The organism is Marinobacter daepoensis DSM 16072, assembly GCF_000421165.1.
Lineage (GTDB): Bacteria > Pseudomonadota > Gammaproteobacteria > Pseudomonadales > Oleiphilaceae > Marinobacter > Marinobacter daepoensis.
On record NZ_ATWI01000008.1, the window covers coordinates 170,330 to 623,023 of the forward strand.

Annotated in this window: 432 protein-coding genes and 1 pseudogene (1 of these 433 running past the window's edge); 244 read left to right on the top strand and 189 right to left on the bottom strand. The window is 57.2% G+C overall.

Features of this window, described 5'->3' with window-relative positions; all coding sequences use genetic code 11:
- On the bottom strand, positions 1-1,112 hold the 5' portion of the coding sequence (locus tag K325_RS0101310; protein WP_051146520.1) for an MFS transporter. 241 nt of this gene lie to the left of the window's left edge; only the first 1,112 of its 1,353 coding nucleotides appear in the window; its start codon is at positions 1,110-1,112; its stop codon lies beyond the left edge, outside the window.
- A 272-nt stretch (positions 1,113-1,384) separates the two neighbouring features.
- On the opposite strand from K325_RS0101310, the gene K325_RS0101315 reads away from it, so the two are divergent.
- Both K325_RS0101315 and K325_RS0101320 read left to right on the top strand, forming a co-directional pair.
- Positions 1,385-1,846, top strand: coding sequence for a universal stress protein (locus K325_RS0101315; RefSeq protein ID WP_029652444.1), 462 nt, complete (start codon positions 1,385-1,387; stop codon positions 1,844-1,846).
- A 36-nt stretch (positions 1,847-1,882) separates the two neighbouring features.
- A complete protein-coding gene (locus tag K325_RS0101320) occupies positions 1,883-3,388 on the top strand; it encodes an MFS transporter (RefSeq protein ID WP_029652445.1) in 1,506 nt (501 codons plus the stop codon).
- Positions 3,389-3,532: 144 nt separating this feature from the next.
- Here the strand turns inward: K325_RS0101320 and K325_RS0101325 are convergent, their stop codons facing one another.
- The 3 genes from K325_RS0101325 to trhA form a co-directional block, all read right to left on the bottom strand.
- Positions 3,533-5,125, bottom strand: coding sequence for an MFS transporter (locus K325_RS0101325; protein ID WP_029652446.1), 1,593 nt, complete (start codon positions 5,123-5,125; stop codon positions 3,533-3,535).
- Between the two features lie 256 nt (positions 5,126-5,381).
- Positions 5,382-6,533 (bottom strand): NnrS family protein, encoded by a 1,152-nt coding sequence (locus K325_RS0101335; RefSeq protein WP_051146521.1) that lies wholly within the window; start codon positions 6,531-6,533, stop codon positions 5,382-5,384.
- A 142-nt stretch (positions 6,534-6,675) separates the two neighbouring features.
- Positions 6,676-7,335 (bottom strand): PAQR family membrane homeostasis protein TrhA, encoded by a 660-nt coding sequence (gene trhA, locus K325_RS0101340; protein ID WP_029652448.1) that lies wholly within the window; start codon positions 7,333-7,335, stop codon positions 6,676-6,678.
- Positions 7,336-7,542: 207 nt separating this feature from the next.
- On the opposite strand from trhA, the gene wrbA reads away from it, so the two are divergent.
- On the top strand, positions 7,543-8,142 hold the full coding sequence (wrbA, locus tag K325_RS0101345; RefSeq protein ID WP_029652449.1) for an NAD(P)H:quinone oxidoreductase: 600 nt from the start codon (positions 7,543-7,545) through the stop codon (positions 8,140-8,142).
- A 54-nt stretch (positions 8,143-8,196) separates the two neighbouring features.
- Here wrbA and K325_RS0101350 read toward each other — a convergent pair whose 3' ends face one another.
- The 9 genes from K325_RS0101350 to K325_RS0101390 all read right to left on the bottom strand — a co-directional run bounded on the left by K325_RS0101350 (position 8,197) and on the right by K325_RS0101390 (position 16,502).
- Positions 8,197-8,910 carry a Crp/Fnr family transcriptional regulator gene (locus K325_RS0101350; RefSeq protein WP_029652450.1) on the bottom strand — a complete coding sequence of 238 codons (714 nt, stop codon included), beginning with the start codon at positions 8,908-8,910 and terminating at the stop codon, positions 8,197-8,199.
- Positions 8,911-9,012: 102 nt separating this feature from the next.
- On the bottom strand, positions 9,013-10,488 hold the full coding sequence (locus K325_RS0101355) for a cytochrome D1 domain-containing protein (protein WP_029652451.1): 1,476 nt from the start codon (positions 10,486-10,488) through the stop codon (positions 9,013-9,015).
- A 78-nt stretch (positions 10,489-10,566) separates the two neighbouring features.
- Entirely contained in the window at positions 10,567-11,427 is an 861-nt protein-coding gene (gene cobA, locus K325_RS0101360; protein ID WP_029652452.1) for a uroporphyrinogen-III C-methyltransferase, read from the bottom strand.
- Between the two features lie 11 nt (positions 11,428-11,438).
- Complete coding sequence (gene nirJ, locus K325_RS0101365) at positions 11,439-12,638, bottom strand: heme d1 biosynthesis radical SAM protein NirJ (protein WP_029652453.1); 1,200 nt, start codon at positions 12,636-12,638, stop codon at positions 11,439-11,441.
- A gap of 133 nt (positions 12,639-12,771) precedes the next feature.
- Positions 12,772-13,290, bottom strand: a complete 519-nt coding sequence (gene ahbB / locus K325_RS0101370; protein ID WP_029652454.1) for a siroheme decarboxylase subunit beta — start codon at positions 13,288-13,290, stop codon at positions 12,772-12,774.
- On the bottom strand, positions 13,265-13,765 hold the full coding sequence (locus K325_RS0101375; RefSeq protein ID WP_051146522.1) for an Lrp/AsnC family transcriptional regulator: 501 nt from the start codon (positions 13,763-13,765) through the stop codon (positions 13,265-13,267). The genes ahbB (K325_RS0101370) and K325_RS0101375 overlap by 26 nt, the downstream gene beginning before the upstream one ends.
- Positions 13,749-14,285 carry a siroheme decarboxylase subunit beta gene (gene ahbB, locus K325_RS0101380; protein WP_084694140.1) on the bottom strand — a complete coding sequence of 179 codons (537 nt, stop codon included), beginning with the start codon at positions 14,283-14,285 and terminating at the stop codon, positions 13,749-13,751. The genes K325_RS0101375 and ahbB (K325_RS0101380) overlap by 17 nt, the downstream gene beginning before the upstream one ends.
- Positions 14,282-14,746 carry an AsnC family transcriptional regulator gene (locus K325_RS0101385; RefSeq protein WP_029652457.1) on the bottom strand — a complete coding sequence of 155 codons (465 nt, stop codon included), beginning with the start codon at positions 14,744-14,746 and terminating at the stop codon, positions 14,282-14,284. Before K325_RS0101385 ends, ahbB (K325_RS0101380) begins: the two co-directional genes overlap by 4 nt.
- A 31-nt stretch (positions 14,747-14,777) precedes the next feature.
- Positions 14,778-16,502 (bottom strand): nitrite reductase, encoded by a 1,725-nt coding sequence (locus K325_RS0101390; RefSeq protein WP_084694141.1) that lies wholly within the window; start codon positions 16,500-16,502, stop codon positions 14,778-14,780.
- A 222-nt stretch (positions 16,503-16,724) separates the two neighbouring features.
- On the opposite strand from K325_RS0101390, the gene K325_RS0101395 reads away from it, so the two are divergent.
- From K325_RS0101395 to K325_RS0101415, 5 genes are read left to right on the top strand one after another with little or no spacing between them, the layout of a single operon-like run.
- Complete coding sequence (locus tag K325_RS0101395; protein ID WP_036192825.1) at positions 16,725-17,081, top strand: c-type cytochrome; 357 nt, start codon at positions 16,725-16,727, stop codon at positions 17,079-17,081.
- A gap of 25 nt (positions 17,082-17,106) precedes the next feature.
- The gene (locus K325_RS0101400; protein ID WP_029652460.1) at positions 17,107-18,309 is read left to right on the top strand and encodes a cytochrome D1 domain-containing protein; all 1,203 of its coding nucleotides are present in this window, start codon (positions 17,107-17,109) and stop codon (positions 18,307-18,309) included.
- 1 nt (position 18,310) lies between these two features.
- The gene (locus K325_RS0101405) at positions 18,311-19,042 is read left to right on the top strand and encodes a PhnD/SsuA/transferrin family substrate-binding protein (RefSeq protein WP_156836552.1); all 732 of its coding nucleotides are present in this window, start codon (positions 18,311-18,313) and stop codon (positions 19,040-19,042) included.
- Between the two features lie 13 nt (positions 19,043-19,055).
- Positions 19,056-19,838 (top strand): CbbQ/NirQ/NorQ/GpvN family protein, encoded by a 783-nt coding sequence (locus tag K325_RS0101410; protein ID WP_029652462.1) that lies wholly within the window; start codon positions 19,056-19,058, stop codon positions 19,836-19,838.
- 13 nt (positions 19,839-19,851) lie between these two features.
- Positions 19,852-20,184, top strand: a complete 333-nt coding sequence (locus K325_RS0101415) for a hypothetical protein (RefSeq protein ID WP_228128364.1) — start codon at positions 19,852-19,854, stop codon at positions 20,182-20,184.
- 59 nt (positions 20,185-20,243) lie between these two features.
- Here K325_RS0101415 and K325_RS0101420 read toward each other — a convergent pair whose 3' ends face one another.
- From K325_RS0101420 to K325_RS0101445, 6 genes are all read right to left on the bottom strand, one after another.
- Entirely contained in the window at positions 20,244-20,486 is a 243-nt protein-coding gene (locus K325_RS0101420) for a cytochrome C oxidase subunit IV family protein (RefSeq protein WP_029652464.1), read from the bottom strand.
- A 12-nt stretch (positions 20,487-20,498) separates the two neighbouring features.
- Positions 20,499-21,074, bottom strand: coding sequence for a cytochrome c oxidase subunit 3 (locus K325_RS0101425; protein ID WP_029652465.1), 576 nt, complete (start codon positions 21,072-21,074; stop codon positions 20,499-20,501).
- An 11-nt stretch (positions 21,075-21,085) separates the two neighbouring features.
- Positions 21,086-22,909, bottom strand: a complete 1,824-nt coding sequence (locus tag K325_RS0101430) for a nitric oxide reductase activation protein NorD (protein WP_029652466.1) — start codon at positions 22,907-22,909, stop codon at positions 21,086-21,088.
- 14 nt (positions 22,910-22,923) lie between these two features.
- Positions 22,924-23,874, bottom strand: coding sequence for a 4Fe-4S binding protein (locus K325_RS0101435; protein ID WP_029652467.1), 951 nt, complete (start codon positions 23,872-23,874; stop codon positions 22,924-22,926).
- A 61-nt stretch (positions 23,875-23,935) separates the two neighbouring features.
- Positions 23,936-25,351, bottom strand: coding sequence for a cbb3-type cytochrome c oxidase subunit I (locus tag K325_RS0101440; RefSeq protein WP_029652468.1), 1,416 nt, complete (start codon positions 25,349-25,351; stop codon positions 23,936-23,938).
- Between the two features lie 10 nt (positions 25,352-25,361).
- Positions 25,362-25,811: a c-type cytochrome gene (locus K325_RS0101445; protein ID WP_029652469.1), complete on the bottom strand. Its 450-nt coding sequence runs from the start codon at positions 25,809-25,811 to the stop codon at positions 25,362-25,364.
- Positions 25,812-25,998: 187 nt separating this feature from the next.
- On the opposite strand from K325_RS0101445, the gene K325_RS0101450 reads away from it, so the two are divergent.
- Complete coding sequence (locus tag K325_RS0101450; protein WP_029652470.1) at positions 25,999-26,922, top strand: AEC family transporter; 924 nt, start codon at positions 25,999-26,001, stop codon at positions 26,920-26,922.
- Positions 26,923-26,928: 6 nt separating this feature from the next.
- Here K325_RS0101450 and K325_RS0101455 read toward each other — a convergent pair whose 3' ends face one another.
- Both K325_RS0101455 and cadR read right to left on the bottom strand, forming a co-directional pair.
- Entirely contained in the window at positions 26,929-27,570 is a 642-nt protein-coding gene (locus K325_RS0101455) for a cation diffusion facilitator family transporter (RefSeq protein ID WP_029652471.1), read from the bottom strand.
- A 68-nt stretch (positions 27,571-27,638) separates the two neighbouring features.
- The gene (gene cadR, locus K325_RS0101460) at positions 27,639-28,100 is read right to left on the bottom strand and encodes a Cd(II)/Pb(II)-responsive transcriptional regulator (RefSeq protein WP_029652472.1); all 462 of its coding nucleotides are present in this window, start codon (positions 28,098-28,100) and stop codon (positions 27,639-27,641) included.
- A 105-nt stretch (positions 28,101-28,205) separates the two neighbouring features.
- On the opposite strand from cadR, the gene K325_RS0101465 reads away from it, so the two are divergent.
- From K325_RS0101465 to K325_RS0101520, 12 genes are all read left to right on the top strand, one after another.
- Positions 28,206-29,825 carry a BCCT family transporter gene (locus K325_RS0101465; RefSeq protein WP_036192828.1) on the top strand — a complete coding sequence of 540 codons (1,620 nt, stop codon included), beginning with the start codon at positions 28,206-28,208 and terminating at the stop codon, positions 29,823-29,825.
- Entirely contained in the window at positions 29,797-30,249 is a 453-nt protein-coding gene (locus K325_RS0101470) for a universal stress protein (RefSeq protein WP_029652474.1), read from the top strand. The genes K325_RS0101465 and K325_RS0101470 overlap by 29 nt, the downstream gene beginning before the upstream one ends.
- A 26-nt stretch (positions 30,250-30,275) precedes the next feature.
- Positions 30,276-30,788 (top strand): Na+/H+ antiporter subunit E, encoded by a 513-nt coding sequence (locus K325_RS17955; protein ID WP_051146523.1) that lies wholly within the window; start codon positions 30,276-30,278, stop codon positions 30,786-30,788.
- Entirely contained in the window at positions 30,785-31,087 is a 303-nt protein-coding gene (locus tag K325_RS0101480; RefSeq protein WP_029652477.1) for an MrpF/PhaF family protein, read from the top strand. The genes K325_RS17955 and K325_RS0101480 overlap by 4 nt, the downstream gene beginning before the upstream one ends.
- The gene (locus K325_RS0101485; protein ID WP_036192829.1) at positions 31,080-31,403 is read left to right on the top strand and encodes a cation:proton antiporter; all 324 of its coding nucleotides are present in this window, start codon (positions 31,080-31,082) and stop codon (positions 31,401-31,403) included. The genes K325_RS0101480 and K325_RS0101485 overlap by 8 nt, the downstream gene beginning before the upstream one ends.
- Positions 31,396-31,674, top strand: coding sequence for a Na(+)/H(+) antiporter subunit B (locus K325_RS0101490; RefSeq protein ID WP_029652479.1), 279 nt, complete (start codon positions 31,396-31,398; stop codon positions 31,672-31,674). The genes K325_RS0101485 and K325_RS0101490 overlap by 8 nt, the downstream gene beginning before the upstream one ends.
- A complete protein-coding gene (locus K325_RS0101495) occupies positions 31,674-32,372 on the top strand; it encodes an MnhB domain-containing protein (RefSeq protein ID WP_051146524.1) in 699 nt (232 codons plus the stop codon). The genes K325_RS0101490 and K325_RS0101495 overlap by 1 nt, the downstream gene beginning before the upstream one ends.
- Positions 32,369-32,686, top strand: a complete 318-nt coding sequence (locus K325_RS0101500; protein WP_029652481.1) for an NADH-quinone oxidoreductase subunit K — start codon at positions 32,369-32,371, stop codon at positions 32,684-32,686. Before K325_RS0101495 ends, K325_RS0101500 begins: the two co-directional genes overlap by 4 nt.
- Positions 32,683-34,146, top strand: a complete 1,464-nt coding sequence (locus K325_RS0101505; RefSeq protein ID WP_211218125.1) for a complex I subunit 5 family protein — start codon at positions 32,683-32,685, stop codon at positions 34,144-34,146. The genes K325_RS0101500 and K325_RS0101505 overlap by 4 nt, the downstream gene beginning before the upstream one ends.
- A gap of 1 nt (position 34,147) precedes the next feature.
- Positions 34,148-35,644, top strand: a complete 1,497-nt coding sequence (locus K325_RS0101510) for a complex I subunit 5 family protein (protein ID WP_029652483.1) — start codon at positions 34,148-34,150, stop codon at positions 35,642-35,644.
- Entirely contained in the window at positions 35,641-37,119 is a 1,479-nt protein-coding gene (locus tag K325_RS0101515) for a complex I subunit 5 family protein (protein ID WP_051146525.1), read from the top strand. Before K325_RS0101510 ends, K325_RS0101515 begins: the two co-directional genes overlap by 4 nt.
- Positions 37,120-37,206: 87 nt before the next feature.
- Complete coding sequence (locus K325_RS0101520; protein ID WP_029652485.1) at positions 37,207-38,895, top strand: HAD family hydrolase; 1,689 nt, start codon at positions 37,207-37,209, stop codon at positions 38,893-38,895.
- Here the strand turns inward: K325_RS0101520 and K325_RS0101525 are convergent.
- Positions 38,892-40,142 (bottom strand): transporter substrate-binding domain-containing protein, encoded by a 1,251-nt coding sequence (locus K325_RS0101525; RefSeq protein WP_029652486.1) that lies wholly within the window; start codon positions 40,140-40,142, stop codon positions 38,892-38,894. The genes K325_RS0101520 and K325_RS0101525 overlap by 4 nt on opposite strands.
- A 93-nt stretch (positions 40,143-40,235) precedes the next feature.
- Complete coding sequence (locus K325_RS0101530; protein ID WP_029652487.1) at positions 40,236-41,768, bottom strand: cryptochrome/photolyase family protein; 1,533 nt, start codon at positions 41,766-41,768, stop codon at positions 40,236-40,238.
- Positions 41,769-41,946: 178 nt separating this feature from the next.
- Here K325_RS0101530 and hemN point away from each other — a divergent pair, with 178 nt between their 5' ends.
- The 3 genes from hemN to K325_RS18715 all read left to right on the top strand — a co-directional run bounded on the left by hemN (position 41,947) and on the right by K325_RS18715 (position 45,640).
- Positions 41,947-43,356, top strand: a complete 1,410-nt coding sequence (hemN, locus tag K325_RS0101535; RefSeq protein ID WP_029652488.1) for an oxygen-independent coproporphyrinogen III oxidase — start codon at positions 41,947-41,949, stop codon at positions 43,354-43,356.
- A gap of 476 nt (positions 43,357-43,832) precedes the next feature.
- On the top strand, positions 43,833-45,509 hold the full coding sequence (locus K325_RS0101540; RefSeq protein ID WP_051146527.1) for a sodium:solute symporter family protein: 1,677 nt from the start codon (positions 43,833-43,835) through the stop codon (positions 45,507-45,509).
- Positions 45,506-45,640 carry a putative transporter small subunit gene (locus K325_RS18715; RefSeq protein WP_211218126.1) on the top strand — a complete coding sequence of 45 codons (135 nt, stop codon included), beginning with the start codon at positions 45,506-45,508 and terminating at the stop codon, positions 45,638-45,640. The genes K325_RS0101540 and K325_RS18715 overlap by 4 nt, the downstream gene beginning before the upstream one ends.
- A gap of 48 nt (positions 45,641-45,688) precedes the next feature.
- Here the strand turns inward: K325_RS18715 and K325_RS0101550 are convergent, their stop codons facing one another.
- Positions 45,689-47,710 carry a methyl-accepting chemotaxis protein gene (locus K325_RS0101550; RefSeq protein ID WP_029652490.1) on the bottom strand — a complete coding sequence of 674 codons (2,022 nt, stop codon included), beginning with the start codon at positions 47,708-47,710 and terminating at the stop codon, positions 45,689-45,691.
- Between the two features lie 283 nt (positions 47,711-47,993).
- On the opposite strand from K325_RS0101550, the gene ubiU reads away from it, so the two are divergent.
- The 4 genes from ubiU (at position 47,994) to K325_RS0101570 (ending at position 52,505) form a co-directional block, all read left to right on the top strand.
- Entirely contained in the window at positions 47,994-48,989 is a 996-nt protein-coding gene (gene ubiU / locus K325_RS0101555) for a ubiquinone anaerobic biosynthesis protein UbiU (RefSeq protein WP_029652491.1), read from the top strand.
- Between the two features lie 13 nt (positions 48,990-49,002).
- Positions 49,003-49,896 (top strand): U32 family peptidase, encoded by an 894-nt coding sequence (locus tag K325_RS0101560; protein ID WP_029652492.1) that lies wholly within the window; start codon positions 49,003-49,005, stop codon positions 49,894-49,896.
- Between the two features lie 143 nt (positions 49,897-50,039).
- Complete coding sequence (locus K325_RS0101565; RefSeq protein ID WP_029652493.1) at positions 50,040-51,371, top strand: ferredoxin reductase family protein; 1,332 nt, start codon at positions 50,040-50,042, stop codon at positions 51,369-51,371.
- A gap of 120 nt (positions 51,372-51,491) precedes the next feature.
- The gene (locus tag K325_RS0101570) at positions 51,492-52,505 is read left to right on the top strand and encodes a YeiH family protein (RefSeq protein ID WP_029652494.1); all 1,014 of its coding nucleotides are present in this window, start codon (positions 51,492-51,494) and stop codon (positions 52,503-52,505) included.
- 30 nt (positions 52,506-52,535) lie between these two features.
- On the opposite strand, the gene K325_RS0101575 is transcribed toward K325_RS0101570, so the two are convergent.
- Positions 52,536-52,982 (bottom strand): hypothetical protein, encoded by a 447-nt coding sequence (locus K325_RS0101575; RefSeq protein ID WP_029652495.1) that lies wholly within the window; start codon positions 52,980-52,982, stop codon positions 52,536-52,538.
- 237 nt (positions 52,983-53,219) lie between these two features.
- Here K325_RS0101575 and K325_RS0101580 point away from each other — a divergent pair, with 237 nt between their 5' ends.
- Positions 53,220-53,522 carry a hypothetical protein gene (locus K325_RS0101580; protein WP_156836553.1) on the top strand — a complete coding sequence of 101 codons (303 nt, stop codon included), beginning with the start codon at positions 53,220-53,222 and terminating at the stop codon, positions 53,520-53,522.
- 106 nt (positions 53,523-53,628) lie between these two features.
- Here the strand turns inward: K325_RS0101580 and ubiT are convergent, their stop codons facing one another.
- The 3 genes from ubiT to K325_RS0101595 form a co-directional block, all read right to left on the bottom strand.
- A complete protein-coding gene (gene ubiT, locus K325_RS0101585) occupies positions 53,629-54,120 on the bottom strand; it encodes a ubiquinone anaerobic biosynthesis accessory factor UbiT (RefSeq protein WP_228128365.1) in 492 nt (163 codons plus the stop codon).
- Between the two features lie 69 nt (positions 54,121-54,189).
- Positions 54,190-54,849: a two-component system response regulator NarL gene (gene narL, locus K325_RS0101590; RefSeq protein WP_029652498.1), complete on the bottom strand. Its 660-nt coding sequence runs from the start codon at positions 54,847-54,849 to the stop codon at positions 54,190-54,192.
- Between the two features lie 28 nt (positions 54,850-54,877).
- Entirely contained in the window at positions 54,878-56,737 is a 1,860-nt protein-coding gene (locus K325_RS0101595; RefSeq protein WP_029652499.1) for a histidine kinase, read from the bottom strand.
- 187 nt (positions 56,738-56,924) lie between these two features.
- Here K325_RS0101595 and K325_RS0101600 point away from each other — a divergent pair, with 187 nt between their 5' ends.
- From K325_RS0101600 to narI, 5 genes are all read left to right on the top strand, one after another.
- Complete coding sequence (locus tag K325_RS0101600) at positions 56,925-58,184, top strand: MFS transporter (RefSeq protein ID WP_029652500.1); 1,260 nt, start codon at positions 56,925-56,927, stop codon at positions 58,182-58,184.
- Between the two features lie 129 nt (positions 58,185-58,313).
- Positions 58,314-62,057, top strand: coding sequence for a nitrate reductase subunit alpha (locus K325_RS0101605; RefSeq protein ID WP_029652501.1), 3,744 nt, complete (start codon positions 58,314-58,316; stop codon positions 62,055-62,057).
- On the top strand, positions 62,054-63,631 hold the full coding sequence (narH, locus tag K325_RS0101610; protein WP_029652502.1) for a nitrate reductase subunit beta: 1,578 nt from the start codon (positions 62,054-62,056) through the stop codon (positions 63,629-63,631). The genes K325_RS0101605 and narH overlap by 4 nt, the downstream gene beginning before the upstream one ends.
- 10 nt (positions 63,632-63,641) lie before the next feature.
- Positions 63,642-64,382, top strand: a complete 741-nt coding sequence (gene narJ, locus K325_RS0101615; RefSeq protein ID WP_029652503.1) for a nitrate reductase molybdenum cofactor assembly chaperone — start codon at positions 63,642-63,644, stop codon at positions 64,380-64,382.
- A gap of 19 nt (positions 64,383-64,401) precedes the next feature.
- Positions 64,402-65,079: a respiratory nitrate reductase subunit gamma gene (gene narI / locus K325_RS0101620; RefSeq protein ID WP_029652504.1), complete on the top strand. Its 678-nt coding sequence runs from the start codon at positions 64,402-64,404 to the stop codon at positions 65,077-65,079.
- A gap of 18 nt (positions 65,080-65,097) precedes the next feature.
- On the opposite strand, the gene K325_RS0101625 is transcribed toward narI, so the two are convergent.
- Entirely contained in the window at positions 65,098-66,447 is a 1,350-nt protein-coding gene (locus tag K325_RS0101625; protein ID WP_029652505.1) for a hypothetical protein, read from the bottom strand.
- 16 nt (positions 66,448-66,463) lie between these two features.
- Entirely contained in the window at positions 66,464-67,390 is a 927-nt protein-coding gene (locus K325_RS0101630) for a LysR family transcriptional regulator (protein WP_029652506.1), read from the bottom strand.
- Between the two features lie 110 nt (positions 67,391-67,500).
- On the opposite strand from K325_RS0101630, the gene metE reads away from it, so the two are divergent.
- The 10 genes from metE to K325_RS0101680 all read left to right on the top strand — a co-directional run bounded on the left by metE (position 67,501) and on the right by K325_RS0101680 (position 80,060).
- The gene (metE, locus tag K325_RS0101635; protein ID WP_029652507.1) at positions 67,501-69,780 is read left to right on the top strand and encodes a 5-methyltetrahydropteroyltriglutamate--homocysteine S-methyltransferase; all 2,280 of its coding nucleotides are present in this window, start codon (positions 67,501-67,503) and stop codon (positions 69,778-69,780) included.
- A 164-nt stretch (positions 69,781-69,944) separates the two neighbouring features.
- Positions 69,945-70,751 (top strand): peptidylprolyl isomerase, encoded by an 807-nt coding sequence (locus K325_RS0101640; RefSeq protein ID WP_029652508.1) that lies wholly within the window; start codon positions 69,945-69,947, stop codon positions 70,749-70,751.
- Positions 70,752-70,909: 158 nt separating this feature from the next.
- On the top strand, positions 70,910-71,659 hold the full coding sequence (locus tag K325_RS0101645; protein ID WP_029652509.1) for a Crp/Fnr family transcriptional regulator: 750 nt from the start codon (positions 70,910-70,912) through the stop codon (positions 71,657-71,659).
- A 54-nt stretch (positions 71,660-71,713) separates the two neighbouring features.
- Complete coding sequence (locus K325_RS0101650; RefSeq protein ID WP_029652510.1) at positions 71,714-72,115, top strand: hypothetical protein; 402 nt, start codon at positions 71,714-71,716, stop codon at positions 72,113-72,115.
- Between the two features lie 134 nt (positions 72,116-72,249).
- Positions 72,250-74,364 carry a transcriptional regulator NosR gene (gene nosR, locus K325_RS0101655; RefSeq protein ID WP_420835443.1) on the top strand — a complete coding sequence of 705 codons (2,115 nt, stop codon included), beginning with the start codon at positions 72,250-72,252 and terminating at the stop codon, positions 74,362-74,364.
- A gap of 82 nt (positions 74,365-74,446) precedes the next feature.
- Positions 74,447-76,342: a TAT-dependent nitrous-oxide reductase gene (nosZ, locus tag K325_RS0101660; protein ID WP_029652512.1), complete on the top strand. Its 1,896-nt coding sequence runs from the start codon at positions 74,447-74,449 to the stop codon at positions 76,340-76,342.
- 71 nt (positions 76,343-76,413) lie between these two features.
- Positions 76,414-77,682, top strand: coding sequence for a nitrous oxide reductase family maturation protein NosD (locus tag K325_RS0101665; protein WP_036192844.1), 1,269 nt, complete (start codon positions 76,414-76,416; stop codon positions 77,680-77,682).
- Positions 77,679-78,611 (top strand): ABC transporter ATP-binding protein, encoded by a 933-nt coding sequence (locus tag K325_RS0101670; RefSeq protein WP_029652514.1) that lies wholly within the window; start codon positions 77,679-77,681, stop codon positions 78,609-78,611. The genes K325_RS0101665 and K325_RS0101670 overlap by 4 nt, the downstream gene beginning before the upstream one ends.
- Positions 78,608-79,438, top strand: a complete 831-nt coding sequence (locus K325_RS0101675; protein ID WP_029652515.1) for an ABC transporter permease — start codon at positions 78,608-78,610, stop codon at positions 79,436-79,438. Before K325_RS0101670 ends, K325_RS0101675 begins: the two co-directional genes overlap by 4 nt.
- A 22-nt stretch (positions 79,439-79,460) precedes the next feature.
- Positions 79,461-80,060 (top strand): nitrous oxide reductase accessory protein NosL, encoded by a 600-nt coding sequence (locus K325_RS0101680; protein WP_029652517.1) that lies wholly within the window; start codon positions 79,461-79,463, stop codon positions 80,058-80,060.
- Between the two features lie 54 nt (positions 80,061-80,114).
- Here K325_RS0101680 and moaA read toward each other — a convergent pair whose 3' ends face one another.
- On the bottom strand, positions 80,115-81,107 hold the full coding sequence (gene moaA / locus K325_RS0101685; RefSeq protein WP_029652518.1) for a GTP 3',8-cyclase MoaA: 993 nt from the start codon (positions 81,105-81,107) through the stop codon (positions 80,115-80,117).
- 167 nt (positions 81,108-81,274) lie between these two features.
- Here moaA and K325_RS0101690 point away from each other — a divergent pair, with 167 nt between their 5' ends.
- The 3 genes from K325_RS0101690 to K325_RS0101700 are packed head-to-tail and all read left to right on the top strand — an operon-like array spanning position 81,275 to position 82,425.
- Positions 81,275-81,547, top strand: coding sequence for a hypothetical protein (locus K325_RS0101690; protein ID WP_228128366.1), 273 nt, complete (start codon positions 81,275-81,277; stop codon positions 81,545-81,547).
- A gap of 47 nt (positions 81,548-81,594) precedes the next feature.
- Positions 81,595-81,963 carry a YbaN family protein gene (locus tag K325_RS0101695; protein ID WP_029652520.1) on the top strand — a complete coding sequence of 123 codons (369 nt, stop codon included), beginning with the start codon at positions 81,595-81,597 and terminating at the stop codon, positions 81,961-81,963.
- Between the two features lie 24 nt (positions 81,964-81,987).
- A complete protein-coding gene (locus K325_RS0101700; RefSeq protein ID WP_029652521.1) occupies positions 81,988-82,425 on the top strand; it encodes an RrF2 family transcriptional regulator in 438 nt (145 codons plus the stop codon).
- On the opposite strand, the gene K325_RS0101705 is transcribed toward K325_RS0101700, so the two are convergent.
- Together K325_RS0101705 and K325_RS0101710 are read right to left on the bottom strand one after the other, a co-directional pair.
- Positions 82,413-83,507: a fatty acid desaturase family protein gene (locus tag K325_RS0101705; RefSeq protein WP_029652522.1), complete on the bottom strand. Its 1,095-nt coding sequence runs from the start codon at positions 83,505-83,507 to the stop codon at positions 82,413-82,415. The two genes, K325_RS0101700 and K325_RS0101705, sit on opposite strands and share 13 nt — an antisense overlap.
- Positions 83,508-83,553: 46 nt before the next feature.
- The gene (locus tag K325_RS0101710; protein ID WP_029652523.1) at positions 83,554-84,660 is read right to left on the bottom strand and encodes a ferredoxin reductase; all 1,107 of its coding nucleotides are present in this window, start codon (positions 84,658-84,660) and stop codon (positions 83,554-83,556) included.
- Between the two features lie 195 nt (positions 84,661-84,855).
- On the opposite strand from K325_RS0101710, the gene K325_RS0101715 reads away from it, so the two are divergent.
- A complete protein-coding gene (locus tag K325_RS0101715; protein ID WP_029652524.1) occupies positions 84,856-85,479 on the top strand; it encodes a TetR family transcriptional regulator in 624 nt (207 codons plus the stop codon).
- A 12-nt stretch (positions 85,480-85,491) separates the two neighbouring features.
- Here K325_RS0101715 and K325_RS0101720 read toward each other — a convergent pair whose 3' ends face one another.
- Positions 85,492-86,922, bottom strand: a complete 1,431-nt coding sequence (locus K325_RS0101720) for a WS/DGAT/MGAT family O-acyltransferase (protein WP_029652525.1) — start codon at positions 86,920-86,922, stop codon at positions 85,492-85,494.
- Positions 86,923-87,136: 214 nt separating this feature from the next.
- Here K325_RS0101720 and K325_RS0101725 point away from each other — a divergent pair, with 214 nt between their 5' ends.
- The 4 genes from K325_RS0101725 (at position 87,137) to K325_RS0101740 (ending at position 90,624) form a co-directional block, all read left to right on the top strand.
- Entirely contained in the window at positions 87,137-88,024 is an 888-nt protein-coding gene (locus K325_RS0101725) for a bile acid:sodium symporter family protein (protein ID WP_029652526.1), read from the top strand.
- 15 nt (positions 88,025-88,039) lie between these two features.
- Positions 88,040-88,420 (top strand): CidA/LrgA family protein, encoded by a 381-nt coding sequence (locus K325_RS0101730; protein WP_029652527.1) that lies wholly within the window; start codon positions 88,040-88,042, stop codon positions 88,418-88,420.
- Positions 88,413-89,150, top strand: coding sequence for an LrgB family protein (locus K325_RS0101735; RefSeq protein ID WP_029652528.1), 738 nt, complete (start codon positions 88,413-88,415; stop codon positions 89,148-89,150). Before K325_RS0101730 ends, K325_RS0101735 begins: the two co-directional genes overlap by 8 nt.
- Before the next feature lie 115 nt (positions 89,151-89,265).
- Entirely contained in the window at positions 89,266-90,624 is a 1,359-nt protein-coding gene (locus K325_RS0101740; RefSeq protein ID WP_029652529.1) for a TrpB-like pyridoxal phosphate-dependent enzyme, read from the top strand.
- 54 nt (positions 90,625-90,678) lie between these two features.
- Here the strand turns inward: K325_RS0101740 and K325_RS0101745 are convergent, their stop codons facing one another.
- Positions 90,679-91,143, bottom strand: coding sequence for a hypothetical protein (locus K325_RS0101745; RefSeq protein ID WP_029652530.1), 465 nt, complete (start codon positions 91,141-91,143; stop codon positions 90,679-90,681).
- Positions 91,144-91,357: 214 nt separating this feature from the next.
- Here K325_RS0101745 and K325_RS0101750 point away from each other — a divergent pair, with 214 nt between their 5' ends.
- Genes K325_RS0101750 through K325_RS0101760 form a run of 3 tightly spaced genes read left to right on the top strand, consistent with a single transcriptional unit; the run spans position 91,358 to position 93,677 of the window.
- The gene (locus tag K325_RS0101750) at positions 91,358-91,675 is read left to right on the top strand and encodes a PepSY domain-containing protein (protein ID WP_228128367.1); all 318 of its coding nucleotides are present in this window, start codon (positions 91,358-91,360) and stop codon (positions 91,673-91,675) included.
- Complete coding sequence (locus K325_RS0101755; RefSeq protein ID WP_029652532.1) at positions 91,675-92,346, top strand: response regulator; 672 nt, start codon at positions 91,675-91,677, stop codon at positions 92,344-92,346. The genes K325_RS0101750 and K325_RS0101755 overlap by 1 nt, the downstream gene beginning before the upstream one ends.
- Positions 92,346-93,677, top strand: coding sequence for a sensor histidine kinase (locus K325_RS0101760; RefSeq protein WP_029652533.1), 1,332 nt, complete (start codon positions 92,346-92,348; stop codon positions 93,675-93,677). The genes K325_RS0101755 and K325_RS0101760 overlap by 1 nt, the downstream gene beginning before the upstream one ends.
- Here K325_RS0101760 and K325_RS0101765 read toward each other — a convergent pair.
- From K325_RS0101765 to tmpT, 4 genes are all read right to left on the bottom strand, one after another.
- Positions 93,674-95,236 (bottom strand): SpoVR family protein, encoded by a 1,563-nt coding sequence (locus tag K325_RS0101765; protein WP_029652534.1) that lies wholly within the window; start codon positions 95,234-95,236, stop codon positions 93,674-93,676. The genes K325_RS0101760 and K325_RS0101765 overlap by 4 nt on opposite strands.
- Positions 95,233-96,528 carry a YeaH/YhbH family protein gene (locus tag K325_RS0101770; protein WP_029652535.1) on the bottom strand — a complete coding sequence of 432 codons (1,296 nt, stop codon included), beginning with the start codon at positions 96,526-96,528 and terminating at the stop codon, positions 95,233-95,235. Before K325_RS0101770 ends, K325_RS0101765 begins: the two co-directional genes overlap by 4 nt.
- 20 nt (positions 96,529-96,548) lie before the next feature.
- On the bottom strand, positions 96,549-98,471 hold the full coding sequence (locus K325_RS0101775) for a PrkA family serine protein kinase (protein WP_029652536.1): 1,923 nt from the start codon (positions 98,469-98,471) through the stop codon (positions 96,549-96,551).
- A gap of 256 nt (positions 98,472-98,727) precedes the next feature.
- Entirely contained in the window at positions 98,728-99,387 is a 660-nt protein-coding gene (gene tmpT, locus K325_RS0101780; RefSeq protein ID WP_029652537.1) for a thiopurine S-methyltransferase, read from the bottom strand.
- A gap of 74 nt (positions 99,388-99,461) precedes the next feature.
- On the opposite strand from tmpT, the gene K325_RS0101785 reads away from it, so the two are divergent.
- The gene (locus K325_RS0101785) at positions 99,462-100,412 is read left to right on the top strand and encodes a D-2-hydroxyacid dehydrogenase (protein WP_036192849.1); all 951 of its coding nucleotides are present in this window, start codon (positions 99,462-99,464) and stop codon (positions 100,410-100,412) included.
- A gap of 67 nt (positions 100,413-100,479) precedes the next feature.
- On the top strand, positions 100,480-101,835 hold the full coding sequence (locus K325_RS0101790; RefSeq protein WP_029652539.1) for a YihY/virulence factor BrkB family protein: 1,356 nt from the start codon (positions 100,480-100,482) through the stop codon (positions 101,833-101,835).
- Here the strand turns inward: K325_RS0101790 and K325_RS0101795 are convergent.
- The 4 genes from K325_RS0101795 to K325_RS0101810 form a co-directional block, all read right to left on the bottom strand.
- Positions 101,818-102,867: an HDOD domain-containing protein gene (locus K325_RS0101795; protein WP_029652540.1), complete on the bottom strand. Its 1,050-nt coding sequence runs from the start codon at positions 102,865-102,867 to the stop codon at positions 101,818-101,820. The genes K325_RS0101790 and K325_RS0101795 overlap by 18 nt on opposite strands.
- 85 nt (positions 102,868-102,952) lie before the next feature.
- Positions 102,953-104,182 carry a hypothetical protein gene (locus K325_RS0101800; protein ID WP_029652541.1) on the bottom strand — a complete coding sequence of 410 codons (1,230 nt, stop codon included), beginning with the start codon at positions 104,180-104,182 and terminating at the stop codon, positions 102,953-102,955.
- A 277-nt stretch (positions 104,183-104,459) separates the two neighbouring features.
- Positions 104,460-105,194, bottom strand: coding sequence for a 16S rRNA (uracil(1498)-N(3))-methyltransferase (locus K325_RS0101805; RefSeq protein ID WP_029652542.1), 735 nt, complete (start codon positions 105,192-105,194; stop codon positions 104,460-104,462).
- 10 nt (positions 105,195-105,204) lie between these two features.
- Complete coding sequence (locus tag K325_RS0101810) at positions 105,205-106,554, bottom strand: adenosylmethionine--8-amino-7-oxononanoate transaminase (RefSeq protein WP_029652543.1); 1,350 nt, start codon at positions 106,552-106,554, stop codon at positions 105,205-105,207.
- Between the two features lie 197 nt (positions 106,555-106,751).
- On the opposite strand from K325_RS0101810, the gene K325_RS0101815 reads away from it, so the two are divergent.
- Positions 106,752-107,240 (top strand): DUF2505 domain-containing protein, encoded by a 489-nt coding sequence (locus tag K325_RS0101815; RefSeq protein WP_029652544.1) that lies wholly within the window; start codon positions 106,752-106,754, stop codon positions 107,238-107,240.
- 9 nt (positions 107,241-107,249) lie between these two features.
- Here the strand turns inward: K325_RS0101815 and K325_RS0101820 are convergent, their stop codons facing one another.
- The 7 genes from K325_RS0101820 to K325_RS0101850 form a co-directional block, all read right to left on the bottom strand.
- The gene (locus tag K325_RS0101820) at positions 107,250-107,996 is read right to left on the bottom strand and encodes an amino acid ABC transporter ATP-binding protein (protein WP_029652545.1); all 747 of its coding nucleotides are present in this window, start codon (positions 107,994-107,996) and stop codon (positions 107,250-107,252) included.
- A 13-nt stretch (positions 107,997-108,009) separates the two neighbouring features.
- On the bottom strand, positions 108,010-108,681 hold the full coding sequence (locus tag K325_RS0101825) for an amino acid ABC transporter permease (protein ID WP_029652546.1): 672 nt from the start codon (positions 108,679-108,681) through the stop codon (positions 108,010-108,012).
- Between the two features lie 71 nt (positions 108,682-108,752).
- Entirely contained in the window at positions 108,753-109,511 is a 759-nt protein-coding gene (locus K325_RS0101830; protein ID WP_029652547.1) for a transporter substrate-binding domain-containing protein, read from the bottom strand.
- A 203-nt stretch (positions 109,512-109,714) separates the two neighbouring features.
- Positions 109,715-110,584 carry a methylenetetrahydrofolate reductase [NAD(P)H] gene (gene metF, locus K325_RS18520; protein ID WP_029652548.1) on the bottom strand — a complete coding sequence of 290 codons (870 nt, stop codon included), beginning with the start codon at positions 110,582-110,584 and terminating at the stop codon, positions 109,715-109,717.
- A gap of 12 nt (positions 110,585-110,596) precedes the next feature.
- Positions 110,597-111,970: an adenosylhomocysteinase gene (gene ahcY, locus K325_RS18525; RefSeq protein WP_029652549.1), complete on the bottom strand. Its 1,374-nt coding sequence runs from the start codon at positions 111,968-111,970 to the stop codon at positions 110,597-110,599.
- Between the two features lie 123 nt (positions 111,971-112,093).
- Positions 112,094-113,284, bottom strand: a complete 1,191-nt coding sequence (gene metK / locus K325_RS0101845) for a methionine adenosyltransferase (RefSeq protein ID WP_029652550.1) — start codon at positions 113,282-113,284, stop codon at positions 112,094-112,096.
- A gap of 145 nt (positions 113,285-113,429) precedes the next feature.
- Positions 113,430-114,431 (bottom strand): metalloregulator ArsR/SmtB family transcription factor, encoded by a 1,002-nt coding sequence (locus K325_RS0101850; protein ID WP_029652551.1) that lies wholly within the window; start codon positions 114,429-114,431, stop codon positions 113,430-113,432.
- A gap of 236 nt (positions 114,432-114,667) precedes the next feature.
- Between K325_RS0101850 and tkt the strand changes: the two genes are divergently transcribed.
- The 4 genes from tkt to fba all read left to right on the top strand — a co-directional run bounded on the left by tkt (position 114,668) and on the right by fba (position 120,219).
- A complete protein-coding gene (gene tkt / locus K325_RS0101855; protein ID WP_029652552.1) occupies positions 114,668-116,668 on the top strand; it encodes a transketolase in 2,001 nt (666 codons plus the stop codon).
- Positions 116,668-117,696, top strand: a complete 1,029-nt coding sequence (locus tag K325_RS0101860; protein WP_029652553.1) for a type I glyceraldehyde-3-phosphate dehydrogenase — start codon at positions 116,668-116,670, stop codon at positions 117,694-117,696. Before tkt ends, K325_RS0101860 begins: the two co-directional genes overlap by 1 nt.
- Before the next feature lie 53 nt (positions 117,697-117,749).
- Entirely contained in the window at positions 117,750-118,910 is a 1,161-nt protein-coding gene (locus K325_RS0101865; RefSeq protein WP_029652554.1) for a phosphoglycerate kinase, read from the top strand.
- A gap of 244 nt (positions 118,911-119,154) precedes the next feature.
- Positions 119,155-120,219 (top strand): class II fructose-bisphosphate aldolase, encoded by a 1,065-nt coding sequence (gene fba, locus K325_RS0101870; RefSeq protein ID WP_029652555.1) that lies wholly within the window; start codon positions 119,155-119,157, stop codon positions 120,217-120,219.
- A gap of 42 nt (positions 120,220-120,261) precedes the next feature.
- Here the strand turns inward: fba and K325_RS0101875 are convergent, their stop codons facing one another.
- From K325_RS0101875 to K325_RS0101890, 4 genes are read right to left on the bottom strand one after another with little or no spacing between them, the layout of a single operon-like run.
- Positions 120,262-120,861 carry a DUF2894 domain-containing protein gene (locus K325_RS0101875; protein WP_029652556.1) on the bottom strand — a complete coding sequence of 200 codons (600 nt, stop codon included), beginning with the start codon at positions 120,859-120,861 and terminating at the stop codon, positions 120,262-120,264.
- Positions 120,858-121,499, bottom strand: a complete 642-nt coding sequence (locus K325_RS0101880; RefSeq protein ID WP_029652557.1) for an OmpA family protein — start codon at positions 121,497-121,499, stop codon at positions 120,858-120,860. The genes K325_RS0101875 and K325_RS0101880 overlap by 4 nt, the downstream gene beginning before the upstream one ends.
- The gene (locus tag K325_RS0101885; protein ID WP_029652558.1) at positions 121,499-123,571 is read right to left on the bottom strand and encodes a DUF802 domain-containing protein; all 2,073 of its coding nucleotides are present in this window, start codon (positions 123,569-123,571) and stop codon (positions 121,499-121,501) included. The genes K325_RS0101880 and K325_RS0101885 overlap by 1 nt, the downstream gene beginning before the upstream one ends.
- A complete protein-coding gene (locus tag K325_RS0101890; RefSeq protein ID WP_029652559.1) occupies positions 123,568-124,236 on the bottom strand; it encodes a DUF3348 family protein in 669 nt (222 codons plus the stop codon). Before K325_RS0101890 ends, K325_RS0101885 begins: the two co-directional genes overlap by 4 nt.
- Before the next feature lie 225 nt (positions 124,237-124,461).
- Between K325_RS0101890 and K325_RS0101895 the strand changes: the two genes are divergently transcribed.
- Positions 124,462-129,678, top strand: coding sequence for a DUF4011 domain-containing protein (locus K325_RS0101895; protein ID WP_036192855.1), 5,217 nt, complete (start codon positions 124,462-124,464; stop codon positions 129,676-129,678).
- Positions 129,679-129,682: 4 nt separating this feature from the next.
- Here K325_RS0101895 and K325_RS0101900 read toward each other — a convergent pair whose 3' ends face one another.
- The 3 genes from K325_RS0101900 to K325_RS0101910 form a co-directional block, all read right to left on the bottom strand.
- The gene (locus K325_RS0101900) at positions 129,683-130,891 is read right to left on the bottom strand and encodes an MFS transporter (protein ID WP_029652561.1); all 1,209 of its coding nucleotides are present in this window, start codon (positions 130,889-130,891) and stop codon (positions 129,683-129,685) included.
- Positions 130,892-130,978: 87 nt separating this feature from the next.
- A complete protein-coding gene (locus tag K325_RS0101905; RefSeq protein ID WP_029652562.1) occupies positions 130,979-131,995 on the bottom strand; it encodes a hypothetical protein in 1,017 nt (338 codons plus the stop codon).
- A 93-nt stretch (positions 131,996-132,088) separates the two neighbouring features.
- Positions 132,089-132,862 (bottom strand): SGNH/GDSL hydrolase family protein, encoded by a 774-nt coding sequence (locus K325_RS0101910; RefSeq protein ID WP_029652563.1) that lies wholly within the window; start codon positions 132,860-132,862, stop codon positions 132,089-132,091.
- Positions 132,863-133,116: 254 nt separating this feature from the next.
- Here K325_RS0101910 and K325_RS0101915 point away from each other — a divergent pair, with 254 nt between their 5' ends.
- The 7 genes from K325_RS0101915 to K325_RS0101945 all read left to right on the top strand — a co-directional run bounded on the left by K325_RS0101915 (position 133,117) and on the right by K325_RS0101945 (position 139,508).
- On the top strand, positions 133,117-134,073 hold the full coding sequence (locus K325_RS0101915) for a DnaJ C-terminal domain-containing protein (RefSeq protein ID WP_029652564.1): 957 nt from the start codon (positions 133,117-133,119) through the stop codon (positions 134,071-134,073).
- Between the two features lie 9 nt (positions 134,074-134,082).
- Positions 134,083-134,427 carry a chaperone modulator CbpM gene (locus K325_RS0101920; protein WP_029652565.1) on the top strand — a complete coding sequence of 115 codons (345 nt, stop codon included), beginning with the start codon at positions 134,083-134,085 and terminating at the stop codon, positions 134,425-134,427.
- Between the two features lie 174 nt (positions 134,428-134,601).
- Positions 134,602-136,032: a DUF5666 domain-containing protein gene (locus K325_RS0101925; protein ID WP_029652566.1), complete on the top strand. Its 1,431-nt coding sequence runs from the start codon at positions 134,602-134,604 to the stop codon at positions 136,030-136,032.
- 81 nt (positions 136,033-136,113) lie between these two features.
- Positions 136,114-136,965 (top strand): DUF6502 family protein, encoded by an 852-nt coding sequence (locus K325_RS0101930; RefSeq protein ID WP_029652567.1) that lies wholly within the window; start codon positions 136,114-136,116, stop codon positions 136,963-136,965.
- Positions 136,966-137,024: 59 nt separating this feature from the next.
- Entirely contained in the window at positions 137,025-137,360 is a 336-nt protein-coding gene (locus tag K325_RS0101935) for a DUF6502 family protein (protein WP_228128368.1), read from the top strand.
- 39 nt (positions 137,361-137,399) lie between these two features.
- Entirely contained in the window at positions 137,400-138,905 is a 1,506-nt protein-coding gene (locus K325_RS0101940) for a DUF5666 domain-containing protein (protein WP_051146529.1), read from the top strand.
- Positions 138,906-138,908: 3 nt separating this feature from the next.
- Positions 138,909-139,508 carry an acyl carrier protein phosphodiesterase gene (locus K325_RS0101945; RefSeq protein WP_029652570.1) on the top strand — a complete coding sequence of 200 codons (600 nt, stop codon included), beginning with the start codon at positions 138,909-138,911 and terminating at the stop codon, positions 139,506-139,508.
- Here the strand turns inward: K325_RS0101945 and K325_RS0101950 are convergent.
- Positions 139,494-140,456, bottom strand: a complete 963-nt coding sequence (locus K325_RS0101950; RefSeq protein WP_029652571.1) for an NAD(P)H-dependent flavin oxidoreductase — start codon at positions 140,454-140,456, stop codon at positions 139,494-139,496. The two genes, K325_RS0101945 and K325_RS0101950, sit on opposite strands and share 15 nt — an antisense overlap.
- A gap of 114 nt (positions 140,457-140,570) precedes the next feature.
- On the opposite strand from K325_RS0101950, the gene K325_RS0101955 reads away from it, so the two are divergent.
- The 3 genes from K325_RS0101955 (at position 140,571) to K325_RS0101970 (ending at position 143,256) form a co-directional block, all read left to right on the top strand.
- Entirely contained in the window at positions 140,571-141,302 is a 732-nt protein-coding gene (locus tag K325_RS0101955) for a DsbA family protein (protein ID WP_029652572.1), read from the top strand.
- A 176-nt stretch (positions 141,303-141,478) separates the two neighbouring features.
- Positions 141,479-142,498, top strand: a complete 1,020-nt coding sequence (gene trhO, locus K325_RS0101965; protein WP_029652573.1) for an oxygen-dependent tRNA uridine(34) hydroxylase TrhO — start codon at positions 141,479-141,481, stop codon at positions 142,496-142,498.
- Between the two features lie 26 nt (positions 142,499-142,524).
- On the top strand, positions 142,525-143,256 hold the full coding sequence (locus K325_RS0101970) for a DUF481 domain-containing protein (protein ID WP_029652574.1): 732 nt from the start codon (positions 142,525-142,527) through the stop codon (positions 143,254-143,256).
- 60 nt (positions 143,257-143,316) lie between these two features.
- Here K325_RS0101970 and K325_RS0101975 read toward each other — a convergent pair whose 3' ends face one another.
- From K325_RS0101975 to K325_RS0101995, 5 genes are all read right to left on the bottom strand, one after another.
- Entirely contained in the window at positions 143,317-144,264 is a 948-nt protein-coding gene (locus tag K325_RS0101975) for a YbgA family protein (RefSeq protein ID WP_029652575.1), read from the bottom strand.
- Between the two features lie 77 nt (positions 144,265-144,341).
- Positions 144,342-146,573 (bottom strand): glycosyltransferase, encoded by a 2,232-nt coding sequence (locus K325_RS0101980; RefSeq protein ID WP_029652576.1) that lies wholly within the window; start codon positions 146,571-146,573, stop codon positions 144,342-144,344.
- On the bottom strand, positions 146,570-147,628 hold the full coding sequence (locus K325_RS0101985) for a lysylphosphatidylglycerol synthase transmembrane domain-containing protein (protein ID WP_029652577.1): 1,059 nt from the start codon (positions 147,626-147,628) through the stop codon (positions 146,570-146,572). Before K325_RS0101985 ends, K325_RS0101980 begins: the two co-directional genes overlap by 4 nt.
- A gap of 54 nt (positions 147,629-147,682) precedes the next feature.
- On the bottom strand, positions 147,683-148,699 hold the full coding sequence (locus tag K325_RS0101990) for a DUF6160 family protein (protein ID WP_029652578.1): 1,017 nt from the start codon (positions 148,697-148,699) through the stop codon (positions 147,683-147,685).
- A 185-nt stretch (positions 148,700-148,884) separates the two neighbouring features.
- Positions 148,885-149,541: a GntR family transcriptional regulator gene (locus K325_RS0101995; RefSeq protein ID WP_029652579.1), complete on the bottom strand. Its 657-nt coding sequence runs from the start codon at positions 149,539-149,541 to the stop codon at positions 148,885-148,887.
- 155 nt (positions 149,542-149,696) lie between these two features.
- On the opposite strand from K325_RS0101995, the gene gloA reads away from it, so the two are divergent.
- A complete protein-coding gene (gene gloA, locus K325_RS0102000) occupies positions 149,697-150,245 on the top strand; it encodes a lactoylglutathione lyase (protein WP_029652580.1) in 549 nt (182 codons plus the stop codon).
- A gap of 19 nt (positions 150,246-150,264) precedes the next feature.
- Here gloA and K325_RS0102005 read toward each other — a convergent pair whose 3' ends face one another.
- Positions 150,265-151,209: a DMT family transporter gene (locus K325_RS0102005; RefSeq protein WP_029652581.1), complete on the bottom strand. Its 945-nt coding sequence runs from the start codon at positions 151,207-151,209 to the stop codon at positions 150,265-150,267.
- A gap of 103 nt (positions 151,210-151,312) precedes the next feature.
- Positions 151,313-151,588, bottom strand: a complete 276-nt coding sequence (locus K325_RS0102010) for a ComEA family DNA-binding protein (protein ID WP_029652582.1) — start codon at positions 151,586-151,588, stop codon at positions 151,313-151,315.
- 638 nt (positions 151,589-152,226) lie between these two features.
- Between K325_RS0102010 and urtA the strand changes: the two genes are divergently transcribed.
- The 18 genes from urtA to K325_RS0102105 all read left to right on the top strand — a co-directional run bounded on the left by urtA (position 152,227) and on the right by K325_RS0102105 (position 169,402).
- Entirely contained in the window at positions 152,227-153,540 is a 1,314-nt protein-coding gene (gene urtA / locus K325_RS0102020; RefSeq protein WP_029652583.1) for an urea ABC transporter substrate-binding protein, read from the top strand.
- A gap of 78 nt (positions 153,541-153,618) precedes the next feature.
- Positions 153,619-155,223 carry an urea ABC transporter permease subunit UrtB gene (gene urtB, locus K325_RS0102025; RefSeq protein ID WP_029652584.1) on the top strand — a complete coding sequence of 535 codons (1,605 nt, stop codon included), beginning with the start codon at positions 153,619-153,621 and terminating at the stop codon, positions 155,221-155,223.
- 3 nt (positions 155,224-155,226) lie between these two features.
- Positions 155,227-156,360, top strand: a complete 1,134-nt coding sequence (gene urtC, locus K325_RS0102030; RefSeq protein WP_029652585.1) for an urea ABC transporter permease subunit UrtC — start codon at positions 155,227-155,229, stop codon at positions 156,358-156,360.
- Positions 156,357-157,181, top strand: a complete 825-nt coding sequence (gene urtD, locus K325_RS0102035) for an urea ABC transporter ATP-binding protein UrtD (RefSeq protein ID WP_029652586.1) — start codon at positions 156,357-156,359, stop codon at positions 157,179-157,181. Before urtC ends, urtD begins: the two co-directional genes overlap by 4 nt.
- Positions 157,181-157,879 carry an urea ABC transporter ATP-binding subunit UrtE gene (gene urtE / locus K325_RS0102040; RefSeq protein ID WP_011786439.1) on the top strand — a complete coding sequence of 233 codons (699 nt, stop codon included), beginning with the start codon at positions 157,181-157,183 and terminating at the stop codon, positions 157,877-157,879. The genes urtD and urtE overlap by 1 nt, the downstream gene beginning before the upstream one ends.
- Positions 157,876-158,772 (top strand): urease accessory protein UreD, encoded by an 897-nt coding sequence (locus K325_RS0102045; protein WP_029652588.1) that lies wholly within the window; start codon positions 157,876-157,878, stop codon positions 158,770-158,772. Before urtE ends, K325_RS0102045 begins: the two co-directional genes overlap by 4 nt.
- 25 nt (positions 158,773-158,797) lie before the next feature.
- Positions 158,798-159,100 carry an urease subunit gamma gene (ureA, locus tag K325_RS0102050; RefSeq protein WP_022992779.1) on the top strand — a complete coding sequence of 101 codons (303 nt, stop codon included), beginning with the start codon at positions 158,798-158,800 and terminating at the stop codon, positions 159,098-159,100.
- Between the two features lie 10 nt (positions 159,101-159,110).
- On the top strand, positions 159,111-159,428 hold the full coding sequence (locus tag K325_RS0102055) for an urease subunit beta (RefSeq protein ID WP_029652591.1): 318 nt from the start codon (positions 159,111-159,113) through the stop codon (positions 159,426-159,428).
- Positions 159,429-159,576: 148 nt separating this feature from the next.
- Positions 159,577-161,280, top strand: coding sequence for an urease subunit alpha (gene ureC / locus K325_RS0102060; RefSeq protein ID WP_029652592.1), 1,704 nt, complete (start codon positions 159,577-159,579; stop codon positions 161,278-161,280).
- A gap of 62 nt (positions 161,281-161,342) precedes the next feature.
- Complete coding sequence (ureE, locus tag K325_RS0102065) at positions 161,343-161,888, top strand: urease accessory protein UreE (RefSeq protein WP_029652593.1); 546 nt, start codon at positions 161,343-161,345, stop codon at positions 161,886-161,888.
- Complete coding sequence (locus tag K325_RS0102070) at positions 161,860-162,588, top strand: urease accessory protein UreF (protein WP_036192868.1); 729 nt, start codon at positions 161,860-161,862, stop codon at positions 162,586-162,588. Before ureE ends, K325_RS0102070 begins: the two co-directional genes overlap by 29 nt.
- A 25-nt stretch (positions 162,589-162,613) precedes the next feature.
- The gene (ureG, locus tag K325_RS0102075; protein WP_011786432.1) at positions 162,614-163,252 is read left to right on the top strand and encodes an urease accessory protein UreG; all 639 of its coding nucleotides are present in this window, start codon (positions 162,614-162,616) and stop codon (positions 163,250-163,252) included.
- 43 nt (positions 163,253-163,295) lie between these two features.
- Complete coding sequence (locus K325_RS0102080; protein WP_029652595.1) at positions 163,296-163,871, top strand: HupE/UreJ family protein; 576 nt, start codon at positions 163,296-163,298, stop codon at positions 163,869-163,871.
- Between the two features lie 161 nt (positions 163,872-164,032).
- Entirely contained in the window at positions 164,033-164,830 is a 798-nt protein-coding gene (locus K325_RS0102085) for a nuclease-related domain-containing protein (protein ID WP_029652596.1), read from the top strand.
- Positions 164,831-165,044: 214 nt separating this feature from the next.
- Positions 165,045-166,982 carry an ATP-binding protein gene (locus tag K325_RS0102090; protein WP_051146530.1) on the top strand — a complete coding sequence of 646 codons (1,938 nt, stop codon included), beginning with the start codon at positions 165,045-165,047 and terminating at the stop codon, positions 166,980-166,982.
- A gap of 105 nt (positions 166,983-167,087) precedes the next feature.
- Positions 167,088-167,840, top strand: a complete 753-nt coding sequence (locus tag K325_RS0102095) for an HNH endonuclease (RefSeq protein WP_029652598.1) — start codon at positions 167,088-167,090, stop codon at positions 167,838-167,840.
- 78 nt (positions 167,841-167,918) lie between these two features.
- Positions 167,919-168,578, top strand: a complete 660-nt coding sequence (locus K325_RS0102100; RefSeq protein WP_029652599.1) for a hypothetical protein — start codon at positions 167,919-167,921, stop codon at positions 168,576-168,578.
- A gap of 368 nt (positions 168,579-168,946) precedes the next feature.
- Positions 168,947-169,402, top strand: a complete 456-nt coding sequence (locus tag K325_RS0102105) for a metallophosphoesterase family protein (RefSeq protein WP_029652600.1) — start codon at positions 168,947-168,949, stop codon at positions 169,400-169,402.
- 66 nt (positions 169,403-169,468) lie between these two features.
- Here K325_RS0102105 and K325_RS18175 read toward each other — a convergent pair whose 3' ends face one another.
- On the bottom strand, positions 169,469-169,804 hold the full coding sequence (locus K325_RS18175) for a type II toxin-antitoxin system RelE/ParE family toxin (RefSeq protein WP_051146531.1): 336 nt from the start codon (positions 169,802-169,804) through the stop codon (positions 169,469-169,471).
- A gap of 5 nt (positions 169,805-169,809) precedes the next feature.
- Positions 169,810-170,097: a type II toxin-antitoxin system ParD family antitoxin gene (locus K325_RS0102115; protein WP_029652602.1), complete on the bottom strand. Its 288-nt coding sequence runs from the start codon at positions 170,095-170,097 to the stop codon at positions 169,810-169,812.
- Positions 170,098-170,292: 195 nt separating this feature from the next.
- Between K325_RS0102115 and K325_RS0102120 the strand changes: the two genes are divergently transcribed.
- The 4 genes from K325_RS0102120 to rho all read left to right on the top strand — a co-directional run bounded on the left by K325_RS0102120 (position 170,293) and on the right by rho (position 173,357).
- Positions 170,293-170,898 carry a hypothetical protein gene (locus K325_RS0102120; protein WP_084694170.1) on the top strand — a complete coding sequence of 202 codons (606 nt, stop codon included), beginning with the start codon at positions 170,293-170,295 and terminating at the stop codon, positions 170,896-170,898.
- A gap of 220 nt (positions 170,899-171,118) precedes the next feature.
- A complete protein-coding gene (locus tag K325_RS0102125; protein ID WP_228128369.1) occupies positions 171,119-171,574 on the top strand; it encodes a thiol-disulfide oxidoreductase DCC family protein in 456 nt (151 codons plus the stop codon).
- A 48-nt stretch (positions 171,575-171,622) separates the two neighbouring features.
- Positions 171,623-172,117, top strand: a complete 495-nt coding sequence (locus K325_RS0102130; protein WP_029652605.1) for a gamma-glutamylcyclotransferase — start codon at positions 171,623-171,625, stop codon at positions 172,115-172,117.
- A gap of 52 nt (positions 172,118-172,169) precedes the next feature.
- On the top strand, positions 172,170-173,357 hold the full coding sequence (gene rho / locus K325_RS0102135; protein ID WP_228128371.1) for a transcription termination factor Rho: 1,188 nt from the start codon (positions 172,170-172,172) through the stop codon (positions 173,355-173,357).
- A gap of 169 nt (positions 173,358-173,526) precedes the next feature.
- Here the strand turns inward: rho and K325_RS18655 are convergent, their stop codons facing one another.
- Complete coding sequence (locus K325_RS18655) at positions 173,527-173,694, bottom strand: hypothetical protein (RefSeq protein WP_169441743.1); 168 nt, start codon at positions 173,692-173,694, stop codon at positions 173,527-173,529.
- Positions 173,695-174,017: 323 nt separating this feature from the next.
- Between K325_RS18655 and K325_RS0102145 the strand changes: the two genes are divergently transcribed.
- Positions 174,018-174,659, top strand: coding sequence for a DUF1294 domain-containing protein (locus K325_RS0102145; RefSeq protein ID WP_029652607.1), 642 nt, complete (start codon positions 174,018-174,020; stop codon positions 174,657-174,659).
- 123 nt (positions 174,660-174,782) lie between these two features.
- On the opposite strand, the gene K325_RS0102150 is transcribed toward K325_RS0102145, so the two are convergent.
- Positions 174,783-175,127 (bottom strand): DUF2956 family protein, encoded by a 345-nt coding sequence (locus K325_RS0102150; protein WP_029652608.1) that lies wholly within the window; start codon positions 175,125-175,127, stop codon positions 174,783-174,785.
- Positions 175,128-175,265: 138 nt separating this feature from the next.
- Between K325_RS0102150 and K325_RS18895 the strand changes: the two genes are divergently transcribed.
- The 3 genes from K325_RS18895 to dgt all read left to right on the top strand — a co-directional run bounded on the left by K325_RS18895 (position 175,266) and on the right by dgt (position 177,275).
- On the top strand, positions 175,266-175,406 hold the full coding sequence (locus tag K325_RS18895; RefSeq protein ID WP_420835444.1) for a hypothetical protein: 141 nt from the start codon (positions 175,266-175,268) through the stop codon (positions 175,404-175,406).
- Positions 175,403-175,588 carry a hypothetical protein gene (locus tag K325_RS0102160; RefSeq protein WP_051146535.1) on the top strand — a complete coding sequence of 62 codons (186 nt, stop codon included), beginning with the start codon at positions 175,403-175,405 and terminating at the stop codon, positions 175,586-175,588. Before K325_RS18895 ends, K325_RS0102160 begins: the two co-directional genes overlap by 4 nt.
- A 163-nt stretch (positions 175,589-175,751) precedes the next feature.
- Positions 175,752-177,275, top strand: a complete 1,524-nt coding sequence (dgt, locus tag K325_RS0102165) for a dGTPase (protein ID WP_029652610.1) — start codon at positions 175,752-175,754, stop codon at positions 177,273-177,275.
- Positions 177,276-177,317: 42 nt separating this feature from the next.
- Here the strand turns inward: dgt and K325_RS18855 are convergent, their stop codons facing one another.
- From K325_RS18855 to K325_RS0102180, 3 genes are all read right to left on the bottom strand, one after another.
- On the bottom strand, positions 177,318-177,452 hold the full coding sequence (locus K325_RS18855) for a hypothetical protein (protein WP_265596835.1): 135 nt from the start codon (positions 177,450-177,452) through the stop codon (positions 177,318-177,320).
- A gap of 215 nt (positions 177,453-177,667) precedes the next feature.
- Positions 177,668-178,708: a M14 family metallopeptidase gene (locus K325_RS0102175; protein ID WP_228128372.1), complete on the bottom strand. Its 1,041-nt coding sequence runs from the start codon at positions 178,706-178,708 to the stop codon at positions 177,668-177,670.
- Complete coding sequence (locus tag K325_RS0102180; RefSeq protein WP_029652612.1) at positions 178,705-180,189, bottom strand: glutamate-cysteine ligase family protein; 1,485 nt, start codon at positions 180,187-180,189, stop codon at positions 178,705-178,707. Before K325_RS0102180 ends, K325_RS0102175 begins: the two co-directional genes overlap by 4 nt.
- 147 nt (positions 180,190-180,336) lie before the next feature.
- Between K325_RS0102180 and trxC the strand changes: the two genes are divergently transcribed.
- The 4 genes from trxC (at position 180,337) to K325_RS0102205 (ending at position 183,917) form a co-directional block, all read left to right on the top strand.
- Complete coding sequence (trxC, locus tag K325_RS0102185) at positions 180,337-180,777, top strand: thioredoxin TrxC (RefSeq protein WP_029652613.1); 441 nt, start codon at positions 180,337-180,339, stop codon at positions 180,775-180,777.
- Between the two features lie 386 nt (positions 180,778-181,163).
- Entirely contained in the window at positions 181,164-181,445 is a 282-nt protein-coding gene (locus K325_RS0102190; protein ID WP_029652614.1) for a hypothetical protein, read from the top strand.
- 668 nt (positions 181,446-182,113) lie between these two features.
- Positions 182,114-182,440, top strand: a complete 327-nt coding sequence (locus K325_RS0102200) for a glycine zipper domain-containing protein (protein ID WP_029652615.1) — start codon at positions 182,114-182,116, stop codon at positions 182,438-182,440.
- A 244-nt stretch (positions 182,441-182,684) separates the two neighbouring features.
- Complete coding sequence (locus tag K325_RS0102205) at positions 182,685-183,917, top strand: dicarboxylate/amino acid:cation symporter (protein ID WP_029652616.1); 1,233 nt, start codon at positions 182,685-182,687, stop codon at positions 183,915-183,917.
- Between the two features lie 38 nt (positions 183,918-183,955).
- Here K325_RS0102205 and K325_RS0102210 read toward each other — a convergent pair whose 3' ends face one another.
- The 3 genes from K325_RS0102210 to K325_RS0102215 form a co-directional block, all read right to left on the bottom strand.
- Positions 183,956-184,390 carry a DUF3010 family protein gene (locus K325_RS0102210; RefSeq protein WP_029652617.1) on the bottom strand — a complete coding sequence of 145 codons (435 nt, stop codon included), beginning with the start codon at positions 184,388-184,390 and terminating at the stop codon, positions 183,956-183,958.
- A gap of 29 nt (positions 184,391-184,419) precedes the next feature.
- Positions 184,420-184,494, bottom strand: coding sequence for an SEC-C metal-binding domain-containing protein (locus K325_RS18900; RefSeq protein ID WP_222464197.1), 75 nt, complete (start codon positions 184,492-184,494; stop codon positions 184,420-184,422).
- Between the two features lie 129 nt (positions 184,495-184,623).
- On the bottom strand, positions 184,624-184,950 hold the full coding sequence (locus tag K325_RS0102215; protein ID WP_029652618.1) for a hypothetical protein: 327 nt from the start codon (positions 184,948-184,950) through the stop codon (positions 184,624-184,626).
- A 302-nt stretch (positions 184,951-185,252) separates the two neighbouring features.
- Between K325_RS0102215 and K325_RS0102220 the strand changes: the two genes are divergently transcribed.
- Complete coding sequence (locus K325_RS0102220) at positions 185,253-185,819, top strand: DJ-1/PfpI family protein (protein WP_029652619.1); 567 nt, start codon at positions 185,253-185,255, stop codon at positions 185,817-185,819.
- Between the two features lie 53 nt (positions 185,820-185,872).
- On the top strand, positions 185,873-186,253 hold the full coding sequence (locus tag K325_RS0102225; protein ID WP_029652620.1) for a ribbon-helix-helix domain-containing protein: 381 nt from the start codon (positions 185,873-185,875) through the stop codon (positions 186,251-186,253).
- Positions 186,254-186,263: 10 nt separating this feature from the next.
- On the opposite strand, the gene K325_RS0102230 is transcribed toward K325_RS0102225, so the two are convergent.
- Positions 186,264-186,866: a DUF938 domain-containing protein gene (locus K325_RS0102230; RefSeq protein WP_029652621.1), complete on the bottom strand. Its 603-nt coding sequence runs from the start codon at positions 186,864-186,866 to the stop codon at positions 186,264-186,266.
- A gap of 101 nt (positions 186,867-186,967) precedes the next feature.
- Between K325_RS0102230 and K325_RS0102235 the strand changes: the two genes are divergently transcribed.
- Positions 186,968-187,450, top strand: coding sequence for an FKBP-type peptidyl-prolyl cis-trans isomerase (locus tag K325_RS0102235; protein WP_029652622.1), 483 nt, complete (start codon positions 186,968-186,970; stop codon positions 187,448-187,450).
- A gap of 77 nt (positions 187,451-187,527) precedes the next feature.
- Here K325_RS0102235 and K325_RS0102240 read toward each other — a convergent pair whose 3' ends face one another.
- Positions 187,528-187,806 carry a YebG family protein gene (locus K325_RS0102240; protein WP_029652623.1) on the bottom strand — a complete coding sequence of 93 codons (279 nt, stop codon included), beginning with the start codon at positions 187,804-187,806 and terminating at the stop codon, positions 187,528-187,530.
- Positions 187,807-187,992: 186 nt separating this feature from the next.
- Here K325_RS0102240 and K325_RS0102245 point away from each other — a divergent pair, with 186 nt between their 5' ends.
- Positions 187,993-188,745 (top strand): GntR family transcriptional regulator, encoded by a 753-nt coding sequence (locus K325_RS0102245; RefSeq protein ID WP_029652624.1) that lies wholly within the window; start codon positions 187,993-187,995, stop codon positions 188,743-188,745.
- 65 nt (positions 188,746-188,810) lie between these two features.
- Here K325_RS0102245 and K325_RS0102250 read toward each other — a convergent pair whose 3' ends face one another.
- The gene (locus tag K325_RS0102250; protein WP_036192873.1) at positions 188,811-190,181 is read right to left on the bottom strand and encodes an NCS1 family transporter; all 1,371 of its coding nucleotides are present in this window, start codon (positions 190,179-190,181) and stop codon (positions 188,811-188,813) included.
- Between the two features lie 121 nt (positions 190,182-190,302).
- Entirely contained in the window at positions 190,303-191,052 is a 750-nt protein-coding gene (locus K325_RS0102255; protein ID WP_029652626.1) for an aspartate/glutamate racemase family protein, read from the bottom strand.
- Between the two features lie 286 nt (positions 191,053-191,338).
- Here K325_RS0102255 and puuE point away from each other — a divergent pair, with 286 nt between their 5' ends.
- From puuE to K325_RS0102270, 3 genes are read left to right on the top strand one after another with little or no spacing between them, the layout of a single operon-like run.
- On the top strand, positions 191,339-192,271 hold the full coding sequence (puuE, locus tag K325_RS0102260) for an allantoinase PuuE (RefSeq protein ID WP_228128388.1): 933 nt from the start codon (positions 191,339-191,341) through the stop codon (positions 192,269-192,271).
- Entirely contained in the window at positions 192,271-193,119 is an 849-nt protein-coding gene (locus K325_RS0102265; RefSeq protein ID WP_029652628.1) for a bifunctional allantoicase/(S)-ureidoglycine aminohydrolase, read from the top strand. Before puuE ends, K325_RS0102265 begins: the two co-directional genes overlap by 1 nt.
- Positions 193,120-193,140: 21 nt before the next feature.
- Positions 193,141-193,632 carry an ureidoglycolate lyase gene (locus K325_RS0102270; protein ID WP_029652629.1) on the top strand — a complete coding sequence of 164 codons (492 nt, stop codon included), beginning with the start codon at positions 193,141-193,143 and terminating at the stop codon, positions 193,630-193,632.
- Here the strand turns inward: K325_RS0102270 and K325_RS18905 are convergent.
- Positions 193,619-193,873 (bottom strand): annotated as a pseudogene (locus K325_RS18905) (helix-turn-helix transcriptional regulator); the annotation flags it as partial. The gene K325_RS0102270 and the pseudogene K325_RS18905 overlap by 14 nt on opposite strands.
- Positions 193,874-194,174: 301 nt before the next feature.
- Here K325_RS18905 and radD point away from each other — a divergent pair.
- The 10 genes from radD to K325_RS0102325 all read left to right on the top strand — a co-directional run bounded on the left by radD (position 194,175) and on the right by K325_RS0102325 (position 205,065).
- Complete coding sequence (radD, locus tag K325_RS0102280) at positions 194,175-195,938, top strand: DNA repair helicase RadD (RefSeq protein WP_029652631.1); 1,764 nt, start codon at positions 194,175-194,177, stop codon at positions 195,936-195,938.
- Positions 195,939-195,977: 39 nt separating this feature from the next.
- Positions 195,978-196,397 (top strand): hypothetical protein, encoded by a 420-nt coding sequence (locus tag K325_RS0102285; protein WP_029652632.1) that lies wholly within the window; start codon positions 195,978-195,980, stop codon positions 196,395-196,397.
- 133 nt (positions 196,398-196,530) lie between these two features.
- Positions 196,531-196,956, top strand: coding sequence for a GFA family protein (locus K325_RS0102290; RefSeq protein WP_029652633.1), 426 nt, complete (start codon positions 196,531-196,533; stop codon positions 196,954-196,956).
- Positions 196,957-197,118: 162 nt separating this feature from the next.
- Positions 197,119-198,027 (top strand): methylated-DNA--[protein]-cysteine S-methyltransferase, encoded by a 909-nt coding sequence (locus K325_RS0102295; protein ID WP_029652634.1) that lies wholly within the window; start codon positions 197,119-197,121, stop codon positions 198,025-198,027.
- Positions 198,028-198,102: 75 nt separating this feature from the next.
- Entirely contained in the window at positions 198,103-199,146 is a 1,044-nt protein-coding gene (locus K325_RS0102300) for a helix-turn-helix domain-containing protein (protein ID WP_029652635.1), read from the top strand.
- Positions 199,147-199,286: 140 nt separating this feature from the next.
- Complete coding sequence (locus K325_RS0102305) at positions 199,287-200,237, top strand: hypothetical protein (protein ID WP_029652636.1); 951 nt, start codon at positions 199,287-199,289, stop codon at positions 200,235-200,237.
- Positions 200,238-200,269: 32 nt separating this feature from the next.
- On the top strand, positions 200,270-201,355 hold the full coding sequence (locus K325_RS0102310; protein ID WP_029652637.1) for a hypothetical protein: 1,086 nt from the start codon (positions 200,270-200,272) through the stop codon (positions 201,353-201,355).
- Between the two features lie 16 nt (positions 201,356-201,371).
- Complete coding sequence (locus K325_RS0102315) at positions 201,372-201,854, top strand: hypothetical protein (RefSeq protein WP_029652638.1); 483 nt, start codon at positions 201,372-201,374, stop codon at positions 201,852-201,854.
- 236 nt (positions 201,855-202,090) lie between these two features.
- Entirely contained in the window at positions 202,091-203,692 is a 1,602-nt protein-coding gene (locus K325_RS0102320) for a parallel beta-helix domain-containing protein (protein ID WP_029652639.1), read from the top strand.
- A gap of 92 nt (positions 203,693-203,784) precedes the next feature.
- Positions 203,785-205,065, top strand: coding sequence for an SO2930 family diheme c-type cytochrome (locus tag K325_RS0102325; RefSeq protein ID WP_029652640.1), 1,281 nt, complete (start codon positions 203,785-203,787; stop codon positions 205,063-205,065).
- A 21-nt stretch (positions 205,066-205,086) separates the two neighbouring features.
- Here K325_RS0102325 and K325_RS0102330 read toward each other — a convergent pair whose 3' ends face one another.
- From K325_RS0102330 to K325_RS18540, 3 genes are all read right to left on the bottom strand, one after another.
- Positions 205,087-205,995, bottom strand: coding sequence for a bestrophin family protein (locus K325_RS0102330; RefSeq protein WP_029652641.1), 909 nt, complete (start codon positions 205,993-205,995; stop codon positions 205,087-205,089).
- Between the two features lie 71 nt (positions 205,996-206,066).
- Positions 206,067-206,597, bottom strand: a complete 531-nt coding sequence (locus K325_RS18185) for a hypothetical protein (protein WP_029652642.1) — start codon at positions 206,595-206,597, stop codon at positions 206,067-206,069.
- A gap of 242 nt (positions 206,598-206,839) precedes the next feature.
- Positions 206,840-207,046: a hypothetical protein gene (locus K325_RS18540; RefSeq protein ID WP_051146536.1), complete on the bottom strand. Its 207-nt coding sequence runs from the start codon at positions 207,044-207,046 to the stop codon at positions 206,840-206,842.
- A gap of 15 nt (positions 207,047-207,061) precedes the next feature.
- Here K325_RS18540 and K325_RS0102340 point away from each other — a divergent pair, with 15 nt between their 5' ends.
- Entirely contained in the window at positions 207,062-208,069 is a 1,008-nt protein-coding gene (locus tag K325_RS0102340; RefSeq protein ID WP_156836555.1) for a helix-turn-helix transcriptional regulator, read from the top strand.
- A gap of 41 nt (positions 208,070-208,110) precedes the next feature.
- Here K325_RS0102340 and K325_RS0102345 read toward each other — a convergent pair whose 3' ends face one another.
- Entirely contained in the window at positions 208,111-209,796 is a 1,686-nt protein-coding gene (locus K325_RS0102345; protein WP_051146538.1) for a hypothetical protein, read from the bottom strand.
- Positions 209,797-209,966: 170 nt separating this feature from the next.
- Here K325_RS0102345 and K325_RS0102350 point away from each other — a divergent pair, with 170 nt between their 5' ends.
- A complete protein-coding gene (locus K325_RS0102350) occupies positions 209,967-210,296 on the top strand; it encodes a thioredoxin family protein (RefSeq protein ID WP_029652645.1) in 330 nt (109 codons plus the stop codon).
- A gap of 28 nt (positions 210,297-210,324) precedes the next feature.
- Here the strand turns inward: K325_RS0102350 and K325_RS0102355 are convergent, their stop codons facing one another.
- Entirely contained in the window at positions 210,325-210,819 is a 495-nt protein-coding gene (locus K325_RS0102355; RefSeq protein ID WP_029652646.1) for a DUF2780 domain-containing protein, read from the bottom strand.
- Positions 210,820-210,933: 114 nt separating this feature from the next.
- Positions 210,934-211,482, bottom strand: coding sequence for a TetR/AcrR family transcriptional regulator (locus tag K325_RS17965; protein WP_036192876.1), 549 nt, complete (start codon positions 211,480-211,482; stop codon positions 210,934-210,936).
- A gap of 131 nt (positions 211,483-211,613) precedes the next feature.
- Here K325_RS17965 and K325_RS0102365 point away from each other — a divergent pair, with 131 nt between their 5' ends.
- Together K325_RS0102365 and K325_RS18660 are read left to right on the top strand one after the other, a co-directional pair.
- Positions 211,614-212,156 carry a carboxymuconolactone decarboxylase family protein gene (locus K325_RS0102365; RefSeq protein ID WP_029652648.1) on the top strand — a complete coding sequence of 181 codons (543 nt, stop codon included), beginning with the start codon at positions 211,614-211,616 and terminating at the stop codon, positions 212,154-212,156.
- Positions 212,157-212,356: 200 nt separating this feature from the next.
- Positions 212,357-212,518 (top strand): hypothetical protein, encoded by a 162-nt coding sequence (locus K325_RS18660; protein ID WP_169441749.1) that lies wholly within the window; start codon positions 212,357-212,359, stop codon positions 212,516-212,518.
- A gap of 99 nt (positions 212,519-212,617) precedes the next feature.
- On the opposite strand, the gene K325_RS0102375 is transcribed toward K325_RS18660, so the two are convergent.
- On the bottom strand, positions 212,618-212,824 hold the full coding sequence (locus K325_RS0102375; RefSeq protein ID WP_029652649.1) for a cold-shock protein: 207 nt from the start codon (positions 212,822-212,824) through the stop codon (positions 212,618-212,620).
- Positions 212,825-213,137: 313 nt separating this feature from the next.
- Here K325_RS0102375 and K325_RS0102380 point away from each other — a divergent pair, with 313 nt between their 5' ends.
- The 3 genes from K325_RS0102380 to K325_RS0102390 are packed head-to-tail and all read left to right on the top strand — an operon-like array spanning position 213,138 to position 214,888.
- Positions 213,138-213,872, top strand: coding sequence for a ZIP family metal transporter (locus K325_RS0102380; RefSeq protein ID WP_051146567.1), 735 nt, complete (start codon positions 213,138-213,140; stop codon positions 213,870-213,872).
- A gap of 12 nt (positions 213,873-213,884) precedes the next feature.
- On the top strand, positions 213,885-214,451 hold the full coding sequence (locus K325_RS0102385) for a hypothetical protein (protein ID WP_029652651.1): 567 nt from the start codon (positions 213,885-213,887) through the stop codon (positions 214,449-214,451).
- A 50-nt stretch (positions 214,452-214,501) separates the two neighbouring features.
- Positions 214,502-214,888 carry a DUF2750 domain-containing protein gene (locus tag K325_RS0102390; RefSeq protein WP_029652652.1) on the top strand — a complete coding sequence of 129 codons (387 nt, stop codon included), beginning with the start codon at positions 214,502-214,504 and terminating at the stop codon, positions 214,886-214,888.
- Between the two features lie 12 nt (positions 214,889-214,900).
- On the opposite strand, the gene K325_RS0102395 is transcribed toward K325_RS0102390, so the two are convergent.
- Positions 214,901-216,082, bottom strand: coding sequence for an AAA family ATPase (locus K325_RS0102395; RefSeq protein ID WP_029652653.1), 1,182 nt, complete (start codon positions 216,080-216,082; stop codon positions 214,901-214,903).
- Positions 216,083-216,371: 289 nt separating this feature from the next.
- On the opposite strand from K325_RS0102395, the gene K325_RS0102400 reads away from it, so the two are divergent.
- The 7 genes from K325_RS0102400 (at position 216,372) to mtgA (ending at position 225,267) form a co-directional block, all read left to right on the top strand.
- On the top strand, positions 216,372-217,688 hold the full coding sequence (locus K325_RS0102400; protein WP_029652654.1) for a methyl-accepting chemotaxis protein: 1,317 nt from the start codon (positions 216,372-216,374) through the stop codon (positions 217,686-217,688).
- A gap of 156 nt (positions 217,689-217,844) precedes the next feature.
- Entirely contained in the window at positions 217,845-220,244 is a 2,400-nt protein-coding gene (locus tag K325_RS0102405; RefSeq protein ID WP_051146539.1) for a glycerophosphodiester phosphodiesterase family protein, read from the top strand.
- Positions 220,245-220,401: 157 nt separating this feature from the next.
- Positions 220,402-222,261 (top strand): M48 family metallopeptidase, encoded by a 1,860-nt coding sequence (locus K325_RS0102410; RefSeq protein WP_029652656.1) that lies wholly within the window; start codon positions 220,402-220,404, stop codon positions 222,259-222,261.
- A 142-nt stretch (positions 222,262-222,403) separates the two neighbouring features.
- The gene (locus K325_RS0102415; RefSeq protein WP_029652657.1) at positions 222,404-222,727 is read left to right on the top strand and encodes an ElaB/YgaM/YqjD family protein; all 324 of its coding nucleotides are present in this window, start codon (positions 222,404-222,406) and stop codon (positions 222,725-222,727) included.
- A gap of 2 nt (positions 222,728-222,729) precedes the next feature.
- A complete protein-coding gene (locus K325_RS0102420; protein ID WP_228128373.1) occupies positions 222,730-223,218 on the top strand; it encodes a hypothetical protein in 489 nt (162 codons plus the stop codon).
- A 35-nt stretch (positions 223,219-223,253) separates the two neighbouring features.
- Positions 223,254-224,558 (top strand): MFS transporter, encoded by a 1,305-nt coding sequence (locus tag K325_RS0102425; RefSeq protein ID WP_029652659.1) that lies wholly within the window; start codon positions 223,254-223,256, stop codon positions 224,556-224,558.
- Positions 224,536-225,267 (top strand): monofunctional biosynthetic peptidoglycan transglycosylase, encoded by a 732-nt coding sequence (gene mtgA / locus K325_RS0102430; RefSeq protein ID WP_029652660.1) that lies wholly within the window; start codon positions 224,536-224,538, stop codon positions 225,265-225,267. Before K325_RS0102425 ends, mtgA begins: the two co-directional genes overlap by 23 nt.
- 79 nt (positions 225,268-225,346) lie before the next feature.
- On the opposite strand, the gene K325_RS0102435 is transcribed toward mtgA, so the two are convergent.
- Positions 225,347-226,192: a DUF72 domain-containing protein gene (locus K325_RS0102435; RefSeq protein ID WP_029652661.1), complete on the bottom strand. Its 846-nt coding sequence runs from the start codon at positions 226,190-226,192 to the stop codon at positions 225,347-225,349.
- Between the two features lie 184 nt (positions 226,193-226,376).
- Here K325_RS0102435 and K325_RS0102440 point away from each other — a divergent pair, with 184 nt between their 5' ends.
- Together K325_RS0102440 and K325_RS0102445 are read left to right on the top strand one after the other, a co-directional pair.
- Positions 226,377-227,270 carry a DUF2189 domain-containing protein gene (locus tag K325_RS0102440; protein WP_051146568.1) on the top strand — a complete coding sequence of 298 codons (894 nt, stop codon included), beginning with the start codon at positions 226,377-226,379 and terminating at the stop codon, positions 227,268-227,270.
- A gap of 725 nt (positions 227,271-227,995) precedes the next feature.
- On the top strand, positions 227,996-229,552 hold the full coding sequence (locus K325_RS0102445) for a BCCT family transporter (RefSeq protein ID WP_029652663.1): 1,557 nt from the start codon (positions 227,996-227,998) through the stop codon (positions 229,550-229,552).
- On the opposite strand, the gene arfB is transcribed toward K325_RS0102445, so the two are convergent.
- Positions 229,549-229,962, bottom strand: coding sequence for an alternative ribosome rescue aminoacyl-tRNA hydrolase ArfB (gene arfB / locus K325_RS0102450; RefSeq protein ID WP_029652664.1), 414 nt, complete (start codon positions 229,960-229,962; stop codon positions 229,549-229,551). The genes K325_RS0102445 and arfB overlap by 4 nt on opposite strands.
- A 181-nt stretch (positions 229,963-230,143) precedes the next feature.
- Between arfB and K325_RS0102455 the strand changes: the two genes are divergently transcribed.
- Positions 230,144-231,001: a hypothetical protein gene (locus K325_RS0102455; protein ID WP_228128374.1), complete on the top strand. Its 858-nt coding sequence runs from the start codon at positions 230,144-230,146 to the stop codon at positions 230,999-231,001.
- A 113-nt stretch (positions 231,002-231,114) separates the two neighbouring features.
- Here K325_RS0102455 and K325_RS0102460 read toward each other — a convergent pair whose 3' ends face one another.
- Positions 231,115-231,858, bottom strand: a complete 744-nt coding sequence (locus K325_RS0102460) for a substrate-binding periplasmic protein (protein ID WP_029652666.1) — start codon at positions 231,856-231,858, stop codon at positions 231,115-231,117.
- Positions 231,859-232,068: 210 nt separating this feature from the next.
- Between K325_RS0102460 and K325_RS0102465 the strand changes: the two genes are divergently transcribed.
- Both K325_RS0102465 and K325_RS0102470 read left to right on the top strand, forming a co-directional pair.
- Entirely contained in the window at positions 232,069-234,660 is a 2,592-nt protein-coding gene (locus K325_RS0102465; protein ID WP_036192882.1) for a DUF2339 domain-containing protein, read from the top strand.
- 87 nt (positions 234,661-234,747) lie between these two features.
- Positions 234,748-235,446 carry a crotonase/enoyl-CoA hydratase family protein gene (locus K325_RS0102470; RefSeq protein WP_029652668.1) on the top strand — a complete coding sequence of 233 codons (699 nt, stop codon included), beginning with the start codon at positions 234,748-234,750 and terminating at the stop codon, positions 235,444-235,446.
- A 39-nt stretch (positions 235,447-235,485) separates the two neighbouring features.
- On the opposite strand, the gene K325_RS0102475 is transcribed toward K325_RS0102470, so the two are convergent.
- Together K325_RS0102475 and K325_RS0102480 are read right to left on the bottom strand one after the other, a co-directional pair.
- Positions 235,486-237,351 (bottom strand): metallophosphoesterase family protein, encoded by a 1,866-nt coding sequence (locus tag K325_RS0102475; protein ID WP_029652669.1) that lies wholly within the window; start codon positions 237,349-237,351, stop codon positions 235,486-235,488.
- A gap of 50 nt (positions 237,352-237,401) precedes the next feature.
- Positions 237,402-239,624: a LemA family protein gene (locus K325_RS0102480; protein ID WP_029652670.1), complete on the bottom strand. Its 2,223-nt coding sequence runs from the start codon at positions 239,622-239,624 to the stop codon at positions 237,402-237,404.
- A gap of 172 nt (positions 239,625-239,796) precedes the next feature.
- Between K325_RS0102480 and K325_RS0102485 the strand changes: the two genes are divergently transcribed.
- Both K325_RS0102485 and efpL read left to right on the top strand, forming a co-directional pair.
- Positions 239,797-240,294, top strand: coding sequence for an acyl-CoA thioesterase (locus K325_RS0102485; RefSeq protein ID WP_029652671.1), 498 nt, complete (start codon positions 239,797-239,799; stop codon positions 240,292-240,294).
- A gap of 96 nt (positions 240,295-240,390) precedes the next feature.
- Entirely contained in the window at positions 240,391-240,957 is a 567-nt protein-coding gene (efpL, locus tag K325_RS0102490) for an elongation factor P-like protein EfpL (protein WP_029652672.1), read from the top strand.
- Positions 240,958-240,972: 15 nt separating this feature from the next.
- Here efpL and K325_RS0102495 read toward each other — a convergent pair whose 3' ends face one another.
- From K325_RS0102495 to K325_RS0102510, 4 genes are all read right to left on the bottom strand, one after another.
- Positions 240,973-241,668, bottom strand: coding sequence for a pseudouridine synthase (locus K325_RS0102495; RefSeq protein WP_029652673.1), 696 nt, complete (start codon positions 241,666-241,668; stop codon positions 240,973-240,975).
- A 73-nt stretch (positions 241,669-241,741) separates the two neighbouring features.
- A complete protein-coding gene (locus K325_RS0102500; protein ID WP_029652674.1) occupies positions 241,742-243,655 on the bottom strand; it encodes a hypothetical protein in 1,914 nt (637 codons plus the stop codon).
- A 129-nt stretch (positions 243,656-243,784) separates the two neighbouring features.
- Positions 243,785-244,564, bottom strand: coding sequence for a spermidine synthase (locus K325_RS0102505; RefSeq protein WP_029652675.1), 780 nt, complete (start codon positions 244,562-244,564; stop codon positions 243,785-243,787).
- Positions 244,564-245,277, bottom strand: coding sequence for a lytic transglycosylase domain-containing protein (locus K325_RS0102510; protein ID WP_029652676.1), 714 nt, complete (start codon positions 245,275-245,277; stop codon positions 244,564-244,566). Before K325_RS0102510 ends, K325_RS0102505 begins: the two co-directional genes overlap by 1 nt.
- 193 nt (positions 245,278-245,470) lie before the next feature.
- Here K325_RS0102510 and K325_RS0102515 point away from each other — a divergent pair, with 193 nt between their 5' ends.
- Together K325_RS0102515 and K325_RS0102520 are read left to right on the top strand one after the other, a co-directional pair.
- On the top strand, positions 245,471-245,710 hold the full coding sequence (locus K325_RS0102515) for a TIGR02647 family protein (protein ID WP_029652677.1): 240 nt from the start codon (positions 245,471-245,473) through the stop codon (positions 245,708-245,710).
- Positions 245,711-245,802: 92 nt separating this feature from the next.
- Positions 245,803-246,699: a DMT family transporter gene (locus K325_RS0102520; protein WP_029652678.1), complete on the top strand. Its 897-nt coding sequence runs from the start codon at positions 245,803-245,805 to the stop codon at positions 246,697-246,699.
- Here the strand turns inward: K325_RS0102520 and K325_RS18350 are convergent, their stop codons facing one another.
- The 3 genes from K325_RS18350 to K325_RS0102535 all read right to left on the bottom strand — a co-directional run bounded on the left by K325_RS18350 (position 246,700) and on the right by K325_RS0102535 (position 248,247).
- Positions 246,700-246,876 carry a DUF1328 domain-containing protein gene (locus tag K325_RS18350; RefSeq protein ID WP_029652679.1) on the bottom strand — a complete coding sequence of 59 codons (177 nt, stop codon included), beginning with the start codon at positions 246,874-246,876 and terminating at the stop codon, positions 246,700-246,702. It lies immediately after the preceding gene.
- Between the two features lie 127 nt (positions 246,877-247,003).
- A complete protein-coding gene (locus tag K325_RS0102530; RefSeq protein ID WP_029652680.1) occupies positions 247,004-247,459 on the bottom strand; it encodes a hypothetical protein in 456 nt (151 codons plus the stop codon).
- 122 nt (positions 247,460-247,581) lie between these two features.
- Entirely contained in the window at positions 247,582-248,247 is a 666-nt protein-coding gene (locus K325_RS0102535) for an AbiTii domain-containing protein (RefSeq protein WP_029652681.1), read from the bottom strand.
- A gap of 190 nt (positions 248,248-248,437) precedes the next feature.
- On the opposite strand from K325_RS0102535, the gene K325_RS0102540 reads away from it, so the two are divergent.
- Positions 248,438-249,097 (top strand): protein-L-isoaspartate(D-aspartate) O-methyltransferase, encoded by a 660-nt coding sequence (locus tag K325_RS0102540; RefSeq protein ID WP_029652682.1) that lies wholly within the window; start codon positions 248,438-248,440, stop codon positions 249,095-249,097.
- Positions 249,098-249,113: 16 nt separating this feature from the next.
- On the opposite strand, the gene K325_RS0102545 is transcribed toward K325_RS0102540, so the two are convergent.
- Together K325_RS0102545 and K325_RS0102550 are read right to left on the bottom strand one after the other, a co-directional pair.
- Positions 249,114-249,917: a DUF1338 domain-containing protein gene (locus K325_RS0102545; RefSeq protein WP_029652683.1), complete on the bottom strand. Its 804-nt coding sequence runs from the start codon at positions 249,915-249,917 to the stop codon at positions 249,114-249,116.
- Positions 249,907-251,007: an arginine N-succinyltransferase gene (locus tag K325_RS0102550; RefSeq protein ID WP_029652684.1), complete on the bottom strand. Its 1,101-nt coding sequence runs from the start codon at positions 251,005-251,007 to the stop codon at positions 249,907-249,909. The genes K325_RS0102545 and K325_RS0102550 overlap by 11 nt, the downstream gene beginning before the upstream one ends.
- A 115-nt stretch (positions 251,008-251,122) precedes the next feature.
- Here K325_RS0102550 and K325_RS0102555 point away from each other — a divergent pair, with 115 nt between their 5' ends.
- Together K325_RS0102555 and K325_RS0102560 are read left to right on the top strand one after the other, a co-directional pair.
- Positions 251,123-251,551, top strand: a complete 429-nt coding sequence (locus K325_RS0102555) for an Lrp/AsnC family transcriptional regulator (RefSeq protein ID WP_029652685.1) — start codon at positions 251,123-251,125, stop codon at positions 251,549-251,551.
- Between the two features lie 346 nt (positions 251,552-251,897).
- Entirely contained in the window at positions 251,898-253,580 is a 1,683-nt protein-coding gene (locus tag K325_RS0102560; protein WP_029652686.1) for an AMP-binding protein, read from the top strand.
- An 89-nt stretch (positions 253,581-253,669) separates the two neighbouring features.
- Here the strand turns inward: K325_RS0102560 and K325_RS0102565 are convergent, their stop codons facing one another.
- Entirely contained in the window at positions 253,670-253,864 is a 195-nt protein-coding gene (locus tag K325_RS0102565) for a hypothetical protein (RefSeq protein WP_029652687.1), read from the bottom strand.
- 127 nt (positions 253,865-253,991) lie between these two features.
- Here K325_RS0102565 and K325_RS0102570 point away from each other — a divergent pair, with 127 nt between their 5' ends.
- Entirely contained in the window at positions 253,992-254,891 is a 900-nt protein-coding gene (locus tag K325_RS0102570) for a LysR family transcriptional regulator (protein ID WP_029652688.1), read from the top strand.
- A gap of 1 nt (position 254,892) precedes the next feature.
- Here the strand turns inward: K325_RS0102570 and K325_RS0102575 are convergent, their stop codons facing one another.
- A complete protein-coding gene (locus K325_RS0102575; protein ID WP_476738560.1) occupies positions 254,893-255,621 on the bottom strand; it encodes a transglycosylase SLT domain-containing protein in 729 nt (242 codons plus the stop codon).
- A 90-nt stretch (positions 255,622-255,711) separates the two neighbouring features.
- Between K325_RS0102575 and K325_RS0102580 the strand changes: the two genes are divergently transcribed.
- Complete coding sequence (locus K325_RS0102580; RefSeq protein WP_029652690.1) at positions 255,712-256,542, top strand: DUF2059 domain-containing protein; 831 nt, start codon at positions 255,712-255,714, stop codon at positions 256,540-256,542.
- Positions 256,543-256,610: 68 nt separating this feature from the next.
- Here K325_RS0102580 and K325_RS0102585 read toward each other — a convergent pair whose 3' ends face one another.
- The gene (locus K325_RS0102585) at positions 256,611-256,889 is read right to left on the bottom strand and encodes a peptidylprolyl isomerase (RefSeq protein WP_029652691.1); all 279 of its coding nucleotides are present in this window, start codon (positions 256,887-256,889) and stop codon (positions 256,611-256,613) included.
- 182 nt (positions 256,890-257,071) lie between these two features.
- Between K325_RS0102585 and K325_RS0102590 the strand changes: the two genes are divergently transcribed.
- From K325_RS0102590 to K325_RS0102600, 3 genes are read left to right on the top strand one after another with little or no spacing between them, the layout of a single operon-like run.
- Positions 257,072-258,658 (top strand): ABC-F family ATPase, encoded by a 1,587-nt coding sequence (locus K325_RS0102590; protein ID WP_029652692.1) that lies wholly within the window; start codon positions 257,072-257,074, stop codon positions 258,656-258,658.
- Between the two features lie 52 nt (positions 258,659-258,710).
- Positions 258,711-259,268 carry a DUF1415 domain-containing protein gene (locus K325_RS0102595; protein WP_029652693.1) on the top strand — a complete coding sequence of 186 codons (558 nt, stop codon included), beginning with the start codon at positions 258,711-258,713 and terminating at the stop codon, positions 259,266-259,268.
- Positions 259,269-259,311: 43 nt separating this feature from the next.
- A complete protein-coding gene (locus K325_RS0102600; RefSeq protein WP_029652694.1) occupies positions 259,312-260,094 on the top strand; it encodes a sulfite exporter TauE/SafE family protein in 783 nt (260 codons plus the stop codon).
- Between the two features lie 33 nt (positions 260,095-260,127).
- Here the strand turns inward: K325_RS0102600 and K325_RS0102605 are convergent, their stop codons facing one another.
- On the bottom strand, positions 260,128-261,540 hold the full coding sequence (locus tag K325_RS0102605; protein WP_029652695.1) for a sodium-dependent transporter: 1,413 nt from the start codon (positions 261,538-261,540) through the stop codon (positions 260,128-260,130).
- Between the two features lie 92 nt (positions 261,541-261,632).
- On the bottom strand, positions 261,633-262,730 hold the full coding sequence (locus K325_RS0102610) for a Leu/Phe/Val dehydrogenase (RefSeq protein ID WP_029652696.1): 1,098 nt from the start codon (positions 262,728-262,730) through the stop codon (positions 261,633-261,635).
- Between the two features lie 292 nt (positions 262,731-263,022).
- Between K325_RS0102610 and K325_RS0102615 the strand changes: the two genes are divergently transcribed.
- Together K325_RS0102615 and K325_RS0102620 are read left to right on the top strand one after the other, a co-directional pair.
- On the top strand, positions 263,023-263,769 hold the full coding sequence (locus K325_RS0102615) for an AzlC family ABC transporter permease (protein WP_029652697.1): 747 nt from the start codon (positions 263,023-263,025) through the stop codon (positions 263,767-263,769).
- Positions 263,759-264,070: an AzlD family protein gene (locus K325_RS0102620; RefSeq protein ID WP_029652698.1), complete on the top strand. Its 312-nt coding sequence runs from the start codon at positions 263,759-263,761 to the stop codon at positions 264,068-264,070. Before K325_RS0102615 ends, K325_RS0102620 begins: the two co-directional genes overlap by 11 nt.
- 27 nt (positions 264,071-264,097) lie before the next feature.
- Here the strand turns inward: K325_RS0102620 and K325_RS0102625 are convergent, their stop codons facing one another.
- From K325_RS0102625 to K325_RS0102635, 3 genes are read right to left on the bottom strand one after another with little or no spacing between them, the layout of a single operon-like run.
- Entirely contained in the window at positions 264,098-264,760 is a 663-nt protein-coding gene (locus K325_RS0102625; RefSeq protein WP_029652699.1) for a hypothetical protein, read from the bottom strand.
- A 46-nt stretch (positions 264,761-264,806) separates the two neighbouring features.
- Positions 264,807-265,973: a GNAT family N-acetyltransferase gene (locus tag K325_RS0102630; protein ID WP_029652700.1), complete on the bottom strand. Its 1,167-nt coding sequence runs from the start codon at positions 265,971-265,973 to the stop codon at positions 264,807-264,809.
- Positions 265,974-266,032: 59 nt separating this feature from the next.
- Complete coding sequence (locus K325_RS0102635) at positions 266,033-266,392, bottom strand: hypothetical protein (RefSeq protein WP_029652701.1); 360 nt, start codon at positions 266,390-266,392, stop codon at positions 266,033-266,035.
- Positions 266,393-266,558: 166 nt separating this feature from the next.
- Here K325_RS0102635 and K325_RS0102640 point away from each other — a divergent pair, with 166 nt between their 5' ends.
- Complete coding sequence (locus tag K325_RS0102640; RefSeq protein WP_029652702.1) at positions 266,559-267,248, top strand: response regulator transcription factor; 690 nt, start codon at positions 266,559-266,561, stop codon at positions 267,246-267,248.
- Complete coding sequence (locus K325_RS0102645; protein WP_029652703.1) at positions 267,245-268,564, top strand: sensor histidine kinase; 1,320 nt, start codon at positions 267,245-267,247, stop codon at positions 268,562-268,564. Before K325_RS0102640 ends, K325_RS0102645 begins: the two co-directional genes overlap by 4 nt.
- Here K325_RS0102645 and K325_RS0102650 read toward each other — a convergent pair.
- Complete coding sequence (locus K325_RS0102650; RefSeq protein WP_084694147.1) at positions 268,541-268,747, bottom strand: hypothetical protein; 207 nt, start codon at positions 268,745-268,747, stop codon at positions 268,541-268,543. The two genes, K325_RS0102645 and K325_RS0102650, sit on opposite strands and share 24 nt — an antisense overlap.
- A gap of 10 nt (positions 268,748-268,757) precedes the next feature.
- Between K325_RS0102650 and K325_RS0102655 the strand changes: the two genes are divergently transcribed.
- The 4 genes from K325_RS0102655 to K325_RS0102670 all read left to right on the top strand — a co-directional run bounded on the left by K325_RS0102655 (position 268,758) and on the right by K325_RS0102670 (position 271,643).
- Positions 268,758-269,363 (top strand): YigZ family protein, encoded by a 606-nt coding sequence (locus K325_RS0102655; protein WP_029652705.1) that lies wholly within the window; start codon positions 268,758-268,760, stop codon positions 269,361-269,363.
- Positions 269,364-269,434: 71 nt separating this feature from the next.
- A complete protein-coding gene (locus tag K325_RS0102660; protein WP_029652706.1) occupies positions 269,435-269,962 on the top strand; it encodes a DUF4136 domain-containing protein in 528 nt (175 codons plus the stop codon).
- A 20-nt stretch (positions 269,963-269,982) separates the two neighbouring features.
- On the top strand, positions 269,983-270,342 hold the full coding sequence (locus tag K325_RS0102665; protein WP_036192887.1) for a translation initiation factor Sui1: 360 nt from the start codon (positions 269,983-269,985) through the stop codon (positions 270,340-270,342).
- A gap of 47 nt (positions 270,343-270,389) precedes the next feature.
- Entirely contained in the window at positions 270,390-271,643 is a 1,254-nt protein-coding gene (locus K325_RS0102670) for a D-amino acid dehydrogenase (RefSeq protein ID WP_029652708.1), read from the top strand.
- 71 nt (positions 271,644-271,714) lie between these two features.
- On the opposite strand, the gene K325_RS0102675 is transcribed toward K325_RS0102670, so the two are convergent.
- The 10 genes from K325_RS0102675 to K325_RS18910 form a co-directional block, all read right to left on the bottom strand.
- Positions 271,715-273,361, bottom strand: coding sequence for a fatty acid--CoA ligase (locus K325_RS0102675; protein ID WP_029652709.1), 1,647 nt, complete (start codon positions 273,359-273,361; stop codon positions 271,715-271,717).
- A 65-nt stretch (positions 273,362-273,426) separates the two neighbouring features.
- On the bottom strand, positions 273,427-273,708 hold the full coding sequence (ppnP, locus tag K325_RS0102680) for a pyrimidine/purine nucleoside phosphorylase (RefSeq protein ID WP_029652710.1): 282 nt from the start codon (positions 273,706-273,708) through the stop codon (positions 273,427-273,429).
- A gap of 70 nt (positions 273,709-273,778) precedes the next feature.
- Entirely contained in the window at positions 273,779-274,111 is a 333-nt protein-coding gene (locus K325_RS0102685) for a Na+/H+ antiporter subunit G (protein ID WP_029652711.1), read from the bottom strand.
- A 15-nt stretch (positions 274,112-274,126) separates the two neighbouring features.
- The gene (locus K325_RS0102690) at positions 274,127-274,396 is read right to left on the bottom strand and encodes a K+/H+ antiporter subunit F (protein ID WP_029652712.1); all 270 of its coding nucleotides are present in this window, start codon (positions 274,394-274,396) and stop codon (positions 274,127-274,129) included.
- Positions 274,393-274,881, bottom strand: coding sequence for a Na+/H+ antiporter subunit E (locus tag K325_RS0102695; RefSeq protein WP_029652714.1), 489 nt, complete (start codon positions 274,879-274,881; stop codon positions 274,393-274,395). The genes K325_RS0102690 and K325_RS0102695 overlap by 4 nt, the downstream gene beginning before the upstream one ends.
- Positions 274,881-276,398: a monovalent cation/H+ antiporter subunit D gene (locus tag K325_RS0102700; protein WP_029652715.1), complete on the bottom strand. Its 1,518-nt coding sequence runs from the start codon at positions 276,396-276,398 to the stop codon at positions 274,881-274,883. The genes K325_RS0102695 and K325_RS0102700 overlap by 1 nt, the downstream gene beginning before the upstream one ends.
- On the bottom strand, positions 276,395-276,763 hold the full coding sequence (locus tag K325_RS0102705) for a Na+/H+ antiporter subunit C (RefSeq protein ID WP_029652716.1): 369 nt from the start codon (positions 276,761-276,763) through the stop codon (positions 276,395-276,397). The genes K325_RS0102700 and K325_RS0102705 overlap by 4 nt, the downstream gene beginning before the upstream one ends.
- Complete coding sequence (locus K325_RS0102710) at positions 276,763-279,564, bottom strand: monovalent cation/H+ antiporter subunit A (RefSeq protein WP_029652717.1); 2,802 nt, start codon at positions 279,562-279,564, stop codon at positions 276,763-276,765. Before K325_RS0102710 ends, K325_RS0102705 begins: the two co-directional genes overlap by 1 nt.
- A 364-nt stretch (positions 279,565-279,928) precedes the next feature.
- A complete protein-coding gene (locus tag K325_RS18665; RefSeq protein ID WP_169441752.1) occupies positions 279,929-280,093 on the bottom strand; it encodes a hypothetical protein in 165 nt (54 codons plus the stop codon).
- A 139-nt stretch (positions 280,094-280,232) separates the two neighbouring features.
- On the bottom strand, positions 280,233-280,466 hold the full coding sequence (locus K325_RS18910) for a helix-turn-helix domain-containing protein (protein ID WP_420835441.1): 234 nt from the start codon (positions 280,464-280,466) through the stop codon (positions 280,233-280,235).
- On the opposite strand from K325_RS18910, the gene K325_RS0102720 reads away from it, so the two are divergent.
- From K325_RS0102720 to K325_RS18775, 3 genes are all read left to right on the top strand, one after another.
- Positions 280,450-282,252, top strand: coding sequence for an acyl-CoA dehydrogenase (locus K325_RS0102720; protein WP_029652718.1), 1,803 nt, complete (start codon positions 280,450-280,452; stop codon positions 282,250-282,252). The two genes, K325_RS18910 and K325_RS0102720, sit on opposite strands and share 17 nt — an antisense overlap.
- On the top strand, positions 282,252-282,389 hold the full coding sequence (locus tag K325_RS18770) for a hypothetical protein (RefSeq protein ID WP_228128375.1): 138 nt from the start codon (positions 282,252-282,254) through the stop codon (positions 282,387-282,389). Before K325_RS0102720 ends, K325_RS18770 begins: the two co-directional genes overlap by 1 nt.
- A gap of 112 nt (positions 282,390-282,501) precedes the next feature.
- On the top strand, positions 282,502-282,708 hold the full coding sequence (locus K325_RS18775; RefSeq protein WP_228128376.1) for a Clp protease/crotonase-like domain-containing protein: 207 nt from the start codon (positions 282,502-282,504) through the stop codon (positions 282,706-282,708).
- A 58-nt stretch (positions 282,709-282,766) separates the two neighbouring features.
- Here the strand turns inward: K325_RS18775 and K325_RS0102730 are convergent, their stop codons facing one another.
- Complete coding sequence (locus K325_RS0102730; protein ID WP_029652719.1) at positions 282,767-284,014, bottom strand: alkane 1-monooxygenase; 1,248 nt, start codon at positions 284,012-284,014, stop codon at positions 282,767-282,769.
- Positions 284,015-284,197: 183 nt separating this feature from the next.
- Between K325_RS0102730 and K325_RS0102735 the strand changes: the two genes are divergently transcribed.
- The 5 genes from K325_RS0102735 to K325_RS0102755 all read left to right on the top strand — a co-directional run bounded on the left by K325_RS0102735 (position 284,198) and on the right by K325_RS0102755 (position 289,358).
- The gene (locus tag K325_RS0102735) at positions 284,198-284,449 is read left to right on the top strand and encodes a hypothetical protein (RefSeq protein ID WP_029652720.1); all 252 of its coding nucleotides are present in this window, start codon (positions 284,198-284,200) and stop codon (positions 284,447-284,449) included.
- Positions 284,450-284,528: 79 nt separating this feature from the next.
- Positions 284,529-284,843: a hypothetical protein gene (locus K325_RS0102740; protein WP_029652721.1), complete on the top strand. Its 315-nt coding sequence runs from the start codon at positions 284,529-284,531 to the stop codon at positions 284,841-284,843.
- A 172-nt stretch (positions 284,844-285,015) separates the two neighbouring features.
- The gene (locus tag K325_RS0102745; protein ID WP_029652722.1) at positions 285,016-287,052 is read left to right on the top strand and encodes a PhoX family protein; all 2,037 of its coding nucleotides are present in this window, start codon (positions 285,016-285,018) and stop codon (positions 287,050-287,052) included.
- Positions 287,053-287,286: 234 nt separating this feature from the next.
- Entirely contained in the window at positions 287,287-288,930 is a 1,644-nt protein-coding gene (locus K325_RS0102750; protein ID WP_029652723.1) for a methyl-accepting chemotaxis protein, read from the top strand.
- 59 nt (positions 288,931-288,989) lie between these two features.
- Positions 288,990-289,358, top strand: a complete 369-nt coding sequence (locus K325_RS0102755; protein WP_029652724.1) for a DUF4870 family protein — start codon at positions 288,990-288,992, stop codon at positions 289,356-289,358.
- 12 nt (positions 289,359-289,370) lie between these two features.
- On the opposite strand, the gene K325_RS0102760 is transcribed toward K325_RS0102755, so the two are convergent.
- From K325_RS0102760 to K325_RS0102780, 5 genes are all read right to left on the bottom strand, one after another.
- On the bottom strand, positions 289,371-290,684 hold the full coding sequence (locus K325_RS0102760; protein WP_029652725.1) for an MFS transporter: 1,314 nt from the start codon (positions 290,682-290,684) through the stop codon (positions 289,371-289,373).
- Between the two features lie 65 nt (positions 290,685-290,749).
- Entirely contained in the window at positions 290,750-291,844 is a 1,095-nt protein-coding gene (locus K325_RS0102765; RefSeq protein ID WP_029652726.1) for a DUF1513 domain-containing protein, read from the bottom strand.
- Between the two features lie 12 nt (positions 291,845-291,856).
- Positions 291,857-292,891, bottom strand: a complete 1,035-nt coding sequence (locus K325_RS0102770) for an imelysin family protein (RefSeq protein ID WP_029652727.1) — start codon at positions 292,889-292,891, stop codon at positions 291,857-291,859.
- 9 nt (positions 292,892-292,900) lie between these two features.
- Positions 292,901-294,310: a di-heme oxidoreductase family protein gene (locus K325_RS0102775; RefSeq protein WP_029652728.1), complete on the bottom strand. Its 1,410-nt coding sequence runs from the start codon at positions 294,308-294,310 to the stop codon at positions 292,901-292,903.
- A gap of 137 nt (positions 294,311-294,447) precedes the next feature.
- Complete coding sequence (locus K325_RS0102780; RefSeq protein WP_029652729.1) at positions 294,448-295,743, bottom strand: imelysin family protein; 1,296 nt, start codon at positions 295,741-295,743, stop codon at positions 294,448-294,450.
- 307 nt (positions 295,744-296,050) lie between these two features.
- On the opposite strand from K325_RS0102780, the gene K325_RS0102790 reads away from it, so the two are divergent.
- The 8 genes from K325_RS0102790 to K325_RS0102825 all read left to right on the top strand — a co-directional run bounded on the left by K325_RS0102790 (position 296,051) and on the right by K325_RS0102825 (position 310,305).
- Positions 296,051-299,200, top strand: coding sequence for a carboxypeptidase-like regulatory domain-containing protein (locus K325_RS0102790; RefSeq protein WP_156836556.1), 3,150 nt, complete (start codon positions 296,051-296,053; stop codon positions 299,198-299,200).
- Between the two features lie 19 nt (positions 299,201-299,219).
- The gene (locus tag K325_RS0102795) at positions 299,220-300,368 is read left to right on the top strand and encodes a cytochrome-c peroxidase (RefSeq protein WP_169441754.1); all 1,149 of its coding nucleotides are present in this window, start codon (positions 299,220-299,222) and stop codon (positions 300,366-300,368) included.
- Between the two features lie 158 nt (positions 300,369-300,526).
- Complete coding sequence (locus K325_RS0102800) at positions 300,527-303,658, top strand: hypothetical protein (RefSeq protein WP_029652732.1); 3,132 nt, start codon at positions 300,527-300,529, stop codon at positions 303,656-303,658.
- The gene (locus K325_RS0102805) at positions 303,658-304,794 is read left to right on the top strand and encodes a cytochrome-c peroxidase (RefSeq protein ID WP_029652733.1); all 1,137 of its coding nucleotides are present in this window, start codon (positions 303,658-303,660) and stop codon (positions 304,792-304,794) included. The genes K325_RS0102800 and K325_RS0102805 overlap by 1 nt, the downstream gene beginning before the upstream one ends.
- A 38-nt stretch (positions 304,795-304,832) precedes the next feature.
- The gene (locus K325_RS0102810) at positions 304,833-307,364 is read left to right on the top strand and encodes a TonB-dependent receptor (protein WP_029652734.1); all 2,532 of its coding nucleotides are present in this window, start codon (positions 304,833-304,835) and stop codon (positions 307,362-307,364) included.
- 60 nt (positions 307,365-307,424) lie between these two features.
- A complete protein-coding gene (locus tag K325_RS0102815) occupies positions 307,425-308,267 on the top strand; it encodes a 23S rRNA (adenine(2030)-N(6))-methyltransferase RlmJ (RefSeq protein ID WP_029652736.1) in 843 nt (280 codons plus the stop codon).
- Between the two features lie 15 nt (positions 308,268-308,282).
- Positions 308,283-309,494, top strand: coding sequence for a MarR family transcriptional regulator (locus K325_RS0102820; protein WP_029652737.1), 1,212 nt, complete (start codon positions 308,283-308,285; stop codon positions 309,492-309,494).
- A gap of 10 nt (positions 309,495-309,504) precedes the next feature.
- Complete coding sequence (locus K325_RS0102825) at positions 309,505-310,305, top strand: mechanosensitive ion channel family protein (protein ID WP_029652738.1); 801 nt, start codon at positions 309,505-309,507, stop codon at positions 310,303-310,305.
- A gap of 88 nt (positions 310,306-310,393) precedes the next feature.
- Here the strand turns inward: K325_RS0102825 and K325_RS0102830 are convergent, their stop codons facing one another.
- Positions 310,394-310,783 (bottom strand): DUF4168 domain-containing protein, encoded by a 390-nt coding sequence (locus K325_RS0102830; protein ID WP_029652739.1) that lies wholly within the window; start codon positions 310,781-310,783, stop codon positions 310,394-310,396.
- Positions 310,784-311,004: 221 nt separating this feature from the next.
- On the opposite strand from K325_RS0102830, the gene K325_RS0102835 reads away from it, so the two are divergent.
- The 4 genes from K325_RS0102835 to K325_RS0102850 are packed head-to-tail and all read left to right on the top strand — an operon-like array spanning position 311,005 to position 315,028.
- Positions 311,005-312,477 (top strand): ATP-binding protein, encoded by a 1,473-nt coding sequence (locus K325_RS0102835; protein ID WP_029652740.1) that lies wholly within the window; start codon positions 311,005-311,007, stop codon positions 312,475-312,477.
- Entirely contained in the window at positions 312,474-313,859 is a 1,386-nt protein-coding gene (locus tag K325_RS0102840) for a sigma-54-dependent transcriptional regulator (protein WP_029652741.1), read from the top strand. Before K325_RS0102835 ends, K325_RS0102840 begins: the two co-directional genes overlap by 4 nt.
- Complete coding sequence (locus tag K325_RS0102845; protein WP_029652742.1) at positions 313,852-314,757, top strand: DMT family transporter; 906 nt, start codon at positions 313,852-313,854, stop codon at positions 314,755-314,757. The genes K325_RS0102840 and K325_RS0102845 overlap by 8 nt, the downstream gene beginning before the upstream one ends.
- Positions 314,750-315,028 (top strand): GIY-YIG nuclease family protein, encoded by a 279-nt coding sequence (locus tag K325_RS0102850; protein WP_029652743.1) that lies wholly within the window; start codon positions 314,750-314,752, stop codon positions 315,026-315,028. The genes K325_RS0102845 and K325_RS0102850 overlap by 8 nt, the downstream gene beginning before the upstream one ends.
- Here K325_RS0102850 and K325_RS0102855 read toward each other — a convergent pair.
- Positions 315,006-315,899, bottom strand: a complete 894-nt coding sequence (locus K325_RS0102855) for an alpha/beta hydrolase (RefSeq protein ID WP_029652744.1) — start codon at positions 315,897-315,899, stop codon at positions 315,006-315,008. The two genes, K325_RS0102850 and K325_RS0102855, sit on opposite strands and share 23 nt — an antisense overlap.
- Positions 315,900-315,969: 70 nt before the next feature.
- Between K325_RS0102855 and K325_RS0102860 the strand changes: the two genes are divergently transcribed.
- Together K325_RS0102860 and K325_RS0102865 are read left to right on the top strand one after the other, a co-directional pair.
- Positions 315,970-316,959, top strand: a complete 990-nt coding sequence (locus K325_RS0102860; protein ID WP_029652745.1) for an alpha/beta hydrolase — start codon at positions 315,970-315,972, stop codon at positions 316,957-316,959.
- A 62-nt stretch (positions 316,960-317,021) separates the two neighbouring features.
- The gene (locus K325_RS0102865; RefSeq protein ID WP_029652746.1) at positions 317,022-317,678 is read left to right on the top strand and encodes a YiaD family glycine zipper/OmpA-like lipoprotein; all 657 of its coding nucleotides are present in this window, start codon (positions 317,022-317,024) and stop codon (positions 317,676-317,678) included.
- Positions 317,679-317,811: 133 nt separating this feature from the next.
- On the opposite strand, the gene serA is transcribed toward K325_RS0102865, so the two are convergent.
- On the bottom strand, positions 317,812-319,041 hold the full coding sequence (serA, locus tag K325_RS0102870; RefSeq protein ID WP_029652747.1) for a phosphoglycerate dehydrogenase: 1,230 nt from the start codon (positions 319,039-319,041) through the stop codon (positions 317,812-317,814).
- Positions 319,042-319,230: 189 nt separating this feature from the next.
- Here serA and K325_RS0102875 point away from each other — a divergent pair, with 189 nt between their 5' ends.
- Complete coding sequence (locus K325_RS0102875) at positions 319,231-320,634, top strand: FAD-binding oxidoreductase (RefSeq protein ID WP_029652748.1); 1,404 nt, start codon at positions 319,231-319,233, stop codon at positions 320,632-320,634.
- Positions 320,634-321,311 carry an SIR2 family NAD-dependent protein deacylase gene (locus K325_RS0102880; RefSeq protein WP_029652749.1) on the top strand — a complete coding sequence of 226 codons (678 nt, stop codon included), beginning with the start codon at positions 320,634-320,636 and terminating at the stop codon, positions 321,309-321,311. Before K325_RS0102875 ends, K325_RS0102880 begins: the two co-directional genes overlap by 1 nt.
- 39 nt (positions 321,312-321,350) lie before the next feature.
- On the opposite strand, the gene K325_RS0102885 is transcribed toward K325_RS0102880, so the two are convergent.
- The 4 genes from K325_RS0102885 to K325_RS0102900 form a co-directional block, all read right to left on the bottom strand.
- Positions 321,351-322,655: an ABC1 kinase family protein gene (locus K325_RS0102885; RefSeq protein ID WP_029652750.1), complete on the bottom strand. Its 1,305-nt coding sequence runs from the start codon at positions 322,653-322,655 to the stop codon at positions 321,351-321,353.
- A gap of 61 nt (positions 322,656-322,716) precedes the next feature.
- Positions 322,717-323,379, bottom strand: a complete 663-nt coding sequence (locus K325_RS0102890; protein ID WP_029652751.1) for a fumarylacetoacetate hydrolase family protein — start codon at positions 323,377-323,379, stop codon at positions 322,717-322,719.
- Between the two features lie 14 nt (positions 323,380-323,393).
- Positions 323,394-323,936 (bottom strand): adenine phosphoribosyltransferase, encoded by a 543-nt coding sequence (locus K325_RS0102895; RefSeq protein WP_029652752.1) that lies wholly within the window; start codon positions 323,934-323,936, stop codon positions 323,394-323,396.
- 22 nt (positions 323,937-323,958) lie between these two features.
- Entirely contained in the window at positions 323,959-325,257 is a 1,299-nt protein-coding gene (locus K325_RS0102900; RefSeq protein WP_029652753.1) for an NCS2 family permease, read from the bottom strand.
- A gap of 393 nt (positions 325,258-325,650) precedes the next feature.
- On the opposite strand from K325_RS0102900, the gene K325_RS0102910 reads away from it, so the two are divergent.
- Positions 325,651-326,631, top strand: a complete 981-nt coding sequence (locus K325_RS0102910; RefSeq protein ID WP_029652754.1) for an NADPH:quinone oxidoreductase family protein — start codon at positions 325,651-325,653, stop codon at positions 326,629-326,631.
- Between the two features lie 32 nt (positions 326,632-326,663).
- Here K325_RS0102910 and K325_RS0102915 read toward each other — a convergent pair whose 3' ends face one another.
- The 8 genes from K325_RS0102915 to K325_RS0102950 all read right to left on the bottom strand — a co-directional run bounded on the left by K325_RS0102915 (position 326,664) and on the right by K325_RS0102950 (position 338,021).
- Positions 326,664-328,493, bottom strand: coding sequence for a long-chain-acyl-CoA synthetase (locus tag K325_RS0102915; protein ID WP_029652755.1), 1,830 nt, complete (start codon positions 328,491-328,493; stop codon positions 326,664-326,666).
- A gap of 69 nt (positions 328,494-328,562) precedes the next feature.
- A complete protein-coding gene (locus tag K325_RS0102920) occupies positions 328,563-329,390 on the bottom strand; it encodes an SDR family oxidoreductase (RefSeq protein WP_029652756.1) in 828 nt (275 codons plus the stop codon).
- A complete protein-coding gene (locus K325_RS0102925) occupies positions 329,387-331,345 on the bottom strand; it encodes an acetyl/propionyl/methylcrotonyl-CoA carboxylase subunit alpha (protein WP_029652757.1) in 1,959 nt (652 codons plus the stop codon). Before K325_RS0102925 ends, K325_RS0102920 begins: the two co-directional genes overlap by 4 nt.
- A 228-nt stretch (positions 331,346-331,573) precedes the next feature.
- The gene (locus K325_RS0102930) at positions 331,574-332,392 is read right to left on the bottom strand and encodes an enoyl-CoA hydratase/isomerase family protein (RefSeq protein WP_029652758.1); all 819 of its coding nucleotides are present in this window, start codon (positions 332,390-332,392) and stop codon (positions 331,574-331,576) included.
- Between the two features lie 75 nt (positions 332,393-332,467).
- Positions 332,468-333,628 (bottom strand): acyl-CoA dehydrogenase family protein, encoded by a 1,161-nt coding sequence (locus tag K325_RS0102935; RefSeq protein ID WP_029652759.1) that lies wholly within the window; start codon positions 333,626-333,628, stop codon positions 332,468-332,470.
- Between the two features lie 18 nt (positions 333,629-333,646).
- Positions 333,647-335,263, bottom strand: coding sequence for an acyl-CoA carboxylase subunit beta (locus K325_RS0102940; protein ID WP_029652760.1), 1,617 nt, complete (start codon positions 335,261-335,263; stop codon positions 333,647-333,649).
- A gap of 9 nt (positions 335,264-335,272) precedes the next feature.
- The gene (locus K325_RS0102945) at positions 335,273-336,139 is read right to left on the bottom strand and encodes an SDR family oxidoreductase (RefSeq protein ID WP_029652762.1); all 867 of its coding nucleotides are present in this window, start codon (positions 336,137-336,139) and stop codon (positions 335,273-335,275) included.
- Positions 336,140-336,224: 85 nt separating this feature from the next.
- A complete protein-coding gene (locus K325_RS0102950) occupies positions 336,225-338,021 on the bottom strand; it encodes an acyclic terpene utilization AtuA family protein (RefSeq protein ID WP_029652763.1) in 1,797 nt (598 codons plus the stop codon).
- Positions 338,022-338,153: 132 nt separating this feature from the next.
- Here K325_RS0102950 and K325_RS0102955 point away from each other — a divergent pair, with 132 nt between their 5' ends.
- The 8 genes from K325_RS0102955 (at position 338,154) to K325_RS0102990 (ending at position 350,340) form a co-directional block, all read left to right on the top strand.
- A complete protein-coding gene (locus tag K325_RS0102955; protein ID WP_029652764.1) occupies positions 338,154-338,777 on the top strand; it encodes a TetR/AcrR family transcriptional regulator in 624 nt (207 codons plus the stop codon).
- 288 nt (positions 338,778-339,065) lie between these two features.
- Entirely contained in the window at positions 339,066-340,127 is a 1,062-nt protein-coding gene (locus K325_RS0102960; RefSeq protein WP_029652765.1) for a hypothetical protein, read from the top strand.
- 60 nt (positions 340,128-340,187) lie between these two features.
- Positions 340,188-341,198: a putative solute-binding protein gene (locus tag K325_RS0102965; protein WP_029652766.1), complete on the top strand. Its 1,011-nt coding sequence runs from the start codon at positions 340,188-340,190 to the stop codon at positions 341,196-341,198.
- Positions 341,199-341,213: 15 nt separating this feature from the next.
- Complete coding sequence (locus K325_RS0102970) at positions 341,214-343,265, top strand: TRAP transporter large permease subunit (RefSeq protein WP_029652767.1); 2,052 nt, start codon at positions 341,214-341,216, stop codon at positions 343,263-343,265.
- Positions 343,266-343,420: 155 nt separating this feature from the next.
- Entirely contained in the window at positions 343,421-345,994 is a 2,574-nt protein-coding gene (locus K325_RS0102975; RefSeq protein ID WP_029652768.1) for a S8 family peptidase, read from the top strand.
- Positions 345,991-346,488: a protease complex subunit PrcB family protein gene (locus K325_RS0102980; RefSeq protein WP_029652769.1), complete on the top strand. Its 498-nt coding sequence runs from the start codon at positions 345,991-345,993 to the stop codon at positions 346,486-346,488. Before K325_RS0102975 ends, K325_RS0102980 begins: the two co-directional genes overlap by 4 nt.
- A gap of 94 nt (positions 346,489-346,582) precedes the next feature.
- Positions 346,583-348,478 (top strand): DNA topoisomerase IV subunit B, encoded by a 1,896-nt coding sequence (gene parE, locus K325_RS0102985; protein WP_029652770.1) that lies wholly within the window; start codon positions 346,583-346,585, stop codon positions 348,476-348,478.
- 95 nt (positions 348,479-348,573) lie between these two features.
- Complete coding sequence (locus K325_RS0102990) at positions 348,574-350,340, top strand: SLC13 family permease (protein WP_029652771.1); 1,767 nt, start codon at positions 348,574-348,576, stop codon at positions 350,338-350,340.
- Here the strand turns inward: K325_RS0102990 and K325_RS0102995 are convergent.
- Positions 350,328-351,641, bottom strand: coding sequence for an EAL domain-containing protein (locus K325_RS0102995; protein ID WP_228128377.1), 1,314 nt, complete (start codon positions 351,639-351,641; stop codon positions 350,328-350,330). The two genes, K325_RS0102990 and K325_RS0102995, sit on opposite strands and share 13 nt — an antisense overlap.
- 549 nt (positions 351,642-352,190) lie before the next feature.
- Between K325_RS0102995 and K325_RS0103000 the strand changes: the two genes are divergently transcribed.
- Both K325_RS0103000 and K325_RS0103005 read left to right on the top strand, forming a co-directional pair.
- Complete coding sequence (locus K325_RS0103000; protein ID WP_029652773.1) at positions 352,191-352,739, top strand: cytochrome b; 549 nt, start codon at positions 352,191-352,193, stop codon at positions 352,737-352,739.
- A 48-nt stretch (positions 352,740-352,787) separates the two neighbouring features.
- Positions 352,788-353,369 carry a YceI family protein gene (locus K325_RS0103005; RefSeq protein ID WP_029652774.1) on the top strand — a complete coding sequence of 194 codons (582 nt, stop codon included), beginning with the start codon at positions 352,788-352,790 and terminating at the stop codon, positions 353,367-353,369.
- An 86-nt stretch (positions 353,370-353,455) separates the two neighbouring features.
- On the opposite strand, the gene K325_RS0103010 is transcribed toward K325_RS0103005, so the two are convergent.
- On the bottom strand, positions 353,456-353,719 hold the full coding sequence (locus K325_RS0103010) for a hypothetical protein (RefSeq protein ID WP_029652775.1): 264 nt from the start codon (positions 353,717-353,719) through the stop codon (positions 353,456-353,458).
- Between the two features lie 173 nt (positions 353,720-353,892).
- On the opposite strand from K325_RS0103010, the gene parC reads away from it, so the two are divergent.
- Together parC and serB are read left to right on the top strand one after the other, a co-directional pair.
- Positions 353,893-356,199 carry a DNA topoisomerase IV subunit A gene (gene parC / locus K325_RS0103015; RefSeq protein ID WP_029652776.1) on the top strand — a complete coding sequence of 769 codons (2,307 nt, stop codon included), beginning with the start codon at positions 353,893-353,895 and terminating at the stop codon, positions 356,197-356,199.
- Positions 356,174-357,424: a phosphoserine phosphatase SerB gene (gene serB, locus K325_RS0103020; RefSeq protein WP_211218127.1), complete on the top strand. Its 1,251-nt coding sequence runs from the start codon at positions 356,174-356,176 to the stop codon at positions 357,422-357,424. The genes parC and serB overlap by 26 nt, the downstream gene beginning before the upstream one ends.
- Positions 357,425-357,475: 51 nt before the next feature.
- Here the strand turns inward: serB and K325_RS0103025 are convergent, their stop codons facing one another.
- The 3 genes from K325_RS0103025 to epmB all read right to left on the bottom strand — a co-directional run bounded on the left by K325_RS0103025 (position 357,476) and on the right by epmB (position 362,717).
- Positions 357,476-359,560: an EAL domain-containing response regulator gene (locus tag K325_RS0103025; protein WP_029652778.1), complete on the bottom strand. Its 2,085-nt coding sequence runs from the start codon at positions 359,558-359,560 to the stop codon at positions 357,476-357,478.
- 101 nt (positions 359,561-359,661) lie between these two features.
- The gene (locus K325_RS0103030; protein WP_029652779.1) at positions 359,662-361,473 is read right to left on the bottom strand and encodes a hypothetical protein; all 1,812 of its coding nucleotides are present in this window, start codon (positions 361,471-361,473) and stop codon (positions 359,662-359,664) included.
- Positions 361,474-361,649: 176 nt separating this feature from the next.
- Positions 361,650-362,717, bottom strand: a complete 1,068-nt coding sequence (epmB, locus tag K325_RS0103035) for an EF-P beta-lysylation protein EpmB (protein ID WP_029652780.1) — start codon at positions 362,715-362,717, stop codon at positions 361,650-361,652.
- Positions 362,718-362,762: 45 nt separating this feature from the next.
- Here epmB and efp point away from each other — a divergent pair, with 45 nt between their 5' ends.
- Both efp and epmA read left to right on the top strand, forming a co-directional pair.
- Positions 362,763-363,338, top strand: a complete 576-nt coding sequence (gene efp, locus K325_RS0103040) for an elongation factor P (protein ID WP_029652781.1) — start codon at positions 362,763-362,765, stop codon at positions 363,336-363,338.
- 9 nt (positions 363,339-363,347) lie between these two features.
- A complete protein-coding gene (gene epmA / locus K325_RS0103045) occupies positions 363,348-364,316 on the top strand; it encodes an EF-P lysine aminoacylase EpmA (RefSeq protein ID WP_029652782.1) in 969 nt (322 codons plus the stop codon).
- Between the two features lie 14 nt (positions 364,317-364,330).
- Here epmA and asd read toward each other — a convergent pair whose 3' ends face one another.
- Positions 364,331-365,191, bottom strand: a complete 861-nt coding sequence (gene asd / locus K325_RS0103050) for an archaetidylserine decarboxylase (protein WP_029652783.1) — start codon at positions 365,189-365,191, stop codon at positions 364,331-364,333.
- 194 nt (positions 365,192-365,385) lie between these two features.
- Between asd and motA the strand changes: the two genes are divergently transcribed.
- Together motA and motB are read left to right on the top strand one after the other, a co-directional pair.
- Positions 365,386-366,237: a flagellar motor stator protein MotA gene (gene motA, locus K325_RS0103055; protein WP_029652784.1), complete on the top strand. Its 852-nt coding sequence runs from the start codon at positions 365,386-365,388 to the stop codon at positions 366,235-366,237.
- Between the two features lie 31 nt (positions 366,238-366,268).
- Complete coding sequence (gene motB / locus K325_RS0103060; RefSeq protein WP_029652785.1) at positions 366,269-367,228, top strand: flagellar motor protein MotB; 960 nt, start codon at positions 366,269-366,271, stop codon at positions 367,226-367,228.
- Positions 367,229-367,236: 8 nt separating this feature from the next.
- On the opposite strand, the gene rsgA is transcribed toward motB, so the two are convergent.
- Positions 367,237-368,292, bottom strand: coding sequence for a small ribosomal subunit biogenesis GTPase RsgA (rsgA, locus tag K325_RS0103065; protein ID WP_029652786.1), 1,056 nt, complete (start codon positions 368,290-368,292; stop codon positions 367,237-367,239).
- Between the two features lie 133 nt (positions 368,293-368,425).
- On the opposite strand from rsgA, the gene orn reads away from it, so the two are divergent.
- Positions 368,426-368,968, top strand: coding sequence for an oligoribonuclease (gene orn, locus K325_RS0103070; protein ID WP_029652787.1), 543 nt, complete (start codon positions 368,426-368,428; stop codon positions 368,966-368,968).
- Here orn and queG read toward each other — a convergent pair.
- On the bottom strand, positions 368,965-370,071 hold the full coding sequence (gene queG / locus K325_RS0103075) for a tRNA epoxyqueuosine(34) reductase QueG (protein WP_029652788.1): 1,107 nt from the start codon (positions 370,069-370,071) through the stop codon (positions 368,965-368,967). The two genes, orn and queG, sit on opposite strands and share 4 nt — an antisense overlap.
- Positions 370,072-370,208: 137 nt before the next feature.
- Between queG and K325_RS0103080 the strand changes: the two genes are divergently transcribed.
- The 11 genes from K325_RS0103080 to K325_RS0103135 all read left to right on the top strand — a co-directional run bounded on the left by K325_RS0103080 (position 370,209) and on the right by K325_RS0103135 (position 383,114).
- Positions 370,209-371,771, top strand: a complete 1,563-nt coding sequence (locus tag K325_RS0103080; protein ID WP_029652789.1) for a bifunctional ADP-dependent NAD(P)H-hydrate dehydratase/NAD(P)H-hydrate epimerase — start codon at positions 370,209-370,211, stop codon at positions 371,769-371,771.
- On the top strand, positions 371,768-372,265 hold the full coding sequence (gene tsaE / locus K325_RS0103085) for a tRNA (adenosine(37)-N6)-threonylcarbamoyltransferase complex ATPase subunit type 1 TsaE (RefSeq protein WP_029652790.1): 498 nt from the start codon (positions 371,768-371,770) through the stop codon (positions 372,263-372,265). The genes K325_RS0103080 and tsaE overlap by 4 nt, the downstream gene beginning before the upstream one ends.
- On the top strand, positions 372,262-373,593 hold the full coding sequence (locus K325_RS0103090) for an N-acetylmuramoyl-L-alanine amidase (RefSeq protein WP_029652791.1): 1,332 nt from the start codon (positions 372,262-372,264) through the stop codon (positions 373,591-373,593). Before tsaE ends, K325_RS0103090 begins: the two co-directional genes overlap by 4 nt.
- Before the next feature lie 21 nt (positions 373,594-373,614).
- On the top strand, positions 373,615-375,492 hold the full coding sequence (gene mutL / locus K325_RS0103095; RefSeq protein WP_029652792.1) for a DNA mismatch repair endonuclease MutL: 1,878 nt from the start codon (positions 373,615-373,617) through the stop codon (positions 375,490-375,492).
- Between the two features lie 57 nt (positions 375,493-375,549).
- Entirely contained in the window at positions 375,550-376,539 is a 990-nt protein-coding gene (gene miaA, locus K325_RS0103100; protein WP_084694148.1) for a tRNA (adenosine(37)-N6)-dimethylallyltransferase MiaA, read from the top strand.
- A gap of 37 nt (positions 376,540-376,576) precedes the next feature.
- Positions 376,577-376,828 carry an RNA chaperone Hfq gene (gene hfq / locus K325_RS0103105; RefSeq protein WP_011786214.1) on the top strand — a complete coding sequence of 84 codons (252 nt, stop codon included), beginning with the start codon at positions 376,577-376,579 and terminating at the stop codon, positions 376,826-376,828.
- Positions 376,829-376,921: 93 nt separating this feature from the next.
- Positions 376,922-378,229 carry a ribosome rescue GTPase HflX gene (gene hflX, locus K325_RS0103110; protein WP_029652794.1) on the top strand — a complete coding sequence of 436 codons (1,308 nt, stop codon included), beginning with the start codon at positions 376,922-376,924 and terminating at the stop codon, positions 378,227-378,229.
- A 78-nt stretch (positions 378,230-378,307) separates the two neighbouring features.
- The gene (hflK, locus tag K325_RS0103115; protein WP_029652795.1) at positions 378,308-379,492 is read left to right on the top strand and encodes an FtsH protease activity modulator HflK; all 1,185 of its coding nucleotides are present in this window, start codon (positions 378,308-378,310) and stop codon (positions 379,490-379,492) included.
- A gap of 3 nt (positions 379,493-379,495) precedes the next feature.
- On the top strand, positions 379,496-380,371 hold the full coding sequence (gene hflC, locus K325_RS0103120; protein WP_029652796.1) for a protease modulator HflC: 876 nt from the start codon (positions 379,496-379,498) through the stop codon (positions 380,369-380,371).
- A 191-nt stretch (positions 380,372-380,562) separates the two neighbouring features.
- The gene (locus K325_RS0103130) at positions 380,563-381,744 is read left to right on the top strand and encodes an ATP phosphoribosyltransferase regulatory subunit (protein ID WP_029652798.1); all 1,182 of its coding nucleotides are present in this window, start codon (positions 380,563-380,565) and stop codon (positions 381,742-381,744) included.
- A gap of 74 nt (positions 381,745-381,818) precedes the next feature.
- Entirely contained in the window at positions 381,819-383,114 is a 1,296-nt protein-coding gene (locus K325_RS0103135) for an adenylosuccinate synthase (RefSeq protein WP_029652799.1), read from the top strand.
- A gap of 79 nt (positions 383,115-383,193) precedes the next feature.
- On the opposite strand, the gene cmoB is transcribed toward K325_RS0103135, so the two are convergent.
- Genes cmoB through K325_RS0103160 form a run of 5 tightly spaced genes read right to left on the bottom strand, consistent with a single transcriptional unit; the run spans position 383,194 to position 386,808 of the window.
- A complete protein-coding gene (cmoB, locus tag K325_RS0103140; RefSeq protein ID WP_029652800.1) occupies positions 383,194-384,186 on the bottom strand; it encodes a tRNA 5-methoxyuridine(34)/uridine 5-oxyacetic acid(34) synthase CmoB in 993 nt (330 codons plus the stop codon).
- 25 nt (positions 384,187-384,211) lie between these two features.
- Positions 384,212-384,964, bottom strand: a complete 753-nt coding sequence (cmoA, locus tag K325_RS0103145) for a carboxy-S-adenosyl-L-methionine synthase CmoA (protein WP_029652801.1) — start codon at positions 384,962-384,964, stop codon at positions 384,212-384,214.
- Positions 384,957-385,337, bottom strand: coding sequence for a PA3694 family proteiin (locus tag K325_RS0103150; RefSeq protein WP_029652802.1), 381 nt, complete (start codon positions 385,335-385,337; stop codon positions 384,957-384,959). The genes cmoA and K325_RS0103150 overlap by 8 nt, the downstream gene beginning before the upstream one ends.
- Positions 385,338-385,357: 20 nt before the next feature.
- Positions 385,358-386,380 (bottom strand): serine/threonine protein kinase, encoded by a 1,023-nt coding sequence (locus K325_RS0103155; protein ID WP_051146543.1) that lies wholly within the window; start codon positions 386,378-386,380, stop codon positions 385,358-385,360.
- 5 nt (positions 386,381-386,385) lie between these two features.
- Positions 386,386-386,808 carry a hypothetical protein gene (locus tag K325_RS0103160; protein WP_029652804.1) on the bottom strand — a complete coding sequence of 141 codons (423 nt, stop codon included), beginning with the start codon at positions 386,806-386,808 and terminating at the stop codon, positions 386,386-386,388.
- Positions 386,809-386,931: 123 nt separating this feature from the next.
- On the opposite strand from K325_RS0103160, the gene K325_RS0103165 reads away from it, so the two are divergent.
- Complete coding sequence (locus K325_RS0103165) at positions 386,932-388,038, top strand: NAD(P)/FAD-dependent oxidoreductase (protein ID WP_029652805.1); 1,107 nt, start codon at positions 386,932-386,934, stop codon at positions 388,036-388,038.
- Here K325_RS0103165 and K325_RS0103170 read toward each other — a convergent pair whose 3' ends face one another.
- Positions 388,039-388,656, bottom strand: a complete 618-nt coding sequence (locus tag K325_RS0103170) for a ComF family protein (protein WP_228128378.1) — start codon at positions 388,654-388,656, stop codon at positions 388,039-388,041.
- A 165-nt stretch (positions 388,657-388,821) separates the two neighbouring features.
- On the opposite strand from K325_RS0103170, the gene bioB reads away from it, so the two are divergent.
- The 8 genes from bioB to K325_RS0103210 all read left to right on the top strand — a co-directional run bounded on the left by bioB (position 388,822) and on the right by K325_RS0103210 (position 397,636).
- On the top strand, positions 388,822-389,880 hold the full coding sequence (gene bioB, locus K325_RS0103175) for a biotin synthase BioB (RefSeq protein ID WP_029652807.1): 1,059 nt from the start codon (positions 388,822-388,824) through the stop codon (positions 389,878-389,880).
- Positions 389,881-389,886: 6 nt separating this feature from the next.
- Positions 389,887-391,071: an 8-amino-7-oxononanoate synthase gene (bioF, locus tag K325_RS0103180; protein WP_029652808.1), complete on the top strand. Its 1,185-nt coding sequence runs from the start codon at positions 389,887-389,889 to the stop codon at positions 391,069-391,071.
- A complete protein-coding gene (bioC, locus tag K325_RS0103185) occupies positions 391,068-391,910 on the top strand; it encodes a malonyl-ACP O-methyltransferase BioC (protein WP_029652809.1) in 843 nt (280 codons plus the stop codon). The genes bioF and bioC overlap by 4 nt, the downstream gene beginning before the upstream one ends.
- Before the next feature lie 41 nt (positions 391,911-391,951).
- Positions 391,952-392,656: a dethiobiotin synthase gene (gene bioD / locus K325_RS0103190; protein WP_029652810.1), complete on the top strand. Its 705-nt coding sequence runs from the start codon at positions 391,952-391,954 to the stop codon at positions 392,654-392,656.
- Between the two features lie 51 nt (positions 392,657-392,707).
- Complete coding sequence (locus K325_RS0103195; RefSeq protein ID WP_029652811.1) at positions 392,708-392,953, top strand: flagellar basal body rod C-terminal domain-containing protein; 246 nt, start codon at positions 392,708-392,710, stop codon at positions 392,951-392,953.
- Between the two features lie 10 nt (positions 392,954-392,963).
- Positions 392,964-393,578: a putative metalloprotease CJM1_0395 family protein gene (locus K325_RS0103200; RefSeq protein WP_029652812.1), complete on the top strand. Its 615-nt coding sequence runs from the start codon at positions 392,964-392,966 to the stop codon at positions 393,576-393,578.
- A gap of 245 nt (positions 393,579-393,823) precedes the next feature.
- On the top strand, positions 393,824-395,623 hold the full coding sequence (locus K325_RS0103205; RefSeq protein ID WP_029652813.1) for an acyl-CoA dehydrogenase C-terminal domain-containing protein: 1,800 nt from the start codon (positions 393,824-393,826) through the stop codon (positions 395,621-395,623).
- A gap of 222 nt (positions 395,624-395,845) precedes the next feature.
- Complete coding sequence (locus tag K325_RS0103210; protein WP_029652814.1) at positions 395,846-397,636, top strand: acyl-CoA dehydrogenase C-terminal domain-containing protein; 1,791 nt, start codon at positions 395,846-395,848, stop codon at positions 397,634-397,636.
- Positions 397,637-397,730: 94 nt separating this feature from the next.
- Here K325_RS0103210 and K325_RS0103215 read toward each other — a convergent pair whose 3' ends face one another.
- The 5 genes from K325_RS0103215 to leuS form a co-directional block, all read right to left on the bottom strand.
- Positions 397,731-398,366, bottom strand: coding sequence for an endonuclease (locus K325_RS0103215; protein ID WP_029652815.1), 636 nt, complete (start codon positions 398,364-398,366; stop codon positions 397,731-397,733).
- Positions 398,367-398,555: 189 nt separating this feature from the next.
- The gene (locus K325_RS0103220) at positions 398,556-398,819 is read right to left on the bottom strand and encodes a hypothetical protein (RefSeq protein ID WP_029652816.1); all 264 of its coding nucleotides are present in this window, start codon (positions 398,817-398,819) and stop codon (positions 398,556-398,558) included.
- A 103-nt stretch (positions 398,820-398,922) separates the two neighbouring features.
- Positions 398,923-399,936, bottom strand: a complete 1,014-nt coding sequence (gene holA, locus K325_RS0103225) for a DNA polymerase III subunit delta (protein ID WP_029652817.1) — start codon at positions 399,934-399,936, stop codon at positions 398,923-398,925.
- On the bottom strand, positions 399,933-400,499 hold the full coding sequence (locus K325_RS0103230; protein ID WP_029652818.1) for an LPS-assembly lipoprotein LptE: 567 nt from the start codon (positions 400,497-400,499) through the stop codon (positions 399,933-399,935). The genes holA and K325_RS0103230 overlap by 4 nt, the downstream gene beginning before the upstream one ends.
- A gap of 1 nt (position 400,500) precedes the next feature.
- Complete coding sequence (gene leuS, locus K325_RS0103235) at positions 400,501-403,086, bottom strand: leucine--tRNA ligase (protein WP_029652819.1); 2,586 nt, start codon at positions 403,084-403,086, stop codon at positions 400,501-400,503.
- Between the two features lie 209 nt (positions 403,087-403,295).
- Here leuS and K325_RS0103240 point away from each other — a divergent pair, with 209 nt between their 5' ends.
- On the top strand, positions 403,296-403,844 hold the full coding sequence (locus tag K325_RS0103240) for a zinc ribbon-containing protein (RefSeq protein WP_029652820.1): 549 nt from the start codon (positions 403,296-403,298) through the stop codon (positions 403,842-403,844).
- A 14-nt stretch (positions 403,845-403,858) separates the two neighbouring features.
- Here the strand turns inward: K325_RS0103240 and lnt are convergent, their stop codons facing one another.
- The 5 genes from lnt to miaB form a co-directional block, all read right to left on the bottom strand.
- Positions 403,859-405,403, bottom strand: coding sequence for an apolipoprotein N-acyltransferase (lnt, locus tag K325_RS0103245; protein WP_029652821.1), 1,545 nt, complete (start codon positions 405,401-405,403; stop codon positions 403,859-403,861).
- Positions 405,393-406,238, bottom strand: a complete 846-nt coding sequence (locus K325_RS0103250; RefSeq protein WP_029652822.1) for an HlyC/CorC family transporter — start codon at positions 406,236-406,238, stop codon at positions 405,393-405,395. Before K325_RS0103250 ends, lnt begins: the two co-directional genes overlap by 11 nt.
- Complete coding sequence (gene ybeY, locus K325_RS0103255) at positions 406,235-406,708, bottom strand: rRNA maturation RNase YbeY (protein WP_029652823.1); 474 nt, start codon at positions 406,706-406,708, stop codon at positions 406,235-406,237. The genes K325_RS0103250 and ybeY overlap by 4 nt, the downstream gene beginning before the upstream one ends.
- Positions 406,705-407,691 carry a PhoH family protein gene (locus tag K325_RS0103260; protein WP_029652824.1) on the bottom strand — a complete coding sequence of 329 codons (987 nt, stop codon included), beginning with the start codon at positions 407,689-407,691 and terminating at the stop codon, positions 406,705-406,707. Before K325_RS0103260 ends, ybeY begins: the two co-directional genes overlap by 4 nt.
- Positions 407,692-407,804: 113 nt before the next feature.
- Complete coding sequence (gene miaB, locus K325_RS0103265) at positions 407,805-409,151, bottom strand: tRNA (N6-isopentenyl adenosine(37)-C2)-methylthiotransferase MiaB (RefSeq protein ID WP_029652825.1); 1,347 nt, start codon at positions 409,149-409,151, stop codon at positions 407,805-407,807.
- A gap of 339 nt (positions 409,152-409,490) precedes the next feature.
- On the opposite strand from miaB, the gene trmH reads away from it, so the two are divergent.
- A complete protein-coding gene (gene trmH, locus K325_RS0103270) occupies positions 409,491-410,225 on the top strand; it encodes a tRNA (guanosine(18)-2'-O)-methyltransferase TrmH (RefSeq protein ID WP_029652826.1) in 735 nt (244 codons plus the stop codon).
- Between the two features lie 9 nt (positions 410,226-410,234).
- Here the strand turns inward: trmH and K325_RS0103275 are convergent, their stop codons facing one another.
- The 4 genes from K325_RS0103275 to K325_RS0103290 form a co-directional block, all read right to left on the bottom strand.
- Entirely contained in the window at positions 410,235-411,251 is a 1,017-nt protein-coding gene (locus tag K325_RS0103275) for a nucleoid-associated protein (protein WP_029652827.1), read from the bottom strand.
- A gap of 124 nt (positions 411,252-411,375) precedes the next feature.
- Positions 411,376-413,034, bottom strand: a complete 1,659-nt coding sequence (gene cysN / locus K325_RS0103280; RefSeq protein WP_029652828.1) for a sulfate adenylyltransferase subunit CysN — start codon at positions 413,032-413,034, stop codon at positions 411,376-411,378.
- A gap of 1 nt (position 413,035) precedes the next feature.
- Positions 413,036-413,950 carry a sulfate adenylyltransferase subunit CysD gene (gene cysD / locus K325_RS0103285; protein ID WP_338047434.1) on the bottom strand — a complete coding sequence of 305 codons (915 nt, stop codon included), beginning with the start codon at positions 413,948-413,950 and terminating at the stop codon, positions 413,036-413,038.
- Between the two features lie 170 nt (positions 413,951-414,120).
- On the bottom strand, positions 414,121-414,543 hold the full coding sequence (locus K325_RS0103290) for a PilZ domain-containing protein (RefSeq protein ID WP_029652830.1): 423 nt from the start codon (positions 414,541-414,543) through the stop codon (positions 414,121-414,123).
- A 308-nt stretch (positions 414,544-414,851) separates the two neighbouring features.
- Between K325_RS0103290 and rimO the strand changes: the two genes are divergently transcribed.
- Entirely contained in the window at positions 414,852-416,195 is a 1,344-nt protein-coding gene (gene rimO, locus K325_RS0103295; protein WP_029652831.1) for a 30S ribosomal protein S12 methylthiotransferase RimO, read from the top strand.
- 64 nt (positions 416,196-416,259) lie between these two features.
- On the opposite strand, the gene K325_RS0103300 is transcribed toward rimO, so the two are convergent.
- Genes K325_RS0103300 through K325_RS0103310 form a run of 3 tightly spaced genes read right to left on the bottom strand, consistent with a single transcriptional unit; the run spans position 416,260 to position 420,186 of the window.
- Positions 416,260-416,925: a carbonic anhydrase gene (locus tag K325_RS0103300; RefSeq protein WP_029652832.1), complete on the bottom strand. Its 666-nt coding sequence runs from the start codon at positions 416,923-416,925 to the stop codon at positions 416,260-416,262.
- 18 nt (positions 416,926-416,943) lie between these two features.
- The gene (gene oadA / locus K325_RS0103305; protein WP_029652833.1) at positions 416,944-418,752 is read right to left on the bottom strand and encodes a sodium-extruding oxaloacetate decarboxylase subunit alpha; all 1,809 of its coding nucleotides are present in this window, start codon (positions 418,750-418,752) and stop codon (positions 416,944-416,946) included.
- Between the two features lie 18 nt (positions 418,753-418,770).
- Positions 418,771-420,186, bottom strand: coding sequence for an acetyl-CoA carboxylase biotin carboxylase subunit (locus tag K325_RS0103310; RefSeq protein WP_029652834.1), 1,416 nt, complete (start codon positions 420,184-420,186; stop codon positions 418,771-418,773).
- Between the two features lie 132 nt (positions 420,187-420,318).
- On the opposite strand from K325_RS0103310, the gene K325_RS0103315 reads away from it, so the two are divergent.
- On the top strand, positions 420,319-421,266 hold the full coding sequence (locus K325_RS0103315; RefSeq protein WP_029652835.1) for a LysR family transcriptional regulator: 948 nt from the start codon (positions 420,319-420,321) through the stop codon (positions 421,264-421,266).
- A gap of 301 nt (positions 421,267-421,567) precedes the next feature.
- On the opposite strand, the gene gatB is transcribed toward K325_RS0103315, so the two are convergent.
- From gatB to gatC, 3 genes are read right to left on the bottom strand one after another with little or no spacing between them, the layout of a single operon-like run.
- The gene (gatB, locus tag K325_RS0103325) at positions 421,568-423,019 is read right to left on the bottom strand and encodes an Asp-tRNA(Asn)/Glu-tRNA(Gln) amidotransferase subunit GatB (protein WP_029652836.1); all 1,452 of its coding nucleotides are present in this window, start codon (positions 423,017-423,019) and stop codon (positions 421,568-421,570) included.
- Between the two features lie 22 nt (positions 423,020-423,041).
- A complete protein-coding gene (gene gatA / locus K325_RS0103330; protein WP_029652837.1) occupies positions 423,042-424,499 on the bottom strand; it encodes an Asp-tRNA(Asn)/Glu-tRNA(Gln) amidotransferase subunit GatA in 1,458 nt (485 codons plus the stop codon).
- 33 nt (positions 424,500-424,532) lie between these two features.
- Positions 424,533-424,820 (bottom strand): Asp-tRNA(Asn)/Glu-tRNA(Gln) amidotransferase subunit GatC, encoded by a 288-nt coding sequence (gene gatC / locus K325_RS0103335; RefSeq protein ID WP_029652838.1) that lies wholly within the window; start codon positions 424,818-424,820, stop codon positions 424,533-424,535.
- Between the two features lie 393 nt (positions 424,821-425,213).
- On the opposite strand from gatC, the gene K325_RS0103340 reads away from it, so the two are divergent.
- Genes K325_RS0103340 through K325_RS0103370 form a run of 7 tightly spaced genes read left to right on the top strand, consistent with a single transcriptional unit; the run spans position 425,214 to position 434,306 of the window.
- Complete coding sequence (locus K325_RS0103340; RefSeq protein ID WP_029652839.1) at positions 425,214-426,257, top strand: rod shape-determining protein; 1,044 nt, start codon at positions 425,214-425,216, stop codon at positions 426,255-426,257.
- Between the two features lie 29 nt (positions 426,258-426,286).
- A complete protein-coding gene (gene mreC / locus K325_RS0103345; RefSeq protein ID WP_084694150.1) occupies positions 426,287-427,153 on the top strand; it encodes a rod shape-determining protein MreC in 867 nt (288 codons plus the stop codon).
- On the top strand, positions 427,153-427,629 hold the full coding sequence (gene mreD / locus K325_RS0103350) for a rod shape-determining protein MreD (RefSeq protein WP_029652841.1): 477 nt from the start codon (positions 427,153-427,155) through the stop codon (positions 427,627-427,629). The genes mreC and mreD overlap by 1 nt, the downstream gene beginning before the upstream one ends.
- Positions 427,630-427,633: 4 nt before the next feature.
- Positions 427,634-428,236 carry a Maf family protein gene (locus K325_RS0103355; protein ID WP_029652842.1) on the top strand — a complete coding sequence of 201 codons (603 nt, stop codon included), beginning with the start codon at positions 427,634-427,636 and terminating at the stop codon, positions 428,234-428,236.
- A complete protein-coding gene (rng, locus tag K325_RS0103360; protein ID WP_029652843.1) occupies positions 428,233-429,714 on the top strand; it encodes a ribonuclease G in 1,482 nt (493 codons plus the stop codon). The genes K325_RS0103355 and rng overlap by 4 nt, the downstream gene beginning before the upstream one ends.
- A gap of 37 nt (positions 429,715-429,751) precedes the next feature.
- On the top strand, positions 429,752-433,462 hold the full coding sequence (locus K325_RS0103365; protein ID WP_029652844.1) for a YhdP family phospholipid transporter: 3,711 nt from the start codon (positions 429,752-429,754) through the stop codon (positions 433,460-433,462).
- 19 nt (positions 433,463-433,481) lie between these two features.
- On the top strand, positions 433,482-434,306 hold the full coding sequence (locus tag K325_RS0103370; RefSeq protein ID WP_029652845.1) for a carbon-nitrogen hydrolase family protein: 825 nt from the start codon (positions 433,482-433,484) through the stop codon (positions 434,304-434,306).
- Here the strand turns inward: K325_RS0103370 and yjgA are convergent, their stop codons facing one another.
- From yjgA to K325_RS0103430, 12 genes are all read right to left on the bottom strand, one after another.
- Positions 434,307-434,834, bottom strand: a complete 528-nt coding sequence (gene yjgA, locus K325_RS0103375; protein WP_029652846.1) for a ribosome biogenesis factor YjgA — start codon at positions 434,832-434,834, stop codon at positions 434,307-434,309. It lies immediately after the preceding gene.
- A 12-nt stretch (positions 434,835-434,846) separates the two neighbouring features.
- Positions 434,847-436,208 (bottom strand): magnesium transporter, encoded by a 1,362-nt coding sequence (gene mgtE / locus K325_RS0103380; protein ID WP_029652847.1) that lies wholly within the window; start codon positions 436,206-436,208, stop codon positions 434,847-434,849.
- Positions 436,209-436,298: 90 nt separating this feature from the next.
- Positions 436,299-436,568, bottom strand: a complete 270-nt coding sequence (locus tag K325_RS0103385; protein WP_029652848.1) for an HPr family phosphocarrier protein — start codon at positions 436,566-436,568, stop codon at positions 436,299-436,301.
- 7 nt (positions 436,569-436,575) lie between these two features.
- Entirely contained in the window at positions 436,576-437,460 is an 885-nt protein-coding gene (gene rapZ / locus K325_RS0103390) for an RNase adapter RapZ (RefSeq protein WP_029652849.1), read from the bottom strand.
- Between the two features lie 37 nt (positions 437,461-437,497).
- Complete coding sequence (gene ptsN / locus K325_RS0103395; RefSeq protein WP_029652850.1) at positions 437,498-437,968, bottom strand: PTS IIA-like nitrogen regulatory protein PtsN; 471 nt, start codon at positions 437,966-437,968, stop codon at positions 437,498-437,500.
- 89 nt (positions 437,969-438,057) lie between these two features.
- Positions 438,058-438,366, bottom strand: a complete 309-nt coding sequence (gene hpf / locus K325_RS0103400) for a ribosome hibernation promoting factor (RefSeq protein WP_029652851.1) — start codon at positions 438,364-438,366, stop codon at positions 438,058-438,060.
- A gap of 76 nt (positions 438,367-438,442) precedes the next feature.
- Positions 438,443-439,963: an RNA polymerase factor sigma-54 gene (locus K325_RS0103405; protein ID WP_036193009.1), complete on the bottom strand. Its 1,521-nt coding sequence runs from the start codon at positions 439,961-439,963 to the stop codon at positions 438,443-438,445.
- 187 nt (positions 439,964-440,150) lie between these two features.
- Positions 440,151-440,876: an LPS export ABC transporter ATP-binding protein gene (lptB, locus tag K325_RS0103410; protein WP_029652853.1), complete on the bottom strand. Its 726-nt coding sequence runs from the start codon at positions 440,874-440,876 to the stop codon at positions 440,151-440,153.
- Positions 440,854-441,420 carry a lipopolysaccharide transport periplasmic protein LptA gene (lptA, locus tag K325_RS0103415; protein ID WP_029652854.1) on the bottom strand — a complete coding sequence of 189 codons (567 nt, stop codon included), beginning with the start codon at positions 441,418-441,420 and terminating at the stop codon, positions 440,854-440,856. Before lptA ends, lptB begins: the two co-directional genes overlap by 23 nt.
- Positions 441,404-442,003 (bottom strand): LPS export ABC transporter periplasmic protein LptC, encoded by a 600-nt coding sequence (lptC, locus tag K325_RS0103420; protein WP_029652855.1) that lies wholly within the window; start codon positions 442,001-442,003, stop codon positions 441,404-441,406. Before lptC ends, lptA begins: the two co-directional genes overlap by 17 nt.
- Positions 442,000-442,566: a KdsC family phosphatase gene (locus tag K325_RS0103425; RefSeq protein WP_029652856.1), complete on the bottom strand. Its 567-nt coding sequence runs from the start codon at positions 442,564-442,566 to the stop codon at positions 442,000-442,002. The genes lptC and K325_RS0103425 overlap by 4 nt, the downstream gene beginning before the upstream one ends.
- Positions 442,566-443,552 carry a KpsF/GutQ family sugar-phosphate isomerase gene (locus K325_RS0103430; protein WP_029652857.1) on the bottom strand — a complete coding sequence of 329 codons (987 nt, stop codon included), beginning with the start codon at positions 443,550-443,552 and terminating at the stop codon, positions 442,566-442,568. Before K325_RS0103430 ends, K325_RS0103425 begins: the two co-directional genes overlap by 1 nt.
- Positions 443,553-443,725: 173 nt before the next feature.
- Here K325_RS0103430 and K325_RS0103435 point away from each other — a divergent pair, with 173 nt between their 5' ends.
- From K325_RS0103435 to K325_RS0103485, 11 genes are read left to right on the top strand one after another with little or no spacing between them, the layout of a single operon-like run.
- Positions 443,726-444,538: an ATP-binding cassette domain-containing protein gene (locus tag K325_RS0103435; protein WP_029652858.1), complete on the top strand. Its 813-nt coding sequence runs from the start codon at positions 443,726-443,728 to the stop codon at positions 444,536-444,538.
- Positions 444,535-445,317: a lipid asymmetry maintenance ABC transporter permease subunit MlaE gene (gene mlaE, locus K325_RS0103440; RefSeq protein WP_029652859.1), complete on the top strand. Its 783-nt coding sequence runs from the start codon at positions 444,535-444,537 to the stop codon at positions 445,315-445,317. Before K325_RS0103435 ends, mlaE begins: the two co-directional genes overlap by 4 nt.
- Positions 445,318-445,337: 20 nt before the next feature.
- Positions 445,338-445,787: an outer membrane lipid asymmetry maintenance protein MlaD gene (mlaD, locus tag K325_RS0103445; protein WP_029652860.1), complete on the top strand. Its 450-nt coding sequence runs from the start codon at positions 445,338-445,340 to the stop codon at positions 445,785-445,787.
- 25 nt (positions 445,788-445,812) lie between these two features.
- Complete coding sequence (locus tag K325_RS0103450; RefSeq protein WP_029652861.1) at positions 445,813-446,466, top strand: MlaC/ttg2D family ABC transporter substrate-binding protein; 654 nt, start codon at positions 445,813-445,815, stop codon at positions 446,464-446,466.
- Positions 446,463-446,780 carry an STAS domain-containing protein gene (locus K325_RS0103455; RefSeq protein WP_029652862.1) on the top strand — a complete coding sequence of 106 codons (318 nt, stop codon included), beginning with the start codon at positions 446,463-446,465 and terminating at the stop codon, positions 446,778-446,780. The genes K325_RS0103450 and K325_RS0103455 overlap by 4 nt, the downstream gene beginning before the upstream one ends.
- A 60-nt stretch (positions 446,781-446,840) precedes the next feature.
- Complete coding sequence (locus tag K325_RS0103460; protein WP_029652863.1) at positions 446,841-447,083, top strand: BolA family protein; 243 nt, start codon at positions 446,841-446,843, stop codon at positions 447,081-447,083.
- Between the two features lie 19 nt (positions 447,084-447,102).
- Entirely contained in the window at positions 447,103-448,365 is a 1,263-nt protein-coding gene (murA, locus tag K325_RS0103465; protein WP_029652864.1) for a UDP-N-acetylglucosamine 1-carboxyvinyltransferase, read from the top strand.
- A gap of 29 nt (positions 448,366-448,394) precedes the next feature.
- The gene (gene hisG / locus K325_RS0103470) at positions 448,395-449,039 is read left to right on the top strand and encodes an ATP phosphoribosyltransferase (protein ID WP_029652865.1); all 645 of its coding nucleotides are present in this window, start codon (positions 448,395-448,397) and stop codon (positions 449,037-449,039) included.
- A gap of 26 nt (positions 449,040-449,065) precedes the next feature.
- Complete coding sequence (gene hisD / locus K325_RS0103475) at positions 449,066-450,370, top strand: histidinol dehydrogenase (protein WP_029652866.1); 1,305 nt, start codon at positions 449,066-449,068, stop codon at positions 450,368-450,370.
- Positions 450,363-451,433: a histidinol-phosphate transaminase gene (hisC, locus tag K325_RS0103480; protein ID WP_029652867.1), complete on the top strand. Its 1,071-nt coding sequence runs from the start codon at positions 450,363-450,365 to the stop codon at positions 451,431-451,433. The genes hisD and hisC overlap by 8 nt, the downstream gene beginning before the upstream one ends.
- A 1-nt stretch (position 451,434) precedes the next feature.
- The gene (locus K325_RS0103485; RefSeq protein ID WP_029652868.1) at positions 451,435-452,178 is read left to right on the top strand and encodes a Nif3-like dinuclear metal center hexameric protein; all 744 of its coding nucleotides are present in this window, start codon (positions 451,435-451,437) and stop codon (positions 452,176-452,178) included.
- 1 nt (position 452,179) lies between these two features.
- Here K325_RS0103485 and K325_RS0103490 read toward each other — a convergent pair whose 3' ends face one another.
- Positions 452,180-452,617, bottom strand: coding sequence for a Z-ring associated ZapG family protein (locus K325_RS0103490; protein WP_029652869.1), 438 nt, complete (start codon positions 452,615-452,617; stop codon positions 452,180-452,182).
- Positions 452,618-452,694 lie beyond the last annotated feature (77 nt).

Sequence of the window (452,694 nt, forward strand, 5' to 3'; positions counted from 1 at the left end):
GGCAGAATGAAACCACCAATACCCCCTACCATGCCAACGACACCACCCACGGCGCCCACATGCTCCGGGTAGTACACGGGAATGTGCTTGTAGACTGCGGCCTTCCCCAGTGACATGAAAAAACCGAGGGTAAACGTCAGCATTACGAACATTGGCAGACTCATAGTAAGGGTAAAGCTGATGTCTCCTTCCATTCCGTGGATCACGTAGCGGGTAGGGGGGTAACTGAGCAGGAACGTGCAGCCCATGGATGCGAAAAAGGTCCAGTACATGACTTTCCGGGCGCCGTATTGGTCGGCCAGCCAGCCGCCGAGTACACGAAACAGCGAGGCTGGAATCGTATAAAGAGCGGCTATCATGCCGGCTGTTTTGATGTCCAGGCCGTACACACCCATCAGGAAATGGGGTAACCAGAGCGCAAGCGCCACAAAGGCGCCGAACACAAAAAAATAGTACAGGGCAAAGCGCCACACTCTTAGCTCTCTCAGTGGGGCCATTTGTTCTGCAAACGACGTCTGTTCAGCGTTGCGTCGCTGTTCGGACAACGGGTCGGTTTTTGCCATGAACAGAAACAAAACGCCCATGATGGCCAGAATGGTGGCGTAGATCTGGGCGGTCTTCTCCCAGCCAAAGGCAACCAGCAGAAACGGCGCACCAAAATTGGTGACGGCGGAACCCACATTGCCAGCACCGAAGATGCCCAGAGCGGTGCCCTGTCTGGCTGGTTCAAACCAGGCGGCCGTATAAGCGACACCCACAATGAAAGCGCCACCCGCGAGCCCCACCCCCAGAGCGCCTGCCAGCATCATGGCATAGGTTGTGGCAAAGGTCAGAAGGTAGACGCAGGCGGCGGTCGTCAGCATCAGGATGCCGAAGACCCGCCGCCCGCCGTAGCGATCTGTCCAGATGCCCAGAAACAGCCGACTGACGGACCCAGTAAGAATGGGCGTGGCCATGAGCAGCCCCAGTTCGGTATCCGACAGGCCAAGCTCTTCGCTGATGCGGATGCCAATGATGGAGAAAATGGTCCAGACCGCAAAACAGAGCGTGAAGGCGAACGTAGAGAGGCCCAGAGCGCGGTATTGCTCGGCTTTGGCGGGCTGGGTGGTCATGGGCTCTCCTGATCAGGGGCTTTCCTTTATAAACCATATCAAAAACCTGTTTTTCGGGGCTGGCGCATTGGAGGTACCTCATGCTGGGTGGAAAAGAGGTAGGTCAATGGTCACTCTCGCTGTAAAGGTGATATTTACTGGCTTTCTCTGGTGGGGTAGGCCGGGGCAGGCTTGATGAACGTCAATTATGGCGGGTGAGTGCTGTGGGGTAATGCTGACCGATATCAACGTAAAAACCTCCGTCCGGGGGTACTTGATACCGGGAGAATCCCATGAAGATCATGATTGCCTACGACGGTTCCCGAAACGCAAAACTGGCGCTGGCTCAGACCATCACCATGTTTCGCGGACTGGAGCCGGAACTCACTCTGGTGGCGGTGGCTGAAAACCCCCGCGACATCACTTCGGGAAATGAAGACTTGTTTCAGCAGGAAGTGGGTGAGCTGAAGCAGCATCTGCAACAAGCTCTGGAGGTGTGCGAGCGTGAGCGGGTCATCGCCGAGAGCTTGATGCTGGAAGGCGATGCCCGAAAGAGCCTGTTGTTTGCTGCAGAAAAAAAGGTGCGGCCAGACATGCTGGTGATTGCCCGGCATAGCCACGAGCCGGATGGCGGGTTCATTGCCCGGTCACTGACCTATTTCGTGGATGAACTGGATTACATGACCTTTGGCAGCGTCAGTTCATTTCTGGCACGGCGTATCCAGTGCCCACTGTTGATCCTGCCGAGCCACTGATGGCCGTTTCCATTCTGTTATCCCCGGGAGACCGAAATGAAAGTCGCTGATGTATTCCGCGTACGGAATCCGGAGATCAGAGCTCTGCATCTGACCTGGATTGCCTTTTTTATCACCTTCTATGTCTGGTTTAACATGGCGCCGCTGGCATCCAGCATGCTGAAAAGTGTGGACTGGCTGACCAAGGACGACCTGCGCCTGTTCGCCATCTGTAACGTTGCGCTGACCATTCCTGCCCGCATTATTGTCGGTATGGCCCTCGACCGTTTTGGCCCGCGCCGGGTGTTTTCAGTGTTGATGGTCGTGATGGCCATACCGGCGTTGGTGTTTGCTTTCGGTGACACCATGGCGCAGTTACTGGTCAGTCGCCTGGTGCTGAGTTCCATCGGAGCCAGTTTTGTGGTGGGTATTCACATGACCGCGATGTGGTTCAAGCCTAAGGATATCGGTTTTGCCGAAGGCTTCTACGCCGGATGGGGGAACTTTGGTTCCGCAGCGGCGGCTATGTCATTGCCGACGATCGCGATTACCCTGTATGGGGGGGAGGACGGCTGGCGTTGGGCCATTGCCCAGAGTGCCATTGTGATGGCGGCTTATGGCATCTATTACTGGTTTGCCATTACAGACGGCCCCGCCGGTACCGTGCATCGCAAACCGCGTAAGGCCGTTGCCCTGGAAGTAAGCACCTGGGGTGATATGGTCAAACTGATCCTCTGGACGATCCCCCTTGTGGGCGTCCTGGCGATTCTGGTTTGGCGCATCCAGAACATGGGGTATCTGTCTGCGACCGGGGCGGCCATCTGCTACGCCATCATTTTTGCCATTGTCTGCTACCAGATAGTGCAGATCCTGAGAGTGAATGTGCCCATCCTGAAAAAAGGCGTGCCGGAGGATGATAAATATCCGTTCAACAGCGTGGCGGCGCTGAACAGTACGTACTTCGCGAATTTTGGCGCCGAGCTGGCGGTGGTTTCCATGCTGCCGATGTTTTTTGAGGAAACCTGGAGTCTGAGCGCAACCGCCGCGGGCCTGATTGCCGCCTCCTTTGCATTTGTGAACCTGATGGCCCGGCCAATGGGCGGGCTGGTGTCCGACCGGATGGGCAACCGCCGTTTTGTGATGCTCAGCTATATGTTTGGCATTGCGGTGGGTTTTGGTCTGATGGGGCTTCTGGACTCCAATTGGCCGCTGATTGTGGCGGTGTCGATTACCGTGTTCACCTCCTTTTTTGTGCAGGGAGCTGAGGGCGCCACCTTTGGGATAATCCCTTCCATCAAACGCCGGCTGACCGGGCAGATCTCTGGTATGGCGGGGGCATACGGTAACGTGGGGGCGGTGGTGTATCTGACCATCTTCACTTTTGTAACGCCAACTCAGTTCTTTTTCATTATCGCGGCCGGGGCGTTCATCAGTTGGGTGTTGTGTGTCCTGTGGCTGAAAGAGCCTGAAAGTGGCTTCTCGGAGGAATACCACGTGTCTTCTGTGGATCTTCAGATTGAAGAGGAGGAGCGCCAGCGGCTGGCAGGTCAGGCCGCCAGATAGAAGCTAGGCAGCCTACCCACAAGGCAGACTACCCGCCGGGGTTGATCCCGGCGGGTTTTTTCATGCGTGTTGATAAGGGGGGGCATAAAAAAGTCAGCCCTTTTGAGGCTGGCAAACAGAGGTCGGATGGCCGGACTCGTGCGGTTACGGGTTCTTGATGTAGGCGTTCTTGCGGAGATAGAACCACCAGTTAACCACCAGGCAAACTGCATAGAACACAGCGAATCCGTACATGGCCACTTCCGGTGTGCCGGCCTGGATCTCCTGCCCCATCACCCGGGGTGCGATGAAGGCACCGTACGCGGCGACGGCAGAGGTCCAGCCCAGTACCGGGCCCTTCTGCTGCTGGTTGAAGATGAAACCAATGCTGCGGAAGGTGGAGCCATTGCCAATACCGCTGGCGGCGAACATCACAATGAACAGGATCAGGAACAGGGCAAAGTAGCTGTTCGGATCCGTTGAGTTGTAGGCCAGCATCATCACGTAGCCGGTGGCAACGGAGGCGACGACCATCACCACTGAGATGACCTGGGTGACAATGGAGCCGCCCAGCTTGTCAGAAATCCATCCGCCAACCGGGCGGATCAGGGCGCCGACAAACGGCCCCATCCAGGCCCAGGTCAGAGCGCTGGGCGCATCCGGATTGACCACCCGAGTCATGGTGCCATCGGCACCTACTTCCATCATGTTGCCGAAAATGACGCTGATGGACAGGGGCAGGGCGGCAGAAAACCCGATGAATGAGCCGAAAGTCAGAATGTAAAGCACGGTCATGGACCAGGTGTGCTTGTTGCTGAAAATGGCAAACTGGTTCTTGATGTTGGGCTTGATATTACCGGGGATCAGCCTGAGCAGCACCACGGTCAGTACGATGGTGATGGGCAGGGCCAGCCACATATTCATGACTGACAGGGCCCAGACGCCGGCAATAGAGGTCAGCAGGCCAACGCCATAGAGGCCAAGAATCTTGCCGAAGGCCGACATCGAGCTGCCCGGGTTCGGAGTCACCACCTTGAGGTTGTTCATGCCGAACCAGCCCGCGAAGGCAAGCGGAATCAGGAACAGCAGCCAGATGAAGCCGGCATTCTGGATCCAGGTGTCGGTACCTGCCTCAATGCGGCCGATCAGGGTGCCGCTGGGGCTTTGCAGCTGCATAGGGTCACCGGCAAGGGCGCCGAACACACCGACGGTCATCACCAGGGGAATCAGAATCTGCATGGCGGTCACGCCGAAATTACCCAGGCCCGCGTTCATGCCCAGCCCGTAACCCTGTTTGCTCTTGGGATAAAACGCGCTGATGTTGCTCATGGAGCAGGCAAAGTTACCACCACCAATACCGGACAGCAGCGTCAGTGCCTGGAACACGATGAACGGTGTATCCGGGTTCATCAGGGCGACACCGGTGCCGAACGCCGGGATCATCAGCAAGGCTGTCGTCAGAAAAACGGTATTGCGACCGCCGGCAATCTTGATCATGAACGAAGCCGGAATTCGCAGGGTTGCGCCGGACAAACCGGCAATGGCCGTTAGTGTGAACAGCTGTTCAACGGTGAAAGAAAAACCCAGGTTTTTCATCTGGGTGGTGATCATTCCCCACATTAGCCAGATGGCGAATCCCATCAGCAGGCTGGGAATGGAAATCCACAGGTTGCGGGAGGCGACTTTCTTGCCTTCCCGCTCCCAGAATTCTTTATTTTCGACATCCCAGTGTTCAATATCGGCGTTGGTTTTTGCCATGGTTAAGCTCCTCGTTTTCTCGACCCGGAGCCACCGGATGCAGTGGCTGTCACGGCGTTGGGGTCATTTTGCAAACGAGGCGAGTGGTTCAATCCTGTTAAATATCAAGGAAGGTTACAGGGAATATGATCTCGTAAACCGGCTGGTTTCTCAGCTGGTTTGAAACGTTTTTTAACCCTTTTAAAACAATTGGTTATGTTGGTGGTACGCTGGAGGTAGTAGTTGCCTTTCGAGTTGGCGCAGTGGAGGTAGCCAATCATTTCCGGGGCTTGTTGGGGGCCGCACCGGGCTTTTGAACGCGAGGATAGAGCGCGAGTAGCTGGCCGGCGACGCCTGTAAAGGTCAGGCCCCAGCAGCCGGCGGATAACCACAGAAGCTCAGGTTGTGAGTAAGGTGAGGCACCCGCCAGGTAGCGGCTGATGGTGGCGGCTGCGATCAGAACCGCGATGGTGATAACTTGCCAGGCTGGCGGAAATGTCCGGCGTGCCCGCTGCCAGGCCAGTCGAAGCATCACGCTCCCCGAGAGTGTCCCCAGCGCTCCGACAACAATCAGGTGCAGCGAGGGAAGAACCGGCCGTCCGGTCAGCAGGTGCCCGCCTGCGAACGCCGCGCCGATGGCCAGCCACAGATAGCCAAGGGCCAGCACCAGCAGGTCGGGCCGGTTGCTGCAGTGCCAGAGCTTCCAGCGGACAATCCGGGTAACTACCAGCGCGCTGGCTGAGGTAAGAAGAAGTCCGGCCAGCTGTTTGGTGGTACTGAACAGCATCAACGCCATGGCGATCGGCAAGATGATCAGCAGCACCCCTTCGATGTGTGGTTGTATCCGGGCTTGCAGAGGAATATCCCGTTTTTCCAGCGTACCGGCCACGGCCGGCGCAATAATCCTTCCGCCCATAAAAATCATCAGTAATAGCAGGCCCACGATGGTGGTTTGGAGCAGGCGGCGGGTGTCTGGCAACGGCAGTCCGGATTGTGTCAGAAAATAGATCAAAGCCATCAGGCAGAGCACGAGAATCAGCGGGCCGGCAATTTTGTTGCGCCATTTCTTGGCGGCCTGAAACCGAGGCACCACGTGCCATGCCAGCAGCAATGCAAAAGCCGGGCTGAGCAGTTGGGCGACGATGGTGTCGGGTGCCAGCAGCCAGGCAAGCCGGGCCGATAACCAGAGCCCAAAGAGTGGAGCCAGTATGCGCTGGGGTTGTGAGCCGAGCGTGTAACCGGCAATCAGTGCCAGGGCGAAACCAAAAATCAGCTCATGGCCATGGCCGGCGCCAATCAGCCCGGGTGGCCAGCCAGAGCCGGATAGCACCGCGTAGATAGACAGGGGAACCACCACAGCGGCCCAGAGCGATGCCGCCGGAAAGAACAACCAGAACGTATGGATGGGCTTGTGGGGCCTGGTAGCCATCGTCCGCTCTCCGGCAGGGGGGAGAATGCTCGTAGTCATCTGCTGACGTTGAAGCCGGTGTGGTGATCCACTAAAAGTGAGATTAAGAGAGCATGATACAGGTGGACACCATGGCAAGGACACAACTCCTGAGCTTGCCGTTCTATATGCTGTGCGGCAATACGCCAAAATAAATGGCGCTGAAATGGCAGGCGCTGCCGCCGATCACAAAGAGATGCCAGATCGCATGCATGTACGGAATGCGGTCAGCCAGGTAGAAGGCCACGCCGGCGGTGTAGACGATACCTCCGGCAATGGTCAGTGTCAGGGCGGTTTCGCTGAGACTGGCCACCAGGTCAGATGATGCGAAGGTGATCAACCAGCCCATGGCGATGTAAATGCCCACTCGAATGAGTTTAAACCGATTCTTGAAGATGACTTTCAGGATGACACCGGTCAGCGCCAGCGACCAGATCACGGCAAACAGCGTCCAACCCGTCGTGCCGCGCATGTTGACGAGCAGGAAAGGGGTATAGGTTCCTGCGATCAGAATAAAGATCGCGCAGTGATCCAGAGTTTTGAAGGCGGTCTTCAGGCGGGGGTGACGGACGCCGTGGTAAAGGGCTGATGCCAGATAAAGCAGGATCAGTGAGGCACCGAATACGCTGAAACTGATGATTTTCCAGATATCACCCAACTGGCTTGCCCCAATGATCAGAGCTATTGTGCCGACTACGCTGAGCAGCGCTCCCAGTCCGTGAGTCGCACTGTTGATCCACTCTTCGATCCGGTGATGGAGAGAGTCCGTCTGGCTGTGATTCATGGTGTGGGTTTTACCTTGTCTGGAAATTGCGATACAACGAAAGTATAGGGTATTTCAGCGTACAAGTGTACGCAAACGGCGTTTGGTGAATATTCTGTGACTTTGTTCAGAAAAACTGATGAACCTGCCGTAAAACTTCCGTTTTTTTATCCGGACAGAACCCGTTACGATTCGCGGCATTGAACGCAAACACAGGAGATTGTTGCGATGGCGAAAGTTCTGGTTCTTTACTATTCAATGTACGGTCATATCGAATCTATGGCGAACACGGTTGCCGAAGGTGCGCGCGGTGTGGAAGGTGCCGAGGTTGTCGTGAAGCGAGTGCCGGAAACCATGGCTGATGAGGCTTTCCTGAACGCCGGGGGTAAGTCTGACCAGGCGGCTCCGGTGGCCGACCCGAAAGAACTGGCTGACTACGATGCCATCATCTTCGGCACGCCTACCCGCTTCGGTAACATGGCGGGGCAGATGCGCACGTTTCTGGATCAGACCGGCGGGCTTTGGGCGGAAGGTAAGTTGTTTGGCAAGGTTGGCAGTGTGTTTACATCAACCGGGACTGGGGGTGGTCAGGAAATGACCATTACCTCTTTCTGGACATCGCTTGCCCATCACGGCATGGTGCTCGCGCCCATTGGATACGGTACACCTGAATTCTTCGATATTTCTGAAGTGAACGGTGGCACCCCCTACGGCGCCTCTACCATTGCCGGTGGTGATGGCAGTCGTCAGCCGAGCAATAAGGAGCTGGCCATTGCCCGTTTTCAGGGTAAGCATGTGGCAGAGTTGGCGATCAAGCTGCACGGCTGACAGAGCCCGGGAGTGGCTCAGGGTATTGGCGGCGGGCAGGGTTCCGCCGCTTTTTCAGGGTTTGCCTGCTTGGTTGGCAAAGGCGGTTTTCAGGCGAGAAAACGTGGCAGGAACGACGCCTAGCCAAGAGGCCAGTTGATTGTCGGGGACCCGCTTTACCAGTTCCGGATATTCATCCATTAGCAGTTGATAGCGCTCGGGTGCCGACATGGTGTGTTTTCGATACTCGCGCATGCTGGTCAGCTCGGCGATTTCCTCCGTCAGGACCAGGGCGAACTTGTGCCACTGGCCATCTCCATAGTTCTGAATGGCAGACCGAAAGTCCGCAAAATCGGCGACCCAGACGGTCGCTGGCAAGACGCTGGTCAGGCAAAGTGTGTTGCGGACTGTGCGACTTCGGCCAAAGACGGGCCAGATCAGATCGCCTTCTGAGAAAAAGTGGTGAATCGCCACCTTCCCTGAGGAAGACTCCCTGAACAGTCGGAGAACCCCATGCTGGATCAGGTAGACATGGCGCCACGGCTGGTCGTGTTTTTCCAGAGGGGTTTCCGGCTCTACCCGGTGTTGTTGAAACAGGTTCGCCAGAGTGTCGAGAAAGCGGGCCTCGGGATGATCCTGGTTGGCATTCAGACAAATGCCAAACGCATGACTGAGGCCGTTCAGGAGGGCCACCTCGGCGGGAGCGACGCTGTACTGGATGAGGTCGTTGTTACTTTCCCCCAACAGGCACGGTGCAGAGGCCACCGCGGGCCTGAAACTGCTGTTCATATGTTGACCCCGACTGCATTAGCGTAGGCCAATTATCCTACCATGAAAGCAATATCCGAAATGACTTAAACGATTAAGCATATGTTATTGAGTCGATAAGGGTCAGTGACTGGTGCCTTCCTCATAGTTGATTTTGTTCCAGACGTTGTACTTACCGGAGGGCTTCTTCATGGGAAGTCGTTTTTCTTCCTCAAGGGTATCGGCGTCATAGACAATGATGGCGCCGTCATTGTCCCAAATGCTCAGGAGTAGCTTTTCGCCATAACGGTCAAATTCCACGTGGGCGGCCACTTTGCCGGGTTCCGGTTGCAGAGTTCTGACAATTTCCAGAGTTTGTTTATCGATAATGTGCACTTTGTCGGCGTTGGGGCCAAAGAACACGTCTGCCCAGGCATAGCGGGAGTTTTCATGGCTGCGCATGAAGAACCCGGGGCCCTCGGTTTTCAGCGTCTTGATGACTTGCCAGGTGTCCATATCAATGATGGATATGGCGCCGGCACGGAAGTGGGGGGTGGCCATTACCCGGCGGCCTTCGTACTCCCAGGTAATGCCGGAGCCCAGGTGTGGCATGCCGGGCAGAGGAAGTTCTGCCGTGGTTTGGCCGGTATCCAGATCGATCACAACGCCGTGTTTTCCGTCCCGGGCAGCGCCGATCAGGTGTCGGTAGCCCGGGTCGAAGAAGAAGTCGTCGAGCAGGGTGTCGGTGGTCATGCGGCGGACTTTGGCTTCACCGTTTTCCACAGCGATTTCCCAGGCCTCTGGCATGTCTTTCAGAGCGGCGATAAAGCTGCCTCTGGGCGGCGCAGTGTAGACCGCGCTGACTCGCGAGCTGTCTCCGGCGTCGTTTTGAACAGGGATAAAGTCCAGCATGTCCAGATTCCTGGCATCGAACAGCACCATGGAATGAGGAAGATAATTAGCCGCCAGGACGTAGTTGCCGTCAGCAGAAACTGCAATGTTGCGCATGTTGATGCCGGCACGAACTTCCGCCACCACTTTCAGGTTGTAGATATCGTATTTGGTAATCCAGCCATCCCGGGAGCCGAAGTATACATAACGGCCGTCCGGGCTGTATTTCGGCCCGCCGTGCAGGGCAAAGCGGCTGGGGAACCGATGAATGGGCTCCAGCTTGTCGCCATCAAGCAGGGTGACGTGATGATCACCGATTTCCACCACCAGGAACAGGTTCATCAGGTCCGCCTCAAACACCGGCTTATCCGGCAGCGAACCCTGGGGGTGAGAGACTTCCTGACTACTGCGGATTTCCGCTTCGCCCCATTTCAGTTCATGGCTCGGGGGCTGATAGATGAAGTCAGTCAGTGCGGCGATCTGCTCGTTGTTGAGCAGAGTTTGATAGCCTCCCATCTGGGTCGCCGGACGCCCCTCACGAATCACCTGTTCAGCCTCGGACTGTTTCAGGCGCCCCAGGTTATCTGGTAACAGAGCCGGCCCCATGCCGCCGAGGCGGTCGGGCCCGTGGCAGGCTGCGCATTGCTGCAGATAAAGGGTTTCGGTGCTGATGTTTTCGGCTTGGTCGGCCTGCGCCTGGCCGCCTATCAGGGCGCCGATCAGTAGCATTGCTTTCGTCAGACTTGCTTGGGTTCGGTTCAGGGTCACCAGTTACCGCTCCAGGTTGATCAGATGTCGTCGTATCGCTCAGGCGGGGCGTCGGTTGGCCGTGGCTGCCGGTTCGGCCAGGGCGCTGTTCCAGCCGGCCTGGCCCGGACGGGCGAGTTTGTCGGCCAGTTGCACCACTTCGCCCACAATAATCAGGGTAGGGGGTTGGAAATCCTCGCGCTCAATGGTGTCCACCAGATTGTTCAGGGTTGTCACTGTCATGTGTTGCAGTGGTGTGGTGCCGCGCTCGACCAGGGCCACGGGGCAGTCTGAAGACAGACCGTGAGCGGTGAGTTCGCGAACGATAGTTGGCGCGTTGTGCAGGCCCATGTAGAACACCCTTGTCTGTCGCGGCGCTGCCAAAACCGGCCAGTTCAGTTCCAGGGTCTGGTCGGCTTTTCGGTGGCCGGTAACGAACGTTACGCTTTGGGAATAATCCCGGTGCGTCAGCGGAATGCCGCAGTAAGAGGCACAGCCTGCCGCAGACGTAATGCCAGGCACTACCTGAAAATCGATGTCGTTATCCACCAGGAATTCGGCTTCCTCACCACCCCGACCAAAAATGTACGGGTCGCCGCCTTTCAGCCGCACCACTCGCCGTTGCTTCATGGCCAGTTTTACCAGCAGTTCATTCGTGTCTTCCTGAGGCACGTAATGGCAACCGCTGGCTTTGCCCACGTGAATGCGCTCGGCTTGAGGGTTCACCAGTTCCATGATCTGAGGGGAGACCAGTCGGTCGTAAACAATGGCATCGGCCTGCTGAATCAGCATCAGGGCTCTGAGTGTAAGCAACCCCGGGTCCCCCGGACCGGCACCGACGATGGCAACCTCTCCGGCCCGCAGGGGGTGTTCCGCCAGCTGGAACTCCACCAGGCATTTTTTGCGTGGGTTTGTGGTCATGGCGTGGTTCCTTACAGGTTGTGAACCGGAATTTCGATCACCGGAGCGGCGACCCGTCGTGGAGTGTCGTCAATCACACCAATTTCCTCATTGGTGAGGTAGCAGCCCGGGTCCTCTTCCCAGAAGTCGCCGGACACGTTGTAGGCCCGTACCCGGGTGTTGCCGTTGCAAATCCCAAGATATTTGCAGCCGGCACAGCGGCCCTTCACCGGGCGTGGATGCTGTCGGAAGCCTTGCATCAACGGGTCGGAGGTTTCAGACCAGATTCTGGAGAAGGGGGTTTCCCGCACGTTGCCCAGATTGTGGTCCCACCAGAAGGTGTCCGGGTGTACCACCCCCAGGTTGTCAATGTTGGAAATGTTGACGCCGGAAGAATTACCGCCCCAGTTGGTCAGGCGCTGGGTCAGTGCATCGACCTGATCCGGGTAATGTTCCTTGGCCCATTCGATCAGGAAGGGGCCGTCTGCATCGTTGTTGCCGGTTACGTATTCCCGCTCAATACCACGCTTGAGTTCGTTGTGGCAGTGGTTGAACAGCCGGTGCATGGCATCCCGGGTCATGTCGTACCAGGCATCCCGCTTCTTGTTGCGCCGACCGCGACCGGAGTAGTTCAGGTGTGACAGGTAGAATTTATCGATCTGGTGCTCGTCCAGCATCTCCAGCATGGCTGGCAGTTCCGGGTAGTTGTCCTGCGTCAGGGTGAAACGCAGGCCCACTTTGATGCCGGCCTGTTTGCACAGGGCTACGGCGTGCATGGATTCCCGGAACGCGCCTTTTTTCTGGCGGAATTCGTCGTGGGTGGCTTCCAGGCCGTCGATACTGATGCCCACGTAGTCGTAGCCCACCCCGGCGATTTTGCCGATGTTGTCTTCGGTAATCAGGGTGCCGTTGGTGGACAGGCCCACATAGAAGCCCATGGCTTTGGCCCTATGGGAAATGTCAAAAATGTCCGGGCGCATCAGCGGTTCTCCACCTGAGAGGATCAGGACCGGTACACCGAAGGCTTTGAGGTCGTCCATCACCGTATAGACTTCCGGGGTGGTGAGTTCCCCTTTGAAGTCGATATCGGCTGAAATCGAATAGCAGTGTTTACAGGTAAGGTTACAGCGGCGGATCAGGTTCCAGATCACCACCGGACCGCTGGGTTTCGGTACCGGGTGCACCGGGGCCGGGTTCATCAGGCTCTTGATGTAGCGGGTCATGCGAAACATAGTCTTTCTCTCTCATCGGGAGTGGCTTTCTTGCCTCTCCGGGCGGGCCTTTACCGGCTCTCTGCCCTTCTAACTATCCCCCTGCGGGTGCTTCGTATCCATACCTTCAATGGAGTACTTCAGGGGGTAGGTGTTAACTCCTACCTGATTGTTTCTTCAGGCGTAAACCGGTTTTCTTCAGGATCGCCGAGCTGTACAGAATGGTGTGCCCGGAGCAGGCATCGCCCAGCACCTCACGGATCTGGGCTGCTTTGTGTTCAACCTCATCCCGGCTGATGCCATGGACCATGGCAAACAGGTTGTAGCTCCAGTACGGCAGATGCCGGGGGCGTTGATAACAGTGGCTCACAAAGGGCAGGCAGCCAACTTGGTCCCCCAGCCTGGCGATGGCGTCATCGCAGACGTCCCAGACGGTCATCCCGTTAAACTGATAACCCAGCCGGTAATGGTCCGGGACTGCGGCGACCCGGCGAATGACGCCGTTGTCCTGCATCTTCTGAAACCGTGCCAGGACTTCATCGGCTGGCATGTCCAGCTGTTTGCCCAGCTCAGCCCAGGGGTCCGAAACCAGAGGGAGTCCGGCCTGGGTGGCCACAATGAGCGCACGGTCCCGTTCGCTGAGCAGGTCAGACTTCAAAGTGGAGGTGGACATGGAACTCCTTCTCCTTGGGCATGTTGTAGACCGGGTAGCCGGTCAGGGTTTCAATTTGCTCGATGGCTTCGTTGATGCCTTCCGGGGATTCGGTGGCCAGAACAAACCACATATTCAGGTCGTGTTCCCGGCGATAGTTGTGAGCCACTTCGGGAAGCCGGTTTACGATCTCTGTCACCCGCTGAAAGGCTTCATCGGGAATCCGCATGGCGGCCAGGGTCAGACCGCCCCCCATTTCGCCAGCGTGAAACATGGGGCCAAAACGGGTCAGGATGCCCTGGGCCAATAAGGCCTCCAGATGTTGAATAAGGGTGCTTTCGGAAACCCCCAGTTCATCTGCCACGTCCTGATAGGGGGTTCGGGTCAGCGGCAGTCCGTACTGCAGACGGTTAATGATCGCGCGTTCCAGAGCTGTGAACTCGGGTTGTGGTGTTGCGGGGGCGCGATGCGTGGTGTGCTCAGTCGTTGCTGACATAGCGGCCTCCGCGCTGCAGGTAGGCTTTGTTGCTGAACAGTATGGCGTGGGCCACATCCCGGAGTTGGTGTTGGTCCATCAGTGAGTTCAGTTGCTGCAGTACACGGTCTCGGTTAATGCCGTGGATCATGCAGAACAGATTGTACGGCCACTCAGGAAGGCGTCTGGGGCGTTGATAGCACAGGGTGATGAACGGCACTGACGCCAGGGCCTGGCCTAGCTCAGCAACCTGATCGTCCGGTACGTTCCAGACGATCATGGCGTTGGCCTGATAACCCAGAGTACGGTGTCTGACGACCAGCCCCAGGCGTTTGATCAATCCCTGATGTTGCCACCGGTGGATGGCTTCCATCACTTGTTCTTCCGTCAGGCCGGTGCGCTCTGCGAGGGTCTGATAAGGACGAGGCGTGAGCGGAAGCCCCTTCTCAAGTTGCTCGCGCAGTCTCAGCAAGCCCCAGGCGCTCATGGATTCACGATCAATAAGAAAGTCATGATTCGGGCGTGTGGCGGGCAGGTTCATGGCAGAGCCTCCCAGTCGATGTCAAAGCCCAGGTCGATGTGATAGCCCTCGATCATAGGGAGTCTCAGCATGGGCAGCTGTAACTGGTGTTCCAGTTCGTCGAGTCGTTCGTCCAGAGTCTCTTCATCTGGCGCTGTCATCACGAACCAGAGGTTGTAGGCGTGCTCCCGGGCGTAATTGTGGTTTACCCCCGGGGCACGGTTAATCCGGGCAGCAACCAGGTCCATCTGGTTTTCTGGTGCTGCCACGGCAGCCAGCAGGCTGGCGCCTGCCCGGCTGTGTTCAAAAACCGGGCCGACCCGGCTGAGCACCTGGTTTTCCTGCAGGCGGGACAGTCGTGCAATGACCTCGTCTTCAGTCAGGCCCAGTTCCCGGGCCATTTCCTGATAGGGCCGTTCACAGACCGGCAGATGCCTCTGGTATCTGTCGATCAGTTGTCTGTCTGCCGCATCCAGTCTCATCAGGTTGCTCCTCTCCGGGCCGGAACCGGGGTCAGTACACGTCGTGCTGGGTGTTGTAGACGTTGAACTTGCCAGTTGGCGTAACCAGACGCTTGTCTTTGATGACTTTCTTCAACTTGCGAGTCTTGTCGTCCAGGATCACGATGGCTGATTTCTTGTCTGAGGTGTTCCAGACAGAGAACCAGACTTCGTCACCCGCGACGTTGTACTCGGGCTGAACCACACGCTTGGGTCCTTCACCAAGGTCGGCCCACTCGGCAATCGGCAGCACTTCATAGCCTTTGTCGAAGTTGTTGATGTCGAACACCGCAACACTCTGGCTGACCGCTTCGGCCGGGTTCAGAGCCGTGTCCACATACAGGTTTCTGGACTTCGGATGGGTCTTCACGAACAGAGATCCGCCACCCTGTCCGTCCACGGTTCGGACCACTTTCCAGGCTTTGTCCGGGTGGTTCTTCGGATCGGTTCCGATCATCTGGATCGTTTGGTCACCCAGGTGAGAGGTTGCCCAGACCGGACCATGCTCGGGATCTTCAAAGTTGGCGCCGCGTCCCGGGTGCGGGATCTTGCCGACATCAACGATGGCTTCGAGGTTACGGTCCTGAGCGTCAACAACGGCGATCTTGTTGGAGTTGTTGGCAGCGGTCAGGAAGTAGCGCATGCTGGAGTCCCAGCCACCGTCGTGCAGGAACTGGGCCGCGTCGATGGTGGTGATGGACAGGGCGTCCAGATCTTCGTAGTTTGCCAGCATGATCTTGCCGGTTTCTTTTACGTTGATAATGAACTCAGGGTGCGCGTGAGAGGCAACGATGGCGGCAACCCGTGGCTCAGGGTGGTATTCCTGTGTGCCAACGGTCATGCCGCGAGTGCCAATAATCTTCTTGGGTTCCAGCGTTTCGCCATCCATGATCACGAACTGTGGTGGCCAGTAAGTGCCGGCAATCGCCAGTTTGTCTTCCCAGCCTTTGTACTTGGATGTTTCAACAGAACGGGCTTCCATACCAACCTTGATCTTGGCAACGGTGTCCGGGTTTTCCATCCACAAGTCGATCATGTTGACCAACGCGTCGCGGCCAATCACAAACAGGTAGCGGCCAGAGGCAGACATCCGGGAGATGTGCACGGCGTACCCGGTCTTAATAATGTGGGCGATTTCTTTGGTGTCACCATCAATCAGGGCAATCTGGCCGGCATCACGCAGGGTCACGCTGAACAGGTTTTTCAGGTTCAGGTCGTTCATCTGCTTCTTCGGGCGGTCCTCCGGCGGAATCACAACCTCCCAGCTGGCCTTCATCTCTTCCAGGCCATACTCCGGTGGTTGTGGCGGCTCATGCATGACGTACTTGGCCATCAGCTCAACGGTGTCTTCATCAAAGTCGCCAGAGGTGAGCCAGTTGGGCATACCTGCGGGTGAGCCATAGCTGATAAAGGCTTTCAGATAGTCGAGGCCGCGTTCCTGAGTGATGTCCGGAGTCAGGGGCTTGCCGGTGGCCCCTTTACGCAGTACGCCGTGACAACCGGCACAGCGTTCGAAGTAAATCTGTTTGGCTTGTTCGAATTCGGCATCGGTCAGGTCTGGCGCCCCGGGGGAACGGACGACTTTGGCGGATGCGGCATCAACGGCGCTGGGGGTGCCTTCATAGGCCATGGTGGCCTTGTCGGGATCTTTTGGGGCGGCCTGTGCAGACATTACGCCCAACGACGTAATGGCCACGGCCAGGGCCAGTGGCTTGATCATCATGTGGGTTACTCTCATCAGGTTCTCTCCTTGGGTTCAAGAGTACTCCTAGGTTTCTCTTGTTATGGTTTATGAACCTTGATTAATGTCAGAAAAGTACAGCTTTTCAAGAGAGTACCTCGCAGGTGGTAGATGGCCTATGCCCAAAGATCAGTGGAATCCGGTATCGAATTTAATCAATATCAAGGTTATGAATTTGATGGAATTGCAGCATGGTTGCGAACCTTCAGGAGAGCGGTAATGAATAGGTCCGGTCAGGGGTTGTACTGGCAAGCAGGTCTGGCAGTAGCCATGCTGATGGCGACGGCCGGGGCAACTGCCGGTGCTCCGGAAACCGAGTCGGAACTCGCAAATTTTGTGATTCAGGATTGTGGCTCCTGCCACGGTCTGAAGCTGAAAGGCGGGCTTGGGCCTCCGCTTCGGCCCGAGGACATTGAAGCCCTGCCAGAAGCGGCGGTCGCCGCGATCATTCGTCAGGGGGTGCCGGGCACTGCGATGCCTCCCTGGAAAGCCCTGCTGACGGAGCAGGAAATTCTCTGGATCAGTCGTCAGCTGAAATCGGGAGCGTTGATCGCGCCGGAATCCGATACCTTTTGAACCCGATAAGCCTTAAGGATCACCGATGAAACGTCTGCTTGTCTCCGCCGCCCTGACCATGGCTGTTTTAATCTCAACCGGTTGCCAGACCCTTCCTCCGCCAGAGGGCAGGGAGCTCCGGGGGACCGGGGATCTGGGCCTTATCATTGAGCGGGCCACCGGTTCGGTGTTGGTTGTGGATCATTCGGAACACGCCGTTCTGGGCCGGGTGGAGGGGTTGGGTGACTTGTCCCACGCCTCGGTGGTGTATTCCCGGGATGCCCGTTACGGCTACGTCTTTGGCCGTGATGGCGGGCTTACCCGGGTTGATCTGTTAACCCGCAAGGTAACCGATCGGATTATCCAGTCTGGCAATAGCATCGGCGGTGCGATTTCCCAGAATGGCCGATACGTGGCGGTTTCCAATTACGAGCCCGGCGGCGTCAACATTTTTGATAGCAGCACGCTGGACCTCGTGGCGGAGATTCCAGCAATTTATACCAATGCCCAGGGCGAACAGAGGCAGTCTAAAACCGTTGGGTTGGTGGATGCGCCGGGCAACCAGTTTGTGTTCAGCCTGTTTGATGCGGGTGAGATCTGGACGGTGGATATGCACCGTCATCCCCCCGGTGTGGAGCGGTATCCTGCCGGTAAAGAGCCCTACGATGCGCTGATTACGCCGGATGGCCGTTATTACATTGCCGGCTTGTTTGGTGAAGATGGGTTGTCGATGATGGATCTGTGGGCACCGGGACAGGGAGCCCGGACAATCCTGCCGGGCTACGGTAAAGGTGAGCAGCGTTTGCCAGTGTACAAAATGCCGCACCTGGAAGGCTGGGCGATAGCTGATGGCTATGCGTTTGTGCCAGCGGTCGGGCGCCACGAGGTACTGGTGGCGGATATGGAAGACTGGCGCATGGTGCAGCGTATACCGGTGCAGGGCCAGCCAGTGTTTGTTATGGCCAGCCCGGACAACCGTCAGATCTGGGTCAGCTTTGCCCACCCGCTGAACGATGTGGTGCAGGTGATTGATTCCCGGGCCCGGGAAGTCATCCGCACGCTGGAACCGGGCAAGTCTGTGTTGCATATGGAGTTTACGCCCCGTGGAGAAGAAGTCTGGGTGTCCTCCCGGGACAGCAACCGGGTGACGGTATACAGCACTCGTACGCTGGAGCCGGTTGCTACGCTGCCGGCACAGAAACCCTCCGGTATCTTTTTTACCAACCGGGCGCACCAGTTGGGCCTGTGACATGCGCAACGTCGTCTGCCTGTGGTTAATGGCCAGCAGTGTCGGTGCCACCGGAGCCGGACTGCCTGCCGGGCCTGCATCTGCCAGGCTTGAGGTATGGACCGAGGCGCGTTCGACAACGGTGGCCAGCTATCGGTTGCAACGGTATCTGGCGGCAAAAGGGTGCCACGCCGAGCTGGTGTTTAACGGGGCCGGTGAGAGTGACCTGGTGTTTCGGCCAGGAAACCGGGGGGAGATGCTCGTGCTTACATCGGTGAACGCCGATGGCCGCCACCCGGTTCCTGTCTGGGTGACTCGAAAGTCTGCCGGTGTCAGCTCGCTCCTGGAGCTTGAAGGTCGGGATGTTTCTCTGGTGGCAGGGCGCGATCCTTTGTCGGGTGTCCTGGCGCTTGAGGCCCTCGCTGCTCATGGTATCCGGCCCGGCAAAGGGCAGCGTTATGAGGCGGGGGATTTCAGTTCCGCGCTGGGATTGTTGCTGCACAACAACACACACGCAGCGGTTTCGGAGCTTGGTCTGGTCAGGCCGTTTCTGGAGCCGCAGGGGCTGACCATCACGTGGCAGGGGCAGCCTGTGCAAGGTGCAGGCTGGTATGCCTCGACGTCGGAGATCGGTCCTGCCCTGCAGACTTGCCGTCAGGCACTCCTTGAGCTCAGGCGGGGAGACGACCGTCAGATTTTTACGCTTTTTCCGGAATGGGTGAGCGGCTTTGCGCCACCCGATTCCCTACCATAAAAGGAAGCCGTCCATGACCTTCTATCAACCTGCAGGCAATGAAATCGCTCTGTTTACCGCTGCCGCTGAACATGGGCTCCCGGTGCTGATCAAAGGCCCTACCGGGTGTGGCAAAACCCGCTTTGTCCGTTACATGGCTGAAAAGCTGGGCCGACCGGTTTACACCGTAGCCTGTCATGATGACCTTACGGCCTCTGATCTGGTTGGCCGTCACCTGATTGGACCTGAGGGTACCTACTGGCAGGATGGGCCGCTCACCCGGGCGGTTCGGGAAGGGGGAATTTGCTATCTGGATGAAGTTGTGGAAGCCCGCAAGGACACCACGGTGGTGCTGCATCCGTTGGCCGACGATCGTCGTGAACTGCCCATTGAGCGAACCGGCGAGCTGCTCCAGGCTGCGCCCGGATTCATGCTGGTGGTGTCATACAACCCCGGTTATCAGAGTTTGCTGAAGGGCATGAAGCCCAGCACCCGGCAGCGTTTTGTGTCCATGAGTTTTGATTATCCGACGCCGGATCTGGAGCAGGCCATTGTGCGGGAGGAATCCGGGTGTGACGCGGATCTTGCGAGTCAACTGGTGGGGCTGGCCAGTGCGTTACGTAAACTGAAAGATCATGATCTGGAAGAGGCTGCCTCCACTCGGTTGCTGATCCATACAGCTTATCTGGTCGCGTCGGGCATGCCGCACATCGAGGCTTGCCGGGCGGGAATGATTGAGCCGCTGTCGGACGATGCGGTAACGGTAAATGCACTGATGGAGGTGGTGTATGCGGTATTCGGACAGTCTGAAGACTAAGGAGCCCGGGGCAATGGCTCCGGTTATCTGGTATTTGCTGAACCTGCTGGCGTTGCCGATCATTGGCTTTCTGGTGCTGCTGGTTATTGCCATGAAGTCCGGCGAGGCCAGTGAGCTGCGCCGGGTCCACAGCAAGGCCGGGGTTTATATGTCGATTCTCGGCGCGGTGCTGATCAGTTCCGGGGTGGCGATTTGCTGGTTTGTGTATGGCAATACCGGTTTGTTCTGGACCTATGCGATTGTCTGGGCCGTGGTGCTCCATACCTCGTTTGTATTGTGGGGGATGATTGCTCTGGCGCAGGCGATTGGTAACAAACCGCCTTACTTTCCGCGACGCTTGCTTTGAATTTTGGGTTTAGACGGAGGGTTGGTTCGGGGCGGCGGTCCCGAACCAACCTGCAAATGTCAGAGCTGTAGCCCGTGGACTCCCGCCAAAACAGCCACGACCACAACTGCCCAGCCCTGCGCCGCTAAGCGCCAACCCAAGGGCGCATGTTTCATTTCCATGAAGTGGTCGACCAGTAACACGGCTTTTACGATCACCAGAGCGAACACCAGCCACACCAGAATCGACAGATTTGCACCGGTCTGTAAGGCCACCACGGGTGCCATGGTGCAGATCATCAGAGTGATATAAACCGCTAGCATCAGAATGTCTCCTTACGCCAGTACGTAGAGCATCGGGAACAGCACCAGCCACACCAGGTCGACCATGTGCCAGTACGAGGCGCCGGATTCCATGCCGTTCATGTCGTCGCCGTTGTAGTCACCTTTCTTCACCTTTACCGCCAGCAACACGAGTATGATCTGGCCCAGAACCACATGCATGAAGTGGAAGAAGGTGAGGAAGAAATAGAACATGAAGAACGTGTCGGTACCCAGGTTGTAGCCGTTGCCGTAGAGGTCGGCGTACTCCCAGAGTTTGCCGAAGGTGTAGATGGAGGAAGCCGCGACGCCGGCCCAGAGCAGGGCAGCGGTGCCGGGTTTGCGGTCACGTAGGCGGTGTACCGACAGGGCGACCAGATAGCTGGCGGTTATCAGGCCGAAGGTGTTGATCAGCCCGGTCCAGGGGTGCAGGGCCTGGCGGCCAGCGTGGAAGGTGTCCGGGTCGAGACTGCGTGCAATGCCAAAGCCGATGAACATGATGGCAAAGACGGCCAGTTCCGCAAAAATGAAAATCCAGACGGCGATGTCTCCGGGCAGGTGCGCCGGGCGCCGGGCCTGAAGTTCTGTCATTTCGGTCTCCGTTAGCGGGTCAGGTTCATATAGAGTTTGGGCAACTGGCCCGGTAGCTGTACCGGGTCTTTGATCACCACGAAGTTGCTGCTGCCGAACACGTAAGGCAGGTACTCGTTAGCTTCTTCGTCGATGGTTACGCAAAAGGGTGTCAGGCCGGCCTTGTGGGCTTCCTGAACGGCCATGCGGGTGTCTTCCACACCATAGCGGCCCTCGTACAGGTCCAGGTCGTTGGGCTTGCCATCGGTCAGCAGTAACAGGATTTTCTGATGCTCTGGCCGTGCCTCAAGCAGTTTGATGGACTGTCGGATCGCGGCGCCCATACGGGTGTAGTAGCCTGGCTCCAGCGCCTGAATCCGGCCCCGCGTGGTGTCGTTGTAGGGTTCGTTGAAACCCTTGATGTGGTGGAAACGGATGTGGTCCCGTCGCCGTGATGAAAAGGCGAACAGCGCAAATGGATCGCGGCTTGCGGTCAGGGCTTCACTCAACAGTTGCAGGCCGTCCCGCGCGATGTCGATCACCCGCTGGTGGTTGTTGATGTAGGTGTCGGTAGACAGCGACACATCTGTAAGTACCAGGCAGGCGAGGTCTCTCTGATTCTGTTTGCATTGCCGGAACAGTTTCTGATCGGCTTCACCCAAACCGCGCCGGTGCTGAACTACCCGTTCCAGGCAGGCGTCGAGGTCCAGCTCTTCCCCTTCCCGTTGCCGGCGCTCCCATTGCCTCAAAGGTTTGAGGGCGCTGAACTGCCTTCGCAGGGTCTGGGCCGGGCGCTTCAGATGTTCTGGCAGAACCGCAGCCCCGGCTTCTTTACTGAGCAGAGGTTGCAGGCAACAGAATTTTTCCCGGTAGTCTTGCCGGCGCCAGTCCCATTCCGGGAGATGGATGCCAGGGCCCAGCGGCAGGTCATCGTGTTCCTCTGATGGGAGGTCCAGGTCGAATTTTATGGCGGAAGAAGCCTCGCGCCGGTCCTGGGACACCGAGATCATATCCATGTCGTCGGCGACTGCGTTGGCATCATCCTCGTCGCTGTCATCGCCGGCCCGGTCCACCGGAATGAACTCAGACCAGGAGAACAGGTTCTCCAGCCGGAACAGCATCAGGCCCTGGTCTTTATCGAAGGCATCAACCCGCTCGGCGCGTCGACGCTTGCGTTTCTTGGTCAGTCCACCGGATTTGGACAGGGTATTATCGTCGCCAATGATCTGGCCTTTGAGTTTGCCGCGTCCAAGCACCGGGTAGAGCCAGAGCACCACAGGCCACGGATCGGTGAGCGCTTCGGGCAGGTCGCGGACGCTGCCCGGATGAATCAGGGCCTGTCGGATAGCCGTTTCACGTTCAGCTTCGTGGCCCCGGAGACTGTCGGGGTGAGGGCGCCAGTGAAGGGTGTGTCTGACCAGCCTCTGATACATGGATTCGAGCCCGGGCCAGCGCGCCAGTAGTGCCTGAACCATGGCCTGGTTGCCGTGTAGCCAGCTGTGGTGGTGGATCTCGCCGAGTGATGCCAGTGCCGCCAGCCAAAGATACAGCTCCCGGTTGACTTTTTTGGAGGGGAAAAGCGCGAGTTTGTCTGGTAAACGCAGGCTTTCGTCGTCGCGCCAGGCCAATTCGAACTTGCGGTGGGTTCCAGCCAGTTTCTGCAGGAACCGGCGCCGAATCTGGACGTGCCTTGGCTCGGCCGTGACCAGGCTCAGAGCTGGGTCTCCTCCCATGGCCCGGAACAGGACGCCCAGAGTCCGTGCCTCGTCTTTCAGGTGCACAGCGTATTCCGGAAACTCACCCATGGCCTGGCGGGTAACATAGTCATGCCATTTGAGTCCGACCCACTCTTCCATCTTGTGTCCTCATGTCAGGTTCGCGGTTGGCGCGGGGTGGATTCCACCTCGCGAACCGGAATCAGCACCGTTTGTTTGCCGGGTTTGCCCGGCTCCCAGGTCAGCAAGGCGCCGGCCGGGTTGTTTTTCTGTACTTCCCGGCATGCGCTTACGCATTGCAGACATTGGGTACAGCTGAATTTTGCCCGTTTATGACTGCGGGTTGGCAGCCGCATGGGGCAGGCTTCGTCACAGGCTTTGGTGCAGTCCCGGCAGGCGGCTGCCCGGCTGGCATCGAAGGTCACTACCGGAGCTCTGCCGTTGGTCATCCAGGCAATGCTCTGAACAATGCCGAAGGCGCAGCCGTATTTGCAGAACAGGTGCCGGGCAAACAGAAAATCGAAGGTGAACACCGAGGTGGCGACCGCCAGGAAAATACTCGGGTACAGGCTTAGCTGGCCGGTAACCAGATCGGTATACAGCGGCATCGGCGGCAGCAGGTAGGACAGCATGGCCAGTGCCCAGGAAAAGCCGATCAGCGCGCAAATCAGGGTAAGGCCCGCCCAGTGAATGGTTTTTCCGGTACGGCCTTTCTTCAGGGCCTCCCACAAGGTGGGGCGCCCGGTAATGCGACTCATCAGGCTGTTGACGGTCTCTACCACGGAGAAGTGCGGGCACAGCCAGCCGCAGTACAGGCGGCCCCATTTGAAGGCGATCCAGAGCACCAGAGGCACCAGCACCAGAATAGGCAGGATGAACCAGAACAGAATCTGTCCGGCGACTTCGGCAGGCGTGCTGTGGGCGACCCAATCCAGGTTCAGGTTAAACGACAGCGGGAATCCCAACAGAATGAAGTGGGTTTCGGTCAGGTCGTAACGGAAAATATTGAGTACAGGCGCAAGCAAAAACAGCAGGAAGAAGGCGCTGCGGGTAATCAGGCGCTTCTGCTGGAGAGTGTCTTTTGAGTTGACGGTTTGCGCATGCACTGAGGTTGTCCAGGGTTTCGGAAATTTGCCGGGGCCCGAAGGCCCCGGCGATCAGGCCTTATCAGGCGTCTGCTGTGGCAGGACCGCGGACTTCTTCGGCAGGGCTGGCCTGACCTTTAATGAAGAAGCTGCCGAAGTACACCACCAGGCCAGCCATAAAGAAGGCTCCGGCGACGAATCGCATCCAGTAGAACAGGGCAATCTGATCCTGGCCTGCCATGAAAGACAAGGCCTCACCGCTTTCCGGAATGCGTTGCAGCCAGACCTGCAGGACGCCGGCACCGGTCAGGAACAGCGTGATGAACACCATGGAAATGGTCATCAGCCAGAAACCCCACATTTCCACAACCTGGGCCGTATTGCTGTTGCCGTAGGGGCGACCGCGCATGATGGGAACGGCGTAGGAAATGATGGTCAGCACAATCATCACGTAGGCGCCGTAGAAGGCCATATGACCGTGGGCGGCGGTGATCTGGCTGCCGTGGGTGTAGTAGTTGACGGGGGCAAGGGTGTGCAGGAAGCCCCAGACGCCAGCGCCGAGGAAGGCCATCACGGTAGTGCCCATGGCCCAGAGCATGGCGGCCTTGTTCGGGTGGTTCCGGCGGCGACGGTTGATCATGGTGAAGGCGAAGACCACCATCATGAAGAACGGCAGCGGTTCCAGTGCAGAGAACACAGACCCCAGCCACAGCCAGTACTCGGGTGGCCCGATCCAGAAGAAGTGGTGCCCGGTACCGATAATGCCGGTAATCAGTGCCATGGCAATGATCACGTACAGCCACTTCTCAATCACTTCCCGGTCGACACCGGTCAGCTTGATCAGCACGTAGGCCAGGATGGCGCCCATGATCAGCTCCCACACGCCTTCTACCCAGAGGTGAACCACAAACCACCAGAAGTACTTGTCGGTGGCCAGGTTGCCCGGGTTGTAGAAGGAGAACAGCCAGAGTACCGCCAGGCCCACCAGGCCGGTGATCAGTACAATGTTGACCACGGTCTTGCGACCTTTGAGCGCTGTCATGGAAATGTTGTATAGGAAGGCAACCACCACCACCGCAATGCCGATCTTGGTGATCGTCGGCTGCTCCAGGAACTCCCGGCCCATGGTGGGCAACAGCTTGTTCATGGTGATGTCCGCCAGGGTGGCGTAGTCCACGAACAGGTAGCCCAGAATGGTCAGGGTACCGGCCGCAGCAAACACCCAGAACAGAATCCACGCCAGTAACGGACTGTGCAGCTCGGTCTGGGCTTCTTCCGGTACCAGATAGTAGGTGGCACCCATAAAGCCAAACAGCAGCCAGACGATCAGCAGGTTGGTGTGTACCATCCGCGCAACGTTGAACGGAATTTCCGGGAACAGGAAATCCCCCACAACGTACTGGAGGCCCAGAATCAGGCCGAACACGATCTGGCCGGCAAACAGAATCAGGGCAAAGATGAAGTAGGGCATGGCGACCCTTTGAGATTCGTATTTCATATCTGCTCCCTTACCCTTCGATGTTGGGTGGCCAGTCGTTGTCGTCTATCTTGGAAGTCCACTCCAGGAAGGCCGCCAGGTCTTCAATCTCGGCATCGGTGAGGTTGAAGTTTGGCATCTGCCGCCGGCCCGGAATATTGGTGGGCATGGCGTTCATCCAGGCTTTCATGTAGGACTTGAAGACCTCTGTATCACTGCCGCCGCGGCGGTCAAATACGTTGGCCAGTTCGGGAGCGAAGTAAGCGCCTTCGCCCATGATGGAATGACAACCGACACAGTTGTTCTCTTCCCACAGATGTTTGCCGCGCACCACCTGATCGGTGAGCTCCTCGCGGTTGTCCCGCTCGGGCATCGCGCGCAGCTGAGTATCAAAAGTCAGAGCCAGGAACAACAGGACGAAGAATGCACTTCCCCCCAGGTATATGTTCCTGGCCATGCTTTTGGTAAAGCGCTCGGCCATTGGTCTCTCTCCTTGGTTGTTACTAATACCTGACTGCCCCACTAGGATATAAAGATGTATCCCGAATGCTATTGATGATTATCAAAGATGATCCGGGGTTTCTCTATTGCGCTGGGGAGTTACCTCTTGATAGGTAGGTGATAGACTGCCTCGCTGGTTATACCCCCACGTTGTTTCTGGAGAGTTCATGTCCGCTGCGCTGGCCCTGTCGCTCAAACTTCTGCCGCTTTATGTCACCGTTGCCCTGGGCTGGATTGCGGGGCGCTTTCTTGAAGCCAGTGGCCGGCACATTGCCGGAATCATGTTGTACATCGTGACTCCGTCGGTGGTGTTCTCCGGTGTGATGGCTGCTCCGCTGACCCCGGAAGTGATTCTGTTGCCTGCGCTGGTGTTTGGTTTCTGTACCGTGATTTCCCTGATTCACATGGCGCTGGCCCGAAGGCTGCTCTCGGACGGCAGTGCGGCGGTGATCCCGTTGTCGGTGGCGACCGGTAATACCGGCTATTTCGGCATTCCTGTGGCCTTGCTTCTGTTCGGAGAGGAGGGGCTGGCGCTGTACATTGTCTGCATGCTGGGCACAACGCTGTTCGAGACATCGGTCGGGTTCTATCTGGCGGCACGCGGCAAATACAGCATCCGTGACTCGTTGCGAAGGGTAGTCCGGCTGCCAGCCGTGTATGCCTTTCTGGCGGCGGTTCTGCTGAACCTGTCAGAGATCTCTATACCGGAAGTGTTTGTGCCTCTGTTCGATAACCTGCGGGGTGCCTATAGCATTCTGGGGATGATGATTATCGGCATGGGCATCACCAGCTTCCGGGGGCTGGCGGGGAACCCAAGGTTCACCGCCCTCGCATTTTTCGGAAAGTTTGTTGCCTGGCCTGCGCTGGCGCTTGCTTTCTGGTGGCTTGATGGCCATTGGCTCGGGATATACAGCGAGGAGGTCCATCAGGCGATCTTCCTCATGTCGATCACACCGATTGCGGCCAACACCGTGGTGATCGCCACTTTGCTGGATGCCTCGCCCCGTCAGGCCGCCGGGACCACTCTCCTCAGCACCTTGTTTGCCCTCGGGTTTATCCCGGTGATGATTGCTCTGGTCTTCGGCGCCTGAGGTTGATCAGGACTCGCTGGTCTGCAGCCGGGCATCCCGTCTGGCCGTCTCAATGTCCGAGCGGGCATGACGAACCACGCTGATGCCGGCGCTGATGGCGAGCGTACCCATAATGGCCGCCACTATCAGGTCTGGCCAGGCGCTTCCGGTGCCGAATACCCCAAGGGCTGCGGCCATGACCGCCAGATTGCCGATGGCGTCGTTGCGGCTGCAGAGCCAGACCGACCGCATGTCGGAGTCACCGTCGCGGAAACGGAACAGTATCACCGCAACCCCCACGTTGGCGGCAAGTGCCAGAAGACCCACCAGACCCATGGTCAGGGGCTCGGGGGCGACGCCGCTCTGCAGAACCCAGACAGCCCGGCTCCAGACGACGATCCCAAACAGTGCCATGGTTAATCCTTTGACCATGGCTGCACGGCCTCGCCAGAGCATGCCCATACCCAGAACGCTCAGAGACAACAGGTAGTTGGCGCTGTCGCCAAAGAAATCGATGGCATCTGCCATCAGGGCAACGGAGCCCGATTGCATACTGGCGACCCCTTCCACAAGAAACATGGCCAGATTGACCCACAGAGCAATCCAGAGTGCTTTACGGAATCCCGGAGCGGGTGTTTTGGGTTCGGGAGCAGAACAGGAGCACGCCATAGAGACCTCGAATGAGTGAAATGAGGCCTCTATTAAAAACCCTGTAGTTGCTACAGGGTCAACACCCTTTAGTCATGATGTCCGGGTCTGTGGCTTCCCGGCACATGGTTGTCATCCTGAGGCTCCGGGATATTGGTCAGTTCTTCGCTGAGGCTTCCGAGGATTCCGCATTCACGGATGGTCCCGGGGTCTGAGCAGGCGTCCTGGAGGTTGACCAGTATCTGTTCCAGACTGGTGAGTTCTCTGAGACGTGCCCTGACGTGAGACAGGTGCCTGGCCAGCAGCTCATTGACGTCGGAACAGTCAGCCGTGGGCTTCTCTGCCAGCCGGATCAGTTCCCGGATTTCATCCTGGGCCATGTCCAGGTTTCGGCAGCGTCGGATGAACAGCAGGCGGTCGAGGTGTTCTTCCCGGTAGCTGCGATAACCGTTGTCTCCCCGGTCGGGTTCCGGCATCAGTCCGATCTTCTCAAAGTAGCGTATGGTTTCGACCGGAACACCGGTCTGCCGTGACAGTTCCCCAATTTTCATGGAATAGTCCTTGTAATACCTGACGGTGGTCAAATCTTAACCCAGTGGGCTGTGATTTCGTTGTGGTACAGTGACGCAATCGATTCATGGAATGAGGAGGCCCCCGTGCTGGAGCGGCTGCAACACCGGCTGGGACTGCAGACGATACCCGGAGTTTTCTTTACCTCGGCCGGCATCGCTGTGCTGTTTGTCGCACTGGCCATTCCCTATGATAAGGCGGTTGCTGCAAGCTTTGGCGAGCTGACGGGCTGGGTGGCCCGCAACCTTGGCTGGTTCTATATCCTGTCGGTCTCTTCTTTGCTGGTATTCCTGCTGGCGCTGGCGGTCAGCCGTTATGGCCGTATTCGCCTGGGGGCGGACGATAGCCGTCCCGACTACTCCAACTTAACCTGGTTCACCATGTTGTTTGCGGCCGGCATTGGCACCATCCTGATGTTCTGGGGGGTGGCGGAGCCCATCTCACACTTTGCCCGCCCGCCATTTGATGGGGTTGAAAGCGGATCAGAGCAGGCGGCCAGTAGCGCCATGACCATTGCGCTTTACCATTTCGGCCTGCACACCTGGACAATTTTTGCGATGCCCGGCCTGGCCATTGGCTACTTTGCCTATCGCCATCATCTGCCCATGCGCATCAGCAGTCTGTTTTATCCGATACTTGGTGAACGAACCTTTGGCCCCTGGGGCTGGGCCGTGGATGTCATTGCGGTACTGGGTACCCTGTTTGGTGTGGCCACGTCACTCGGGTTGGGAACCTTGCAGCTGAACAGTGGCCTGAACTATCTGTTTGGCGTGCCTGCGTCGGGTCTGGTTCAGGTGTTGCTGATTGCGGTTATCGCCAGTATTGCTGCAACTTCGGTAGCCCTTGGTCTTGATAAGGGCGTTCGTCGGCTTTCCCAATTGAACATCCTGCTGGCACTTGGTCTCCTTTTGTTTGTATTTGTGGTCGGCCCGACCGTGTTCATTGCCGAGGGGATGGTCCAGAGTGTGGGGGATTACTTTGATGCCTTGCCCTGGCTGGCGTTCTGGACGGAAACCTTCCGGGAGAGCGACTGGCAGCGCAACTGGACCTTGTTCTACTGGGCCTGGACCATCTCCTGGGCACCCTATGTTGGTATTTTCATTGCCCGTATTTCCCGGGGGCGCACCATTCGGGAGTTTGTCGCGGGGGTGTTGTTTGCGCCGACGGCCTTCACTCTGGTCTGGTTCGGTATATTTGGGCTTTCTGCGATTCACGTTGAGATGTCCGGGCAGATTCCGTTGGCTGAGCAGGTCCGGACAGATCCGTCGGTCGCCATTTTTGCGTTTCTGGAAGCTTTTCCACTGGCCGAAACGGCTTCTGCCTTGAGTGTTGTGATCATTGTGATCTTTTTCACTACGTCGTCCGATTCCGCATCGTTGGTGATCGATATGCTGACCCGGCGGGATGATCAGCCTTCCCTGGTGCGCCAGCGTATTTTCTGGGCCGCAACCCAGGGCGTTATTGCGGCAACGCTGTTGCTGGCCGGTGGGCTTGAGGCTCTGCAGAACGTGATTACCTCCCTTGGATTACCGTTCTGTATTCTGCTCGTCTTCATGGCTGTGTCACTCTATCGGGCACTGCATGCGGATTACCGGGGGTACAGTGTGGATGATTTGGTGCGCGGGCGGGCTTTTCCGGAGGTGGAAGCAGGCGCAGACCCCAAACAGGAGACTGAGTATGTACCGGAAGCTATTGATCGCGATTGATCCGGAAGACGATGGAGAGGGCAAGCAAGCGCTGGGTGCGGCACTGCCACTGCTGGACGACAGCGGCGAATTGCACCTTGCCAGTGTATTCAATCCGGGTGGCTCTGGTTTCTTTCCCCATGTGACCGAGGATGCACCAGAGGATAAGGAGGCCGGAGTGCGACATCATCTGGACCTGATTGCGCGGAAATACCTGCCGCTGAATCAGGCGGCCAGTTTGCATGTTGTTGCGGGTACGGCTGGAGAAAAACTGGTGGCGCTGGCCGGCCAGCTGGGTGCGGACCTGATGATCCTGGTTTCCCGTGGTGGTAGTGGCCACTGGCCTTTGAGGCGTGCCACTGTTGAATATGTGTCGGTGAATGCACCGTGTGCTGTTCTTGTGCTTCCGTCACGGGATAAGCCTGAAGTCGAGTGTGAGGATTGATCCACCTGTCCGCCTAAGGAGAGCCAATGCTCAGATATCAAGGGAGCCGTCTGTGGCCATTGAGTCTAAGAACGCTGTGTCTCCTGGCCGTGTGGTGGGCGTTGACCCTGGGTGAACCTTCGGCCCTTGGGTTTGGTTTGGTCGTAGCCGTTCTGGCGGCCAGGCTGTCAGTTATGCTCTTTCCCCCGTCGGGTTATCGGTTGTCTTTGCCCGGCCTTGTTCGTTTCGCCGGATACTTTCTGGTGAAGTCGCTGATTGCGGGCCTTGATGTAGCCCGACGTCTCCTGAAACCCGTTGTTGATGTCCACCCTGGACAGATCCGGGTTCGTCTACGGTTACCTGATGGCTCTCCCCGGTGGTTGCTGGCCAACACGCTGTCGCTGATGCCCGGGACCCTGAGCGTCCGGTTTGAGGGCGAGTGGCTCTGGCTGCATTGTCTTGATACCCGTCAGGCGGTGGTTCGGGATGTGCGGACGACTGAGGCCCGTGTCGCCACGGTGTTCGGCTTGTCTCTGAGCGAAGAGGAGGCGAAATCATGACGGCTGTGCTCAATGCTGTGGCGGCAATTCTTCTGTTCACTCTGTTGGTGGCCCTGGTCAGGATCTGGCGGGGCCCTGATCCCGCAGACAGAATGCTGGCCTCCCAGTTGTTCGGGACGACGGGGGTAGGCTTCCTTCTGGTGCTCTCGGAAGCTCTCGAGGCTCCGGCCTTGGTGGATGTCGCCCTGACGCTGGCTCTGTTGTCGGTGCTGGCCCTGGTCGCCTTTGTGACTCGCGTGGCGCCCTCCGTATCAGGTGACGGGAGGAGTGGGGCCAACGAGGAGGATCGCAATGCCTGATCTGCTTATTAAAGGCTGGCAGTGGATTTGTCTTGCCGTCGGAGGTGGCTTTTTTGCTATCGGTACACTGGGGCTGTTCCGTTTTTCCGACACCCTTTCACGGGTCCATGCCCTGACCAAAGTGGATAACCTGGGCCTGGGGTTTATCGTCATCGGGTTATTGCCAGCGGTGGAGTCGGTGGCTGGAGGCGTCAAGCTGATGCTGGTCTGGGGAGCCGCACTGGCTGCCAGCGCCACCTCTGCCCACCTGGTGGCGAGGACGGTTCAGCGTCGGCCCGGGATGACGCTGAACGAGGAGTATCAGCGTGATGACTGACTGGCTGATTGACCTGACTCTCGTGGTGGCGTTGCTGGTTACAGGGGCGGCGACCTTGTTATCCCGTGATCTGTTCCGGGCTGTGGTGATGTTTATAGCTTTTGGGCTTCTGATGTCTCTGGGCTGGGTGCGATTACACGCGCCCGACATCGCTTTGGCTGAGGCTGCCATCGGAGCAGGCCTCAGTGGTGTTCTGTTGCTGGACGCGGCGAGACATCTGGGGGAGGTGCGTCGCCCGAGTCAACGCGGGGAAGGTGAGGAGTCGGATTGATGGGACGGCTCACGTTGGTGACGGCGGGTATGGTGTTTTCCGGTGTTTTTGCGGGGCTGGCATGGGCGGTCTGGACCATTGCTGAAGCTCCGGTACCGGTCAGCTTGCCGACCCTGGTGTCTGAAAACCTGCAGGCCGCAGGGGTAGAGCATCCGGTCACAGCGGTACTGCTGAATTTCCGAAGTTACGACACCCTGTTGGAAATTGCGGTGCTGGTGATCGCTGGCATTGCCGGGATTTCGATGTCGAGGACCCGTTCTCTGGAAGATCCCGGGCTGAGAACTTCGGATTCCCTGCTGTATGCCCTTGAACGATGGTTTTTCCCGGTAATGATGCTCTTTGCCGGTTACCTGTTATGGGCGGGCTCAGATCGCCCGGGAGGTGCCTTTCAGGCGGGCTCGGTTCTTGCAGCTACCGCAGTGCTGATGCGCCTGGGGGGTGTGCCCATGGACTTTCTGAGGCCGGGCGTCATGCTTCGGTTGGGGTTGACGGTTGGGTTTTCTGTGTTTCTGGTGGTGGCACTGGCGAGCGCCCTGGATGGCGATGTTTTCCTGCAATACCCCGAGGTGATCACCAAGCCCTTAATCGTTCTGATCGAAACCGGGTTGACCCTGTCCATCGCGATGGTGCTGCTGGCGTTATTTGTTGCGGCTCCCATCGACCCGGCCGAGGAGCTGGAAGAGGGAGGGGCAGAATGAGCGTTTCTCTGCTGTATGCGTTTGCGGGTGTTGCCCTGTGTGCGATGGGAGGGCTGGGATTCACGGTTTTGGAGCACTTGTTGAGGAAGCTCCTGGCTTTCAATCTTATGGGCTCCGGTGTGTTTCTGGTGTTGGTTGGGCTGGCTCAGCATCGTGGTGTTCCCGATCCGGTGCCGCAGGCAATGGTGTTGACCGGCATCGTTGTCACCATTGCGGCCACGGCGCTGGCAGTCGTCCTTATGCGGCGTTACTACCATCTCTCTGGTCAGACTGGTTTGGTGGTTTGTGAAGAACGGAAGGAGCCGATGGAGTGACGCCCTGGTTGATGGCGGGACTGCTGTTTACGCCCCTGGCCTGGGCTGTGCTGACACTGTTTCCGGCTTTCAGGTTGGGCAGAGTTCTGACCCGGTTGGGGATTCTGGCCCAGTTTCTGGTGGCGGCCGGGCTCTGGATGACGGTCGCTCAGGACGGAGGCTTTTACTATCCGTTGGGGGGATGGAAAGCCCCTTTGGGGATTGAGCTCCGGGTGGATGGTCTGGCGGTAACCTTTGTGGTGCTCACGGCCGTTGTGGCGTGCGCATGCGGCTGGCACGCAGGGGATTATCTGTCGCCAGAGACGGGGCGACACCGTTACTTCTGGCCCCTGTTCTGGTTTCTCTGGGCGGGCTTGAACGGTGTCTGGCTGGGAGCGGATCTGTTCAATTTATACGTTGGTCTGGAGCTGATCAGCCTGTGTTCGGTCGGGCTGGTGGCTCTGGCGGGGAATGTTGGCGCATTGCGGGCGGCCATACGATATCTGTTGGCCGCGTTGTTAGGGTCCCTGGCCTACCTGTTGGGGGTGGCCCTGATATACGGCCAGTTCGGCTCCCTGTCGCTGGCCGGTATTCAGGCGCTGGTGGCTTCAGCCGAGTCTTTTCCCGGTGCCGGGGTTGGGTTGTTTATCATGATTCTCGGGTTAGCCTTGAAAACGGCACTGTTTCCGTTGCATGGCTGGTTGCCTCCTGCTCATGGTATCGCCAAGTCCCCGGTCAGTGCTCTGCTCTCTGCTCTTGTTGTAAAAGCTTCGTTCTACATAGCCGCAAGGCTATGGCTGGCTCTGGGAGAAGAACTGGGAAGTTTTGTGTTGGCCCAGGCCGTCGGTGTCGCCGGGGCGCTGGCCGTTATTCTGGGAAGCTGGCTGGCATTCTGCCAGTCCCGCCTGAAACAGGTTGTGGCCTACTCCTCGGTTGCTCAGATTGGTTATCTGTTCCTGTTGTTCCCTTTAACGTTTGGCGTTCCTGACAGTGTGGTTCAACTGGCTCAGCAGGGAATTGCGCTGCAGGTGATCAGTCATGCCCTGGCGAAAGCGGCGATGTTTCTGGCAGCGGGTAATCTCATCCTGTCTGTTGGCAGCAATCGGGTGGAGGCGTTGGCTGGGGTGAGTCGGTTCCTGCCATTTTCTCTGTTTTCGTTTGCTCTGGCGGGTGTGTCCCTGATGGGGTTGCCGCCAAGTGGGGGGTTTACGGCGAAATGGCTGCTTTTGCAGGCCAGCCTGGCCAGCGGCCAGTGGTGGTGGCTGGCGGTGCTGTTGCTGGGCGGGTTGCTGTCGGCTGCGTATGTGTTTCGCATATACAGGGCGTCGTTTGTTGAAAGCAGGGGACAGGATCAGTTTTATCATCCACCCAGGGTGCTGGAAGCAATACCGATGATGCTGGCTCTGATGTCGCTCTGTCTGGGGTTTGTGTCTGAGCCGGTGCTGGCGGTCATGAGCCTGCCTTTTGAGGAGGGAGGATAGTATGGCCTCTGGCGCATTGCTGCCGGTTTTTGCCTTGATGACCTCGTTGCTGGCTTCGCTGATTATCTTCACCTTGCCCGAGGATCGCGGGCGGGTAAGAACGTTGGTCAACATTGGCGCTGCGCTCATCAAGCTTGCCTTGGTTGCGGTCATGATCCGGGGGGTGGCGATTGGCCAGGAATACCTGTTGGCATTTGATATGTTGCCGGGGGTTGAGTTTGTGCTGCGTGCCGACGCGTTGGCGATGTTGTTTGCGGGGCTGTCGGCTCTGTTGTGGTTGCTGACCACGATTTATGCCATTGGTTATCTGGAAGCGTCACCCAATCGCAGTCGGTTCTTCGGGTTTTTCAGTCTGTGTGTTGCCAGCACCATGGGGATTGCGCTGGCCGGTAATCTTTTCACCTTTTTTATCTTTTACGAAATGCTGACGTTGTCTACCTACCCGTTGGTGGTGCACCGGGGGACGCCAAAGGCGTTGAGGGCTGGTCGGAATTACCTCATCTACACCCTGACGGGCGGCGCTGTGTTGCTGCTTGGGATTGTCTGCTTGCATGGCCTGGTGGGCGACCTCCGGTTTCAGGAAGGTGGTCACTTTGCCGGAGCCGGGCCAGAACTCCGTGGGGCATTGCCCTGGGTGTTTTTTTTGCTGGTCTCTGGTCTGGGGGTCAAGGCCGCCCTGGTTCCGCTGCATGGGTGGTTGCCTCAGGCCATGGTGGCTCCGGCGCCGGTGAGTGCGCTGCTGCATGCGGTGGCTGTGGTCAAAGCCGGTGCATTTGGCATTGTCCGGGTGGTGTTTGAGGTATTCGGGCTGGAGTCGGCCCAAAGTATGGGGTTGCTGTCGGTTCTGGTCGTGGTCGCTTCAGTCACGATTCTCTACGGCTCTGCGATGGCGCTGTATCAGGTGGATCTCAAGCGCCGATTGGCCTTCTCGACCATCAGTCAGGTGTCTTACATTGTACTGGGGTTGTGTCTGTTCGGGCCGGTTGGGGCTGCTGGTGGTCTGGTCCACCTGGTGAATCAGGGCATCATGAAAATCACGCTTTTCTTTTGTGCGGGTAACTATGCAGAAACCCTTGGTGCACACAGAATTGATGAGCTTGATGGTGCAGGCAAACGTATGCCGGGAACATCGGTGGCTTTTACCATTGCAGCCTTCGGGATGATCGGTGCGCCTCCTCTGGCCGGGTTTATCACCAAATGGATGCTGGGCATAGGTGCCCTGGCGGAGGGAATGGATTGGGTTGTCGGGGTACTGATACTCAGCAGTGTGCTGAATGCTGCTTATTTTCTGCCAATTCTGCACCGATTGTGGTTTCGGGAACGAACCACACCCTGGCCGAAGGAGTATCGGTGGGGACGGCTTGAAACCAGTGTCTGGTTGTTCTGGCCACCACTGATGACGGCGGTGATGACCATGGCAATCGGTGTGTTTGCTGCCATGCCGTTCAGCCCGCTGGCCTGGGTTATTTTAATTGTCTCCCGGGAGGTGGCGTTGTGAACGCGGTTGCTCCCCACTTGTTATTGCTGTCGGTGGTCCTGCCGTTCGGGGCACTGGCGTTGGCCTTGTGGCCCGGAGGCCGGTTTTTCTATCGTTATACCTTGCCCTGGTTGCCTTTGCCGGCTTTGTGTCTTGGCATGCTGGCACCGGACAGTTCGTTGGAATTGCCCTGGCTGCTGAATGGTGGCCTGTGGCTGGTGGACGATCTCCGGCGCACGTTTCTGGTGGTAACTGCTCTGGTGTGGTCGGTGTCCGGACTGTTTGCTGTGGGGTACCTGAAACGAGTTCATCAGACCCGTTTCTGCGTATTCTGGACGCTCACACTCGCCGGTAATCTGGGCCTGATCGTGGCCGCCGATATTGCCAGCTTTTACAGTTTTTTTGCCCTGATGACCTTTGCCGGATACGGGCTGGTGGTGCATGAGGGGACGGTTGACGCCAATCGGGCCGGGCGAATTTATCTGGCTATGGCGGTGGCGGGAGAAATGGCCATTCTGGCGGGGCTGTTGATGTCAGCGGAGCTGGCAGACAGCGCACGGCTGTCGGATCTTCCGGGTGCCATTGCCCGATCAGAGCAGAGAGACCTGATTGTGCTGTTGCTATTGGCAGGGTTCGGGGTAAAAGCAGGCTTGCCCTTGCTCCATTTCTGGTTGCCCCTGGCTCACCCCGTAGCGCCGACTCCGGCCAGCGCGGTGCTCAGTGGCGCCATGATAAAGGCGGGGCTGTTGGGGTGGATGCTGACTTTGCCGTTTGGTGAGGTGTCTATGCCTGTCTGGGGCAATGCCCTTGTGCTGCTCGGTGTTCTGGGCGCACTGGGTGGGGCCGCACTTGGGCTGGGGCAGCGTCGCGCGAAAGCCGTTCTGGCCTATTCCAGTATCAGCCAGATGGGCCTGATGGTCTTGATGGTAGGAGCGGCACTGGCTGAGGCCCGGCAGGCTGGAACCCTGCTTGCGGTTGTCGCTTTGTATGGCTTGCACCATGGCCTCGCGAAAGGCAGTTTGTTTTTGTCGACGGCGCTGGCATTGCCAGAAAGGCGGTCTGGCCGGTGGTTGCTGTGGGGGCTGATTGCCTTGCCCGGGTTATCGCTGGCAGGGCTGCCATTTACCAGTGGTTCTGCGGCGAAACTGGCGATGAAAGACGTGCTGGCCCCTCCAGACTATCATTTTGCCATGGCCTCCTGGTTGCCGGCTTTCATGAGTGCGGGTGCGGTGGCCACCATGCTGCTGATTCTGCGGTTTCTCCAGGTGCAGAATCAGGGCGCAGCCAGGGGCGACAACGTTCTGTGTTTGTGGCTGGGTTGGGCCGCGTCATTGCTGGCCAGTGTTCTCTTGTTCTGGGTTCTGCCATGGCCTGAGTCCGTGCCGGATAAACGCTGGCTGCACGAGATGCTGGCGGGGGCATGGGGGCTGACTTGGCCTATGCTGCTGGCCATCGGATCAGCCGCCGTGGTGGCGTGTTTATTCAGGCAGCGTTAGCTGAGCGGTGTTTGGGTGTGCTTCCGGGGCGAACACCATCAGTAATGATTAATGGATGTATGTGACAGAGTTTTAGGAGGTTTTCCCATGTCCCGATTTGATGATGACATCCAGCCGCCAGTAGCTCTGATTTTCGACTGGCACGGCACCCTGGTGGATACTCACGATGCCATGTTCAGCGCCATGGAGGAGATGTTGCCGCAACTGGAAGAGCTGGGGCTGGTTGACCAGTTGCTTCCGGAAGCTGAGTGTCGGACGGAAGACGATGCCCGGCTGGTGCGATATATCCGCATTTATCGACGGTTGCACCCCCGTATCCTGGCTGAAAGACGGGTGTCCCGTACGGACATATTCAATGCCATCTTTGGTGACAACAAAGCCGCCAAATGGATCGCTCATAAAGCGTATAACCAGGCATATCGGAAGTACTTTGGACAGGTGAAACCGTTTCAGCCCGGAGCCTATGAGTACCTGTCGGCGTTAAAAGCTATGGGTATCAAACTGGCGGTGTGCACCAATCGGAACCGGGAGTTTCTGGACCAGGAACTGACGATTGTCGATGAGGGGCGATGGCAGTCGATGTTTGATGCCACGGTGTGTGCCGACGATGTCACCGAATACAAGCCCGACCCGGAAGTGATTCTTAAGGCCCTGGATGAACTGTCTGTCTCCGGAGGGAAGCACATCTGGTACATGGGGGACAGCTACGTCGACATGCTCACCGCTCATCGTGCGGGTGTGGCCGGTGTTTTTTACAATGGGGCTGGCTGGGAGCCGGACCGGATTGGCAGCTGGTTTACCCGGCGAGATGCCCCGGCGGCGGTTCTCGACAGTTTTGAAGACCTGATGGATTTGCTGGCTTTGCTGGAGCGGGGAGCGCCGACACAGTTCAGAGCCCCTCCGGCTGAGGTTCGCCCCAAACCCTTCCCGCCACCGGAACGACCGGAGCCCCGTATCGAACCGGATTGGCATCCGGCGGTGGTCCGGCTGATTCGCCCAGCGGTGATTTTGTTTGATTGGCACGCCACTCTGGTTGATACCCTTGATGCCATGTATCACGCAGTGGACGATATGTTGCCGGACTTCCATAAACTGGGGCTGATGAACCGGATGGTAGCACCGGAAGACAGCAAAACCCCGGAAGACGCGCGCCTGGTTGCCTATGTGCGGGAGTTTGCAAAGTTACACCCAAAGGTAAAAGCAGACCGGAAAATCTCCCGAACGGATATCTTTGAGGTGCTGTTCGGAGAGGATCAGGAGGCCAAACAGGTTGCCCACAAAGCTTTCAACCACCATTACCGGAATCACTACGGTACGGTGAAGGCTTTCGAGCCCAGGGTCCGTGAGATGCTGGAGGGACTGCGTAAACTGGGTATTCAGGTGGGGGTGATCACCAACCGGGACCGGGAATTCTTTGAGCATGAACTCGCTGCCGTTGAAGAGACCGGCTGGACCCATTTGTTTGACGTTAACGTCTGCGGTGACGATACACCATTGCGAAAGCCTCATCCGGACCAGTTGTTGCTGGCGGTACAGAAGCTGGATTACCCGCCTGATCCCAGTGTCTGGTACGTAGGCGATTCCACTACAGACATCATCGCAGCCAAGCGGGCTGGAATGACGGCCGTCTTCTTCAATGGAGCCCAGTGGGACCTGCCGTGGCTGAACCGAATCTTTCCGGGAACCCACAAACATCCGGATAAGCCGGATGTGGTGGTGAATGATTTTTCGGAATTCTGGGCGCTGGTGCTGGCCTGTGAAATCGGTCCCCCTTAACGGGGAAGGGGCGACCGGCCATGCAGGACGTGTTCGATGTCCAGGCCGAAGATCAACACCCCTTCCAGCTGGTTACTGGGTTCGCTCAGGGGCACGGGAAAACTGACGGTCACCTGAAACCGGGCGGTAGAGGCATCGTATCGGATGGGCGAGATCCAGATGTCTTTTTTTCGCTCAACGCCCAGCTCAGGTTCTCCTGCAATTTCCTGAAATTTCCGCTCATCGCCCTGCCAGTAATCCGAGGACAGCCGGCTCATGGCCACCAGGGCTCCGGACCGGTCGGTGAGAAAGACCTCCGTGACCATCGGGGCGTGAGCCGCCTGCCAGTGGGCCAGTGCCTCAGATGCTGGCAAGGCCAGAATTTCTCTGGCCAGCGGTGTCGGGAGGTGGGGGGCCAGGGCCTGCCAGAGAACGTCTTTGTTGAGAATGTCGGTGAGGTTGTCGTAGGCCGGCCCCTGCGACAGTGCGTTGCCCAGATTCACGGCCGGCGACAGATCCCTCAGCAGGGTTTGTGTAATCTGCCGCACTTGCAAACGCTCTGGTTCGGTGAGCTTCAGGCTGGGTGTCGGGCAGTTGGCCAGATGGTCATTGAACGTGGAAACGAACTGCGGATGGCTGTTGGCAAGGTTGGGGTTCACGTACAGGTACAGAGGTGCATAGCGCACGAATTCGGATGATAGCTCTGCCCGGTGGTTCGATGAAATGTTCTGAAGGTACTCCATGGCCCGGCCATCCATGAGGGCCAGGTCGATGCGCTTGCGCGCCAGCAATGCCGGCAGCTGTTCTGCGCCTGCAACTGTAATGAAGGGCGTTATTCCGTGCTCCTCAAGCCAGATGTTCTCGTTGCTGCCGCTGACAACGCCCACTTTGGCGTTCTGAGGGTTGGGAGGCTGTTCGGCGGTGAAGAACCAGTGCCACTTCTCCAGCGCAACCGGGTTGGTGCGAATGGCATTTTCGTCCAGCGTTTTGGTGGGGCCAACGGCAAAGTAGCCGTCAACCAGATTGCGCTCAAGTGAGTAACGGGCCCTGCTTTGTGGCATCAGACTGATGAAGGCTTCGTGGCCTGCCTGTCTGAGTGCGCAGCGGATGGTTTCAGTGGTTTCGCCTGAGACCAGAGGTGTCCGGGGGGCGGAGTTTTGATAAGGAGGGGCCAGGAATGTGTAAAAACTGAACACTGGGTGGCCTGCACTCACCGCTATCGGGACCAGAACCAGCCAGGTTCCGGCGATAAGGGTGCGTAAATCCATGTACGTGCTCCGGCTTCCGGTTTTTTGACAATGCAGAGATCATAGCAGCCAGTCCGTTTGTTTGCCGTATTTCCTGCGTTCTGACTGTGGTGTTCACAGCTGATCAAGGTTATCCAGCAGCCATTGGGCCCGGGCCAGCAGGGCTTCTTGTTTTTCCGGTTTCTGTCGGTCCCAGTTCCGATACATCATGGTCATCCGGGGATTGGCGGCGAAGGCGTCCCGGTGGCGGTCAAGAAAATGCCAATACAGGCTGTTAAATGGGCAGGCGCGTTCACTGGTCGTTTCCTGAACCCGATAGTGGCAGTTCTGGCAATGGTCAGACATCCGCTGAATGTACTTTCCGCTGGCCGCATACGGTTTGGAACCCAGATACCCCCCGTCGGCATGCATGACCATTCCCAGAGTGTTGGGAAGTTCCACCCAGTCGAAGGCGTCCAGGTACACGGCGAGATACCAGTCGCAGATGGCTTCCGGTCTGACTCCGGCCAGGAGAGCAAAATTGCCGGTGACCATCAGCCGCTGTATATGATGGGCATAAGCGTTGCGATGGGTGGCGTCGATCGCACGGTGCATGCAACGCATCCGGGTTTCTCCGGTCCAGTAGAACCAGGGAAGATCCCGGGTGTTGTTCAGTCGGTTCTCGTGTGCGTAGTCTGGCATCAGGAGCCAGTAGATTCCCCGAACAAACTCCCGCCAGCCGATGATCTGTCGGATGAATCCCTCAACGGCGTTCAAGGGCGCCTGGCCGGAATACCAGGCTCTGGCAGCGGCTTCGCAAACTTCCAGCGGGTCCAGGAGACCGGTATTCAGATACGGGGATAGGACAGAATGAAAGAGCCAGTCTTCGTTGTCGGACATGGCGTCCTGATAATCGCCAAATCCGGGCAGAGCAACGTCGATGAAATGAGCCAGTGCCTGCCTGGCCTGGTCCGCCGTGACCGCATAACAAAAATCCCCGGTGGTTCCGAAGTGGTCGGGAAAATGCTCGTTCACCAGGTCAATCACGTTCCGGGTGATGTCGTCCGGCTCCACGAGGAAAGGGGGTGGGGCGGATGGCTGGCCGTTCCATTTCTTGCGGTTGTTGGCATCGTAGTTCCAGTCACCGCCTTCGGGGCGGGCATCCTCCGTCATCAGTAGCCCGGTTTTACGGCGCATCTCCCGATAGAAAAACTCCATACGGAGCTGTTTTTTGCCCTCGGCCCAGTGGGCGAACGCGGCTTTGGTGCAAAGAAAACGGGTGTCCGTGCGGATCTCCACCGGAAGACCCAGGCTCTTGTGCCATTGGCAGATCTGTTGGTGTAGCCGCCATTCACCGCATTCGGTGGTGATCACCCGTTCTGGCTGGTGTTCTCTGGCCACGTGTCTGACGACTTGCTCCAGAGACTGCGCTGCGTTCCCGGGGTGGTAAGCCTGATAAATTACGTGCCAGCCTTGCGATTCAAGCTCCCGGGCGAAGTGCCTCATGGCGCTGAAAATAAACACCAGCTTTTTCTTGTGATGATTGGCGTAGCTTGCTTCGTCCCGGACTTCAGCCATGACAATCAGGTCTTTGTCCGGGTCTGCGTCGTTGAGTGCAGAGAGGTTCGGGCTGAGTTGGTCGCCAAGAATCAGAATGAGATTTGCCATGGTTCGCCGGCCGGTATTTTCCTTTGGAGGTAGGTGGAATACGCCATCAGCTCAAGAGTGGTTCATTGGTTAAGCTGATACACTCAAATGATGCGCATCAAATCGTGGCCGCCGCTGGTCAGGCATAATAGGCGCTTTCCAGCATGCTGATCTTCCATTCGACGTTAGAGTTTTTACTATGGCTTCTGATACCGCTGCAGCAAATCATCTGCCCGCTTTTATCTGGGACGAAGCGCTCATTCGGCGCTATGATCTGAGTGGCCCCCGTTACACTTCGTACCCGACGGCAGTGGAATTCAGCCACGACTTTTCCATCGAAGACATGGTGAAAGCTGCTGGCCGGAGCAAGGCGGCCGGAGGCCCGATTTCGCTGTATACCCACCTGCCGTTCTGTGCACACCTTTGCTACTACTGCGCCTGCAACAAAGTAATTACCAAAAAGCGCGACAAAGCTATGCCGTATGTGGAGCGGGTGCTCAGAGAGGCCGCGCTTCAGTCAAAGTTGTTTGGTGCCGACCGCCCGGTACAGCAATTGCACTGGGGCGGAGGGACGCCTACGTTCCTGCCGAAAGATGTCATGCAACACCTGATGGCCGGTTACGGTGAACTGTTTAATCTGCAGGCCGGTGAGGACCGCGATTACAGTGTCGAGATCGACCCCCGCGAGGTGGATGAAGATACCCTTCCCACGCTGTGGCAGCTTGGATTCAACCGGATCAGCCTTGGGGTTCAGGACGTTAACCCGAAGGTTCAGAAAGCGGTGAACCGGGTCCAGCCCCGGGAAATGACAGAAGCGGTCCTGAGTGAAGCCCGCCGTATTGGCTTTCGCTCCATCAACCTGGACCTGATCTATGGCCTTCCGTATCAGACTCCCGACAGTTTTTCGGAAACCCTGGAATCAGTGATTGAGCTGTCGCCGGACCGGCTCTCTGTGTTCAGTTATGCCCACCTGCCGGATCGTTTCTATCCGCAAACGCGGATTCAGGCCGATACCTTGCCCAGCCCGCAGCAGAAACTGACCATTCTTCATAACACCATCAACCGTTTGCTGGAGGCCGGGTACGAGTATATTGGCATGGATCACTTTGCCAAGCCGGACGACAGTCTGGCGGTGGCTCAGCGAGAGGGCCGGCTGCATCGGAATTTTCAGGGATACACCACGCACTCTGATTGTGATCTGGTGTCCTTGGGGGTATCTGCCATTGGTCAGACGGACGATGCCTACTTCCAGAACAATCATGACCTGCCGTCCTGGGAGGCGTCTGTGGATGCCGGGCAACTGGCCATTGTCCGCGGGGTTGGCCTGACCCGGGATGACCGCATTCGCCGATGGGTGATCGGGCAACTGATCTGTCAGTTCCGGCTGGACCGTTCACAGTTTACCCAAGCCTGGGGTGAGGATTTTGACCGTTACTTCGCGGATGAGCTGAATCGCCTGAAACCTATGGTTCAGGACGAGCTGGTGGGCGACGATGGCGATCGCCTGCAGGTTCAGCCTGCCGGACGCCTGCTGATACGGGCGATCTGCCAGATTTTTGATCTGTATCGCAAAGAAGGCGCCAGTCAACGGTTTTCGCGCATCATCTGAACCGGCATCGCCGGATGTCCCTGAAAGGCTGCCTTGTGCAGCCTTTTTTGTTGATGATCGTTGTATCCGATCTTGTCAGAAATAATGCACGCTAATGTTATGAGGTCTAAAGACTGGACTCTGGTCTGGTTTTTGCGTATGGTTTGGCCTTCCTTGCCCATAGTGTTGGATGTGCTTGCCTGCAATACAGGTTTTCCGCTAATTCTGGTGTTTTCTGGAAAGCAGTGACCCCTGCAGCACTCGCGCGCGTCCGTTAAACAGGATGGAAATTATAATGACGTCTAAATACTTCAACAGGCTGCTGTGCCTTCTAAGCTTTCCTTAGCGTAACTTTCTTCTGATTTTCGGTGCTGCTCAGCGCCCCTGTTACCAGTTTGCCCTTCCGGAACCTGCATCGGTCTTTACGGTCGCGGGCGCACTCTGTCTGTGCCTGTGGGGGAGGGTGTTTGATGTTGTGAAAAAATACGAGGTCCGGTTTGAACGAGAACGGTTTTACGCAGTTTTCAACAGCGACCGTCTTGCTGTTGCTGGCCGCTTTTTACGGCGGCACCTATCTACTGACACTGCTGATCAAGAAAGACAAAGAAGACACCTCCGGGTTCATGGTGGCCGGGCACCATGTGGGTTTCGGCATGGGCGCGGCCAGTATGACGGCCACCTGGATCTGGGCCGCTTCTTTCTATGCCGCCGCCTCCTCCGGCTATAAATATGGCGTGTCCGGCCCCATTCACTACGGGTTCTGGGGCGCGTTGATGATTCTGTTCATTTACCCATTCGGTCGTCGCTTCCGGCAACTGGCCCCCAATGGCCACACTCTGGGTGAACTCATTCATGCCCGCCATGGCTCTTCAAGCCAGTTAATTCTGGCGGTTTCCAACATTATGGGCAGCATCATCAGCCTGATGGTGAACTTCACCGCCGCCGGGGCTCTGGTGTCGGTGCTCTCACCGCTGTCGTTTGAAACCGGTGTGATTGTCGCAGGCGTGGGCGTTCTTGCTTATACCCTGACTTCGGGCTTCCGGGCGTCGGTGTTCACTGACTTCGCCCAGCTGGTGGCGTTGATGGCCATCGCCATCATTATTATTCCCGCAGTACTGTTTTCCGCCGGGGGTACCGGGGTGATGGTGGAGGGCCTGAGCCGGATGACCGACGAGCAGGCCAGTTTGTTCTCGGTGGATGCCATCATGAATCAGGGCGCGCCCTTCTTTGTGGCCGTACTGGCCTATGCCATTGGTAACCAGACCATTTCCCAGCGCTTGTTTGCGGTGCGGGAAAAGCACATCAAATCCACCTTCATTACCGCCACGCTGGGTTACGGTGCCATTGTGATTGGCCTTGGCATGATTGGGCTGATGGCGTTGTCGGTTGGCATGACGCCAATCGAGGGTGAGTTGAACAACCTGATTCCGCAGATGGTGTCTACCTATCTGTCGCCGTTCTTTGTGGCGCTGTTTTTTGTGCTGGTGATCGGCTCCCTGTCATCGACTGCCGATTCCGACCTGTCTGCGCTCTCAACCATCATGATGGCGGATGTATACGGTAAGAATCTGGCAGGTGATAACCCCAACCCTAAAACCATGATGCTGGTAGGGCGCATTACCATGATTGTTGCCACAGCGGCGGGTCTGATCTTTGCCAGTTTCTCACTGGATATTCTGGTCATGCTGGTGTTTGTGGGGGCCCTGTGGGGAGCCATTGTGTTCCCGGTTATCGTGAGCTGTTACTGGGACAGAGTAACCAACGCCGCATTCACCTGGTCGGTGGCCATTGCCATGGCGATGTTCTGCATTGCCCGCTTTGAATTGCTGGAAATGACCGGTCTGACCGTACTGGCGTTTGAAGTGCTGGCGTCGGTTGGTGGTGCGGTGGTGGTTGGCCTGATGGTGTTTGGCTTTTTTGGGCGCCCGGCGGGCCTGGCGGCGGGTTTTGTAACCTTGCTGGCCATGCTGGTCTATGCCACCGGTTTCCTGCGGGATTACGGCGTATTGATGGCCTCCCTGACGGCCTACGGAACCAGCACCATTGTGTGCACAGCAATGACGTTGTTCAGCAAAGAAAGGTTTGATTTTGACCTCATTCGCCAGCGCGTTGGCAGCTACGACGAGGTGGAAATCGAAGACCACTCAGACTACTTACCGGAGGGTGCAAAATGACCAATGAACTTGTTTACGGTGCTTACATTCTTGTCTGGCCAGCGTTGACGCTGGGTGTTCTGGCCGTGATTTGCGGCGCGGTTGTCCGTGATGTTCGTCGCGCCCGCAAGTCCGGCGAAGACCTGGTGTAAGCCAGAAGAGAAGTCCGGGCTGCCCCGCAGCGCCCGGACTGTTACGGTTTAATTGGCAACGCGGAACTGGTTTGCCAGATCCTGCAGTTGCCGGGCCAGCCTTGCCTGCTCCTGAGTCACCTGACTGATCTCCTGAGAACCGGTCAGGGTCAGTATGGCGGTCTCGCTGACCGATTCCATGTTGCCTGCCAATTCCCGGGTAACAGCCACCTGTTGTTCAGAGGCGGTGGCGATCTGGGTCGCCATGTCGGAGATGCTGTTCACGTCTTTCAGGATGTCAGCAAAGGTTTTCTCCATCTCGGCCGCCTGTTCACTGGTCTGGTCGGCCAGTTTGTGGCTGGTGATGATGGAGCGGCTGGCGTTGTCGGTAATGCTTTTGAAGCCGTTGATGATGTCTTCAATCTGGGTGGTGGATTCGTGGGTCTGTTGTGCGAGCGTACGTACCTCATCTGCCACCACCGCAAAGCCACGGCCATGTTCACCCGCCCGCGCTGCTTCGATGGCGGCATTCAGGGCCAGCAGGTTGGTCTGATCGGCGACCTTTCGGATAACATCAACCACATCGCTGATGGTGCTGCTCCGGTTTTCCAGCTCGTCGATGACCTGGTTTACTTCCTGAACCGATTGCGCGAGTTCTCGGATCTGGGCAACGCTGGTGTGCAGAACTTTTTCGCCGGTCTGGCTTTTTTCCATGGCGCGGTTGGAGGCATCAGCCACATGCAGGGTGTTTTGTGAAATTTCTTCAGAGGTCGCCGACATCTCCTCGGTGGCGGCCGCGACCTGTTCGATCTGTTGCTGCTGCTCCTTAATCTGCGCGGAGTTCTGCCCAGCGGTTGAACTGGTTTCTTCCGTCGCAGTGGCCAGTTGCACACTGGCCTTGTCAATCTGCAGCAGAGCGTCGGCAAATCGTTCCAGGAGTTCATTGAGCGCACGGGCGATGGTGCCGGTCTCGTCTTTTCCGGATACGGGAATACGGTGGGTCAGATCTTTGTTGTCCATCACACTTCGGACCCCGTTCAGAAGCTGGTTCACTTGTCGGTGGATGGCGTGGACCATGAAGACCATCAGGGTGATCACGAGGGCAAACGCAATGCCTGCCAGCACTGAGACCTGGATCAGCTCTGAACGGGCGTGCTCGACAGCGGCAGCCGCGTGCTGGTCAATTCGCGCCAGTAGTTCGCTCCGGACCTGGTTCATGGACTGGATCCGCTCGGTTGAGGTAGTAAACCAGTCTGCCGCGTTGAGCGAAGACAGGCCGTCGGGACCACTTAACAGCGTACTTCGCAGCCTTTCCATTGCCTGATGCTGCGGTGTGTTTCCCAGGCCTTCCAGTTGTTCCCGGGTGCCGGAACCGGATTCCAGCATCGACATGGCGGAGTACAGGAAAGCCGACTGTCGCCCGGCGAGAGCGGATACGCTTCCCACGGCTGGGAGATCAAAGTTGCCACTGCGTATCAGTCCCGCCCCGGAGGCCCGTTCCCGCCCCGCCATTTCGGCAGCTTCGGCAAGGGCGAAATAGGCATTGATCTGTCGGGTCAGGTCGGGGTCGGAGGCCCGGCGGACCAGCAAGGGGAGGCGGTCAATGATTTCCATGATCAGAGCGGTATACCGGGATCCTGACTGGCCGGTGGTTATGCCCTGGCGGTCGATGTCCTGCCGCAGGGTTCCGAGGTTACCGCTGTCTTTCTCAAACCGCTCCAGGCTGGCCTGAAGGGTGTCGTCGAACCGGACGTTGTCGAGCAGGGCTGAAAGGTTGGCGCGGTATGCGGTCAGGCTCTGGTCGGTAGCTTTTCGCTGGTTCTGCAGATTAAGGGCCGCCGTAGCCTCTCCGGACGATCCTGGGGTACTGGACAGCAGGACAGCGGAGCGCCCACGTTCTTTCTGAAGTGCTTCGACCATTGGGTCCCCAATCTCGGCGAGCCTGACCATGGCCTGAAGTCGTTGCATGTTGTTCAGTTGATCCATGTCGCGGGAGAGGCTCTGAAACGCGAAGAGCAGGATCACAAGAAGGGCTGGTAGCACCAGAGTAATCAGCTTACCCCGCATGGAGAGGTTGTTGATGAACGTCATGGCAGGACCTCGTCAATGAGAATGGGCTCCATTGTGATCAAGTGTAGCAGCTGGGGCCATTGGCGCATCGGGGTAGATGATGGGGTACTTTTCGTTCTGTAAGTGGTTGTAAGTAAAGGTTAATCTTTTGATGTTTCGAGAGGTTTCTGGGGCCTTCGTAGTTCTGCGTAGAGTATTCCCTTGTAGGTAGCGTGATGGTTTCGTTGCTTCCGCTGACGAAGGTCAAGGTGCGCTAACTTGCTGACGGGTAAGGTTGCCGGCAACGTGTCTAGCGGAGAGTATTATGGAACTTGTATGCCCGGCAGGCAGTCTTCCCGCCCTCAAGGCGGCCGTGGATAACGGCGCCGATGCGGTCTACTTCGGTTTTCGGGATAGCACCAACGCCCGCCAGTTCGCGGGCCTGAACTTCAATGATAAGCGAGCGGCTGAGGGCATTGAGTATGCCCGTTCCCGAGGCAGTCGCGTGTTCTGCGCCATCAATACCTATCCGCAACCCGATGGTTGGGAGCACTGGAAATCGGCGGTAGACCGCGCAGCGGCTCTCGGCGTGGACGCGATTATTCTGGCTGATATGGGGCTGCTGGAATACGCCGCCAACAAGCATTCGCATATTCCCCGGCACCTCTCGGTTCAGGGGTCGGCGACCAGCCATGAAGCCCTATCATTTTACAAAGACAATTTTGATATTCGCAGAGCGGTGCTGCCCCGGGTTCTGTCGCTGGATCAGGTGCGTGGTGTGGCCAGACACAGCCCGGTAGAGCTGGAGGTATTTGCGTTCGGAAGTCTTTGCATCATGGCCGAAGGGCGCTGTTACTTATCGTCTTATCTTACCGACGAGTCTCCCAACACCCGTGGGGCCTGTTCACCCGCCAAAGCGGTGCGCTGGCAGGAAACCTCTCTGGGGTTGGAGTCTCGCCTGAACGATGTCCTCATTGATCGCTATGGCCCGGGTGAATCCGCCGGGTACCCGACCCTCTGCAAGGGGCGTTTCGAGGTAGAGGGCAGTATCTATCATGCGATTGAGGAACCGGTCAGCCTGAATACGCTGGATCTGCTGCCAGAGCTGCAAGCCCTGGGCATCTGCGCAGTCAAAATCGAGGGTCGCCAGCGGAGCCCTGCCTACATTGCGGAGGTTGCCCGAACCTGGCGACAGGCGCTGGACCGGGTACAGAACAGCCCTGATCATTTTTCCGTGGACGGTGCCTGGAATAGCACGCTCGCGGGTCTTTCGGAAGGCGGCCTGACCACCATCGGCGCCTATCACCGCAAGTGGAAATAGGAGTCTCCCACCCATGATGAAACTATCGCTTGGGCCGATCCTGTGGTTCTGGAACAAACCGTCGGTCTTTGAGTTTTATGCCAAGGCGGCCGAGTGGCCGGTTGACACTATCTATCTGGGCGAGGTGGTGTGCTCCCGGCGCCGGGAACTGAAGCCGGATGACTGGCTGGCACTGGCGCGGGACTTAAAGGCTTGTGGCAAGAATGTGGTGCTCTCCACGCTGACTCTTATTGAATCGGAGGCGGACCTGCGCCGTTTGCGCCGGTTCTGTGAACAACAGGACTTTCTGGTGGAAGCCAATGACCAGAGTGCATTGCAGGTGGCGATCCGAAATCAGATTCCATTCGTGACGGGCCCTTCGATGAACATATACAACGTAGCGACCCTGAAAATCCTCGCTAAACAGGGGTTGCGTGGTTGGAACCTGCCGGTCGAGTTGGGTAAAGACACGCTGGCTCAGTTGATGAATGGATTGAGGGAGGAGGGGCTGGATTTGCCTTCGGAGGTCTTCTCCTGGGGGTTTCTACCCCTCGCCTGGTCTTCCCGCTGCTTTACCGCACGCCACTACAATCTGCCCAAGGACCATTGTGAGTTCCGCTGCCTGGAACACCCGGATGGCCTGGAGCTTCGTTCCCGGGAGAACCAGGAACTGTTCCGTCTGAACGGCATTTCTACGCTATCCGGTTCCCGTTACGACCTGATGCGTGAGTTGCCGGAGATGGAACGGATGGGGGTCGGGACGGTACGCCTGAGCCCGGAGCACCAAGGGATGGACGAGGTGGTGAAGCGTTTTGATCAGGTACGCCGGGGTGAAGCACCGGCTACCGACCCGCTGCAGCTGGTGGAAGCGCCGCCGTGCAACGGGTACTGGTATGGCAAGCCGGGGATGGATCGGGTCAATGTGTGATGGGGGGGGGGAGATAGTGCCGCTCGCCCATTAGTAAAAACGTAAAGGTTATGTAAATCGACGCAGGCTTGATGCAGCGCAAGCTTCCGGTGCCGGAGTCGCCGTATTTTTTAGCGGATTCACACGGCGCTGAGGAGCGTGTCATGTCTCGTCTTGCATGGTTTTTCTGGGGAATTTTGGCGGTTGTGACCGGACTCTGGTTTGCCGCTGACAGCTTATGGGTGAGCCCATTTTCCTATTTTCCCTTCCGGTCTGTGTTCGTCCAGTATTCTGGTGTGCTGGCGGTTGCCCTGATGGCAGTGGCGCTGTTGCTGGCGTTGCGGTTGAGGGTGTTTGAACAATGGCTGGGAGGCCTGGACAAAGTTTATCGGCTGCACAAGTGGTTGGGCATTGGTGCATTGATAATGGCTACGCTGCATTGGTGGTGGGCCAAGGGGACCAAGTGGATGGTGGGCTGGGGGTGGCTTGATAAGCCCGTCCGAGTAGGTGCCCCACCTGAGTATACCGGCCTTGAAAGCTGGTTTCGCAGCCAGCGTGGGTTGGCTGAAACCCTGGGAGAGTGGGCGTTTTATATCGCGGCGGTACTTCTCGTTCTGGCGCTGGTAAAAGCCTTTCCCTACCACCTGTTCCGTAAAACCCATAAATGGCTGGCGGTGATGTTCCTGCCTCTGGCCTGGCACAGCGTGGTCCTGATGAAGTTTGAGTACTGGGCCGCTCCCGTGGGTTGGTTGGTGGTCGCGATGGCACTGGTGGGCAGTGTGGCGGCTGTCTTGTTGCTGGCGGGATGGCCCAGGCGTGTTCGCCGGGTCGCGGGTGAGATTGTTTCAGTATGTCGTTACCCGGATCTGCACGTATTTGAGTGCCAGGTCCGGGTGGCTGACGGGTGGCGGGGGCATCGGCCCGGGCAGTTTGCTTTCGTTACCTCCGACGGGCCTGAAGGCCCTCACCCTTACACCATTGCCTCGGACTGGAACCCAGAAAGCCGTTGCCTGAAGTTTGTCGTCAAGGAGTTGGGGGATCATACCCGTCGCGCCAGCCGCCGGGTTTGCGAAGGTTTGCCGGTAACGGTGGAGGGACCTTACGGAGGTTTTACCTTTGAAGACGACTGTCCGGTTCAGATCTGGGTGGGCGCAGGTATTGGTATCACGCCGTTCATCGCCCGGATGGACTACCTCGCCAGGCACCCGAGCAGCCAGACCATATACCTGTTCCACACCACGGCGGATATCAGCCATGACGCGCTTGATAAACTGCGCATCGATGCTGAGGCTGCCGGCGTTAACCTGATCATTCGCCGAAGCCGGGCAGAGGGGCGGCTGACGCCAGAGGCGGTCCGGGATGCGGTGCCCGGGTGGCCGGAAGTCAGCGTGTGGTTCTGTGGCCCGGTCGCTCTGGGCCAGAGTCTGTTCCATCAGTTCGAGCGTTGGGGGGTGCCCCTCCGGCGGCTTCATCGGGAGCTGTTTGATATGCGTTGATGGAGGCGGGGATGTTTTCTCTATATCTGGTTTTTGGATTACCAAAAGATAAAACATCTGTTTTTAAGATAACTTTCCGATCTTTAGAATATCCATATATTCAAAAGTTCGGAGAGGGCGATGATCAGGGGATTGGGGGTGTGTGCATTTCTGACGCTGGCTGGATATGGCATAGCGTCGTTGCCGCCAGTTCAGAAAACAGGCCTGGGGCCTCTGGTGTTTACCCTGTTGTTGGGACTGGTACTCGGTAATCTGAGGCTCAGCAGCCGGTTTGGAAATGTGGCCGCTGGGTTGAGCTTTTCCTCCCGCTGGTTGCTCAGAACCGGCATTGTCCTGTTCGGGTTCTCGCTGACTCTGCAACAATTGATGGTTCTTGGTCCCGGCGTGGTGGTCCTGGATGTTCTGGTGGTGTTGACCATCACCACCGCTGGATACTGGCTGGGCACTCGCTGGCTGAAACTGGACCGGGAGACGGCGATTCTTACCAGTGCGGGCAGCGCAATCTGTGGGGCGGCAGCGGTCTTGGCCACCGAAGGCACCATCCGGGCACGCCCGGCAGCTACGTCCATGGCGGTCGCTACGGTGGTGCTGTTTGGCACTCTGGCGATGTTTGCCTATCCCATTCTCTACCCGGTCATGGGTTGGGATGAAGGGCTTTACGGCGTCTATATTGGTTCCACGGTGCATGAAGTGGCCCAGGTGGTTGCTGCGGGTGGGGCGGTTGGTCAGGACGCGTTGAGCAATGCAGTGATCGTGAAATTGGTGCGGGTGATGCTGTTAGTGCCCTTCCTGCTGGTGATTGGCCAGATCTGGAAGCGCTACCGGGTGTGTGATTCAGAGGGAGCCGATGGTGATGCGGTTGCGGGAAAACGGAAGCTGGTCATTCCCTGGTTTGCTTTCGGTTTTATGGGGGTGGTCGGGCTGAACAGTGTGTTGCCATTGCCCGGGCAGTTGCAAAGTGGGCTAGTGCTGGCCGGTCAGGTTGCCATGACGATGGCGATGGCTGCGCTGGGGTACCAGACCCGGATTGAGGCTTTGCGCAGCCTGGGGATGAAGCCGTTTGTGCTGGCCTTGTGTCTGTTTATGGCGCTGGTGGTTGGGGGGGCCTTGGTTACCCCGCTGATTTTGGGGTAACCCGGAGCACTCTGAGCTCTGCTCTTGTCGCTATTGCCAGATGCCGATTAATGCACCGGCACCGAGCACCCCGGCTCCGCCTACTTCGGCAATGATCAGGAAGACCATAAAGCCATGGATGATCAGAGGTGGCAGCGAGCTGGCCCCCAGGCGGTAGGGCTTTCGCAGTTGATTACTGGTATCTCGCAGTGCGCCGTGAATGATGTAGGTGCCGATAGCCAAAGCAAAGAACGCCAGCGCAGACGCGGCCGCTGTTGTGTTCAACCAGTCAGGAAAAGCACTGTGGCGGGCAAGCCAGCCCAGTAACATGGCCGCGAAGCTGTACATCAGGGAACTTCGGTGGGCAATGTCCACATAGCGTGGGGCGGCCGCTTTTGGGCTGGAGGCCATGCACCGGTATTTCCAGATGCCGGTGAGGAGCCCGGTGATAAAGAAAACCACGGCAGCGCTCAGGCAGAGTTTTTCCGCAAAGGACATAAACGGATTCCTGGACAGCGAGAAGATATACGATCACAACAGTTTCTCACGTTTCACTAAGACAACGGTATAAGATCGAGAACGTTGTATTTGTTTTTTTTGCTGATATGGTAGCCGCACGCCTCTGGAGAGCGTGTTGCTTTTCAGTGGCCCGGGCTGTTTTTATCCGTATCAGGTGTCCTGTTTGAGGGTGCTGTTGTGAATGCCGATCTTGGTTTTTTTATGTCTGGGAATGATATGGATCTTCTCAGAAGGAAGACGCTTAGCACTGCAAAAGCGGCGATTCTCGGAACTGGAAATGTAGCGGCGATCGGTAGCACGGTCGACCTTATTGACTGCCAGGACGCTCAGGTTCACACCTTCCGGTTGGTGGAGTTCAGCACACCGGGCTGTACCGGGGTTGATGAATTGCCCGTTGATTCTGCCCTCGGGCTGGCGGTTCTGGGATGCCGGGCGGGTGATTACATTAATCTGAGCCTGGGTGGTGAAGAAGGGGGCACGGTGGTTTCCCGAATTGATGATCAGGACCTTCTCAGCTGAGGTTCCCGGCGGGGAAAGGCCGAGCCTTTCCCCGGTTGCTTTACTCGTTGTTTTTCTTTTCTTTGTTAGCTTTTCGTTTTCTCTTCATGTTTTCTGAAGTCTGGCATCAGACTCCGAGGATATCCCTGAAGCGGATTTGCCAATCCAGGCTGTCCAGCAGGTTTTTCAGAGCCAGTCCAAGCTCGGTATCGCCTTCTATCACCAAACGTCGCTGAAAGAACAGCTGGTCTGGGTCCTGCTGGCGTTCTGCCAGGGCTTTGAAGGCGGAAACTGAGCCCCGAATTGTGGCATCCCCGGGGCCCTGGACCAGTCGAAGGCGGTTGGCCCAGAAACCAATCGTTACGCCCGGTTGCCCTCCGTTGATCTCCAGGCGGATGGTTCGCCCTTCAAAGTCATCGAATTCCCCATCTGCCAGAGCCTGAGCAAACAGGCGATTGAGCGGTGCCTCGGCAACGAGTTGCTTGAACGGCATGGGAATGTGCCGGTCTATCCGGTCCAGCATGGGCACCGGTGAGGGCAGGTAGTCCCGCAGTACCGTCAGGGACTGACCCAGCAGTGGGTTCTGAGGGAAGGCAAATGGCGGCAGGGGCATGAACATAGCGGACTCCGGGCAGACACGAAACCGCCTCAGAGTAGCGCAATCCATCCATCGGTGATTTGATATACCTCAGCCTTTATGCAGGCCTTCCTCAACTGCCCAGACCGCTACTTCTACCCGGGAGCGCAGATTCAGCTTTTTAAGCAGGTGTTTCACATGCACTTTGACGGTGCCGTCACTGATATCCAGTTTCCTGCCGATCATTTTGTTGGACAGCCCCTCGGCAATCAGGCGGAGGATATCTTTCTCTCGTGGGGTCAGGCTGTCGAAATCGGGGCGGCTGGTTTGCTGCGGCTTGTTGGAGCGCAAGGCTTCGGCCAGCAAAGTGGTAAGCCGGTCGCTGATTACCATTTTCCCCACTGCTGCCTGGTGCAACTGCGTGATCATGTCTTCCGGTTCCATGTCCTTAAGCAGATATCCGTCGGCGCCGGCTCGCAAGGCGGCGACGACGTCGTCTTCCTGATCGGACACGGTGAACATCACGATGCGGGAACTGATGTTCTGTTCTCTGAGTCGTTTCAGGGCCTCAATGCCGTCCATTTCAGGCATGTTCAGGTCCATCAGAATCAGATCCGGGTCCAGTTCGGAAGCCAGTTGAATGCCATCGGCGGCGTTACTGGCTTCGCCGATGACGTCCATGTCGTCTTCCATGCCGATCAGCTGTTTGATGCCCTGTCGCAGCAGCGGGTGGTCGTCAATCAACAGAATGCTTGCGGGTGTCTCGGACATGGTTTCTCTCATGGTTGGTGGTCTCTGTTCACGCCGTCGAGGTTTCGGTCGGAATCAGGTTGCGGCTCTTGGGTACGAATGTTAACGCGACTTCCACTCCGCCTTCATCCCTGTTTTTCACTCGCACAGTCCCACCCAGGGTGCGGGCCCGATCCTGCATGATGATCAGGCCATAATGGTTTACCGGCTGGTCACCGCCGGGCAGCCCCTTGCCATTGTCCCGGATGCAGGCTCGTACCTGGGGGGACTCGAACAGAACGTGCACTGAAATGTCGGTGGCATCAGCATGTTTCACGGCATTCGCCAGCCCCTCGCGGATAATCTGCAGGGTGTGGATTTCCTCATTCGGCGAGAGCGTCTGGTGCGGCAGGTTGTATTCAAGGGCGACCTTTCTACCCAGTCGCTCTGAGAATTCGTCGATGGTTTTGCTCAGCGCGGTGGCGAGGTCCGGGGTGTCCAGTTTCAATCGGAACGTTGCAAGTAATTCCCGTAGCTGGCGGTAGGCACTGTTCAGGCCCATGCTCAGCTCATCCAGAATGTCATCGTGTATGGGTTTCTGCTCACCGTCGATGTTCAGGCGGCGCAGGCGGGTAACCTGCATTTTGAGATACGAGAGCGACTGCGCCAGCGAGTCGTGCAGTTCCCGGGCGATGACCGTGCGTTCCTCAGCCAGTGTGAGCTGCTGTTCTTCGGTGATCTGCTTCTCCAGAAAAATGGCCGTGGCTAACTGGTCCGTCAGGGTTTCCAGAAGGCGTCGCGACGTATCTGGCAACCCTTGCTCTGCCGGGTACCAGACTTCCAGAGTGCCCAGGAGGTGTCCTGGTGTGCGAATGGGCAACAGCAGGCGCCGGCCGTCGTTATTCTCCAGTGGCATTTCATCATACACTTCCGGTGTCACCAGGCAGGCATTGCAATGGTGGTCCCGGCAGTAGAAGGGGCGTTTAGGGGTCGCGGTGGTAATGGCCTCGACGGGTTCGGAGGATTCCTTGTCGTGCAGGAACAGGCGGATCGGACCAATGCCCAGCAACTGTTCCAGTTCCTGCAGCATCGGGATAGCGCCGCTGCACAGGTCGTGATTGGCAAACAGGCCCCGGCTGGCAGAGTGCATAACCTGCAACGCAGAATGACTGACTTCCAGTTCTTCTGTTTTCTGGCGCGCGCGGCTTTCCAGTTCGTAGTAGGTCAGAGCCAGCTCGCTGGTCATCTGGTCGAAGGCCAGGCCCAGCTGAGCCAGCTCGTCGGCTCCCTTGAGGTTCGCTTTCTGGCTGAAATCCTGCTCGCCAACTGCGGTGGCGATAGTCACCAGCTTGTGGAGTGGCCTGAGAATGCGGTTTTTCAGGTCCAGCAACAGGGCCAGAACAATCAGGACGGAAAAAATCATGCTGATGATCTGGATAAGATGGAGCAAATCGATGCGGGCTTCGGTCCTCTGCTCCAGCATGGTCACCAGCCGGTCTACCTGGTCGGTGTATTGCTCCACGGCTGTAATCATGTCGGCCGTGATCGGGGTGCCCGCCTCGTGGCGTTCCAGCGCTGGACGGAGCAGGGTCGACCAGAGTGCTTTGATGTCCCGATACTCCCGGGCCAGAGGGTGGTCCTCCGTGCGGGGCAAGGATCGGATAATGTTTGGATTGATCAGTTTGGCTTCGTATTCGGCGAGGTGCCTGGAGTTGATGGCCAGGGGGGTGTCCGGCTGGTTTTCAGACGCTGATCGGGCAACAAGCTGAAAGGCTCCCATCCGCAGGGAACCTGCCAGATTGATGGCGGTGGCGTTCCCCTCAATGCTGTTGGAGACCGCCAGGGTCGTTGCCATGCTGACAATGGCCGTCAGCACGATCGCGCCAATAACAATCGCCAGACGGTTTACAAGCGGGCTTCTGGAGGTCATGGATTGTGTCACTGCTCAAGGATTGTGTAATGGTGCAAGGCAGTCAGAATCATCCCGAAAAAAAACCGCCGCCGTGATACCTCCTTGAGGATAGTCAATTACCCCAATGGTTGATAACCCATCATAGCCTTTGACCCTTGCTCAGGCAAAAGTCGACACTGAAAGTTGGGTATCTCGGGGTAACAGGATGCAACTGGAAAAGGACGATGACAAGCTGGCCTCCCTGGCGGTTGTACTGCCGCTGGCGTTGACCGGGTTTGTGGTTGCCGCTGGTTGCTGGACCCTGTTTGCCGTCGCCGGGGTCCACCTGAGGGCTGACCTGGGCCTGAACAGCCTTCAGTTCGGGGTTCTGCTGGCCATGCCCATGGCGGTGAGTGCCATGCTGGCGATTCCCGCCGGGCTGGCCGCTCAACGATACGGTGCCCGTGAAGTCATGTTGCTGTGTCTGTGCGGGCTGGCGGTATGCATGGGTATGCTGCTGCTGACCGAGACCTACGCGGGCTACCTGGTGGTCGCCGCCGGGCTTGGGCTGGCCGGCGGGTTTTATGGTGCGGGGTTGCAGTTTGTGGTCAGTCATTGCGATTCCCGCCGGCTGGGGTTGGTGCTGGGGGTGTTCGGCGCCGGGGTCACCGGAGCCGGGTTTACCTACTATCTGGTGCCCCTGTTCCACGAAGCGTTTTCCTGGCAAGGGGTACCGCTCGCCTACCTGATCGTGTTGTTACTGGTGATTGCCCTTCTGCTGATGCTGACCGATGCCACGGGCGAAGAAGACAATAGCCGGGAGCGATCGGCCCGGGAGATACTGGGCGTGATTCGCCAGGGGCGGAACCTGCCACTGAGTCTCTACTTTGGCATCGTCGCGGGCAGCTTTTTTTCCCTGGCTTTGTGGCTTCCGGATTTTCTCTCCGGCCAGTATGGGCTTTCGGTGGACGACGGCGCCAGGCTTTCCCAGTGGTTTGTCATCCCTGGGGCGGTGGCGCAGGTCGCCGGAGGCGGATTGTCGGACCGGTTTGGTTCAGCCAGGGTGACAATACGAGCCCTGATCGGGTGTCTGGTTTCCTTGTTGGTGTTGTCGTACCCGCCCATGACACTTTTTATTACCGGGGTAGAAAGCGAAGTGGTGGTGGAGTTTGGTCTACCGGTGACTTTTGAAAGCGGGGTGGTGGTTGCTCTTGGGGTTGCCCTAGGGGCGGCCATGGGGTCGCTTCAGCGTATGGTTATTCTTGCGAACCGGCAGGAAGCCTCGTTGTTTGCCGGTGTGCTTCTGGTCAGTGCCTGTGCGATTGCCTTCGCGTTGCCTGTCATCTTTGGTGCGGTCAATCAATGGCTGGGTGTGCGCACCGCCGTGTTTATGATTCTCTTTCTGCTTTTGTGCTGCAGCCTGTTTCTGTTTTCCCGTCATACCCGCCGGGAGGAGCGGAGCAGGTTTCTCCATCCCGGGATATAGCTGGCTACCCATAGGGTGGTAAACACCGGTTATGAGGGAGTAACCACGCAGATTTCAGGGGGTTGATCTCACACAATGGTCTCCATTCGGAATAACGATCCGGCCGACGGGTTGATGGAGAGAGAGACCATGAGTCATTTGATCGACAAACTGAATTACTTCAGGAAGAACCGTGAATCGTTTGCTAACGGTCATGGCGAAACCCACGAAGTGAACCGCGACTGGGAAAACAGCTATCGCCAGCGCTGGCAGCACGACAAGATTGTCCGCTCTACCCATGGCGTGAACTGCACCGGTTCCTGCAGTTGGAAAATTTACGTCAAGAACGGCCTGGTGACCTGGGAAACCCAGCAGACCGATTATCCCCGTACCCGTCCGGATCTGCCCAACCACGAACCCCGGGGCTGTCCCCGCGGCGCCAGTTATTCCTGGTACATGTACAGCGCCAATCGTCTGAAATACCCGTTGATGCGCAAGAGCCTGATGAAACTCTGGCGTTCAGCCCGAATCAAATTCCGGGACCCGGTAGAGGCCTGGGCGTCCATTGTGGAAGACCCGGCCAAAACCGCTGAGTACAAGCCTCGCCGTGGTATGGGCGGATTTGTGCGTTCCAGCTGGGATGAAGTTAACGAACTGATCGCGGCCTCTAACGTGTACACGGCCAGAAAATTTGGCCCGGACCGCATCATCGGGTTCTCTCCGATTCCCGCCATGTCGATGGTGTCTTACGCGGCTGGTAGTCGCTACCTGTCCATGATCGGCGGTGTCTGCATGAGCTTCTACGACTGGTATTGCGACCTGCCGCCGGCCTCCCCGCAAACCTGGGGCGAGCAGACCGACGTGCCGGAATCTGCCGACTGGTACAACTCCGGTTACATCATTGCCTGGGGGTCCAACGTGCCCCAGACCCGTACTCCGGATGCTCACTTCTTTACGGAAGTCCGCTACAAGGGCACCAAAACCGTTGCCATCACGCCCGACTATGCGGAAGTCTCCAAGTTGTCCGATGAGTGGCTGAACCCGAAACAGGGTACCGATGCTGCCCTCGGCATGGCTATGGGCCACGTCATTCTGAAAGAGTTTCACGTCGACAAGCCCCGCGAGTACTTCACCGACTACGTGCGGCGATACACGGATATGCCGTATCTGGTGATGCTGGAGCAGAGAGAGGATGGCAGCTTCGTGCCGGGACGTTTCCTGCGCGCGAGTGATCTGGTGGGCGGCCTGGGGGAGGAGAACAACCCCGAGTGGAAAACCATTGCCATTGACGAAAGTACCGGGGAGCTGACCGCGCCCAACGGTTCCATCGGCTACCGCTGGGGTGAGAAGGGCAAGTGGAACCTGAAGCAGACTGCCAAAGGCTCCGATGTAAACCTTCGGCTGTCCATGGTGGAAAAGCACGATGACGTGGTGGATGTGGCCTTCCCGTACTTTGGCGGCATTGAGCACGAACACTTCAACCACGTTGAATACAGCGACATCCTCAAACACAAGCTGGGTACCCGAAAAGTCACACTTGCGGACGGTTCCGAGGGGCGTGTAGTCACCGTATTCGATCTGATGGTTGCTAACTATGGCATCAGCCGTGGCCTGGGGGACGACGATGGCGCTACATCCTATGAAGAGGTGAAGCCCTACACTCCGGCCTGGCAGGAGCAGATTACGGGTGTGCCGGCCGAGAAAGTGATCCGTATCGCCCGTGAGTTTGCTGACAACGCCAACAAGACCAGGGGCCGTTCCATGGTGATTGTCGGGGCCGGGATGAACCACTGGTACCACATGGACATGAACTACCGTGGTCTGATCAACATGCTGATCCTGTGCGGTTGTGTCGGCCAGAGCGGGGGCGGCTGGGCGCACTACGTGGGCCAGGAAAAACTGCGCCCACAGACTGGCTGGCAGCCGCTGGCCTTTGGTCTGGACTGGCAGCGTCCGCCGCGCCACATGAACTCCACCTCTTTCTTCTACGCCCACTCCGGCCAGTGGCGCTACGAGAAACTGGGCGTGGATGAGATCCTGTCACCGCTGGCCGACAACGCCCGGTTTGGTGGCAGCCTGATTGACTATAACGTGCGTGCCGAACGCATGGGCTGGCTGCCGTCTGCGCCGCAACTGAACCGAAACCCGCTGACCATTGCCGCGGAAGCGGAGAAGGCCGGTCTGGGGGTTGCGGACTATGTGGCCCAGTCTTTGAAAGACGGTTCTCTGGCTTTTGCCAGTGAAGACCCGGAAGCGCCGGAAAACTGCCCGCGTAACCTGTTCATCTGGCGCTCCAATCTGCTGGGCTCTTCGGGTAAGGGGCATGAATACATGCTGAAGTACCTGCTGGGCACGACAAACGGCCTGCAGGGCAAAGACCTGGGGCAAGAAGGCGGCGCCAAGCCGGAAGAGGTCCGGTGGCGCGACGAAGCCCCGCAAGGCAAGCTTGATCTTCTGGTCACCCTGGATTTCCGCATGTCCACCACGTGCCTGTATTCCGACATCGTGCTGCCGACGGCGACCTGGTACGAAAAGAACGACTTGAATACCTCAGACATGCATCCGTTTATCCACCCCCTGACGGCGGCCACTGATCCGGCCTGGGAAGCACGCAGCGACTGGGAAATCTACAAAGGCATCGCCAAGGCCTTCTCCAAAGCAGCGGAAGGGCATCTCGGCGTTGAGAAAGACGTGGTCACTCTGCCGTTGCTTCACGACGCGCCGGCCGAACTGGGGCAGCCGTTCGAGGTGAAAGACTGGAAAAAAGGCGAATGTGATCTGATTCCGGGTAAAACCGCACCCAACTTTGTCACCGTAGAGCGGGATTATCCGAATACCTATGCCCGGTTTACCTCCCTTGGCCCGCTGATGGACAAGCTTGGGAATGGTGGCAAGGGCATCAGTTGGAATACCGAGAAGGAAGTGAGCTTTCTCGGGGAGCTGAATTACCGGCACATCGCCGGCGCCAACGCGGGCCGTCCGAAGATTGAAAGTGCCATTGATGCGGCCGAGGTGATCCTGACCCTGGCGCCGGAAACCAACGGCCAGGTGGCGGTAAAAGCCTGGGCGGCGCTGTCCGAGTTCACCGGTCTGGATCACACCCACCTGGCCACCAACAAGGAAGAGGAAAAAATCCGCTTCCGGGATATCGTGGCCCAGCCGCGCAAGATTATTTCCAGTCCGACCTGGTCTGGCCTGGAAGATGAGCACGTGTCTTACAACGCCGGCTATACCAACGTGCATGAGCTGATTCCCTGGCGAACACTGACCGGCCGGCAGCAGTTCTATCAGGACCATGAGTGGATGCGCGCCTTCGGCGAGAGCCTGCTGGTGTACCGCCCGCCCATCAACACCAAGGCCGTGGGCAGCATGATCAACCAGCGCAGCAACGGGAACCCCGAGAAAGCGCTGAACTGGATCACCCCGCACCAGAAGTGGGGTATCCACAGTACCTACAGTGACAACCTGCTGATGCTGACCCTGTCCCGCGGCGGCCCGATTGTCTGGCTCAGTGAGGACGACGCCAAAGAGATCGGCGTGGAAGACAACGATTGGATCGAACTGTTTAACGCCAACGGTGCCATTGCCGCCCGTGCGGTGGTGAGTCAGCGGGTGATGCCCGGCATGGTGATGATGTACCACGCTCAGGAGCGCAACGTGAATGTTCCCGGTTCTGAAATTACCGGCACCCGCGGCGGTATCCACAACTCGGTCACCCGGGTGTGCCCGAAACCGACTCACATGATTGGGGGCTACGCCCAGTATTCCTACGGCTTTAATTACTACGGCACCGTTGGCTCTAACCGTGACGAATTTGTGGTTGTCCGCAAGATGAAACACGTGGACTGGCTCGATGGCGAAGGCAATGACTCTGTTCAGGAGGCTGCAAAATGAAAATCCGTTCCCAAGTCGGCATGGTACTGAACCTGGATAAGTGCATTGGTTGCCACACCTGTTCCGTCACCTGCAAGAACGTCTGGACCAGTCGTGAAGGCATGGAATACGCCTGGTTCAACAACGTTGAAACCAAGCCGGGTATTGGTTATCCGAAAGAGTGGGAGAATCAGGACAAGTGGAAGGGCGGGTGGTTGCGCTACAGCACTGGCAAGATCCGCCCCCGCATCGGTGGCAAATTCCGGGTGTTGGCGAACATCTTCGCCAACCCGGATCTCCCGGAAATCGATGACTATTACGAACCGTTCGACTACGACTATCAGCATCTGCACACCGCTGGCGATGTGAAACATCAGCCGGTGGCCCGGCCTCGCTCGCTGATTTCCGGCCAGCGCATGAAGAAGATCGAATGGGGCCCGAACTGGGAGGAGATACTCGGTACCGAGTTTGCCAAGCGTCGCAAAGACAAGAACTTCGACCAGGTGCAGGCCGACATCTACGGCCAGTTTGAGAACACCTTCATGATGTACCTGCCGCGCCTGTGCGAGCACTGCCTGAATCCGGCCTGCGTGGCCAGTTGCCCCAGTGGAGCGATCTACAAGCGGGAAGAAGACGGCATCGTCCTGATTGACCAGGATAAATGCCGGGGCTGGCGAATGTGTGTGTCTGGCTGTCCCTATAAGAAAATCTATTTCAACTGGAAAACCGGCAAGTCTGAGAAATGCATTTTCTGTTACCCGCGGATCGAAGCCGGGATGCCCACCGTCTGCTCTGAGACCTGCGTAGGCCGTATCCGTTATCTGGGCGTGCTGTTGTACGACGCAGACCGAATTGAGGAAGTGGCCAGTGCTCCGGGTGAGCACGAGCTTTACGAGAAACAACTGGAGATCTTTCTGGACCCGTTCGACCCGAACGTGATCGAGCAGGCCCGAAAAGATGGAATCCCCATGAACGTGATCGAAGCGGCCCAGCAGAGCCCGGTCTACAAAATGGCGGTGGACTGGAAGCTGGCCCTGCCGCTGCACCCGGAATACAGAACTTTGCCCATGGTCTGGTACGTGCCCCCCCTGAGCCCGATTCAGTCTGCGGCGGAAGCCGGCAAGGTCGAGTTCGACGGTGTGCTGCCGAAGATTGAGAGCCTGCGGATTCCGGTCAAGTACCTGGCAAACCTGCTGACTGCCGGTGATGAGAAGCCGATTGTCCGGGCGCTCAGGCGGATCATGGCCATGCGTCTGTACAAACGGGCCGAGACGGTGGAAGGCAAGGAAGACCTGCGAGCCCTGGAAGAAGCCGGCCTGTCCAGGGACCAGGCTGACGAAATGTATCGCTATCTGGCGATAGCCAACTATGAGGACCGCTTTGTGATTCCCACCAGCCATCGGGAGCTGGCAAAAGAAGCCTTCCCGGACGCGACGGCTTATGGCGAGCGTGGCGGATGCGGATTCAGTTTCGGGGACGGATGCAACGGCGGAGACAGTGACTTCAGCCTGTTCGGTGGCAAGAAGCAGACCACCAGCATGGTACAGAAGCTGGCAACCGTGAAGCAGGTTGACCCCAAACAGCTGCAGAAATAAGGAGGCTGACATGCAATTACTGAAAGTGTTGGCGCGGGTGCTTGAGTATCCGAACGAAGAGCTGCAGCAATCCCGGGATGCCTTGGTCGCTGTGGTCCTTGAAGATGATCGGCTTCCGGTCTGGAACAAGGAACGGTTGCTCAACTGTCTGGACCGTCTGTGTGACGATGATCTGCTGGACCTTCAGGAAACCTACGTTGGTTTGTTCGACAAAGGCCGGGCCATGTCCCTGTTGTTGTTTGAACATGTGCACGGGGAATCCCGGGATCGGGGCCAGGCGATGGTCGACCTGATGGAAGAATACCGTCGCAACGGGCTGGAGATCGATGCCCGGGAGTTGCCGGACTACCTGCCACTGTTTCTGGAGTACCTCTCAACCCGTCCCTGGGAGGATATCCGAAGCTGGCTGGAGGACATTCATCATATTCTGGGTTTGCTGGGCGAGCGGCTCTACCAGCGCCAGAGTTTTTATCACGTCGTCATGGATGCCTTGCTGGTGTTGTCCGGTCGCAAGACCGACCGCCAGGAGCTGGCGCGGCTTGTCGCCTCGGAAGAACGCGACGATACCCCGGAAGCCTTGGATAAGGTCTGGGAAGAGGAAATGGTGAAGTTTGTGGATGACCAGGGCAGCTCCTGCAACACCGGTGGTGTGGTTGGACAGCGACGCCGTGAACTGGAACAGACCCAGACCATTCACCTGAGTGAGCAGCTGATGACGGACGCTACACCCCGTCCGGCAGGGCGCGCCTGAGGCGCAGGAGGAGAAGACCATGTCTTATATCAACACGCTTTTGTTCGGAATTTATCCTTACATCGCCCTGCTGGTGCTGTTTGTCGGCACCTGGGTGCGCTACGACCATGGCCAGTTTACCTGGAAGGCCCATTCCAGCCAGATGCTGCGCAAGAGCAACATGGTTCTGGCGTCTGTGTTGTTCCACGTGGGCGTGCTGGTGATTTTCTTCGGCCATCTGGTGGGCCTGCTTACCCCGCACTGGGCTTATGAGTGGGTTATTACGCCCGGTCAGAAACAGGTGATGGCGATTGTTGTTGGCGGCATTGCCGGCCTAATGGCCATTCTAGGTGGTGGTATGCTGGCCTGGCGCCGTATGACCGACCCGCGAATTCAGGCCAGCAGCACCTTTGCGGATAATATGATCATCATCATTCTGGTGGTTCAGCTGGCCCTCGGCTTGCTAACCATCCTGCCCACACTGGGGCATCTGGATGGAGGCACTATGCTCAAGTTTTCGGCCTGGGCTCAGGGCGTTTTTACCCTGCAGGGAGGCGTGGCCGACCACATTGCTGATGTGCACTGGATTTACAAAACCCACATTTTCCTGGGCCTGACCATTTTCGTACTCTTCCCGTTCACCCGGCTGGTGCACATGCTCAGCGTACCGGTGGAGTATTTCGGGCGGAAGTATCAGGTGGTGCGTAAGCGTGCCTGACAGTCGGTATCCGTCAGATCAGGACGTATTTTTGGATTTGCACTGAACGATGCCGGCATGGCTCAGCCGAAGCTGCCAGCGCTGTGCCGAGTTCTTCTCTTTTCCGGGCTCGGTACACAGCAACAACAACTGGTAATCGTGTTGTTTTTCGATGGGGTGGGCTTTTACGCCATCGGCAGTGTGTTCAGGATCCTTCCAGGCATAGAGTTTTACCGTTGTGGGCTGAACCAGTTCGCACAGCGCCTCGCAGTCCAGACTGATGCGATCCTGAAGGTGGTCCCGTTCGAACGTTGCTTTCTCCAGGCTCAGTGCTGACCGGTAGCAAATGACCTGCTGTTCGTCGTTACTGGTCCAGCGCTGGGCCTGTTCCCGGACCTTGGCAGGCAGTTCCCGGGCCTTCCGGTAGTCAAGCCAGACCTTTTTCTGCCCTGCGGAGCGGCTGGTGTATGGAGTGCTCAAACGTACTTTCCAGCGAGGTTTTCCCCTGCGCAACCAGAGCGTTACGGCGTTGATCATGTCATCGCGCAGCAAATCACGGATCGCGTAGATCAGTGCGATACCCAGCAGCAGGGTCAGGGAAAGGGTGGTCTGGCCAACGTCCCGTATGTTGAACAACAGGTAGGTGAACAGCAACATGACCAGAGTTGTGGTTGCCGCTTTCACCAGCTTACGGGTACCCTCGCCAAGTTCGGTCACCCGTGTGCGCAGCAATAACGGGTATTCAAGGATGCGGTGGTACAGCCGCATACGGTTCCAGATCCTTGTGGGGGTGCCCTTGAAGTTGCTGGTGTAGTCCTGGGTTTTTCGGTGCAGGGCTTCCTGTTGCAGAAACTCAAGCGCCGAGGCCTGCAGGCCCGGGGCCAGGGCGTCATAGTTTTCCAGAGTCATGCATTCCAGAAAGAACTGCTCGGCGTTCCAGGAAAAGCAGGTGTCCAGAAGCCGGTAGTAGCGCTGTTGGCTGGATTGTTCCGGGGCCGACTTGCGCAGGCGCTGGGCAAACTTTTCGCTCAGGCGCAGCGCCCGTTTCAGCAGTTCGTCACTGAGCCCGGAGGTTTCGATCTGTTGTCTGAGCCGGTCAAGGGAGGCCCGGTACTGGAACAGCGACGAGCCCTGCCGGATCTCGTAATGGGGCGACAGCAGAGTAAACGACTGGTCGGCTTTGGCCGCACGGTCCTGATCCGGCAGCCCCAGCAACCTCAGCCGGTGTTCCAGCGAGGAAAAGTAGAATCGTTTTTCCGACAGAGCCCGGGATGAGAGGCTGCCTTCGTGGGGGGTAAACAGATACAGCTCCACGTCGTATCGGCCGGCTCCGGTCAGGGAGCGGGTTAACTGTAACTGATAGTTGCCCTTGCGCCTCAGGGTAAACACAACCTGCCTCCGCTGCTTAGCTGCTGTTCTGGTGATCTGTGGCCTGCCCGTTGTCGGGAACCCGGTACGAGCGGGCAAGGGTAATAAACCCCTGCAGATATTCGGTACGGCTATCGCTCTCCCGGTGCCCGACAAAAATCTGCTTGTCGACGCCCTGTGGCCCCATCCGAACGGCGGCCAGGGGGAGCCTGTCTGCGTATTCCAGCGCCAGCCATCTGGGCAGGGCGGCCACGCCTCGGCCACTGGCCACCATTTGCAACATGATATCCGTGGTTTCCAGTGTCTTGTGCCGCCAGGGCGACACCGAAGCCGGGTTCAGAAAGCGGGTATACACATCCAGCCGTTCCGGCGCCACCGGGTAGGTGAGGAGCGTTTCGTCGCGCAGGTCGCCGGCGTTGGCGTAGGGCGCGGTTGCCAGAGGGTGGTCCGAGGCCACCACCAGCACCTGTTCGTAATCAAATACTGGCTCGAACACCAGTCCGGGGCGGTACACCGGGTCTGGCGTGACCAGCAGATCGATCTCATAGTCCTGCAGGGCGCCCAGGCCGCCGAACTGGAATTTCTGCTTCACATCCACGTCCACATCCGGCCAGTCCGCCAGAAAAGGCGAGACCACTTTCAGCAGCCATTGATAGCACGGGTGGCATTCCATGCCAATCCGTAACGAGCCTCTTTTGCCCTCGGAAAATTGCCTGAGCCGGGTTTCTGCGTGTTCCAGTTGCGGCAACAGACGGTTTGCCGTGTGCAGCAGGTAGGCTCCGGCCTGGGTCAGCCGAAGGTGACGCCCTTCCCGCAACCAAAGATCGGTGCCCAGCGCCTGTTCCAGTTTTCGCATGGTGTGGCTCAGGGCGGACTGGGTGAGGTGCAGGTGTTTGGCGGCTGCTGTGACAGAGCCATGCTGGTCGACGGCCTGAATAACTTTGAGGTGGTTACGTTCGAGCATTCTATTATGATCAATATTTATGGATCGGTGAAAATAAACCATTTTTGTTCATTTTTGAATCCCTTTATTCTGCCTTCACTATCAAGGAATTCATGTGAAAGGTAAGAATCATGGCTTTAATTCATAACCTCGGTTATCCCCGTATCGGCGCACAGCGCGAACTGAAATTTGCTCAGGAAGCCTTCTGGAAAGGGCTTGAGTCGGAAGCAGAGCTGCAGGCTCAGGCAAAGAACCTGCGGGCTGAAAACTGGGCAGCGCAGTCCGCACTTGATCTGGTTCCCGTGGGTGATTTCTCTCTTTATGACCAGGTGCTCGACATGAGTTTTACCCTGGGCAATCTGCCTGCCAGGGTTGAAGGGCTTGAAGGCAGTGAGCTGGACAACTATTTCCGGGTGGCTCGTGGCCGGTCTGCCAAAGATTCAGGGTGTCATTGTGTCCATGCGGGTGAGATGACCAAGTGGTTTGATACCAACTATCACTACATCGTTCCGGAAGTCACCGCCGGTACGACCTTCGCTCTGAACGCCGATCGTCTCCTGGGGCAGCTGGCGGAGGCTCAGGCTGCCGGGGTCCCTGCCAAGCCCGTGATCATTGGTCCGGTTACCTATTTGTGGCTGAGCAAAGAAAAAGACGATTCAAACCGCCTGGACCTGCTGTCGGCGTTGTTGCCTGTGTACAGTCAGCTGCTGGAAAAACTGGCGGATGCCGGGGCGGAATGGGTACAGATCGATGAGCCCGCGTTGGTCATGGAACTGGATGCCGACTGGAAACATGCCTTCGAGACGGCCTATCACACCCTGAAAGCGAATCGTCCGAAACTGCTGTTGGCCACCTACTTCGGAACCCTTCAGGAAAACCTGCAGCTGGCCTGTAACTTGCCGGTTGCCGGCCTGCACGTTGATGCGGTGCGTGGCCGTGAGGAAGTTGCCAAGGTGGTTGACTGGCTGCCCCAGCACAAGGTGCTGTCTGTGGGGGTGATTGATGGCCGAAACATCTGGAAGACCCATCTGAACGGGGTGCTGGAGTGGCTGAATCCGATTGCCGGGAAGCTGGGTGAGCGGTTGTGGCTGGCCCCTTCCTGCTCGCTTCTGCATGTGCCCGTTGATCTGGACAGTGAAGTGAAACTGGACAGTGATATTCGAAGCTGGCTGGCCTTTGCCAAACAGAAGCTGGCGGAGCTGACCATTCTTGCCCGCGCCATCAACGAAGGCTACGACGCGGTTGCCGACGATCTGGCTGCCAACCAGGCCGCGATAGACAGTCGTACCGGCTCCGAGCGGGTTCACAACCCGGCCGTGAAGTCGGAGGTTCAGAATATTACGGCTGCTTTGGGGCAGCGCCAGAGCCCGTACGCCGCGCGGGTTGCGAAACAGCGTGCCCGGCTCAATCTGCCGCTGTACCCGACAACCACCATTGGTTCTTTTCCGCAGACGCCAGAGATTCGGAAGACGCGTCTGGCGTTCAAAAAGCAGGAAATCCCGGCAGCGGACTACACCGCCAGCATGAAAGCGGAAATTGAGCAGGCGGTGCGCGAGCAGGAGAAACTGGGGCTTGATGTGTTGGTGCACGGCGAAGCCGAGCGTAACGACATGGTGGAATATTTCGGCGAGCAGCTGGACGGCTATGTATTCAGCCAGTTCGGGTGGGTTCAGTCTTACGGCTCCCGCTGCGTCAAGCCGCCCATCCTGTTCGGAGATATCAGCCGTCCGAAGGCAATGACCGTTGACTGGATCAAATACGCTCAGTCTCTGACCGACAAACCCATGAAAGGCATGCTGACCGGCCCGGTTACCATCCTGAACTGGTCGTTTGTACGCGACGACCAACCCAGAAGCCAATCCTGCCTGCAGCTGGCGCTTGCGGTACGACAGGAAGTTCAGGATCTGGAAGCGGCCGGGGTGAACATCATTCAGATCGACGAAGCTGCCTTGCGTGAGGGGTTGCCTCTGCGCCGGTCGGAGTGGAAGAGCTATCTGGACTGGGCGGTGGAGTCGTTCCGGATCGCTGCTAACGGGGTGAAAGATGAGACTCAGATTCACACACACATGTGCTATTCCGAATTCAATGACATCATTGAGTCCATCGCGCACATGGATGCAGACGTGATTACCATTGAAACGTCACGTTCTGACATGGAATTGCTGGATGTGTTCGAGAAGTTTGAATATCCGAACGACATCGGCCCCGGAGTCTATGACATACATTCACCGAACATCCCCAGTGTTGAGCAGATCGTTGAACTGATGACCAAGGCCGCTGAGCGCATTCCGGCTGAGCGACTGTGGGTCAACCCCGACTGTGGGCTGAAAACCCGCCAGTGGCAAGAAGTGATTCCGGCGCTGGAAAATACGGTGGCGGCGGCACAGGTCCTGCGCGAGCGGGCACGCTGAACCACCCGGGGGTATCCATACGGCACCGGTATCTTACCGGGCCGTATGGGCCCACAGGATACCCCGTTTTTAACCTCAATCTACCTCCGATGAGGAAGCGATTCTCCCCGTGAATCCTGTTTAACTTGTCGCCAAGTGAACAGAATCATCGGGCAGGTAGATCCATGCAGCTTATCCCTACCGGCGAAGCCGGCAAACCAAGAAACCAGTTCCCTCCTGTCTACGTCGGTGATACCCGGATTCACGAAGAAGCCATCGCGCGGGAAATGCAGCATCACCCGGCCGAGGCGCTGGCGCAGGCCTGGCACGAAGCCGCCAGAAGTCTGGTCATCCGTGAATTGTTATTGCAACAGGCGTGTCGCCTGAATCTGAACGATATCGACGACGAAGAAGAACGGCTGGCCCAACTCCTGGAACTGGAGCTTCAGGTGCCTGCCCCCAGTGAGCAGGACTGTCAGCGGTTCTACGCGGCCAATCCCGACCGGTTCTGCAGCCCGACGCTCATGGCTCTGAGCCACATTCTTCTGGCTGCCGCACCCGATGACATTGAAGAACGCATTCGCCAGGAGGAGGCCGGAAGGCGCCTGTTGTCTTCCCTTCTTGCAGGCCAGTCCCGGTTTTCTGATCTGGCGAAGCAATACTCCGCCTGCGAGTCCCGGCATCAGGGTGGCAGCCTCGGTCAGATCAGCAAAGGTCAGACAGTGGAAGAGTTTGAGCGTCCGGTCCTGAGCCTGAATGAAGGTCTGCACCCGGAACTCATTGAAAGCCGCTACGGCTGGCACATCGTTCGGGTTGACCAGCGAATTGACGGCGAGCGCCTGCCCTATGAACACGCAAAACCAAACATTCGCCGGTACCTCAGCGAGAGTGTGACCCGCCGGGCCTTCCGGCAATACCTTCAGGTATTGGCTGCAGAAACCGGAGTGGACGGAGTAGACCTGGCGCTTCCCGGCTCGCCGTTGATGCAGTGAGGGTACCGGGTTGGTTAGCAAAGCGAACCGTTGAGTTAAGTCAATTGTTCACACATAACCTCAAGGATACCCCCATCGGGGGAGCGATTTTTCGCCCGTATCCTTCTAGTATTAAAAACAAGATTTGGAATGCATGAATATGCGCGGGGGATACACCCATGGCCATGACACAAGCCGTTGAACAGAGATATACCAAACCGGTCCTGGTGGCCATTAATAAACCGCTGGACGAAGAAGACAGCCTTCAGGCCCTGCGCAGCCACGCCATGTTCCGGAGTCTGCGTCCCAAAGATCTGGACAGCCTGATCCAGCAATCCCGCAGGCTACGGTTGGGGCATCATCAGTTGCTCTATCGCCAGGACATGCCGGCGCATCACTTTTTCTTTGTGATTTCCGGCCGGCTTCGGTTGTACCGGCTGGATTCTTCCGGGGTCGACCGCACTCTCGACAGCATCGCCCCGGGGGACTGTTTTGCGGAAGTCATGATCTACGCAGATCCCCCCAGATACGCCTGCTACGCCGAAGCGCTGAAATCCAGTGAAGTCCTCATGATACCGGTCAAAGCCTATCGGGATTTGCTGGATCACAACCCGGAATACGCTCAGGCTGCGCTCAGCCACTATGCCAAGCGCGCGGTTACCCGCTTCCACGATCTGGAAATCATGACGGTACAGAATGCGCGTGACCGGCTTATCCGATACCTGATTGATCTGCTGCCCAATGGAGCAGAAGAAGGCGGGGAGGTAGAGCTCCCGCTTCCCAAGTGCCTGGTGGCTTCGCGCCTGGCGATGCAGCCCGAGACCTTTTCCCGGATTCTGGCGGATCTTAAGTCCAACGGCCTGATTCGGGTCAATCGCAGCAGGCTCTTGATTTCTGACCCTCAGCGGCTGATTGCCATCAGCCAATGACCTCGCCGGGCCTTCGGGCCCATTTTTTCAAGCCTCGAATGTTTGGGGAACGTCATGATCAGCGGTTACCGGGATCTTGTTCTGGCCAGTCGTAAAGAACCTGAGCCACAGCGCCTGTTGTTTGTGTTTTGCAAAGCCGAATTGCCGGATGACGCATCAACGGAGCAATGCGATGCCTTCGAGAGAGGTGAGGGTGGGGCACTGACACCGGTTATCTGTGTGGATAAGACTCCCGAAGAGGCGCCGTCGTTTGACCTTCTCGTTGAAGAATCCCGTGCGACCGGCCAGGCGTGGGACATGGTGTTCGTCGCCGCCATGTCAGGCCGTGGCGGCTTTGCCCCGTCTCCGGATGAAGCCAGACAGCCCATGACCATGATGGTGGAGAGTATCCGGCTTGGGCATGTGGGCAACTATTTGCCTCTTAATCCTGCGGGCCACGCTATCCGCCTTGACTGAACTCAAGGTTGCCATACCCGCTCGAATCTATCCTCTAAGAGGTATTTGATTTTCCTCAAAATTGGACGACCCTTGTTTTAGTCCAAAGGATCCCGGGAGTTGTAGTGAAAAACCTAAGTCGTTTTGCGCTTTCCGTGCTTTTGTTGTTTGCAGTCTCTCTGGCCTGGGCTCAGCCCGTGTCAGAGTATACGCCGCCCGCCGGGCGCCAGGTCATAGAGCAGGTGTTTCCTGACGCAACGGAACTCCGGCCTGTTGAGAATAATCGGGCCATTCAGGAGATCTACGCCGGTGGCGAACGGTTGGGCTACGCCTACCAGTCTCTGGACTTTGTGCAGACACCGGCGTACTCGGGTAAGCCTCTGAACGCCATGGTTGTGCTGGACACGGAAGGTGAGATCCGCGCAGCCAGGGTGATCCACCACGATGAGCCGATCCTGCTGGTTGGCATTCCAGAAAGCAAAATGCACGAATTCACCGACCAGTACACCGGGTTGAAGGTGGATCAGCGGGTCACTGTGGGCGGAACGTCCACTGAGCGGAAGGTGGCTGTCGATGGTCTGTCTGGCGCCACCGTAACGGTGATGGTGATCAATGAAGTCATCATGCGCACGGCGCACCGTGTTGGTGTCGAAATTGGCCTGATTGAGGGTGGCGAGAGCAGTCGCCCTCCCAGAGCTGAAGTGAAACGGGATGCGTTCCAGGAAAGAACATGGCAGGAACTGACCGGTGACGGCTCGGTTCGCAGGCTGAGGCTGACCAAAGGTCAGGTGGATGATTCGTTCGTGGGTACGCCGGCTGAAGGCATTGAAACGGCGGCCCCCGGTGACCGGGATGACGTTCTGATTGACCTGTATGCCGCCTACCTGGATGTTCCGACCATTGGCCGCAATCTGCTGGGTGAAAGCCAGTACCAGTGGCTGAGGTCCGAGCTTAAAGACGGTGAACACGCGATTGCAGTGATGGCCAATGGCGAGTATTCGTTCAAAGGCTCCGGCTATGTGCGCGGAGGTATCTTTGACCGGGTTCAGATTCGTCAGTTCGGCGACACCTTCAATTTCCGGGACCTCGACTTTCATCGGCTCAGCGATGTCTATGCCGGAGGAATGCCCGCGTTTTCCGAGATGGCGATCTTTATTGTACGCCAGCAGTACGGTTTCGATCCGGGCACGCCCTGGACCCTCGAACTGACGGTCAAGCGCCAGACCGGTCCACTCGACAGTGAGTTTCAGGTATTTCCTCTGGAGTACCAGTTGCCGGACCCGTATTACACTCGTCCCGAACCGGTTCTGACTGAAGAGGAGTGGCTTGAGACTCAGCCACTCTGGGTACAGGTCTGGTATCAGAAACAGTTCCAGGTCATCGTTCTGGGCCTTGGTATTGCAGTATTGCTCTTCATCCTGTTCTTTCAGGACTGGCTGGTTCAGAAGCCCCGGATGATGCGATGGATTCGTCACGGCTTTCTGGTTTACACCCTGTTCTTTATCGGTTGGTATGCCCTTGGGCAGCTGTCCATCGTGAACGTGCTGACTTTTGCGAACAGCCTGATCAGCGGTTTCAAGTGGGAAACTTTTCTGATCGATCCCATCATGTTCGTGCTTTGGGCCGTGGTGGCGGGCATCGTCCTGCTTTGGGGGCGGGCGGTGTACTGTGGCTGGCTGTGCCCGTTCGGCGCTCTGCAGGAGCTGATCAATGAGATTGCCCGCAAACTGAAAGTGCCGCAATACACCGTTCCCTTTGCCTGGCATGAACGCCTGTGGGCCATCAAATACATCATCCTGCTGGTGCTGTTTGGGGTCTCCCTCGAATCCATGGCCACCGCCGAACGCATGGCTGAGGTGGAACCGTTCAAGACCGCCATCACCCTGCACTTTGATCGAAGCTGGCCATTTGTCACCTACGCGGCGTTGTTGCTGGTGATCAACGTTTTCACCCGCAAAGTTTACTGCCGGTATCTGTGCCCGCTGGGCGCTGCCCTGGCTCTGCCTACCAAATTGCGGGTGTTCGACTGGCTCAAACGCCGCAAGGAATGCGGCAATCCGTGTCGCCTGTGTGACAAGGAATGTGAGGTGCAGGCCATTCATCCGGATGGGCACATCAATTACATGGAGTGCCATTACTGCCTGGATTGTCAGATGACCTATTTCGACGACCACAAGTGCCCGCCGCTGATTGTTAAACGCCGCGGCAAGCGCCGTGGTCACAATGCGCCCGGCCATCCAGAGGAAATTCCGGTGGTCCAGGTGAACTGAGTCGTCCCGAGGAGCCATCCATAAGGCCCCGGAAAGCCATGAGAAGCAATAACCGCCATAACCAATAACGGAGTGGGATGCTATGAAGAAAAAAGATGATCTGACCAAAGACGCGCCGGAGGTCCCTGAAGGCGGCCTGAGCCGTCGTCGTTTCATGGGTGCGGCCGCTCTGGCCGGTGTTGCCGGTGCCACCGGTCTGGGCACCTCGGTCATGTCGCGGGAAGCGTGGGCAGCCGCCGCCGAAGAAGCCCGTAACAAGGTACACGTTGGCCCGGGTGAGCTGGACGAGTACTACGGCTTCTGGAGCGGTGGTCACCAGGGCGAGGTTCGTGTTCTGGGCGTACCGTCCATGCGTGAGCTGATGCGCATTCCGGTCTTCAACGTGGATTCAGCCACAGGCTGGGGGATTACCAACGAAAGTAAGGAAATCCTGGGCGGCGACCAGCAGTATCTCAACGGTGACTGCCACCACCCGCACATTTCCATGACCGACGGTCGTTACGATGGCAAGTACCTGTTCATCAACGACAAGGCCAACACCCGGGTTGCCCGTATCCGTCTGGACATCATGAAGACGGACAAGATTACCCACATTCCGAACGTTCAGGCGATTCACGGTCTGCGTTTGCAGAAAGTGCCCAAGACCAACTACGTATTCTGTAACGCGGAATTTGTGATTCCCCAGCCGAACGACGGCAAGGAATTCAGCCTGGAAAACAGCTACACCATGTTCAGTGCGCTGGATGCGGAAACCATGGAGGTGGCCTGGCAGGTGATTGTTGATGGTAACCTCGACAACACGGATGCCGATTACACCGGTAAGTACGCGGCGTCTACCTGCTACAACTCCGAGCGGGCCCTGGATCTGGCCGGCACCATGCGCAACGACCGGGACTGGGTGGTGGTGTTCAACGTGGAGCGTATTGCCGCTGCGGTGAAGGCCGGTAAGTTCAAAACCATCGGTGACTCCAAGGTGCCGGTCGTGGACGGCCGGGGTAAATCCGAGTTCACCCGATACATCCCGGTGCCGAAGAACCCGCATGGCCTGAACACTTCGCCAGACGGAAAGTATTTCATTGCCAACGGCAAACTGTCTCCGACGGTCTCGGTGATCGCCATCGACAAGCTGGACGCCCTGTTCGACGACAAGATCGAACTGCGTGACACCGTCGTCGCGGAGCCAGAGCTGGGTCTCGGGCCGCTGCATACCACGTTTGATGGGCGCGGCAATGCGTACACCACCTTGTTTATCGACAGCCAGGTGTGTAAGTGGAACATTGCCGATGCCATCAAGCATTACAATGGCGACAAGGTGAACTACATCCGTCAGAAACTGGATGTGCATTATCAGCCGGGTCATAACCATGCGTCCCTGACGGAATCCCGGGATGCCGATGGCAAGTGGCTGGTGGTTCTGTCCAAGTTCTCGAAAGACCGCTTCCTGCCGGTCGGCCCACTGCATCCGGAGAACGATCAGCTGATTGATATTTCCGGAGAGGAAATGAAGCTGGTTCACGATGGCCCGACGTTTGCTGAGCCCCATGACTGCATTCTGGTGCGTCGTGATCAGATCAAAACCAAGAAGATTTACGAACGTGACGATCCGTTCTTTGCTGGTGCCCGGGCTCAGGCCAAAAAGGATGGGGTGACTCTGGAATCTGACAACAAAGTGATCCGTGATGGCAACAAGGTGCGGGTTTACATGACCTCGGTTGCGCCGCAATTTGGCATGACCGAGTTTAAGGTGAAGGAAGGTGATCAGGTAACGGTGTACGTGACCAACCTGGATATGGTTGAGGACGTAACCCACGGTTTCTGTATGGTGAACCACGGTGTGAGCATGGAAATCAGCCCGCAGCAGACCTCGTCGGTTACCTTTACCGCAGGTAAGCCTGGGGTTTACTGGTACTACTGTAACTGGTTCTGTCATGCGCTCCATATGGAGATGGGCGGGCGGATGCTCGTCGAAAAGGCCTGATAGCACGTTACCTGGCCTGGAGTCCCGTATACGGGGCTCCAGGTTGCCTGTCACGTTTTCGAGATCTATTGATGTATCAGATAATGCGTTATGGGGTGGCCCTGTCAGTCGCTCTGATTTCGCTGACTGCAAGTGCCAGCCTGCAAGACCAACTGGATGCTCTGGAGCCCGGAGCGTCGTTTGTGCTTCCTTCCGAACCGCTTTCGCCGTTGATTATCCGGGTGCCGGGGGTTTCCGTGTCCTGTGGCCGGGAAACCGTGATTGATGGTGCCGGGAAGGGTAATGCGGTTGAAATTCAGGCAGAGAGCGTGACGTTTTCTGGTTGCGAGGTGCGCAACTGGGGTAAGGACCTGAACCAGCTTGATGCCGGAATCTTTGTCGCCCGGGAAGCGCAGGGTGCGGTGGTTGAAAACAACCGGCTGCAGGGGCCGGCGTTTGGCGTGTGGCTGGACGCGACGCCGGAGGTGACTGTGCGGAGCAATCACATTCGGGGAGAAACGAGCTTGCGGTCGCAGGACCGGGGAAACGGGATACACCTGTTCAACACCACCGGGGCACTGATTGAAGACAACGATATCAGTCAGACCCGGGACGCCATCTACATCGAAACGGCAAACCAGAATACCATTCGTGGCAATGTCATGAGCGATCTCCGCTACGGCATTCATTACATGTATTCGATGCACAACCTGCTGGAAAACAATGTGACGCGAAGAACGCGCACCGGCTATGCGTTGATGCAGAGTAAGTATCTGAAAGTAATTAATAATCGATCAGAGAATGACGAAAACTACGGCATTCTGATGAACTTCATTACCAACTCGCAGTTGCGTAATAACGTGGTCACCGGAGTGTCTCAGGGGCAGAGTGCCGGGGTGGTGATTTCCGGTGCCGAGGGTAAGGCGGTGTTCATCTATAACTCGCTGTACAACACCTTCGAAGGGAACTATTTCGGCCACAGTAACATCGGCATCCACCTGACGGCAGGTTCCGAGCAAAACCGAGTATTCAATAATGCGTTTGTGGAAAATCAGCGTCAGGTGAAGTACGTGGCCACCCGCACTCAATCATGGGCTGAAGCAGGCAAGGGCAACTACTGGAGTGATTATCTGGGGTGGGACCGCAATCAGGACGGATTGGGTGACGTGCCCTATGAGCCAAACGATAACGTTGACCGGTTGTTGTGGAAGTACCCGGAAGCCAAGGTGCTGATGTTCAGCCCTGCCGTCGACACCCTGCGCTGGGTGCAGGATGCCTTCCCGGTAGTGAAGTCTGCGGGGGTGAGTGACCCCCATCCTCTGATGCGCATACCCGACCACCTGCAAGCGGAGATCCGATGAACTGTTTTCGACTGGAGAACGTCAGCCACCGGTATGACAAGGCTGCGGTGTTGCACGGGGTAGATCTTCGGCTGGAGCCGGGGGAGATTCTGGGGCTGTTCGGGCACAACGGGGCAGGCAAAACCACCTCAATCAAGCTGATTCTGGGCCTGATGCAGCCAACGGAGGGCAAGGTCTCTGTGCTGGAAGGTATGGCCGGTGATCCTCAGGTTACCCAGCACATTGGGTATCTGCCCGAGAACGTGATGTTCTACCCGCAACTCACAGGCCGTGAGATTCTCTGCCATTTTGCCCGCCTGAAAGGCGCACCCCTGAAGCAGGTGCCCGAATTGCTGGAACAGGTCGGGCTGGGGGATGCCATGGACGCGCGCACCAAAACTTATTCCAAGGGGATGCGCCAGCGGCTGGGACTGGCTCAGGCCCTGTTGGGCAAGCCCCGGCTACTGATGCTTGACGAACCAACGGTTGGTCTGGACCCGGTGGCAACGGCCGACCTTTATCGGCTGCTGCGGCGGCTACGGGATGAGGGCACCGGTATCGTCCTTTGCTCGCACGTTTTGCCAGGCGTGGAGCCCTACATCGACCGCGCGGCCATCCTGACCGAAGGCGCTCTGAAGGCTTCCGGGGATCTGCCATCGTTGCGGCGCCAGGCAAACATGCCGGTGACGTTGACGATTGAGCCTGCGAACAGCCTTTCTGCGGTGGAGCAAGCCATCGATCAGGCGGGCTCTCGGGCAGGTCTGATGATAAAGACACGCCATGGGCGCCTGCTGGTTGATGTGAGGCCTGAGGAAAAAATGGCCCTGATCAAAACATTGATGACGTCTGGCGAAGTGGCGGATCTGGGTATCCACCAGCCCAGCCTCGAAGATATCTATGTGCACTTTATCGGTTCGGGTGGCCTGGCGCACCGTGGAGGTAGTCAATGAACGCAGTCTGGACCATTGCCCGAAAGGAACTCAGCGACAGCTTTCGCAACCGGTGGCTGGTTGCCATCTCGTTGGTGTTTGCGACTCTTGCTCTGGGTATCGCCTGGTTCGGGGCAGCGGCTTCGGGGCAGGTGGGGTACGCCTCCACCCCGGCGACCATTGCCAGTCTTGCCAGCCTGGGCATCTTTCTGATCCCGCTGATTGCGTTGCTTCTGGCGTACGATGCCATCGTTGGGGAAGAAGAAGGAGGCACTCTGTTATTGCTGATGACCTACCCGCTCAGCAAGAACCAGCTGTTACTGGGTAAATTCCTGGGGCATGGTCTGACGCTGGCACTGGCCACCCTGATTGGGTTTGGCGTGGCGGGCGTCGCCATTGCGCTCCTGGTGGATGGCGTGGCCATCGGCGCCCTGGCCGTGGCCATGGGGCGTTTTGTCGGCTCCACCGTGTTGCTGGGGTGGGGGTTTATTGCACTGGCGTACCTGGTCAGCGTACGGGTCAGTGAGAAACCCGTTGCGGCCGGGCTGGCCCTTGCCATCTGGTTCTTTTTTGTGCTGATTTTTGATCTGGTGCTGCTGGGGACCCTGGTGGCGAGTGAGGGCAAGCTGAATCCGGAGTTGCTGCCGTGGTTCCTGATGCTTAACCCGACCGATATCTACCGTCTTTTGAACATTGTCGCTTTCGGAGACAGCGGCCAGCTCAGTGGAGTGCTTAGTCTGGGCGCCGATCTGCCCATTGGTGCAGGAGGACTCTGGATTGGTCTTGTGCTCTGGTGCGTGGTTCCGCTGACGGGTGCGTTGCTTCTCTTCAAAAACCGAAACATCTGATTGTTACCGGAGACTCAGGATCATGACATACCCCATCACTAAATGGATTGTTGCCTTTCTTGTTGTTGCGACCCTGGCGGGTTGTTCTGAGGATGCGCCGCAACGCGCTGAAAGACCCGCGCCCGTCCATTTTGAATCCGGCGATGAGTGCCATGTCTGCGGCATGGCGATCACTCATTTTCCCGGCCCTAAGGGGCAGGCGTTTACCGAGCGAGAGCAGGATATCCGTAAGTTCTGCTCTACCAAAGACATGTTCGCCTGGTTCCTCCAGCCGGAAAATGAGAACCGGGACCACACGCTTTACGTTCACAACATGGCGGAAACTCACTGGGAGCACCCGGACGACACCCACCTGATTGATGCCCGTAAAGCCTTTTACGTGGTCGGGTCAAGCCTTAACGGTGCGATGGGGCCAACTCTGGCGTCGTTCGCAACTGAAACCGATGCCGTCGATTTTGCCGCGGATCATGGCGGGGAGGTCCTGTCATTTTCAGATATCACGCTGGAACACCTGAATAGCGGCATGGCAATGCATGATATGGCAGGTATGCACGAGGGCCACGAGGTAAGGGATGGTGCAGGAATGGTCGACGCTCATGATAGCGGCGCTATGACGCATTAATCACGCTCTGCCGCCTTTCGAACGCTTTCGGAGCCATGGATGGCGAAAGCGGTGTCAGCCTCCGGTCATGTTCATAAACCGAAGAATCTGAACGTCCCCCTTGCTGGAAAAGTGATGGCGTTCCGGTTTCAGGTCCATCGCATTGATGATGGTCTCCTGCAGCTTGTCGTCGCTTACCGGGTGGCCGCGCAGCACCCGCCGCAGATCCACCGAATGCTCATTCCCCAGGCACAGCAGCAGGCGGCCTTCTACCGTCACCCGCACGCGATTGCACGTGGCGCAGAAATTATGGGAGTGAGGTGAAATAAAACCAACGCGGGTCCCGCTGTCGGGCATCCGATAATAGCGGGCTGGTCCGCCGGAATCCCCGGTAGTGGGAATCAGCTCATGGTGTGGCCGGATGAGTGCCCGAACCTCATCACTGGTGCACAGAGCCAGGCCTCGATCGTGCTCGGAAATCTGCCCCAGTGGCATTTCTTCAATGAAACTGATGTCTACCTGCTTCCGGCGGGCGAACTCGATCAATGCCGGGACTTCCTCGTCATTGCGACCCTTCATGACCACGACATTCAGTTTGATACGGCGGAAACCGGCATCCCGGGCGGCATCAATGCCATCCAGAACCTGGCTGAGGTTTCCTGTACGGGTAATGGTGCGGAATTTACTGGCGTCCAGAGAATCCAGGCTGATGTTCAAGCGGTGCAGTCCAGCCTGGCGAAGCGCGTCTGCCATGGCGGGCAACTGACTGCCGTTGGTGGTCATGGCGAAATCTTGCAGCCCGTAAGTACCAATTTCCCGAACCAGTTCCAGAATGTCCTTGCGCACCAGGGGCTCGCCGCCTGTCAGACGGATTTTTTCCGTGCCCAGTGCAACAAAATTACGGGCAACCCGGGCGATCTCCTCCAGAGTGAGTACCTGCTGGCGGGGCAGGAAGGTCATGTCCTCCGCCATGCAGTAAACACAGCGGAAGTCGCAGCGATCAGTCACCGACAGTCGGACGTAGTTCACGGTGCGGCCGAAGCGGTCTGTCAGTCGGGTCTTGGGCATTAACGCGAAGTCCTGTTGCATGAACACCATAAGTTTAGGCCAAGTATGGCAAACCGCGCCCCGGATTCCGATACCCCTCGGGTAGTATCTCTGGTTTTCTTGCCTTTTGGTGTTTAATCTTCTATAACATGCAAATAGAATAAATGTTATTAGGGTGTCAAAAGTTAGTGGCAGAAGTAGTTCTGATGAAAGTGATGAGCTTTCGGGAGGTTAATATGTGGCTTTATGAAAAATGGCTGGCCCGTGCCAATACCGGGGTGGTTATCAGTCTGTTCGGGCTGATGCTGACGGTTCTTATGGCTTATCCACTGGCTACCAGATTTCCGATGGCAATCCAGATACTGGCCCACATTGGCACCTTGTTGTTTGCGGTCGGGGTGAAAATTGCGTATGTCGCGCGCCTGGCCTTCCTCAGTAAACTGGGGAGACCTGTGAACTGAATCACGGTAGAATTAACGCAGGTACACGCGCTCAAGAGGCCCGTGCCATGGGTATACAACCAGGCAGAACCGGTTTCCGGATTCTGGCGTATATGAGTATGGGGATCGCCGTTGCCGGAGTCGTCCTTCCGCTGCTGCCGACAACCCCTTTCGTTATTCTGGCCGCCTTTTTTGCCAGCAAAGGATCTCCGGCGTTTGCCCTGTGGCTGGAGCAGCATCCTTCTTTCGGCCCTGCCATCCGGCATTGGCGGTTACGTCGGGCGATTCCTCGCAAGGCCAAGATTCTTGCCATCGGGATGATGGCGCTGAGCTGGAGTTCCATGGTGTGGCTGGGGGCTTCTGCGTTTGTATTGTCGGTTTCCGGGCTTTTTCTGTTGGGCGTAGCCATCTACATGCTGACCCGGCCATCCTGTTGAAGATTTACGTTATTGGAGTTGTGAATGCACATCACCCGTTATACCGATTACTCACTCAGAGTGTTGATCTATCTGGCTTCAGAGGGTGATCGTCTGGCGACCATTCAGGAAATTGCCGACAGCTATGAGATTTCCAAGAACCACCTGATGAAGGTGGTTCATCAGTTGAACAAAAAAGGCTATATCGAAACCATTCGGGGCAAAAAAGGTGGAATGCGGCTGCACCGGGACCCCAGGGATATCAACATTGGTATTCTCGTCCGTGAAACGGAGCAGGATCTGAGTATTGTTGAGTGCTTTTCCTCCAAGAATAACTGCAAGATCACCCCGGTTTGCGGCCTGAAGTCCATGTTTGGCGAGGCCCTGAAAGCCTTTCTTGAGGTGTTGGATCGTTACACCCTGGCCGATGTGATCAAAGAACAGCACCGGCCACAGCTGTTGCGCCTGCTTCAGATCGCCTGAGGCTGCTCCCTGCGGTTTTCCAGTTTTCTGCGAATTGGGTCCGGCAGCGAGAACCGGGTGATGCGGGCAAGCACTGTGCCGTACTGGCTGGCAAAGCTGCCGGTGTTGTAAGGGATGCCGTGCTTTTGGCAAATCCCCTGCACGCGTTCGGAGATCTCCGGGTACCGGTGTGCAGGCAGGTCTGGGAACACATGGTGTTCCACCTGATAACTCAGGTGCCCACTGAGAAGGTGTAGCCATCTGCCACCTGTGAAATTGGATGAGCCCGTGAGCTGTCGGAGGTACCAGTGGCCTTTGCTCTCACCCTCACATTCCGCTTCGGTGAAGGTTTCGGCATCCTGAGTGAAATGACCACAGAAAATCACGGTTGAGGCCCAGAGATTGCGGATCAGGTTGGCACCGACATTGCCTGCGAGCACAATTGGCGCCACGGGCAGGGTCAACAGAGGAAAGAACACGTAGTCCTTAAATGCCTGGCGTCCGCCTTTACGGCCAAAATCTTTTATGAATGACAGCTTGTCCCGCCAGCGAATTTCCCGGCGACGGAGCTTCTCGCTCTCCAGTTCGTGCAGACCCACCCCCCACTGGAAGAACACGCTCAACAGAACGTAGTTGATAAGCTGAAGGGCGTGCCATGGCTTCCACGGTTCGTCATCACTCAGGCGCAGCACGGCGTAGCCATAGTCCCGGTCTTTGCCGATGATGTTGGTGTAGGTGTGGTGTTCGTAGTTGTGGGTTCGGCGCCAGGAATCGCTGGTACAGACCGTGTCCCACTCGTATGTCTGGGAATTCAGGGTCGGATCATTCATCCAGTCGTACTGGCCATGCATTACATTGTGCCCGATTTCCATATTCTCCAGAATTTTGGCCACCCCCAGGGTCACCGTGGCGGCAACAAACACGGGCGGAAGGAAGCCAAAAGGCATCATTACCCGGCCACCTGCTTCAAGGGCTCGGTGCAGGCGAACGATCTTGCGAATATAGCGGGCATCCCGCTCGCCAAGGTCGGCCAGAACGTCATCGCGGACGGCGTCCAGGTCTTTCTGAAGTTCGTTGAGTTGTTGTTCATCCAGTTTGAGCATAAGGGCTCCCTGCGGCTGTATAGAGGCCGCGATTGATTGGTTTGGGTCAGACATCCAGCGTGACAGGGCCGCGTGGGACAGACACGCAGAGTTGAACGCTCTCCTCGCCTGGGCCGGATGGTTTACCGGTCAGTCGGTTAATGACGGTTCCGCTGGTCTTCCGGCAGCTGCATTGATGGCAGATTCCCATGCGGCAGCCAGACTGGGGGTGCAGCCCTGCCGCTTCGGCTATCTCCAGCAGGGTGGCGTCGCCGGTTGAATCCACCGAGAGAGCACTGCGGACAAAGCGCACGTCACCGCCCAGAGCCTCCTTGCTCAGGCTGGCGATGGTGGGTGGAGCGAAGAAAGTGCAGTGAACCTGAGAGTCACGGATGCCACGCTGGTAAAGCAGTTCCGTGGCAAGGTCCATCAGCCCGCCCGGCCCGCAAAGGAAGACGTCGCGAGCCGTCAGGCCGGGAACCGAGTCCAGGTCTGAGCCATTGAGAGAGCGGGGGCTGGTGTTGTCGTGAGTGGTCAGAATCCGGACGGTCAGCGCGGAGTAGCGCGCGGCCAGGGCTGTGATCGTTTCTCTGGCGATGATGTCTTTCCGGGTGCGCACGAAATAGAGCAGTGTAACCGGCGCCCGATAGTCTTCAGCCGCCAGACTCTCCAGTTGACTCAGAATGGGGGTAATACCGCTGCCTCCGGCAATAAACAGTAAGGGTTTGGCAACCGATGGCAGCAGGAAGTCTCCAAAGGCATCGGTCAGCCCCAGTACAGCCCCTTCTTCCAGATGGTCATGTAACCAGTTGGTCACCCGTCCGCCCGGGTGTCGCTTGATGGTCAGTGTGATCTGACCGTTGTCCTGCCAGAGTCGAGGCGACGAGGAGAGGCTGAAGGTGCGCTGCCGCCGGACTCCCTCAATGTCCACGCCGAGATTCACATGCTGGCCGGCTTGAAAGCCACCCCAACGGCGGGCTGGTCTTAGTACGAGGGTTTTGGTGTCGTGGGTCTCTGTAAAAATGCGTTCCACCCGCGCCGGTGTGTACGCTTGTACCCACATAGGATTGATAGCCTCCGCCAATGGGTCGAAATAACTGGCCGGTTGGGGGGTGTTCAGTATCTGTCGGCCCAACCATCGCAGGGCTCGGTTCTGGCGCGCTTTTGCCAACATCATTGTCTGTTCTCCGGATTGTGTACGTGTCTCTAAAGCTATGTGTACACTTGTTCACATGTGTGTACGACTGTACACATGGTGGCGGGTGGCGACAATTGGCATCAATCGGTTGGCTCAATATGACAATCGCGGCGGTTTTTTCTTCGGTCAAATGTGTACACTTGTCACCGACGCGGATTGCAAAGGCAGACTATGGCAGACAGAACCCGACGCAAGCCCGGGGAAACCCGGGAAAAACTGATGAGTGCCGCGCTGACGCTGGTGGGGAAGGGGCGGCATTTTGCCAGCCTGGGCATTCGTGAGGTCACGCGTCAGGCCGGCGTGGTGCCCACGTCGTTTTACCGACACTTCAGGAGCATGGATGATCTGGGGTTGCAGCTTGTGGATGAGCTGGGGCTGGTGCTTCGCCGCATGATGCGGGAGGCCAGGGCCAACGTGTTGCAGTCAGATAAGCTGATTGAAGAATCGGTCGGGATTTTTGTTGCCCACGCTCAGGCTAACCGGAGTTTCTTTTTGTTTATGGCCCAGGGGCTGGCAGGGGAGAGTCGCTCAGTTCAGGAAGGGATACGCAGTGAGATGCGGTTCTTCGCCAGTGAGCTGGCCAACGATCTGCGGCGTCTCCGGCTGGTGACGCACCTGAGTGATGCGGATCTGGATCTGACCTGTGATCTGGTGGTCCGCACGGTGGCCTTCAGCCTCACCGATCTGCTCAGTATCTCCGAAGACGACGACTATCAGATCGGGTTGGTACAGCAACGCACAACCCGATTCCTGCAGATGATTTTTGTGGGAGCCAGCCACTGGCAGCGTGGCTGACTCCCGTCTCGATTATTTCCGGGCCCGGGTGCGTGTTGGTTTTGGGGCCGGGGGCAGAATCAGGGTTTCGAGTTCATCCAGGGCTTCTCCGGTGTACACCGCCAGTTTCTGCATGCTTGGTAAGGTGTCCCGACAACCGGTATAGCCAAAGTTGAGGGAGCCCGCATAGCTCAGGCAGGTAATGTTCAGGGCGCCGCCATGGGCAATCAGTGATACAGGATACATGGCCTCAAGCCGCGCGCCCTCATAATACAGTGTGGATTCCGGCCCGGGGACATTGGAAATTGTCACGTTGAACACGGGGCGCATGCGCCCGCCCAGGCCGGACATCAGCTGCAAAATGTAGGGTGACATCAGCAGCATGGTGTATTGGGTCAGGGCGCTTCGGGGCAGTTTCTGCAGGTGTTCCTTGGCTCTTCGGGTGGATGTCTTTATGTGTTGCAGGCGAGCCAGCGGGTCAGCTTCATCTGTGGCCAGAGAGGCAATCATGAAACTGATCTGCGTGCCGGTTCCTTCGTCATCTGCCGGGCGGATGTTTACGGGTATCCCCGCCGTTAACGGAATGTCAGGCAGGTTATCCTGCTCCACGAGAAATCGCCTGAGGGCCGTTCCGCACAGGTACAGCACAACATCGTTCAGTGACCCTCCGGAGGCATGGGCAAGTTTCTTAAGACGCTCCAGCTGGTAGTGCTGGGTCGCAAACCGCCGCTGAGCGGTCACCCGGTGGTTGAGGACGGAGACCGGGCCGGTGAACGGGGCGGTCAGGCCATCGTCCGAGTGGCGGACGGAGTGCACCAGACGATTGCCCGCCTGCCAGAGCCTGGGCGCCATGTCGGCCTGCAATCTGAGAGCATCCATTGCCTGTGAGAAGGCCGCCGGGACACTGGCTTCCTTGTCAGTTTTCGCCCCTCGCCGCTGCTGAGGCCGCACGGTCCAGGGCGGTGGCATGTTCCGCCGTTGTGAATCTTTGGTCAGCACTCGCTGCATCAGCCGGACACCGCTGATGCCATCAATCATGGAATGGTGCATTTTGGTGTAGAGGGCAAACCGGTTGTTTTCGAGCCCTTCGATAACATGGCACTCCCAGAGGGGCCGGGAAAAGTCCAGTGGGTGCGAGTGAAGCCGTGAGACCAGAACGCCGAGTTCCCGTTCACCGCCCGGGCGAGGCAGCGCTGAATGGCGAACGTGGTAGTCCAGGTCGATGTCCTTGTCGATCTTCCAGAACGGAGCCACCACGCGTGCGAGAAAGCCAGGCCAGACCAGTTTGCAACCCCAGGGCGGGGCGACATCGCCGGCTTCTTTCATTCGGGTGACCATGTCACGCAGGAAGGTGTCCGGGGCTTCGTCGGGCAGTGAGAAAATCTGAAGCGTGCCCACATGCATCGGGGTGTCTTCAGACTCAACCGCTAACCAGGAAGCATCCAGTGTTCCGAGACGTTTCATTCCTTGTCATTCTCCGCCAGTCATTTGTTTTTTGTTTGTTTCCTGCAAGTATACTGATAAGCGCAGGCTCGCACGATCAAAACTCTGACGGTGCGCCAATCTTTTGCAGGGGTTCACGGTTACACAATGTCGCGAACCGGAGCTGCCGAAGATATGGTTCGTGTGCTAACTTCTACGGACTTCGAACGCTGATAACAAAAATATTGGAGGCAATGTGGAATCCAGCCCGCTCATTTCGGCAGGTTTGCCGATTTCTCTGTTCATCATCATGATCGGTATCGGCATGACCCTGACCCTGCGCGATTTTCGTCAGGTGGCGGTGTATCCGAAAGGCCTGATCGTTGGATCAGTCGCTCAGATTTTTGTGATGCCGGTGGTGGCTTTTGCGTTGGCATACCTGTTTGGCGTGTCGCCGGCCATTGCGGTTGGCCTGGTTATTATTGCGGCCTGCCCGGGTGGCACAACGTCAAACCTCTTCGTGCTCCTGTCCCGGGGCAACATTGCGCTGTCCATCGTGCTGACGGTCTCGGCCAGTCTGCTGACCATCCTCACCCTGCCGTTGTTTACCAACATGGCGCTGCAGCACTTTATGGACACCGAAGAAAGTATTTCGTTGCCTGTGGTCAAGACCATTGTGATGCTGGTGGTGATTGTTTTGCTGCCGGTGGCTATCGGTATGCTGGTGCGTACCCGTAAGCCGGAACTGGCGCGCAAGGCTGAGGGAGTCGTCAGTATTTTTGGCGGCGTTGTGCTGGCGGTTCTGATCGTGGCGTTGCTCTACGGGGTCCGGGATGATCTCTGGGACCTGCTACGGCAGGCCGGGCCTTCGACCATTGCGCTGAATGTGGCGGGTATCATGCTGGGCCTGCTGGCCGGTCGCTTTGCCGGGCTGACGCAGCGTGAATCCCTGGCCGTTGCGGTAGAGCTAGGGGTCAAGAATGGCACCATCGGCCTGATGGTGACCCTGACCCTGCTGGAATCCAGCGCCATGTCTATCCCCGCTGCCGTCTACGGGGTGCTTATGTTCCCCATCGGTTTCCTGCTGGCCATGTACGGTCGGCGGGTGATTCCGAAAACCAGTGTGGTGGGCCAGGGCGCCTGAGGAGGCGTTTGCTTCGTGCCGTTTCTCAATGGTGTGACGTTATTGCTGGTTTACCAGTTGACCGGAGAAATCCTGGTGCGTCTGTTAGGCCTGCCTATTCCGGGGCCCGTGCTTGGGATGGTCATGTTGTTTGCCACCCTGATGATCCGGGGAAGTGTCCCGGATTCGCTGGGGCAGGCCTCGGGTGCACTGCTCAGCCATCTGTCGCTGCTGTTTGTTCCGGCCGGGGTTGGCATGATGACGCATTTTGGTCGCATTGCAGATGAGTGGGTGCCCATTGCGCTGGCCCTGGTTCTGAGCACTGTTGTCACGATGGTTGCGACAGCGCTGATCATGCAGTTGACCACCCGCTGGTTTGTGACACCGCAGAGAGTCGAGGATGAGCCGAATGACTGAGCCGGGTCTGCGCGATATCTGGGTGTATCTGTCGGCGTCACCGCTGTTGGGCCTGACTATGACGCTGGTGGCTTACGGACTGGCGTATCGGCTTTACCTGAAAACCCACGCCAGTCCGCTGGCAAATCCGGTGGTGACCTCGGTAGCTCTGCTGATTCTGGTCCTGCTGGCGACGGGCACGTCTTACCAGGATTACTTCGAGGGCGGTCAGTTTGTTCATTTTCTGCTGGGGCCAGCAACGGTGGCCCTCGCGGTTCCCCTATACCAGCAGTTCCGCCGGCTCCGTGAACTATGGTTGCCAGTCACTATCTCGCTTCTTTGCGGTGTCGTGATTGCCGCGGGCAGTTCGGTCGCGCTGGCGAAGTTGCTCGGAGGCTCCCTGGAGATCCAGATGTCTCTGGCCCCGAAATCGGCCACGGCCCCGGTTGCCATGGGGATATCCGAGAAAATCGGCGGCCTGCCGTCGCTGACTGCCGTATTGGTGGTGTTAACCGGAATTACGGGGGCCGTGCTGGGCACCAAGTTGTTTGAGTGGATTCGAGTGAAGGATGATACGGCTAAAGGCATTGCCATGGGCGTAGCGGCCCATGGCATCGGAACGGCCAGGGCGTTCCAGGTCAGTTCCCAAATGGGGGCATTTTCAGGGCTGGCGATGGCGCTGTCGGCGTTTGCCACGGCTTTGCTCGTCCCCTGGCTCGTAGATCTGATGGCGTCCTGGCTTCCGGTATAACCTGCCGGTTGAAGATCGTGGCGACGCAGAACCCGGGCCAGGAAGAACTTTTTATGCCGGCCTGGAATGGGTATTCTGAGATGAAAATCTGAAACCACCTCAGGGCCATACGACAATGCAAACGAAGTTTCTTCTCGATGAAAGCCAGATGCCGAAGTATTGGTATAACCTTCAGGCCGACTTTCCGGAACCCCTGCCGGCCGTATTGCATCCGGGTACCCGGCAGCCCGTAAGCCCATCAGACCTTGAGCCGCTGTTTCCAGCATCTCTGATTGAACAGGAAATGACCACCGAGCGGGAGGTGGAAATTCCAGAGCCGGTTCAGGATGTTTATCGTCTGTGGCGGCCGGCCCCCATGTTCCGGGCCCACCGCCTGGAAAAAGCTCTGGGTACTCCTGCCAGAATTTTCTACAAGTACGAAGGTGTCAGCCCGGCGGGCAGTCACAAACCGAATTCTGCGATTCCTCAGGCGTTCTATAACCGGGAGGCGGGGACCCGCCGCCTGACGACCGAGACCGGGGCAGGCCAGTGGGGAACATCGCTCTCGTTTGCCGGTTCTCTGTTTGATCTGGATGTGACGGTGTTTCAGGTACGCGTCTCCTATAATCAGAAGCCCTATCGGCGGGCTGTGATGGAAACTTACGGTGCCAACTGTGTGGCCTCGCCCTCTGAGCTGACCGCCTTTGGCCGTAAAGTGCTGGCTGAAGACCCGAACCACACCGGAAGCCTGGGGATTGCCATTTCCGAAGCGGTGGAACTGGCGGTGCAGGACCCGAACACCAAGTATGCGCTGGGGTCGGTTTTGAATCATGTACTGCTCCATCAGACGGTCATTGGTCTGGAGTCGATGCAGCAGATGGAAATGGCGGATTGCTGGCCGGATGTCATTGTCGGGTGCACGGGGGGAGGTTCCAACTTTGCTGGCCTGGCGTTTCCTTTTATGGGGCACGCCCTGCGAGGTGGTGAAAAGTCCAGAATCGTCGCGGTGGAACCGTCAGCCTGTCCGACTCTGACTCGTGGTAAGTATGCCTACGATTATGGGGATACCGCCCACATGACACCCCTGACCAAAATGCACACTTTGGGCTCGGATTTCACACCCCCCGGCTTCCACGCCGGAGGCCTTCGATACCACGGCATGGCGCCCATGGTGTCGTACGCTAAAGAACTGGGGCTGTTTGATGCGGTTTCCTACACCCAGAGAGAGTGTTTTGAAGCCGGTATCCTGTTTGCCCGAAGTGAAGGGATTGTGCCAGCCCCGGAGGCCAATCATGCTGTTAAGGGCGCGATTGATGAAGCTCTGCGTTGTAAGCGGGAAGGTAAAGAAGAGGTGATCCTGTTCAACCTTAGCGGTCACGGTCACTTTGATATGGCGGCGTACACGTCGTACTTTGCCGGTGAACTCAGCGATCATGAGTATGATGAGCAGGAACTGGCGATGGCCTTGTCTGGATTGCCGTCGGTGAGTCTCTGATCTGATGCGGCGCACCGGCCGGGCTTGAAGCCCGGCCGGTGCCGACACTCCGAATCAGTGATCTTTCTTAACCCGGACTGGCTCAAAGCTGCCCGCCCGGAAATCCACTTCCAGCTCCCGGCCGTTTTCGTCGTCACCTTCAACCTGAATCTGGCCGCTGCGTTTCACCTTCAGTTCTTCGAACGTCTGGATACCCTGCTGCTGCGCAGCGTCAAGATAATCGCGCACATCGTCAGCGCTCAGGCCGTACACTTCCCCTTTGGGCTTACGGCGTTGCTCGCGGTCGATGTCGCCGTTGCCATTCAGGTCCAGCTCGACAAACCAGTCCTTACCCATCCAGCCTTCGATTTCGATGTCGTCGGCACGATCGTCGTCGAACTCAATGCTCTGAAAATGAGTGATGCCGTAGTCAGTACCGGCTTTGAGCATCCGTTCTGCGTCGTCAAAGCTGCCTTTGGCCATGGCAAAGGGAGCCGCGACAAGGCTGCTGATCAGAGTGACAGTCAGAATCTTTTTCATGGTGTTCTCCTTGCATACAGAGGTCAGTCGGTTACGCCGGTTTGCCCTGTTGGCGACCAGCCTGGGGCCAGATTAACGAAGCGTGGCTTTCAGCATCGTGATAGGCTCGTTCATGATTCGTTCATCCAGCTTTTGTCACCCTGTACGCATGAACCGATACCCTTTTTATTCGCACGTTCTGCCCGCCGACCGGTTTTCCCGCCGAGTCGTTAGGGTGTTACTGCTGACGCTGTTTGCTCTGAGCACGGCACCTCTCGCTCAGGTGGCCTGCGCCGATGAGGACGACTGGCGTCGGCTGCACCGTGAAGTGGAAGCCGGACGCATCAAGCCCCTGAGCGAGATTCTGGAGAATCTTGCCCGCGACTGGCGGGGGGATGTAATTGATGTGGACATTGAGCGCGATGACGGTGACATCATCTACGAAATTGAGCTGCTGGGCCCGGAAGGGCAGGTGGTGGAGTTTGAGATTGATGCCCGGACCGGAGACATTCTGGAAATCGAAGGCAGGAACATTCGGGGCATGCAACGCTGATGAAAATACTGCTGGTGGAAGACGATAACGCATTGGCTCAGGGCCTGGCCGATGCCCTGACCACTGCCGGAGTGCTGGTGCAAGTGGCGGAAGACGGGCGCAGTGCAGACTTTCTGGTCAGTACGGAGCGTTACGATGCGGTGGTGCTGGACCTGGGGCTGCCTGACGGTAATGGAACCCAGTGGCTGGCCCGCTGGCGGGAGCAGGGCATCGACTTGCCGGTACTGATTCTGACCGCCCGGGAACGATGGTCTGACAAAGCCGCCGGGTTTTCGGCCGGCGCCGATGATTACGTCACCAAGCCGTTTGAAACGGCTGAAATCCTGTTCCGTTTGCGTGCGCTGGTCCGTCGGGCCCATGGTCATTCTCACCCGGTGATTACCGTCGGAGACATTGCTCTGGATACCCATGCCGGGCAGGTCACGCGCCTGGGGATGCCGGTGTCTCTGACCGCTCAGGAATTCCGGCTGCTTTCTCACCTGATTCATGCGGCTCCCCGCATTGTGTCCCGTACCGAGTTGACGGAGCATGTCTACGATGGAGATCAGGAGCCCGATTCAAACGTGATCGACGTGCAGGTCAGCCGCTTGCGCCGAAAGCTTGGGGCCGATGCGATTGAAACCGTGCGCGGGCAGGGTTACCGGATGAACACCAACGGGGCGGGTGTCTGATGCTCACGCGGCTGCGACGCTGGCCGGTGTCGGCCCGGATGCTGGTGTCGGCGCTGGTTCTGGTGACGCTGGTGTTGCCTCTGGCGGGTGCGTTGCTGGCCTGGAATTTCCGGCAAACCGTCAACGATTCCTTTGATGAACGTCTGCTGTCCTTCCTGAATGTGGTTATCGCCGGGATTGAGTTTGACCCGCAAACTGGCGAACTGACGCCGGGCCCGCAATTGGGCGATCCACGTTTTGATCGGGTGTACTCCGGCTGGTACTGGCAGGTGAATGACCATGAGGGCCGGCGCATCACGTCACGTTCTCTGTGGGACGAGCGTTTGCCCGTGATCAGTGGGCGGGGCCCGGACTGGGCTAATACGCCCGGGCCAGCCGGACAGGCGCTGCGGCTGGTAGAGCGGGACGTTCAGCTCCCGGCGTTTGAAGGCTGGTTGTCGGTTTCGGTGGCTGCCGATCTTTCGGAGGTTGAAGCTCAGGTGGCGCACTTCAACCGTTTGTTGTCGATTTCACTCACGACCCTTGGGGGCTTGCTGCTGTTGATGATCGGCTTGCAGATACGCTGGGGCCTGGCGCCGTTGCGGCGCCTGGAGCGTGATCTCCGGGCTATGGAGGCTGGCCAGGCACGGTCTCTGGAAAGTGATTTGCCGAAAGAGCTGGCTCGACTGGCCGAGGCCATGAACCAGGTTTTGATTCGGGATGAAGTTCTGATTGAGCGGGGGCGAACGGCCGCCGGCAATCTGGCACACGCACTGAAGACTCCGGTCTCGGTACTGACCACGCTGAGCGACCAGTTGCCGGAGCAGCAAAAATCGGCGTTCCGTACGGAACTGGCTCGGATTGATGAAGCGGTTCGTCATCATTTGGCCCGGGCTTCAGCCGCAGGCCCGGCGGCGTTGGGTCGGGTTGACCTGGCGGATACTTTGGAGCCGGTCGTGTCGGCGCTCACGACCCTGGCCCAACGTCGCGGCGTGGTGCTCGAGAGTGCCCTGGGTGTGGAAGAGCCGGTACGGTTTGAACAGCAGGATCTTCAGGAAATCGCCGGTAATCTTCTGGAAAATGCCATTAACTGGGCCGCAAGCCGGGTGACGTTTCTGGTGGCAATGGAGGCCGGTGGATTGCTGGTGCGGGTGGATGACGATGGCCCGGGGCTGTCCGATGAGCAGATTGAACAGGCCTTGACCCGAGGGACCCGGCTGGATGAAACCCGCGCGGGATCTGGTCTGGGGCTGGCGATCGTCAAAGAACTGGTTGAGCTCTATGGCGGAGTCCTGGATCTCAGCCGGTCGCCGTCTGGCGGGCTGAGAGCCTCGGCCCGGTTCCCCGGCTAATCGTCCTCTTCCAGTGGGTTGGCAGGGCAGTGATGCTCTTCAACCACGGTGCCCTCGTCGACACTTTCCAGATGGACATCGAATCCCCACAGCCGGTGAACGTGCCGGAGCACTTCGTCGGTCTCCTTGCCAAGAGGCACCCGGTCTACTGGTATATGGCGCAGGGTCAGTGAACGGTCACCTCGAACATCGACGCTCCACACCTGAATGTTGGGCTCCCGGTAACTCAGGTTGTACTGGCGCGCCAGTTTCTCGCGCAGAACACGGTAGCCCGGATCATCGTGAATGGCGGTCACCGTATAGTGATCTCGCTGATCGTCGTTCTCGATGGCGAAGAGCTTGAGGTCCCGCATCACTTTCGGTGACAGGTACTGCTGGATAAAACTCTCGTCCTTGAAGTTGCGCATGGCAAAATGCAGGCTCTCCAGCCAGTCCGTACCGGCGATGTCCGGGAACCACTCCCGATCTTCATCCGTTGGATGTTCACAGATGCGGCGAAGGTCTGTGAAGATGCTAAAGCCCAGAGTGTAAGGGTTGATGCCTGAGTACCAGGGGCTGTTAAACGGCGGTTGATAGACCACTGCTGAATGGCTTTGCAGGAATTCCAGCATGAACCCGTCGTTGACCAGCCCTTTGTCGTACATCCGGTGCAGCAAGGTGTAGTGCCAGAACGTCGCCCAACCCTCGTTCATGACCTGGGTCTGGCGCTGTGGGTAGAAGTACTGGGCCAGCTTGCGAACGATTCGCACCAGTTCCCGTTGCCAGGTTTCCAGCAAGGGGGCATTTTTTTCGATGAAGTACAGCAGGTTCTCCTGCGGCTCCTCCGGGTATCTGGGGCGAAGGCGGACCGGGTCGTCGTCCTCCCCGGCTTTCGGGATAGTGCGCCACAGGTCATTGATGCGACGCTGCTCGTACTCTTCGCGTTCTGACTGTCTGCGTGCCTCTTCGGCGGCGGAAATCGGGGCGGGGCGCTTGTACCGGTCGACGCCATAGTTCATCAGCGCATGGCAGGAATCCAGGATTTCCTCGACGGCATCCACGCCATGGCGTTCCTCGCACTCAGAGACGTAATGCCGGGCAAAAACCAGGTAATCGATGATGGCGCTGGCGTCGGTCCAGGTGCGGAACAGATAGTTACCCTTGAAGAAGGAGTTGTGGCCGTAACTGGCGTGGGCAATCACCAGTGCCTGCATCGGTAGGGTGTTTTCCTCCATGAGATAGGCAATGCAGGGGTTGGAGTTGATGACTATTTCATAGGCCAGCCCCATCTGCCCACGCTGGTAACCCTTCGAGGTTTGCAGGAACTGTTTGCCAAAGGACCAGTGATGATAGCCCACCGGCATGCCGACCGAGCTGTAGGCATCCATCATTTGTTCAGCCGTAATCACCTCAATCTGGTTCGGGTAGGTGTCCAGGCCGAACTCGGCGGCGCATTTGGCGATTTCCTCATCGTATTTCTGAATCAGCTCGAAGGTCCACTCCGAACTGGTCGAAATCGGCGTTTGTGCTCCGGGAGGTTCGTTCTCCGGGGCCGTGGGGCGGTCTGTCAGGCGGTTCATGCGGCTTTCCTCTCAAACAACTGTCGGAAGACCGGGTAAATGTCACCTGGATCGGCGATCTGCTGCATGGCAAAGCTCTGGGGATACTGCTCCCTGATCTTTTCGTATTCATACCAGAGCATCTGATGATCCTGAGGCGTTATCTCAATGTAGGAGTAGTATTGAACCAGTGGCAGAATCCGCTCAGAAAGCAGTTTGCTGCAGATGGGGGAGTCATCGTTCCAGTTATCGCCATCGGAGGCCTGGGCGGCGTAGATGTTCCATTCTGCGGGTGAATAGCGGGACTCAACGATGCGGTGCATCAGTTTCAGGGCACTGGATACAATGGTGCCCCCGGTTTCCCGGCTGTAGAAAAACTCCTCTTCATCCACTTCTTTGGCGCTGGTGTGGTGGCGAATGAACACCACCTCTATTTTCTTGTAGTTCTTCTTCAGAAACAGATACAGCAAGATGAAGAAGCGCTTGGCAATGTCTTTGTGCATCTGGGTCATGGAGCCGGAAACGTCCATGAGGCAGAACATCACGGCGCTGGTGGCGGGCTTGGGTTGTTTCAGATGTTGACGGTACCGGAGATCAATCTCGTCGATGAATGGAATGCGTTTGACGTTGGCTTTCAGGCGGGCAATTTCCTCCTCCAGCACCTGAATCTGATCTTCATGGCTGAACGCCGGGTCCAGGTCGCCCGGAGCGGATTTCAAGGCTTCAAGCTGTTGCTCCAGATCCCGGATCTTTTTCTTGCGGGCTCCGCCAAGGCCCAGACGACGAGCGTGAGCGCCACGCAGGGAACGTATCACATCCAGTTTGGCTGGCACGCCCTGAGTCGTGAAACCGGAACGCACGTAACTGAAAGCTTCGGTGTCTTTCAGTTTCTTTCGGGCCAGGTTGGGCAGCTCCAGGTCGTCAAACAGGAAATCCAGAAACTCTTCCTGGGTAATCTGGAACGCGAACTCATCCATGCCTTCGCCATCCGGGCTTGCCTGCCCTTGTCCCTGTCCTTGTCCGCCACCGCCCTGAGGCTTTGGGATGGTGTCGCCGGCGACCCATTCCTGATTGCCAGGGTGCACAACTTCCCGGCGGCCGCCGTCGCCGTGATGGAAAACAGGTTCGTCGATATCCCGGGCGGGAATGCTGACTTTCTCTCCCCGCTCGATATCCGTGATGGATCGCTTCTGAACTGCGTCAGACACCGCCTTTTTGATGTGGTGGCGATAACGGCGCAGGAACCGCTCCCGGTTCACTGCGCTCTTGTTTTTGCCGTTCAGGCGCCGGTCAACAATGTGGGTCATACCCATGGTACTGCTCCCGCTGGCCGTTAGTGGGATTTCCGGACACGCAGGTACCACTCGGCAAGCAAGCGCACCTGTTTCTCGGTGTATCCACGGTCAACCATGCGTTCCACAAACTGTTTGTGTTTTTTCTGGTCTTCCTGGCTGGCTTTCGGGTTGAAGGAAATCACCGGCAACAGGTCTTCGGTGTTGGAGAACATTTTCTTCTCAATCACACTACGCAGCTTCTCGTAACTGAGCCAGGAAGGGTTCTTGCCCTGATGGTTGGCCCGGGCGCGGAGTACGAAGTTGACCACTTCGTTGCGGAAATCCTTCGGGTTGGAAATACCGGCGGGTTTCTCGATTTTCTCCAGTTCGTCGTTGATGGACGACCGGTCGAGAATCTCTCCGGTTTCCGGGTCCCGGAATTCCTGGTCCTGAATCCAGAAATCGGCGTAGGTGACGTAACGGTCGAACAGGTTCTGACCATACTCGCTGTAGCTTTCCAGATAGGCGGTCTGGATCTCCTTGCCAATAAACTGGACGTAGTGCGGCGCCAGAAATTCTTTGATAAAGCGCAGGTAGCGCTCCTGAATCTCTGACTGAAACTGCTCCTGTTCGATCTGCTTCTCCAGGACATACAACAGGTGCACCGGGTTGGCGGCAATCTCGGTGGTGTCGAAGTTGAACACCTTAGAAAGGATCTTGAAGGCAAAGCGGGTTGAGAGGCCATCCATGCCTTCCATCACGCCAGCAGCGTCACGGTACTCCTGAATGGATTTGGCTTTTGGGTCGGTGTCCTTGATGCTCTGGCCATCGTACACCTTCATTTTGGAGTAGATGCTGGAGTTTTCCGGTTCTTTGATCCGTGACAGCACCGAAAACTGGGCCAGCATGTCCAGCGTATCTGGCGCACAGGGGGCTCCCGCCAGAGAGCTGTTTTTCAGCAGCTTGCGATAGATTTCGATCTCTTCGGTCACTCTGACGCAATAAGGCACCTTGACGATGTAGACCCTGTCCAGAAACGCCTCATTGTGTTTGTTGTTGCGGAAGGTTTGCCATTCTGATTCGTTGGAGTGGGCCAGAATTACTCCATCAAACGGCACAGACCCCATACCCTCGGTGGTGTTGTAGTTGCCTTCCTGTGTAGCCGTGAGCAGCGGGTGCAGAACCTTGATGGGCGCCTTGAACATCTCCACAAATTCCAGCAGCCCCTGGTTGGCTTTACACAGGCCGCCACTGAAACTGTACGCGTCCGGGTCATCCTGAGAAAAATCCTCCAGCATGCGGATATTGACCTTACCCACCAGGGCCGAGATGTCCTGGTTATTGTCGTCGCCGGGTTCGGTCTTGGATACCGCAATCTGGTCAAGCACGGACGGATAGCGTTTTACCACCCGGAACTGGCTGATGTCGCCACCAAACTCGTGCAGGCGCTTGACTGCCCAGGGCGACATGATGTTCTTGAGGTACCGGACCGGAATGCCATATTCCTCTTCAAGGATCGGAGCATCCTCGTCCGGGTCAAACAGGCCCAGCGGGCTCTCGTTGACCGGCGAGCCTTTAATGGCATAGAAGGGAACCTTCTGCATCAGGGATTTGAGCTTTTCGGCAAGTGATGATTTACCGCCACCGACCGGCCCCAGCAGGTACAGAATCTGTTTCTTTTCCTCCAGGCCCTGAGCGGCATGACGGAAAAAGGAGACGATGTTTTCCACAGCGTCTTCCATGCCGTAGAACTCGTCAAACTCCGGATAGCGTTTGATAACCTTGTTGGAAAAGATGCGTGACAGGCGAGGGTCACGGGACGTATCAATCAGTTCTGGTTCGCCGATGGCAATCAGCATCCGCTCTGCCGCGGTGGCGTATGCCGTTGGGTCCTGTTTGCAGATCTCCAGGTATTCCTCAAGGGAGTACTCCTCCTCCTGAGTCTGGTCATACCGGTCTTTGAAGTGCTGCAGAATGCTCATAGATGGCCCCTCGCTCACTCTTGCCTGTTATAGATGCACGCAATGTCCCCGTTGCTGGTTCGCCGCCTTTCCCGGCGGTGTCTCTGATTATGGAATGAATGGGATAATGTTAAGCAGGTATACGTTATCCGGAGCGTTCCGGCCTGCTTATCTCTGAGCTTAGTTCAGACTCGTGGGGTTGGACAGCGAGCCGTCAAATTAGATTCATTAAATTGTGGTACGCCGGGGCGCAGGGCGCTCCCCGGCGATGCGGGTTTTACTTCTTGATCAGAGTAAACACGCTTTCTGCGGCCCCGTTCCTCAGCCCACGGCGCTTGGCAAAGGGGTTGTCCCGGGCCATGTCCCGTTTCAGCACGTGGTTAATTTCGTAGTCATCGCCGTAGAGCTCGAATACTTCCTGATCGGTCACGTTAAAAGGAGGGCCCTGCATTTCTTCGCTGTCGTAGTCGAGTGTGATCAGCAGAATTTTCGTGCCGTCCGGGATGACGGCGGTAAGATGCTCAACGTAGCGTTTTCGCATTTCTTTGGGCAGGGCGATCAGGGCGGCGCGATCGTAAACCAGGCGCACGTGTTTCAGGTCGTCAGGCACCAGCTGGAAAAAGTCGCCGCACCAGATTTGCAGGTTGTCGTGACGAAACACGGTAAACGGTTCGCCGGGGTGAACGCTGGCTTTTTCCTGCGCTTCCTCGAAAAAATCCTTGCAGGCGATGTCGCTCAGCTCAACACCGATAATGGGGTGACCCCGGTCATGGAGCCACCACATATCGTGGGCTTTGCCACACAGAGGAACGAGCACGGCGTCGTTGCCCTGGCCCGCGAGTTCGCCCCAGTGATCGTGAAGGTATTGATTAACTGTTCCTTCGTGGAAGCCAATTTGGTCTTTTGCCCAGCGTTCGTGCCAGAATTCGTGTTCCATGGATAGCCTCCGGGATTTTGATCATTTTCTACAGTCTACCCTAATGTATGGGGCCGATGAGTCAGGAGAGAAGTATGAAAGCCGTTTTTCTGGATACCGTAACACTGGGAAATGACGTGGACCTGGGGCCCCTTCAGGCCGTAACCGGTGGGCTGACCTGCCATGAACGTACCACGCCTGAACAGGTGACAGAACGCCTTCAGGGCTTTGATACGGTGTTGGTGAATAAGGTGGTTCTGGGGCGTGAACATTTTGAAGCCTGCCCGGAACTCCGGACCATCGCGGTGGTGGCCACCGGGTTGAACAACATTGACCTGGCGGCGGCGCAGGCGTTCGGAATCAAGGTCATGAACGTGACCAACTATGGTCGCTCGACCGTGGCCCAGCACACCATGGCGCTGATTCTGGCACTGGCAACCCGGCTACTCGACTACAATCGCGATGCCCGCAATGGGGCCTGGGCCAAGAGCGACATGTTTTGCCTCATGGACTACCCGATTATGGAGCTGGAGGGAAAAACTCTGGGGATTGTGGGTTACGGAGACCTGGGGCAGGGCGTTGCGGAACGGGCCAGAGCTTTTGGTATGAAGATTGTGCTCGGTTGTCGCCCCGGGCAGGCCCCCGGAGAGGTGGACGGTTATCGCCGGGTTCCGCTGGATGAGCTGTTGGCGCAGGCGGATGTCGTGTCTCTGCATTGCCTGCTGACAGATGACACCCGCCATATGATCGGCCCCCGGGAGCTGGGCCTGATGAAATCAACCGCGTTGCTGATCAACACCAGCCGCGGCGGATTGGTCGACGAAGGGGCGCTGGCGGAAGCGTTGCGGAACGGAGACATTGCTGGAGCGGGGTTCGATGTGCTTACCGAGGAGCCGCCTCGCCATGGGAACCCCCTGCTGGCAGGGGATGTCCCGAACCTGATCCTGACCCCGCACTCAGCCTGGGCCAGCCGGGAAGCCAGGCAGCGGATTGTCGGAATCACGGCAGACAACCTGGCTTCGGTGGCGGTCGCGCCGGGGAATTAAGATCAGCTGGCTTGTTTAGTGCCATCTGCCTGATAAGCTGTAGAAAAACTTGTAAGCAGGACATTGCGTGGCTTCTTTTCAGATGAAAGCGCGGCTTCAGGCCGCGGAAGACTGGATTCTCTCGAACCCGAACCCGCCCCAGCGCTGGCCATGGACCTGGCTGTACAAGGTGGGGCGTTCGGTTTATGCCCTGGCTCGGGATGTCATCAGCGGTCAGCTGACTTTGCACGCCATGAGTCTGGTGTACACAACGTTGCTGAGCATTGTGCCGTTGCTGGCCCTGAGCTTCTCGGTTCTGAAAGCGCTGGGTGTCCATCAGAAGATGGAGCCCTTCCTGTTTCAGTTCTTCCAGCCGATGGGCCCTCAGGGGATTGAGGTCGCGGAACGTATTCTCGGGTTTGTGGACAACATGAAAGTGGGGGTCCTTGGCTCGGTGGGTCTGGCATTGCTGGTTTACACGGTCATCTCACTGGTTCAGAAGATTGAGAGATCGTTCAATATGATCTGGCGGGTGCCTGAAATGCGTTCCATGGCGCAGCGTTTCAGCAACTATCTCAGTGTGATCATGGTCGGCCCGCTGTTGATGGTGTCGGCGATTGGGGTAACGGCAACGATCTTCGCTTCCGACGTTGCGCAGAATCTCATGGCCATCGAGCCTTTCGGCTCGCTGATTGTGTTTGCCAGCCGTTTTACGCCCTTTTTCCTGGTGGTTGGGGCCTTTACCTTTGTGTACATCTTTATTCCCAATACCCGGGTGAAACTCCGCTTCGCCTTTATTGCGGGTCTGGTGGCGGGGGTGTCCTGGCAGACCGGAGGAATGCTGTTTGCGTCTTTCGTGGCGGGGTCGGCCAAATACGCGGCAATTTATTCCGGCTTTGCCGTGGGCATCATATTACTGATCTGGACCTACCTGAACTGGATGATTCTGTTGCTCGGGGCCAGCCTGGCGTTCTACCTGCAAAACCCCGGGGCCGTGTCCAAGCGAAGAAATGTGCAGCAGGCTCCGGAGTTGCAGGAGCGTGTTGGACTGGCACTGATGTGGATGGTGGCGAGGCCGTTCAGTCGAGGCGAGCCTGCACCACAGCAAGAGTGGCTGGAGCAGCAGTTGCGGGTGCCGGGGGAAGTCACAAGACGCATCAGCGATAAGTTGATTCGGGCTGGCCTGTTGAGTCTGGCGGGAGAAAACGGGGATCGTCTGGTACCCGGGTGTGCTCTGGATATCATTACCGTAGGCAGCGTGCTGCGAGCTATTCGTCGGGATGAAGACCGGGTTGTGGATCGCTTGCCAGCGGAAGCAATGCCGGTTGAGTTGATCAAACTGACCCCTGCTGGCGGCGATGTCAGCTTTGCCAGCCTGCTCAAAACGGGTGTGGAGCCAGAGACCACCCCCGGAGACGCTCCGGTATCACGCGCGCATCTGTGAGGGTTTGCCTTCCTTTAGCAGGTTGAGCAGGGCCGAGCGCACTTTGTTCAACTGCTCTGGAGGCAGGTGAACAATTCGACGGAGGTCGTCTTCCGACAGGTTTCTCTGGCGGGCGTGTCTGAGTACCTCCCGGGTGCCCAGCAGTAAACCGTCGGTCAGCGCCGAGTGGGCCTGTCTGGGGGCTGGACGCTCCGCCGAGAGCAGCCATGCATGATACTTCGGTGGCAGGTTCCAGATGTTGGCCAGGAGCTGGCAGGTTGCCCATTGATAGCGGACCAGTGCCACTTTCAGTAAGGCGGGTTCTGGCTCATGGCCAGAGCCGTGAGTCCGGCAGATCCGCCCCAGTTCCCGGCGAATGGTGATGTACGAGAGTGCCGGTAACAGGCCGACCATGAAGTGGGCGCTGGTGTCGTCGCGGTGGATCTTGGCGATCATTTCCGCTGCCCGGGCACAGGTCAGGCCCCAGCGCCATGAACGCTGGGCGAACAGGGCTTCACGGCTGTTCCGTGCGGCCATCATGGGGCGCATGACCGCCGCGGCAATCACGTTTCTTATGCCATCCACACCAAGAATGAACACCGCCTGATCCACCGATTCAATTACCTGGTCGCCGGGGCGAAAGTAAAGGCTGTTGGCCACCTGAAGAAGCTGGTCGGTCAGCGAGGGGTCGCTCAGAATAATGCTGGTCAGCTCTTTGCGTTCCGTGGTTTCGTTCGAGAGAGCTCGCATGAGCATGGGCAGGCTGCCGGGTTTTCTGGGCAGCTCTTCCATCTCGTTCATGTTAAGCCGCCGCTCCAGCTCGGCAAGTTCCCTGCGATGATCGTCAGCCACTCTCTGAAGCCTGACTGGCTCTGCATCCAGCAACCAGGCAAACAGGTGGTCTTCCAGCTGGCCGCCCAGATTGCTTTCAGGGCCTGTCGTGTCAGGGGCGCCAGACGGGGCAGGGTTCAGGAGCCGGGTATCCGGCGCTGGCGGTTGAATGGGTGGGGTCTTGCTGAACAGGCTTGATACCCAGGAAAAAAAGCCCGGCATCCATGGCCTCCGGATAGCGTGTAGATGATCCAGACTGGTTATTGCGCCAGTATAGTCTGGTTGGATCAGCCTGCCCAGAACGGAATCAGGCGAACGATTCGCCAAACACAAAGACCAGTTGGCAGACACCGGCAATCATGCCCAGAAATGCCCCCACCAGTATCAGCTTGATTTCGTCTTCCTGGAAACACGGGCGCAGGAGATCCTGGAACTCCTCGGAAGACAGCGCATTCATGCGCTCGACCATGATCGCTTCCACCGCTCTGGCCCGGTCTCGTTCGAACACCGGGTTGCTGAAGGAGCTCTGTGAAATCGCCAGGGCTTTTTCGCCCACCTGATTCTTCAGCGTGGCAAAACCCGTTGGCCCGAAAGCCATCTGGGTGAGTGCTTTGCCCATGCCCGCGGTTTCATCCACGAGCGGCTTGATGTGCTTTTTGACCATGTTGCGGGCCCGGTCGCCTTTGGGCCCTCCGAGGATGGCATCGATGATGTTGCCGACCGTGAGAATCTCATGGGTCACGATATGGCAGAAAGACTCTGCCACTTCCGGCTGCCGTTTGAGGAACAGCCCCTGAATCCTCAGTGGCCCTACCTTGTGTTCGTGAAGGGGGCGGAAGATCACGTTCAGGGCAATCCAGTTGGTGGCCCAGCCTACCAGCAGTCCGAACAGGGGCAGTACCCAGATGGCCGGGTACAGGAACCAGACTCCCATCTGGATGATCCCGAAGAGAAATCCAAAGTAGAGCCCGGAATTGACGATGAAGCGAAACTCCACATCGCCGCATTCCAGAAAAATGCGGTTAAGCAGCTTTTTGTCTCTGGCCAGGCGATCAATCACCATGCCTTTGATGTCGAGCAGGTCTTCAATGTTGTCCGAGATGTCTTCCACCAGGTTGTCGACCAGTTGGGGCGTGGATTTGCGCACCCGATCGTAGACCATTTTGCGAGCGGAGGCCGGCAGGTTTTCCCAGAACGTCGGGTATTCCCGGAGCATGAGTTCGTCGACGTACTCTTCAACCCTGGGGTCGATGGTGTGGATAATGTGGGCGGCCAGGACTTTCGGGTCGATCTGCTCGAAGATCTCCTGAACGGTGCCAATCTTCGCGATGGTGGCGTCGACGCTTTTGGCGGCCATTTTCCGGGCTTTGGAGGGGATGATGCCCTGCCAGCCCAGAAGCGGTGGTTTGCCGATGAACTCCAGCGGGTAGAAGGTCATTTTGATGGCGAGCCAGTTAGTGCTCCAGCCGATGAGGGCGGCGATCACGGGGATGCTGAGATATTGCCAAAATTCCGGATTGGTAAGAAGGTCTGTCATCCTGGACTCGCATGTTTATTTGTTTTACCCGAGCCTCGGTGTATTGCAGCCAGTTGCGGTAGGGCTTTCCAAAACACGCTGTTGATACGTCCATGTACGCTCCGCTCCGCCATCCATGGCTACGCAGGGTTTTGGAAAGCCCTACCGCAACCGGCTGTACGAACGCCGGTGGTTGCCTCAGGCTTTTTTGTCAGACAAGAATAATGTTGATCGCCCCCTTGTCTGTCAATGACTGGGATGCCATGGCGTGGTGCGATGAAAAGCCACACCGATGCGGTCAGGTGCCGATATCTCCCCAGAGCCATTGGCACAGAGCGAGGGCGGCAACCGGAGCGGTTTCGGTGCGAAGCACACGAGGGCCCAGGGCGACTGGTAGAAAACCATTGGATTCGGCCAGGACGATTTCCTCGGCGGTCAGGCCACCTTCAGGGCCGATCATCAGGGCGACGCTGGTGGGTGTGCTGAGGTTGTTCAGCGAGTGTTCGGTGCGGTGGTGCAGCACAAGGCGTACGTCGCAGGCCTGGGCGTGTTCCAGCCACTGCGGGACGGTCATCACCGGCCTTATCTCTGGTACACGGGCACGGCCACATTGCTCTGCGGCGCTGATGGCGATCTGCTGCCAGTGCCGCAGGCGTTTGTCTTCCCGGTCGCCTTTGAGCCTCACGTCGCAGCGCTCGGTGGTCAGTGGGATGATGTCGGTCACGCCCATTTCCACAGCCTTCTGGACGGCATAGTCCATCCGGTCGCCTTTGGACAGCGTCTGTGCCAGCACCACACGCAGGGGGGATTCTGTCGTGTTGGTGACCGCTTCAGTAACGTCCACCTGAACCTGCTTTTTACCCGCTTCTGTGATGACGGCGCGGTAGTCCTGCCCATCGCCATTGAAAATCCGCAGTTCCTGGCCTGCCTGCATGCGAAGTACGCGGCCAACGTGGTTAGCGGCGTTGTCGTCGAGTTGGCACTGGCTGCCGACAGCCAGTGGGCTGTCGGTGTAGATACGTGGAATTCTCATGCCGGGGTTCTCAGTCCTTGACCGCGATTTCAATGCCTTCGGTGGCCACCTGGGCCAGATGGCGGATCTGTTCTTCAGTGATCACGTAGGGCGGCATGAAATACAGCACGTTGCCAAGGGGGCGTAACAGGGCCTGCCGGGTCAGTGAATGCTTATAGACTTTGATGCCCCGGCGTTCCTGCCAGGGAAAGGGGGTCTTGCTGGCTTTGTCCTTGACCATTTCAATGGCGAGGGTCATGCCATGCTGGCGGATGTCGCCCACGTTCGGGTGATCCGCCAGGTGAGCGACAGACTCTGCCATACAGCGGGACAGCTGTCGGTTATTCGCAATGACGTTTTCGTCCCGGAAGATGTCCAGTGTCGCCAGTGCCACCGCGCAACCGATCGGGTTGCCTGTGTAGCTGTGGCTGTGCAGGAAGGCTCGCAGGGTTTCGTAGTCGTCGTAGAAAGCGTTATAGACATTGTCGGTGGTCAGCACCACCGACAGCGGAAGATAGCCGGCCGTCAGTCCTTTGGACAGGCACATGAAATCCGGGGTGATGCCGGATTGTTCACAGGCAAACAGGGTGCCGGTGCGGCCAAAGCCCACGGCAATTTCGTCCGCAATCAGGTGCACACCGTAACGGTCGCAGGCTTCCCGCAGTTTGGTGTGGTAGATCGGGTGGTGCATACGCATGCCACCGGCGCACTGGATCAACGGCTCCACCACCACGGCGCAGATTTCGTCGTGTTTCTCCGCCAGCAGTTTGTCCATGGCCTCGAACTGGCGCAGGGCGTAGGCTTCGTCGGTTTCACCGGCTTCTTTGTTGAACGCATCCGGTGAGGGGGCGGTCAGGACTTCCATCAGCAGTGGCTGGTAGGTGTCTTTGTAAAGGGCGACATCACCCAGAGCCAGGGCGCCCAGAGTCTCACCGTGGTAACTGTTGCTGAGGTTGACGAAGTTTTTCTTGCCGGGTTTGTCGTGGTTCTTCCAGTAGTGATAGCTCATCTTAAGAGCTGCCTCGATGGCTGACGATCCGTTGTCGGCGTAGAAGCATTTGTTCAGGCCTTTCGGGGTCACCTCAATCAGCCGTTCTGAGAGGTTGACCACCGGTTCGTGGCTGAATCCGGCCAGAATGACGTGCTCCAGTTGCCCGATCTGTTCCTGAATGGCGGAGTTGATGCGCGGGTTGGCGTGGCCAAACAGGTTAACCCACCAGGAGCTGACCGCATCAATATAGCGATTGCCTTCGAAGTCCTCTAGCCAGACGCCTTCACCCCGTTTGATGGGGATCAGGGGCAGGGATTCGTGATCTTTCATCTGGGTGCACGGATGCCACACGGATTTGAGATCCCGTGCGACCAGATCGGCATTGCGCATTGTAGTCTCCTGTCAGCTCCCGGGCCGTTTTCGGTTCGTTAAAACCCTCCCATGATACTTGCCAGAGCGGCGGCTTAACAGCATCAGAGTGTGAACTGATCGGTCTGGCTCGCTTGCCCGGGTGGCTCGCTTTCCCGGCCAATGTTGCAAGGCACTGCGACCGCAACAATAAACGCAAGACTGACTCGGAGGTAAGAATGGAACTCAATCTTGAGCACCCCTATGAACGGGGGCTTGAACACGTCATTGAACACTTTTTCAGCGAAGAGCACATTCGTCGCAAAAATGAAGAACTGGGGTCGCGAAACGTTCGTGTGGCCGAGCTGCACCGGGATGAGTTGTCGGGGAAGCTGGTGATCGAACGGGAAATGACAGCGTCGGCGCCGGTCCCCGGAGTGTTGTCGGGGTTTCATCGGGAGTGGAACCAGGTGCGTCAGGAAGAGCACTGGTTCCGGAAGGATGACGGTGAGTGGCACTGCGAGTTCCGGGTTCGGATAGACGGCGTGCCGGCCAGAATCAAGGGCGCCATGCGTCTGCAGGGTAACGGCGATCGCTGCATCAACTATGTGACGCTGTCGGTGTTGTGTGATGTGCCGTTTCTTGGGCGGAAGATTGCGAAGTTTCTGGCGGATGACTCTCGCGCCAAGATAGAGCGCGAGTATACCGTCATCCGCCAGTTGCTCTAACGGTTTCTGTCAGTGGGCCAGTACCCGGGAGAGGAACGCCTGGGTGCGTTCGTTCTGAGGGTTATCGAAGACATCGTCCGGCTTGCCTTCTTCGACAATCTGGCCTTCATGGATGTAGATCACCCGGTCCGCCACTTCGCGGGCAAACCCCATTTCATGGGTGACGACCATCATGGTCATGCCTTCTTTCGCCAGTTCCCGCATGACATCCAGCACCTCTCCGATCATCTCCGGGTCAAGTGCCGAGGTGGGTTCATCGAACAGCATCAGTCTTGGCTCCATGGCCAGGGCTCTGGCAATGGCGACACGCTGTTGCTGCCCGCCGGATAGCTGGCTCGGGTATTTATCGGCCTGGCTGCCGATGCCTACCCGTTCCAGTAACCGGTCGGCGGTGGCGTTCGCCACAACCTGAGCGGTTCTCTTCACCCGGGTGGGTGCCAGAGTGATGTTGTTCTTGACCGTCAGGTGCGGGAACAGATTGAACTGCTGGAACACCATCCCCACTTCCTTGCGGATTTCAGCCAGGTTTTTCTGGTTGCCACCTCTGGGCGCCAGGGGATGATTGTCGACTTCAAGCGTGCCGGATTCGAATTCTTCCAGGCCGTTTACGCAGCGAATCAGGGTGGACTTGCCGGAACCACTGGCTCCGATGATCACCACCACTTCGCCTTGCTCTACCGTCAGGTCGATGTTTTTCAGGACATGCAGCTTGCCGAAGTACTTGTTCATGCCCTTCATTTTTACGATTTGTGTCATGGTTCGGGCTCCTTCAGGCAGATGCAACGCCGCGGCGTTCAAGCAGCCGCAGTATCAGGGACAGGGACAGCGTAATCGCCAGATACATGAGCGCAACCACGAAGTAGACTTCAAAGGCCGTAAAGGTATTGGCAATGTAGACCTGGCCCTGGCGCACCAGTTCGCCGACGCCAATCACTGAGAACAGCGAGGTGTCCTTGATGCTCACAATCGCCTGATTGCCCAGGGGCGGAATCATACGACGGAAGGCCTGGGGCCAGATGATCGTCCAGAAGGTCTGGGGACGCGACAGCCCCAGTGACAGACCGGCTTCGGTCTGGCCCTTGTCGATCGACTGAACGCCGCCACGGACGACTTCGGATATATAAGCACCTGAGTTCAGGGCGATGGCCGCAATACCGGCCGTCAGTGGGTCTATCGGGCCGCCAATGAGGTCGGGCAGGCCGTAAAAGATAAACAGCACCTGCACCAGAATGGGGGTGCCGCGAAAGATCTCGATATAGGCCGTGGCCGGCCAGCGCAGGGCACGGCTTTTGTTGATGCTGAGCAGACCAAACACAATGCCCAGAACGAATCCGATGGCGAGGCCACCGAAGGAAATCATCAGAGTATAAGGAATACCCTTGGCCAGATAGGGAATGGAGTTGATGGCCGCCTGCCAGTCAAACTGAAACTGGAATTCCACAGTGTGTGTCTCCGTTGGGTTGGGAGGAATCGGCCGGGGCATTGTGTGCTCCGGCCGGTTCGCGTGGAGGGTTACTTGCTCTCAGGCATGGGGCCGAACCATTTCTCGTAAATGGTTTTGTAGGTACCGTCTTCTTTCATGTCTGCCAATGCCTCGTTGACCGGGCCAACCCATTGGCTGCCGTTCTTCAGGGCGATGCCGTACTGTTGGCCTTCATACAGGGGGCCAACGGTTTTGACACGGCCTTTGCCTTTTGTGCTGGCGAAGTAGCCCACATTGGGGGCATCGTAGAAAACCGCATCGACCGCACCAGACATCAGTGCCATGTACATGTCTGAGCTGCCGGGGTAGGGCGTCACACCATCATTATCGTCCAGACTTTGCATCAGGAAGTCGTAACTGGTGCTGCCGATTTTGGTGCCGATCTTCATGCCTTCGAGGTCGGGCATTTCGTCAACACCGTCGTTGTTCTGGCTGATCAGAATGCGCAGGCCGGAATCATAGTAAGGGTCGGAAAAGTCGACGATCTCTTCGCGTTCGTCGGTGATGGTGATGCCTGCGATGGCAATATCCACGTTACCGGTTTGCAGGGCAGGGATAATGCCGTTGAAGTCCATGGTGTTCAGGTCGATTTCAAAGCCGGCGCGTTCTGCGACTTCTCGGATGATTTCCATGTCGAAACCGATCATTTCGCCGGTTTCCTGGTCCATCATTTCGAATGGGACGAAGCTGGGGTCGGTAACGACACGCAGGGTTTCCGCACTTGCGGAAGTTGCAGCAACAGACAATGCCAGACCTGCGCCCAGGGTTTTCAGCCAATTCGTGCTCATGCTTTCTCCTTTCTGTTTTTATGCTCCGTTTACCCGGTAAGGCAGCCGTGAAAGCACTCTTTGTAACGGTGCATCACGTAGAGCGTTAATGGGGATGCATCGGAGACAGTTTAGACTATGAAGAAAGGATTTGCAGGAAATCAGATGGTTATGGACGGGCGAGAGGGGCCGGAGCCCCCCTCTTTTTCGGCCGGGGACGGACGTCAGAAGGCGATCTTTTCCCGGTCGCTGATGCCCAGGTTCTTCCAGATGGAAAGGCTGGGTTCCGCCTGGTTCAGGGTGTAAAAATGCAACCCCGGAGCCCCGGCTTTCAGCAGTGTTTCGCACATGTTGGTGACCACTTCCTCACCGAACTTGCGGATGCTGACGGTGTCGTCCCCGTAAGCTTCCAGCTGTTTGCGAATCCAGCGGGGAATTTCTGCGCCACACATGTCGGAGAACCGCACCAGGCTGGAGAAATTGACGATGGGCATGATGCCCGGCACCACCGGAATGGTCACGCCCATCTGTTCCAGACGCTCAATGAAGTAGAAGTAACTGTCGGCATTGAAAAAGTACTGAGTGATGGCGCTGTTGGCACCCGCCTGTACTTTTCGTGCGAAGTTCTTCAGATCTTCCTCGGCATTGCGGGCCTGGGGGTGGAACTCCGGGTAGGCAGCCACTTCCAGAGCGAAGTGGTCCCCGCTGTGTTCCCGGATAAAGGCCACCAGTTCGTTGGCGTAGCGCAGTTCGCCAGAGGCTCCCATACCGGAGGGCAGGTCGCCACGCAGGGCGACGATCCGGTTGATGCCGTTTTCTTTATAGACGTCCAGCAGTTCGCCGATTTCTTCCCGGGTTCCTCCCACGCAGGACAGGTGAGGGGCCGTGGAAATGCCTTGCTTGTGCAGGTTTACCACGGTTTCAATGGTGCGGTCCCGGGTGGAGCCGCCGGCCCCGAAAGTCACGGAAAAGAAGTCCGGATTCATCTCGGCGAGCTGGTTGCGTACCGTTTGCAGCTTTTCTTTCCCCTGATCGGTCTTCGGAGGAAAGAATTCGAAGCTGAAGCGACGTTTGAATTGCTTCTGGGATTCCATGTCTGTTTCCGCTTAGTACCTGTAGGTTTCCGGCTTGTACGGACCTTCGACCGGTACGCCGATGTATTTGGCCTGATCCGGCGTCATTTTGGTGATCACGCCGCCAAAGCCTTCTACCATGGCGCGAGCCACTTCTTCGTCCAGTTGCTTGGGCAGTACCTGAACGTAAACACCTTTGGCCTTGGATTCTTCCGGCAGGTCGGCAAACTTACGCTCAAACAGATACATTTGCGCCAGCACCTGGTTGGCGAATGAGCCATCCATGATGCGGGAGGGGTGACCAGTGGCGTTACCGAGGTTCACCAGGCGGCCTTCCGACAACAGAATCAGGTGATCATTGGCGGCCTTGTCACGGTAAATGACGTGAACCTGCGGTTTCACCTCGTCCCATTCCCAGTTCTTGCGCATGTAGGCGGTGTCGATTTCGTTGTCGAAGTGGCCAATGTTGCACACTACAGCGCCACTTTTCAGGGCCTTGAGCATGTTGGCATCGCAGACGTTAACGTTACCGGTGGTGGTCACCAGCAGGTCGGTATTGGCCAGCAGGTCGTTGTTGATGCCCTGTTCGGTGCCGGTGTTGATGCCGTCAATGTACGGGGAGACCACCTCAAAACCGTCCATGCAGGCTTGCATGGCGCAGATCGGGTCGGCCTCGGTGACCTTCACGATCATGCCTTCCTGGCGCAGGGACAGGGCGGAGCCTTTGCCCACATCGCCATAGCCGATCACCAGCGCTTTTTTGCCGGACAGCAGATGGTCGGTGGCGCGCTTGATGGCGTCGTTCAGGCTATGGCGGCAGCCATACTTGTTGTCGTTCTTGGATTTTGTCACCGAGTCGTTCACGTTGATCGCCGGGATTTTCAGGGTGCCGTCACGCAGCATTTCGTGCAGGCGATGCACGCCGGTGGTGGTTTCTTCGGTGACACCGTGGCACTTGGCAATGATCTGCGGGTACTCTTTGTGCAGCAGTTCGGTCAGATCGCCGCCATCGTCCAGAATGATGTTGGGTTCCCAGCCATCAATGTCTGCGCCGACGGTTTTGTGCAGGCACCACTCGTACTCTTCGTCGGTTTCGCCTTTCCAGGCAAAGACCGGGATGCCGGCAGCGGCGATGGCAGCAGCGGCCTGGTCCTGGGTTGAGAAAATGTTGCACGATGACCAGCGGACGTTGGCGCCGAGTTCGATCAGGGTTTCGATCAGGACGGCGGTCTGGATGGTCATGTGGATGCAGCCCATGATGTTGGCGCCTTTCAGCGGCTGGTCTGCTTTGTATTTTTCACGCAGGCGCATGAGCGCGGGCATTTCGCCTTCGGCGATGTTGATTTCCTTGCGGCCCCAGTCGGCGAGGGTGATGTCGCGGACTTTGTAGTCTTCGAAGCTGCTCATGGTGATCTCCTGTTGGTCTTTTCTTGCGGTCCCGGAACGTTGTGAGTACCGCCTGTATGGGTGTGATCGGAGTTGGGCTGGGCCAAAATAAAGGCCCAACTCCAAGAGTCAGGCCCGGAAGCGTCAGATACCTGCAGCGTCTTTCAAAGCCGCAGCACGGTCAGTCTTCTCCCATGGGAACGCGGTGAAGGTCTTGCCGCCAACCGTCATTTCGTATGGATCACGGCCGAAGTGGCCGTAGGCTGCGGTGGCCCGGTACATCGGGTGCAGCAGGTCCAGCATGTTGGTGATCGCGTACGGGCGCAGGTCGAAGTGTGCCCGCACCAGGTCGATGATCTTGTCGTCGCTGATCTTGCCTGTGCCGAAGGTATTCAGAGATATGGAGGTCGGTTGGGCGACGCCGATGGCGTAGGACACCTGAATCTCACATTTCCCGGCCAGGCCAGCGGCCACAATGTTTTTGGCAACATAACGGCCAGCGTAGGCGGCAGAACGGTCAACCTTTGAGGGGTCTTTGCCGGAGAAGGCGCCACCACCGTGACGGGCCATGCCGCCATAGGTGTCTACGATGATCTTACGGCCGGTCAGGCCACAGTCGCCCACCGGCCCACCGATGACGAACTTGCCGGTCGGGTTAATGTGAAACTGGGTGTCCTTGTGCAGCAGCTCTGCCGGCAGGGTGTGTTTGACCACCAGTTCCATCACGGCTTCTTTCAGATCGCTCTGGGAAACATCGGGATCGTGCTGGGTCGACAGAACCACGGCGTCGATGCCAACCACTTTGCCATTCTCATAGCGGCAGGTGACCTGGCTCTTGGCGTCCGGACGCAGCCACGGCAGCAGGCCGCTTTTGCGGGCCTCAGCCTGGCGCTGAACCAGACGGTGCGAGAAGGTGATCGGAGCGGGCATCAGCACGTCGGTTTCGTTGCTGGCATAACCGAACATCAGGCCCTGATCGCCAGCGCCCTGATCTTCCGGTTTCTGGCGGTCCACGCCCTGAGCGATGTCGACCGACTGTTTACCAATGATGTTGATCACACCACAGGTGTCGCCGTCGTAGCCCACTTCAGAGGAGGTGTAGCCAATGTCTTTGATCACTCCGCGCACCAGTTCTTCCAGGTCGACCCATGCGCTGGTGGTGATTTCGCCACCGACAATGGCGACACCGGTTTTAACCATGGTTTCACAGGCCACGCGGGCGTGTGGGTCATCGGTCAGGATAGCGTCCAGAACCGCGTCGGAAATCTGATCCGCCAGTTTGTCCGGGTGGCCTTCGGAGACCGATTCGGAAGTAAAGATGTTGTAGTCAGACATAGGTGTGCTCCTCTTGAGCGATTACTAATTCGTACCGTGTCAGTCCGGTAGGGCTGTCCGGTTGCCTTTTGGTTGTTGTTCGGGCATACGTACTACTACCTACACCCATATCAAAAAGTTTTGATATTTGAATTGTGGCGTCGTCCTACGCCGCTTCCGTGGTTTTCCAGAACTCCCGGACCTGCACCTGAAATCCATTGCGCAGGCCAATAAACAATTGCTCTCCGGCGACCAGCCCGGCATCGCCTGCCCAGGCGGTCAGTTCTTCCGGTTCAAAGCCCAGCCAGAGGTCTCCGCAGTTTTCCTTGGCCCAGTCCTGATCGTGGCTGCACAGGTCGCTGACGATCAGGCAACCGTGGTTGTTCATCAGAGCGGCTGCATCCAGAAAGATGTCAGCGGGGCTGGGCACATGGTGCAGCACCATGTTGGCCACAATCAGATCAAAGGCATCACCCCGGGCCAGCAGGGTATCGGTTACGCCTTCAATCAGATCGACGTTGTTCAGCCGCTCATCAATGCAGGTGCGGGTTGCCTTGGCCAGCATGTCTTTGCTGTTGTCCAGCGCGACTACGTGCTGAAACAGCTCCGAGAGTACGGGTAGAAAACCGCCTTCCCCGGGGCCTATTTCCAGCACGCTCTGCCAGGACTGCCGGGCTGCTCGCTTGCGAATCAGCTCTGCAGTGGGCTCTGCGTAAAGGTCAAAGGCCGCAATCAGTTCCTGCTGTTCCCGGAACTGCTCCGAATGCCGGGAGAAAAAAACCTGTGACTGCTCGGCCCGCTGCACCCGGACCGCTTCGATTTTTTCCTCAAGATGCCGGGGCAGGGGGACCCGGTCCACGGTCTCGAAGATCTGGCGAATGGCCTGGTCTGTCAGTTTGTCGCTGTCCAGATTGAGGGGGCGGCGGTAGAAAATCGCGTTGCCTTCTCTCTGGGGCTCCAGCAGCCCGGCTTTATGCATCACCTTAAGGTGATGGCTCATGCCGGACTGGCGCATGTCGAACATCTGGCTCAGCTCAAGCACGCCAAAGGTATCCCGGCGCAGCACCCGTAAAATCTCCAGCCGAAGCGGGTCCCCGCTCGCCTTGAAGACCGGGGCCAGAGTGTCCACTGAAGACAGTTCGTTCGCATGTGCATTGAGTGAGGTCATGGTTGGCAAGTTTAGGGACGTTCGGTTGGTTGTTCAATAGCCATATCAAAATTTTTTGATATAGATTTGTGAGTTCTGTGAAATCAGTCGCTTTGGTGATTTTGTGCCGGCGCCATCGGAAAACCACTACATATGGATTTGCCCCGACACACCGTAATCGGCGAAAATACGCGCCTTCTTTTTGAGCAGTTTTTGCAGCTTGAAGTCTTTTCCTGAAAAACACTGGAGAATTGTCAATGCCGTCCCGTAAAGATCTCGCCAACGCCATTCGCGCGCTGAGCATGGATGCGGTTCAGAAAGCCAAGTCCGGCCACCCGGGTGCGCCCATGGGTATGGCGGATATCGCCGAGGTGCTGTGGAACGATTACCTGAGCCACAACCCGGCCAACCCGCAGTGGGCCAACCGCGACCGCTTTGTGCTTTCCAACGGCCATGGCTCCATGCTGCAGTATTCCCTGCTGCACCTGAGCGGGTACGACGTCAGCATTGATGATCTGAAAAACTTCCGCCAGTTGCACTCCAAAACCCCGGGGCATCCGGAGTACGGCTACACGCCGGGCGTTGAAACCACCACCGGCCCGCTGGGACAGGGCATTGCCAATGCGGTTGGTTTCGCGCTCGCTGAAAAGGCCCTGGCGGCCCAGTTCAACCGCCCCGGCCACGAGATTGTTGATCACTACACGTATGCGTTCCTGGGCGACGGCTGCCTGATGGAAGGCATTTCCCACGAAGTGGCATCCCTGGCGGGCACCCTGGGCCTGGGCAAACTGATCTTCTTCTACGACGACAACGGCATTTCCATCGATGGTGAGGTCGAAGGCTGGTTTACCGACGACACACCCAAACGGTTTGAATCCTACGGCTGGCAGGTGATTCCGGCGGTTGACGGCCACGATGCCGACGCCATTCGCGCGGCGGTTGAGCAGGCCCGCGCCAACACCGAACAGCCCACCATTATCTGCTGCAAAACCATCATCGGTTTCGGTTCTCCGAACAAGCAGGGTAAAGAAGATTGCCACGGCGCTCCGCTGGGTGACGATGAGATCGCACTGACCCGTGAAGCCCTCGGCTGGCAGTACGGCCCGTTCGAGATTCCGGCAGACATTTACGCTGCCTGGGATGGTAAAGAAAAAGGCGCGGCTGCCCAGAGCGAGTGGGACGCCAAATTTGCCGCCTATGAAAAGGCTGAGCCGGAACTGGCTGCCGAGTTCCAGCGCCGGATGGCAGGCGACCTGCCCGCTGACTTCGCTGAAAAGGCTCAGGCATACATCCAGGAGTGCCAGGACAAAGGCGAAACCGTGGCTTCCCGTAAGGCATCCCAGAATTCTCTCAATGCCTACGGCCCGCTGCTGCCGGAACTGATGGGAGGCTCTGCCGACCTGGCCGGTTCCAACCTGACCATCTGGTCTGGCTGTAAGGGCGTCACCAAAGAAGACGCCTCTGGTAACTACATCTATTACGGTGTCCGCGAATTCGGCATGGCCGCCATCATGAACGGTATCGCCCTGCACGGCGGTTTTGTACCTTATGGCGCAACCTTCCTGATCTTTATGGAATACTGCCGCAACGCCGTACGCATGGCAGCCCTGATGAAGCAGCGCTCCATCTATGTGTTCACCCACGATTCCATTGGCCTGGGTGAAGACGGCCCCACGCATCAGCCGATCGAACAACTGGCCAGCCTGCGCACCACGCCGAACATGAGCACCTGGCGCCCGGCGGACACCGTGGAATCCGCGGTGGCGTGGAAAGCTGCGCTTGAGCGCAAGGACGGCCCCACAGCCATGGTGTTCTCCCGCCAGGGGCTGCCACATCAGCAACGCGATGCTGAGCAATTGGCCAACGTCGCCAAAGGCGGATACGTGCTGTCTGACTGCGAAGGCGTACCCGAGCTGATCCTGATCGCTACCGGTGGTGAAATCGGTCTGGCTCAGGACGCGGCCACCAAACTGCGAGAGCAGGGCAAAGCCGTGCGTGTGGTGTCTATGCCGTCGACCGACGTGTTCGATGCCCAGAGCGCAGAATACAAGCAGCAGGTATTGCCGCTGGAAGTCACCAACCGCATCGCCATTGAAGCCAGCATTGCTGATTACTGGTACAAGTACGTGGGCCTGGACGGCCGGGTGATCGGTATGACGACCTTTGGTGAGTCTGCGCCGGCTGGCGAACTGTTCAGGGAATTCGGCTTTACGGTCGAAAACATCCTCGAAGTGGCTGACGAACTGCTGGACGCCTGATGAGCAACCCAACGCCGTTTCGCATTGCCATCAATGGCTACGGCCGTATTGGCCAGTGTGTGTTGCGGGCACTGTATGAAAACGGCTATCGCGACCATCTTCAGGTGGTCGCGATAAATGAGTTGTCGGATATCGACACCATCGCCCACCTGACCCGGTACGACTCCACCCACGGGCGGTTTCACGGAGAAGTGGCGGTGGATGGCGACCACCTGGTGGTGAATGGTGATCGTATCCGCGTGCTGCGGCACCCAGACCCGGCCGAGCTGCCCTGGCGGCTGCTGGATGTGGACTTGGTGCTGGAATGTTCCGGTGCCTATTCCGATCCGGCGACTGCCCGGAAGCACATAGACGCCGGAGCCCACCGCCTGCTGTTCTCCCAACCGGGTGATCCGGACGTCGACCGTACCGTGGTTTTCGGGATTAACGAAGCCGACCTGAACGGTGACGATGTGATTGTCGCAGCGGGCTCCTGTACCACCAATTGCCTGGTCCCGGTCATCAAAGTTCTGGACGAGGCCTTTGGCGTGGAGCAGGGCAGTACCACCACCATTCATGCCGCCATGAATGATCAGCCGGTGATCGATGCCTATCATCATCAGGACCTGCGGCGCACCCGCAGTGCCCTGCACAACATTGTCCCGGTAGAAACGGGCCTTTCCCGTGGCATTGAACGCCTGCTACCTCACATGGAAGGCCGGTTCAGTTCTGTGGCGATGCGCGTGCCTACTCTGAACGTCTCGGCCATTGATATGGTTGTGAACGTTGGCACCGCCACCTCCGTTGAGGCGGTTAACCGGTTACTGGCAAATGCTGCAAAAGGGCCATTGAATGGAATTCTCGGCTACACCGATGAACTGCTGGCCAGCTCTGACTTCAACCACGACGCCCACTCCGGTATCGTCGACGGCGGACAGACCCGGGTCACCGGCGGCACCATGGTGAAAGTCTTGTGCTGGTTCGACAACGAGTGGGGGTTTGCCAACCGCATGCTGGATGTGAGCAAAGCCTGGCTCAGTAAGATCTGATTAGAAACGGGGGCATCCCCATCGTGACGATTTGAAAACTTAAGGACGAAGCAATGGCCATCAAGAAAATGACTGACCTGAATCTCGCCGGCAAGCGGGTTCTGATTCGTGAGGACCTGAACGTACCGGTCAAAGACGGTAAAGTCTCCAGCGATGCACGTATCCGTGCCTCGTTGCCCACCATTAAAGCCGCCAGGGATGCCGGCGCGAAAGTCATGTTGATGTCTCATCTCGGTCGCCCGGAAGAAGGCGTCTACGACGAAGCCTCCTCCATGAAGCCCGTGGCTGAACACCTGTCGACCCTGTTGGGCCAGGACGTGCGTCTGGTCCAAGACTACCTGAGTGGTGTAGAAGTAGCCGATGGTGAAGTCGTACTGTTTGAAAACGTACGCTTCAACAAAGGCGAAAAGAAAGACAACGAAGAGCTGGCCAAACAATACGCCGCCCTGTGCGATGTCTACGTAATGGACGCCTTCGGCACCGCCCACCGCGCCCAGGCTTCCACCCATGGCGTGGCCCGGTTCGCTCCCGAAGCTTGCGCCGGCCCGCTGCTGGCGGCTGAGCTTGAGGCCCTTGGGAAAGCTCTGGATAACCCGGCCAAGCCGGTGGTTGCCATCGTTGGCGGTTCCAAAGTCTCCACCAAGCTGGACGTGCTCAACGCCCTGGAAAAAGTCTGTGACCAGATCATTGTGGGTGGTGGCATCGCCAACACCTTCCTGGCTGCCGCAGGCCAGCCGGTTGGTAAATCCCTGTGTGAACACGATCTGGTCGACACCGCCAAAGACATCGCCAGTCGCGTGGAAATCCCGCTGCCGGTCGATGTGGTCGTCGCCAGCGAATTCGCTGAAACTGCCACAGCAACCACCAAGAATGCCGCCGACGTCAGTGCCGACGACATGATCCTCGACGTAGGCCCGGAAACTGCTGGCCAGTTCGCTGAACTGCTGAAAAACGCCAAAACCATCCTGTGGAACGGCCCGGTCGGCGTGTTTGAATTCGATCAGTTCGGCAACGGCACGAAAGCCCTGGCCAACGCCATCGCCGAAAGCGGCGCTTTCTCCCTGGCGGGCGGCGGCGACACCGTTGCAGCCGTTGACAAATACGGCGTAGCTGACAAGATCTCTTACATCTCCACCGGCGGCGGCGCATTCCTGGAATTCGTGGAAGGCAAAACCCTGCCGGCCGTAGCAGTACTGGAAGAAAGAGGCGAATAATCCAGTTGCCGCCCCAAACCGGCGGCAACAAACAACGCCAAAATCGCAAGGAGGGTGGGGTATTGCTTTCGCGGAATTTCGAAGGCCATGGATGGCCTGAGAGAAGCGCACATGGATGTGCTCGTAGCGGTTCCGCGAAAGCAATACCCCACCCTCCGCCGCAGACTCCAAGGCCATGTCTTGTGCCTAAGTCCGCGGCAAAACCAAGAATCCCAACATCAAAAGTCAACGAAGGAGACAACCCATGGCCCTGATTTCGCTGCGGCAACTTCTCGACCACGCCGCCGAGCATGGTTACGGTGTGCCAGCCTTTAACGTAAACAACCTCGAACAGATGCGCGCCATCATGGAAGCCGCTGACAAAACCGACTCCCCGGTGATTGTCCAGGCCTCTGCCGGTGCCCGTAAATACGCCGGTGCCCCGTTCCTGCGCCATCTGATCCTGGCCGCCATTGAAGAATTTCCGCACATCCCGGTGGTTATGCACCAGGACCACGGCACCAGCCCGGCGGTCTGCCAGCGCTCCATCCAGCTGGGCTTCAGCTCCGTCATGATGGACGGCTCCCTGGGTGAAGATGGCAAAACTCCGACAGACTACGAATACAACGTCGACGTGACCCGTCGTACCGTGGAAATGGCCCATGCCTGCGGTGTGTCTGTAGAAGGCGAACTGGGCTGCCTGGGTTCACTGGAAACCGGACAAGCCGGTGAAGAAGACGGCATCGGCGCCGAAGGCACCCTGGACCACGACCAGATGCTGACCGACCCGGAAGAAGCTGCAGACTTCGTCAAGAAAACCCAGGTGGACGCGCTGGCCATCGCCATCGGTACCAGCCACGGTGCCTATAAATTTACCCGTCCGCCCACGGGTGACATCCTGGCCATCGACCAGATCAAAGCCATCCACGCCCGTATTCCCGATACCCACCTGGTTATGCACGGCTCCAGCTCAGTGCCCCAGGAGTGGCTGAAAGTCATCAACGAATTCGGTGGTGAGATTCCGGAAACCTACGGTGTGCCGGTTGAAGAAATCGTTGAAGGTATCAAACACGGCGTGCGCAAGGTCAACATCGATACCGACCTGCGCCTGGCCTCCACCGGTGCGGTACGTCGCTTCATGGCGCAGAACCCGGCGGAATTTGACCCGCGCAAATTCCTCAAGGCGACCATGGTTGCCATGACCGACATCTGCGTTGCCCGCTACGAAGCGTTCGGCTGCGCCGGCCAAGCCAGCAAGATCAAGCCGGTCAACCTCGAACAGATGTTTGAGCGCTACGCCGCCGGAGAGCTGGACCCAAAGGTTAAGTAAGCCCGACAGCGATTCAAAGCCCCCGTCCTCCGGGGGCTTTTTTTATCCCTTTCTGCCCAGCCTTTCCAACGCCATCAACGTGTCGGCGTAATTCGCAAATCGCCTCAGATATTCCGGAGAGAGTGCCTGCATTTCGGCAATCGCCCGGCTCACCAGGCGATGCGCGTTCATGGGCCCGGCTTCTTTGGGGGGGCTTTCGATGGCTTGACGAATGCGGGCCTGTACCCTCCGCGAACCCTGCTCGGCTTTGACTCTGGCCATGGCCTTCAGTGGGCGTGGTGCCCCGGAGTTGTGGGCGGTGGGCTTGTGTTCGGCGGTGCGGGCGCCGCCGAATACGCGTTCCTCAAGCGCCGAACGATACATCGGGGCCGGGGCGTCTGACGATTGATCAAGCACCTTCAGCAGATCGGCCAGCGGTGATCCTTTCGGGGCAGTCGATGTCTGGAAGGCCGTCTCAGGCTGATGGGATCGGGCGGTATAGTCCGCCACGGCCTGCCTCAGCGCCTGCCAGTGCCGACCCTCGGTCAGACCTTTCGCCTGAAGGCGCAGTTCCAGCGATTCCAGATAGCGGAAGCGTACCGGATCGAACTGATCAGCCCCGCTTTGTCTGAGCGCCTGGAGCAGAGAGGGGGCGGGCGTCATGGTCTTTGGCCCTCCGCCCCGGGCGTCGCCCGGGGCACGGTACTGATCTCCACCCGCCGGTTCTGGGCCCGGGATTCGGCGTCCACATTGGGCACGGCCGGATGGTGCGGGCCGAAAGCCGCTGCGAATACCCGGTCATTGGGCAGACCAAGCTCTGTTAACGATCGCGTGACGGTGAGCGCCCGCTGTGCCGAGAGCCCCCAGTTATCCTGATACCGATTGCCCGGGTGCATGGGGAGATCATCGGTGAACCCGCTCACCATCAACAATTCATCGTGTTGTTCCAGATACGTCTGGAGCGGCGCGATCAGGGACTCCAGAACGGATTTACCCTCCGCCTGCAGCTGATCGGAGTTCAGCTGGAACAAGACGTTACCGCTGATGCCGATGCGGCCATCCTGAAACGTGACCAGGCCTTTGGTCAGAGGGTCTTCCAGTGCCTCTTCCAGCGCAATCCGGCGTTGCTCTTCCGCCTCCCGTTTTTCGATTTCCTCCGCGAGCGACTGGCTGAGTTCCAGCTGAATCCCGATCACCCACACCAGAATCAGTGCCAGTATGCCCACCAGCGCCGCCATAAGATCTGAGAAGATGGCCCAGACCGGTGCCGATTGCTGTTCGCTGCTGTCGAGTTGCTCCATCAGCCAGCCTCGCTGGTTTCAGCCCGGTGCAGTGCCGCTGCGGCATCCATCACGTCTTTTTGGGCACTGACGCTCAGATCAATCACCTCGCGGGCCTGCGCCACGTAGTAGGCCAGTTGCTCATCGTGCCGGTTGCCCGCTTTGTCCAGCGCCTGCTGGATCTCAGCCAGGCTGGTCGTTACCTGCTCATTTGACTGGCTGAAGCGCTCAATGGCGTGGGTAAACGCATCGCTGAGGGCGCCGACTTCCTGGCTACTGCCATTGATGTCGTCGCCCAATTGTTCCAGCCTCTGGCTCTGTTCCTGAACCAGGGTGTTGAACCGTTCACTGATCTCGGCCAGGGTGTCACTGGCGCCACGGATCAGGGTCCCTACGGCAGCCTGTTGTTGGTCTGCGGTATTGCGTTGGTTTTCCAGCAGGCTGTCCAGCTCCTGCACCAGGCGCTGGCGCTCCTCCAGCAGCTCATTTTCCCGTTCACTGTTACGGGCAATGTCGGTCTGCAACTGTCGAATCGCCTCGGCGGCGGCCTTCGGCGTTTCCGAAGCCGTTTCAATGAGGCGGGTCATGGGCTGCTCCAGCGCGGCTCCCAGGCTGGCCAGGTGCTCAGCAACCGTTCCTTCCAGCTTTTCCAGATGCTCAGTGGCGGCCTGAGCCCGGTCGGCTTCTTGCGACCGTAAATTCGAGAGCTGAGCGCTGATCGTTTCAACAAGATCGGCGAGGCCGGCCTTCTGATGCTCAACCAGTTCGGTACTGCTGCTCTGGAGATTCGCCTGATAAGTGGCCAGGGATTCGGTCAGAGACGCAAGCAGGCGTTCATTTTGCTCCTGCTGGCTGGACAGGCCGGTCTGCCAGTGGCGCGCCACCTCATCGGCCGAGCGGTTCAGTTGCTCGGCGTGCCCGGCCAGCTGGTTCTGCTGCTCCGCCATTGAGCGCTGATGCTGGCGGGTCATTTCCGTCACCCAGGCCTGGAGTTGATCCAGCAGTTGCTGCTGATTCTGTTGGCTGTGGTGCTCCAGGTGTTCCAGTGTTTTCGCTGTCTGTTGCTGTTGTTCAGCCAGATTCCGCTGCCATTGTGCGCCAGCGTCTGCCGTCGTGGTCTGGAACCCCTGGGCGAGTTCTGTCAGTTGCTGGTTCGCCTTGTCGGCCCAGCTCTGCTGCAGCTCACGGGCACCGTCTTGAAGCCGTTCCATCGCCGTTGTGACAATGGGTTCCACCCGCTCAGCTGCTTGCGTGGTGGTGTCATCCAGAGCCACTTTCAGCGATTGAGCAACGGAATCGGCGAGGGCCTGGTAGTGGTTGCCCACGGAAGTATGAAATTCCTGCTGATTGCGGGTGAGTGAATGCTCCAGCTGTTGCCCCAGGTGTTCCATCCGCGATGTCATGCGCTCCATGGCTTGCGCCATCCCGGGCAACGCGCTGGCCTGGGTTTCCAGGGCCTGGAATGCCTGATGACGCTGATGGTCGGCGGACAAGTGGTGCAGTTTCTCGCGCAGAGCGGTATCCAGTGACCGGGAAACCAGCAGCCGGTCCCGCCGGCTCAGGGTCGAAGCAAGTCCGAGCATGGCCGACGCTGCCACCCCGGCAATCGAGGTGCCAAAAGCCAGGCTGAGCCCGGCGATGGGGGCAGCGAGGGCGCTGCGGATGGCACTGAGCTCGGTGCTGTCATTGAGTGCGGAGGCGGCGCCGCCCAGAGTGACAATCATCCCGGCGAAGGTTCCCAGCAAGCCCAGCATCACCAGCAGCCCGGTCAGATAAGGGGTGAGCGGTGGCCCGGGCAGTGTGGCGGGGTGGCCTTCAATCCGGCGCTGAACCGGAAACTGCAGCGTCTGGGGCAGTGCCGCCACCCAGCCGGTGACCTGCTCCTGGCCAGAGGGAAGATGGTCCATATGATGGGTGAGCTGGCGGGTTTGCCGACGAAAATTCACCAACTCGCCGAAACCCAGGCAATAGACCAGGGCAATGATGCCGGTGAAGGCGAGCGCCAGCAGGTCTGAGTGAATAAAGCCTGCGCCAATCCAGCTCACCACCGCAATGCCAATGACGAACGCCAGGGTAAAAAACAGTTTACTCATGGGGTTTTGTTAACCTCGTGGTGGCAAGCCTCCAGCAAACCCAGTACCGGTTCCAGCCGAACATCCAGTTCAGCGAGTAACAAAGACCGCGCTTCCTCGCAGTAGCGGTGGAACCCATCCGTGGTTTGCCCGGAGGCTGTCTGCGGGTTCTCGAACCGTTGTTCCAGAACCCGCGGAATGTAAGAAAAACTCTGCGCCGTATACCCGGCCATGGTGTGATCAAACACCTCATCCAGTGCGGCCAGCCGGGCCAGGGTCTGGCCCTGGTCTTTCATGGCCTTGCGAACTTTGTCCCGCAGTTGCCGGCTGTTGGCCGCCACCTTTCGCTGTAAGGCCAGCCAGGCATTCAGGGCCTGCTCGGAGCTGGATTCGCCCTCGGCGTCCAGCTCTTCACCATACGCCTGAATGCGCCGGACGAGAGCCTGGCGAAGGGTGGCCAGCTCGCCCGTCAGGCGGTCTGCCATAGCGTCCTGAGGCATGCCTGGCTGGCGCGTGCGGAAGGCGATGGCGGCATCCAGTGTCATGGTGTCACCCAGGCCGAATAGCCGGCTCAGCCGCTCCCCAAAGCAGGGCAGGCTGTCCGTGGCGTCACGGGCGCCAGACGACGCCAGTTGCCGGAGCAAATCCGGGGTGTGTCCGGTCTGAACCAGAGGCTGGTTTGGCATCCGTCGGGTGTTTCACTCCGTGTCGGGAAATGGGGCGCAAAAACGCTATTCTACTGGCTTACCGGGGTGAATCCTAATGACCGTATCGTGAGGTGGCTTGCGGCGTTTCGGCGCTAAATGGCCGATTGGAATAATGGGGTGGAAAGGAATAGATGGGAATCGGTTACAATGCCAGACCGTTGTTCATAACCCGATCAAACAAGCCCGTTGGAGAAGGAAGGCCAGATGTCTGAGCAGGGAGCACCTGACGTACAGATTCACGCCACGTTTGTGGATAAGATCAACTTTGCCTGCCACCAGAGTGCCTTTGCCATATTGCGTGAGCTGAAGGTGCAGCACCGGGAAACCGCAAACGGCTTGCGGGACTGTTCCATCGTGCTGGAAGCCTCTCCGGCGTTTCTGAAGCGCAAAGAATGGAAGGTAGACTACCTGGCGCCTAACGAACTCCTGAGCGTGAAAGACCGTGATCTGGAGCTGGATGGCGGTTTTCTCTACGACCTGAACGAATCCATGCGTGGCACGGTGACCGTGCAGGTGCTCCAGGCTGGCCGGGTGCTTTCGGAAAGCGTGTTGTCGGTCGAATTGCTGGCCTGCAACGAATGGGGTGGCGCCGAGTACATGCCCGAGCTGCTGGCGTCGTTCTGCACGCCGAATGATCCGGCCATCGATCGCTTGCTCGGCCAGGCCAGCCAGATTCTGCGCAGAGCGGGTAAACACGATGCCATTGACGGTTACCGGTCTGGCAGTCGGGAACGGGTCTGGTTGCAGGCTTCGGCAATTTATTCTGCTGTGGTCAACATGCAGGTGAGCTACGCATTGCCACCGGCCAGCTTTGAACGGAATGGTCAGAAAATCCGCCTGCCGGGCCAGATCGAAGACCGGCGGGTGGCCACCTGTCTGGATTCAACGCTGTTATTGGCGGCTGCTTTTGAGCAGGCAAACCTGAACCCGATGATTGTTCTGACCCGTGGCCACGCTCTGGTTGGCCTGTGGCTGGACGACGAAGACCTGTCGGGCATTGTGTTGAGGGACCCCCAGATTCTGCGCCAGCGGATTCCTCTGAAAGAACTTATCCTGATCGAAACTACGCTGGCCACCCAGCACCCTCCGGTGCCGTTTTCACGGGCCGTCGCGGCGGGCAACGAGCAGATGTCGGTGTCTTGTGATGCCGACTTCATTGCCGCGGTCGACATTCGAAGAGCCAGAGCCCATCGCTTTAACCCCATCAGTCTGAAAAGCCCGGCGACTGAGGCCAAGTTCGTGCAGACCGATGGTGGTGCTGAGCTGACGCTGGACGAGGCGCCGGATCTGGATTCCAACCCGCCGGAATATCTGGAACAGGCTATTTCCCGCGATACCCCGGAAGGCCGGGTTGAGCGCTGGCAGAGAAAACTGCTGGACCTGTCGGCCCGGAACCCGCTTCTCAACTACCGCCATGGAGTGAGCAGTCTGTCGATCCTGACGGTGGCTCCGGCGGCTCTGGAAGACTTGCTTGCCAGTGGTGCGAAAGTGTCCATCGCGCCCTATCCCTGGTCCCAGACTCGAAAACAGGACTCTGAACTGCACCAGCAGCGCACGGGTGAAGAACTCAAAGCGGCGTATGTCCAGGACGCCTTCAGAAAAAACCAGGTTCTGGTGGATCTGCCCCAGAGTGAGCTGGACCGCCGGGCGGTTGAAATCTATCGCCGGGCGCAGACGTCGCTTCGGGAAGGCGGTTCCAATACGCTGTTTCTCGCGATGGGGTTCATGCTCTGGCGTTCCAGAGAAAACAACCGGGTGTACGAGGCGCCTCTGGTGTTACTGCCGGTCACGCTTGAGCGCAAATCCGTGCGGCAGGGCATCCGGATCATCGCCAACGATGATGAGCCCAGATTCAACACCACGTTGCTGGAAATGCTGAGGCGGGATTTTGGCATCGACATTCACGGCTTTGACGATGCACTGCCCCGGGATGAGCAGGGCGTGGACATACCCGGTATCTGGAACGCCGTGCGCCACGCCATCAAGGATGTTGCCGGTTTTGAAGTGACCGAACATGTCGTTCTCGGGCACTTCTCTTTTGCCAAATACCTGATGTGGAAAGATCTGGTGGATCGCTCCACTGCCCTGAAAGAAAGCCCGGTCGTCAGGCATCTGATTGAATCCCCGCGTGACCCGTACGACAGCGATATCCGGTTTGTGGATGCCAGTGATATCGATGCCCGATACAGCCCTGCAGATTTTCTGACCCCGTTACCGGCAGACTCATCGCAGATGTCGGCCATTGCCACTGCCGATCTCGGGAAGGATTTCGTCATCATTGGCCCGCCTGGTACCGGGAAGAGTCAGACCATCAGCAACCTGATTGCCCATCTGTTAGGGAAGGGTAAGAAAGTGCTGTTTGTGTCTGAAAAAACGGCCGCCCTGGAAGTGGTCCATCGCCGATTGCGGGACGTTGGTCTGGGGCAGTTCTGCCTGGAGCTGCATTCCAACAAAGCCAGCAAAGCCGATGTGCTGGCCCAGCTTGGTGCGTCCTGGGCTAACGCCGCCCGGGCGCCGGTTACGCAGTGGCAGGAGGAAGCCGATCGACTGAAGGCGCAACGCGACAGCCTCAACAGCCTGGTCGAGGCGCTTCATGAACCGCACCGCAACGGGTTGACGGCCCACTATGCCATTGGGGTCAAAGTTCGCGACCACGCGTATGCCAATGATATCCGGCTGGGTTGGGAACGGTCCGACGCCCATGATGAACGGCAGTTGCGAGAACTCCGGGACATGGCGGGGTGGTTGAAGGTGCAGGCCAAAGCGGTAGGGCAGTTCGATCGCCATCCGCTCAAGGTCGTCAGCCATTACGCCTGGGACCCTCAGTGGCAGGAGCGGCTGGTTGAAGCCGCGAAAGCGCTGCAGGCAGGCGCGGCCCGGTTGACGGGGCATCTGGAAGAGATGGACAAGGCCATCGGCCTTAACATCGGGCCTGTGGACTTATCGCGCTTGACGGCGATTGCTGAGCTGGGAGACGCCTTGCTGGCGTGCTGTGGCAAACGAGTGTCCTTTGCGCTGGAACCCGATGGCCAGGAACAACTGGAAGGCATGGCGACGGTATTGCCTTATCTTGAACGATATCAGGAGGCCCTGCCGAAGCTGAGTTGTCCGTACGAGCCTTTGGCCTGGCAGAAGCTGGATGCTGACAGCCTCTCGTCAGCCTGGGATGAGGCTGCAACAACCTGGTGGCCCAAAAACTGGTTTGCCAAACGTAAGGTGCGCAGCCTTCTTCGCCAGGGGGGCGCTCAGGCTCGCCCCGAGCCTGAGAACGACATTCCGCTGCTCCATGAACTCCGGGAAACCGGAGGCCAGATCGACCAACAGGATCGCCTGCTCAGTAACGTGCGGGGCTGGTCCCGCTATGACACAGACACCGCTGTTCTTGAAGAGCTTCGCACGCTTGGAACACGGGTTCGTGCGGGGGTGACCCGGTTGGCCGACGATGCGGAAAGCCTGATTGCCCTGCGTGCCGGTATCCGGACACTGCTGCACGACGGAAACGATCTGTTGGCGCCGGATGCGGTTGTCGGCAAGGTGATTGTCGGGTTTCTGGAAGCTACGGCTGCCTTTGATCAGCAACGCGAGCGTTTTGAAACATTGTCGGGTTCGGTGCTCGCCAATGTTCTCCCCGGCGATGCACCGGCCTGTGACGCGATAGTTCACCTGTGCCAGCAGGTAACCGGGCATCAGTCGTCCCTGAGAGACTGGTGTGCCTGGGTTCGCCGCCGCACAGAAGCCCGTGAACTGAACCTTGGCCCCCTGGTCGTGGCCATTGAAGAGGGCCGTGTTGCGCCGGACGACATTCCCCGGGCTTTTGAGGCCGCCTACTGTTCCTGGTGGTCGGCAGCCGTCATTGGCGAAAACCCGGTGCTGAGAGGTTTCTCCGCACCGGAACATGAAGCAACCATCCAGCGATTCCGGGAACTGGATTCCCGGTTCTGCAAGCTGACCGCCGACTACATTGCGGCGGAATTGTCACGGCATATTCCCGAACAGGGTGACGTAACCCGCAGCTCGCACTGGGGCATTCTGCGCCACGAGTTGCAGAAAAAAGCCCGCCACAAGTCGGTGCGGGAAATGATGCAGATCATCCCTGATGTGGTCACCACACTGGCGCCGTGCCTGATGATGTCCCCGCTTTCGATTGCCCAGTACCTGGCGGCCGATCAGGCGTTGTTTGATGTGGTGATTTTCGATGAAGCCTCTCAGATCACCGTGGGGGATGCGATAGGCTCGCTGGCACGCGGCCGGCAGGTCATCGTGGCCGGAGACCCGAAACAGATGCCGCCCACCAACTTCTTCTCCCGTTCCGATGACGACCTGGACGGCGATATCGATGGCGAGAGCGACCTGGAGAGTATCCTTGATGAGCTGATCGGCGCCAGTATTCCCCAGAGTGTGCTGAACCTGCACTACCGGTCCCGACGGGAAAGCCTGATCGCCTTCTCCAACCGGCAATATTACGACAGTTCGCTGGTGACCTTCCCCGCGCCGGTACACCCGGATAATGGCGTGTCGCTGGTGCGAGTGAACGGTGTCTATGGTCGGGGAGCGGGGCGGACAAACCCGGACGAAGCCAAAGCCATTGTCAAAGAAATTGTGCGTCGTCTTACTTCCGATCAACCGGACGTTCGGGAACAGTCCATCGGTGTGGTGACCTTCAACACCGAGCAGCAGGCACTGATTGAAGACCTGCTGGATGAGGCCCGGGCCAAAGATCCGTCAATTGAGTGGGCGTTCTCCGAGGAAAGCCAGCTGGAACCGGTGTTTGTGAAAAACCTGGAAACGGTTCAGGGTGACGAGCGTGACGTGATTCTGTTCAGCATCACTTATGGCCCGGACAGTTCGGGCCGGACCACCATGGATTTTGGGCCTCTCAACCGCACCGGGGGCGAACGTCGTTTGAACGTGGCGCTTACCCGGGCTCGCAGCCGGATGATGGTTTTCACCAGCATGCCGCCGGAAGTGATAGATTTGTCCCGGACCCAGGCCCGGGCTGTAGCCGATCTGAAACACTTTATGGAGTTTGCGGAACGCGGTGTGCAGGCCTTTGGGCGCAGCGGCACCGGGGCTGTGGCCGATATTGTCTCGCCATTTGAGGCCGCCGTCGCGGAGGGTCTCCAGCGCAAAGGCTGGGAAGTTCATTCGCAGGTTGGGGCTTCTGCGTATCAGGTCGACCTTGGTATTGTTCACCCGGAGGTGCCGGGCACCTACCTGGCGGGTATTGAGTGCGACGGTGAAATGTACCGAAGTGCGCCCTTTGCCCGGGAGCGGGACAACATTCGCCAAAGCGTGATGGGTGGGCTTGGCTGGACCCTCTACCGGGTCTGGGCGACCGACTGGTGGACCGACCCGGAGAAAGCCCTGGAAACGATGGATGCGGCCTTGCGTACCCAGCTGGCACAGCCCGGTTCCCGCTGATGGATCAGGTCGCCATCTCCGGCACATGATCGGGGCGGCGCCAGGCCACCAGAAAAATCAGCAACCCGGCCAGAGCCGTTGCGGCGCCCACATAGCCGGTGGACTGCCAGCCAAACCCGGCGGTAATCGCCAGGCCGCCGAGCCACGGGCCGAGGGCGTTGGCCAGATTGAAGGCAGCATGGTGAGAGGCCGCAGCCAGGGTTTGCGCGCCAGAGGCAACATCCATCAGGTGGGTCTGCAAGGCAGGCCCAAGGGCGACCATCAGCGCGGTCAGGAAACAGGCAATGAGCACGGCCGGTAATGAGCCGGTGGCAGACGGGAAGGCGCTCAGAATTGCTGCACTGAAGATAAGGATGACGCCCACCGCGCGGAATTGCAGGCGGTCGAACAGCCAGCCACCCAGCAGGTTGCCAACGAACCCGCCGAGCCCGAACACCACGAGTGCCACCGGTATCCAGACTTCGTCTACCTGAGTGACTTCAAGCAGAGTCGGCGCCAGATAGCTGAACACGGCGAACATGCCAGCGAACCCGACAGAGCCGATGGCGAGTGCCAGCCAGATCTGAGGTTTGTTGAACGCCTTGAGTTCGTCTCGGGGGCTGTGTCGTTGCTCGTGCGGGTCTTTCGGGAGAAACAGCGCAACCAGAACCACCGTCAGCAGAGAGACCGCACCGACAAACCCGAAGGCGTAGCGCCAATCCATGGATTGACCCATAACCGTCGCCAAAGGGTTACCGATGAGCAGCGCCAGGGTCAGCCCCATCATGACCTGGCTGACGGCTTTTGCGCGCTGCTGGGCAGGCACCAGAGACGCTGCCACCAGAGCGGCAACCCCGAAATACGCACCGTGGGGAAGGCCTGCAATAAACCGGAAAAGCAGCAGGGATTCGTAGCTACTGGCGAATGCACTGGCAAGGTTGCCCAATGCATAGAAGGCCATCAGAACAATCAGCAGCTGGCGCCGGAACAGCTGAGCCCCAAGGATGGCCAGAATGGGCGCGCCAACCACCACACCCAGCGCGTAGGTTGAAATCAGGTGCCCCACCTGCGGCTCGGATACACCAAGGTCCTGAGCAACGTTGGGCATCAGCCCCATGATTGCAAACTCTCCGGTCCCAATACCGAAACCACCCATGGCCAGGGCAAAGACAATCAGCAGGGTGGAAAGCCCGGTTTTTTCAGGCTGGTGAACGGCGCTCAATCTGACCTCCATGATGCAGATGGGGAAGAGAAAGCGCACCATTCTCATTTATAGCAAAGGCAACCGCTATAAGCGTTTGTGAGGATGGAACCTGGCCTGTCAGTTCAACCCGTAACGCCGCTCCCGCTGGAAACGGAAAAAACCTTCACGCTCTTCCCGTTCGATGGTTGGGGCCGAGAACCCGAAATGGCGCTGCCGGAGTTCAACGAGTGCGGCTTTCAGTGGCTCGCCACTCAGCGTGCCCGTCAGTGTGCGCCGCTCCTCCATGTACGCCTTGCCCGCTTGCCATTTTTCCTCACGGCGTTGGTCGTCCCGGGCCAGCGCCTGAACCGCGTCCTCGGAATACCCAAGCTGTCGGCGCAGATCGTTGATGGACTGCTGTCGCCGTTCGGGTGGCAGGCTGGCCAGTTGTTGCTGAACGCTGTCCATGGTGAACAGGGCGTGGCCGGTGGCGCCCGAGCCTGCCAGTTGTCTCGACAGATCCATACCGTAGAGTTCGTCGGCGGTCGTTTTCAGCTGATGCGCCAGTTCGGCCAGTGGCAATTCTGTAGCCTGGTCCAGACGTGCCAGGGTTTGCTGTAGTTGCGCCGATTTCGCTTCGACCGGGTTCTGTTCCTCGGCCCAGATCTGGCTTGCCAGTGCACCAAAGATGGCCTCCCGCTGTTGCCAGATCTCCGCATACCGCTCCATTTCTGGCAGACCCTGCAAGCGTAGTTCATGGTTGTCCAGCCACCGATTGTAGCGTTCCAGACTGGCCATCAACGCGAAAATCGTGTCGGCCAGTTCCGGAAAGGCGGTGGTGATGGCGGCCTGGAATAGTTGTGTGCCGGATTCGGGGAATCGTGCCAGCAGATCTATGCGTTCATTATACAGGCGTGCCTGGGTGGCCGGCCCGGTGATGGTGTCGCCATAGTGTTCCAGATAGTGAACCGCCAGTTCAACAACGCGGTGATCACCGTTGGTATCTGGCCGGGTGGCTGGCTCCTGAGCCTGAGCCGCGGGTGTGGCAGACGGAAGCTTGCCCGAGGGTTTCTGGGGCGCAGGCCAGTCAAAGAGACTTCCGGCAAACAGCAGGGCCAATGCACTGAAAGCTATAGCTGGCTTGAGTCGTTTCATGGCGGCGATCCTGTGGCTTGAGGCCATGGGCATTGCAGAAGATTACCCCTGCCTGCGGTGTTTGGGGCAACCGCAGGCAGGGGTGTTTCGGCGTCAGAGCAGTGGCTGCAGCCTGGGCCAGATCAGATCAGCGATCTTCTTCGATCCACTGTCGGTAGGGTGGATGCCATCGAAGATAATGTCGCTGTCGTTGATCACGCCGCGCGGGTCTATAAAGGTGCAGTTCAGCACGGAATTCTCGCAGACCCGGGCCAGGGTGGCATTGCCGTAGTCTATGGCTTCTTTCATGTCGTCCAGAAGGAACAGGCCATTCTTGGTGTAGTAGTAGCCGGTCAGAATGCCTTGTTGAACGCCGGCGCCCGCCATCTCGTTCAGGAAATCCACGCCTTCGACATAGATGTCATCAATGAAATCCCGACATTGCTGGCTCAGGCGGCCAAAGCGCCACCACGGCGTTTTGCAGTTGTTCGAGTTAAAGGCAATCGCAGGAATCAGAATGTCGTTACCGCCGGCATCGCCCACAATGGTCTCGATATCCGGGTTGTCGGCCACGGCCTGCCGGAACTGGTTGGGAATGGACGGGGCGACCAGTTCTCCAGACAGCTCGGCACCGGAGACGGTGTAGCGCCGGAAGGTTTCACCGGCTCTGGCTTCCAGTTGGTTCTGGATTTCACCCGAGAGGGCAAAAATGGAGTCACCCACGAAAACGACCTGGTTGTTGTCGGCGTCGGTCACGGTATCGTTGCTGAGAAGGTAACCGAGCTCGCTGCAGCCGGTGAACAGAAGCGCGGCCCCCAGGGCTACAGCAGGTTTCAGCGCCTTCAGCGAAAAGGAAGGCAGGAACGAACGGCGTTCATTAGTTGTCATTGTTTGAACTCCTTGGGTAAGGGATAGACGGTTCGTCTACAGATACTGCGCCTTTACTATCGTTCAGAATCCCGGCTTTCCAGAATAGGAAAAGGGCTTTGTGGTTGTCAGATCGGGTCATCTGTCGGGGAGTGTGAACCGCATCTCAGCCCTTGATCCGCCTCAAATCCAGAGATCGTGCGCCTTGTAATTTTCTCATCCGCGTCAAATATAAGAAGGCAGAGATCAGTTTTTGCTCAGTTGCGAGGAAGATCATGGAGTTCAAAGACTATTACGCCGTCCTTGGGGTGAGTGAGGCTGCACCACCAGAGGACATCAAGAAGGCTTACCGCAAGCTTGCCCGGAAATACCACCCGGACGTCAGCAAAGAAGCCGATGCCAGCGACCGGTTCAAGGACGTTGGCGAGGCCTACGAAGTACTGAAAGACCCGGAGAAGCGGGCCGAATACGACCAGCTGCGCAAGTATGGTGCCCAGGCGGATGGCTCGTTCCAGCCACCACCGGGGTGGCAGAGTGCATCCGGATTCGGGGGCGGAGGATACACAGAAGCCGATGCCCGGCAATTCAGTGACTTCTTCGAGCAGATGTTTGGCGGTGGGCCGCGTCGAGGTTTTGGGGGCGGCTTTCATCAGGACATGAGGCGCCGGGGAGAGGATGTCCACGCCCGCCTGGCCCTGTTTCTTGAAGAGGCCTTCAACGGTTGTGAGAAACAGTTGTCGTTCACCGTTCATGAGCCGGACCCTCAGGGCCGTCTGGTCCCTCGCCAGAAAACCCTGAAAGTGAAAATCCCGGCGGGCATGCGCGAAGGGCAACACATCCGCCTCAAAGGGCAGGGTGCGCCCGGCCTGGGTGGCGGCGAGAACGGTGATCTGTTTATTGAGGTCGAGCTGGCGCCTCATCCGCACTTTTCGATTGAAGGGCGGGATGTGCTGGTGACCGTGCCCGTGGCTCCCTGGGAAGCCGCATTGGGGGCAACGGTGACGGTGCCGACCGTGGGCGGCAAGGTCAACGTCAAAGTACCGAAAGGAACCAGCAGTGGCCGGAAACTCCGCCTCAAGGGGAAAGGCTTTCCAGGGAAACATCCGGGCGACCAGATTGTGGTTTTGCAGGTGGCGATGCCGGAGCAGCATTCGGCGGAAGCAGAGAAGCTCTACCAGCAACTGGCCGAGTTGGAACACGGGTTTGATCCACGCAGCAGGTTGCACGTGTGAGGGGGGAGCATGACCAGAAAAGACCAGATCCTGACAGTAGACCTCGAAGACGCCGATGGTGCCACTTTCACCCTCAGAGAAATCTGCGAACGGGGGGAGTGCCATGCGGAGTTCGTGATCAAGCTGGTGAGCTACGGGGTGATCACGCCGCTGGGTGAGGCGGCGGAAGTCCCCCAGTGGCAGTTTGATGTGGTGGCCCTGGACCGTCTGCACAAAGCGCTGCGCCTGCAACGGGACCTGAAACTCAATCTGCCCGGGCTCGCCATGTCGCTGGAATTGCTGGACGAAGTGCACGATATGCGCCGCGAAGTGGCACGACTTAACCAGCGAATTCGCCAGTTGATGGGCGACTGATAGACCGGGCGGGGCACATTGCCCGGCCCGGTTCACAAAACTTTCATCAGAAATTTCTGGACAAAAGCAAAATTTGGGATTATTTTCCCATCTAACGAATTGGGAAAATTATCCCAAAAATGAAATGGCGCAGGAAAAATGCGTCGGATTGTGTAAGCAGCCTGGAGATGGAAGATGAAACGTAACGGACTTTCTAAAGCGATTCAGTTGGTAATGGTCGGCACACTGGTTGGCGGTCTGACCGCCTGCGGCGGCGGTGGATCCGGGTCTTCCGGCTCCAGCAACACCAGTGCAAACAATGAAGGCACCAGCGTTGGCGCTGTCACCGGTTTCGGCAGTGTGTATGTCAACGGCACCCGCTTTAAAACCGATGGCAGTGTGAACAGCGACGACGGCATCAGCCGTGAAGACCAGCTTGAAAAAGGCATGGTTCTGAAAATCAAGGGTGACTGGGATGATCGCGGGGAAGGGCGTGCAGACGCGATTTCCTACGACGATACGCTCCGTGGCCCCCTGGCCTCTGCAAGCTGGGATGCGGTTGCCTCGACCGGCCAGCTGCAGATGCTGGGCCAGACCATCGCCCTGACCAACCAGACCGTTTTCCGTGGCGCAACGCCGGAGCAGCTGGCAGCCAACCCCGCTGGTTACAATGTCCGTGTCAGCGGCTGGCGACTGGACGATGGCACGTTCCGGGCCAGTTACGTGGGCGCCCGGCTGGTGGGATCGGATTTCGGTGATATGAACGAAGCCGAACTGGAAGGCGTGGTACAGAATCTGGATGCGGTAGCTCAGACCTTTACCATCAATGGCTTCAAGGTGGATTACACCAGCGCGGTTGCCGACGACGACTTCAGCCTGGACCAGCTCAAGAACGGTCTGGGGGTTGAGGTTGAAGGTGAACTCAATGGTGCCGGCGATACCTTGATCGCCCTGGAGATCGATGAAGAAGACGACTTCTTTGACGACAACGACGACGTCGAAATCTCAGGTGATATCTACGATTTTGATGCCGCGGCCGGAACCTTCCGCATCAATGGTGTACTGGTTAAGCTGATGGCGGATACCGAATACGACGACATCAGTGCCGGTAGCCTGGAGAACGGTGTGTTCGTGAAAGTCGAAGGCGACTTCCGCAACAACACTCTGGAGGCCGAGGAAATCGAAGGTCGTGACGGCGATGCCGAACTCGACGGCGTGATCGAGCAGATCGACCTGACCAATGAAATCCTGATGGTCAGTGGCGTCAAGGTTCAGCTTACCGCCAGCACCCTGATCGACGATGACGACAGTGATGACGACCGTCGCGACCGTGTCGACGACATCAACGCCTTCGCGGTTGGTGACTTTGTAGAAGTGGAAGGCCGTCAGCGTGCTGATTATCTGGAAGCTTTCACCGTTGAGCGCGAAGATGGCGACGACGATGACAACTTCGAACTGGAAGCACGGGTGGACGCTATCTCCGATACGTCGGTGACCTTTATGAACCTGGAAATCCTGCTCAACGGCTACAGCGTGACAGGCATCAAGGTGGGTGACGAAGCCGAAGTGGAGTACAACAAAACGGCCGGCGGCGAGTACCAACTGACGGAATCTATCGACAATTAAGCACCAGCCGACATGGGCCGCCGGAATTGAGGGCGGCCCATGTCTGGTTTTTCGGGGCTAACTGGGAATACAATCCCAAACATGACTGATACCAAGCCCAATCGCCTGCACCAAGCGCTGTTCCGCATTCTGCGCCCGATGGCCAGATTGTTGCTGCGTAACGGTATCCCATTCAGTGAGTTTTCCGAGTTGGTCAAACGGGCCTACGTGGAAGCTGCCTTTGAAGATTTTGCGGATGGTCGCCGCAAACCCACCGATTCCCGCGCAGCCGTCATGACCGGCCTGACCCGTAAAGAAGTGCGCAAGCAGCGGGAGATCCTCGCTGGTGACAGCCCGGTAAGTGAGCGCACCTCCCACGCCAACAGGGCGTCCCGGGTGGTCTCAGGCTGGGTTCACGATGACACCTTTCAGGCGCCTGATGGACAACCTGCCGTACTTGCCTTTGAAGGGCAAAACAGTTTCAGTGAGCTGGTCCGGAAATACAGTGGAGATATGACACCACGCGCCATTCTGGATGAACTGCAACGGGTGGGGGTGGTTGCTGTTGAGGCCGAGAGCGGTTTGCTGGTACTGAAGCAGCGAGCTTATGTACCGGCCGGAGACAGTGAAGAAATGCTCCAGATCTTCGGAGAAGACGTATCGGATCTTGTGGACACTATCGATTACAATCTGGCGAGCCGGGAAAACGGGCAGCAGCCGCTGTTTCAGCGAACACTGACCTATAACGGCATTCCACCTGAGGTGCTGGATGAGTGGCGCGAGCGAGCCGCAGAGCAGTCTCAGGCACTGTTGGAAGAACTGGACAGCTGGCTTGGGCCTCATGACCGGAGCGTATCCGGCCAGGAGGATGATGGTGAATCGGTCAGAACCGGTGTCAGCATCTTCTATTTTGAAGAGCCGATACTGGCGAACAAAAGCGGAGACGATCAATAATGGTTCTCACAGTCACGGCCGGACAACCTGGGCGTTGGCAGCCCACTGAACTCGTTAGTATGCTACTCTCCTCCGGGGCGCGACAGGTTGTTAGCCAGTGGCTCCGGTGCAACGATTTTCTGGACGAACAGCACCATCCGCGGATGCTCCCGTCCACACCTCATGATCCCGATTCTTTTGCAGACCTGGTGGAAGTCACCAACCCGGACCTGGTTCCCGGCGTTGTGCTTGGCGAACTGCTTCGTAAAGGCATTGTGGAATCGCTGGACAGTGGTCATGTTCTGTTAAAACGCAGCGCTTATGCTCCCAGAGGAGACAAAGGCTGTAACGATTACGGCAGCTACGATGATTTTTCCGATGTCGATACCTTACGTCGGCGCCATAACGATACCTGATGATATGCGGCGGGCCGGGACGGCCTGCGGGAGACGATGATGTCCAAAGTGGTAACTCTTCAAAAAGCCCTCAAACTTGCGGCGGCGCCGTTGGCTTTGGGTATTCTCAGCGCCTGCGGAGGCGGTGGCGGCGGTGGTGTCGGCATTGCGGATGGCGGTATTCGCGGCACGGGCTCCAGCGTTGGGCCGGTGTCCGGGTTTGGCAGTGTGTTTGTCAACGGCGTGAAATTCGAGACCGACGGGCAGGTGGTCAGCGACGACGGCATTGAGCGTGAGGACCAGCTGAAAGAAGGCATGATCCTGCGCATTGACGGCGAATGGCGAGACGATGGCCGGGGCGACGCCGAGTCGGTGGAATACGACGATACCTTCCGTGGTCCTGTGTCGGGGCTGGACGCCAGTGCGGTCGAAAGCGTGACCTTCACCATCTACGGCCAGACCGTGGTTGCCGACAAACAGACGGTACTGAATGGTGCGACTCTCCAGAGCCTGGCCAACGAACAGTTTGTGCGGGTCAGCGCCTGGCGCCAGCCAGACGGAACGTACCGGGCAAGCTTCATCGGTGTTATTCCGGCGGACCAGATCCCGACCGGAGAAGACAAGGTCGAAATCGAAGGCCGGATTGACCAGGGCTCTCTGGACCGCGAAAACCGGGCATTCACCATTAACGGACAGAAAGTGACATACAGCGATCTCTCCTTTGGCGAAGGCCTGGAGGAAGACGATCTGGCCGATCTCCTGCTGGTGGAAGTGGAAGGTGAAGAGCAGCCCGATGGCACGTTGGTGGCCGCGGAACTGGCGGAGGGAGACATTCGTCGCTACCGCCGCGGCTCCGGCGATGACATTGAATTCGCCGGGCCGGTGGGCGAAGGCTACAACGCGGCAAACCGGACGTTCCGGATCAATGGTCTGCAGGTGACCATTGATAACAACACCGAGTTTGACGACGGCCTGGTGGCCACTGACCTGCAGGCAGGCCTGCTGATCCAGGTGGAGGGCGAGTTCCAGGCCAATGGTTCGGTGCTGGCGGAAGAAATCGAAGCCCGGGATGGTAACGCCTCGGTGGAGGGCGTCATCGACGTCAACACCCTCAACCCCAGTGACCAGACCTTCCGGGTGGGAGGGGTGCTGGTGCAGGTGACGCCGCTGACCACCATCACCGACGACGAGACAGACCAGCGCCTGAAACTGGCCGATCTGAACGGAAACTACCAACTGGAAGTGGAAGGCATTGAAAAGCAGCTCAGCGCAGACTTGGTGGTACTTGAGGCGATCAAGGTGGAGCGCAACGAGGAAGACACTACGCCAGTGACCGAGCGGGAATTTGAGCTTGAGGGGATGCTGACTGAGATCCAGGGAACGGTGTTCACCGTGCTGGGCGTGCCTGTTCAGACAACCATCGAGACTGATTTTGGTGATCACAGCCGGGACGAGATCATCGAAGCTCACGAGTCCGACCAGCCGGTTATACTGGAAGTGGAATACAACGAGCTGAACCCCGGCGTTTACACGGCTGAGAGCATCGACTGGGAAAACGACGACTGAACCATGAACCATCTGGCCCACACCTTCCTCGCCCCGGATTCCGCCGAGGCTCGTGTGGGCAGTATTCTTGGGGATTTTACCCGGGGCCTGGACTGGTCCGGGTTGCCGTCACCCGTTGTGGTTGGGATTCGGCACCATCTGGCGGTGGATGTCTTCACCGACCGGCACCCCCGGGTGCTGGCCAGTAAGCGTTTGTTTTCAGAACAGCGTCGGCGGTTTGCCGGCGTCGCTCTGGACGTGCTGTACGACCACTTTCTGCTTCGGCACTGGCACCGTTTCACAACCCGAAACCGGGCGGCGTTCATTCAGACGGTGTACCAGGAACTCAGAACCCATCAGCCCCTGATGCCCGACGCCATGGTAACGGCCACTCGGCACATGGTGGAGCACGACTGGTTCGGGGCTTATCAGAACCTGGACAACATCGGCTATGCCCTGGACCGGGTGGCGGGCCGAATCCGGTATGCCAACCGGTTTACCGGCATCATCGACGAAATTCGCGACCACGAAGAAGAACTGGAGGCGCATTTTCTGGCGTTCTTTCCGGAACTGGCGGCGTTCGCCCGCCAGATTCCAGAACCAGTGCCCTCAGAGCAACCGTGAACGGGCCGACTGGTACTCCTCCATTAGCCGATTTACCAGCGCTTCCACACTCACCACATCGTGAATCTGGCTGACGCCCTGGCCAGCAGACCACACGGTTTTCCAGGCCTTGGCCTCATCGTCCATGGGCTTGAGCTTCTCGCCATAATTCACATCGCCGGCCTTGCCCAGTGCCTGCATATCAAACCCGGCCGCCTCCAGGCTCTGGCGCATGAAGCTGGCAGGCACGCCAGACACCGCCGGGGTATGAATGATATCGGCGGAAACCGCCTCAATGATCATGTTCCGGTAGGCGTCTTCGGCCTCCGATTCCTCGGTGTTGATAAACCGGGTGCCCATATACGCCAGGTCGGCGCCGAGTGCCTGTGCGGCCAGCACATCCTCACCGTGGGATAACCCACCGGCCAGCAGAATGGCACCGTCAAACACCTCACGAATTTCATGCACCAGCACAAACGGATTGGTTGTGCCGGCATGGCCACCCGCGCCAGCGCTGACCGCGATAATGCCATCAACCCCGGCTTCTGCGGCTTTTCGGGCGTGTTTCTGGTTGGTGACGTCATGAAATACCAGCCCTCCGTAGCTGTGCACCGCGTCTACCACCTGGCTGGCGGCACCGAGGGAGGTGATCACAATCGGAACCTGATGCTTTACGCACAGTTCCAGGTCCGGCTGCCAGCGCGGGTTGGTGCGGTGTACCACCAGGTTTACGGCGTAGGGAGCGGTAACCTTGGCCGGGTGGCGTTGCTGCCAGTTGGCGAGTTCGTCGTTCATTTGCACCAGCCATTGCTCAAAGCCGTCGCTACTGCGTTGGTTCAGGGCCGGGAAGCTGCCGACAATGCCCGCCTTGCAGCAGGCCAGCGCCAGCCTGGGCGACGAAATCAGAAACATGGGGGCGGCAATCAACGGAAGCCGAAGGGTTTTACTGAGTTGTGCGGGAATTGGCATGTTGAGTCCTTGATTTTTATTGGAACTTTTTCAGGATATAGGGGATCTTAGCCTGCCTGAACCACCGTGTGAAATCGCTCGAACGGGTGAACGTACAACTAAAAGGAGCCCATCATGGGTGAAGCAAAACGACGCAAACAGACCGGAGCCCCCTCTCCGCGCAGCCCTCAGGGCCGCAAACCCCTGATTATCCTGCTGGCCGTTGTCATCGCCGTGGTGGTGGTTGCTGGCCTGTATGTTGCCACCAAACCACCGGCTCCCGGCTCGGATGACCTCCCGGTGGCCGCGCCAAATGCTGACGAGTTCCCGGCCATGCTGGACCAGTTCGGAGTGTCGGTGGGGCCAGCCGACGCACCGGTGGTGGTTCGTGAATTCGCAGATTTCCAGTGTCCGGCCTGCGCAACCTTTGCCGATGCCAGTAAACGCCTGAAAGACGAGTACGTGAGCGAGGGCAAGGTACGCTTCGTGTACTTCGACCTGCCGTTGCGCCAGCACCCCAACGCTATGCCAGCGGCCCAGGCCGCTCGCTGCGCGGGTGATCAGAATCAGTACTGGGCCATGCACGACAAACTGTACGCCGCTCAGGGCGAATGGAGTGGCTCGAATGATCCGGCTGCTACCTTTACCCGCTATGCCAGCAACCTTGGCCTGGAAGAGCGCCGGTTCCGCCGCTGCATGGACACCGAACTGCACAGGGAAGCCGTTGAGCAGAGCCTTCAGGTAGCGATGCAGCTTCGCGTGGCCAGCACGCCGACGGTGATGGTCGACAATATTCCGCTGACCCGCCCCGGCTGGGGGCAGTTGTCGGCGGTTGTTGAACGGGAGCTCGCAAAGGCAAATAACTGATCAAAGGCTATAAGCACCAAGCGTTGACGGCTGGGGATGGTCTTTCAAAAAGATTGCGCCTATCCCCAACTTGCACCCAAAGCCAAGTTCGTTAAACTTTGCCACCTCACGCCAACCGGTCGTGACAAACATCAAATCATGCTCCGGATTTACGATCCGGCCCGCAGGAGAACCCCATGAGCAACGAAATCGTCGTCTGCGCACTGTACAAGTTCGCAGTCCTCAATGATTACAAAGAACTGCGCCAGCCCCTTCTCAACCTGATGCTCGCCAAAGGCGTGCACGGTACCCTGCTGCTGGCGCGTGAAGGCATCAACGGCACCATCGCCGGCAGCCGGGCTGGCATCGACGCGGTCAAAGCGTGGATTGGGAAAGACGAGCGATTTAACGGCATCGACTACAAAGAGTCGTTTGTCGACCTGCAGCCATTCAAACGCACCAAGGTGAAACTCAAAAAAGAGATTGTCACCATGGGTGTTGAAGGCATTGACCCGAAACGGGTGGTGGGCACGTATGTAGAACCGCAGGCCTGGAACGACCTGATCTCAGACCCGGACGTTCTTCTTGTGGATACCCGCAATCAGTACGAGGTGGAGATCGGTACCTTCAAAAATGCCGTCAACCCGGCCACAGACACCTTCCGGGAATTTCCAGAGTATGTGAAACAGAACCTTGACCCGCAGAAACACAAAAAGGTCGCCATGTTCTGTACCGGTGGAATCCGTTGTGAAAAATCCACGGCGTACCTGAAAGAGCAGGGTTTTGAAGAGGTGTATCACCTCAAGGGCGGCATCCTGAAATACCTGGAAGACGTGCCCCGGGAGCAGAGCTTATGGCAGGGCGAATGCTTTGTTTTTGATGACCGGGTTACCGTTAACCACGACCTGGAGCGCGGTGATTACGATCAGTGTCACGCTTGTCGACGGCCGATCACCGAGGCGGACAAGCAGCGCCCGGAATACGAGCAAGGGGTGAGTTGTCACCAGTGTATCGACAGCCTCACCGAAGAACAGAAAGCCCGCTTCAAGGAGCGTGAACGCCAGATGCAACTGGCCCGGGAGCGGGGCGAAGAACACGTTGGCGGCGAAGCCGCCCGGGTTATTGCTGAGCGAAAAGCCCGAAAGAAGGCGGAACGAGAAGCTCAGGCGCGCAGAAGTCTGGAGGGGGAAAAGGCGAGAGGATCCGCTTCACGCTGACATCCCGCCCCTATCAAGGAGACAGTATGTATATCCGAAAACCGTTGGTGATCGCTTGCCTGGCTTTTGCGCCTATGGCCTGGGCACAGGAAAGCGGCAACCTGGAAGGCGAGGCTGAACTGGGGATTCTGGTGACCTCTGGCAACACCGAGGAAACCAAGGTGAACGGTCGGCTTGGCCTCAAGCACGAAACAGTCACCTGGCGGAACACCGGTGAATTCAGCTCCCGTTACACCAAGGCCGACAGCGAAACGACGGCCGAAGAGTACCAGGCAGCGCTGGAAGCCGACTATAAGTTTGACGACAACCAGTACTGGTATGTCCGTGGAGCCTGGGAAGACGACCGGTTCTCCGGCTATGACTTCGAGTCGTCGGTCTCGACCGGTTATGGCAACCGGGTGTGGCAATCCGGCGACCGTTCCTTTCTGGACTTGTCGATTGGCGGCGGTTATCGGTACAACAAACTGGAAGAGTTGAACGACGACGGTGACGACGCAGAGGACGAAGCTATCGCCAGACTGGCGGCGCACTTTGACTACGCCTTGTCGGAAACGGCGCTGTTTCGCCAGAAACTGAGCACCGAAATCGGGTTGGAAGACAACAATACGGTCAGCCAGTCTGAAACCTCACTCCAGACCAGCATTGTGGGCTCTTTGTCCATGAAAGCCGCGTTCCGGGTGAAACATGTCTCAGACGCGCCGGCAGGCACGGAAGAGACCGACACGGAAACCTCGTTGTCGTTGCTGTACGGCTTCTGACCGGGTCCGGGGCCAGAAAAAAAGGGCAGAGTTTTTCTCTGCCCTTTTTTTGTGCCCGGGCTAGACGTTGTTTCTCAGGCCCAGCTCATCCGGGTAGGGGGTCAGGTATTTCTGGGAGTGCAGGTAATCCACCGGCTCTTTGCGCTGGGCCAGACGCAGCAGTGTCATCGGCACCACCAAGGGTATCTCCCCACGGCGATAGGCCTCAATCTGCTCCAGCAGAACGGTTTTCTCCTCGGCTGACATGCCCTCTTTCAGAAAGCCCAGCAAGTGTTGCATGGCATTCACGTGGGAACCCCGGCTGACCCGCTGGGTCATGGCTTCCATGAACTGATGGATGTAACGGTCGGCAATCTGCTCCAGCGGCTCAGATTTGAGGTCGCCTAACAGCGGGCCCAGTTGCCGGTAAATCTTTTCTGAGTGGGCCAGCAACGTGAACTTATGACGGGTGTGAAAATCGATCAGAGCCTGCTTGGCAAGGTTCTCGCCCGCCACATTCTGCATCCAGTCGTCGTAGGCGAACACCCGTTCAATGAAGTTTTCCCGCAGCATGTCATCGTGCAGGCGGCCTTCTTCTTCCACCGGCATCAGCGGATAGGCTTTCATCAGGGCGTCGGCAAACAGGCCCCGGCCATCCCGGTGCATGAAATTGCCTTCGGCATTGTGCACCTTGATGCGCTCCATGCCGCAACTGGGTGACTTCGCCATCAGAATGTAGCCGCGCAGACTGGCCAGCGACGGCAGCACCGTGGTGATAAACGTCTGCATGGCCCCGGTGTGATCATCCTGGCCTTTGGATTCAATCAGGTGCAGCCCATCGGCAAACTCACGCAGCTGAATGGCCGGGCGTGGAACGCCGAGACCGGCTTCAAGCTCCGGGCAGATCGACCGGAACTCGAAATGCTTCGCCAGCACCTGAGTGCAGTAGCGGGAATGCTTGTGGCCGCCGTCGTGACGAACTTGCTTGCCCAACAGGCAAGTACTGATGCCAACCGGTATACCGCTCACAGGCGTCTCCAGAACACAAAAGTAAGGTTGTTGTTACCGCTTCCGTTATGTCAGTGTAAACCGATCACTCCGGCGCGTCATGAGGACGCTTTCCGGCGTTTTGCCCGGGCAGCCAGGGTGGTTGCGTAAATGCTGTGTACGTCCCGGGCAAACTGCTCGATGGAGTAATCTGCGGCAAAGGCCCGCGCCTTCCGGGACAACGCTTCACACTGGTCATCGTCTTCCAGAAGCTGTCTGGCCCGCTGAAGCCAGCGCGACTGGTTCTCAGGTGTTTTGAAACCGTTCAGACCGTCCCGCACCACGTCTTCAATGCCGCTGGACCGCACCGCCACCACGGGCAGCCCGGCAGACATGGCTTCAAGAATCACCATGCCCTGAGTCTCGGATTTTGAGGCAAACAGAAACGCATCGCCCAGGGTGTACCAGAGCGCCATTTCTTCCGGTTGCACCGCACCCACCAGGGTGAAGTGTGAGCCGAGCGCCAGATCGTCAATTTTCTGTTGCAGGCGGTCTCGCTGGTGGCCATCGCCGATCATCAGAAACCGGAAGGGCACTTCGCTTTCCTGGCGCAGGCGGTCAATCGCCTCAATCATGAAGTCGATGTTCTTTTCGTTGGAGAGCCGGGCCACGCTGATGAATACTTTTTCGTTGGTCAGCCCCAGTGTGTTTCTAAGCGCTTCGATGTCTGAGGCGTCCACGGCCTGAAATTGCTCGTACTCGATCCCGGTGGGCTGCACAAACGTGGGCGTGGTCACCCCGATCATCCTCAGGTACTCCTCGGTGGAGTACGTGGGCACGATCACGCCATCGCAGCGATTGGCGAACCGCTTGATCAGCGCATGGGATATCAGGTTCCTGAACAACATGCCGGGCAGGGGCACGAAGTGGGCATAGTGCTCCAGCCGGGTGTGGTAGGTGTAGATGGCGGGAATGCGGAGCTGCCGCGCAATAAACAGCCCCAGGCTGCCGAGCCAGAACGGATGGTGAAGGTGCACAACGTCGGGCCGGAAGGCCCGTACCGTTTTACGGATACGGGCCAGGAAAATATTGGCCAGGCGGAACTCCCGTTTCTCTCCCATCGCCAGCAGCGACGGAACCCGCACAACGTCTTCCTCCTGATCCGGCTGATCCCGGTATCGCGGAGCCACAATCAGTGCCGGGTCACCCAGTTGCCTCAGCCCCCGCCGAAGGCGTTCAATGGAAATGGGTACCCCTCCGATAAAGGGCAGATAATTGTTGGTGAACATGGCCACCCGCAAGGGCTTCTCCAGCCAGGGTGTCGGGTCCAGATCGTAGTCGGGGTAGTAGTCCTTGCCGATGAAAATAATCTGGTAGAGCTTGATGGTGAGAGCCGCAAACACCGAGACAATCAGAATAAAATTCAGGTAGCCGGTGTAGAACAGGGAATACACGAAAAACCAGAAGCTCTCCAGCTGCTTCCAGACCGGATGCTGGCCCACTTCCAGCCGCTCCATCTGATGCGCGACTTCGCCATCCGCCGAGACCCGCACATCCACGTAGTGGTAAAAACTCTCGTCGGTATTCAGCACCAGGCCCCCGGCGCCGCCTGTAGTGATGTAGGGGGTGCCATCCACCACTTGTTCGTCGTACCGGGCCAGGTTGGCCGAGAACACCAGGTCAATATCCTGCTCCCGGATCACCTGCATCAGCTCCTCCCGAAAGGCTGCGGGTTGCAGGTAGTCGTCTTCGTCGTCGAACAGGGTTGGTGTTTCCGGCTTCAGAAGAGGGTGGCCGATGAACAGGATATGCGCATTGCTGGTATCGTGGGCCAGCAAATCCCGGAGCCAGCGCATTTGCCAGCGCCACGGCGTTTTGCCGGTACTGTCGAGAAAGATCAGGCGTGTGTTGCCGGTGCGGACGCTATAAAAGTGAGGGCCGAAATGGTCGTAGAACCGGAAACTTCCGAAATCTTCGTATTCGTGAGGCCCGAAAGTCAGCAGGTAGGGGGTCTCCAGATGACTCAGGGTGCCATAAAGCGCCCGGTATTTGTCCTCGCCACCACCACTGACGGCGTTGCCTGCAGACACCAGAAAATCGATCCCCGCCTGATTCAGCGCTGGTATGAACCGGCGCTCAAAGATACCTACTGAGTTGTTGATGTTGCCCACCACCGCAAAGCGAATGCCGTTGCCGGGCGGTGTGCGCTGATGAATGCGCTCCACCTGATCGCTGTGCAGGGCCTCGAAGTCCTGCTTGAAAAAATTCAGGTACACCTTGTACCCCACCAGTGCCACGACAACGGCCAGACACAGGTAAAACAGCACCTTGAGCGGGTTACGATGGATCATTCAGAACTCCGGTGGCTTTTGATCAACTCCCTCTGCATCACCAGCAAACCGATGATCATGCCCAGATAAATGGTCAGAAACCGCCAGGCAATGGTCACCAGAACCAGATGATTGCCAGACAGAATATCCCGGAAGAAACTGCCGAAAACACCTTCAGAGATACCCGACGCTCCGGGGGTGGGGGAGAAATACATGATGAACGTGGTGACCACCAGCAGCCCCAGGGTCGTGAGGTAATCCACGTCATAGCCCAGGCCGCGGATCAGCAGGGCCGGAAAGCTGAACAAGCTGAGCAGGAACACGGCGGTGAATAACACCGACAGCAGTACGTATTTTGGCCTCCCCCGAAGGTATTCACTGAAACACCGGGCAAACCGGAGCATTTCCCGGCGCAGCCGGAACTGCCATCGGGCGTGTCGGCTGGCGTTGATCAGGTGAAAGCGGTGAAGAGTCCCAAGCAGGCCGCCCAGAGGCATAATCAGCCAGCGGGTCCGAAACAGTAACACCGCAAAAAAACCGAGATAAAGCGAGACAAAAACGGCCAGGGCCGTGCCAATCCCTGAAGACCAGAGACCACCATCGAGCGCTTTTAGCGTGAGCAGGAAAACCGGGGTCAGGGTGAAAATAAACACCACCGCCAGAACCGTTCGAATGGTGGTGGCGGCGGTGGCCCGGGCCACCGGAACGCCGTGCCGGGTCAGGTACCAGATCTGGGCAAAGCCACCGCCGGTGGCCATGGGCGTCACGTTGGAGAAAAACAGATTGATGAACACCAGCCGGAAGATCTTGTTCAGCGGCAATCGGTGCCCCAGCGCCCGAAGCGTGTAATGCAGGCGGAGGCCGTCGGCCAGGAAATAGACCAGTAGCAGGCCCGCCACGGGGATCAGTAACGTGGGGGACAGCAGGCGGTCGTCAAACTGAAAACTGCGGCCAGCAAAGCGATCGTACACCGCGTACAGGCCGGCCCCGGTCATGGCAAGAAACAGCAGAGCAAAGGCTGCAAGCCGGCGCCAGGAAGTCCGTTTCTGGTAGTCGCTGTCAGTGCTGTTGGTCATGATCTGCCCGTCGGTTGAAGGCGGGCAGTGTAACGTGTACCGGGCGGTGGGTGTCTAGTGCCCGTAAACCATCAGGGTGGTGTTGGTAATGGCAAAATCGGTAAACTGAACCGAGCCGATGCTGGTGTCGCCCATGCGAAACACGGGCATATCGATGTCCCCCCGGAACTCCACCTCATGCACCGACAGGCCTTCTTTACCCGAAGCCGAACTGGTGCCACGGGACAGGCTGGCCCTGGCGTGGGCCATGCCGAAATGGCCCAGTGTATCGGCACCCCGGCGGTTATGAATCTGAAGCCCTTCAATGCCCACGGCCGCAAAGTTGAACAGCAGGATAACGTCGGCGGCGTCCCAGTTCAGGCTGCCGTTGCTGATCTCAAAGTGGGTGTCCAGCTGGAGTTCGGAACTGCTTACCGTGTTGCCGTTGGCCAGGGTGCGGGTGGCATTTCCTTCGTTGCGGATCACCAGGTCGGTAGGCCCCAGATAGCCTTGCAGCAAAATGTTGGAGAACAGGCTTGCGCTGCCCTCACTGCCCTGAGTGGTAATGCTGTCGATGGCCAGCTCAAAGTCCACGGCCTGCAGGTAATCGGTCAGGCTGGCTGGGTCGCCATAGTCACTGGCCCCCAGATGAATCACCAGATCGCCATTGTCGAACTGCCTGCCGAAGCTGCCGCCCACCGAATACCTTGCCAGGGCGTCGGCAACGTCGGGATTGCTGGTGTCCAGCAGGCCGGCATTGGCCCGACGTGCAATCTCTGAGAACCCGTGTTCCAGAACCTCGCCAGTGCCTGCAATGTCGATGGTAAGGTTCATGTTGTCCAGCACGGTATCGTTCTGTCCGGACAGCCTGAGGCCATTCACGCCCAGAGACCCTTCATCGGTCCAGATCAGGTGGTCGATGGTCAGCCTGGTTTCCAGTTCGATGGTCACACCAGCCTGCCCGGTGACGCCTGACAAGGTTGCATCGTCCAGCGCCTGGAACTCGGCCATGGCAGGAAACGCCAGTGAAGTGCCTGCAATCAGGCCCAAGCAGGCACGCAGTGTTCTGCCCTGAGGAGGTAAAAGAGACATGTTGGCCCCGGTTCATTCGACGAATTGTTGTTATTGATGAGGCCAGGGCACCGGAGGTGCACTGACGGGCCGCAGGGACAACACAAACAGAGCGGCGTTATAAACGTTACACGTTGTTACTTTAAGTCGGGGCCTGTTCAGGATCTGTGAGGCTGGTCACAACCTGAACAGTCGCCAATGGTGGCTTACCCAAGGGCCCGGCGAATCAGCCGTTTCTGGTGTTCGGCAAACCGTTGAATCAGGCTGCAGGTTTGCGCAGTGTCCCGTGCCAGCACCGCCTTGGGCAGCTCTGAGAAAAACGTGTTGATGGTGGACAGGCCCTGACGGTAGTGGTCGGCCCCCAGATAATAGGCCCGGCTGACGGCAGGCTTGAAGTTGGATAGGGCTTCGGTCAGGTAGGGGTTACCCACCACCTCGCAACAGGCTTCCATGACGTCAAAGCTGGCCTCCACCATTCGGGTGATGTCGGTGCCTGGCTGGCGGATCAGGCTGGTGACTTTGGCCACGGTGTCGAGCATGGCAGCTCTGTCGGCCTCTTGCCAGCGTTCGCACAGGCGGGTGGCCAGCATAATCAGAAGGTGCAGGTAAACGTCGTACAGCTCGGTGGCAGAGTCCGCGTTCAGTTGGGTAGCCGATGCACCTTTGCGTGGAGTGATCTCCACCAGGTGCCAGCGCTCCAGAGTGTAGAGCGCTTCTTTGACCGAGGCCCGGCTGACTTGCAGTTCCGACGCCAGCGTGGCCTCCTGAATGCGCTCACCGGGGCGGATCTCACCGGTCATGATGCGCTCGGCGAGGAAATTGGCAATTTGTTCGGCCAGGGTATTGGGTACCTGAAAATCCATAATCAGCTCGACCTGCTCAGTGTCTTGTTGTTAGACAAGTTTTTGCTGATCCGGAGTGTAGCACAGCCCGTGAGGCTGCCGTCATTGCCTTGAAAACGCGTACAGGCGGGCACATATAGAGAAACTGAATCCTCGAATAGACAAGGGAAACCTCCATGCCCAAGCATTTTGAACAGGCCCCGGGCCTGCACAACGACCCGGTTCCCGAAACCGAAGGCTATGTCTTTAACCAGACCATGATGCGAATCAAGGCGCCGGAACGGTCCATGGACTTTTACACCCGGGTTCTGGGCATGCGCCTGGTGCGCAAGCTGGATTTCCCGGAAATGGAATTCACGCTCTATTTTCTTGGCTATCTGGACGACAAACAGGCCCAGTGTGTGCCCGGTGACGACGGCCACCGCACCACCTATACATTTGGCCGCGAAGCCATGCTGGAACTGACCCACAACTGGGGCACCGAAAACGACCCGGACTTCGCCTACCACAATGGCAACGACCAGCCCCAGGGGTTTGGCCATATCGGCATCGCGGTACCCGATGTCTACGCCGCCTGTGAGCGCTTCGAAAAACTGGGCGTGGAGTTTGTGAAAAAGCCGGACGACGGCAAGATGAAAGGCCTGGCCTTTATCAAAGACCCGGACGGCTACTGGATTGAAATCCTGCAACCAGACATGCTTGAGAAGCAGCGCAAGGACGGCTGATTACGGGGTGTTCCGGTGCTCAGCTCTCCTGGCTGGCACCGGGCGCCTTGCCATAACGTGAAGCCACAATCACCGCGACGGTCAGGATAAACGCGCCTGCGATCCCGATCGGCCCCAGTTCTTCCCCCAGAATCAGCCAGGCCAGTAAGGCAATAAACAGCGGCTCCAGCACCACCACAATACTCGACACCGTGGCGGGAGTGGTTTTCATCCCGGTAAAAAACAGCAGGTAGCCAATGCAGGTTGGGACCACGCCAATGTAAAGCACCATCAGCCAGTGCCGGATCTCCATGGTCGCCAGCCCCGCAAAGCCGCCGCTCACGGCTACCACTGGCAACAGCAGCAGTGCTGCGGTACCAAAGCAGATGAAGGCGGTGGTGAAGGCCGGAGTGCCGGCCGAGTTGTAACGGCTGGTCAGGGTGAAACCGGTATACACCGCCGCAGCCAGCAAGGCCATCAGAATACCCGCCAGTCTCAGGGTGCCGGCGGTATCCATGTCGCTGACGACCAGCATGCCGGTGCCCACAATAGCGGCAATGGCGGCCAGAATCGTCAGCAGCCCCGGTTTCTCTCCCAGCAACGGAGCCGCCAGAATGGCCACCAGAACCGGTGGCAGACACAGAGAAATCAGCGTGGCAATGCCAGCGCCGGTAAGGTCCACCGCGAGCAGATAGCTGCCCTGGTAAAACGCCTGGAACAGACCCAGGGCCGAAAGAGTGAGCAGTGCCTTGCCACTGAGCGAACGCAAGGCGCTGCCGGGCACCTTCTGGCCAGGGTGACGTTTTGCTAGCTGACGCTGTTCCCGACGCATGAACAGCCAGAAGAAAGGCAGAGCCACCACCAGGCGCAGAAACGCGAGGGTGATGGCCTCCAGCTCCGTCCCATTGAACAGAAACTTGGCAACAATCCCCGTTGTGGCCCATAGCAAAGACGCCAGGGCGATAAGAAGTGCTCCGTGAATCATCACAAACTGCCGGGTTGGAGAATCAAGCAGGCAAGGTTAGCAGTGGCAACGGCGTCATGCCATAGGCGGGAAGAGGGTGGGGCGGCAGCGCCGCCCCGAAGGCTTACTTCACAGCGATGCGGTCGGCGTTTTTCTCGACGGTGCGGGCGCCAATGCCTTTTACATTGGCCAGGGCTTCAACGCTGGCGAAAGGGCCGTTGGCTTCGCGGTAGTCAATGATTGCCTGGGCTTTGCTTTCACCCACACCACTGAGCGAGGCCAGGGTGGCTACATCGGCGGTATTGATGTTGACGGCCGGTTGTTCGGCGGCAACGGCGATTGTGCCGGTCAGCAGGCTGAAAAACAGAACAAGGGTGGCCAGAAATGAGGCTGGTTTCATCGGTGAACTCCTGATTGTAATAACGTTGTTATGAACAGTCAGGCGAGACAACCCATTGAAGTTGCTGGCGATTCGAAATGGTGCAGAAAGTGTTGGTGGTGGGAGTGGTGGCTACCAGTGCACGGAACGGGACTACCGTCCGTGTAGTCCCAGAATTCCGTGGCTGACCCCTGCCTGATCCTTCAGGCTGCGCATCATCCTGAGCACATCGTCCTTGCTGTCATCCCTGCTGCCCTGATCCATCGGGCAACTCCGAATCCGTGGAGCTTTCATCCGTGAGCCAACATCCGTGCTGGCTTGTCATCCCTGACACTGACCATTCTACCGGGGCCGGAATCTGGTGAAATCGGATATCAGCCAGATGGTTTGTGAGAGATTTCCTACAGCATTGTGAGCATGTTGGTGAATCCGGGTTCATTATTTCCAGGTGGTTACGTTGCACCAATTAAGGGCGACCCGGAAGCCGGGGCACCGGATTGAGGCCCGAAACGCCGCACCAAGTCATGGCAGGCGTGTCTTGATCTCAGCTTTATGTGTTTAATTTGTTGTTTTTTAATGCCTTTTTTGGGTTTTGGAACGGCGAGTGCAATTGGTTGTTTGCGTTTGACGACTCGAAACCCATGAAAAGGACGCACAACATGAGCATCAACAAACACGTGAAACTGGGCCTCTCTGCATTGGCGCTGTCTGTCTCCCTTGGTTCTGTCAATACAGCGTTTGCCACCGAAGACCCCATCAAAGTCGGTATTCTCCACTCCCTGTCGGGCACCATGGCCATCAGTGAGACCGCACTGAAAGACACCATGCTGATGCTGATTGAGAAGCAGAACGAAGCCGGTGGCGTACTCGGCCGCCAGCTGGAGCCGGTGGTGGTTGATCCGGCTTCCAACTGGCCGCTGTTCGCGGAGAAAGCCCGTGAGCTGCTGGAGAAAGAAAAGGTCGACGTGATCTTCGGTAACTGGACCTCGGTGTCCCGTAAATCCGTTCTGCCGGTGGTAGAGGAACTGAACGGCCTGCTGTTCTACCCGGTTCAGTACGAGGGCGAGGAATCGTCTGAAAACGTGTTCTACACCGGTGCGGCGCCCAACCAGCAGGCGATTCCTGCAGTGGATTACCTGATGAACGATCTGGGTGTTGAGCGCTGGGTTCTGGCGGGCACGGATTACGTTTACCCCCGCACCACCAACAAGATTCTGGAAACCTACCTGAAAGACAAGGGTGTGGCCGCCGGCGACATCCTGATCAACTACACGCCTTTCGGGCACTCTGACTGGCAGACCATCGTGTCTGACATCAAGAAGTTCGGCAGCGCCGGCAAGAAGACCGCCGTGGTCTCCACCATCAACGGCGACGCCAACGTGCCCTTCTACCGTGAACTGGGCAACCAGGGCATTTCCTCCACCGACATTCCCGTGGTGGCGTTCTCCGTGGGTGAGCAGGAGCTCTCCGGCATCGACACCGCGCCGCTGGTGGGCCACCTGGCCGCCTGGAACTACTTCATGAGCGTGGATAACGACGCCAACTACGACTTCATCGACGCCTGGGTTGCCTACAAGGGCGACGATGCTGCCGTCACCAACGACCCGATGGAAGCTCACTACATTGGCTTCAACCTTTACGTGGAAGCGGTGAAGAAAGCCGGCACCACCGACGTGGATGAAGTGAAAGACGCCATCATCGGTGTGAGCGTACCGAACCTTACCGGCGGATACGCCACCATGATGCCGAACCATCACATCACCAAGCCGGTGCTGATTGGAGAGATCCAGGACAACGGCCAGTTCTCCGTGGTCTGGGAAACCCCGTCTACCGTGGCTGGCGATGCCTGGTCTGACTTCCTGCCAGGTTCCAAGGACCTGATCAGTGACTGGCGAGCGCCTCTGCGCTGCGGCAACTTCAACGTGGTCACCGGCAAGTGCGGTGGTGGCTCGGCTGACGTGGCCTCCAACTAAGCTCCAACCGGGCACAGCCGGGCAGGCCTGAGCCTGCCCGGCACCGCTCCCGAATTCCCAAGCCAACAGGAATGAATCATGAGCATTCACCGATTGCTCGCCAGGATGGTATTGGCTGTCTGTCTGGCCCTAGGGGCCACACTGGCGAATGCCCAGGCGCAGACGAATGCGCCCGAAGCGCTGCTGAAACGGCTCGTAGAAGCCGGGCAAGCTGAAAAAACCGACTTACTCAAAGCCCTCTCCGAAACCGGCGACGAACGCGCCCGGGGCTGGCTGGAAGCCGTTCGCGACGGCAAACTCGCGATGATTGAAGACACCGGTGCCCTGGTAATTGTGGTTAACAACCGGGGCCGCAACTGGCAGATCGCCGACGCCCTGACCGGCGAAGACCTGGGTGAAATGTCGCGCCGGGATCTGCAAAGCCTGCGGGTGAACAACGCCCTGCGGGCCGACATCGAGGGCATCCTCTCGGTGATCGACCTGACCGTGGCCGACCCAGGCCAACGCCTCGATGCTGCGCGCAATCTGCTGGGCGAAGTGAATGAAGCGCTGGCCACCCAGCTCCAGGCCCGTTTGCAGGTGGAAGACAACGGCCAGGTGCGTGACATGCTCACCAATGCCCTGGCCATTTATCAGGTGGAGCAGGGCGATGTTGAGGCGGTAGCCACTTTGTCCGGCAGCCTGAACCCGACCGTGCGCGCCGCCCTGAATAATGCCGTTAACAGCGATGACCCTGCGCTGGCGGCTGCGGCCGAGGAAGCCCTGGCCAGCATTGAACAGAAACTCAAACTCAACCGCGCTGCCGAGACCCTGTATTTTGGCCTCTCCCTCGGCTCGGTACTGGTGCTGGCCGCCATTGGCCTGGCCATCACCTTTGGTGTGATGGGCGTGATAAACATGGCCCATGGCGAGCTGATTATGCTCGGGGCCTACACTACCTGGGGCATGCAGCAACTGTTCCCGGGCCAGCCCGGCCTGGCCCTGATCCTGTCCATCCCGGCCGGATTCCTGGTGGCGGCGCTGGCGGGCATCGCCATTGAGCGCAGCGTGATCCAGTACCTGAAGGGCCGCCCGCTGGAAACCCTGCTGGCCACCTTCGGCATCAGCCTGATCCTGCAGCAACTGGTACGAACCGTGATTTCTCCGCTCAACCGCACCGTGGTCACGCCTGAGTGGATGAGCGGCTCGATCATGGTGAACGAGGCGTTGTCGCTCACCCTGAACCGCCTGTACGTGATCGGCTTTGCCCTGGTGGTATTCGCCGGGCTGATGCTGATCATGCGCAAGACCCGCCTGGGTCTGGAAGTCCGTGCTGTTACCCAGAACCGCGCCATGGCCCGCTCCATGGGCATCAAAGCCACCAAAGTGGACATCATGACCTTCGCCCTGGGCTCCGGCGTGGCCGGGCTGGCGGGCGTGCCCCTGTCGCAGATCACCAACGTTGGCCCCAACCTGGGCCAGAACTACATCATCGATTCGTTCATGGTGGTGGTGTTCGGGGGTGTGGGCAATCTCTGGGGCACCCTTATTGCCGGGCTTTCCCTGGGCACCATCAACCAGCTGCTGGAACCCTGGGCGGGGGCGGTCCTCGCCAAAATCATGGTGCTGGTGCTGATCATCCTGTTCATTCAAAAATGCCCCCGGGGACTCTTTCCCCAGAAGGGCCGTGCGGCGGAGGGCTGAGTTATGGCGACATCACAAACCTGGCTGCTCCGGCCCTTTCAGGAGCGTTCCACCCAGCTTTTCCTGGGCGTGCTGTTCGCCGCGATGGTGGTGGTTACCTTCCTGCACCTGTTTATGCCGGAAGACAGCGCCCTGCACGTAAGCGCCTACACCGTTACCCTGCTGGGCAAATACCTCTGTTACGCCCTGCTGGCGGTAGCGGTAGACCTGGTGTGGGGTTACCTGGGCATTCTCAGCCTGGGCCACGGCGCTTTCTTTGCCCTCGGCGGCTACGCCATGGGCATGTACCTGATGCGCCAGATAGGTGATCGCGGCGTGTATGGCGATCCTGTATTGCCAGACTTCATGGTGTTCCTGAACTGGCAGGAGCTGCCCTGGTACTGGCAGGGCTTCGACATGGCCTGGTTCGCCTTCATCATGGTACTGCTGGCCCCGGGCCTGCTGGCGCTGGTGTTCGGCTTCCTGGCCTTCCGCTCCCGGGTAACCGGCGTGTATCTGTCCATCATCACCCAGGCCCTGACCTTTGCGTTGATGCTGGCGTTCTTCCGCAACGAGATGGGCTTCGGTGGCAACAACGGCCTGACCGACTTCAAAGACATCCTCGGCTTTGACCTGCGCAGCGACGCCACCCGGCTTGGCCTGTTCCTGGCAACCGGCATCGCGCTGGCGGTGGGCTATGTCGTGTGCCGTGCCATTGTGACCAGCAAGCTGGGCCGGGTCAGCGTGGCCTGCCGCGACGCTGAAGCCCGTACCCGGTTCCTTGGCTACCGGGTAGAGCGGGTGCAGCTGTTCGTGTTCGTGGTCTCCGCCATGCTGGCGGGCGTGGCCGGCGCGTTGTACGTGCCCCAGGTGGGCATTATCAACCCCAGCGAATTCTCGCCGCTGTTCTCCATCGAAATCGTGGTGTGGGTTGCCCTCGGTGGCCGCGCCACCCTGTATGGCGCGGTCATCGGCGCCTTGCTGGTGAACTACGCCAAGACCGTGTTCACCGGCATCATGCCGGACGCCTGGCTGTTCGCCCTGGGCGCGCTGTTCGTGCTGGTGACGGTGTTCCTGCCCAAGGGCATTGCCGGGCTGTTGCAGAAACGCCGCCAGAAGGACGATGACCAACCCGGCGCTCAGGAGGCCACCGCATGAGCATCTTTGAACAACTTGCCAACCGGGACCAGGTGTTTGAGTTTCTCACCCCCGCGGCCTCGCCGGTTGACGTGCGCCACGGCCCGATCCTGTACATGGAAGACGTGAGCGTGAGCTTCGATGGCTTCAAGGCCATCAACAGCCTCAACCTCACCATCGACGACGGCGAACTGCGCTGCATCATCGGCCCTAACGGGGCGGGTAAAACCACCATGATGGACATCATCACCGGTAAAACCCGACCCGATACCGGCTCGGTGTGGTTCGGCAGCCGCCACAACCTGCTGCGCATGAACGAGCCGGACATTGCCACCCTGGGCATTGGCCGCAAGTTCCAGAAACCCACCGTGTTCGAGGCCCTGACCGTATTCGAAAACCTCGAACTGGCCATGGCCGCCGACAAACGCATCCTGCCCACCCTGACCGCCATCATGACCGCGGAATACCGTGACCGGATTGACGAAATCCTGGAAATGATCGGCTTGCAGGCGCTGCGCGACAAGCCCGCCGGCATCCTCTCCCACGGCCAGAAACAGTGGCTGGAGATCGGCATGCTGCTGATGCAGAAACCCCGGCTGCTGCTCGTGGACGAGCCCGTGGCCGGCATGACCGAACAGGAAATGGAACGCACCGCCGAGTTGCTCACCAGTCTCGCGGGCAAACAGTCCGTGGTGGTGGTAGAGCACGACATGGGCTTTGTGCGCTCCATCGCCCGCAAAGTCACCGTACTGCACCAGGGCAGCGTGCTGGCCGAAGGCACCATGGACCAGGTCTCCAACGACCCGGACGTGATCAAGGTGTATCTCGGGGAGGAGGCCTGATGCTCAAGATTGAAAAGCTCAACCAGTTCTACGGCGAAAGCCACACCCTGTGGGACCTGGAGCTGGACGTGCCCCAGGGCCAGTGTACCTGCGTGATGGGCCGCAACGGCGTGGGCAAGACCACGCTGATGAAATGCATTATGGGCGAGGAAACCGTGAAAAGCGGCTCCATCGAGTTTGCCCGGGATGTGGAACTCACCAAAAAGAAAATCGAAGACCGCTCCCGCCTCGGTATCGGTTACGTGCCCCAGGGCCGGCAGATCTTCCCGCTGCTGACCGTGGAGGAAAACCTGCGCACCGGCCTGGCGGTGCGGGCCGATGGCAGCAAGCAGATCCCCGAGCGCATTTACGAGCTGTTCCCGGTGCTGAAAGAAATGAAACACCGCCGGGGCGGCGACCTCTCCGGCGGCCAGCAGCAACAGCTGGCCATTGGCCGGGCGCTGGTGATTGAGCCGAGACTGCTGATCCTCGACGAGCCGGGGGAGGGCATTCAGCCCAACATCGTGGCCCAGATTGGCGAGGTGATTCGTCGGTTGATTGAAGAAGACGGCCTGACCGTGCTGCTGGTGGAACAGAAACTGCCGTTCGCCCGAAAATACGCCGACCGCTTCGCCATCCTCGACCGGGGCCGGCGCGTGGCCGAAGGCGATATTGCCGGGCTGACCGATGAACTCATCAAACAGCACCTGACCGTATGACCGCCTACCAAGCCATCGACCGCCACGCCTCCGGCCACCGTTTCGACACCGAACGGCGCTGGGCGGCGGCCCTGGAACTGGGGTTTGAAGCCCGCGCCGAGAGCGAACCGGCGCCGGTAACCCGGCTGGTACGCCGGCGCCACCATGGCCCCCTGCGGGTGCAGCGCCCCTTCTACCCGGAGGGCAAAACCGGCTGCTGCCACGTGTACCTGCTGCATCCCCCGGGTGGCCTGGTGAGCGGCGACGAACTGCGCATCGAAGCCTCTGTGGCCGAAGGTGGCCATGCGCTTTTGACTACCCCGGCCGCGGCGAAACTTTACAAGGCCGACAGCCATGGCGTGGCCTGGGGCCAGCACACCCGGTTGCAGGTAGCCAAAGACGCGATTTTGGAATACCTGCCCCAGGAAACCATCGCCTTCGACGGCTCCCGTGGTTTGCAAACCACCACCATTGAACTGGCAGCCGGCGCCCGAACCCTGGGCTGGGAAGTGCTCGCGCTGGGCCGCCCGGCCAGCGATCTGCCGTTTGCCACCGGCGAACTGGAACAGCGTTTCCATTTAAGCCTGGACGGCCAGCCGCTGTGGCTGGAGCGCCAGCTGCTGGACCCGAAACACCGCCGGTTCAACGGCCCCTGGGGCCAGGGTGGCGCCACTGTACAGGCCACCCTCTGGGCGGTCGGCCTGGACGACGAAGCCGCCGCCATCGACGTGCTGAGAGCACAGTTACCAGACCACAACCGCTGGGCCGTGACCCGGCGCCGGGGCGTGCTGCTCCTGCGCTACCTGGGCACCGAACGCAACGAAGCCTGGGCCCTGTGCGAACAAGCCTGGCACCTGCTGCGCCCCATGCTCGCTGGCGTACCGGCCCACACACCCAGAATCTGGCTTACCTGACGCATATGAGACAACGGAGTCATCCATGGAACTCACCCCCAGAGACAAAGACAAGCTGCTGCTGTTCACCGCCGCCCTGCTGGCCGAACGCCGCAAAGCCAAAGGCTTGAAACTGAATTACCCCGAAGCCGTGGCCCTGATCAGCGCCGAAATCATGGAAGGCGCCCGCGAAGGCCGCACCGTGGCCGAACTGATGAGCGCCGGCACCGAAATACTCACCCGCGAAGACGTGATGGACGGCGTCGCCGACATGGTGCACGAAGTCCAGGTGGAAGCCACCTTCCCGGACGGCACCAAACTGGTCACCGTCCACAACCCGATTGTTTGAGGAACGCGCCATGATCCCCGGTGAATACCAACTCAAAGACGGCGACATCGAACTCTGCGCCGGCCGCGAACGCATCCAGCTGGACGTCGGCAACACCGGCGACCGCCCGGTGCAGATCGGCTCCCACTACCACTTCGCCGAAGCCAACCCCGCCCTGGACTTCGACCGAGCCAAGGCCCGCGGCTACCGCCTGGACGTGGCGGCCGGCACTGCTATTCGGTTCGAACCCGGCCAGACCCGCTCTATCACGCTGATTCCGTTCGCTGGAAAGCGCGAAATCTATGGCTTCCGAGGCGAAGTGATGGGGAGCTTGGAATTCAAGAACTAAGTCTGAGGACCGGCGGGGGTTGCCCTTCCGGGAATGTGCGGAGGCAGGGATGCCGGAGAACAAGCGCCACATGGATGTGCCGCCAGGAGCGTTTCCCGGAAGGGCAACCCCCGCCGGGCCAGGCACCAAGGTTAAAGTGAGAAAAAACATGAAAATCAGCAGACAAGCCTACGCCGACATGTACGGCCCCACCGTTGGGGACCGAGTCCGCCTGGGCGACACGGAGCTGTGGATTGAAGTAGAAGAAGACCACACCCACTACGGCGACGAAGTAAAATTCGGCGGCGGCAAAGTCATCCGCGACGGCATGGGCCAAAGCCAGCGCTGCGACGACGCCGTGATGGACACCGTGATCACCAACGCCCTCATCCTCGACTGGTGGGGCATCGTCAAAGCCGACGTAGGCATCCAGAAAGGCCGCATCGCCGCCATCGGCAAAGCCGGCAACCCGGACACCCAGCCAGACGTGACCATCGTTATCGGCCCCGGCACGGAAATCATCGCCGGCGAAGGTAAAATCCTCACCGCCGGTGGCATCGACCCCCACATCCACTTCATCTGCCCCCAGCAGGTGGAAGAAGCCCTGATGAGCGGCGTGACCACCATGCTCGGCGGCGGCACCGGCCCGGCCACCGGCACCAACGCCACCACCTGCACCCCGGGCCCCTGGCACATTGGCAAGATGCTGCAGGCCGTGGATAGCCTGCCCATGAACATCGGCTTCCTGGGCAAGGGCAACGCCAGCCTGCCGGAGGCGCTGGAACAGCAGATCAAAGCCGGCGTGATCGGCCTCAAACTGCACGAAGACTGGGGCACCACGCCTGCATCGATCGACAACTGCCTGACCGTGGCCGACCAGTACGACATTCAGGTGGCCATCCACACCGACACCCTGAACGAATCCGGCTTTGTGGAAGACACGCTGGCCGCCTTCAAAGGCCGCTGCATTCACACCTTCCACACCGAAGGCGCCGGCGGTGGCCACGCTCCGGACATCATTACCGCCTGCTCCAAAGACTATGTACTGCCGTCGTCCACCAACCCGACCCGGCCCTACACCGTGAACACCATCGACGAACACCTGGACATGCTGATGGTGTGCCACCACCTGGACCCGAACATCCCGGAAGACGTGGCCTTCGCCGACTCACGCATCCGCCGGGAAACCATCGCGGCGGAAGACATCCTGCACGACATGGGCGTGATCTCCATGATCTCCTCCGACTCCCAGGCCATGGGCCGGGTGGGAGAGGTAATCTGCCGAACCTGGCAAACCGCCCACAAGATGAAAATGCAGCGCGGCCTGTTGCCGGAAGACCAGGAGCGCGGCGCCGACAACTTCCGCGCCAAACGCTACATCGCCAAGTACACCATCAACTCCGCCATCACCCACGGCATTGCCCATGATGTGGGCTCGGTGGAAGTGGGCAAGCTGGCGGATCTGGTGCTGTGGAGCCCGGCATTCTTCGGCGTGAAGCCAGCCTGCATCCTCAAGGGCGGGATGATTGCCGCCGCCCCCATGGGCGACCCGAACGCCTCTATTCCCACACCGCAGCCGGTCCACTACCGCCCCATGTTCGGCGCCTTCGGCAAGGCGGCCAGTGCCACCCGCCTGACCTTCGTCAGCCAGGCCGCGCTGGACGCCAATATTGGTGAAGAACTGGGCCTGGACAGCCCGCTCTCCGCCTGCAAAGGCGTGCGGGACGTGCGCAAGCAGCACATGAAACTGAACGACGCCTGCCCGCACCTGACCGTAGACCCGCAAACCTACGAAGTGCATGCCGATGGCGAACTGCTCACCTGCGAGCCGGCGACCGAACTGCCCCTGGCCCAGCGCTATCACCTTTTCTAGTCAATACAGCTCAAGGCTGCTTAATCAACACAGCTCAAGGCTGTTCTGAGAGGAACGAACGGATGTTGGAACTGACTAAACGCATCACCCACGTAGACGCCAGCGAAATCCACGACAACCTGGTGCTGCCCTACGAACTGCGCATTCGCGGCCGCCTGCGGGCCACCACCGAAACCAACCTGGACGTGGGCCTGTTTCTGGACCGTGGCCCGGTGCTGAGAGACGGCGACCTGCTGGAAGCGAAATCCGGTGAGATCATCCGCATTCGCGCCGCGGAAGAGCCGGTGGTCACCGCCCGCGTAGAAACCGGCCTGCCGCTGGCCCGCTTGTGTTACCACCTGGGCAACCGCCACGTTTCCCTCCAGATTGGCTCCGGCGGTGCTATCGGTGAAGACGAGCGCATGGGGTGGGTGCGCTTTCCGCCCGACCACATACTGGAAGAACTGGCCGAACGCCTGGGCGCCACCGTAGTGCATCACACCGCCGCCTTCGACCCGGAACCCGGAGCCTACAACCAGGCCAGCCAGGGCCATTCGCACAGTGAAAGCCATGACCACACTCACGCTGCTGGACATACCCATGCTCACGGCCACAAACACACCCACTGAGCCGGCAGCCATGGCGGGTGAGGGCGAACCCGGTGGTGACCTGGCATTGCTGGGGCTGATGCAGCTGGTCAGCCCGGCGTTGCCCATCGGCGCCTTTGCCTGGTCTCAGGGCCTGGAAAGCGCCTTTGAGCTGGGCTGGGTGAACAACGAAGCGGAACTGGCCCAGTGGATTGAAGGCGTGCTCGAAGACGGCCTCAGCCGGTGTGAACTGCCCTTACTGGCCCGGCTGAAAACCGCCTGGGCGAACGACGACGGCGCCAGCATCGCGCACTGGAACCAGTGGCTGCACTCTACCCGCGAAACCGCCGAACTGAGCGACGAGGACACTCGCCTGGGCGGCGCCCTGAAAACCCTGCTGGGCAACCTCAACCTGTTGCCGGAACAAACCCTGATTCCGGCCGAGCCCGGCTACATCACCCTGTTTGCCTGGGCCGCCCAGGTACGCCGGGTGCCGGTGCGGCAAACCCTGCTGGGCTTTGCCTGGGCCTGGCTGGAAAACCAGCTGGCGGCGGCCTGCAAAGCCTTGCCCCTGGGCCACACCGCCGCCCAACGGATTATCGAACAACTGCGCCCGGCCCTGGTGATTGCCACCGACCAGGCGCTGGCACGGCAAGACCACGAACTCGGGCCCATCCTGCCGGGCCTCGCGCTCGGCAGTGCCCTGCATGAAACCCAGTATTCACGGCTTTTCAGAAGCTGAATAAAAACATCAAGGAGATACAGCCATGACACATTGTCTGAGAGTAGGCGTCGGCGGCCCGGTCGGGTCTGGTAAAACCGCATTGCTGCGCCAGCTATGCACCGCCCTGCGGGACCACTACGACATCGCCGTAGTCACCAACGACATCTACACCCGGGAAGATGCTGACTTCCTGCTGCGCCACGAAGCCCTGGCCGCAGACCGCATCCTGGGTGTGGAAACCGGCGGCTGCCCGCACACCGCCATTCGTGAGGATGCCTCCATGAACCTGGCCGCCATTGACGACCTGCAAAGCCGCCACCCGGGCCTGGAACTGGTGCTGGTGGAATCCGGCGGCGACAACCTCTCCGCCACCTTCAGCCCGGAACTGAGCGACCTCACCCTGTACGTGATCGACGTGTCCGCCGGCGACAAGATCCCCCGCAAAGGCGGCCCCGGCATCACCAAATCCGACCTGCTGATCATCAACAAGATCGACATTGCCGAACAGGTACACGCTTCCCTGGACGTAATGGAGCGGGACAGCAAAAAAATGCGCGGCGAACGCCCCTTCGTGTTCACCAACCTGTACGACGGGGTTGGGCTGGACACCATCATCAGCTTCATTCTGGAGCGCGGCATGCTGCCGGAAAGGCGTCCCGAAAAACTGGCTGAAATGGCCTGAGCAAATGAACCAATACGATTACAGAACCACCAGGAGCAACACCATGAAACTGACTTCAAAACTACTCGCCACCGCCGCGCTGCTGACTGCCTCCGCCACCGCCATGGCCCACCCCGGCCACACCGAAGGCGGCTTTACCAGCGGCCTGCTGCACCCCATGCTGGGCCTGGACCACCTGCTGGCCATGGCCGCCATCGGCTTCTGGAGCGTGCGCCAGAGCAAACTCATGAAAAACGCTACCCCCGCCTTCGTCATCGGCGGCATGGTATTCGGCGCCTCCCTGGCCTGGGGCGGCCTGACCCTGCCGGGCGTGGAAACAGGGATTACCTTCTCGGTACTGGTCGCCGGCATCCTCATCGCCACCCTGGCGAAACTGCCGACGGCTGTGGGCGGTACTCTGGTTGGCGCATTCATGCTGTTTCATGGCTTTGCCCATGGTGCGGAAATGCCGGAAGGCGCAACGCTGGCGGCTTACCTGGCGGGCTTCTCCATCGCCACACTGGCCATCACGCTGATTGGCCGTGGGCTGGGTAGTCTGATGCTGAAGGCGGATAGCCGGTTTAGTCGGGGGATTGGTGGTGTGTTGGCTGTGGCGGGGGCGTACCTGGCTGCTGCCTGATTCCGTAGTCCCTAGAGGAATGCAATAAGCCGCTCGGGAAACCGCGCGGCTTTTTCAGTATATGGTTTACAAAATTTGACCTTGACGGAATGGGAAGTTTACTGAAGAGTAGGTTAGTGTGTAGTTATAAGAAACGGATTGGCAGCTGTTAAGGAAAACCGATGGACTTCGGCCAGCTATTCAACACCCTCCTGAACTCTCTACCGAATCAAGTCTGGTATTTCGTACCGCTGTTCATCCTGTTACCCATTCTGAGAACACCCTGGTTCAAAGGCAAAGCCGGCGAAGCCATGGTCAACATAGCCGCAAAGCTGTTTCTCGACAAAACCCGCTACCACCTCATCAAAAACGTCACCTTGCCCACCGAAGACGGTACCACCCAGATCGACCACATCATTGTCTCCCGGTATGGCGTGTTTGTGGTGGAAACCAAGAATATGAAGGGCTGGATCTTCGGTAACGCAAAACAGCGCTATTGGACGCAGAAGATCTTCAAGCACTCGCAGAAATTTCAGAACCCGCTTCATCAAAACTACAAACACGTGAAGACACTGCAAAGCCTGTTGGGCCTGAGTGATGAGCAGGTGTTTTCGGTAGTGGTCTTCGTCGGGGATTCCACATTTAAAACGCCCATGCCGGAGAACGTGACCCACGGTGGTGGGTATGTCCGCTTTATCAAAGCCCAAACCGAGCCGCGACTGTCTGATGTTGAGGTTCAGAAAGTAAACGAAGCCATTGAATCCGGGCGGCTGGCGGCTACGTTCAGAACTCAGCGGGAGCACGTGGCGCATGTGAAGGAAATTGCGGCGAAGAAGAGAAGTGAGCCACGGTGCCCGAAGTGCCAGGATGAGATGGTAAAGCGCACGGTGAAGCGCGGAGAGAATATTGGGAAGGAGTTTTATGGCTGCAAGGCATTTCCCAAGTGCCGGGGGATGGTTGGTGCTTCGTTATTGCAGTAACGAAGCTGTCAAATGATTACGGCGCGACCAAAGTGTTAGTGCAGCATACCGAATTGATTTGAAGGGTTAAATTCGCGAAATTTGAGTGTTGGTTCTGAGCTTTTATTGACGCTCAAATGATTGCAATAACTAAGCGCGCTATCTAATTACTGTTAACTCCGCAAAGATTGCAGTTAATGTAGTCAACAACTTGAGTCTGTATAAAAGGACGATTATGGAATACTCGGTCACTTATGAGGATGGATTTTTAACTAGGGAGATTGGTTCCATTGCCACAAAGGCCGATGTAGCCATCACAGAACTAATTGCAAATGGTCATGATGCAGGTGCGTCTGAGGTAAGAATCATTTTTCCGGATGAGAAAGGAAGCCTCATTACAGTCGAAGACAATGGGGTTGGCCTGACCGAATCGCAATTCGAGCAAAGGTGGTTGAAGCTACGCTATGACAGAAAGAAGCATCAAGGTTCCTTGGTAGAGATACCTGAAGATAATAATCTGCGAAAGACTAGACTCGCCTTCGGAAGAAACGGCGTCGGACGGCATGCGGGTCTCTGTTTTGATGATGGGTATACCGTCGAGACTTGGCGTAATAAAGAATGCAATATTTACGAGCTGAAGTTGTCATCCGGCAGGCAACCTATAGAGGTTAAAGAGCATCGCAAGGAAGATAAGTCAGGTCATGGAACAAAGATAAAAGTAATTGCTAATAAAAACTTGATACCGGTTGAAGAACTTACCGAAACTATATCAGCCAGATTTTTATTCAATCCTGAATTCAAAGTATATGTAAATGGGAAGCTTATAACGCTATCAGAGCACCCAGGTATCGTCAAAAGCACAGAAATAAATCCTGTTGGAAGTATCAATATAAAGTTGACTCTGGTTGATTCATCAACAGCCTCGCGAACGGCTAGACAGCATGGGGTAGCTTTTTGGTTGGGCGGTCGTTTATTGGGCGATCCTTCTTGGTCCATAAACGGGCAGCAAGTATTTGACGGTCGGAGATCTTTTGCTAAAAGATACACCGTGATAGCGGAGTCTGAAGACCTTTTTGACTTCATTGAGGCCGATTGGTCTGGCTTTAAATCTGATTTTTCCGCCCTAAATCTGATAGCAGAAGAAATTTCTGATTTTGTTAAATCATGCTACTTGGAGCTTTCAAAAAACGAAATAGAAACAACTAAGCGTCAGGTGTTTAATTCGCATAAAGGTGAGTTAAAAGAGCTCCCAAGACTGGCTCGAAGAGAGTTGGTTAGTTTTGTTGATCAAATGTTAGCCGGAAGTCCTGATATAAGGATTGAGCTTCTTGAGCTTGCATTTAAAGCGGCTATTAATCTTGAAAAATCTAGATCTGGAATATCGTTATTATATAAGCTAACAAATATATCGCCAAACGATTCTGAATCACTGAACTCGTTCTTAGAGGAATGGAACGTGTCAGATGCAATGTCCATTCTTGCTGAAATAGATTCTAGAATAAAAGTAATCGAGGCGATAGAGAGGCTGAGCGGTGACCATAGTGTAGACGAGCTCCATACGTTGCACCCCCTTATCGAAAAGGCCAGGTGGGTATTTGGCCCTGAATTCGATACGCCAGAGTATGCAAGCAATAAGGGGCTGATCAAGACGATGAGTTCTGTATTTGGAAGAAAATATAAGAAAGAGGATTTTACTAATTCTGCGAAGAGACCAGATATTGTGGTTGGTGAGAATTCCTCTATTAGCTCATTAGGCCTAGAAGAGTTCTCTGGTGAAATAAGAAAAACAAAAAGAGTTTTGTTAATTGAGCTAAAGAAAGGTGGCTTTGAGATTGGCCGCGGAGAAATGGATCAGGCTAAATATTATGTTGAGGATATTTGGCATGCCGGCGTTGGATCCTCTCAGCCATATATAAAAGCTTTTGTCGTCGGTGATAGTATTGGCCAGCTCACAGGAAAATACCAGTCAGTAGGAAAGTCAAAGGATGAGCAGTTTGGGGAAGTTCATGCGATAACATATTCTGAATTGGTACGGAGCGCTGAGGCTCGATTGTTTTCTCTAAAAGAAAAAATCGAAGGTCGGTATGACGGCTTAGAGGATGGTCCACTTCTAAATGAGCTTTTGGGGAACCCCGAGCAGAAAGATTTAGATTTTGCGGCCGGCCAAGAATGAGGCAGAATTTAGCTAGGGGCTTCAGTCGACCAGTTTTCCGCTGCCGCTCCAAACTGGTGGCTGATCCCGGCGTTACGTGTCTATCGGAGTTCAGAGCACTGAGTCATGAGTAGAAAGAAATTCATAGAATCACAGGGAGCCACCTGTAGAAACTGGACTTGGAGTTGGTCTTTCATCAACGAATCCAAGAAAGTGATAATTTTCGGGGCTTGGGACACAAACACTGATGGTGATACGTCACTCATTTTAAGTGACACTTGGGAATACAGCGGCAAAGGCCGTAAGCAACCGGCATACGAACAATCAAGGGAGCATATTCGCCTTATCGAAGAGGAAGGGTATGAGTTACAAACCTTTCCAATTATTTATTCTGACGCCAACAAAGATGAAAACGGCATTGGTCCCGCAAAAATCGAAGGTTTTGTTCCAGAGTTAACCAGAAAAATACTAAAGCGTGTCGGAGGTAAGTGGTATGCATCTGATGGCGAAATGGGGTCTCAATTGGCAGAGGAAATTGATACTCCCGAAAGCTTTATTGAGGGTGCGTCAAAAACAGTCTCAGTGAACACTTTCGAAAGAAGCGCAGATGCTAGAGCGAAATGTATTTCTCATCATGGATATAAATGCTCGGTTTGTGATTTCGACTTCGAAAAAGTATATGGCGCTATCGGAGAAAAGTATATCCATGTCCATCATATCTTTCCGCTGTCTGAAATAAGAAAAGAATACGTGCTAGACCCAATAAAAGATTTGATTCCTGTGTGTGCTAATTGCCATGCAATAATCCATCGTGCAAGACCTGCATTAACTGTCGAGCAGCTTAGGCAGCATTTGGTGCAAAATGCGAAAAACACGTAACAAGCGGTTGCTATGGACAGCATCACGCATGCGCTCCATGCAGCCCCAGAACCGGGCGTTAGGTTCTAGGTATAACAGATGAGCATCGTTAAGTATCTATCATTAGGGTTAGCAGTATGTGCAGTGGCGGTTGCATTGCCGTGGATAATAAAATTCCATGGTGCTGTATCGCACAGCCCTAGTGATTGGGCTGATTTTGGGAGCTATATTGGCGGTACTTTTTCGTCTCTATTTGCAGCGCTGGCATTGATTGCCCTTTTATACACTATTTCTCAGCAGCATCGGCAGATACAAGGTTTACGGCAACAGGCATCCAAAGAAGATATTTTGCATGCTATTGATCGCCTTGAACGCGACTTGGAGAAGGCTCTAGAGGGCGTGAATGTAAGTATAAATTATCAAGATGGGCAGCAAACCGTTTCAGCAAGGGACGTTTTATTTAAGCCATCGGCCATGGGTTATAAGCAAGCAATCCCTGATCAAGCTGAAATCATGAAAGAGGAAAGCTCGGGTGAGAATCGCGAAAATTACCGGTCGAAAATCCTTTTATTTGAAACTTTTGGGCTAGCCGCCGCTGAATTGAATCAAATTCGTTTGTATGCAGAAGGCTTGAAAAAACTAGAGTCCAAGTCAGGTACAAGCATCTTATCAAGGTACTATCACCGTAAATACAATTTGGCCTACTCTCGACTATATAACCGAGGTATTCTTGATAAGGCTTGGGTTCCCGAAACCTAAATAGCGCAGGCACGGAGACGTCTTGTCCATTGCGGCTTAGCCTCCATTCCAAAGCCGCGCATGCTGCAGGCTTTAGGAATATCTTCGATGGAATCCTGCGACACCGACTTTTTTGGTTCTGTACCCTTGCCTAATTCAATGACCGAGATTCTTGGTTTGACGATGGAGCATTCTGTTGGTAGGCGAAACTTCCGCTTATGGACGGGGCAAAGTACTATCGCTTGGCCAGTTCATAGCTCAGCCTGCAGAAGACTCATTAGAACTAATCGAGTTGTAAATGAAAGTAGCATGCAGTACTACGAAGTATAGGGGCGCGCCAGTTTGGGCGCTGTGGGCAGGTCGACTGAGAGACGGAACGAAGCGTAAACATGCAAATCGGGGTAATTGCAGACACCCACAGCAAAATGCGTCCCGAAGCCCTGGAGTCTCTGGAGGGCTCGGATCTTATCCTGCACGCCGGTGACGTCGGGCGGGATGAGGTTCTGGAAGCACTGGAGGCCATCGCTCCCTTGGTTGCTATCCGCGGCAATATCGATACAGCAGGCCGTGCAGCGACGCTCCCCGATGTTCAGGATCTGCAATTCCTCGGTCACGCCTTCTACATGCTTCACGAGGTCAAAACCCTGGAATTCGATCCGCAAGGCCGTTACCGCGTGGTGATCGCCGGCCATTCCCACAAACCCCGCAATGTATGGATTGGCGACGTGCTTTACTTCAATCCCGGCGGTGCCGGGCCCCGGCGTTTTAAGCTGCCGATCACGGTGGGGCGGTTGGAGGTTAGTGAACACGGCGTGGTTGGTGAGATTATCGAACTGCCGGTTTAATCCGATACCGTAACCGGGACAGACTGATTAATTCTTCTGGCTAGCAGCAATCAGATAGTTCGGTGGTCAGAGGTGCCCTTCCGGATCCATCCTTTGATGCAAAACCCGAAGAATGATAACGGACTGATTGTGCGTATCTTCTTCCATCCTAAGATAAAAATTATGGGGTGAGGGTTTGCCCTTCCTTGCAAGCGGATAGATAGCGACCCCGGTCCGAATGTCTGACCTGTGTTTCAGGAGTGGCGCTAGGTTTCCGGCTTCTTCAAGCTCCCTGATCGCCCTCTCGATTTGCTCGGTATATCGTTTCAGTTGCACTGTGCCGAATTCTTCAAGGGTGGACTCGAGAATATCGTCGAGATCGGCTAGAGCAGCGTCTGTGAGCGTTACCTTCCATGGTTTCATCGTAATCAGGTATCCCGTTTTTTCCTGATGGCTCGCTCTGCACGTTCAGAAAGGTACGTAGCGAACTCGTCACCCGTGAAGGTTCTGCTTCTGCCAGCCTCCAGGTCTTCCTGGCCCGCATCGATGGCGCCTTTGAGGTCATTCATTTTCGTGACGTATCGGGACTCGGCTTCTTCGACCATTCTCAGGCCGGCTCTAAGTACCTCACTCGCATTTTGATAACGGCCCGAGGCAACCAGGTGATCGACTACCTGGGATTGATGGTCCGTGAGTACTATGTTTCTCGTCGCCATGAGAGTCATCCTGTCAGCGTTGCATTGGCATAATATGCCAATGCAGGGATTTGCTGTCTAGTGGTGGGACAACTGTGATACCTATGGGAAAGCCGGGACAGATCTATTAATGCGGTCATTTCGGTAAGCTGGCGCGCTATTCGCGTTGGCTGCGCGGCAGGCTTCAGGGGCAACAGGAGGATCACATTGCCGATCATGGATCTGGACAGCTGGATGCTGTCGCAGAGCATCGCGGTTTTCAGCGTCTGCGCGCTGGTCATTGCGATTGCGGGCACACGCATCACACGGGTGGTCGACCAGCTCGCCGACCGGACCGGGCTGGGTGAGGCGACCGCTGGAGCCGTGCTTCTGGGGGCAGCGACGTCCCTCAGTGGTTCGGTGCTCTCGGTAACAGCAGCCTACCGTGGGCACCCGGAGTTGGCTGTCAGTAACGCTCTTGGGGGCATCGCGGTACAGACCTTTTTCCTGGCTATTGCCGATATGGTCTACCGTCGCGCAAACCTGGAACACGCGGCGGCCTCGGCTCCGAACATGATGCAGAACGGACTGCTGATCGGGCTCCTGGCATTGCTCCTTCTGGCGCCGACCTTGCCGGATGTGACCGTCTGGAACATCCATCCGATTTCCCCGATACTGCTGGGCTTCTACTTCTATGGCACTCGGCTCATACAGGGTGCCGGCGACAACCCTATGTGGTACCCCTCCGTTACCAGCGATACCCGGCAGGACGAGCCGGAGAGCGAGAGCAGCTTGCCATCTGGACCGAATTCCTGGTGCTCTAAAGGCTTGGTTTGGTGCTGATGTTTGCTGGCTGAATAGCGGCGTCGTCCATTAGCAATGTGCTATCTGAGGCTCACGAACGAAAGGCGTGCGAGCCAGACAGTGATCGAAACGCGCCTGGAATTTCAGGGCGATGGTACAACCTCTCGCGGGTTATGCCTGAGATCCGAAGGGTTAACGGGAGCCTCGCAGTGCTTTATCGTGTAGTCAGATGAATGCGATGCAAACAGGGGGGATAGCGATGACGGCACCAGGCGATCAGCTTCGCGTGTTCTACGATGGCGCCTGCCCGAGCTGTGTAAAGGATCGCAGGCTTTATGAACGACTCGCGGGCAGGACCGGCGAATCGGTGGAGTGGGTGGATATCACCGGCCGTGATGAGGAGTTGGAGGAACGTGGTATAGACCCGCAAGCCGCGCTTCAGGAGCTCCATGTGGAGGATGGCCAGGGCAACATCCACCGGGAACTGGATGCCTATATTCTGTTGATGTCGCGGGTCTGGCTGCTGAAACCGCTTGCCTGGCTGATTGGTTTGCCGGTAATTCGGCCAGCGCTGGCGAAGCTGTATCACAAATGGGTGAGCGAGCGGCTGGAGAGAACCGGGCGCATGCCGGATTCAAAGGAAACGCAGAGAAGCATCGAGGCGCGCAAGGCCGAGGTTGAAGATGGAAAAAAAGACCCATCCCGGTTTAGCTAAGATTATGATTCCAGGTTCCTGAGCGAACAGCGCAGACACGGAGGCAGCATGGAGTGCTTTGCCTACGGCTCGAATATGTCACTCCTGAGATTAAGAGCGAGGGTTCCAAGCGCGGAGCGAATCGGAATGTTCACGCTTGTGGAGCATGTCCTTCGGTTTCATAAGTGGAGCAGGATAGACCAATCCGCAAAATGCGACGCGCTGTTTACCGGCAATCCGGAGGACATCGTTATTGGCGCGCTGTTTGAGTTACCGCGCAGCGAGAAAGGCCCGCTAGACAGGGCTGAGGGTTTGGGCTTCGGTTACGATGAGAAGCGGGTCGTGGTTACGGATGCTCTCGGCAATTCCCTTAATGCTTTCACCTACTGTGCAACGTCAACGGATCCCTCTTTGCTGCCTCACTCGTGGTATTTGAATCACGTTATCGTTGGTGCGAAAGAAACCGGCGTTCCCGCCGACTACCTGGATGCCATTTCAGCCACGCCAAGCCAGGAAGACCCTGATCGAGAACGGGATGCGAGGGAGCGGGCCATCTACGGTTAAAGAAAACCGGGACAGATTTATTTTTTTGGATACTATACTGTATAGAAGCTGAATGCTGCCAAGTGCGGCCTTGTTCCCAATTTCCGTTCGTTCACAGCCGTTCAATAATCCCTCACAGCGCATCCCACCCATCGGTCAGCGCAGACCTTTGCGACGCACACTGGTTTTTGCCTTGGGCTGTCTTTTTTCGTTATCAGCCCATTTCGAAAAACATCTATTAAACAAGAGCTATCAAACAATCATGACGCGAAAGACATTAGGTTTAACCGGAAAACGCAACAAAGACGCTAAGCCAGTGGCTGAGAAAGCCGAAGCCAAGGTTGAGATAGAAGGTGAAGCTGATCCACAAAAACGTTTTCTGAATGCTGTGGCTATCAATCCTGCGCCGGGGATTCGCCTGGAGTTGGGTTCCGAACAGCTCACGGTGCGCGCGATGGATTTGATCACGCCGATTGGAATGGGGCAGCGAGGTTTGATCGTTGCACCGCCGGGGTCTGGAAAATCGACGGTTTTAAAACATATTTGCCAGGCGGTGGGGAAGGCGTATCCCGAGATTAAACTTTACGCGTTATTGATAGATGAGCGACCCGAAGAGGTCACTGATTTCAGGCGCAGCGTCCCGGCTGAGGTACACGCTTCTTCTTCGGATGAAAGCTATGCGCATCACGTTCGCGTTGCCGATGAACTGCTTGATATCGCTCGCCAACAAGCGGGCGAGGGTCACAACGTTATGGTTGTGATTGATTCTCTCACCCGGCTTTCGCGTGTGCATAATGCGGAGCGCAGGAGCAGCGGTCGCACTATGTCGGGCGGGGTGGATGCCCGAGCGATGGAGATCCCGCGGAGGTTGTTTGGCGCTGCACGAAACCTTGAAAACGGCGGCTCGCTGACCATTTTGGCAACTGTTCTGGTGGATACCGGCAGCCGTATGGACCAGGTCATCTTTGAGGAATTTAAAGGCACGGGGAACATGGAGTTGGTGTTATCGAGAGAGGTTGCGAATCAGCGAATCTTTCCCGCGCTGGATATATCGAAAAGCAGCACACGCCGTGAAGAGCTGCTGTTGGATCCAAAGGATTCAGACAAAATAAGAGCATTGCGCCGGGCGCTTGGCGGTCTCAAGCCGCTGGAGGGCACAAAAAAGCTGGTTGAGCTGCTCGAGAAGTACCCCACAAATGCCGAGCTTCTGAAACACATCCCTGGGCCAGGTAGGTCGACGGAGAGACTGAACGAGGCGTAAATATGGAAATCGGGGTAATTTGTTTCTCAGTTAGCCCACGGTATGGAAGATCCCACGTCGCGCTTCAGGCTAAGCGCCAGTTCCCGCCCAATCTGCCCGCTGGCGCCGAGAATGGTTTGCATGGGTTTGGCTCCCTAGGTTGTTGATAAACAGGCTGGAAAGGTTTCGTCTAACCGCCCTTTTTAAACTTCGCTTTGCAGTTACCGCTCATGCACATGGTGCAATAATGCTCGCGGTCCTTGTGGCTGGTGCCCTCTGCGATCTTGATGCCACAGCCGTTGCAGAGCAGGATGGCAGTATCGCCCTCAGTTCTCACGATGGCGTGTTCATAATTCATAAGAGAGTCCATTGTCATTCTGAAATCTGAAATGCTTGGTAAAGGCTACGAAATTTGTGGAGGGTCAGACCGCTGGCAGAAATCCGTGAGTGGGCGTTACGGCGTCGATTAGAGGTTAAACCGCAATTCCTCACCATCATAACGCTTGTCAAAGCCGGGCGGGCTCTGGGTATGAACTGGATCTTGCGGGCTAGAAAACCGGGACAAATCTATTTTATCTCTGATGGCCCAGCGCTAAAGTGAGTCACTACCGGAAAATAGATCTGTCGCGGTTTTTGGGCCGAGGCCTGCGCTCGGTATAAGGCTCTGCAAGGGGACATATATTGAATCAGAAAGGTTTACTCGCGGCATGGAATGATGCCAAGGGGTTTGGTTTTATTGCACCGGAGGGCGATGGTGAACGGGTCTTTGCCCATATCAGCAGTTATACAGGCCGGGGCCGGCCGGTAGCTAATCGTAAGGTGACTTACAGCATCACGAAGGATGGTCAGGGCCGGCTGAGAGCAGAACGGTTCCATTACGCTGGAGCGGCAAAGGTAGGCGCTAGTATGGCTGCGGGCGTCTGGCTGGCAGCGACTGTTGTATTGGTGTTTTTCGCCATCCTGGCAGCACTGTTTCATCAAGGTTATTTGCCGGTCTGGATCTTGGCTGCCTACGGCGGGGTGAGTCTGGTGTTGTTCGTGATGTACTGGATCGATAAACGCGCGGCGCAGCGGGGTGCCCAACGCACCTCTGAGAAAACGCTGCATCTTTTCGAGCTTTGCTGTGGCTGGCCCGGTGCGCTGATGGCGCAGCAGGTTCTCCGACATAAGACGCGGAAGGATAGCTATCAGTTCGTTTTCTGGCTGGCGGTCTTGGCTAATCTTGGTGCTCTGGGTTGGCTGTTTGTCGCTCCGGAGGCGATGAGGTGGCGGCAACAACTGGGCTTTGATTTGTCGAACTCTTTGCAGCCGCTTATCTGGTAGCTGAAAGCGCAAATTAGAAAACCAGATCAAAAACCGGGACAGATCTATTTTGTGAAACCGGCGGTCGCCTGCACACCGCCATCTGCGAAGACGCCAGCATGAACCTGACCGCCATCGATTCGTTTAACCGCCCAGGCCCAAGCCCAGTATATAGAGACCAATTCCAGCCCAGGTGAGCAGTAGCAGCGCCCAAGGTAGCCATGGGGTTCGATACCGGATCTCGGATTTTGCAGGATTTTGTTTCGGGCTTTCGGTCGCTGTTTGCTGTTGTTCTTTTTTGCGCTGTTTGTCTTTTTCCCGGGCTTTGGCTTTTTGCTGTTTTTTATAGTGATCAATGCCCTTCTCGATACCCTGCGCGATCAATTTTGTCTGCTCCTTGCTTTGCCGTGGCCGCTGAGTCGCCTTTGCCATGGCCAAGGCTTCCTCTTGGGTTTGCGGTGACGGTTGCTGCTTTTTGATTTTTGCCATAGGGCTCGGCTCGGGTTGTTGGTGAATGGACTATTGGAGCGCATCCTAGGGGGCGGCGTCGAATGTTTCCACGATCACCGTGATTTTGAGTACTACCTGGCGAATCTCCAGGAATGGAAGCAGGTTTATGAGCTCGAGGTGTTCAGTTACTGCCTGATGACGAATCATGTTCATCTCGTCGTTCGAGCAAACGACAACGTGACCGCAATACCTCAATTGATGAAGCGTCTGGCTGGTCGGCAGACACCTTTCGGGCCTTGGCAGGCAATCATCAGATGAGACTTGAGGCCTACCGGCAGTTTGTTGAACAGAAATGTCATTCACCCGCAGATGAATTAATTCAGGCGGCGATCAATAGCAGAAAACTGACTGGCGGCAATAAGTTCGTCGATGAAATTGAAACCCGTATCGGTATCAGAGTTGAAGCCCGCAAGCCGGGAAGGCCAGCAACGGAAAAATAGATCTGTCCCGGTTTTCCGTTCTACAAGCTCAATTTACAGGTAGTCTCAGCAAGTTAAGATGTTATCTGTATTGAAAAGGCTGGGGTCCAGAATAATAAGAGATGGTTGTTTTAGAGCTGGAAGAGGAAGTACTCTATTTTGATAACTCGATGGAGCGTTGTAAGTGAAAGATATTGATTTTAGAGATCGATTTTCAATAGAACGTCAATACAACCGAGGGGCAGGCAGCGCAGAGCCCGCCCAGTTCAAACTTGCGGTCTGTGGTATTGAAAAACTCGAGAATCAGTTGGAAAGTGATCGCGGGAGGATTATTAACTCTGCCGCTGTTCGCCGCTTGCAACAGAAGACGCAAGTATTTCCCTTGGAGCGTAATGCTGCTGTCCGAAGTCGTTTAACGCATTCCCTGGAAGTACAGCAAACTGGCCGCTTCATTACGCGTAAAATCTACGAAAAACTCGGTCGAAGGGCTGAGGAATTTGGGCTACAAGGGCTGAATAGAGCGTTTGAAACCTTGGTTGAGATGTCATGCTTGATGCACGACATTGGCAACCCGCCCTTCGGTCATTTCGGTGAAGCTGCAATTTCTCGTTGGTTTGCTTCAAATTTAAGCGAACTCACACCGTTTAAAAAGCTTGATGAAACCGAAGCTTTCAAACAAGAGCTTGCTGCTGAGTTGTGCTCATTTGAAGGCAACGCTCAGGCCATTCGTCTAATCAGCCGGCTACAAAAGCTAAATTTAACCTATGTTCAGGTTGCGTCTGTTTTCAAGTACACGCGCAGAGCAACGGAGGGCAAGCCAGCAAGCGATGAACCGTTTGCGTACCTGAAGAAGAAGCCTGGATATTATTTCTCTGAGTCGTCGTTTATTGAGCGAATGCAAGCATCTTTGGGAATGGAGTCCGGTTGTCGCCATCCGTTGGCATATGTAATGGAAGCTGCAGATGATATCTCCTATTGCCTCGCAGACTTGGAAGATGCAGTCGATAAAGGAATCATCGACTACGAGACTTTAGCCGCCAAGCTTAAGTCCGCATTTGCTCAGGTTAGACCCTCAGACTATCAGAAGGAGCATTTCGCTAATTTTGGGCAAAGAAACTCATTCGATCAGTTAGTGGATGAGGTGCTTGAGAGGGCTGAACGAGAAGACATTAATCCTCAGCATGAATTCTTTGTCTGGTTACGGGTAAAGCTGATTCATCCTCTTGTTAATCACGCGGCGGAAGCGTTCATCGCTAACATTGATGATGTGTTTCGCGGTTGTCTGAATCGTGCCCTTCTGGAAGACGAGTCTCCATGCCACAGTGTTATCGAGGCTTTCAAAACGGTTGCCTCTGGCGAGGTCTTTTCTTTCCCTGAGGTCCAGACTCTGGAGTTGCAGGGCTATCAGATTATCTCTGGGCTGCTTGAATTTTATAGGCCGTTGTTGGCTCTGGATAGAAGTCAGTTTGACTCCCTTACCGAAGGGAAATGCGGGAATTTTCTCGTGGAGAGCCGATTGTTGCAGCGATTGCCCGCTAAGCACGTGAAGGCTTACAGGAGCATGAGGAATGATGCTCCTTCTGATATGTCTGAATCACTGTGGGAGTTCTATTGCAGATGCCGTCTGATCCAAGACATGATTAGTGGTATGACAGACCAATTTGCTTTGGATGAATTTCGTACCCTATCCGTTCTCGATGGGAAGTGACTTTGGCGATGAGCGAACTTTTCATTCGATAAAATCGAATTCTTACAGAGTAGTGAAGGCGGCTTCCGGGGCCGGGCTCACCAGAATTTTGAAGTAGTCGAGAAAGTGGATCAGGTCGCTAAGAAAGGTTATGTCCAGATACCCAAAGTGCGAGTAATTGAATCCGGCGTCCGACATGCCAGTGCCCCGGCTTTGCGAAGATCATGACTCCAGGTTCCTGAGGAAACCGTTCCGACACGGAGGCAGCATTAAGTACTTTGCCTACGGCTCGAATATGTCACTCCTCAGATTAAGAGCGAGGGTTCCAAGCGCAGAGCGAATTGGTATGTTCACGCCTGTTGAGCACGCCCTTCGGTTTCATAAGTGGTGCAGGAACGACGGCTCGCCAGGGTCTAAAAAATAGGATCGCCCGTTGCCTTGACCGCATAGAAAAGGCAATCACTCTTCGCAATCACCGGATTGGTGGTGATCATGAAGGCCTTGAGGGCCTGGGCAGGGTAGATTCGCCCATCCCTGATTTGCAGGACCTGCTCCATGTTCTCGGTTCGGTTGTGGCTGATGGCCGTGAGCACGTCCAGGCCTTTTTGCCCCACCCATCCGAGCGGCTCATCCGGCGATACAATCCCGAAATTGCGGTGTTCGAAATCGGGCGGAAACGTCAGGTCTGCCTGCCCGCTGGGCGTTAACCGGTACTCGATGGTCGCATCGGGTGCCAGTTCCACTCGAATCGGGTTGCGCAGTACCGCAACGTTCCATTCCGCTTTTTCCAGCGATAGCACGTCTGGCTGTGAGGCATAGCGAACCAGCCCTTCGTACGCCAGTTGGTGGGCGTGATCATCCTGGGCCCCGCCACACTCGATGGTGACGGTGGGCACCTCCTGCTCGGAATACTCCATCAGTGCCCCCAGGCGAAGATCCGTCATGATCAGTCGATCGGTAAAGAGCGACGCCAGCGCCTGATGGGCGGCGTCGTTGGTGATGGTCACAGCGAAGGCTGGGCCGGTGCCGGAGGTGTTGTGCACATCCAGCAGGCATTCGGGGTTGGCGGTCTGTAGCTCGGCCAGCATGGCCTCGGCAATGGCGCCTTCCTCTCCTTCAAACGGTTCTTTGAAGCACCGGTTCAGATCACGTCCGCCTGGCACTTGGCGCAGCGACAATACCGGCGGTGTTTGCGCGGGGCGCACGCCGGCCAGAAGGAAAAGCAGGTTAACCTCCGGGGTGTGCTGCTCCAGTAGCCATCGGTGAATTGCGAACAGCCCTGAGGGTTCGTTGCCGTGAAGCAGCGTTGCCATGGCCCGGGTTCTGGAAGGGTCGCGGCCAGCAACGCGAACCACCGTGGGCCGTTGCAGGCGGTCCAGCCACTCCAGGGGAGAGCGGCCGAGGGTCTGGGGAGACGGGTTGTTGAGATAATCCAGAATGTTCGAGCGGCTCATGGTGACAAGGTCCATTCGTGCAGTGGTGTGTTTGTCTTCTGATGGCCCATGTAAACAGACAGCATACTCCTGAACGCTTCGTCGGTAGGCTGGGACCGGAAAAAAGACTCGGTGACCTGTCGCTGCCATCGGGCGCCGGTCATTCGGGTTTGTATGCGGCCTTCGATGATCCCCAGCAGGCGATGAATCTCCGCCTCGTCCACTGCTGTCTGTTGCAAGGCTTCCCGGGCGCGGGGTAGCAGGTCGCGGGCAACGTTTAACAGGGGGGTATCCTGCAGCTGTACCTGGTCTTTGTGGGGCCAGATGATGTCTGCACCGATGCCGTATTTGGCGGCACGATAGAAGTTGTGTTCGGTGTAGTGAAAGGGAAGTATCGACGTCAGGTGACGGATATCCTCGAGTACTGCCAACGCCGCCCCGATCACGAACAGCCCGTTGGCGCACATGTCCACGGCCGTTGGCCCGGCCGGCATGGAACGAATCTCGATGCGCAGATGGCCGCCTTCTGTGTGATCAAAGATGGCCCGGTTCCAGGGCCAGGTGGTGCCATGGTGCAGTCGCAGTTCGGCCAGTTCCGGTACCTCTCCCCGATCAATTATGGCCATCGGATCTTCTTCCGACATCAGTGGCAGGATGGGCGGATACAGGGAGGCCGAGGCGGCAAACAGCTCCCAGGCGCTGCGTGCCCAGCCGTTGCCGTAATAGACCCGCGGCGGGTGTTTCCAGGTTCTGTGGTTGGGCGAGCGGCTGTCGACGGATTGTTTGAACAGGGCGATACGGGTTTCGTCCCAGAGGTGGTGGCCGAACAGGCTGGGCGAATTGCTGGCCAGAGCCAGCGCAATCGGTGTTACCAGCTGCACGGCGTTGAAATAGTCGGCAAAGCGGTGGGCCGGAACGCGCCAGTGCAGCTGGAACGAGGTGGTCGCCCCTTCCATGGTGACGTCGTCTGCTTGCAGGTTGATGACGTCGTTGCCACCGATATGAATGCTGAAGGGCTCGCCCCGTTGCTGGATCAATGCCCTGGATAGCGCCTGGTAGCGGGGGGCGTCTGTCATCACTTTCGCGCCCATATCGGACTGGCGTAACGTGGGCAGAATGCCGATGGCGACCAGTTCGCCATTCAACGGGGCGGCGTGCTGGTTGATTCGCTGCATGGCCTTGAGCAGTTCCTGCTCGGTTCTGGCAAAGGGAGCACCCGTGAAAGCCTGGGGGCTGAGGTTGTATTCCAGATTGAAGCGGTTGAGCTCAACGGTCAGTTGTGGGTCCTGAACGCTGGCGGCGATGTCTGTGTTGATTGGCTGAACGTGCAGGTTCGGGTTTACGATGTAGAACTCAACTTCGGCCCCAATGGAGGATGCCCCCTCACCAAAACCGGGCCGGTCCAGAAGGCGGGTGAGTGCGGTCAGGTCCGTTCGCACCTTGGCTGAAAAACGGTCAAATTCTTCCGCTGTAAATTCCGATTGTTTTATCGACAGTCCCATGGCGGTTGTGTCTCTGACACCGGCTTACTTTGATAGTAGCGGAAAGCCGTTGATGCGTATTCGTAAGATGCGATTTTTAGCACCGCTTGATTTCTCTCCTCTTGCCCTGATTATTCTTACAATCAGCCAATCAGAGGCCTATTCATCATGACTGACGTTCGACACCTGGTATGCCCCCATTGCCACAAAGTGAATCGCGTACCGGCCGACAAGTTGTCCGCTGGCGGCAACTGTGGCGCCTGCAAACAACCGCTGTGGCCGGATCAGGTTCTGGAGTTAACGGAGCAGAACTTTGCTACCCATACCGGGCGCAGCGATCTGCCCGTGTTAGTGGACTTCTGGGCCAGCTGGTGTGGCCCGTGCAAAATGATGGCGCCCCAGTTCGAGCAGGCCGCGAAGGCCTGGCGTGGGAAAGTGCGCTTTGCCAAGCTGAATACGGAACAAGCCCCCGGGCCGGCCGGTCAGTTTGCGATTCGCAGCATACCGACCCTGATTCTGTTCCAGAACGGCCGGGAGGTGGCGCGCCAGAGTGGCGCCATGAATCAGGCCCAGATCAGTCAGTGGCTGCAATCGCAGGGTATTCGCTAGGAAAAACCGGGGCAAAGGTGCCGTGCCATGAAGTATATGATCATCGGAGCACACTATGGCAGGTCGATGGTCACGGGATGGCGCCGTTCAGGATCAGATCGACCTGAGTGTTGGAGACGAGATTGCCCGTTTTAGCATCAACTTTTCCGAGCCCTTTTGCTGCGGGGCTTCCGGACGCTTAACCCGAGGTTTCCAACACAGTTATCCACAGGTTTTGTGAGTAAAGTTTGTGGTGCACCGATCAACAAGGGGGTGTGCCCACGCGGCTTGCTGCCGGAACCGCAGAAAACCTATATTCGATGGGGTTAAGGGCATAGTATGGTCGAATGGTATCTACCGGGTGCTGATGTGCACTCAGATTACAATCGCAGCGACAGGCCCTTGATATGAATGTGGATAAAGCAAAAAAACGTATTGCGAAGCAGGTTAAGAAGGGCTTTCACGGCTATCCGTTGGTTTCGCTGGAGTACTTTGGCAAAACGCCTGATTCAGCCAGTGAAGTTGTCATTTCATATACTGAGGAAGAGGGCGCGGAGCCCCAGAAGCAAACGTTCGTATGTGGTGGTGATGCCCGGGAAGACGAAACGATTCAATCCACACTCCTCAAAATTATTGAGCGGGCCGATGCAAAAACAGTGACTGAGATCGACGGTATTTCCCCTGTCTGAGAAAGCTGAAGGTTTGTGACCGGAATGGCCAGCTCCACAAGAGGTGTGAGATCCCTTGGGGCAGTCCGCCTGATCAGGTGAGCCCAAACTATCGTATCTTTTTAGCGAACGGCTACGGAAACCAAAACATGAGGTTCACTTTTGTCATCACCACAAAGCAAGCCAGTCTGGCGCTGTTCTGGATCAGATAGACGCGGACTTTGAAGACGACGTGCAACGAGCACGGGGCCGACTCGCCCCCTTTAATCACTCGCGCGGTTATCCCCCATAGCTGAGTATCGTCCATTTTTGCATCAAGTTTCCTGAGCCCCCGTGGCACGGGGCTTTAGGGGGCTTAACCCAAGGTTCCGAACAATGTTATCCACAGGTTTTGTGAGTAAAACTTATGGCAAAACCGGTTGATTTTTGAGCCCGCGCCGGCCCCGGTTCGCTGTTGCCTTGGCGTATTGGCGTCACGCCGGGGTTGTAACCTGCCCCCTGGTATCAGCTCCCGTTAACAAATCGTAACGCATTGAAATATAAACAAAAGGTAAGGGTAAGGCTCCCGTATTTTTCTGGTATTCTCGAATGGTTCAAAACTGACAAGCGCCTGATGGGGGGGCGGAGAATATGCTCTTCCTCTCGATACATTGGGCAGGTTAGACCACCTGAATCATGGGGTTAACATCATGAACATGAAATCGCTGCTCGTTTTTTTATCTCTGAGTGCCACTTCCTTAGGTGCCGTTGCGGGTGACACCGCCGATGCCGCGCTGGGTGGAGGTGTTGGCGGCGCCATCGGTGCCGCCATCGGCAACGAGGTTGGTGGCCGGGAGGGCGCAATTCTCGGGGGTGCCGTCGGTGCGGCAACGGGAACGGCCATTACCACCAAAGACCACAGAGAACGCGATCGCGATTATGATCGCCGTCGTTATGACTACGATGATCGCGGCTCTTACCGCAAGTCTCGTGGCCATTTCTGCCCGCCGGGCCAGGCAAAGAAAGGCAACTGCTGAGACAAATCCCTCATATCCATATAACAGCCACGTATAGCCCATTTTTGCATCAAGTTTCCCAATCCCTTGTGACGCAAGGCTTGTGGCTGTTTACCCCTGGGTTCCCAACAAAGTTATCCACAGCTTTTGTGAGTAACGTAGGTGGCAATACAGGTTTACCTCTAAGCTGGTTCTGACCAGAATCCCCGGCCCTGACGTTTTGGATGGCCTGCTCACGAGCTGGCCAGGGTGTATGGGAGCCTCCATGAAAGCTGTACTTGATGCTTATCTGAATACTTCGCTGGTGCTGCGCATAGGTATTGCGCTTGTGCTTGGTCTGGTTGTCGGGCTGGTGGGCGGGCCGGCGGTGGCTGAATGGCTGAACCCGTTAGGGGAGCTGCTGCTTCGGTTGCTGAAGTTTCTGATTGTGCCGATTGTTCTGTTTACCCTGATGGTGGGCATCAACCAGGCCAATATTGGCAGCATGGGGCGTGTGGGACGGAAGCTGTTGGGCTTCTATGTGCTGACCACGGCTCTGGCTATTACGGTGGGGCTGGCGGTGGCGTCTGCCTTCTCGCCGGGCAGTGGGTTGGATAAGCCTTCGTCTGAAAGCGTTCTGGTGCCCGAAAACCCCGGCCTTGTCCAGGTGCTTCTGAACATCGTTCCCAGCAATATTGTTGAGGCTTTTGCCGAGCCGAACCTGCTGGGGATTATTTTCACGGCGGTGGTGTTTGGTGTGGCCCTGTTGAAGCTGCGGGAATCAGAGGCTCACGGTGGCGCCGCCGATCGGGTTTATGAGGTGGTTGCCGGCCTGAATGAGGTCACCATGAAGGTGATGGCCGGGGTGCTCCAGTATGTGCCGGTTGGTGTGTTCGCCATTGTGGCCAGCACCGCCGCCGAACAGGGTATGAAGACTATCCTGGCCCTCGGCGATATGGTAATGGTGTTGTACATTGCCCTGGCGGTGCAGTTGGTGGTGTACGCGGTTCTGATGCGCCTGAACGGCGTGAGTCTGATGAACTTTGTTCGTGAGGCCCGGGCACCGGTCGCCACGGCTTTTGCCACCCAGAGCAGTTCCGGAACGCTGCCCCTGACCCTGAACGCCGCCCGGCGTTTGGGAATTCCCCAGAGTATCTACGGGTTCAGTTTGCCGCTGGGCGCGACCATCAATATGGATGGGGCTGGCATCCGCATTGCGATTTCGGCGGCGTTTGCCGCGAATGTGATTGGGGTGCCTCTGGATGTGGTGACCATGCTGGAAATCGTGCTGATTGGCACGCTGGCTTCGATCGGCACGGCAGGGGTGCCGGGGGCGGGTATTGTGATGATCGCCACGGTGTTTGCTCAGGTGGGCCTGCCCATCGAAACCGTGGCGTTGCTGGTGTCCATCGATGCCCTGGTGGGGATGGGGGCCACGGCCATGAACGTCACCGGAGACCTGGTGTGCACCTCGGTGATTGCCCGTTCAGAAGAAAAGCATGAAGCGGCGGAGGCCTAGCTCATCGTGGGGCTGGTGTAGACGAGGTTTCAGGCCCCTTACATTCCGCTTAGCTGGGCGACGTAGGCGGTGGTAAACGCCGTTTCCTGAAAAGCCTTTAACCCTGTGTCGGCGAACGCAATCGGCAGCGGGTTGGAGGCAAGGGTGGATTTCATCAGCGCCGCGGGCACCAGAGTTACGGTCAGTTCTGTTTCGGTAATCAGTTGAATGGCGGCTTCCATTTTGAAGCTGGCAGCGCCGCCGGCAAACCGGCCTTTTTGCATGCGTTCTTTGATGGCGACACTGGCCACACCATGCTCGGCCATGAGTTCCGCAAAGGCCTTCTGGAACTGCTTCAGGTCTTCCCGGCTGTGATTTTTGGGGAGCGACAGTTTGCGCACCCGGCACTCCGGCAGGTTGAACTGCCCCCGGTCCATATTCAGTAAACACACCACCGCATCGCTGCCCGTCAGCTCAACACCGCACACAATCATCGCCATTATCCTCACTGTTCCGGCGGTCGTCAGCCGCAGCATTTCCTGAATGTCATTCCACTACCGCAGTTGATCCTGTCGTTGCGGGAGGGCGATCTTATCATGATGGGTGTGGCTCAGGGGCCGGCTTGCTCCTTTTCCCGGAAATTACACGAAGCCTGAGCGACGAGGGGAACGCTGGAAAACCGGGGCAGCATTCTTAAGAGCCCCGGTTTTCCTTTGCGCGGTAAGCCTCAATACATGCCGCGTTCCAGTTTCATCCGTCGGTTGGCTTCTACCTTGCCCCAGTCTTTCTTCATGCCGTGGTCGCCCTGTGGCCCGGCGGCAGTTGGCGGTAGGTTGTTGATATCAACGTCGGGCTCCGGATAGGCACCTCTCTCCAACTGCTGGAGGCGGTTAGTCTGTATCTCAGACCAGTCATGGCGAACGCCGCCTGAAACCATCGATTCGCTGTGCGCCATTGCCTGAGCGTCCAGTTGCCGCTCCCACTGGTCTCCGTAAGATGGAGACACGGCCAGGAGCAGCGACAGGGTGGCGGGATAGATGAGTGACTGTTTCATGATCTGTCCTCCTAACGGGTTGCCCGGTGAACGTGCACCGGGGCTTTCTCAAGGAGGCCGGCTGCTAGTTGTTGCTGTGGCCCGCCACCTTGGCCATGCAAACCCTGACGTGGAACGTCGTAACGTTAGAAGCGCAAAACGGGAAAAAGTTACACGGGATTTGAAAAAAAAAGGGAATGCCGGAGCCCGCGTCGCTTTCGGGTGTTTACTGTTGGGTTGCTGTAGTAACCCTTTAATACCCGCTCGATCACGCCCGCTGCTACTGTTTCCAGAGTCGGCAACACAAACACAAGGAGACCGTCATGAGTGGAAAGAAGGTTCTGATGATTACCGGTGATTTCACCGAGGATTACGAAACCATGGTGCCCTTTCAGGCGCTGCAGGCCGTAGGCCATACGGTGCATGCGGTGTGCCCGGATAAGAAAGCGGGTGACACGGTGGCAACGGCCATTCACGATTTCGAAGGTGACCAGACGTACACCGAAAAACCGGGCCACCGGTTTGCCCTTAATGCGGATTTTGAAGGGTTGAAACCGGCGGATTATGACGCGCTGGTGGTGCCCGGTGGGCGTGCACCGGAGTATCTGCGCCTGAACCCGGAGGTGCAGAATCTGGTCCGGCATTTCTTCGAAACCAATAAACCGGTGGCGGCGATCTGTCACGGAGCCCAGTTGCTGGCGGCAGCCGGTGTTCTGAAAGGGCGTACCTGTTCAGCTTACCCGGCTTGCCAGCCGGAGGTGGAGTTGGCCGGTGGTACATTCGCCAGCCTGGAGGTTGATCAGGCCGTTACCGATGCTAATCTGGTAACCGCACCGGCGTGGCCCGCCCATCCGGCATGGCTGGCGCAGTTCTTCAAACTACTGGACTAAATACACGACGGGGCCGCTTGGTTGGCCCCCAACGTGCTTTCAGGGAGGCCGTTATGTGCAAGCTCTTTATCAACGCCGATCCGGAGCTTTGGGTCAGCCGGACTCACTCCCTGCGCATTGATGGCATGGTCACCAGTGTCCGGATGGAAAACGCGTTCTGGCAGGCGCTGGCTGAGCTGGCCGAACGGGATGGCATGAACCTGCCGCAGATGATTACCCGTCTGTATCACGAATCCATCGATGTCGGCCACGACCTTGGCAACTTCACGTCTTTTCTTCGCGTGTGTGCGCTGCGTTATCTTGAATTGCAACTGAGTGGCGATGTGCCGGTAGACACCCGGGTGCCGATTGCTTCACTGGATGCCGACCGCATTCTCGCGACCAAATCCCCGGAACCGGCAATGCCGAAGCTGGTGAGTAAAGCGAGGCACTGAGGCAGCTATCTTAGCCGCCTCGCACAAACACCAGCAGTTCATTATTCGCTGGCATGAGGTGGTCGTCTCGCAGCGCCAACCCCGCTGCTTCGGCCAGTTCTGACAGAGCCTCGATATCCCGGATACCCATGTGGGAGGCATTGTCTTTCAGCGACTGGTCGAAGGCCCGGTTGCTCTCGCTGGTGAATTCGCCCTGGTGCCGGAATGGCCCATACAGACAGAACGCGCCGCCAGCGGGCAGGCAAGTGCCGATGCCCTGAAACATTTTTTCCACTTCCTCCCACGCCATGATATGCGCCGTATTTGCCGAGAATACCCAGTGCGCGGTTTGCACAGGCCATGGGGTGGTGGCGACATCCAGCTCAAGCATGGGAAGCAGGTTGGGCAGCACCGCCTGTTCCAGCCGGGCAACGGCCAGGTGCGCCGCTCTGGGATGGTCGGTGGGCTGCCATTGCAGGTGGGGCAGGGCCGCTGCGAAATGCTCGGCGTGCTGGCCGGTGCCGGTTCCGATTTCCAGCACGGTGCCGGGCGCGGTAAAAATGTCGCGCAGTCTGTCCAGAATGGGGCCTTTGTTGTTTTCGCAGGCCTGGGAAAAGGGCAAATGGGTGCTCATGATGGTTTCTCCTTTTGTTGGAACGGTATCATAAATCGATGTTCGGCCTGCGAGGCCGCTATCGCTATAATAGGGCACCTTCAATCAGTGCAGAGAACGTTATGCCCGTCGAAAAGAATCAAGTGGTCCTGTTTCATTACAGTGTGAGCGATGAACAGGGCAAGGAAGTGGAGAACTCCCGCAGTGGCGAGCCGAACGCCTACCTGCATGGCCATGGCGGCATTATCCGGGGGCTGGAAGAGGCTCTGGAAGGGCGTGAAGCAGGCGATACGTTCAGTGTGACGGTATCGCCAGACAAAGCCTACGGTACGCGCAGGCAGGATGCCGTTCAGCGCGTTCCCATCAAGCATTTGATGGGTGCGAAACGCTGGAAGCCGGGCATGATCGCCCAGGTACAAACCGAACAGGGGCCGCGCCACGTAGTGGTGGTCAAAGTGGGCCACAAGTTTGCCGATGTGGACACCAACCACCCGATGGCTGGCAAAACCCTGACCTTTGATATTGAAATCATTGAAGTGCGTGCGGCAGATGCCGATGAAATCGCGCACGGCCATGTGCATGGGCCGGGTGGGCATCACCACTAAGCAATAACCTGCTGGCAGAAGGGTTCTGCCAGCAGGTTGTCCGGCAGCAAGCTCAAGGGCAGAGTGCAGCGCACTACCTATTCAGTGTCTTCGGTCTCGTTCAGCAGTTCCGGCTTTTTCAGTGCCCGGGTGAACAGCTCTTTTTCTTCCGCGATGGCCAGGGCGCACTGTTCTGCCAGCTCCTCAGAAAGGCCGCTGACTTTGCGTTGCAGGAAGGTGGTGATCTCTTCGGAAAGTTCGAGAATCTTGTCCCGGGCATCGGCGTCGGCTTTGGACGAAAACAGCATTTTGTCCGGGTTTTTCAGTGCCATGTCCAGTCCGTCCCTCTCGGAATAGTAAAGTGCTTTTACGCCCATGATGTGCCATAGCCTCCGGGTAATGATGGTCGGAAAGACCGTTGATGAATGATTAGCTTAGCACAGAGTCTGTATGTTTATACAGTGTTTTGGGTGTCGTCCTGCTACAAGTACTCAGTCGCCCGGGTGCATCCGGAGCGTATACAATACAGAGCTTGATTGGATTACTAACCTTGGGAGAGCAGAATGAGCGGTAGCCGGCAGATGGCGGAATCTACCTCAGGTGATCAGGCGCAGGCGCCAGATTCCGGGCCGAAGAAATCCGGGGGTAAAGGCCTGGAAGCTATCTATCGGTCAATATCGGCGGCCATCATTGAGCATCGCCTGAAACCGGGTGCCCGTTTGCGCGAAGATGCGTTGGCGGAGGTTTTTGGTATCAGCCGTACTGGAATCCGCAAAGTTTTGCAGCGACTGGCACTTGAGCAATTGGTGACCCTGACGCCGCGTCGGGGGGCCAGTGTAAGCCGGCCGTCTGTGGATGACGCCAGGGACGTTTTCGAGGCCCGGCTGATGGTGGAGTGCGCCCTGATGGAGGTGGCGGCAACCCGCATCACCGAGGCCGATATCCAGGAGCTTCGGGACATGGCAAAACAGGAGCGGGAAGCGCTCCGTAACCTAGAGCAGCGAAGCGCCATTAAGCTGTCGGCAGACTTTCATGCCCGCCTTGCTGAAATTTCCGGGAATCGCGCGCTGGCGGAATTCGTTGGCCAGCTGTCGTCCCGTTCTTCGCTGATTCTTGCCGTGTATGGCAATGCTGGTCATCTGGGTTGCGAGTCCCACGATCATGACAATCTGGTAGAGCTGCTGGCTGCAGGAGACGGTGCCAGGGCGAAGGATTTTATGGAGCGGCACCTGAAATCGATTGAAGCGTCCCTGTCGATCTTTGATGAGCCGGAGGAAACTCCAGACCTCCGGGATATCTTTGCAGTGGATGTCTGAGCTGAAAACCAGAACGCCCCGTCCGAGGAGGTGGGGCGTTCTGGTGGCAGGGGCCTGAGGAGGGGTCAGTCGCAGAAGCGCTGACAGGCTGGCCAGTGTTTCATCAGCAGGTAGTAGGCGAGCCCGGCGGGAAGCAGGCTGGCGTACCAGGACACGGCAGAGAAACTCAGTGCCACAATAACGCCCAAGATGGTGGCAATGAGCGCCGCGTAGTTCACACCTTTGTAAGGCCCCTGAGGGTTGTAGAGGTGGTCCAGGTTCAGGGTGCGACCACGGATCAGGTAGTAGTCCACCACCAGAATCGCAAAGATCGGGCCCAGGAATGCGGAGTAGGTCTGTACGAAGATCTGCAGGCCTGCGGCGGACCCGTCTTTCACCAGCTCCCACGGGAAGGTCGCGAAGGCCAGCAGGCCCACAATGATGGTGGCCTTCCGAAACGGCAGTTTGAACACATCCATCAGTACGTAGGTCGGTGGCACCACGTTGTTCAGAACGTTGGTGGTGACTTGTGCAAACGCGATAAACATCAGTGTGGTCATCAACAGCGGTGTGTTGTCGACGGCATTGGAGAATACCTGAATGGGATCAGCAATGCCGGTGGCTTCAGACACCATGTAGCCAATCAGCCCCATGAACAGGGTGCAGGGCAGAATGGACATGGAGTAAAGGGTGGTAAGTAACCCTGGCCCGGTGCCGTGTTTGTGCTCGCGGGCATAGTCGCTCACATTCAGGATCATGGTGCTGTAGATGCCCAGGAAAAGCATGGTTGCGCCCCAGAAAGGCAAGCCCCAGGACCCTTCCATGGTCAGCAGGTTGGCCGACAGGGTGTCGCCGTAACGCTGAACGGTGCTGTAGAACATGTAAACGAGGGACGCGAGAATGAAGGCGCTACCGACGTTCTCCAGCCACTTAATACCCTGGAACCCCGTGATCGACAGCGCAATCTGGAGCAGTTGGAAGGTAATAAAGAAAAAGACCAGATTGTCGAAGCCAAACAGAGTGGTTGACACCATGTTAAGGGCACCAGCGCCAATCCAGCTCTGGAAGCCGTACCATACGATGGCCGGCACGGCCCGCACCAACCCGGGCAGGCGGGTACCGCTGAAGCCGAAAGCACTTCGGGCCTGTACCATGAACGGTATGCCGTATTTATAGCCGGCCGCCCCGTTCAGTGCCAGAGCGGCGCCAATGATGAAGCAGCCGATAGCAATGGCCAGGGAGGCCTGTAGCAGGTTCAGTGTGCCAACCACACTGGAGCCCATGGTAAAGGTGCCGATGGAAACGCAGCCACCGAACCAGGCCAGAAGGTAGGAGATCCTGCCCATAATGCGGGTTTTCTGGGGGGCCAGGGACTCTTCTCCAACCGCTTTTGAGTCGGTATCGGGCGCTTCCGGGCAGGACGTGTCAAAGTGGGTCTGTGCTTGAGGGGTGCTCATGGTCTTCCTCGTTGTGCATGCAGTGTCATTGTCCATACCGTAATGGTGTGGATGTGGGTGCCCCGTTGACGCTTCAGGGCTTTATAATTGGGACTGCATCAGATCTCTTGGCAGTATGTTTTTATTGGTTTTTCAGGTGAGAGAAGCTCTCGAAACGACCGACGAAGGGTTTCGGCCGAGGGTATGCCAGGTCGCCGTGTTTGCTGGTGCCCAGGTTGAGGCCCACCAAAGCTTCTGACAATTTCACGGCAGCCGTGACACCTTCAACAACCGGCAGGCCTACGGCTTCTGAGATGTCGTCGGTCAGGTCGGCCATGCCGCCACAGCCCAGCACGATGGCGCCAATGTTGTCTTCTTCTTTGGCCCGCAAGCACTCCTCCACCAGGCGCTGAAACGCCGCATCTGCATTGTCTTCCAGGTCCAGAACCGGGATTTCTGCTGCCCGAACGCGGCGGCAGTGGTGGCTGAAGCCATAACTTTCCAGAAGGTGCTCCGCAATAATGCCGGTACGGCCCAGCGTGGTGACGACGGAAAACCGGGTGCTGATCATGGTGGCAACATGGAAAGCGGCTTCGGCAATACCAATCACCGGGGCGCGGGTCAGTTCGCGGGCGGCCAGTAATCCGGGGTCGCCAAAGCAGGCAACGATGTAAGCATCCACTGGGTCGTCACCCCGTTCTCCGGCCAGCACTTCCTCGGCAACACCCACGGCGCTGATTGCTTCGTCAAAGTGGCTCTCAATGGAGACCGGACCGCTATCCGGCTGTGTTGCGGTGATACGGGTGCCCGGTGCCGCTACCTTTTCCGCTGCAGTGCCGATGGTTTCGGTCATGCTGCATGTGGTGTTCGGGTTGATGATTCGGATATGCATGGTTTTCTCGATTTCTTAAATATAGTGAACAATTCAATTCGTATTTGTACACAATTTAGAACGTTGCGTATGTCTGGTGCAAGTTTTTGTACACAAAATGGCGTAGTTTTTTTGGTTTTTATGGGTTTTTGCACGATTTATTGCCCTTTTTCAGCCTTTATACCCATTTGTTTCAGCTATTTTTTTCACAAAATATGTTTTCTTGTATACAATCTTTTGGCGGCTAATGCGTTCAAGCCCCGTCTTCTTATCCCTCGGAACTAATTGAGGAACTGTTTTTATGAGTATGACTACCGAGTATCCCCGAGACCTGATCGGCTATGGCCGTGAGTTACCGGACGTTCGCTGGCCCGGCCAGGCGCGGGTGGCTGTGCAGTTCGTACTCAATTACGAGGAGGGTGGTGAGAACTGTGTACTGCATGGCGACAGCCATTCAGAGCGTTTCCTCTCTGAAATCGTTGGTGCCGAGGCGTATGCCGACAGGCACATGAGTATGGAATCAATCTATGAGTACGGCTCCCGGGTTGGGGTCTGGCGTTTGCTGAAAGAGTTTGAGCGTCGGAATCTTCCTTTAACCGTTTTCGGGGTCGCAATGGCACTGCAACGCCACCCGGAGGTTGCCCAGGCGTTTCGTGAGCTGAACCATGAGGTGGCTTGCCACGGGTGGCGGTGGCTGCACTACCAGAACATTCCTGAGAACGTTGAACGCGAGCATATGCGCCGTGCCATCCAGATCTTCCAGGATCTCTATGGCGAGAAACCCATGGGTTGGTATACCGGCCGGGACAGCCCGAACACCCGTCGTCTGCTGCTGGACGAAGGCAGTTTCCTGTACGACTCCGACTACTACGGGGACGATTTGCCGTTCTGGGTTCAGCAGGAGGATTCCAGTGGTCAGTCCCACAACCATTTGGTTGTGCCGTATACCCTGGATACCAATGACATGCGTTTTGCCACGCCGCAGGGCTTCAATACGGGGGACCATTTCTTCGAGTACCTGCGGGATGCGTTTGATGTGTTGTACGAAGAGGGCAAAGAAACACCCAGAATGCTCTCTGTGGGCCTGCACTGCCGGTTGATTGGGCGGCCGGGCCGTTTCCGTGGGCTGCAGCGTTTCCTCGACCACATTGAGGCCCATGATCGTGTCTGGGTGACACGCCGTGTAGACATTGCCCAGCATTGGGCGAAGCACCATCCTTTTGAATCCGGAGCACTCTGATGATCGACAGACAAAATCCATCTCCCTATTACGCCCCGACAGGCGGACATCCTCCTCAGACCCAGCTGCTGACGGATCGCGCCGTGTTTACCGACGCGTATGCGGTTATTCCCAAGGGCGTGATGCGGGATATTGTGGTCAGCCACCTGCCGTTCTGGGACAAGACGCGGTTGTGGGTTTTGTCCCGTCCGCTCTCCGGGTTCGCTGAAACCTTTTCCCAATACATCATGGAAGTGTCTCCGGGTGGCGGTAGTGAGCGCCCGGAAACAGACCCTGGTGCGGAAGCGGTCCTGTTCGTGGTGGAAGGGGAGATGACCCTGACGCTGGCCGGAGAGGTCCATCATATGACACCGGGCGGCTATGCGTTCATCCCGCCGGGCAGTGACTGGGCGGTGCGCAATGAGTCCGGTGCAGTGGTGCGTTTCCACTGGATCCGCAAAGCCTATGAAGTGGTTGATGGCGTTGATGTCCCTGAGCCGTTTGTCACCAATGAGGCCGACGTTGAGCCCATCGAAATGCCGGATACCAATGGCTGTTGGGCAACCACGCGTTTTGTGGACCAGAGTGACATGCGCCACGACATGCATGTGAATATTGTGACCTTCCAGCCGGGTGGCGTGATTCCCTTTGCGGAAACCCACGTGATGGAGCACGGACTGTATGTGTTGGAAGGCAAGGCGGTGTACCTGCTCAATAAGGACTGGGTTGAAGTGGAAGCCGGTGACTATATGTGGCTCCGGGCGTTTTGCCCCCAGGCCTGTTACGCCGGCGGTCCCGGACGTTTCCGGTACCTGCTGTACAAAGATGTGAACCGCCACATGAAGCTCAATACTTTTGGTGCTCGCTGAGCCGTTACCGGGAAGATAATCATGCTGAAACTGACTGCCCAGCCGTTGACCGCTGAGGCCTTCGCGCCTTTTGGTGACGTAATCGACAGTCGAAACGCCACCAATTCATTTGAGATCAACGCTGGCCGCACCCGGCGTCATCACGACCTGGCGGGTGTTGAGATACTGGGGGAGGGTGGTCGCCCGATGATCAGTATTTTTGTCAGCCAGCCGGTTCAGGTGCCATTGACTGTTGACTGTTTGGAACGGCACCCACTGGGCAGTCAGGCTTTCATTCCCATGCATGGCGAGCGTTTTCTGGTGGTGGTGGCTCCGGGAGGAGAAAGTATTGATCCGGAGTCCGTGCGGGCGTTCGTGACCGACGGGCATCAAGGGGTTAACTATCGGGCAGGCACCTGGCACGCGGTGCATTCGGTGCTGGCGTGCGAGGGTGAGTTTCTGGTGGTTGACCGGGGTGGTCCGGGGAACAACTGCGATGAGCGCCCGGTCGAGATACTCGTTACCCTGGACTGATGGTCAGCTCCGAAGGGCTATAACCGAAATGAAGCTTCACGGCCCTGGAAAAGTTGGCGCTTGATGAAAAACCGCACTCCAGAGCCACTTGGGTAACCGGTACGTCAGGTTTGAAAACGAGCTGGTTCACGGCTCGTTCAAGCCGGCGCCGGGCAATAAAGTCATTAACGGTTTCGCCCATAATGCCCGAAAAAATGCGGTGAAAATGGTAGGGCGAGAAGTGACTGGTCTCCGCAATGTCCGTAAGGGTGAGTCAGGTAATCAGGTTTGCTTCGATGTACCGGATGACGTTTTCGATGCGGGCTTTGTAGTTTTTATTCATGGGCTTGGAATCAGACCCCGTAATCCCGCTCAACCTTCGCCATCGGTACGATGGCTGGAAAAAATGACGGCGTAGTAGGGTGGTTCTGGCGTGTTCGCAAACTGAGGCATGAGGTACTCCCTGTCTCATTGGGTGTCGGTCATGAGAGGCGAATGAATGAGGATAGCACGCATGCTAGTATGGCCCACCTTCAACCCAGACACCGATAAAGCCCCGCAAGATGAATGCGCCTTTCAAGCTGCGGCCCTACCAGCAGGAAGCGGTCGACGCCACGTTGAGCCACTTCCGCCAATCCGACGAGTCAGCCGTCATCGTGCTGCCGACGGGAGCGGGCAAAAGCCTGGTCATAGCCGAACTGGCCCGCCTTGCTCGCCGTAAGATCCTGGTGCTGACCCACGTTAAAGAGCTGGTGGAGCAGAATCACGCCAAGTATGAGAGTTATGGCCTGGCTGGCGGCATCTTCTCCGCCGGACTTAGGCGTAAGGAAAACCAGCATCAGGTGACCTTTGCCAGTGTGCAGTCGGTAGCGGCGAACCTGGATCAGTTCGGGGATGAATACTCGCTGGTCATCATTGATGAGTGCCATCGGGTCAGCGGTGATGACACCAGTCAGTACCAACGGATCATTGAGCGGCTGCGGCAACAGAATGACACCCTTAAAGTGCTCGGGCTGACCGCCACTCCCTATCGTTTGGCTACGGGCTGGGTCTATCGCTATCACTACCGGGGCTTTGTCCGTGGCTCCGATGATCAGCAGCAAAAACCCTTCCGGCATTGCATCTACGAACTGCCGTTGAGCTATATGATCAACCGGGGCTATCTCACCAAACCTGAGTTGGTGAACGCGGCGGTGGCGCAGTACGATTTCTCCGCGCTGGCACCGGACCGTTTTGGCGAGTATGCCGAGAAGGACGTGAACCAGCTGCTGAGCAAACATCGGCGGGTGACCCGCGCCATCATTGAACAGGTGATGGAACTGGCTGCTGAGCGCCAGGGCGTGATGATTTTTGCGGCCACGGTGGACCATGCCCGGGAGATCACCGGCTACCTGCCGGAACAGCAAACTGCCCTGGTGACCGGCGCGACCGACCTGAATGACCGGGATCTGCTGATTCAGCGCTTCAAGCAGCGGCAGTTGAAGTACCTGGTGAATGTGTCTGTGCTCACCACCGGTTTCGATGCACCCCACGTGGACTTTATTGCCATTCTTCGGCCCACCCAGTCGGTCAGCCTGTACCAGCAGATTGTGGGGCGCGGCCTTCGTCTGGACGACGGCAAACAAGATTGCCTGGTAATGGACTACGCCGGCAACAGCGTGAACCTGCATCACCCGGAGGTGGGCGAGCCGAAACCCAACCCGGACAGCGAGCCGGTGCAGGTGTTCTGCCCGGGCTGTGGCTTTGCCAATATCTTCTGGGGCAAAACCGACGGTGACGGCCGGGTGATTGAGCACTATGGGCGCCGGTGCCAGGGGCTGCTGGAGCCAGAGGAAGGGGCCAGCCTGCGCCCCGAACAGTGCGATTACCGCTTCCGGTTCAAGGAGTGCCCACATTGTGGCGGTGAAAACGACATTGCGGCCCGGAACTGCGGGCACTGCCATCAGGCCATTATTGACCCTGATGATCAGCTGCGGGACGCCCTGAAACTCAAGGACGCCATGGTGATCCGTTGCGCCGGGGTGTCGTTGGGTGTTGAAGGCACTAAGCTGAGGATCACCTATCACGGAGAAGGCGGTGAGGAACTCCGGGAGTCATTTGACTTCAGCAAACCGGCTCAGCGCACGGTGTTCAACAAACTGTTCGGCCGAAGATTCGCCCACGGCCAGGCCCCGAAAACGTTCAGCCATGCTGACGAGGTTCTCGACATGCAGGCCTTGCTGCCAGCCCCGGATTTTGTGATTGCCCGTAAACAGAAGCACTATTGGCAGGTTCAGGAACGGGTATTTGATTACCGGGGGCAGTATCGCCGGGCGAATGAAATGTGAGTATTCAAGGCAAACGTTGAGGTTACATGGAGGCTCTATTTGAAACCATATAAAGCACTAGCAATTCTTTCCCTGCTGTTCTCGGCCGGTTGCACCAACATAGCCGGGGATGCCCCACGATCCATCTACCCCGGGCAATCGTCGCTGTCTGATGCGGATGCCCTGTTTTCCGTCGCTGATGATTTTTTTAAGAACGCAGGCTACCAGTGTCGCGCTGACCAGGAGGTAAGAAGCCTTCGTTGTTCGAGAGCGCTTCGCGACCTATACATTCACCAGACGACAGCGGTTGTGCAGGTTTTTCCGGAGGATGGCGGCACTGGCGTCTATACTTTGGTGACGACCCGCTGGGATGAGGGGCTGATTCCGGGAGAGTTTATCTCCAGTGAGTTCACGAACCCGGATGTTAAGGCGTTCTGTGAATATCTGAGCGAGGAGGCTTTGGGTTATTGTCAGGGGTAAGGCTGTATCCGCCCTGGCAAAACCGAGGTGGTTCCTCCGAAAGTCCTGACGAATCCATCATCTCGGAGGATATACGGCCCCGGAGTGGCTCTGGGACAGTAACCGGTGAATAACAACAAATATGGAGGTGGCCATGGGCCAGTATCAGGGCAGTTGTTTTTGCGGCACGGTGAAGTTTCAGGTTTCGGGTGCGCCGGAGGCGATGGGGTATTGTCACTGTGATTCCTGTCGGCGTTGGTCTGCGGGGCCAGTGAATGCGTTCTCACTCTGGCCCGGTGATCGCCTGGAAATTTTGTCCGGGGCGGATCAGGTGGGGGAATTTCACCTGACCGAGCAGAGCTATCGAAAGTGGTGCAAGCAGTGTGGTGGCCATGTGTTTACCGATCACCCGACCTGGGGGCTGGTAGACGTCTATGTGGCAAACCTGCCGGGCCTGAAGTTTGAGCCAGCCCTGCACGTGCACTACCAGGAATCCGTTTTGCCGATCCGGGATGGTTTGCCCAAGATGAAGGATGTGCCTGCCGAAATGGGCGGATCGGGTGAAACCCTGCCTGAGTAAGCTTGCCGGGTAACGTAACCGGAACCTTCCTTCTTTTCCGGTTATCGTTGCGCCTGTTGGTGCCCGGGTTGGGATGGTTTTGGGCCGGGGCAAGAATCGGATGGAAACGCGCCGCGAAGTTCGCTTTACTGGCCCGGTCTGGGTGAAATAAAGGGGAGCGGTATGTCGATGCCACCGGATCAGGAAGTAAGAGCTGCCGTGGACGCCGGAGAGGTATCCCTTGATGGCGATCCTCGCGTGGCCCGGTTGGTGCGAGTGGCGCGCCACATCGAAGCAAACGCCGATGAACCTCTGACGCTGGCCAGCCTGGCCGGGATTGCCGGGGTATCCCCATCCCGATTGCAGCGGCAATTCACGGCAGCGTTCGGGGTGTCTCCAAAGGCTTATCAGAATGAGGTGCGGATGCGCCGTTTCAGGCAATCGCTGAAAGACGGCGACAAGGTGACTGATGCGATATTTGCGTCTGGCTTCGGGTCAGTCAGCCGGGTTTACGGAGAAGCTGCCCGCAACATTGGCATGCTACCCCGGGCGTACCGGGCTGGTGGAGCGGGTGAGGTGATTGTCTATGCCTGCCGGTCGACTGCACTCGGCCTGATGGCTATGGCCGCCACGGATAGGGGCGTTTGTTTTGTGCAGTTTGGCGATGATGAAGCCTCATTGATATCCAGCCTGAAAACTGAATTTCCCAACGCGGAACTGGCCGCCTCGCCAGCGCAGGATGCGCCGGAACTGGATGCCTGGGTAGCCGCCCTGGATCAGCACATCAGTCAGGGAGCCCCAAGGCCCGACCTGCCGCTGGATATTCGAGGCACCGCCTTTCAGGTGAAGGTATGGCAGTTTCTGTTGAGCATCCGGGAAGGCGAGGTGTTGAGTTACAGTGAGGTAGCCGCAAAGATCGACAAGCCACGGGCCGTGCGGGCAGTTGCCTCGGCCTGCGGTAAAAACCGGATTGGTGTGCTGATTCCCTGCCACCGGGTCTTGCGTGGTGATGGAGGCTTGGGGGGGTATCGTTGGGGGTTGGCGAGAAAACGTGCTTTGCTGGATGCGGAACGGAAACGGCGGGGCGATTGACGGCGAGTTAAGGTAAACTCGTGGTTGCTTTGGCTGTGAAAAAACAAATAACAATAAAAGGTAGAACGTACCGTGATGCTGCTAACCGGCTTCGGCCTGGGTTGTTTGCTGCCGCTTTTTGTCATTACCCTTCGGGATTTTCGCCACATAATGGTGGGCGGGGTATTCCTTCTTGTGATCATTACCTCTGGCGCGTTTCTGATAGACCCGCTGGTGTCGAGCCAGTGGCGCTGGATTACATCAGATCTCCAAACCGCGCTTCCTGGCCTGTTCTGGTGGTTGTGTCAGCTGATTTTCGCACCACGCCCGCGCCTGAAATCGGTATGGGGCGCCATGGCGCTGTACAGTTTTCTGGTACCGGCGCTGGCGCGGCCTTTTGTGGTGCCGGGAGAGTCACCCGCCCTGGCGGTGTTCTTCGGCTGGCGCTTGGGGCAGTTTTTTGAGTATGTGGTGGTGTTACATGGCCTCAGCTTTGTGGTTCGCTATTGGCGTAATGATCTGGTGGAAACCCGCCGGAAGGCCCGCCTGGCGTTTTTATTGATCATTGGCAGTGCGGTCAGTGTAGCGACTGTGAGCCTGAACTTCGGGCTATACCACGAGTACATCCGGGGCATTATCACCGGGCTGGCGGCGTTTGCGACGCTGATCTGCCTGGTGACTGCGAGGGTGGGCATTATGGAGTTGGTTGGCAGCGAGCCGGTTGCCCGCATCTCATCGCCGGATACCGCCCCGCCACCCACAGAGGAATCCCCGGAAGTTCTGTCGGCCCAGCAGGTGGAAGACGCAGATGTGCTTGGCCAAACCATGGCCAGGGGGTTCTATCGCACCGAAAAACTCACCTTGAAAAAACTCTCGGATACCACGGAGATTCCGGAGTATCGGCTGCGCAAAGTGATTAATCAGACGCTGGGCTATCGTAATTTCAACGATTACATCAATCAGCTCCGGGTGGCCGACGCGGCTGAGCGTTTACTGAACGAACCGGAAACGCCAGTGCTGAACATTTCTCTGGATGTCGGTTACCGAACCCTCAGTTCGTTTAACCGGGCGTTCCGTGAAATCAAAAATACAACGCCCACGGAGTTCCGGCAGCAGAGTCCGGGCCTGGATGTCGGTTGATTCCGTGTTGTAAACAAGGCCGCTCAGTTTTTTGCGTGAGTATGCAAATCTGAAACAAAAATACAAAACAATGGGCCGGTGACTGGGGGCATAATGAATGTGCTGTGCCTATAAAAAAACGAAAAATGAAGAGAGTTCATATGGCGTCGTTAAAAACCGCTTTTGCCTTGGTAGTCCTGTCGCTGTTTGTTCTGACCGGTTGTGGAACAACGAAGCTGCACAAACGCTACGATGTAACCCAGATAGAAGAGTGGCAGGAAGATTACGAGGCGAAAAGGACTTCGGTGATTGACGCTTCCATCAAATCCGGAACGTTGTATCTGGGCGATGGCCAGTTTGTGATGGAGCTGGAGCAGCGTTATCAGGTACAGAAAATTCTCTATAACCAGCCTCGTTATTATTCGCGGTCGAGTAAAGAGCCCAACCTTTTTTACATTCTGAATCCCTTGCTCTGGATTACCTGCCTCGATACGCCTTCCAACTGTGTTGGGCGGGAGGGCGAATGGGGAGGGCCCTACAACGATGGAGACCGGGAATTTGTCCGGGTGCAGGATCAGGATACTCGCACCGGCCCGCTGAGTTATCCCGCAGCCAAGCTACGGGTTGAGGTGGTGGCGACCAGTGGAACCGGAGAATGGCGGGAAACACTGGAGCCGGAGATCGCTCGTGGCCGGGCCTCCATTGATGTAAAAGAAACCCTGCAAAAATCACCGTTTGAGCCCAAAGCCGTCCGTATTCTGGCTGCTTTGCAAGCAGGGGAGGCCTCGTCTTCTCTTGAGTCCCGCTACGACCAGAGCGTAATGGAGCGTCTCGGTCTTTTCTCTGAGCGCTGGCTGAGCAAGCCTGAGTTGTACGCGCGATACGTTCACCAGATCCGATCCTGCATGAACGATTCTGATTATAAATGTGCCGTTAAACACTTCTTCAAAATTCAGGATCTGAAAATCGAAGTGCCAGACACGTTCTATTTTCACTTTGCCAAAGCCTTGTCCCTGATGGGGGACACCGAAAATGCCCGCAAAGCCGCCCGGATGTACCTTCAGGATGCTCGCCATATGGCTTATGCCTCTGATGCGGAGGCTTTCCTGTGAACACAAACCACTTTTTGACAGGACGATTCGTGATGCTCAAAAACGTCATGCTTCTGGCGCTGGCTTGCTGGTTGCTTTCCATGCCCGTTCACGCTGCGGTGATCCCGCCAACGGCAGGGCCTCATACGGTGAGCTTCAGTGCAGATCAGCTTACCGTGCGTGATAAAAGCACAGGGTATTCCGCCGTGGTTCAGGTTGAGAGTCGGCTGACGGTAGGGGTTCTTGTGGGTGAGCCGGTCTATACCTGCGTGGCGTCCTGGAGACTTCTGTCGGTTGCGGCGGGTGATGACGGTTTTGATGCAGGGCTCACCGGGGCGTCGGAGGGCTCGTTCAATGCCAGTAGCCTTCCGCCGTCGGTGCTGAAGGACGTTACCCTGTATGACGTGGACATTGCCTATCCCCTGGCCCCCGGGTTGCCGATCAACAGTTCCTCAATGCTGCTCTGTGATGCGGGCATCCTGAAAGCTGCAGGGTCGGATAAGCCGAGCTTTAATTTTCCTTCCAGTCCCATGTGGGGGGAGCTGTTCTGGGACGATATCTCTGGTCGTCACGAGGGGGCTGACAGGGCGAAAGAACTGTATGTTGAAATGCTGTCGGCGTATGAAAAACGGGCTACGAAGAAGCGCGGGGCTTTTTCATGGGGAGGCTCACAGGCAGACAAGTGGGGCAGCTCGGTGCACTCTGCGTCCATCAATCTCTGGCCTGTGAAAAGCTGGCTTCGCAAAGTGGTGAGAGATCAGGCAGAAACGGCCCGGCGTGAGGCGGAGGTGTTCGAGCAGAAAAACACGGCTCTGGTCGATCAACGTGGGCAGGTTGCCGATGACGTTTTTGACGCCCTTATGACCGTGGTGTATCGGAAAGAGGCCGCGAAGCAGACGGTGGCGAGGTTTGAAGAGCGTCCAGCCAAGAAGCCTGCCAGGGCCGGGGTGACGCGGGAGCAGATGATCGCAGACTTACCGAACAACAGCTGTGTTGACCGGGAGCGGCTGGCGGAACTGAACCGGGACTGGGAGGCTGGCGCCCGGATGCAGGAAACCATGGGGAGTTGTGCCAGAGCTCGCCCCGAACCAGCCCCGTATAAGCCTTTGGGTTTGAAGCTTCAGCGCGTTCAGTATTGATGGGCTGGTAGCGCTGATGACGGCTCAGGTACTGGATGGCCTGCGGGTTGATGGGATTGGCTACTGTCTTGTTCAGGCCGAACCGGGGCCGTTTTCGCCGTGGGATTATGGCATTGAACCCAACAGCATTTGCTCGTCGAACTGGGCCGGCTACGTTGCCGGCTTTGAGGTGCTGGGCCGGCGCTTGTATCTCGCTTCGTTGAGCGTGGGCTGGGCGCCTCCCAGGCGGATCACGGGCCGCGACCCGGCCGGGGATGACCCGCTTGGGTTGCTGGCTGTGGGTGGGCCGCAAGAACTGCCTGCATTGAATGGTGTGATGCCAGAATCCAGCACGGGAAGCTATATGGCTTATTCCAATGTGCAGTTGCCGCTGGATTACACGGGCCGCCTGATCGGTTGTATGGGAGATGTAGCGGCTCCCAAGCCTGATGACTGTCGTGTGTTTGTCTTTGAAGCAGGAATTCTGGTGGATACCCAGGTGGTTCAGTCGGTGTTCTGACCCGGATTAGTACCAGGCAATTGCTGCAATATCCTGGTTTTCAGGATTTGCACAGTCCCCCTTTTTTATCCCCGTAGCCCTTGGTGTGCAGGTCTTTTCAGGATTTGCACAGGCTTTGTGGCTTTCTGCATATCGGTTCTGCTCGCTTACCGTGCTCGCCCTGATTAATGTCAATTGGCACACCGCGCCCTGCGGGGAACGCTTGAATAAAAACAACACGAAGAGCAGAGGATACGATGCGCCATTCTCACACATTCAAGAAACTATTCCTGATTACCGCCATGTCCAGCGGGCTGTTACTGGCCGGTTGCGATGGCGACGATGGTAAAGACGGCAAGGACGGCAGGGACGGTGCCGACGGGCAGTCTGCCAATGGTGATGCCAGTGCTCAGCTGGCGGTGACCACCTCTGGGTTTGTCATCACTGACGATGCGATTCTGGTCGCGCCAGATGCCGCCGATGGCGACGACATTACTGAGGCTTTGTCCGTGGCCCTGTTCGACCTTCCGGAAGACGCCCTGGTGGTGTTGCCGAAAGGGCGCTTTGTGGTGACCGAAAGCATTGTGGTGAACAGTGCCAGTGGGCTGACCCTGACCGGCCACGGTATTCATGAGACCGTTCTGGATTTCAGCACCTCCTACGGTGACGACGCGTTCCGCTTTCAGGGGGGGAACGGGATTACCGTGCGCGACCTGGCGGTTTATGAGGCGCCGAAGAACGGCATCAAGGCCACTAACGTCAACGGCATTCACATGACCTACACAGCCACGGTCTGGGAAGGGGAGCTGGAGGCCAATAACGGCGCTTATGGGCTGTACCCGCTGAAAAGCCAGAACGTGCTGCTGGAAAACAACTATGCCTTTGGCTCGGCCGATGCCGGCATCTATGTGGGCCAGTCCGAGAACATTGTGGTGCGTAACAACACGGCGAAGCAGAATGTGGCCGGCATTGAGATTGAAAACTCCACCATGGCCGATGTTTACAACAACATTGCGGTTGGAAACTCGGGAGGCATCCTGGTGTTTGACCTGCCGGGACTGGATAAGGCCTATGGCGGCAATGTGCGGATATTCAACAACCACGCCTATAGCAACAATGCTCAGAATGTGGGCGCGGGGGTGGTTGGGCTGGTTCCGCCGGGTACCGGCGCGCTGGTACTCGCCACCAGCGACGTTGAGATGTACAACAACCAGTTGACCGACAACGCCACCACGGCAGTGGCGATCACCAGCTACCTGCTGGTGGAGCCTGATCTTGCCAGTTATCCCGCGAACTTCGGGGCTACCATGGGCGATGGCTGGAGCCCGCTGCTCAAGAACGTATACCTGCACAACAATACCTTTGCCCGTAATGGCGCCGACCCGCAGGGCGAGTTACTTCAGCCAATCATTGATGGCTATGGCTCGAACCTGAACAGCAAGGGCTCGCCCCAGACCTTTCCGGCCATTCTGTATGACGGTATTGGCGAGTTGTTGTCTAATGTGGGAGAGCTGACGGCTTTCAATGCTCTGGTGAGTGCCGAGGCCCAAGCGGATGGTGTGAACTACGATCCGTATAGTGCGGACGACCTGATTTGCGCCAACAGCAACATCAACGGTAACCCGGCTCCGGACTACGATGAGGTTAATACTGGCCTGGTCTACCCGAATGACCCTGCCGACCTTACTCAGGTGGATGGCAATGGCAACCCGCTGCCACATCTGCTCATCGACCAGATGGTGAACAACACCTATCTGAACTGTGTGCAGCCCAGGCTGGCGCCCGCTGTGGTGAATTTCCGCAACAACATCTACGGCTGTACCGGGGACGATCTGGCGGAAGCGGCCTGCGCACTCTAGGCGGGCTACCCCCCGATTTGTAATGGTACCCATCATGACAGGCGAGGGCAGTACCCGATTCCTGCCCTTGCCGAGGCAAGAGAGTATTCCCGATGAGAAACAACAAGAAAACGATGATGGCCGCCCTGATGGCGTCTGTTCTGATGACCGCCTGTGGTGGCGGTGGCAGCGGGTCTTCCAGCGATGACGATGATTCCGCCAATAGCAGCGCACTGAATGCCGGGGCGGGCGCACCAACCGGAGCCGAAGGTAACTGTAATGCCGCCACAACCGGCGTAAACTGGGACGCTCTGATGAGTGAAACCTGCCCGAACCTTTCGGACTACAAACTGTTCACCGATGCCGGTGACCCGACCGCCGGGCCAACCCGGGGCGGGGTTCCGTATGATCTGTCCACCTCGCTGTTCTCGGACTACACCAGCAAATACCGTTTTGTGTTCGTGCCGGAAGGGAAGACGGTTGGTTTCAATGAGTCGGAAGCCCTGGACTTTCCCGTGGGGACGGTGATCACCAAAACCTTTGCCTTGCCCGCGAACACGGCCATGCCTGAGGGCGATGAACGGGTGATTGAAACCCGCCTGCTGATACACCGGGCCGATGGCTGGATTGCGTTGCCGTACTACTGGTCGTCTGAAACCGAGGCAACCCTGGCGATTGCCGGCAAGCGCCTGACGGACCTCACCACCATCAATCACCAGGGGCAAACTCTGACATTCGATTATGCGGTACCCAAAGCTGCAGACTGCACGTCCTGCCATTCGATCGTGCCGAACCTGACGGGACCGGATGACCAGCGTGAACAGATTTTCCTGCCCATTGGCCCCAAGGCGCGATACCTCAACAAGGATTTCACTTACCCGGATGGCACGGTGTACAACCAGCTTCAGTACTGGGCGGAGGGAGCATTACTGGCAGGCCTGCCGGCGGACTTCACTCGTGTTGAGAAGGCTCCAGTCTTTAACGATCAGACCCACCTTGCGTCTCTGAGTGAGCGTGAGTTGAACGACAAGGCCCGGGCATATCTGGACATCAACTGCGCCCACTGCCATCGAGCCGACCTGACCCTGCCCGAAGGGTACGCCGGAGCGGCCGGAAGCAGCGGGGTGCAGCTGGAGTACAACCGAAACTACGCCGACTCGCCGGGTAAGTTTGGTGTGTGCAAAGACCCGGTCGCGGGAGGGATGGCGGGGTATCCGTACGATGTGATTCCCGGCAACGCCGATGAGTCTTACCTGCAGTTCCGTATTGAGACCACCGACAGTCGCCACAAGATGCCAGAGCTTGGCCGAAGCATTGCCCACCGGGAAGGGGCGCTCTTGATTCGCAGCTGGATCAATCAGTTGCCGAGGGCGAGTTGTTCACCGGCACCGTGACGGCATGAAGCCCGTCTGGCGTCACTGCAACTGAAAGTTAACGGGTTGCAGGGGCGCCGGGGCGGGTTCCCCCAGGGCTTCCGCCACGCTGATGTCGTGTACCCGGCAGAGGGTGTCCAGTGGCAGATCGTTGGTGTGCCGTCCAAACGGAAATTCGAGCTGTTCCGACAAACGGTCCAGGCCAAAAAAGGTGTAGGCCACAATGGCGGTGAAGACGGGCGTGAACCAGCCAGCAACGCCGACCAGTCCGAACGGAAGCAGATAGCAATAGACATACGCCGTCCGGTGCGCCAGCAGGGTGTAGGCGAAGGGGAGCGGAGTCGTGGCGATACGCTCCGAGGCGGCTTGAATACCTGCAAGGCCATGGAGGTGCCGGTCCAGAGCAGCGGCAGCGATAGCGTCCAGCTCGCCGGCTTTGTGGGCCTCGGCAAGTACCTCGCCCGCTTTCTGCAGCATGACGTCGGCCGGATTTCTGGCGCACAGGGCTTGCTCGAGGAGCTGCGGTGACAGGGCTTCCGGGAGGTCTGATCGCACATCCTCCTGGCGTAACTGGCCGCGCAGAAGGTGGGCATGTGCGAGAGTTCGGGTCAGCAGCTCCCGTCGTCGTTCCGGGCTCAGGTAAATGCCGCTGGCCCGGGCCAGACTCCGCACTTCGTAGACCATGTGCCCCCAATGCTTCCGCGCTTCCCACCAGCGATCGTAGGTAGCGGTGTTGCGCACGCTCAGGAAAATGGACAGCGCCAGGCCGATGATGGTGAATGGCAGCAGGGTGTACTCGACGATGCCGTCCAGATAGTGGCGATGGGATACCCAGGTGACGGCGGTCGCGAACAGGCTGGCCAGAATGATGTGCGGCAGAATATGAGGAACCACGGAGCCTTTCCAGGCCAGCATCAGCCTGAGGGCGCCGGGGCGGTCGCGTACGATCATAAAGCAGGGCTCCAGTCAGCGGGCGGAGTGAATCTCTCGCCCGCAAATTCGCTCCGGGGAGCGAGAAGAGCTTAGTTTACCCGATAGTAAGCGCGATGATAGTCCAGCTGGGTTGGCCGCTGTTCCGGTGCATCAGCTTCGCCATCGCCGTAGTAGAGCGTGTCGTTGTCGATCAGGAAAATCGTGTATTCGTGAACGTCAAAGGGAGCACCGTCGTATTCGGTGATGTGGCTGTCTTCTTCGGTGGCCGTAACACCGCTGCCCGTCACTACCTTGCCGCCCAGAGTGAAGTAGCCGGACGCTGTCGGGTTGCCTCCTTCGGGAAAGAGGGTGGTGCAATTCGCATCGGTGTAGTTTTCGATGCTGGTGTGGAACTGGTTCCCAGTGTATGTGTGGGTGATGATGTCGTAGTGGCCTGAATCGGGTACGAGCCCGCACGGCTTGTTCCAGGTACCTTCCAGCACGGTGGCTTCTCCGCTTGGGGTGCCCGTTCCGTTGCCATTGTCCGGCTTGTTTACGCTGGAGTCGTTGCTACCACCCCCGTCACCCCCGCAGCCGGCCATCAGTGCGGAAATCAGGGTGAGCGCCAGAATCTTTTTCATGGGTATGTCGTCCTACCATTTAGTGAGGTTGGCATCCTATAGATCGTTTATTTACAAATAAAGACGATTTTGTGAATTTTTTATCCTTGTATATCAGGTGTCTGGCCATCATTTAACTGACATTTTTTTGCAGTACGGTCTGAAGTTGTGTCGTGCACTCGTACAGATAAAGGGTGTGTTATTCGATAGTTCGCTCTATCATGTATCGGTAACTTCGTATTTACGGTGTGGTTTGTCGGGTTTCAGTGCCTCCCCGATGAAGTTTGTGCTGTCAGCCAAAAAGGAAAATAACCGTTGTGATAAAGGCGATAGACGATTCCCTCCAGGTTGGTGTCGAAGAGTTTGAAGGGTACAACCGGCTCGTAACGATTCTGTACCGTTGTTTGCATACCAATCAGGGTTTCCAGCCGTTCTTCGATGAATTCCGGCAGAGATTCCGCTGCCTTCAAGGCGGGATTCTAGGCTTGACGCATAATCCCGTTCGTATGATGTTTGCCTGGACGTTTGGTTACCCGGAGGGCTTTGAACAATGGTTTCTGAACAGCGATCTGGCCCGAAAGGACGAAGCGCTTTTGCATTTCAGCGCGTTGCCGCCGAGGCAGTTTGACTCGTTGACAGGCTGTGACCCCGATATTGATATACTGGAAGTGGTCAACGAAGACACCCGGGAGTGGGTGGAAGCAGCGGGGCTTGGGGACAGCGCCGGTATGCTGGTCAGCCAGGGGCCAACCTCCAAAGTGGTGTTTCTGGCGAACCGTCATCGTGATGAGGGGCAGTACACCCCGACAGAGCTGATGCAGATGAACATGCTGGCTCCGCATATTGAGAACGCCGTTGGGTTGTTCAACAAGATCTATCAATCCCGGACACAGCATGAAACCCTGTCGATGGCGCTTGATCATATCCGCAAACCGATGATCGTCATTGATGAGATGGCGAGGGTAGTGCGTTGCAATGCCTCGGCTGAGAAAATCCTGGCGTCTCACCCCCGGTTGTTTGTGACAGAGCAAAGCGACTCGCGCCTGCAAAGCCTGAACTCAGGGTTCAATCGTCAGCTTAACGACGCCATTCTGACCAGTATTTTCAACGCCCGTGATGGTGTTCAGGACATGATTGCCCTGTTTGAGCAGATGGATGATGAGCGACTGGCCATTTGTATCACACCCTTGTCTATGGGGTGTGACGACGAGCCTGTCGAGGCGCATGGCCAGTATGGGGCGTTGGTGGAGCTTGTGTCATTCTCGGCAAAACGGCCACCGAACCTTGGTAAGCTGGCGAGGCTGTTTAACTGCACCCGGGCCGAGGCTGTCACTGCCGGGCATCTGATGCATGGGCTGAGCATCAGTGAGGCAGCAGAGGCAGAGGGGTTGTCGGTGCACACCGTTCGGGGTTATGTGAAGAATCTGCTGTCAAAAAACGGCTATCGTCGACAGGCAGAGCTGGTGGGTGCGTTGGTGCGGGCTCTGGACTGAAAAAGCCCGCGCAGGGCGGGCTTTTTCGGGTTTCGGACGTTTTACTGGAAGCTCAGTTCGGTCACGAACCTCAGCTCCAGATCGGCGACGCCGTCAAGGTGGACCAGGTTCTGGCCATCAGCCAGCATCAGAAAGCGCCAGTGGCCGAAATCGCCGGACGTACCGTCGGTTTCTGTGAAGACCAGTGCGCCCGAGGTGCTGACATCCCAGGTGCCGGCAACATTGTCTTCGCCTGAGCTGTCAAACTGCATGCGCCCGGACCGATTGCCATTTTCGGTACGCATGTCCACAGTGATGATCTCACTCGAGGAAAACTCCAGGTCGTAGAGGCCCTCTTCACCAGGATCAACCAGATCGGAGAAGGTGAAGTAGATGCTTGCCGGAATGTCGCTTCCCGGATACAGGCTGGCTTCCACGTAGACCGGTTTGGTATCGCCTTCAAAGTCCCGGAGTTCAACCACATAGCGCCCCAGGCGCATCAGCGTGAAGGTGTCCTGGCTGTCGGCGTTGTCGGTCAGAGTCAGCTCCCCGGTGGGCCGCAGAAGGGCCGGGCCATTCACCGGCCCGTCACCATTGTTGGCGGGGTTGTCAAACAGGCCTCCCGGGCCGTCCAGGTCCACCGTCACGTTGGTGACGGCAAAGTTTTCACCATCAAAGCTATAGCTGCCCCATTCGGAGGACACGGCAACCGGGCTGCCTTCATACGCCTCTTCATTAGCGTTGTGCGCCACCACATAGGTGCTGTCGTCGAGAATCGTCAGGATGTTGTGAAAGCCCTGGCCATCCAGGCTGCCGTCGCCGATGTACCAGCTGCCCACCAGGCTGTTTCGGTCATTTCTTACCGGCTCAAACACCACTTCTTCATTGTTCGGGGCAGAGAGGAGGGCCAGACCGCCGTTGACCAGTCGCATAGACCAGGTAGCGGTTTCGTTGTTGTCTGCCAGGCCGCCGCTGCCATCGGAGTTGCCGATCACCGACAGGTTGAGTTCTCCGGTGATGCTGTTCCACTCGTACGTGCCATACTCGCCTGTGCCTGCCCGTTGTTGGTCGTCATCGGCTTTCGAATGAACAATCAGGTATTCGCTGCCATTAAAGAAGGTCAGGACGTTTACGTTGCCGCCGTCTTCCACAAACACCCAGCTCCCGGTCAGATCGCCCGTCTGGGATGTTTGAAAATGGTCTATTGCGACTGTTTTGGGGATCAGAGTTTCGCCGAGCGCGGTGTTGGCCTGGGTTTCGAAGTCAGATTCACTCAACGTAGTGTCTATGGCAACGTCTTTAAGCGCGGTGTGCACGGCCGGTGTAATGGTGATGCCGTTGGCGGGGTTGCTGTCGTTGTCCAGAGTCTGCAACAGGCGAAGAATGTTGATGACCGCGGGGTCCTGGCTCCAGTCGGCGGTGCCACTGCCCATGTCGGCAGGTGTAATGCGGCCAGTTGCTTTCACGGGGGGCAGGCTTATGCCGCCGATGGAGAAGGTTACTGTGTCGCCCGGTTGGTATTCGTATTCACCAACGCTGTTGGTCTGACCTTGCTGGCCGCTGGGAGACGTTGAATAGTTAATGCCGGCGACCGCGCTGTCGACAAATACGCCGGTTGCATTGGTGCTGTCTGGCGGGGTTGGTTTGGAGGCTGCATCGCTACTCGAAGAGCTGCCGCCGCCGCACCCTGTCAGGGCCACGGTGGAGGAAATCGCTGCTGTCAGAGCCCACTTCTTGAAATTTTCCATAACAACTCCTTGCTGGGGAACTACCACTGGATGGGTCGCTGACACGCTAACATGGATAAACTTTCATAAACTTCCCCCATTTGGGGGGAGTGTGGAATTTTTCACGCAGGGTGATTGCTCCCGCATAATGGGGAATGCACTACAGGCAAAACAGAGGTTGGGCAGAAGGTATGAAAACGATCTGTACGGAAGAAGCGCTGGCGGAGCTGTTGAGTTCCAATGCCGCAGTGTTGGTTCTGTTTGGTGGGGCGCATTGCGGCGTGTGCCAGGCCATCAAGCCTCAATTGGAAGCGCTTGCCGAGCGGGAGTTCCCGAAGCTGGTAACGGCTTACATTGATTGCCAGGGGGCGGCTGGTTCTGTGTGTGCTGCCCGGGCGATTTTCTCATTGCCGGTGGTGCAGCTGTGGTTTGAGGGGCAGAGGTTTACGGAGTTTGTGAGAGCATTCTCTATTGGCGAGATTCGGACGGCTCTGGAGCGTCCTTACCAGCTGCTCAGGTGAGGGGTTCGCCCCTCACCTGGTTGTGGTGTTACTCCGCTGGTGACCAGAGACCCTGCAACTGGCCGAGCAGTGAGGAGCCTACGCCCTGATCGCCCAGGAAGCCCAGGATCAGGGGGACAAATTGCTGGATCATGCCCGCATCCATGCCAAGGGCAGAGAAGGCGGTTTGTACGCCATCCATGGAGGAGATTTTCGAAATCAGGCTGTCACTCAGGCTGCTGCCGCCGAGCAGGCTGGTCAGGCCTGAGGCTTCACTGTTCAGATTGTTGATGGCGTCGGTGCCAAGCTGATTCTGGGCCAGTTGCAGCAGGGCGCCAGCGCCCCCAACCGCCTGGGTTTCCGTAACCCCAAGCTGACTCTGGAGCTGGCCAACCAGTTGGTGGGCTTCTCCGTTTACTTCGGTGGCGGGTGATAAGGCCTCTGCGCCCGTTGAAATAGCGTCGCTCAGGCTGAAGGCGCTGACGCTGGGCGAAAGCAGGTAGATGCTGGAAGCAAGTAGAAAATGTTTGAGGCTGGCTGTCATGTAGGGGGCTTTCCTTGGAGTCTGTTATTAGGGTTGCAACCTAATTATGAGGGGGTTCTTATTTTGATGAAAGTGTGGTAAACCGAAACAGCCCGTGTGCGGGCCTGCTGACGGTTATCTGCTAAAGAGCGGTTGCAGGAGTGTTTCAACGCTGTCCAGCAACGGCTTACCTTCCACTGATCGGCCAACCACCAGTACGCCTTCATAAACCACAAGCAGGGGGAGCGCGCCTGAGCCATCGGCTCCGCATCTGGTCAGAATTTCTGAAAAGCGTTGCCGTATCCACTGCAGGTGTTCATCAAAGACTTCCCGAAGGCGAGAGTTGGAGTGCATGAATTCCGCTGCGGCGTTTGAAAACAGGCAACCGTTAAAGCTGTCTTTTTCGCACAGGGCAACCAGCCGCTCAAGCAGCAGCCGGATCAACGGATAGCCGCCCTCGGCAGACGCCGCAATGATTTTTTCGATATCGGCCCGTTCGCGCTCATCGGCGCGTTTGAGAACTTCATAGATCAGATCGTCTTTTGACGGGAAGTACTTGTACAGCGTTGTCTTGGCCACGCCTGATTCCGCCTGAATACGGTCGACACCGGTAGCGTTAAAGCCGAACTTGTAGAAGAGCTCTTCTGCAACATTGAGCAGAAGTTCTTTTTTAGGCGCATTCATTCTCATCTCGATCCTGATGTTGATTCCGGCCAGTTTATCAGAGAAATTTCCGCTTGACGCTACAGATCTGTACACTTACCATTTGGGCGATACAGATCTGTACACTTTTTTGGTTGAAGCAGGAGATAGTGATGTCGAGAATACCTTTGAAGAGCATTGAAACCTCATGTTCCAGCGGTGCGGAGGTTCTTTCCGGAATCAAGAAGCAGTTGGGCATGTTGCCAAACTTCTTTGCCGGACTGGCCAACCACCTTGGCAGCCTCAATGGTTATCTGGCGTTCCATGACGCTATGGAGCGCGAAAGTTCGCTTTCGAAGGCACAGCAGGAAATGATCTCGCTGGCGATCGCTAACGCAAATGGCTGCCATTACTGTGTGAGTGGGCATACCTTGTCTGCAAAAGCTGCAGGCGTGGTGGCCGAGGAGGCGCGCAGGGCTCAGAAGGGGCAAGCGGAGCAGCCTGAAGATCAGGCGTTACTGACTCTGGCTCTGGAGGTTCTGGATACTCGCGGCCATGTGTCGGAAGAGACGTTGGCCATGGTGAAGGCACATGGATTTTCTGAAAGTGAAATAGTGGAAGTTGTGGGCTGGGTCGGGCTTAACTCGTTCAGTAACTGGATAAACAATGTTATCCAGCCAAAAATTGATTTCCCTGTTGTGCCGATTCAGGAGTAATCCACGTTTTTTCTGTTATTAGGTAAAGTTATTGGGCTGCGTACATTTAAAATCTCAATGCACGATTTGTCGTAGCCCAGTAAGTGGTTGATGTTGTTATTGTTTGTCTTTATTAATTTGTCGAGCAACAAAATTTTTCTGTTTGATATACACTGGTTTGCTGGTTTGGGTGAGTGCAAAGAGTAAATCTGGAAAATATCATGAGCAAGAAAAACGTAAAGCCTGTTTTAACATCGGCTGAAATTGAAGAGCAGACGGCAGCTTTTTTAAAAGCTGGCGGGCAAGTTGATTATGTTGGTAAAGGTAAAAGTGGGCAAGCTTCTTCTGGCGGCCCTAAGCCGGTTAATGTTAAAAGCAATTGATTGATTTAACGGTTGAGAATGGACTGAAAAACTAATCCTGGTTATTTCAGGCCAAGAAAAAAGGCAGCGTATGCTGCCTTTTTTATCACCGTTTGTTGCTTACAGGGCAACAACGTTTTCAGCTTGTGGGCCTTTCTGGCCGTCGGTCACTGTGAACTCAACTTCCTGGCCTTCTGCCAGAGTCTTGAATCCGCCACCTTGAATAGAGCTGTAGTGAACAAAAACGTCCGGGCCGCCTTCACGAGTAATGAAGCCAAAACCTTTTGATTCATTGAAGAACTTAACGTTGCCTTTAACAGTAGACATATAATCATCCTGAATTTAATCGATTAATTGCTAGCAGAAGATCGCTGTGATCTTTGGGTAGCGTAGTGCGGGAAACAAAAAACGCGCAGGATCAGAAACAGAACAATAGGTTTGACAACACAAAAGGTCTTATTCGTGAAATGCTTTGCTAAATCTTTCCAACAGGAGAGACAGTACGCCAATTAATCGGTTTTGCATAGCAAAGTTTTTCGAAAACTGGAAAAATCGACGTTTGAAAGCGTTTAGTGGCTTGTAAAGCCTGGGCTTTATGGGGCTGAAGTTTTTGTTTTTCTTTTGCAACTCTGGGATCGTGATGCTGGAATCACTTCAGACAAATGGCCTGCTACAGATTTTGCTGCTAACCCTGATTGCGGGGCTGGCAATGCCATTGGGGGCCGCGCTGGCATCGGTTGAGCGGATTCGTCCGCGCTGGCTGGAAACCGAGGTGCGCCACAGTGTGATTGCGTTTGGCGGCGGGGCTTTGCTCGCAGCCGTGGCGCTTGTGCTTGTGCCGGAGGGTTCTGCCGGTCTTTCTCTGGCACCGATTGTGGTGTGTTTTGCGGCCGGAGGCATCGCGTTCATGCTGCTGGATCGCTGGCTGGCGGCCAATGGCACACCAGCCAGCCAGTTGGTGGCGATGCTCTCGGATTTCGTGCCGGAAGCGATGGCGCTGGGGGCCACGTTTTCGGTGTCCAGCCAGGGTGGGATGCTGTTGGCGGGGATCATTGCGTTGCAGAATGTGCCCGAAGGCTTTAATTCATACCGGGAGCTGGCTAAGGCAACCCACTACCGCAGGCGGACGATTGTGGGCGGCCTTGCGCTGATGGCTTTGCTTGGGCCTGTTGCCGGTGTGGTGGGGTATTTTCTGTTGTCGGATACGCCTCAGGTCGTCTCGGGCATCATGCTGTTTGCCGCGGGTGGTATTCTCTACATCATTTTTCAGGATATTGCCCCCCAGGCTCGCTTGAAAAAACACTGGGCACCTCCTTTGGGCGCGCTTGCAGGGTTTCTGCTGGGGCTGGCTGGCGAGGTCGCGTTAGGCAGTTAACAGAGAGCAGACATGATTCGTGCAACCGTATTGGTGTTGATGCTCGGGCTTGTGTCCGGGTGTCAGATGTACCGGAAATCGAACGATCCGATACACCGGGCGCCCCCCCCCGGCGCGATAACCGGGCAGTTCACCCCGTTCAGTATGATGACCACGACCTATCAGCAGGATCGATACCGGCTTTTTCTGGCCGGGGGTGGTGAGAGTGTCAGTAAAGGCGCGGAGCGAGCTTCGCTCTTCACCCTGGCTTCGTTGCAGGCCAATGTGCCGGAGGTTCCCGACCCGGAAGGCGAACTGGTGGTTCTTGAGAGCGTGATGTACGAGCCGTTGGCGGATGGCGAAGTTACCGGAACCTGGGCATTTGACCAGCCGGCATGTCGGATTCGATTGCGGACAGTGGAAGGGCACGTTTTCGCGACACTGGAGGGGAGGCCTGTTTCTGTCACCATACACTCAGGAATACCAACACAGGCGCCGGTTCTGGAGTCTACGACCGGTTTTACGGTCATGGAGTCCAGGGCTCCGGGGCTGGAAGGCCGCGTGTTTTTTGACTTGTCCCGTCACTGGGCGTGCCCCTGATTCAGGGCGCAGGAGGCCCGGGCGGCTCGACGCACAATTTGGAGAAAATAATGAGTGATATCCCATTAGCTGAACTCAGGCAGATGGATGGTGAAGAGCGGTACGATTATTTTCTGGATACGGTCGCAACAGACCGGGAGTTCTGGATTCTGGTCAATGACGACAACTGTTTTCTGAAAATTGTCTCAGAGGCTGACGGGGTCTCATATCTGCCCGTTTGGCCCCATGAGGCACTGGCCGTTGACTATGCTTCCGATGATGCTGGACTGACCCCGAGAGCCGTCGCTTTGCCGGATTTTTTCAAGAAATGGGTGCCCGGCCTTGCCCGGGATGATCTGGACGTTGGTGTGTTTCCGGGCGAAGAGGGCGCGCTGTGGATAACACCGCCGGAGGAATTGATGCGTGACCTGCAGGACGTAATGTCCGGAGCCTGGTGACTCTCGGAAGCGTCAATCCATCCAGTTCCAGGGGGGCGCGTCCAGAAGCCCCTGGCCAAGAATGCGGGTTTCGCCCAGCTCTTTGTTCAGTGCGATGGAGTGGCAATCGTCGTCCGCTTCCAGAGCGGCGACCAGTCGGGGAGCATGGGAAACAACCCAGACCTGGGTTTCCCGTGAGGCGCGGATGATCAGTCGGCCGAGGGCCGGAAGCAAGTCGGGATGCAGGCTTGTTTCCGGTTCATTCAGCACCAGTAGTGAGGGGGGGCGAGGAGTGAGCAGGGCGGCGACCAACAGCAGGTAGCGAAGGGTGCCATCAGAAAGCTCGGCCTGATTCAGAGGGCGGAGCAGACCGGTCTGCTCAAATTGCAGGATGAAACGGTTGCCTGCGTTGGTGCTGAACCGGAGTCTCGCCCCGGGGAAGGCATCTTCAATGGCGTTGTGCAGGCCCTCCCGGTCGCCGATTTCGTGAATGGTGCGCAGGGCTGCAACCAGGCTATGGCCATCGTGGTCCAGAACGGGAGTGCGGGTTCCGATTTGCGGGGTCCGGATGCTGGAGTGCTGATCGGTGCGGAACTGATCGTAAAAGCGCCACTGTCGGATGGCCTGCCGGACCGCATGGACTTCAGGCACAGCCACGGGATCACTGATCTCGCTCAGAATGCTCTCATAGGTGTTTAGCCGGGTGTCGTAGACCTCCCATTTCCGCCCTGAACGTACTTTGACAACCGGCCCGACGCGATCAATCAGACAACTGCTTGGGCGGCAGACATCACCCACCCAGATACATTCGCGTTTTATTTCCGGGTCGAGCTGAAACATGCTGGGCTCCTGATAACCTGCAAACCCCGTAGAGGCCGGCATCCCAAGAGAAATCGCGTAGCCGAAATCCTCGCCGGCGAACCCCAGTCTGAGGCGGGATGGGGTGTTTCCGGCGGTCCCCTGGACGGGCGCTGAGCCGTCCCGCATCCCTTTTGTGAACTGGTCTGGCCCTGCCCAGAAGGTGTAGTCCAGGCCCCCTTCTTCGGCCAGGGAGGAGATCAGGTTGCCTTTTGCCGTTTCGGCCAGCAGTCGCAATGATTTATAGAGGTTTGATTTGCCACAGCCGTTCGGACCGGTAACGACGTTCAGGCCCGCCAGCGGTGCGACCACGTCTCTGAGGCTGCGATAGTTGGAAACGGCAAAGGCTTTGATCATGATCCGGGGCGAACCTGTTTCTTGAAGAAGGTGAGAAGCGTGCCGGCAACGAGCAGGACAAGGCGAATGAGTCTGAAGTTTCCCATGGGTGCATCTCTCTTCCATAAGTGATCTTGTCTCGGGGAGCATATCATTATACGGCCCGACAGTTTGAGGTTGGTTGCTGGTTGGCCCACCTAGGAAAGCTGTAGCCCTGGTCTTCAGTTTAGGCGCGCCGGGCCGTTATTCCTGTTATCTAAGCCGTTGAGTGGTTAACGGCCAGAATGCGCAGTCAGAGGAAGGGTGACCGATGTTCGGTAAAAAGCTTCAACAGGAGAATGAAACGCTCAGGGAAGAGCTGTATATGTTGCAGCAACTCGTTGAGGACGTTGCGGACGAGCTGATGACGCTGGAACTGGACACCTCCGGGAAAATTAGCTCGATCAATACCCGTTTCCGAAGTGAGTTCGGTGCCGGAAGTGACGCAGTGGTTGGCAGGCATGCCCGGGACTTGGTGCCGGATTATCTGCGAAATACCGAACACTTCAGGCTGATGATGTCTGCGCTCGATAACGGGCGGGTCTGGGTCGGCGCCTGGCAGGTACACAATACGAACGGGGAGCACCTCTGGCTGAGAGCGACGCTGTGTCCGATCAAGCGGCGTGACGGGTCTCTGGATCATATTACGATCTTCGCCAATAACCTGACCCGCACGATTGAGACCTCGCGGCAGCACGAAAACCTGATTCGTGCCATGCAGCGTTCGATGGCGGTGATCGAATTCGATCTGGGTGGACATGTTCTGGCAGCCAATGATCTGTTCCTGGATGCCATGGGCTATTCGATGAATGAGATCAAAGGCAAGCAGCACCGGATGTTCTGTCCACCGGATATCTATAACTCACCGGAATATGAGGCATTCTGGGACCGGCTGAGGCGGGGGGATTTTGTTGCTGATCGATTTAAGAGGATCGATAGGGCCGGCCGGGAAGTGTGGCTTGAGGCGTCCTATAACCCCCTGATGAATGCCAGGGACGAACTGTATAAGGTGGTGAAGTTCGCGACGGTGATTACCGAGCAGGTTTTGCAGGAACGGGAAGTCTCCAACGCTGCCGGTGTCGCCTATGAAACGTCCCAGGCGACCGATGCAAGTGCCCGCCGGGGAATGGAGGTGATGGAGAGCACTGCCAGTGTGATGCGGGAGCTGGCTGATCAGATGAATCATGCGGTAGAACGCATCGGAGAGCTGGATCAGCAGTCGCAGACCATCAATACGCTGATCCAGAGCATCAGTGGTATTGCGGACCAAACTAATCTGCTTGCCCTCAATGCGGCGATTGAAGCCGCCCGAGCGGGGGGTCAGGGGCGGGGGTTTGCGGTGGTTGCCGACGAAGTTCGTAAACTGGCGTCGCGCACGTCGGAGGCCACAGCAGAAATTGTATCGGTGGTCGGTCGTAATCAGGAGCTGACGTCTCGGGCAGTCGGCGTTATCGAATCGGGTAAGTCCCAGGCGGAAGAAGTTCAAGGCTTGATTGGTGAAGCCGAAAACGTAATCGACGAGATCCAGGAGGCTGCAAGGGAAGTTGTGGAAGCTGTTTCCCGATTTGCCAACCGCTTGGGGAAATAGTGTTTTCGGGCTTGCTCTCGTTTTCATCGACAAGGACGAGGCTGTGCTTTGGATGGTTTTTTAACTCCCTGTCGAGTGTTTTATTTCTGAAACGGCTTGGTCATCTTAGCGGCTTATTCTGCCTGCTCATTTCAAATCCGATACGGAGAGTGATTGATGAGCAGGGTTACCCTTTCAGCGCTAATGCTTGTGGCCATCACCGGGATGGCCGGGTGTAGCGACGATTCTGACAGCAGTGATGACAACAAAAAACCGCCCGTAACGAATCCTGAGCCGGATCCGGATACCGATCCAGACCCTGATCCCGATCCTGATCCAGAACCTGAGCCTGAACCCAAAGTTCTGCTGGACGAAGACTTCGAAGCCATTGCTGAGGGTAAACTCCCTGAAGGCTGGATGGTGATGGATGGCGCGGAAGAGCTGTTTTACACCAAAGAGGGAAGCCTGTTTGTTGATGGCCGCGGTAACAACTACGCGCCGGTAGCCCTGCGTTTGCCCGAGTCTCTTCGGGACCAGGAAAATTACCGTATTGAAGTGTCCTTCACCATTGCTGAGGCAAACACCACGTCTCGCTGGGTTGGCATGCAGTATCGGACCGGTCTGGGGGTAGAGCCTTATTACCAGATGGCCATTCGCCAGAAGGCGACCGCCGCCAATGGGACAGAGCACGCGCTCCGTAATGCTGGACAGTGGAGCATCGTTGATAAGGCCGGGTTCTCGGAAGTGATTGACCCTGCCAAGCTTTACACCGCAACCATCGTGGTTCACGGTGATCGCGTTCAGCAGTACCTCAACGGCACCCTGCTTCAGGACTCTGTGCTAGACAGTGATTTCTCACAAGGCGGTGTTGGCTTCCAGGCGGCGGGCAGCCTGCTGCGTGTTGAAGACGTTACCGTTACGGAGCAGTTGAAGGCGTTACCACCACTGCCTCCGATGATGAGCGTGGCTGAGCCAGAGACCGGTGCGTCTATGGCTCCCAGCATCACCAACCTCTCACCTGTCGCCAGCGATCTGATGGCGTCGCCCGGAAATTCAGTGTACCTGAAGCTGGATGATCAGTTGATGCTGTCTGGCCAGAATGGCGGAAGCCTTGGTTACCTGGACCAACTGCTGGATGCGGGTGAGTTCACGGCTATGCCGATGCTGTACGTAACCAGTCAGGCTGCCGTTGACGCGCTGAAACCTGTGGTGGAGCGTCACCAGTTCTTTGACCTGACACTGGTGTCAGACAACCAGGCGTTGTTGAAAGACGCGCGGGAAAAAATGCCGTTTGTCCGGGCTGCTGTGGACTTCACGAATGCGAACCTGACGGCTGCACCGGCTGACTTGCTGCGCATTGTTCAGGCCACCAACCAGTCAAAAGCGAAGATTGCAATTCTGCCGGAAAGCTTGCTGGACAAAGCCTCTGTTCAGTATATCCAGAACCGTCTGATCTCCGTCTGGGGGCAACTGGAGCAACCGGAATATGTGCAAACGGTTGATGTTCTGACAGCTGGTGTTAATGGCCTTCTGACGACGGACCCGGACCAGGCGCTCGCGTTCTTCACCGCGTTGCCGGAGAACACTCTGTTGAGAAAGCCGCTGGTTGTTGGCCACCGTGGCGTTCCTTCCCAGGTGACTGAGAATACCGTTGCGGGTGCTCTCAAGGCGGTTGAACTGGGTGCAGACGCTGTTGAGTCGGACATCTATCTGACCACCGACAACCACGTTGTGGTGATGCACGACGGAACGGTTGATCGCACCACCGATGGCACCGGTGCAGTTGAAGAGAAAACGCTGGCAGAGCTCAAAGCCCTGACCGTTGATGGTGGTCACCCTGTGCCAACCATGGATGAGTTCTTTACGGCTCTGAAAGGTAAGCGCGCGGTTCACTTTGTCGAGATCAAGAGCGGCAAGCCTGAAATCGTTGAGCATCTGAAAGCGGCTATTGAACGCCATGGGGTGCAGGATCAGGTGATTGTTATTTCCTTTAACTCTGATCAACTGGTCAAGTTGCAGGAAGTTATGCCCGGTGTTTCCGGCGGTTTCCTGACAGGCTTCAACTCAGACAGTGACATGGAGAAGAACCTGCGGACGATCCTCAACGCCACTCAGCAGTATTCGTCCACGTTCAACCCATCCTACGGCAGTCTGGTTCCGGAAGTGATGGAAGCAGCAAAACATCGCGGCACCACGTTCTGGCCCTGGACGTTCCGTAAGCTGGATGCGGCAGAAAAATACTATCTGGCTGGCACGCACGGGCTGACAACGGACTATGCCCAGTGGTTCAGTGACTACCCGGTGGCGGTTGAGCCGGTTAACTCGGACCTGGTAGTTTCGGCAAACTCTGCCCTGGCGGCAGATCTGACCGTCACCACTCAGGTTGGTAACAGCATGACAGCGGCGGCTTCCGGCTTCCTGGTTCTGGAAAGCACGGTTTCTCATGCGAATACGAACGGTTCGGTGGTGTTTGAAGCCCCGGGCAGTGCGGTTGTTGTTCCTCTGTATGAGTACACCCTCACCGAAGGTGGCAGTTACTACCTGGTAGGCGCTCGCCAGAAGGTAACCATCAACTGATGGAAAAAGCCGGGCCAGATATCTGGCCCGGCTTTTGTATTCCGGTAACTCGTTAGCGATCGATAGCAGGACTCGACGGTAATGCGACCGGGTTCAGTGCTGAAGACAGTGCTCTGTTGTAAGGTTGGTGATCGGGACCAAACCTCAAGGAACAGCGATGAGCAGCATGTCAGAGGAAGAGTTTGTAAAACGGATTCGTCAGGCCGAACAGGAAACGGCCACTCATCCACGGCGTTATCTGGTAAAACTGGCGTTATTCGCCATTCTCGGCTACGTGGCCATTTTTGGCGTGCTGATGGCCCTTGTCGGTCTCGCTGGCGGCCTTGTCGCTGCTGCGTTTTTCAGTACGGCTCTGTTTTTGATACTCCTTAAGAAGAAACTGGTTTTCGTCATTCTTCTGGCCATCTGGGTACTGCTGAAAGCGCTTTGGGTCCGCTTTGAAGCCCCCCAGGGGTACACCCTGAAACGCAAAGAATGTCCTCGCCTTTTTGAAGAGATTGACCGGTTAAGCCGGCAATTGAAAACCGTCAGGATTCATCGGGTAATTCTCGACAACAATCTCAACGCGGCCGTTGTCCAGCACCCCAGGTTGGGGGTATTTGGCTGGAACCGTAATTACCTGATTGTCGGTTATCCGCTGATGTTGACCCTGTCCCCGGAGGAAATGCGCTCTGTGCTGGCTCATGAATTTGGCCACCTTTCCGGCAATCACAGCCGGTTTCATGGCTGGATCTACCGGGTAAGACTGAGCTGGCACCGGATTATGGTTGCGTTTGACGGCGCCGAGTCGTGGGGAGCTTCGCTCATGCGCAGGTTCTTTAACTGGTATTCCCCCAGGTTCGAAGCCTATTCGTTTGCCTTGGCGCGCAGCAATGAATACGAGGCGGACGCCATTGCTGCTCAGCTTACCTCACCGGCTACGGCGGCACGGGCTCTGGTGAACGTTTATGCCACCGCGCCCTACATTGATGATCATTACTGGAAAACCTATTTCAGCAAAGCGGACGAAACGTCGGAACCGCCCTTCGCCCCTTTTGCCGGTCTGGCTCGTTTTCTCGACGATAACCCTCTGGGCAGGGAGCAGATGCAGGAACGTATTGCTGAAGAGATGCAGGTCCAGACGCATTACGCGAATACCCACCCCAGCCTGCGGGACAGACTCCGGAATCTGGGAGAGACGCCAACTGACGTGACCGTGCCCGAACGGAATGCTGCGGAAGCCTGGCTGGGAGAGCGCGGCCGGCAAGTGATGGCAGACTTCGACCGGGAGTGGCTGACGGCCAATGGTGAGGCCTGGCGTGCACGTTATGAGTATGTCGCCAATGCCAGGGCGGAACTTCAAAAACTGGAGGGTTGTGACCCTGCCGAACTTGGGGATGAGGCCCTGTGGGATTATGCCTGCTGGTCCCGGGAATTTGTGTCGGATGATCAGGCGCTGCCCCTGTTTATGGCGTTCAGAGAGCGTCACCCCGATGCGACAGGTTGCGCTTTTTACCTGGCTTGCATTCTGCTGAAGCGTGGTGATGAGGCGGGCCTGGAACCGCTGGCGCTGGCGAGAACCAATCCCAATCTGATTGGCGACTGTGCCAGATTCGGGTACCAGTTTTTGCTGGATCAGGGTCGGCAGGCGGAAGCGGAAGCCTGGTGGCAGGACTCCCTGAAACAGCAGGAGGTCTTTGTCGCTGCGCACAAGGAGCGTCAGGGGGTGGGGCGGAAGGAAGCGCTGGTAAAGCCGGAAATCGAGCGTGATCGTCTCGATGATCTGGTGGCACAGCTGAAGCGCATACCGAAGGTGGGCAAAGTCTGGCTGGCCCAGAAGCCGGTTCAGCACATGCCCGAAGACCCCGTGTACGTTCTCGCTTTCAAAACCAGGGGCTTTGTGTTCTCCAGGGCAAAGCTGCAGTCCCGTGTGGCGGAGTCCCTGGAAGTGGAAGGAACCTTCTTTGTTGTCTGTCGTTCTGGTGACGCAAAAGCCTTGGCGAAGAAGGTGATCAAGCGAGGACAACGGATTGCGTAATTCGGTTCTTGCTCACATTAAGAAGCCCTAATATCAGGCGTTGTCTCGTATGCTAGAGTGATATGGACCGCTGTGGTTCTCCCGTCAGGGAGCCCAGCTCAAGCCGAAATAGCAGTATGTGTTACTGATAAGGAGGCAAGAAATGGAAGCGAAATCCGGTCAAAGCGAATATGAGCAGGTGCGTGAAGATCTCAAGCGCCTTCAGGAAGACGTCGCCAAGCTTACGAAGAGCATTGCCGAGGGCCAGCGGAACAACATCAGTCACCTCCGGGATGAAATCCGAAGGGAAAGCCTGGAGGCTTTCGACCAGGTCCGGCAGCGGGGCGATGAAGCGTTGGATCGGGCCCGGGAAGCCAGTTCCAGGGCTGTGGAAAATGTGGAGCATAAAATTGAGGAACGACCGTTTCTCAGCATTGTTCTGATGTTTCTGGCAGGCCTTCTGGTCGGGCGGCTTCTGGATCGTTGATGATGCCTGCTGAGTCTGCGTGGTTGCAGGGCGCCCTTCGCAAAGCCATCGCGGCGGTTATCGCGGCTTTATTGGCTTTTGTGTTGCTGGTGGCCCTGTTACTCACCGGTTTTTATCTGCTCGTTAACGCGGCGACGCTCAGCCTTACTCCTTTGCTGGGAGAAGCTGGGGCGATGGCGTTGACCGGTGGCGTATGTATGTTGCTGCTCGCGCTGGTGTTCTATCGTCTGACCCGCCCGGTCAAAACTACCGGGGCGACAGATCGCAGCTCCGGGTCGTCACGGTCACCCGCGGATCTGTTGCTGGATATTGTCAGGAAAAATCCGCTGGAAGCGGCATCTGTGGCCTTCGCATTGGGCGTGGCTGAGCAGGGGGACCCGCGTTTGAAGTCGTTGCTGCTTCAAGGTGGGATGGTATTAATGAAGCAAGCGGAAGCTGAAAAGCCGCCAAGCACCAGTCATCCGGACTCGCCGTCAACGTCGGGCTCCTGATCATCAGCAGAGTTGTTACAGACGTCGAGCCAAACATGCCACCATCTAACGTTTACACGCCTTCTTCGGGTACCCCTGAGAACACCCGAGCGCTCTGGTCGTGGGCTTTATACGACTGGGCCAACAGTGCGTTTTTTACGATTGTTCTGACCTTTGTATTCGCCCAGTATTTCAGTGTTTCGGTGATCCAGGACGACGTGGCGGGTACCCGAGCCTGGGGTAACATTGTCGGTATCGCCGGTGTTTGCATTGCCATTCTGGCGCCGGTGCTTGGGGCGATTGCCGATCAGTCCGGGCGTAGAAAACCCTGGCTGATTACCTTCACGCTGCTGTGTGTGATTTCTTCAGCGATGCTTTGGACGGTGACACCGGACCAGGAGCAGTTCTGGAACGCGGCGTTATGGGTGGGGCTTGGTACGCTGGGTGCTGAGTTTGCCTTTATTTTCTACAACGCGATGCTGCCGGATCTGGCCCGGCCAGAACGTACCGGGCGCTGGTCGGGATGGGCCTGGGGCCTGGGCTACGTGGGGGGCATTGCCAGCCTGGTGGTGGCCTTGTATGGCTTTATCGAGCCTGATAGCCCATTTCTCAGCCTGAATCGGGACGAGGCTGAGCATGTGCGTGCGACGTTTGTGCTGGTGGCTGTGTGGTATCTGGTGTTCGCTTTGCCAGCATTTTTCTTTATTCCTGATCGTCCTGCCACCGGGCTGGGTATGGTCGAGGCGACCCAGGCCGGGTTTAAACAGCTGAAAGACTCGATTTCGCACGTTCGGCAATACCGGGACATTGTGCGCTTTCTGATTGCTCGCATGCTGTACACCGATGGTCTGGCAACCATTTTTACGTTTGGGGGTGTCTATGCCGCTGGTACCTTTAATATGGGGCCAACGGAAGTGCTGCAGTTTGCCATCGCCCTGAATGTGACGGCCGGACTGGGGGCCCTGGGCTTCGCCTGGGTTGATGATGCGCTGGGTGGTCGGAACACCATACTTCTGTCACTCGCGGGGCTGGGCTGCAGTGCCTTGGCTATTCTGGTGGTAGAGGGCGCCACCGCCTTCTGGGTCTGGGGAATGGTCCTTGGTATTTTTGTCGGCCCGCTACAGTCAGCAAGCCGCTCGCATCTGGCCCGTGTGGCCCCGCTCCACCTGCAAACCCAGATGTTCGGGTTATTTGCCTTCTCCGGTAAGGCAACGGCGTTTGCCGGCCCACTTCTGGTGGGTTGGGTGACTGCTGTGACTGAAAGCCAGCGATGGGGAATGAGCACCATCCTGGTGTTTCTTGTGATTGGCTTTGTTTTGATGTTAAAGGTGCCCAAACATGAAGCGGTCTCCTCATCGTAAACCGGCCCGGCGATCTCCTGTCCGGGCGTTGCTGCGAGTGGTGTTCTGGAGTGCGATAACGGCAGTGGCATCAGTTCTGATGGTCATTCTTCTGTTCCGGTTCGTGAACCCGCCGACCTCAGCATTCATGTTGGGTTACCAGATGAGTGACGGGGTGGCTCCCTTGCAGCAGGAGTGGGTGCCCATGTCGGAGATTTCCCAGTGGATGTCTCTGGCGGTCGTTGCCAGTGAGGACCAGCGGTTTCCCCACCACCTGGGGGTAGACTTTGAAGCCATCCGGAAAGCGGTTTCGGAATATCGGGCGGGCGAGGGCTTACGAGGAGCGAGTACGATTACCCAGCAAACGGCCAAGAACCTGTTTCTCTGGAATGGCCGGAGTTTTGTCCGTAAAGGGCTTGAGGCTGGGTTGGCGTTAGCCATGGACGCCCTCTGGACCAAGCAAAGGATTCTGGAAGTTTACCTCAATATCGCCGAGTTCGGGCCTGGGATCTATGGTGTTCAGGCGGCCAGCCAGGCGTATTTTGGGGTGCCCGCTGGCCTGCTTTCCCGTGGTCAGGCAGCACAACTGGCTGCGGTTTTGCCAAACCCGAACGTGCTCAGCGTCCGCTCACCCACGCCATACGTGCAGGAGCGCGTTGCCTGGATACAGGGGCAGATGGCCCAACTGTCGGGGCTGAAGTATCTGGAAGAACTCAGTTCAGGCAGGTGAGCACGCCTTGTGTTCAGCTTTGATAATCCTTTCGATAAGCCGAGGGCGTGGTTCCCAATCCTGCACGGAAAGCCCGGGCTCAGAACAACCCCAGTTGAGGGGTAGCGATATCTACCGGTAGTGGCGGCAACTCGGGCAGTTGTGCCTGTAAAAGCTCCGTCCATCGTGAGGCCAGAGCTACTGCGTAACGGTTATCCGGCATGTGCATGAACACATAGGGCTGAATGCCACCTCGTACCCAGGCTGCCACACGCTCCACCCAGGGCTGGAGAAAACGATCGTTTTCGTCGAGGTTTGGGTGGCCGATGTACCGAATGACCGGTGGCGCATCGGTTGGCAGGATATGTACGGGCACCCTTGGCTTCTTTCTCTGTGCGTCAAGGATTTCCTCTGTGTCGGGAATGGCAGCGAAAAGCCCCCGGCTGTCCAGGCAAACGCGGGCCAGGCTGCGTGCCCGCAGTTCCCGATTAAGTGCCCGTTCCTCATCGCCTTTGCTGAAAAATGCGGGGTGCCTGACCTCAACACTCCAGTTCAGATGAGCGGGCGCTGAGTCGAGAAATCGCCAAAGCTGCCCGAGCTGGCGAGGACCAAAACTGGCAGGAAGCTGCAGCAAAATGGGGCCAAGGACATCGTCCAGTGGTTTCAGGAGCTCCACGAAAGCGCGGGTCTCGGCTTCGGCTCCGGAAAGGTGTTGGTCGTGGGTGATGAGTCGCGGGAGCTTGAACAGGAATCGGAAGTCATCCGGTACCTGTGTGCGCCACTGCTCACACTGGCTGGCGGAGGGCGTGGCGTAGAAGGTGGTGTTGCCTTCTACGCAATTAAACGCCCGGGCATAGCGTGACAGCGCTGAGGAGCCCGGTGGTAGCTGGGTGTTCCAGTGAGGATCCTGCCATTGGGGGCAGCCTAGGAAGTAGGGCAGTGACATGGGAGCCTTCCGCGCACTCGTTTGTCCAAAAGTGATTGGTGTTTTCTTAATGTGGACAATATCCTACACGGGTTTTAGGTAATATTGGGCATTGATTGGCGGCAGGTTTTGTTACCTTCCGTCGCCTTGGAGTGACCGGACTCTGGTTGCGATGTCAGACAACAATCGAAAGGATCGATACTGCGTGAGTACTCAAGCTAACCCCACATTTACGGTTTCCGCCAGCCCCAGAAAAATTAAATCCGGCCCACCTCTCAGCTGGATCTCTGGCGCGGTTCGGTTGTTGCGTAGTCACTGGGGAGTGATTCTGCCCGCCTACCTGCTGGTGTTTATCATCCCTGCACTGATCCAGTTCGGGGCCATGGAAGTATTCTCCAGCGGAAGCTTGCTGGGCAGTGCACTGGTGATTGTCGCCAGTGTCATTGTGACCTTGCTGCTGAACGCTGGCATGATGGTTCTGTTTCATCACGCGGCAGAGGGGAGGCCCGGTTTCTCGGATGTGTTTGCGGGTTTCCGGGTGCATACGGTGGTGCACGTCCTTCTGATGCTGGTGATGATGATCCTGGTGATGCTGGCATTTGGGGGTGTTGGTTATGTGTTTGCCAGCGTTGCTGATATCTCTATCCATTCGTTTGGTGGTGGAATGGGGCGGCTTATGAACAGCGGGTTTGGACCTTCCGCTGGCATGGCTGCGATTCTGTTCCTTGTGATTGTCGTGCTCTTTGCGGTGATTCTGTTCGGCTCTCTGTTCTGTTATGTGGTCCCTTTGATTGTGGTCGCTCGGCAGGGGGCTCTGACGGCCATTGGCAACAGTGTTCGCGCATGCTTCAAGAATCTGTTTGTCCTGTTCTTCTTTGCGGTCAATGCGGTGGTACTTACCCAGCTGGTGCTGTTCCCCTCGTTTGCCATCGGAGCGTCAACCACTTCGGTTGTTGTCATGACCACGATCACCGTTGTTGTCTCATTCATCTGGGGCGCGATCATTTGCGGGGCTTACTACCTCTCTTTCAGAGAGGTACTTCTGAACACGTCCCCGGAGTCGCCTGCGCCTGAGGCAGTCGCGCCCGCTTCCGCCTGATCGTCATGTCTGAGGGCCGGTGGGTTGATAACACCTGCCGGCACCTTTCTCTGTATATGCCCTTGCGGGCTGTTCAATTTACCTTCGATTTTCGCCAGCCCCCGCTACAACACGCTTTACCTTACCTATCCTGTCGTTGCCAACATGGTTATCCACAGAAACTGTGGGTAATGTGGCCGTTTCAGGTTGTCGGCTTGTCATGAGAGCGCCATTTTCCAGTGGATATCTTCGGAATCTGGGGGTAACTCACACAGTTTACCGTGGCTAAGGTTTTGTTCTCTTGGTTGGCTATTTTACCTCCATTTTTCGTCAGCCCTTGTCCTTACTCGCTTTGCACCCTCTATCCTGACCTTGCCAACATGGTTATCCACAGAATCTGTGGAAAAAGTCGCTGTGCCCGCTTCGGCCTTTGTGGATATCGATAACTTATCCCAAGGCGGTCTCGACATCTGGGGGTAATCCGAAGAAATGCACCGAGAGAGTTCATTTGTGTGACCGTTTGGTTAATTTGCCTCCGTTTGTCGCCAGGCCTTGCCCGGACTCGCTTTACACCTGATATCCTGTCCTTGCCAACATGGTTATCCACAGAATCTGTGGGAAAACCAAAGGGGGATAGCGGATATCAGCAAGCGTTTACTGGTGTGTGCGTAATTTCCGCGGATTCCGTGCATTTTTCGGCCAGATCCGGTAGGGTCCCGCGCTTTTCCCAAAAGGAATCTCCTCAAATGACAGCCCAAACTGTCCCCTCTACCTCGCTGCGGACTCGTCTTTTGCACGATAGCGACCCCGTAGTTCTCACACTTACCATCGGCTTCATCCTGCTTTTTGTCGGTGCATCACTGGTTGATGCCGACTATGTGGCCGGACTGATTGGCGCTGGATTTACATGGACGGCCAAGTACCTCGGTTCATTTTTCCAGTTCCTGCTTCTGATGACGTTTTTTGTTGCTATCGGTACTGCCATAAGCCGTGCCGGAAGGGCCCGGATCGGCGGAATGGATAAACCAGAGATTGGTCGTTTTCGCTGGCTATCGATGATTATGTGTACGTTGTTGGCGGGGGGGGGTGTGTTCTTTGCCGCCGGTGAACCCGTTTACCATTTCGTGGTGACGCCACCGGCCTTTAACACCGAGCCCGGTTCTGCTGCCGCTATTGCTCCTGCCCTGGCGCAGTCGTTCACGCATTGGGGGTTCCTGGCCTGGGCGGTGCTCGGTTCGTTGACGGCGGTGGTGCTCTCAAGGGCGCACTACTCTCAGGGCCAGCCTCTGCAGCCGCGTACCCTGCTGTACCCGGTTCTGGGGGAGCGCGTTGTTAGTGGTCGTCTGGGGGGCGTGGTAGATGCTGCCTGTGTGATTGCCGTTGTAGCAGGCACCGTAGGCCCCATTGGTTTTCTGGCGACCCAGATGAGTTTTGGGCTGCATGAATTGTTTGGGGTGTCCGACGGTTACGGGACGCAGTTGATTGTTCTGGCGATTCTGGCGGGTGTTTACATGACGTCGGCCATGACTGGTCTGCACCGTGGCATACAGTTGCTGAGTCGGTTTAACGTTCTGCTGGCGCTGGCGATAGGTCTGGTGATTTTTCTGTTTGGCCCCACACTGTTTCTGACGGATGTCTATTTTCAGTCTATGGGGGAATACGTTACCTCCTTCTTTTCCATGGCAACACTGACGGCGCAGACTGCACCGGATTGGTGGATGAAGTGGTGGACGGTTTTCTTCTTTGCCTGGTTTATTGGTTACACCCCACTGATGGCGGTTTTCGTATCCCGGATTTCCCGTGGCCGGACCATTCGGGAAACCATTCTGGCGGTTGCCGTGATGGCGCCGATTGCGACGACAATCTGGTTTACGTTGCTGGGGGGTTCTGGCATTTATCACCAGTTGGCCGGCAGCTTTGATCTGACCGAAGCGCTGAATGGCTTCCGGTTTGATGTGGCGACTCTGACGGTGGCTCAGGCGCTGCCCGGGGGCACCTGGATGGCTGCGGCGATCTTGCTGCTGACGACTATCTTTGTGGCGACGACAGGCGACTCCATGAGTTACTCAATCGCCATGGTCGGGGCCGGACATGACGAACCTGAGCCGTGGGTGCGTGTGTTCTGGGGAGGCGCCATGGCGCTGATGGCGGCGATTCTTCTCTATATGGGAGCCGGGCAGATTGGGGTTTTGCAGCAATTCATCGTCATTACAGCGATCCCGGTGTCGCTGATCATTCTGCCCTCATTGTGGACCGGCCCCAAGGCCGCTCTGGCGTTGGCCGATGAGCAGGGCCTGAGCTAGACCTTCACCTTGCCCCGCAGCGATTTGACTTCTCCGCGGCGGGTTTTGGTGTCCACACGCCGCCGCTGGGAAGATTTCGTGGGGCGTGTGGGGCGTCGGGCTTTTTCTGGCTTGACGGCCTGCTGAATCAGCGCCCTGAGACGGTTCAGGGCGTCCTCTTTGTTCTGTTCAAACGTTCTGTACGATTGCCCCTTGATAACGATGACACCGTCTTTGCTGATGCGCTGGTCCGACGTGGCCATCAACCGCTCTTTGTAGAACGGTGGCAGTGTGGAGTGCAGGATATCGAACCGGAGGTGCACTGCCGACGCCACTTTGTTGACGTTCTGGCCACCGGCACCCTGGGCCCGTATCTGTGTGATCTGGATTTCCCAGTCGGCCAGTTCGACGGCATTGGATAGTTTTAGCATAGTGGGCATCAAGCGTTGGAGTGTGGGCTTCTGGGTTTTACAGCGTCATCCTACGCAATCCTGCCGGTAATCAGAAGTGGGGATTCCTGGCGGAAGAGCCTGACCATAGGGACGATACAGCGCGCGGGAGCTCTGTGTTGTAACATTGAACGTTCGCTCTCAGACCCTTGGATGTAACTACATGATGAAGTCTCTTGGTTTACCTTTTTTACTCACCTTTGCGTTAATGCTTTCCGGGTGCGGTGGGCCGACGTCGCCGCAAGAGGTTTCTGCTGCGTTCTGGCAGGCCGTGATAGACGATGATGCCGGGGAGGCCAGCGAATTCTCGACGCTGATTGATGAGGCGGCTTTCGACGGGTTTGCCAGGCAGTGGCAGGGCGTTGAAATTGACTGGGGACGGGTTGTGATTGATGACAGCGTTGCCAGGGTTACCACCAGACTCACGGGGCTGGAAGGGCAGAGTGAAGCCGTTGAAACGGTGACGTATCTGGTGCGTAAAGGGGATGACTGGCTGGTGGACTATTACCGAACCGGAGATGCTCTGAAAGGCGGCCAGGTCTGGGGCAATCTCGTCGGGCAGCTTGAGAAGCTGGGAGAAGACCTCAAGAGCCGTTGGGTGAGCCAGTCTGATGATATCGCCCGAGAGCTCGAAGTCCTGAGCCAGGAACTCGAACGGCGCGCAGGTGATGTGAATCAGCAAATGTCCGTTCTTGCTGACGAGTACAGCGAACGGTTGGGTGAGCATCTTGAGGCTCTGTCTGATTCATTAAGGGATGCACTGAAGGACACGCCATCGGCTTCGCCGCAGGATCAGCGCACGTTGAATGAGGCGGTGATCCGGATTGATGACCAGCGGGCCAGACTCTCGGAGGCAAGTTTTCAGGTGCTTGCCGAAAGCACAGAGGTGGCGGCCGAAACTCAGTTGGAGCTCGGAACCCTGAGCGATGCGTTTGCCGCTGACAAAGCGGAATGGCTGCAGCGCGTGTCTGCAATGGAAGGGGATATCAAAACGTTTCTTGGTCGCCTTAACGGCGAGTGAGGGCGCTTGGTATGCTCCAGATTGCCCGCCAGGGCAGTGCCTTGAATGAGGTGCAGCTTTGACATTTGGCCCCGCACATTCTGATGTGGCGGGGCCAAGAGAATTTTGCTCAGTCAGAGGCCGTACGAACGGGAGATGGTCTCTGTTTCTCCGGCCTCTTTCATGGCCTCGTAAGCAGCATTCAGAGCGTTGATCATGTCTGGGTCTGAGTCTTTGTTGACGGCCAGGTACATCGGTGTTTCCCGGAATACCAGTACGACTTCAAGGTCGGTCACGTCTGACACATCTGCCGCCAGGTAAGGCCCTGCCAGGCCGTCGGCGACCCAGAGATCAATCTGGTTCTGTACCAGACGTCTGCCGTTGAGTCCGTTGTTTGTAATAGCGGAGACATTGAACCCCTGATCTTCCAGATAGCCGGTCATTACGTCGCCCTTGTAGCCGCCGATGCGATAGTCCCGGGCATCTTCAAGGTTGTCCAGCTGGATGTCGGAACCGGGCTTGGCAAACAGGGTCCATTGGATGCTGGAGAGTGGGCCTATCCACTCGAAGAAAGGCTCTCGCTCGGCCGTTTTGGAGACGCAGTAAATGCCATGGTCGGCATGTTTCTGGGAACGGTTCATGCCGTAGCTCAGGTCTCGGAGCTTGATGCTGTAACCAACGCTGGACTTTTCCAGAATGGCTTTGAGCACGTCGGTGCACAAACCGGTGACTTCCGACTCTGAGTGAGCAAAAGGCTGGCCATTGGTGGTCATGTTGTATGGTGGGTACTGTTCAGTGTAAATGCGCAGTTGTTCTGAAGCGGAGGCATAGCTGGTCAGGACCAGCAAGGCAACAAGGAATCCGAGTTTTCCTTTCATGAAAGTGCTCCGTATTCGTAGGGGGGATTTTAGAGCACACTATAATATTGGACTGTGGCGGCCAGTGGCAGCTCGGAATCTTCTGCTTTACATTTGCATGTTTCGATGGTTGCTAAGCAGGTCGAGTCTGTCAGGCCTTTGGGGATAGAATACGGTTTTTATGTCACTGTGCGTGACGGTCAGAAACAGGGCACGACAAGGAATCGTCCATTGGAAGAGTTATTTTATCTGCTGATTGCAGCTGTGGTCCTTCTGGTTCCGGTAGGCTCATTTCTTGGTTTTCTGGCATTCCTGCAGAAGAGCAAGCTAACCAGCCGGATTGATGAGCTGGCCAGGGAGGTTGCTGAACTCCGGGCCGGTGGGGCGGTTTCAATTCCTGTTGATGAGGAGCGGGAGGATGCGCAGGTTCCCGGCCAGGCGAAGGAAGGTGTGGAGCCTGTTCCGGTTGAGACGGTGGCAGCCTTTGAAGTCCCGCCAGAGCCTGATCTGGGCAATCTGCAGCCGAAGGCTGCCATGGCGACAGGTGTTGACCAGAGTGAATCTCTGGAATCACGTCTTCTGGCGGCGCTGAAAGCCAACTGGATGGTCTGGCTCGGTGCTCTGAGTGTGAGCCTGGCGGGTATTTTCATGGTCAGTCATTCCATTTCGGCAGGACTGATCGGTCCCCTGCAGCAACTGTTGCTGGCGGTGCTGACGGGATGCGCGCTGCATACCGGAGCGGAATATCTGCGGCGGCGCCATAAGGGGAGCGATCAGGTATTTGCTGCGTTGGCCGGAGGTGGCAGTGTCACGCTGTATGCGGCGTTACTGGCCGGGGTTCATCATTACGGACTGATAGGACCATTGGCGGCGCTGACGGGGCTTGCGATTGTCTCTCTGGCGACCATGGTGCTGGCGCTTGTGCACGGTCCATTACTGGCGATTATGGGCCTCAGTGGCGCTTATCTGGTGCCGCTCCTGGTCGGCGGAGAGGGTGGGAGTGCGGCCTTCGTACTGAGTTACAGCACTGTGATCACGCTCAGTTCCCTGTTGCTGATGAACTACGTTTACCGGCCTTGGCTCTGGTATGGCACGCTTGCCGGCGCGGGCCTGTGGTGGTTGCTGGTGGCCATGGCCGGAGGCAACAGCCTTGCCATCGCCTGCTATCTGCCGGTGCTTTTTCTGTTGTTTTCCTCGTTGCCGGGCGGCGATCGCCTGGCATCGGAACGTCGTCGTGAGGCGATGGGTGCGGTGCTTGTGGCCTGGGGCCTCTCCATCGGGTGGCAGCCAGTTGAGGACCCTGTGTTTCTGGCATGGACGCTGATCCTGCCATTCGCCATTCTGGTTCCGCAAAGCCGGCAGGGCTTGTGGTATCTGCCATGGGCTGCGGTTCTGGCCACCGTAGCCGGTTGGCTTGTGTTTTCCGGCAGTGGTTACTCCGACACGCTCTTCGTGCCGTTGGTCGCGGATTTCCATAGCAATTACCTGCTCTATCTGATGGTCGCGGCAGTTGTGGTCGTGCTGGCCGGACTCTGGCAATGGCGTACCCAGTTGCAAAGCCGACGCTGGCCATCTCTGGTATTGGTTTCCCCGGTGATCTGGTTCACGCTGGGATGGTTGTTGATTGAGGGGGGAGAGGCTTCAGGCCCGTGGGCATTGATGGCGCTTCTGGGGGCTGGTGTCTATGGCGCATTGGCTTGGCTGATGCAACGCCATCAGGATTATCGGTCAGGGCTTGTCTGGGCGATTCTGGCGGCCCATGGCTGTTATTCCCTAGCGATCGTGATGTGGTTGCAGAACGCCTCGTTGACGCTGGCGCTGTCGGCTCAGTTTGTCAGCCTTGTCTGGCTGGGGCGGCGGTATCAGGCTCCGGAATTATTTCTGGTGCTCAAGGCCCTTATGGCGATTGTCGTTGCCAGACTAACCTTTAATCCCTGGTTACAGGAGTACGGTTCAGAGCAGCACTGGTCTTTCTGGACCTATGGCGGAACCGCTCTGTTTGCCGCTATGGCCACCTGGCTGGCACGCGGCTTGTCGGTTCGTCCATGGCTGGAAGCCGTCAGCCTGCACCTGTTGGTGCTGTTCCTCGGGGCTGAATTGAGGTACTGGCTATACAACGGCGATATCTTTGTCCATGAATACGGCCTGGTCGAAGCGGCGATCAACACGCTGTTGTGGGGGGCATTGAGCGTGGTGTACGTCCACAGGGCACGGGTTGCAGGGTCGTTGGTCTGGTTGTATCGGATGCTGGCTATGGTGCTGTTGGTTATGAGCTCCCTCAGCTATCTGGTCGTGGTTCTTGTTCACAATCCCTGGTGGGCCGCCGGCGTTATTGGTGATACCCCGGTGTTTAATATGTTGTTGCTGGGCTTTGGTGCCCCGGTTGTCCTCGCGCTGGTAAACAGCCAATTCTCGGATCTGGTCCCCAGGCGGTGGTTCCTTTGTGTTGCCTTGGGAGCTTTTGGCCTGTTTACCTTGCTGGAAATCCGGCAGCTATGGCAAGGGAGCCAGATGCTCATTGGCAGTGGGATGACGGAGGGAGAGCTTTATACATACTCGGTTGTGGGCATGCTCTACGCCATCATCGCTATCCTTTGGTCTACTCGTAATGGCAGCCTGTTGTTGCACAAATCCGGAATGATTTTGCTGGGTCTGGTGATTGGCAAAATTTTCCTGATTGACATGGCGGGCTTGCAGGGGTTGTGGCGGGTTGCGGCCTTCATGGGGCTGGGGCTGGCATTGCTCGGGCTGGCGTGGATGTACCGGAAAACCTCCGCGCCCCGTGGCTCCGGGGAAAGTCCGCCGGATACTGAGTACATCTGACGGCGACGTTGCCATTGCCCAGGGCCAGTGTTCCCTATAAAGTTAACAAACACTCACTTAATAACGGCAGTAGATGAGGAAAACCAGGTGACAGAACTCGTAACTTACGAACTGAACGAAGGCATTGCCACCATCACTCTGAACAACGGTAAGGCAAATGCCCTGAGCCATGAGGTTTTTGAGGGGCTGAATGCGGCGCTGGATAGCGCTGAGCAAGACAAAGCCATTGTGATTCTGACCGGCCAGCCGGGCATGTTCTCGGGTGGCTATGACCTCAAGGAAATGCAGAAAGGCCCCAAAGAGGCGATGGCGCTGGTTAAAGTTGGTTCAACCTTTACGCGCCGTCTGTCTGCCTTCCCGCTGCCGGTCATCGTGGCCTGCAGCGGCCATGCCATTGCCAAGGGCGCGTTTATTCTGTTGTCGGCGGATTACCGGATCGGCGTTGATGGCGGTTTCAAGCTGGGTCTGAACGAAGTGGCCATCGGGATGACCATGCATCATGCGGGTATTGAAATTGCGCGTCACCGTATGCCCGCTCCCTACTTCTATCGCTCGGTGGTGAATGCTGAGATTTTCAGCCCGGAAGGCGCGGTGGCCGCAGGCTTCCTGGATGAAACGGTAGCGCCGGAACAGCTGGTGGATCGCGCCCGGGCGGTGGCCAGCCAGATGAAGCAGCTGAACATGCGGGCTCATAAACAAACGAAGCTGAAAGTGAAGGCCGATTACCTGGAGCGGCTGGACCGTTGTATAGAGCAGGATGCCGCACATTTTGACGTGCTCGGCTGATCCTGTCCGGGGCCGCCGTTCGGCGGCCTCGGCCTCATCTCAGGTTGTTTCCCGATAATTCACCAGATCATACGGCTTTCGGTAGATCCCGTGCTCTCCGGCACACACCAGTTCGGCCGATACTGGCCGCCCCAGATTGTCCAGGCGTAAGCTGCCGATGTTCCGGTCACTGGTCAGGAAAACGTCACTGTTGTCTGGCAGCAGGTAGCGGTCCTGATTCTTACCCAGCAGTTCTCCAATCTTGTTGATGGCTCGCAGGCCGATGTTTTCGCCCATGGGGACGTTGTTGCAGGCACTGCTGCAAAGCTGCCACAGTACGGGGCCCTCTGCGGTCTGTCGGCGCCGGGAAAAGGCGTAGTGCACGTCGCCGGAGAAAATGATCACATTCTCAACGCCTGGCAGCTGGCAGCAGGATTGCTCCAGAGCTTCAAGTGAGGCAGCGTCGGCGCTCCAGGGTTCCCGGTCCAGTGTGCGTTTGAACATGGGAAAGTTCAGTTGCAGGTACTCGATATGGCTGAAACCGTAGGCTGGCGTTGGTGACACCACGATCAGAGTCTGGCAGTCGGGCAGCGAAGACAGGCGATTGCCCAGTGTCGTGAGCCTTTCGTCCGAGATCAGGCCAAGGCTGTGTTTCCCCCGTTTACTGAAGGCGCGGTCTGTGCGTGTGTCCAGAACGGCCACCGGGGGTGTCTGATTCAGTTCATATCCCCAGTAGCGGGACAGCAGCCAGTCATAGTCGGGGTGACTGGCGGGCACTTTGTGCTCGATCAGGACCTTGAGCTGCGTGACTTCTGAGCCCAGCTTTGACGGTTCGTTCCCCCAGTGCTGGCACAGGAAATAAGCCTGTAATGCGTTGGTTAACACGTAGCGGCCAATCGGTGTGCCCGCCAGCTGCCGGGCGTTCTTCTTTGAAATATTCCAGTCATCGGTGACTTCATGATCGTCAAAGATCATGTAAGTGACGGTATTGGCCAGCAGCCGGCGGATGTCTGTACGGGCGAGGCTTGCAAACTGCGACAGGTTGCGGTGATCTTCTTTGTGCTTTGCTTTGGTGTAAACGTGCTGAACCGGCGCCTGGCGGCCATCTCTTGTATTGGCGGGCTGACGAGCGAGCCTGGGCGTGAGTTCGTGATGGCTGGCAAAGGCCAGGCCGAACTGGTCGCCAGCGCCGGAAAACGCAAACAGGTACATGCTCAGGTACTCTGAACGGGTCAGCAGGTGGGAGCTTTTGGCGCTCGAGCTGAAACCGTAGGGGCTGCGAGTCAGCCAGTGGCGGTCATCCAGTCTGGACAATCTGTGCATATCCTTGCCGGCCGGAAGATCAGCCAGGCCATCCTCCAGGCCAAGCTGAGCCTGAAGCTGCCCGAGGTAGTCCAGCAACAAGGGGGATACGTCGTCAGCGTAGATCTGGTCTCCGGTCAGAAATAACTGACTTGGGCGTGACTCGGTGTGCAGACTCTCCTCAAGTAACTGTGCGCCGCTCGCAAGTTGATCCGGTTGGGTGTCCTGCCCCGGGGAATGAGGGCGTCGACAGGAGGCCTGGAGCAAATGCCGGTGTTCTCTTGGCAGGTAGACACTGGGCAGTCGGTCGTTTCCCGGACACAGGACCGCCAGCAACTGAGGGTCTCCGAAAGGTATACCCTCCAGCAGAATTTCGTAGAACAGCTCTGTGCTCTGGTGAAACTGGTCAGAACTCTCAAAGGGTAAGTCGGCGGTTAGCAGGCAAACGTGGCATCGTTCCCCAGCCTGGATGACTTGGGCCTGGTATTCGGTGGTCACCGGGGATTGCCGGCCATCGTCAAGGTACGTATTCAGTTTCAGGTCTTCAGGTATCTGGCTGAGAACCAGCCAAAGGTTGAGTTCGTTGCGGTTGCTGTGGCGTACGACGGGGCCGCAGATGATCATGGGAGACTCCTTTTCCGTGCAGTGAATCCATTCGCGGCCGGCGAACCCGGTCAGTCGGTTGTCTGCGGGTTGCCGGTTGTTTGAGTAAACTGGGGCGCGGGCGTGAACCGGAACAACCGGGCCAGGATAAGATCCGGCACCACCGCTATCCGGGAATTGTAGATCATGACGCTTTCGGTATAGCTGTTGCGCAGCAGTGAGAGATAGTTTTCTGTGTCGGACATGATCTCCATGAACTGCTGTATCAGCTCATGGTTTTTCAGGTCCGGGTAGTCTTCGAGCGTTGCCAGAAGCTTGCTGGTTGCCTGCTGCTCGCCTTTGATGACCTGTTCCACCGTTCTGGTGGATGCCATGCTGGCTTTGGGTTGAGTTCGCATCTCGGCCAGGGTCGTCATCAATGCCTTTTCGTGGCTCATGGATGCTTTGGCCAGATTCTCCACAGCCGGCCAAAGGTCGTGGCGTTTCTGCAAGACCGTATCGATGTTGGCTCTGGCCCGGTTGACCCGGTTTCTCAGAAAAACCAGATCGTTGTAGTGCAGCACGGTGGCATACAGACACAGAACCAGCGGGACGATGAGCGCTGATAGCAGCAGATTACCCGGGCTGAAGCTGCCGTCAGAAGCCATCAGGGTTGTGGCGGTGAACAGAAACAGGCCGAGGCTCGCGGCAATGCCGGCAAAGCCTTGGGCGCCACGATTCAGTACCAGATGATCTTCGCCTTTGCCGCTGATCAGAAACGGGGTGCCGGCATCCTTCTGTATACTCAGCCGGTCCGGTTGGTGTGCATCCAGGCCTGCGAATCCAAGGCAGTAAACGTCGGCCTGGTCTTGCAGCAGGCGGGAGGTATAGCGTCGGTTGCCCCGTCGGCTGGTCCGGGTTCGGGTGTATTCAATGCGGGCACCCTCCGGGTAGGTAAGCACTTTGCCCTGGGGATCGGCAAGCCAGAAGGGGACGCGGTTGGACCGGTGTTCGACGGTGCTCCATCGCTCGTTTTTACCGGAACCCCGTTTCGCTTCAACCTTGTAATCGAAGGCCACGCAGGCTTCCTGATTCAACGGGTCCCGGAGAGGAGGATAGTCCTCATCGGTCGTTATCCTGGCTTTGAGTTCCGACAGGCCGAAACTCAGGCCCTGGCTATCGCTGGTGGGCACCGCCTCAATCAACCGTTTGAGTTTGACCGCACGAATGGCAAATACCATCAGGATCAGGCCCAGCGCTGCGCTGACGGTAGCCAGGACATAACCGGTCCGGATATGTTCGTAGCGAGCCGGCACCCGTTGCTCAACTCTCTGATGGAGCAGCTCTGCCTCCTGTGGTCCGAGGTCCGGGACCGGGAGGCGCTGTTCGACCGCTTGTTCGTACATCCAATGGTCCAGCCATCCTGCGGTTCGGTTGCTGATCAGTTGGGCCAGTGCGGCAACGTCCACCCGCTGAAGGGGGGAGGACTGGGTCTGCTGCAGTTGCTGATAGCGACCTTCGTAGATGCTCAGAATGGCGGCCCATTCCTGGCTCATTCGAGTCACGGCCAGAACCGATAGCGTGCCAGACACCAGCAGGGTGCAGGCCACGACATACACCCAGAATCGATGCACTTTCAGGGCGATCAGTCCAAGGGCCAGGCCCAGAGCCAGTAACGCGGTGGCAATCGATATACGAAGCCCCGCGCCGAATAGCCTGTCACCCCCCAGTTGGTCCAGCGCCCGGGTAGAAATCAGGGGGGGAAGATTGAAGGGTGTCAGTCCGTGGAACCTGAGCGTCTCGCCTCTGGCCCCGGATAGCGCAATGGCGTGGATGCGGTCGCCAGGACGCAGCGCCCATTCGGAATAGATGAGGTCGCCGTCTTGACGACGGTAGGTTCGATCCAGGTGCCATTCGACCTCGGAAAGCGCATCCGTTGGATCAATAATGATTGCTCCGGTCTCGTCTGTGGCCTGGAATGGCAGCCCCCGGCGGCCGGATTCCAGAGTGCGGACACGCGTGTCTCCATCGGAATCCTGATACTCCTCCTCCAGGGTGTAGCGAACATAGACCGCCGGTGTTCTCGCGTAGGGGGTGGGTTCGGTGCCCAGGGCCGAAGAGACGTCGGACTGGATCAGATAAGGGCCTTCGGCCAGCGCAGTCAGGGGTGTGACAGGAAGGCGTTCAATCTGGCGGGCTTCGGTCAGTTCGGACAACCCCTGGTGCATCAGGAAGTAGCTGCCAACAAGACAGGCGAGTGTCAGAGTGGCAAGAATAAGGCGGCCTGGAATGCTGGCGATACCCGCTGGCTTCATGGATCTGAAAATCCCTTTTGTGTTTGGTTCCAAAACGTGCAGTATATCTGATCAAATTACCCGCATGGACCGCAAATGCAGTGGCTGGGCCGGCTGCCACCGGGTGTCCTTGCCTTGCGCACAATGTTATCCACAGAATGTGTGGGTAAACTTACCAGGAAATGAGTGATTCATGACCGATAAACCCGCAAAACCCGTGTCTGCTTCGGCCGTTGAGAAGCATGTGTATAAAGTGTTTCCAAACGACATGAACTCCCACAATACCGTCTTCGGGGGCATGATCATGGCGAAATGCGATCGGTTGGCGCTGGTAGTTGCTGAGCGCCATTCCGCGCACGTGTGTGTGACCGCCGCCGTCGATTCCATTCACTTCCGGGCGCCCGCCAAAGGCAACGACACGTTGTTGTTCAGCCTGTCACTGAACCGGAGCTGGGGGTCGTCTATGGAGATCGGGGCCAAGGTCGAGGCGGAAAACAGCTACACGGGAGAGACTCGCCACATTTTGTCTGCTTTTTTTACCTTTGTTGCGCTGGACGACGACGGTAAACCGGTTGAGGTGCCTCAGGTGGTTCCTGATACGGAGGCCGAGAAACGCCGTTATGCTAAAGCGCAGATACGCCGCGAGGGGCGCCTGCGCACCCGGGATGAGCTGTCGAAGGCCTGCCCGTGACGGATCTCGCATATTACGGCCAGTCGTGGTATATCATCGCCCTTGGTGACTCAGGCTCTGGCCTGAGGATTCCTAACTTTTCGGGAATTGGATGTCATGCCTAAAGCAAGTGAAATCAAAAAGAATCAGGCGGTTGAATACGAAGGCCGCGTCTACTTTGTCAAGGATATCGAACGTTCTGTCCCTCAGGGGCGTGCGGGTGGAAGCCTGTACCGGATGCGGATGTACGATGTGGTGACCAACCAGAAACTGGACGAGACCTTCAAGGATTCGGACATGCTCAACCTGGCGGACCTGATCCGTCGGCCAGCCACGTTCTCCTATGCCGATGGCGACGAGTACGTGTTCATGGATACCGAAGACTTCACCCAGTACATGCTGAACCGCAGTGCCATCGAGGATGAGCTTCTGTTTATCACCGAAGACACGGAAGGGGTGATGGTGGTTCTGGTCAGTGACAGCCCCGTTGCGGTTGATTTGCCTCCGACGGTGGAGCTGACCATCGAGGAAACCGATCCCTCCATCAAAGGTGGCTCAGCGACAGCCAGAACCAAACCCGCAAAACTCAGCACCGGGCTGGTGGTTCAGGTGCCGGAACACATCTCCAGCGGTGACCGTATCCGTGTGAATGTGGAAGAGCGCAAATTCCTGAGCCGGGCCTGATCTGCCGCTGACGGGTCAGCCGATTGAGCTGACCTCCTGTTCACTCAGCGGTCGATAGTGACCAACGGCAAGAGTGGGGTCCAGCCTCAGGGGCCCCATGCTTTCACGATGCAGTGAGGTTACCCGGTTGCCCACAGCGTGGAACATCCGTTTGACCTGATGATATCGCCCTTCGTAGATAGTTACTCTCGCTTCCCGGGGGCCCAGGGGTTCCAGCTGCGCGGGTGACGTGGTCATCTGCTCGAAGGCGAACCAGATGCCTTGTTCGAACTGTTTGCCTGCTTCCGGAGCAATCGGCTCGGCGGTGGTCACCCGATAGACTTTTGGGAGTTTGATGGCAGGCTCCGTCAGCCGTCGTGACCAGAGGCCGTCATTGCTCAGAATGAGAAGCCCGGTACTGGCTCGGTCCAGCCGGCCGCCAATGTGCAGATGTGGCCGCAATGCTGGCTCGATCAGCTCCAGAACGGTGGGGTGTTGGTCATCGACCGTTGCACTCAGATACCCCTCTGGTTTATGAAGCATCAGGTAGTAGGCCGGGGTTGCTGCCTGGATGATGGTGTGGTCGATGCAGACCTGCTGAAACCGGGTAACCTCCCGCGCTCCGACGTGACAGACCTCTCCATCCACGCGGACTCGTCCTGAGGCAAGCAATTCGTTGGCATGCCGCCGGCTGATCCCGTTTTCATTACTGAGGATGCGTGAGAGTTTCATGGGGCCTGAGTTGTGCATAGTGGAACAAAAACGGGAACTCCGAAGAGTTCCCGTTATGGGGCAGGGTGGCAGGTCAGTTATCGCCTGCGTCGCCCTCCCAGCGAGCGATTTTCTCCCGGTCCTGGCTCGTGACCACGTCGGCTTCCAGCGAGGCACGTCGTTCTGGTGACACGAGGCCCTGGGCTGTCATATCGCCGGTTCTTCTGGCTTCCTGTTCCTGACGAATATAATCGAGTCGCTGTTCCCGGTCAGCCTGTTTCTCATTCTGGATTTCTTCGTTACGGCGTCGGAACTGCTCTTCGAGATCGCCCATGACGCTGTTGATGAAACCGTCGCAGGGGGCCAGGGACAGCAGGTAACGAGGCTGTTCCAGGTTGTGCTGTCCGGACACCGCGAAGGTGGAACTCACCGCTTCGGTTGCCAGAGCAAAGTAGGTTGCGTCAAAGCTGAAGACATCCTGCTCGCTGGAGGCGCTGTGGCGGTCGGCGCCACGATAGTGCGTGGCGCGCATCACGGTGCCTTCGCAGTGCAGATCAAACAGGTTCGACTTAAAGAAGATCTCTGCCCAGAACAGGTGGCAGATTCGGGCAAGCGTTCGCCCGAAGCCAAGCAGCAGAAGGCTGGCCAGAAGCAGAGCTGCCGTGTTTCCTGCCGGTATAAAAAGCAGGTTGAAGGCTTGCGCGATATCAATACGGGTTGCCTGGATCTGATCCAGTGCATAAACATGGTCCATAATCCGGTCTGCACCGAACCACAGCAACAGGGCGCCGATAAACAGAATCACCTGTGCGGCTACGGTACCGCCCGCCCGCGCCCAGCGCAGGGATTGAGGTTCTTCTTTTTCTTCAACCAGTGGCTGGATTTCCACCAGCATATCGCCGTTGAACTGTTCATTTTCCCGATTGGCATCGCCGGTATCGTTGCTGTCCAGATAGACACGGTTTGGCAGCTCCTGCTGGCGCTTCTGCATCAGCACCAGGTCCCGCAGGGTGGTAAAAATCTGCCGTGGGTGAAGATCGAATCGCCAGCTGTTGTTCATCTCGGAACTGCTGGTGGCAATCGGTACCAGTCGGATGCGGGCCTTGATCAGCACCGTGGCAATGGCTGCGGTCGCCAAGGCGCAGAACAGGGTCAGGGTGAGCAGTGTCCCGGTGCGGAAGACGGGTTCAAACAGCGGCATCATGATGGCCAGATCCTGGCGAGAGCTGGGGTGCATGTTGTCCCAGAAGGCGATCCAGCCCTGAGCAGTGAGGATTGGCAGAGCGATGGACCCGATGATGACAAGGGCCAGGCCTTTGCTGGTGGTGTTGCCCAGTGATGTCATGTTCGACCGGGACAAAGGGTTGCCGAGCTTGACCCACAGCAGGCCGAGGTAAATCAGCAGGGATGCCTGCAGGATCAGGGAAATCACAGTACTGCCGACGTCGGCACCTTCGGTGCCTGAAAACACCATGGTGACAACCAGCGTGGCCACCAGGAACGCGGCAATGGCGACCAGACTCTTGGTCAGCTTCATGGCCAGATTCTGGGCAACGTTCCGGATCGGCCAGGGCGTGACGATCAGGTTCGGGAAGACGGAGTGGACGGCACGGGCAAACCAGCCCAGCGGCTCAACAAAGGTTGGGTTGCTCTTACTCATGAGCATGTTGTGAAGCATTTTAGCGTTATAGAGGGTGGGTTCGCGTTCGTTCACCGCTTCCCGGGCCACGTTCTTGGCCAGTGAGGCTGGCGCAGCCCGCCCGACAAAGAAACGCATAACCTGAAACAGGCCGCCACCCAGCGCCTTGAGCCCGCCAACCACGAACAGGCCACCGATCACCAGGCTCATCCAGGCTCGGGGTTTATCGGTTCCGAGCAGGGGTTGTATCTGGATCAGCAGGTAGACGCCGATCACGAGTAGAAGGAGTCCGCGAATCGAGCGGACCAGACCTTCGAACCTGAAGGGGTTCCGGATGTTTAGTTTTTGAGCTCCGTACTCAAATGCCATGCTTTATTCCTTATCCATGAGTAAGGGATGGGGGTGAAGGGGGACAGAGTTTATCCTGAAAAGTGTGAACAATTACCGGCAATTGCATAAAAAAATGTAAAACGATGCAGTTGGTCGGGCCTGAGGCCCTCAAAGAGAGGCTGGGGCGGCCAGCGAGCGTACTTTTTTCATGATGGCAAGCCAGCCGATGGGCAGTTGTGCCTCCATGGATTTGAAGGCCCGGTCCGGGAGGTGCCACGGATCAAAGGGGCGGTTGCAGCCATAGATGACCCAGTTGTTGGTTTTGCTCTTGAAGGCCAGCAAGCAGGGAAACTGGCGCTTTAACTCACGAAACAGTGTGCCATCCTGTTCGGGCATGCGATGGTAATTGAGGACCAGCCAGCCGTTTGGTGCCAGTGCCCGGGCGCAGTCCTTGATGAAGCGACGTTGCGACTGCAGCGGTGACATGCGGTCAGCACTGTACAGATCCGTCAGGATCAGGTGGGTGCTGGCTTCTGGCATCGCCTCGATGGCCAGTCTTGCATCCGCAACCGTCAAGGTCAGGCGATCGTCTTTGGGGAGAGAGAACCACTCCTGGGCGATCTCCACCACTTTCTCACGTAATTCAACAACATGAAGCCTGGCCTCTGGCAGCAGACGGTAGAGACCATGGGTAATAACACCCGCTCCAAGCCCCAGAATTGTGATGTGTTCAGGTGTAGAAAACACTGCCGGAAGTAACATGGCCCGGCTGTACTCATGAACCGGAAGGTGGGGAAAATGCCGGCGTATTTTGCTTTGCTCAAACACTGAGTCAAAGCTCAGAATCCGGTGCTTGCGATCATCAATCACCAGAATGTTGCCATACCGGTCGCTGGCCACGTGGACGATATCGCCCTTGATTTCAGGGCGCTTGATGATGGTGCCCATCAGTTTGCGGCGTAGCGTTGGTGAAGAATGCCCACCCGCTCGACGTAGGCTTTGGTTTCTGCGTAGGGCGGGATGCCTTTATAGCGACCAACGGCTCCGGGACCGGCATTATAGGCGGCCGTCGCCATCCGGACATCGCCGCCAAAGCGTTTCAGCATCTGGGCCAGATAATCGACACCGCCGCGGATGTTCTCTTTCGCCTCCAATGGGTCGGCAACGCCCAACTCTTTGGCTGTACCTGGCATCAACTGCATCAGCCCCTGGGCTCCGACTGGGGAAATGGCCTTGGCGTTGAAGGCTGATTCCGCGTGAATGACGGCGCGCACCAGAGCCGGGTCGACGTTGAATTCCGTTGCCGCTGTCTGGATTTCCTGTCGGTAAGGGCTGAGGAACAACGGGGTTTTATGCCAGTCCACGCGTGATTCCGGGTCGCAGGCATAACAGTGGAATCGAATAACGTCGAATTCGGCATTACCGGGGCGTTGGCTGCTATAGGCGACGACGCCATGTTCGTCGGTGTACCGGTAAACCGTTTCAGACTTGGTCGAGGCGCGGGGCTGGCGTTTGTTTTTGACATTGGTGAACTCCACCCGGCCATCGGGGTGGACAATCCTTTGGATGCTGTCTGCCTGTGCCGGGGGAAAAGCAAGGAGCAGAAACAGCAGGCCGATAGCCAAAGCCGGTGTCGTTCTTGTTAAAGGATGCGCTTGCATGACTCGCCTGATATGGACCGCTCATTACGTAATGTAGCGGTATTCGTACCGTGAATGTACCGGGAATTGTAGGGTTTTGGTGCCGTGATGATACGGAATGTTGAACTGTGCACAAGTGCTCAGGGCAAAGGAGTGGGCTCTCTGGTATTCCTTGGTCTACACTGCTGAGAATATAACAACCTGGGAGTATGCCATGCCGTTCTCACCCAACCATCTTGCGGAACTGAATCTTTTACTGCAGTTTCCCTCTACCTCAACTCAGGAGGGAATCAAGGTGCATGCCCATACTGCCGCACCGGAGACGGTGAAGGCGGCGGAAACGCTTTTCGCCAAGGGGCTGATCAGCCAGAGGGATGGTGGGTATCTTACGCCGATGGGGTGTGAGGCCGTGGAACTGACCCAGAAACTCCAGGCGATGCTGACAGGGTCCTGATCCGGGCTCCTGTATCGATAGCTCTGTATCTGTTCCGGGCCCGGGCGGCCCGGTATAGTCGTGGCGTGTTTTTCTGGCAGACGACAGCGCATATGCCCCCGATTTACTACTCCTTCTTTGTCCCCACCCTGTTTGTCTGGCTGTGGAGCACGGGCTTCATTGGCGCCAAATATGGTTTGCCGTATGCCGAGCCTTTTACCCTCCTGTTAATGCGCATGTTGATGACGCTGCTGCCATTGGCTGTTCTGGCGTTGGTAATGAAATCCCGGTGGCCGGGTTGGCGGGGGGCGGGGCATCTGGTGGTGACCGGTTTGCTGGTTCAGGGTGCCTACCTTGGCGGTGTGTTTTATGCCATTGATCAGGGAATGCCCTCGGGGGTGGTATCCCTGATTGTCGGGCTTCAGCCTCTGGTGACGGCACTGGCGGCGGTGCTGATTCTGGGAGAAGCGGTTGCCGGTCGCCAGTGGCTGGGCCTGGTCATGGGGCTGGCTGGTGTGGCGCTGGTGTTGCTGGAGAAGCTCGGAGACGGCGTTGATGGTGCGAGCGTGCCTCCGACAACACTGGTTTGGGCAGGGCTTGCCCTGATCGGAATATCCCTTGGAACGGTGTATCAGAAACGCTTCGGGACAGGCGTGGATTTGATATCCGGAACCATGATCCAGTATCTGGCTGCGGCCGCATTTTTCGCCCTGGGGGCCTTCACGCTGGAAACCCGTGAGATTCAGTGGTCACTGCAGTTTGGTCTGGCGATGGGCTGGCTGGTATTCGGTTTGTCGGTCAGTGCCATTCTTATCCTGATGTGGCTGATCCGCCGGGGGGCTGCCTCTCAGGTGGCCAGTCTGTTTTATCTGGTGCCGCCGGTCACAGCGTTGGAGGCGTTTTTTCTGTTTGACGAGAGGCTGGGGCCGGTGGCGATTGCCGGGGGCCTTGTGGCGGTGGCCGGGGTGGCCCTCGTTGTTACCGGAGGGCCACGGCCGTCGAAGTGTTAGTCAGACCTTGGGCCCCTTGCCGCGTAAGGCATTGAAGACCAGCGATACAACCAGCAGTACCAGAAAGATAAAAAACAGTATCTTCGCAAAGCTGGCGGCCGTTCCTGCAATGCCACCAAAGCCCAGAACACCTGCAATGACTGCGATAACGAGACAAACAATCGCCCAATAGAGCATGTCCTATCCTCCAATCAAGGGTTCACATTTACCGTGGCACATCCTTCTGGAAGGCGCAATTTCGGGCAGGCTTTGTGGAGGGATGGTAACGGCTTGTCCATTCGACAGCGGAGGTTGGGCCCTGGGCTTAGTCTGTCCGTCGTGTCGGGTACTGGGAGGTGGAAAGCGTGGGTTTACACCCTATTACCCCCCTGGCCTGTTCATGGGCGTGAAGATACCAACGTTTGCCGCCGGTCTGAAACGTCGTGTTGCTGACCTGAAACGCTGCCGTGCCAACCGTGGCGGGTATCGGGGAGCCATCCGCATGGCGGTACACGCAGGTGGTGCCAATGGTCAGTGGCCGGGCAACCGGCAGCTCAATAAAACCGTCTTCCCGCACGGCTGGTGGCGCACCATTGATGTCTGTGATTTTCAGGCAAGGGCCGAAATGAATGCGGTTCTGGTCGCCTACAGATTCTTCCAGACAATGAGTGGCTTTCAGGTAGACCACATTGGTGGCCGCGTCCTGCCGGGTATCGGGCAGATTCTGACAACCGGCCAGTACGGTGGCCAGGGCGACCGGAAGGAGAAGCAGAGATTTCATTCAGGGCTCCTGAGCGTCAGTGAGGCGTTGACGGTTGTGCCGTGATGACACGGCACCGGTCCTGATGATACACGTTGTTGCATGGAGGAAGAAAACCCGAACCCTGGCCCAGGTTTTCGGGATTACCCGGTGCGGCCGAACATCCGTTCCAGAAAACCCAGCTCCCGGACGTCGGGAATCGGGAGATCATCCACTTGCTCCAGGGCCAGGCGCCAGAAAGCATCGGGGGTATCCAGATGCTCTACGGATTTTCGTTCTTCCGGACTGTAGTGGTTGTGCTCGCCGTTCATGCCGGCTTCAATCAGGGCATCGGACCAGATATGGATAGCCGCCCGAATGGTTCGCAGCAAACGGCCGTAAACGTCCCTGCTCAGGTTGATGGCCAGTTCTGCGCTGAGATTGATCTGTTTTTGCAGCGTGTCCATTTCCTCTTTTTCGAGCAGTACCCGGTTCCCGTTACCTTTTTTACAGTTCAGACAGATCTGTTCCAGGGTTTTGATGCCTTCCGGCAAATCCAGGTGCCCGAACTCTGATGTTTGCCGGTCGTTTACCGGCGCCGGAATCCAGCCGTACTGGGGCGATTTGGCAACGATATGGCCAGGCAGGTCGCGGCGATAGGGTGGGGCTTTGTCTTTGTCTGCATAGCCATCAAACTCCTCACGCAGCCAGGCGGCCATTTTCCGATGGCGAAGCATGGTGGCAAGAGTGATAGCGGAGGGCACAATGTCGCCCAGCAAATCGGTGGCGTCCTGAGTTCGTTCCAGGAGATGATCAACGGATGTTGACATGGTCTGTACTCCATCCGGGCCTTTGTCCGGGCCCCTGTCCTTTTGTTGTTGTTTGATCGGGTACTCTCCGGTTCTCCTCAGTCTGGATAAGGAGTAACCTGTGTTTACAACGTAGTCAGTCAATGCGCTTTGCACTGTTGTAAAAAAGTTATGCCTTTGTTACCGGAGGTAAGCGCAGGGAGAAAACCGTATGAACAGCGGCAATCAGGACTACAGAACCAAAAGACAGGCGATGGTCAGACAGCAACTGGCACCCCGGGGGATTGTCGATAAACGTGTCCTGGAGGCAATGGCACGGGTACCACGGGAACTGTTTGTACCTGAACATCTGCGCGCGGAAGCCTACGAGGATCATCCGCTTCCTATTGGCCATGGTCAGACTATTTCCCAACCCTACATCGTTGCTCTGATGGCAGAGATGTTATGCCTGACGGGGCGCGAGCGGGTTCTGGATGTGGGGACAGGCTCGGGGTATGCCGCCGCCGTGCTGGCCTGTATCGCGCTGGAGGTTTATTCGATTGAGCGGATTCCAGACCTCGCAGCTCAGGCCCGTGAGAATCTGGACAAAACCGGGTATACCCAGGTCCATATCCGATGTGGTGATGGCTCTCTTGGCTGGCCTGAGGCTGCGCCTTTTGATGGAGTGTCCGTGGCGGCTGGGGCGCCCTCGGTGCCGTCCGCCCTTATTCAGGAACTCTCGGTAGGCGGGCGGCTGGTGATTCCGGTAGGGTCGGAGGGCGGCGATCAGCAATTGCTCTGCGTTACCCGGGTTTCAGATTCAGAGTTTGAGCAGTCGGGGGTGGGAGAGGTGCGCTTCGTTCCTCTTCTGGGAGAAGGAGGATGGGCCTGAAGCGACCTCACCACGTTCACTGGCTGTCGGTACTCTCAAAAATGCGATCGGCGGACGCTGCAACGAAGCCTGTGTAAAGCTTGCCCGCATCGGTGGGGTAGCGTCGGGCAAACTCGTAAAAGCAGCTGGGGATAATCGCCTGCTGATCGCTGAAGTGGACCGGTACCCGGTCTGCCATGGTGGATGACTGTTCCAGGCAGTCCTGTGGCGAGCCTTTTACTTCCCCTCCCGCCTGGTTCACGGTGAACCCGTTGGCTTTCAGCAGGGTATTGATTTCTTCGACCGACTGCAGGCTCTCAAGGTGGTTGATGCTGACGGTAAAGTGGTTGGCCCGATATCCCCAGGCCGCAAGCCATCCCGCATATTCACTCTCTGCCAGTAACGTTTGGTAGGTGGCATAATCCAGTGTCCAGTGTCGGCCAGAGTACAGAAAATCATCGGCTTCGGTTGCGGTTGGTGCAATCTGGGCCACCAGCTTCTGTACGATGCTCTGAAGCTCAGGAGAGCACTGGTCCACCAGCAGTTCCGAGATAAACACCTTCGGCAGATTCGGGTCGGCATGCTCGTAGTGGCGGGCATAGAGCTTTTTTGCGTCAAAATGATACTCGCCACCGGCGGTGTAGCCGAGCGCCAGAAAGTGCTTTGCCAGTGCGTCCAGCCCAACCGGGGCCAGATTAAACGTTCTCAGGGCAATGTGGTCATTGACGATGGCTTTGGTTTCGCGCTCTGCCAGCAGACTGTGAATTCGGTCTGCAGAGGGGGTTACGGTGCGGTAGTTCTCCCACAACGCGTGGAACAGGGCATTAACGTCAGAGTGCATGATGTCTCTCCTGTGAATTTGACCGGGTGGTTGGCAGACCGGCGCAGAGGCTCTGGTCCAGAGCCAGAGTGCGAACCGGCTCACCCTCATTGATGTTCAGTGCTTTGGCTTGTGGCCGGGTGAGGCTGAGAGGTTGGCTGGGTAACCTGTCGGGATCCGCAAGCACCACAATCGCTCTGAATCCGTCCAGCCTGGTATTGGTAACAATGACCGGATGGCCGGATTCTGGCCGCTTTCTGCTTCTGGGGCAAGCGATGGTGGCCGGTGTGAGCGTTGCTTCCCGGACGCTGCGCAGATGATCTGTCTGGCATTCCACCGTTGGCCCGGCGTCGAGCAGGTCCACCAGCCCGCGGGGGCGAAACCCTTCAGATTTCAGCATAGCCAGTGCGGGCCGGGTGTCTGGATGCACGTGTCCGATAACGGAGCGTGCTTCGGGGTCCATCAGGTGGGTATAAATCGGCAGGGACGGCATAAGTTCGTCCACGAACGTGAAGGCGCCCTCACTGGCAAGCCGGGTAACCTGAAGGAAGTCCAGATCAACAAATCGTTCCCGGAGCCAGTTCCAGAAGGGGGATTGTCCGTGTACGTCTGCGACACCACGCATCTGGGCAATGGCTCGCCCGGGAAAGCGCCCGGGGTGCTGGGCGATAAAGGCAAAACGCACCCGGGAAAGCAGCTTTCCGGCCTGGGCCCGGCGGAATGACGGACGCAGATACAGTGAGCAGAGTTCAGTACAGTTCCGGTAGTGAACGCAACGGCTGAGTGTGCCGATGGGGCGCCGAATTCCCAGCTCTCGCGAATGGTGTAGCACTGTGCTGTGCCGGAAGTGATAAAGCGGCTGTGACTGCCCGACGCCAGCGCCTATTCCGGTGGTGCCCATGATCTGTCCACTGGATTCGTCTTCTAGAACAAACAGGTAACGTTGTTCTCCGCCCCCACTTTCCCGGGCTCGAAAACTCTGGATGGAAGCTTCAATTTTACTGACCAGGCGGTCTCTGTCCGGTACCAGTGACGTAAACCCGGGGCCGGATTCCTGCGCGATATCGAACAGGTCGTTCAGGTCATTATGTTGGACAGGGCGGACGATCATGGCATTCCCTCACTCTTGTTTTAAGTCAGTATGAGGGGCTTGATGGCCAGTTTGCAGTTTCACATTGATCGAAATGATCTAGTCTTTTATCAAAGTGATTAATATTGAGGGCAAAATGTCAGAAAACCGAGACAGAAAGTTGCTGGCTCTGCTCCGTCGGAACGCCCGGATGAGCGTGACGGACTTGGCGAAGGCGTTGCACGTCTCCCGTTCAACGATCCAGAGTCGGATAGCCCGGTTGGAGGCTGGTGGAGTGATTCGGGGGTATTCTGTGGTTCTGGGAGGGGACTATCTGGAAGGTCAGGTGGAAGCCCATGTGTCGATAAAAGTTCATCAGAAACTGACGTCCCGGACAAATGCAGAACTGGAGGGAATCAGTCAGGTTATCCAGCTGTTTGCAGTCAGCGGAGAGTACGACCTGATTGCCATTGTTCAGGCCGGGACGCTTGAAGAACTCAGCCGGGTATTGGATGACATTGGAAATCTGGACGGGGTAGAACGTACCAATTCCGCTGTGGTGCTGGAAACCCGTTTCCGGCGCTAGTGCACGCCCGGCTCAGGACCCGAGCAAACCTGACCAGGCACTGTACATAAAGGCCACAGAGCCAATAAGAATAACGCCCCAGGCTGGAAAAATAAGGACAGAGCGTGTTGACGGTTTCATAACAACCTCCTGAGGTGATGACAGTCTTTACGCCGTTAATTTTACTCTAGACGAGACTTGACGATTGTCACGAACTGTTTTGCGCGGTGGGTCTCAGATTCGAGCTAAACGGCCAATGGCGGGGAACGTTATTGCTATTGAGGTGGTCGGAAAGTTGGCTAGTATGGAATCGATAATAAAAGATCTATTCCAGACAACCAGAAGATAACAATAACAAGGACGCACAATGGCCATAGACCCCAAAAAACAGACTTCTTTGCATTGCCTGTATTACTGGGCGGAACAGACCCCCGATAATGTTTACCTGACCCAGCCGTTCCCGGATGGACACGTGGAGGATATAACCTGGCGCGAGGCGGCCGGGCAGGTGTCGCGCATGGCTGCCCACCTGAACAGCCTTGGATTGCCGGATCGCAGCAGTATCGGGATTCTGGGCAAGAACAGTGCCCACTGGATTCTCGCCGATCTGGCCATCTGGGCTGCGGGCCATGTCAGTGTGCCGCTCTACCCAACGCTGAACGGGGAGAGCGCGGCTTACATTCTGGAGCACAGTGAGACCCGGTTGCTGTTCCTCGGAAAGCTGGACGGCACGGCGGATGGCTGGGATGACATCAAGGGGCACTTACCCGATGATCTGCCTCTGGTTTCCCTTCCGCTTTCGCCCCGGGACGATGTCCCGACGTGGGAAACTATCATCGAAGCCATGTCTCCGGCACAGCCGAAACTGCCCGATCCCGATGATCTGGCAACGATTGTGTATACCTCGGGGAGTACCGGCAGGCCAAAAGGTGTCATGCACAGCTTTCGGACGATGATCTCAGTGGCGGACGGGCTTCAGCAGTTGTTCCCGGTCTCATCCAGTGAACGGATGCTGTCCTATCTGCCCCTGGCTCATGTGGCTGAGCGGGCCGCGGTGGAAACGCAGTCTCTGTATTATGGTTTCCATCTCTACTTTGCGAATTCTCTGGACACCTTTCAGGAAGATCTCCAGCGGGCCCGTCCCACGCTGTTCTTCTCTGTGCCACGACTCTGGATGAAGTTTTATCTGGGCGTAAACGCCAAGCTGCCGCCCAGGAAACAGAAAATCCTGTTCAATATTCCGGTTCTTAATTCGCTGGTGAAGAAAAAGGTGCTCAAGCAACTAGGCCTCGATCACTGCCGGGCCGCGTTGACCGGGGCGGCTCCGTTGTCCTCCGAAATCATTGGCTGGTATCGAAGCCTGGGTCTGGAGCTGCTCGAAGTGTACGGAATGTCTGAAAACTTTGGCTACTCCCACGCCAACAGACCGGGCCAGGCGAAAGTCGGGACCGTGGGCATGGCAAACCCGGGCGTTGAGCATCGGATTGGGGACGGTGGGGAAGTTCAGGTCAAAAGTCCGGGCCAGATGTTGGGCTACTACAGAAATGAAGAAAAAACCAAAGAAGACCTGACGGAAGATGGTTTCCTGAAAACCGGTGATATGGGGGAAATTGATGCCGATGGTTGCCTGCGAATCACTGGGCGGGTGAAAGACTTGTTCAAAACCTCGAAGGGCAAATATGTGGTGCCGGTGCCTATCGAGAATCGCTTCAACCATCCGAAGGCGGAAGTGGTGTGTGTGGCCGGTGCGAATCAACCCCAGCCCTGCCTGATGGTGCTGCTCTCCGAAGAAGCCCGGGACGATCTGGAAAGAGGTGGTGATCGGATCGCGCTGGAGCAGGAACTGGCCGGGGAGCTGGATGCTGTGAATGCCGGATGCGAATCCCATGAGAAAGTGGCATTTGTGGTAATCGTTCGTGAACCCTGGACCATGGAGAATGGCATGTTGACGCCAACCATGAAAATCAAGCGCAATGTGATCGAGGACTTTTACAATCGCAAAATGGATGAATGGTTTTCCCAGAAGCGGAAAATTATCTGGGAATTCTGAGTGCCACTGAATTCACCCTGAACAACAAAAACGCCGGTATGTTTCCATACCGGCGTTTTTGTTGGCGAGGTCACGTCAGAGTGCGGGGATCAGTGACCGCCCTGAACCTGAGGAACATCCTGCGCCACGGCCACAGCTTTGCGATTGAAAATACGCACCTTGCGGCTGATAAACTGCATCGCTTGTTTTGCGGCAGCGCGGGTATACTGGCGCCGGACCTCAGTACTGTTGTGGAGGACACTTGACGGCAGCGGTTTAACGGTTGCGATATGGCTCTGAGTCATAGCGCCTTCCTCCTTCATCTGGTGGATTGTTAGCGATCTATCTTTAATTTACGTACGATTCTAAGGATTCTTTTTTGCAGTTTGAATACGGTAAACTCCGTACTCTTGTTGCAAATATGCAGTGATTATGGACTGGGATTATCTTCGATATATAAGGGCCCTTGCAATAGGCGGAACGCTGGCAAAAGCAGGTGAACTTCTGGGCGTTCACCAAACCACTGTTTTACGGCGGCTTGACCAAATGGAGGAGTCGCTGGGCGTGCAGTTTTTCGAGCGAAACCAGACGGGATTGCAGCTCACCCCGGTCGGCGAAATGGCTTTCCGTGAGGCTGAACGGCTGGCTACCGATATGGAAAACCTGGAGCGAAAACTGGTAGGGGAGGATTCCGCACCGGTCGGCAAGGTCCGGGTTGCCGCTGAAGACATCATGGTCAATGAGTTGCTCAGCCCGATTCTGGCCGAAATGGTGCGTTCCTATCCGGAAATTGAACTGGAGGTGCTGACCGACAACGATGTCGCCAACCTCAGTCACCGGGAAGCCGATCTGACTCTGCGGCCAGAAAACAAACCTCAGGCAACTCTGGAAGGTGAACGTATTGCCGCCATTGAATCGGCGGTTTACGGTGCTGCCAGCTACTGCCGACGGCACCGGAACATGGATATTGAGAACGAGCCGGAGGCCTGCACCTGGATCTTGCCGGATGAATCGTTCAGTCATCTGGCGACGGGGCGCTGGTATCGCAAACAGCTTAAGAATGCGACATCGGTTATACGCTGTAACAGCCTGCAGTCCATGCATGCGCTGGCTCGTGCGGGGGCTGGCCTGGTGGTCTTGCCTTGTTATCTGGGTGAGGCGACCAAAGAACTCCGCCGCTTGACCGATCCGCTTGAGGGAGAGAGCGTTGATCTCTGGCTACACGTCAACCAGGATACCCAGCAAATGGCCAGGGTCAGGATCGTGATGGAGTTTCTGGTGGACCGACTGCAGACTCTGGAGCCGGTCATTGAGATTTCCGGCGCGCTCTAGCTCAGTCCCTGGCGGAGCAGAAGGGCCAGAACTCGTACCAGCGCCAGCACTGAAATTCTGTTTCACAGTGGGCCAGTTGGTTGTGGTAGCGGTAAGCCCGGGCTCTGACACGGGAAGCCAGAGAAACAAGCTCTGGCTTCTGATCAAACGAACGCCGGGCGTAACCGCTCCGCCCTTCATGGTAGGCGAGGTAGAGTTCTCTCGGAGCGGTAAAGGCAATACCCAATTGCCGATGACTGAGCCGGTTGTACCAGCCGACAAAGTCCAGGGCGTATTCCATATCACTGCGCACGGTCAGCCAATCGCCATCGTTGGCAGCCAGATATTCCTGCCAGGCCGGGTCCAGCGCCTGGGCGTAACCAAAAGCGGTGGTTGGCCGTGTCCATGGGATCAGCCCCCACAGTTGGGTGCGAGGGGGCCTGGCATGACTGCGAAACGACGATTCGTAGTAAACGAAGGCCATCTGGGTGGCTATGGGCGTACCCCATCGCTGTTGTGATGCCCGGGCATAGTCATACCAGGCAGGGTGCTCCCGGAAAATCTCACAAAGGTGTTCCGGGTTGGCGGGAGGGTCTGGCGCCAGCAGGCTGAAACGCAGTGTGGCCCAAACGCCGATCACAACGCCGATGATGGGTAAACCATACCACCTGGCCCGGGTTGCCCAGGCTTTGTTTCGTGAGGCCCGGCGGCGCTTCTTTTTTCGGCCAGGCCTTAAGGGAATCCCTACCAAACCGTCATCTCCTGAAATGAGGGATTACTTGCTGCCTGCCTGAGGCCCATGGCATAAGAGACTCATCATGATAGTCAGGATGATAGGTAAATGAAGCGAATGTCCCTAGTTAAACCTGTTTTAGTCGCTGCCATGCTGGGGGTGGGTTCCGCTCAGGCTGCCCCCGATGCTGCTGAGGTTCTTGCAGCTTCGCCAATTGACGAGATTGTTGAGCAGTATCCGGCCATGCTCAGCCAGGGAATCCGGGAGGGGTTGAAAAGCCGGGGAGAGGTTCCCCCCATGGTGGCGGATACCGTAGGTTATGTGGTGAGCAGCAGTTTCAGTGCGGCAAAGATCGAGCAGCGGATTATTACTGATCTTCAAGCCCGGCTTTCCAGCGAGCAACTGGAAGCGGTTCATGAATGGTACGGAACCCCCGTCGCCCGGAAAATATCAGCCGCTGAGATCGCGGCGTCCGCCCCTGAAGCCTGGCAGAACATCCAGGCCCGGGCCCCGGAACTGAACCGTAAGTTTAAGGGAAGCACTAAGGCCGGGATGTTTGAACGATTTGATCGCGCCGCCCGCGCAACGGAAAGTGCGGTTGATACGACCATTGCTGTTCAGCTTGGGTTGGCAACGGCTATGTCGGCGCTCAGCAGCGAATCCGTGCACTATGAGCAGCTTGAGCAGCGGATTGAAAGCCAGAGAGGGGTGCTACGTGGGGTTGTTGGCCAACAGGTCTATGACAGCTACCTGTACACCTATGAAAACATCAGTACCCAGGAAATGGGGCTTTACCTGGGTTTTCTGGAGAGCCCGGCAGGAAAGCAATTTTCCCGTGTCATTACCTCAAGCATTCAGCAGGCTGTTATGGACCCGGTGGAGAGTATTGGCCGGCAGATGTCGCGTTTTCTGTCACCTGCCCCGGCAGGGGGGCAGTAGCCAGAGCGCAGAACGTGCAGAACCGACTACCCTGATTTCCGGGCAGTCGGTGGCAATGCTAACGCGAATCAGCTGCGGCTGGTGACTTCCAGAAGGTGGTAGCCAAACTGGGTCTTGATCGGGCCAATCACCGTATTCAGGTCGCTGCTGAACACCGCCTTGTCAAACTCCGGCACCATCTGGCCAGGGCCAAAGGAGCCGAGATCGCCGCCGTTACGGCCAGAGGGGCAGGAAGAGTGCTGTTTGGCGACGTCAGCAAAATCCTGGCCGCCTTCGATCGCTTTTTTCAGTTCTTCACATTTTGCTTCGCTGTCTACCAGAATGTGGCGTGCGGTTGCTTGTGCCATGATTCGTGTCCTGTTGTTGGATGAATGGAACGTCTGAACGGGAATGCTGCCCTCAGTGACGGTTGGAGGCAAGTGGTTTTTGTCCGCGTTTCTTCGGCCTCACAGTCTTTGACGCAAACCTGTACAATGCCCGCTCCTGTTTTGCCGGCCTGTGCCGGCCTTCACTTCAGTAGGGTTGTCTCTTGATTTCCACCGCCAATCTCACCATGCAGTTCGGGGCTCGTCCCCTGTTTGAAAACGTCTCCGCCAAATTTGGTAACGGCAACCGATACGGGCTGATCGGCGCCAATGGCTGCGGTAAGTCCACCCTGATGAAGATCCTTGGTGGTGATCTTGAACCCTCCTCCGGGCAGGTAATGCTTGAGCCGAATACCCGGTTGGGAAAGTTGCGTCAGGATCAGTTTGCCTATGAATCCTGCACCGTGATTGATACGGTCATCATGGGGCATGAGGAGCTCTGGCACGTCAAGAAAGAGCGAGATCGCATCTACTCGTTGCCGGAAATGAGTGAGGAAGACGGTATGGCCGTGGCGGACCTGGAGGTCCAGTTTGCCGAAATGGATGGCTATACCGCTGAATCCCGGGCCGGAGAGTTATTGTTGGGCCTTGATATCCCGATGGACCAGCACGAAGGCCCCATGAGTGCGCTTGCTCCAGGCTGGAAGCTGCGGGTGCTGTTGGCCCAGGCGTTGTTTTCAGACCCTGATGTATTGCTGTTGGATGAGCCCACCAACCACCTGGATATCAATACTATTCGCTGGCTCGAGAACATCCTGATTGCCCGCAACAGCACCATGATCATTATCTCTCACGACCGTCATTTCCTGAACAGTGTCTGCACCCACATGGCGGATCTGGACTACGGCGAGCTGCGCCTGTTCCCGGGTAACTACGACGAGTACATGACCGCAGCCACGCAGGCGCGGGAAAGGATGATGGCGGATAATGCCAAGAAAAAAGCGCAGATTGCTGAGCTTCAGCAGTTTGTCAGCCGTTTCTCTGCGAATGCCTCCAAGGCCAAGCAGGCCACCTCCCGGGCTCGCCAGATTGACAAGATTCAGTTGGAGGAAGTGAAGCCGTCCAGCCGGGTGAGCCCGTTCATACGCTTCGAGCAAGGCAAGAAGCTGCACCGGCAGGCGGTCACCATCGAGAAGCTCACCAAGGGATTTGATAATGGCCCGCTTTTCAGCAATCTGGAACTGCAGATTGAGGCCGGAGAGCGGGTTGCGATCATCGGGCCGAACGGTATTGGCAAGACCACCCTGTTGCAGTGCCTGGCAGGTGCGTATGCGCCGGACAGTGGTCAGGTGAAGTGGACAGACAGTGCCGAGGTTGGCTATTTCGCCCAGGATCATACCGCCGACTTTTCGGAAGATGACACACTCTCCGAGTGGATGGCACAGTGGACTACTGGGGGAGATCAGCTGGTTCGGGGCACGCTCGGGCGTATGTTGTTCTCCGGTGATGAGATTGGCAAATCCGTGCGGGTGTTGTCCGGTGGTGAACAGGGGCGGATGTTGTTTGGCAAGCTGATTCTCCAGAAGCCGAATGTGATGCTTCTGGATGAACCGACCAACCACCTGGATATGGAGTCGATTGAGGCGTTGAACCTGGCGCTCGAAAACTATCCGGGAACGCTGATCTTTGTCAGTCATGACCGGGAGTTTGTGTCTTCGCTGGCAACCCGGATCATTGAATTGAGCCCGGACGGGGTGACCGATTTCAGTGGATCCTATGATGATTATTTGCGGAGTCAGGGGTATCTGTAATCCGTGGTGCTGCGACAAGCGCCGGGGCGTTAACTGACACAGGAATCAAACAGTGAAAGAACCTGAGATTATTCGTGCCACCCGAAAATGGGTCGAAGAGGTGGTGGTGGGTTATAACCTGTGTCCGTTTGCCAGGCGTGAGTTGGTGAAAAACCGGGTGCGGTTTGTGGTGACAGAGGCCTCGACAGACGAAGCCCTGCTGCAGGTGCTGCAGGAGGAATTGCTGAGGTTGCGGGATGAGCCGGAGGTGGAGACAACGTTGTTAATCCACCCCGGCGTACTGCAGGATTTCGGAGCCTATAACGAATTTCTGGATGTGGTGGATGGTTTGGTGGTCTACCTGGATCTGGAAGGTGAGTTCCAGGTGGCGAGTTTTCATCCGGACTACCAGTTTGCCGGAACAGAGCCCGAGGCCGCAGAGAACTACACCAACCGCTCGCCATACCCCATGCTGCATCTGTTGCGGGAATCGAGCCTGGCATCGGCGATAGACGCGTATCCGGATGTGGATGGGATTCCGGAGCGGAATATCGATCTGATGAATCGTCTGGGGGTAGAGCACATGCGCGCGGTTCTGACGTCGTGTTTGCAACCGGTGGCGAAGGACTGACCGCTGCTCCCTGTTTTTTCCGGCCGTGAATGATGTTGGTGTTATGTCTGACTTGTCCCTGATTCAGTATGCCCTGATTGCCCTGGTGTTTGTCTGGAGTGGCTTTGTTCGCTCCGGGCTGGCGTTTGGCGGTGCCGTGCTGTCTCTGCCCTTTCTGTTGCTGATACACAACGATCCGCTGGTGTACCTGCCGATCATCTCAGTTCACTTGCTGATTTTTTCATCGTTAACGATCTGGATGAATCACCGGAAGCAGACGGCGCAGGCGGAAGGTGGGGTCGTTTCCGGTACGGTGGACTGGCGCTATCTCCTGAAAATTCTGGGTATCATGATTGTCCCCAAGATCATCGGGGTATTCGGACTGATTACGCTGCCAGCCCTGGTTATGAGCTCGATCATTTTTGTGATCGTCTCGGTCTACGCCTTGTCTTACATTCTCAATAAGCCGTTCCGAAGCAAGAGCCCGTTCGTGGACGCTGTGTTTCTGATGCTGGGTGGCTACATCAGTGGTACCTCGCTGATCGGGGCGCCATTGATTATTGCGGTGGTGGCGCAGCATCTGCCCCGAGAGCGCTTGCGCGATACCCTGTTTGCGCTCTGGTTTATCCTGGTGACCATCAAGATGGGCGCTTTTATCTGGGCCGGGGTTGACCTCCAGCTGATTCACCACCTCTGGTTGTTGCCTTGTGCCACGGTTGGGCATTTCATTGGGCTCTGGTTCCATGAGCGGATGCTGAAGTCTGATCCGACCGTGTTCTTCCGTTTTCTGGGCGTTGTGCTGCTTGTGGTCAGCTCGCTGGGGTTGTGGAGGGGGATCACTGGCTAGCCCCCGGCACAGGCCGGGGGCGGGTTACCATTGTCAGATCAGGTTGTAGATGAAAACGATGCCAACGGCGACCGGTGTGATGAACCGGACGGTGACAAACCAGAGGTTGAACACGCCCGGAGACAGGTCCAGCTCTTTTTGCATGGCGGGTTTGGACATGACCCATCCGGCCATGATGGCGACCAGAAGACCTCCCAGCGGCAACATAATGTTGGCGGTAAAGAAGTCCAGCAAGTCAAAAACTGTCTTACCTTCCAGTTTCGGTATGAAACCCAGCGGCGCAACGTCAGACCACAGGTTCAGTGACAGAATGGATGCAATACCCAGAGCCCAGCAGACAGTGCCCGCGCCAAGAGTACTCATGGTACGGTTGAATCCCTTCTGTTCTTCCAGCCATTCGACGATGGGCTCCAGAAGTGAAATGCCCGAGGTCCAGGCGGCAAAAATCAGCAGTACGAAGAACAGGGTGCCAAACAGCGAGCCCATGGGCATCTGACCAAACGCCAGTGGTAATGTCTGGAAAATCAGGCCTGGTCCTGCACCTGGCTCAAGACCATTAGCAAAGACGATCGGGAAAATGGCAAGGCCCGCCAGCAAGGCAACACCGGTATCAATAATCGAGACGGTCACCGACGTTTTGGCGATGGAGATCTTCTTGGGCAGGTAGGAGCCGTAAGCCATCATGACCGCCATGCCGAGGCTCAGGGTGAAAAACGCGTGGCCCAGAGCGACGAGAACACCGGAGGTGGTGAGCTTGGAAAAGTCTGGCTGGAACAGGAAGGCTGCTGCCTGACCGAAATGACCGGTGGTCATGGCGTATCCTACGACGGTCAGCAGGAGTACAAACAGGGCTGGCATCAGTATGCTGACGGCCCGCTCCAGTCCGGAGCGCACACCTTTGGCCACCACGAGCATCACCAGAGCCATGAAGACCGTATGCCACAGCAGCAGAGTGCCCGGGTCACTGAGCAGGCCGGAAAACATGGCTCCGACCGCATCGGCTGTCTGGCCGGCCAACTGCCCGCTGGCCGTAGTTCCTACGTAGGAAATGGCCCACCCGCCGATCACAGAATAAAACGACAGAATCAGAAAGCCCGCAAGGATACCGACGGCTCCGACCAGCCTCCAGGCAGGGTTCAGGCCATCGATGTGAGCAATGGCGCGGATGCTATTAGCCGGGCTGTGGCCTCCACGTCGGCCGATCATAACCTCGGCCATCATGATTGGGATACCAATAATGGCTATGCAGAGCAGGTAGACGAGGACAAAAGCGCCACCGCCATTCTCGCCTGTAACATAGGGGAACTTCCAGATATTGCCCAGGCCCACCGCGGACCCGGTGGCGGCGAGAATAAACGCGAGCCGCGAGGACCAGAGCCCGCGCTGTGCGTTGGAGCCCTCAAGAGAGCCGCTATAGGCTGCAGAGCCGGATGATGAGACAGACATGGTTTTCTCCCGAAGATCTTGTTTTTGTTACTGGGGTTAAAAAAACGGAGCCGCAGAGCCTGCGGCTCCCAAGGGGAAGCACCGGTATTGAATTACCCGGTGCAAGTCAGCCGCTGGGGCGCCAGCCCAGCACCCGCGGCGTGCTTTTTGAAACGCTCCTCCGCCAGTTCGTTGGCGATGGTGCCGGTAGGAAGCCCGGTACGCTCGGAGCGTTCGAAAATTTCGGTCAGAGTATCGCCAATGGTTTCGACGTGAGCCCGGACGTTGTCGGGGGAGCCTCCTGTGCGTTCATAGAACACGTCGATGATGCCACCGGCATTGATGGCAAAGTCCGGGGCGTAGAGAACGCCCCGGCGTTTCAGAGCTTCGTCATGTTCCGGACGGTCCAGAAGGTTGTTGGCGGCACCAGCCACGATGCTGGCTTTCAGTGCCGGGATGCTGTGGTCGTTCAGGACGGCTCCCATGGCGCAGGGGGCCACCACGTCGACAGGCAGGGTCAGGATGTCTGATGACGACACGGCGGTTGCCCCCAGTTCCTCCACTGCGCGTTGCAGGTTGTCGGTGTGGATGTCTGTCACCCAGAGCTCCGCGCCAGCCTGTTTCAGGTGTCTGGCCAGCCGGAAACCGACGTTGCCAACCCCCTGGATTGCGACTTTCAGGCCAGTAAGGTCGGAGCTGCCAAACCGGTGTTTGACAGCGGCTTTCAGGCCGATGAAGGTACCGTAGGCCGTCACTGGTGAAGGGTCGCCATTGCTAGGGGTACCGTCAAAACCGGGTCTTGAGGCAATGCCGGCAACGTGCCGGGTCTGTCGGCCCATGATTTTCAGGTCCGATACACTGGTGCCGGAATCTTCGGCCGCAATGTAGTGGCCGCCGAGGCTTTCCAGATGCCGTCCCATGGCTTCCAGCAGCGCTTCTGTCTTGTGTTTACGCGAGTCACCGATGATCACCGACTTGCCGCCGCCAAGATCCAGATTGGCAAGTGCAGACTTGTAGGTCATGCCCCGTGAGAGCCGAAGAACGTCGCGGACGGCTTCTTCGTCTGTAGCGTAGGGGTACATCCGGCAACCACCCAGGGCGGGGCCTCTTGAGGTGTTGTGGATGGCGATGATGGATTTGAGGCCGGTTTCGGCATCGCAGAAAAACGACAGGTGTTCGTGGTGATCGAACTCCGGATGGCTGAAAAGCATGTTGAAATCCTCTACCGTGCAGCCGGGTTCCGGCGGCAGGTGTTGTCTTGTTTTTGTCTGTCTGGCTTGTGGCCAGCATCTTGATTTCCGTTGTCCCACCCGAAGGATTGGTCGGGGTGCCCTTTTGGGGCTGGACGAGGATCAAGCTAATCCAAGTTTACGTGAACGTCAACCTCGGGTCATGACAATGGCCAAACGATGGGTCTAACTGTCTGAGTGCCGGTGCTAAAAAAAGAGAGTGTTGTGGTTATTACTTATACGCGTTTTGCCGTATCAGGCTTAGTTTCTTGAGATGTCTACGCTCTCCTATCCTTATCAGTTTGAATCACGGAAGGTCTGGTCTGAGTTCTTCCGCTTGTTCCCCATCTCGTTGTTCGTGGTGGCGTTTGGTGCTGCCTTTGGGCTGGCTGCGATTCAGGAGGGGTTGACGCCGCTGCAATCCATTCTGATGAGCACCACCGTATTCGCCGGCGCGTCGCAGTTTGCTGCGGTGGATATCTGGGGAGCGGAGGTGTCGATTCTCCCATTGGTTGCCGTGGTGTTTGCCATCAACTCCCGGCATTTGCTGATGGGGGCGTCGCTTTATCCCATGCTGCGGGAAGTTCCGCCCGGGCGTCGATACGCACTCTTGCTGTTACTGACGGATGCTAACTGGGCGGTGTCGGCTCAGGATTACCAGAATGGTCGACGCAACCTTGAGGTTATCGTTGGTGGTGGTCTGGTGCTGTGGCTGGCGTGGATCATCGGGACAGCGCTGGGGGTGTATTTTGGTGGTCTTTTGCAGAACCCCAAAGCATTCGGGCTGGATATGGTGCTGGGGTGCTTTATGTTGGCCATGGCCCTGGGAGGGCGGAAGTCCCCCAGAGTACTGGTTGCCTGGAGTGTCGCCGCAGTTGCATCACTGGCTGCCTGGAAATGGCTGCCGCCAAACATGCATGTGGTTGTCGGTGCGATTGCAGGCGGCCTTGTCGGCTTGATCTGGCAGAGCCCGGAAACAGCCAGCAGCGGTGCTGATGAGGAGGTGGCGGATGGCCATTGAGACCTCTCCACAAGGCGTTCTGGCGCTCATTGCTGTGATGACGGTAGTCACGCTGATCACCCGTTTCGGTGGCGTGTTTGTGATGTCTTTTGTGCGCATTAACCCCAGAATCGAAAGCTTTATCAACACCATGGCCAGTTCGGTGCTGATCGCGATCATCGTGCCCATGGCGTTCAGTGGCGACCTGGGTGCCGTGGCCGCGCTTGTGGCCACCGCTGCAGCCATGCTGGCGTTTCAGAAGCCACTGCCTGCCATTGCCGCGGGCCTGTTGGCGGCCGCTCTGGTGCGATACCTGGTGTAATCCGGTACTGGTACCTGGTCGAGGCGGCTAGCCTAACCGAATAGCCCTGTGCCGGACGGCGTCGACGAGATGACTCATTAAGTCGCGTGCGTCACCATCGTGAAGACTGTGATATTTGTCATGCAGCACTCGCCGGTCGTGGTCGGAGGCGTCGCTTCGGACCTCTTTGACAAGGTCGAGGTACTGACAGGCTGAGAGATGGGCTTTGATCTCCAGATCGATGATACGGGTAAGGAGGTCGTCCACGTTCTCGTGGCAAAAAGGACGATGCCGGTTCAGAAGGCGGCGGGCTTCAAGGGCTGCGTTTCTGGCTTCAAGGCGGAGGTCACCGGCGGACTCTCCCGCGTCTACGCTCCTCAGGAATTGCCCCAGACGCTCGTGCAGATGCCAGATCGCCGGCCAGATTTCCTGATAGGCGCTTATCTCCATCTGATAACGGGCGTGATCAAGTGAGGCCGTGCCTGGGCTTGCGGCAGTATCCGGGCGATTGAAGTGGCTCACCCGGATATCATCCACTTCGCGCCAGAGCGTGTCTGACCGGTCCCGCAATGCGGATAGCTGGTGCTGACTCTGGCGCTTCGAGCGCATGGCAACCGCGAGGGCGACCAGCGCAAGTATTACGGCACCCAGTGCAACCGCCATGGCTGGGTTGGCGGAGGTAAACAGGTTTTCTGGCAGGCTTGTGTCCATAGTCTCTTGCCCGGTTTATGTCCTTTACGGGCCTTCAGTATAGAAGTTAATGCGCCGATTGTTCTTTAAATGGCAGTAACGTTTCGGCCTCAGCGATATAGGCCTGCACCTGTTCGGATTCCTCGTGAACGGCCTCGGAAATGGCCTCCCGGAAACCTGGATGTCGGATACCGTGCCATGAATGGGTGCGGGTTGGTTCAAACCCCCGAATGAGTTTGTGTTCACCTTGTGCGCCGGCATCGAAGTGACTGAGCCCGAGCGACAGAGCCAGTTCGATGCCCTGGTAGTAACAGGTTTCGAAATGCAGATGCTTGTATTCCTCCAAGCAACCCCAGTAGCGCCCGTACAAGGTGGATTCACTCTGCAGGAACAGGGCCCCGGCAATCATCTGGCCGTCTTTCATGGCCATGATCAGGTGCAGATGCTCCGGAAGATCCCTATGGAGTTGTTCGAAGAAGGCCTGGTTCAGATACGGTCGCTGGCCTCGTTTCAGATACGTGGCCTGATAAAAAACATAGAATGCAGCTAACACGTGGGCGGGTATGTTCTGGCCGTGAAATCGAGTGAACGTAATGTCTTGCTCCGCTACCTGCCGCCGTTCTTTGCGAATGGCTTTGCGCCTGCGCGAATTCAGGGCCGAGAGGTAATCAGTGAAACTTTGGTAGTTGCGGTTGTGCCAGTGAAACTGACAACCAAGACGGTGAAATCCCTGACCATTATTCAGCAGTATCTGGTCCTCGCTGTCTGGAAACAGCACATGCCAGGAATGAGCGCCAAGCCGGTCGGTGAGGGCGTCGAGAGCATTGTGAAGAAGCTGTGGCGTCAGGTGCTGGCGCAGCTCCGGGGCCAGCAGCAACCTTGGCCCGACGGATGGGGTAAAGGGGATGGCGACCAGCAGTTTCGGGTAGTAAGGCAGTCCATAACGCTGATACGCTTCGGCCCACCCCCAATCGAAGACGTATTCGCCCCTGGAGTGAGTTTTCAGGTAGGCGGGGGCCAAACCGATTAACTGGTTGCCATGCCTGAACACAAGATAGCTCGGGGTCCAGCCCGTGTCGGGCGAGGTACAACCGCTTTCCTCCAGCGCCTGAAAAAACTCCCGTCGAAGGAAAGGGTTAGAGGTGCCCGCCAGTCGCTGCCAATCCTCATCAGGAATATCGGCAACGCTGGCGCGGGTTTCAATAATCAGGGTTTTCAGGATTGGTTCTGACATGGATGGCATCAGGGTTGGTGATGGAATCCCTTAACCATACGACAGAACCCTCGCTCTGATCACTCCTTGTCTTTGCCTGAGCCCTTTTCGCACCGTTCCTGCATGTTTTTCTGCCACTTGGCCATGCGCTCGGTTTGCTGTTCCTGGCGTTCCTTGTGAATCTGGTTCCAGGTTTCACGTTGCTCTTTGGTCAGTTTCAGACGATCGGCCATGTCTGCGCGGTACTGCTCTCTTTCCGCCTTGCGCGCTTCGTGATTAAAAGGGCCTTTCCCCTGCCGGGCATTTTCGCACATTTCCTGCTTGTTCCACGTGCCATCCCGTTCATGCTTGCCATACCGGTCGGCGAAGGCGGCGGGACTGGCTGCCATCAGTGTGGTGAGCAGGACACCGGTGGTCAGTAGTACAGTTTTTGCGTTCATGGTTATTACCTCGTGGTTGTTCATGAAGGTTGTCAGCCATGGTACGTGGCGCAACGTCAGGTGATGTCAGGGCTACGTAAAGGTTGGGTAAAGACAAAACCTGTGCTCCGGGAGGTTGCGCCGCGCCATGCTAGACTGTGCCCGGGCACATCCCAGAGGTAAGACGATGCAGAACCGGGTTTTGTTGATTGAAGACGACGACGAGTTGCGGGAATTGCTGGCACGGTATCTGGTTAACCAGGGTTTTAGCGTGCGAGAAGCCGCGAACGGGCGCGATGGACTTGTGCTGGCTTTAGGTCAGGATTGCGACATCGTGGTGCTGGATATCATGCTGCCTGATATCAACGGTCTGGATGTGCTCCGGGAATTGAGAGGCAGGACCCATCTTCCGGTTATTCTGCTGACGGCCCGGGGGGACGAAACCGACCGGATTGTCGGCTTTGAGGTGGGGGCTGACGATTACATCCCGAAACCCTGTAACCCCAGAGAGTTGGTGGCCCGTCTGCAGGCGCTGCTCCGACGGATTGCCTGGGACCAGAAAACCGAGGTGGCCGATGGTCGGGCTTATGGTGATCTGGCGGTAGAGCCCGGGCAGCGTCGCATTTACCAGAACGGTGTGCCACTGGAACTGACGGGAACGGAATATGAAGTGCTTCAGGTTCTTCTGGCCCACGCAGGCAGTGTCGTGCGGAAGACAGATCTGATGCAATGGGCTCTGGGGCGTCGCCTGGAGGCCTACGACCGGACGCTGGATATGCACATCAGCAATCTGCGCAAGAAACTTGGCAATGATCATCCTCCCCGGATCGAGACCGTCCGGGGGCTTGGCTACAGTTATCGGATACCCGCACCATGAAGCGTTTCATGTTTCCGTTGTTCTGGCGAATCTTTCTATCGATCTGGCTGGCCATGGCACTGACGGTGGCGGCCAGCCAACTTGCGACCCGCTTCCTGCTCGACCGGGAACGCCAGGCGATTGAACGCCAGGTTGGGCTCCAGGCGTTAGCCAGAGAGGCGCTGGTGATTCGCGAGCGCAAAGGGCGTGGTGATGCATGGCGGTTTCTGCGTGGTGAGGGTGAGCGTCTGGATCTGCACCTGATGTTGATCGAAAAGGAGCAGGGCGAGCACCGTTTACCCCGGGTGATCCGCGAGCGTATCCAGTCGGGGTGGTACCCGCACAAGCCCGCGGTGATTGAGCTGCAGGAGGGATATCAGCTGGTAGCCTGGCCTCGCATGGGGGGCGAGGGCTGGCTGGACCCGAGGATGTTCCGGTTTGTCGAACTCGGGCTTGCCTTTCTGATGATTTCGCTGGCTTGCTGGTGGATTGCCCGCCTGGTGTCCCGGCCTCTCAAACATATGGAAGGAACGGCCCGGTCGATTGCCGCTGGTGATACCCGTTTAAGGGTGTCTGACCGGATTGCCCGGCGACGGGATGAAGTCGGGCAGTTAGCGACGGCTTTCAATGGCATGACGGACAGGCTGTGTCAGTTGCTGGACCGACAGACTCAGCTTATGAGAGACATTTCCCACGACCTGCGTACGCCGCTGGCCAGGCAGCGGGTGGCGATTGAATTGGCGGCAGATAGCGGGGCGGATGAAGGGTTAATGGAGAGCATCCTTCGGCAGAATGAGCGCCTGGAGGCAATGACCGGTCAGATTCTGACGCTTTACCGGGTATCCGAGGCCGGGGGTGACATGGCGCGGGAACCCGTGAAACCTCTGACGTTGCTGAACCAAGTGTTGCAGGACGCCGCAGATTATGCCGAACATCAGGGGGTAGACTGTAAGCTGGTTTCCTCGGAGCCAGGCAAAGGGGTGTCGGTGCTGGGTGATCGTGGCCTGCTACAGCGCGCCTTCGACAACGTATTGCAGAATGCCCTCGACCATACGCCCCCGGGTAAATCCGTCCACATTGCCCTGGTAACCACGGATGATGATCAGGTTCAGGTAACTATAACCGATGAGGGCCCCGGTGCGCCGGACGATCTGCTGCTGCACGTGTTCGAGCCTTTTTTTCGGGCGGATAAGTCCCGCAGCGGCCATGGGTGGGGGCTTGGGCTGGCCATTGCCCGTGATATCATCACGGCCCATGACGGGCAGGTCAGCGCCCGCAACAGTGATGGTGGCGGCCTGATGGTTACTCTGGCGCTACCGGTCTTTGTGGGTAGCTGAGGGGTTGGGGTCGCCGGGCTTGCCCTGAGGCTTTTCCTTCCCGGGTTTCAGATCTGCAGCGGCTGAGAAATCAATGCCCTCCTGCAGCTCGTCTTCGTCAAACCGGATGCCGCATGCCGCTTTTCGGGTCCGGGCCGGGGCGGCGGTCCCGGGCGGTTGGTGTTCGTCGTTGTCAGTTGCCATAGGATTGCTCATGAGTAAGGATTACCCGATTCCCGCAGGATACCTCGAGCGGGAAACGGAAGTGAAGAAAAGCCGCTTTATTGCCCGGGTTTACCCGGTTCGGGCCCGGGACGAGGTTCGTGCCTTGGTGGAGCAGGCGCACCGGGATTATCCCGATGCCCGCCATGTGTGCTGGGGGTATCAGATCGGGCGGCCCGGTTCGGCGGCGGAGGCGGCCATGAACGACGATGGAGAACCTTCCGGGACAGCGGGAAAACCGATCCTGGGCGTGATTCAGCATAAAGACATGGGCGATGTGCTGGTGATCGTTATTCGCTACTTTGGTGGCATCAAGCTGGGGGCCGGTGGCCTGGTGCGTGCCTATGCAGGCGCGGCTGAGAGTGTACTCTCTGCGGTGGACCGGGTGGTCCAGCAAGTGCGGGCCATGGCGCACGTCGGCTGTGGCTTTGCCGATGAGCAGCCGTTGCGCCACTGGTGTGAAGGGCACGAAGGGCGAATCGAGGATATCCAGTACAGCTCTCGCGTGACGGCGACAGTTTCGCTGCCGGAAACGCACCAAGAGGAATTCGCGGCTTTTTGCGATGCCCACAAAATGGATTACCGTTTTGACACCTAGTGTTGTGGGTCAGGCCGTGTGCCGCGGGTCAGCGTATACTGAAAAGCACTGAAGATCTTGGAGTGTAGCCTATGCGTACCCTGATGTTGACTGCGATGGTACTGATTCTGGCCGGGTGTGCCAGTAACGTGGTGACAGACTACAACTCGGCCACGGTTTTCGGGGACTACAGCCGTTGGGCGTTTGCCGGGAGTGAGCAGGATGATGCTGTCACGACACTGGACGATGCCCGGGTCCGGAACGCGGTTGAGCGAGAGCTTAGTCGAAAAGCCATGAAAAAGGTTGCGGAAGCCGATGCAGATGTTCTTGTTGGCTGGCAGATTGTGCCGGAAGAACGGCTGGAGCAGGTGGGAGTTGGCCTGGGCTTTGGATTTGGCCGTGGCAATTTCGGCTGGGGGGTATCGGCGCCACCACCGGTGCGTGAAATTACGGAAGGTAAACTTGTGGTCCGAATGGTTGATCGCCAGACCGACGAGGTGGTCTGGCAGGCATCCAGCCGGCGTTACCTGAACGAGAACCAGTCTCCGGAAACCCGTCGCAAGTTGATCGATGAGGTTGTCTCGGACATGTTTTCCCAATACCCTCCGGGCCTGAACTGATTGCTGAACGGGGCGTATTCATGGGTATGAACAAGGGTAAGGGCGGTCTTGTATTCTCTACGGACCAGGGGCGGATGTGCCCGGGCTGCAGAGAGCCTGTCGATGCCTGTATCTGTACAGCGCCCCAGCGGCCTGCGGGGGATGGCATCGTTCGGGTAAGCCGGGAGACCAAAGGACGTAAAGGCAAAGGGGTGACCCTGGTGACCGGAATCCCGCTGGACGACAACGCGCTCAAAGCCTACGCCAAACAGCTAAAAGCGAAATGCGGTACAGGTGGTACAGTAAAGGACGGTGTGGTGGAAATTCAGGGCGACCAGAGAGACATTCTGGTTCCGTTGCTGGAACAAAAAGGGTGGACGGTCAAGCGCGCCGGTGGTTAGTCCGCCGGTACTGAAAGGCCAGGACGGATCAAACAGCGGAGGCACACATGCATATAGCGGTACTTGGGGCAGGGGTCGTTGGTATTACCACGGCATGGTACCTGCAGAAACAAGGGCACCAGGTAACCGTGGTCGACCGTCAATGCAAGTCCGGGCTTGAAACCAGTTATGCCAATGGTGGACAGGTTTCGGTCTCTCACGCAGAGCCCTGGGCGAATCCCTCTGCTCCGCTAAAAGTGGCCAAGTGGCTGTTCCAGCCGGATGCCCCCCTTCTGTTCAGGCCTCGTCTGGACCCGTATCAATGGCGTTGGGCTCTGTCCTTTCTGGCCCAGTGCACCTCCGCCAAAGCGGCTCACAACATTCGCCAGATGGTGACACTCGGCACCTATAGTCGCGGCTGTCTCCAGGACCTGAGAGCCGAACTCGGCCTTGAGTATGACCATCTGGAGCGCGGTATTCTGCACTTCTATACCAACCCGGTGGAGTTTGAAGCTGCCCTTGGACCTTCCCGGATCATGAGAGATCTGGGATGTGACCGCCAAGTTATCGATGCCGGCCGGGCGGTTGAGCTGGAGCCGGCGCTGGAGCCAATCCGGCATCGTATCGCTGGCGCCACCTACACGTTAGAGGACGAAAGCGGAGACGCCCGTCAATTTACCCAGGCACTGGCCGGAAAGTGCAAAGAAGCTGGCGTGGCGTTTGAGTACGGTACGGAGGTCCTGGGCTTTGATCGCGCCAGTGACCGGATTCTGGGGGTTCTGGCTCTGAAGGACGGCAAGCATCAGACTCTGAGGGCTGATAGCTATGTACTCAGTCTTGGCAGCTTCAGCGCCATTCTGGCCAGAAAGCTCGGTATGTTTCTGAACATCTATCCGGCCAAAGGTTATTCCATTACGGTGCCGGTAAAAAACGAGGCAGCGGCCTTTAACGTCAGTCTTACGGATGATGAATACAAACTGGTTTATTCGCGCCTGGGCGATCGCATTCGGGTGGCAGGCACTGCCGAACTCAATGGTTACAGCCGTGATCTGAATTTCAAACGGTGCCGGGCCATTGTGCGGCGGGCAGCGGAGATCATGCCAGAGGCGGGGTATTGGGATCAGGCGGAGTTCTGGACAGGCTTGCGGCCTGCTACGCCGTCCAATGTGCCCTACATTGGCAAGAGCCATTTCAGCAATCTGTATCTGAACACCGGCCATGGCACGCTGGGTTGGACTCATTCCTGTGGTTCTGCGGCGGCGCTGGCGGATATTGTGGCGGGTAAGCGTCCAGAGGTGGACTTTACGTTTTCCGGGCTCTGAGGCTTATTGGCTCCTGACGCCTGCAGGCTGGCCCGGACAACCCGGGCCGGCCTGTTGAGGTCAGGGCGCCATCACTCCTGTAACTGATCCCGGATCAGTTTCTTGTTGATTTTGCCGACACTGGTTTTGGGAATGTCTTCCACGAACCGCATTTGCTCGGGAATGGCCCATTTGTTGATATCACCGCTGTCGACAAACTGCTGCAGGTGTTGCTTGATGTCCTGTTCGGAAACGGATTCTCCGGGTATCAGTGTGATCAACGCGTAAGGTCGCTCGCCCCACTTTTCATCAGGCACACCAACAACAGCGGCACCGGCAACCGACGGATGCTGACTGATCATGTTTTCCAGGTCGAGGGAGGATAGCCATTCACCTCCCGTTTTGATCACGTCTTTGATCCGGTCTTTGATCGTCAGGGTGTTGTCCGGCTCCATGGAGGCGACATCCCCGGTGTGCAGCCAGCCGCCTTCCCACAGTTCCTCGCCTTTGTCTGGCTGTTTGAAGTAGCTCTGGGTCAGCCAGGGTGCGCGGGCAACGACTTCGCCTTTGGCTTCGCCGTCGTGGGCCACCGGGTTGCCACTCGGATCGACGATCTCCAGTTCGACCATCGGGACTGCAATTCCGGTTTTTACCCGAATTCCGGTTTGCTGCTCCAGTGGCAGATCAAGGTCTTCCGGCGTCAGGTGGGTTGTGCTCAGGAGCGGGCAGGTTTCCGACATGCCGTAGCCTGTGAACATTTTGATGCCAAGCCGGGCACCGGCGTCACACAGGCCTTTGGTCAGGGCGGAGCCCCCGATCAGAACGTGCCAGTTACTGAGGTCGGCGGTTTTAATGGACTTGGTTGCCATCATCATCTGCATGATGGTAGGCACGCAGTGTGAGAAGCTGACCTTGTGTTCCTTGATCAGGTCAACCAGCAACTCAGGTTCGTACCGGCCGGGATACACCTGCTTGATCCCCATCATGGTGGCCGCATAGGGCACACCCCAGGCATGAACGTGGAACATCGGGGTCACCGGCATGTACACCGACGAAGAGCGCAGCAGCGGCATTTCGTCGAAGTGGGCAATGCTGCCCGCCATCGACAGGGTATGCAGCACCAACTGACGATGGCTGAAGTAAACGCCTTTCGGATTGCCGGTGGTGCCCGTGGTGTAGAACGTTGTGGCAACACTGTTTTCATCGAAGTCCGGGAAGGTGAACTGATTGTCTGACTTTGCCAGCAGGGCTTCGTATTCACCGAGGGTCTCAAGCGATGTGTTGCCCGGGGCGTCGTTGTCGGTGACCTGAATCCAGGTTTTAACGGTCTTGATCTCGTCTTTGACGCCCTCAAGAATCGGCAGGAAATCGTCATGGACCAGCACCGCATCGTCTTCTGCGTGGTTCATGGTGTAAACGATCTGCTCGGGGGACAGGCGCACGTTTACGGTATGCAGAATGGCACCAATCATGGGAATGGCGAAGAAGCACTCCAGGTAGCGGGGCGTGTCCCAGTCCATGACGGCCACGGTATCGCCAGGCCCGATACCGGCATCGGTGAGCGCATTGGCCAGGCGATGAATACGGTCTACGAGGTCTCTGTAGGTGTATCTGCTGCGGTTGGCGTAGACAATTTCCTGATCCGGGTTGTAACGCGGACCGGACAACAGCAGCTGTTTGATCAGAAGCGGGTACTGATGGGCATTGTCGGCTGGTTTGAGAATGCGGGTATTTGCCACTTTACGTTCCTCTTTCTCTGCTTATGTTTGTTATCACCGTAAGAAAGATCTGGCTGACAGGCGGCTTATCCGTAAGTACAAAGATACGCCGTGTCGTTGTCGGTTCGTGCTTTGAAGCTTGCCTGTGCAGCAACGTTAAAGCTTTCACCGGCGCCATAGGTTTGCCAGGTATTCTGGCCTGGGAGCAGGACGGTCAGTTCTCCGCTGACCACCGTCATGGTTTCTTTTTCCGAAGTGCCGAACTCATACTCGCCAGCGCTGATGACTCCAACAGTTGCCGGCAGGGTCGTTGTCTGGAAGGCAATGGATTTTACCTTGCCGTCAAAGTACTCATTTACATCCAGCATGGCTTGCTCTCCTGAGCCGTGGTAAAAGCCCTTTCCCTCAGGGAATGGGCTGAAGTGTCATTATCGTCAACTACTGTTCCCACGGATTCCCGCGGGTATTCTCCATGGGTTTTACCCCCATGTGCATGGCGGCCTTCGCCAGCATGTTGGCGCTCACCGGCGCTGTCATCAACAGAAAAACAGTGATCAGGATTTCAGAGATGCCTATGCCATGGCCAGCGCTGCTGAAATAAACCACAGAACTCAGCATGATCGCTCCGACACCCAGTGTCGTGGCCTTGGTGGGGCCATGCAGGCGAGTGAAAAAATCGGGTAGCCGGGCCAGGCCGATTGCGCCGATCAGGGTAAATGCACCGCCAATAACCAGCAGGGCGGAAATGGCATATTCAACGAAGGTGCTCATCGGGTGTCCTCCGGTTTATTCGATCACGCTGCCGCGTTTGAGGTATTTCGCCATGGCAACGGTTCCCACGAATCCCATCACTGCCAGGAGCAAAGCTGACTCCAGATACATACGGGTACCCAGGGTAATGCTCAGAAGAATGATGAGTGCAATGGCGTTGACGTAGAGGGTGTCCAGTGCGAGCACTCGGTCTGGCGCATCCGGCCCTTTGATAAGGCGATAGACATTCAACAAGGCCGCCAGGGTCACCATGGCGATGGTGGCGTAAAGGGCGATGGTCATCATCGGAACATCTCCAGCAGCGGTTTTTCGTAACGGTTGTGGATGGCGTCGATCACGCTCTGATCGTCTTCCGCATCAAGGGTATGGATCAGCAGCAGTTTCTGGTCGTCACTGACATCGGCACTGACGGTGCCTGGGGTCAGAGAGATCGTGCTGGCGAGAATTGAGATCGCCAGCGGATGCTCAACCTGCAGCGGATAGCTGACAAACACCGGGCGTGGTTTCCGGGGGCTCAGGATGAGCCGTGCCACCGAAAAACTGGCTACAACAATATCCCACAGCAAAATCAGCAGGTACATCGGCATACGCCAGGGCTTGATGAACGCCGGGCGTTCTGGCCAGAAACCCCGGGTAATCTGGGGGATCAGCCAGGCCAGCAGCAGGCCCATGACCACGCTGGCGCCGGAAATACCTTCGCTCAGGAACTGCCAGGTTGTGAACAGGATCAGGCTCAGCCAGGGCTGAGGAAAGCTAAGGCGGTCCAGCATCAGTCATCCTCCCCGACCATTGAGGTCTGCAGAATCTCTGTGTATGCCCCAGTGTCAAGCAGTTGCTGGGCAGTGGCATCGGTGTATCGGTTGATTGGGCCTGCCAGGGCGACGATCACAACGGTCAGTGCGATCAGTGTCCCGGCGGCTGTAGTCACTTTCCCTTTGACCGGTTCCGGCTGTTCCAGATGGCCATCTACCGTGCGCCAGAACACGATACTGCCCGCACGGCTGTAGGCAATCACGGTCAGGAAACTTCCGATCAGGAGCACTGACCACAACCAGGCCATCTGCGGGCCTGGCTCAACGGATTTCAGAATCAGAACCTTGCCGAAAAAGCCGCTCAACGGTGGCAGGCCTGCGGCGGCCACAGCGCCCATCATGAACAGAACCCCCAGCAGTTTCCGGTTACGCATTCTGGGGGCGGTAATGATTCGGTCACGGGCACTGCCACGTTGATGGGCGACAAGTTCCGCCACCAGAAACAGGCCGGCAACGGTCCAGGTTGTGCTGAGCAGATAGAACAGAGCTGCTGACAGGCTGGCCGCACTGCCCAGCGCGACCGGGGCGAGCAGGGTGCCGACAGAAATGATGACCTGCCAGGCCACCAGCGATTTCAGGTTATCCGCGCCGAGCGCGCCGATGACGCCGATGGCCAGGGTGGCGAGCGCCAGCGGGAACAGCCAGTCCATCCCCAGGTTTGCCAGTTCGCCAGCGTCGTTGCCGAACACCAGCAGGTAAACCCGGATGATGGCGTATACGCCCACTTTGGTCATCACGGCAAACAACGCGGCTACGGGAGCAGTTGCCTTCGCATAGGCTTTGGGTAGCCAGAAACACAAAGGCAGCAGGGCGGCTTTCAGGGCGAAGACCACCAGCAACATCATGCCGCCCGCTTTGACGATGTTCAGGTTGTCACCTGTCACCTGGGGAATTTTTACGGCCAGGTCAGCCATGTTCAGCGTGCCGGTCACGCTGTAGATCATGCCCACGCTGATCAGGAAAATTGAAGAGCCAATGAGATTCAGGACCACGTAGTGCAGACCGGGAACCGTCCGGACCGTTCCGCCGCCGTGCATGAGCAATCCGTAGGACGCTATCAGTAACACTTCGAACGCAACGAACAGGTTGAACAGGTCGCCGGTGAGGAACGCGATGTTCAGCCCCATCAGCTGGAACAGAAACAAGGTATGAAACTGGCGGTTGCCTTCATCTGCGCCACCGATGGAGAACATGTGGCAGCACAGGGCAAGTACCGATGTCATGACCAGCATCAGTGCGGCCAGTCGATCAAGGACCAGCACAATGCCGAAAGGCGGCTGCCAGTTGCCAAAGGCGTAGATCCGGTAGCTGCCATCGTCAGCGAGGGCCAGAAGAACCAGGCTGGAGGCCAGAATCAAAGCCGTTGTGGCGATACCCAGCGTGCGGCGCAGGCTGATGGGGGCATAGCCCATGAATGTCTGGAGAATGCCCCCGAGCATGGGAATCAGAATTGGAGCGGTAAGCCAGTGAGTCATTTGTCGGAAACCTCTTCGTCCTGCTTTCCGCGGGTGGCTGATTCGGGGCGCGCGCCGTCCACATGGTCATCGTTGTTGTCGGCCAGGTTGCGGAGTGACAGCACCACCACAAACGCGGTCATGGCAAAGCCGATCACGATGGCGGTCAGCACCAGAGCCTGGGGCAGCGGGTCCGAGTAGGCGGTGGTGCTGCCGATAATGGGTTGCTGGCCAGTGCTGAGGCGACCTGACGAAAACAGGAACAGGTTTACACCGTAAGACAATAGCGTGAGCCCCATGACGACCGGAAAGGTACGGGCCCGCAACAGAAGGTAAACGCCAGAGGCAGTAAGAGCGCCAATGACCAGCGCGTAGACAAGTTCCATTACGATTTCTCCCGCGGACTCTTGATCGCTGAATGAGGGGACAGGCGCCCAATGCTGACCAGAGCCAGCAAGGTGGCACCAATAACCGTCAGGTAGACGCCAAGATCGAAGACCAGGGCGGATGCGACTTCGAACTTGCCGACCACCGGCCAGCTGATGTAATCAAACGTGGATGTCAGGAACGGGTAGCCGAACGCAAGGCTGCCGGCGCCCGCGATGGTGGCAAACAGAAGGCCGAGGCCAATCATGTTGTGGTATTTGAAGCCGATGCGATCCTGAGTCCAGACCATGCCGCTGGCGATGTACTGGAGAACCAGAGCAACGGAGGTGATCAGTCCGGCAATAAAACCGCCACCTGGCAGGTTGTGACCGCGCAGGAATATGTAGGCCGAAATCATCAGAGCCAGTGGCAGCATTGGACGCGCGATCTGTTTGAGCATCAACGGATGGGCGTCCCGGGTCCACGGATGGCCCTGACCATCGCCGGGGGGCGGTGTCAGTGCCGTGTTCTTGAGCATGGCATAGATGCCCAGCGCAGCAATGGCCAGTACGGCTATTTCACCCAGCGTATCGAAGCCCCGGAAGTCCACCAGAATCACGTTGACGACGTTGGTGCCGCCGCCCCCTGGTTTGCTGTTTTCCAGGAAGAAATCAGAGATGGAGGTGAATGGCTGGGTCAGCATGGCGAGTGTTACCAGCGTCATGCCGACACCCGCTGCCAGCGACAGGGAAATATCGCGGAACCGCCGGGCTCCGGAGCTTTCCAGTGGTGTCCAGGACGGCATGTAATACAGCGCCAGCATCAACAGAACGACGGTAACCACTTCCACCGACAGCTGGGTCATGGCGAGATCCGGGGCAGAGAATCTTGCAAAAGCCAGGGCTACGATCAGGCCAACCACGCTGAGCAGTACCAGAGCGGTGAACCGTTCCCGGTGCGCGGCGGCTGTGCCAAATGCACACAGGATCAGAACCCCGGCAGCTATGGCGGTAGGCCAGTCAACGGGTGACAGACCATTCCCGCCCACGAAGACCCCGAGATTGATCAGTGGCATTGCCGCTACGGCGATGACACTGACAACGAGAAGCATGGCGTAACGCTGAAGCGAGCCGTTTTCCAGTGTTGCGGTGAAGCGGTTCGAGAGGTTTACGAAACGGGAAACAACGGCTTCAAAGACCGCTTTTTCATCGATTTCCTTGAATCGGGCGTGGAAATTGAAGAAACGCTGGCGCTGGCTGTACATGATCAGGCCGCCGACAAAGGCCGCGATACTCATCATCAGGGGCAGATTGAAGCCATGGATGACGGCCAGTTGATAGTCCGGTACCGCGCCGCCAAGGGTGGCATGCGCTGCAGAATACAACAGTGGCCCCACTGATATGGCGGGGAACATGCCAACCATGATGCAGGCAAACACCAGAATCTCTACCGGAAACTTCATGTACCTGGGCGGCTCGTGAGGGGGATAAATTGGCAGATTGACCGGCTTGCCGTTGAAAAACACGTCGTGAATGAAGCGGGCGGAGTAGGCAACGGCAAAAATGCCCGCCAGGGTTGCTACGATAGGCGGTATCCAGGCCCAGATTCCCGGCAGGTTCAGTTGCAGGGATTCGGCAAAAAACATCTCTTTACTGAGGAACCCGTTCAGCAAGGGGACCCCCGCCATGGAGGATGCCGCCACCATCGCCAGCGTTGCGGTATGAGGCATGTACCGCCACAGCCCGTTGATCCGGCGCATATCCCGTGTGCCGGTCTCATGGTCGATAATACCGGCTGCCATAAACAGCGACGCCTTGAATGTGGCGTGGTTGATCACATGGAACACCGCCGCGACGGCGGCCAGCTCCGTACCCATGCCAAACAGCAGAGTAATCAGCCCCAGATGACTGACGGTGGAATGGGCAAGCAGGCCTTTAAGGTCGTGCTTGAACATAGCCACATAGGCGCCGATCAGCAAGGTGGCCATGCCGGTAAAGCTGACCATATAGAACCAAAGCTCGGTGCCAGCCAGGGCCGGGTACAGCCTGGCCATCAGGAAAATACCAGCCTTTACCATGGTGGCTGAGTGGAGGTAGGCCGAGACCGGAGTGGGGGCCTGCATGGCGTGCGGTAGCCAGAAATGGAACGGGAACTGAGCCGACTTGGTAAACGCGCCCAGCAGCACCAGGGTCAGGGCGACGGGGTACATGGCGTGTGCCTTGATGAGATCCCCGGCCGCGAGTACATCATCCAGCTCATAACTTCCCACAATGCGGCCAATGATCAGGATCCCTGCGAGCAGAGCCAGACCGCCGCCGCCGGTGACCGCCAGTGCCATACGAGCACCACGGCGGGCATCCTGCTTATGATTCCAGAAACTGATCAGCAGGAATGAGGTCAGGCTGGTCAGCTCCCAGAAGATAAGCATCAGAAGCAGGTTTCCGGAGAGCACAATTCCCAGCATCGAACCTTTAAAACAAAGGAGCAGAGCGTAGAACTTGCCAACGTTCTCCGTGGGTTTCAGATAGTAGCGGGCGTACAGGATAATCAGCACGCCGATGATCAGTATCAGCAGGGCAAAGAGGAGAGAGAGCCCGTCAAGACGGAAACTGAACGCGATTCCTATGGCAGGCAACCATTCCCAGCTTTGCACAACGGTGCCGCCGGTGGAGAGTGTCTCCCAGTGCGGAAACAGGGCGGCCAGGGCGATCAGTGCCGGAACCGAAGAGGCAATGGCAATGGCCGTTCGTCCTCCCTGGGCGAACAGTGGTGCGGCAATAGCCCCTAAAAATGGCAGAAGTACAACCAGCGGTAGCGACATCGCAACCTCGTTATCGGTTTTCTTTTTCGTGAGTGGTGAAGACTGCAAACCCGTCCGAGTTTAGCCTTCCGGCGCCAACCGTGCACACGGGCGCGCCAGCCAAACTGCGGAATGTCAGCCTGGGAAAGGTGGGTCCGGGAAAAAGGGAAGACGCCCCCGCTGTTGGTATAGATCAGCAGTTTTGGGCTTGGCTAGAGATACTGTGCAGCCGGTGGACCTTTCGGTCATGGTTGCTCCGTCCGTCAAACTTGAGAAATGATAATACGTGGCCGGTTGGCAAGGTCAAGTCGGCTGACGGATTTAGGCACCGAAAATTGTCACCTGTCTGCCCGGTATGGGCACTTCAGGGTAAGGTGCCTGTGTATTATCGAGCGGATTTCAGGGCGTTGAAAATGGCCTCCGCTTCGGCTTCCAGAACCTGGCAGCGAAGGCTGTTGCCCTGCTGGCTGGCTTGTGCCAGTTGTTTACGCTTCATGTCGTAAAGCCGGCTAAGCGTGTCGACTCGATTTTGCTTCAGCAATGCGTTCATGGAAACGACCTCCCCGAACGGCTATGACTGTCAAGATTGTTTACGTAAAGCGGCAAAAAAACGCCTATATCCCAGTTTGATGCATAACCCGGGCCAGTGAAACGCTACGAAAGATCGAAATGCGATCAGTAAAACAGTACTAACGGCCGAATCGGGCACGATAGGCGCCCGGTGCCAGGCCTGTGTGCCGGCGAAACAATCGACTGAATGAACTGACGTCTTCATACCCCACCGTTCGTATGACCGATTCCAGTAAGCTCCTGGATGGCGGAATCCACCAAGAATATGTCAGAAATGACAATTCCAACAACCATAGTCCGTGTGAGACGCTAGAGCCAATCAACAGGAGAGAATCAATGACCGATACCCTCATCGACCGCCGAGACCTTGAATTCCAGCTCTACGATGTGATGAACACTCAGGCCCTCACGGGCCGCGAACGGTTCAGCGAACACAGCCGGGATACTTTTGATGCGGTCATCGACATGGCCGATAAAATGGCCAGAGAGACATTCGCGAACCACAACAGCGCCGCTGACAAAGACGAGCCAAGGTTCGTCAACGGCCAGATTGAGATGCTCCCGGAGGTTAAGCAGGCGTTCGATGCCTATGCGCAAGCCGGATTCCTGGCGGGCCGTTACGACCATGATCTTGGCGGCATGCAGCTTCCGGAAACCATCATGGCCGCCTGCAATGGTTTCTTCACCGCAGCCAACCCGGGTACGGCAGGTTATCCGTTCCTTACCACGGCCGCTGCCAATCTGATTCGTGTCTTCGGTAATGACGATCAGAAATCCAGGTTTCTGCCTAATATGCTCAACGGCCGGTACAGCGGCACGATGGCGCTGACCGAGCCTCACGCGGGGTCCAGCCTCGCTGACATTCGCACGTCGGCCACGCCTGCTGACGACGGTCACTATCTGATCAAAGGCGCCAAGATCTACATATCTGGTGGCGAGCAGAGTCTCACCGAGAACATCGTTCACATGGTACTGGCCAAGATCAAAGGGGCCCCGGCCGGTGTAAAAGGGATTTCGCTGTTTATCGTTCCGAAGTTCCATGTCGATAAGAATGGCAATCCGGGCGAACGCAATGGTGTCAGCCTGGCCGGCCTTATCCACAAACTTGGCTACCGTGGCACCACTTCAACTGCCCTGAGTTTTGGTGATGATGCCCCATGCCACGGCTATCTGGTGGGTGAACCGCATCAGGGGCTGAAGTACATGTTCCAGATGATGAATGAAGCGCGCATCGGTGTCGGGTTTGGGGCGGCCGTTATCGGTTACCGGGGCTATATGCACAGCCTGGAATATGCCAAAGATCGTCTGCAGGGGCGAAAAGCCAGTGAGAAGAACCCGGAGAGCCCGCAAGTTGCTATCATTGAGCATGCGGATGTGCGCCGGATGCTACTGGCGCAGAAAGCCTACAGTGAAGGCGGGCTGGCTCTGTGTCTCTATGGCGCGCGTCTGATGGACGACCAGCAGACGCACCCGGATGAACAGAAACGGATGGAAGCTGGCAAGTTACTGGATCTGCTGACCCCGGTGATCAAGGCCTGGCCCTCGGAGTACGGCCCCAAGGCGAACGATCTGGCCATTCAGGTCTATGGCGGGGCAGGCTACACACGGGAGTATCCGGTGGAGCAGTGCTGGCGGGACAACCGGCTGAACCCGATTCACGAGGGCACCAACGGCATTCAGGCACTGGATCTGCTGGGGCGTAAAATCTGGCAGGACCAAAGCCACGGCCTGCAGTTGCTGATGCAGGAAATGCAGATCGACCTGCAAGCGGCCAGTACCGATCGCTGCCAGCAATGGGCGCTGTCACTCAGTGAGACCCTGCAACAGGCGGTGAAAGTTACCCAGAGCCTGGGGAGATCCCTGATGAGTGGAGACGTTGATAAGTCGCTGGCCAACGCCAGCTGTTACCTGCATCTGTTCGGCCATATTGTGGTCGCCTGGATGTGGCTGCGACAGGCCAACGCCGCCGCCACCGCGCTGGCGTCCGCCAACAGCGACGTTGAGCGCAACTTCTATCAGGGTAAGCTGCAGGCGGCTCAGTACTTTTTCCACTGGGAATTGCCGACCGTAGCGCAGGATCTGGTGCTGCTGCGCAATCAGGACGATACCTGTCTGAATATGAAAGCGGAGTGGTTCTGATGTCGCTGGTTGACGTCGAAAAACAAGGCCATATCCGCATTGCCGCCAGAGTCACTCGCTTTGCTCAGCTGGAAGTGAAGAGAGGCATCTTCGCCTGCGGTGGAGCCACCATCCGTTTGCCGCGTGAAATCGGTTAGGGCAATGCCCAGCGTTACCTGCTCACCGGAGACGAATGGGCCGCCGAACAAGCCTGTCAGTGGGGCCTGATCCAGGAACTGGTGGAACCCGGGGAACAAGCTCAATAAGGCCATGGAAATCGCCGAAAAGATCGCTAAGGCCGCGCCCTTGGGGGTTCAGGGCAGTCTGAAGTCGTCCAGGCTTGCCATTTCCGAAGGTCAGGAGGTGGCCAGGGAGTGCCTGTTTCCGGAACTGCGGCCGGTGATGGCCAGTGAAGAGGTCCAAGAAGGCATCCAGTCGTTCCTGGAGCGGAGGGAGGCGGTGTTTAAGGGGAAGTAAGCCGGCACCTTGATCAACAGGCCAGGGCCGGCAATCAGACCACTAAATCAGTCAGACCTCAGGCAGCTTCAGGCTCCGAAGAACTGTCAGCCCGACGAGCTGCAGCTACCGTGGCTGCATAATCCGCATACCTCGCCATCAGCTCTTCTTTACGATCAGGGTCCCAGTTGATCTTTGACAGGTCCCCCTCGTAGTGATCAATCACCCGCTTATCCATGGTCTCGTACCACCACTGCGGCAGGTAAGCCGGCAGCAACATCGATGCGTAGCCACCCGGCAGCTGTGGCGCCTTCTCGAAATGTCGCAACGCCTGAAAGCTCCGGGTTGGGTGCGCATGATGGTCAGAGTGCCGCTGTAACTGATACAGGAACAGATTGGTTACAATGTGATTGCTGTTCCAGCTGTGCTCTGGTTTTGTCCGCTCATATTTGCCATTTTTGTCTTTTTGCCGCAGTAGACCGTAGTGCTCAATGTAGTTCACACTTTCCAGCAGGCTGGCTCCGTACACCGCCTGTGCCGCCAGGAAGGGCACGGCCCTTGGGCCACAGGCCAGCGTGGTTGCGCCAAAGAACCCGGCGGTCATGGCCCAGCCCTGCAGAAGCTCGTTCTCAAGACTCCAGAAACTCTTACCCTTGCGTTCCAGCCTCGCCTTTTCAATTTTCACCGAAGACTTGATGCCGCCAAACACAGTGCGGGGCAGGAACTTCCAGAAACTCTCGCCCATCCGGCTGCTGGCGGGGTCTTCCGGTGTGGCCACCCGCTTGTGATGGCCAAAGTTGTGTTCTACCACAAAGTGGGTGTAACCGGTGGGGGCCAGGGCTGCCATGGCCATCAGTTTGTTCAGCTTGTTGGATTTGTGTCCCAGCTCGTGTGCCGTGTTAATGCCGACACCATTGATAGCGCCTACGGTCAGGGCCAGGCCAATTTTGTCTTCCAGGGGTGTTTTCTTTCGGCTGGCCAGCCAGGCTCCCATGAAGGTCATGGCATATTGGGTCGGAATGAAAGCTTTGACGATCCGGTCGTAGTATTTGTCCTGCTCCAGAGACCGGACCGCAGACTCTGGCGGGTTGCTCTTGTCTTCACCGATTGTGCGGTCAAGTGCGGGGATGATGGCGTGAACCAGAGCCGGCCCTGTCCAGGCCAGCCCCTTGAGTTTTTTGGGGGCCAGGGCATACCCGGTCAGTGCGGCCAGGCCGATGCCCGGCAAGGCTGGGCCTAGCAGCCAGAGGTAGCGTTTGGGGTCTGACCAGTGCTCAGTCTCGGGTGTCGCTTTCTCGTTGAGTGGGGGAGTGGCTTTGGCATTCATCTCAGGTCCTCCGTGGAGTTTGTTGTGATTCTTCTCCGAATTTATGTCGGACAATCTGTCAATACAACACGGAGGGTTGGCTGGCCTTTAAACTGGCCCGGGATGACATTTGGGGGGGCAGGTGGCGATTTCAGGTGCGCTGGTCCATCCTTTCAGGAAACAACAAAAACAGGGATGCGACGAATGAATGCCTCAAACCTCTCGCCAGCCACCATGTCATGGGCTGCCAAGCAGCGGCTGCTGGAATATGCTCAGGCTATGCGTCTGGCCGAAATTATTTATCAGGACCCGAATGGTCAGGTGTGCGTGGTTCATGCGGTGGTCCGGGAGATACTCAGTCGGGCAGGGGGAGATTTTGTTGTCCTGAGCAAAGGCCAGGTTGTTGCGGCAGACCATATCATCATGATTGACGGTGAGCGGTTAACGAAAGAGTAATTGCCCGGTAATTGCTATTGGTCCGGTGCTCCCTCTACTCTGTTGGCGTTGTAAACATATACCGACAGAGGGACATGTTATGAAGAAGTTTACCTTGAGCGCACTCGCACTGGTGGCCACGCTTGGACTTTCCGCCTGTAGCTCAGAGAGCGATGAAGGCGCGGATTTTGAACAGGCGGGTGAAAACGCCGAGGAAATGATGGATAACGCTGCCAACGCCACGGAAGAAACCTGGGAAGAAGCGACAGGCCAGGACGAAGGGGTGATAGGCGAAATGCAGGAAGGCGCTGAAAACGCCGGTGACGAGCTTGAAGAAGCCGCCGATAAGGTCGGCGACTCCATGGACGAAGCCGCTGACTCCATGGAAGAAGGTTACGACGAGATGACTCAGTGATCCTGAGTTGCGGGATTACGGGGCCGGTGTGGCCCCGTTCCTTCCCAGGCGGAATCCCTGTCATCGAACGTTAATGAATCTGTCTTAAATCCGTTTATCTCCTGTCACATATCTTTCCGACACTTGCCTCTTGAAACAAAGGACTCGTCTACTAATCCAAGAGAGGCAAATCATGGCCAAGCACGACCTTGATCCTAATTACCTTGACCCGAACTACGAACCGGTGGTTAACCACTCTGAAAATACGCCCTTTCATGAGGTTCTGTCTGCTCGTATGCAGCGCCGTACGGTGATGAAGGGCAGTGTGGGCGCGGCTCTGGCAGGCGTGATGGGCCTGGGGCTGGTGGGTTGTGGCAGTGATAGTGACGACGATGACGATACTGGTGGTAACGTCCTGCCCCCGAAGGTGGATACCAAACTGGGGTTCCAGGCCATCCCCGTTTCTACCGCAAATGAAGTGAAAGTACCCGAGGGTTACACTGCTGAGGCCTTCCTGCCCTGGGGGACCCCGATCACCGGCTCTTATCCGGAGTATCGTCCCGATGGCTCTAACACCGGTGCTGAGCAGGAACAGCAAGTTGGCATGCATCACGATGGCATGCATTTCTACCCGATTGATGTGAAGTCTGGTGGTAACAGCTCTGAAGAAGGTCTGTTGGTGATGAACCATGAGTACATCGACCAGAGCGCGATTCACACCAACGGTGCCACCAGCAACGCAGACGGCTCACGCCCGGCCGATGAGGTCCGCAAGGAAATTGCGGCGCACGGTGTTTCCGTGGTGCACATTCGCAAAGACAGCGCGGGCAAGTGGGACGTGGTGTTTGGCAGTCGGTTCAACCGTCGTATCACCGGTGGCACAGCCATGGACATCCGTGGCCCTTTGCGTGGCTATGGAAAACTGGTCACACCGTACAGTCTCGATGCCACTGAAACCCGCGGAACGCTGAACAACTGCTCCATGGGGCCGACACCCTGGGGCACCTATCTGACGGCCGAGGAAAACTGGCACGGTTACTTTGCCTTTGATACCGACAAGGCGGCTCGCCCCAGAGAGTATGTGCGTCATGGGGTTGGCGGGAGTTCGCGTTACGACTGGGAGAAGGCCGACAGTGGTCTCGATCAGTATCGTCGTTTTGACGTAACCCCGACGCCGGGCGGCTCGGCGGAAACGGATTACCGCAATGAAGCCTGCACGTTTGGTTACATGGTTGAAATCGATCCGTTCTCCCCGGAAAGCAAACCTCAGAAGCGGACCTCGCTTGGCCGGTTTGGCCATGAAGGGGTGATCTTCGCTCCGGTTACAGAGGGTCAGCCTGTTGTCTGCTACTCCGGTGATGACTCCCGGTTCGAATACATCTACAAGTTTGTTTCCGCGCGCCCATATTACGCGGCTTCCGCCGACGGTTCCCTGCTGGACGAAGGCACCCTCTACGTGGCCCGTTTTAATGATGACGGTACCGGTGAGTGGCTGTCGCTGTCCCTGAAGGACGAAACCTTCGCAGGTAAAGTTGCAGCCGCAAAAGGCAAGGAAGTCGGGCGCAGCGGGATTGTCTTTGACGGCTTCGACAGTCAGGCGGATGTGCTTCTGAATACCCGTCTGGCAGCTGATATTGCCGGTGCGACCCCCATGGATCGCCCGGAGTGGGGCGCGGTTGATCCGAACAATGGTGATGTGTACTTCACGCTGACCAATAACAGCAAGCGCACGGACGCTGAGACAGATGCAGCCAACCCGATTGCCAACAACATCAATGGCCACATCATTCGCTGGACCGAAGCGGATGGGAATCATGCTGCGATGGCTTTCGAGTGGGATATTTTTGTCTTTGCCGGTGAGCAGGGAACGGAAACCGTCGTTGATGGTGAAGCTGTGGTAACACTGGGAGATGAGAACATCTTTAACAGCCCGGATGGTTTGTGGTTTGACTACAATGGCCGTCTGTGGATTCAGACCGATGGCTACAGCAATGAGACGTTTGGTAACCAGATGATGCTGGCGGCAGACCCTGCAACCCGGGATATCCGGCGTTTCTTTGTGGGGCCTGTTGGTTGTGAGGTGACGGGGGTGGTGACCACTCCGGATACCAGCAACATGTTCGTGAACATTCAGCATCCGCGAGCCAACTGGCCGAACGCCTCGGAAGATCGCCCTCGTGACGCCACGGTGATCGTTACCCGCAACGACGGTGGTGTGATCGGAGCCTGAATGGCCTGACGTGCGCCCCGGCGTTTTAAAAAGCCCGTGCTGATTGATTCAGCGCGGGCTTTTCTTTTTGTGTTTCAGATTTTTCCGCGGGGGCCGATAACCATACAGACACTGCATTAGTGGTATCTTTAATCCACTAAAGTAGGAGTTATTAACCCCTGTCATTTCATTACTCTCAGGGCTGGCCTGACATAACAATATGCTTGTATTAGCAATGATAAAGGTGAGGGCACCATGGGTTTACTCGACCGCACTGTACTACTCTGGGGAGCGGGCATTGCCGTTGCGCTCAGTCTCGCCGGTTTACTGGTGGCTCCAGTGATCGGGCTGGATGCCGCGTCGCTTTTAATCGGGTTGCTGTCGGGGCTGGCCGTTGCAGCCGTTTATCTGGTGGTACGCGTGCTGGAGCCGATAGAGAGAAGCCTTGACGGCCTGAACGATGGCTCCCTGGCGGGTAACCACCCTCTGCGAGTGCGGTGCGCACAACTGCTGGCCGATGCCCGTGCGGGCAAGGCGCTTGTTGAAACGCTCTCGGCCAGCGCCGACAAGAACGCGATTTCTGCGGCAGAAGTGTCTTTTGCCGCAGATCAGGTCAAACAGCGCCTTGACCGACAAGTCGAAGAAACGGCCCAGATGGCGGATTACGCAGGCCGGATTACAGACTCTGTGCGAGAGTCGTCTGAACAGGCAGCCAACGCAGCCACCATGGCGTTGCAGAACCGTGAAGTCAGTGTGGAAGGTCGCCAGTCTCTGGTGTCTGCCATCGAAAGTGTGAGGCTGGTGCACCAGCAGTCTGCTGAAAACCTTCGTCTGATTCAGGCGCTGGATGAGAAGTCCGGAAAAATTCAGGGGGTTACGTCCACGATTCAGGGGATTGCGGAACAGACCAATCTGCTGGCCCTGAATGCAGCCATTGAGGCAGCTCGGGCGGGTGAACAGGGCCGGGGCTTTGCCGTGGTGGCGGATGAGGTCCGGCAACTGGCGGGGCGGACGGCGCAGGCAACCAGTGAGGTAGCGGAAACTCTGGATGAAATCCAGAATGACACCAAACTGATTGTATCCCGGATCGAGTCCCTGGCAGCCACAGTGGAAGCGGGGTTGGTGTCCGTTGAGGGCGTGGGCGGGCAGCTGGATCAGATCCGTGATCAGTCTGACCGCGTTCAGCAACAGGTGGCACGGATTGCTGAAATTGACCAGAGCAACGAGCAGAGCCTTGCCCAGGTATTCTCGGCGATTGAAACCGTCCGGGACCACCTTTCAGAGAGTGATGCCAGTGTGGCGTCTCTGGCAGGCCAGGCGTCGACGCTGATGGAGCTGGCGGAAATGGCCAACGCCGCGTTCGCGCTCAATAGTAGCGAAAGTTACCATCGACGTTTCTATGAACAGGCTTTGGAAGGTGCCGCGCAGATCTCCAGCCTGTTTGAGCGGGCGTTACAAGATGGCCGGCTGGATGAGGCGGCGCTTTTCGATAAGCAACGCAAGCCGGTTCCCAATACCGACCCTCTGCAGTATTCCAGTCGTTTTGATCAGTACACAGACCAGGTACTGCCGACCGTTCAGGAATCCATCAAGAATGCGCACGAGGCGATTGTTTTCTCGATCGCCTGCGCCCCCGACGGTTATGTGCCGACTCACAACAAGGCTTTTGCACACCCACCAACCGGTAACCGGGAAGTGGACCTGATTAAAAGCCGAAGTAAACGACTGTTCAACGACCGAACGGGGATACGGTGTGGTAGCCACACAGAGCCCATGCTGCTCCAGACCTATCGCAGGGATACCGGCGAGATCATGCACGATTTGTCGGTCCCTGTTTATGTGAACGGCAAACACTGGGGCGGTTTTCGGATTGGCTACCGGCCTGATGAGCATGGATGATTCGGGGCGCTCGCCTGGGCTGTGGTAGACTGCCGCTGGCGTGAAAAAGGAGACCTGACGTGCCCGAACCTGAATACATACCGGCAAATTCCAGAGACCAGCAGCCTCAGGGCCCTGACTCAGCCAGAAACCTGGCCGTGGCCGTCTATCTGTTGCAGGCCCTGGCGTTTTTCACCGGTGGCATGACAGCTCTGGTGGGGGTCATCATTAACTATGTGAAGCTGGATGATGTCCGTGGCAGCTGGATTGAACCTCATTTCCGCTGGCAGATCCGTACATTCTGGATCGGGCTGTTGTGGAGTGTCGTGGGCATGATCACGGCGATGCTGATTATCGGCTGGTTCATTCTGATCGGCATCGCCATCTGGGTGATATACCGGACCGTTAAGGGTGCTCTGGCCCTGAATGACGGCAAGCCCCCATTCTGAGAGCTGTTTGCCTCACTCTTCGGTGACCTCTTTCAGACGCAGTGCGCTCATCATACCCGCCAGTCCCATCAGGCCCAGCACCAGAATGACCGCGACCTCTGAAATCAGCGACAGGGCCGCCGTGAAACCGCCAGTCACTAATAGCAGAAGACCGATCACGGTGTTGCTGACGGCGGTGTAGTCCGTGCGCTTGTTACCACCGGCCATATCCACCAGATAGGTTTTCCTTCCCAGGCGGACGCCGGCGTGGGCGATGCTCAACACGAAGAAGGCCGCCGGGTAGAACCAGGCGCCCCCGAAGCCGGGGCCAAACACCAGTGCCAGCAGGCCGACCATCAGACAGACCCCACTGGCCATGGCGGCGCCGCGAATCATGACCCGGCGACTGGAGGTGTCGGCCGCCCAGCCCCAGAAGCTGGCGCTGAGTGAACTGGCAAGGCTGCTGGCCAGCAGGAAAACGCCCAGCAGCCAGCCAATATCGGATTCTCTCTGGGCCAGTACCACAAAATAAGGAGAGGCAAGGGCCGAGCACAGCAGCAAAGCCCGGGTGATGACAAACTGCCGAAACGGCACATCATCACGTAGCAGCGACAGGCTGTGTATCGCCTCTGTTATGGCATTGTTGCCGCCTCCGGTTTCGCCTTCGTATTCTTCCACATTGGCGAACAGAATCCCGGCGATCACCCAGAGAGCGGCTGCCAGCAAGAGCAGGGCAGTATAGAAAGCAATGGTCGGATCACCCCGGTCCCAGAAAAGAGCGGCGGTGAGAATGACGGTGGCGGTTCCGCCTATGGTTGTTGCCAGCCCTGACAGGCGCCCCCGGCGGGTTTTTGGAATGCATTTACCCTGAACGTCTTTCATGGCAACCGAGCAGAATCCCCGCGCCAGCGAAAACACTACCAGCGATGCAATGATGCCTCCGCCTGCAGCGTAGCCTTCCAGAAACCAGACGCTGGCAGCCATGGCGGCCACGCTCACTGCCTGGCCGAAACTGCCCAGTGTCCAGAACCACTTGCGAACCGCTTTCCGGCGTACCCAGGCGGCAATCATCATCTGGGGAACCATGGAGCCAGATTCCCGGATGGGCACCAGCCACGCCACCAGGGCTGGTGCACCCACTGCGCTCACCAGCCAGGCCAGCACGGTTTTCGGGCTGATCAGCAGGTCGCCCAGGTTTGTGAGGACGTTGCTGACCATAATCAGGAAAAAGTTACGGGGGACTTCCCGACAGGCCGCTTCCGGAATGTCTTTGCAGACCCGCGCGTCTTCCTCGTTGGCGATCAGGCTGTACAACTGGTCCAGGGTGTCTGTTCTGGTGGCTGACAAGAGACCGTCCTCTGAAAAAAATTTTGCCAAGCATACCAGTTATCCGCCAAAGGATGGGCGTCTGCTCAGACCAGATGATGGTCCCAGTGGACAGGCAGATGGGCCACCTCTCGAGCTGGATAGTGAGCGCTCAGGCGTACCAGTTTTCCCTGCCCTGAGGACACCAGAAAGTCACCGCCGGCGAGCGACTGAATGCCGGCACAATCGGGCAGTGAAAGGCGAGTGATCAGCGCCCCCGTGCTGCCCTGAAAGAGGATGGCGGTACCGCCCACGGGTGAGGCCGCGGCCACCAGATCGTTCTCCGGGTGGGCGACCACGCTGGCGATGTAGTTGCCCAGTGCAGACTGGGTGAGGGGATCAAACCGGTATTCCCGAAGCTGTCCGTTTTCGAGCCGGGCAAGGAGAGCCGGTGTTTCATGGCGCGGGCCCTGGTACTGATAGGCAGCATAAATCTGGCCGTTGGCACTGGTGCTGACGTGCCGGGTACTTTGATGATGGTGGGCAGGGGCAAGGCGCCCCGTTATGCTTCCTGAGTGCCGGTCCATCAGAATCAGGGCGGGTGCCATCGTGTCCAGATTGAGCTTGATCCGGTCATAATCCGGGTGGGTAAGAATGCCTCCCAGACCCACGACAAGCGTATTGCCGTCGGGGTGCAAGGTGATCTCATGGGGCCCGATGCCGCCCAGCTCAAAGGTCTGGGTGCGTTGGTACCCCCGTTGGGCGTCGTAAACGGCAACAATGCCTTGTCCCTGCTCATAACGGCTGGCGGTGGTGTACAGCCAGCGGCCGTCGGGGGAGAACACGCCGTGCCCCACGAAGTGCTCTCCGTTCTGCGCCAGAATCCGGTGCCGGCGCTGCCCGGTTGCTGCGTCGAAGACATAAAAAGACCAGCCGGGGCGGCGCTCGAAAAAAAGAATCTCATCCTGGCCGGGGCGGTTACAGCCACTGTGACAGCGGGTGTCGACCGGGGCTTGCCACAGGGTAGCGCCGGCCCGGTCGAAAGCGCTGACGCCAAAGCCACCGTTTGGCAGGCCGACGGCGCCCGAATAGCGTTCCGGCTGGCTGCCTGTTTTCCTTGGGAGCAGGGAGCAGCCGACCAGAGTCGCTGTGGCGCACCCGGCGAGCGTAGCTTTTAGTAAAGATCTTCGATGGATCGACATGGTCGTCTCCGGTTAATCGCCATCACTGGAGTTAAAACCGCGAATCACCCCCAGTGCGACGGCGGCCTCATCGTTGACGAGGGTGGCCAGTTGGGAAACGTCTACGTATAGCCCCTGAAGTGCCCGGAAGCGGTCGTCGTCGCCAAGCAACGTCTGCATGGGGGCGTCAGCAGCAGGGAAGTTATCAGCCACTTTGTTGAACTGAGCGCGAATGCGGCTGGCCAGGCTGGATTCCCCGCGGGCATCCAGCAGCGTGGTCAGCCCCGGCAGGAAATGGTTTTGCAAACCAGCCACGCCAGCCTTGGCGGCCTTCAGGCTGTTTCCACTGCGCCAGGCATCCGCGATATAGGGATTACGCCGACCATTGCCCCGAAGCCCCATCGGCTGGGCCAGCCGGCGCTCTTCAAGGATTTCGAGCGCGGTCATGCCGGCTTTGAGTGTTGTCTCCTGATAGAGCGCGTTGGCTAGATAGTGGGGCCTGAAATCGGACCATTGGCTGGCCAATGCCTCGGTGTTGTGGTTCACATGTTCTGCCACCTTGATCAGCAGTTCACAGGATCTGGGGGCAGGCAAGGCGTCCTGGCCGATACTCTGCTGTTCGTCGAACAGCAGAAATTCGATCATCGGGAATCCCTGAACCGCAACGCCGGACTGCTCAATGAGGTTGCTGGTGACGGGCGCCTCTGCCTTCAGGATGGTCTTTGCCTTGCGGGCGATCAGGTTTTTCGGGTCCGGCCAGAACTGGAATTGCCAGGCCAGATTGTTGTTCTCCACGGGCCCGAAATTGACAAAGCGAACGGCCTGCCAGGCCAGAAAGGCGTCCAGCCATCCCTTGTTAAGCGCTTTTCTGTGGTTGGTCGTGGGTTCTTCGCAGTAAGCAGACGCTGCTCGGAGCAAGGTGCTGGTTTCTGTCGTCAGCGTGTTGTAGCCCACCTTGATGCTTTGATGAAACTGTTCCAGAACGGCCTGCTCTGGCGTACCGGCATGGGTTGAGACCGAAGCGGCCACCAGCGCGATCAAACCACATAATCTGGTGAAGAGGTGCATGCGGCGTCCTCAGAGTGAGTTCAGGAAATCAATCAGAGCGTTGCGCCCGGATTCCGGCATCTGGCGATAGCGATCCGCGGCCGGTTGGGCCTCTCCGCCGTGCCATAGGATGGCTTCTTCCAGTGTGCGGGCCCTGCCATCGTGCAGGAAGCCCGCTTGCGGGTTGACCGTTTTGGTCAGCCCAATGCCCCATAGGGGTGGTGTGCGCCATTCACGGCCGTCCGCCAGGAACTCGTTGCGACCGTCCGTCAGTGCCGGGCCCATATCGTGCAGGAGCAAGTCGGTGTAGGGCCAGATGGTCTGATCGCTCAGGTCCGGGCGGTTGGCGACGTGTCCGGTCTGGTGTCTGGGGGTGTGGCAGCCTGCGCAGCCGGTTTCGTTAAACAGGCGTGCACCTTGTTGCACTGACTCAGAAGACAGATTCCGCCGGGCCGGGACGGCGAGGCTCCTGGCATAGAAGGTGACAAAGTGGGCCACCTTGTCGCTGACCTCGGGTGTTCCGCCATCCGCAAAACGTTCACACTGTTGTTCCGGCGTGCAATCCGTGGTGGGTTTGATGGAGGACGTCAGGCCCATATCGCCAGCGAAGGCGCCCATACTTTGCTGATGCACATCGGGCTCAGCTGCTTTCCAGCCAAATCGACCCGGAAGCGTCTGCTGAGTCGCGACGTCCCAAACCCGGTTTAACTTTCCGGAAATACCGTTGTTGTCGGAATCGTCGGGGTCGGCCAGGCTTTCAAGATCGGGAATGGGAATGGCTTCAAGCAGCCCCATGCCAATCATCTGAGGGGCGACCCGTGGGGAAATCAGCAGATCGTCCGGCAGTGGCCCGTAGTTGGGGTTCTCAATACGATAGATCGGTTGACGTAATTCAACCACCTTGCCGTCACTCATGGTTTCCCGGATAGGTTGCCATTCGATGACCAGGTCGGCTTCCGGCTTCGCTGCCGGTAACGCTGCGGTTTGTAGTTGGCTGCCATATACCGGAGCAGGCTTGAAGCCGTGCATACGAAGGGTGGCTGCATCTTGTTTCGGGTCGGCGGGCACGGCCAGCCGCAGAAACAGAGAAACCGGAGGTTCATTGGCGGCCGGAGGGTGTCCTCGTCCGTCTTTTATGTGGCAGCCCTGACAGGAGTTTGTATTGAATAACGGGCCCAGACCGTCCCGGGCATCTGTGCTTGCAGGTGCTTCGACCCAGGGGTTGCGGAAGAAACTGTTGCCAACGCTGAAATCCAGGCGCTTGGTCATGGACAAGTTACCCTGAGGTAGAGAGTAAGCGTTGGTGTCGAACTGGTTCACCGTTCCTTCTCCACCGGTGTCTGGTGTGGTCTGTATCGGGAAACCGGCGTGGGTGTCAGCCAGGACCGGGTGAACGCTGAGGGCCAGCGGGAGCAGGCAGGATATAAGTGCTTGTTTCATAAAAACTCGTGTTTCTGAAGGGAAAAAACCCTGGAAAATCCACCCGTGGCAGAGGGTGGGCTTTCCATGGTTTGTTCGAATAGAGGTTCTGCCGGAGACGAAAGTCTCCCGGCAGAACGGGATTCTGGCCGGTTAACTCAGAATGCGTGCCCGGCATCGTCAGGAGACAATGCTTCAATACCCAACTGGCGTGCAGCCTGCTCTATAGAGCCAGTCTGCTCGACCAGGGCGAGAATGGCACCATTCACAATCCGGGCCCCCTCGGCGTTGCCCGGAGCGATCATGGTGTCAAACGCCATTGGGTTCTGACTGCTCTCGGCTCGGGCCTTCATCAGACTCAGAGCTTTCATGGAAGCATCGAGTTGTCCGGTCAGGCGCTTGTCCAGTTCCGGGTTGCTTTGAGCAACCAGGTCCGACAGTGACGGGCCGGAGACCCGGGAGCCATCAACTCGCTGATACGTGCCGGTGTAAACGTTTTTGATGCCCTGTCCGTTGTAGTAATGGGAGTTGTGGGTGTTGTCGCTGAAGCAGTCGTGCTCGTCCTCGTAGGAGTTGGCTTCCAGGGCAACCTTCAGACGCTCCCCGGCCAGTTCGCCAAGCGACAGGGAGCCCATACCGAACAGCATTTTCTGAATGCCTTCATCGGCGTTGGCCGACGTCAACTGGGCACGGTAATTGTCGCTGGCACCGGGAGCCCACTGGGCCGCCATCCATTCGAGGTCGGTAATCAGAAGATCGGTCACTGCATCAAGGTACTGAGCGCGCCGTTCGCAGTTGCCGTTGGTACAATCCGCACCCTGAGCGAAGTCGGTGACCGGGCGCTCACCCGCGCCGCTCTCAAAACCGTGCAGGTCCTGCCCCCACAACAGGAATTCGATGGCATGGTAACCCGTCGCCACGTTCGCTTCGGAGCCGCCCACTTCGTTCAGATTCGCCAGAAGTTCAGGGCTAAGCGTTGCCACATCCAGACTTTCACCGCCCACGTTGATGTTATTGCTGGCAATAATGTTGGCTGTAGCCCCGTGGTTACCCAACTCGTGCTGGTAGTCGTCGGCTTTGACATAGTCGATCAGGCCTTCGTCCAGAGGCCAGGCATTCAGCTGGCCTTCCCAGTCATCGACGATGGTATTCCCAAACCGGAATACTTCTGACTGCTGGTAGGGAACACGGGCAGCTAGCCACGCTTCTTTGGCGGCGTTCAGGTTGGCTTCCGTGGGGTTGGCAATCAGGCGATCGGTGGCTTCGTCCAGCGCGCGTGCCGTTATCAGAGCATCACCATAGGTAGCGTGGGCCAGGTCTGCGTAGTGGGCGACAACTGAGGTTTTGGTGGCGGTCTGGTTTTGTTCTGCAGACCAGGGCGTGTTGGAACACCCTGCGGTAAGCGCAGCAGCGATGGTCAGGGCCAGCGGGGCCGGGCGAAACAAATCGTTCATTGCAAACTCCACATGAATTATAGATTCACTCATTTGAAAATGAGAAAACTTAGTGTTTGTGCTTTGGGTATGAAAGCCCGCTCATAGCGAGGGGGATGACGTAAGGTAAGTTGAACCTTAAAAATTATAAATATTAATACGAACGATTTGCAAGTGTGATTGGGTGTTGCCGTCCTTAGGTTGTTTTTGATCCGCCAGCCACAGAATAACATGATCGATATTAATAATGATTTGCATTTATGTTTGCGTCCTGCATAATTTGCATATATCAAAAATGAATGAATCGTCATGTTAGGGGGTGTTTTGCATGAGTCGACGGCGTTGGATGCCTTCCGTATTTCAGTTTGCCTTTGTGGTTGTGTCTGCATTGGCTGTGGCCGCTTGTGGTGGCTCATCGAGTGGAGGCTCAGGCAGTAACACTGAAGTGGAAGGTGCGGCGGTGGTCAGTGGCATTGTGACTGATCCACCAATAGAGGGCGCCGCTGTCAGGTTGGTGGATGCGCAGGGGGATGCGCTAACCCGGATCACCGTCAGCGACCGGGCTGGCCGGTTTTCATTTGAATTGCCCGGGACCAGCGATTTGACGGGTGCAAGGGTTGTTGTGGTTGGCGGTAAAGATGTCAAAACCGGCCAGGATTTTAGAGGCCTGACTCTGACAGCGGAAATAGCCGAGGGTGTTGAGACCTTCGTTACTCCACTGACGACGCTTGCTTCGGCTTATCGTCGGGAGGGTGGAGCGGCAGCGGACTTAGCGGTTTTGCTTGGATTGTCTGAATCCGACCTGATGGCTGATCCTGCCAATTCTGCCGTGGCTCAACGGGCCAGTTTGCTGATAACGGAATTGATGGTGGCCCTGAAGGGAGTTGATCAGGCGGATGAGCTGATTGCTGAGGCGCTGGAGTTGGTGGGGCTGGGCGCCTCCGGCGAGGCGGATTTTATAGCGGTCACTCAGCAGTTGGAAGCCAGTGACCGTACGCCGGGTACAAGCGATCGTCTTCTCAGTTCCCTGGTCGCGCGGATTGGCGGTTTGAACGAACGGGTGACTGAATCGCCGACCACAGCTCAGGGCATTGTCGAGACTTTTAATCTGATCAATCTGGAGTTTGGAGTAGGGCAGTATTTTGTTTCAAATCTGGGATTGAGTGAGACAGAGCCGCTCCGAGATAACGCTGAAAAAGTGGCTGGGGCCATCTGGCACGCTATCGGGAAGCGGGGGGTTCCGTCAGACAGTCCGGCGTTGTTGAACATGGTGAGGTTTGTTCTGCAGGACAACATGATCGAAAGCAGTGACTTGGAGGCTGACGGCTTTGAAGTTTCCGATCTGAGTGGTTCGGCAGCGGTGCTCAATCAGCTGGCAGATCAGAATTTTATTGATGTCGCACAACCCCTGGCGATAGGTGAAGAGCTTGGAGGGGATAATGAGGCTCGGGTTGGCTACTTTTTCAATTCGAACGTGTCTCCATACTACCGCTCTGCGCAGTTATTCGACGGTGTCTACGATGATGCCGTGTTGGACCCCCTCTATGTTCAGGTGGCGGCCGGGCAGGCATCGGCCGGTTTGATAGACACTGCTGATCTTACGGTATCGGCGTTCGTCTTTGGCGCTGTGGAGCGAGCTTCGGGTTATCGGGCGATTGCACTGGCACTGCTTGCCAAAGGTGAAGCCAATCTGGCGGTTGACTACCTGAAAAAGTCCCGTGAGGTTTACCTGGATTATCTGAGCGCGAAAAGTACGCCGGGCGGCGGCCTTGAGCTCAATGCAGACGATGCCGGATTTTTCCAGAGCCTGAGCGACGACTTTAAAACCGCAGGGAACATGGCAGAATCCATCGCTTCCTTTAGGCCTATTCAGTCGTACCTGGACGCTCAAAAAGGAACCTATTCAACCAGATATGCTCGCCTGATCTATTCGATGAGAAAGAACATCCATGACCTTTTTGAGAGTCAGTCTGATGGCGTGGCGACGGCGGTAAAGGCGTTTCAGGAAGCGGTTTATGGCTTGGGCGCTAATGGTTCAGACGAAAACTGTCACTCGGTCAGGATTGGCCTCTTGGCGGATGTGACCGATTTCGCGGTCCGTCTGGATGATCGCGGCGCGCTCAACAAATCACTGGATTCGTTCAAGCAGAGTTTTGAGAATGCCTGCGATGTTCCCTGGGCGTCACGCATCGCAAATCGTTTTTCCTATGGGTTTGGGTACGCCGACCGAGCGGTCGAGTTCCGAGAGTTGATTGAGCAGAAAATCCGGCCCGAAAGCGAGGCATTTGCGAGCAGCGCGCTTGCTGGTCTCGTGCTTTTCGATGCGTTGGGGCTCGCGGAGAGTGGCCGTGTCGAAGAAGCTATTCAGGTTGTCGTTTCCAGTACAGACGACATAGAGGCTCAGATTCAGGCACTAACCTTTGACGGTTTGGTTAAACGCAACTACCTCGCTGGCGAGCTTTTTGAGCGTGGTGCGCCGCTCGCGGCAAAACAAGTGCTTGATCATGCGTATGAGCTGTCTTTGTCGGGCGCATACTATGATCAGGTAGGTTCGCCGTCGTTCTTTGTCAGCCGAGGGTGTGGCGAGCTGGCAGAGTACTACAAAACATGGGTGAGTGTTGATCTGGCCAGGGCCAAAATGGCGCAGTGTCGGGATACTGTTGTGGCGAAGCTTGATCGGGTTGCTACGGAAGAGCAGTTTTCGACATACGCCGCGCTGATCCCAAAATACAAAGCCGTTGATCTGGATGATCAGTTGTTACCTTTAGTTGATCGGTATCGCGATCTTATACCGGTGCTGGCTTCGGCGGAGAACCGTCTGTCGAAATCCCTTGTCACGGCGAAGCTCTATGCTGAAGCCCATGCGCACGATTCTGCTCATCTGCTACTCGATGCTGCCTGGGGCATGGCAGACAGGCTGGTCGGCATGGCGGCAACAGATGAAGAGCGGGAGAGTGCGGTAGATGGCTATATTCAGGTTGGTAGATACCATGTCGAGGTCGCAGAGCAGATGCGGAGCGTGTTCCCGGCTGACGACGAGGCCCTTGCTCAGAGAGTTCGTGATATTCGGGCGGCGGTTCAGACCCAACTGATGGGGGACCATAAAGCCACGACGTATATCGAACGCCTGAACTCGCCCAAAACCAGGGATACGCTGTACCAAAAGGTGATTGGCTATCTGTCTCAGGCGCGCGCTTTTGCTGCGGCCATAGAGCTGGCGCAACAGACCGGACCTGGTGTTGAACGAAACAAGCGCCTCGCGATTGTGGCAGAGACACTTAATAGTTATGACGATTTCCCGGGCACAACGGTTGTGCGCTTTGATTTTGATCAGGACGGTTTGCCGGACTTTTACAGTCCTAGCTCATCGGACGATGAGCGCCTGAGGCTGAAAACGTCGTTGGATAGCGACATTGATGGCGACAGCATTCCAGATACGTCAGATATAACGCCTTATGATTTTTCCCAAGCCATTTAGTCGGTGTGAGGCCGTTGCTGTGACAGCCCGTTTTTTTGGAAAAAAACTGTGTCTGACGGTTCTGCTGGGAGGAATGGCCGCTGCCTGGTCCGGGGGGATATCGGCCGCATTAACCGAAGAGTGTGAGGCATCCGTTTCAGCGTTGCGGCAGTGCTATCTGCTGCCGCCAGACGAATGGCCGGCTCCTTCTGTTGACTCCCGGAGCTTTCGGGAACTGGGAGTGTTGCCGAAGGTTCCGGATGCGAATGAATCTGAGCAGGCCAGGCGTGCTTTGGGAAAGCGACTGTTCTCTGAGCCGTTGCTTTCCCGCTCCGGGCAGATTTCATGCTCGTCCTGTCATCGGCAGGAACAAGGGTTCGCTGACGGCATTCGAGTGCCGATAGGTCATGATCATGAGCGAGGTCCACGAAATACTCCGGGGTTGCTGAATGTGGGCTTGATGAGCCATTTCTTTTGGGATGGACGTGCCGCTAGTCTCGAAGAGCAGGCTGCCGGGTCTATCACTAATCCTGTTGAAATGGCGGCCACCCCTGAGCATGTCGTCTCGGTGTTGGCAGACCATCCGGAATATTCCGTTCAGTTCCAGGACATCTTCGGCGGTGACGAGATTCGATTTGAACACGTGACCGAGTCGATTGCGTCCTGGGTGAAAACGCTTCGGTCCCGGAAAAGCCCGTTTGATCGCTTTCTCGAGGGGCAATCTGAGGCGCTGAGCGATGCATCGGTCAGGGGACTTCACTTATTCCGCACGAAAGCTCGTTGTCTCAATTGCCATCAGGGACCGCTCTTGAGCGATGGTAAGTATCACAATCTTGGCCTGACTGGGTACGGTGGCAAGCGGGAAGATCTGGGGCGTTACCTCGTGACGGGGAACCCGGACGATGTTGGTCGCTTCAAAACGCCATCGCTACGGGAGATTAGTCAGACCGCACCGTATTTTCACTGGGGAACATTTCCTTCGTTACATCATGTGCTCTCAACCTATAACGCTGGGGGCTATCACTTTAAACGAGGGGATAAATACCAGGATGACCCGTTGTTTCCTTCGACGTCCAGTCTGCTGAGGCCGCTGGGGCTTACAGACAAGGAACTGAACGATCTGGAAAGCTTTCTGCACAGCTTGTCTTCAAGCACCCGGGATGGGTTTAGCATCGAGTTTTTACGCTAAGACGTTTGTCCTCGTGTTGGGTGGATTCTTGCGCTGATCGGTGCTGCGTTGCTGGCTGTTTTTGAATGAAAATTAAGTTAAACGAATTATCATTTTTATTAAGGCTTAGATTTATGATTTTCAAGAGGCAAACCGGGCGATTGGTTAGGTGCTTTGCCGTGGGCTTGACCGCTGTGGTGATGGCGGGTTGTGGGGGAGGCTCCTCTGGAAACTCCGACACGGATACCGGGCAGCCGGACAGGTCGGCTGCGGTGTCTGGGGTTGTTACAGACCCTGAAATTGAAGGGGCGGCAGTTCGGCTTGTCGATGACCGTGGCGATGCGCTGACCCCAATTTTTCGAACCTCGGCTGATGGCCGGTTTGTGTTTGAACTGACGGGCCGCCAGTTAGCCGAGTTCAATGAGATTGTTGCGGTGGGCGGTCGCGATTCTGTAACAGGCACGGATCTGACGGGCATAACACTTCGCGCCCCCGCGAGCGAGGCCGGTGACTATGTGGTATCCCCTGTCACAACGCTTTGGCTTGAAGCCAGAGAGGAACTCACGGACGACCAGGTTGCCGCCTTGCTGGGCCTCGACTCAGTCGACATGCTGGACGATGATCCTGCCGACAATCCGGAGGTGCAGGCGCTCGCGTTAAAGATTACCGAGATCGTAACGACCCTTCGGGATCTCGGGCTGAGCTGGGAGGATCTGGTTAGTGAGGTGCAGGTCACTAACGGAGATTTCGCACTTGCGGCTGAGAATCTGGCGGAAGATGCGGCCTCGCCGTTAATGAGGGTGGCGAATCGTATTCGTTTGCTGGAGTCCGGTATTGATCCGGAAGGCGTGTCGATGGTCGAACGCTGGAACCTTTTGCGCATCGAAGAGGGATTAAGCGCCTACTATCGAGACGATCTGGGCGTGATTCTGGAGGGTGAGGCGGCGGATGCCATTGCCCGGATTGCGCGGTCTGTATGGGAAGGTTCGGGTCGAAAGGGCGTTGCGCCGAATAGTCCGGGGGTCCTGAACCTTGCCCGCTATCTGGTGACGGTGTACGGGCTGGATGTGGCAAGCCTTGCGGCAGACCTGGTCGTGCCCGCCGGGATTGCGTCTGATGAACTCGTGGCTTTTGTCATCAGCACGGATTTTATTGATCACCAACTACCGTTGGCACAGGGGGAACGACTGACCGATGACCCCGCAAAACGGGCGGAGTATTTTCTCCGTTCTGATTTGTCGCCCTTTTATCAAGCGGAACAGCTGTTTGTCGGGGTCTATGATGATGCGGCTACCGATCCGGTCTACGGCCTTATTGCGGAAGGGCTGTCGGCTGCGGGTCTGAATGACGAAGCTGTGCTGACCGTCCGCAGCAAAATTTTTCAGCCTTCGATTAAGGCCAACACGTTTCGACAACTCGGCTTGGCGTTTTTGCAGTCAGGTGCCAATTCGAAAGCTATTGAGCAGTTTGATCGTGCGGCGGCTATCTATCTCGGAGAGAACGGTGTTGTTGCATCCAAAGGAGCGTTAAATCTTTCGTTTGATGACACGCGTTCTTTACAGAACCTGAGCACAGCCTATCGTCAGGCGGGGAAAACCTCTCGAGCCGAAGAGATGTTGCAGCCTGTGCTGACCATCAGGGACGGATTAGGGGGAAGCGGCAAGCCTTGGTCTGGTGCGTACTACAACATCACGACGGGGATCGTGGACCTGGCCGTGGAGTTGGTGGAACGGGCGGAGTTGGAGGGGCTTGAAGGGGCGGCGTATCAGAGTGCTCTGGATTACACCCATCTTGCAGCGAGTTGGGTGGAGAGCATGCCGAAGCTCGACCACCCATTGACCTGCGCTGCCATACAAACCCAGTACACAGGGAAATACATGGACCTCTATAGCCGGCTGGGGAGGAAGGCCGAAGCGCTGGCTGGCGTCGGGAAATTTGAGAACCTGCTTGCCCTTGATTGCAACGCTTTTTCGAAGTTCTATGTGGATATTGCGTCTGCCACCTATGCCCGGCTGGGTCTGATCGAGCGCTTTGAAGATCTTCTGGCATCAGAGGTTGAGGGCCAGGGCCTCTATGATGCGGCGGCAAAGACCTCTCGTCTCGAATTGGCGGTTTTCAAGGCTGTTGAAGCGGCGAAAGCAGGGGACGACCTGGTTAATGCCGTTACCGTGATGGAGCGCGAGGTGGTCGACCCACTGGATCGTGCCCATTACATGACTTTCGGAATCAGAGGGCTGACACTCGACCCGAGCCCACTCTTTGAGCGCCTGCTGAACGAGGGTCTGGTTGATGCGGCCCGGGAAGTCGTAGGCGAAGCTTGGGCCCTTGTGAACAGCAAGGACTATGTTATTGCTGCTTCCTCTCCCGGGAAACTTCTGGGCGAGGGGTGTCTTGCAGTCGTCGCCGCCACTGACGTTATAGGCGATCGGAACCAGGCTGCTGAGCGAATGGACCATTGTGCGGCTCTCGCTGCCAGTCGCTATGGAGCCGGTTCGTCAACCCGAGACCGAATCGAGGCGCTGACATTGGTGGCAACCGCCTATGTGGGCCTTGGTCAATATCCGTCGGTTGCGCTAAGCGCTCTTATGAGCGAGATCGCGGTGGTGAGTGATCCTGCGAGTCAATTAGCGTCTTATGTCGAGGTGGCTAACCTGCAGGCAACCGCCGGACGACTGCAGGAGGCACATAACACACTGATGAGTAAGGCCGAAGCTGCGCTTGCGGGCCTGCCACCGGTGAATGATGTTGAGACCGCTAAGGAGAGAATCCGGTTACTTCTTCTGGTTGCGAATGCCTATGCTGACAGTGCGGTTGTCGCCCGTCATGCTTTGGCTGCTGAGGGTGTATGGCAACCGGTCAATCGCGAGTTGATTTCGCAAGCACGGGGCCGTGCCCGAGCGTTGATTTCCAATGAAACCGGACGCAGTTCATCCGTTCCGGATGCACTGACGGCGCTTCTTGTGCTTGATCAGAATGCCCGCATAGAACAAAGAAAGAAGCTTGTTAAGACCCTCAGCGATGCACGCCATTATGAGTTGGCAGAGTTGATTGCTCGGGATGGCGAAAACTCGGGCGCTGATACCGGCGAGATGCTTAATGTTATTGCCTCCGCTTTAACGACTCAGGACGACTACCCGGGTACCCATCTGGCTCGATTCGATTTCGACGGTGACGGCCTGGCGGATTTCTTCGCCCCGCAAAGCACCGAAGCCGAACGGCAACATGCGCTTTTCGAGCTGGATGATGACATCGACAACGATGGCATTCAGGACGCTTTGGACAGCACCCCGTACTGCGCGACCTGTGGCTGATGATGCTTCGATATAGTGTTCTGGCAGGCGTCCTGCTCTTCGTGGCGGGTTCCGCCTTCGGGCATGAAAATGCTGATCCCAGCCAGTCCATGCCCTCCGCACTGAGGGCATGGTATTCCGCAGATCAGTCCGACTGGCCGGAACCTGACCTGGACGATTCGGTTGATGCCAGGCCCCTCGCTGCGTTACCGCTAAATCCGCCGGCAGCGGCGCGGACAGCGATTGAATCCGCACAGGTTGAGCTCGGAAAACGTTTGTTTTTTGAGCCGCTGTTGTCTGCTTCAGGGCAGCACGCGTGTGCATCCTGTCACGACCCGGATCTGGGGTGGGCTGACGGCAGACGCTTTTCGTTTGGTCATGATCGTCAGCGGGGTGAACTGAACTCGCCCACCATTCTGAACGCGGGCTTCTTATCGGAAGTGTTCTGGGATGGCCGGGCCGCGTCGCTGGAGGAACAGGCCATGGCCAGCATTCTGAACCCGGTTGAGATGGCTGGCGAGCCGCAACAACTGGTCACGCGTCTGCAGTCCATTGAAGGATACCGCGATCGGTTTGCGGAGGCGTTTCCTGGTCAGGCGATTTCTTTTGCCAGGGTTGCCTCGGCGATTGCCGCGTTTGTACGGGTTCAGAATACGCCCAACACGGCTTTTGACCGATTTATGCGTGGTGATCGAACGGCGCTTGATGATCAGGCGTTATGGGGGCTCCACCTGTTCCGTACCAAGGCGCGCTGCCTGAATTGCCATTCCGGCGCATTACTCAGTGATGGGAAGTATCACCACCTTGGCACGTCGTTTTACGGTGTTGGTAATTTTCAGGGGCGTTACGCGGTAACTACCGAGAAGCCTGATTTTAGCGCCTTTCGCACGGCCCCGTTGCGAAACGTCTCTGCCACAGCACCGTACATGCATAACGGCCTCCTGGATAGCCTGGACCATGTGCTGGCTTCCTACAACATGGGGTGGTGGCAGAACTCTCCATCCTCCGAAGCGGCGAACGACCCGAGGTTTGCGAAGTTGTCGCCGCTGATCAAACCGCTGAACCTGAGCAAAGACGAGCTGGTGGCCTTGAAAGCGTTTCTTACAGCGCTTGGTTCCGGCGGGTCGAAGACCGAGCCCCCACAACTTCCTCGATGAATGATCACTGACTTCTAATTTTTCAGATTGGTTAAAAAATGATGGATTCTTTTCCCCGGATGCCTTTGGTGTATCGCCGCACTCTTTCTGAAACGCTGCCCATGTTGTTGCTTTCTGCCAGCGTGGTTACGCCATTGTCTGTTATGGCTCAAGACCAGCCAGACGATTTGTCCTCCGCTGAAACCTTGCCGGAGTTGCTGATTACGGCCCCTGTCACTAATCCTGGCGGTGTTGGAGAAACCGGTAGCGGCGAACATGTTTTCGGGCAGGACTATATTGAGCAATTCGGTTCTTCTGATGGAAGCCTGGAAGGTTTACTGAAACTGATACCGGGTATTCAATTCGGAGAGGATAGCGAAAGCGTGGAGGGGCTGACAGATCTGAAGCCCGAATCCATCTCGATTTCAGGCGGCCGGTTCTATGAGAATCGCTTCGTTGTGGACGGACTTGGCAATAGCAATCGGTTGGATCCGGCATCAGATAGTGACGGGGCGGGTATTGATGGCATTGGTGGTCATGAACAGGCGCTGTTTCTGGATGCTGACTTGATTGGGGAGCTCAGGGTCTACGACAGCAACGTACCGGCGTCCTATGGCGGATTCACCGGTGGCGTTGTGGATGCCACCACCCGTAGGGCTGGAAGTAAAGCAGAAGGAAAACTGAGTGTCAGCGGGACTCGGAGTCAGTGGGCAGAGTTCCGGACTTATACGCGAGACTGGGATCCTGAGTCAGGCGGCTTGCCGCCGAGCCCGCCATCAGAACCGGAATACGAGCGCTACCGCGCCAACTTTCATTACTCCTCACCGCTGACGAATTCTGTGGGATTGATGACCAGCGTCAGCCAGGCCTATTCGGAAACGCCCGATGTAACGCTGGGAAAAACCCGGAACCGGGTTCAGCGTAACCAGAACGTATTGCTGAAACTGAGCTCGGAACTTGGCTCCCGGAGTGTTCTGGATATTTCGGCAACCTATGCTCCGTTTGAAAATGAAGGTTACCTGACCGACGTAAAGAGCAGTGATTACATCGTGGAAGGTGGGGGCTATAGCCTGAAAGCCGGTTATGACTATCTGGGTGAGGGGGTCGAACATGAAATTGACCTTGGCTGGACGCAGAGCGTGAACAATCGGGAAGCCCCTAATGGTTACTACAGTTGGGAAAATACCCGAAGCCGTCAATGGGGGCGGGAGGCTGATGTAGGACTGAGCCGGGAGGGTGGCTATGGTGACCTGAAAATGATCCAGGAATCGACCAGCCTGGCCTACCGGGTGAAAACGTTACCTATCGCGATAGGACCTCTTGAGGTTCATCACCAGGCTGGTGCGGAAGTCGGCCAAAGCAGCTACCGATATGACCGGGATGAAACCCTTTTTGTGTACGACAATGCCGTGATTAACAGCGAGGTTCAGTGCCGGGGTGTGGCCGAGGACTGTGTCCAGAAGGAGCAGTACTTTGCTGGGCGAAGAGTGTATGACGCAGACGATGTTACTGTGAGGTTGAAAGAAGCCGCGCTTCACGCAGAGAGCACAATGGGTTGGCGGCGGCTGAGTGGCACCCTGGGTTTACGCTATGACTACAATGACTTTTTAAAGAACCATGATGTGGCTTTCCGGTCCCGGGCGACGCTGGATGTTTTTGGTGATGCCAGTACCCGAGTGATTGCAGGCTATAACCGCTATTACGGTGCTGCTTTGCTCACCTATAAGTTGCGGGAGGCTCGAGCACCCTTCTATCGGGAATATCGGGGTACTGAGCAGAACATTGTGTCGGATTGGGAACGTGAATCTGGTCAGGGAGACTATCGATACGTCTTTGACGATGTGAAAACACCTTTCAGCGATGAACAAACCATTGGTGTGGAGCAAACCCTGTTCGGCGGTGTAATGACGTTCAAAGTTGTCAAACGGGATAATCAGGACGAGTTCTCGCGGACGGAAACGGAAACCCAGGATGATGGTTATCGCTACTTCATTATGAATAATGAGGGTCGCAGTGAGTACCTGGGGATATCGCTGGGCTGGAACGCGGTGTATGGCAACACGCTGCTGAGTATCCACGGTACCTGGTCAGAAACAGAAACCAACAATGCAGATTATGACGATCCGATTGATGACATGTCTGCGTCGGAATTCGTGTCCTATAAAGGTGAACGGGTTCCCTATGGTGATCTGGACATCCTCCGCAGTGACTTCAATCGGCCGATTGTTGTTAACGTTGGGCTTTCGCACCGGTTCTCTGACCAACTGAGTGCTTTTGCCAATGCCCGGTATCGTGGGGACTATGACCAGATCAAGCGTACCAATCAGGAAGTTGAGGGTGATCTGATCGATAGTGGAAGTGGTGAAGTGATTCGTGAACGGCTCACCGTCTACGAAGATGAAGAGAGGAAAGCGACGCTGCTTTTCGATCTTGGCGTGGATTATCGTATACCGCTGGTGAGGGATTCGGTTTTGGTGGCTGGTCTGGAAGTGAAGAACGCATTGAATGATCGTGTTCATACGGTTTCAGAGGGAGAGTCTGGTGTTGAACCAGGCCGGCAGTTATGGCTCAGCCTGGGGCTGAACTTCTGAGGTGACTTGCGTGGCCAGAGTGACTGCGGCTTAATGGGCGGCTGATTCCGGGAGCCTGTTATGCTGAGTTATCTTCATGCCTTTCACGCCGGCAACTTTGCCGATGTTCAGAAACACGCTGCGCTGTCGTTGGCGTTGACAATGATGCAGGCAAAAAGATCGGCCATTGCCTGTTTTGATACACACGCTGGCAGTGCCCGGTACGATCTTGGCGGTGATCGGGCGCAAAAAACCGCCGAAGCCGATTGGGGCGTCCAGAAACTCTGGGCGGCGAAATCGGAGCTCTTGTCCAGCGATTGGGCCCCCATGCTGGAGACCCTGGCCCGATGGAACGGGCTCGAGGGGCCGCTGAAGTTATACCCGGGGTCTCCGGCCTGGTTTGCGGAATTCCACCGCCCGGGAGACGCCGTGACTGCATTTGAATTGCATCCGTCTGAAGAGAGGCACCTTGCCGACTGGGCTCGTGAGAGAGGTGTGAAGGTTCGTCATGAGGATGGACTGAAAGGGCTATTGAAATGCCTGCCGCCGGCCCAGCCTCGCTTGTTGACGTTGATCGATCCGTCCTACGAGATCAAAACCGACTATGAGGCTGTTGCCCAAACGTTGTTAAGCGCCTGGAAAAAGTGTCGCCACGGCGTCTATCTTATTTGGTATCCCTTGCTAACCAGTGGTCTGGAACAGCGGTTGATCGATGCCTTGGCCAACCCTGGCGCGGTGCGCAAGATCCTGCGAAGTGAAGTCAGGCTAAACCAGGCGCCGGAACGGGGAATGGTTGGTTCAGGGATGCTGGTGGTCAATCCGCCCTGGGGATTTGATGACCGTTTTCAGTCCATGATGGCGGATCTTGAGGGCCCTGAGCGCCTTGGACTGTCTGCGACTCTGGACTGGCTGGTTCCTGAATAGGTCTGGAGCACATCTGTGACTGAACACACTCAAAACAGGCACCCCTGCCTGCCCGGCGGGCTGATTCCGCTGGACCAGTGGCGAGTTCCTGAAACCTCTGTCCGCCGGACTCTTCGCAGCGCGCTTCGGGATATTCTGGACCAACTGAAAGCCGGCATCCATCCTGATGATCAGGCATTCAAAAGTCTTGATGATTTGCCTGCGTTGTCTGAATATCAGTTGAGCCGTTATGCCCCTGTACCGGACGGAAAGGTTTTCGGGCGCGAGTTAGTGAGCCAGCTTGAGTCGTTGGATAAGAACGGCGGCCAGAGTCGTCGATGCCGTGTTCTGGTTGCCCCACCGTATTCTGGGGTGGCTGAAGCTCTGCGCTGTTCCGGGAAGCGGGTGATTGTCCCTCCGGAGAATCTGCTGATGACCGAAAGCGAGATCGTTGCCTGGTGGGACGACCAGCTGGGGGAGGCGGGCTGGGTCATTCCGGAACTGGCCGACTTCTGGATTCGCCACCGGTTGGGATTGGGGTTGGTGCGGGAGCTTCTGGCTCGTGTTGCCATGGATCAGGTGGGTGAGGGTATCGTCGGATGTTCAAGCTGGTGCTGGCATTTCTGGGGCCAGTTTCTGCCCGACCTCTATCTCGCGCCTTTGACGCCGGGGCCGCTGACCGCTGATCGTCTGAGTTTGTGGCTGGAACACCTGGCTGGCGATCCCCCGGCTGGCAAGCTGGTGGCCAGAATGACAAGGGATGGTTCGTATGTGTTGCCTGCGCCTTCCGGCGAGGAGGGGGATCGAAAATACAGCGAGTTTGCCAGAGATCTTGCCACGTTGTCCCGCGGCAATCCGGGTGTTGCTCTGGCGATATGGCGCCGCACACTTCGTGCTCGCCCGGAGGAAGATGCGGACAAAAAAGATGACGGAACCCCGGTGCCAGTCGGGCGCCAATGCTGGGTGGCGCCTTTGGATCAGTTGAGCCTGCCTGCGGTGCCCCAGAGTTCAACAAGCCAGTCCGGGCATATTATCCATGCTTTGCTGCTTCACAATGGTTTGACGGCCGGACAACTGGCCCTTGCCGCAGGGTTGTCCGGGCAGGCCTTGCGGGTGGCTCTGGCCAGATTGCAGCGGGCAGACGTTGTGGTTGTCGGGGAGGATGGTGTGTATCAGGTGTCGCCGCTCGCATACCCTGGCGTGCGGCGCTATCTGCAATCCAAAGGATATCCGGTGGACGGTTTCTAGGAGCAAGGGAATGGGTGATTTCGGTATAAAAGACGCACTGTCCTCGATCACGTCCCAGGCGCTGCTTGAGGCGCTGGCGGTGATTATTGCAGCGTCACTAGTGATTCTTCTGGTTCAGAAACTGTTACCGGTGCTGGCGGCAAAGTTGTCGGGTAAGCCGAGATTGTACCTGTTGGCGTCAGTGCCTCTGGTCCGGCTTCTGGTCATTGTGTTGACCATCATTGTTGTGATTCCGATTCTGGTGGAGCCTTCTTTCGAAAATATGGTCGCAGTCTTTGGCGCCCTGGCGCTGGCGCTGGGCTTCGCCTTTAAAGATTACGCCAACAGCCTGATTGCGGGTATCGTGACGCTGTATGAGATGCCTTATCGTCCCGGCGACTGGATTGAGGTGAATGGTCGGTACGGTGAAGTTCGGGCTATCGGTACCCGGGCCGCGGAAATAGTAACGTTGGATGACACAGTGATTGTCATACCTCATAGTCTGCTGTGGAATACGCTGCTGGCCAATGGCAATGATGGTACTGATAACCTGATGTGTGTGGCGGAAGTTTTCCTTGAGCCCAACCACAACGTGGATCGAATGCTGGGCCTGTTCCGGGATGCGGTATTTACCTGTCCATTAACCAAAACGTATCAGCCTGTGGTGGTTACGGTATCAGCTTTGGAGGCTGGCATGCGTTATCGCCTGAAAGCCTATCCGCTGGCCCCCCGAGAGCAAAGCCGGTTCATTTCAGAGTTGACGGCAAGTGCGTCGGAGATCTGCGGCGAGGAAGGGGTCAGGATGGTATCCAATCCTTATCTGGGCGCATAAGGCGTCCTCTTGTTACGCTCGGACCTCCGGCAGGCATAAAAAAGCCCCGCGCATGCGGGGCCAGGACGACGAACCGGGTTACCCGGGCTTACATCAGAGCGTCAACGCGGTTACGGACTTTGGGTTCGCTGCTGTAGGCTGTTGCTATGGCGTTGTATGTCGGGATATCGATGCCCACTTCTTCGATGGCCGTGACCATTTCGTCATTGGCCTTCATTTGCAGCTCCTGAGCCTCCTGTTGTGAGTCGGCGGATTCAATCTTTTCGATGTACTGTTCACGCACTTCCATGACTCCCGTCTGGGCCTCAATAAACTGCTTGAGTTCGGCATCGCTGTAATCGGTATTCTGGGTGCCGGCTGCGGCCGGGTTGCTGTAACCAGAGCTTTCTCCGGCCGGGGCAGGTGATTGCTGCGCCACGATTGGAGCAGAGGCCAGCAGGGCAAGAGAGGCAGTGATGGAAACCAGTAGCTTGTTCATAGACTAACTCCTCGTTTGCTGGTGGACCGTTCTAGTCTGGTCGCACCGTTTCGTGAATGACGATCAGAACTAATCAAGTTGCGTGCCAGTCTCTAAAAATTTAATTTTTACTTTTTTATCAATGTCTTAAGTTTTTCCTTGGGTTAAAGGCTCGTAACCCGGGTTGTGGCAAAATGCCACATGTGGCAGAAAGGCTGTGACATTTCTGCAGGGCTTTGGTGATGACAGTCGTTGGAAAGCGTATCCGAGCGTTGTTTCGGTCACTTCAGTTAACGCTGGTGCTAAGCATTGTGGTGCCGCTGCTGCTTTTCAGCGGTGTGGCAATTTACATCGGTCTTGGAACGGTGGAGCAAGCGCTGAACAGTCGGCTGCAAGAAGATCTGGAGTTGGTGGCCAGGGCGGTCAGTGGTCCGGTCAGCAAGGCACTGGCAGAAGGCAATGAGCTGGATCTGGATGAATCTCTGAAGTCCATTTTTCAGATCGGTCGGATTTCCGGAGCATCGGTGTTTGATGCTGGTGGAAACCGGGTTGCCAGCCTCGGTGTGGCGGATTCCGATGTAACCAACAGTGCCAGTGCTGAAAAGGCGATTGCCAGCGGAGAGCTTGGCGGGGCATTTCGCCGGGTTGATGGGGAATCGGTGTTCTCGCAGTTTACCCCGCTGCTGGCTGAAGATGGTCGGATTCAGGGATTGCTTCAGGTAACGCGCAGCCGGAGTGACTTTCACGATCTGCTGGCTTCCAGTCGATGGTGGGCCGTGGGGATCTGGTCAATGCTGGCGGTTACGATCATTCTGGTGGTCGTGTTGGGGCATTACCGGACCGTGGGGCGGCATGTTAACCGGCTTCTGGAGGGCATGGCAGAGCTGGCGCCGGGGCAGTGGCGCCTGGATGCGGCCAGGGAAGGCCCCCAGGAAATCCGGCAGATTCAGCAAGGCATTCGTGCCATGGGGGAGCGGATGATGGACGCAGAGGCCGAGATCGACACGCGTGTTGCCCGGGAGCGTGCGCTGGCTGAGCAGCTCGAATATCAGGAAAAGGTGGCCATGATCGGCCGGGTTGCTGGTGGTGTTGCTCATGAGCTGGGCGCGCCCTTGAATGTGATTCAGGGGCGTGCCCGAATCCTGTCAAGAGCAGGGTTGGCTCCGGAGCTGGAGCGCCATCTGAAAGACATTGAACATCAGGTCAGCCGTATGACCATGATTATCCAGCAGTTGCTGGATTGTTTCCGGCACGTTCCAGAGTCTCGACGTCTGGTTGATCTGGGTGAGATTCTCGAAGATGTTCTGGTGCGGACCCGGGACGATGAGCGATGCCGGGGCGTTGACTTGGTGACCCGTGAGTGGCGCTCTGCGATGCCGACCCGGGCAGAGCCCTTGCGAGTAGGGCTGGCTTGTCTGAACGTGGTCCGCAATGCCTGCCAGTCTGCGGCAGGCCGGGTAGAGCTCTCGGCCCGGGATGCTGGTGGCGCCTGGGTTTTTGTGGTGGATGACGATGGCCCCGGAATTCCGGAGGATCAACGAGCACGCATCTTTGAGCCGTTTTACAGTACCCGGCCGGCGGGTGAGGGTACCGGGCTTGGCCTGGCCGTGGTGAACAGCGTGATGAAAGAACATGAGGGCCGTGTTGACGTTTCAGAAAGCGCGCTGGGCGGGTGCCGGGTGACGTTGCATTTTCCCAGGGAGTTGCCTCAATGACCATGGAGTCCACGACAATACTGTTGATTGAAGACGACGCCAGCCTTGGGCAGTTGTTGGTGGAAGAGCTGGAAATGGATGGCTACAAGGTGTTCCGGGTTGGTTCGGTAGCCGAGGCTCAGGCGCGGATGGCCCAGGGCCGGCCAGATCTGATTGTCTCGGACCTGCGTTTACCCGACGGTGATGGCTTGCAGGTGCTGTCGTTCCAGCAAGCGGAGTACCCCGGGGTTCCGTTCATTGTCATTACCGCGTTTGGAACCGTCGACCAGGCTGTGGAGGCATTAAAGGCAGGGGCTGATGATTTTCTGACCAAGCCCCTGTCAACGGATCACCTGCGGTTGAAGATCAAGCGGCTGCTGGTTCAGGCGGATCTCAATCGGCAACTGGCCGAATACCAGGCCCGGCAAAGTGGCGATCCGGTCATGGGGCTGATCGGGGGCAGTGCGGTGATGGAGCGGCTAAGGGCCGAGATACGTCAGGTTGCGCGCAGCCAGGCGACGGTACTGATCAACGGAGAGAGTGGGACAGGGAAGGAGTTGGTGGCCAGGGCGATTCACCAACAGAGCGACCGTTCTGAAACAACCTTTTTGGCGATAAACTGCGCTGGCATACCGGCCGACCTTATGGAAAGCGAGTTCTTTGGTCATGAAGCGGGCGCGTTTACCGGTGCACGGCAGGCTCGTCGAGGGCTTTTTGCTGAAGCTCATGGCGGTACGCTCTTGCTGGACGAAATTGGTGAAATGCCGCTGTCGTTGCAGGCCAAGTTGCTGAGGGTGCTTCAGGAAGGCTGCATCAAACCTGTTGGTGCCGCTCATGAAGAACGTGTGGATGTCAGGGTGCTGGCGGCTACTCACGTTGATCTGCTGGCGGCGGTGGAACAAGGGCGCTTCCGGGAGGATCTGTACTATCGTCTGGAAACCCTGTCGTTGACGGTGCCGCCCCTGAGAGATCGGGGAGAGGATGTTGAGCTGCTTGCCATGCATTTCCTCAATAAAGTGGCGCGCCGTCATGAGCGGGGGTACCTGCGCTTCAGTGATGTCACGGTTCGGATTCTCGGAGACTATCCTTTTCCTGGAAATGTCAGGGAATTGTCCAGTGCTATTGAGCGTGCGGTCACCTTCTGTGACAGTGATACGATCCAGCCCGAGCATCTGCCAGAGCGAATTCGCAAGCGGCAGAGCAGTGCCTCGGTGTCGGTGTCTGAAACGCCCCCGGGTCATCTGTCGGAATGGCCAACGCTGGAGGCTCTTCAGCAGGATTACGTGCGTCAGGTGATGTTAGCGGTACAGGGGAATAAACGGCGGGCGGCGCAGATTCTTGGAATCAACCGGAGAACCTTGTACCGCTGGCTTGAGTCAGAGATGGAGCAGGGACATGACTGATCAGAAACAGGCCATGATGTACGGCCTGGCCACGGTCCTCTTATGGTCTACCGTGGCGACAGCGTTCAAACTGGCACTGGCCGACCTTGCGCCGGTTCAGATGTTGTTGGTGGCCTGCAGTGCCTCCATTATCGTCATGGCGATTATCCTGACGGTTCAGGGGCGGATCGCCGAGGTATTCCGGCTCCGTCGGGCACAGTACCTGCAGTCGATGGTGATGGGGCTGATCAACCCCTGCCTGTATTACTTTCTGCTGTTTGGTGCCTTTGACCGGTTACCCGCTCAGGAAGCCCAGCCGTTGAATTATACCTGGGCGTTGGTACTGGCTTACCTTTCAGTGCCTTTTCTGGGCCAGACGTTGCGGCGGATTGATGTGCTGGCCGGGTTGGTTTGTTATGCGGGGGTCGTGGTTATCGCAACGCGAGGCGAGGTCACCTCCATGTCTTTTTCCGATCCCCTTGGCGTCTCTCTGGCTCTGGGCAGTACGCTGGTATGGGCGTCGTACTGGATTATTGCCACCCGGGACACCCGGGATCCGGTGGTGGGTCTGTTTTTGAACTTTCTGTTCGGGTTTCCCGTCATTGTTCTGGTTTGTTGGCAAACCGCTGGCTTGGCTTTGCCCCTCGGCGGAAGCCTGGCGGCGGCGGTGTATGTCGGGGTGTTTGAAATGGGGATAGCGTTTGTACTCTGGTCCAAAGCCATGAAAAAAGCAGAGAATACCTCGAAAGTCAGTAACCTGATCTTTATTTCCCCTTTTCTGTCTCTGGTGTTTATCTATTTCATTCTGGGGGAAGTGATCCTGAACTCAACCTACGTTGGGTTGGGGTTGATCATAGCCGGACTGTGGTTACAGCAGAAAAAAGTCCGGGATCGGGAGGCGGTGCTGAATCATGGCTGATCACTGGTCACTGTATCTGGTGCGTACGGCTTCTGGCAGCCTCTATACCGGCATTACCACAGATGTGGAACGGCGTTTTTCTGAGCATCAGGCTGGTGCGCCAAAGGGGGCCCGAAGCCTTTGGGGGAAGGGCCCGCTAACGCTGGCATTCTCTGCACCGGCAGGAGACCGGCGCAGGGCATCCCGGCTGGAATGGCAGATAAAGCGCTGGCCTAAGGCTCGTAAAGAAGCCTTGGTGGCCGGGCTGGTCAGCCTTCAAGATGCTGGTTGATGTGCTCTCCGGCAAAGGCCAGGGCTTCTCTGGCGCGGTCAAGCTGGGGCGCGTGGATCTGAAAAACATGCCAGAGGTTGTTGTAGATCTCCAGAGTGGTCTTGACGTGATCGCGCTTGGCCGCGTCTGCCAGTCGTTGGGCATCGTTCAACAGGATTTCCTGGCTGCCAACCTGAATCAGCAGCGGGGGAAGATCGCTCAGGTCGCCATACACCGGTGAAATAAGTGGGTGAGTTAATGGGGTGTCGGCGGCATACATGCTTGCCGCCTTGCAGGTCCAGGCCGCGTGCAGCACGGGTTCACAATCCGGAGAGTAGAGCGCTTGCTCGGTGAGGTCCGTCCAGGGCGAAAAGCAGGTGATTGAGGATGGCAGAGGGTGTCCATGGTCCCGTAACCTCATGGCCAGTGCTACAGACAGGCCTCCACCAGCGGAGTCTCCCGCCAGAGCGATGGTGTTTGGCTTCAGGCCCTGATTGAGTAACGTCAGGTAGACAGCTTCGGCGTCGTCCGTAGCAGCAGGGTAAGGGTGTTCGGGCGCCAGACGATAATCGGGGAGCACGATCTCACAGCCAGACAGGCTGGCCAGATAACCGGCAAGGCCTCGATGGGTGTCGGGGCTGCCCATGACGTAGCCACCTCCATGGAAGTAGATCACGGTGCCTTTTGCCGGGGTGGAGGGGGAGACCCTCAGCACCGGAACGCCGCCCAGATCATCCCGTCGAAAGGCGACGTTCCGGGGCGGGTACGAGGTACGGTAGGCTTCCCGGGTATACCGTCGCTGGACTGCCAGGGGGAAGGTTTTAGACAGAACCGGCTTCACGAAGTGTTTCATGGTCCCTCTTAACCCGGCTTCAAGAAGCGGCTGGAACATCTGTGTTCTCCTTCGTTAATGCGTTAGGATGACTGGCATTTATAGATTCATGACAGGCGTTTAACTCTACGTGTACTGGAAAACAGATACCATAGAAATACCCAACTGGGACAGGCATTCGTTGCTGGACCGTCTGGAGCCGTTTGATCCTTCCTCCAGCCGGGATCTCAGTGCTGAAATGGAAGCCTATTGCCGGTTTTACGGCCTTGATCTCTGGGTTGAGCACCCACAGGTGGCGTACCATCAGGGGTATATTAAAGCCGATCAGCACGAAGTCATGGTGCACTATTTCCGTCTGCCGGAAGGAGACAGGTCAAAAGGGACCATCTTTATCCTGCACGGTTATTTTGATCATGTTGGCTTGTACACCCAGTTGATCGACCGCTGTCTGGGCGCCGGCTTTGATGTTCTGGCTTATGATCAGCCGGGTCATGGTTTGTCGAGCGGCACGCCAGCAGCGATTGGTAGTTTTCTGGAGTACCAGGCTGTTCTGTCGGAAGTGATGGCCCGGGTCAGTAACAAAGTCCGTGGGCCATGGTACGCGGTGGGGCAGAGTACCGGTGGAGCGATACTGATCGACTACCTGCTGTCAAACCACCATAGTCAGGAAACATCAGCCTTCAGGAAGGTGGTTTTGCTGGCGCCGTTGGTGCGGCCCATGGGGTGGCTGGGGGCGAAGGTCCTGCATAGCCTGGTCAAGCCGTTTCTGACCCGCTGGAGGCGGGCTTTTGGAGCAAACAGTGGCAATACGCGGTTTCTCCAGTTCTTGCGGGAGCACGATCCGTTGCAGGCTCGGGCGGTGCATGTGGACTGGGTCACGGCATTGCGCCAGTGGGTGCCGCATATTGAGTCCGCGCGGCCTGTGAATTTCCCGGTGACTGTGGTCCAGGGCGAAAAGGACCTGACCGTGGACTGGCAACACAATCTGAGGATTATCAGAAATAAATTTTCCTCAGTTAAGGAACGCAGAATACCCGATGGTCGTCATCATCTTGTGAACGAAGCTCAGGATTTGCAGGCGACGGTGTTCAACGCCATCATCGACACGTTTCTGGAGTAATGCGCGCGGTCATGGAGCCCGCAAACTCCAGATATGAACCATGAAAGGGATGGGAGAAAACAGTGAAAAAGACAATTCTTGCCTTTGCGGTAGCAACTGTTGGCCTCAGTGGCTGTATGACGTATGACCCATACACCGGTGAAGAAAAAACCTCGAGCGCCACCAAGGGCAGTATCATTGGCGCGATTGGTGGTGCTGCGATTGGTGCAGCGACCTCCAGCAGCAGTGACCGTGGCAAGGGAGCACTGATTGGCGCTGCCGGTGGTGCCGCTGTTGGTGGTGGTATTGGTTACTACATGGACCGCCAGGAAGCCCAGTTGCGTCATAAGCTTGAGGGTACCGGGGTGCGGGTGGTTCGTAACGGTGATCAGATCGACCTGATCATGCCTGGCAACATCACCTTCGACACCAACCAGTCGAGCATTCGTTCCGGATTTACAGGAACGCTGGAATCGGTATCGCTGGTCCTGAAAGAGTTCGATAAGACCATCATTCAGATTGAGGGCCATACCGACAGTACCGGTGCAGATAGCTATAACCAGCTGTTGAGTGAGCGTCGGGCCTCATCTGTCCGTGATTTCCTGCTCAATCAGGGCATTGAGCCCCGTCGCACCCGTGCGACAGGATACGGTGAACGTTATCCGGTTGCCTCTAACGACACTGCGTCAGGACGTGAGCAGAACCGTCGTGTGGAGCTGACTCTGGTGCCGATGCAGTAAACTGGCCCAGTTGGAAAAAAGCCCCGGCAAAACCGGGGCTTTTTTGTGGGTGGTGGCGTGTTGTGGCCCGAAAAGGCATAAAAAAACCGGAGCTCCCTGGCGGGAAACTCCGGTTCTGGTGATCAGCAGGTGATCAGAACAGCACACGGCAACGGATGGTGCCTTTTACCTGGCGCAGTTTCTCCAGCGCCAGCTCACCATACGCCTTGTCGACATCGATAACCACGTAGCCAATATCTTCCTTGGTTTGCAGGTACTGGCCGCAGATGTTGATGCCATTCTCTGAGAACACTTGGTTGATTTCGGACATCACGCCCGGCACGTTCTCGTGAATGTGCAGCAGACGGTGCTGGTTCGGGTGTGATGGCAATGCCACTTCCGGGAAGTTGACGGAAGAGACCGAGGTGCCGTTGTCGCTGTACATGGCCAGCTTTTCGGCAACTTCACGGCCGATATTTTCCTGGGCTTCGATGGTCGAACCGCCCACGTGTGGCGTCAGAATGCAGTTGTCGAACTCGCGCAGGGGAGACACGAATTCCTCGTCGTTGGATTTCGGTTCCACCGGGAAGACGTCGATCGCTGCGCCCAGAAGCTTGCCGGAACTCAGTACATCTGCCAGGGCCTCAATATCCACGACGGTGCCCCGAGAGGCGTTCATCAGAACAGAGCCTGGCTTCATCTGAGCGAACTGCTCGGCCTTGAACATGTATTTAGTGGCCGGTGTCTCCGGTACATGCAGGGAAACCACGTCAGCGATATTCAGCAGTTCCTGCAGGGTGCCCACCTGGGTCGCGTTACCGATGGGGAGTTTGGAGACCACGTCGTAGAAGTAGACATCCATGCCGAGGCTTTCCGCCAGCACGCTGAACTGTGTACCGATGTTGCCGTAGCCAATGATCCCCAGTTTCTTGCCGCGGATTTCATAGCTGTTCTTGGCCGACTTCAGCCACTCGCCGCGATGGGCCTTGGCGTTTTTCTCAGGGACACCGCGCAGCAACAGAATAGCCTGTGCCAGCACAAGCTCGGCGACCGAGCGGGTGTTGGAAAACGGTGCATTGAAAACCGCAACACCCTTTCGGGTCGCAGCCTGGAGGTCGACCTGATTGGTGCCGATACAGAAGCAGCCCACAGCGACCAGTTTCCTGGCGGCTTCAAATACTTTCTCGGTCAGCTGGGTGCGGGAGCGGATACCAACGAAGTGCGCATCGGCAATCTTCTCGATCAGCTCTTCTTCTCCCAGCGAATGGGTCAGATACTCGATATTGGTGTAGCCCGCAGCATTCAGGGTATCAATGGCAGATTGATGCACGCCTTCCAGCAGCAGGATCCGGATTTTGCTCTTTTCGAGAGACGTATTTGACATGGGCTTGCTTCCGAACCTTTCGTCACGTGAAATGACCTGCAGCCAGGGTTCGTCGGCCCGGCTCACAGAACAGGGGCGGTATGATACCATAAACGAAGACTTTCACAGCGCGCCGGTTTGCCTGAATCAATTCTTTGTGAGTGATTTTTCGGCAGGTTCCGGCCCAACCTTGAAGAGACTGACGCATCCATGAGTTCTGAACAGATCATAGCTTCCCTCAAAGAACTGGTTGCCACGCCTGAGAATCCGGGCAAGGTCCTGACTGATCCGGCGGACCTGGACAACTATGGCAAGGACTGGACCAAAATTTATCCGCCCAAGCCGTTGGCGATTGTGCTTCCGAAAACGACGGAGCAGGTGCAGGCACTGGTGAAGTTTGCCAATGAGAATCAGGTTGCGCTGGTGCCTTCGGGTGGGCGGACTGGCCTGAGCGCTGGGGCGGTGGCCGCCAATGGTGAAGTTGTTGTGGCTTTTGACAACATGAATCAGATCCTGGATTTCAATGCCAGTGACCGAACGGTACGTTGCCAGGCGGGTGTCATCACCGAGCAGCTACAGACCTTTGCGGAAGAAAACGATCTGTACTACCCGGTTGATTTCGCGTCGGCGGGATCGAGTCAGCTTGGTGGGAACCTCTCCACCAATGCCGGGGGTATCAAAGTCATTCGTTGGGGAATGAGCCGCGATTGGGTTGCGGGCCTGAAAGTCGTGACTGGCAAAGGCGATGTTCTGGATCTGAACAAGGACCTGGCCAAGAACAACACCGGGTATGATCTGCGTCACCTGTTTATCGGTGCAGAGGGGACATTGGGCTTCATCACCGAAGCCACCATGAAGCTGACCCGGAAGCCGGATGATCTGACCGTACTGGTGCTGGGGCTGGGTGACCTGACCAACACGATGGATGTGCTGCAGGCGTTCCAGAAAAAGCTGGACCTGACAGCCTATGAGTTTTTCTCACATCAGGCCATGGGGCATGTGCTGGCACACGGCCAGGTTCAGGCGCCGTTTGAAACCGAGGCGCCTTACTATGCCCTGCTGGAGTTCGAGGCAGTCTCCGATCAGGTGATGGATGATGCCATGGCGCTGTTCGAGCAGTGTGTGGAGGAAGGCTGGGTGCTGGATGGCGTGATCAGTCAGAGCGAAACCCAGGCGAACAACCTGTGGCAGCTGCGTGAGCGAATCTCTGAATCCATAGCGCCTCGTATTCCCTACAAGAATGATATCTCAGTGGTCGTGTCCAGAGTGCCGGGCTTCCTGCAGGAAATCGACAGTGTCGTCACCGAGCATTACCCGGACTTCGAGATCATCTGGTTTGGCCACATTGGCGATGGCAACCTGCACTTGAACATTCTTAAGCCTGAGGCGATGGCGAAAGAAGATTTCTTTGAGAAATGCCAGCAGGTAAACCGCTGGGTGTTCGAAATTGTCGAGCGATACCAGGGCAGCGTCTCTGCGGAACACGGTGTGGGCATGACCAAGAAGGCCTACCTGCAATACACTCGCAGTGATGCGGAGATTGTCTATCTGAGGGGCATCAAGCAGGTGTTTGATCCGAATAACATCATGAACCCGGGTAAGATCTTCGACTGATGCAGCAGCATATTGTTGTTCTGACCGGCGCTGGGATCAGCGCCGAAAGCGGCCTCTCAACCTTCCGGGATAACGGGGGGCTATGGGAGCAGCACAGCGTGTATGACGTTGCCACGCCAGAGGCATTTGAACGCAACCGGGATCTGGTGTTGCGTTTCTATAATGAGCGCCGGCGACAGCTTCAGGACGTTCAACCGAACCCGGCGCACCGTTTGCTGGCAGAGCTTGAGGGGCGTTATCAGGTCACGGTGGTTACTCAGAATGTGGATGACCTGCATGAGCGAGGCGGGTCCAGCCGCGTGTTGCATCTGCATGGTGAACTCACCAAGGCCCGGAGCTCGGTGTATCCGGATCTGGTTTACGATATCGGATACAACGATATCAACCCCGGAGACACGTGTGATCGGGGTGAGCAGCTTCGTCCTGATATTGTCTGGTTTGGAGAAGAAGTGCCGATGCTGGAAACGGCCGCGGAGGTCGTGCGCAGTGCTGACCAGTTGTTGATTGTTGGCACCTCTTTGCAGGTGTATCCAGCGGCAGGCCTGGTCTACGAGGTTGATATTGATGTGCCAATCACCGTGATTGATCCGGGAGAGCCAGCGTCTGTCTCCCGGGCGCGGGTAATTCGAAAAGGCGCCTCGGAAGGGGTGCGCGAATGGGTGGCTCGCCTTTCCTGACGTTGAGGTGGGCGCGCTTTCAGGGCTGCGCCTCAAACTTCAGTTACGGAGATACTTCTCCAGCTCACCGCGGAAAGCGGCCTGAACCCCCAGCCGTTTCAGCATCCAATAGTGACCGGCAATCATGCGGTCTATGAAAATGCTTTCTACCGGCGGTTTGAAGTAATCCAGGTATTTGAACACCGTGCTGGTTTTTGAAGCCACATGTTTGTGGATGTCGGCTTCTGCAAAATCATAAGGCTCGTCGTTCAGGAACGGGATGATCAGAATGTCCCGCCACATGGCGTAATAGGCTTCATCGACCGCCGGCTGGTTGTCCACCCGGGCACCCAGGTCGATCAGATATTGATCAAGGGCCTGGTAGTCCTCTTCCAGCGCCGCAATCAGGGCCTTTCGGTAGGCCTCCACGATCTCGGGTTTCAGCTTCTTTACGCAGCCAAAGTCGTACATGACGATGGTGCCGTCGGGTCGGTAAGCGAAGTTACCGGCATGGGGGTCGCCATGGATGCACTGGAATCGGAACAGTTGGTCAGCCATGATCGTGAAAATGCGATGACCAATGAGATTGAGAGTCTCCTGACTGTATCGCTCCGGGTTCACCTTACTGACGTGGTCGCCTTCCAACAGTCCCAGAGTCAGCACTTTCCGGGTGCTGTGGCTGGCAATAACCTCCGGAATCATGACCCAGGGCTGATCTTGGTGAAAATCCCGGAAGAGCGCCAGGTTGCGGGCTTCGTTTTCGTAGTCCAGCTCTTCCTTCAGGCGCACCCGGATTTCGCCGAACAGTTGATCAACGGTTTCCTTGGGCATTTTCAGAAGACCGCCAAGTTTCAGGGCGAGACGTAGCTGTTTCAGATCGGAGTCGCAGGATTCGTCCACGCCGGGGTACTGCACTTTCACGATAACATCTGTGCCGTCGTGCAGTCGGGCGCGGTGAACCTGTCCGATGGAGGCGGAGGCGTAAGGTGTTTCCTGAAGGTATTCAAATAACTCGCCGACCGGTTTGCCCAGTTCGTTCTCCACCTGCTCCAGAATGACCTCAAAGGGCATGGGGGGTGCTTCTTTCTGGAGCTTCTCCAGCGCATCCGAGAACTCTTTGGGCAGAAAGTCCTGAGTCTGGGACGCTATCTGCCCCACCTTCATCACGGCACCTTTGAGCTCACCCAATGTATCGGCTATCTGCCCGGCCATCCGTGTGTAACTCTCGCTTTGGGCGCCTTCGTCATTTTCCGTGCGGAACATGCGCCGGGCTTTCTGGCCGGCGTACTGGCCTGCCACAGAAGCGGTCATGCCCGCGAGTTTGAAAAAGCGCCCGGTGCGTGAGGTAACTGGTTTCCTGGCCATGATGATGCCTGTGTTCCTGGAAGTTTTGGAGGTCGCCTGACCATCCGTATTGGCCTGGCGTTCAGACCACGGTGGTTTCCACAAATAACACATCTTCCAGTTCAAGTGACAGGGTTTGGCCTGTACTCAACGGACCAACGCCTTTGGGGGTGCCAGTGAGGACGACATCGCCGGGCAAGAGGGTGAACTGAGTGCTCATGTGGGCAATGAGGGGAACAACCGGGTTCAGCATGTCGCGGGTTTCTCCGGTTTGCTGGCGCTGGCCGTCGATGTCGAGAGTGAAGTGCAGGTTGCCTTTGGTTAGTTTGTCGGCGGCGACGAAGGGCGACAGTGGACAGGAGCCGTCGAACGCTTTCGCGCGCTCCCACGGATGCCCCTTCTGTTTGAGCTGACTCTGTACATCGCGGAGCGTGAGATCAAGAGCCAGGCCGTAGCCCAGTATGGCGTTTTCCACTTCGCTGGCGGAGGCGTGGGTCAGTGGTCGGCCAATGAGGACGGCCAGTTCCGTTTCGAAGTGCACCGCGCCCAGATCTTTCGGACAGTTCAGCGGGCGGGTGATATGTACCGCTGCTGTGGCGGGTTTAATAAACAGCAGCGGTTCGTCAGGTACCGGGTTGTTGAGTTCCCGGGCGTGTTCGGCGTAGTTGCGCCCGACACAAACGATTTTGCCAAGGGGAAGATGCACTGGTGTGCCATCTTTCCAGTGATGCTGATAATCGCCCATGATGGTGCCTCCGCTCAGTCTCCGTCGAATGAGCAGACAGTATAAACCTGCAGGCCCTCTTCCTGCAGCTTGTGTGAACCACCCAGGTCTGGCAGATCGATCATGGCGGCGACTTCCACAATTTCTGCGCCTATGCGGCGAATCAGGCGGGACGCTGCCAGCATGGTGCCGCCCGTAGCAATCAGATCATCTACCAGAACCACTTTGTCGCCGGGCTTGAAGGCATCTTTGTGCAGTTCCACAGACGCGGTTCCGTATTCAAGCTGATAGTCTTCTACCAGGGTGTCGAACGGAAGTTTGCCCTTTTTACGTACCAGCACCAGAGAGGCGTTCAGCTCGTAGGCGAGTGCCGAACCAATGATGAACCCCCGGGCATCAACCGCAGCCACCGCGTCAATGTGGTGGCTGTGATAACGGTGAACAAAGGCGTCGATCAGCTTCCTGAACGCGGTTTTGTCCTGAAGGACCGTGGTGATGTCCCGGAATGAAACGCCGGGCTTGGGCCAATCCGGCACAGTCCGGATGGCTTCTTTGATACTTTTAGAGAAATAGTCCATAGCTCACTCGTGTGGAGACGGCTTATGCCGCCTCCAGGAACATGAATTTAAGAACGAAGACAACGGCAATGATGGTCACACTCCAGTTCAGGTCGGACCACTTTCCGGCCAGGGCTTTGACCGCAACATAGGTAATGAAGCCCAGCGCGATGCCATGTGCAATGGAAAAGGTCAGGGGCATCATCAGAGCCGTTACGATAGCGGGCGCGATGTCGGTGATGTCGTCCCAGTCAACGAGCTTGAGGCCGCTGGCCATCAGGCAGGCGACATAAAGCAGGGCGGGTGCCGTGGCGTACGGCGGGATGACACTGGCAATCGGGGCAAACAGCAGGCAGGCGAGGAACAGCAGGGCAACCACTACTGCAGTGAGGCCAGTGCGACCTCCGGCGGTAATCCCTGCCGTTGACTCCACGTAGCTGGTGGTGGTGGAGGTGCCCAGCGCTGCGCCGGACATGGTGGCAACGGAGTCTGACATCAGAGCCCGTCCCAGGCGCGGAAGTTTGCCATCTTTGTCTAGCAGGCCGCCTTTCTGGGCTGCGCCAACGAGAGTCCCTGAGGTGTCAAACAGATCCACGAACAGGAAAGCAAAAACCACGCTGATCATGCCGACGTTCAAAGCCCCTGCAAGATCCAGTTGCATGAAGGTGGGGGCAATGCTGGGTGGTGCCGATACGATGCCTTTGTACTCAACCATGCCCAGCATCATCGCGGCAACGGTAACGGCAATAATGCCGATCATCACGGAACCAGTAATCTGCCGGAACGACAGGGCGCAGATGAGAACAAAGCCGGAAAAGAACAGCAGGGCTTCTGGCGCTTTGATGTTGCCAAGGGTGACCAGTGTTTCCGGGTGACCAGCAACGATCCCGGCATTTTTGAGGGCAATCAGTGCCAGGAAAAAGCCAATGCCGGCTGAGATGCCAAACCGAAGTGACATCGGGATCGAATTGATGATCCACTCCCTCACTCTGAAAATACTGAGCAGAAAAAACAGAAAGCCTGAGAGAAAGACCGCTCCCAGTGCCACTTGCCAGCTGTAGCCCATGCTTCCGACGACGGTGAAGGAAAAGAAGGCGTTGAGACCCATGCCGGGGGCAAGCGCAATCGGGTAGTTTGCCCACAAGCCCATGATCAGCGTGCCGATGGCAGCAGCCAGACAGGTGGCGACGAATACCGCGCCAAAGTCCATGCCGGTGGATGACAGAATGTCCGGGTTGACCACAATGACGTAAGCCATGGTCAGGAACGTGGTAATGCCCGCAACTACTTCTTTTCGAACGGTAGTGCCGTGGGCCTGGAGTTGGAACAGTCGTTCAAGCATGACGGTGGCTGCCTCTCAGGATGCCTGGGTTAGGAATTTGAAAGTCTGTTTGCGCGAGGAAAACGTGAGTTGGGTGAAAAAACGGCAATGTTACCGGCTCGGGGAGCCTACGCCAAGGGATGATTCTGAGTTCAGTGGAGGATCTGGTCTCGGTGCAGCCGGATGTCGAAGCGGACGGCAAGCATGTACACGATCACGATAAACCGAAGCATGACTCTAGATTCAAGGCGGGTCTTGTGACCAGGAAGTCCGGGCCGGATCAGTAGGGCTTATTACCAGGGATAAGCACAGGTGATTTGCTTCGTTGCCAGAGTGGGTTTAGCTTGATCCGGGTCAATTACAACATCAAAAGCGTTTTACTGTGACCCCGTCAGGGGTGTGCCAGGAGCAATCATGAAAGCCATTTTGTGCAAGGAATACGGTTCGGCCGAGAACCTGGTTATTGAAGACGTCGCGAGCCCGGAAGTAAAAGGCAGTGGGGTGAAAATCCGGGTAAGGGCGGCTGGCCTGAACTTTCCGGACACGCTGATCATTCAGGGTAAATACCAGTTTCAGCCGCCCATGCCGTTTTCTCCGGGTGGCGAGTTGGCTGGCGAGGTGATTGAGGTGGGTGACAAAGTGACGCGCTTCAAGCCCGGAGATCGCGTGGCGGCTATGACGGGCTGGGGTGCCTTTGCTGAAGAAGTTGTTGCGCCGGAATCGAACCTGTTGCCCGTCCCGGATAGCCTGCCGGATGAGAAAGCGGCGGCGTTTATGATGGTTTACGGTACCTCTTACTATGCGCTCAAACAGCGCGCTAACCTGCAGCCAGGCGAAACCTTGTTGGTGCTGGGCGCCAGTGGCGGCGTGGGTCTGGCGGCGGTGGAGCTGGGCAAAGCGATGGGGGCGACTGTGATCGCCGCTGCCAGTTCCGCAGAGAAACTGGCGGTGGCCAGAGAAGCGGGCGCCGATGAGTTGATCAATTACAGCGAGGAATCGTTGAAAGACGCGGTGAAAAAACTGACCAAGGGTAAAGGCGTTGATGTGATCTACGATCCGGTCGGTGGTGACTACACTGAGCAGGCGTTGCGAACCATGGGCTGGAACGGCCGTCACTTGGTGATCGGCTTTGCCGCAGGGAATATTCCGAAGATTCCGGCCAACCTGACGTTGCTGAAAGGCTGTTCGGTTGTTGGAGTGTTCTGGGGCAGTTTCACTCAGCGCGAGCCGCAGACCAGCGCTCAGAACATGATGGAGTTGCTGCAGATGTACGCCGACGGCAAGATCGACCCCAAGGTCAGCGAGGTGTTCCCGTTCGAGGAATATGCGGCTGCGCTTGGGGCACTGACCGGGCGGCGGGCCACCGGCAAAGTCGTTTTGCAGGTTGGTGATTGATGTTTAGCTGTGGGGCCGCGCTGGGGGTGGGGTCAAAACCGAACACCCCCCGAATCAATATCCGAGACCAACTCCGGTGTTAGCGGCGTATAACCGGGCGTACCGGGTAGCCAGGCGTAGAGATCATCCTCCGGACGCTCCAGCGAATAGCCCAGCTTCTGGATATCCACTTTCCGGTACTTGAACGTCCCGGTCTTCTCAATGGCATTGGTCACCCGGACAAACACCGGTATTGCATAGGCTGGCAGGTTTTTCTGCAGATACCCGAACAGCTTTTCGATATCAAAGGTCGAGCCGTTAGACTGGGCCACCAGAGTGACCATCCCCGCTTTGCCATTGGTTCCGGGAATCTCGACCCCATACACAATGGCTTCCTCCACCAGTCCGGAGCCGTCGATGATGTTCTCCACCTCGGTGGTCGAGACGTTTTCTCCCTTCCAGCGGAAAGTGTCGCCCATGCGATCCACGAACTGAAGGTGGCGGCACCCGATCTCTCTCAGAACGTCGCCGGTATTGAACCAGGCATCCCCTTGCTTAAAGGCATTACGAAGGATGGATTTTTCTGTGGCGTCTTTCTGGGTATAGCCCTCGAATGCCCATTTTTTGTTGATCTCTCCGATCAGCAAGCCGGGCTGTCCTTTCTCTACCTCTTTCATGCGGCCGCTGTCATCACGGATCGGATCCCGGGTGCCCTCGTGGTACTTCACCAGTTTGTAGGGCGCCGTTGAAAAACCCACGGTGTTGTCCATGTTGAAAAAGTTACTGAACCCTATATTGCCTTCAGACGAAGCGTACAGTTCCGCCACTTTCTCGATGCCGAATCGTTCCTTGAACTCTTTCCAGATGGAGGGGCGTAGGCCGTTGCCGATCATCTTGGTCAGGGCATGGTTGCGATCCTGTTGGCTGGGTGGCTGGTTCAGCAGGTAACGACATAGTTCTCCGACGTAGCCGAAGGTGGTGGCGTTGTAGCGCCGGACATCATCCCAGAAGGCGCTGGCGGAGAACTTCCGGCGCAGAGCAATGGCTGAGCCGCCCGCCAGTACTGAGCCCCAGCACACCAGCAGCGCGGTGCCATGGTAGAGTGGCAGCGTGCAGTAGAGTACGTCGTCAGGCTCCATCGCCAGCGACAGCATGCCAAAGCCGCCGTAGGCCCGCACAAATTTCCGGTGGGAACCGGGCGCGGCTTTGGGTAGCCCGGTGGTGCCTGAGGTATACAGGTAGACGGCGGTGTCCCCCATGGTGGCTGGATTGCTCAGCAGAGGCCGGGTTGAAGGACGGCGACTGACCTCAAGCGCGAGATTGACATAGCCAGCCGGGGCATCGCCAAAGGTATTCAGCGTGTTGCCATCGTGAAAATAGAGCAGGGGTTGCGTGTGCCGGAGCCGGACTTCCCCCTGCACTGAATCCGCATGATCAACCAGTTCGGCACCCACCACCAGTAAGCGGGGTTCGATCAGGTTGATGCTGTGAGCCAGAATTTTGCCTTTCTGGGAGGTGTTGAGCATGGCGCAGGCAACGCCAGCCTTGGCGGCGCCAACCACCGTTGCAAGCAGCTCAGGGCGGTTCTCCAGCAGTACGGCGATGGCATCGCCTTTCACAAGGCCCTGGTCTTTCAGGTAATGGGCGATCCGGTTGCTCCAGGCATCCAGTTCCGCCCAGGTAATGGTTCGGTCGTCGAAGAGAATGGCTGGGCGCGAGGGGTATTTGTCGGCATTGCGCTCGACCAGCTTCCCCAGCGTCAGCTCCTTCTTGTCATCTTTCAGGCGGTAGTAGTAAAGCCCCCTGGCAACCGAGGGAAACTTTTTCAGAACGTTTGGCAGGCTACGAACGATATCGCGTGCGGTAACAGTATGTTGGCTCATGTTGTGTCCGTTTCAGTCGTCGTTGTCTTTATTGTCTGTGTCCACAGAGCGACAGCATGAGCCCTGTGGTTAATCCAGAAACAGGTCTGGCAAAAGTGGCTTGTCTCCGGCGGCGTACCGGTAGTGATCGAAGTTCTCCACACCATCCTGGCGGAGTACGTCTTCGTCGATCAGCGCCTGTCCGGACAGTTCTCCTGTGGGGCGAGAAAGGATGCTGACCGCCGCGTCTGCCATGATCTCTGGCTTGCGTCCCTGTGCCATAAGCTGAGGGCCGCCAGCCTCGAACTCGATGGCCGATGTGGAAATCAGCGTTCTGGGCCACAGGCAATTTACTGAGATGCCATAGCGCCGGAACTCCTCTGCCATCCCCATGCTCAGCATGGTCATCGCGTATTTCGTGGTGGTATAGGGGCCATATTGAGCAAACCACCGGGGGTTCAGATTCAGGGGCGGGGACAGGCTGAGGATGTGCCCGGCTCCCGATTCCCGCAGCCATGGCAGGGCTGCCTGACTGCACGCAAAGACCGCCCGGGCGTTGACCTGATGCATCAGGTCGTACCGGCTGGCTTTAAGGTTCTCCACGCCCGTAAGCTTGATTGCCCCGGCGTTGTTCACCAGAGCGTCGATCCCACCAAAGTAATTGGCTGCCTCATCAATTCTTTGACGGACCAGGTTCTCGTCCCGAACGTCCAGCACCAGAGGCAAGGCCTGGCCACCGGCGTTGCGGATTTCTTCAGCAACCGTGTGGATGGTGCCGGGCAATTTCGGGTGCGGGCTATCGGATTTGGCGGCAATCACCACATTGGCGCCTGCCCGTGCGCAGGCAAGGGCAATGGCTCTGCCAATCCCCCGGCTGCCTCCGGTAATAAAAACGGTTCGTTGTTGAAGTTGGCTCATGCGACGGTTTCCTCTTTGGATTGGATGCTTATCAGTAATTGACCACGTTTTACCTGATCGCCCTGATTGGCGAGCACTTGTCCAACGATGCCGCTGCGGTCAGCCTTCACCGGGTGTTCCATCTTCATGGCTTCAAGGATTACCAGTGTCTGGCCCTGTTCGACCTCATCGCCTTCCGCGACGAGCACATCCACAATCGCGCCGTCCATGCCCGCCTGGAGTTTGCCGCTGCCGGCCCCCTGAGCGCTTTTGGCGGGCTGGTGAGTCATGTCCCGTACCCACCAGGAATGGCCGAACGCCTGCAAATATAGGGAATCGCCGTTGCGGTAGTATTGGCACCGATGACGAACCCCATTGTCGATTATGCACAGTTGGTTGGGGTGCGGGTTCTGAAGTGTCAGCTCGTAACGCTCTTCATCGTGGATCACCGTCAGGGATGGACCATGGTGGCTTACCAGCAATTCCCGTGTTCCATCCGGGGTTTCTAGCCTGATGGGCAGGGCCGTTGATGGCGCATTGCTCCAGCCGGGCTGGCCTGAGTGGCTCAGGCTCAGAGCGCCGGCGCTGATCGCCAGCTCCCGGATCGAAAGCGTTTGTGGAGTGAGTGACGGATCGTCTCTGAAGGCCTGCTGCAGGAAGGCCGTGGTGGCTTCACCGGCACCGAAGGTCTCATCGGCAATGATACGACTCAGGAAGTGGCGGTTGGTCGTTACACCAAAGATGGTGGTGTCTTCCAGGGCTCGCACCAAACGTCGGCGTGCTTCGTTCCGGGTTTCTCCCCAGGCGATGATCTTCGCCAGCATGGGGTCGTAGTGGGGGCTTACCACATCACCGGAACGCACACCGGTGTCGAACCGAATCCCGTAGCCTTCTGCCGGGGTGAAGTTGTGCAGGGTGCCGGTTTGTGGGGTAAATCCGTTCGCCGGGTCTTCGGCGTAAAGGCGGACCTCAATAGCGTGGCCGCTCAGGGAAATCTGGTTTTGAGTGAGGGGTAAGGGTTGGCCCTCCGCCACCCTGAGTTGCCAGGCGACCAGATCCTGGCCGGTGATCAGTTCAGTGACCGGGTGTTCAACCTGCAAACGGGTATTCATTTCAAGGAAATAGAAATTACGGTGCTGGTCCACCAGGAATTCAACCGTTCCCGCACCCTCGTAGTGACAGGCCAGGGCGGCCTTTACGGCAGCTTCGCCCATGGCGTTGCGCAGTTCCGGCGTGACAAAGGGCGATGGAGCTTCCTCAACCACTTTCTGGTGCCGGCGTTGAATCGAGCAATCCCGCTCCCCCAGATACACAGCGTTGCCATGTCGATCTGCGAATACTTGAATTTCCACGTGTCGAGGCTCGAGAACGGCTTTTTCCATGATCAGTTCGTCGTCGCCGAAGGCCTGGCGGGCTTCGGACCGGGCGCGTTGAATGCTGGCGGCGAGTTCTTCGTTGTTATCCACCAATCGCATCCCGCGGCCTCCGCCCCCGGCCGAGGCTTTGAGCATGAGTGGGTAACCGATGTCTTTGGCGGCGTTGATGAGTTCGTCATCGCTGGCATTATTGCCTTCGAACCCGGGAACGACGGGCACACCGGCTTCCTGCATGGCGATTTTGGAGCGACGTTTGCTGCCCATCAGTTCGATGGCCGCTTCCGGAGGACCTACGAAGGTGAGGCCGGCTTGTTTGACGGCTTTGGCGAAGCCAGCGTTCTCCGAGAGGAAACCGTAGCCGGGGTGTATGCAGTCGGCGCCGGTTTTCTTTGCGGCCTCAAGGATGGCGTCTGCATTCAGGTAGGAAGCCGCAACCTGTGCCGGACCAATGCAGACGGCTTCGTCGGCTTGGTCAACATGTAGGGCGTTGGCGTCGGCTTCGGAGTAGACGGCGACGGTTCGGTAGCCCAGCGCCTTGGCTGTCTGGATCACCCTGACGGCGATTTCGCCTCGGTTAGCGATGAGTAGTTTTTTTAGCATACGCGTTATCTGCCTTGTTACTGGACCGCCCGAGGTTGGTGTTCGTCCGCACCACTGGCGGGATAAGCCTCCGGAAAACCGCTACAAGCACATCCCTGTGCGCTTCTCTCAGGCCATCCATGGCCTTCGAAATTTTCCGGAGGCTTATCCCGCCAGAGGCGCTCCCGCGACCTTGGGTGTTTGCCTGCCCAATGATTGTTGAGTGGCTTGTTTAAATTTTTATAATCGTTAGCTCTCGGCCCACTTTGGCTCACGCTTTTGCATGAACGCCATGGTGCCTTCCATGCCTTCTGGTCCCCGGATGGCCGCGGCGAATTGCTCGGCGGCGTCATCCAGCAAACCGGCCATGGCTTCGTGGCCCACTCGGTGCAGCAGGGCTTTGGTCTCAGCCGTGGCATCGGGGGCGCACAGGCGAACCCGTTCCAGTGCCTGGTTCAGCATCTCGCTCAGCTGTGTTTCGGATTCCGCAACCTGGTGAACGATGCCGAGTGTGCAGGCTTCCGTTGCATCGATTCTCAAACCTAGCAGCGCCAATCGACGGGCCTGGGTCAGGCCGATGCGTTCTACAACGAATGGGGCAATCTGGGCCGGGATGACGCCGAGGGTGGTTTCCGGCATACCGAATTTGGCAGTCGGGCCGGCGATGGCCAGGTCTGAGACGCAAGCCAGGCCGAAGCCGCCGCCCATGACGGCACCTTCGGTGATGGCGATGATGACTTTGGAGGATTCGTTAACTTGCTGAATCATCTGGCCGAAGGCGCGGTTGAGTTTATAGAACGGGTCGTTGCGGCCTTCGCCGGCTTTCTGGCCCCGGGCGCCGGCCATGTCTTTAATGTCACCGCCGGCACAGAAGTGCCCTCCTGCACCGCGGATAACGGCGGCGCGGATGCTGGCGTCGTTTTCGATCTCGCCGAAGATGGCGGACAGTTCGGCCACCATCTGCAGGCTCATGGCGTTGCGGACGTCGGGGCGGTTGATTGTGATGAACAGGGTGGGGCCCTGTTTTTCAAGAATCAGGGTTTCGCATTGTGGTAGTTGGTATGCCATACAAGGCTCCACGTAAAACGTTTGGGACTGTGAGGCGGGGAATCCCGCCTCATGGCCTTCCGTCAAACTAAAAACTCAGTCTCGTTTCTTGCCAGGCAAAGTGCCCATCAGCTTGCAGATGATGCCAAGCATGATTTCGTCGGCACCGCCGCCAATAGAGACTAGCCGTACATCGCGGTAGGCGCGGGCCAGGGGGTTCTCCCACATGTAGCCGTTACCGCCCCAGTACTGCAGACAGGTATCCGTCACCTCACGGCCCAGGCGCCCCGCCTTCAGCTTGGCCATCGAGGCCAGTCTGGTCGCATCCTTACCCTGAACGTGAAGCTCGCAGGCCTGGTAGGTCAGTGCCCGCAGCGCTTCGATCTCAGTCTGCAGTTCAGCAAGGCGGAAATGGATGTACTGGTTGTCGATCAGCGGTTGCCCGAAGGTTTTCCGCTCGCGGCAATATTCGATGGTCTGAGTCACGCAGTTTTCTAGTGCCTTGATGACATTGGCTGCCCCCCACATGCGCTCCTCCTGGAACTGAAGCATCTGCATCATGAAGCCTGTGCCTTCGGCGCCAATCCGGTTGCGCTGTGGGACGTGGACATCATCCAGGAAGACCTGTGCTGTCTCCGAGGAGCGCATGCCCAGCTTGTTCAGGTGAGGGCTGAACGAAATGCCCGGCGAACTCATTGGTACCACAATCAACGATTTGTTTTTATGGGGCTTATCATCGCTGGTGTTGGCCAAAAGACACATGAAGTCTGCTTTTGGTGAATTGGTGATCCACATTTTGGCGCCGTTAATGACGTAATCATCACCGTCCTTTTTCGCGGAGGTTTTCATTCCTGCCACGTCGGAACCGGCACCCACTTCACTAACGCCAATACAACCCACCATGTCACCGGCAATCGCGGGGGCCAGGAAGTCCCGTTTCAGTTCGTCTGAGCCAAAACGGGCGATCGCCGGGGTACACATATCCGTCTGCACGCCCACGGCCAGGGGAACACCGCCGCATTTCGCCATGCCCAGCTCTTCCGCAGCAACCAGGTTGTAGCTGTAGTCCAGGCCCATTCCACCGTATTCCTCGGGTTTTTGAATGCCCAGGAGGCCAAGATTCCCCATTTTTTTAAACAGCTCGTGGATTGGGAATTCGCCGGCGTTTTCCCACTCATCGCAGTAGGGGTTTATTTCTTTCTCTACGAAATCACGGACGGTTTTTCTGAGGGCTTCGTGTTCAGTGGTGAAGTTCATTGTTGTTCTCCTTGGAAGTCAGAATCGGGCTACACCGTAAGAATTAGAGTGGAGCTTTCGTTGTTCGGAATCGCGACAGAGCGATAGCACCAGGGCCAGAACCGTTCGGGTATCCCGTGGGTCAATCAGGCCGTCGTCCCAGAGTCGGGCGGTGCCATAAAGTGCGGTGGAACCGTCTTCCAGCTTCTTGGCGGTGGCCTGTTCCAGGAAAGCCAGGGTTTTTTCGTCGGGCTCAAGGCCGTTTTTTCGTTGCTTTTCTTCGGCCACAATGCGCATGACTTTGCCTGCCTGTGCAGGGCCCATGACGGCGGTTTTGCTGTTTGGCCATGCGAAGATAAACCTTGGGTCCAGCCCCCGACCGCACATGGCATAGTTGCCGGCCCCGTAAGAACCACCAATGACCATGGCAATCTTGGGAACCCGGCAATTGGCCACAGCCTGAATCATCTTGGAGCCGTGTTTGATGATGCCGTTCTGCTCCGAATGGGTACCGACCATGAAACCGGTGGTGTTGTGGAGGAACAGAAGCGGAGTGCCTGCCTGATCGCACAGCTGGATAAACTGTGCGGCTTTGGTGGAGCCAGCGGGGGTGATCGGGCCGTTGTTGCCAATGATGCCAACGGCGCGACCCTGAATACGGATGGTGCCGCACACGGTCTGGTCGTCGTAATCGTTTTTGAAATCCAGAAACCGGGAGCCGTCGGCGATGCGCGCAAGGATTTCCCGGACGTCATAGGGCTTCTTTGGGTCGGAAGGGATCAGCCCCAGCAATTCGCCGGCATCATACAGGGGCTCTTCCCAGGTTGGTTCCTGACGAAGCGGGAGGTTCTCGTTCCAGGGCAGGGCGCCAAGAATTTCACGTGCCTGCCGGATTCCGTCGGCGTCGTCTTCGGCAAGGTACTCGGCGGTACCCGCGACGGTGGCGTGCATTTCGGCACCGCCAAGTTCCTCGTCCGAGGCGATTTCACCGGTAGCCGCTTTCAGCAAGGGTGGGCCGGCCAGGAACATCTTGGCCTGTTCCCTGACAGTGATAACGTAATCAGACAAACCCGGCTGATAGGCGCCACCGGCGGTCGCATTGCCGTGTACCACCGTTACCTGAGGGATACCTGCTGCCGACATTCGGGCCTGATTGGCGAAGCCACGGGCTCCAAGCACGAAAATATCCGTGGCATAGTTCAGGTTGGCGCCACCGGACTCCGACAGGGACACCACGGGCAGTTTGTTCTCCATGGCGATCTGCTGCAGGCGCAGGGTTTTGTCGAGCCCCGCAGGTGTAATGGTTCCGCCTTTAATGGCGCTGTTGCTCGCGACCACCAAGCAACGTATGCCCGAGACGCAACCGATGCCGGCAATAATGCCGCCCCCTGCCATAGAACCGTCTTTGTCATCGTGCATCTTGTAACCGGCCAGGGAACACAGTTCAAGGAATTCGCTGCCCCGGTCCAGCAATCGGTTGATGCGATCTCTGGGCAGCAGCTTGCCCCGTTTCGTGAACTTCTCTCGGGCCGATTCCGCCAGGTCCAGGACCTTTTGCTCCACATCCCTGAAGGCCTTGATATGAGCTTCCATCGCCTCGACGTTGGCCCGGAATTCGTCGGACTGGGGGCTTATTGTTGTTTCCAGTACCTGCATGGGAAATCCTCAGTCGTCGCTCAATACTTTCGGTGTTACTGCCCGGTGAAAACCGTTGTAAGGTTGGTTGTTGCTGGCTTTGGGCATTGGCCAGATACGCCCTCCCTGGGACGCTGCGCCATCAATACGAAGGCAATCGCCACTGATAAACGCGGCACCTGGGCTAAGCAGAAAACAGATCGCCGAACTGACCTCAGACTCCGTTCCCATTCGTTTGATGGGAACCGCATCCGCCAGACTGCGAATCCACGACTTCATGTGAGCGGGGTAGTTGTCCATTCCGCTGGACGCAATCCATCCCGGTGCCACGGCATTTACCCGGACGCCTGAAGGCGCCCATTCAACAGCGGCCGTTTGAGTAAAGTTCACCATGCCGGCCCGGGCCGCCCCCGAGTGCCCCATACCCGGCATGCCGCCCCACATGTCGGCAACGATATTCACAATGGCACCACCCTTTTTGCTCAAGGCCTGGGTGTAAGCTTCCCGAGCCATCAGAAAACCACCGGTCAGATTCGTCCGGACTACGGTCTCCCAGCCTTTCTGATTGATGCCCGTCAGTGGTGAGGCAAATTGCCCTCCGGCGTTGTTGACGACCCCGTTCAGGCCGCCGTGAGTTTCGATAATGGCCTTCACCGTTGCCTTGACGGATTCCTCCTCACGGATATCACAGGCATGGGCGCTGGCCAGGCCGCCATCTTCTTCAATCTCGGCCTTAACCGCGTCGATTTTTTCCTGCTTGCGGCCAACCAGTGCAACCCGGGCCCCCAGGGCCGCCAGCTCGTGGGCGGTACAACGGCCAATGCCGGAGCCGCCGCCGGTGACAATAACGACCTGACCGTCAAACAATCCGGGCCGGAGAACAGACTGATAACTCATAAAGAATTCCCTATTAAAATGCGTCGAATCCGCGAAATGGTTTGGGGCGCCTGCAGTGATTGATTCATCGCAGCTATAACAAGACTCATTGCAGCACCAGAGTCGAAGGCACGGGCACAGGAAACTCCAGCAGTTGCTGTGCAAAGGCCTTTCCCTGAGGATCAATCCGAAGCGAAGCCACACCCCCACCACCAAGGCTGTGTTCCAATAAAAAGTTGAAGGCATGGAGCCCGGGCATCGACCAGCGCGTTACTTTTCCGGACTCCGGGTTCAGCGTATGGGCCATCCACTTACTCACGGACTGCGCTGTCAAAGCTGCTTCGATATATGGCAGGAACTCTGGTTTCCGGGCAATAACCCCGATGTTGCTGTGATCTCCTTTGTCCCCGGAGCGGGCCCACGCCAGCCTGATCAGCGGCACCGTAGTATCGGTTGTCAGCTCGACACGTGACTCCGGCTCAGGTGATAGTGAGCCGGGATCAAAGCCGCCATCAGTGGCTACCGGGATTTCGGAGGCCTGATCCGCGACATCCACCGAAACAGAGATCTCGTCTTTGGGAACCAGGCAGGAGAACAAGCGGATTTTGGGCCATACGGTGGGCCGCCCCCCGACAATGCCGGTCAACCCGGGAGCCATTCCGGTAGCGGCCTGGGCAATTTCCCGGGAAAACAGCACCAGGGCCTCCTTTTTCGGGTGAGCGGTGGCAATTTTAACCACCACCTCCCGGCATGCCTGCCCCCGGCCATGAGTGCCATACGTGGTTTCTGTGCCCAGCAGTTCAATGCTGGTTTCGGAATAGTCCGGCAGCCCTCGTTCTGCAAACATCGCTGAAGTTTTGGCCAGAATGGCATTGGCCACTTTCCGGGCTTTGGCCGGGGCACCAATGCCCGCCAGCAGGAAGGTGACGGTGCATTTGAAGCCGTCGGGCCAGGTGCCCGACACTTTGTAGCTATCGGTGGGTGCCAGCCCTCTGGCCCCTGTTACGCGCACCCGGTCATTCCCCGTGTCGTCCAGCGTTACCTGAGTGAAGTCGCAGGTGACATCCGGCAACAGGTAGGCGCGGGGATCGCCGATCTCATACACCAATTGTTCACTGACCGTGCCCCGGCTGACCAGGCCGCCAGTGCCTTCAGGCTTGGTGATGACAAAGTCACCGGAAGCCTGCACTTCGGCAATCGGAAATCCCATGTTGGCGTATCCTTCGGCCACATCTTCCCAGTCGGTAAAGTTACCGCCAGTGGACTGGGCACCGCATTCAAGCAGGTGGCCGGCCAGGCTGCCCTGCGCGAGCTTGTCGTAGTCGGTCCAGTCCCAGCCGAATTCATGAATCAGCGGTGCCAGAACCAGTGCGCTGTCGGCGACCCGGCCGGTAATGATGATGTCGGCCCCCTGAGCCAGAGCGGCGACGAGCCCACCAGCCCCAAGGTACGCATTCAGACTGACCATCATGGCGGGGAACGGTTGGCCTGTGGTCATTTCTGTGATTCCAGACCCGGCCAGTTTCTTTTTCTTCATCAGAAGATCATCGCCCAGAACCAGGGCGATCTTCAGGTCGACCCCGGTTTTTTCGCACAGCGCCTGAAGCGCGTCGCGGCAGGCCACCGGGTTTACCCCTCCCGCATTGGCGAGCACCTTAATGCCTTTGCGTCTGATGTCTCCCAGTAGCGGTGCCATGACCGTTTCCACGAAATCCCTGGCATAGCCCTGGCTGGGGTCTTTCATTTTCTGGCCAGCCATGATCGACATGGTGATCTCTGCCAGATAGTCGGCCACCAGATAGTCAATGTTTCCCTTGTGCACCAATTGCGCGGCTGCGGTTTCTGTGTCGCCCCAGAAGGCGGCCGAGCAGCCGATACGGATGGTCTTGTTGTCCTGTGACATTGTTATTGGCCTTCGATTGTTGCCGGCCTGACAGCCGGCGTGTCCAACGATAAAATGACGATACCAAGCAAGCGCTTGGTTTGTAAACAGGCAATTCTCCGGTAGAATGAAAAGACCCAGCAAGACAACCGGATGACCCTTGTGAACCCGAACCCGATTCTGCAGTCCCTTATTGCCGAGCAACTTGTATCCGACCCCGCCAGTGCCCGCGGTCGCCTCTTGAATGAGGCGGCGAGGCTGTTCCGTGACAAAGGTTATGAGCGCACCACCGTGCGAGACCTGGCGGCGGCTGTTGGTATCCAGTCCGGCAGCCTGTTCCATCACTTCCGCACCAAAGAAGAAATCCTGAAGGCGGTGATGGTTGAAACTATCCGGCTGAACACAGCGCTGATGCAGGCCGCAGCGGATCAGTTCGCTGACGGAAAAGAAAAGCTGCGGGCGTTGGTCCGGACGGAGCTTGAGTCGATCAATGGCCAAACGGGTGAGGCCATGGCGGTGCTGGTTTACGAGTGGCGGAGCCTGTCGGAAAGCTCCCGGGCGGAGGTTCTGGAGCTGCGGGACATTTATGAAGACCTGTGGTTGTCAGCCTTGCGTCAGCTGGCGGACGCGGGTCAGTTGGGGGCGGACCCTTTCATCACCCGGAGAATGCTCACCGGCGCCCTGAGCTGGACGGTAACCTGGTACCGCCCTGAGCGTGGCGGGCTGTCGCTGGATGGTCTGACGGATCAGGTCATGGCCATGCTGGGGCTTGCGTGATGTTAATCGGATAAATTGGTGCCTGTGTATCGGAAATGTCCGGACGATGAACTCCTTGTTTTAAATCAATAAAATCCTGATTTTTGACTTTCATACCAGGCCATTGGCCTGATCGGCATGCTGGTTTCGGCAATCAAGCCATTTCTGCCTGATCATAATCACCGCATCCTTCCTATCGTTTTATCCGCTCCGGGTATCCGGAGTCGGACGCGGATTGACGAGAATCCATGGTGACAACAATCACTCGCGGTCCCTTACATACAAAAACAAAGTCAGACAGGTCGGATTATGATCTCTTCAATAGTCTCTCACGCGCGTCGATGGTCGGCGGGTTGTCGCTGGGCAGTACTGGGCGGTTCGGTGTTGTTGGCAGGTTGTTCTGCTAACCCCATTTATTCCACCACCGGAATGGTGCTCTCCAGCTACTCGGAATCTGAAGCTACGCCTTACGTCATGCAGATGTCGGATCCAGGCATGGCGTGTGCCCTCGGTGAAGGCACAGATCCTCTGGTGTATTCATTTTCGCGTGTCACCGATGCGCCGGATTCAACAGGGTCTCTGTTGATGTTGCTGGCGGCCAATTGCATGGAATACCGCGCATGGGAGGCTGAACTTGCTTATCTTCGAGCGGACTACCGTGGTGATGTGCCTGCCGCCAAGGATGCCCGGGAAGTGGCTAAGCGATTGCACGCCCGTACCGCGGCACGGCGTTATAAAGCGTTTACCCGAGCCATGGCTGCCTACGATTTTGACCCTGCTGCCGAACCGATCGAATGCCCCTTTCTGTTTAATGACCAGGACGAACTGACGTTTCTGCTGGGGTTGCTTACCGGTATGCAGGCCATTGTTAACGACTCCAGTTCTGGGGCGATGGCCGGTGTTCCCCGTAATATCGCGCCTCAGGCAGAACGCGCTGCCAAGTGCGTGGACAATGAAAAGTGGGGTGGCTTACCGAATGCCGTAAGGGCTCTCGTGTGGTTGCTGTTGCCGGACACAAAGCCGGAACTGTCGCCAGATCCCTGGCAGGTCCTTGAAAACAGCACGGAGCTGGCGGTGGACTCTGGCATACGGGCCTCATATGCCGTGCAAGTGGTGGCGGCTGAAACCTTTGGGCGTCCGGACGTGCTGGCGCACGCGATTGAAGGCTTTGCCGAAGCTGAAGACCGGATTGATGTCTGGGACGATTATCGGTTGGTCGATGAGGTCGCTCGTGGCGTTGTTCAGTTTTCTTCAGACAAGCACTGGAGCGCCAACTATGGCCATCGGACGCCAAGAACCTTTTTCGGAAAGATGAGCCCTGAGCGCAGCACCGAAAATGTGGAAACCATGGATCTGGAAGGCCTGCTCTGAGCAGGTTTTCCGGATTCCCGCTTTACCGATCACAATCACAAGAATGACCCGGAGGTCGTCATGATCCGCAAAACCCTTGCAGCTTTGTCCCTTACTCTTGCCGCACCGCTGGTCTCGGCCCAGCCAGTGTCGCTGTGTGTCTTTGATGTTATCGGTGCAAACGGTGACGTTTACAATCTGGTTAAGGACTACGCACTGGAAATGAAAGGCCATGGAGTGGACTTTCAGCTCAAACCCTATACCGATGAAGGCGTCGCCATCGGTGACTTTAATGCTGGCCAGTGTGATGCAGTGGCCGCCACCGATATTCGGATTCGTCCATTTAACCGGTTTACCGGCAGCCTGAGCGCCGTTGGTGCGTTGCCGACTTACGAGGACCTGAAAACCCTTCTGGCAACGCTCGCTCAGCCCAAAGCCGCTTCGCTTATGAAGGACGGTGATTACGAAGTCCTGGGCATTGTGCCGGCAGGAGCGGGGTATCTGTTCGTGAATGACCGGAGTATTGATACGGCGGGTGAGCTGGCCGGAAAACGCATTGCCACGCTGGATTACCAGAAAGACGCCATTCACATGGTGAACTATGTCAAAGCCACGGTGGTTCCGTCGGACATCACCAATTTCGCCGGAAAATTCAATAATGGGTCGGTCGACACCGCCTACGCCCCGGCGTTTGCCTACGAGGCTCTGGAGCTATACAAAGGGATTGGTGAAAAGGGCGGCATTGTGGATTACCCCTTGGCGCAACTGACCATCCAGATCATTGCCCGGGATGCTGTGCTTGATGATGATCAGTCCCAGAAGGCCCGGGAGGTTGCCTGGGGGATGTACCCGCAAGCGATGAACCTGATTGAATCCCAGGAAAAGGCCATTCCCGATGAACAGTGGATCCGAATTCCGGAGAAGGACATCGTCGGCTATCAGGAAATGTTCCGCCAGAACCGACTGGATATGCGGGATGGCATGAGTGGTGGGCCGGGAGTCTATCACCCGAAAATGCTCAGCCTGCTCAGCAAGATCCGGTGCGCCAGCAATCCCGGAGCCTCGGAGTGTACCGCGGATAACCGGGAATAATCGGGGAGCCTGAGCATGAACTGGCGCGCGATGACTGCAACAAGCGTGAGAACGCTGTACCCCGTGCATCGACTGCACGGGGTGATTCTGCTGCTGTTGCTTCTGACCACTCTGCTTCTGGGAATGGGGAACTCTCTGCATTCCCGGATGTTGTGGGTGGGAGAGCAGGTATGGCCAAACTACTACTTGCTGAATCCGGATGCGAGCGAACCTGCCTGCAACCTGTTCATGGACATCGACAAGGAAGTCGAACGAAGGGTTCAGGCTTACAAACCTGACCCGGATGACCTGTTCAGTTCTCCGCCTGCCCCCCGGGCTCTCAGGCAATCGTTGCAGGGTAACCTGGCCTTATGTGAACAGCGCCACTTACAGTTTGCTGAAAATCAGAAACACGCCACCTGGGCACTGGGTGTGTATAAGACGGTAGAGCAGGGGCTGGCTGACTTCCTGCTCGACAATATTGATCTGACCAAGTTTCTGTTCATCGGGATGTTCGCCCTGGCTGCAGCGATTGCGGCACTGGATGCAGATCATATTGCTTTGAGGTTGCCTCGTAACCGTTCAGAGTGGCGACTGAGCCAGGGTGGTCAGTTCATCGTTAACGGTTTGATGCTGATGTCCCTTAGCGCCTACATCGGGCGGTTGGCCCAGTCGCCAGGTGCGGATGGAACTCTGGTCCTGCAATATGCCTGGGCGTTTGTGTTCGGCTTATTCATGATCATAAACGCGTTCCGGTTCGTTTACGTGCCTGAACGGATGAAGGCGGGAGGGCTGGCGCTCTCTTCAGGGCTTGTGGTGCCGTTGTACTGCACCATGGGGCTGATTGCCATGAGCTATTTCTTCTTCGTGGATGGTTATGCCTCGGGGCTGGCAATCTATTTCGGCATGATGTCCAACCTGTCCTCTATGTTCATCAACATTGGCCTTTATGTGCTGGTGGGGATGATGCTGAAGCAGACGCGGGTTCCGGAATTGCTGCTGAATCTTATTAAGCCTTTCAATTTGCCTGCGCCCATGCTGGCGTCTGTGATTATCTTTGCGACGGCTTTCCCGACCGCCTTCACCGGGGCATCCGGTATCTTTATTCTGGCGGTGGGCGGTGTCGTGTACGACGAACTCCGGCGCGCCGGGGCCGGCCGGCAGTTGTCTCTGGCCACCACGGCCATGTCCGGAAGTCTGGGAGTTGTGCTGAACCCGTGCCTGTTGATTGTCGTGGTCGCCGCCCTGAATAAGGAAGTGACCACCACCGAGATGTACGGCTGGGGGTTCTGGGTGTTTATCATGTCGGCCACGCTGTTTTCGTTCGTGGTTTGCAAAACCGAAGGCAACTGGAAACCCCGCCCGGCGCCCGGCGCCTTCCGGGCTGCCGTTCTGGAGTTGCGTCCGCTGATCCCCTATGCCCTGACGGCTGCCCTGGTGATCGTCGTGATCTGGCTGGCTCTGGGGTTGCAATTCAATGAATACAGCGCGCCTCTGATATTACCGCTGGTGATGCTGGCTTTGGTGATGCTGGATGCGGGCGGGACCGCCCCTGAGGTGGAGCAGACCCGAACCCGGGCCTTCTTCGCCAGAAGTTCGGCGGCCGCCAGTGATTCCGCGGTACACATCGGGGCGCTACTGGCATTGATCGGGTTTTCGATCTGCCTGGGGGGGATTCTGGAACGTTCGGATATCGTCCATGCGCTGTTTCCTGAAGACCTGACCAGCCCCTGGCTGGCCATGCTGGTCATCGTGGTCATGCTGACGGTGATCGGGATGGTGATGGACCCGTTCGGAGCGGTGATTCTTGTTTCCGCCACCATTGCCCAGCCAGCTTTGCAGATCGGGATCGACCCCCTTCATTTCTGGATTGTTTGTCTTGTAGCGTTTGAGCTGGGTTATCTCAGTCCGCCGGTTGCGCTGAACCATCTGTTGACGCGGCAGGTGGTGGGGGAGACCGAAGTCCTGGCGGCTGAGCGCTCTGGTTCGTTCTGGCACCGGTATGAGCGGCTCCTGCTGCCATTGGTGGTGATGATACCGACGCTTCTGCTGGTCGCGTTTGTTCCAATGCTTTTCTATGCCTTGTAAGGCAAGTAGTATGAATGAACCCGCGAGGCCCCGGCCCGCGGGTTTTTTCGTAACATGTCTGTGGATTCTGCTCAGCACAGGTCGATCAGGGATGTCTGGCCGTATACTCTGGACACAGATCGGAAAAACGACAAAGAAAGACAAAGAGAGCACCCGTGAGACTATCGATTCTTCCTCTTGTCCTGATACCAGGGATGATGTTGCTTTCAGGTTGCAGTGGTGGTTCTGGCGGTTCAGATGGGTCGTCTTCCGACGCGCCGCCCAGCCCGCTTTCCGGGGTCATTAATATTGAGGCAAACAGCCGGGTCGATCAGGATACGATGGACCGGTTGGGTCTCGAAGGCGCCAGGCCGGCGCCGGGTGTTCAGCGCTTGCCCGAGAGCTTTGTCCTGGGGGGATATGTCAGTGGCGAGGATGGCCTGTATCCCGCTGACAAGAGAAGTTGCCAGGAGCTTTTTTACGCGGCAGACCCGGTGGACACCTACACCATCCCTCTGGCCCCCGGCGATACGCTGATGCTGCAGAACTTTGGGAGTTGTCTGGCAGGGGCGAGCCTGGAGTTGCAACTGGACTCGGGGCAAGCCGGGACGGCGCTGGTGGGGGGCTCTGTCGTTCTCTCCGGGGTGGCGGAGACGAGGGATTATACGGTGACCGTCAGTAATCCGAGCGGTGCGCCGGCGCGCTACATTCTGGCCAAAACCGCCGCGGCTACCTCTGGAAACCTGTCATTTACCTGGCCTGAGTACGACTTTGCCGAGAATCATGCGATTGTCACGCTGGAGAGTGAAGGCGGGCAGTCGAGAGCCTTTGCGGCAGGGGCGGGCATGACGTCCCGGCACCTGGGAGGCGACAGCTGGTTGCTGACCCGGCCTGTGATGGCTGCGGCCAGCCCGCCAGGTGGAGGGCGCAAGCACGAGACGCTAAGCTGGATTCGGGATCTTCGCGGTCAGCCAGGTCTTGCGCAGGTGCAGCCGGATTATTTGTTCCGTACCGAGGCGACGCCCATTGATGAGCCGTTTTACCCTCGCCAGTGGCATTATGGCCTGATCAATGGGCCAGCGGCCTGGCAACTGGTGCCAGATGGCGGTGTGGGGGTACGGGTTGCGGTACTGGATACCGGGCTCCTGCGGTTGGGGTCAGGCTTATGGCACCCAGACCTTCATGCCAATGTGAAGGCGGGCGCCGATTTTGTGGACGGGGGGCTTCCTGTAGACCCGGGTAACAGCATAGGCGGTGACGTGTTTCACGGCACCCACGTGGCCGGTACCATCGGAGCCGTTGTCGAGGGCAACGGCATTGGAGGCGTTGCCTTCGGTTCGGGCATCGTACCGGTTCGTGTGTTGGGTGAGGGTGGTACCGGCAAGGCATCCGACCTGATTGAGGCCATCAACTGGGTGGTCGAGGGTGCAAAAGCCGATGTGGTGAACATGAGCCTGGGTGGATTGCCGGAACTTACCCAACTGGAGAACGCTCTGCAAAGGGGCGTTGATCGGGGGGTTCTTTTTGTGGCTGCGGCGGGCAATGCTTCCACCTCGGTAAAGTCCTACCCCGCCGCGTCGCCCCGAGTTCTGGCTGTAAGCGCGGTGGACGGTGCGGGCAACCTGGCCGGGTATTCGAATTTTGGCAATTGGATTGACCTCGCAGCACCGGGAGGCGACGCCAGCCGGGACGGGAATCTGGATGGTGCTTCGGATGTGGTGTGGAGTGCCAGCGGTGAGTTGACGTCTGGCGGAGCGCAGCCTGGCTACCGTGGTCTTCAGGGGACGTCCATGGCCTCTCCTCATGTTGCGGGAGTGCTTGCTCTGATGAAAAGAGTCAGGCCTGATCTCAACCACGCCTACGTCCTGAATGCTCTGGAAGATGGTGCGCTCACGGGGGGAGTTGGTGAGCGAAACAACACGCTGGGGTATGGCGTGATTGATGCGGCTAAAGCTGTAGCTGCCGCTCAGGACAGTTTTGCGCAGACCATTCTGTCTGCGTCGCCAGCGCAGATTTCCCTGAGTAGCGAAGGGCTGGATACCCAGCGGGTTGAGTTGAATGTATTTGGAAGTGGTGAAATTTCTGATATCGCCATTTCGGCGTTGCCGGACTGGCTGTCGGTGACCGACAAGAATCTGACGACACGGCCCTATTCGTTCACGGTGGCCCTGCGTAACGATCTGCTGGAACAGGGGGCTGTGGCCCGTGGGCAGGTTGGTGTGACGTATCAAGTGGGTGGTAAGGCCAGCACACTGACGGTTCCGGCGATCGGGCAACTGATCAGCGATCAGGAGGCACGGGATGCAGGGCGGCACTTCGTGTTGTTGGTTAACACGGAGCCCGATGAGCGTGACTTTTATCTGGCTGCGTCCCAGGTTGTTGTTGAGGCGGAAGCTGGTGAGTATGCTTTCCGCTTTGAATTTGATGATGGCGAGGAGCCCCACAGATTGAGTGAGGTTCGTCCGGGCGACTACTATCTGGTGGCAGGGTCCGATCACGACGGCGATGGCCTGATCTGTCAGCCGGGAGAAGCCTGTGCCGAATACCCCGTAGCCGGGTTGAGGGAGATAGTGACGATTACCGATGAAGCGAGCCTCTCGAATATTCGCATGACCACCGGTTTTTCCCGTCCGACAATATCAACGACGACCCCGGAGACGCTTCCCAGGCCAGGTTTCAAGGGCTACAGGCTCCTGGACGTTGACGTCGGTGGCGCACGGAATAGCAACGGAGCGAAAGCAATTCAATGAAAACATCGTTGGTAACGACTTTGGTGGGGGCGGTTGCCCTTACATGGCTGGCTGGCTGCAGTGCGACTGGTGAGGCCCAGCCTGAGGAAAGCATTAAAATCCGACAGATTACCCAGTCAGCTCACTGTGGCCTGACCGGCCCCGGGGTGGCTTACCTCCGTTCTTCCGAAGAACGGGAAACCATGCTGGATGTCAGTGGCCAGAATATGGCGACAGACGCTGTGCGCAACGTCGATCTGAGTCGGGAAGACCTGGTAATCGTCACTCTGGGTCAGAAGCCAACCGGAGGCTACAGCGTGGGGCTGACAGGCGCGCATGAGCAGGAGCGGGTGCTCGACCTGGTCATGCAGGTGAGTGCCCCGGGCCCGGACATGATGGTGACCCAGGTTATTACCTCGCCCTGCGTTGTGCTGGCGGTTGAGAAACGGGGCTGGAAACAGGTACGGGTTCAGGGAGTTGCTGAACGGGAGCTGATCCGGAACCTGGAAAACTGAAACCACGTGGCGCAGCCACAAAACAACCGTTGATCTTTCAGCCTGAATCCCTAAGCTATGGCGCAACGATCAATTGCGGAGCCATGCCATTCCTATGAGCCAGCAACAGTACAACGCCGATGCCATTGAAGTCCTGAGCGGTCTGGACCCGGTGCGAAAGCGCCCGGGCATGTATACCGATACATCGCGCCCCAACCACCTGGCTCAGGAAGTCATTGATAACAGTGTTGACGAGGCACTGGCTGGCCACGCCCGACGCATCGATGTTGTTCTCCACGGTGACAATTCACTGAGTGTTGAGGACGATGGTCGCGGCATGCCCGTGGACCTCCACAAAGAAGAGGGCCTGCCGGGGGTAGAGTTGATTCTTTCCCGTCTGCATGCGGGTGGCAAGTTCTCTCAGGGCAATTACAATTTTTCCGGTGGCTTGCATGGGGTAGGGGTTTCCGTGGTCAATGCCCTGTCCACCCACCTTGAAGTGACCATTAAGCGTGATGGTCAGGTGCACCGGATGACGTTCGCTGACGGCGACAAGGCGTCCGAGCTGCAGGTTATTGATACAGTGGGCAAGCGTAACACCGGGACACGCCTGAAGTTCACTCCCGATCCGAAGTATTTTGACAGCCCGAACTTTTCAGTCAGCCGTCTGCGCCACAATCTGAGAGCGAAAGCGGTGCTGTGCCCGGGGCTGATGGTTACTTTTCTTCAGGAGAAAACGGGCGAGAAGGATGAATGGTTCTATGAAGATGGCCTTCGCGATTATCTGAGGACCGCTCTGGCTGATATTGAAGCCGTTCCACTGGAACCGTTTACCGGAAGCTTTGCAGGTAACAAGGAAGCCGTAGACTGGGCCATTCAGTGGCTGCCGGAAGGTGGCGACGCGGTGATGGAAAGCTATGTCAACCTGATTCCGACGGCTCAGGGGGGCACTCACGTTAACGGGCTGAGGACCGGTCTGCTTGAAGCCATGCGCGAATTCTGTGAATTCCGCAACCTGTTGCCCCGGGGCGTGAAACTGTCTCCGGAGGACATCTGGGAACGTGTGGCCTATGTGCTGTCGTTCAAAATGCAGGAGCCCCAGTTCTCGGGACAGACAAAGGAGAGACTGTCGTCCCGTGAGGCGGCTGCCTTTGTATCCGGAGTGGTCAAGGATGCGTTCAGTCTGTGGCTGAACCAGCACACCGATATTGCCGAGGCACTGGCAGAGCTGTTCATCAGCAACGCCCAGCGGAGGCTTCGGGCCAGTAAAAAGGTGGCTCGGAAGAAAGTTACCGCTGGCCCGGCTTTGCCTGGAAAGCTCGCGGATTGTTCTGGTGCTGACACCACGCGCTCAGAACTGTTCCTGGTGGAGGGGGATTCGGCCGGAGGTTCTGCCAAGCAGGCTCGGGACCGAGAGTTTCAGGCGGTGATGCCACTCAGGGGCAAGATTCTAAACACCTGGGAAGTCGATTCCGGAGAAATTCTGGCGTCTCAGGAGGTTCATGATATTGCGGTTGCGATTGGTGTGGACCCCAGCTCTGATGACCTGGCGGGTCTGCGATACAACAAGATCTGTATCCTGGCGGATGCGGATTCCGACGGGCTTCATATTGCCACACTTCTATGTGCTTTGTTCGTTAAGCATTTCCGGCCGCTGGTGGCTGCCGGGCATGTTTTCGTTGCCATGCCCCCGCTGTACCGGGTGGACCTGGGCAAGGAAACCTTCTATGCCCTGGACGAGCACGAGAAACAAGGAATCATTGACCGCCTGGCCGCAGAAAAGCGCAAAGGTAAGATTCAGGTCACTCGTTTTAAAGGGTTGGGCGAGATGAACCCGCTGCAGTTACGCGAAACCACCATGGCACCGGATACGCGCCGCCTGGTGATGCTTACTCTGGAAGAGGGTGATGACACCGACGAGTGTATGGACATGTTGCTGGGCAAGAAGCGGGCATCGGACCGTCGCGCCTGGCTGGAGGCCTACGGAAACATGGCCGACGTTGCCGTTTGATATTCTTTTTTGAAATATAAAAATCGACAGTTATTCTTTCTCTGAATTGAATTTGCCCGCTATCCTGCCAGTTTTAAGATCGGAAAAACCGAGTTATGGACTGGCAAGGATGGTTTTCACTGGGGCTGGCACTGGCCGCGCTGTTGTTGATGAGTTCGGGGCGTTATGCGCCGCACCTGGTCATGATGGCGGTGCTGGTGGTACTCAGTGCCAGTGGGATTGTCTCTCCGGATCAGGCGCTCGCGGGTTTCAGTAATACCGGGCTGATCACGGTTGTGGCCATGTTTGTGGTGGCAGCGGGTATTCATCATTCCGGTGGCGTAGACCTGCTGGTCAATCACCTTCTTCGCAGCCCCAGAACTGTCCGTTCTGCTCAGGCCCGTATTGCCTTGCCGGTTGCGCTGCTCAGTGGTTTTCTCAATAACACGCCGGTTGTCGCCACTATGATTCCGGCGGTGCATGCCTGGTCCAGAAAAATCGGCGTTTCCTCGTCCAAGCTGATGATCCCGTTAAGTTACTCCGCCATTCTGGGCGGAACACTTACGCTGATTGGCACCAGTACAAACCTTGTGGTTAATGGCCAGTATCAGCAGCTCACCGGTGAGCCCGGGTTCTCTATTTTTTCCATCACAGCGGTGGGGTTGCCGGTTGCGGTGATCGGCCTGATGGCCATGCTGGCGCTGATGCCCCGTGTTCTTCCAGACCGCAAAGATCAACAGAAGTTTGGTTCCATGCGAGAGTTTACGCTGGAGGTGGCGGTCTCGCTGGGTGGGCCACTGGTAGGAAAAACCGTGGGTGAGGCCGGACTGCGTGAGCTTGAGCGGCTGTATCTGGTTGAGATTGAGCGTGACGGCAGTGTGGTAACCGCGGTGCCTTCAGAGGAACGGTTACGCGGGGGAGACCGGTTGGTGTTTGCCGGTGACACTCAGGCTATTTCTGACCTGTTGCGGATCAATGGCATCGTACCTTCGGTTCATGACGATGAGCCAAGCCTGAGCAAGGACAGGGCTGAGCGGAGGCTGGTTGAGGCGGCGCTGTCGCCCCAATCCGATGTGCTTGGGCTGACTATCAGGGATGCCCGCTTTCGGGACCGCTATGGTGCAGTGGTGCTGGCCGTTGCTCGTGGTGGTGAGCGGGTGTCGGGCAACCTTGGCAACATCCGGCTTAAACCGGGCGATGTCCTGCTGCTGGAAGCGCGCCCGGCTTTTGTCAGTCGTCAGCGTTACAACAAGGATTTTCTCCTGATCAATGATCTTGAAACAGAGACGCCGAGACACGACCGTGCCTGGTTGTCCTGGGGCATCTTGCTGGTGCTTGTGGGTATGGCGGCCTGCGGCATTCTGAGCATGCTGAACGCGGCTCTTCTTGGTGCAACCCTGATGATACTGTCCGGTTGCTGTTCCGTTGGCCAGGCACAGAAGTCTGTGGATGTACCGGTGATCCTGACGATCGCCGCCTCGTTTGCCCTTGGCGCTGCGCTCGAAAAAACCGGTGCGGCGGCGTATATGGCCGAGGTGATTTTATCGCTCAGTGCCGGCGACGTGTTGTTCACACTCTTTCTGGTGTACTGCACGGTGTCATTTCTGACCGAGGTGATTACTAATAACGCCGCCGCTGTCCTTGTGATTCCTGTTGTCTTATCAATGACGGCCCGTATGGGGGTTCCAGCCGAACCGTTTGTTATTGCGGTGATGATGGCTGCGTCGGCAAGCTTTGCCACCCCGCTGGGTTACCAGACCAATATGATGGTCTATGGGCCAGGGGGCTACCGATTTTCCGATTTCGTGAAGGTGGGGCTACCCATGAATCTGTTGGTGGGGGTGTCTACGGTGGCGGTTATTGCGGTGGTTTACGGCCTGTGATTGAAGTTGGCCAGCGTATCGCAGCAGAGTACCCGGAGTTTGCTGGCGTGCCTGAACGCCAGCGATAAGGTGATGCACATACAGGCGCCGGTCACGCACAGATAAGGGGACGTTACGTGGATGTTTCCCGGCTGTGCCAGTGCCTTTCGAAGGTACTGCTGTCTGAACCAGTCGGCACTGCTGGTATTTTCCAGGGGAAGAAAGCGTGGGTCCAGGTTGCGGGCGGCAGAGTCTGAAACCAGGGTGTCTTCTATCTGAATGCCTTGCTCGTCGACCAGGTAACAGCGGGAAACGGCGGGATGCCCAAGCAGTTCGCCGCAGGCGTCGGCCAGGGATTGTCCGCTCCGCAGGCGGTCAATGGTTCTTCTGAAAGTTTCACTGAAGTGATTGATCAGCAGTTGGGTCGGGTCGTGGGTCTCCCGCTTTCGGTGTTTGTATTCCTCAAGCAGGTTCTCAAGATTTTCGGTGGAATGGGAAAGTTCGCTCAGCTCCAGGCAAGGGCGGCGAAAATAGAATCCCTGAACAAAGTCCACGCCGGCGTCGATAGCAATCATGGCCTGTTCCCTTGTCTCTACCCCTTCCAGCAGGACCAGGCAACCGGACTGGTGAAGCAGCGACACCATGCCATTCAGTATCTGCCTGGCCCGTCGGTCTTCGGTTGCTCGGGTGAGAAGTGTGCGATCCAGTTTTACGATGTCGGGTGACAGGTTCCAGATGCGTTCGAAGTTGGAGTGCCCGGCCCCGAAATCGTCGATTGCGGTCAGGCAGCCCAGCTTACGGTAGTAAGCAACGGTGTCCCGCAGTCTCTCGGCATCGTCGGTTGGTTGCTCTACGATTTCCATCACGATTCGGTGGGGTGGCAGCCCGGTTTTTTTCAGCAGTTTGCCAAAAAATGCGTCGGCCTGGGAGCCGGAGGTGACGACCCGTGGTGAGACATTGAGAAACAGCCAGTTAACCTGATCTTTGATCTCGCTGTAATTGCGGATGTGCAGATACCGACAGAGTCGGTCGAGCAACAGGTTTTCGGCCTCTGATACCGGAAGCTCGAACAGGTGCAGGGGTAGAACGGCCGAGTTATCGGTGTCAAATGCGCGGATGAGGGCTTCGTAGCCGACCGTACGTTTGTGGGAAATGCTGTAAATGGGTTGCAGCGCTGTACGAAGTTTCAGTCCGCGAAAGTTTGCTGTCCAGACCGGCCCTTGCTGATTGAGCATGGGAGAGAGAGAGTCGATCTCCGGTGTCGGCAGCGAATCGGGAGGGTTGTGCGACATAAGCGGGACTGGAACCTTCAACGAAGACATCGGCAGGCTCTGGTAGTGAGAGCACTTACCGATCTGTTAACTGATGAGCCGGGATTCTGGCGCCGATGTCTGAACTGCCAGCGTGAGCTCAGCAATATGTTGAAGATTGCCAAAAAAAAAGAAGCATTACCACTACTTAATGCAGAAAAGGCGAAACCGTTTGTGTCCTTCAGGCATTCGTGGTGTGGTAAAGAAAACCCGGCTTTTGCCGGGTTTGTCAGGAATCAGTTGTTGCTGGGTACTACCACAGACTCATCAAATTCAAGTTCCATGTCGTTTCCTCTCGGTCACTGAGGCCCCGTGACGGGGCGGTTTAAAAGTATGGTTAAAGTCTACAGTTGTTATAATTTTCAACAATCCGTAAAACCGCATACGACCAAAGTGGTTACTGTCAAGAGAAGATTGCTCTTGGTCAGAAAATCTGATGTAACTCAGCAAAACATTTTGATTTTGGCGGGGCGCCCGGCCCTCTAAACTAGGCTCATTGTGGGTGGCGGCGGGGACTATGGCCGCCTGGAGCGGAACAGTTGAAAGGAGACAGGTATTTCAATGGCGGCGAAGAATTCTGAGGTAGCCTACGGTTGGGCGGCAATAGTGTTGCACTGGGTGGCTGCCGTGACGATAGTTGCGCTTTTCGCGTTAGGGTACTGGATGGTTGATTTATCCTATTACGATCCATGGTATCGGCAAGGGCCCGACATACACCGAAGCGTGGGAATTCTTCTGTTTGGCGTTATGGCTGTAAGGCTGCTCTGGCGTCTGTTTAACCGTGCTCCCCGCCCGTTACCGAACCATAAACGCTGGGAGGTAATTTCAGCGCATATTGCCCACGGGTTGCTGTATCTGCTGGTGTTCGTGGCCATGATCAGCGGTTATCTGATTTCAACGGCTGATGGCTCCTCTATCCACGTCTTCAACTGGTTTGAAGTGCCCTCAATGACCGGGCAGATAAAAGGCCTTGAGGATACGGCAGGTGCCGTCCATTACTGGAGCACCTGGGCCATTGTGGTACTGGCTGCGATACACGCTCTTGGTGCCTTGAAGCACCACCTGATAGACCGTGACAACACGCTTCGGCGAATGCTGGGTCTGTCCTGAGCGTTCGTGCGATTTCATTCCTGAAATGTTAACTGCAAGGAGTAAGTAATGAAGAAAATTCTGCTGGCCTCCGCGATCTCTGCGGCCATGGTAACGTCGGTTCACGCCAACGAGCACAGTGGTACCTATGCTTTTGATACGCAGGGTGCGCATCAATTCATTACGTTCAAGATTTCACACCTTGGCTACAGCTGGCTCTACGGTCGTTTCAATGAGTTTGACGGTGAGTTCAGTTACGACGCCGAGAATCCCGAGAACAGCTCGGTCTCCGTCTCCATCGATACCACGAGTGTGGATAGCAACCACGCTGAGCGTGACAAGCACTTGCGGAGTGAGGACTTCCTGAATGTGAGTGAGTTCCCGACGGCCACCTTCAAAAGTAAGAAAGTGGTGGTTGATGAAGCCGGTGAAGCTGACATTATCGGTGATCTTACCCTGCGTGGCGTAACCCGGGAAATCACCCTGGATGCCGAATTGCTGGGCCACGGTGACGATCCCTGGGGCGGTTACCGTATGGGGTTTGAAGCTGAAACAGAGCTGAACCTGAAAGACTTCGGTATCCCGATGGATCTGGGTAAAGCGTCTGAAACTGTTGAGATTGAAATCTCTGTGGAAGGGATTCGTCAGTAATCTGTTTCCCTCATCACCTGCGGGGCTCTGGGAGAAATTTCCAGAGGCCCGTCCTTTCCTTTCTTCCTCTCTGGTCAGAAAACTCGTCAGGATTTGCTGGCAGTTCTGGCAGATTCTGTCACAGGTGACTGCGTATCTTTTTCACAGGCCTGGCACAGATGTCTCTGGCGCAGGAACTGAGCAGCGAAAATAACCGCCCATATCAGTACCCCGGCCCAGATATAGGGCTCAGGGACCTGAAAAGTCCCACTGATGGCAAACTCCACCAGCAGCATCAGGGCGACGGCCAGAACCGCATTGACCATGGCCGTGACCATGGCTTGCCCGCAGGCTTTGAGATTGGGTTTCATAGGTTTCCGCTTGTTCAAAGAGTAAACGGCGTTCTAATCACTTTGGCGAGAATACGGCGCATGTTACAGAGTCTCCATGCGGGAATTCCGCTATTGGAAATTGGTGTATCGGAGCCTGCGTCCATATAATGTGCGCCACGATATTGATTGGCACCCAAGGCAAAGAGGCATCCATGCCAGAGTTTCAGACAACGGATGAAGGTTTCGAGCGGGTATCTCTCCGGGACTACACTGAGAAGGCTTACCTGGATTATTCCATGTACGTCATTCTGGACCGGGCGCTGCCCAACGTAGGGGACGGTCTGAAGCCCGTACAGCGGCGAATTGTTTACGCCATGTCGGAGCTGGGCTTGAAGTCCACCTCCAAATACAAAAAGTCGGCCCGTACGGTCGGTGATGTGCTGGGTAAGTTCCATCCCCACGGAGACAGCGCCTGCTACGAGGCCATGGTGCTCATGGCTCAGCCTTTCTCCTACCGCTACCCATTGGTAGACGGCCAGGGCAACTGGGGATCACCAGACGACCCAAAATCCTTTGCGGCTATGCGTTACACCGAATCGCGTCTGGCTCCCTTTGCGGACGTTCTGCTCGGTGAGCTGGGGCAGGGCACGGTAGACTGGGTTCCTAACTTTGACGGCTCGATGGAAGAGCCTTCCGTTTTGCCGGCGCGGTTACCGCACGTGCTTTTGAACGGTACAACGGGTATCGCGGTGGGTATGGCCACCGATATTCCTCCTCATAACGTGCGGGAAGTCACTGCTGCCTGTATTCGCCTGCTGGACCAGCCAGGTGCCACGGTCGATGAGTTGTGTGAGCACATTAAAGGGCCGGATTTCCCGACCGGCGCTGAAATCATCACGCCGAAAAAAGACATTCGCCAGATGTATGAAACCGGCCGGGGGTCGCTGCGGATGCGGGCCCGATGGATTCGGGAAAACGGCGAGGTTGTGATTACCGACTTGCCGCATCAGGTCTCTGGAAACCGTGTGCTGGAGCAGATTGCCCAGCAGATGCAGACCAAGAAGCTGCCCATGGTGGCGGACCTGCGTGACGAATCGGACCATGAAAATCCGACCCGTCTGGTGATTGTGCCCCGGTCCAGCCGGGTGGACCTGGATGGCCTGATGGCGCACCTGTTTGCCAGCACGGACCTGGAGAAGACGTACCGGGTCAATATCAATGTTATTGGTAATGATGGCCGTCCTGCCGTAAAGGGTTTACAGGAAATTCTGACGGAATGGCTCGCGTTCCGGAAAACGACGGTTACCCGTCGTCTCCAGCATCGTCTGGATAAGGTGCTGGCCAGGCTGCACCTTCTGGAGGGCCTCTTGATCGCTTACCTCAACATTGATGAGGTAATTGAGATCATTCGGACGGAAGACAAGCCTAAGGCTGAGCTGATGGCCAGATTCGCCCTGTCTTCCGATCAGGCAGAGGCCATCCTGGAATTGAAGCTCCGCCATCTGGCCAAACTGGAGGAAATGAAGATCCGCGGTGAGCAGGATGAGCTTGCCGCAGAGCGCGATGAGTTGCAGGCTATCCTGGGGTCTGAAGAGCGTTTGAGGGATCTGATCAAAACCGAACTCAGACAGGACGCCGAAACCTTTGGTGATGATCGTCGCTCACCCATCGTTGAGCGAGAGGAGGCCCGGGCGTTCAGCGAGACGGATCTGGTTTCAAACGATCCGGTGACCGTGGTGTTGTCGGATAAAGGCTGGGTTCGTGCGGCCAAGGGGCACGATATTGATCCTTCTGGCTTAAGCTACAAGTCCGGTGATCGGTTTGCCCTGTCCGCACGAGGGCGTAATAACCAGCAGGCCATCTTTCTGGACTCAACGGGCCGCGCCTATTCACTGATGGCGCACAGCCTGCCATCGGCCCGTGGCCAGGGAGAGCCTCTGACAGGGCGGATTAATCCACCTTCTGGTGCCACCTTCGCGGGCTTGTTAATGGGCAATCCCGAGCGGAAGACTCTGTTGGTCACCGACGGTGGGTATGGGTTTGTTACATCGCTCAATGACATGATCAGTAAAAACCGGGCGGGCAAGGCGGTTGTCTCTGTGCCAAAAGGCGCCCGGATTATGCCTCCGGTCATGATTCCGGACACGGCATCCACGTTGTACCTTGCGGCCATATCCAATGAGGGGCGCATGCTGGTGTTTCCGCTCAGCGAGCTGCCGGAACTGGCCAAAGGGAAGGGCAATAAGATTATCAGCATTCCGTCTGCCCGCGTGCAGAACCGGGAAGAGTATGTGGTCTCGGTGGCTGTGTTCGGCGAAGATGATCAGCTTGAGGTGAAGGCAGGCAAGCGTAAACTGGGTTTGCGCTTTGGCGATCTAGAGCATTATCTGGGTGAACGAGGCCGTCGTGGCCACAAGCTTCCCCGCGGGTTGCAGCGTGTGGACGGTATTGATGTCATACCGTCCGCCGCGCGGGCGCAGGAAGAAGCTCAGAATGGGGAGAGCACAGAGAGTGAGTGAGCTGGTACTGATCAACGTATCCGGACGGGACAAGCCCGGTCTGACCTCGGAAATCACAGGAATCATGGGGCGGTACGACGTCCGCATTCTGGATATCGGTCAGGCGGTTATTCATGACCATCTGACCTGGGGGATTCTGATAGAAATACCGGATGAGTCCCAATCCTCACCGGTGATCCGGGACCTGTTATTTCAGTTGCACTCTCTGGACCTTCAGGCGCATTTTGCACCAATTACGGAGGAGGAGTATCAGGTGTGGGCTGAAGGTCGCAACCGGGCCTGCTACATCGTGACCCTGCTGGCACGGGACATCAAGGCGGAGCAGATTGCCCGGGTGTCAGCCATCACCGCAAGGCACGGCCTGAATATCGATAACATCACCCGGCTGTCGGCCCGGCCGTCCCTGAATCCAGCTGACAACCGGATTGCGTGCGTGGAGTTTTCGGTTCGGGGTACGCCGTCAGATCTAGAACAGCTTCGGGCGGATTTCCTCCACATTGCGGGCGAAATGAATGTCGATATTGCCTTCCAGGAAGATTCCATCTTCCGGCGCAATCGCCGGTTAGTGGTATTTGATATGGATTCCACCCTGATCGAGGCTGAGGTCATTGATGAGCTGGCCCATGAGGCTGGCGTTGGGGCTCAGGTCGCGGAGATTACAGAGCGGGCGATGCAGGGGGAGCTGGATTTCAGCCAGAGCTTCGCGGAGCGCCTGGCCCTGCTGAAGGGGCTGGATGAGTCGGTGCTTGAGGGGATTGCCTGTCGCCTGAAGATGACCGAAGGTGCTGAGCATCTGATTCGGAGTTTGAAGGCGCTGGGGTACAGAACGGCCATCCTGTCTGGCGGCTTTACCTATTTTGCCCGCCACCTTCAGCGCAAGCTGGGCATTGATTACATCTATGCCAACGAACTTGAAATTGTAGAGGGTAAAGTAACAGGTAACGTTAAAGGCCAGATCGTAGACGGTAAGCGCAAGGCCGAGTTGTTGCTGGAAATCGCAGAGAAAGAACACATTGCCCGTGAGCAGGTGATCGCGGTTGGCGATGGTGCAAACGATCTTCCTATGCTTAGCCAGGCTGGGCTGGGCGTTGCTTTCAGGGCCAAACCCCTGGTGAAGGAATCGGCGCGCCACTCCATTTCCACATTGGGGCTGGACGCGATTTTGTATCTGATCGGGTTCCGGGAAAGTGAAACCAATCAGACCCTCCAGAGCTCACCTCTCTGAAAACAGAAAAGGGCGAGAAGATCTCGCCCTTTTCTGTGTCATCTTCAGCAATCAGCTGTCGCCAAAGTCATAGTTCATCTCCGGCACCGGCGCCTGCAGGTAGTAACCCTGAATGTAGTTCACGCCAGCCTGCCACAGGGTGGCCAGTACCCCGGCATTTTCCACCAGCGGGATAATGGTCAGTTTTCCGGCATTCTGGAGACTCTTAACCATCTCCTTGACCTGTTCCTTGGCTTCGTCGTTTTTCTGGATTTCCTCCGTGAAAGAACCATCAATCTTCACGTAGTCCGTATCAATGTGCTTGAGGGTATTGAACGGGTTGAGGGCACCACCAAACTGGGAGATCGAAACTTTGCAGTGCAGCTCGTGCACGGCTTTGGTGAATTCCTTGGCCTGCTTCATGTAGTTGTTGGCATCGCCTTCGCGAACCTGGAAGATCAGGGAATCGCCCGGCAGGCGAGCGGCCTTGAGGGCGACGCTGAGCCAGGGTGTGAAGGTTTTGTCCTGCAATGTCTCTGCCGTAATGTTCAGGAACAGGCGGGTATCGTGGCCACGGGACCGGTGACTGGCCAGCTGCTTGATGGTCTGGAGAATAACCCAGCGATCAATCTTGATGGCGGTATCGCTCGGCCCCATCGGTGGCAGAAAATCGTAGGGCGATACTTCTTCATCGTCTTTGTTCAGCATCCGCACGAACGCTTCGTAATGTTCCTCGCCTTCCCCTCTCAGGTTGATGATGGGCTGGAACAGTAACCGGAACCGGTTTTCGTCGAGGGCTTTGAGGATGGCTTCCACGGAGTTGGTTTCGTCCAGGCTCTCGTATTCCGCCGGGTTGTACACCAGAACGCCGTTGCCTCGCTCGTGACCTTCCTGTTTCTTGACTTCTGCAGAGGCCATGTGGGCCCGGCCCATGAGCTCTTCGGCCTTCGGTGAGTTCTCGGTGATTGCTGCCACGCCGATGGAGACGGTGAGCGGAACCGTGCGTCCATTAATGTCAAAGAGGTGATCGTCAACGGCTTTCCGGATTTGCTCGCACAGGGTTTCCATGCTTGCTTCGTTGCATGGCAGGCACATGATGCAGAATGCGTCGTCACTGAGGCGGGCAAGTGTAATGTCGTCGTCCACCTGCTCACGCAGCAGCGTGGCGAGGTCGCCCAGAAGGAGGTCAGCACCGGAGATGCCAATCTGGCTCTTTATGCTCAGGAAGTTGTCCAGGGCAATGTAGGCCAGGGCACCGGTCTGGTTTTCTTTGCCAGCGGTTGCTACGGTCTGGGCGAGTGCGCCCATCAGATACTGGCGGTTGTACAATCCGGTCAGCAGATCCTGATTACTGATCTGTTTCAGTTTTTCTTCCAGCTCGGCATCGCTGTGTTCCGGCTGCAGAACAATCTGGGTGCAGGCTTCACCGTCGTATGTCGCCGCCGATACGGACATGGTCACATTCAGCTCATGATCATCGCTGCGTCGTGCGGTGCAATTCAGCGTCATGCCATCCTTTCGCTCTTCCGCGAAGGCTTTCATGAAATCTTTGTACTTGTCCTGGCTGTCGGGTGTCAGGGTGTCGAGCACCGGAATGCAGATCAGTTCATCGATGTCGTCGTAACCCAGAAACTCCATGTAGGACTGGTTGGCATAGATGTGCATGCCATCATTGATGTAGGCGATGGCGTCTTTAGAGCTTTCCAGCAGGAGCTGGCAGCGTTGTTCTGCCTCTCGCAGGTGGGATTCAAGTACGCGGCGTTTGCGCCGCTCATCCAGGGCAGACAGCTCGCGCTTGACCACCAGAACCAGTTGGTCAGTGTACTGAAAAGGCACAGCATCCTGTGCGCCCGAGCGAGTGATGTTGACTGTACGCTCCCGGCTGTACTCTTCTGTCAGCAGGATAAAGGGAATGTCTTTATCCATTCTCCTGACCATGCCCAGGGCTTCGTCAGGGCCGAATTCCTGGTCGATATCCCGGGCCAGCAACAAGTCCCAGTTGGAGGTCTTGAGTGCTTCTTCCAGATCTTCCTCCGACGTAATCCGGTGGGCGCGGGTGGCCTTGCCGGAATTTCGGAGCAAGCTGACCATGGACTCTGCATCGTTTTGCGATGGGTCAAGAATCAGCAGGTGTATGGTCGCGTTTTTCTTCTGCATTCGTCAGACGTCTCATGGTGCCGGATGTTCACGCATGAATGATGCAGGGGTTGGCGACCAATAACAACCCTGGCCGTGCCGGCAGTTGACGTGCCGCACTTTTAAAGTGAAGGCCACAATGAATCGAACTCGTCTTCCGTCGCCCCTGAGGCTGCAGAGGGTGCTCCGTTGCCCGACGATTGTGTGCCCGGATTCTGAAGCTTCAATTCAAACTGGCTGATGCTGCCAGTGGCGGAAACCTTCTTGAGTAGCTGTCCCTGGTCCTCACGGCCGTCATGCAACATGGAAATACGACTGCCAGTCTGGAAGGGCAGGCGCGGCGTAATCAGTGTGGCGGCCTGATTAACAACGCTGATTTCAGGCAATAACAGACCCCGCAGGTATTCGCTGTTGTTGCCGATTTTCTGAATCAGGCGGATGGCGCAGGGAGCTGCGCTGGGGGCTAGCAACTCGATGCCAATCTGGGTGCCCTGGTTTCGGACCTGACGGAGCCAGCGGACCACCGCAAGGCTCCAGGGGTGGGAGCTCTGTTCCCGAACACCCAGAATCTCGCCTGCCTGGAGAGAAGGCGGGACGTTGCTTTCCCAGGCCACGCAGTAGCCGCCGGGGCTGGTATTGATCAGCAGCGCGTGGTGGGAGCGTGGGCGGTTTCGGTCAGGAACTGCCGGGTTGTAACTGCCACCGCTTGACCGGAAATTGATGGGGGCGTCGGCCGAGTGCAGGCGTTCATCGTTTGGGCCAGCATCATGGGCGCCTGACCAGGCATCGGTATTCCGGTTGGCGTTACGTATGAACAGATTCTCGTCATCCTGATGCCTGCTCTCGTTGCTGCCCAGAAACTCGGAAAAAACTTTCTGCCCGGAGACGAAATAGTGCGCGGCGGTCAGGCCCACACATACCTCCAGCGTGCCCTGGCTGGCAATCCGGTTGAAGTTTCGTTTGGCCAGAATGCCGAGTGCCTGGCTCAGGTGGGTGAGTAGGGTATCCGTAACCCTGGCTGAAATGCCGTGGGGCTGGTGATCTGATCCTTGAGTGCGCCGGGTGTGCAGGGTCTCTGCCAGCATGGCGGAAAGGTCCCGGGTGTCGAAAGCGAAGCTCTCATTGCCCGGTGAATTTCCGAGCAGGCTCCGGTAGATGGGGGACGCGTCCTTCTCCATGTTGATCACAAACAGGCTTTCGGGGCCGAGGTCCGGGCCGCACTGACAACGCTCGGTCCAGGATTCGAACAGTTCGTACACTTGCGTCAGTTCTGTCTGGCGCAGCTGGTTTGGTCTGGCGCACCCCAGCAGCAATAACCGTTTGTAGCTGTCTGCAACGGTACTGGAGCGCCGATGAATAAGGGCATTGTCATCCACTTCCTGACTGGCCAGCTTGTTGCGGTAGGCGAAGCGGAACATACGGTGGCATTCCAGCCAACTGTGTGCCGGGCTGGGGCAATAAAGCTGATGAGAGCGCAGAATGGTTGCTGCCAACTCTGAAATGGCCCGGTGGATCACCGTGGCTATCTGCCGACGGTGCTTGTCGGGACCGCCGTTGTCCACATATTCCAGCAGGCAGAGTTTGTACCCGGACGCCAGGTGTAGTTGCAGCGCCTGGGTCAGGTTGGCAATTTTCCGCTGTTTTTCCGGCAGGGCGACCGCCAGTCCCAGAAAGTGCCGTGACAGCTCATTGCAGACGAAGTGAATCTTGTCCCTCACGACTTCGAGGAACTGCACACGTTGAGCGGGCGACAGAAACAGGTGATTCAGCTCAATGATTGCGTGGTACAGCTGACGGGAAGCCTCACCAATGTTGGCCATCGGAAGCTGCTCAGCCCAGGCCCGGAATGCCTTTGGGCTCGTGTCACAAAATGACAGGCTTGCTGTTTTCTGCTCAGGAACTTTGAGCTCCGGTTTCAGGATCTTGCCATCCATGTTCTCACGCCAATGTCAGGACTGCGTTGTAGATGCTTCAGCGAAATCGCCGAAAATACAGGTCGTTATTATTAATTGATCTTAACTTTAAAATAGCAAAGCAGGGACAAAAAGCGAGAAAAGCACGAGTTGACAATCTTTAACAAGTGAAAACGGGCCAGCTTTTCTCGCGAGCCTCAGGAGCCCAGGTTTAACGGGGTTTTGCTGGGTTGTCCCGGCAACTCCCGGACCAGCTTGGGCACCAGAAAGCCAGGCAGTGTCTTTAGCATGTTGTTGACGAGCTGAATGGCTTTGTCATCGCTGACATGGAAATGATGCGCGCCGGAAACCGGGTCGAAGGCGTGCAGATAGTAGGGCATGACGCCAGCCTCGAACAAGGTCTCGCTTAGCTCACACAGGGTCGCGCTGTCGTCGTTGACGCCCTTCAGGATGACACTTTGATTGAGCAGCGTTACACCTGCCGCGCTCAGTTGCCTGAGTGCCTCCCGTGTGCGCTGGTCTATCTCGGCGGGGTGGTTGACGTGTATCACCAGAACCTTCTGCAGCCGGCTTCGGGAAAGCCAGTCCAGCAACTTGTTGCAGACCCTCTGTGGTATCACAACCGGCAGCCGGGAGTGAATTCGCAGCCTCCGAAGATGGGGGATGGAGTCCAGCAGGGAAGACCACTGGGACAGCAGGCGGTCATTTGCCGCCAGCGGGTCGCCGCCGCTGAGGATCACTTCATTGATCTCCGGGCTGGACATCAGGCTTTCAACCACCTGCTGTCGATCATTCTGACTCAGCTTGTGATCGCCGTACGGGAAGTGGCGGCGGAAACAGTAACGGCAGTTGATGGCGCACTGGCCCGTCACCATCAGCAGGGCCCGGCTGGTGTACTTGCGTATCAGCCCTGTGGTCTGGATAGCGCCATCTTCCTGAAGGGGGTCGGTGACGAAATCCGGGTGAGCTTCCGATTCCCGGGCAACGGGGAGGACTTGTCGAAGCAAAGGGTCGTCCGGGTTGCCTGGCTGGATGCGCGCGAGATAGGGTTCCGGGACCCGTATCGGGAACAGCCGATGGCCCGATAAGGCGCCTTTATACCACGCCTCCTGTGAGAGCCCGAGCCGTTCCAGTAACTGCTCGGGGGTCGTCACCGACTGGCTGAGAATCTGTTGCCAGTCCCGGTGATCGGTCTTTGCGTTTATTGGTTCCGGGCACGTACTGGTGTCACGGGCTTCTATACGAGCAGGGGTTCGCTGTATCATAGCGACCTTAAAAAATTAAACGACAGTCTGTCAGGTGGACAATTCATGGCTTCATATTCTACCAACGAATTTCGCGGCGGTCTCAAGGTTTTGCTGGATGGCGACCCTTGCATCATGCTCGAAAACGAATTCGTCAAACCGGGTAAAGGTCAGGCCTTTAACCGGGTGAAACTGCGCAACCTGATGACCAACCGGGTCTGGGAACGTACGTTTAAGTCCGGGGAGTCTCTGGAGGCGGCTGATGTTGTCGAGCAGGATATGGAATACCTGTATACCGATGGTGAGTTCTGGCACTTTATGCTTACGGATGGCTCATTCGAGCAGTTTGCTGCAGATGCCAAGGCTGTAGGAGACACTGTCAAATGGTTGAAAGAACAGGATGTTTATACCATCACGCTGTACAACGGCGCGCCGCTTTCTGTCACTCCGCCGAACTTTGTTGAGTTGGAAGTGGTTGACACCGACCCCGGCATGAAGGGTGATACAGCCCAGGGTGGCTCCAAGCCCGCAACGCTTTCAACGGGCGCGGTTGTAAGCGTACCGCTGTTTATCACGATCGGCGAAGTCCTGAAAGTGGATACCCGCTCTGGCGAGTACGTCAACCGCGTTAAAAGCAGCTGATCAGTCATCATGAGCGCTAGCCCTGTCTGGCACCCTGCGGCCTCTCGTCAGGTTCTTGAAAACCGTGCGCAGCTTCTGGGTTATGTGCGCGGCTTTTTTTCTGAGCGGCAGGTGCTGGAAGTGGAAACCCCGGTCCTCGGGCGCCACGGCGTGACCGATGTAAATCTGGACGGTGTTCCGGCGGCGGTTGATGCCGCAGGTGTTCAGGGGGGATGGCTTCAGACTTCGCCGGAATACCATATGAAGCGCCTGTTGGCGGCCGGGTCCGGCTCCATCTTTCAGGTGGCACGGGTGTTTCGCAACGGAGAACGGGGGCGCCGTCACAACCCTGAGTTTTCGATGCTGGAGTGGTATCGCATCGGGTTTGATGACCGGCAGCTGATGGCGGAAGTGGCCGATCTGGTGTGCGGGTATCTCGGTTGTTCTGTGCCGGTCTCCCTGAGTTACCGTGAGGCGGTGATGAGCGTGGCAGGGATTGATCCCATGACCATTCCTGATGAAGAACTCAAGCAATACTGCGAGCAATGGCTGGAGCCGGAACAGCTTGCGGGGCTGGGGCGGGATGGTTGCCTGGATCTGGTCATGAGTTTTGTGGTTGAGCCTGAGCTGGGGCGGCAGGAACCTGTTTTTCTGACCCGGTATCCAGCCTCTCAGGCTGCCTTGGCGAGAACCTCGGAAGATGCGGGGTTTGAAGTGGCACACCGTTTCGAGCTTTACATTAACGGGTTGGAGCTGTGTAACGGCTACTGGGAGCTGACAGATCCGGACGAACAACGGAAGCGTTTTCAGGCCGACAATCGTCTCAGGCGGGCAAGTGGAAAGCCGGAAATGGTCGTGGATCAGGCGTTTCTGTCGGCTCTGGATGAAGGGCTGCCTGCGTGTTCAGGGGTGGCGCTGGGGCTGGATCGTTTGCTCATGCTAAAGGTGGGCACAGCCGATATTCAGGATGTGCTCGCCTTTCCATTGGAGCGGGCCTGAGTTTTCTCGCTGGCTCAGGCTGTGCCCAGCTTTCCGAAACTTTCACCCAATCGTACGGTTTTGCCGGCTACCTGATTCGGGTTCCAGGTCACGGCACCTTTGGGCATGACCAGAACAACCGTTGATCCCAGGCGAAAGCGTCCCATCTCTTCCCCTTTCTCGAAGCGAGGCGCTTCGTCGCCGTTGTATTGCCATTGGGCTACCTGGCCGGAGTTCGGTGCTACCACGCCTGCCCAGGTTGTTTCGACGCTGCCGACGATCATGGCACCGACCAGCACCATGGCCATAGGGCCAGCTTCGGTTTCGAACAGGCAGGCGACCCGCTCATTGCGGGCAAACAGGTTGGGGACATTTTCTGCCGTTACCGGGTTCACCGAGAACAGTTTGCCGGGTACATGAATCATCTCCTTCAGTGTTCCGGCCATTGGCATATGGATACGATGGTAATCTTTGGGCGACAGGTAAATGGTGGAGAACTCGCCTTCCCGGAAAGGCTCGGCACGGCGGTCATCGCCACCGAGTAATTCGGTCAGGCTGAAGGACTGCCCCTTGGCCTGGAAGACTCTGTCTGTGCTTATCTGGCCGATTTGGCTGATGGCGCCGTCGACCGGGCTGGTCAGAACATCTTTGGCGGGTTCAATGGTTCGGGCTCCGGCTCGGAGCTCGCGGGTAAAGAACGCGTTGAACGTAGGGTAGGCGGTGAAATCCGGCTCGGCAGCTTCACTCATGTTCACGCCATAGCGGCCGATAAACCATTTGATCACACGGTGTCTCAGCGCCGGGGTGCTTTCGCTGTCGGCAAGGCGGCCGGCAAGGCGAGAAACGGCCAGCTGAGGTGTGATGTATTGGCTGAGAACAAACAGTTTATCAAGCATTTCAGGTGACTCTTGCGTTCATAAAGCGCGGTAGTTTAACAAAACCGGCTCAGTGTATAGAAATTGTTTCACAACTTCGCTGTTACGGTTGAGGCTTGCTATTATCAGGTCACGATTCCGATGGTTCCTGGCGGTCGTCCTCAGGGAGCAGCCGGCTTTGGCCATTAACCAGACAAAAGGCATACAGAGTCACCATGTTATTGATTATTGGCGCTGTGATCGTTATTGCGAGCGTTCTGGGCGGGTACGTGTTACACGGTGGAAACCTTGCCGTCCTGTGGCAGCCAACGGAGGTGCTGATCATTGGCGGAGCAGCGGTCGGATCTTTTGTGATCGCCAACCCCCTGCATACGGTGAAAGAAGTGTTGCAGGCCTGTATCAGGCTTCTGACAGGCTCTCCTTTCAACAAGTCCTACTATATGGACCTTCTTAGTCTGCTTTATGAGATTTTTGACAAATCCCGGAAGCAGGGTGTGATGGCCATTGAGGAAGATATCGATAACCCGGAATCCAGCCAGATTTTCAGTCGTTACCCTGCGATCATGAAGTCAAAACACCTGCTGGATTTCATCACCGATTATCTGCGTATCATCAGCTCCGGGAATATGGCGCCTCATGAGCTGGAAGGCATGATGGAGAATGAGATTGAAAGCCGCCAGCATGAGCTTGAGGAGCCGGCTCACGCTGTGAATAAGATTGCTGATGCCTTGCCGGGCCTGGGGATTGTCGCCGCGGTACTGGGGATTGTTATCACCATGAACTTCCTGACGGAAGGTCCGGAAAAAATCGGGCTGAGCGTTGCCGCTGCCCTGGTGGGTACCTTTTTGGGGATCTGGATGGGGTATGGATTTATCGGGCCGATGTCCATCGCGTTGGAGCATTCTGCAAAGTACGAACGGAAGGCTTACGAGTGTGTGAAATCGGCCATTGTGGCCACGGTCTCCGGGCAGGCTCCCCAGATGGCGATTGAGTTTGGCCGTAAGGCGCTGCCTACGGATAAGCGTCCGGGTTTCCAGGAGCTGAATGACCATGTTCGTTCAAAATAACGCCATTCTCTCGTAACGCCCGGAGTTCGTTGTGGAAGAACAACCGATCATCATCAAGCGCAAGAAAAAGGTTGTTGGCGGGCACCATGGTGGCTCGTGGAAAGTCGCTTTTGCCGACTTCGCCACCGCGATGATGGCTTTCTTTCTGGTTCTCTGGCTGACCGCGACAGCGACCCCAGAGCAGAAGCTGGCGGTGGAGGGATACTTCAAGGATCCTGTCGGTTTCACGGAAGGAGGCTCTCCGAATCCGGTGGATCTGGAGGGCAGTGCGTCGGTCATCGAAGAAGCGACACAGGATCAGGAGGCCAGTACCATCCAGATTGAGGATGAGGTTGTGGATGAGCTGGCAGACACTCTGGAGCAGCGCCGGATGCAGCAATTGTTTCAGGAGCTGCAGGAGAGAATCGAACAGAGTGAGACTCTTCAGAAATTTAAGGATCAGTTGCTGATCGACATCACGGATGAAGGCTTGCGGATTCAGATCGTTGACCGCTCCGGCCGGCCCATGTTTGACAGTGGTCGTGCGGAATTGAAGTACTACTCTCAGGATATTCTGTTTGAGCTGGCGAAAACTCTGGGGTCGGTTAATAACAAACTGAGCATTACCGGACACACCGACGCCACCCCTTTCAGTGGTCGGCCGGGTTACACCAACTGGGAGTTGTCTGCTGACCGGGCCAACACGGCCAGGCGAGCGCTGGTGGCGGGTGGCGTAAGGCTGGAGCAGATTGCCCGTGTAGTGGGGTTGAGTGACTCTGTGCTGTTCGACAGAGAAGATCCGGTGGCTCCGGTCAACCGCCGGATCTCCATCATCGTCCTGAATAAAAAAACCGCTGACCGTATTGAAACCGGCGCTGCCCGGCCGGGACAGCCCCTGATTGATCTTACACGTCCGAGCGACAACCAGGAGGCGCAAGCGCGTGAGCGGCTGGAGGACGGAGACTGGTTTCAGCCGAAAGATGAGCCCGCCCCGGGGGAGCTGAACTGGTAAGTGCCTGGTCAGGTTAGTTTGAGGCCCCGGGCTTGCTGATCTGCCATGTCCTGCAGAATTCGGTGGAAGCTTTTCAGGCGTTCCGGTGAAAGATCACCGGATGCGGCGGCGGCGTCGAGGGCGCACCCGGGGTCGCCCATGTGACGGCAGTTCCGGAATTTGCACAGGCCGATCAGGGGCCGGATTTCCCGGAAACCATATTCAACCTCCTGTGGTGTCATGTGCCAGAGGCCGAATTCCCTGATGCCGGGGGAGTCAATCAGATCGCCACCGCCCGACAGGTGAAACAGTTTGGCGGTGGTGGTTGTGTGGACGCCTTTGCCGGTGCTCTCGGAAACCGCACCGACCCGAAGCAGCTCATCGGGCAGAAGTGTCTGGATAATGGATGACTTCCCGACTCCGGACTGCCCTACAAACACGCTGGTCTGACCCCGGACCAGAGCCTCCACTTCCGGAGCAGGAGCGCCGTTGGTTTGCGCCGCTGATGTCCGTGCAACGTGATATCCCAGGGCCTGATAACGGTCGAGCAGGGTTTCGATCTGCGTCCGGTTGTTGTCGTTGATCAGGTCGGTTTTATTCAACAGAATAACAGCAGGGATGTCGGAGCTTTCGGAGGCCACCAGGTATCGGTCAATCAGATTGTCATGGGGTTCCGGTTCCGGAGCGATTACCAGAATAATGTGATCAATATTGGCGGCGACAGGCTTCAGGGCGCCAAAGTTGTCGGGTCTCTGGAGGAGATTTTCACGGTCACAGCGTGCAACAACGACGCCGGTTGCGCTTTTTCCGGGGCGCCAGACAACTCGGTCGCCGGTCACCAGACTGTCAATGTTGGCCCGGACAAAACATCGGAAAACCTGCCCGCACTCAGGACCTTCCAGTGCTTCGATATCCAGTTGCTGGCCGTAGTGGGCGATGACCAGGCCGTTCTGTTCCAATCCAAGTTCACCCGCTGCAGCCTGTTCCTCGACCGCTTTCTCTTTGCGAGCGGCGCGTGCTGTGCGTTCTTTCTGGATTTTCTCAATGCGCCACTGCTGGCGTTTGTTCAAGCGTCGTTTTGCCATCTGTGTTCAATCGGTTAACCGGCTGTCGGGTATCACATCATACGTGAATCATGGACAATACACAGAACTTAAGATGCCTCTGATTCAGCGGCTTTGTTTTGAACCCGACCACGACGGTATAGGTAACAGCAAAATGAGTAACGGCGATCGCCTGATCTGGATAGATCTGGAAATGACAGGTCTGGACCCTGAGCAAGAACGAATCATTGAAATGGCAACCATCATCACAGACTCACAGCTGAATGTTGTTGCCGAGGGCCCGGTAATTGCCGTTCACCAGCCGGACAGTTTGCTGGATGCCATGGATGAATGGTGTACCAGGACCCACGGCGCCAGCGGGCTGACTCAGCGGGTGAAAGAGAGCGCCATCAGTGAGGCAGAAGCCGAGCGGCAAACCCTGGAGTTTCTGAAACAACACCTGGAGCCCGGGCAGTCTCCGTTGTGTGGCAACAGCATCGGGCAGGACCGGAGATTTCTTGTGAAGTATATGCCCGAACTTGAGGCCTTCTTCCATTACCGGAATCTGGATGTTTCAACAGTAAAAGAGCTCGCTCGTCGCTGGCGGCCGGATGTTCTTGAAGGGGTGAAAAAGCAGGGGGCGCACCTGGCGCTTGACGATATCCGCGATTCCATCAATGAACTGCGCCATTACCAAGAGCACTTCTTCAAGCTTTAAGGCTTGCGGCTGTTTTGGGGGCTGTGTTGTTTCAGGGCCCAGGCTACGTGCTCACGGACCAGCTCTGAGGGGTGGTCCGCTCTTGCCTTCAACGCCTCAATCACCGGAATTGTTGTTGGGGCGTTCCCCAGTCCCACCGCCAGATTTCTCAGCCAGTTCTCGTAGCCTGTGCGCCGGATCGCGGAGCCTTCAGTACGCTTGAGGAATTCCTGTTCTGTCCAGAGAAACAGCTCGGCCAGGGAGGCGTTGTCCAGGCCGTGCCGGGGCTGGAAGTCTTTTTCTGCCGTTGGCTTACTGAATTTGTTCCATGGACACACCAGTTGGCAGTCATCGCAGCCAAATACCCGGTTGCCCATCAGCGTGCGCAGCTCTTCCGGGATAGGGCCTTTGAGCTCTATGGTGAGGTAACTGATGCAACGCCTTGCGTCCAGTAAGTGGGGGCCGACAAAGGCGTCGGTTGGACAGACTTGCAGGCAGGCGGAGCAGGACCCGCAATGCTGGCTCTCGAACGGGGCGTCAAGGGGGAGTGGAGCATTGGTGAAAATCTCCCCGAGAAAGAAAAAAGAACCGGCTTTCGGGTGGATCAGCATGTTGTTCTTGCCGATCCAGCCGAGGCCGGCCCGCTGGGCGAGGCCTCGCTCCAGAACCGGTGCACTGTCGACAAATGCCCGGTAGTCGTAACCGCTGATGGCTTCATCGATCCGTTTTGCCAGGCTGGCCAGGCGCTTGCGCATCAGTTTGTGGTAATCACGGCCAAGGGCGTAACGTGTGATGTAGGCCCGTTCCCGGTCAGTGAGTACTTGTTTCGGACTATCTGGCGCCGGCAGGTATTCCAGTCGGACGGAGATGACCCGGAGTGTTCCCGGAACCAGAGAGTCCGGTGTGTAGCGTTTGTCACCATGATCTGCCATGTAGGCCATCTGGCCGTGATAACCGGCTTTAAGCCATTGCTGCAGGCGTTCGGCGTGGGGGCCTGTGTCGGCCCGGGTAATTCCGGCATCGGCGAACCCGAGGTCGTGCGCCCATTGGCGAATCTGTTCCGGGAGCCCGTAAAGCTCGGATTGCGATGCGTCTGCGTCTTTATGCGTTGGGGTGACGGCCATGGTTTACATGTAGTCAGGCATTAGCCTGCGAAGATTTAATTTGATTAAGTTATGACCTTTTTTTCTGTTTTGCTATGCTTTACAGGTATCTGGCCAATTCTTTTAAACCGGTTTCTTTATCTGGGAGCTCCCGGCAAATGCCCGCTGTTTCCGCGCATAGCATACCAGAAGCACTCTATTCCGCCGATTCGGTTCGGGCAATGGATCGCTATCTGATTCAGAATCAGGGCGTCGATGGGTTTGAACTGATGCAAAAGGCGGCAAGTGCCGCCTTCCGGCACTTGGTTTCTGTCTGGCCGAAAGCCCACCCGATCCTTGTGCTGTGTGGCGCCGGGAATAATGGGGGGGATGGCTACCTGATAGCGGCCAGTGCCAGACGCCATGGGTTATCTGTGACCTGCCTGGCGGTTGCGCCAACCGAAAAACTGGCTGGCGATGCCCGCACTGCATGGCTTAAGGCCAAAGCCGATGGGGTTGAGGTGCTGGAGTGGCGTCGCCTTTCTGACGCTAACGTACTGGAGTACATAACGGCGGCGTCCGTCATTGTCGATGCCTTGCTCGGTACCGGGGTGGCTGGTGCACCCAGAGAGCCGTTCGCCACGGTGATTCGCCAGTTAAACGGCTTGAATAAGGCGGTGCTGGCTGTAGATATACCATCAGGCCTGAATGCGACCACGGGTGCCGCCGAGGGAGAGGTGGTTCGGGCTGATGTGAGCGTCACGTTTATCGGTGCCAAACCCGGACTGTACACTGGGGCGGGTGTTGATGTTTGCGGGCAGGTGATCTTTGAGCCCCTGGAGGCAGAGCGCGTAGGCGTTGAAAGTGGGGAGCTGCCAAAAGCCGAGCTTTGGCCCTGGCAGCGTTGCCAGGGCTGGTTGCCTGTTCGCCCGGCCAGTGCCCACAAGGGTTTGTTTGGTCATGTGCTGGTGGTGGCGGGTGATCATGGATACGGTGGCGCCGGAATCATGGCGGCGGAGGCAGCCTCCCGGGCCGGGGCTGGGCTGGTCTCGCTGGCCACCCGGCCGGAGCATGTCACAGCCGCATTAGTGCGGTGCCCATCTCTGATGGTAAAGGGCGTGACCCATGGGTCGGAGTTGCCGGCATTAGTCCAGCAGGCCGACGTTGTGGTGTGTGGCCCGGGGATTGGCCGGTCGGCCTGGGGGCGGCAAATGGTGCAGCAGGTTGTTGCCAGCGATAAGCCGAGGGTTCTGGATGCGGATGCCCTGAATATCATGGCGGGGCGCAGGCTGGTTCCGGGGGGCAATTATGTGTTGACGCCCCATCCCGGAGAGGCCGCCCGGCTTCTTGGGTGCGCGGTTCGGGATGTGGAGGCGGACAGGATAGGATCGGCGGCTCGGCTTCAGCAGCAATGGGGCGGTATTGTGTTGCTGAAAGGCGCGGGGACGGTGATCGCGACCGGTGACGAGGTGCCTGCCATAATACCTGGCTGCAATCCGGGTATGGCAACTGGTGGCATGGGTGACGTGCTCTCCGGAATTCTGGGGGCCTTTCTTGGCCAGGTGCCTGCAGCCCGAAAGGCTGTGATATCGGCTGCTGCGGTGCATCTGGCGGCCGCAAACAGAGCAGCGCAAGAGCAGGGGTACATGGGGTTGCTTCCCTCCGATGTGATCGCGACCCTGCCCAGAGTGCTGGCGGCTTCAGAGCGACATCAAACGCATTATGACCGGGGGACTGGATGAGTATTTTGGGTAACGAGCGCCGGTTATTTCTGCAGGACGAAGCGGAAACTGAGCGATTGGGGCAAGAACTGGCGAGATTGGTTAAGGGTTCCAGTGACGGGCTCACAGTCTTCCTTGAGGGCGAGCTCGGAATGGGAAAGACCACCCTGAGCAGAGGGGTAATGCGGGCTTTGGGGCACGAAGGTGCGGTTAAAAGCCCGACGTATACATTGGTGGAACCGTACGAGCACCTGGAGCCGCCGGTTTTCCACTTTGATCTATACCGGTTAGGGGATCCTGAAGAGCTGGAATACATGGGGATCCGGGATTATTTTTCCACCCGGAGCATCCGGATTATCGAGTGGCCGGAACGAGGCCTGGGTGTGCTGCCGGAACCGGACCTGGAAATACATCTGGAGCGTGAAAAGCAGGGGCGTTCAGTGGTTGTGCGTGCCCGTTCGGCTTTGGGGGCCGCCTTGCTGAATGAGATAGAACTGATAGGGCCAGGCTCATGAAGATTATGATGGTCGTGGTGCTGTTGCTGTCTGCCAGCACCGTTTTTGCCGGAACCCGGGTTGAGGGCGTGCGTCTATGGCCCGCCCCGGATCATACCCGGCTGGTTCTGGATACCGCCGGGCAGGTAGAGCACAACGTGTTTTCGCTTTCAGGGCCGTCGCGGCTGGTGATCGACCTGAAAAATACCGCGTTGGGCGCCGACTTCAGCAACATCGACCTGTCCGGGAGCCCGATACAGAGCATTCGAAGCGCTCCCAGAAATGGCAAAGATCTGAGGGTGGTGCTCGATCTGAAAAGCGATATCAAGCCACGGAGTTTTGTGCTTGCGCCCAATCAGCAATATGGCCACCGCCTGGTGATCGACCTGATTGACGAAAAGGGCAGTCGCCTTGATCGGGCCACCAGCCCTACCGTCACCCAAGACTCGGCGGGCAAGCGTGACATCATCGTGGTGATTGATGCAGGGCATGGCGGGGAAGATCCTGGTGCTATCGGCCCTCGTGGCACTCGTGAGAAAGATGTGGTCCTGAAGATGGCGAAGCGGCTGGAGGCCCTGATCAATCAGCAGAAAGGTTTTACTGCCAAGCTTACCCGTACCGGAGACTACTATGTCGGGCTGCGTAATCGCACCCTTCTGGCCCGAAAATACAACGCCGACTTGTTCGTTTCGGTTCATGCGGATGCTTTCCGGACGCCTCAGCCAAGAGGAGCGTCGGTGTTTGCCCTGTCTCAGCGGGGAGCCACCAGTGAAACGGCGCGCTGGCTTGCCCAGAGTGAAAACCGGTCGGACCTGATCGGGGGAGCTGGTGGAGTGTCCCTGGATGGGCGTGACGACATGCTGGCCGGGGTGTTGCTTGATCTGTCTATGACCGCCAGCATCAATGCCAGTCTTGGGGTTGGTGATTCAGTGCTCGGTCGCCTGGGGCGTGTTGCCAAGCTTCACAAACAGGGGGTGGAACAGGCGGCGTTCGTGGTGCTCAAATCCCCGGACATTCCCTCCATACTTGTGGAAGCCGGTTTCATCTCCAACCCAACGGAAGAAAAGAACCTGGCCACTGAGTGGTATCGGAACAAGCTGGCTAATGCCATCTTTGACGGTATCGAGCAGTACTTCCGCCGGACACCTCCGCCAGGCACGCTTCTGGCGTGGGAAAAACAGAAGCGGGGCGGCGGTACGGATGTCAGTCAGTATCGGATCCGACGGGGAGACACTTTGTCAGCTGTGGCCAAGGAAAATGAGACGACTGTCAGTGAGCTGATGCGCTTTAACGGGATGAGCGACGATCGTGTTATGGTAGGGCAAACCATTCGCATCCCCTCATCCTGATTCAAGAGGTAGTTCCCGGACATGCCCCACATCCAGTTACTGTCGCCCCGGCTCGCCAACCAGATAGCCGCCGGGGAGGTGGTAGAACGCCCTGCATCGGTAGTCAAAGAGCTGGTCGAGAATGCCCTGGATGCCGGGGCAGGACGCGTCGATGTTGAAATCGAGCAGGGCGGTACAAAGCTGATCCGAGTGCGTGACGATGGCTTTGGGATCGCTGAAACCGACCTGCCGCTGGCGCTCAGTCGCCATGCAACCAGTAAGATACTGACGCTGGATGATCTGGAAGCGGTTGCTTCACTGGGTTTCCGGGGCGAAGCTCTGGCCAGTATCAGTTCAGTTTCCCGTCTGACACTGACGTCCCGCACCGAACAGCAGGAAGCCGCTGCGCGGGTGGAGGTGGAAGGCCGGGATATGGATGCTCGTATCTCGCCGGCCGCACACCCGGTTGGTACGACCGTCGAGGTCCGTGATCTGTTCTTTAATACCCCCGCCCGCCGTAAGTTTCTGCGTACCGAGAAAACCGAATTCAACCATGTGGAAGAGTGTGTCCGGCGTCAGGCTCTGAGCCGTTTTGACACTGGCTTTACCTTGCGCCATAACCAGCGGGTGGTGCAGAGTTTACGGCCTGCGGAAAGTGATCTTGATAAGGAGCGTCGCATTGGCTCACTGTGTGGGCAGCAGTTTATCGATAACGCGGTGGTGATAGACGCGGAGGCGACTGGGCTCAGGCTATGGGGATGGGTGGCTCTGCCAACATTCTCGCGCAGTCAGGCGGATTTGCAGTATTTCTTTGTTAATGGCCGGGTTATCCGGGACAAGCTGGTTGCCCATGCCGTACGGCAGGCGTATCGGGATGTGTTGTACAACAATCGCCACCCTGCGTTTGTTCTCTATCTTGAGGTGGATCCGGCGACGGTGGATGTCAACGTGCACCCGACCAAGCATGAGGTTCGCTTTCGTGATGGGCGTCTGGTTCATGACTTTATCTTCAGAACCTTGCATCGTGCACTGGCGGACGTTCGTCCCGACGACCACTTGCGGGGGGCGGCGGCCCAATCGTTCGGGCGAGAGCCTGTTGTGGAGGTCTCCGGGGGAGTGCCCGAGGGTGCGGGGGCCGTTCAGGCACCGTGGCCCGAGACCGCTGCCAGCAATGGGTACCCGGTGTCCCAGGGGGCGCAGCCTCAGCAGGAGTGGCGGGCCAGCGACCAGATGGCGTTCTACCAGTCTCTGAACGAAGGTGGTGGGGTATCATCCGGGCAGGCGAGTGCCTCGGTGTCGCAGGTCTCGGTCACGCCTCCGATGGAGGAGGGTGACGAGCCGCCCTTGGGGTATGCGGTTGCGCAACTCCACGGCATCTACATTCTGGCTCAGAATCGGGCGGGAATGATTGTGGTGGATATGCATGCAGCGCATGAGCGTATTACCTATGAGCGGATGAAGCGGGCCCTGGCCGAACAGGACATAAAAAGCCAGCCTTTGCTGGTGCCATTGTCCATGGCCGTCAGTCAGAAGGAGGCGGCGCTCACAGAGACTCATGGTGATGATTTGCAGCAACTGGGGCTTCAGATAGAACGTATCGGGCCGGAGACCCTTGCCGTTAGGCAGATCCCGGCGCTGCTTCGTGGCGCAGACACCGAGCAATTGGTGCGGGACATTCTTGCCGATCTTATCGAGCATGGGCAAAGCGATCGAGTGGAAGCCGTTACCCATGAGTTGCTGGGTACCATGGCGTGTCATGGTTCGGTGAGGGCTAACCGGCAATTGACGATTCCGGAAATGAACTCCTTGCTTCGGGACATGGAGGCCACGGAACGAAGTGGCCAGTGTAATCATGGTCGCCCTACCTGGACGCTGATGACCATGTCTGAGCTGGACAAGCTGTTTTTGCGGGGACGTTGATCTGTGACGACTGAGATTCAGGGCGAGGCGCGAGCGTTGCCCCCGGCGATATTTCTGATGGGCCCGACGGCGTCTGGCAAAACGGCGCTTGCCATCGAACTGTGCAAACGCCTGCCGTGCGAGATTATCAGTGTCGACTCTGCGTTGGTCTATCGCGGGATGGATATTGGAACGGCGAAGCCGTCCCAGGAAGAGCTGGCGCAGGCGCCGCACCGTCTGATTGATATCTGTGACCCGGCAGAAACCTATTCTGCAGCAGACTTTCGGCGAGACGCGTTGGCGGCGATGAAAGAAATTGCGAGCCGTGGCCGGATTCCGTTGCTGGTGGGCGGCACCATGATGTACTTCAAAGCACTGCTGAGCGGCCTGTCCAGCCTTCCGTCGGCCAGTCCGGAACTGAGAGCCCGTATCGAACGGGAGGCTGAGGTTGGCGGCTGGGAAGCGTTGCACGAGGAATTGGCCGGGATAGATCCGGAAGCTGCGCGCCTGATCCATCCCAATAACCGTCAGCGTTTGATGCGGGCGATCGAGGTGGTTAGGCTGACCGGTAAGCCTATATCCTCCTTCTGGCAGTCTGATCGAGCGGCTTCTGATCGCCAGGTGAGTGGTGGTATTGAGGATTACACGTATTTTACCCGTTGGCAGGCAGACGAAAGCTCTGGCCTGCCGTATACTGTTTTTCAGTTTGCCCTGGCGCCTGCCGACCGCTCTGTCCTGCATTCGCGGATTCAGAAACGATTCCTGGCAATGCTGGAGGCAGGCTTTCTTGATGAAGTCCGTGCTTTGATGGCGCGGGGTGATCTCAGCCCTGATCTTCCCTCGATGCGTTGCGTGGGTTATCGCCAGGCCTGGGATTATCTGTCGGGGGAAAGTGATTACGACAGCTTTGTTGCCAAGGGGGTGGCGGCGACCCGCCAGTTGGCCAAACGGCAGCTTACCTGGTTGCGAAAATGGCAGAATGTGCACTGGCTGGATTCCACCGACCCGCAGGTGGTGCTCGATACCTTGAAATTATCCGGGGTTAGCACCACATTAAACTCTGAATAACGACGATCTGCATTTACTAATAAACAGGAGAAAACTCATGTCAAAAGGGCATTCTTTACAAGACCCTTACCTCAATGCCTTGCGCAAGGAGCGCATTCCGGTTTCTATCTTTCTGGTCAATGGTATCAAGCTTCAGGGCCAGATTGAGTCTTTTGACCAGTTCGTGATTCTGCTCAAGAACACGGTGAGCCAGATGGTCTATAAGCATGCAATTTCCACCGTGGTTCCTGCCCGCAATGTTCGGCTTCCTCAGCAGAACCCGGCAGGTGAAGGTGAGTCTGAAGACTGACAACGCCTGTATTTTCAGGTTTTTGCACCCGCATCCAGGAGGGCCCCGAGCCTGAATGGTCGCGGGTGTTTGTGTTTATGGAGTTGAAGAAACTTGTTTGAGCGTCCAGACGTCGGAGAACGCGCGGTTCTCGTTCACATAGATTTTACTGCCCATGAGGATACCGAGGATACCGAGGATCCCGGCGAATTCCGGGAGCTGGTGACGTCCGCTGGCGTTGATCCCGTGGTCAGTGTCACCGGCACCCGCAAGCAGCCAAGCCCGCGATTGTTTGTCGGAGAGGGAAAGCTTGAGGAAATCCGGGACGCCGTTGCCGCTTCTGAGGCCGATGTCGTCTTGTTCAATCATGCCCTCAGTCCGAGCCAGGAGCGCAACATTGAGCGGGAGTTGAAATGCCGGGTTCTGGATCGTACCGGGGTTATTCTGGATATATTTGCTCAGCGGGCGCGTACACATGAGGGTAAGCTTCAGGTTGAGCTGGCCCAGCTGGAGCATATGTCGACCCGACTGGTGAGAGGGTGGACTCACCTTGAGCGCCAGAAAGGGGGCATTGGATTGCGCGGGCCAGGGGAAACCCAGCTCGAAACAGACCGCCGGTTGCTTCGGGAGCGCATCAAGTCCATTCACAAGCGCCTTGAAAAGGTTCGGAAGCAGCGGGACCAGGGGCGTCGAGCGCGTAAGCGGGCCGATATCCCCACCTTGTCTTTGGTCGGCTACACCAACGCAGGGAAATCTACGCTATTCAACCGGATTACCACCTCCAGTGTTTATGCGGCGGATCAGTTGTTTGCTACGCTGGATCCGACGTTGCGCCGGCTGGAACTTCCCGATATTGGCCCGGTCGTAATGGCCGATACCGTGGGGTTCATTCGTCATTTGCCTCACAAACTGGTAGAGGCGTTTCGGGCGACACTGGAAGAAACCGTTCAGGCAACCCTCTTGCTGCATGTCATCGACTGTCAGGATGGTCGGCGCGATGACAATATTGAGCAGGTCGAGGACGTTCTGGCGGAAATCGGAGCGGATGAGATTCCGGTTCTGCAGGTCTTCAATAAAATCGACCTGCTGGATGATTTTGAGCCTCGCGTTGATCGTAACGAAGAGGGCATTCCGGTGCGCGCCTGGGTATCGGCGGTAACCGGTGACGGCCTTGAGCTGTTGTTTGATGCCATTGTCGAGCGGTTGGCCGAAGATGTAGTGCACCATTTCGTGAGGTTAGGGCCGACCGACGGAAAGTTGCGGGCCTTGTTGCATGAGGCTGGCTCGGTGCTGTCCGAAGAACACTGTGACAACGGTGATTCGGTGTTGGAAATCCGGCTTCAGAACCGGGACTGGCTCCAGCTGTTGGGGCGTGCCGGTATGCGGGAAGAGGGCGTGAGCCTCGAAAACCGCGAAGTCTGAACTGCCCCTGCTATTGCCGGGGCCTTGATAAAACCCTAGTATTTGCAGCCATTCGATTAAACACGAACGGAGAGAACTATGGCCTGGAACGAACCGGGTGGAAACCGTAACGACAACGATCCCTGGGGGACCGGTGGTGGTCGTCGCGGCAATGATCAGGGGCCACCAGACCTGGATGAAGCCCTGAAAAAAGGGCTCGACAAGCTGAACCGTATGCTTGGCGGTAAAGGGGGAAGCTCCGGTAACGCTGGTGGTTCAGGCAGCAGCGCCGGAGGTTTCGGGGCCATTCTGGCACTCGCCGCTATCCTCGTCGCAGGCTATGTTATTTACCAGTCTTTCTACACGGTAGACGAGCAGGAGCGGGCCGTGGTGTTGCGGTTTGGCGAATATAACCGCACCGAAAACCCGGGTCTGCGTTTCAAGGTGCCGCTGATCGATACGGTTAACAAGGTTCGGGTAACCAGTATCCGGACGGCAGAATCCTCCGGTCAGATGCTGACTCAGGACGAGAATCTGGTCACTGTGGATTTGCAGGTGCAGTATCGGGTGGGTGATGCTCAGGCCTACGTGCTGAACGTCCGGGACTCCAATCAGGCGCTGGCTTTCGCAACAGACAGCGCGCTGCGTCACGAAGTGGGCAGCTCTTCACTGGACGACGTGTTGACGGAAGGTCGGGCTGAGCTCGCGGTTCGGGTTGAGCAGCGTTTGCAGAGTTTCCTCAAAGAATATGGCACCGGTCTTGAAATTGTACGTGTGAACGTAGAGAGCACCCAGCCGCCTGCGGCGGTGCAGGACGCGTTCCGTGAGGTTCAGCGTGCACGGGAAGATGAGCAGCGCCTGAAAGAAGAGGCAGAAACGTATCGTAACAAGATCGTTCCGGAGGCCCGAGGCCAGGCTCAGCGGATGATTGAGGAAGCGAACGCGTACAAAGAAGAAGCGATCGAGCGTGCCCGTGGTGAAACCTCTCGTTTCAACCAGTTGCTGGCAGTGTATGAGATTGCCCCGGTCGTAACGCGTGAGCGAATGTATATCCAGACGCTTGAGCAGGTGCTGGGCAACAGCAGCAAGATCTTTGTCGACACTGAAAGCAGTGGCAACATGATGTACCTGCCTTTGGACCGTCTGATGCAGGGAACGCTGCCTTCGTCTGGCAGTCGCACGTCGACCGGCAGTGGCCAGCAGGTGGATATTCAGAACCTGACCGATCAGGTGCTTCAGGAATTGCGTACCCGTCAGGACACCAATAGTCGGAGGAGCAGATAAGTTATGGGACCCAAAGGTGTAGTGGGCCTTGCAGGCGCCCTGATTGTTGTCCTGCTCGTGCTGTCCAGCGTATTTATCATTCCGGAAACCCATCGGGGCGTGAAACTGCGTTTTGGTGAGTTGGTTGAAACCAATATTCAGGCGGGGTTGCACTTTAAAGTGCCGGTCATTGATCAGATCCGTGAGTTTGATATTCGGGTGCTGACCATGGATCTGCCATCCCGTCAGTATCTGACGGTTGAGAAAAAGCCGCTGGATGTTGACTCATACGTTGCCTGGAAAATTCGCGATGTGGATCAGTTCTATCGTTCCACAGGGGGGGACGAATTCCGTGCCCAGACTTTGATTTTGTCCCGGGTGGACAACGGGCTTCGTGATGAATTCGGGGTTCGTACCATGCACGAGGTGGTTTCGGGTCAGCGAGATGAGCTGATGCATGCCCTGCGGGATCGGGTGAACGAAACCTCCGTGAAGGAGTTTGGCATTGAGGTTCTCGATATCCGGGTCAAAGCGATCGAACTTCCGGGGCAGGTGAGTGATAACGTGTATCGGCGGATGGCGACCGAGCGACAGAAACTGGCACAGGAGTTTCGCTCCCGTGGTCAGGAGCTGGCCGAGGGGATTCGTGCTGATGCCGACCGCCAGCAAACGGTGATCCTGGCGAATGCCTTCGCGGAAGCGGAAACCACCCGAGGTGAAGGGGATGGGGAAGCTGCAAGAATCTACGCAGAATCTTATGGCTCCAATGAAGAGTTCTACAGCTTCTACCGTAGCTTGCAGGCGTATGAGAATACGTTCTCTGGCAAGGATGACATCATGGTGATCGATTCCGACAGTGACTTTATGAAGTTTTTGAAAAATCCCGCCGGCGCTAACTAAGCCGGCTGCTGCAGGAAAGCCGGAATCTTCGAGGTATTTTTGATGAACCTCGGGATTCCGGTTTTTTTGTGTCTGCCAACCGTGTAGAATTCTGGCGGTTTTGTGTCGGGTTTTTCAAACCCGATCGCCTCAATCCTGAATAGCCCCCAGACCAGCTTGGCCTGTGCGGGAAAAACGGACAACGGAATCTCATGACTGTATCTGATCGCTGGTTACTGCCTGACGGGGTAGAGGACATTCTTCCGCCGCTGGCCGGGCGAATCGAATCCTTGCGCCGAGATGTTATGGATACCTGCCAGCGCTGGGGCTACCAGCTGGTAATCCCTCCGCTGATTGAATATCTCGAATCCCTGTTTACCGGAACCGGTCACGATCTGGAACTCCAGACGTTCAAGCTGACTGACCAGCTGACCGGTCGTATGATGGGGGTTCGCGCTGACATGACCCCCCAGGCCGCGCGCATTGATGCCCATACGCTAGGGCAGGACGGTATTACCCGGTTGTGTTATGCCGGCCATGTACTGCATACCCGTCCACGCCACATGCTGACCGGGCGCACCCCCATTCAGGCGGGTTGTGAGTTGTTCGGTAGTGGCTCTGAAGCGGCTGATATCGAAGTGATCAGCCTGATGCTGGAAACGCTTCGGGTGGCGGGCCTGCCGAGGATTCACCTGGATCTGGCCCATGTCTCCATATACGAGAGCCTGATCAGTGAGGCCGGTTTTGACCGGGATACCGAGGCTGCGGTTTTTGATGCCATGGCGCGTAAGTCGGTGCCTGAGTTGGATGATATGTTGGCGGACTGTGCTGACGAATCGGCTGGTGCCCGATTGCGGCGCCTCGCTCGTGTCAGCGGCGGCCTGGAATCATTGGCAGAAGCCCGCGAAATTCTGGCGGGGGCCTCCGACGCGGTTGATGCGGCGCTGGCTCAACTGACCCGGGTTGCCGACATGCTGTCCCGGGATTACCCAGAGGTTAGTCTGGGCTTCGATTTCTGCGAGCTGCGTGGATACAACTACCACACCGGGCTGGTGTTTGCGGCATACGTACCGGGGCATGGTGAGGCGGTGGCCAAGGGTGGGCGATACGATGCTATTGGCAGTGACTTTGGGCGTGCGCGCCCGGCAACTGGCTTCAGTCTTGATATCCGGGCCCTGGTGTCGCTTGGTGAACGTCCGTTCCGTAAGGCCGGTGCTATCTGGGCGCCAGCGGACAATGACGCGGCACTGGAAAGCGCCATTTCCGGCCTGAGAATGACTGAAACGGTGATCCGGGCACTGCCGGGTGACCATGAAACGAACCCGGTTGAGCGGGGCTGTGATCGTCAACTGGTGAATCGTGACGGCAAGTGGGTGGTGGAATCCATCGCCTGAGTCGTTTTTTGTTTAATTTCCGGGGTAAATCTTCAGGGCGCGTGCTTCTGGCCCGTCTGAATTGAGAGAGAATCATGGGTAAAAACGTTGTTGTGCTGGGCACCCAGTGGGGTGATGAAGGCAAGGGCAAAATAGTTGACCTTCTGACAGACAAGGTGGCTGCCGTTGTCCGTTTTCAGGGCGGCCATAATGCCGGCCATACACTGGTCATCGAAGGTAAGAAAACGGCTCTGCACCTGATTCCATCCGGCATACTGCGGCAGGATGTCCAGTGCCTTATCGGAAACGGCGTTGTGCTGTCTCCAGAGGCGCTGCTCAAGGAGGTCCGTGAGCTGGAAGCCAATGGCGTTGCTGTTCGTGATCGTTTGAAGATCAGTCTGGCCTGCCCGATCATCCTGCGTACCCACGTTCGTATTGACCAGGCACGTGAGCGGGCCCGGGGTAACGACAAGATTGGTACGACGGGCCGTGGTATTGGTCCTGCTTATGAAGACAAGGTGTCACGTCGCGGATTGCGCCTGGGTGACTTGGCCAACCCGGCGGATTTCGAGGCCAAATTGCGGGAAATCATGTCTTATCACAACTTCGTGCTGACGGAGTACTTCAAGGAAGACGCGGAAGACATTGATGCAGCCCTGGAAGAGCTGAAGCAGATGGGCGAGGAAATCCTGCCGATGGCTGCGGATGTAACCGACATGCTGCACGATTACCGCAAGCGTGGAGAGCATATTCTGTTTGAAGGCGCTCAGGGGTCGTTGCTGGATATCGATCTGGGTACCTACCCGTATGTGACATCGTCTAATACGACGGCTGGAGGCACTGCAACGGGTTCCGGGTTTGGTCCGCTGTATCTGGACTACGTACTGGGGATTACCAAAGCCTACACGACCCGGGTCGGGTCAGGTCCGTTCCCGACGGAGCTGTTCGATGATATGGGGCAGCACCTGGCGGTTAAAGGTAATGAGGTGGGAACAACCACTGGCCGGTCTCGTCGCTGTGGCTGGTTTGATGCTGTTGCTTTGCGTCACGCTATTCAGATCAACAGCGTCTCTGGCATTTGCCTGACCAAGCTGGACGTTCTGGATGGGCTGGAGACCGTGAAAGTCTGCGTTGGTTACAAGACGCCTAATGGTGAGATTACCCGTCCGCCCATTGGCTGTGATGATTTCAATGACATCGAGCCGGTATACGAGGAGCTGCCGGGCTGGAGCGAAAGCACTGTTGGCCTGACCAGTGTGGACCAACTGCCAGATAACGCCAAGGCCTACATCCGTTTCCTGGAAGAGCAGATTGAGGCGCCCATCGACATTATTTCGACTGGCCCGGACCGGGTTGAAACCATCACCCTGCGTCACCCGTTCGGAGAGTAATTCCGGATAGAAAAAAACCGCCGAAGAATGACTCTTCCGGCGGTTTTTTTATGCCTGAATGATCTTCTTTTACAAGGGCTCAGGGTTTCTCGGCAATGATCGTTGCCCGTTTGGGGCCCGGGTATCCCTCAATGGTTCGGGATGGGTCGTTCGGGTCCAGAAAATCCGCCAGGGAGTTGAAGCGCATCCAGTCTGTTTTTCGCTGTTCGTCCGTGGTTGTGTCGCTGACATCGACCACCCGGGGATTGCGAAAGCCGGTGCGCTCCAGCCAGCGTATCAAGGTTGGGCAGCTCGGTAAGAACCAGACATTTCTCATCTGACCATAACGGTCTTCCGGCATCAGGCTGTAGCCCTCAGGGCCCTCAACGACCAGCGTTTCCAAAACCAGTTCACCGCCACGTTTCAATGTGCCTTTCAGTTCCAGAAGGTGGTCCAGAGGCGATCTTCGGTGGTACAGCACCCCCATGGAAAACGTTGTGTCGAAACACTCCATATCCGTTGGCAGGTCCTCCATTCGAACTGGAAGCAGGTCAACCGGCACGGGGCCTGAGTAATGTTTTGCCGCGAGGAACTGAAACATGAAGAGCAGCCCGGGATCGATTCCGATCACTCGCCGGGCGCCAGAACCGGCCATCCGCCAGCAGTGGTAGCCCGACCCGCAGCCAACGTCCAGAATGGTGCGGCCGCGAAGGTCGGAAAGGTGCGGGGCTACCCGCTCCCATTTCCAGTCTGACCGCCACTCGGTATCGATGACCGTGCCGAAAAAGTCGAACGGGCCTTTTCGCCAGGGCATCAGGCCCCGGAGTCCGCTTTCAAGACTTGCGCGGGTCTCGGCATCCAGCGCGTCCGGGTGGCTCAGGGTAACCGCCGGCTGGTTCAGATCGGCTATGGCCCCGGGGATGGCCGGCAGGCTGTCCAGCGCGCTCTGCCAGCGCTCCATGTCGCCGTGTGGGTTTTCATCGAACCTGCGTGTCAGTTGGGTGGTAAGAGTCTCTGCCCAGCCCGACTGGCCGGCGTCAGTCAGGTGGGTGAGTACAGGATTGAAGTGTTTTCGCCAGTCAAACTTTGCCATTGTCCGTGTGTCTTGTTGAAAGGGGTCAGGGAGCCTTGATTGCCAGCATCGAAACAAAGTTGAAGCACTGGTACCAAACCAGCACCTGGTCAAACCCGGCCTGTTCCAGGCGAGCCTTATGATCTGCCAGAGTCTCCGGGATCATAACGTTCTCGATGGCGGCGCGTTTCTGGCTGATTTCCAGATCGGAGTAGCCGTTGGCCCGCTTGAACTCATGGTGCAGGTGGGTCTGGACCGCCTGCTCTGTGTCAGACCCGAACCGGATCTTTTCAGACAGGATCAGTACCCCGCCAGGCACGGTAGCCTGGCCAATCCGGGTTAACAGGCCCAGTCGCTCCGCCGGTGGCACGAATTGCAGAGTGAAGTTCAGCGTTGTGACTGAGGCCGTGCTCAGCTCGGTCGTCAGAATGTCTTCACAGCGAAGCGTGACGGGCAGGTCATGGTCGTCCAGTGCGACGTAGTGTTCGCACCGTTCAATCATTGCTTCAGAGTTATCGACTCCAACCAGTGTGCAGTCCGGATGGGGAATGCCGTGGCGCATTGCCAGAGTGGAGGCGCCCAGGGAGCAGCCCAGGTCATAGCAATGGGTGCCCGGTTGCACGTATTGTTCAGTGATCACCTCGATCATCGGGATGATGGTGGTGTAACCGGGGACGGACCGCCGGATCATGTCGGGAAAGACGCGGGCAACCGAGGCGTCAAACCGGAAGTCTTCGGGATTGCGTTCGGTTGCGAACAGGCGGTCTGTCACCTGCTCGGGCGCCTTCTTGTTACTCATGGCTGGCTCCGGCATCGCGTTCACCAGTGGCTGGCGAGGCGGGATCCCGGTTTGTAGGGGAAGGACGTGAACAGCGTACGCCTCGGTTTTTGTAATCGACCAGAATGCCACGGAAGGATGGATCGACGTCGGCTGCAATAGCCAGGTAGCCATTTTCGCAGATGGCGTGCAATTCTGAAGACTTCCGGGACATTCGGAAGGCCTCGCCCGGTTTTACGTGGATGGCCGTAAACTCTCCCACAGGTACGTGATCCTTGTTGTCGGAATGATCAATCCGGCCAGACGCTTCCAGTACCAGAACCGTGCCTACGATGGCGGCAATGCCAGTAACAATCAGGCTTTTGGCTGTGAAGCGCCGTTCGTTATCACTCATGGATACCTCGTTTCAGAAATTCAGAATTGTCCGGGCAGGCTGATGGCTGGTTCCTGCAGTGCAGCCAGTTGTTCTCTCAACGACAGAATCTGGTCTGACCAGAAGCGGGGTTGGGAGAACCAGGGAAAGAATCTCGGGAAGGCGGGGTCTTCCCACCGTCGGGCCAGCCAGGCGCAATGAGCTATCTGCCGATAGCATCGCAGTGGTTCGATGAGGTGGCGTTCTCGCCGGTTGAAGTCGCGGAACATCTCATAGCCTTCAAGCAATTCGCCAAGCTGTGCACCCCGTTCCGCGGGTTCTCCGTTCAGCAAGAGCCACATATCCTGAACAGCGGGGCCAGTGCGACAGTCATCCAGATCGACAAAGAGCATGGTCTCGTCGCGGCAAAGGATATTGCCGGCGTGACAGTCGCCGTGGATTCTGAGTGTGTCCACGGGGCCAGCGTCGGAAACTCGCTCTCGACAATGGGTTATCAGGTCTGGGATCAGCGTATTCCAGGCAGGTTTCAGATCATCTGGAATCCAGCCTCCCTCAATCAGAAACTGGTGGTTCTGCTCCAGGCCTGCCACCAGATCGAACGCCGGACGATGCTGAAAGTTTTTCACTGCGCCAGTGTTGTGCATCTGTCCCAGCCACTGACCAAGCCGATAAAGCGTGTCGGTTACGCTGGTGTCCGGTGCTTGCCCGCCTCGTTGAGGGAAGACCGCGAACCTGAATTGGTCATGCACCCCGAGGGACTGCCCATCCGGCAGGAGTATCGGTGCGACAACGGGAATACCGGCTTCTTGCAGTGAAAGGGTGAACTCATGCTCTTCCAGGATGGCCGCGTCAGACCAGCGCCCCGGGCGGTAAAATTTGGCGATGACGGGGGGCGCATCCTCCAGGCCAACCTGGTAAACCCTGTTTTCATAACTATTCAGGGCAAAGAGCCGGCCGCTGACACGAAACCCTGCTATTTCAATGGCGTCCAGAATGACTTCTGGTGTCAGAGTGTCATAGGGGTGAGAGGCATTGGTAATGATTTCGGGAGGCTCAGGTTGCATAGTGCTCAAAATGTGGAGTCATATCGGGATTTCATGGACTGCAGATGATACCAGTTTTCGTCCAGCTCCCAGCGGACACGGTGGACCCGCCCCGTTGCCAGGACAATATCTCCAGCCCTGGCCTGCACCTGGGCCAGGTCGCGTTCGGCTTTCTGCCAGTCGCGGTGTGTATCCGCCAAGTGGCGCATGCCGGGAAATACCGCAGTCAAAGCTTTCTGGGTGGATACCGAATGGGAGCGCAGGGAACTGATCACTGCGGTATCCCCCTCAACTCTGAGGACGCGATGTTGGTACGGGTAACTGGCAACCATCCTGTCTTCTTTCAGTTGTGCGTTCAGATGAGTTACTTCAAACCCTCGCCAGCCAATCCAGCCAACAAAAAGGGCGGCAACGACCATCACGGTAATAAACTGTTTCCTGTCAGACATCGCCAAGCTCCATGCGTTCCATCTGTCTCCGGGCAAGTATAACGGTTCTTTGCAGGGAGGTAATGCAACAGGTGTTGATCTGAGGTAATTTCCGGCTTTGAGGACGGCACAGAGGAAGCGGGAGTGAATCAGGATCAGTTCAGTGTGGAAACCGTGGTGATTGGTGCCGGGGTGGTCGGCCTTGCCATTGCCCGGGCATTGGCTCGCCACGGGCGGGAGGTGCTGGTGCTGGAGGCCGGTTCTACCGCAGGTGAGGGAATATCCTCCCGTAACAGCGAAGTCATTCATGCGGGGATTTACTATCCCACAGACTCTCTGAAAGCCCGGCTCTGTGTGAGTGGTCGGCAGGCTTTGTATGACTATTGCGTTGATCACCATGTGGCACATCAGGCCTGTGGCAAGTGGATTATTGCCAGCGATCAGGGGCAGGCTGAACGTTTGGGTGTTCTTGAGTCCCAGGCCAGATTCAATGGTGTTCCTCTGGAACAACATGACTGTGCCGGGCTCAGGCGTTTTCTGCCGGGAGTCCGGGCTTGTGCGGGGCTCTGGTCTCCTGAAACCGGCATTATCGACAGTCATGGTCTGATGCTGGCGCTGCAGGGTGAGTTGGAGGATGCTGGCGGACAGGTGGTGTTGAATAGTCCGGTGAGGTCGGCAGAAACCGGCCCCCGAGGCCATACTCTGACGGTGGGAGGGAATGTCCGGTTGACGGCCCGGGAGGTGGTGAACGCGGCGGGTCTGGGGGCTCCTGCCCTTGCCAGGGCCTGGCTAGGATTGCCCGAGGAAAACCAGCCCCGGCAATGGTTGGCGAGGGGCGTCTATTTCAGCCTCAGTGGCCGGCACCCGTTTGATTCACTGATCTATCCTCTGCCGGAACCCGGGGGGCTGGGTATCCACCTGACGCTTGATCTGGCCGGCCAGGCCCGGTTTGGCCCGGATGTTGAGTGGATCAAGGAGGAAAGCTATCGGGTTGACCCCGCCCGGGCCCGACGTTTTGCTGAGAGTGTCAGGCAGTGGTGGCCGGCTCTGGATGAGGCCCGTCTGCAACCCGCCTATGCGGGTATAAGGCCGAAACTGGCCGGCCCCGGGAGCGGGTTTTCCGACTTCCGGATTGAGGGCCCGGAGGCCCATGGCCTTGAAGGGCTCGTGAACCTGTTCGGGATTGAATCCCCTGGTCTCACCTCCTGTCTGGCGATTGCCGGGCACGTCGTTGAAAAACTCTCTCCCTGATTACCCCGGCGTCCTCGCCAGCGCCCAGATCTGTATGTCTTCAGCGCCGGCCTCTGCGAGCACGGAGGCAATGGCTCTGGCGGTGGCGCCTGTGGTCACTACGTCATCAACGATTGCCACCCGTGCGGGAATCGGAGCCGTGACCTCAAACAGACCCCGGAGGTTTGCCAGGCGCCCCGCGCGGTCCAGTTGCCTTTGGGCCTGAACCCGACGGGTTCGTCTTATAGCGCTGGAAAACACCTCTGGACGACCGTGCCGCCTGGATACGGCTTCGGCAATGTCCTGAGCCTGGTTGAACCCGCGGTGCCACCGCCGGGCCCAGTGCATCGGGGCCGGAATCAGGGCCTCGGGCCACTCATTCTGTGCCAGGTTATTTTCAAGGTAGTCTGAGAATCCCGCCAGCAGCGGGCGCGCAAACCGGTGTTGGCCATGGTACTTGTAACGCCCGATCATGCCGTCCACCGGAAACTGGTAACGCCAGGGGATGAGTGAGCGGGTGTATGGAGGAGGATCGCTCAGGCACTCCCCGCAGCGCTGGTCAGGAAGGCTGAAGGGGAGTGGCAGTGCGCAGACGCGGCATGCGTACCGATTGGCGGGCAGGTCGTTCCTGCAATCCACGCAGATTCCATGTTGCGCAGGCGTTGAGAGGCAGGTGACGCAGCGCCCTGCGCTCGCCTCGCTGTTAACCTTTCGTCTTGCCAAGGTTGACAGGATGTTCAGTCCGTTTATCATCGCGGTTTATCCGTAAACCAAAAAACCGGCAAAGGTTAACAGGACTCTGATATGACTGCCACCACCACTCGCCACGACTGGACACTTCAGGAAGCTCGCGGGCTTTTCAGTCTTCCATTCAACGACCTGTTGTTTCGTGCTCAGAGCGTCCACCGGGAGTATTTCGACCCCAATGAAGTTCAGGTAAGTACCTTGCTTTCAATCAAAACGGGCGCCTGCCCGGAGGACTGCAAGTACTGTCCCCAGAGCGGCCATTACAACACCGGGCTCGAAAAGGAAAAGCTGCTGGAGATTGAAAAGGTCGTGGCCGAGGCGCGTGTGGCGAGGGAAAAGGGAGCGTCCCGGTTCTGTATGGGGGCAGCGTGGCGGAGTCCGTCGAAGAAAGATATGCCCTACGTTCTGGATATGGTGCGGCAGGTGAAATCTCTGGGGCTGGAAACCTGCATGACACTTGGAATGCTCAAGGAGGAAGAGGCCCGGGAACTGGCAGAGGCCGGACTGGACTATTACAACCATAATCTGGATACCTCAGAAAAGTTCTACAACCACATCATCACGACCCGCACCTATCAGGATCGACTGGAGACGCTCGATAACGTGCGTAAAGCCGGTATGAAGGTTTGTTGTGGCGGTATTCTGGGCATGGGAGAGGACGAAGACGATCGGGTAGGGCTTCTGGTTCAGCTGGCCAACCTGCCTCAGCATCCTGAAAGCGTGCCGGTCAATATGCTCGTGAAGGTAAAAGGTACACCGCTCGAAGATGTCGAGGATCTTGATCCGTTTGACTTCATTCGGATGATTGCGGTGGCCCGGCTCATGATGCCGGCTTCCCATGTTCGTCTGTCAGCCGGTCGCGAACAGATGAATGAGCAGATGCAGGCGCTGTGTTTCATGGCGGGCGCCAACTCCATTTTCTACGGTGAGAAGCTGCTGACTACCTCCAACCCTGAAGCCGATGCAGACATGCAGTTGTTCCGTAAGCTGGGTATCCGTCCGGAGCAGCGAGAGCAGTGTGCAACCGAAGAACAGGAGGAAGAGGCTCTCGCTGAGGCGGTCGAGTATGAGGCAACCCGGCACCTGTTCTACGATGCAACCCGCGAGTCGGCATAATCTGGCATGCGTGATTTCGCCCAGGAAATAGAACAGCGCAAACTGGCCGGGCTTTACCGGAGTCGACGGCTGGTCTCTGGGCCGCAGCAGCCGACACTGGTGGCGGACGGAAAGGCTCTGTTGTCGTTCTGCAGTAACGACTACCTCGGTTTGGCCAATAATCCCGAAATCATTGGTGCAATGACAAGTTCGTTGCCAGACGTGGGAGTTGGGGGGGCGGCTTCTCACCTTGTGTGCGGGCATCACGAAGCCCACCACCACCTTGAACAGCGTTTGGCGATGTTCACCGGGCGCAGCGCCGCGCTGTTTTTCTCGACGGGGTATATGGCCAACCTGGGGGTTATCTCCGCACTGGCTGGTCGTGGTGATACGGTATTCTCGGACCGCCTGAATCATGCCTCAATTATCGACGGCTGCATTCTGAGCCGGGCAAAGGTGCAGCGCTATCCACACGGCGATGTGGCTGCACTGGAAGCCATGTTGGCAGCGACTTCCGGCCACAAGCTGGTTGTCACCGATGGCGTTTTCAGTATGGACGGTGATATTGCTCCGCTCCGGGAGTTGGCTCGGGTCTGTCGGTGCCATGACGCCCTTCTGGTGGTGGACGATGCCCACGGCCTTGGTGTTCTGGGACCTCAGGGGCGAGGCAGTGTCGCCGAGGCCGGGCTATCTGAAGAGGAAGTGCCGGTGTTGGTTGGCACCCTTGGTAAAGGCATTGGAACCTCCGGGGCCTTTGTTGCCGGATCGGAAGTGTTGATTGATTATCTGGTGCAGAAGGCGCGGACTTATATCTACACAACTGCCATGCCACCTGCATTGGCTGTGGCTACCTGTGCCAGCCTGGATGTTGTCGAGCGCGACGGCCAACGGCGATCGCACCTTGAAGGTCTGATCCGGAAATTCAGGGCCGGAGCCCAGGCGTTGGGATATGAACTCATGCCGTCGCGCACCCCCATTCAGCCGGTCATGATCGGAGATAACTGGGCTGCGTTAGCCCTGAGCCAGTCACTTGAAGCGCAAGGGGTGCTCGTAACCGCCATTCGGCCACCGACTGTTCCGGAGGGTGAGGCTCGGTTGAGGGTTACCCTCAGTGCCGGCCACAGTGAAAGGGACGTCGATCTGTTGCTGCAGGCGCTTGCGAAGAGCCGCCCGATACTAAGTGGCGGCGGGGCCGGGAAGCCAGCAATATGACCATCTACACGCGAATCGAGCCTACGAGTCCGGTTGAGGGCGGGACCGGCAGCAAACAGTCTATTGCGCGCGGCTTCGGTGGTGCCAGTGGGACCTACGATAACGCTTCCCGCCTTCAGAAAGTCATGGGCGATGCCATGTGCGCTGAACTCGCGGGAGCTTTTGCGCCGCGATCCGTTCTCGATCTGGGCTGCGGAACCGGTTGGTTTACCCGTAAGTTGCTTGAACAATACCCTGACGCGACAGTAACCGGAGCGGACCTTTCGCCTGGCATGTTAGTCCGGGCCTCCGGGGGCAGCCCGGAGTCAATTTCCTGGCTGCAAGCCGATGCAGAACAACTTCCGCTGGCGGATAGCAGCGTCGATCTGATCTTCAGCAATCTGATGATTCAGTGGAGCGCCAGGCCAGAAAAGATCCTTCGGGAGTGTCTCAGAATCCTCAGGCCTGGGGGGCGATTAGCCATTTCTACATTGCTCGACGGCACCTTGTCGGAACTGAAGCAAGCCTGGGCCGAGGCCGATCCGGGCAGGGCTCATGTTAACCGGTTTGTTCCAGAAGCTCAGTGGCAAGGCCTGGTCAAGTCGGTTTTGCCGGGTGCGGCGCAGGTTACAGAAACCATTGTCTTGCCTTATCGGTCGCCAATGCACCTCAATCGTGAACTAAAAGAGCTTGGAGCGGTGTTCAAAGGGGAAGAGCGTCGGCGAACGGTAACGGCACCTGGCCGCTTTCGGTCGATGTGTCGAGCCTATCCCACTCATTCTGATGGCCTGGTGTCAGCAAGTTATCTGGCAGGGTGGATCTATTGGCGAAAGTGGCTTCCCGAAGAAGGTCAGAGGTGAGTGACTCCGCCCTCGGCTGGTACTACTTAGAGGAAAGGTAAATGGCTAAACGCTCATTTTTCGTAACAGGCACCGACACAGGGGTCGGCAAAACCATTGTTTCTGCCGCCATTCTTGAAGCCGCCAAAGCAGCGGGTAAGCGAACCCTCGCTATGAAGCCCATCGCCTCAGGGTGCGACCAGACACCGGAGGGCCTGAGAAACGAGGACGCTCTGATGTTGCAAGCCGCGATGACAGAAACCTTGCCGTATGAGACCATCAATCCCATCGCTCTTGAGCCTGCCATTGCTCCCCACGTGGCTGCACAACAGGCGGGAAAGCAGGTCACCGCTCAGCGGATTGTCGGTTTCTGTCGTGGCATGCAGATCCGCCCTGCGGATCTGATGCTGATCGAAGGGGCTGGAGGGTGGCGTGTGCCACTCAACGATCGGGAAACCTACGCGGTTGTCGCTGGCGAACTGAGGTTGCCGGTGATACTGGTTGTCCCCCTGAAGCTTGGGTGCATCAGCCACGCCATGCTGACGGCTGAAGCTGTACGTGCCGATGGATTGTCCGTGGCAGGGTGGGTGGGCAATCGTCCCGAAGAGCAGGTGATGAACTGCGAAAAAGACACCCTGAACTACCTGTCCACCCACCTGAATGCGCCTTGTCTTGGCGTGCTCCCATGGCTGGATGGCGTTGACCATGCCGCCAAGCCTGCGGTTCTCTCACGGTATATGAATATTGCGCCGTTGATTGAAAATTAACCAGTCTTGTGCGTTAATTGAGTCAACGATTTGTCATTGGGATGGCTGGTCATGATCAATAACACGCTTGCTGTCGGGGTTCAGGGAATTCAGGATGGTATGGCCGGTATGGAAAATGCCGCCCGGAAAATTGCCCGAGGCGGCGTTGACGGCCCTCAGGGAACCGCAGAAGGCGCCGGTGATTTGATTGAGTCTATGGTTGACCTCCGGTTATACGAGCGCAGTGTCGAGGCTTCGGCTCAGGTCGTTAAAACTGCGGATGAAACCCTGGGCACCCTGCTGGACATCCGGGCCTGAGTCAGGTCCCGTGAACGTCTTATCCGCAATCCACCCCTTCTTTTCGGGTTCTCCCTCCGGTGTTTCTGGTCCGGGCAGAGAGTCCGGCCAGTCCGATGAAACGCCGCGCACCGAACACCGTGATCAATCGCAAGGCCTGACGGACGATGATCTGAAACAGTTGGCGGAGCTCAAGGCCCGTGACCGGGAGGTCCGTGCGCACGAAGCGGCTCATCAGGCTGTGGGTGGCCAATACGCAGGTGCCATGTCTTTCACCTACCAGCGAGGCCCGGATGGGGCTCAGTACGCGGTAGGTGGCGAAGTCCCTATCGATGTTTCCCCCGTGGCTGGAGATCCACAGGCCACCATTGAAAAAATGCGCGTGGTGCGAGCTGCGGCGATGGCACCGGCGCAGCCTTCAGGTCAGGACCGTGCGGTCGCTGCCCAGGCCATGCAAGTCATGCTGCAAGCACAGGCAGAACTGGCCGCGGGTGAAGGAAGCTCCCGGGACGGTGGCCGGGTTGAAGGCGACGAACCGGATGCGGGGAACTCCCGTTCCCGTGAGGTGGCGGAGCGGTACCGCTTGGTTTCCGCGATCAACAGCGATGGTCTCTACACCAATTCCGTGACTTCCCTTTTTGCCTGAGTAACCCGCGCCTTTCCTGGCTGGTGCCGGTCAGAGGTGAGGTTCAGCTCTCTCAAAATTCCCCGATCGAACACAAAATCAACACAAATTTCCGCAAGCCTATTGACAATTCTGTGCCTCAAAACGTATGTTTCAAACAAGTGTTTAATTAAGGCCGTGATGCAGTGCGTCATGGTGTCTGAGCAAACCCAAGGCCAAAAGCTGTCAACCTGTTTCAGCTGAGACCTAGAACCGAGGTGGATTCCATGCCTGAATACAAAGCGCCCCTGCGTGACATTAAATTCGTAATGAACGAGCTGCTGAACAGCGAGCAGCACTACGCCAGTCTGGACGGTGCCGACGATGCAACGCCGGATATGGTCGATGCTATTATCCAGGAAGGTGCGAAGTTCTGTGAGCAGGTGCTGTCTCCGCTGAACCAGGTAGGTGATCAGGAAGGCTGCACCTGGAGTGAAGACGGGGTGAAAACACCGACCGGCTTCAAAGAAGCTTACCAGCAGTACGTCGAAGGTGGATGGCCGTCCATGACTGCCGACACCAACTACGGTGGCCAGGGTCTGCCTCACTCCATCGGCCTGGTGGTCAGTGAAATGGTAGGTACCTCCAACTGGTCCTGGGGCATGTACCCCGGACTGAGCCATGGTGCCACCAACACTATTGAAGCCCACGGTACGGAAGAACAGAAGCAGACTTACCTGACCAAACTGATCAGCGGCGAATGGACTGGCACCATGTGCCTGACCGAGCCGCATTGTGGTTCTGATCTGGGTACCCTGCGCACCAAGGCTGAACCGAATGCAGACGGCACATACAGCATCACGGGTACCAAGATCTTTATCTCTGCCGGTGAGCATGACATGGCCGAGAATATTGTTCACATCGTGCTGGCCCGTCTGCCGGGGGCGCCGGAAGGTACCAAAGGTATCTCACTGTTCATCGTTCCCAAGCAGTTGCCGAACGAAGACGGTTCTGCCGGTGAGCGTAATGCCGTTTCCTGTGGTTCTCTGGAACACAAGATGGGGATTCACGGTAACGCCACTTGTGTTATGAACTTTGATGGCGCCAAAGGCTGGCTGATCGGGCCTGAGAACAAAGGTCTGAACTGTATGTTCACCTTTATGAATACCGCTCGTATCGGTACTGCCATTCAGGGTCTGGGCTCAGCGGAGCTGGGCTTCCAGGGTTCACTGGCGTACGCCAAAGATCGTCTGGCGATGCGTTCCCTGAGCGGGCCCAAGAACCCGGAAGGGATTGCAGATCCGATCATTGTGCATCCGGATGTGCGCCGCATGCTGCTGACCCAGAAAGCAGTTGCCGAGGGTGCCCGTGCCCTGATTTACATGGCGGGTCAGCAGGTTGACGTGGTTCACAGCGGTAAAAACGAGGAAGATCGTAAGCACGCAGACGCTCTGTTGGGCTTCCTGACACCGATTGCCAAGGCCTTCCTGACCGAAATCGGTTACGAAGCGGCGAACCTGGGTATGCAGGTTTTCGGTGGCCATGGCTACATTGCCGAATGGGGCATGGAGCAGAACGTTCGTGACTCCCGGATTTCCATGATCTATGAAGGCACCACGGGTATTCAGGCTCTGGACCTTCTGGGTCGTAAGGTATTGATGACTCAGGGTGAGGCGCTGAAAGTCTTCACCAAGGAAGTGCACCTGTTCTGCAAGGAAAACGCAGACAACGAGCAGCTCAAGGAGTTTGTTGAGCCGCTGGCAGCGATTAACAAAGAGTGGGGCGATCTGACCATGAAAGTGGGCATGACCGCCATGAAGAACCGTGAAGAGGTTGGGGCGGCTTCTGTCGACTACCTGATGTACTCCGGTTATGCCGTGTTCGCTTACCTGTGGGCCCGCATGGCCAAGGTTGCTCTGGACAAGATGGCAGATGGCACCTCAGAAGAGATGTTCTACAACGCCAAGGTTCAGACGGCACGCTTCTACTTCAAGCGTATGTTGCCGCGTACCCGCACCCACGCAGAGACTATGCTGGCCGGTGCTGACACGCTGCTCGACATGCCGGAAGAAGCCTTCGCCCTCTAAAGCGGAGTTGCTATCTGGTTGATGCCAAGGAAAAAGCCCGATCTCCTGAAGGAGACGGGCTTTTTTCATGAGTTGGGGGAGCATTTTGAGGTAGAATGGCCCCCATAGAATAACAACCCTGTTTCGGACACATAGCCGAGCGGGTGGGCGACCGACCTCCGCGAGAAGAGGCGTGATCTTAAGCCCCCCAAGTGACTGACTGATTTTTTTGGAGAGTTTTACATGGCTGATTATCAGGCACCCCTTCGTGACATGCGTTTCGTTCTGAACGAAGTGTTTGACGCGCCTTCGTTGTGGGCGTCCTTGCCCAAAATTGCAGAAAACGTGGATCCCGACACGGCCGACGCCATTCTGGAAGAGGCTGGTAAAATCACCAGCGGCGTACTGGCACCCCTGAACCGTGAAGCGGATGAGCAGGGTTGTAAGTGGAATGAGGGTGAAGTAACCAGTCCTGAAGGCTTCAAGGAAGCCTACCAGACCATCGTTGAAGGTGGCTGGAATGGTCTGGGTGGTAACCCGGAGTTTGGTGGGATGGGTATGCCCAAGACTCTGGTCGCTCAGTTTGAAGAAATGATGCAGGGCGCCAACATGGCTTTTGGTCTGGCCCCGATGCTGACTGCAGGTGCGTGCCTGGCGCTGGATGCTCACGGCAGTCAGGAACTGAAAGAAAAATATCTGCCCAACATGTATTCCGGCGTTTGGTCTGGTGCCATGGACCTGACTGAGCCCCATGCGGGCACGGATCTGGGCATCATCCGCACCAAAGCGGAGCCGAATGGCGATGGGTCCTTCAATGTGACTGGCACCAAGATTTTTATTACCTGGGGCGAGCACGACATGGCGGAGAACATCATTCATCTGGTGTTGGCCAAGCTGCCCGACGCACCGAAGGGACCCAAAGGCATTTCCCTGTTCCTGGTGCCGAAGTTTATGGTGAATGACGATGGTTCTCTGGGCGAGCGGAATCAGTTCAGCTGCGGTTCCATTGAGAAGAAAATGGGTATCAAAGGTTCTGCCACCTGTGTGATGAACTTTGATGGCGCCAAAGGCTGGTTGGTTGGCGAAGAGAACAAAGGCCTGGCGGCCATGTTCACCATGATGAACTACGAGCGTCTGGGCGTGGGTATCCAGGGCATTGGTGCCGCAGAGGCCTCCCTGCAAAGCGCTCGGGAGTATGCCAGCGACCGCATCCAGAGCCGTGCACCGACCGGTGCCCAGCAGCCTGAAAAGGCAGCCGACCCGATTCTGGTGCATCCTGACGTGCGTCGTATGCTGATGACTATGAAGAGCTACGTTGAAGGCGGTCGTACTTTCTCGACCTATGTGGCTCAGTGGCTGGATATCTCCAAATACTCGGATAACGACGAGCAGCGCAAGCACGCTGAAGGCATGGTTGCCCTGCTGACACCGGTGGCCAAGGCTTTCCTGACCGACCGTGGCCTGGATACCACCATCATTGGCCAGCAGGTCTTCGGTGGTCACGGCTTCATCCGGGAGTGGGGGCAGGAGCAACTGGTGCGTGACTGCCGGATCACCCAGATCTATGAAGGCACCAATGGCATCCAGGCAATGGACCTGATGGGTCGTAAAGTGGTTGGCAGCCAGGGCAAGCTGTATGAACTGTTTGCCCAGGACGTTGCCGCCTTCATTGAAGCCAATAGCGGCGACGATGCCCTGCGGCCATATCTGGAGCCGCTTGCGGCTTCCTTGGAGCGTCTGTCAGACGTTACCGAGCATGTGGTGAAGCAGGCGTCTGAGAACCCCGAAGCCGTTGGTGCTGCTGCGGTGGATTACCTCGACATGTTTGGCTACACCGCGCTGGCGTACATGTGGGCAAAAGTGGTTAAAGCTGCCGCACCGAAAGCCGAAGGTGACACCTCTGGCTTCTACACCGGCAAGCTGAAAACAGCTCGTTTCTATTTCGATCGCCTGTTGCCGAAGACCGTGTCTCTGGCCGAAGGCATTCGTAGTGGTAGTGAAGCTATGATGGCGCCGGCAGCGAACGAAATCTGATCCGATTTCTGAAGCCGGAACAAAAAAGCAGGCCTTGATGGCCTGCTTTTTTATTTCTTGTTCCTGTGTTTGGAGCGGGGCTCTGGGCGAAGCATCAAAGACGCTCGATCAGCCCGGGATTCGCCACAAACGGATTCTCGTTACCCTGAATCTCGGTGACTCGCTTGTGTCGACTTAATTCCCGGTCGTCTGGCGGGTCCAATTTACTCCAGCCCTTTAACACGGGGGTTGCTCCCAGCCAGGGCAGGCCATAAGTGTCCACCATGTAAGCCATGGTGCGAGCCACATCCCCCTTCACACGCTCGGGCGGCTCAAAGAACTGGGCGCTTTCCCTGATGCCACACTCATCGGCGCCGGTGGTATCGCCCAGGTTTTCGTACCGTGCGTTGCGCCTGCGCATTTCGATGCGGGTTCTGACGGGCACCATGTTGTGGAGATCCGAGGTAATTTGCCGGTACCGGTTATCCTGGCGGCACTGGGACGCCGTCCCGCAATCCAGGGCGGTGCGAATATCGGCCAGCGGATAGATGTAGCCGTCGCTCATTACAAACCCTTTCCCGGAGAAAGCGGTGTCGCAAAAGAAAGAGGAGCCGCCTTCAGCGTAAAGGTTACCCCAGAATTCGTTGTCGATGACTTGCTGAGGGTCGCTGAAGCGAGTGTTCTGGCCAACCACCAATCCTGTGGTCAGTGTCATTGAAAGGGTAATGAAGAGAGTGGTTATTTTTTTCATATGACCGTTATACCTCACAGCACGTACCATACGCCGTGGCCAGCCAGACGACTGGTTGCTGGCGAAACGAACAGTTCGACAAAATTATGACGAACTGTTCAGTCTTTGCTGTGAAGTATGGCACAGGTGGTGTGAGACAAAAGCCCCTGTGCCGGTTCCAGTGTGGCTATTTGTTAACCAGTTAACGAACTATTTCAGTTTGTTTCGAATGTTCTGGTAGCCGGTTTTCAGCTCTTCTCCCAGTTTCTTCGCAGTTTCCCTGGCTTCATGGCTGGCGTCTTCGGCATCGTGAACGATCTGGTCAAGTTTGGTGCGAAATCGATCCCAGTCCTGTTCCAGATCGTCCCACTCATCCTTCACATCTTCCTTTGCAAGGTGCAGCTGGACCCGGGCTTCATCGCGGTATTGTTTGATCTTTTCTGACAGCTTCTTGAAATCGTCTTGCAGACTCATGGGTATGTTCCTTCCCTGATTAGGTTGGAGTTCTACAATGCGCCGGAAGTTCAAAATGTGTCAAGGTGTCAGTTCACCACTGGGGCACTGGTTTTGATGCAGGTCAGCTATTCTGAGGGCCCGCGAGCGCTGCCGACAGGTCGCGAAGGTAATGCCAGGGGGGGAGGTCGTCGAAGCCTTTTGCGGCCCGGTCAGTGTAACTGCAAAGGTTGATGGCCTGGTGAACCTGGCTCATTGAGAGGCGCCGGGCGGCTTGCTGTATGGCTGATGAGCGTTTGGGCTGGAAAACACCGCGCTTTTTCAAAAAGCCTGCCGGGTTTTCGCCCCGGGGCAGGGCGGTTTTCAGTTCAGCGATCAGGTGGAGGTCGCGAACCAGGACGGTCAGCAGCCCTAATGGGTTTTCACCTTCCTGTTCCAGAACGCCGATCATCCGGCAAGCGTGTACCGCTTTGCCTGACAGGATTTCTGTGACCAGCTCAAATCCATTGAAGCGGGCGCTGTCCTGAACGGCCTGCTCCACGGTTTCTTCATCAATGGTTTTGCCGTGGGTGAGCAGAGCCAGGCGATCCAGTTCCTGGCTGGCCGCGAGCAGGTTGCCCTCGAGTCGCTCGGCGAGAATTTCCAGAGCGCCGCGGGTCAGGCTAAGCTCCTTGGCATTGGCGCGTTGCTGGAGCCAGCCCGGAAATTTCTCTGCCTCTACCGGCCAGACCGGTATATGAACCCCGTGCCCTTGCAGCTCCTTGTACCATTTTCGTTTGGTCTCGGCAGCATCCAGTCGTGCACTGATCAGAAGCAGGATGACGTCTTCCGGCGGAGCCTGAAGAACTTGCTCGAGTACCCGGCGGCCATCTCCCAGCTTACCAGTCGGAAGATGGATCTCGATCCGCCGCTTTTCGGCAAACAGAGACAGGGCGTTGCACTCGTCGGCCACGGTATTCCAGTCAAGCTGGTTGTCCGCGTGAAAGGTGAGCCTGTCCTGATATCCGGCCTTTCGTGCTGCGGCCCGTATCTGATCGCAACACTCCTGAACCAGTAAAGGTTCATCACCGGAGATCAGGTACACCGAAGCCAGGCCTTTCTTCAGTAATTGAGGGAGTTGGCCGGGCTGGGTTTTCATGGAGTTTCCGGGTCTTTTTCGGTGTTGCTGTGCTCATCGATCAGGGCCTGGATGCGTTGCTCAGTCATCGGCGCCAATCGGAAAATGACCTGCTGGGCGAGGCGATCACCAAGTTGACGCCGCAGTTCTTCTTCCTCGCGTTGTTTGGCCAGAACGTTGGTTTCGTCGTAGCGGTAGGTCTCGCTGGTATTCAGGTCAGTCGGGGCCAGCAAGGGGATTTGCTGTGCAGTGACCAGCTCCATAGTGACGGTATGGCGAAGGATGTACTCGGCCGCGGCCGCCTGCGCGGTAATGGCGGAAGCACGACGGTCCTGACGGTAACCGGACAGGCGTAGAATATAATCGGCCTCGCGGGCGCCTTTCAACTCAACTCCGCCCAGTTCCAGTTGCTCTCTCAGGCTCTGGCAGAACTCTCCGGGCATGCTCCGGGAACATTCAACCGCCAGCGGTTGCACGGCGGCGGGAACCGGTGAGCTGCCCCGCAACTGAAAGCCACAGCCGGCCAGGGCCGCTAGCAGTGCCAGTAAGCCTGGTTTGATCAGTGCGGGGACAGAGTTCAGCATCTTAGTTAGCTACCACGTTGACCAGCTTTCCGGGAACCACAATGACCTTCCGGACGGTCTTACCATCGGTGAACCGCATCACGTTCTCGTTTTCCAGAGCAAGCTTCTCAAGGTCGGCCTTGCCGATGTCCGCAGGAACGCTTTCCTTGGCCCGAACCTTGCCGTTGACTTGCAGAACCACCTCGATTTCGCTGCGAACCATCGCGCTTGCATCGGCAACCGGCCAGGGAGCATCCACCACTGGATCTGTGTGGCCCAGCTTTTGCCAGAGGGCATGGCATAGGTGAGGCACTATGGGTGACAAAACCAGAACGGCTGTGTCCAGGGCTTCCTGGCGCACCGCGCGGCTCTGAGGCTCTTGGTTGTCCTGACGGCTTACTTCATTCAGCAGTTCCATTACCGCTGCGATGGCGGTGTTGAACGTCAGGCGACGGCTGATGTCGTCACTGACTTTGGCAATGGTTTCGTGAGTCTTGCGTCGCAGATCTTTCTGCGGGATGTTCAGGCTGGCCGGATCGACCGTTGGAGCTGCGCCGCCACTGGCATGCTCGTTTACCATTCGCCAGAGTCGTTTGAGGAAGCGATGGGCGCCCTCTACGCCACTGTCCGACCACTCCAGGGACTGTTCTGGAGGTGCTGCAAACATCATAAACAGTCTCACGGTATCGGCACCGTGCTGGTCAATGATGGACTGGGGGTCAATGCCGTTGTTCTTCGACTTGGACATCTTGGTGACGCCGCCGATTTCCACCGGTTCACCATCGGATGTGAGCACGGCACGGATTACCTGGCCTTTGCTGTCGCGCTCCACGGCCACGTCGGCCGGGTTGTACCAAGTCATCCCTCCGTTGGCTTCGTTCCGGTAGTAGGTCTCTGCCAGTACCATGCCCTGGGTCAGGAGGTGCTTGAAGGGCTCGGAACTGTTTACGAGGCCAACATCGCGCAACAGCTTATGGAAGAAGCGGGCATACAGCAGGTGCAGGATCGCGTGTTCAATGCCACCGATGTACTGGTCGACGGGCAGCCAGTAGTTGGCTGCAGCCGGGTCCAGCATGCCCTTGTCGTAGTTTGGGCTGCAGAAGCGGGCATAGTACCAGGACGATTCCATAAAGGTATCGAAGGTGTCGGTCTCCAGCGTTGCCGGCTGTCCGTTGTACTCGGTTTTGCACCACTCCGGATCTGCCTTAATGGGAGACTGAACCCCGTCCATTTCGACGTCTTCGGGCAGGCGCACTGGCAACTGATCGTCCGGTACCGGCATTTCTGTGCCGTCCGCCAGCGTCATCATGGGAATCGGAGCGCCCCAGTAACGCTGACGGGACACACCCCAGTCGCGCAGACGGTAGTTGATGGTGCGTTTGCCAATTCCCTGGGCTTCCAGATGATCTGCGATTTCGTCAAAGGCCTCGGCGCTTGTCAGTCCGCTGTATTTTCCGGAAGACACGAGCACGCCTTTTTCCGTAAACGGCTGCTCCTGGATGTCGATGTCGCGGCTGTCGCTTGGGGCAATCACCTGTTTGATGGGCAATTTGTATTTCAGTGCGAATTCGTGGTCCCGTTCATCGTGGCCCGGGACCGCCATCAGGGCGCCGGTGCCGTAGTCCATCAGAACAAAATTGGCAATCCAGACGGGAATCTCTTCCTGAGTCAGCGGGTGGATCGCTTTGAAACCGGTATCGATGCCTTTCTTTTCCATCGTGGCAAGTTCGGCTTCGGCCACTTTGCTGTTGCGGCACTGGTCAACGAACTCGGCGACATCCCGGTGGCGTTCTGCAGCCGCCTTTGCCAGTGGGTGCTCTGCAGCCACCGCCATATAGCTGACGCCCATCAGGGTGTCTGGCCGGGTGGTGTACACCGTCAGGCTGCCTTCCTGTTCTTTCAGCGGAAACGCCAGCTCGGTACCCACGGATTTTCCGATCCAGTTGCGCTGCATGGTCTTGACCTGCTCGGGCCAGCCTTCCATGTCGTCCAGATCGTTCAGCAGTTCTTCTGCATAGTCTGTGATTCGGATAAACCACTGGGGGATCTTTTTCTGTTCTACCAACGCACCGGAGCGCCAGCCCCGACCGTCGACGACCTGCTCATTGGCCAGAACCGTCTGGTCAACCGGGTCCCAGTTAACCGTGGACAGTTTCTTGTACACCAGGCCTTTCTCGTACAGGCGGGCGAAGAACCATTGCTCCCAGCGGTAGTAATCCGGATCGCAGGTTGCCAGTTCCCGGCTCCAGTCATAGCCGAACCCCAGCTGCCTGAGCTGCTTTTTCATGTAATCGATGTTTGAACGGGTCCACTTGGCCGGCGCGGTCTTGTTGGCAATGGCGGCGTTTTCGGCAGGTAGACCGAAGGCATCCCAGCCCATGGGCTGCATGACGTTTTTGCCCTGCATGCGCTGGTAACGGGAGATCACGTCGCCAATGGTGTAGTTGCGAACGTGGCCCATGTGTAGCTTTCCACTCGGGTAGGGGAACATGGACAGGCAATAGTACTTGGGTTTGCCCGGTTCCTCTTTGACCGTGAACGTCTCGTTGGTTTCCCAGAACGTGCGAGCGGCCTGTTCTACATCCCGTGGGTTGTATTGTTCGTCCATTCCTGCCATTGCCAAATTTACCCTGTGTCAGACTGGTGTTCGAAAAGGGCAGTCATTCTAACGTACCCGGCGCATTACAGGTAGTCTGCCAAATTGGCGGAGTTGTGCCAGACTTGGAATAGGTCGGAGGTTTTCGAAGGTTGGAGGCTCCTTAACACGGGGCGTCGAGGCTTCGACCCTGGCATCAAAACAGACGTAAAGGAGCCGATATGACCGAGCCAGAGCGCAGTCACCTCTCCGGAAAAGCCCTCGAGGCTTATGACAGAATGCTTGAACGGGTGCAAATGCGCCTGCGCGAGCTCCAGCAAACATCGCTGCAAACGCTGGAGGAAGAAGTACAGAAAGCCGTTGAAGTCGAATATGAGCTTGAGGAGATGACCCGCGAAGAGGCGGATCTTCTGGGGGCCTATCTGCGGCGGGATCTGGAACACTTGCTGCACTTCGTGGAGGAAACCGGGGAAGGTCTGGGAGAATGGCTGCAGCTGGATATCGCGTTACTGGAACACACGCTGGCCGACCGCCTTCTGTCCGTGGCCGACCAGACGCTGGTAGACACTCTTGAGCTCAGGCAGAAGCTGGAGAATGAGGACGTCAGCCACTACATTTCAGGCGAGGTAGCGACCGCAGGCATGTTTCGGTGCCTGAACTGCAATCACATGCTGTGCCTTACCAAGACCAGCCACCTTCATCCGTGTGAGGCCTGCGGCTCACACTACTTTGAGCGGGTGACCAGCCGCTGGCCTCCGAAGGAAGAGTAAGAGTGGCGGAGGTATTAATTTGCTGGAATCACACGCTCCCGCACAAAGACAATAAGGATTAGCGCTAGGGTCAGAACCGGCCAGGAGCCGGTCTGCATGTAGGGGGTGTTGCCTGTTGCCGTATAGAACTCCCCGGTAAGGACCGCACGCTGAAACTGGGGGATTCGCTCGGTAATCTGACCTTTGTGATCGATGATCGCTGTGACGCCGTTATTGGTGCCCCGAAGCATATACCGGCCGGTTTCCAGAGCGCGCATGCGGGCAATCTGGAGGTGCTGCAAGGGGCCGATGGAGTCGCCAAACCAGCCGTCGTTGCTGATGGTCAGCAGCAATTCGGTGTTGCGGGCGTTGATGGCTGCGAAATCGGGGTAGGCAACTTCATAACAGACGTAGGGGGTAATGTTCATGCCGCTGCTGGCCAGTGGCGACTGATCTTTCGGGCCGGGTGAAAAACTGCTCATGGGCAGATCAAAAAATCCGATCAGCCCCCGCAACAGCCCTTCAAGAGGGACGTATTCGCCGAAAGGGACGAGCTTTTGCTTGTGGTACATGCCCTCGCCCTTGCCAATAGCCATGATGCTGTTGTGGAAAGTGTAGTCTTCCGTCTGGCTGCTGTATCCGTACCAGGGGATACCGGTAATCAGCGTGCTGTTCTCTCCCAGCTTTTCCCGGATGTGCTCGATGACTGGCCCGGCCTGGTCCTGAGGGATGGGGATGGCGGTCTCTGGCCAGAGAATGAGGTCGGTTTCCCAGTAGGGTTCGGTCATGCCGAGATACGTCACGATCTGGTCGCGTAGAAAGTCCGGATCCCACTTGATTTGCTGGGGGATATTGCCTTGCATGGCGGCAAAGCTGAGAGGTTCCTTGCCAAGCTCGGTCCAGTCGGTTGCTTTCAGGGCCGGTGCGATAAACCAGGGCAGGAGAGCTGCCACTGTTACTGCGCTGGCGGAGACTTTCCGGCCGGATTGAGTCAGCCACCAGGCGCCGTAAATGGCAACGGCCGTTGTGGTAATCCAGAACGTGATTCCGTGCACGCCAGTAATGGGCGCCAAGCCGCCCAGAGGGCCGTCGGTATGCGCGGTTCCCAGATACAACCATGGGAAGCCGGTCAGCAGCCAGCCTCTCAGCCAGTCGCTGAGAATCCATATGGCCGGGAACAGAAGGAGCCGGCGTGGGGCACTGGATTTTGTGAGCTTGCCCCAGAACCAGAAGGCCAGTCCGTGGAAGAGTGCCAGGCCGGCAATGAACACGACCATCAGGGCGATGGCGAGCGGGATGGAGGTGTTGCCGTGCTCGCTGATACTGACGTAGATCCAGCTGGCACCTGAGGCAAACAGGCCAAGCCCTACCAGCCAGCCAGACCGGAAGAGCTTTTCCGGCGCCTGGTTTACGGTGATGAGCAGGATCATGAACACGGATAATGGACCCAGCCACCACAGATAGAAAGGTGACAGTGTCAGAGTTTGCAGGGCGCCGGCAATCATCAGAATTGCGGCGCTCAGCCATTTCCGTGTGGTAAACGGGAAGTTCAGCGGGTGGTGTTCGGGCTCATGACTCACTGCGGGTTACCTGCAACAGACGGATGACTCGGTTATCGGCGTTGGCAATGGTAAACTGCAGGCCGCCGAATTCAACCGCTTCGCCCCGTCTGGGCAGATGACCAAACTCTTTGAGTACCAGCCCGCCAATGGTGTCGAACTCTTCTTCGTCCATCTCCGTCTGGAAGAACTCATTGAAGTCGTCAACGGGGGTGACGGCTTTTACCGCGAAGGTGCCGTCGCCCCGGGCCTTGATGTGGGTTTCTTCATCGAAGTCATGTTCGTCTTCGATCTCGCCAACAATCTGTTCCAGCACGTCCTCAATGGTGATCAGCCCGGCGGTTCCGCCATACTCATCGACGACGATCGCCATGTGATTGCGGTTTTCCTTGAATTCTTTCAGCAACTGGTTCAGTCGCTTACTCTCGGGGACAAAGTTCGGAGGGCGCAGAATCTCGCGGATCTGGTTCCAGTTCAGGTCATTGTTTAGCGCAAGAGGCAGAAGGTCCTTGGCCAGCAAGACGCCAATCACGTCGTCCTGGCTTTCCCCAATAACAGGGAACCGACTGTGAGCGGATGCGATGATTTCAGGCAAGAACTCTTTGGGTTCCTGAGAGGCTTTTACTGTGATCATCTGGGAGCGGGGGATCATGATTTCATCCACTCGCATATCGATCACCTGCATGGCACCTTCGATGATGCTCATGGAATCGGCGTCGACAATGTTCTGGGATTCGGCATCCCGCAAGATTTCCAGTACGTCCTCAACGGACTCAGGCTCACTGGAAAAAGCCTGTGATATACGCTCCAGCCAGGACTTACTGCCCTGGCTGCGACTCGACTGGTCGTCGCTCATGAGTCTGGTTCCGTTTCCTCTGCTTCATAAGGGTTCGCAAATCCGAGCTGCGAGAGCAATCGGATTTCGAGGGCTTCCATGACCTCGGCATCTTTGTCTTCAATATGATCATAGCCCTGAAGGTGGAGCATGCCATGCACCACCATGTGAGCCCAGTGGGCATCGGGTGCTTTTTGTTGCTCCCGTGCTTCTTGTTCGACAACTGGCGCGCAAATCACGAGATCTCCGGCCAATGGCACCGTTATACCCGCTGGTGCTTCAAATGGGAAGGACAAAACATTGGTGGGTTTGTCCTTCCCTCGGTATTGGTGATTCAGTTCCCGGCTTTCCTGATTGTCGACAATACGGATTGTGACTTCCGATGCGTCGTCGCCCAGCCAGGCTTTCTCAGCCCAGGCATGAATGGCGTCTTCAGCGGGCACGGTTTCGTTCTCAAACACACGCTGGAAATCCACCGTCAGTTTGCTCATTGGCCAGATGTGCTCCCGTCATCGAAAGCATCGTACGCTTCCACAATTCGCTGAACCAGAGGATGGCGAACCACGTCCTTGGCCTCGAACCGGGTGAAACCAATGCCCGGGACTTTGCTCAGAACGCCAGCGGCATGGATCAGGCCAGAGTTTTGGCCGCGGGGCAGGTCTATCTGGGTGGCGTCCCCGGTAATCACGGCGGTGGAGCCGAAACCGATCCGGGTAAGAAACATTTTCATCTGCTCCCGGGTGGTGTTCTGACTTTCGTCCAGAATAATAAACGAATTGTTCAGAGTACGGCCCCGCATAAACGCCAATGGCGCAATTTCGATCACGCTTTTCTCGATCAGCCGGGTGACCTGATCAAACCCAAGCATCTCGTAAAGGGCGTCGTAGAGCGGCCGCAAGTATGGGTCGACCTTCTGGGCGAGGTCGCCGGGCAGGAAGCCCAGCTTTTCGCCTGCCTCTACCGCAGGGCGGACCAGCAGAATCCGTTTTACCTGCTCGTCTTTCAGGGCTTCTACCGCGCAGGCGACGGCCAACCAGGTTTTGCCTGTCCCGGCAGGCCCGATACCGAAATTGATATCGTGTGTGCGGATGCTGTGCACATACTTCTGCTGGTTCTGGCCCCGGGGTTTGGCTGTGAGCTTTGGTGTTTTGATGACCGTGACCTGTCCCTCATCATAGGGAACGTCTCCCGGCAGTCGCTCCAGACCGGTTTCGCGAATAAACAGGTGTACGGTATCGGGCGGAATGTCGTCACTGGCCTCGGTTTCCCGGTACAGGTGCCGGATGACCTCGGTGGCCGCGGCCACTTTTTCCGTGTTGCCTTCAACGCGGAAGTGATGTCCTCTCCGGCCGACTTTCACTTGCAGGCGTTGTTCGATCATTTTCAGATGTTCGTCAAACTGCCCGCACAGGGTTGCCAGGCGGCGCTGGTCCACCGGGTGCAGGTCAAATTGTCTGGTATCGTGAGTGTTCAATCTTGCTCCGTTCGGTGTTGCTCTCCGGGTTTAGTCTGCCGGGAGTATGTCTTTCAGTTCTGGCGTGCCGCACGCTGCCCGGCTCCAAACAAAGAGCACGTACGTTCCAGCGTTTAAAGCAACTCAGAGTTAACAGGGACGCCGCGAAGAGAGTTGGGGTAGGCCTCCACAATCTCTACATCGATAAAGTGCCCGACCACCGCAGGGTTCTCGTGGCGGAAGTTCACAATACGGTTGTTCTCCGTGCGCCCCGCGTATTCGCCCGGGTCTTTCTTGGACAGTCCGGTTACCAGAATCCGCTGGGTAGAACCCACCATCTTTCGGCTGATATCCATCACATTCTGGTTCAGCCTATCCTGCAGAATACTTAGCCGCTGTTTTTTTACGTCCATCGGTGTCTCGTCCGGCAGATCGGATGCCGGCGTACCCGGGCGGGCGCTGTAAATGAAGCTGAACGACATATCAAAGCCGATATCATTAATCAGCTTCATGGTGTCTTCGAAATCCTTATCGGTTTCTCCCGGGAAGCCGATAATAAAATCCGAGGAGAAGCTGATGTCCGGGCGGATTTTGCGTAGACGACGCAGCTTAGACTTGTACTCCAGTGCCGTGTGACCACGTTTCATGGCCGCCAGAATTCGGTCGGAGCCGCTCTGGACCGGCAGGTGAAGGTGGCTGACCAGTTCCGGCACCCGTTCGTAAACGTCGATCAGGGCATCGCTGAATTCCACTGGGTGTGAGGTGGTGTAGCGGATGCGGTCAATGCCGTCGATGGTGGCAATTACTTCAATCAATTCAGCCAGGTCCATCTGGTCGCCGTCGTGGGTCTCTCCACGGTAGGCATTTACGTTCTGGCCCAGCAGGTTCACTTCCCGCACACCCTGGGCGGCCAGGTGTGCCACTTCTGCGATGACGTCATCGACCGGGCGGCTGACTTCCTCGCCGCGCGTGTAGGGCACCACACAGAAGGTGCAGTACTTGCTGCAGCCTTCCATGATGGAGACGAAGGCAGAGGGTCCGTCGGCACCGGGTTCGGGCAGGTTGTCGAATTTCTCAATTTCAGGGAAGCTGACATCGACGACGCCGACCCCGTTACCTTTGGTCCGGACTTCGGTGATCATATCCGGCAGGCGGTGAAGGGTCTGCGGACCGAACACCATGTCGACATAAGGGGCCCGGTCGATGATGGCCTGGCCTTCCTGGCTGGCAACGCAGCCTCCCACACCAATGATCAGATCGGGCTTTTTGCTTTTGAGACTTTTCCAGCGGCCAAGCTGGTGGAACACTTTCTCCTGGGCTTTTTCGCGGATGGAGCAGGTGTTCAGTAACAGGATGTCGGCGTCATCCGGACTGTCGGTGACTTCGACCGCTTCGCCGGTTTTGAGCAGGTCTGCCATGCGGGCAGAGTCGTACTCGTTCATCTGGCAGCCGTGGGTTTTGATGTACAGCTTTTTGGCCATGGGTCTCACGTTATCTGGTGTGTTGGCGCCCGGGTGGGGTGGGGCGCTGGCAAAAATGGACTGCGTATTATAACGGGGTGCTTAATCTTCAACCACCGTTGTCTCGGTATTCCTCATTTTGCTCTGTGCTATCATCCCGGCCTTGGTGCTCGAAGGGTTTCGGGGTTGGCTTTCCAAAAACCGCTGCGAGCACATCCCTGTGCGCTTCTCTCAGGCCATCCTTGGCCTTCGAAATTTTTGGAAAGCCAACCCCGAAACCCTTCCCGTGTGTTGGTGTGGGATTTCTCAAAAGCCTTGAGGTTGCCAGAAATCTCACCGTAACCTGAATGACTCGCAAACATGACTCCAGAACGCCTCGCCCGAATCAAGCAAATCCTCAACACCCGCCAACCCGACCTGCGGGTGCTGACCGATCAGGTGCATAAGCCCCGAAATCTGTCGGCTATCATTCGCTCCTGTGATGCCTTTGGGCTGGCGAATATGCATGTGGTCTGGCCGAAGGAGGGTTTTCGGGCGTTTCGCAAAACCGCGGGCGGCAGTTTTCATTGGGTGACGACGCATACTCACCCGACGATGGAGCATGCGGTGACGGAGCTGAAGGCGCAGGGGCATAAGTTGTATGCGGCGCAATTGTCCGACCGGGCGGTGGATTTTCGGGAGGTGGATTACACCGTGCCCTGTACCATCATCATGGGCAATGAGGTGGACGGCGTGAATCCGGTGACCGCGGAGCAGGCGGATGAGCACATTGTGGTTCCGATGATGGGGATGGTTGAGTCGCTGAATGTGTCGTCGGCCTGTTCCATCATTTTGTCTGAGGCTCAGAGGCAGCGCCAACAGGCGGGGATGTTTGATCAGCGGCGGATGCCGGATGAGGAGTACGAGCGTTTACTGTTCTGCTGGTGTCAGCCGACGGTGAGGCGGTACTGCGATGACCGGAATCTGCCCTATCCACCGCTGGATCCGGAAACCGGGGATCTGGTGGATGGTGTGGGCTGGATGCAGGACGTCCGGAAGCTAAGGGCCAATCGCCCCAGATGGGACGATCAGCCAGAAGGCACGGAAGCTCACTAACCCCTGGGCTTAGTCTTCCCGGGCTTCCAGATAACGCTGCAATTGCTCTCGCAGGGCCTTGGGCAGTCGCGTGATGGTGAGGGCGTCTTTATCCCGGTCGTAGTAGACAGCCTGGTTAACCAGGTCTGAGGAGAAGGACACGCTCATGCCCCCGCCGGAGCCGGCGATGCGGACGAGTTTTTTCACTTTTCGATGGTCCGGGTGCAGTACGCCGGTTTCCGGTAATTCGGCATTCTGGCTGGCGAAATCTTTAAAACGCTCCGGCTGGCTTTCGTCCAGATAGTTTGAAAGCGCCTGGATCTCTACCGGTTCGCCCAGTGCATGCTGGTCTTTGCAGAATTCGTAAGCTTTGGCCCTTACTTCGCCGGCCTTTTCTGGTTCGGAAGATTTGGCAAACGCTTCCACGGCATCCAGAAAGGTCATGGTTTCTTTCTCAACATCCACGCTGTTCGTAAACGCGCAGAGGCGGATGAACAGGTCGCCCGGGTCGCCAGTGCCGCGGCCGTGGATGAGGGTCAGGTAGTTGTCGCTGCCGTTGCCGTTCAGCCAGTCATCCAGCTCGATTCTGACCGCCAGGTTCAGGCGTGAGAGGCTCAGCACGTCGGTGGCATCCAGTTTCTGGCTGCCGTCGAAACGCATGGCGCTGTCGGTTTCCAGAATAAACAGGTACACCACTTCGGCATCAGCCAGGGCGTCGTGCACGATCATCAGATGGCCGTCAAACTCTTCCTGGCTGCCGGTCAGCAGTTCTTGCCACTGGCCGAACAGGCGGTCGGTCATGGCGGGAAAGGTTTGCTTGTCTTCCAGATAATCCTTGAGCCAGGCGCTGAACGGGCACTCGCCAATGTCCTCTGAAAAACGACCGTATTTTTTGCCAGGCTTGCTGTTGAACAGGCGCTTCATCTGCTTGTGCAGCGCTTCGTAATCACCGCCGGGCTCCTGCAGGGCTTCGCCGGCAACAAGCCGGGCAGGTTGGCCGGGTTGGTATTGGCTTGCGAACGCAGTGCGCAGGTGTTTGATGGCCATGGGGCGGCTCCTGTCAGGTTAGGTCAGCTTGGCGGAGCGTGATTGTGCCATGGATGGCAGAGAAAGAAACCCCGGCCCCGAAGTGAGGGCTCGGGCCGGGGGTGGCTGTGGGCCGGTGATGGGGTCAGATTCGTTTGCCGCGGATCAGCTCCTGGACCAGCGCTGATACGGCACCGGGAATCTCAGCCTCGGATTCGGCGTTGGTGCTGGCGTTGGCGATCTCAGAGCCCAGGTTGACGGCGATAGCCACCAGCCCGTGGGACGTCAACAGTTGGGCGACCCGTCGGCGTTCGTCGGCGTCGCCTGCGTTTTCTTCCGAGACCACCACCGCCGTTTTGCCCTGATCGAACAGCGCACGTTCAACCGCGAGCGCCAGTTCTGGAGCATGCTTGCCGTTGCAGGCAATGATGGCCGGTTTCTGGGCCAGGCGCCGTTCGCGTTCTTCGGGCGCTACAGGGTCCAGAGATTCCAGGCCATCGGCGAGGCCTGCGATCATGCCTGCTCCGATGGTGACGTTGGTCAGGCGATCAATCACGATAAAACTGCCGGTAGCATGGTTGCGCTGATAGGCGTCAAAGGCGACCGGCTGGTTCAGGGTCAGTTCGCACAGGCCGATCTCGTTCAGGGCCAGCTGATGCGGGTTCGCTTGTTGTTCCAGAGTATTTACATCCGTCTGGTGATGAATCTTTTTCACGGTTCCAGACGTGAAGGTCGGTCCCAGCTTGATGTCGTAAAGACGGCCGGTTTCCAGCGGTGCGTCGGTCATCCAGACAAGGTTTGCATTAAACCGGTTGTGGACTTCCGGCTCGTCGTCCACTTTTACGAGCATGTCGCCACGGCTGATGTCGATTTCGTCTTCCAGCGTCAGGGTAACGGCCTGGTCGATGTAGGCTTCGTCGAGATTACCGTCAAAGGTCACAATTTCCCGGACCTTGCTGGTGCGGCGTGAGGGCAGGGCCATCACCTCATCGCCCGGACGGATCACCCCTGAGGCAATGGTGCCGCAGAAACCCCGGAAGTTCAGGTTCGGGCGGGTGACATACTGTACCGGGAAGCGGAAATGCTCCAGGTTCTTGTCACGGGAGACTTCCACTGTTTCAAGGATGTCCATGAGCGGCTGCCCGGTAAACCACGGAGTGTTGTCGCTCCGGTTGACGACGTTGTCACCATCCAGAGCCGAGATGGGTACGAAGCGAATGTCCTTGAGGCCCAGTCGGGAGGCGAATGCGAGGTACTCTTCACGAATTTCGTTGAAGCGATCTTCACGGAAATCCACGAGGTCCATCTTGTTCACGGCAACCACGATATGGCGTATGCCTAACAGCGATGCGATGTAGGAATGGCGTCGGGTCTGAGTCAGCACGCCGTGCCTGGCATCAATCATCAGGATGGCAAGTTGCGCGGTTGAAGCTCCGGTGGCCATGTTGCGGGTGTACTGTTCGTGGCCCGGGGTGTCGGCGATGATAAACTTGCGTTTGTCGGTGCTGAAATAGCGGTAAGCCACATCAATAGTGATGCCCTGTTCCCTTTCGGCCTGAAGGCCATCGACCAGCAGGGCCAGGTCCAGTTTTTCACCCGTGGTGCCCATTTTCGCGCTATCGCTTTTCAGGCTCGCCATATGATCTTCATAGATCATTTTGGTGTCGTGCAGCAGGCGGCCGATCAGGGTACTTTTACCATCGTCCACGCTGCCGCAGGTGAGCAGGCGCAGCAGTTCTTTGTTTTCGTGCTGTTTCAGGTAGGCCTGAATATCGTCAGCAATAAGATCAGACTGGTGTGACATCTTAGAAGTACCCTTCCCGCTTTTTCTGTTCCATGGAGCCTGCTGAGTCGTGGTCAATCACCCGGCCCTGCCGTTCTGAACTGGTGGCCAGAAGCATTTCCTGAATGATGTCGGGCAGTGTGTTGGCTTCGGATTCGATCGCACCGGTCAGCGGGTAGCAACCGAGTGTGCGGAAACGGACCGACTTCATCATCGGTTTCTCGCCTTCTTTCAGCGGCATACGGTCATCATCGACCATAATCAGGGTGCCATCTCTTTCTACAACCGGGCGTACTGCCGCGTAGTAGAGCGGTACAATGTCGATGTTCTCCAGATAGATGTACTGCCAGATGTCCAGTTCGGTCCAGTTAGACAGAGGGAAGACCCGAATGCTTTCGCCCTTGTTGACCTTGCCGTTGTATGTGTTCCAAAGTTCCGGCCGCTGGTTTTTGGGGTCCCAGCGGTGATGCTCGTCGCGGAAGGAATACACGCGTTCCTTGGCGCGAGACTTCTCCTCATCCCTGCGTGCACCGCCAAAGGCGGCGTCGAACTTGTATTTGTTCAGAGCCTGTTTCAGCGCCTGGGTTTTCATGACATCGGTGTGTTTGGCACTGCCATGGCTGAACGGCCCAACGCCTTGCCTGACGCCTTCTTCGTTGATGTGCACAAGCAGGTCCAGGCCGAACTTTTCCACCACGTTATCCCGGAAAGTGATCATGTCCCGGAATTTCCAGGTGGTATCAACGTGGAGTAGCGGGAAGGGTGGTTTGCCGGGATAAAACGCTTTCAGGGCAAGGTGCAGCATCACGGCAGAGTCTTTGCCGATGGAATAGAGCATGACCGGGTTATCAAACTCGGCGGCCACTTCCCTGATGATATGGATGCTCTCGGCTTCCAGTTGCTTGAGATGCGTGAGGTTGTATGTGGTCATGTTCATCCGTTGCCATGGAGGGCGAAGTAATGGCTGTTATTTCGAATGAACCACTATATCAGAGCTTCTTAGGGTATAAGAAGATCGGCTTTGAGAATTTAAAGTTCTAATAATATAGCCCGCTTCCTGTGCTGTAGCGGGTTTTCCGGGAAAGCCGCTTGCAGGAGGGCGCGCGGTCAGGTTCCTTTGCCGCAGAGGTGACGAGCGTCTGAGAGCAACCTGGCAACGTAGCGATCGACGTAGTCGAAGCCATTACCTTCGAATTCACAGAACTGAATGCCGACCTGGAACTCATCCCGGGCGATGCGGCGCATGTGAACAATGTTGCCATCGGCCAGCACAGTGACAGGTTGAGAGGCAATCACCGGTACCGAGAAACGAGTGGTGACACCAATCCAGTTGCCCGGGGCGGGCGTTTTCAGGCCGGGTACAAGCTGTCTGACCATTTCCTGACTGCAGGAAATCATGATTCCGGAACGGGACAGGTTGGAGACCTGACAGGTCAGGCAGCAGCCATCGGTTTTCTCAATGGTAATGTCGGTTGAAACGTCCACTCGCTGCTGGTTGCGCAGGTTGGGTTTGGCGGCAAGAGGTTTCATGTTCACTCTTCTGGCGTGTTTGGTTTGAAAAGAGGTTGCCTGTCCCATAAACGTCTTCCAGAAAAACGTATAAGCGATTGAAAGTTTAATTGTTTAAAAAGTGCACAGCAAGAAGTCTGTCGGTTATTGTGTCAGTTTTTTGGGTGGTTTCTGAACACGGCGTCACAGTTTTGATGGAGAACTTGATCTGCATCATCTGGTTTCGGGGGCTCGTTGGCTGTCAGCAACTGCTGCAGAGGAACCAGTCGTGGGGTAAAATCCCTTCTACATTCATCGGGAGCATTGCTCCGGACACCCCGCAGGCTTTTATGACCGAGAAAACGCACGATACGCCCCAGGGCGGAAAAGTAGGCTTCATCAGCCTTGGTTGCCCGAAGGCGCTGGTAGATTCTGAGCGTATCCTGACCCAGTTAAGACTGGATGGTTACGATGTGGTGCCCACTTACGACGATGCCGACATCGTGGTTGTGAACACCTGTGGCTTTATAGATGCGGCTAAACAGGAGTCTCTGGACGCGATCGGGGAAGCCATTAATGAGAACGGTAAAGTTATCGTGACCGGTTGCATGGGGGTTGAGGCGGACAAAATCCGGGAAACCCACCCGGGAGTGTTGGCGGTCTCCGGGCCTCATGCCTACGAAGAAGTGGTGGGTGCGGTACACCAGTATGTGCCGCCAAAGAAACAGCATGATCCGTTTGTTGATCTGGTCCCCCCTCAGGGGGTTAAGCTGACTCCGCGCCATTACGCCTACCTGAAAATCTCCGAAGGCTGCAACCACCGGTGTACGTTCTGCATTATCCCATCGATGCGAGGTGATCTGGTAAGTCGCCCGATTGGCGATGTCATGGATGAGGCACAGCGCTTGGTGGATGCCGGCGTGAAGGAAATTCTGGTGATTTCGCAGGACACCTCCGCCTACGGTGTCGACGTCAAGTATAGGACCGGTTTCTGGCAGGGCCGGCCGCTGAAAACCAAGATGCAGGCGTTGTGTGAGGCCTTGGGTGACATGGGCGTTTGGGTGCGTTTGCACTATGTCTATCCTTATCCTCATGTGGATGACATCATTCCTCTGATGGCGGAGGGGAAGATCCTTCCTTATCTGGATATCCCGTTCCAGCATGCCAGCCCCAAAGTTCTTAAGGCCATGAAGCGTCCGGCCCACGACAGCAAGACTCTGGAACGTATCCGGAAATGGCGTGAAATCTGCCCGGAGCTAACGATTCGGTCTACCTTTATTGTCGGGTTCCCGGGGGAAACGGAAGAAGATTTCCAGTACCTGCTGGACTGGCTGGACGAGGCTCAGCTCGATCGGGTCGGGGCGTTTACCTACAGCCCGGTGGAAGGCGCTCCAGCCAATGAGCTGGAAGGCGCCGTACCGGAAGACGTGAAAGAGGAGAGGCTGGCTCGCTTCATGGCTAAACAGGCTGAGATTTCCGCGGCCCGGTTGCAGGCCAGGGTTGGCTCTACCATCGATGTTCTGATTGATGAAGTGGATGAAGAAGGCGCTATTGGTCGCTCAAAGGCCGACGCGCCGGAAATCGACGGTATGGTCTACCTGAACGGTGAAACCGGTCTTCAGCCGGGGCAGGTTGTACGTGCTGTGGTTGAGGAAGCGGATGAACATGATTTGTGGGCGGAACTGATCCGGTAGTTGAAGAGCAGCCCACAAAAACGACAACGCCCCGGTAGAAACCCGGGGCGTTGTCGTTTTGGGGTCAGTCTTTTTCTACTTTTGCGATGGTGGTGGCGTAGTAGTCGTCAAAATCCTTGAATTCGATGCTGTCTCGTCCGCAGCAACGAATGCCGCCAGACTTGATGTCGTACACCCAGCCATGCACCTCGATTTTTCCGGTTGCGAGCTTTGCAGCGACCACGGGGTGCGTGCGCAAGTGCTGGACCTGCTGGAGCACATTCTCCTCAATGGCCTCATTGAGGTACTTGCTGTCCAGAGGCTGGTCTACGGGAATGCTGTGTCGTTCCCGGACAATCTCCATCGCGGAGCGGCAATGGCCAAGCCATTCTTTAACGTGTGGCAGGCCCTTCAGAGCCGGAATATCCAGCGCCCCCTTGATGGCGCCGCAATCGGTATGGCCGCAGACGATGATGTGCCGCACCTGCAGTACGGCGACTGCGTATTCAATGGAGGCGGTCATGCCTCCGGTTTCGTTACTGTGGGGCGGTATGACGTTACCTGCGTTCCGGCAGATGAACAGATCACCTGGGTTGGAGCCGGTGAGCATGTTCGGGTCGATGCGGGAATCGGAGCAGGTGAAGAACAGTACATCCGGGTTCTGGCTGTCGGCCAGTGATCGGAACAGATCCTTGCGCTCCGGATAGACGTTCTTGCGGAAATCCAGTACGCCACGAACAATGTGTTCCATTAACTTTCCTCCTGTCGATCAGGCAATTTCAATCAATACGTCGCCCGGAGTAACCCGGTCGCCTTTGGTGACGTAAACCGCCTGCACGGAGCCGTCTACGCTGGTGTGTATTTCGGTTTCCATTTTCATGGCTTCGGTGATCAGAACCGCCTGGCCTGCGACTACCGTATCGCCTTCACTGACCAGAACGTCGACCACGTTTCCGGGCATGGTCGTTGTAACGTGGCCCGGGTCAGTGGCTTGCTTGCGGCCCTTGCTGTTGCCGGGCGCATCGTACTCATTGAGCGATTCGAACACGACTTCTTGTGGCATACCGTCCAGCGACAGGTAAAGCTTGCGCTTGCCCGGGCCTGAGGCGCCCGCGCCGGTGACCGCCACTTCGTAGGTTTCGCCATGGACATCGATGCGGAACTCGGTGGCCACCGCAGCACCCAGCCGGTCCCGTCCCTTTTGCCCGGCCGGAAGCAGTTCTTCTGGCGTCAGGGTGCCGTCGTTGCGCTGCTGCAGAAATTCTCGGCCCAAGTCCGGGAACATAGCGTATGTGAGCACATCTTCCTCACAGCTGGCCAGACGACCAATGTCTTCTCGCAATTTATTCAGCTCCGGACTGAGCAAGTCGGCCGGCCTGCCCTCATTCACCGTCTCGTTGCCAATGGCTTTCTTCTGGATCTCGGTATTGACCTTGGCGGGGGGGTGACCGTAACCGCCCTGCAGGTAACGTTTAACCTCGTTGGTGATGGTCTTGTATCGCTGGCCGGCCAAGACATTGTAGACTGCCTGAGTCCCAACGATCTGGGAGGTAGGCGTTACCAGAGGAGGATAACCCAGGTCTTTCCTCACCCGTGGAATTTCATCGAAGACTTCCCGAATCCGGTCCAGGGCGTTCTGTTCCTTGAGCTGATTGGCCAGGTTGGACATCATACCGCCTGGTACCTGATTGATCTGCACCGAAACGTCTTCACGGGTAAATTCACTTTCGAACTGGTGATACTTCTTCCGCACTTCCCGAAAGTAGTCGGCAATCTCGTTCAGCAGTTCCAGGTCCAGCCCTGTGTCGTGTTCGGTGCCTTTCAGAGCTGCGACCTGGGACTCGGTTGCCGGATGGCTGGTCCCATTGGCGAAGGCGGAAATGGCGGTATCAATCCGGTCTGCACCGGCTTCGATGGCTTTCAGTTGGCACATGGCGGCCAGGCCAGCTGTGGCGTGGCTGTGAATAACCAGGGGCAGGTCTACGGACGATTTGATGGCCTTTGTCAGCTCGTAGGTGGCATAGGGCGTGAGCAGCCCGGCCATGTCTTTGATCGCGATGGAGTCCGCGCCCATGGCTTTGAGTTCCTGTGCCTGTTTTACAAACAGTTCCGGAGTGTGAACCGGGCTGGTGGTATAGCAGATGGTACCCTGGGCATGTTTGCCGGCCTTTTTTACCGCTTTCATGGCGGTTTCCAGGTTGCGAAGGTCGTTCAGGGCATCAAAAATGCGGAACACATCAATGCCGTTGTCTGCCGCCTTCTGCACAAAGGCTTCAACCACATCATCGGCATAGTGCCGATAACCCAGAAGGTTCTGCCCCCGCAGCAACATTTGCAGGCGGGTATTTGGCAGCGCTGCACGCAATTGCCGCAGGCGCTCCCAGGGGTCTTCTTTCAGAAACCTCACGCAGGCGTCAAACGTGGCGCCACCCCAGACTTCCAGCGACCAGTAGCCGACCTTATCGAGCCTGTTGCAGATCGGCAGCATATCTTCTGTGCGCATGCGGGTCGCGATCAGGGACTGGTGTGCATCGCGAAGGATCAGGTCGGTTACTTCAATCTTTTTAGTCTTGCTCATGTTCAATGCTCCTTCGAATTACCAGCCAGCATGGGCCGCAATGGTGGCTGCAATGGCCAGCGCGACTTCACTGGGGTGACGTTTGGTGGAGTAGTTCAGCAATTCCGGGTGGCTGGGCACGAAACTGGTGTCGAACTTGCCCGCCTGGAAATCCGGATGATCCAGAATCTGCTGGTAATAGCTGGCGGTGGTGGTAATGCCGTGCAGTCGCATGTCGTCCAGCGCTCGCTTACCTCGGGCGATCACTTCCTCCCAGGTGAGTGCCCAGACCACCAGTTTCAGGCACATGGAGTCGTAGTAGGGCGGGATTTCATAGCCGGTGTAGATGGCCGTATCCACCCGAACCCCGGGGCCGCCAGGGGCGTAGTAGTGGGTAATACGTCCGAAACTCGGCAGGAAGTCGTTTTTTGGGTCTTCCGCGTTGATCCGGAATTGCAGCGCAAAACCCCGATAGGATATGTCCTCCTGCCGATAGCTCAGCGGCAGGCCGGCGGCAATCCGCAGTTGCTCCCGGACAATGTCTACCCCGGTAATAGCTTCAGTGATGGTATGTTCCACCTGCACCCGGGTGTTCATCTCCATGAAATAGACTTCGTTGCCGGACAACAGGAACTCCACCGTCCCGGCATTCTCATAACCCACGGCCTTGGCTGCTTTCACTGCCAGGTTGCCGATGTATTGCCGTTGTTCCGGTGTCAGTTGGGGGCTGGGGGCGATTTCGATCAGCTTCTGATTCCGGCGTTGAATCGAGCAGTCCCGCTCGAACAGATGAATGGCGTCCCCCTGGCTGTCCGCCAGCACCTGAACTTCGATATGACGCGGGTTAACGATGCATTTCTCCATGAACACCTCGGCCGAGCCAAAGGCCTTGGTTGCCTCTGAGATCACCCGCGGGTACTGGGTTTTCAGCTCATCTGCGGAATCACACCGACGAATCCCACGGCCTCCACCACCAGAGGTGGCTTTCAGCATCACCGGGTAGCCTATGTCATTGGCGAGTATCAGAGCTTCGTTCAGATCCTGAAGGTTGCCATCGGAGCCGGGTGTGATGGGGACGCCCGCTGCCCGCATGCTATCCCGGGCCTGGGTTTTGTCGCCCATTTTGTGAATGACATCGGACTTCGGGCCGATAAACGTCAGCCCTTTTTGCTCACACAATTGGGCAAAACGGGCATTCTCCGACAAAAAACCATACCCGGGGTGGATGGCGTCGCAGCCGACCTCTGCTGCCAGGTTCACAATCCGGGCCGGATCCAGATACCCGGAGATGGGGTCTTCACCCAGGGAGTAGGCTTCGTCGGCGCGCTTCACATGCAAACCATAGCGGTCTGGCTCAGTGTAAATGGCCACCGAACGAATCCCCATCTCGGCGCAGGCCCGCACAATGCGCACCGCAATTTCGCCCCTATTGGCGATCAGTATTTTCTTCAGCATGGGCGATTCCTCGTTTCGTCGTCCCGAATGAAGGTGAAAAAATCCTAACCGGGATGATTGATGAGGAAAAATTGATATTATTTCGGTTATCTATAACAAATACCTTATGTGTCATCTTTTTCGGGAAAGCCTATGCCGCTCAGTATTCAGAAACTCGCAAGCCGCCTGACCTTCCGGCAATTGCAGGTGTTCAAGGCAGTGTACGATCTGAAAAGCTACAGCCGGGCAGGAGACCTGTTAGGGCTTACCCAGCCCGCTGTCAGCAGCCAGATGCGCCACCTGGAACAGGCGCTGGGCACCCCCATGTTTGAGTACGTCGGTCGCCAGCTCTACTGCACCGCTGCCGGTGAGGAGATGGCTTTGTGCGTGAGTGCGGTCTTCCGGGAGCTGGCGGAAGTTCAGGATAGACTGGCGGCCCTGGAGGGGCGGGTAGCGGGTGACCTGAAACTGGTGGCGGTAAGCACGGCCCAGTATGTGGTGCCCTATCTCCTGGGGGTGTTTCTGCAACTGAACCCGCAGGTAAATGTCTCGGTTGCCGTGGTCAACCGCGCCGCTGCTTTGCAGCGCCTGAACGATAACAGTGATGATCTGGCAATCATGGGCATGGTGCCCTCGGAGCGGCCGTTGTCTTCATTGCCATTTCTGGACAACGAGCTGGTGCCGGTGGTGCCTGCGGGGCATCCGCTATTGCAGACTTGTACGGTAACGGCGCAGGATTTTCTCGACAGTCGGTTGCTGGTGCGCGAGCCGGGGTCGGGCAGTCGGCTCGCGTTGGAGATGCACTGTCAGCAGCACCGGCTGAAGTTGTCACCATCGATGGAGTTGGGGTCGAATGATGCAGTGAAGCATGGTGTGCTGGCGGGTTTGGGGGTGGCGGTGATTCCGCGCCTGAGTGTGGTGTCGGAGTTGAAGCTGGGGGCGTTGCAGGTGCTGCCGATTGCGGGTTTTCCATTGCGGCGGAGTTGGTGTGTGGTCTATCCCCAGGCGCGACATCCTACGCCTGCGATGCGGGCGTTTATCGACTATATCCAGCAGAATATTGCGCAGTTTGAGCGGTTGTTTCGGCGGTTGGCTTCTTAGTGTTGGTGTTCGTGTTCACCGAGCCTTCTGAGTCTTCCGCTGTGGCTCATCAACGTCTCGCAAGCCTCCGCACTTACTTGATGATGCGGGGCCCTTTGAGCACGGTTTTTTCGAGCGTGCTGCAAACACGTTTGATTGGCTGGGTTTGGGCTTTCTTCCCAAAAATTTCGGAGGCCATGGATGGCCGGAGAGAAGCGCACAGGGATGTGCTTGTAGCGGTTTTTGGGAAGAAAGCCCAAATCCTGTCTGCACCAAAGTTGGCAGGTTAGGGCCCAGATAGCGGGCCCTAACCTGGCTAGGTCTAGCCACCCAGCTTGCGAACAAGAATCTCGTTGAACAGCTTGGGATTTCCCTGTCCCTTCGAAGCCTTCATCAGCGGCCCCATAAAGCCACCCAGCATCTTCTTGCGCTTCTTCGGGTCTTCTTCGCCCTGGTACTGCGCCACCTGATCCGGCATGTCGGCCAGAACCTCATCCACCATGGCTTCCAGCGCGCCGGTATCGGATACCTGCTTCAGGCCCTTGGCGTCGATGATGGCGTCCACACTGTCGCTCTCGCCGGTCCACAGGGCCTCGAACACCTTCTTTGCGCCCGAAGAGGAGAGCGTATTGTCGGCGATGCGTACCACCAAGGCACCCAGCTGGGCACCGGTGATGGGCGACTCGGCGACGGACTTATCCTCGGCGTTCAGACGCGCGGAAAATTCGCCCTGAATCCAGTTGGCGGCCAATTTGGCATCTTTGCCGTATTCTGCGGTTTCTTCAAAGAAGACGGCCAGTTTGGCGTCGGCAGACAGAATGCCAGCGTCGTAGTCGTTCAGGCCATATTGCTCCTTGAAGCGGGCGCGGCGGGCATCCGGCAGTTCCGGCAGGCGGGCACGGGCGTCTTCGATGAAGGCGTCGTCGATTTCCACCGGCAGCAGGTCCGGGCAGGGGAAGTAGCGATAGTCGTTGGCTTCTTCCTTGCTGCGCATGGAGCGGGATTCGTCCCGGTCGCCGTTGTACAGGCGGGTTTCCTGGGTGATGGTGCCGCCGTCTTCGAGAATGTCCATCTGCCGCTCTACTTCGTGGGCGATGGCCTGTTCCATGAACCGGAACGAGTTCAGGTTCTTGGTTTCGGTACGGGTGCCCAGGGTGTCGCTGCCTTTAGGCTTCAGGGAGATGTTTACGTCAAAGCGCATGGAGCCCTGAGACATATCGCCGTCGCAGATGCCCAGGGAGGTAACAAGGCTGTGCAGCTTTTTGGCAAAGGCTACCGCTTCCTCGGCGCTGTTCATGTCCGGCTCGGTGACCACCTCGATCAGCGGCGTTCCCGCCCGGTTCAGGTCGATGCCGGTCATGCCGTGGTAATCCTCGTGCAGGGATTTACCGGCGTCTTCTTCCAGGTGGGCATGGTGAATGCGTACACGCTTGGTGCTGCCATCGGCCAGGTCGATGTCCACATGGCCGGGGCCAACAATGGGCTGCTCCAGCTGGGTGGTTTGATACCCCTTGGGCAGATCCGGGTAGAAATAGTTTTTCCGCTCGAACACCGAGCGGCGGCCGATTTCGGCGTTGGTAGCCAGGCCGAACATCACCGCATAGCGGAAGGCTTGCTCATTGGGCACCGGCAGGGTGCCGGGCATGGCCAGATCGACGGCGCTGGCCTGGGTGTTGGGCTCGGCACCGAAGGCGGTGCTGGAGCCGGAGAAAATCTTGGTCTGGGTGGCGAGCTGAACGTGAATTTCCAGCCCGATCACGATATCCCACTGCATGTGTTCGTCTCCTAATCCGGGCTTATTGGGGTTCACGCTGGTGCCAGTCGGTCACCTGCTGGAATTGATGGGCGGCGTTCAGCAGGCGGGCCTCGGAGAAGTAATCCCCGATGATCTGCAGCCCTACTGGCAAGCCGTCGACAAACCCGGCCGGTACTGACATGGCCGGAATGCCTGCCAGGTTGATGGCGATGGTGAACACGTCTTCCAGGTACATGGAGACTGGGTCAGTGTTCTTCTCGCCCTGCCTGAAGGCGGGGGTTGGTGACACCGGGCTCATCAGCACGTCCACTTCCCTGAACGCATTGAGGAAGTCCTGCTGAATCAGCCGGCGAACTTTCTGAGCCTTCAGGTAATAGGCATCGAAGTAGCCTGCAGACAGTGCATAGCTGCCAACCAGAATCCTGCGTTTCACTTCGTTGCCAAAACCTTCCGCCCGGGAGCGGGTGTACATGTCCATCAGGTCTTTCGGGTTTTCGCAGCGATAGCCGTAACGGACGCCGTCAAAGCGCGACAGGTTGGCAGAGGCCTCGGCGGGTGCAATCACGTAGTAAGCCGCAATGGCCAGTTTTGCATTGGGCAGCGAGACTTCTTTTACGGTTGCGCCGAGTTTTTCGTATTCGCGAATTGCGTTGCGTACCTGTTCCTCCATGGCCGGAGACAACTGGTCGCTGAAATACTCCTTCGGAAGGCCGATTCTGAGGCCTTTCAGCGGCTCGTTCAGGGTTGAGGTATAGTCTGGCACCGGTTGAGCAATGCAGGTGGAATCCTTTGGATCATGGCCTGCCATGACATTCATCATCAGGGCTGCATCTTCGGCGGTACGGGCCATGGGGCCGCCCTGATCCAGAGAAGAGGCGAAGGCAATCATTCCGTATCGTGAAACCCGGCCGTAAGTCGGTTTCAGGCCGGTGATGCCGCACAGGGCTGCAGGCTGACGAATGGAGCCGCCGGTGTCTGTGCCTGTTGCGGCTGGCACCAGGCGAGCGGCAACCGCAGCGGCAGAGCCGCCAGAAGAACCGCCAGGTACCCGCTTGTCGCCATTGGAGAGTCCCCAGGGGTTGGTAACCGCTCCGTAAAAGCTGGATTCATTGGAAGAGCCCATGGCGAACTCGTCCATATTGGTTTTGCCCAGGCAAACCGCGCCGGCTGCCTTGAAGTTCGCCGTTACCGTGGCATCGTATGGGGGGATAAAGTTTTCCAGCATCTTCGAACCGCACGTTGTGCGAATGCCGTTGGTGCAGAAAATATCCTTGTGGGCAAAGGGGACGCCGGTCCAGACGTTGGCCTTGCCGGCAGCGCGCATCTCATCGGCGACTCTGGCTTCAGCCAGGGCCTGCTCCTCTGAGATGGTAATAAAGCTGTTATATTTGCCGTCTTCTGTTTTCAGACGGTCCAGGAACTGCTGGGTCAGTTCCACACTCGAAATCGTGCCACTCTCCAGTTCTCTGGAAAGCTCTGCTACAGACTTGTTATGCATGATGAATCCCGAAATCTCTGATGGACGACCAAATCATTCAATTACTCTGGGCACCAGATACAGCCCGTCTTCGGTGGCTGGCGCAATTGCCTGAAACGCCTCCCGCTGATTGGTCTCGGTAACCACATCCGGCCGCAGCTTCTGAACCGCATCCAGCGGATGGGCCATCGGCTCTACCGAATCGGTATCGGCGGCGCTCAGCTGATCCACCAGATCCAGAATGTTGCCCAGATCTTTCTCCAGAGCCGAAACCTGCTCGCTATCCACCTTGATGCGGGCGAGCACGGCAACTTTCTCAATGTCCGCGCGGGAAATGCTCACGTTGCCTCCAAAAGCGTGTGTGAAAACAATTTAATGCAATGTTGTCCGAATGGTGATGACGGGTTGGGCTTGAGGTCGCGCCACCGTCCGGGGATGCCTTGGGGAACTGCTTTCCAAAAATTTGTGGCGCCATGGATGGCGGAACAAAAGCGCCACATGGATGTGCCGAAGGAGGGGTTTTTGGAAAGCAGTTCCCCAAGGTATCCTTGCACCTATTCAAAATAAGGCGCACATATTAGCAGAATCACAGGCAATATTGGCCCCATGTAAAGCCATAAAATGTGAGAATGGTAAGCCTCAAGGCCCGGATGGCGCCTTGCCTGAGTAGGTGCTCACTGCTAAAGTTGCCGCATTCTTTTCCGCAACCGCAACTCTCAGGTTGAAACAACACGAATGTTAATCAAAAGACTCCGAGGCATATTCTCAAGCGACCTGTCCATCGACTTGGGCACCGCCAACACCCTGATCTATGTGCGCGAGCGCGGCATTGTCCTGAATGAACCTTCTGTCGTAGCCATTCGCACCAATAATTCCCAGAAAATGGTTGCTGCTGTCGGTTCCGAAGCCAAACGGATGCTGGGTCGGACTCCAGGCAATATTACCGCCATCCGTCCGATGAAAGACGGCGTGATTGCCGACTTTGTTGTCACTGAAAAAATGCTTCAGCATTTTATTCACAAAGTACACGAAAACAGCTTTATCACCCCCAGCCCCCGGGTGCTGGTCTGTGTGCCCAGCAAATCCACTCAGGTAGAACGTAAGGCGATTCGCGAGTCAGCTCTGGGAGCGGGTGCCCGCGAGGTTTTCCTGATTGAAGAACCCATGGCCGCAGCGATCGGAGCGGGCTTGCCGGTGGAAGAAGCCAGTGGTTCCATGATCGTTGATATCGGTGGTGGTACAACGGAAATCGCGATTATTTCCCTTAACGGCATTGTCTATGCTGAATCCGTGAGGGTGGGCGGCGATAAGTTTGACGAGGCAGTGGTCACCTATGTGCGCCGCAACTACGGCAGCCTGATTGGTGATTCAACCGCCGAGCGTATCAAACACGAAATTGGTTGTGCGTATGAGGGGCTGGACGTTCGTGAAATTGACGTTCGTGGCCGGAATCTGGCGGAAGGCGTTCCCCGTGCATTCACCCTGAACAGCGAGGAAATTCTGGATGCGCTGCAGGAGTCTCTTGCCCAGATCGTCCAGACGGTGAAGAGCGCACTGGAGCAATCTCCACCCGAGCTGGCGTCGGACATTGCCGAGCGTGGTATTGTGCTGACTGGCGGGGGCGCTTTGCTGCGTGGCCTGGATAAGCTCATCAGTGAAGAAACCGGTTTGCCGGTGATCATTGCTGAGGACCCGCTCACCTGCGTAGCGCGTGGTGGCGGCAAGGCCCTGGAAGTGATTGATCGTGGTGGCATCGGAATGTTCTCCCAGGAGGGATAATCCTGTGGGAGGGCTAAGCCATTAAAACCATATTCGTCCAGGGACCGGTTCCCGGCTTCCGGCTTTTTCTTGTTGTTTTGCTATCGGCAGCGTTGATCGCTGCCGATGCGCGTTTTGATAAGCTAACCCCGGTCCGGAGTGCCCTGGCGACAGGGCTGGCGCCGGTTTACTGGCTTGGCAATGCGCCCTATGCTTTTACGGACTGGTTTTCCGGACTTTTTGTTAGCCGCGATGACCTGCAGCAGGAAAATGAAGAACTCAAAACCCGATTGCTGATTCTTGAGCGGCGTGCCCTCAAGTACGCTGCGCTTGCCTCTGAAAATAACGAACTGCGCCGACTGCTGAACTCTTCGGAAATTCTGGATGACCGCGTGATTGTCGGTGAGGTTGTGGGAGTCTCCCCGGACCCCTTTTCCCACGAAATCATTATCAACAAGGGCGAGAGTGATGGCTTGACCATGGGCCAGGCCGTGCTGGATGCCGAGGGGTTGATGGGGCAAGTGGTACAAACCAGCCAGTTTGCCTCAAGAGTACTGCTGGTTTCTGATAGCAGCCATGCCGTGCCTGTTGAGGTAGTGAGGAATGGGCTGCGTTCGATCCTTATAGGCAACGGTGAGACGGACGAACTGGATCTGGTGCACGTGCCTGACACCGCTGATATTCGCGAAGGTGACATGTTGGTGAGTTCGGGGTTGGGTGGTCGGTTTCCCAGAGGCTACCCGGTCGCCGAAGTCAGCTCTATTGTCAAAGAGCCAGGGGAACCGTTTGTCACGATCCGGGCAACTCCGAAGGCCCGGCTTAGCCAGAGTCGCCTTGTGTTGGTTGTTTTTCAGCCTGAAACACGTTCGGAGCCCGTGGTTGAGGAAGCGCCTCCCGCCGATGGGGAAGAACTCTGATGTTGTCGGTTATCAGTTATCCGCTGTTTGTCGTCACTGTGGTGTTGTCTCTGGTTTTGAGTATTTCGCTGTTTCCGGTGGACTGGTTTGAGTTTCGCCCGGAATGGCTGGGGCTCATCGTGTTCTACTGGACGTTCCGGGCACCTGCTCAATTCGGCATTCTGATGGCGTGGTGCCTTGGTTTATTGCTGGATATTCTTGAATCCACACCTCTGGGTGTGAATGCCATGGGGATGGCACTGATTGCATTTCTGGTACTCACCATTCACCAGCGGTTGCGGATGTACCCGCTTCCACAACAGTGTCTGATGGTATTTCTGTTGCTGGGTATCAATCAGATGCTGGTGCATTTTGTGAAACAGGTGCTGGGAGCCGAGGGTGCGGGCTTCAGCTATTTGTGGCCCGCAGCAACCAGTGCACTGGCCTGGCCGCTGGTCAGTGGTGTGCTGGACCGCATTAATCGCAAACTGGGATAACGGTATGACCCGCCTCATTCTGGCATCGGCGTCGCCACGCCGGGCAGAACTCCTGGAACAGATCGGCGCCCGGTTTCAGGTGGTTCCGGCTGACATTGATGAAACGCCACACCCCGCTGAATCCGCCATTGGTTATGTTGAGCGACTGGCCCGGGAGAAAGCGCTGGCTGTTGCCGGGAGCATTCCGGAAGCATTTGTGCTGGGGTCGGACACGTCGGTGGTTATTGATGGGCAGATACTGGGCAAGCCCGGGGCCGAGGAACAGGCCAGAGCAATGCTGAGGCGTTTGTCGGGCTCCACCCATCAGGTCATGACGGCCGTTGCATTGGCTCAGCGCAACCAGTGCCGCTCGGTGGTTGTGACTACCGATGTGACCTTTCGCACGCTGGCTGAGGCCGAGATTGAAGCGTATGTGGCCACTGGTGAGCCAATGGACAAAGCTGGCAGTTACGGTATTCAGGGGCTTGGTGGTATCTTTGTTCAGGAACTCAGGGGTAGCTACAGTGCGGTGGTCGGATTGCCCTTGCAGGAAACCGCAGATCTATTGGCAGATGCAGGTGATCCTGTCTGGCGCCATTGGCCATGCAGCGAGGAGAGCCAAGCATGAGTGAAGAGATCCTGATTAACGTGACGCCGGTGGAAACCCGGGTGGCGCTGGTCGAAAATGGCATGTTGCAGGAAGCCTACATTGAGCGCACCAGTCGCAAAGGCATCGTGGGCAATATATACAAGGGTAAGGTTGTGCGGGTGCTTCCCGGGATGGAAGCGGCGTTTGTAGACATTGGTCTGGAGCGCGCGGCGTTTATTCATGCTTCTGACGTGGTCAGTGGTCAGTCTTCAGGGGACGATTCTGCAGAGACGCCGAAAACCGTGCCGGACATTCGCACCCTGTTGAGAGAAGGGCAGTCTCTGGTGGTCCAGGTTACCAAGGACCCCATCGGTACCAAAGGCGCGCGGCTGACTACCCAGCTTTCCATTCCTTCCCGCTACCTCGTTTTTATGCCTGGCGTCCGTCATATCGGTATTTCCCAGCGTATTGAAGATGAGGTCGAACGCGCACGTCTCAAAAGCCTGATTGAAGAAGGGGCGGCCGAGCATGATGACGTTCAGGGTGGCTATATTATTCGTACCGCGGCCGAGGCGGCCTCGGCTGAGGAGCTGATCGCGGATATGAGGTATCTGCACCGGCTCAGTCAGTCGATTCAGGAGCGCATTGGCAAGGCCTCGGCGCCTTCTGTGGTCTATCAGGACCTTCCCCTGTTTATCCGCACCATACGGGATCTGATCCGTCCGCAAACGGAGAAGGTCCGTATTGATAGCCGTGAGAGCTATCAACGGGTTATGGAGTTTGTGAAGGAATTCGTGACTGAGTTTGCCGATAAGGTGGAGTATTATCCGGGTGAGCGGCCGATCTTTGATCTCTATTCGGTTGAAGACGAGATTCAGAAAGCCCTGAGCCGTAAGGTGCAGCTCAAGTCGGGTGGGTACGTGATCATCGATCAGACCGAGGCCATGACCACCATCGATATCAACACGGGGGCATTTGTCGGCCACCGGAATCTTGAAGAGACGATTTTCAAGACCAACCTTGAGGCCGCCAGAGCCATCAGCCGCCAACTCCGGCTCCGGAACCTGGGTGGCATCATCATCATTGACTTCATCGATATGGAAGATCCCGAGCATCAGCGCCAGGTGCATCGCATGCTGGAAAAGATGCTGGAACGCGATCACGCAAAAACCAAGATTACCGGTGTTTCTGAGTTAGGGCTGGTCGAAATGACCCGCAAGCGCACCACTGAAAGCCTGGGGCAGGTTCTGTGCGAGCCGTGCCCGATCTGTGATGGTCGTGGCTTCCTGAAAACGGCTGAAACCGTGTGCTACGAGATTTTCCGGGAAATTCTGAGAATCAACCGGGCCTACGAGCCCGAGAATTATCTGGTGATGGCCTCCCAGAAAGTCGTGGATCGTCTCTTGGATGAAGAGTCGGACAACGTAGCCGATCTTGAGACCTTCATCAGCAAAACCGTCCGGTTCCAGGTGGAGCCGTTCTACAGCCAGGAACAGTACGACGTTGTTTTGCTCTGACACCTGAGCAGTAGGGCGTTGCAGGGAGCTGAGTCTTATGTCGATCCGCGAGCCGGACAGTTCGCAGCCAGTCGGTGATGACCGGGGACTGGTTGCCCGCGGATTGGCGGGCTTTTCCAGTATGGTCTGGTGGACATTGCTGGCGTTGCTGGTGTTGTTCGCGCTTTATGTCGGGATTGGCCGTCAGCTGACCGCCAACATCGATCATTTTTCCGATGAGCTGGCGGTCGCCCTGTCTGATGCGACGGGGCTCGACGTGTCGGTTGGTCGCGTCACCTCTCAGTGGCACTGGCTTGACCCTGCGATTATTGCCAAAGACATAACGATTCGGACACAGGATTCCGACAAAGTTACGGCAGAACTGGATCATCTGGGAGTTCGGCTTGATTTCATCGCCTCCTTGTTCCGGTTCCGTCTGGTCTTTCGCAATTTTGACGCGGACGGCCTGTCGTTGACCGTCATTCGTCCCATGGACTCTCCGTTTGCCAGCCCGGTGGAAGAAATTGCAGACCTGACGGAGCCGGGTGCTCCTGAAGTTCAGGAATGGATCCGCCTGGCCGGGCGCTGGTTGTCGAACCCGGAGGTTCGGGTCACCCGTGTGAGCCTGGCCCTGGGGCCAAACCGGAAAAATCTGCGCTTTCTGGATATACCCCAACTGGATCTCTCGTATCGAAACGGGCTGTTTCAGGCCTCGGGGCGGGCCATGCAAAGTGGAACCACCACTCAGCTTGCCAGCTTTGCCCTGGTCGGGCAGCAGTTTTTTCGGGGTGCTTTCACGGGCCAGCTCTATCTGGACTGGGACTCCGGCAGGCTGTTTGATGGCCTGATTGATGACCTGCATTGGCGAGGTCTTCGCGTGGAGGGATTCGACCTTGGAGGGCGGGCCTGGCTGACCTTTGATACCGGCGAACTGCAACAGATTCAGGGTGACGTTCGTACGCCTTATCTGCAACTGGGGGTCAATCGAGAATCTCTGGCCCCACTTGAGGATATTCACGCTCGTTTTGGCTGGCGCCGCGGCGAGGCATTGATGCTCCAGCAGCTAAGCTGGAGCTGGTTCGGTGACCAGGTTCCCCCTTTCAATGTGCGTATTCAGCCCGGCGATGAAAGGCTGACTCTGGTGGCCGACTCATTGCCACTCCAGCCCTTGAGGCGACTGGTTCAGTCGCTGGATCTGTTACCTGAGAGCGCCAATCAGGCTCTGGAGAACTATCAGCCGAGCGGATTCCTTGATGATCTGGTGTTCGTGTTGCCGCGGAAAGCGGAAAATTTTACGTTACACGCCAGGCTACGCAAGCTCGGCGTGCGGGGATGGTCAGGTGCTCCACGGGTGGCGGGGCTGAATGGCTGGTTGCAGTTAGGAGCCAATGAGGGGGCGGTGATTATAGAGACCCGTGAGCCACTTGAACTGGGCTTCCCTTTGCTGTTCACCACGGACTGGACGCTGGATGCTTTATCCGGAACGGTTTCGTGGCGTATTCAGGACGGAATCACCCGGGTGTTCTCGGACGACCTTGCGTTCACGTATGAGGAAGAGACCGGGGTGTCAGGTGCGTTTGATCTGCGTCTGGATCGTTTTGGCGAAGATAACCTGGGTTTGAAAGTGTCCGTTGAAGGGGCAAGGGCCCATATGCTGGCGGATTTTGTGCCAGCCAGGGCTGTTGGCGCGTCGCTCTATGACTGGCTGACGACCGCCATTCTGGAGGCCCGGATTGATGGCGAGTACTTTGGCCACGGCCGGATTGATTCGGGCGCGCCATCCGGTTCTTTTGTGTCATCGATGTGGTACGAGTTTGAGGATGGCCGCATACGCTACGACAGTCAGTGGCCAGAAGTGACGCAGGCCCGAGGGCGTGTTGAGGTCCAGAACACCGATACGAAGGTGGTGCTTCAGAGTGGCGAAACCGGAGGTCTCACGATTGATGAGTCCAGGGTGCAAGTACTGTCGGATGGCTCCGCTGACGGTCTTCGTGTGATGGCCGATGTCAGTTCCGGAGTGACAGGGGAACAGGTGCCATGGTGGCTGGACAACACGCCGCTTGGCGAACTGATCGGGTATGGTGATGTCCAGGCGCGGTACGACGGTGAGTTCGAGTTGGATCTTGGCCTCGATTTGCCCTTGAGTGAGGGGCAGGATACTCGCGTGACCGCCCGTATCCGTACTGAAAATGGTGGTTTTTTCATTCCCGACGCCGGGCTGGGATGGGAAAACATAAAAGCCGACCTGACCTATGACACGGTTGAGGGATTCTCCGGTGAGCCAGTGTCTGCCACGTTCTTTGGTGAGCCTGTCTCCGTTGGTTTTGAGGCTGTCGAAAACCGTGACAGCATTCGCATTCGCCAAAGGGGGGAGCTGGCCCTGCCGGTTTCTCTGTCTCACTTTGGCGTGCCGGAAGCGATGGCACCGGGGCTTGCCGGGAGTCTTCGTTACTCCGGAGACCTGGTGCTGGGGGCTGGGGTTCAGCCAGTGATTTCGTTGTCGTCGGATCTCTCGGGCCTGCAAGTCGACTGGCCTGAACCTCTGGCAAAAACCACCCGGGAAAACGCGCCATTGGCGGTCACGATCGATCCATTCCAGGATGCCGGGTTGGCTATCTCGGCTGAATGGACGGATAGGTTGGGAGCCCGGTTCCTGCTGAAAGAGACCGGGTTTGAGCTGTTTTTTGATTACCTCAATCTTGGCGATCACCGGTTGACCGACATCGCTGTTGAGGCGCTGGAACTGGATGACCGGTGGGTTGTGCAGACGCGCTCAGAGAGGGCGACTGGGCGAGTGATCATGCCAAAGGATGATGGGGTGGTTCTGGCGGATTTTGAGACGCTGAGGTTGATGCGCGAGGCCGGAACTCAGCAACAGGAATCCGAATTTCTGACTTTTGAAGAGCAACTTCAGGCATTCCGGGAGCTTGAAATGGGGGCGTGGCCCGATATTGACGTCAGTATATCGGACCTGCAACTCGATGATGACTCTGCGGGTAGCTGGCGTTTCCGGTTGCGGCCTGGATCTGAGGGCCTGAAGGTTCAGGAAATAGATGGCCGTCTTGGGGCGCTGGTGTTATCGGGAGACATGGTCTGGAGTATTGTGGATGACCGGGAAGCCACGACATTCAAGGGTCGACTCGCCGGTGGTGCCCTGAAAGACCTCGAAGCACTGACTGGCACCGTGATACCGATGACCAACAAAGAGACAACCATCGAGTTGGATCTCGATTGGCCCGGAAACCCGGTTGATATTGCGCCGGGTAAAATCAGTGGCACAGTCAGCGCCCGGCTGGATGATGGGATGATCATGGAGCAGAGCAATTCAGCGCAGTTGTTCCGGATTTTCAATTTGCTTAATGCGGATACCCTCTGGCGACGCTTGCGGCTGGATTTTTCTGATTTGTACGAGCGAGGAATTGCATTTGATGCGATCTCTGGCAAAGCCAACATTGTCGATGGCTTGGTAACGCTGGACCCTGAGTTGCAGTTGGTGGGGCCATCGGGGGCCTTCAAGCTCAGCGGAACCACCGACATGGCCAGTGCGGCTTTGGACATGCGTCTGGTTCTGGTATTGCCCGTCACGCAGAATCTGCCTCTGGCTGCCATACTGATGGGGGCGAGTGCCCCGATTGGAGGGGCATTGTTTGTGCTGGACAAAATTCTCGGTGACCCGTTAAGCAAGCTGACCAGCGCCACGTACAGTGTCACTGGGAGCTGGAGCGACCCTCAGGTGGATCTTCGGGGGGTCTTTGATACGGGCGAATAGCATCTGACCGGAGGTAAACATGGTTCAGGTTGCGGCCATTCAGATGGTGAGTACCCACGACATCGAAGCCAACCTGGATGAGGCCAGGAAGCAGCTGAGTGATGTTGCCGCCAAAGGTGCGAAGGTAGCGGTGTTGCCAGAAAATTTTGCCGTGCTGGCAACCGGGCAAATGCTGGCATGCGGTCGTCAGGAAGCTGGTGATTCACCCGTTATCCGCCATTTTCTCTCTGAGCAGGCCCGGGGACTCGGGCTCTGGATTGTTGGAGGGTCCATGCCTCTGGCCGTTCGGCCTGATGGATCCAACTTGTCAGACCGGGTTCGTGCCTGCTGTCTGGTCTACAACGACGAAGGAGAGGAGGTTGCCCGGTACGACAAGATTCATCTGTTCGATGCCATGATAGAAGATGCCCACGGCCAGTATCGCGAGTCTGATACCTTTGAGCCCGGGAATGACGTGATCGTCACCGAGACCCCGGCGGGGCGCCTGGGACTGGCGATCTGCTACGATCTCAGGTTTCCGGAACTGTTCAGAGCCCTGAGAGACAAAGGCGCTGACTGGGTGTGCCTGCCAAGTGCTTTCACCTGGCAGACAGGGGACGCACACTGGCATGCCTTGCTCCGGGCCCGAGCTATTGAAAATCAGCTCTGGGTGGTGGCAGCCGGGCAGGGCGGGCAAAACAGCAGTCGACGCAGAACCTATGGCCACAGTCTGATTTGCGATCCCTGGGGCAGAGTCGTCTGTGAACTGGGAGAAGGAGCCGGGTCCGTGGCCGCTGATCTGGATCTGGGCGACCTGGGGCAGCTGAGAAGTCGCATGCCGGTGTGGGCGCACCGGCGGCTCTGATTACTGCTCGGCGTCGTCAATCCATTCCCGCAAAGCGCGGAACAGCTTTCTGGACTGGCCGGTATTCTTGCCCTTCTCTACTTCTTTTCGGGCGTTACGAGCCAGGTTGCGGAGGTGCTGAATGTCGGCGGTCGGGCAGTAGTCTATAAACTCGCCAACCACTTTATCGCCTTCTGCGATCATCCGGTCGCGCCAGCGCTCGGCCAGATGGTGCCTGCGGGTATGTTCTTCGCTGCCCGCGTAAAACGCATCGATGGCGCGGCCGATAGCTTCCGGGTCATCCTCCTGTCGAAGGACCTTGCCAATATACTGTAGATGGCGGCGGCGTGCTTCCCGCTGGGGTATCCGGCGCGATTCCACGATCGCTGCTGCCAGGGTGTCGCTGATGTTCAGAGTGGCCAGCTGCTCATCGCTAAGATCAAGCATGCGCTTCCCCAGGTCCTGCAGCGCGTGCATTTCTCGTTTGAGTTGCGACTTGCTGGGGCCGAAGTCTTCCGGTAATTCATTTTGGTCGTTGGTTGGGCTCATCCGGCCTCCTTGTTATGCGTAGAAATAGGTAGCCAGCCCCAGAAAAGACAGGAAACCGACAACGTCTGTCGTCGTGAGCAGGATAACCCCTCCTGCAAGTGCAGGATCAATGTTCAACTTTTTCAGTACCAATGGGAGCAGGGTGCCGACAACAGAAGCTAACGTGAGGTTGATGACGAGAGCAAGGGCAATGACGAGCCCAATGGTCAGGTCTTTGAACCAGGCTACTGCTGCACCAGAGACAACCAGCGCGAACAAAACACCATTCATGGCGGTTGCTATGAATTCCCGATTAAGCAGCCATTTTACATTATCTCCGCTGACCTGCCCCAACGCGATGCCGCGAATCATCAGGGTCAGGGTCTGGCTGCCTGCTATGCCGCCCATACTGGCAACGATGGGCATGAGAACTGCCAGTGCGACAACCTGCTGTATGGTTTCTTCAAACATTCCAATGACGGAAGCCGACGTAAAGGCGGTGAGCACATTGATACCCAGCCACAGCGCCCGGCGCTTTGTTGTTTTCCAGACCGGCGCAAAAGTATCTTCATCTTCATCAAGGCCCGCCATACTCATCAGGGAGTGGTCGGCGTCCTCCCGGATAACGTCGACCACGTCGTCGATGGTGATCCGGCCCAGTAGTTTATTGTCTTCATCGACAACGGGGGCGGAAATCAGGTCATAGCGCTCGAACAGGGTGGCGACTTTGGTGTCGAACAAAGTTACTGGGATTGGCTCTATATCAGTGTCCATCACCTCACGAACCGTTGCTGCGGGATTGGATACCAGCATTCGGGTGATAGGCAGCATACCGATGAATTCGTCACGTCGGCTGACGACAATCAGGCTATCGGTCATCGGGGGCAGGCTGCGGTGGCGGCGCAGATAACGCAGAACCACATCGATACTGATGTCCGGGCGCACCGTGATGGTGTCGGTGTTCATCAGGCCGCCGGCGGTGTCCTCCGGGTAGGAGAGAACTTCCTCGACTCGCTGGCGGTCCTGGTCGTCCATGGTGTCCAGAACTTCCTGGATAACCGTATCCGGAAGCTGCTGAAGCAGGTCGGCCAGGTCGTCTGACTCAAAATCCTCAAGAATATCCGCCAGTTCCTGAGCGTTCAATTGGCTCAGGAAGTAGCTTCGGATGTCATCGCCAAGGTACTGGAGTACGTCACCTTCGTACTTTTTATCGACGAGGTTCCATAGCAGGGTTCGTTGGCGCGGGGGAGAGGATTCGAGCAGGTGGGCAATATCGCTGGGGCTCAGTCCGCCATTCAGAATTCGGGCCACCTGCTTGAGTGCGCCACTGTCCAGAGCCTCACTGAGAGAGCGAAGGCGTTGGCGAGCCTGGCTATTTTCCAGAATGTCTGACATTGAACCACCTGCGATCAGAAAACCTTTGCATTATAGCGGAGTTAGGTGGCACGCGTGAGAAAGGATTGTAGGTGAATGACGAAACGGTTTTTATTCTCCTTCACCAAAATAATCATCGATTAACTCGGATACCGCCTCAAGGGCGGCGTGCTCATCCGGGCCATCGGCCAACAGTTCGACTTCGGTGCCCTGGCTTGCAGCCAGCATCATGATCTGCATGATGTTTTTGGCATCTACCTCCCGGCCTTTGCCCCGGATGCGGACTTTGCACTCAAACGCCGAGGCCGTGGCAACCAGCTTGGCGCTCGCCCGGGCATGCAGGCCGAGTTTGTTGATGATGGTTGTGGTGCGGCAAATCATAGGCTGCTCAGATTTCTCCGCGCGCTTGCAGGTGCGGCAGTTCCGTATGACGAACCTGAACGTTGTGATAATGGTCCCGGAAAAGTCGTCCAAGCTGCTCGCACACATAGACTGACCGGTGCTGCCCCCCGGTGCATCCAATGGATATGGTCATATAGCTTCGGTTGCTGTCGGCGAATGAGGGCAGCCAGGTGTTCAGAAACCTGATGAGGTCGTCCACCATTTGTCGGGTCAGCGGTTCCCGCTCGAGAAAGTCGATGACAGGCTGGTCGATGCCCGTGTGCTTTCGCAGGCTGGTGTCCCAGTAGGGGTTAGGCAGGCAACGCACGTCAAAAACGTAGTCTGAATCCACCGGGACCCCGTGCTTGAAACCGAAGGACTGGAACAGCAAGGCCAGTTCCTGGTCCTTACGGCCGGCGACTCGCTGCTTGATCATGTCACGCAGCTCGTACATGGACAGTCCGGTGGTGTTGACGTACAGGTCTGCCAGCTTGGACAGAGGCTCCAGCAACTGTTTCTCGTTGGTGATTGCCTCCCGCAGCGACGTCCTGTCGTCGCTTAACGGGTGTTTTCTTCGGGTGGCGTGAAAACGCTGGAGCAGGGACTGTTCGTCGGCATCAAGGAAAATGATCTCAACTTCAACGCCAGTCTGTTTTAGCTGCTGGTATATGGTTTCAAAGTTTGCAAGCTCCCCGGACAGGTTACGGGCGTCTATGCTCACTGCCATTTTTTTGAGGCGGCCAGGGGCTTCCTGGGTGGTTGCTTCCTGGGTCAGTGGGAACAGAAGACCGATGGGGAGGTTGTCAATACAGTAAAATCCCAGGTCTTCCAACACGTGCAGTGCCGTACTTTTGCCGGAACCGGATCGGCCACTGACGATAATCAGCTTCATTGGGCTGTCTCTCCTTCAATCTGCCTTAAGGCGGACCTCAGTGATTGCGGTTGGTCATTCGTTGGTAAAGTGTGCCTGCATCCTCGCACTGGCGCAGCGCGGTGCAGAACGCGTTGTCATTGAACCGTTCCGCCAGTTGGCTCAGAAGCTCCAGATGCTCACTGGTGGCTTCCTTGGGGACGACCAGTGCAAACACCAGGTCTACGGGCTGGTTGTCGATGGCGTCAAAATCGACGGCCTCTTCCAGTGTCATCAAGACACCGATAACCCGGTCCAGGCCTTCCAGCCGGCAGTGGGGAATGGCGATGCCTTCACCGATGCCGGTGCTGCCCAGCCGTTCACGGGAGACCAGATTACTGAAGATCTGGGTGTCGCTGAGAGTTTCATCCTGGAAGTGAATCCGTTCCGCGATGAATTCCAGCACACGTTTCTTGCTGGAGGCCGGTACCCGACAGAGTGTCAGCTCCGGCGCAAGAATGTTGTCAATGGTCAGGGATGGGTCGCTCATGGATCGACTGCATGTCCGTAAAAAAAGGCTGCGGCCGGTTGCCCCGCCGCAGCTCGTTTCATGAAACACCCGGTCACGTTACGCGTTGTTCAGCGAGTACCGTTACCGTGCATCCTGTCTACGTTCTTTTCCTTGTACTTGAGGATCTGTCGGTCCAGCTTGTCGACAAGTGTGTCGATTGCCGCGTACATATCCTCATTTTCTGCCTTTGCGTGAATCTCACCACCAGTCACGTGCAGAGTGGCTTCCGCCATCTGGCGCACCTTTTCAACCTCCAGCGTAACCTGACAGTTACTGATGTGGTCAAAATGGCGCTCCAGCTTCTCGAACTTGCTGTTAACGTAATCTTTCAAAGCGGGAGTCAGTTCTACGTGATGGCCTGAAATGTTGAGTTGCATAGGCGTCTCCTGTTGTCATCCATCGCCAGCATGACTGCCGGCCTGCGTTGCCGGTGCCTCTTGCACCGGCGAAAATTTAAACCAGTCGTTTTCGTTCGTTGGAGGGAGGTATATGCATCGCCTCCCGGTATTTGGCCACGGTACGACGGGCCACATTGATTCCCTGTTCCCCTAGCATGGCCGCAATTTTGCTGTCGCTCAATGGCTTTTTCGGGGTTTCCTCCGCAATCAGCTTCTTGATCATTGCACGAATAGCGGTCGAGGAGCATTCCCCACCCTCAGCGGTGCTGACGTGGCTGGAGAAAAAGTACTTCAATTCAAAGATGCCACGCGGTGTATGCATGTATTTCTGAGTGGTGACTCGTGAAATGGTAGATTCATGCATTTCCACAGCCTGGGCAATGTCTGACAGGATCAGGGGCTTCATGGCCTCCTCGCCCTGATCCAGAAATCCCTGCTGGTGCTCGACGATGCGGGTCGCAACCTTCAGTAAGGTTTCATTCCGGCTCTGAAGGCTCTTGATAAACCACTTGGCTTCTTGTAGCTGATCGCGCATGTAGGTGTTGTCGGCGCTGCTGTCGGCTCGTCGTATCAGCGAAGCGTAGCTGGCATTTACCCGGATGCGAGGGGCAATTTCGGGGTTCAGCTCTACCCGCCAGCGACCTTCATGTTTGCGCACGATGACATCCGGGATCACGTAATCCGGCTCAGTTCTGTCTACCACATCCCCTGGGCGTGGGTTCAGGCTGGTAATCAGCGCCAGAACCTCCTTCAGCTGATCTTCTTTGAGCCGGCTTCGTCTGAGCAGTTGAGCGTAGTCACGATTGCCCAGCAAGTGCAGGAACTGCGTAACCACCAATCGGGCCTGACGGAGCCAGGGTGTGTCTGGGGGGAGCTGGTTGAGCTGGATCAGCAGACACTCTTGCAGATCGCGGGCAAAAACGCCGGGCGGATCGAAGTGTTGTAAACGACGGAGTACGGCTTGTACCTCATCCAGTTCCAGAGGATCGTCTTCGGAGCCATCGCGTAACCCCGCGTGGATGTCCTCAATGCTTGAGGTGAGGTAGCCCCGGTCGTCAACGGCGTCGAGCAGCGCGTGGGCAATGGCCTGATCCCGCTCACTGAGCGGCGTAAGGTTGAGCTGCCATTCCAGGTGGTCTTGCAGCGTCTCGGCAGGGGAGTTCCGGGTCTCGAAATCCGAGTCGTTGTCGTCGTCGCCTTTGCCCGCAGGGGCCGGAGCTGATTGATAAATATCGTCCCAGGCAGTGTCGACCGGCAGATCATCCGGAATGTTGTCCGGAATATCAGTTTCCGAAGACCAGTCCGGACCGTTTTCGCTTTCATCCCAGTCTGTCGCGGCTTCCGTGTTGCTGTCTTCCTGACCCGAATCAGCAGCCGTTGTTTCTGGTGTTTCCTGATCGCTGCTTTCGGTGTGCTCGTCGTCTTCTGAGGTTTCCAGCATGGGGTTGGACTCCAGTGCCTGCTGGATTTCCTGCTGAAGATCGAGGGTTGAGAGTTGCAGCAGGCGTATTGCTTGCTGCAACTGGGGGGTCATGGTCAGACTCTGGCCCAGCTTAAGCTGTAATGAGGCTTTCATAACCATGTCTCAAGATCCATAACTCGTGGCATCCCGGTTGTTGCTTTGCCGGCGCACGGGCCGAAAAAAATGTTGTACTTTGGTTACTTGCCAATACCTGAGGACAGTATAAGCAAGTTCTTTGCCGAGTCTACTTGCTACAGATCATCAAAACAATCAGCCGTCGGTGAAACGCTGTTTGGTTGTGTTACAGACGGAACTCCTCCCCCAGGTAAACCTCTTTGACCTTCTGATTGGCGAGAATGGCGTCGGCGTTGCCGGAGGCGATGATATGGCCGCCGGAAACGATATAGGCATTCTCGCAAATATCGAGAGTTTCCCGCACGTTGTGGTCGGTAATCAGGACGCCGATGCCCTTGTCTCTAAGGTGTCGGATGATGTGTTTGATGTCGCTTACGGAGATGGGGTCTACGCCGGCAAAAGGCTCATCGAGAAGAATGAAGGCAGGCTCCATGGCCAGGGCCCGTGCGATCTCAACCCGGCGTCGCTCGCCGCCAGACAGTGCCATGCCAACGCTGTCCCGAATATGAGTAATGTGGAACTCTTCCAGAAGTTCTTCGAGCTTTGCTTCACGCTCCGGACGGTTCAGGCCCTTTCGGGTTTCCAGAATGGCCATGATGTTGTCGCGAACGGTGAGTTTGCGGAACACGGACGCCTCCTGAGGGAGGTAGCCGATGCCTTTTCGGGCTCTGCCATGCATAGGCAGGGGGGTAATGTCCTGGCTGTCGATGGTTATTCTGCCGCGATCCGCAGGTACCAGGCCTACAATCATGTAGAAACAGGTGGTTTTTCCTGCGCCGTTGGGGCCCAGAAGGCCGACGATTTCGCCAGAGCGGATCTCCAGTGATACGTCAAGAACCACCTTTTTCTGTTTGTAGCTTTTTGCCAGATTACTGGCTCTCAGAACTGCCATCCGAACCTTTCCCGTCGCTGGATTGAGCTGAATTTCGGGGTTGTATCACCATCTCTACCCGGCCTGAGCCGCCTTCCGGAGACGCTCCGCCTTCGGCAGTCACCACCCGGCGCACGGTATCATAGTGAATGATGTCGCCCCGGAAAATGTTGCCGCCCTGTTCAATCACGGCTTCGCGCTCAAAGATGACAAGGCTCTCGTCTCCTGACCAGGTGATGTTCAGGGCTCGGGCGTCTGTCATGCCTTCTGCTTCCTGGCCTGGTTGCCGGTAGTGAGCAGGGCTGCCGGCTGCTTCGATCCTGCTGACCCCTTGGTCGTTTCGGTAGAGCACGACCCGGTCAGCCTCAAGGCGGGTTTCGCCCTGAGTCAGCTCGACGTCGCCGGTGTAGACTGCGGTGCCCGCGCTGTCGTCCAGCCGGGCTGAGTCGGCAGCAACTTTGATGGGGGTGTCTGAGTCAAGGTTGAATGCAGCCGCAGGTCCGGCCAGCAGGGCGGTGGCCAGAAGCAGGGGGTGCAGACGTGATCGTTTACCTGACGGTTTCATAGTGTCCCTCTACCCGGGAATTGAGTTCCAGAATGCGTTCGTTGATCCAGGCTTTCATGCCTGTGGAGTGGGTGACCCCAAAAGGTTCGGTGATGGTCACCGGCTGGTCGGTGTAGACTGTGCCGTTGCTGTTATCCAGGGTAAGAGCCTCGGTTTCCAGCGTCGACGGGGCGTTTCCGGCCTGGCGAATGAGCCTGACATTGCCGGTCAGCTCGAGTTGTTCCGATGACTGTTCGAGCTTGCCTGTGTTTGATTCGATCAGCCAGGGGGTGGGGTCTCCTTCGCTGAACAGTTGAGCCTCAGGCTGGTCCAGGTGGGCAACGCCGGTATCTTCAAATTGTTCGATTCTCGGGCTGGTGAGATGAATCCGGAGATTTCCCTGCTCGTCCCAGGAGCGGTATTGCCCCCCGACAACGAAACCGTCGGGCTCAGCCGGGCCTCTCAGGTTACTGGAGGGGGCCCGGGAACTGGCGGGCTCATCGCTCTGCCATAGAAGAAAGAGAGTGGCTAATACGGTGCCTGCCAATGCGAGCGTCCGGAGGCGCCTTCTGCCGTCATCGCCGGAGAACCAGGCCCTGATCATGTTTGATGATCCTGATAAGGCGACAGTGCGGTTTCGAGCTGCCCCTGAGCCCAGAGAATGAGGTCGCAGGCTTCACGCACTGCACCTTGCCCTCCTGAGCAGTGTGTGCAGTAATCCGCCTGTTCCCGGACCAGCCAGTAGCCGTTCGGCACTGTAATGCCGAGGCCTGCGAAGCAGAGTGCGGGCAAGTCTGGCAGGTCGTCGCCCATGTAGGCAATCTGGCTCGGAGCCAGATCCATGTCCCCGATCAGTTCCAGCAGGGCCTCTTTTTTGTCTTCGCGGCCCTGCATCAGATGAGGGATGCCCAGGTCAGACATCCGTTTTTCGGTAAGCGGCGACCGGCGACCAGTGATCACTGCGACCGTTATGCCAGCCCTCATCAGTTGTTTGAGCCCGAGCCCGTCCAGAATGTTGAAGGCTTTGAGCTCGTCACCGCTGGCGCTGAAATAGATGCGACCGTCACTCATGATCCCGTCGACGTCCAGGGCGATCAGCCGGATTCCGGCGGCCTTTGTCTTCAGTGAGGCGTCCCAGTGAGCCTCTAAAGGGTGGGTCAGCGGCATCAGATGACTCCCGCCCGCAGAAGGTCGTGCATGTTGATGGCGCCGACCAGCGCACCGGCCTCATTGGTGACGGGCAGGGCGTTGATTTTCATCTCTTCCATGATATTCAGGGCTTCCGCCGCCAGATGTTCGGCCCGAATGGTCTTTCCGTTTCGGGTCATGACCTCCTGAATCGGGGTGGCATGGACGTCGACAGACTTGTCCAGGGTGCGTCGCAGGTCGCCGTCAGTGAATATGCCGGTAAGGGTGCCTGTGGCGTCCACCACGGTGGTCATGCCAAGACCTTTGCGGGTAATTTCCAGTAAGGCACCGCTGAGGGGGGTGCCTTCCGTGACGCGGGGGATCTGGTTGCCAGTGTGCATGATGTCGGAGACGCGAAGCAGTAAACGCCGCCCAAGGCTGCCGCCAGGATGAGAAAATGCGAAATCTTCGGCGCTGAAGCCTCTGGCTTCCAGAAGCGCAACGGCCAGTGCATCGCCCATCACCAGGGTGGCGGTTGTGCTGGACGTGGGAGCCAGCCCAAGAGGGCAAGCCTCAATCGCCACGCTGACATCGAGATTGGCCACGGCTTCCTGTGCCAGTACGGAATCGGGTTTGCCGGTCATGCTGATTAATGGCGCACCCATGCGCTTGATCAGCGGCAGAATGGTAACGACTTCGCTGGTGCTGCCGCTGTTGGAGATCGCGATGACCACGTCCTGGGGCGTGATCATGCCCAGGTCTCCGTGACTGGCTTCACCAGGATGCACAAAGAAAGCCGGTGTCCCTGTGCTGGCGAGCGTGGCTGCGATTTTGTTGCCGATGTGTCCGGATTTGCCCATGCCTGTCACCACCACTCGCCCGCGGCAGGCCATGATGACCTCGCAGGCGCGGCTGAAGTCGCCATTGATGCGGCTCTCCAGTGCTTCTATGGCTTCTCGTTCTATGCGGATCGCCCGAAGGGCCGAGGTGCGAAAGTCGTGGTTGTTGGCATCTGAATCTGTCATGTCGACCGGCTGTCTGTTTGAACGGGGATTTGAGGCCGAAGTATACCACTTCTGACGCGTCGGGCCCCCTTCATCAGGGAATCTGATCATTGCCATCAGGACATTTTACGCCGCTTTAATTGAGGTCTGGGAGAGCTTCGCATAATGTAGGCGCTCCTTGAAAGGGATGGATTATGGAGTCATCTGCGTACATTACACTCAGGAACGTGGTGTTTTCCCGTTCCGGACGTCGGATTTTTGATGGGGTCAGCCTGGATATTCCCAGGGGTAAAGTGACCGCTATCATGGGGCCCAGCGGAACCGGGAAGACCACGTTGCTCAGGCTGATTGGCGGGCAGCTCCGCCCGGATTCCGGTGAGATCACGGTGGCGGGGCATGAGGTGCCGAAGCTCAGGCGCAAGGCGCTGTATCGCTTACGCGAAAAGATGGGCATGCTGTTTCAGAGCGGTGCTCTGTTTACCGATCTCAGCGTTTACGAGAACGTGGCGTTTCCTCTCAGGGTTCATACCCGGTTGCCTGAGGACATGATTCGGGATGTTGTGCTGATGAAGCTTGAGGCTGTTGGCCTGAGAGGGGCCAGAGACCTGATGCCCTCGGAGTTGTCTGGCGGGATGACCCGGCGGGTAGCGCTGGCACGCAGTATTGCGCTGGACCCGGAACTCATCATGTACGACGAGCCGTTTGCCGGACAGGACCCGATTGCTATGGGAGTGCTGGTCAAACTGATCCGGGACCTGAACAGCTCCATGGGGCTGACCAGTGTTCTGGTGTCTCACGATGTGCCGGAATCTCTGAGTATCTGCCACTATGCCTGTATCATTGCCGACGGCCGGGTTATCGGTGAAGGTACGCCCGAGCAATTGCGAACCCACCCGTCTGAACGTGTCCGGCAGTTTCTGGAGGGTAAGCCTGACGGGCCGGTTCCGTTCCATTATCCCAGTGGGGATGCAGCGTCAGACTTTGGTGTGAACGGGGAAGGTATATGATGGGTCGTATTGCCGCGCTTGGTCGGCTGGGGCTTACACTTGTAGCTTCCCTGGGGCGCTCGGGGCGATTTCTCTTCGGCGTGCTGGCAGGTGTACCCCGGCCAGTGACGGGGTTCCCATTGCTGGTGAAGCAGCTCTATGCGGTGGGTGTGCTGTCACTGGCGATCGTGGTGGTTTCCGGCCTGTTTATTGGCATGGTGCTGGGGCTTCAGGGCTACACCATTCTCAGTGATTATGGTTCAGAGTCTGCCATTGGTCAGATGATTGCCCTGACGCTGGTCCGGGAGCTTGGCCCGGTGGTGACGGCTTTGCTGTTCGCTGGCCGCGCCGGCTCGGCCCTAACCGCCGAAATCGGGTTAATGAAGGCTACGGAACAGCTTTCCAGTATGGAAATGATGGGCGTGGACCCACTGCGGCGTGTGATCGCACCACGGCTCTGGGCGGGCTTTCTGGCAATGCCGGTACTGGCGATGATCTTCTCGGTGGTTGGAATCTGGGGAGGTATGTTGGTTGGTGTCGAGTGGCTGGGCGTGTTTGAAGGTTCTTTCTGGGGCAATATGCAGTCCTCGGTCGACTTTGCGGACGATGTGCTGAACGGTTTCATTAAGAGTGTGGTGTTTGGCTTCGTCTGTGCCTGGATAGCGGTCTATCAGGGCTACGACTGTGTGCCGACTTCAGCTGGGATCAGCTCGGCGACTACCAAAACGGTTGTTTACTCATCGTTGGCGGTGCTTGGTCTCGATTTTGTGTTGACCGCCGTCATGTTCGGTGATTTTTAACAGGAATCAGGAAACTCTTCATGGCTCAGAGAAGTGTAGAAATCGTTGTTGGTCTGTTTATGATCGCTGGTCTGGCGGCGCTCATGTTTCTGGCGTTACAGGTAAGTGGGTTGTCACCGAAATCGGCAGAGCAAAGCTATACGCTTTATGCCAATTTTAACGATACCGGAGGCCTGACGCCTCGTGGCAAAGTCTCTATGGCAGGTGTGACCATCGGTACCATTGAGTCGGTAACGCTGGATCGGGAGACGTTCCAGGCCAAGGTTACTATGTCCATTCATGCCGATGTCGACAACATTCCGGCCGACAGTGCTGCAGTAATACGTACATCCGGTCTGCTCGGTGAGCAGTACATTGATATTTCAATCGGCGGGGACCTGGAGTCGCTGCAGGCCGGAGACACCTTCTATTCCACTCAGTCTGCCATGAACCTGGAGCGGCTGATCAGTAACTTTGCCTCAGGCCGGTAAGCCAGGGGCGGCAAAGGAGAACGCGATGATTGCTCTCAAACAACGGATGGCGCTTGTGGTTGCCATGGTGGTCCTGATGGTGGGGCAGGCATGGGGCGGCCCGGAAGAGGATCTCAAGCGCTACGTCGATGAAAACACCCAGAAGCTGGTGCAGAAGCTGAACGCAGAAAAAGGGCTTTACGATCGCGACCCGGAGGCTTTCTACGTCAGCATGGACGAGACCCTTGAGCAGTTTGTCGACTTCCGGCGGATCGCGGCCCGTGTGATGGGGCGCTACGCTCGACAGACCACCCCCGAGCAACGGGATGCCTTTGTTGAAAAGTTCAAGCGTAGCCTGTTCGACAGTTACGCCCAGGCGCTGGTGACGGCCGAAGATTTCCAGATCACGGTGAAAGAGGCCACCATTCTGCCGCAGAATGATGATCGGGCCACGGTGGAGATGGAGTTGATCAGTGCGTCCGGCAATCGTTATCCGGTCACCTATTCCATGTACCGTAATGGCGAGGGGCGTTGGTTGATGGAGAACGTGATCGTTGAAGGTGTGAATATCGGTCTGGCCTTCCGGGATCGTTTTGCCCAGGAAATGGAAGAAAATCGAGGCCAGGTTCAGGTGGTTATTGATGGCTGGGGAGACGCTGTTGACTCCCTGAACCTGGATGAACAGGTAGATCGTTCATGAGCGAGGCATTGCCAGGTCTTGCCCGGGAAGGTTCTGCGCTCAGAGTGACCGGTGTTGTGACGGCAGAGAATGTTGTGGCGCTGCGCCAACAGGGTGAGCAGGAAATCCGGCAGGCCGGAGGGGTGCTTGAGATCGACCTTTCCGGGCTTGAAACCGCTCACAGTGTCGTGCTCTCGCTGTTGTTGTGCTGGCAGCGCCTGGCGTTGCGCCAGCATTGTCAATTGTCGTTTTCCGGGGCCAGTGAGCGCCTCCGGTCGCTGGCGGCGCTCAGTAATCTTCAGGAACAGATTCCCGGATTTGCCGGCCACAGCTGACCGGCGCCCGGGAATTAGTTACAATTCCGCCCCTTGTTTCAACTAAATCGAGGAATCCTTATGGACGCCGCCCAGGTTACCGAACTTGTCAAAGAAGCCCTTCCCGGTTGCGAGGTTCAGGTGCAGGTTGATGGCAACCACTACCTTGTGGTCGCGGTGGGTGACGTATTCGAGGGACTACCCACAATCAAACGGCAGCAGATGATCAATAAGGTGTTGTTCCAGCACGTAATGGACGGCACCATTCACGCCCTTCACCCGAAAGCCTATACCCCGAGCGAGTGGGCTGATCAACAGGCCTGAGCCTTACAGGACAATTACCGTGGACAAACTACTGATCAGGGGGCGCAAGCCTCTGGATGGCGAAATCCGTATTTCCGGCGCCAAGAACGCGGCTCTGCCGATTCTTGCCGCGACGCTGCTGGCTGATGAGCCGGTCACCGTTGGCAACCTGCCACACCTGAACGATATCACCACCATGATCGAGTTGCTCGGTCGGATGGGGGTTGAGTTAATGATTGATGAGAAAATGAGCGTGGAAGTACACGCCAATACCATCAAGCACTTTCACGCCCCCTATGAGCTGGTAAAGACCATGCGCGCCTCGATTCTTGTGCTTGGCCCGCTGGTTGCTCATTTTGGTGAAGCCGAGGTTTCTCTGCCTGGCGGGTGTGCCATTGGTACTCGTCCGGTTAACCTGCACATCCACGGCCTGGAAATGATGGGCGCGGATATCAAGGTTGAGAACGGTTATATCAAGGCCAAGACCAATGGTCGCCTGAAAGGCGCTCATATCTTTCTGGACACCGTCACGGTGACCGGGACCGAGAACCTGATGATGGCGGCAGCCCTGGCCGATGGTAAAACCATTCTTGAAAATGCGGCCCGGGAACCTGAAGTGGTGGACCTGGCCGAGTGCCTGATCGCGATGGGGGCCGATATCAAAGGCCATGGCACTGCCACTATCGAGATCAATGGGGTGGAACGTCTCCACGGGTGCCATTACGACGTGCTGCCGGACCGGATTGAAACCGGCACCTATCTGGTGGCGGCGGCGGCGACTGGCGGACGGGTCAAAGTCAAGGATACCCGTGACGACATTCTGGAAGCGGTACTTCTGAAACTGGAAGAAGCCGGAGCGCACATTAGTACGGGGTCTGGCTGGATTGAGCTGGATATGAAAGGTAACCGGCCCAAGGCTGTCAGCCTGCGGACGGCCCCGTATCCTGCCTTTCCAACCGATATGCAGGCTCAGTTCGCTGCGATGAATGCGGTTGCCGAAGGCTCTGGCACCATCGTTGAAACGGTTTTTGAAAACCGGTTCATGCACCTCCAGGAGCTCATCCGTATGGGGGCTGATATCACACTGGAAGGTAATGCGGCGATCATCAAGGGCGTGGATCACCTGACCGGTGCACCCGTGATGGCGACCGATCTCCGGGCATCTGCCAGCCTTGTTATCGCAGGCCTGGTGGCAGACGGTGATACCATTGTCGACCGGATCTATCATATAGACCGCGGTTACGAATGCATTGAAGAGAAGCTGCAGTTGCTGGGCGCCAGCATTCGTCGCCTGCCAGCCTGACTTTGACCAACGGGAAACCGGAAGGATACATGACAGACTCCATCACCATCGCCTTGTCGAAGGGACGCATTCTGGAAGAAACCCTGCCTTTGCTGGCAGAGGCAGGCATTGAGCTTGTTGACGACGTGAAGAAATCGCGCAAGCTGGTGTTCCCGACCACCGATCCTAACGTGCGGATTCTGATTATCCGGGCGACCGATGTGCCCACCTATGTTCAGTATGGCGGAGCAGATCTGGGGGTGACCGGCAAGGATGTGCTGATGGAACATGGCGGGGAAGGCCTGTACGAGCCGCTGGACCTGAATATCTCGCGCTGCAGATTGATGACTGCCGGTAAGAAGGGGGAGCAGCCCCCGGCAGGCAGGATTCGGGTAGCCACCAAATTCGTCAATATGGCGCGGCGTTATTACGCTGCCCAGGGTCGGCAGGCCGATATCATCAAACTGTACGGTGCGATGGAGTTGGCGCCCATTCTGAATCTGGCCGATGAAATCGTTGATATTGTGGATACCGGTAATACCCTCAAGGCCAACGGTCTGGAAGCGCGGGAGCTGATCGGCCATATCAGTAGCCGGCTTGTTGTGAACCGGGCCTCCATGAAAATGAAGCATGGCCAGATCAATCCCATCATCGAGAAGATGTCCGCTGCGGTTGATCGCCGCCGCGAATCGTAGTGTTAATCCAAAACAGGATTTGAAAAATGACCGACAGAATCACCCGACTGAATACCGCTCAGAGCGATTTCGATAGCGCGCTGGCAAGCCTGCTGGCCTGGGACGACAGTGTGGACCATCAGGTGAATGAGTCGGTCAGGCATATCCTGCATGAAGTAAAAAACCGGGGAGATGCGGCGGTTCTGGAGTTTACGGCGAAGTTTGATCGTCTGAACGCAGGTGCTGTGGCTGAACTGGAAATGGACGGTGCGCGGCTGAAAGCTGCCTTGGCGCAAATCCCTCAGGATCAGCGGGAAGCGCTGGAAAAGGCGGCGGCGCGTGTTCGCGATTATCATGAGCGTCAGAACCAGGCCTCCTGGCAGTATCAGGACGAAGACGGCACGGTGCTGGGCCAGAAGGTAACGCCGCTGGATCGTGCTGGCCTTTATGTGCCAGGGGGGAAGGCGGCCTATCCATCGTCTGTACTGATGAATGCCATTCCGGCCAAGGTCGCGGGGGTTTCTGAGGTGATCATGGTGGTGCCCACCCCTGATGGTGTGGTCAACGACCTGGTTCTGGCGGCGGCTGCGGTGGCAGGGGTTGATCGGGTGTTCACCATTGGCGGTGCCCAGGCGGTTGCTGCTTTGGCGTACGGTACCGAGACCGTCCCTGCTGTCGACAAGATTGTCGGGCCTGGCAATATTTTTGTGGCGACGGCCAAACGTGAAGTGTTTGGTGTTGTTGGTATCGACATGATTGCCGGTCCGTCTGAGATTCTGGTGATCTGTGATGGTAAGACCGATCCTGACTGGATTGCGATGGACCTGTTTTCTCAGGCTGAGCACGACGAACAGGCACAGAGCATTCTCGTGAGCCCTGATGCTGAATTTCTGGATGCGGTTGAGGTCAGCATCAACAAGCTTTTGCCGACCATGGAAAGAGAAGAGATCATCCGCACGTCCATGCTCGGCCGTGGGGCTCTGATACAGGTGGCCGACATGAAGGAAGCGGCCGAGGTAAGCAACCGGATTGCGCCCGAACACCTTGAACTGTCGGTGGAAGACCCCCAGTCCATGCTGAGCGATATCCGCCACGCTGGTGCCATTTTCATGGGGCGGCACACTGCCGAAGCGCTTGGTGACTATTGTGCCGGACCAAATCACGTATTGCCGACCAGTGGCACAGCACGATTCAGCTCGCCTCTGGGCGTTTATGATTTTCAGAAGCGATCTTCGCTGATCGGTTTTACCGCTCAGGGCGCAGACAGAATGGGGCGTGTGGCTTCTGTTCTGGCCCGGGGTGAGGGGCTCACCGCACATGCACGCTCAGCGGAGTACCGGATCAATGAGTAAGTATTGGAGTGCTTTGGTCAGTGAACTGAAGCCGTATGTGCCAGGCGAGCAGCCAAAGATGGCGAACCTGGTGAAGCTGAATACCAATGAAAACCCGTTTGGGCCTTCTCCGAAGGTGATCGCTGCTATCAAATCCGAGTTGAACGATGGCCTGCGTCTATACCCTGATCCTGAGGGGCAGGCACTTAAGCAGGCCATTGCGGACTATCATGTGGATTTTGGTATCGCGCCCAGCCAGGTCTTTGTCGGTAACGGGTCTGACGAGGTGCTTGCTCATGTTTTTCAGGGGCTGCTCAAGCATGATAAGCCGATCCTGTTCCCGGATATTACGTACAGTTTTTACCCGGTTTACTGCGGTCTTTATCAGATTGAAAGCTGTGTCATGCCGCTGAATGATCGCTTTGAAATTGATCCGGCGGATTACCGGCGCCCCAACGGCGGTATTATTTTCCCCAATCCGAACGCACCCACGGGGCGTTATCTCGGGCTGGGGCATGTAGAGGATATCCTCCAGGCGAACCCGGACAGTGTCGTGGTGGTGGATGAGGCCTATGTGGATTTCGGTGGTGAGACTGCAATAAGGCTGGTCAACCAATACCCGAATCTTCTGGTGTGTCAGACACTTTCCAAGGCCCGCTCCCTGGCCGGGCTCCGGGTTGGGTTCGCCGTTGGGAATGAAGAGCTGATTGAAGCCTTGAGTCGGGTTAAGGACAGTTTTAATTCGTACCCGCTGGATCGGCTGGCTCTTGCTGGTGCCGTTGCTGCCTTTGAGGACAAACAATGGTTTGAAGACTCGGTAAATGGTGTTATCCGCGAACGTGAGAAACTGACAGCCGAGCTTGAAAAGCGTGGATTTGAGGTGCTGCCCTCCAAGGCAAACTTTGTGTTCGCAAGACATCCTGAGCACACCGGAGAGGATGTTGCGGCTCTGTTGCGGGAGCAGGGCATTATTGTTCGTCATTTCAATAAGCCCAGAATCAGCGACTTCTTGCGGATTACCGTGGGTACCGCTGATCAGAACAAGGCCCTGATTAAGGGTTTGGGTAAGCTGTCGGAGGTCTGATTTGGCAAACCGGAACGACATCCTGAATGCCATGAATGAATGGCTGAAGCCTGAGAATTTTCAGGATTACTGCCCGAATGGTCTGCAGATTGAAGGAAAGGACGAGGTGGCCACCATTATCACCGGTGTCACCGCAAGTCAGGCCCTGATTGATGCCGCGGTTGACGCGGGGGCTGACATGATACTCGTTCATCATGGTTATTTCTGGAAAGGCGAAGAGCAGGCTATTCGCGGCATAAAACGCCGGCGTATCAAGCAGCTTCTGGATAACGACATCAACCTCGTTGCCTATCACCTGCCGCTGGATGATCATCCGGACTATGGTAACAATCGTCAGCTTGCCCGGGTGCTGGGGATCGAGTGCCCGAGGCCACTCGATGGACTGGTCTGGCAGGGTGAACTTTCTCAGCCTCTTTCAGTAAAAGCGTTTGAGGCTCAGGTTGCCCGGGCTCTTGATCGTCAGCCTCTCCATGTGGGGTGTGGCAAGAGCGAGATCAGGACGGTGGGCTGGTGCACTGGAGCGGCTCAGGGGTTTCTGGGGACGGCTCTGGATGCCGGGCTGGATGCGTTTATCAGTGGGGAAATTTCAGAACCCACCACGCATCTGGCTCGGGAAGGCGGTATTCATTATTTTGCAGCGGGCCACCACGCTACCGAGCGGTATGGGGTTCAGGCCCTTGGGCAGGCAGTCGCGGGGGCTTTTGGTATCGCCCACCGCTTTATCGACTGCGATAACCCGGTGTAAATCACGCCGGGCGCTTTTCGCCTTTGTCGAGACCATAATCTTCAGCCAGGGTCCCTTTGGCTTCCGGGTCGGCTTTTGGCGCATAGTCCCTTGGCGGTTCTGCTGTCTCGCCGTCTTTTCCGTGTTCCAGACGCCCTTTGGCTTCCTCATCCAGCTCTTCCAGCCAGTCTTCGTCGTTGCAAAGACGGTTGGCCCCGCGCGCCATATGCTGATTCACGTCCCGGTAGGCATCGTTAAAACGGCGCAGAAGGTGAGCGGATTCCATAAAGTGCTCGTTTACCTGAGCCTGGTAGCGCGTAAACTCACTGCGCAGTTCTTCAATCTGCTGCTCGGCCCGGCGTTGCCGGAGCGTTGCTCCCTGGCCGGAACGGCCAAACAGAATCCCGATGACAATGCCAATAGCCAATGCGGCAACGGCCGCCAGAATCAGGTTTGTCATGTGTAACGTCGTCCTTAGTTTGCCTGCAAGTGAGCCTGTGCCCTCTGTCAGAGTATAACGCCCCAGACCGATTGAGC

Bases quoted from the DNA above. Each gene is read 5' to 3' on its own strand.
- K325_RS0103240 (WP_029652820.1), top strand. From the start codon at position 403,296: ATGACCGAGCCAGAGCGCAGTCACCTCTCCGGAAAAGCCCTCGAGGCT.
- K325_RS0102240 (WP_029652623.1), bottom strand. From the start codon at position 187,806: ATGGGCGTAAAAGCACTTTACTATTCCGAGAGGGACGGACTGGACATG.
- K325_RS0101650 (WP_029652510.1), top strand. From the start codon at position 71,714: ATGATCAGCGGTTACCGGGATCTTGTTCTGGCCAGTCGTAAAGAACCT.
- bioC (WP_029652809.1), top strand. From the start codon at position 391,068: ATGACCATCTACACGCGAATCGAGCCTACGAGTCCGGTTGAGGGCGGG.
- K325_RS0101955 (WP_029652572.1), top strand. From the start codon at position 140,571: ATGGGTGAAGCAAAACGACGCAAACAGACCGGAGCCCCCTCTCCGCGC.
- K325_RS0101930 (WP_029652567.1), top strand. From the start codon at position 136,114: ATGACTGATACCAAGCCCAATCGCCTGCACCAAGCGCTGTTCCGCATT.
- K325_RS0101605 (WP_029652501.1), top strand. From the start codon at position 58,314: ATGAGTCATTTGATCGACAAACTGAATTACTTCAGGAAGAACCGTGAA.
- K325_RS0101420 (WP_029652464.1), bottom strand. From the start codon at position 20,486: ATGCTAGCGGTTTATATCACTCTGATGATCTGCACCATGGCACCCGTG.
- tmpT (WP_029652537.1), bottom strand. From the start codon at position 99,387: ATGGAACACGAATTCTGGCACGAACGCTGGGCAAAAGACCAAATTGGC.
- narI (WP_029652504.1), top strand. From the start codon at position 64,402: ATGTCTTATATCAACACGCTTTTGTTCGGAATTTATCCTTACATCGCC.
- narL (WP_029652498.1), bottom strand. From the start codon at position 54,849: ATGTCCGAGACACCCGCAAGCATTCTGTTGATTGACGACCACCCGCTG.
- K325_RS0101405 (WP_156836552.1), top strand. From the start codon at position 18,311: ATGCGCAACGTCGTCTGCCTGTGGTTAATGGCCAGCAGTGTCGGTGCC.
- mtgA (WP_029652660.1), top strand. From the start codon at position 224,536: ATGAAGCGGTCTCCTCATCGTAAACCGGCCCGGCGATCTCCTGTCCGG.
- K325_RS18655 (WP_169441743.1), bottom strand. From the start codon at position 173,694: ATGAATTATGAACACGCCATCGTGAGAACTGAGGGCGATACTGCCATC.
- K325_RS0101950 (WP_029652571.1), bottom strand. From the start codon at position 140,456: ATGCCAATTCCCGCACAACTCAGTAAAACCCTTCGGCTTCCGTTGATT.
- K325_RS0102665 (WP_036192887.1), top strand. From the start codon at position 269,983: ATGGGTATGAACAAGGGTAAGGGCGGTCTTGTATTCTCTACGGACCAG.
- lptB (WP_029652853.1), bottom strand. From the start codon at position 440,876: ATGGCAGTTCTGAGAGCCAGTAATCTGGCAAAAAGCTACAAACAGAAA.
- hisD (WP_029652866.1), top strand. From the start codon at position 449,066: ATGACCGACAGAATCACCCGACTGAATACCGCTCAGAGCGATTTCGAT.
- K325_RS0102515 (WP_029652677.1), top strand. From the start codon at position 245,471: ATGCCGTTCTCACCCAACCATCTTGCGGAACTGAATCTTTTACTGCAG.
- K325_RS0102245 (WP_029652624.1), top strand. From the start codon at position 187,993: ATGAGCGGTAGCCGGCAGATGGCGGAATCTACCTCAGGTGATCAGGCG.
- K325_RS0101665 (WP_036192844.1), top strand. From the start codon at position 76,414: ATGTATCAGATAATGCGTTATGGGGTGGCCCTGTCAGTCGCTCTGATT.
- K325_RS0102735 (WP_029652720.1), top strand. From the start codon at position 284,198: ATGAATGCCTCAAACCTCTCGCCAGCCACCATGTCATGGGCTGCCAAG.
- K325_RS0102420 (WP_228128373.1), top strand. From the start codon at position 222,730: ATGCCTGCTGAGTCTGCGTGGTTGCAGGGCGCCCTTCGCAAAGCCATC.
- K325_RS18855 (WP_265596835.1), bottom strand. From the start codon at position 177,452: ATGTCGGACGCCGGATTCAATTACTCGCACTTTGGGTATCTGGACATA.
- K325_RS0102635 (WP_029652701.1), bottom strand. From the start codon at position 266,392: ATGAACGCAAAAACTGTACTACTGACCACCGGTGTCCTGCTCACCACA.
- K325_RS0102235 (WP_029652622.1), top strand. From the start codon at position 186,968: ATGCCCGTCGAAAAGAATCAAGTGGTCCTGTTTCATTACAGTGTGAGC.
- K325_RS0101910 (WP_029652563.1), bottom strand. From the start codon at position 132,862: ATGACAACTAATGAACGCCGTTCGTTCCTGCCTTCCTTTTCGCTGAAG.
- K325_RS0101315 (WP_029652444.1), top strand. From the start codon at position 1,385: ATGAAGATCATGATTGCCTACGACGGTTCCCGAAACGCAAAACTGGCG.
- ureG (WP_011786432.1), top strand. From the start codon at position 162,614: ATGACACATTGTCTGAGAGTAGGCGTCGGCGGCCCGGTCGGGTCTGGT.
- K325_RS18175 (WP_051146531.1), bottom strand. From the start codon at position 169,804: ATGAAACCATGGAAGGTAACGCTCACAGACGCTGCTCTAGCCGATCTC.
- K325_RS0101895 (WP_036192855.1), top strand. From the start codon at position 124,462: ATGTCTGAGCAGGGAGCACCTGACGTACAGATTCACGCCACGTTTGTG.
- K325_RS0102200 (WP_029652615.1), top strand. From the start codon at position 182,114: ATGAACATGAAATCGCTGCTCGTTTTTTTATCTCTGAGTGCCACTTCC.
- efpL (WP_029652672.1), top strand. From the start codon at position 240,391: ATGCCTAAAGCAAGTGAAATCAAAAAGAATCAGGCGGTTGAATACGAA.
- K325_RS0102555 (WP_029652685.1), top strand. From the start codon at position 251,123: ATGTCAGAAAACCGAGACAGAAAGTTGCTGGCTCTGCTCCGTCGGAAC.
- K325_RS0102950 (WP_029652763.1), bottom strand. From the start codon at position 338,021: ATGTCACAGGACAACAAGACCATCCGTATCGGCTGCTCGGCCGCCTTC.
- moaA (WP_029652518.1), bottom strand. From the start codon at position 81,107: ATGCCCAAGACCCGACTGACAGACCGCTTCGGCCGCACCGTGAACTAC.
- K325_RS0102100 (WP_029652599.1), top strand. From the start codon at position 167,919: ATGAGCATCGTTAAGTATCTATCATTAGGGTTAGCAGTATGTGCAGTG.
- asd (WP_029652783.1), bottom strand. From the start codon at position 365,191: ATGCTTGATAAACTGTTTGTTCTCAGCCAATACATCACACCTCAGCTG.
- K325_RS0102580 (WP_029652690.1), top strand. From the start codon at position 255,712: ATGAAGCGAATGTCCCTAGTTAAACCTGTTTTAGTCGCTGCCATGCTG.
- K325_RS0101410 (WP_029652462.1), top strand. From the start codon at position 19,056: ATGACCTTCTATCAACCTGCAGGCAATGAAATCGCTCTGTTTACCGCT.
- K325_RS0102890 (WP_029652751.1), bottom strand. From the start codon at position 323,379: ATGGGCGATTATCAGCATCACTGGAAAGATGGCACACCAGTGCATCTT.
- hfq (WP_011786214.1), top strand. From the start codon at position 376,577: ATGTCAAAAGGGCATTCTTTACAAGACCCTTACCTCAATGCCTTGCGC.
- K325_RS0103130 (WP_029652798.1), top strand. From the start codon at position 380,563: ATGACTGTATCTGATCGCTGGTTACTGCCTGACGGGGTAGAGGACATT.
- K325_RS18770 (WP_228128375.1), top strand. From the start codon at position 282,252: ATGTCGCTGGTTGACGTCGAAAAACAAGGCCATATCCGCATTGCCGCC.
- K325_RS0102885 (WP_029652750.1), bottom strand. From the start codon at position 322,655: ATGGCCAGGAAACCAGTTACCTCACGCACCGGGCGCTTTTTCAAACTC.
- cmoA (WP_029652801.1), bottom strand. From the start codon at position 384,964: ATGAGTAACAAGAAGGCGCCCGAGCAGGTGACAGACCGCCTGTTCGCA.
- K325_RS0101940 (WP_051146529.1), top strand. From the start codon at position 137,400: ATGTCCAAAGTGGTAACTCTTCAAAAAGCCCTCAAACTTGCGGCGGCG.
- K325_RS0102310 (WP_029652637.1), top strand. From the start codon at position 200,270: ATGCTCAAAAACGTCATGCTTCTGGCGCTGGCTTGCTGGTTGCTTTCC.
- K325_RS0103210 (WP_029652814.1), top strand. From the start codon at position 395,846: ATGGCTGATTATCAGGCACCCCTTCGTGACATGCGTTTCGTTCTGAAC.
- K325_RS0101495 (WP_051146524.1), top strand. From the start codon at position 31,674: ATGGGACGGCTCACGTTGGTGACGGCGGGTATGGTGTTTTCCGGTGTT.
- K325_RS0102855 (WP_029652744.1), bottom strand. From the start codon at position 315,899: ATGTTCCAGCCGCTTCTTGAAGCCGGGTTAAGAGGGACCATGAAACAC.
- K325_RS0101385 (WP_029652457.1), bottom strand. From the start codon at position 14,746: ATGAGACTGGATGCGGCAGACAGACAACTGATCGACAGATACCAGAGG.
- K325_RS0101875 (WP_029652556.1), bottom strand. From the start codon at position 120,861: ATGACGCCCGCCCCCTCTCTGCTCCAGGCGCTCAGACAAAGCGGGGCT.
- K325_RS0103290 (WP_029652830.1), bottom strand. From the start codon at position 414,543: ATGAAACCTCTTGCCGCCAAACCCAACCTGCGCAACCAGCAGCGAGTG.
- K325_RS0102510 (WP_029652676.1), bottom strand. From the start codon at position 245,277: ATGCAAGCGCATCCTTTAACAAGAACGACACCGGCTTTGGCTATCGGC.
- K325_RS0101400 (WP_029652460.1), top strand. From the start codon at position 17,107: ATGAAACGTCTGCTTGTCTCCGCCGCCCTGACCATGGCTGTTTTAATC.
- K325_RS0101525 (WP_029652486.1), bottom strand. From the start codon at position 40,142: ATGGATTTACGCACCCTTATCGCCGGAACCTGGCTGGTTCTGGTCCCG.
- K325_RS0101645 (WP_029652509.1), top strand. From the start codon at position 70,910: ATGGCCATGACACAAGCCGTTGAACAGAGATATACCAAACCGGTCCTG.
- K325_RS0103310 (WP_029652834.1), bottom strand. From the start codon at position 420,186: ATGCTGAAGAAAATACTGATCGCCAATAGGGGCGAAATTGCGGTGCGC.
- K325_RS0101710 (WP_029652523.1), bottom strand. From the start codon at position 84,660: ATGTTGGCAAAAGCGCGCCAGAACCGAGCCCTGCGATGGTTGGGCCGA.
- K325_RS0101490 (WP_029652479.1), top strand. From the start codon at position 31,396: ATGACTGACTGGCTGATTGACCTGACTCTCGTGGTGGCGTTGCTGGTT.
- holA (WP_029652817.1), bottom strand. From the start codon at position 399,936: ATGAAAACCCAGCCCGGCCAACTCCCTCAATTACTGAAGAAAGGCCTG.
- K325_RS0101530 (WP_029652487.1), bottom strand. From the start codon at position 41,768: ATGGCAAATCTCATTCTGATTCTTGGCGACCAACTCAGCCCGAACCTC.
- K325_RS0101580 (WP_156836553.1), top strand. From the start codon at position 53,220: ATGGATCTTCTCAGAAGGAAGACGCTTAGCACTGCAAAAGCGGCGATT.
- K325_RS18715 (WP_211218126.1), top strand. From the start codon at position 45,506: ATGACCAATGAACTTGTTTACGGTGCTTACATTCTTGTCTGGCCAGCG.
- bioF (WP_029652808.1), top strand. From the start codon at position 389,887: ATGCGTGATTTCGCCCAGGAAATAGAACAGCGCAAACTGGCCGGGCTT.
- K325_RS0101500 (WP_029652481.1), top strand. From the start codon at position 32,369: ATGAGCGTTTCTCTGCTGTATGCGTTTGCGGGTGTTGCCCTGTGTGCG.
- mutL (WP_029652792.1), top strand. From the start codon at position 373,615: ATGCCCCACATCCAGTTACTGTCGCCCCGGCTCGCCAACCAGATAGCC.
- K325_RS0102485 (WP_029652671.1), top strand. From the start codon at position 239,797: ATGACCGATAAACCCGCAAAACCCGTGTCTGCTTCGGCCGTTGAGAAG.
- K325_RS0102070 (WP_036192868.1), top strand. From the start codon at position 161,860: ATGCTCACGGCCACAAACACACCCACTGAGCCGGCAGCCATGGCGGGT.
- K325_RS0102120 (WP_084694170.1), top strand. From the start codon at position 170,293: ATGGATCTGGACAGCTGGATGCTGTCGCAGAGCATCGCGGTTTTCAGC.
- K325_RS0102255 (WP_029652626.1), bottom strand. From the start codon at position 191,052: ATGCATATCCGAATCATCAACCCGAACACCACATGCAGCATGACCGAA.
- K325_RS0101335 (WP_051146521.1), bottom strand. From the start codon at position 6,533: ATGGCTACCAGGCCCCACAAGCCCATCCATACGTTCTGGTTGTTCTTT.
- K325_RS0103430 (WP_029652857.1), bottom strand. From the start codon at position 443,552: ATGACAGATTCAGATGCCAACAACCACGACTTTCGCACCTCGGCCCTT.
- K325_RS0102965 (WP_029652766.1), top strand. From the start codon at position 340,188: ATGATCCGCAAAACCCTTGCAGCTTTGTCCCTTACTCTTGCCGCACCG.
- K325_RS18910 (WP_420835441.1), bottom strand. From the start codon at position 280,466: ATGAGGGTATCGGTCATTGATTCTCTCCTGTTGATTGGCTCTAGCGTC.
- K325_RS0102380 (WP_051146567.1), top strand. From the start codon at position 213,138: ATGCTGGAATCACTTCAGACAAATGGCCTGCTACAGATTTTGCTGCTA.
- K325_RS0101375 (WP_051146522.1), bottom strand. From the start codon at position 13,765: ATGTCAGCAACGACTGAGCACACCACGCATCGCGCCCCCGCAACACCA.
- K325_RS0103315 (WP_029652835.1), top strand. From the start codon at position 420,319: ATGCCGCTCAGTATTCAGAAACTCGCAAGCCGCCTGACCTTCCGGCAA.
- nosZ (WP_029652512.1), top strand. From the start codon at position 74,447: ATGAAGAAAAAAGATGATCTGACCAAAGACGCGCCGGAGGTCCCTGAA.
- K325_RS0102530 (WP_029652680.1), bottom strand. From the start codon at position 247,459: ATGAAATCTCTGCTTCTCCTTCCGGTCGCCCTGGCCACCGTACTGGCC.
- K325_RS0101700 (WP_029652521.1), top strand. From the start codon at position 81,988: ATGCACATCACCCGTTATACCGATTACTCACTCAGAGTGTTGATCTAT.
- K325_RS0101820 (WP_029652545.1), bottom strand. From the start codon at position 107,996: ATGACACAAATCGTAAAAATGAAGGGCATGAACAAGTACTTCGGCAAG.
- K325_RS0102550 (WP_029652684.1), bottom strand. From the start codon at position 251,007: ATGATCGTCCGCCCTGTCCAACATAATGACCTGAACGACCTGTTCGAT.
- K325_RS0102810 (WP_029652734.1), top strand. From the start codon at position 304,833: ATGATGGATTCTTTTCCCCGGATGCCTTTGGTGTATCGCCGCACTCTT.
- K325_RS0102895 (WP_029652752.1), bottom strand. From the start codon at position 323,936: ATGGACTATTTCTCTAAAAGTATCAAAGAAGCCATCCGGACTGTGCCG.
- tsaE (WP_029652790.1), top strand. From the start codon at position 371,768: ATGAGTATTTTGGGTAACGAGCGCCGGTTATTTCTGCAGGACGAAGCG.
- K325_RS0102355 (WP_029652646.1), bottom strand. From the start codon at position 210,819: ATGACAGCCAGCCTCAAACATTTTCTACTTGCTTCCAGCATCTACCTG.
- ureE (WP_029652593.1), top strand. From the start codon at position 161,343: ATGTTGGAACTGACTAAACGCATCACCCACGTAGACGCCAGCGAAATC.
- K325_RS0102705 (WP_029652716.1), bottom strand. From the start codon at position 276,763: ATGGAACTTGTCTACGCGCTGGTCATTGGCGCTCTTACTGCCTCTGGC.
- K325_RS0103300 (WP_029652832.1), bottom strand. From the start codon at position 416,925: ATGGAACACATTGTTCGTGGCGTACTGGATTTCCGCAAGAACGTCTAT.
- K325_RS0102835 (WP_029652740.1), top strand. From the start codon at position 311,005: ATGACAGTCGTTGGAAAGCGTATCCGAGCGTTGTTTCGGTCACTTCAG.
- K325_RS0101850 (WP_029652551.1), bottom strand. From the start codon at position 114,431: ATGACCTCACTCAATGCACATGCGAACGAACTGTCTTCAGTGGACACT.
- K325_RS0101815 (WP_029652544.1), top strand. From the start codon at position 106,752: ATGGAACTCAATCTTGAGCACCCCTATGAACGGGGGCTTGAACACGTC.
- serA (WP_029652747.1), bottom strand. From the start codon at position 319,041: ATGTCAAATACGTCTCTCGAAAAGAGCAAAATCCGGATCCTGCTGCTG.
- K325_RS0102925 (WP_029652757.1), bottom strand. From the start codon at position 331,345: ATGCTAAAAAAACTACTCATCGCTAACCGAGGCGAAATCGCCGTCAGG.
- K325_RS0102830 (WP_029652739.1), bottom strand. From the start codon at position 310,783: ATGAACAAGCTACTGGTTTCCATCACTGCCTCTCTTGCCCTGCTGGCC.
- K325_RS0101565 (WP_029652493.1), top strand. From the start codon at position 50,040: ATGTCTCGTCTTGCATGGTTTTTCTGGGGAATTTTGGCGGTTGTGACC.
- K325_RS0102385 (WP_029652651.1), top strand. From the start codon at position 213,885: ATGATTCGTGCAACCGTATTGGTGTTGATGCTCGGGCTTGTGTCCGGG.
- K325_RS0101970 (WP_029652574.1), top strand. From the start codon at position 142,525: ATGTATATCCGAAAACCGTTGGTGATCGCTTGCCTGGCTTTTGCGCCT.
- K325_RS0101755 (WP_029652532.1), top strand. From the start codon at position 91,675: ATGAAAATACTGCTGGTGGAAGACGATAACGCATTGGCTCAGGGCCTG.
- K325_RS0102390 (WP_029652652.1), top strand. From the start codon at position 214,502: ATGAGTGATATCCCATTAGCTGAACTCAGGCAGATGGATGGTGAAGAG.
- K325_RS18350 (WP_029652679.1), bottom strand. From the start codon at position 246,876: ATGCTCTATTGGGCGATTGTTTGTCTCGTTATCGCAGTCATTGCAGGT.
- K325_RS0102055 (WP_029652591.1), top strand. From the start codon at position 159,111: ATGATCCCCGGTGAATACCAACTCAAAGACGGCGACATCGAACTCTGC.
- K325_RS0102685 (WP_029652711.1), bottom strand. From the start codon at position 274,111: ATGAGCACCTTCGTTGAATATGCCATTTCCGCCCTGCTGGTTATTGGC.
- puuE (WP_228128388.1), top strand. From the start codon at position 191,339: ATGACTACCGAGTATCCCCGAGACCTGATCGGCTATGGCCGTGAGTTA.
- trhA (WP_029652448.1), bottom strand. From the start codon at position 7,335: ATGAATCACAGCCAGACGGACTCTCTCCATCACCGGATCGAAGAGTGG.
- K325_RS0102625 (WP_029652699.1), bottom strand. From the start codon at position 264,760: ATGGACACAAGCCTGCCAGAAAACCTGTTTACCTCCGCCAACCCAGCC.
- K325_RS0102330 (WP_029652641.1), bottom strand. From the start codon at position 205,995: ATGATCGTACGCGACCGCCCCGGCGCCCTCAGGCTGATGCTGGCCTGG.
- parE (WP_029652770.1), top strand. From the start codon at position 346,583: ATGAGCCAGCAACAGTACAACGCCGATGCCATTGAAGTCCTGAGCGGT.
- K325_RS0102995 (WP_228128377.1), bottom strand. From the start codon at position 351,641: ATGTCTTCGTTGAAGGTTCCAGTCCCGCTTATGTCGCACAACCCTCCC.
- K325_RS0102640 (WP_029652702.1), top strand. From the start codon at position 266,559: ATGCAGAACCGGGTTTTGTTGATTGAAGACGACGACGAGTTGCGGGAA.
- epmA (WP_029652782.1), top strand. From the start codon at position 363,348: ATGAGCGCTAGCCCTGTCTGGCACCCTGCGGCCTCTCGTCAGGTTCTT.
- K325_RS0103230 (WP_029652818.1), bottom strand. From the start codon at position 400,499: ATGCTGAACTCTGTCCCCGCACTGATCAAACCAGGCTTACTGGCACTG.
- K325_RS0101770 (WP_029652535.1), bottom strand. From the start codon at position 96,528: ATGGGTATGACCCACATTGTTGACCGGCGCCTGAACGGCAAAAACAAG.
- K325_RS0101715 (WP_029652524.1), top strand. From the start codon at position 84,856: ATGGCAGACAGAACCCGACGCAAGCCCGGGGAAACCCGGGAAAAACTG.
- K325_RS0101905 (WP_029652562.1), bottom strand. From the start codon at position 131,995: ATGAAACGACTCAAGCCAGCTATAGCTTTCAGTGCATTGGCCCTGCTG.
- K325_RS0102230 (WP_029652621.1), bottom strand. From the start codon at position 186,866: ATGAGCACCCATTTGCCCTTTTCCCAGGCCTGCGAAAACAACAAAGGC.
- mgtE (WP_029652847.1), bottom strand. From the start codon at position 436,208: ATGTCAGACATTCTGGAAAATAGCCAGGCTCGCCAACGCCTTCGCTCT.
- K325_RS0102765 (WP_029652726.1), bottom strand. From the start codon at position 291,844: ATGTCGATCCATCGAAGATCTTTACTAAAAGCTACGCTCGCCGGGTGC.
- K325_RS0102175 (WP_228128372.1), bottom strand. From the start codon at position 178,708: ATGAGCCGCTCGAACATTCTGGATTATCTCAACAACCCGTCTCCCCAG.
- K325_RS0101900 (WP_029652561.1), bottom strand. From the start codon at position 130,891: ATGGAGGTCAGATTGAGCGCCGTTCACCAGCCTGAAAAAACCGGGCTT.
- K325_RS0102955 (WP_029652764.1), top strand. From the start codon at position 338,154: ATGACCCTTGTGAACCCGAACCCGATTCTGCAGTCCCTTATTGCCGAG.
- ppnP (WP_029652710.1), bottom strand. From the start codon at position 273,708: ATGCTGGATGTAAATGAGTACTTTGACGGCAAGGTAAAATCCATTGCC.
- K325_RS0102655 (WP_029652705.1), top strand. From the start codon at position 268,758: ATGAGTAAGGATTACCCGATTCCCGCAGGATACCTCGAGCGGGAAACG.
- K325_RS0102045 (WP_029652588.1), top strand. From the start codon at position 157,876: ATGACCGCCTACCAAGCCATCGACCGCCACGCCTCCGGCCACCGTTTC.
- K325_RS0102300 (WP_029652635.1), top strand. From the start codon at position 198,103: ATGCTGCTAACCGGCTTCGGCCTGGGTTGTTTGCTGCCGCTTTTTGTC.
- K325_RS0103135 (WP_029652799.1), top strand. From the start codon at position 381,819: ATGGGTAAAAACGTTGTTGTGCTGGGCACCCAGTGGGGTGATGAAGGC.
- K325_RS0101810 (WP_029652543.1), bottom strand. From the start codon at position 106,554: ATGCGCAATGCCGATCTGGTCGCACGGGATCTCAAATCCGTGTGGCAT.
- K325_RS0102825 (WP_029652738.1), top strand. From the start codon at position 309,505: ATGGGTGATTTCGGTATAAAAGACGCACTGTCCTCGATCACGTCCCAG.
- K325_RS0101735 (WP_029652528.1), top strand. From the start codon at position 88,413: ATGACTGAGCCGGGTCTGCGCGATATCTGGGTGTATCTGTCGGCGTCA.
- K325_RS0101860 (WP_029652553.1), top strand. From the start codon at position 116,668: ATGAGCAACCCAACGCCGTTTCGCATTGCCATCAATGGCTACGGCCGT.
- K325_RS0102130 (WP_029652605.1), top strand. From the start codon at position 171,623: ATGGAGTGCTTTGCCTACGGCTCGAATATGTCACTCCTGAGATTAAGA.
- arfB (WP_029652664.1), bottom strand. From the start codon at position 229,962: ATGCTAAAACTATCCAATGCCGTCGAACTGGCCGACTGGGAAATCCAG.
- gatB (WP_029652836.1), bottom strand. From the start codon at position 423,019: ATGCAGTGGGATATCGTGATCGGGCTGGAAATTCACGTTCAGCTCGCC.
- K325_RS0101785 (WP_036192849.1), top strand. From the start codon at position 99,462: ATGAAAGCCGTTTTTCTGGATACCGTAACACTGGGAAATGACGTGGAC.
- lptC (WP_029652855.1), bottom strand. From the start codon at position 442,003: ATGATCAGGGCCTGGTTCTCCGGCGATGACGGCAGAAGGCGCCTCCGG.
- K325_RS0102610 (WP_029652696.1), bottom strand. From the start codon at position 262,730: ATGCTTTTCAGCCATCCGGAGTTCGATCACCACGAACACCTGTCGTTT.
- K325_RS0103435 (WP_029652858.1), top strand. From the start codon at position 443,726: ATGGAGTCATCTGCGTACATTACACTCAGGAACGTGGTGTTTTCCCGT.
- K325_RS0102740 (WP_029652721.1), top strand. From the start codon at position 284,529: ATGAAGAAGTTTACCTTGAGCGCACTCGCACTGGTGGCCACGCTTGGA.
- metF (WP_029652548.1), bottom strand. From the start codon at position 110,584: ATGGAATCCCAGAAGCAATTCAAACGTCGCTTCAGCTTCGAATTCTTT.
- K325_RS0101745 (WP_029652530.1), bottom strand. From the start codon at position 91,143: ATGAAAAAGATTCTGACTGTCACTCTGATCAGCAGCCTTGTCGCGGCT.
- K325_RS0101945 (WP_029652570.1), top strand. From the start codon at position 138,909: ATGAACCATCTGGCCCACACCTTCCTCGCCCCGGATTCCGCCGAGGCT.
- K325_RS0102415 (WP_029652657.1), top strand. From the start codon at position 222,404: ATGGAAGCGAAATCCGGTCAAAGCGAATATGAGCAGGTGCGTGAAGAT.
- K325_RS0103365 (WP_029652844.1), top strand. From the start codon at position 429,752: ATGTCGATCCGCGAGCCGGACAGTTCGCAGCCAGTCGGTGATGACCGG.
- oadA (WP_029652833.1), bottom strand. From the start codon at position 418,752: ATGAGCAAGACTAAAAAGATTGAAGTAACCGACCTGATCCTTCGCGAT.
- K325_RS0101740 (WP_029652529.1), top strand. From the start codon at position 89,266: ATGCAAACGAAGTTTCTTCTCGATGAAAGCCAGATGCCGAAGTATTGG.
- K325_RS0101675 (WP_029652515.1), top strand. From the start codon at position 78,608: ATGAACGCAGTCTGGACCATTGCCCGAAAGGAACTCAGCGACAGCTTT.
- K325_RS0102115 (WP_029652602.1), bottom strand. From the start codon at position 170,097: ATGGCGACGAGAAACATAGTACTCACGGACCATCAATCCCAGGTAGTC.
- K325_RS0103010 (WP_029652775.1), bottom strand. From the start codon at position 353,719: ATGAAACCCAATCTCAAAGCCTGCGGGCAAGCCATGGTCACGGCCATG.
- K325_RS0102435 (WP_029652661.1), bottom strand. From the start codon at position 226,192: ATGTCACTGCCCTACTTCCTAGGCTGCCCCCAATGGCAGGATCCTCAC.
- K325_RS0101520 (WP_029652485.1), top strand. From the start codon at position 37,207: ATGTCCCGATTTGATGATGACATCCAGCCGCCAGTAGCTCTGATTTTC.
- K325_RS0102875 (WP_029652748.1), top strand. From the start codon at position 319,231: ATGAGTTCTGAACAGATCATAGCTTCCCTCAAAGAACTGGTTGCCACG.
- K325_RS0101765 (WP_029652534.1), bottom strand. From the start codon at position 95,236: ATGAACCGCCTGACAGACCGCCCCACGGCCCCGGAGAACGAACCTCCC.
- K325_RS0103150 (WP_029652802.1), bottom strand. From the start codon at position 385,337: ATGAGTGATAACGAACGGCGCTTCACAGCCAAAAGCCTGATTGTTACT.
- gloA (WP_029652580.1), top strand. From the start codon at position 149,697: ATGCCCAAGCATTTTGAACAGGCCCCGGGCCTGCACAACGACCCGGTT.
- K325_RS0102315 (WP_029652638.1), top strand. From the start codon at position 201,372: ATGACGGCTCAGGTACTGGATGGCCTGCGGGTTGATGGGATTGGCTAC.
- K325_RS0103460 (WP_029652863.1), top strand. From the start codon at position 446,841: ATGGACGCCGCCCAGGTTACCGAACTTGTCAAAGAAGCCCTTCCCGGT.
- cmoB (WP_029652800.1), bottom strand. From the start codon at position 384,186: ATGGCAAAGTTTGACTGGCGAAAACACTTCAATCCTGTACTCACCCAC.
- ybeY (WP_029652823.1), bottom strand. From the start codon at position 406,708: ATGAGCAAACTGACGGTGGATTTCCAGCGTGTGTTTGAGAACGAAACC.
- cysN (WP_029652828.1), bottom strand. From the start codon at position 413,034: ATGTCACACCAGTCTGATCTTATTGCTGACGATATTCAGGCCTACCTG.
- K325_RS0103000 (WP_029652773.1), top strand. From the start codon at position 352,191: ATGGCGGCGAAGAATTCTGAGGTAGCCTACGGTTGGGCGGCAATAGTG.
- K325_RS0101350 (WP_029652450.1), bottom strand. From the start codon at position 8,910: ATGAACAGCAGTTTCAGGCCCGCGGTGGCCTCTGCACCGTGCCTGTTG.
- K325_RS0101630 (WP_029652506.1), bottom strand. From the start codon at position 67,390: ATGCTCGAACGTAACCACCTCAAAGTTATTCAGGCCGTCGACCAGCAT.
- K325_RS0102645 (WP_029652703.1), top strand. From the start codon at position 267,245: ATGAAGCGTTTCATGTTTCCGTTGTTCTGGCGAATCTTTCTATCGATC.
- K325_RS0102570 (WP_029652688.1), top strand. From the start codon at position 253,992: ATGGACTGGGATTATCTTCGATATATAAGGGCCCTTGCAATAGGCGGA.
- K325_RS0103025 (WP_029652778.1), bottom strand. From the start codon at position 359,560: ATGCAGAAGAAAAACGCGACCATACACCTGCTGATTCTTGACCCATCG.
- K325_RS0101925 (WP_029652566.1), top strand. From the start codon at position 134,602: ATGAAACGTAACGGACTTTCTAAAGCGATTCAGTTGGTAATGGTCGGC.
- K325_RS0102790 (WP_156836556.1), top strand. From the start codon at position 296,051: ATGAGTCGACGGCGTTGGATGCCTTCCGTATTTCAGTTTGCCTTTGTG.
- K325_RS0102670 (WP_029652708.1), top strand. From the start codon at position 270,390: ATGCATATAGCGGTACTTGGGGCAGGGGTCGTTGGTATTACCACGGCA.
- K325_RS0102920 (WP_029652756.1), bottom strand. From the start codon at position 329,390: ATGAGCCAACTTCAACAACGAACCGTTTTTATTACCGGAGGCAGCCGG.
- K325_RS0103250 (WP_029652822.1), bottom strand. From the start codon at position 406,238: ATGAGCGACGACCAGTCGAGTCGCAGCCAGGGCAGTAAGTCCTGGCTG.
- cobA (WP_029652452.1), bottom strand. From the start codon at position 11,427: ATGACCACAAACCCACGCAAAAAATGCCTGGTGGAGTTCCAGCTGGCG.
- K325_RS0102945 (WP_029652762.1), bottom strand. From the start codon at position 336,139: ATGAGTTATCAGTCTGTTCTCCGGCCCGGATTGTTTGACGGTCAGGTC.
- K325_RS0102650 (WP_084694147.1), bottom strand. From the start codon at position 268,747: ATGGCAACTGACAACGACGAACACCAACCGCCCGGGACCGCCGCCCCG.
- K325_RS0101760 (WP_029652533.1), top strand. From the start codon at position 92,346: ATGCTCACGCGGCTGCGACGCTGGCCGGTGTCGGCCCGGATGCTGGTG.
- K325_RS0101915 (WP_029652564.1), top strand. From the start codon at position 133,117: ATGGAGTTCAAAGACTATTACGCCGTCCTTGGGGTGAGTGAGGCTGCA.
- urtD (WP_029652586.1), top strand. From the start codon at position 156,357: ATGAGCATCTTTGAACAACTTGCCAACCGGGACCAGGTGTTTGAGTTT.
- K325_RS0102615 (WP_029652697.1), top strand. From the start codon at position 263,023: ATGTCTACGCTCTCCTATCCTTATCAGTTTGAATCACGGAAGGTCTGG.
- leuS (WP_029652819.1), bottom strand. From the start codon at position 403,086: ATGGACGAACAATACAACCCACGGGATGTAGAACAGGCCGCTCGCACG.
- urtC (WP_029652585.1), top strand. From the start codon at position 155,227: ATGGCGACATCACAAACCTGGCTGCTCCGGCCCTTTCAGGAGCGTTCC.
- K325_RS0101880 (WP_029652557.1), bottom strand. From the start codon at position 121,499: ATGGAGCAACTCGACAGCAGCGAACAGCAATCGGCACCGGTCTGGGCC.
- K325_RS0101430 (WP_029652466.1), bottom strand. From the start codon at position 22,909: ATGGAAGAGTGGGTCGGACTCAAATGGCATGACTATGTTACCCGCCAG.
- K325_RS0101480 (WP_029652477.1), top strand. From the start codon at position 30,785: ATGACGGCTGTGCTCAATGCTGTGGCGGCAATTCTTCTGTTCACTCTG.
- K325_RS0101595 (WP_029652499.1), bottom strand. From the start codon at position 56,737: ATGACCTCCAGAAGCCCGCTTGTAAACCGTCTGGCGATTGTTATTGGC.
- miaA (WP_084694148.1), top strand. From the start codon at position 375,550: ATGGGCCCGACGGCGTCTGGCAAAACGGCGCTTGCCATCGAACTGTGC.
- K325_RS0102295 (WP_029652634.1), top strand. From the start codon at position 197,119: ATGTCGATGCCACCGGATCAGGAAGTAAGAGCTGCCGTGGACGCCGGA.
- K325_RS0102455 (WP_228128374.1), top strand. From the start codon at position 230,144: ATGATGAAGTCTCTTGGTTTACCTTTTTTACTCACCTTTGCGTTAATG.
- K325_RS0103030 (WP_029652779.1), bottom strand. From the start codon at position 361,473: ATGGATGGCAAGATCCTGAAACCGGAGCTCAAAGTTCCTGAGCAGAAA.
- K325_RS0101440 (WP_029652468.1), bottom strand. From the start codon at position 25,351: ATGAAATACGAATCTCAAAGGGTCGCCATGCCCTACTTCATCTTTGCC.
- K325_RS0102305 (WP_029652636.1), top strand. From the start codon at position 199,287: ATGGCGTCGTTAAAAACCGCTTTTGCCTTGGTAGTCCTGTCGCTGTTT.
- bioD (WP_029652810.1), top strand. From the start codon at position 391,952: ATGGCTAAACGCTCATTTTTCGTAACAGGCACCGACACAGGGGTCGGC.
- K325_RS0101425 (WP_029652465.1), bottom strand. From the start codon at position 21,074: ATGACAGAACTTCAGGCCCGGCGCCCGGCGCACCTGCCCGGAGACATC.
- ureA (WP_022992779.1), top strand. From the start codon at position 158,798: ATGGAACTCACCCCCAGAGACAAAGACAAGCTGCTGCTGTTCACCGCC.
- K325_RS0102495 (WP_029652673.1), bottom strand. From the start codon at position 241,668: ATGAAACTCTCACGCATCCTCAGTAATGAAAACGGGATCAGCCGGCGG.
- hisG (WP_029652865.1), top strand. From the start codon at position 448,395: ATGACAGACTCCATCACCATCGCCTTGTCGAAGGGACGCATTCTGGAA.
- gatA (WP_029652837.1), bottom strand. From the start codon at position 424,499: ATGCATAACAAGTCTGTAGCAGAGCTTTCCAGAGAACTGGAGAGTGGC.
- K325_RS0102090 (WP_051146530.1), top strand. From the start codon at position 165,045: ATGGAATACTCGGTCACTTATGAGGATGGATTTTTAACTAGGGAGATT.
- cadR (WP_029652472.1), bottom strand. From the start codon at position 28,100: ATGAAAATTGGGGAACTGTCACGGCAGACCGGTGTTCCGGTCGAAACC.
- K325_RS0102395 (WP_029652653.1), bottom strand. From the start codon at position 216,082: ATGATCAAAGCCTTTGCCGTTTCCAACTATCGCAGCCTCAGAGACGTG.
- urtB (WP_029652584.1), top strand. From the start codon at position 153,619: ATGAGCATTCACCGATTGCTCGCCAGGATGGTATTGGCTGTCTGTCTG.
- K325_RS0101985 (WP_029652577.1), bottom strand. From the start codon at position 147,628: ATGACCAACAGCACTGACAGCGACTACCAGAAACGGACTTCCTGGCGC.
- K325_RS0101980 (WP_029652576.1), bottom strand. From the start codon at position 146,573: ATGATCCATCGTAACCCGCTCAAGGTGCTGTTTTACCTGTGTCTGGCC.
- K325_RS0102400 (WP_029652654.1), top strand. From the start codon at position 216,372: ATGTTCGGTAAAAAGCTTCAACAGGAGAATGAAACGCTCAGGGAAGAG.
- bioB (WP_029652807.1), top strand. From the start codon at position 388,822: ATGACTGCCACCACCACTCGCCACGACTGGACACTTCAGGAAGCTCGC.
- miaB (WP_029652825.1), bottom strand. From the start codon at position 409,151: ATGGCCAAAAAGCTGTACATCAAAACCCACGGCTGCCAGATGAACGAG.
- K325_RS17955 (WP_051146523.1), top strand. From the start codon at position 30,276: ATGCTCAGATATCAAGGGAGCCGTCTGTGGCCATTGAGTCTAAGAACG.
- K325_RS0102915 (WP_029652755.1), bottom strand. From the start codon at position 328,493: ATGAGCCAACATACTGTTACCGCACGCGATATCGTTCGTAGCCTGCCA.
- K325_RS0101395 (WP_036192825.1), top strand. From the start codon at position 16,725: ATGAATAGGTCCGGTCAGGGGTTGTACTGGCAAGCAGGTCTGGCAGTA.
- mreD (WP_029652841.1), top strand. From the start codon at position 427,153: ATGTTGTCGGTTATCAGTTATCCGCTGTTTGTCGTCACTGTGGTGTTG.
- K325_RS0103005 (WP_029652774.1), top strand. From the start codon at position 352,788: ATGAAGAAAATTCTGCTGGCCTCCGCGATCTCTGCGGCCATGGTAACG.
- K325_RS0102265 (WP_029652628.1), top strand. From the start codon at position 192,271: ATGATCGACAGACAAAATCCATCTCCCTATTACGCCCCGACAGGCGGA.
- K325_RS0102815 (WP_029652736.1), top strand. From the start codon at position 307,425: ATGCTGAGTTATCTTCATGCCTTTCACGCCGGCAACTTTGCCGATGTT.
- K325_RS0102935 (WP_029652759.1), bottom strand. From the start codon at position 333,628: ATGAACTTCACCACTGAACACGAAGCCCTCAGAAAAACCGTCCGTGAT.
- K325_RS0103455 (WP_029652862.1), top strand. From the start codon at position 446,463: ATGAGCGAGGCATTGCCAGGTCTTGCCCGGGAAGGTTCTGCGCTCAGA.
- K325_RS0101995 (WP_029652579.1), bottom strand. From the start codon at position 149,541: ATGGATTTTCAGGTACCCAATACCCTGGCCGAACAAATTGCCAATTTC.
- K325_RS0101445 (WP_029652469.1), bottom strand. From the start codon at position 25,811: ATGGCCGAGCGCTTTACCAAAAGCATGGCCAGGAACATATACCTGGGG.
- K325_RS0102845 (WP_029652742.1), top strand. From the start codon at position 313,852: ATGACTGATCAGAAACAGGCCATGATGTACGGCCTGGCCACGGTCCTC.
- radD (WP_029652631.1), top strand. From the start codon at position 194,175: ATGAATGCGCCTTTCAAGCTGCGGCCCTACCAGCAGGAAGCGGTCGAC.
- K325_RS0101795 (WP_029652540.1), bottom strand. From the start codon at position 102,867: ATGCCGGGCTTTTTTTCCTGGGTATCAAGCCTGTTCAGCAAGACCCCA.
- K325_RS0102270 (WP_029652629.1), top strand. From the start codon at position 193,141: ATGCTGAAACTGACTGCCCAGCCGTTGACCGCTGAGGCCTTCGCGCCT.
- K325_RS0102970 (WP_029652767.1), top strand. From the start codon at position 341,214: ATGAACTGGCGCGCGATGACTGCAACAAGCGTGAGAACGCTGTACCCC.
- K325_RS0102780 (WP_029652729.1), bottom strand. From the start codon at position 295,743: ATGAACGATTTGTTTCGCCCGGCCCCGCTGGCCCTGACCATCGCTGCT.
- rapZ (WP_029652849.1), bottom strand. From the start codon at position 437,460: ATGAAGCTGATTATCGTCAGTGGCCGATCCGGTTCCGGCAAAAGTACG.
- ahcY (WP_029652549.1), bottom strand. From the start codon at position 111,970: ATGAGCAGCTTCGAAGACTACAAAGTCCGCGACATCACCCTCGCCGAC.
- K325_RS0102805 (WP_029652733.1), top strand. From the start codon at position 303,658: ATGATGCTTCGATATAGTGTTCTGGCAGGCGTCCTGCTCTTCGTGGCG.
- K325_RS0102535 (WP_029652681.1), bottom strand. From the start codon at position 248,247: ATGTCAACATCCGTTGATCATCTCCTGGAACGAACTCAGGACGCCACC.
- K325_RS0102085 (WP_029652596.1), top strand. From the start codon at position 164,033: ATGGACTTCGGCCAGCTATTCAACACCCTCCTGAACTCTCTACCGAAT.
- K325_RS0102345 (WP_051146538.1), bottom strand. From the start codon at position 209,796: ATGGAAAATTTCAAGAAGTGGGCTCTGACAGCAGCGATTTCCTCCACC.
- mlaD (WP_029652860.1), top strand. From the start codon at position 445,338: ATGGCTCAGAGAAGTGTAGAAATCGTTGTTGGTCTGTTTATGATCGCT.
- K325_RS0102095 (WP_029652598.1), top strand. From the start codon at position 167,088: ATGAGTAGAAAGAAATTCATAGAATCACAGGGAGCCACCTGTAGAAAC.
- K325_RS0102500 (WP_029652674.1), bottom strand. From the start codon at position 243,655: ATGGCATTTGAGTACGGAGCTCAAAAACTAAACATCCGGAACCCCTTC.
- K325_RS0102250 (WP_036192873.1), bottom strand. From the start codon at position 190,181: ATGAGCACCCCTCAAGCACAGACCCACTTTGACACGTCCTGCCCGGAA.
- lptA (WP_029652854.1), bottom strand. From the start codon at position 441,420: ATGAAACCGTCAGGTAAACGATCACGTCTGCACCCCCTGCTTCTGGCC.
- ubiT (WP_228128365.1), bottom strand. From the start codon at position 54,120: ATGTTCATGCCCCTGCCGCCATTTGCCTTCCCTCAGAACCCACTGCTG.
- K325_RS0101805 (WP_029652542.1), bottom strand. From the start codon at position 105,194: ATGAGAATTCCACGTATCTACACCGACAGCCCACTGGCTGTCGGCAGC.
- K325_RS0102405 (WP_051146539.1), top strand. From the start codon at position 217,845: ATGAGCAGGGTTACCCTTTCAGCGCTAATGCTTGTGGCCATCACCGGG.
- K325_RS0102775 (WP_029652728.1), bottom strand. From the start codon at position 294,310: ATGAAACAAGCACTTATATCCTGCCTGCTCCCGCTGGCCCTCAGCGTT.
- K325_RS0102350 (WP_029652645.1), top strand. From the start codon at position 209,967: ATGAAAACGATCTGTACGGAAGAAGCGCTGGCGGAGCTGTTGAGTTCC.
- hflK (WP_029652795.1), top strand. From the start codon at position 378,308: ATGGCCTGGAACGAACCGGGTGGAAACCGTAACGACAACGATCCCTGG.
- K325_RS0101640 (WP_029652508.1), top strand. From the start codon at position 69,945: ATGCAGCTTATCCCTACCGGCGAAGCCGGCAAACCAAGAAACCAGTTC.
- K325_RS18665 (WP_169441752.1), bottom strand. From the start codon at position 280,093: ATGAACGCATTGCTGAAGCAAAATCGAGTCGACACGCTTAGCCGGCTT.
- K325_RS0101890 (WP_029652559.1), bottom strand. From the start codon at position 124,236: ATGCCAAACCAGCCTCTGGTTCAGACCGGACACACCCCGGATTTGCTC.
- K325_RS0102010 (WP_029652582.1), bottom strand. From the start codon at position 151,588: ATGAAACCAGCCTCATTTCTGGCCACCCTTGTTCTGTTTTTCAGCCTG.
- ureC (WP_029652592.1), top strand. From the start codon at position 159,577: ATGAAAATCAGCAGACAAGCCTACGCCGACATGTACGGCCCCACCGTT.
- K325_RS0102980 (WP_029652769.1), top strand. From the start codon at position 345,991: ATGAAAACATCGTTGGTAACGACTTTGGTGGGGGCGGTTGCCCTTACA.
- K325_RS0101470 (WP_029652474.1), top strand. From the start codon at position 29,797: ATGTACCGGAAGCTATTGATCGCGATTGATCCGGAAGACGATGGAGAG.
- K325_RS0102080 (WP_029652595.1), top strand. From the start codon at position 163,296: ATGAAACTGACTTCAAAACTACTCGCCACCGCCGCGCTGCTGACTGCC.
- rsgA (WP_029652786.1), bottom strand. From the start codon at position 368,292: ATGGCAAAACGACGCTTGAACAAACGCCAGCAGTGGCGCATTGAGAAA.
- K325_RS0103160 (WP_029652804.1), bottom strand. From the start codon at position 386,808: ATGTCTGACAGGAAACAGTTTATTACCGTGATGGTCGTTGCCGCCCTT.
- hemN (WP_029652488.1), top strand. From the start codon at position 41,947: ATGGCTTCTGATACCGCTGCAGCAAATCATCTGCCCGCTTTTATCTGG.
- rng (WP_029652843.1), top strand. From the start codon at position 428,233: ATGAGTGAAGAGATCCTGATTAACGTGACGCCGGTGGAAACCCGGGTG.
- wrbA (WP_029652449.1), top strand. From the start codon at position 7,543: ATGGCGAAAGTTCTGGTTCTTTACTATTCAATGTACGGTCATATCGAA.
- K325_RS0102105 (WP_029652600.1), top strand. From the start codon at position 168,947: ATGCAAATCGGGGTAATTGCAGACACCCACAGCAAAATGCGTCCCGAA.
- K325_RS0102605 (WP_029652695.1), bottom strand. From the start codon at position 261,540: ATGTCTGTCTCATCATCCGGCTCTGCAGCCTATAGCGGCTCTCTTGAG.
- K325_RS0101355 (WP_029652451.1), bottom strand. From the start codon at position 10,488: ATGCTACTGATCGGCGCCCTGATAGGCGGCCAGGCGCAGGCCGACCAA.
- parC (WP_029652776.1), top strand. From the start codon at position 353,893: ATGCCAGAGTTTCAGACAACGGATGAAGGTTTCGAGCGGGTATCTCTC.
- K325_RS0102365 (WP_029652648.1), top strand. From the start codon at position 211,614: ATGTCGAGAATACCTTTGAAGAGCATTGAAACCTCATGTTCCAGCGGT.
- K325_RS0102375 (WP_029652649.1), bottom strand. From the start codon at position 212,824: ATGTCTACTGTTAAAGGCAACGTTAAGTTCTTCAATGAATCAAAAGGT.
- K325_RS0102720 (WP_029652718.1), top strand. From the start codon at position 280,450: ATGACCGATACCCTCATCGACCGCCGAGACCTTGAATTCCAGCTCTAC.
- K325_RS0102320 (WP_029652639.1), top strand. From the start codon at position 202,091: ATGCGCCATTCTCACACATTCAAGAAACTATTCCTGATTACCGCCATG.
- K325_RS0101935 (WP_228128368.1), top strand. From the start codon at position 137,025: ATGCTACTCTCCTCCGGGGCGCGACAGGTTGTTAGCCAGTGGCTCCGG.
- K325_RS0102700 (WP_029652715.1), bottom strand. From the start codon at position 276,398: ATGACTCACTGGCTTACCGCTCCAATTCTGATTCCCATGCTCGGGGGC.
- K325_RS0101570 (WP_029652494.1), top strand. From the start codon at position 51,492: ATGATCAGGGGATTGGGGGTGTGTGCATTTCTGACGCTGGCTGGATAT.
- K325_RS0102225 (WP_029652620.1), top strand. From the start codon at position 185,873: ATGTGCAAGCTCTTTATCAACGCCGATCCGGAGCTTTGGGTCAGCCGG.
- K325_RS0102520 (WP_029652678.1), top strand. From the start codon at position 245,803: ATGCCCCCGATTTACTACTCCTTCTTTGTCCCCACCCTGTTTGTCTGG.
- K325_RS0103450 (WP_029652861.1), top strand. From the start codon at position 445,813: ATGATTGCTCTCAAACAACGGATGGCGCTTGTGGTTGCCATGGTGGTC.
- K325_RS0103090 (WP_029652791.1), top strand. From the start codon at position 372,262: ATGAAGATTATGATGGTCGTGGTGCTGTTGCTGTCTGCCAGCACCGTT.
- cysD (WP_338047434.1), bottom strand. From the start codon at position 413,950: ATGAACATGACCACATACAACCTCACGCATCTCAAGCAACTGGAAGCC.
- ubiU (WP_029652491.1), top strand. From the start codon at position 47,994: ATGGAACTTGTATGCCCGGCAGGCAGTCTTCCCGCCCTCAAGGCGGCC.
- K325_RS0102770 (WP_029652727.1), bottom strand. From the start codon at position 292,891: ATGCACCTCTTCACCAGATTATGTGGTTTGATCGCGCTGGTGGCCGCT.
- mlaE (WP_029652859.1), top strand. From the start codon at position 444,535: ATGATGGGTCGTATTGCCGCGCTTGGTCGGCTGGGGCTTACACTTGTA.
- K325_RS0103385 (WP_029652848.1), bottom strand. From the start codon at position 436,568: ATGATTTGCCGCACCACAACCATCATCAACAAACTCGGCCTGCATGCC.
- K325_RS18185 (WP_029652642.1), bottom strand. From the start codon at position 206,597: ATGAAAAAGATTCTGGCGCTCACCCTGATTTCCGCACTGATGGCCGGC.
- K325_RS0102910 (WP_029652754.1), top strand. From the start codon at position 325,651: ATGAAAGCCATTTTGTGCAAGGAATACGGTTCGGCCGAGAACCTGGTT.
- K325_RS0101705 (WP_029652522.1), bottom strand. From the start codon at position 83,507: ATGCTCAAACTGGATGAACAACAACTCAACGAACTTCAGAAAGACCTG.
- K325_RS0102630 (WP_029652700.1), bottom strand. From the start codon at position 265,973: ATGTCAGAACCAATCCTGAAAACCCTGATTATTGAAACCCGCGCCAGC.
- K325_RS0102410 (WP_029652656.1), top strand. From the start codon at position 220,402: ATGAGCAGCATGTCAGAGGAAGAGTTTGTAAAACGGATTCGTCAGGCC.
- trhO (WP_029652573.1), top strand. From the start codon at position 141,479: ATGAGCAACGAAATCGTCGTCTGCGCACTGTACAAGTTCGCAGTCCTC.
- K325_RS0101550 (WP_029652490.1), bottom strand. From the start codon at position 47,710: ATGACGTTCATCAACAACCTCTCCATGCGGGGTAAGCTGATTACTCTG.
- K325_RS0103155 (WP_051146543.1), bottom strand. From the start codon at position 386,380: ATGCAACCTGAGCCTCCCGAAATCATTACCAATGCCTCTCACCCCTAT.
- K325_RS0102205 (WP_029652616.1), top strand. From the start codon at position 182,685: ATGAAAGCTGTACTTGATGCTTATCTGAATACTTCGCTGGTGCTGCGC.
- K325_RS0101775 (WP_029652536.1), bottom strand. From the start codon at position 98,471: ATGAGCATTCTGCAGCACTTCAAAGACCGGTATGACCAGACTCAGGAG.
- trxC (WP_029652613.1), top strand. From the start codon at position 180,337: ATGACTGACGTTCGACACCTGGTATGCCCCCATTGCCACAAAGTGAAT.
- urtA (WP_029652583.1), top strand. From the start codon at position 152,227: ATGAGCATCAACAAACACGTGAAACTGGGCCTCTCTGCATTGGCGCTG.
- K325_RS0102600 (WP_029652694.1), top strand. From the start codon at position 259,312: ATGTCTGACTTGTCCCTGATTCAGTATGCCCTGATTGCCCTGGTGTTT.
- K325_RS0103370 (WP_029652845.1), top strand. From the start codon at position 433,482: ATGGTTCAGGTTGCGGCCATTCAGATGGTGAGTACCCACGACATCGAA.
- epmB (WP_029652780.1), bottom strand. From the start codon at position 362,717: ATGATACAGCGAACCCCTGCTCGTATAGAAGCCCGTGACACCAGTACG.
- ptsN (WP_029652850.1), bottom strand. From the start codon at position 437,968: ATGAGCGACCCATCCCTGACCATTGACAACATTCTTGCGCCGGAGCTG.
- K325_RS0103205 (WP_029652813.1), top strand. From the start codon at position 393,824: ATGCCTGAATACAAAGCGCCCCTGCGTGACATTAAATTCGTAATGAAC.
- narJ (WP_029652503.1), top strand. From the start codon at position 63,642: ATGCAATTACTGAAAGTGTTGGCGCGGGTGCTTGAGTATCCGAACGAA.
- K325_RS0102900 (WP_029652753.1), bottom strand. From the start codon at position 325,257: ATGCTTGAACGACTGTTCCAACTCCAGGCCCACGGCACTACCGTTCGA.
- K325_RS0102750 (WP_029652723.1), top strand. From the start codon at position 287,287: ATGGGTTTACTCGACCGCACTGTACTACTCTGGGGAGCGGGCATTGCC.
- K325_RS0102480 (WP_029652670.1), bottom strand. From the start codon at position 239,624: ATGAAGCCAGCGGGTATCGCCAGCATTCCAGGCCGCCTTATTCTTGCC.
- tkt (WP_029652552.1), top strand. From the start codon at position 114,668: ATGCCGTCCCGTAAAGATCTCGCCAACGCCATTCGCGCGCTGAGCATG.
- K325_RS0101485 (WP_036192829.1), top strand. From the start codon at position 31,080: ATGCCTGATCTGCTTATTAAAGGCTGGCAGTGGATTTGTCTTGCCGTC.
- queG (WP_029652788.1), bottom strand. From the start codon at position 370,071: ATGGCCGTCACCCCAACGCATAAAGACGCAGACGCATCGCAATCCGAG.
- hpf (WP_029652851.1), bottom strand. From the start codon at position 438,366: ATGCAACTCAACATTTCAGGCCATCACGTAGAACTGACTCCCGCTTTG.
- narH (WP_029652502.1), top strand. From the start codon at position 62,054: ATGAAAATCCGTTCCCAAGTCGGCATGGTACTGAACCTGGATAAGTGC.
- K325_RS0101455 (WP_029652471.1), bottom strand. From the start codon at position 27,570: ATGGCGTGCTCCTGTTCTGCTCCCGAACCCAAAACACCCGCTCCGGGA.
- K325_RS0101670 (WP_029652514.1), top strand. From the start codon at position 77,679: ATGAACTGTTTTCGACTGGAGAACGTCAGCCACCGGTATGACAAGGCT.
- K325_RS0103355 (WP_029652842.1), top strand. From the start codon at position 427,634: ATGACCCGCCTCATTCTGGCATCGGCGTCGCCACGCCGGGCAGAACTC.
- K325_RS0102730 (WP_029652719.1), bottom strand. From the start codon at position 284,014: ATGAATGCCAAAGCCACTCCCCCACTCAACGAGAAAGCGACACCCGAG.
- rimO (WP_029652831.1), top strand. From the start codon at position 414,852: ATGACCGAGAAAACGCACGATACGCCCCAGGGCGGAAAAGTAGGCTTC.
- metK (WP_029652550.1), bottom strand. From the start codon at position 113,284: ATGTCTGACTACAACATCTTTACTTCCGAATCGGTCTCCGAAGGCCAC.
- K325_RS0102460 (WP_029652666.1), bottom strand. From the start codon at position 231,858: ATGAAAGGAAAACTCGGATTCCTTGTTGCCTTGCTGGTCCTGACCAGC.
- K325_RS0101830 (WP_029652547.1), bottom strand. From the start codon at position 109,511: ATGAGCACGAATTGGCTGAAAACCCTGGGCGCAGGTCTGGCATTGTCT.
- yjgA (WP_029652846.1), bottom strand. From the start codon at position 434,834: ATGAGCCCAACCAACGACCAAAATGAATTACCGGAAGACTTCGGCCCC.
- K325_RS0102585 (WP_029652691.1), bottom strand. From the start codon at position 256,889: ATGGCACAAGCAACCGCACGCCACATTCTGGTAGACAGCGAAGCAAAA.
- K325_RS0102445 (WP_029652663.1), top strand. From the start codon at position 227,996: ATGACAGCCCAAACTGTCCCCTCTACCTCGCTGCGGACTCGTCTTTTG.
- K325_RS0102505 (WP_029652675.1), bottom strand. From the start codon at position 244,564: ATGGGCACCATCATCAAGCGCCCTGAAATCAAGGGCGATATCGTCCAC.
- K325_RS0103220 (WP_029652816.1), bottom strand. From the start codon at position 398,819: ATGAGTCTGCAAGACGATTTCAAGAAGCTGTCAGAAAAGATCAAACAA.
- K325_RS0102880 (WP_029652749.1), top strand. From the start codon at position 320,634: ATGCAGCAGCATATTGTTGTTCTGACCGGCGCTGGGATCAGCGCCGAA.
- K325_RS0101800 (WP_029652541.1), bottom strand. From the start codon at position 104,182: ATGACAGACCTTCTTACCAATCCGGAATTTTGGCAATATCTCAGCATC.
- K325_RS0101575 (WP_029652495.1), bottom strand. From the start codon at position 52,982: ATGTCCTTTGCGGAAAAACTCTGCCTGAGCGCTGCCGTGGTTTTCTTT.
- K325_RS0101695 (WP_029652520.1), top strand. From the start codon at position 81,595: ATGGGTATACAACCAGGCAGAACCGGTTTCCGGATTCTGGCGTATATG.
- hflC (WP_029652796.1), top strand. From the start codon at position 379,496: ATGGGACCCAAAGGTGTAGTGGGCCTTGCAGGCGCCCTGATTGTTGTC.
- orn (WP_029652787.1), top strand. From the start codon at position 368,426: ATGAGTAACGGCGATCGCCTGATCTGGATAGATCTGGAAATGACAGGT.
- K325_RS18775 (WP_228128376.1), top strand. From the start codon at position 282,502: ATGGAAATCGCCGAAAAGATCGCTAAGGCCGCGCCCTTGGGGGTTCAG.
- K325_RS0103195 (WP_029652811.1), top strand. From the start codon at position 392,708: ATGATCAATAACACGCTTGCTGTCGGGGTTCAGGGAATTCAGGATGGT.
- K325_RS0102620 (WP_029652698.1), top strand. From the start codon at position 263,759: ATGGCCATTGAGACCTCTCCACAAGGCGTTCTGGCGCTCATTGCTGTG.
- K325_RS0101865 (WP_029652554.1), top strand. From the start codon at position 117,750: ATGGCCATCAAGAAAATGACTGACCTGAATCTCGCCGGCAAGCGGGTT.
- K325_RS0102540 (WP_029652682.1), top strand. From the start codon at position 248,438: ATGAACAGCGGCAATCAGGACTACAGAACCAAAAGACAGGCGATGGTC.
- K325_RS0102005 (WP_029652581.1), bottom strand. From the start codon at position 151,209: ATGATTCACGGAGCACTTCTTATCGCCCTGGCGTCTTTGCTATGGGCC.
- K325_RS0103340 (WP_029652839.1), top strand. From the start codon at position 425,214: ATGTTAATCAAAAGACTCCGAGGCATATTCTCAAGCGACCTGTCCATC.
- K325_RS0103405 (WP_036193009.1), bottom strand. From the start codon at position 439,963: ATGAAAGCCTCATTACAGCTTAAGCTGGGCCAGAGTCTGACCATGACC.
- K325_RS0101560 (WP_029652492.1), top strand. From the start codon at position 49,003: ATGATGAAACTATCGCTTGGGCCGATCCTGTGGTTCTGGAACAAACCG.
- K325_RS0101885 (WP_029652558.1), bottom strand. From the start codon at position 123,571: ATGAGTAAACTGTTTTTTACCCTGGCGTTCGTCATTGGCATTGCGGTG.
- K325_RS0102745 (WP_029652722.1), top strand. From the start codon at position 285,016: ATGGCCAAGCACGACCTTGATCCTAATTACCTTGACCCGAACTACGAA.
- K325_RS0102930 (WP_029652758.1), bottom strand. From the start codon at position 332,392: ATGGCATACCAACTACCACAATGCGAAACCCTGATTCTTGAAAAACAG.
- K325_RS0102545 (WP_029652683.1), bottom strand. From the start codon at position 249,917: ATGCACTCTGACGTTAATGCCCTGTTCCACGCGTTGTGGGAGAACTAC.
- K325_RS0102940 (WP_029652760.1), bottom strand. From the start codon at position 335,263: ATGCAGGTACTGGAAACAACAATAAGCCCCCAGTCCGACGAATTCCGG.
- K325_RS0102690 (WP_029652712.1), bottom strand. From the start codon at position 274,396: ATGATGACCATCGCCCTTTACGCCACCATCGCCATGGTGACCCTGGCG.
- K325_RS0102290 (WP_029652633.1), top strand. From the start codon at position 196,531: ATGGGCCAGTATCAGGGCAGTTGTTTTTGCGGCACGGTGAAGTTTCAG.
- K325_RS0103215 (WP_029652815.1), bottom strand. From the start codon at position 398,366: ATGAAAAAAATAACCACTCTCTTCATTACCCTTTCAATGACACTGACC.
- trmH (WP_029652826.1), top strand. From the start codon at position 409,491: ATGACTCCAGAACGCCTCGCCCGAATCAAGCAAATCCTCAACACCCGC.
- K325_RS0103080 (WP_029652789.1), top strand. From the start codon at position 370,209: ATGCCCGCTGTTTCCGCGCATAGCATACCAGAAGCACTCTATTCCGCC.
- K325_RS0101320 (WP_029652445.1), top strand. From the start codon at position 1,883: ATGAAAGTCGCTGATGTATTCCGCGTACGGAATCCGGAGATCAGAGCT.
- K325_RS0102220 (WP_029652619.1), top strand. From the start codon at position 185,253: ATGAGTGGAAAGAAGGTTCTGATGATTACCGGTGATTTCACCGAGGAT.
- K325_RS0101325 (WP_029652446.1), bottom strand. From the start codon at position 5,125: ATGGCAAAAACCAACGCCGATATTGAACACTGGGATGTCGAAAATAAA.
- K325_RS17965 (WP_036192876.1), bottom strand. From the start codon at position 211,482: ATGAATGCGCCTAAAAAAGAACTTCTGCTCAATGTTGCAGAAGAGCTC.
- K325_RS0101415 (WP_228128364.1), top strand. From the start codon at position 19,852: ATGGCTCCGGTTATCTGGTATTTGCTGAACCTGCTGGCGTTGCCGATC.
- urtE (WP_011786439.1), top strand. From the start codon at position 157,181: ATGCTCAAGATTGAAAAGCTCAACCAGTTCTACGGCGAAAGCCACACC.
- K325_RS0102710 (WP_029652717.1), bottom strand. From the start codon at position 279,564: ATGTCGCTACCGCTGGTTGTACTTCTGCCATTTTTAGGGGCTATTGCC.
- ahbB (WP_084694140.1), bottom strand. From the start codon at position 14,285: ATGAACCTGCCCGCCACACGCCCGAATCATGACTTTCTTATTGATCGT.
- K325_RS0101680 (WP_029652517.1), top strand. From the start codon at position 79,461: ATGACATACCCCATCACTAAATGGATTGTTGCCTTTCTTGTTGTTGCG.
- K325_RS0101450 (WP_029652470.1), top strand. From the start codon at position 25,999: ATGTCCGCTGCGCTGGCCCTGTCGCTCAAACTTCTGCCGCTTTATGTC.
- K325_RS0102960 (WP_029652765.1), top strand. From the start codon at position 339,066: ATGATCTCTTCAATAGTCTCTCACGCGCGTCGATGGTCGGCGGGTTGT.
- K325_RS0102425 (WP_029652659.1), top strand. From the start codon at position 223,254: ATGCCACCATCTAACGTTTACACGCCTTCTTCGGGTACCCCTGAGAAC.
- K325_RS0102150 (WP_029652608.1), bottom strand. From the start codon at position 175,127: ATGGCAAAAATCAAAAAGCAGCAACCGTCACCGCAAACCCAAGAGGAA.
- K325_RS0102695 (WP_029652714.1), bottom strand. From the start codon at position 274,881: ATGCTGGACCGCCTTAGCTTTCCTCAGCCCTGGCTGAGCCTGATCCTG.
- K325_RS0102565 (WP_029652687.1), bottom strand. From the start codon at position 253,864: ATGACTCAGAGCCATATCGCAACCGTTAAACCGCTGCCGTCAAGTGTC.
- K325_RS0101990 (WP_029652578.1), bottom strand. From the start codon at position 148,699: ATGTCTCTTTTACCTCCTCAGGGCAGAACACTGCGTGCCTGCTTGGGC.
- K325_RS0102125 (WP_228128369.1), top strand. From the start codon at position 171,119: ATGACGGCACCAGGCGATCAGCTTCGCGTGTTCTACGATGGCGCCTGC.
- K325_RS0101510 (WP_029652483.1), top strand. From the start codon at position 34,148: ATGGCCTCTGGCGCATTGCTGCCGGTTTTTGCCTTGATGACCTCGTTG.
- ahbB (WP_029652454.1), bottom strand. From the start codon at position 13,290: ATGTCCACCTCCACTTTGAAGTCTGACCTGCTCAGCGAACGGGACCGT.
- K325_RS0102325 (WP_029652640.1), top strand. From the start codon at position 203,785: ATGAGAAACAACAAGAAAACGATGATGGCCGCCCTGATGGCGTCTGTT.
- K325_RS0102210 (WP_029652617.1), bottom strand. From the start codon at position 184,390: ATGATTGTGTGCGGTGTTGAGCTGACGGGCAGCGATGCGGTGGTGTGT.
- nirJ (WP_029652453.1), bottom strand. From the start codon at position 12,638: ATGTTTCGCATGACCCGCTACATCAAGAGCCTGATGAACCCGGCCCCG.
- K325_RS0101720 (WP_029652525.1), bottom strand. From the start codon at position 86,922: ATGAAACGTCTCGGAACACTGGATGCTTCCTGGTTAGCGGTTGAGTCT.
- K325_RS0102990 (WP_029652771.1), top strand. From the start codon at position 348,574: ATGGACTGGCAAGGATGGTTTTCACTGGGGCTGGCACTGGCCGCGCTG.
- K325_RS0102160 (WP_051146535.1), top strand. From the start codon at position 175,403: ATGAGACTTGAGGCCTACCGGCAGTTTGTTGAACAGAAATGTCATTCA.
- rho (WP_228128371.1), top strand. From the start codon at position 172,170: ATGCTGCCAAGTGCGGCCTTGTTCCCAATTTCCGTTCGTTCACAGCCG.
- K325_RS0102840 (WP_029652741.1), top strand. From the start codon at position 312,474: ATGACCATGGAGTCCACGACAATACTGTTGATTGAAGACGACGCCAGC.
- K325_RS0102215 (WP_029652618.1), bottom strand. From the start codon at position 184,950: ATGAAACAGTCACTCATCTATCCCGCCACCCTGTCGCTGCTCCTGGCC.
- K325_RS18660 (WP_169441749.1), top strand. From the start codon at position 212,357: ATGAGCAAGAAAAACGTAAAGCCTGTTTTAACATCGGCTGAAATTGAA.
- K325_RS0101920 (WP_029652565.1), top strand. From the start codon at position 134,083: ATGACCAGAAAAGACCAGATCCTGACAGTAGACCTCGAAGACGCCGAT.
- K325_RS0102190 (WP_029652614.1), top strand. From the start codon at position 181,164: ATGAATGTGGATAAAGCAAAAAAACGTATTGCGAAGCAGGTTAAGAAG.
- K325_RS0102180 (WP_029652612.1), bottom strand. From the start codon at position 180,189: ATGGGACTGTCGATAAAACAATCGGAATTTACAGCGGAAGAATTTGAC.
- hisC (WP_029652867.1), top strand. From the start codon at position 450,363: ATGAGTAAGTATTGGAGTGCTTTGGTCAGTGAACTGAAGCCGTATGTG.
- K325_RS0102475 (WP_029652669.1), bottom strand. From the start codon at position 237,351: ATGATCATCTGCGGCCCCGTCGTACGCCACAGCAACCGCAACGAACTC.
- metE (WP_029652507.1), top strand. From the start codon at position 67,501: ATGGCTTTAATTCATAACCTCGGTTATCCCCGTATCGGCGCACAGCGC.
- motA (WP_029652784.1), top strand. From the start codon at position 365,386: ATGTTATTGATTATTGGCGCTGTGATCGTTATTGCGAGCGTTCTGGGC.
- K325_RS0102850 (WP_029652743.1), top strand. From the start codon at position 314,750: ATGGCTGATCACTGGTCACTGTATCTGGTGCGTACGGCTTCTGGCAGC.
- K325_RS0102660 (WP_029652706.1), top strand. From the start codon at position 269,435: ATGCGTACCCTGATGTTGACTGCGATGGTACTGATTCTGGCCGGGTGT.
- K325_RS0103490 (WP_029652869.1), bottom strand. From the start codon at position 452,617: ATGACAAACCTGATTCTGGCGGCCGTTGCCGCATTGGCTATTGGCATT.
- K325_RS0103425 (WP_029652856.1), bottom strand. From the start codon at position 442,566: ATGCCGCTGACCCACCCTTTAGAGGCTCACTGGGACGCCTCACTGAAG.
- K325_RS0101600 (WP_029652500.1), top strand. From the start codon at position 56,925: ATGCAACTGGAAAAGGACGATGACAAGCTGGCCTCCCTGGCGGTTGTA.
- efp (WP_029652781.1), top strand. From the start codon at position 362,763: ATGGCTTCATATTCTACCAACGAATTTCGCGGCGGTCTCAAGGTTTTG.
- K325_RS0102560 (WP_029652686.1), top strand. From the start codon at position 251,898: ATGGCCATAGACCCCAAAAAACAGACTTCTTTGCATTGCCTGTATTAC.
- K325_RS0101390 (WP_084694141.1), bottom strand. From the start codon at position 16,502: ATGAGAGTAACCCACATGATGATCAAGCCACTGGCCCTGGCCGTGGCC.
- K325_RS0103275 (WP_029652827.1), bottom strand. From the start codon at position 411,251: ATGGCCATCAAACACCTGCGCACTGCGTTCGCAAGCCAATACCAACCC.
- fba (WP_029652555.1), top strand. From the start codon at position 119,155: ATGGCCCTGATTTCGCTGCGGCAACTTCTCGACCACGCCGCCGAGCAT.
- serB (WP_211218127.1), top strand. From the start codon at position 356,174: ATGGGGAGAGCACAGAGAGTGAGTGAGCTGGTACTGATCAACGTATCC.